This is a genomic window from Streptomyces sp. NBC_00016 (assembly GCF_045040885.1).
Classification (GTDB): domain Bacteria; phylum Actinomycetota; class Actinomycetes; order Streptomycetales; family Streptomycetaceae; genus Streptomyces; species Streptomyces coriariae.
Map to the genome: position 1 here is coordinate 2865698 of NZ_CP108304.1, position 461373 is coordinate 3327070.

The following is a 461373-nucleotide window of genomic DNA, read 5'->3' on the forward strand; positions in this document are numbered from 1 at the left end:
GGCGCGATCACTCAGCGTCATGACGGATCACTCGAGACCCGGTCCCGCACCATGAGGGCGGCCCGCTTGGTGGGCAGGTCGACCTCTGCGAGGAACCGGAATCCCGCGCTCAGGAAGGTGGCGATGGACGGAATGTTGCGAAGGTCGGGTTCGGCGACGACGCGGGCGCAAGCGGGCCTCCTGTCGAGGATCAGGCCGGCCACGGCTTTGAGCAGACGGCTGCCAAGGCCTCGCCCGCGGTCGGCGCCGCCGCCGATGAGCAGGTGGACGCCGGTGTCGTGCGGTCGGGCCGGGTAGTGGCACGCCAGCGGGTCGAGGTCCGCCCGGTAGATCTCCCAGTAGCTCATGGGCCGGCCCTCCAGCACCCCGAGGCAGGGGATGCTGCGCCCGTCGTCGTCGAGTTGACGGCGCAGGTGTCGCGCCGTCCTCGATTCGGGTCCCGCCAGTTCCCAGAACGCCGCGACGACGGGGTCGTTCATCCACCGGCAGACGAGCGGGAGATCCCTCTCGACCTGTACGGGGACCAGGTGGAACGCACCCGCCGGGGTGGCGGCGGGCCCCCAGAGGCCGACGCTGTCGAGCAGGTCGGAGGCAGCGGGAAGGGTACGGCGGCTGTCGGAGGCTGTCTCGACGGGAGCCACGGCAGCTCCTCTCGGCAGGTCGGGCGGGACGTGTTCCTCGGAGATGGGCAGGGGGCGGGGTGGCCGGTGAAGCGACGGCTCAGGAGCACAGGGGGTTGGCGATGGTGACGTAGACGGACTGGGTGTCCACGGGACCGACGAGTTCGTCGAGGCCGTGCAATCGGGTCAACAGATTGGCCTTGCAGCGCAGGCGGGGCGAGTCGAGCAGTCGGGCGGGCAGCGAGCCGGGCAGCCGGCGAGGGCCGGAGGCGGCGTCGGCGAGAAAGCGCCGGAAGGCGGCGAGCAGCAGTCGCTCGTCGGCGAGCCGCTGGGAACCGAACGCGCCGATGAGTCCGAGCACGTTGTTGATGCCCAGGTAGTAGGCGAAGCGCTCGTCGGTGACGTCGTCGGACACGAAGGTGTCGCTGTGTTCGCCGATGCCGGGCAGCCGGGCCTCGAGTTCCGCGCGGCTGGACTCGCGGAAGTAGTAGCCCTGGTTGTCGCGGTAGCGGCCGCCGGCGGGCCAGCCGTCGGGGTCCAGGAGGAGGAGCGTGTTCTGCTGATGCGCCTCCAGGGCGATCCCTGCCTCACCGTCGAGCCACAGGACGGGGCGGACGACCTGCTCCAGGTAGCGCAGGAACCACTCGGCGGCGACAGCCGACAGCGGCCGGCCCGTGCGTGCGGCGAGCTGCCCGACGATCACGGTCAGCCGGGAGCGGCGGGCGCAAGCCGTGTCCGGCCGGGGTGCGACGAGACCGGCGATGCAGGAGACGTCGTCCTCCGGGGCGAACGGGTTGTGGCGGATCATCACGTCGAGACCGGTCAGCGGGAGGCCGTCGGCACCGTCGACCGCGAGCCAGGCCGGATCTCGGACGATGTCGAAGTCCGGGTGGGCAGCCTGCCACTGCTGGGCCAGGCCCGCGCGCAGAAGCCGGTGCACCTCGACACCACGGTGGAGTTCTTTGCGGAGGTTCTCACGACGGGAGTTGGTGATACGCAGACCGACCGACAGTTTGAGCATCGCGGGGGCTCCGGGCCGATACACGGTGCGTACGGAGGAGGTCGGATGCCACGAAGGGCCATGGGCGCCCAGGTCCTGGAGGAGTCCGGCGTCGAACAGGGCCTCGACCTCGGGGCGGTGCCGGGTCTCGCGCAGTTGCCAGGGGTGCACCGGCAGGGCGGCGAACCCGGTCGGCAACGGCAGCCCGGCGCCGCCGAGTCGGGCCGTCAACCGGGCGGCGGGGACGGGACGGCCGCCTTCGGTCCAGGCGGAGTCGGTGGCGAGCACGGAAGGAGCGACAGCGAGCCAGCGAAGAGGGAAGGAGCCACACGACTCCGGTGAGTAGAGACGCGCTTCGCCCTCCGAGAGGCCTTCCCGGCTCTTCGGCGTCGGGTGCAGCGGATGCCCGAGCAGCAGTGCCTGTTCGGCGGTCAGGAACAGGTCGGGTCGGTCGTCGGGGCGTTTCCGGCGTTCGGCGATGAACACCGCGGTGCGACGGACGGAGTCGGCGACGCGGGCGACGAGGTCGATGCCTTCGCCGCTGCTCCTGTTCGTGTGCGCGGGACAGGGCGTCGGCTCGGCAGCGGTGGCGCGCTCCACCGGGAGGGCGCCCGCGTGGGCCGCTGCCACGGCTTCGGCGGTTTCGTCGGACGGGCCGCGCTCCCGGAGCGTCTCGCGGACCAGCAGGGCCGCGACCGTGACGGCGTCCGCGGGCGGGGAGTGCTCGGGTGCGTCGGCCAGGCGCGGGAGGCCGAAGCGGTGCCAGCCGGTCGGCGACCAGTAGTGGACGGGGGCGAGCAAGGTGATGCCACTGGCGGGCAGCGGCACGCGCAGGACGCCGTCATGGGGTGCGGGCAAGTCCGTCTCGCGCACCCAGCAGCGCAGCAGGTTCTCCACGGCAGCCGCGTCGGCCGCGGTGTGCGGATCGGGGTGGTCCAGGAGATCGGCGGCGCGGCTCGGCGCTGCCACGTGGACGGCGTCGCCCTGCTGGTGGGGGACGGGGGACGTACGGGAGGTGGACTGGCGGGAGGAGGTGGTCAAGGTCGTTCCTCGTGAAGTGGTGGAGTCGGCCGGCAGCAGGCGGTGGTGCGGAGCCCGCGCGCCCGCGGGTCGCGTGGGCGACGCACACCGATGGAGGGGTCGGCACCGATGCCCCAGGCGTCCGCGGGCCCGGGGGTGTGCCGACGGTCGCCCGGGGCTACCCCGGCCACCCGGCATGACCGTCCTGGCGCCGGTCCGGCCCCGGCGGCCGGCCCGGCCGGTTCAGTGGCTGGGGCCGATGCTGCGGTCGGTGCTCCGGCCGGTGTGGGCGCTCGGGCTGATGGTTCGGCTGATCGGGCACCCTCGGGCCCGCACCGCGGAGGTGACTGCGGGACACCGCCGCCATCGCGTCCGACAGCCGGTCGAGCACCGCGGCGGCCTGCTCGTCGGTGATCGTCAAGGGCGGAAGCAGCCGTACGACGCTGGCGTGACGCCCGCCGAGTTCGACGATCAGGCCCCGGCGCAGGCACTCCCGTCGGACGGCGGCGGCCAGTGCGGGGGCAGCGGGGTAGGGGGCGCGCCCGGGAGCCGAAGGCGGCGTCCGGCGGGGCGTGGCGTCATGGGCCCGGACACCGTCGGCCGGCGCGCCGGGCTCGTCACCGGTCCGCGCGACGGCCTGCGGTGCGCCGATCGCGCCGGATCCGCTTCCGCCCTCGGGGTCCACCATCTCGACCCCGATCATCAGCCCGCGCCCCCGCACCTCCCCCATGCACGGGAACTCCTGCGCGAGGAGGCGGAGTTGGCCCAGCATGCGGCCGCCCAGGGTGGCCGCGTGTTCGGCGAGACGGTTCTCGCGGACGTAGGCGAGGGTGGCCGTACCGGCGGCCATGGCGAGTTGGTTGCCGCGGAACGTGCCCGCGTGGGCTCCGGGTTGCCAGACGTCGAGGGCGTCACGGTAGACGACGACGGCGAGCGGCAGGCTGCCTCCGATGGCCTTGGACAGGACCATCACGTCGGGGACGACCCCGCTGTGCTCCACCGCCCAGAAGGCGCCGGTCCGGCCCACGCCCGTCTGGACCTCGTCGGCGATCAGCGGGATCGACCGCTCGGCCGTGATCTGCCGCATACGCCGCATCCACCCGTCCGGCGCGGGAATCACACCGCCCTCGCCCTGGACCGGTTCGAGGATCATCCCGGCGGGCTGCCGCACCCCCGACTTGGGATCGTCGAGGACGGACTCGGTCCAGCGGGCGGCGAGTTCGGCGCCGTGCTCGCCGCCGATACCGAAGGGACAGCGGTAGTCCTGCGGATAGGGCAGCCGCGCCACCCGCACGTCGAAGGCGCCCCCGGAGGCTTCGAGGGATCCTGCGGTCATCCCGTGGTACGCCCCGGTGAAGGCCAGGACACCGGAGCGGCCGGTGGCGGCCCGGACCAGCTTGAGTGCGGCCTCCACGGCGTCCGTACCGGCCGGTCCGCAGAACTGCACACGCGCGTGGTCGGCGAGACCGGGCGGCAGTGTCCGGAACAGTTCGGTGACGAAGGCGTCCTTGACCGGGGTGGCGAGATCGAGGACGTGCAGGGGTGCCCCCGAGTCGAGGACCTTGCGGATGGCCTCCAGCACGACGGGATGGTTGTGGCCGAGCGCGAGGGTTCCGGCGCCCGAGAGACAGTCGAGGTATCGGCGGCCGTCCGCGCCCTCGATGGTCAGCCCGCGCGCCCGGACCGGCACGATCGGCAGGGCACGCGCATAGGTGCGCGCCGCGGACTCGCGAGCCGACTGACGCCGCAGGATCCCCTCGTGCGCGGGCCGGCCGTCCGTCCGGCTCCCCGCGGCGGCCGTTCCGGCGACGAGGGCTCCCGCGGTGGAAGGTGCGGCGACGGGCGATCCGGCGTCCGTGGCTCCGTCGGGGCGAGTTCCGGTGGCACGCCCCGAGGGGGCCTCCTCGGGTACTGGCTCGGTCACGGCCACGCGTCCCCCTGTCCTCCCGCCCGTCGAAGGGCGAGCACACACAACAGCCCTCATCGCTACCAACACCGGACGGCCGTGCCGGTTACGGGTCGTTACGAGAATGACCGGGCCCACGTCGGCGCCGGCGCGGCCCCGCATCCTCCACCGCGGCCCCGCATCGCCCACCGCAGGCCCCTTCCTGGCCGGTTCCGTCTGCGGTCTGTGGCGGAACAGTTGCCATTCGGTCGGGAGTCCCCCGCGGCGACCGCATATCGTGTGGTGGCATCACACATGGCCGTGAGACCCGCCTGAACTCGGTGTGAGATCACCATGAGTTCCACTCGGCGGGGCGGCCGGTACCTCAAGTTCGTTGACAGCAGGGGGAGTCAGATCATGCGATCCATACGGCCGTCGTTCACCGCTCGGCGGGGGAGGAACGCGCGCCGCAGAACCTCCCCCGTACTGGGCGCCGTGGCCCTCGCCTCGGTGCTCGCGCTCACCGCGACCGCCTGTGATTCGGGCGACACCAACGCGGACAACCAGGCCGGCGCGACGGCGTCGACCGGCAGCGACGGCAAGATCACGATCCCGGACGACATCAAGGACAGGCTCAAAGAGCACGGGATCGACCTCGACAAGTGGAAGAACGGCGCCTGGAAGAATTGGGACAAGGACGACTGGCTGCGTGAGGCGCAGGACTACGTCAACCCGATCATCGAGGGGCTGTGGGACCCGGACCGGATGCGGGAGGCCGAGGACCCGGACCGGAGTGTCGACGAGAACGACCTCTCCGGCGACCAGGGCGTGACCGATCCGACGCCGCAGGAGGTGGACGCGAAGGCCGTCTCGCCCTCGTACCACGAGAACGCCGCCGAGGCGGGCAAGGTGCTCTTCGACTCCCCGGAGGGCACGATGGTCTGCTCGGCGACGGTCGTGAAGGACCCCGCTCACCCCGGAAAGTCCAACCTGGTGTGGACGGCCGGCCACTGTGTGCACGCCGGCAAGGGCGGCGGCTGGTACCGCAACATCGCGTTCGTGCCGTCGTACAACGATTCGGGCATGTCGGCCGAGCAGTTGGAGACGGCCACCAAGGAGCAGGTGGCTCCCTACGGGGTCTGGTGGGGCGACTGGACGAAGACGTCCGACCAGTGGATCGCGCAGGGCGGGCAGACCGGCGGTGACGGTGCCTCGTACGACTACGCCGTCATCCATGTGACGCCGGAGGAGGGCGGTACGGGCAAGTCCCTGGAGGAGACGGTCGGTTCGGCGCTCCCGGTGAACTTCAACGCCCCGGCGGTGCCGAAGGTGAGCAGCATCACCGCGACCGGCTACCCGGCGGCGGCACCGTACGACGGGCAGAAGCTCTACCAGTGCCAGGACAAGCCGGGACGGTTCTCGCTGAGTTCCTCGGACCCGACGATGTACCGCATCGGCTGCACGATGACCGGCGGTTCGTCGGGCGGCGGCTGGGTCGCGGCGGGCTCGGACGGGAAGCCCGCGCTGGTGTCCAACACCTCGATCGGCCCGGTGAACGCGGGGTGGCTCGCGGGGCCGCGGCTGGGTGATGTGGCCAAGGGCGTGTACGACTCGGTGAGCGACAAGTTCGCCGGTCAGTAGCTTGATCGGCGGTGGGACGCCTGACGGGAACCTTCACCGTCCCACCGCCGTTCGTCCCGAATTCCCCGGGCATGATGGGGTGTTGCCTGTGAGTGAGCGCGGCGTCGACCCGACACTGCGCCTGTCAGGCTCATGACACTCCAGGTCGGCTCCGACGTTCAACGATCAACACGCTTCACCTTCACACGCTTCAACGGGGGACATCGCACCATGCGTTTCACACGTACGCCCGTCGCGCGCCCACACGGCCGACGGCGCACCCTGCTCGCGGCCGGGCTCGTCACCGCCCTGGCTCTGACGGCGACCGCGTGCAGCAGCTCCGACGACACCAAGGCCGACGCCACCGCCTCCGGGACGGCCGCCGGCTCCGGCGACGGCAAGGTTAAGGTCCCGGCCGACATCGCCGACAAGCTCGAGAAGCACGGCGTCGACGTCGACAAGTGGGCCGACGGCGGCTGGCAGGACTGGGACAAGGACAAGTGGCTCAGCGCGGCCAAGGACTTCGTCAATCCGGTGATCGAGGGGTTGTGGAAGCCCGAGCGGATGCAGTCCGCGAAGGAGGCGAACAAGACCGTCACCACCAAGGACGCCGCCGCCGACCAGGGAGTCAGCGACCCTGATCCGACGGCCGTGAAGGCGGAGGCCGAGAAGACTCCGTACCACGAGAACGCGGCACCGGTCGGCAAGGTCTTCTTCGACTCGCCCGAGGGCACGATGGTCTGCTCCGGCACGGTCGTCAAGGACGTGAACCACCCGGGCAGGTCCAACCTCGTGTGGACGGCCGGGCACTGTGTGCACGCTGGGGGCGACGGCGGCTGGTACCGCAACCTCGTCTTCGTCCCGGCCTACAACGACCTCGGCAAGACGCAGGCCCGGCTCGGCGACGCCACGGCTTCGGAGATCGCCCCCTACGGCAACTGGTGGGCCGACTGGGCGTCGACGTCGAACGAGTGGATCGCCGGCGGCTCGGACACCGGCGGCGCGGGAGCCGCGTACGACTACGCCGTGCTGCACGTGACCCCGGAGCAGGGCTCCAAGTCGCTGGAGGAGACGGTCGGCGCGGCGCTGGACGTGGACTTCTCCGCGCCGTCCGCGACCGAGGTCGCCTCGATGGGCGCCTGGGGCTACCCGGCGGCACCGCCCTACAACGGGCTGAAGATGTTCAAGTGCCTCGACCGGCCGGGGCGGTTCTCACTCGACCCGTCGCTGCCGACGATGTACCGCATCGGCTGCACGATGACCGGCGGTTCGTCCGGCGGCGGCTGGTTCCGGGTGGTGGACGGTACGACCGAGCTGGTCTCCAACACCTCGATCGGCCCGGCCGACAACAGCTGGCTGGCGGGACCCCAGCTCGGCCGGGAGGCCGAGGCGCTCTACCAGAACATGAGCAAGACGTACGGCGGTCGGTGAGCCGAACACGCCGAAGGCCCGCCCCCTGCTCGACGCAGGGGGCGGGCCTTCGGGCGTGACGCGGGCCGCGACGGCTCAGCCGAGCGGAGCCGGTACGTACGGCGCGAGGTCCGCCGCCAGCTCCTCGTGCACCCGCACCTTCAGCAGGGTGCCCTCCGCCGTGTGCTCCGCGGAGATCACCTCGCCCTCGGTGTGGGCGCGGGCGACCAGGCCACCGTGGGTGTACGGCACGAGCGCCTCCACCTCGACCGACGGCCGCGGCAGCTCGTTGTCGATCAGCGCGAGCAGCTCGTCGATGCCCTGGCCGGTACGGGCCGAGACCGCGATGGAGCGCTTCTCGATCCGCATGAGCCGCTGGAGCGTCAGCGGGTCGGCCGCGTCCGCCTTGTTGATCACGACGATCTCGGGCACGCCGGTGGCGCCGACGTCCCGGACCACCTCGCGTACGGCGGCCAGTTGCTCCTCCGGGTTCGGGTGCGAGCCGTCCACCACGTGCAGGATCAGGTCGGACTCGCCGACCTCCTCCATAGTGGAGCGGAACGCCTCGACCAGGTGGTGCGGCAGGTGCCGGACGAAGCCGACCGTGTCCGCCAGCGTGTACAGGCGGCCGCTCGGCGTCTCCGCCCGGCGCACGGTCGGGTCCAGGGTCGCGAACAGGGCGTTCTCGACCAGGACGCCCGCGCCCGTGAGGCGGTTGAGCAGCGACGACTTGCCGGCGTTGGTGTAGCCCGCGATGGCGACGGACGGCACCTTGTGGCGCTTGCGCTCCTGGCGCTTGATCTCGCGGCCGGTCTTCATCTCCGCGATCTCACGGCGCATCTTCGCCATCTTCTCGCGGATCCGGCGCCGGTCCGTCTCGATCTTGGTCTCACCGGGGCCACGGGTGGCGAGGCCGCCGCCCTTGCCGCCGCCCATCTGCCGGGACAGCGACTGACCCCAGCCGCGCAGCCTCGGCAGCATGTACTGCATCTGCGCGAGCGCGACCTGCGCCTTGCCCTCTCGGGACTTGGCGTGCTGGGCGAAGATGTCCAGGATCAGGGCCGTGCGGTCGATCACCTTGACCTTGACGACGTCCTCGAGGTGGATCAGCTGGCCCGGGCTGAGCTCACCGTCGCAGATGACGGTGTCCGCGCCCGTCTCGAGCACGATGTCGCGCAGCTCCTGGGCCTTGCCGGAGCCGATGTAGGTGGCCGCGTCGGGCTTGTCACGGCGCTGGATGACGCCGTCGAGCACCAGCGCGCCCGCCGTCTCCGCGAGGGCGGCCAGCTCCGCGAGGGAGTTGTCGGCGTCCTGTGCGGTTCCCGTGGTCCACACACCGACGAGCACGACCCGCTCCAGGCGGAGCTGGCGGTACTCGACCTCGGTGACGTCCTCGAGTTCGGTGGAGAGGCCCGCGACGCGGCGCAGGGCCGCGCGCTCGGAGCGGTCGAACTGGTCGCCGTCCCGGTCTCCGTCGATCTCGTGGCTCCAGGCGACGTCCTCTTCCATCAGGGCATCGGCCCGGAGACCTTCGGGGTAGGCGTTCGTGACGCGCTGGGTGTCCTGGGAAGGGGAAGAAGAGGAGGTCATTGGGTCCTTACGTCGTTGGATGCCGGTACGGCTGCCTTCATGGTGGTCAACGCGCGAGGGCACCGGGAGATTCCCGTGTCCCGCGCTGCACCGACCTCACGATGGTCGCACGGTACGGCCCGTCTCGTCACGGCCTTATTTCGCGGCCCGCGCTGCCGGTGGGGCGACCTTCGGTACGGCCTTCGGCTCGCCCTTGGCGAGCGGCAGCGCCGGTTTCCAGTCCGGGTGGCCGGGCATCGGCGGGGTCTTCTCGCCGTACAGCCAGTCCTTGAAGAACCGGGCCAGATCGCGTCCGGAGATCTCCTGGGCGAGGCGCTCGAAGTCGGCCGTGGTCGCCGTGGAGTCCCGGTGGTTGTGGACCCACGCCCGCTCCAGGTGCTCGAACGCGGTGCGGCCGATCTCCTGGCGCAGGGCGTAGAGGACGAGGGCCGCGCCGTCGTAGACGTTGGGCCGGAAGATGCTGATCTTCTGGCCGGGGTTGGGGGCCTTGGGCTGCGCCGGCGGGCCGCCCGTGGTGCGCCAGCGGTCGGAGGCGCCGTACGCCGCCTTCATCCGCGCCTCCAGGGTGCGTCCCGCCTTCTCCTCGGCGTACAGCGCCTCGTACCAGGTGGCGTGTCCCTCGTTCAGCCACAGGTCGGACCAGGTGCGCGGGCTGACGCTGTCACCGAACCACTGGTGGGACAGCTCGTGCACCATGATCGACTCGACGTACCACTTGGGGTAGCCGGGCTCCGTGAAGAGGTCTCGCTCGAAGAGGGACAGGGTCTGTGTCTCGAGTTCGAACCCGGTGGAGGCCTCCGCCATGAGCAGGCCGTAGGTCTCGAAGGGGTAGGGGCCGACCTTGCGCTCCATCCAGGCGATCTGGTCGGGGGTCTTCTTCAGCCACGGTTCGAGGAGTTCGCGGTCCTTCGTGGGCACGACGTCCCGTACGGGCAGTGCGTGCGGCCCCTCGCGGTGCACGACCGTGGAGCGGCCGATGGACACCTGGGCGAGCTCGGTGGCCATGGGGTGCTGGGTGCGATAGGTCCAGGTGGTGGTCTCGCCGGCCCGCTCGACCCCGGTCGGCAGCCCGCCCGCGACGGCCGTGTAGCCGTTGGGAGCGGTGATCCGGACGGTGAACATCGCCTTGTCGGAGGGGTGGTCGTTGCACGGGAAGACCAGGTGCGCGGCGTCCGCCTGGTTGGCCATGGCGAGGCCGTCCGCGGTCCGTACCCAGCCGCCGTCCCGGCCGCCGGTGCTCACGGGATCGCTGGTGTGCCGCACGGTGATCCGCGTCCAGCTGCCGGCCGGCAGCGAGTCCTCCGGGGTGACCACCAGATCGTCGCCGGCGCTGCTGAACGTGGCGGGTGCGCCGTCGACCTCGACCGATTCGACCTTGCCCTGGGCGAAGTCGAGGTTGATCCGGTCCAGGGCGGTGGTGGTCCACGCGTCGATGGTGGTGACCGCCTGGAGGGGCTTGGTGTTGGTTCCGGGATAGGTGAAGGCAAGGTCGTACGAGGCGACGTCGTACCCGGGGTTGCCCAGGTAAGGGAAGAGGCGGTCGCCGACGCCGAGCGGGACCTCCGGGGCGCTCGCGGCGACGAGGCAGACGGATACGGCCGAGGCGAGGAGCGCGGATTTCAGCCGGGCGCGAGGGGTGAGCAGCATGCACCACCGCTACCAGCGCACACGTCCGTGACGTCGGCGACGCGCGCCCGGCCCACTCGAACGGGTTGCGCACGCGCACGTGCTTGACGCTCGGGAGGACGACCGCGCGCCGCGCGCTCGCTCCACGCGCGCGTGGACACCGGCGTAGGCCGTCCATGTCACGCGCGCGTGGGCAGGGCCTACGCCGGTTCCGGGGAGGCGGGAGCGTGATGCTGCGCGCGGCCCACGTCGTAGACGCCGGGCACGTTCCGCATGGCGCGCAGGAGGGTGGGCAGGTGGCCGGCGTCCGGGAGTTGCACGGTGTACGTGTGGCGCACCCGCTGCTGGCTCGGGGGCTCGACGGTCGCGGAGACGATCTCGGCGCCCTCCAGTGCCATGGCCTCGGTGAGGTCGGCGAGCAGATGGGGGCGGCCGAACGATTCGGCGACCAGGGTCACCCGGCAGCCGCTGGTGTCGCCCCAGCGCACGTCGACCTCTTCGCGCCCTGCGTTGGCCATGCGCGCCACGGCGGAACACTCGGCGCGGTGCACGGTCACCACTCCCCCGCGTACCGCGAAGCCGGTGACCTCGTCGAAGGGCACGGGCGTGCAGCACCCGGCGAGCCGGACGCTCGCGTCGGGCCGGTCGACGACGGTGATCGCGGCGCCGGGCCGCGAGACGGGGGCGTCCGGCGTGGCCGTGTCGGCCGCGGGCCGGGCGGTCGCCTCGGCGGCCTTGGTGGCCTTGGTGGCCCCGGAGTTCTCCGCCGGCTCCGCGCCCTCGTGCTCGGCCGGGGCGGGGTGCGTCGCCAGCCACCGTTGGATGGCGATGCGGGCGGCGGGGGTGTGGGCGTGCTCCAGCCACTCCCTGGAGGGTTCCGAGGCGGGGTCCTGGCCCATGAGCAGCTGGACGGTGTCGCCGTCCCGCAGAACGGTGCTGAGGGTCGCCAGACGGCCGTTCACCCGGGCGCCGATGCAGGCGTGGGCGTCCTCGCCGTACTGCGCGTACGCGGCGTCGACGCAGGTGGCGCCGTCGGGCAGGCCGAGCGTGCCGCCGTCGGGGCGGAAGACGGTGATCTCGCGGTCCTGGGCGAGGTCCTCGCGCAGGGTGGACCAGAAGGTGTCGGGATCGGGCGCGGCCTCCTGCCAGTCCAGGAGGCGGGAGAGCCAGCCGGGCCGGGTCGGGTCGACGCGTTCCTCGTCGGCCGGGACCCGCCCCCGGGCCTGCTCCTCCGCGGGAGCCGTGTAGGGATTGCCGAGGGCGATGACGCCGGCCTCGGCGACCTTGTGCATCTGGTGGGTGCGGATGAGGACTTCGGCGACCTGGCCGTCCTCGCGGGCGACGGCGGTGTGCAGCGACTGGTACAGGTTGAACTTGGGAACCGCGATGAAGTCCTTGAACTCCGAGACGACCGGCGTCATACAGGTGTGCAGTTCGCCCAGGACGGCGTAACAGTCGGCGTCCTCGTTCACCAGCACCAGCAGCCGGCCGAAGTCGGCGCCCCGCATCCGGCCGCGCTTGCGGGACGCGCGGTGCACGGAGACGAAGTGCCGTGGCCGGATGAGGACTTCGGCCTGGATGTCGGCGTCGCGCAGGACCGTGCGCATCGCCTCGGCGAACTCCGCGAGGGGGTCGTCCGCGCGGGAGGCGTTGTCGACGATCAGTTCGCGGGTGTGCTGGTACTCCTCGGGATGGAGGATCGCGAAGACGAGGTCTTCCAGCTCGGTCTTGAGGGCCTGGACACCGAGGCGTTCGGCGAGCGGGATGAGGACGTCGCGGGTGACCTTGGCGATGCGTTCCTGTTTCTCGGGCCGCATCACGCCCAGGGTGCGCATGTTGTGCAGCCGGTCGGCGAGTTTGATCGACATCACTCGGACGTCGTTGCCGGTGGCGACGAGCATCTTGCGGAAGGTCTCGGGCTCGGCGGCCGCGCCGTAGTCGACCTTCTCCAACTTCGTGACGCCGTCGACGAGATAACGCACCTCGGCGCCGAACTCCTCGCCGACCTGATCGAGCGTCACATCGGTGTCCTCGACGGTGTCGTGGAGCAGCGAGGCCGTCAGGGCCGTGGTCTCCGCGCCGAGTTCGGCGAGGATCAGGGTCACGGCGAGCGGGTGGGTGATGTAGGGCTCGCCGCTCTTGCGCATCTGGCCGCGGTGCGAGGACTCGGCGAGCACATAGGCGCGGTGCAGCGGTTCGAGGTCGGCGTCGGGGTGGTGGGCGCGATGCGCCTCGACCACGTGACCGATCGCGTCGGGCAGCCGGCCGCGGGAGGCCGGGCCGAGCAGCGCCGCCCGGCCGAGGCGACGCAGGTCGATCCGGGGGCGACTGCGCCTGCGGGGCGCTGAAGGCACTACCGGGCCTGGGGTCGCGGGATTCGTGGCCTCCGCACTCATGGGCACCTCCGGCTGCGTGGACCGGCGGACGGGGTGTCCCAGGGCGGACACGGCTCAGGGGACTGGCGAACGGTCCCCCGTCCGGGCCGGTGCTTGATGCTACCGAGCCCACCACCCGCGACTGACCGCCTCTCGCCGAGCGTGAAACGGATCACCCATTCGAGCGACGGATCGGGGGTTTACGGTTTTGAGCCACCCGGCCTGATCTCGATCGTGAATTCGATCCCACGGCCGGACTCCCGGGGGCGGCCCTTCGGGTCGACAGGCCGCTCCCGCCTCCGATGCCAAGCCTCCGTGGACTCAGCGGGCGACCGTTTCCAGCCACTCCGGATCGATCTCGCCTGTGGCCACGATCACTGCGGGCCCGGTCATCTCGATCTCGCCGTCGGGCCGCTCGGTGATCACCAGGCGTCCGCCGGGGACATCCACGACGTACGTCGCCGGCACACCGGTGGCCACCGGGTCGGCGCCGTCCCGGCGCGCGGCCGCCACGGCGACGGCGCACGCGCCCGTGCCGCACGAGCGGGTCTCGCCGGCCCCGCGCTCGTGCACGCGCAGGGCGACATGCTGCGGACCGCGGTCCACGACGAACTCGACGTTGACCCCGTCCGGGTACGCCGAGGCGGGGCTGAACGGCGGCGGGGCCGACAGGTCGCCCGCGTGCGCGAGGTCCGCCACGAAGGCGACGGCGTGCGGGTTGCCCATGTTCACGTTCCGCGCGGGCCAGCTGCGCTCGCCGACGCTCACCGTGACGTCCCCTTCGGGGAGGCGGGCCCTGCCCATGCCGACGGTGACGTCACCCTCCTTGTCGAGGTGCGCGCGCTTCACGCCCCCGCGCGTGGCGACCGCGATGTCGCCCTCGGTGACGAGCCCGGCGTACTGGAGGTAGCGCGCGAACACCCGGACGCCGTTGCCGCACATCTCCGCGACGGAGCCGTCGCCGTTGCGGTAGTCCATGAACCACTCCGCCTCGGCCGCCATGTCCTTCGCCTCCGGGTGCGCGACGGACCGTACGACGTGCAGCAGCCCGTCACCGCCGATGCCCGCGCGGCGGTCGCACAGGGCGGCGACGACGGCCGGGGGGAGGTCGATGGCGTTCTCGGGGTCCGGGACGATCACGAAGTCGTTCTCGGTGCCGTGACCCTTGAGGAAGGCGATCCGCGTGCTCATTCCTCGATCGTACGGGGTGGCCAGGACACCCCGACCCGGGGCGGCAGCGCCGGTGAGCACGCGCGCGTGGAGCTCAGCGCAGCCGGGCGACCCGCCCGACGGCCAGGGCCACCACCGCGGCGACCATCACGACGTACGCGAGGACCACCCGCCAGTCGGGACGGCGCCCGGAGCCGCGCTGGGGCAGACCGGGCCACGTGTAACCCACGCGGCGCGCGGCCATCATGCCCCAGCCGGCCGCGCAGGAGCAGATCAGCAGCCCGAGCATGGCGATCATGGCGCCGCTGTCACCGAAGTCGAAGGCCAGCGGGAAGGCGAACATCAGGGAACCGCCGGCGGCCAGCGCCACGATGGGCGCGAGCTGCCAGATCCGGAGCCGGCGCTGCGGGCGCAGCTCGACCTCGACCTCGGGTCCGCCCGCGAACATCTCCTCGGGCTCGGGACCGTCGTCGCTCACGCCGTCCCGGGTGTCGTCCTCGTCCGGCCCGTCGGGGCTCAGACTGCCTTCCTCGGGCTCCGGTTCACCACGCTCGGTGGTGAGGTGCTCGGTGCCTTTTGCGGTGTCGCGAGGGCCGGCCTCCATCGCCACGCGCCCTCCCAACTCGGACTCCACTTGGTCGATCGAAGCTCGATGATGGCACGGCGTTGGATGCCCGGATGACGGCCTGGGCGTCCCGATGCCATGACGTGATCAGGCTGTGACCGGTCGTTCCACCAACGCCAGCGCGAGCTCCGGAAGTTCTGTGAGGTCAGCCGCGGCCCCACTCAACCAGTGCACCCGCGGATCGCGCCTGAACCACGAATCCTGACGGCGCGCGAAGCGCTTGGTGGCACGGACCGTCTCGGCGCGCGCCGCGTCCTGTGTGCACTCGCCGGTCAGGGCGGTGAGGACCTGCTGGTAGCCGAGCGCTCGCGAGGCGGTGCGCCCCTCACGCAGGCCCTGCGCCTCCAGCGCGCGGACCTCCTCCACCAGCCCCGCGTCCCACATCCGGTCGACGCGGCGGGCGATGCGCTCGTCGAGTTCGGGGCGCGCCACGTCGACCCCGATCTGGACGGTGTCGTAGACCGAGTCGTGACCGGGCAGGTTGGCCGTGAAGGGCTTGCCGGTGATCTCGATCACCTCGAGGGCCCGCACGATACGGCGGCCGTTGCCGGGCAGGATGGCGTGCGCGGCCTCGGGGTCGGCGGCGGCCAGCCGGGCGTGCAGCGCACCTGAACCGCGCAGCGTGAGCTCCTCCTCCAGCCGGGCCCGGACCTCGGGGTCGGTGCCGGGAAACTCCAGGTTGTCGACGGCGCCACGGACGTACAGCCCGGAGCCGCCGACGAGGATCGGCCAGCGGCCCTCGGCGAGCAGGGCGTCGATCCTTTCCCGGGCCAGCCGCTGGTATTCGGCGACGGAGGCGGTCTCCGTCACGTCCCAGACGTCCAGGAGGTGGTGCGGGACACCGCCGCGCTCCTCGGGCGTCAGCTTGGCGGTACCGATGTCCATCCCTCGGTAGAGCTGCATGGAGTCGGCGTTGACGACCTCGCCGCCGAGCCGTTGGGCCAGGAAAACGCCCAGATCGGACTTTCCGGCCGCGGTCGGTCCGACGACGGCGATGACGTGGGGGGCGGGGGGTGCGCTGCTCACGGCACCAGTCTCGCAAACCCCGACCACCGCCCTCGAACGAGTTACGTGACGACGTCGCTCGGAGGTCGTTGCCCGTTGCGAGATTCCCGTCGCCCTTCGCGGAGGCGGTGACCCCGGTGACGCAAACGGACGCACCGGCCAACGCGGGATTTCGCCCGCACGAGTACCGTATGGAGTGGATATGGGCGTATTGGCGCGAATTTTCCGGAGGTCGAAGGCGACGGAGGAGGCGACGGCGGAGACGGCGAGCGCCGCCGACGCATCGACCGGGACTCCGGCGGACGGCGTCGGGGCGGAGCGGACGGGCGAGCCGACGCAGGAGTCGGCCGAGGCCGGGCCCGGGGCCGAGAAGGCCGGGAACGCGGCCGAGCCGGAGACGGAAAAGACGACGGAACCGGTTGCCGTGGCCGGCACCGACGGGGTCGAGATTCCCCGGCAGCAGTCCGCCGAAGAGGCGGCCGACAGCGAAGCGGGCGAAGGCGCCCGCACGTAGCGGAACCCGCGAGGAAGGTGCTCCATGGGTCTTTTGGACAATTTGAAGGCCAGACTCTCCCCGGCCAAGGGCAAGGTCTCGGGCCTCGCCCAACAGCACGGGGACAAGGTCCAGCACGGTCTCGACAAGGCCGCGAAGGTCGTCGACGAGAAGACCAAGGGCAAGTACAGCGACCGGATCCAGTCGGGCACCGGCAAGGCCAAGGGCGCCATGGACCGGCTCGCGCACAAGGACGGACCCGCCGGAGGCGGCGACACCTTCACCCCGCCGAGCACTCCCCCGCCGGCCTCCTGAGCAGCACCTCACGCCGGCCCATCGATCGGCGGACGGCCGCGCGGCGGAAACGCCCGCGGCCGTCCGCCGTTCCACCGGTCGGCGCTCGGCCGGTAGCCGTACGACGCCGCTCGGCCGGTAGCCGTACGACGCCGCCGTCCGACCGCCTACGACCAGGTCGCGACCACGTATCCCACCCCGTAGGGGGCGTCCTCGTAGAGCAGCGCGCCCGCCAGTCCGGCGTCCTCGGCCGCGCCCGCCAGCACCTGCCAGGGCGCCCGGCCCGAGGCCTTGAGCTCGTACGCCAGCTCGGCGTCCAGCGCCTTGAGGGCCGCGAGGTCCGCCGTGCCGAGCGCCCGTGCGACCTCGGCGTCGAACGGTGCCGCACGCTCGTCGAGGTAGCCCGGCGCCTTCAGCGTCCGGCACGCGCTGGCGTCGCCCATGACCAGCAGCGCGACCCGGTCCGCCGCCGCGCCGATGCCCCGGCCGACTTCGACGCACCGGTCGGCCGCGAGCGGTTCCCCGACGCCGAGTCCCTCGACGGGGGCGGCCGACCACTCCGTCCGGTCGAGCAGCCAGGCGGCGACGGCGAGGGACGGCGGCAGTTCGCGTGCGGACGGCGGGTCCCCGCCGCCCCGGCCCAGCCGTACGGCGAGATCCACCCCGAAGCCGGCGAACGAACCCCGGCTGCCCTCCGGGTGCGGGCCACGCCCGGACTGCTCGGCCGGCCCGACGACCACGAGCCGGTCCGGCCGGGCGGCGGCCAGCACGGCCAGCGCGTCCGAGCAAGCGGCTCGCGCGGTGTCCAGCTCGGCAGCGGCGCCCGCGGCGACCTCGGTTACCAGCAGGGGCGGACAGGGACAGACTGCGGCGGCGACAAGCATGATCGGCAGGGTAACCCCGTACCGGACCCACGGGGCCACCGACCGGGCGTGGCGTCGACTGTCAGTCGCAGCCGCAGCCGCTGCCCGTGGCCACCGGCAGCGGCGCGGGCACGCCGATCTTGGGCAGGCCGAGCAGGACACCGGCCGGCTTCGCCGCCTTCTCGGCGGTGCGCTTCTCCCAGGCGTCCCCCGCGCGCGTGCGGCGCACCTCCAGGACGGGGCCCTCGGCCAGGAGGTGATGCGGGGCGGCGTACGTCACCTCGACGGTCACGACATCGCCGGGGCGCACCTCCTGCTCCGGCTTGGTGAAGTGGACCAGGCGGTTGTCGGCGGCGCGGCCGGACAGGCGGTGGGTGGCGCCGTCCTTGCGGCCCTCGCCCTCGGCCACCATCAGCTCCAGGGTGCGGCCGACCTGCTTCTTGTTCTCCTCCCAGGAGATCTCCTCCTGAAGGGCGACAAGACGCTCGTAGCGCGCCTGCACGACCTCCTTGGGGATCTGGTTCTCCATGGTCGCGGCCGGGGTGCCGGGGCGCTTGGAGTACTGGAAGGTGAACGCCTGCGCGAAACGGGCCTCGCGGACCGCGTGCAGGGTCTGCTCGAAGTCCTCCTCGGTCTCGCCGGGGAAGCCCACGATGATGTCGGTGGTGATCGCCGCGTGCGGGATGGCGGCGCGCACCTTCTCGATGATCCCCAGGTAGCGCTCCTGCCGGTACGACCGGCGCATCGCCTTCAGGACCGTGTCAGAGCCGGACTGGAGGGGCATGTGCAGCTGAGGCATCACGTTGGGCGTCTCGGCCATGGCCGCGATGACGTCCTCGGTGAAGTCGCGCGGGTGCGGGGAGGTGAAGCGGACGCGCTCCAGGCCCTCGATCGCGCCGCACGCGCGGAGCAGCTTGCTGAAGGCCTCGCGGTCGCCGATGTCGGAGCCGTAGGCGTTGACGTTCTGACCGAGCAGGGTGATCTCGGAGACGCCCTCGCCGACCAGCGCCTCGATCTCGGCGAGGATGTCGCCGGTGCGGCGGTCCTTCTCCTTGCCCCGCAGGGCCGGGACGATGCAGAAGGTGCAGGTGTTGTTGCAGCCGACGGAGATCGACACCCACGCCGCGTAGGCGCTCTCGCGCCGCGTCGGCAGGGTGGAGGGGAAGGCCTCGAGCGACTCGGCGATCTCGACCTGGGCCTCTTCCTGCACGCGCGCGCGTTCCAGCAGGACCGGGAGCTTGCCGATGTTGTGCGTGCCGAAGACGACGTCCACCCAGGGCGCCTTCTTCACGATGGTGTCGCGGTCCTTCTGGGCGAGACAGCCGCCGACCGCGATCTGCATCCCGGGACGGCTCGCCTTCCTCGGCGCGAGCCGGCCGAGGTTGCCGTAGAGGCGGTTGTCGGCGTTCTCGCGCACCGCGCAGGTGTTGAAGACGACGACGTCCGCGTCACCGTCGGACCCCTCGGGGGCGCGCACATACCCGGCTTCTTCGAGCAGCCCGGACAATCGCTCGGAGTCATGGACGTTCATCTGGCACCCATAGGTGCGGATCTCATAGCTCTTGGGTGTGTGAACGTCCACTGCGAGGCTCCGGTCGCTGCTGCTGGTCATGGCTCAAGGGTAGGCGCTCCCCGAAGAACGCCCGCCCGTCCGGCTTCCTCCGCGCCCTCCGCCGCCAGGCTCTCAGGGCGTCAGGGCGTCAGGGGTCGATCAGGCCCGCGCGGATCGCGTAGCGGGTGAGCTCCAGGCGGTCGCGCATGCCGAGTTTGTGCAGGAGGTTGGCGCGGTGCCGTTCCACCGTCTTGGCGCTGATGAACAGCAGCGCGCCGATCTCCCTGGAGGTGTGCCCCTCCGCGACGAGCTTGAGGATCTCCTCCTCGCGCTCGGTGATGGGCCGCTCGGGCAGCCCGTCGACACCGTCGCCGCGGTGCAGCCGGTCCAGGTACGAGCGGACCAGGGCCCGCTCCGCGCCCGGATAGATGAACGGCTCGTCCCGCACCACCGCCCGGCACGCCTCGACCAGGTCCCGGTCGGCGACCGACTTCAGGACGTACCCGCCGGCTCCGGCCTTGAGCGCCTCGAAGAAGTACTGCTCGTTGTCGTACATCGTCAGGATGAGGATGCGCAGGGCCGGGAGGCGGCGGGAGAGTTCCCGGGCCGCCTGAAGACCGGTCATCCGGGGCATGGCCACGTCGAGGACGGCCAAGTCGATGTCCCCGGCCCGGGCGCGCTCGACCGCCTCGGCGCCGTCCCCGGCCTCGGCGACCACCGTCAGATCGGGCTCGCCGTCCAGGATGAGCCGCACCCCCCGGCGTACCAGGGTGTGGTCGTCGGCGAGCAGGACGCGGGTCGCAGAGGGCGCCGACCCGGGTGCGGCCGGTGCTGTGCCGTCCGCCATCAGCGGCCTCCCGCAGGGGCCGCCGCGTCCGCCCGGCCGGCCCTCGCGGCCGCCCGCAGCCGTATGTCCGTCCCGCCCGTCCCGCCGTCGTCGGCCCTCGACGACACCGTGAGGGTCGCGCCGATCAACAGGGCCCGCTCCCGCATCCCCCGGATCCCGGCGCCCTCCCCGGCCGCCGCGCCCAGACCCCGCCCGTTGTCCTGTACGAGGAGCTCGACGCCGTCGGTGACCGGGCGCAGGCGCAGCTCGGCGCGGTCGGCGCCGGAGTGCCGGGCGGTGTTGGTGAGGGCCTCCTGGGCCACGCGGTAGAGCACGAGTTCCGTCTCCTCGGTCAGCGGGGGCAGGCCGGTGCGAAGGTCGTGGCGCACCGTCAGTCCATGGGTGGTGAACTCGCCCGCGAGCGAGCGCAGGGCGCTGAGCAGTCCGAGTTCGTCGAGGACGCCCGGGCGCAGCCGACGGGCGATACGGCGGATCTCGTCGAGGCCGGCCCGGGTGGCCTCCTGTGCCTGGCCCAGCTCCTCGCGCAGGTCCCGCGGGGCCCGGTCGGCGACGCGCTTGAGCTGGAGCAACACGGCGGTGAGGGTCTGGCCGACCTCGTCGTGGAGTTCACGGGCGATCCGGTGGCGCTCGCGTTCCTGGGCGGACAGCGCCCCGGCCGCGCTGGCGGCGCGCTCGGCCTCCAGCCGGTCCAGCATGGCGTTGTACGTCGTGATCAGCTCGGCCGTCTCGACCGGTCCCGAGACCACGGCACGGGCCCCGGGGTGCAGCAGGTCGGCGTCGGCCATGGCCCGTCCCAGCCGCCCCAGCGGGGCCAGCCCTACGCGCAGCACGACCGCGTTGACGGTCAGCAGCGCGGCCAGACCCGCGACCACGACGAGCACCTCGCCCGGCAGTATGGGCGTGGAGACGGTGACCGGGCCCAGCAGCAGCGCGGCCGCGACGATCAGGCCGACGGCGTCGAGCACGAAGATCCGCCAGAACAGTGACATGTGCGCGGCTCCTCCTTGCCCTACTCGACCTACTCGACCGACTCGCTTGTCGCGTCCGTCGCGTCCGTCGCGTCCGTCTCGCGCGGCTCGCGCCGCTCCTCTGCTTCTCCAGGGCACTGCCGTGACCAGCCTCTCCGCCCACCGCCGGCCCTGTCCATCCGTCACGACACCCATGTCGTCACCGTACGGGGGGATGGCAGCATGGCGGTTTTGGGCACACGTCCCAGACGTCACAGGAAACGACCAGCTACGACCAGCAAGGGGAAGAAACGTGTCTGCTCCACGCCTCCGGACGACACCGCTGCCAGGCATCGGAGTCCAGTACGACCTCGTGACGCGGGAGCAGCGCCACCTGTCCGTGGTGGCCCACCGCGACGGCACGCGGACGGTCGGTCTCTATCAGGCGGACGACCCCGACTCCTGCGCCCATTCCCTGCGGCTGACCGGTGCCGAGGCGGGCTCGCTGATCGACGCGCTGATGCCGTCCCACCACAGCGCGAGCCTGCTGTACACGACGGACCTGGGGCTGGTCGCCGAGCGCGTCGAGGTCGCGGCGACCTCGCGCTGGAACGGGCGCCTGCTGGGCGACACCCGGATGCGCACGGAGACCGGCACCTCCATCGTCGCGGTGCTGCGGCGGGCCGAGGCGATCCCGTCCCCGACACCGGACTTCCGTCTGGCGGGCGGCGACACCCTCATCGTCATCGGCACCCGCGAAGGTGTGGACGCGGCCGCGGCCATACTCGGTCGGGAGTGATCGAGTGCACTCCGCAGTCCTGCTGATCGAGTTCGGTTCCATCATCCTCGGCCTCGGCCTGCTCGGCCGGTTCGCCGCCCGTTTCCGGTTCTCGCCGATCCCGCTGTACCTGCTGTCCGGTCTGGCCTTCGGCGAGGGCGGGCTGCTCCCGCTCGGCGCGAGCGAGGAGTTCGTCGCCACCGGTGCCGAGATCGGCGTCATCCTGTTGCTGCTGATGCTCGGCCTGGAGTACACGGCCAGCGATCTGGTCTCCAACCTCAAGGCCCACTATCCGGCCGGTCTCGTCGACTGCGCCCTCAACGCCCTGCCGGGCGCGGCCGCCGCGCTGCTGCTGGGCTGGGGGCCGGTGGCGGCCGTGGTGCTGGCGGGCGTCACGTGGATCTCCTCGTCCGGGGTGATCGCCAAGGTGCTGGGCGACCTGGGCCGGGTCGGTAACCGGGAGACCCCGGTGATCCTCAGCGTGCTGGTCCTCGAGGACCTGGCCATGGCGGTCTACCTGCCCATCGTCACCGCCCTGGTGGCCGGGGTCGGGCTGGCGGCCGGCAGCGTCACCCTGGCGATCGCGCTGGGCGTCGCGGGGCTCGTGCTGTTCGCGGCGGTGCGCTACGGCCGGGTCATCTCCCGGTTCGTGTCGAGCGACGACCCGGAGAAGCTGCTGCTCGTCGTGCTCGGGCTCACCATCCTGGTCGCCGGTGTGGCGCAGCAACTCCAGGTGTCGGCTGCCGTGGGGGCGTTCCTGGTGGGCATCGCCCTGTCCGGAGAGGTCGCCGAGGGCGCGCACACGCTGCTGAGCCCGCTGCGCGACCTGTTCGCCGCCGTCTTCTTCGTCTTCTTCGGGCTGCACACCGACCCGGCGAGCATCCCTCCCGTCCTGCTGCCCGCCCTCGCGCTGGCCGTCGTCACCGCCACGACCAAGATCGCCACCGGCTACTGGGCGGCCCGGCGGTCCGGGATCTCGGTCAAGGGGCGCTGGCGTGCGGGCGGCGCGCTGGTCGCGCGCGGGGAGTTCTCGATCGTCATCGCGGGGCTGGCGGTGACCGCGGGGATCGAGCCTTCTCTCGGACCGCTGGCCACGGCGTACGTCCTGATCCTGGTCGTGCTGGGCCCGCTGACGGCCCGCTACACGGAGCCACTGGCGGCTTGGTGGGCGCGGCGCCGGACGCCTCCCGACCACGGCACCACCGAGCGACTTCCCGAGGCGAGGACGCAGACGGCGGTGCGCGACTGAGGTGAGCGACTGAACTGAGGTGAGCGACCGAGGTGAGCGACCGAGGTGAGCGACCGAGGTGAGTGACTGAGGTGCGCGACCGAGGTGCGCCACGGGGACGCGGTGTGCGCCCGGACCGCACTCCGGGCGCACACGACGCTCACGGCGCCCCGTGGCACACGTCACACCACAGCGTGTCCGGATCACGGAGTGGCCAGGAGACCGCCATGGCATGCTCATGGCTCGTTACCGGCCAGTAGGAAACAGTTGCCCGGCCGGTCCCCCTTTCCCTCACCCCCACCTCCAGGACCGACCTTGCGCAGACGCACGAGGCACTCCCGTGCCCTCATGCCCGCCTTAGCCGCATCCGCCCTCCTCCTCGCCGCGGGCTGCTCCTCCCCCTCCTCACAGGCAGGACCCTCCTCCTCGACGGCCGCCCGTCAGGCCGACGCCGAGACCGCCGCCTCCACCGCGGACCGCTCGCTGGCGGTGGCCGCCGCACCGACGGGCAGCACCGCGACCGCCACGGCCCGCCCCGGTGACTCCGACGGACGGGCCCACCGGACGAAGCTCAGCGTCAGCTCCTACGACAGCAGGACCCGACGGGCCGTCGTCTCCTCGGACGCCGCGTCCTCGCCCTCGGCCACGCCCTCTGCCACGAATTCCTCCTCGTCCTCGAGCCCCTCTTCCCCCTCGACCTCGCCGAGCGCGTCGGCGGCACCGCACCGCACCGCCGTCGGCGACGTCATCGCCAGCGCCCCGGCGCCGGGCGCGCCGAACGGGCTCCTCGCCGAGGTCACGAAGGTGATCGGCGAGACCGACGAGGGCACGGAGGTGCAGACCGCCCCGGCCCGGCTCAACGCGCTGCTCGGGGACGACACCGCCAAGGGCAGCGTGCCGGTCGACCCGGCCGCGTTCGACATCGACGAGCTGCTGCCCGACGTCGACGTCTCCTGGTCGAAGACGGCCGACGCGCACGTGGGCCCGGAGGGAGCGACGGTTCCGCTCGGCAGCCTGCGGCTCGACGTGCGGGCCGACCTTCCGACCGTCGGGAAGGCGTCCGCGTCGGCGGCCGCCTCCGTCTCCGGCTTCGTGCAGGTCGCCCCGCAGGTCGACTTCCGCTACGGCGGCGAGGGCGCCGACGCCGCGCCCGCCTCCGCGTACCTGGGGGTGTCCGGCGACTGGACCTCGGGCTGGTCACTCAAGGGCCGCGCGGGCGCCTCCGCCACGCCGGTGCGGATCCCCTTCGCCACCCTGCACGCGGATCCGGTCCTCCAGGTCGGCCCGGTGCCCGTCGTGGTCAACCTGGACCTGACCTGCTACATCCAGGTGAGCGGCGACGGCAGGATCACCGTCGACGTGGAGCAGAGCCTCCAGGGCGACTTCGAGGCGGGCGGCACCTTCGGCCTCGGCCGGGGCTGGACCCCCGTCAGCTCCTCGGACATGAAGAGCACGCCGGTGCACACCTCCGTCACCACCGCCGGCAGCGTGCGGGCGGCCCTCGGCGCCCAGGCCACGGTCGGCCTGTACGGCAGCGTCGGCGTCGTCGCCGATCTGGCGCCCTATGTCCGCGGCGAGGGCACCGGCACGGTCACCGGCACCGACTCGGTGTTCGACGCCGACGGTTCCTGGGCCGTGTACGGCGGTGTCGACCTGAGCGGCACCCTGCGGCTCCAGCTGACGATCTTCGGCACGCCGGTGTTCCAGCGGGACATCCCGCTGGGCGCGCTGCACCGGGAGTGGAAGCTGGCGGGCGGCGGGTCACCCTCCTGACCGGTCCACCGGCCTCAGGCCGCGCCGCCGGGGGTCCACCCCTGGCGGCGCAGCACCGCGGACACGTCCGGTATCTCGTAGTGCTCCCCCTTGAGGACCTTGCCGTCGGCACGACGGGCGACCTGGCCGTCGGGGCCCAGCTTGCTCATGTTGGACCGGTGGATCTCGGCGAGCACCGCGTCGAGATCGATCCCGTGCACCAGGGCCGTGCCGTAGGCGACGTAGACGACGTCGGCCAGCTCGTGCGCGAGCCGGTCCAGCGGGCCGCTCACCGACACCTCGGCGACCTCCGCCGCCTCCTCGGCGAGGAGCTCGCCACGGTGCGCGGCGAGGCGGGGCGACACCTCCGTCGGCGTGCTGCGGGCGTCGAGCCCGAAGGCGCGGTGGAACTCACGGACCAGTTCGGCGGGCGAGGAACTCATGCACCGACTGTAACGACGGCCACTGACACTCCGGTCCGGAACCGGCCCTGTGAGCCCCGCCCTGGTCAGCACCGCGTTCCGGCTGGCAGGATCGCGCCCATGTCCCCGTTGTTCTCCCGTATCGGCAGGCGCCGTGCCCTCCAGGGCACGGCAGCCGGTGTCGTCGTCCTCGGGCTGCTGCTGTGGTGGCTGCTGCCGCTGGGCGAGGACCCGCCGAGCGGGTCGATCACCTTCAGCACGGGCACGACGAGCGGCGTCTACTACGAGTACGGCAGCCGCCTGCGCGCGGAGCTCGCCCGTGACATGCCCGACCTGGACGTGAAGCTGTCGACCAGCAACGGATCGCAGGAGAACGTCGCGCGCGTGGCGACCGGCGAGGCCGACTTCACGATCGCCGCGGCCGACGCGGTGGAGACGTACGAACGGCAGCACCCCGGCTCGGCCGCCCGGCTGCGCGGGGTGGCCCGCCTGTACGACGACTACGTCCAGCTCGTGGTGCCGCGTGACTCCGACGTCCGGTCCGTCGCCGACCTGCGGGGCAGGACCGTGGCGACCGGGCTGCCCCGCTCGGGCGTGCGACTGATCGCCGAGCGGGTGCTCAAGGCGGCGGGCCTGGACCCGGCGAAGGACATCACGGCCGTGTCGCAGGGCATCGACACCGGCCCCGAGGAGCTGAAGAAGGGCAAGATCGACGCCTTCTTCTGGTCCGGCGGGGTGCCGACGGCCGGGCTGGAGAAGCTGGCCGACACCTTCACCTTCCGGTTCGTGCCGATCGGCCCCGACCTGGTCGCCAAGATGCACGACCAGGACGACTCCACCGGGTTCTACCGGGCCACGAACATGCCGGAGTCGGCGTACCCCACCATCCAGAACGGCTCGACCGTGGCGACGATCGCGGTGTCCAACCTGCTGATGACCCGGACGGACATGGCGCCCCGGCTCACCGAGTGGCTGACCCGGACCGTGATCAAGAGCCGGGACGGCATCGGTGCGCATGTGCACTCCGCGCAGCTGGTCGACCTGCGTACGGCCATCTACACCGACCCGCTCAAGCTGCACGAGGGCGCCCGGCGCTACTACCGCTCCGTCAAGCCTTGAGGACCCTGGCTACGACGCCGGCGCCCTCGGCACCGACACGGTCGCCGTCAGCCCACTGGGCTCGTGATGGCCGTACGAGAGGGAGCCGCCGCCCGCCGCGAGCAGGGCGCGGGAGATGGACAGGCCCAGACCCGAGCCCTTGATGTTCTGGTGGCGGCCGCTGCGCCAGAAACGGTCGCCCACGCGGGTGAGTTCCTCGTCGGTCAGCCCGGGCCCGTTGTCGGTGACGACGACGGTCGAGGTCTCGCCGTCGGCCGTGACCGTGACCGTGACGCTCTCTCCCTCCGGGGTGAACTTCACCGCGTTGTCGATCACGGCGTCCAGCGCGCTGGACAGCGTCACCGGGTCGGCCCATGCCGTGGTGGGCGGGCAGTCGCCGATCAGCCGGACACCCTTGGCCGCGGCGGTGGGGGCCCAGGCGGCCACGCGCTCGGTGGCCAGCGCGCCGATGTCGGTGACCCGCAGGTCGGCCTCCGCGTGCTCGGCCAGGGCCAGGTCGAGCAGGTCGTCCAGGACCTGGGCCAGGCGCTTGCCCTCGTTCTGGACGGAGGCGATCTCCTCGTTGCCCTCCGGGAGCTCGTACCCGAGCAGTTCGATGCGCAGCAGCAGTGCGGCGAGCGGGTTGCGCAGTTGGTGCGAGGCGTCGGCGACGAAGGCGCGCTGCTGCTCCAGCACGTCCTCGACGTTGTCCGCCATCTCGTTGAACGCCCCGGCCAGTCGCCGGAGTTCCGGGGGCCCGCCGGCCACCGCGACCCGGGACTTCAGGCGGCCGCTCGCGATCTCGTGGGTGGTGGCGTCCAGGACCCGCACCGGCCGCAGCACCCAGCCGGTCAGCCGCAGGGCGGCACCGATGGCCAGCAGCATCGCGGCGATCTCGCCCGCGCCGACCACCAGCCAGCCGTGCAGGATCCGCGACCGCATCGGCCCGGTGGGCGAGTCGGTGACGACGACGGCGACGACATCACCGTCCCGGATGACCGGCGAGGCCACGACGAGCCGGTTGCGCTGCCATGGCCACACCTGCCGGGGGTCGTGGCTGCGACGGCTGAGCAGCGCCTCCTCGAAGGCTTCCCGCACCTCCCCCGTTTCGGGGAGGTACCAGTCCCTCGGGGCATGAGCCATGGGGGTGTCGGTGCCGTAGAAGACACCGGCACGAATGCCGTAGACGTCGTAGTAGCTGTCGAGCTCCCGGCTGAGCGTCGCGCGTCGCTCGTTCGTGGCCGACGCGGAGTCGTTGACGCCCGACGAGGCGGTGACGAACTGGGCGAGCGCGGCGAACCGCGCGGTGTCGTCGATGCGGTCGACGACCACGTTCTGCTGTTGGGCGCCCGCCACGCTGACGGCCAGCGGCACCCCGAGGGCCAGCAGCACGGCCGCCATCAGCACGATGAGCAGCGGCAGGAGACGAGTACGCAACCGCGGTCCCCGCTACGCGCCCGGGGCGACGAGCCGGTAGCCGACGCCGCGCACGGTCTCGATCAGCGCGGGCATGCGCAGCTTGGCGCGCAGCGAGGCCACGTGCACCTCCAGGGTGCGCCCGGTCCCCTCCCAGCTGGTGCGCCACACCTCACTGATGATCTGTTCCCGGCGGAAGACCACACCGGGACGCTGGGCGAGCAGCGCCAGCAGGTCGAACTCCTTGCGGGTCAGCTGGACGACCGCACCGTCCACCGTGACGCGCCGGGTGGGCAGTTCGATGTGCACGGGGCCCAGGAGCAGCGCGTCCTCCCCGCCGGCCTCCGGGTCCTCGTGGACGGTACGGCGGCTGACGGCGTGGATACGGGCGAGCAGTTCCCCGGTGTCGTACGGCTTCACCACGTAGTCGTCGGCGCCCAGGTTGAGGCCGTGGATGCGCGAGCGCACGTCGGAGCGGGCGGTCACCATGATCACCGGCGTGGCGGTGCGCTTGCGGATCTTGCCGCAGACCTCGTACCCGTCCTGGTCGGGAAGGCCCAGGTCGAGCAGCACGACCCCGAAGCCGGGGCCCTCCGGGACGAGCGCCTGGAGGGCCTCCTCGCCACTGCGCGCGTGGGTGACGTCGAAACCGTGCCGCTTCAGGACCGCGGACAGCGCGGCGGCGACGTGGTTGTCGTCCTCGACGAGCAGCAGTCTCATGCCGGCCTCCTCCGGTTCATCGGGCATACGGTCTGACTCACTAAAACAGGCGTTCGGTTCTCCGGTCGGGAAAACGCGGGCACACGCGTGTGTGCATCATGGCAGTCACGCTGATGGACGAGGACGCCGTCAAGAGGGTTCCGGTTGCACCGGGCCACCGTTATCCGCCCGATACGCCCGCAGGTCACAAGTGCTACGACACGTGTCCGATTGCTATCGGATCGTGATGCTCAGATTCCCCTCAGATGTAATGACGCTGGTCGCGGCAGGTCACTACTGTCCTCCGAAACCGAGGAGGACGGAGCACCAGAGCGATGACCGAAGTATCGGTGACCAAGGAAGACGCGGTCGCGAGCGGTGAACTGGTCGTCCTGAGGAGCGTCAACAAGCACTTCGGCGCGTTGCACGTTCTCCAGGACATCGACCTCACGATCGACCGCGGCGAGGTCGTCGTGGTCATCGGACCCTCCGGGTCCGGCAAGTCGACCCTGTGCCGCACCATCAACCGCCTGGAGACGATCGACGAGGGCGCGATCACCATCGACGGGAAGCCGCTGCCCCAGGAGGGCAAGGCACTGGCCCGGTTGCGCGCCGACGTCGGCATGGTGTTCCAGTCGTTCAACCTGTTCGCGCACAAGACCGTGCTCGAGAACGTGATGCTCGGCCAGATCAAGGTCCGCAAGACCGACAAGAAGAAGGCCGAGGAGAAGGCGCGCGCCCTCCTCGACCGGGTCGGTGTGGCCACCCAGGCCGACAAGTACCCCGCGCAGCTCTCCGGCGGTCAGCAGCAGCGCGTCGCCATCGCGCGGGCGCTGGCGATGGACCCGAAGGTCATGCTCTTCGACGAGCCGACGTCGGCTCTGGACCCCGAGATGATCAACGAGGTCCTCGAAGTCATGCAGCAGCTGGCCCGGGACGGCATGACGATGATCGTCGTCACCCACGAGATGGGTTTCGCACGATCGGCTGCAAACCGCGTGGTGTTCATGGCGGACGGACGCATCGTCGAAGAGGCTGCGCCCGACCAGTTCTTCAGCAATCCGCGCAGCGACCGTGCCAAGGACTTCCTGTCGAAGATCCTGCACCACTGACCTGCATCTGACGGAACCCGCACCGCACGCAGTACTTCACCACTCTTCTAAGGAAGTTCCTCATGAAGCTTCGCAAGGTCACCGCCGCCTCCGCCGCAGCCCTCGTCCTCGCCCTGACCGCCACCGCCTGCGGCGGCGACGACAACAAGGACGACAGCGGCAGCAGCAGCTCCAGCGGCGGCAGCGGCAAGATCAAGGTCGGCATCAAGTACGACCAGCCCGGCCTCGGTCTGAAGAAGCCCGACGGGTCCTTCGCCGGCTTCGACGTGGACGTCGCGACCTACGTCGCCAAGCAGCTCGGCTACGAGCCGGACCAGATCGAGTTCGTCGAGACCAAGAGCGCCGACCGCGAGAACGCCCTCGCGCGCGGTGACGTGAAGTTCATCGCGGCCACCTACTCGATCAACGACGAGCGCAAGCAGAAGGTCGACTTCGCCGGTCCGTACCTGCTGGCCCACCAGGACCTGCTGGTCAAGTCGGACTCGAAGATCGCCAAGGGTGACGACCTCAACGGCAAGAACCTGTGTTCCGTGACCGGTTCGACCTCGGCGCAGAACGTGCAGAAGTCGATCGCGCCCAAGGCGAACCTCAAGGAGGTGAGCTCCTACTCGGAGTGCATCGCCGGTCTCCAGAACGGCTCCGTGGACGCGGTCACCACCGACGACTCGATCCTCGCCGGCTTCGCCTCGCAGGAGCAGTACAAGGGCAAGTTCAAGCTCGCGGGCCTGAAGCTCAGCAACGAGAACTACGGCGTCGGCGTCAAGAAGGGCGACTCCGCGACCGTGGACAAGATCAACAAGGCGCTGGAGCAGATGGTCAGCGACGGCGCCTGGCAGAAGGCCGTCGACGCCAACTTCGGCCCGGCCGGCTACAAGAACGAGCCTGCCCCGAAGATCGGCGTCATCGTCCCGAACGCCTCGTAACCACAGCTCAGCAAGCGGGGTATTCGCGGTGCGCCGCCGTCCGTCGCGATCACGGCGGCGGCGCGCCCCGCCCTCCACATAGGCCACCCACCCGGAAGCGCGGGAGATCGTGTTCGACTTTCTTGAAGGTTACGACGTCCTAGGGGCGTTCTGGATGACGGTGAAGCTCACCGCCCTCTCCGCCGTGGGCTCCCTGGTCTGGGGCACCCTGCTGGCCGGGATGCGGGTCAGCCCGGTCCCGCTGATGCGCGGGTTCGGCACCGCCTACGTCAACATCGTCCGGAACATCCCCCTGACGGTCATCATCCTCTTCAGCTCGCTCGGCCTGGCCGACGTCTTCGGAATGACCCTGGGCGCCCAGGACTTCAAGATCCAGGGCTTCCGGCTCGCCGTGCTCGGTCTGTCCGCCTACACCGCGGCCTTCGTGTGCGAGGCGATCCGCTCCGGCATCAACACGGTGCCCATGGGGCAGGCGGAGGCGGCCCGGGCCATCGGGCTGAGCTTCACCCAGACCCTGACGCTCATCGTGCTGCCGCAGGCGTTCCGCTCGGTCATCGGCCCGCTGGCCAACGTCCTGATCGCCCTGACCAAGAACACCACGGTGGCGGCCGCCATCGGCGTCGCCGAGGCCGCCTACCTGATGAAGACGATGATCGAGAACGAGGCGCAGACGCTGCTCATCGGCGCGGTCTTCGCTTTCGGCTTCGTGGTACTGACCCTGCCGACCGGCCTCATCCTCGGCTGGCTCAGCAAGCGACTGGCGGTGAAGCGATGAGCTCGGTCCTCTACGACACTCCCGGCCCCCGCGCCAAGCGGCGCAACGTCCTCTTCTCGGTGGTCTTCTTCGTCCTCCTCGCCCTGCTCCTGTGGTGGGTGTGGCAGAAGATGGACGAGAAGGACCAGCTCACCTCCGCGCTGTGGAAGCCGTTCACCGAGTCCGAGGCCTGGACGACGTACCTGCTGCCCGGCCTCGAGAACACGCTCAAAGCGGCCGCGCTCTCCATGGTGATCGCCCTTCCGCTCGGCGCGGTCTTCGGTATCGCCCGCATGTCCGACCACCGGTGGGTGCGGGCCGTGTCCGGCACGGTGGTCGAGTTCTTCCGGTCGATCCCGGTACTGCTGCTGATGCTGTTCGCCAACGAGTTCTACGCCCGCTCCACGGACGTCACCAGCGAGGACCGGCCCCTCTACGCCGTCGTCACCGGCCTGGTGCTCTACAACGCCTCGGTCCTCGCCGAGGTCGTCCGGGCCGGCATTCTCTCCCTGCCCAAGGGACAGACGGAGGCCGCGTACGCGATCGGCCTGCGCAAGGGCCAGACGATGACCAGCATCCTGCTTCCGCAGGCGGTCACCGCGATGCTCCCGGCGATCGTCAGCCAGCTGGTGGTCATCGTGAAGGACACCGCGCTCGGCGGTGTGATGCTCGGGTTCCCCGAGCTGCTCAACTCCCGCGGCACGCTGGCGGCCAACTACGCCAACGTGATCCCGAGCTTCATCGTCGTCGCGATCATGTTCATCGTGCTGAACTTCATCCTCACCAGCTTCGCGAGCTGGCTGGAGCGCTACCTGCGGCGCAGCAAGCGCAGCACGGGCGCGGTGCTCGGCGTCGACAAGGTGGACGACCTGAACGCGGCGGAGGTCGGCGGCGGCTTCGGAAGCGGCGCGTCCGCCTGACGCCCGCTCAAGTGGTGTGACCTGTACGGAGGCAGTGGCGTGCGCGCCGCTGCCTCCGTCACTTGACGCAAGCAGCGGCAATGGGTTGCATACGTTCTGTGATCGTGCACCCTGCTCCTACCTCTTGTTCCCTTACGTCCCTGAGGACACCGTCGTGGGCAGGGGGCGGCACGCCGTGGACCCGGTGATCATCGTCGGAGCGGGGCCGGTGGGGCTCACGCTCGCCCTGGCGCTGGCGCGCCAGCAGGTGCCGTCCGTGGTCCTCGACGAGGGCCCCGGCAAGGACGAACCACGGCTCGCGCGCACCGTCGTCCTGCGCGAGGACACCGCGGCCCTGATCGAGCGGCTCACCGGAACGTCCCTCGACGGGGCCGGGGTCCACTGGGCCGGATGGCGGTCGATGCGGCGCAAGCAGGTGACACGCGAGGTCAGGTTCGACGACGCAACGGATCCCGCTCCCCTGCACATCGCCCAGCATGTGCTGACGGGCGTCCTGCGCGCCGCCCTCGTGAGCCAGCGGCTGGTGAAGATCGCCGTGGACAGCCGCCTGGACGGCATCGAGCAGGAACCTTCCGGTGTCACGGCCCACACGCGCGGCCCTCAGGGCACCTGGTGGCGGGGCAGCCATCTGGTCGGCTGCGACGGCCCTCGCTCCACCGTCCGCAAACTCCTCGACATCCGCTTTCCCGGCCGTACCGCGGTGGAACGACACGCCGTAGCGGCGCTGCGCACGGAACTTCCGTGGCCCGACGAGGCGTTGCTCCATCGGACACCGCCGTGGCGGGTGTCCGGTCCCTCCGCCGGGGAAGTCACCGGACGCCCGCTGCCGGACGGCGTCTGGCGCCTGGACTGGCTGCTGCCGCCCGGCAAGGACCTCGTCACGCCCGAGCTGCTGGTGGCCCGCATCCGCGAGACGCTGGCGGGCTGGAGCGGCGGTTCCACACCCGCCTACGAGCTGCTCGACACCGGTGTCCACACCGTGCACCACCGACTGGCCCGCCGCTGGCGCGTGGGGCGGGTCTTCGTCGCCGGGGACGCCGCGCATCTGCTCGGCGCGTTCGGCACCCAGGGCCTCGACGAGGGCCTGCGGGACGCCGACAACCTGGCCTGGAAGCTGGCCCTGGCCTGGCATCACGGGTCGCACGAGGCGCTGCTCGACAGCTACCAGGCGGAGCGGCGCGCGGCCGTCGCCGCCCGGCTGCGCGCCGCCGACCAGGCACTGCCGGTGCTGCGCGGCGGCGCGGGGATAAGGGCGTACGTCCCCGGCACGGCCCGCGGTCACGACGTGCTGCTCACCGACGGTCACCTGGGCCGCGGTCCGCTGGGCGCGCCGGGCACCTACGACGGCTCGCCGCTCGCGCCCCGGCATCTGGAGGCGGAGGTGCCGGTGGACACGCCTCCCGGCGCACCGGTCGAGGACGTGCGCGTGACCGCGGAGGACGGCTCGTTCGTACGGCTGCGGGACCGGCTGGGGCGCGGCGCCCTGCTCGTCCTGCTGATCGCACCCGGCACCGGCGTGTGGGAGCGCAGGCACTGGGTGGGCGCCGGGATCATGCCCCGGCTCGCCGCCGCGGTGACGGCCCTGCCGAGCCCGGCCGAGCTGCTGGTGGCCGAGAGCTATCCGGGCGCTGCCGCGCACACCGTCCTGCTGATCCGGCCCGACGGCCATCTGGTCACCGCGCTCAACGGAGTACGCGCGGCCGACCTGTACGCGGCGGCGGAGGCGACGGTGGGCGGGCCCACGGGGGCACGGGAGACGTCCGACGCGGGGGCCACGGCGGGCTCCGCGGCCAAGTGACGGTACGGCCCCGGCCAAGGGACGGGACCCCACCCGGCGCCCGCCCGCACGAGAACCGTGGGACGACCGGCCGACGACCCGCCGAGAACCGGAGGACTACCGGAGGACGACCGGAGGGGGAGAACCCGATGGGACAGAAAGAGAGCCGTGCCGACAAACGTACGATCGCACCGGCTGTGACTGTGCGGTCCACATGGTGACAGTGAGTTGACCGGGGTGCACCGGCGTGGTGTACTCCGGATCGTGACCGACACCGATGTGCGCCTGTGGCGGAGGGTCCATATGGACCTCGTCCGCTATGCGGGCTGCGTGTGTCGCCCGTCCTGCTGAATTCGCATCCCTGTCCCACCGGCGCGTGCCGCCGATGCGCACCTCACCCCGTGCGCGGCCGCGCGCTCCCCGCGAACGTTCTCAGGACGGTCTCCATGTCTGTCTCTTCCCCCGTGCCCAGCACCGCCGTCGCCGCACCATCGCAGGCGGACCTCCTCGACTTCGTCCGGCGCACGGCAGCCGACGCCGAGCTGATCGCCTCGCTCCCGCTCGACCCGGAGGGCCGCACCTGGGTGCGCCTGGAGGGCCCCGGCGGCAGCGAGGCCTGGCTGATCGGCTGGCCGCCCGGCACCGGCACCGGCTGGCACGACCACGCCGACTCGGTCGGCGCCTTCCTGACCGCACAAGGTGAGCTGAAGGAGTACTCGCTCGCCGCGCGGCTGCCCACCGACGGCTGGAAGACCCTGGAGCTGACGGACGACGTGGACCGGGAGCGCACACTGCCGGCCGGCCGGGGCCGCTCCTTCGGACGACACCACGTCCACGAGGTCCTCAACCGGTCCACCGAGGAACACGCCGTCTCCGTCCACGCCTACTACCCCCCGCTGCCGCGCATCCGCCGCTACAGCCGTACGGGACACGTGCTGCGGCTGGAGCAGGTCGAGCGCCCGGAGGACTGGCAGTGAGCGGCCCGGTCATACCTCAGGAGCGGCGACCCGACGGCGAGCGGCCGACGGGCGTGGACGAGCTGCTCGAGCGGGTGCGTGCGGGGTACGCGCGCGTGGAGGCGCGAGAGGCGTACGAGGCCGCCCGCGCGGGTGAGGCACTGCTGATCGACATCCGGTACGCGGCCCTGCGCGAGCGGGACGGTCTGATCCCCGGTGCCCTGGTCGTCGAGCGCAACGAACTGGAGTGGCGCCTCGACCCCCAGGGCAGTCACCGCCTCCCCGAAGCCACGAGTCATGACGTACGGGCGGTCGTGATCTGCAACGAGGGCTACGCGTCGAGCCTGGCCGCCGCTTCCCTGCACCAACTGGGGCTGCACCGGGCCACCGACCTCGTCGGCGGTTTCCAGGCGTGGCGGGCGGCGGGGCTCCCCGTGACGTCGTAGCGGGGCTGCGGCGCGCCGGGCTCAGTCCCGCGGCGGGCAGTACAGCGGGGCCGTGTCCGCGTTGTCCCGGGTGACCAGGCGGACGGGCGTCTTGTCGATCCTGTCGGCCCTCTGGTCCTTGCGGAGCAGGGAGACGACGTTCTGCACCGCCAGTTCACCGGTGTCCGCGGCCGAGTTGGAGACCGTGGCGGCGAGGCTGCCGGCCTTGAGCGCGGCCAGTGCCTCGTCGGTGCCGTTCACCGTCACGATCCTGACATCCTCGGCCCCGGCCGCGTCGAAGGCCTTACGGGCGGCGAACGCCATCTCCTCATTGGCGACGAAGGCGTAGTCCAGGCCGGGATTGTCCTTGATCATGGCCGCGGCTACCGTCCGCGCCTTGACGGGGTCGTACATGCCGGGCCGGCTCGCGACCACCTCGGCATTGTCCGGCAGCTTCTGGGTGAAGGCCTCGGTGAGCAGGTCGGAGGCGGCACCGGGGGCTCCCGCGATCACCGCGACGCTCACCGCGCGGCCGGCGGCGTCCCGCTCGATCCACTCGGCGTCCAGCTCCCCCACCTCCTTCAGATCGACCACGACGGCCCCCAACAGGTCGGACGTGTCGTCGGGGGCGACCGAGGTGAGGAAGATCGGCACCCCGGCTGCCTTCGCCTCCGCGATGTCCCCCTTGAGGGCCTCGACGTCGACGGTCTGCACGATCAGCGCGTCCACCTTGCGGGCGATCATGGCCTCGATGTTGGAGACCTCCGTGTCGCCGTCCTGGCGCGAGTTGGCCGTGAAGAGATGGACGCCGTTGTTGCGGGCCGTCTTCTCGACGGACTCCTGAAGGCACGTATGGAACTCGGTGGTACCGCCGTTGACGAAGCCCAGCGTGATCCTCCCCTTGACCGCGTCCGCTGGTGCCGTGGCCTGCGAGGGCCACACTCCACAGCCGGTGAGCAGCAGACCGGCGCCGAGGACCGACACGACGAGCGGTCTTCGGGAGCGGGTGGGCACGGGCATGGCGGGGCCGCCTTTCAGGAGGTGCGGGAGACAACCCCCGCAAGTCAGAAGGGGGTTGGCGGCAGCAGACGGTACCGGCAGGCCGGGCGAGCTCACCCCTCCGGGAGCGCAAGGTAATCCTGCGCTCCCCGGGGGTCTCGGAGATCACGCCTCCCGGCAGAAGGACGGGGGATCGCTCACTCCTGCGCCGTCGCCACCGTCACCGCGCGCACCCGCAGCGCCACGCGTCCCGGCACAGCGGTGGCGACCAGCGCGAGCAGCCCGGCCCCGGCGACCACCGTGGCGTACACGAGCGGTACGACCGCCGGCGCAGCCCGCCCGGTCATGCCGATGCTGAACGCGGTCAGGACCGCCAAGGCGATGGCACTGCCGAGGGCGACGGCGAGGAGCAGGACCGCCAGGGCCTCGGTACGCAGCATGCGCAGCACCTGCCGACGGGTCGCACCCGCGAGGCGCAACAGCGCGAACTCCCGGACCCGCTCGGCGACCGACATGGCGAGCGTGTTGACCACGGCGATCGCCGTGAACGCCACCACGAGTCCCATGGCCAGGAAGTTGACCTCGGCGTTCGCCTGCTCCCGCTCGGCCCGCAGCGAGTCGGCCGCGGCCGGCGACATCACCCGGAGTCCCGGGAACTCACGCAGCGTGGTCGCGAGTTGTCTCTGTGTACGGGCCGTGCTGACGAGCAGGGAGGAGGCGAGCGGGTTGTCGACGTGGTGGGCGACCAGGTCGTGCGCGAAGGTGAGATCCCCGAAGCCGAGACCCCTGGCATAGACGGCGGCGACGGTGAGCGTGGCGGGCGTGCCGTCGCCGAGCGTGAGCTTCAGGGTGCTTCCCGGCGCCAGGTGGAGCTGGTCCGCGGCCAGTTCACTGACGGCGACGGTGTGCTCGGTGAGCCCGTCGAGGGAGCCGGCGGTGACATCGGGGTCCCAGGTGCGGCTGACGGCGGCCGAAGTGACGCCCTGGGCCGTGTACTTGTCGAGGCCGACCCGGACGGTCGTACGGACCACTTCGGTGACGACATCATGGTGCGTACGCAAGAGTCGAGCCGCTCCGCCGGGCACACCGGGCCCCTGGGCGGTGACGACCCAGTCGGCGCGTACACCCTCGCGGACCTGGGCGCGGGCCGCGTCGCCGAGGGTGGGCTGGACGAACAGCACCGTGCAGGTCATGCCGATGAGCAGGGTGAGCGGGGTGACGACGGAGGCCATGCGGACGGCGTTTCCGTGGAGGTTGGCGGTGGCGAGCCTGCCGCCGGGACCGGTCAGGCGCAGCGGACCGGCGAGGAGAAACGCGGCCGCCTTGACCAGGAGCGGCCCGAGCAGCGCGACGGAGGTGGACAGTACGACGACGGCGAGGAATGTCACGGGCGTCGAGGCGGGCTCGGTGCGCAGGAAGCCGAGCAGGGTGACGAGAGCCGCCCCGGCCGCGAGCAGCAGCAGGCCGGCGAGGAGGCGCCCCCAGCCGGGCCGGGTGCGCTCGGTCCGGGCCTCGGCCAGCGCCTCGGCCGGGCGGATCCGGGCCACTCGGCGGGAGGCGATCCGCGCGGAGGCCCAGGCGCCGAACAGGGTGGCGGCGACGGCGGCGAGCGGCGGGAGCGCGCTCACGGTGTGCTGAAGCGTGGCGGGTACCGCGCCCAGGGCGACGAACCTGCCGTGCAGCCAGGCCCCCAGGGGAAGCCCCAGGAGCGCGCCGGCCGTGCCCGCGGCGAGCGCGACGATCAGGGCCTCGCGCCCGAGGAGGCGGCGGATCTGCCCGGAGGTGGCGGCGATGGCCCGCAGCAGGGCGAGTTCACGGTGGCGCTGCTGGACGGAGAGCGTGAAGGTCCCGACGACGACCAGGACCGCCACGAGCAGCGAGGTGCCGCCCATCGCTCCGCCCATGCTGACCAGCTTGATGCGGGCCGCGGCGGCGTCCAGGAACTCGACGGGCCCTCGGTCGTCACCGGTGCCGACCTGAGCTCGGGTGCCGTGCAGCGCCGTGGCCACGGCCTCGCGGAGCCGGTCCGGGTCGGTGCCCGGACTCGGCAGCACGCCGAACGCGGTGACCTGCCCGGGGTGTGCGGCGAGACGGCGGGCCTCGCCGGTGGAGAAGAAGAGGGCGCTCTGGTGGCGTACGGCTGTGGCGGGGGCGGCGATGCCGCGGACGCGGTAGGTGCGGGGGGCCTGTGTCGACTGGACGGTGAGCCGGTCGCCGGGGGCGAGGCGGGCTCGTGCGGCGAGGTCACTGTCGACGACGACGTCGGTGGCGGTTGCTGGAGCGGCGCCTGCGGTGAGCCGGTAGGGCGTCAGCGCGGCGGAGTCCCAGGCGTGGCCGTAGGCGGGCCTGCCGTCGGCGCCCGATGCACCGGCGGGGATCAACGGTTCGGCGAGGAAGGTGAGTTCGGGGATCACGCGCGCGACACCGGGCGCGGTGGCGAGTCTGCTCTCGAGGTCGGCGGGGAGCCAGGCGCGTTCGGCGATGGGTTTGGCCTTGTGCTTGACCTTGGTCTTGCCCTTCTTGTGCGTGACGGTGGTCCGGTGGACGTTCTGGTCGGCAAAGACCACGACCGGCGCCGCGGCATACCGCTCGGTGCGGATGGTGCCCCGCAGCCCCGTCTCCAGGAGGGTGCCGCAGGCGCTGATCAGGGCGGCCGCGCACAGCAGGGCGAGGAAGGCGCCGAGGAAGCCCGCTTTGCGGGCACGGACGGTCTTCAGGGCATAGCGCAGCATCATGAGGGATCGGCCTCTCTTCCCTCACCGGCGGAGAGGGTCACGGAAGGGGTGGGACCGGGAGAGGAGGCGGGGCCGGCGGGGAAGGCGAGGAAGCGGGTGAGCAGGGTGCGCGCGCCGGGAGGTGTCGCCGATTCGGGTCGCTTGTAGCGGTTGAGGAGAGCGATGTACTCCTCGAAGAAGTCCCGGAGTTCGGGCAGTGTGAGCCGGATGGTGCCGCGCGAGCAGGGGAACGCGTCCGCCCACGGGTCGTCGTCCTCCGCGTCCCTCTGGAGCCGCTCGAAGAGGTCCAGATCGGCTGCGTAGGCATGGTGGTTCAGCTCGTCCATGACGAGCCGCATCTCGGGACTCTGACGGCTGCGCGGGGGGAATCGGCGGTCCCCGGGGACCGCCCGCCACCAGCGCTCCCGATGCGTGGACGGCTCCGCGCGCCTCGCTTCGGCCGGGTGCTCGCCCCGGTGCGCGGGCTTCTCTGCGTCGGTCTCCTCGACGAAGCCGTACCTGGCCAGCTCACGCAGGTGGTAGCTGGTGGATCCGGTGTTCAGACCGAGGGCGCGGGCGAGGGTCGCCGAGGTGGCCGGGCCGTGCAGGGTGAGGTGTTCGAGCATGCGCTGACGGCGTGGCTGGGCGAGCGCCCTGAGCGCGGCGAGGTCGCCGAGTTCTACGGGGGCCGCGGAGGTGTGTTCCGCTTCCGGGGGTTTGTCGGCACCGGGTTCCTGGGGCATGCGTACACACTCGTCTGTGCACAGATGCCTGTGCACTGCGGTGGTCCGGCGTCTTCAGCGGGGGGTTGTCCCCACCCCGCTACCGGAGATCCTGCGTTCAGAACCCCTCGTTCAGAACCCCTCGCCGTCCAGGAACTCCGTGTCCTGGCCCTCCTCCTCCAGCGCCTGCCGTACCACCCGCAGGGCCATGCCCTCGGGATAGCCCTTGCGCGCGAGCATGCCGGCGAGGCGGCGCAGCCTCTTGTCGCGGTCGAGGCCACGGGTCGAGCGCAGCTTGCGGGCGACGAGTTCGCGTGCGGTCTCCTCTTCCTGCTCGGAGTCGAGCCGACCGACGGCCTCCTCGATCAGCTCCGAGTCGACTCCCTTGGTCCGCAGCTCCCGGGCGAGCGCCCGCCGGGCCAGCCCCCGGCCGTGGTGCCGGGACTCCACCCAGGCGTCCGCGAAGGCGCCGTCGTTGATCAGCCCGACCTCCTCGAACCGCGAGAGCACCTCCTCCGCCACCTCGTCCGGGATCTCTCGTTTGCGCAGGGCGTCGGCGAGTTGTTTCCGGGTGCGCGGGGTCCCGGTGAGCAGGCGCAGGCAGATCGCCCGTGCCCGCTCAGCCGGGTCCCCTGAAGACGCCTCCTGCTCGGCCCTCGACGAGGAGGAGGTGCCTTCGTCCTCGGCGGACGGTTCTCCGAAGCCGCGTCGACGGCGCCCACCGCGTGGACCTCCGTCGCCGCCGCGCCGTGCCCGACCGCCACGGGGCCGGTCGTCGCCGTCCGTCCCCTCACCGCGGTGCGAGCCGCCCTCCGGCCGGTCGTCGCCGGCCTGGGCGGGGCCGTCGTCGGCCCCGCCCCCCGCCCCCCGGGGGGTGTCGGGGTGGACGTACTCGGCCCAGTCCGTTCGTCGCGTCACGGATCAGCTCTTGGCAGCCGCGGCCTTGGTCTTGGCCGTCTTGGCCGCGGCAGCCGGAACAGCCTTGGCTGCGTCGTCCGCGGGCGTGCCCGCGGTAGCCGCGGCGACCGCGGCCGGCTCTGCGGCGGGCTCCTCCGGACGCACGCCGACGCCCAGCTTCTCCTTGATCTTCCTCTCGATCTCGTTGGCGAGGTCGGGGTTGTCCTTCAGGAAGTTACGGGCGTTCTCCTTGCCCTGTCCCAGCTGGTCGCCCTCGTACGTGTACCAGGCGCCGGCCTTGCGAACGAAGCCGTTCTCCACGCCCATGTCGATCAGACCGCCCTCGCGGCTGATGCCCTGCCCGTAGAGGATGTCGAACTCGGCCTGCTTGAAGGGGGGCGCGACCTTGTTCTTGACGACCTTGACGCGGGTGCGGTTGCCGACCGCGTCCGTGCCGTCCTTCAGGGTCTCGATGCGTCGGATGTCGAGGCGCACCGAGGCGTAGAACTTCAGCGCCCGGCCACCGGTCGTGGTCTCCGGGGAGCCGAACATCACGCCGATCTTCTCGCGGAGCTGGTTGATGAAGATCGCGGTGGTCTTGGACTGGTTGAGCGCGCTGGTGATCTTCCGCAGTGCCTGGCTCATCAGACGGGCCTGGAGACCGACGTGACTGTCGCCCATCTCGCCCTCGATCTCGGCGCGCGGGACGAGCGCGGCGACGGAGTCGATGACGATGAGGTCGAGGGCGCCGGAACGGACCAGCATGTCCACGATCTCGAGGGCCTGCTCGCCGTTGTCCGGCTGCGAGAGGATCAGGTTGTCGATGTCGACGCCGAGCTTCTTCGCGTACTCGGGGTCGAGGGCGTGCTCCGCGTCCACGAAGGCGACCTGTCCGCCGGCCCTCTGCGCGTTCGCCACGGCGTGCAGCGTCAGCGTCGTCTTACCGGAGGACTCCGGGCCGTACACCTCCACCACGCGGCCTCGCGGCAGCCCGCCGACCCCGAGGGCGACGTCGAGTGCGGTCGACCCGGTGGGGATGACCTCGATGGGCTCGTTCGGTCGCTCGCCGAGACGCATCACGGCGCCCTTGCCGAACTGCCGTTCAATCTGTGCGAGTGCGGCATCCAGTGCCTTCTCGCGGTCGGTTCCTGCCATGGGTTCCACCCGGTTTGCTTGAGTCGATCGCTTCACGTCAAAGACGCTAACGCCTGCCACTGACAATGCGCCCCGACGCCGGTCCGGCCTGTGGATAACTCGGGTGCTTATCCGTCCAAACCTGGACGGAACACCCGACCAGAGTCTCACCGGAGCCTTAATAAGAATGGATGTTCGATTTTCGTGTCAAGCGCACCACGCGGCACTTCCGAGGCTACGTTCACACGCCGACACCACCCCCGATCCTTCTCAAGCGGGCCTCCGTCCCGCACGCTCCCGGCTACTTCCCCGGGCGTACGGCGGGTGTCTTCGGCAGGACGACGACGGCGTACGACATGACCGGGACGCTCGGTGCATGGACCAGCAGAAGACCGGGCACGCCCGCGGCGAAGCGGAAGCCGGGCACCCGATCCCGCACCCGCACCCCATGGACGACCAGGTCGACCAGGACGACCCGTACGTCCGGTACCCCCGACACCGCCGATACCACCTCTACGAGGCGACGGCGCTCCTGCTGATCCTCTCCGGGCTCGTCCACCTCGTGGTGTTCGCCGTCGACGGCGGCCCCTGGAACGGACCCGTCTCCTGGCGCAAGCCGGTGACCTTCGGGCTCTCCTTCGGGGTGACGCTCCTCGCGGTCGTCCGGGTCACTTCGTATGTGCGTGTCGGACCACGGCTGCGCGCCGCGCTGCTCGGGGTGTTCGCCGCCGACTGCGTCGTGGAGGTCGCGGGCATCACCCTCCAGGCGTGGCGCGCGGTGCCCTCGCACCTGGACATGGAGACGCCCTTCGACACGGCCGTGTCCATGGTGTTGGCGGTCGGCGGCGGGGTTCTCGTGGTGCTGCTCGCCGGGTTCGCCGTGGCGTCCTTCCGGCACCGGCCGACGGGCCCGGCAGGGATGGCCCTCGCGGTGCGCTCCGGTTTCGCGATCCTGCTCGTCGCGCTCGCCTCGGGGGCGGCGATGATCGCGCGCGGTGTCGTGCTCACCCGCACCGGACACCAGGAGGCGGCGTACGACTCGACGGCCTCGCTCAAGCCCCTGCACGGGGTGAGCCTGCACGCCGTCCTGGTGCTGCCCGCCCTGGCCTGGCTGGTGTCCCGCACGCCCTGGAGCGAGGCCGTACGCCGGCGGATCGTGGCCGCGGCGGTGGGTTGCTACGCGGCCGCGGTCGGCGCGGCCGGAGTGTGGGCGGTCCTCAAATACTGACCGCCGCTCCCCCTCAGCCGGACGCGTCCCGCGACCCGTCCTGCCGGTGCCGCACCCGCCCCCACAGCCGCCGCGCGCGCGTGAGCGGGCCAAGCCCGTCCCCGCGTCCCCGGTGTCCGTGGACGCGGGGGTCGTCCGTGACGTCGTAGCGCTTCACGTAGGCGCCCAGGAACGCCTGGAGCGTCGCGACCGCCGGGATGGCGATCAGCGCGCCGACGGCCCCGAGAAGGGCGGTGCCCGCGATGACGGAGCCGAAGGCGACGGCGGGGTGGATGTCGACGGTCTTCGAGGTCAGCTTGGGCTGAAGCATGTAGTTCTCGAACTGCTGATAGACCACGACGAAGATGAGCACCCACAGGGCGTACAGGGGCGAGACCGTGAAGGCGATCAGCATGGGCAGGGCCCCCGCCAGATAGGTGCCGATGGTGGGGAGGAACTGCGAGACCACGCCGACCCAGACGGCGAGCACGGGCGCGTACGGGATGCCGAGCGCCTCGAGCAGTACGTAGTGCGCGACGCCGGAGATCAACGCCATCAGTCCGCGCGAGTACAGATAGCCGCCGGTCTTGTCGACGGCGATCTCCCACGCCCGCAGCACCTCGGCCTGCCGGGCGGGCGGCAGGACGGAGCACAGCGCGCGACGCAGGCGCGGTCCGTCGGCGGCGAAGTAGAACGAGAACAGGGCGATGGTCAGCAGCCGGAAGAGACCGCCGAGGACCTGTGTGGAGACGTCGAGCACCCCGGCGGCGCTGTTCTGGGCGTACTTCCTCAGCCACTCGGAGTGGAGCAGGCCCTCCTGGATGTCCACACGCCTGAGGTCGGTGTGGAACGTGGTGTTGACCCAGTTGATCACCGAGTCGAGGTACTCCGGGAAGCCCTCGATCATCTTGATGATCTGACCCGCGAGCATCGAACCCAACAACGTGAAGAAGCCGGCGACCACGATCAGCAGGCCGAAGGAGACCAGGAAGGTGGCCAGCCCCCTGCGCATCCCGCGGGCCGCCATCCGGCTGACCGCCGGCTCGATGGCGAGGGCCAGGAAGAACGCGATCAGGATGTTGAGCAGCAGACCGATGAGCTGGTGGAAGGCCCACAGACCCAGTTGGAACACACCGATGAGAGCGAGCGCGAGCACCATGGCGCGCGGAAGCCAACGCGGCATGCGCGCTCCCTGCTCGGCGCCGCCGTCGGCCGGGGGCGGCCCGGTGGGCGGCTTCGCGCCGAGCGGGGATGTGTGCCGGGCGACCTGCCCGGTCTCGTCAGTGGGTGCCACGGACCAAGTCTCGCCTACGGCACCGACAATCGGAGAACCGCCTCCGATCTTCTTGTGGGATCAGCGCATCTCCTGTGGAACGTTCATCACCGTGCACACCACGCGCCACACGTCCTTGGCCTCCCAGCCGTGGGCCAGCGCCTCGTCCACCGTGCGTCCGCCGAGTTCCGCCATCACGTGATCGCGCGCGAACGTCTGCGCGTACCCCGTACCGAAGTGCTCGTCCATTCGCTGCCAGAAGACCGTCAACCGCATGACACCAGTATCCCGCGCGCGGGGGTGCCCCTCGCCGGGACCGCCTGCCGAGACCGCTTTCCACCCTACGGTCTGACGCATGGCCGAATCCGGAGCATCCCCACTCCCCCCGACGCCCTCGGCGCGCTCCCCGCTCTTCCGCGCCGAGCACTTCGTCTGGCTCACCGCGCGCGTGCTGGAGCAGCGCCTCTTCGCGCACGATTTCCTGCACGGCGCCGCCGACCCCGTCGAGACCGCCCTCGACGCCTACCGCAACGAGGACGGCGGATACGGCCACGCGCTGGAGCCCGATCTGCGCGGCCCCGTGAGCCAGCCCCTGCACACCGTGCGGGCACTGCGTGTCCTGGACTCCGTCGGGCGCCTCGGCGGCCGGCGCGTGGAGCGGGTGTGCCGCTATCTGACCTCGGTCTCCACCGGCGACGGCGCACTGCCGGCGATCCATCCCAGTCAGCGCGGGTACCCGGCGGCACCCTTCATTCCGATCGTGGACGACCCACCCAGCGAACTCCTGTCCACCGGACCGGTGGTGGGCCTGTTGCACCGCAACGACGTGTGGCACGCCTGGCTGTTCAGGGCCACGGACTTCTGCTGGCAGGCGATCGACTCCCTGGAGCGGTCCCATCCCTACGAGATCCAGGCCGCCGTGGCCTTCCTGGACTCCGCCACCGACCGCCCGCGCGCGGAGGCGGCCGCCGACCGGCTGGGCCGCCTGGTGCGCGCGCACCGGCTCGCCGCGCTGGACCCGGACCACCTGGACGCGTATCCGGTCGCACCCGGCTACGCCCCCGGGGAGCACCACTTCCCGTACGACTTCGCGCGGACACCGCACTCGCTAGCGCGGGCGTGGTTCACCGACGACGAGATCGCACGCTCCCTGGACCACCTCGCCGACGATCAGCAGCAGGACGGCGGCTGGCCCATCCGGTGGCGCCGCTGGGCACCCGGCACCGCCCTGGAGGCCCGCCCCATGGTGACGATCGAGGCCCTGCGCACCCTGAGGGCCTACGGCCGCGCCATCGGCTGACCCCGCCCGTCCCGGCGGCGCCCGCCCATCCCCCGGACCGGCCCTGCCCCTCGTCCTTCACCCGCCCAGGGCCCGCACCCCCGCCGTCACCACCACGGCGGCCGCGACGACCAGCAGGAAGGGAGCCCGCAGTATGAGGGCGACGACGGCCGCGGCGAGCCCCGCGGCCCTCGCGTCCAGCACGAGCGCGTGCCCGTCCGCGAAGGTCTGCTGGGCGGTGAGGGCGGCGAGCAGGGCGACGGGAAGCAGGGCGGCGAACCGCCTGACAAGAGGCCGTTCGAGAAGGCCCGCGGGGACGAGCAGTCCGGCGAGCTTGACGGCATAGCAGCCGAGAGCGGTCGCGCCGATCGCGATCCAGGTGTTCAACGCTCCTCCTCCCCCGTGTCGACCCGCCCGGCCGTCCGACCGGCCCGGCGCCTGCCCTCGAGGTACAGGACGACCGGCGCGGCGAGCGCGGCCATCAGCACGGGCACTCCGCCGGGCAGCACAGGCAGCAGGCCCAGCCCCAGGACCACCGCGAGCCCGGCGACGGCCCGCTCGGCGGTGGTCTTCAGCATGGGCGCGAGCAGCGCGAGGAAGACGGCAGGACCGGCCGCGTCGAGCCCCCACGCGTCCGTGTCCCCGATGGCCTCGGCGCCCAGGGCACCCAGCAGCGTGGTGAGGTTCCACAGCACGTACAGCGTCAGCCCGGTGACGCCGAAGCCGATCCGTGCGGCACGCCGCCCGGTCTGGGCGAGCGAGACCGCCGCCGTCTCGTCGATCACCCATTGGGCGGCGAACGGGCGCACCGCGCGCGGGAGCGCAAGCGACTGCGACAGACGCAGGCCGTAAAAGGCGTTGCGCACACCCAGGAAAAAGGCGCCCGCGGCCGCCGTCAGGGGATTGCCACCCGCTGCCAGCGCCCCGACGAGCGCGAACTGGGACGCCCCCGTGAAGACGAGGAGACTGAGCGCGCAGGTCTGCCACACCGAGAGTCCACTGCCCGCCGAGGTCACCCCGAAGGCGAACCCGGAGAGCCCTACGGCGACCCCGACCCCGAGGGCGTCCCGTACGACGGCGGCGTCCGGCCGTCCCCCGCTGTCGGCGCGTATGTCCGTGAGAGCTTTCTGTTCTGCCACGACCCCGACGGTAGGAGCAGCCCTCCGGGCGGGTCTTGTACGTTCTTGCGCTCACGCTGGTACGCCCCTGGAGGGACTCCGACGATCCGGGCGAAGTGGCGGTTGAGGTGCGGCTGATCGGTGAACCCCACCTCGACGGCCGCCTCCGCGGGGGCGGTCCCCGCGTCCAGCAGCCGCCGCGCCCGCCGCACGCGGGCGTCCGTCAGCCAGGCATGGGGCGGCAGCCCGTACGCGTCCCGGAAGGCCCGCAGCAGCGCGAACGAGCTGGTCCCCAGGTCCGCGGCGAGCTCCTCCAGCGTCGGCGGATCGGCCAGCCGCTCCTCCAGCACGCCACGCGCGCGTGCGGCGATCCGTGCCCCGGCCGACCTCACCTCCCGTTGCGGCAGCGGTCCGCCGTTGAGCCGCAGCAGCCGCGTCACAGCCACCCGCAGCAGCGTGTCGGCGGCCAGGGCGTTGCCCTCCTCGGCGGCTCGGAGCACCTGATGCACCAGCCCGACGGCGTACGCGTCGTCCAGCACGGGGCTGACGAATCCCGGGGTGCCACGAAGGGTCGTGGTCTCGGCCGCGATCTCGGCCACCACGTCGGGCGACGGATAGACGGCCCCGTACCGCCAGCCCTCCGGCACGCCGGCCCGCCCGGTGTGCGGCGTGTCCGGATTGACCAGTGCGAGCGCCCCCGCCCCCGCGTACTGATCGGCCCCACGGTGGTGAAAGACCTCCACGCCCTCGGCGATGGCGGCGATCACGAAGTGCTCGTGGGTGTGCCGCACGAAGGTCTTGCGGACATACCGGGCCCGCAGCAGATCGACACCGGGCAGTTCCGCATACCGCCAGTGCCGCGCCCGCTCGCCCGATCCAGAACCCGAATGCACCACCAACCCATTCTCCGCGACACGCCACCGGACCACCGCGCCACCGGTCCACGGCGCCCCGCCGCACGGCGAACGCCGACAGCCCCGGCGTGGAGGGCACCGACAGCCCCGGCACGGGGGGCACCGACAGCCTGGGCCCGGGGAACGCCGTATCTGCGCAGGTCAGAGCAATTGTCAGTGGCCGGGTGCAGGATGGACGCATGGTCAGCTCCGCACACCGAGCCCTCGACGGCTTCTCCCCCGCGACCCGCGGCTGGTTCACGGGGGCGTTCTCCGCGCCCACCGCGGCCCAGGCGGGCGCGTGGCAGGCCATCGGCGAGGGCGCGGACGTGCTGGTGGTGGCCCCGACCGGCTCCGGGAAAACCCTGGCCGCCTTCCTCGCCGCCCTGGACCAGCTCGCCTCGACACCCCCTCCCGCCGACCCGAAGAAGCGCTGCCGGGTCCTCTACGTCTCCCCCCTCAAGGCGCTCGCGGTCGACGTGGAGCGCAATCTGCGCAGCCCCCTGACCGGCATCCGTCAGGAATCCGTGCGTCTCGGCCTGCCCGAACCCGAAATCAAGGTCGGCATCCGCTCCGGCGACACCCCGCCCGCCGAGCGCCGCGCGCTGTCCACCCGCCCCCCGGACATCCTGATCACGACCCCCGAGTCGCTGTTCCTGATGCTCACGTCGGCCACGCGCGACGCGCTGACGGGCATCGAGACGGTGATCCTGGACGAGGTGCACGCGGTGGCGGGCACCAAGCGCGGCGCGCATCTGGCGCTCTCCCTGGAGCGGCTGGACGAACTGCTGCCGAAGCCGGCCCGCCGCATCGGCCTCTCGGCCACGGTCCGGCCGGTCGACGAGGTGGCGCGATACCTCTCCCCGCAGCGCAAGGTGGAGATCGTCCAGCCGAAATCCGGCAAGGAGTTCGACCTCTCGGTCGTCGTCCCGGTGGAGGATCTGGGCGAGCTGGGCGGCTCCCCGGTCGCCGAAGGCTCGGAAGGAGCGGAGCGCCCGTCGATCTGGCCGCATGTCGAGGAGCGGATCGCCGACCTCGTCCAGGCCCACCGCTCCACCATCGTGTTCGCCAATTCCCGCCGTCTCGCCGAACGCCTGTGCAACCGGCTCAACGAGATCGCCTACGAGCGGGCCACCGGCGAGCCGCTGGACGAGCACCACTCGCCCGCGGAGCTCATGGGTGGCTCGGGTGCGGCCCAGGGCGCCCCGCCCGTCATCGCGCGCGCCCACCACGGCTCGGTCTCGAAGGAGCAGCGCGCGCTCGTGGAGGAGGACCTCAAGGCGGGCCGGCTGCCCGCCGTCGTGGCGACCTCCAGCCTCGAGCTCGGCATCGACATGGGCGCGGTGGATCTCGTCGTCCAGGTCGAGTCCCCGCCGTCGGTGGCCTCGGGCCTGCAGCGCGTCGGCCGCGCGGGGCACCAGGTGGGCGCGGTGTCCACCGGTGTGGTCTTCCCGAAGTACCGCGGTGACCTCGTCCAGGCGGCGGTGGTCACCGAGCGGATGCGCACCGGCTCGATCGAGTCCCTGAAGGTCCCCGCCAACCCCTTGGACGTCCTGGCGCAGCAGCTCGTCGCCATGACCGCGCTCGACACCTGGCAGGTCGACGACCTGCTGACCACGGTCCGCCGTGCCGCCCCCTTCGCGTCACTCCCGGAGTCCGCGTTCACCGCGGTCCTGGACATGCTGGCCGGCCGCTACCCGTCCGACGCGTTCGCCGAGCTGCGCCCGCGCGTGGTGTGGGACCGCGTCGCCGGCACGATCACCGGCCGTCCCGGCGCCCAGCGTCTCGCCGTCACCTCCGGGGGCACGATCCCCGACCGCGGCCTGTTCGGCGTCTTCCTGGCGGGCGCCGACCCCAAGAAGGGCGGCGGCCGGGTCGGCGAGCTCGACGAGGAGATGGTGTACGAGTCGCGCGTGGGCGACGTCTTCACGCTCGGCACCAGCTCCTGGCGCATCGAGGACATCACCCGCGACCGCGTCCTGGTCTCCCCCGCCCCCGGCGTCCCTGGCCGCCTGCCGTTCTGGAAGGGCGACCAGCTGGGCCGTCCGCTGGAGCTCGGCCGCGCGGTGGGCGCGTTCCTGCGTGAGGTCGGCTCGCTGCCCAAGGAGGACGCCCGGCTCCGGTTGCTCACCGCGGGCCTGGACGCCTGGGCGGCCGACAACGTGATCTCCTACCTGGACGAGCAGCGTCAGGCCTGCGGACACGTCCCGGACGACCGCACGATCGTCGTGGAGCGCTTCCGGGACGAACTGGGTGACTGGCGGGTCGTCGTCCACTCCCCCTTCGGGGCCCAGGTCCACGCCCCCTGGGCCCTCGCGCTGGGTGCCAAACTCTCCGAGCGCTACGGCATGGACGCCCAGGTCATGCACGCCGACGACGGCATCGTCCTGCGGCTGCCGGACGCCGACCTGATGAGCCTGGACCTGCTCGACCGGGAGCCTTCCAAGGCGGGCACGGAATACGACGCCGAGCAGGCACCGGTCGGCGCGGCCGACGTCGTCTTCGACAAGGGCGAGGTCGATCAGATCGTCACCGATCAGGTTGGAGGCTCGGCCCTGTTCGCGGCCCGCTTCCGCGAGTGCGCCGCCCGCGCGCTGCTGTTGCCGCGCCGCAACCCCGGCAAGCGCACCCCGCTGTGGCAGCAGCGTCAGCGCGCCGCCCAGCTCCTCCAGGTGGCGAGCGAGTTCGGCTCGTTCCCGATCGTCCTGGAAGCGGTCCGCGAGTGCCTCCAGGACGTCTTCGACGTTCCCGGCCTCGTGGAGCTGATGGGTGACCTGGAGGCCCGCAAGGTGCGCCTGGTCGAGGTCACCACTGCGGAGCCGTCGCCCTTCGCCCGCTCCCTGCTCTTCGGTTACGTCGCCCAGTTCCTCTACGAGGGGGACTCCCCGCTCGCCGAGCGCCGTGCGGCCGCCCTCTCCCTGGACTCACGGCTGCTGGCCGAGCTGCTCGGCCAGGCCGAGCTGCGCGAGCTGCTCGACGCCGAGGTCCTCACCGAACTGGAGCGGGAACTCCAGTGGCTCACCGAGGACCGGCGGGTGAAGGACACCGAAGGCATCGCGGACCTCCTGCGCCTCCTCGGCCCGCTCACCGACGCCGAGCTGGCCGAGCGCGGCGCCGAACCGCACTGGGCGCAGGAGCTGGCCGCCGCCCGCCGTGCCATCCGGGTCCGTGTCGCGGGCGCCGACCACTGGGCCGCGATCGAGGACGCGGGGCGGCTTCGCGACGCGCTCGGCACGGCGCTCCCGGTAGGTGTACCGGAGGCCTTCACAGAGCCGGTCAAGGACCCGCTCGGCGACCTCCTCGCGCGGTACGCCCGCACCCACGGACCGTTCACCTCGGCAGACGCGGCCGCCCGCTTCGGCCTCGGCGTGGCGGTGACCGAGGGCGCCCTCCAGCGGCTCTCGGCCGGCGGGCGCGTCGTCCAGGGCGAGTTCCACCCGGCCGGCATCGGCCAGGAGTGGTGCGACGCGACGGTCCTGCGCAGGCTGCGCCGCCGCTCCCTGGCCGCCCTGCGGCACGAGCTGGAGCCGGTCCCGCCGCCCGCGCTCGCCCAGTTCCTGCCCCAGTGGCAGCACATCGGCAAGGGCCACGCCCTGCGCGGCACCGACGGACTGGTGCGCGCCGTCGAGCAGCTCCAGGGCGCTTCGGTGCCCGCCTCGGCCCTGGAGAGGCTCGTCCTGCCGTCCCGCGTGCGGGACTACACCCCCGCGATGCTCGACGAACTCACCGCGGCCGGAGAGGTGGTCTGGGCCGGAGCGGGCGCCCTCCCCGGCAAGGACGGCTGGCTCTCCCTGTACGTGGCGGACGCGGCGCCCCTGCTCCTGCCGCCGCCCCACCCGCTGGAGCTGACGGCACTGCACCAGTCGGTCCTGGACGCCCTCTCCGGGGGCTACGGCCTGTTCTTCCGCCAGATCGCCGACCGGGTCCGTGCCACCACACACCCCGAGGCCACCGACCCGCAGCTCGCCGAGACCGTCTGGGACCTGGCCTGGTCCGGTCGGCTCACCAACGACACGCTCACCCCGCTGCGCGCCCTGCTGGGCTCGGGGCGCACGGCCGGCTCCACGGCCCATCGTGCCAAACGCAGCGTCCCGCGCGGTCGCTACGGCTCGCTGACGGCCGCGGCGCGCCCCGCTTCCCGCGGCGGCCCTCCGACCGTCGGCGGTCGCTGGTCCCTCCTGCCGGCCCACGAGTCCGACCCCACGGTCCGCGCCCACGCCCTCGCCCGTACCCTCCTCGACCGACACGGCGTGGTGACGCGGGGCGCGGTCGCGGCCGAGGGCGTCGAAGGCGGCTTCTCGGCGACGTACCGCATCCTGTCCGTCTTCGAGGAGAGCGGTCAGGCCCGTCGCGGGTATGTGGTCGAAGGCCTCGGCGCGGCACAGTTCGCCATGGACGGCGCCGTGGACCGACTGCGCGCGGTGGCCAACGCCCGCGACCGCGGCGAGCCGCTGCCCGGCCCGAACCCGGCGACGAGCCCCTCGGACGACTTCGCCTTCCCCGACACCTTCCCGGCAGACGCCTGGGACGTCCCCGGCCTCGACGGCCGTCCGTCCTCCCCCTTCGACGCCCCGGCAGCCCCCGCTTCGCCGGACGAGTACATCTCCCCCCGCGACCTCGCCTCCCCGGGCGCCGGCGGCCCGCGCGGGGGCAGCGGCTTCCCGAACGGCTCAGGCGGTCCGAACGGCACAGGCGATCCTTACGGCTCAGGCGGTCCGTACGGCACAGACAGGCAGAACGGCTCGGACCACTCGACCGGCTCGCGCTTCCCCGACCACCGCGATCCCCGGCGCGCCCAGAACCGCAATCGCCACGGCACCGCATCCGGGGCCTCCCGCGCCGTCGTCCTCGCCGCCGCCGACCCTGCGAACGCGTACGGCGCCGCCCTGGGCTGGCCCGAGCCACCGAGCGGCGCCGGGCACAAGCCGGGCCGCAAGGCGGGCTCCCTGGTGGTGCTCGTGGACGGCGAACTGACGCTCTACATGGAGCGTGGCGGCAAGACCCTGCTGGCCTGGCCGTCCACTCCGGACGGCGAGAACACCCCCACCGACGACCCACGCCTGCACACCGCAGCGGAGGCCCTCGCGGAGGCCGCACGCGCGGGCTCCCTCGGCACGGTCACGGTGGAGCGCGTCAACGGCGCCTCGGCCCTCACCTCGCCCATCGGCAGCCTCCTGGAAGGAGCGGGCTTCATCGCGACCCCTCGCGGCCTGCGACTGCGCGCATGACCGCCACCCCCGCCCGGGGCGACTCGCATGTCACCCTTGACCCATGCCCGAAGGTGACACGGTCTGGCAGGCCGCGAGGCGCCTGCACGACGCCCTCGCGGGCAAGGTGCTGACCCGCTCGGATCTCCGGGTGCCCAAGTACGCCACCGCCGACCTCACCGGCCGCACCGTCCTGGACGTCACCCCGCGCGGAAAGCATCTCCTCACCCGCATCGAAGGCGACCTGACGCTCCACTCGCACCTGCGGATGGACGGCTCGTGGAAGGTGTTCACGAACGGCCAGCGCTGGACCGGCGGCCCGGCGCACCAGATCCGGGCGATCCTCGGCACCCACGACCGCACCGCCGTCGGATACCGCCTCCCCGTCCTCGACCTGTTGCGCACCGCCGACGAGCCACGAGCCGTCGGGCACCTCGGCCCCGACCTGCTGGGTCCCGACTGGAATCCCGAGCGCGCCCTCGCCAACCTCCTCACGGACCCCGCCCGCTCCCTCGGCGAGGCACTCCTCGACCAGCGCAACCTCGCCGGCATCGGCAACGTGTACAAGAGCGAGCTCTGCTTCCTCCTCGGCGTCACCCCCTGGCTCCCCGTCGGCGCGCTCCCCGCCGACCGCGCCGCCGTGCTGCCCGCCCTCGCGAAGAAGCTCCTGGAGGCCAACCGCGACCACCCGGTCCGCAACACGACGGGCCGCCGCGGCCAGAACCTGTTCGTCTACGGCCGCGCACCCCGCCCCTGTCTGCGCTGCGGAACACAGGTCCGGGTCGCCGACCAGGGCGACGGCTCCCGTGAGCGCCCGACCTACTGGTGCCCCGCCTGCCAGCCCGGCCCCGCCCCGGCACCGGGCTCCCCGCCGACGCGCCGCCTCCGCCCCCGCACCACCCGGTGACGACCCTCGATGACCGCTCCCCGGCTCCTCGTTGACGAGCTGTACGAGCCGGATGATCCGGACGAGCCGCCACCAAGCACCCGAGCGATCAAGCCCGCCACAATTGACGGACCGTCAGAAACCCTCGTACCGTCCCTTCATGGCCGTCAAGGCGTACGACCTCACCGGACGCACCGCATTCGTCACCGGCGCCGCGAGCGGAATCGGCCGCGCCTGCGCCGTACTCCTCGCCCAGGCGGGCGCCACCGTGCACGGCGCGGACCGCGACGAACAGGGCCTGCACGAAACGGCGACGCTGATCAAGGACCGGGGCGGCACGGCCCGCACCCACCCCCTCGACGTCACGGACCGCACCCAGGTCCGGCAGGCCGTCGAATCCTGCGAACGGCTGGACATCATGGCCGCCGTCGCCGGGATCATGCACAGCAGCCCGGTTCTGGACACCCGGGACGAGGACCTCGACCGGGTCCTGGCCGTCAACTTCAAGGGCGTGCTGTACGCCTGCCAGGAGGCGGCCCGCCTGATGCTGGCGCGCGACACCGGCGGCAGCATCGTCACCATGGCCTCGGGTGCGGTGGACACCGGCGGTCCCGGTCTGCTCTGTTACGGCGTCGCCAAGGCGGCCGTGGTCCAGTTGACGAAGACACTGGCGACGGAGGTCGGTCGGTACGGCATTCGCGTCAACGCCGTGGCCCCGGGCTGGATCCGCACGCCCATGACCAACCGCCACGACGCCGGCGCACAGGCGCACACCGAGGCGCTCATGGCCCGCATGTCGCCCCTGGGCCGGGTCGGCGAACCGGAGGACATCGCCCACGCCGTTCTCCACCTGGCGTCGGACGCGTCAGCATTCACCACGGGCCAGATCCTCCGCCCGAACGGCGGCGTAGCAATGCCCTGGTAACCACCGTCCCACCGCCCACCGCCCACCGCCCACTACCCCCTCGACGAACCACCCCGGCAGCCTCCGCTCCCCCCCTCCCGGTCCCCACCGTGCCCACGCCCCACTCCCCGCCCCGAACCCTGCCTCCCAGACCCACCACGCCCGCACTCCGCCCCGCCTCGCACCACCCCCGGCCTCCCAGCAGCATCCCGCCCAACCGCACCACAAGAACCCCACCCTGATCCGGATCGCCGCCCGCCCTCAGCCCTCACTCCCCGCCGTCGGCACCCCCCATCAGCCCGCCCGACCCCGCGGCCCCGTTCCAGCCGTAGGCCAAGAATCATCGGGCCAAGCACGGCCCCCAGCGCCACGCCAAGCGCACGAGGGCATCACAGCCCAAGCGGCCCAGCCACCCGCCCCCAGCCACCCGCCCGGAGACATCCCGCACCCAGCCGAGGCACCTCCGCAAAGGCACCTCCACACGCACCTACCCCCGCGCCTCCCCCTCCGCGCCACCCCCGCCCCCCGCGCCACCCCCGACTCTCCCGCCACCACCGACTCTCCCGCCACCACCGGCCCCACCACCGCCCGCGGCCCCCCGCCAAGCAGCCCTCCATCGCCCCTCCCCGACCGCCCCCACCGCACGCGCCTTGGCCACGCAGTGCACGGGCAGCAGGCTCAGCCCCCACCCTCCGGCGGCGACCGCCCCCTCCAGCACGCCGGCCTCCGGCGCCACGGCGAGTCTCAGCACGGCCCACCACCACACCGCGCCCAACCCCAGGCCGAGCCCCAGCACGGCCCCACGCTCCGCTATTCGCCCCACCACGGCCGTCACCTCCAGCCCGAGCCTCACCACGACACCCAGTAACCCCCGGTGCCTCCGCAGAGGCCGACGCTAGACGTGCGCCCCGAACCCGGGCAGGGCGCACGGGCGGCACATCGGCGCATCAGGCGAGCCGGGTCGCCGCCCGCGCCCCAGCCGCCTCACCCGCTCTCCGCCTGGAACATCCAGTGGTGCTTCTCGAGATCGGCGGTGATCCCGATGAAGATGTCCTGGCTCACCGGATCCGCGTCACCCGTGGCCGCCACCCGTTCCCGCATCCGGGTGATCACCGCGCCCAGAGCGGCGACGAGCGTGCCCACCGCGTCGGCGTCCTTGACCCAGCCGCCCGCCACCGCACTGATCCCGCTGCCGGCCGCCACCGTCGCCGCACGTCCGTCAGGTGAGACTCCCAGCGCCGAGGCACGCTCCGCCACGGTGTCGGAGTGGGTGCGGGCGACGTCCACGACCTCGTCGAGCTGAAGGTGGACGGACCGGAAACGGGGCCCGACGACGTTCCAGTGGACCTGCTTGGCGACGAGCGAAAGGTCGACCAGGTCGACGAGCGCGCCCTGCAACGCCTCCGAGACGGTCTTCAGATCGGCGTCGGACAGGGGACTCTTGACGACGTACATCGGTACCTCCGGTGGTTGGCCCCCGAGATGCCCCTCCACGATGACCTCGGCACCCCGCACCGGCAAACGGACGCCAGACGCGAAAAACCCCGACCGCACCTTCTCCGGGTCTCCCCGGAGAAGCCCCGGCCGGGGCCTCACACGTGCTTTCCTACGTGCCTGTGTCGCGTCACACGCCCACGCGTCACACGCCCGTGCGCGTGAATGTCACGCGGCGACCACGTCCACCGCCTCGGCGGGGGCCTTGATGGTCACCCGCTCCGGTGGCACACCGGTCACCGACACGGAACCCAGCATCGGACGAACCGACGCCGGTACAGGCTCGCGGGGGGTGGCGGCAGCAGACTGAGCCAGCTCGGCGAGAGCGAGTTCGTCGCTCACTTCCCGCATGAGCTCGGACATCCGTACGTCCAGCGCGTCGCAGATGGCGGAGAGCAGCTCGGAGGAAGCCTCCTTCTGCCCCCGCTCCACCTCGGAGAGATAGCCGAGTGAGACTCGGGCGGACGAGGAGACTTCGCGCAGAGTACGGCCCTGGCGCTGGCGCTGCCGACGCAGCACGTCACCCAGCAGGCGACGGAGCAGAATCATCGGTGGCTCCCTCCTCGGACCGCGTAGCCGCATCCTTCACGCCCCACCGTACCGCCTTGCGCTGCGGCCGTGCGGGGAGCGATGTCGTGTTCACTCAGGGCTGCAAACATCAAAACCCCCCGTTCTGTTCCGTATCCTGTGCCCGCTCATTCCCGGTGTGTTCGCCCGCAAGCTCTGTCAGGAGCAGTGCGAGTACGCTCCGTACACTCTCTCTACGAATTTCCGCCCGGTCGCCGTTCAACCGCAGGGCCTCCACTTTTCCGCCGCCGGCGGAACCGGAATCTGCCCGGAACGGGCCGTCCACCGCCACGAAAACCGTCCCCACCGGCTGTCCGTCCTGTGGGTCGGGGCCGGCGACGCCCGTGGTCGCGATGCCCCAGTCGGCTCCCAGCGCCTTCCGCACTCCGGCGGCCATCTGGGCCGCGACCTGCGCGTCCACGGCCCCGCGCGCGGCCAGCAGGTCCGCGTCGACCGCGAGCAGTTGGTGCTTGAGGTCGGTGGCGTAGGCGGTGACGGAACCGCGGAAGACCTTGGACGCGCCGGGGACCGAGGTGATCTCCGCCGCGACCAGGCCACCGGTCAGCGACTCGGCCACGGCGAGGGTCGATTCGTTCACCGTGAGTAGTCGCACCACGTCGGTGGCCGGGGAATTCACGCTTGCGTCTCCTCCAACGCGGCCTTGCGCTCGGCGATTCCCTGCCTGCGCAGCACAACGGCCTGCCGTACGTAGTCGAGCCCGGTCACCACGGTCAGGACGACCGCCGCGGCCATCACCCACCACCTCAGGGTGGCCAGCCAGCCCGTCAGCGCCAGGACGTACATCCCGACCGCCACGCCCTGTGTGAGCGTCTTCAGCTTGCCGCCCCGGCTCGCCGGGATGACGCCGTACCGGATGACCAGGAAACGCAGGAGCGTGATCCCGAGTTCCCGGCCGAGGATCACGATCGTCACCCACCACGGCAGGTCGCCGAGCGAGGAGAGGCAGATCAGCGCCGCTCCCATGATCGCCTTGTCGGCGATGGGGTCGGCGATCTTCCCGAAGTCGGTGACGAGGTTGTACGTCCGCGCGATGTGCCCGTCGAACAGGTCGGTGATCATGGCGATCGCGAAGGCCGCCCAGGCGAACGCACGCCATGCCGGGTCGTAGCCGCCGTCGGCCAGCATCAGCGCGACGAAGCCGGGCACCAGGATCAGCCGAAGCATCGTCAGCAGATTGGCGATGTTCCAGACGCTCGCCTGGTTGACGGCGGCGGCCGCCAGCTTGGCGCCCCTCGGCGGCCTGCCGGCATCCTCCGGGTCGGTGATCGCGGCCACATCGGCAGTCGCTTCGGAGGGAACGACCACAGCGCCCGCCGCCGGTGCGGCCTGCGAAGCCTGGGGACCCGGTGAGGTCTGCGAAGCCGGTGAAGCCTGCGAGGAGCCGCCCGCAGCCGATGCCGGAACACCCGTCATCTGCCCGCCTCCTCGCTACACCCGAACGAACCCGGCAGGGGCTCGGCCACCAGGTCGACACCTTCCGTACCGACCACCTTCGCCTCGACCATACGACCGACGCTCAGGTTTCCGCCCGATGTGAGCAGCACCTGTCCGTCCGTCTCCGGAGCCTGGTGCTCCCCGCGGCCGTACACGCCCTCCTCGTCCACCGACTCGACCAGCACGTGCACGGTCTCGCCGACCCGCTCCTCGGCCCGCTGCGAGACGAGCTCCTCTGCGAGCCGGGAGACCCGGGCGAGCCGCTCGGCCACGACGTCCACGTCGAGCTTGTCGTCGTACGTCGCGGCCTCGGTGCCGTCCTCGTCGGAGTAGCCGAAGACGCCGATCGCGTCGAGGCGGGCGCCGTTCAGGAAGCGCTCCAGCTCGGCCAGGTCTGCCTCGGACTCACCGGGGAAGCCCACGATGAAGTTGGAGCGCACACCCGCCTGGGGCGCCTTGCCCCGGATGGTGTCGAGCAGTTCCAGGAAGCGGTCGGTGTCGCCGAAGCGGCGCATCGCGCGCAGCACGCCGGGCGCCGAGTGCTGGAAGGACAGGTCGAAGTAGGGCGCGATCTTCGGCGTCGAGGTCAGCACGTCGATCAGGCCGGGCCGCATCTCGGCCGGCTGGAGGTAGCTGACCCGCACCCGCTCGAGGCCGTCGACCTCGGCCAGCTCGGGCAGCAGCGACTCCAGCAGCCGGATGTCGCCGAGGTCCTTGCCGTAGGAGGTGTTGTTCTCGGAGACCAGCATGATCTCCTTGACGCCCTGCTCGGCCAGCCACCGCGTCTCGTTCAGCACGTCGCTCGGCCGCCGCGAGATGAAGGAGCCGCGGAAGGACGGGATGGCGCAGAAGGTGCAGCGCCGGTCGCAGCCGGAGGCGAGCTTGACCGAGGCGACCGGGGCGCCGTCGAGCCGGCGGCGCAGGGGCGCGCGGGGGCCGGAGGCCGGGGCGACACCCTCGGGGAGGTCGTTGGGCCCGTGGCCGGGCAGGGCGACGGAGGCGGCCGACTCCTGCCGCTCCGCCGGGCTGATCGGCAGCAGCTTGCGCCGGTCGCGCGGGGTGTGGGAGGCGTGGATGCCGCCGTTCAGGATGGTCTGGAGGCGGTCGGAGATGTCGGAGTAGTCGTCGAAGCCGAGCACACCGTCGGCCTCGGGCAGGGCGTCGGCGAGTTCCTTGCCGTACCGCTCGGCCATGCAGCCCACCGCCACGACGGCCTGGGTTCTGCCATGCCCCTTGAGGTCATTGGCTTCCAGCAGGGCGTCGACGGAGTCCTTCTTGGCGGCGTCGACGAAGCCGCAGGTGTTGACGACGGCTACGTCCGCGTCCTCGGCGTCCTCCACGAGCTGCCAGCCGTCCGCCTCCAAACGGCCTGCGAGCTCCTCCGAGTCCACCTCGTTACGGGCGCAGCCAAGGGTGACGAGTGCGACGGTACGGCGTTCAGGCATGGGCTCAAGACTACTTTGTCGCACCGACACCGAACGTCGACGGGGTTGGCGATCTTCGCCAACCCCGTACACCCGAAGGCGCGCCTGGCCTATCCGACCTTGGGGTCGCCCTTCGTGTACGTCAGCCGCTCCACGGCGCCGGGCTGGAAGTCGTCGTCGAGCTTCTTGCCGTTGACGTAGAGATCGATCGCGCCGGCGTCACCGAGGACGAGGTTGATCTTCTCGCTGTCCTGGAAGGTCTTGGACTGGCCCTGCTTGAGCAGGCCGTCGAAGAGCAGCCGGCCGTTGTGGTCCTTGGCGGCGACCCAGCTGCGGCCGTCCGCGGCGCTGACCTGGACGGTCACCTTGTCCTGAGGGGCCGCGGCGATGGCGCTGTCGGAGGGTTCCGGCTTCTCGTCGACGGGCTTGTCGGTCTTCGTCGTGGGTGAGGCGGTCTTGCCGGTCGCGGGGGTGGCGCCCTCGGCGACCTGTTCCTTCGACCCGTCGTCGTCGCCCGTGAAGGCGGTGAAGCCGACGAAGCCGACCACGGCGACGATCGCGGCGACCATGGCCGCGGTCCAGTTCGGCCCGCGCCGCTCGGGGCGGATACGTTCCGCCTCGAAGAGAGGCGCGGCCGGGGTCGGTGCCGGACGGCCGCCGTGGGTGTCGTCGTACCGCTCGATCAGCGGGGCGGGGTCGAGCTGGACGGCCCTGGCCAGGGTCCGGATGTGCCCGCGGGCGTAGACGTCCCCGCCGCAGGCGGCGAAGTCGTCGGACTCGATGGCGTGGACGATGGCGATGCGGACCCGGGTGGCGGAACTGACGTCATCGACGGTCAGCCCGGCCGTGATGCGGGCCTGCTTCAGGGCGCGGCCGATGGAGAAGGGGGCTTCCTCGGACGGGTCTTCGAACGGACGCTCGTCTTCAGGGGAGTTGCCGATGGACACGGGGGCGCCTTTCGAGCGTGTAGCCACCTGTGCTGGAGGTTCAGTCTAGGGGGGGTGCCAAAGGGAGGGGCAACCGGGCGGTACGACTTTGTACGCCATCGGTATGGCCGGTCACACCGATGACGGGCCGGTTACGGCCCCGGCGGGGAGCCGCACCTGTCCTCTCGCTCAACTGGACGTATGCCAAAGGGAAACGGTTGCCCACTGCTCTCTAACGGGTGAGTCACGGCCGGCCGCCCCTTCCCTGACTGACGTCTACCCCCCAGAATCCCCCCGGATCACGGCGAGCACGCCGTCCAGCTCGTCCGGTTTCACGAGAACGTCACGCGCCTTGGAACCCTCGCTGGGCCCGACGATGTTCCGCGACTCCATGAGGTCCATCAGCCGGCCGGCCTTGGCGAAGCCGACGCGCAGCTTGCGCTGGAGCATGGACGTCGATCCGAACTGGGTGGAGACGACCAGCTCGGCCGCCTGGCACAGCAGGTCGAGGTCGTCGCCGATGTCCTCGTCGATCTCCTTCTTCTGCTTGGTGCCCACCGTGACGTCGTCCCGGAAGACCGGCGCCATCTGGTCCTTGCAGTGCTGTACGACGGCCGCGACCTCGGCCTCGGTCACGAAGGCGCCCTGCATGCGGGTCGGCTTGTTCGCGCCCATCGGCAGGAACAGTCCGTCACCCTTGCCGATCAGTTTCTCGGCGCCCGGCTGGTCGAGGATGACGCGCGAGTCGGCCAGCGAGGAGGTGGCGAAGGCGAGCCGCGAGGGCACGTTCGCCTTGATCAGGCCGGTGACGACGTCGACCGACGGGCGCTGGGTGGCGAGCACCAGGTGGATGCCGGCCGCGCGCGCGAGCTGCGTGATGCGCACGATCGAGTCCTCGACGTCACGCGGCGCGACCATCATCAGGTCGGCGAGCTCGTCGACGATCACCAGCAGGTAGGGGTACGGCTGAAGCTCGCGCTCACTGCCCTCGGGCGGCTTGACCTTGCCGTTCCTTATGGCCGCGTTGAAGTCGTCGATGTGCCGGAAGCCGTATGCCGCCAGATCGTCGTAGCGCAGATCCATCTCGCGTACGACCCACTGCAGCGCCTCGGCGGCCCGCTTCGGGTTGGTGATGATCGGCGTGATCAGGTGGGGGATGCCCTCGTAGGCGGTCAGTTCGACGCGCTTGGGGTCGATCAGGACCAGCCGCACGTCCTCGGGGGTCGCGCGGACCATGATCGACGTGATCAGGCAGTTGATGCAGGACGACTTGCCGGAACCGGTGGCTCCGGCCACCAGGACGTGCGGCATCTTCGCCATGTTGGCCATCACGTAGCCGCCCTCGACGTCCTTGCCGAGCGCCACCAGCATCGGGTGGTCGTCCTCGGCCGCGTCCGCGAGCCGCAGCACGTCGCCGAGGTTGACCATCTCCCGGTCGGTGTTGGGGATCTCGATGCCGACCGCGGACTTGCCGGGGATCGGGCTGATGATCCGCACGTCGGGGCTGGCGACGGCGTACGCGATGTTCTTCGCCAGCGCGGTGATCCGCTCGACCTTCACGGCCGGGCCGAGCTCGATCTCGTAGCGGGTGACCGTCGGCCCGCGCGTGAATCCCGTGACGGCCGCGTCGACCTTGAACTCGGTGAAGACGTTCGTCAGCGAGGCGACGACGGCGTCGTTGGCCGCGCTGCGCGCCTTGCCGGGCCCGCCGCGCTCCAGCAGGTCGAGCGAGGGCAGCGAGTAGGTGATGTCGCCGGACAGCTGGAGCTGCTCCGCGCGCGGCGGGAGCTCGCGCGCCTCCTGGGGGGCCGACTTCGTCAGGTCGGGGACCGCTCCCCCACCCGTCTTGAGCTTCTGCTGCTTGGGCCGGGAGGCCGGGGCCGGAACGGGCGTCGGCGTGGTCGGCTCCCCGTCGCCGACGCTCACCCCCTGGGTGAGGTCGGCGACGATCCGCGAGGGCGGCATGCCGTGCAGGACGGCGCCGTCGAGGTCGGCCGCGGCGGCCGCGGCGATGTCCACGGCGTCCAGCCGCCGGTCCATGGCCGGCTGCGGCACCGCGGAGCGCCTGGGGCGGCCGCGCCGCCGCGAGAGCGCCTCCTGCTCGGCGTCCTCCGGGTCGTACGCCTCGGCGGCGCCCGAGCGGCGGCGGGGGCGCCCGGGGAGCGCCTCGCGCCACTGCTCGTCGTAGCGCGCGTCGTCGTCGTGGTCGTCGTACTCGTCCGCCGCCGGGTCGTGCAGCACACCCAGCCGCACCCCGAGCTGCCGCAGCCGCTGCGGGATGGCGTTGACCGGGGTCGCCGTGACGACCAGCAGCCCGAAGACCGTGAGCAGCACGAGCAGCGGTACGGCGAGAACCTCGCCCATGGTGTACGTCAGCGGGGTCGCCGCGCCCCAGCCGATGAGTCCGCCCGCGTCCCTTATCGCCTGCATGCCGTGGCTGCGGGCGGGCGCGCCGCAGGCGATGTGGACCTGGCCGAGCACGCCGATGACGAGCGCGGACAGGCCGATCACGATACGGCCGTTGGCCTCGGGCTTCTCGGGGTGCCGGACGAACCGCACGGCGATGACCGCCAGCAGGATCGGCACCAGCAGGTCGAGCCGCCCGAAGGAGCCGGTCACCAGGATCTCGACGAGGTCGCCGACAGGGCCGCGCAGGTCGGCCCAGGTCCCCGCGGCGACGATCAGCGCGAGGCCGAACAGCAGCAGCGCGACGCCGTCCTTGCGGTGCGCCGGGTCGAGGTTCTTCGCGCCGTTCCCTATGCCGCGGAACACGGCGCCTACGGCGTGCGCCAGTCCGAGCCAGATGGCGCGCACCAGCCGGTAGACGCCCCCTGTGGGACTGGGCGCCGGCGCGGGCACGGGTTTCTTGGCCGCGGCTTTCCTGGCGGGCGCCTTCTTCGCCGGGGCCTTTTTGGCGGCGGCCCGCTTCGCCGGAGCCTTCGCGGGAGCAGCCGCCTTCTTGGCGGGCTGCTTCTTGGCTGCGGACGGACGTGAGGCCATGGGTGTGAGGTTACCGGTGGAGACCACAACGGACACGTGTGCCCACTGCTTCACCCGTTCGTGTCGCCCTCCCGAAGGCGCGGAACTGACACGTCCGCCTTCGGTGGAGGTGGAACTGACGCGCCCTCACGCACAACTCGATGCGTCGCACGCGTCAGTTCCGATCAGTTCGGTGACGGCAACGCGGCCGTGCCGCTGCCGGTGCCCGGCTCCAGGGCGTCCAGCGCCCGGCGCAGACCCGTGAGTTTGCGCTCCAGGTGCGCCGCCGTGGCCACCGCCGCCGCGTCCGCGGACTCGTCGTCCAACTGCTTGGACAGAGCCTCGGCCTGCTCCTCGACGGCCGCGAGCCGCGCGGAGAGCTCGGCGAGCAGCCCCGCGGACTCCTTGACGCCACCACCCGCTGTGGCCTTGCCGCCACCACCCTCCAACTGCAAGCGCAGCAGCGCCGCCTGCTCGCGCAGCTGGCAGTTCTTCATGTAGAGCTCGACGAACACCGAGACCTTCGCGCGCAGCACCCACGGGTCGAACGGCTTGGAGATGTAGTCCACCGCACCGGCCGCGTACCCGCGGAAGGTGTGGTGCGGCCCGTGGTTGATCGCGGTGAGGAAGATGATCGGGATGTCCCTGGTCCGCTCCCGCCGCTTGATGTGCGCGGCCGTCTCGAAGCCGTCCATTCCCGGCATCTGAACATCCAGCAGAATGACCGCGAAGTCGTCCGTCAGCAGTGCTTTCAGCGCCTCTTCCCCGGACGATGCCCGCACCAGCGTCTGATCGAGCGCAGAGAGGATCGCCTCCAGCGCCAGCAGATTCTCCGGCCGGTCATCGACCAGGAGGATCTTGGCCTTCTGCACCATGGCCCGCCCTCCTCGCCCCGGCAGTGCACCGGGCGCCGCCCCTGGGGACGACTCCCTTGCGCCGCCCTTCCTTGTGCCGGTCATGGTAGCCGCACCCCGACCGTCGCCACACCCTGTCACCGTGATGTCACTGTGCACGTAGCAGGAACGCAGCAGGAGACCAGAAGGTTCCCCGAATTCCGCCCCGCTACACGACAGCGGACACCCTGAGTCAGCAACTCCGGGCGCCTTGCGAAGGTTCCCGTCACGCCACAGGTCCCCTCACTCGTCCCGCATCCACTGCCGCATCACCGACAGCAGGTGATCGGGGTCGACCGGCTTCGTCACGTAGTCGGAGGCACCCGACTCGATCGCCTTCTCCCGGTCGCCCTTCATCGCCTTCGCCGTCAGCGCGATGATCGGCAGCCCCGAGAACTGCGGCATCCTGCGGATGGCCGTGGTCGTCGCGTAGCCGTCCATCTCGGGCATCATGATGTCCATCAGGACGACCGCCACGTCGTCGTGCTGCTCGAGGACCTCGATGCCCTCACGGCCGTTCTCCGCGTACAGCACCGACAGACCGTGCTGTTCCAGGACGCTGGTCAGCGCGAACACGTTGCGGATGTCGTCGTCGACGATCAGCACCTTCTCACCGCCGAACCGGATGCCCACGCGCGCGTGCGCCGCCGTCTCCTGCGCACGGGCCGGCCACTGTTCCGGCCGTCCCACCTGCTCGCCGCCGCTCACCAGGCGGCGCCGGCGCCGGAAGAGAGCCGCCGGCCCGTTCTGCGCGTCCTGGTACGACCGCACCTCGGCCGGCATCGCGATCTCCGCGTCGGACAGCTCCGACAGCTCGCGCGCCCCGTTCTCCGAGGCCACCAGGTCGCCGGCCTCCAGGGCGGGCACGACCTGCTGGTAGCCCTGCGGAGGCAGCTCGCTGGGGTGCAGCGGCAGGTAGAGCGTGAACGTCGAGCCACGGCCCGTCTCGCTCTGCGCGTGGATCTCACCGCCCAGCAACTGCGCGATCTCCCGCGAGATCGACAACCCGAGGCCGGTACCACCGTACTTACGGCTGGTCGTGCCGTCGGCCTGCTTGAACGCCTCGAAGATCACCCGCATCTTGCTCGCGGCGATCCCGATGCCGGTGTCGGTCACCGAGAACGCGATCAGCGGCGCGTCCGCGTCGGTCAGCGAACCGGCCTCCAGCAACTGCTCCCGGATCGCCACCGGCACCTCCGCCCCGGCCGGCCGGATGACCAGCTCGACCGACCCGGAGTCGGTGAACTTCACCGCGTTGGACAGCAGGTTGCGCAGCACCTGGAGCAGCCGCTGCTCGTCGGTGTGCAGCGTGGCCGGCAGCTCCGGCGACACCCGCACGGACAGGTCGAGGCCCTTCTCCGCGGTCAGCGGACGGAAGGTGGCCTCCACGTAGTCGACCAGCTGGACCAGCGCGATACGCGTCGGCGAGACGTCCATCTTGCCCGCCTCGACCTTCGACAGGTCGAGGATGTCGTTGATCAGCTGGAGCAGGTCGGACCCCGCGCCGTGGATCGTCTCGGCGAACTCGACCTGCTTCGGCGTCAGGTTGGTGTCCGCGTTGTCGGCGAGCAGCTTGGCCAGGATCAGCAGCGAGTTGAGCGGTGTGCGCAGCTCGTGCGACATGTTGGCGAGGAACTCGCTCTTGTACCGCATCGACACCGCGAGCTGCTCGGCACGCTCCTCCAGGACCTGCCGCGCCTCCTCGATCTCGGTGTTCTTCACCTCGATGTCGCGGTTCTGCTGGGCCAGCAGCTCGGCCTTCTCCTCCAGTTCGGCGTTGGACGCCTGAAGGGCCTTCTGCCGCTGCTCCAACTCGGCCGACCGCTCCCGCAGTTGCTCGGTCAGCTCCTGCGACTGCTTCAGCAACTGCTCCGTCTTGGTGTTGACGGAGATCGTGTTGACGCTGGTCGCGATCATCTCGGCCAGCTGGTTCAGGAAGTCCTTCTGGATCTGCGTGAACGGCGTGAACGACGCCAGCTCGATCACCCCGAGCACCTGGCCCTCGAACAGCACCGGCAACACGATCACCTGCGCGGGCGGCGCCTCGCCGAGCCCCGAGGAGATCTTCAGATAGCCGGTCGGGGCGTTCGCGACGAGAATCGTCCGCTTCTCCTCCGCCGCCGTCCCGACCAGCGCCTCACCGGGCCGGAAGGACGTCGGCATGGAGCCCATCGAGTAGCCGTACGAACCCAGCATCCGCAGCTCGTACAGGTCCGTGCCGCCTTCGGCCGGCGGCATCGCCAGGAAGAACGCGCCGTGCTGCGCTGCCACCAGGGGTGGCAGCTCGCTCATGATCAGCGAGGCCACGTCCTGGAGGTCGCGCCGGCCCTGCATCAGGGCGGACACGCGCGCGAGGTTGCCCTTGAGCCAGTCCTGCTCCTTGTTGGCGATCGTGGTGTCGCGCAGGTTGGCGATCATCTTGTTGATGTAGTCCTGGAGTTCCTGGATCTCGCCGGACGCGTCCACGTCGATCTTCAGGTTCAGGTCTCCGCGGGTCACCGCGGTCGCCACGCGCGCGATGGCACGCACCTGCCGGGTCAGGTTCCCGGCCATCTCGTTCACGGACTCGGTCAGATCGCGCCAGGTGCCGTCGACGTCACGCACGCGTGCCTGACCGCCCAGCTGCCCCTCGGTACCCACCTCACGGGCCACCCGGGTGACCTCCTCGGCGAACGACGACAGCTGGTCGACCATCGTGTTGATGGTCGTCTTCAGCTCGAGGATCTCCCCGCGCGCGTCGATGTCGATCTTCTTCGTCAGGTCACCCTTGGCGATGGCCGTCGTGACCATGGCGATGTTGCGCACCTGACCGGTCAGGTTGGACGCCATGCCGTTCACCGAATCGGTGAGGTCCTTCCACGTGCCCGCCACGCCCGGCACATGCGCCTGCCCGCCCAGGATGCCGTCCGTGCCCACCTCACGGGCCACCTTGGTGACCTGCTCGGCGAACGAACTCAGCGTCTTCACCATGGTGTTGAACGTGTCGGCGAGCTGCTGGACCTCACCGCGCGCCTCGATCGTCACCTGCCGCGTCAGGTCGCCGTTGGCGACGGCCGCCGCGACCTGGGAGATGTTGCGCACCTGCATGGTCAGGTTCTTGGCCATCAGGTTGACGTTGCCGCTGAGGTCCTTCCAGATGCCCGTGACGCCGGGCACGTGCGCCTGGCCGCCCAGGATGCCCTCGGTGCCCACCTCGCGGGCCACCCGGGTCACCTGCTCGGCGAACGACGACAGCTGGTCCACCATCGTGTTGACCGTGGTGACGAGCTCCAGGATCTCGCCCTTGGCGTCGACCGTGATCTTCTTCGACAGGTCGCCCTTGGCGACCGCGGTCGTGACCTCGGCGATCTGACGCACCTGGATCGTCAGGTTGTTCGCCATGAAGTTCACCGACTGGGTGAGGTCCTTCCAGGTGCCGGAGACACCCTGCACCTCGGCCTGTCCGCCGAGCTGCCCCTCCGTACCCACCTCACGGGCGACCCGCGTGACCTCCTGGGCGAACGACGACAGCTGGTCGACCATCGTGTTCAGCGTGTTCTTCAGCTCGAGGATCTCCCCGCGCGCGTCCACGGTGATCTTCTGCGAGAGGTCACCGCGGGCCACGGCGGTGGCGACCTGGGCGATGTTGCGCACCTGGGCGGTGAGGTTGCCGGCCATGCCGTTCACCGAGTCCGTCAGGTCCCGCCACACACCGGCCACGCCGGGCACCTGCGCCTGCCCGCCCAGCCGGCCCTCGGTACCCACGTCCCGCGCCACCCGGGTCACCTGGTCGGCGAAGGCCGAGAGCTGGTCGACCATCGTGTTGATGGTGTTCTTCAGCTCGAGGATCTCCCCGCGCGCGTCCACGTCGATCTTCTGCGACAGGTCACCACGGGCCACGGCCGTCGTCACCTGCGCGATGTTGCGCACCTGGGAGGTCAGGTTCCCGGCCATCGAGTTGACGGAGTCCGTCAACTCCTTCCAGGTGCCCGACACGCCGTCCACCCGGGCCTGCCCGCCCAGCCGGCCCTCGGTACCCACGTCCCGGGCCATCCGGGTCACCTGGTCGGCGAACGACGACAGCTGGTCCACCATCGTGTTCACGGTGTTCTTCAGCTGGGCCATCTCGCCGGAGACGTCCACCGTGACCTTCTGCGACAGGTCACCGTTGGCCACGGCCGTGGTGACCTGCGCGATGTTCCTCACCTGTCCGGTGAGATTCCTGAACGCCGTGTTGACGGAGTCCGTCAGGTCCTTCCACGTCCCGGCCGCGCCCGACACCTGCGCCTGACCGCCCAGCTCACCCTCGACCCCGATCTCCCGCGCCACGCGCGTCACCTCGGCGCCGAAGGCCGACAGCTGGTCGACCATCCCGTTGACGGTGTTCTTCAGCTCCAGCATCTCGCCGGCCACGTCCACCGTGACCTTCTGCGACAGATCTCCGCTGGCCACGGCCGTCGTCACGGCCGCGATGTCCCGCACCTGCGTGGTGAGGTTCCTGAAGACGGTGTTGACGGAGTCCGTCAGGTCCTTCCAGGTACCCGCCGCGCCCGGCACGTTCGCCTGGCCGCCCAGCTGCCCCGCGGCCCCCACCTCGTTGGCCACGCGCGTGACCTCGTCCGCGAAGGTCCGCAGCGTCTCGGTCATCTGGTTCATCGTGTCGGCCAGCTGCGCGACCTCGCCGCGCGCCGACACCGTCACCTTCTGCGACAGATCGCCGTTGGCGACCGCCGTGGTCACCTCCGCGATGCCGCGCACCTGGGCCGTCAGGTTCCCGGCCATGGTGTTCACCGAGTCGGTGAGCTCTTTCCACACCCCGTCCACACCGGACACCTGCGCCTGACCGCCCAGGATGCCCTCGGTGCCCACCTCACGGGCCACCCGCGTCACCTCGGACGAGAACGCGGAGAGCTGATCCACCATCGTGTTGACGGTGTTCTTCAGCTCGAGCATCTCGCCCTCGACGTGAACCGTCACCTTCCGGGACAGATCACCCTTGGCCACGGCCGTCGTCACCAGCGCGATGTCCCGCACCTGCGCCGTCAGCCGGTACGCCATCGTGTTGACGGACTCCGTCAGGTCCTTCCACGAACCGGACATACCGCGCACCTGGGCCTGACCGCCCAGCTTGCCCTCGGTCCCCACCTCACTGGCCACACGCGTGACCTCGTCGGTGAACGTGGAGAGCTGGTCCACGAGGTTGTTGACCGTCCGCCCCACCTTCAGGAACTCACCGCGCAGCGGATGCCCGGTCCCCTCCGGCGTGTGCGTCCTGAGCTCCATCCGCGGCGACAGATCACCCTCGGCGACCGCCGACAGCACCCGCCCGACCTCGGAAACAGGCCGTACGAGGTCGTCGACCAGCGCGTTCGAGTTGTCGACGGCCGTCGCCCAGGACCCCTCGCAGGCGCCCGTCTCCAGCCGCTCGGTGAGCTTTCCCTCACGTCCCACCATGCGCCGGACCCGCGACAGCTCACCCGTGAGATGCAGATTCCGGTCCGCGACCTCGTTGAACACGGCCGCGATCTCCGACATCACGCCGTCACCGGACACCGTGAGCCGCTTGCGGAAATTGCCGTCCCGCATGGAGCCGAGGGCTCCCAGCAGCCGGTGCAAGGCCGCCGTGTCCACGACGGTCGTCCCGCCGCGTGGTGTACGCGGCCTGCTCAGAGACTGTCCGCCTTTCGCGCGCGCCTTAGTGCCCCGCGTCGCTGCGCCAGACTCCACTTGTCCCTCCCACAGGGATCGACCGTTACCGCTGTGCCTGGGTGCTACTGCTCGCCATACCTGTTGCCACTCGGTATTCCGCCCGATGAAACCAGGCGGACCCGGGGGGCTGCTGCCCCCTGTACTCAGAAGACACCCAGTCTGCCCGGACCTTCACAAGAAGCTTGCCCAGTGTTTCACCCTTGCCGAACCAGGCCATAACAGTTCGGCAGCTTCGCACATCGTCCGCACACCCTCGGGCGGAAACACTGGCGACCGGCATCCGTAGGGGCCGGGAAGGTAAGTAACCTTGCATGCGGCTGTCCAGCCACGCCGGTCCGACCGGCCTGGGCGGTGGCACGAGCACGAGCGGGCATCGGAGGGGCGGCCGCACACATGACCACCGGACTGATCCCGGGGGGACAGACCCCGGACCCCCGGCCTTCCAGCACGCGCCCGCCCCACCAGCGAGGCGACCTGACCGGCCAGGGAGCCCTGCACGTCGACGACCGGCCGAGGAGTTCAGTGATCACCGCGCGCGCGGCTGCCAGCTTCGAGCCCGTCGGGAGATCCGTGGCGACCGCCCGCTCCTTCGTCCGCGACACCCTCCAGGGCTGGGGCTTCGCCGACATCATCGACGACGCCGTCGTCCTCACCAGCGAACTGGTGACCAACGCGGTCGTCCACGCGGGCACCCACGCCGACGTCCTGTGCCTGCGCAGCGCCGACGGCGTACGCATCGAGGTGTCCGACCGGTATCCCGAACGTGAGATTCCCCTCCAGGGCTCCCTCGCCACCATGGGCAGCCCGGACCGCGAAGGCGGCCGCGGCCTCCAGCTGTGCGCGGCCATCGCCGGCCGCTGGGGCGTCGAGTACACCCCGACCCACAAGCAGGTCTGGTTCCAGCTCGACCTCCCCGACCGCCCGGTCGGCACCCGCACGGCCGGCCCGTCCCTCCCGGCCGACCTCCTCCCGCTCGCCGACAGCCGGGTGCGCGTGGCGGTCGTCCAGATCGACCGCACGGGCGCCATCTCGGCCTGGAACGAAGACGCCGAGGAGCTCTTCGGCTACTCGGCCGACCAGGTCACCGGCAAACCCCTCACCGACCTCGCCGCCTGGCCGCACACGCCCGGCACCAGCACCGGCATCGTCGAGGCCCTCCAGCTCTCCCGCTGGGAGGGCAGCTACGGCATCCGCGGCGCCAACGGCCGCGTCACGCCCGTGTACGCCTCCCACCTCCGCGTCCGCGACACCGACGGCGAGCCCTCCACGGTCTGCCTGCTCGTCCGCGACCACGAGCGCGCGGTCCTCCAGACCCCGTCACGCGGCCCGGCCTCCGACCCGGCCACCACCTCGGACGGCCAGAACGCCGACCCCTTCGAGGTGTTCATCGGCTCCCCGGCCCCGGACGACCTCGACGGCCTCCTCCAGCGCACGGTGGAGCGCGCCCGCGACATGCTCGACGGCGACTCGGCCTTCCTCCTGCTGGCGACCGACGACGAGACGGAGCTGGAGGTCCGCGCCTCCACGGGCCTGCCCTCCGCCCGCCAGCGCTTCGCGCGCGTGCCCGTCGAGGCGGGCCCCGGCCGCTACGGCTCGGCCCGCATGCCGGCCGTCCACGAGGATCTCCTGGCCGTCCCCGGCGCCGTACCCCTGCTGAACGGCACGGGCATGCGCTCGGTCGTCACGGTCCCGCTGAAGGTCGAGGGCCGGCTCACGGGCTCCCTCGGCGTCGCGGCAGAGGCTTCCGGCCGCTACTCCAACGAGGAGGCGCTGCGCCTGCAGTTCGCGGCCGACCGCATCGCCCTGGCCGTGGAGTCGGCCCGCCTCGGCGAGCTGGAACGCCTGCGCCGAGGCTCCCTCAGCTTCCTCGTCGAGGCCTCCGACCTCCTCGCGGGCACCCTGGACCGCGACCAGACCCTCGCCCTGATGGCCCAGATGACGGTTCCGACCCTGGCCACCTGGTGCGCGGTCTACACGATCGCCGACCAGGCCTCCGATCCCTACCTGTCGTACGTCCTGCACGAGGACGAGGAATTCATCGACGGCATCAAGTCGTTGCTCTCGAAGATCGCACCGCCCGACCCGGTCCCCACCCCCGGCGCCCGGGTCTGGGCAGCCCCCGCCGCCGCTGCGCACGACGCGGCCCTGCGCAGCTCCATGCGCAGCCTGGGCCTGACCGGCGGCCCGACCCACCAGGTGGCGTCCGGCATCGGCCCCACGCTCGCCACCGCCTCGGCAGTGGGCGGCGAGACGGTCGTCCTCCCCCTGGTCGCCCGCAACCGCGTCATCGGCATGCTGACCCTCGGCAAGCCCACCGACGAACACTTCCGCCAGGAAATCCTGGAGCTGGCCGAGGACTTGAGCCGCCGGGCGGCCCTCGCCCTCGACAACGCCCGCCTCTACTCCGAGCGCACGGCCATCAGCCAGGCCCTCCAGCGCAGCCTGCTGCCGCCGGAGCTCCCCGAGATCGACGGCGTCGAGGTCGAGGTCATCTACCGCGCGGCCGGCGAGGGCAACGAGGTCGGCGGTGACTTCTACGACGTCTTCCCCATCAGCGACGGCGCGTACGGCTTCGCCATCGGCGACGTCTGCGGCACGGGCCCGAACGCGGCGGCCGTGACCGGCCTGGCCCGCCACGCCCTGCGCCTCCTCGCACGCGAGGGGCTCAGCGGCCCGGCCGTCTTGGAGCGCCTCAACTCGGCCATCCTCGACGAGGGCGCCCGCAGCCGCTTCCTGACCCTCCTCTACGGCGAGATGCGTCCGCAGGAGGACGGCAGCGCCGAGCTGAAGGTGGTCTGCGCCGGCCACCCGCTCCCCCTGCGCCTGCGCCAGGACGGCACCGTCGAGGCGGCCGCCGAACCGCAGCCGCTGCTGGGCGTCATGGAGGACCTGGAACTCTACGAGCAGACGGTCACCCTCGACCCGGGCGACGTCCTCCTCTGCGTCACGGACGGCGTCACCGAGCGCCGTGAGGGCACCCGCATGCTGGGCGACGACGGCCTCGCCGACGTCCTCACCACCTGCACCGGTCTCACCGCCGGCGCGGTCGCGGCCCGCATCATGCGCGCGGTGGAACGCTTCGCGTCCGACGCCCCTTCCGACGACATGGCGATCCTGGCGATGCGAGTGGCGTGAGGAAAAGGCAGGACAGGACATGAAGAAAGCCCCCGCCCGAAAGGGCGGGGGCTTCTTCGTGGAGCCCTCTAACGGAATCGAACCGTTGACCTTCTCCTTACCATGGAGACGCTCTACCGACTGAGCTAAGAGGGCCGGTCGCTTTTCGAGGTTTCCCTCGCGGCGACAGAACAGATCGTACCCCGAACTGGCCGGTGTTCCCAAACTCGTTCAGAAGGCGGGTTGAAGCAGTCCGCCGAGTGCGTTGCAGGCGGACACGATCCGCTGCATGTCCCGCTTCGTCAACGAGGCATCCACCGGCAGCGCGAGGGTCTCGTCCGCCGCGAGCTCGGTCTCCGGCAGCGACACACACCGCCGGAACTCGGGCAGCCGGTGCAACGGAGTCTTCACCGGCACCCGGCACTCGACTCCCTTTCCCCGCAGAGCCCGCGCGAAGGCATCCCTGTCGGGCCGGCCGTTCCCCGGCACGCGCACGACGTACTGCTGATACGTGTGTCCGTCCCCGCCGTCCGGCATCCGCACCCCACGCAACCGTCCGTCCAGGTAGGCCGCCCGCTCCCGACGCTGCGCGATCTCGTCGTACGGCGCCTCGGACTCCCCCTGTTCCAACACCAGCAGCCCGTGCCGCTGCCCCACCCCGTGCAACCGCCCGACATCCGCCGGCCGGCCGAAGCGGTGCACGACAACGACCGCCGCGGTGCGCGGAGTTACGACCGCTTCGACGGCGGCCGGGTCCAGGCAGTACGTCACCGGATCGACATCGGCGAACACCGGAAGCGCACCCGCCAGGGCGACTGCTCCGGCGACCTCCACATTCCCGAAGGCCGGCACGATGACCTCGTCACCGACTCCGACGCCTGCGGCCCTGAGCATTGCAGCAGTACCCATGCCGTGGATGCTGAAGGCGGAACATGAACTTCAAGTGGCCGAAAACAAAAAAGGGTTGGTCCCTGAACCGAAGTTCAGAGACCAACCCTTTGAATGATTGTTCGGCGGTGTCCTACTCTCCCACAGGGTCCCCCCTGCAGTACCATCGGCGCTGTAAGGCTTAGCTTCCGGGTTCGGAATGTAACCGGGCGTTTCCCTCACGCTATGACCACCGAAACACTATGAAACTGTCCAGCCGCACCATGCCGTGACCATGGCATGGGGCCGTTCGTGGTTTCAGAACCAACACAGTGGACGCGAGCAACTGAGGACAAGCCCTCGGCCTATTAGTACCAGTCAGCTTCACCCATTACTGGGCTTCCACATCCGGCCTATCAACCCAGTCGTCTACTGGGAGCCTTAACCCCTCAAGGGGGTGGGAATACTCATCTCGAAGCAGGCTTCCCGCTTAGATGCTTTCAGCGGTTATCCCTCCCGAACGTAGCCAACCAGCCATGCCCTTGGCAGAACAACTGGCACACCAGAGGTTCGTCCGTCCCGGTCCTCTCGTACTAGGGACAGCCCTTCTCAATATTCCTGCGCGCGCAGCGGATAGGGACCGAACTGTCTCACGACGTTCTAAACCCAGCTCGCGTACCGCTTTAATGGGCGAACAGCCCAACCCTTGGGACCGACTCCAGCCCCAGGATGCGACGAGCCGACATCGAGGTGCCAAACCATCCCGTCGATATGGACTCTTGGGGAAGATCAGCCTGTTATCCCCGGGGTACCTTTTATCCGTTGAGCGACGGCGCTTCCACAAGCCACCGCCGGATCACTAGTCCCGACTTTCGTCCCTGCTCGACCCGTCGGTCTCACAGTCAAGCTCCCTTGTGCACTTACACTCAACACCTGATTGCCAACCAGGCTGAGGGAACCTTTGGGCGCCTCCGTTACTCTTTAGGAGGCAACCGCCCCAGTTAAACTACCCATCAGACACTGTCCCTGATCCGGATCACGGACCCAGGTTAGACATCCAGCACGACCAGAGTGGTATTTCAACGGCGACTCACCGTGAACTGGCGTCCACGTTTCAAAGTCTCCCACCTATCCTACACAAGCCGAACCGAACACCAATATCAAACTGTAGTAAAGGTCCCGGGGTCTTTCCGTCCTGCTGCGCGAAACGAGCATCTTTACTCGTAGTGCAATTTCACCGGGCCTATGGTTGAGACAGTCGAGAAGTCGTTACGCCATTCGTGCAGGTCGGAACTTACCCGACAAGGAATTTCGCTACCTTAGGATGGTTATAGTTACCACCGCCGTTTACTGGCGCTTAAGTTCTCAGCTTCGCCACCCCGAAGAGTGACTAACCGGTCCCCTTAACGTTCCAGCACCGGGCAGGCGTCAGTCCGTATACATCGCCTTACGGCTTCGCACGGACCTGTGTTTTTAGTAAACAGTCGCTTCTCGCTGGTCTCTGCGGCCACCCCCAGCTCGAGCAGCAAGTGCTCTCACCAGACGTGGCCCCCCTTCTCCCGAAGTTACGGGGGCATTTTGCCGAGTTCCTTAACCATAGTTCACCCGAACGCCTCGGTATTCTCTACCTGACCACCTGAGTCGGTTTAGGGTACGGGCCGCCATGAAACTCGCTAGAGGCTTTTCTCGACAGCATAGGATCATCCACTTCGCCACAATCGGCTCGGCATCAGGTCTCAGACTATGTGAACGGCGGATTTGCCTACCGTTCGTCCTACACCCTTACCCCGGGACAACCACCGCCCGGGATGGACTACCTTCCTGCGTCACCCCATCACTCACCTACTGCAAGTCTGGTTCGTCGGCTCCACCACTTTCCTTTCCCCGAAGGGTCCGGAACGGCTTCACGGACTTAGCATCGCCTGGTTCGATGTTTGACGCTTCACAGCGGGTACCGGAATATCAACCGGTTATCCATCGACTACGCCTGTCGGCCTCGCCTTAGGTCCCGACTTACCCTGGGCAGATCAGCTTGACCCAGGAACCCTTAGTCAATCGGCGCACACGTTTCTCACGTGTGTATCGCTACTCATGCCTGCATTCTCACTCGTGAACCGTCCACAACTCGCTTCCGCGGCTGCTTCACCCGGCACACGACGCTCCCCTACCCATCCATACAGGCGTTGGCCCTATTGTATGAATGACACGACTTCGGCGGTACGCTTGAGCCCCGCTACATTGTCGGCGCGGAATCACTAGACCAGTGAGCTATTACGCACTCTTTCAAGGGTGGCTGCTTCTAAGCCAACCTCCTGGTTGTCTGTGCGACTCCACATCCTTTCCCACTTAGCGTACGCTTAGGGGCCTTAGTCGATGCTCTGGGCTGTTTCCCTCTCGACCATGGAGCTTATCCCCCACAGTCTCACTGCCGCGCTCTCACTTACCGGCATTCGGAGTTTGGCTAAGGTCAGTAACCCGGTAGGGCCCATCGCCTATCCAGTGCTCTACCTCCGGCAAGAAACACACGACGCTGCACCTAAATGCATTTCGGGGAGAACCAGCTATCACGGAGTTTGATTGGCCTTTCACCCCTAACCACAGGTCATCCCCCAGGTTTTCAACCCTGGTGGGTTCGGTCCTCCACGAAGTCTTACCTCCGCTTCAACCTGCCCATGGCTAGATCACTCCGCTTCGGGTCTTGAGCGTGCTACTGAAACGCCCTATTCGGACTCGCTTTCGCTACGGCTTCCCCACTCGGGTTAACCTCGCAACACACCGCAAACTCGCAGGCTCATTCTTCAAAAGGCACGCAGTCACGACGCATCGAGTAAACTCAATGCGCGACGCTCCCACGGCTTGTAGGCACACGGTTTCAGGTACTATTTCACTCCGCTCCCGCGGTACTTTTCACCATTCCCTCACGGTACTATCCGCTATCGGTCACCAGGGAATATTTAGGCTTAGCGGGTGGTCCCGCCAGATTCACACGGGATTTCTCGGGCCCCGTGCTACTTGGGTGTCTCTCAAACGAGCCGTTGACGTTTCGACTACGGGGGTCTTACCCTCTACGCCGGACCTTTCGCATGTCCTTCGCCTACATCAACGGTTTCTGACTCGTCTCACAGCCGGCAGACTGTGAAAGAGAGATCCCACAACCCCGTACACGCAACCCCTGCCGGGTCTCACACGTATACGGTTTGGCCTCATCCGGTTTCGCTCGCCACTACTCCCGGAATCACGGTTGTTTTCTCTTCCTGCGGGTACTGAGATGTTTCACTTCCCCGCGTTCCCTCCACACTGCCTATGTGTTCAGCAGCGGGTGACAGCCCATGACGACTGCCGGGTTTCCCCATTCGGAAACCCCGGATCAAAGCCTGGTTGACGACTCCCCGGGGACTATCGTGGCCTCCCACGTCCTTCATCGGTTCCTGGTGCCAAGGCATCCACCGTGCGCCCTTAAAAACTTGGCCACAGATGCTCGCGTCCACTGTGCAGTTCTCAAACAACGACCAGCCACCCATCACCCCGAACCCTTAACGGTTTCGAGTGCACTGGGGCCGGCATCAGAAGGACGAGCAAACGCTCGCACCCTCAGATACCCAACAGCGTGCCCGACCCGGTCGCGTCCGGAGATGATGCTTTCCACGCCCTTACGGACAGTACTTGCAGCCTCCGACCCGTGAACCGGACCGAATAATCAACGTTCCACCCATGAGCAACCAGCATCGGACGTACGCCGATGTACTGGCCTCTGACCTCACCCCGAAGGGATCGGTAAGAAGTGCTCCTTAGAAAGGAGGTGATCCAGCCGCACCTTCCGGTACGGCTACCTTGTTACGACTTCGTCCCAATCGCCAGTCCCACCTTCGACAGCTCCCTCCCACAAGGGGTTGGGCCACCGGCTTCGGGTGTTACCGACTTTCGTGACGTGACGGGCGGTGTGTACAAGGCCCGGGAACGTATTCACCGCAGCAATGCTGATCTGCGATTACTAGCAACTCCGACTTCATGGGGTCGAGTTGCAGACCCCAATCCGAACTGAGACCGGCTTTTTGAGATTCGCTCCACCTCACGGTTTCGCAGCTCTTTGTACCGGCCATTGTAGCACGTGTGCAGCCCAAGACATAAGGGGCATGATGACTTGACGTCGTCCCCACCTTCCTCCGAGTTGACCCCGGCAGTCTCCTGTGAGTCCCCATCACCCCGAAGGGCATGCTGGCAACACAGAACAAGGGTTGCGCTCGTTGCGGGACTTAACCCAACATCTCACGACACGAGCTGACGACAGCCATGCACCACCTGTACACCGACCACAAGGGGGCGCCTGTCTCCAGACGTTTCCGGTGTATGTCAAGCCTTGGTAAGGTTCTTCGCGTTGCGTCGAATTAAGCCACATGCTCCGCTGCTTGTGCGGGCCCCCGTCAATTCCTTTGAGTTTTAGCCTTGCGGCCGTACTCCCCAGGCGGGGAACTTAATGCGTTAGCTGCGGCACCGACGACGTGGAATGTCGCCAACACCTAGTTCCCACCGTTTACGGCGTGGACTACCAGGGTATCTAATCCTGTTCGCTCCCCACGCTTTCGCTCCTCAGCGTCAGTAATGGCCCAGAGATCCGCCTTCGCCACCGGTGTTCCTCCTGATATCTGCGCATTTCACCGCTACACCAGGAATTCCGATCTCCCCTACCACACTCTAGTCTGCCCGTATCGAATGCAGACCCGGGGTTAAGCCCCGGGCTTTCACATCCGACGTGACAGACCGCCTACGAGCTCTTTACGCCCAATAATTCCGGACAACGCTTGCGCCCTACGTATTACCGCGGCTGCTGGCACGTAGTTAGCCGGCGCTTCTTCTGCAGGTACCGTCACTTTCGCTTCTTCCCTGCTGAAAGAGGTTTACAACCCGAAGGCCGTCATCCCTCACGCGGCGTCGCTGCATCAGGCTTTCGCCCATTGTGCAATATTCCCCACTGCTGCCTCCCGTAGGAGTCTGGGCCGTGTCTCAGTCCCAGTGTGGCCGGTCGCCCTCTCAGGCCGGCTACCCGTCGTCGCCTTGGTGAGCCATTACCTCACCAACAAGCTGATAGGCCGCGGGCTCATCCTTCACCGCCGGAGCTTTTAACCCCCACCCATGCGAGTGGAAGTATTATCCGGTATTAGACCCCGTTTCCAGGGCTTGTCCCAGAGTGAAGGGCAGATTGCCCACGTGTTACTCACCCGTTCGCCACTAATCCCCACCGAAGTGGTTCATCGTTCGACTTGCATGTGTTAAGCACGCCGCCAGCGTTCGTCCTGAGCCAGGATCAAACTCTCCGTGAATGTTTACCGGTTATCCGGTCGACACCACGAGAGCGGAACAGCCAGGCGGAATAAGCCCGGCCGTTCACAGCGTCCTCGCTGTGTTTTGTTTCAAAGGAACCTCATCCTCGGCTATCACTGCCGGGGACGGGGTATCAACATATCTGGCGTTGATTTTTGGCACGCTGTTGAGTTCTCAAGGAACGGACGCTTCCTTTGTACTCACCCGAGAGACTCTCTCAGGCTTTCCTCCGGGCGCTTCCCTTCGGTCTTGCGTTTCCGACTCTATCAGATCTTTTCTCGACCCGATTTCCTCGGTGCTTTCCAGGTTCCCGCTTTTGTTTCGCGGTTTCCTTTCCGGCGGTTCCGACTTTATCAGAAGTTCTGAGTCGGTTTTCCCGGCCCCTCCCGGGAGTGGATCCGGGGCACGAGGTGTACCGGGTTCCCGTTCAGGCGGAGCCGTAAACGTACTGGAGCGGGGCTCCTCGATGCAAATCGAGGAGCCCCGCTCCGGGTTCACGCGTACGGGGAGCCGTACGTCGCTCAGACCTCGACCACGACCGGGAGGATCATCGGCCTGCGGCGATAGGTGTCGGAGACCCACTTGCCCAGCGTGCGGCGGATGAGCTGCTGGAGCTGGTGGGGCTCGACCACACCGTCCTGGGCGGAGCGTTCCAGGACCTCGGCGATCTTCGGGGTGACGGCCGAGAAGGCCGAGTCGTCGATACCCGAACCGCGGGCCTGGATGTGCGGGCCGCCGGTGATCTTGCCGGTGGAGGAGTCCACGACGACGAACACCGAGATGATGCCCTCGTCGCCCAGGATCTTCCGGTCCTTGAGGGCCGGCTCGCCCACGTCGCCGACCGAGAGGCCGTCGACATAGACGTAACCCGCCTGGACCTTGCCGGAGATCTTCGCCTTGCCCTCGACGAGGTCGACGACCACGCCGTCCTCGGCGATCACGATGCGGTCGTGCGGGACGCCTGTCTTGGCGCCCAGCTCGGCGTTGGCGCGCAGATGGCGCCATTCGCCGTGGACCGGCATCAGGTTCTTCGGGCGGCAGATGTTGTAGAAGTACAGGAGCTCGCCCGCGGACGCGTGGCCCGAGACGTGCACCTTGGCGTTGCCCTTGTGGACGACGTGCGCGCCCCAGCGGGTCAGGCCGTTGATCACGCGGTAGACCGCGTTCTCGTTGCCGGGGATGAGCGAGGACGCCAGGATCACCGTGTCGCCGGGGACGATGCGGATCTGGTGGTCGCGGTTGGCCATGCGGGACAGGGCCGCCATCGGCTCGCCCTGGGAGCCCGTGCAGACCAGGACCACCTCGTGGTCGGGCAGGTCGTCGAGCGTCTTGACGTCCACCACGAGGCCCGGTGGGACCTTCAGGTAACCCAGGTCGCGGGCGATACCCATGTTGCGGACCATCGAGCGGCCCACGAAGGCGACCCTGCGACCGTACTCGTGCGCCGTGTCCAGGATCTGCTGGATGCGGTGGATGTGGCTGGCGAAGCTGGCCACGATGATCCGCTTGCGGGCGTTCGCGAAGACCGTGCGCAGGACGTTGGAGATGTCCCGCTCGGGTGCCACGAAACCGGGGACCTCGGCGTTCGTGGAGTCGGAGAGAAGGAGGTCGATGCCTTCCTCGCTCAGACGTGCGAACGCGTGCAGATCCGTGAGACGGCCGTCCAGCGGGAGCTGGTCCATCTTGAAGTCGCCCGTGTGGACCACCATGCCCGCCGGCGTGCGGATGGCGACGGCGAGGGCGTCCGGGATCGAGTGGTTGACGGCGATGAACTCGCAGTCGAAGGGGCCGATGCGCTCACGGTGTCCCTCCGCCACCTCGAGGGTGTACGGGCGGATCCGGTGCTCCTGGAGCTTGGCCTCGATGAAGGCGAGGGTCAGCTTGGAGCCGATCAGCGGGATGTCCGGCTTCTCCCGGAGGAGGTAGGGGACGGCACCGATGTGGTCCTCGTGACCATGGGTGAGGACGATGCCCTCGATGTCGTCGAGGCGGTCCCGGATGGACGTGAAGTCCGGCAGGATCAGGTCGATGCCGGGCTGCTCCTCCTCGGGGAAGAGCACGCCGCAGTCGACGATCAGCAGACGGCCGCCGAATTCGAAGACCGTCATGTTCCGGCCGATTTCGCCGAGGCCGCCGAGCGGGGTGACCCTGAGGCCGCCCGCCGGGAGCGGCGGGGGCGGGGCAAGTTCGGGATGCGGATGACTCAAAAGACTCTCCTCAACCACACACGCCACGTACCGGTGGGCACGTGGCGCGCATGACGTTCGTGCAATAGCAGTTGTCGTTGTGGATTGCAGGCACCGGTGGCCTGCTATTCAGTTGTGAAGTCCGTTGTCAGAGCTGTACCCCGCCCGCCGCAAGATCGATCTTGAGCTGTTCGATCTCTTCGGGCGAGCACTCGACCATGGGTGAGCGCAGCGGGCCGGCGGGCAGGCCCAGCAGGGTGAGGGCCGCCTTGGTGGTCATCACGCCCTGGGTACGGAACATGCCCGTGTAGACCGGGAGCAGCTTCTGGTGGATCTCGGTCGCCTTCTGGACGTCCCCGGCGGTGAACGCCTCGACGAGGGCGCGCAGGTCCGGGGTGACCACGTGGCCGACGACGGAGACGAAGCCGACCGCGCCCACGGAGAGCAGCGGCAGGTTCAGCATGTCGTCACCGGAGTACCAGGCCAGCCCGGAGCGCGCGATGGCCCAGCTCGCGCGGCCCAGGTCGCCCTTGGCGTCCTTGTTGGCGACGATCCGGGGGTGCGCGGCGAGGCGGACCAGCGTCTCGGTGCTGATCGGGACACCGCTGCGGCCGGGGATGTCGTAGAGCATGACCGGCAGCTCGGCGGCGTCGGCGACGGCCGTGAAGTGCCGGTACAGGCCCTCCTGAGGGGGCTTGTTGTAGTACGGGGTGACGACCAGGAGGCCGTGTGCGCCGGCCGTCTCGGCCGCGCGGGCGAGTTCGACACTGTGGTGGGTGTCGTTGGTGCCGACGCCGGCGACGACGTGGGCACGGTCTCCGACGGCCTCCAGGACGGCTCGTACCAGGTCCGATTTCTCCGCGTCACTGGTGGTGGGGGACTCGCCGGTGGTGCCGTTGACGATCAGGCCGTCGTTGCCTGCGTCCACCAGGTGGGTGGCGAGCCGCTGTGCGCCGTCGAGGTCGAGTGCGCCGTCCGCCGTGAAGGGCGTGACCATGGCGGTGAGGACCCGCCCGAAGGGGGTCTGCGGAGTGGAGGTCGGAGCCATGGGTGACACGCTACTCGTTGCTCACCGTGGGGTCTGCCCGCGGGGGGTGCGGAAAGTCATGACAAAGATGGAACCCGGCACTGCCTGCTCGGGGGTTCAAGCAGTGCCGGGTCCGTTTGATCAGGCTAGATGAACTTCTCTAAATGCCGCAATACGGACACTTCGCACGGATGATCCGTACATACGTCTCCGTCGGCTCGTCTCCGGCGCTCGCCTTCGCCGCGTCCGTCAGGGCGCCACTCGGCCGTTGGCGTTGAAGGCCGCGTACGTGAGGGGCATGAGCCCGGCCCACTCGGCCTCCATCTTCTCGCCCACCATCTCGATCTCCCGCTGCGGGAAGGACGGGACCTTAGCCAGCTCGTGCTGGGTGCGCAGGCCGAGGAAGTGCATCAGCGAGCGGGCGTTGCAGGTGGCGTACATCGAGGAGAACAGGCCGACCGGCAGGACCGCACGGGCGACCTCACGGGCGACGCCCGCGGCGAGCATCTCCTGGTAGGCCTCGTAGGACCGGAGGTAGGAGTCCTCCATGGTGCGGCCGACGAGCTCCTGCTGGGCCTGCGTGCCCTCGGCGAAGACGTACTTGCCGGGACGGCCCTGCTGAACGAGTTTGCGGGACTCGCCGGGGACGTAGAAGACGGGCTGGAGCTCCCGGTAGCGGCCGGACTCCTCGTTGTACGACCAGCCCACTCGGTGGCGCATGAACTCGCGGAAGACGAAGATCGGGGCACTGATGAAGAACGTCATCGAGTTGTGCTCGAAGGGGCTGCCGTGCCGGTCCCGCATCAGGTAGTTGATCAGGCCCTTGGAGCGCTCCGGGTCCTTGCCCAGCTCGTCCAGGGACTGCTCGCCGGCGGTCGAGACGCGGGCGGCGAAGAGCACGTCGGCGTCGGACGCGGTGTGCTTGACCAGCTCGACGGTGACGTCGCTGCGGAAGCCGGGTTTGAGGTCGTCGGCGGGGCTGTCGGTCACTGTGCGGGGGTCCTTCCATCGCGTCTTCGGAGCGGCGCCAACTCTACGGGGGCCGCCGAGCCGGTCGGCCACGGGCGTGCCGTCGGATTCGTGCGGGACGTCTGCTGATATGGGGCACGTTTTCGGGCACCCGCTCGTCTGTATCAGTGAAGTGCCCGATCGAAAGCCCCAGGAGGAAGTACCCATCATGTTCCGCCGGCGCGAGCCCGTACCCTTCGCCTTCCTCGCCGAGGCCGACCGGTTCCGTAGCAATGTCGCTCCCCCGCCCTCCGAGCGGTCCTCCGCCGGTCAGATAGCCGGCCGGTGGCTGTTGGGAGTCACCATCGTGGCCGCGCTGGTGGGCTCCCTGGTCATCGGGATGCCGGCGCTGAGCCTGGACCACTCGGCGCAGTCACAGCAGTCGCAGGCGTCCCAGGGACGCTGACGCCATCCGGCCCCCCGATGGTGGTGAGCCGGGACACAGACGGATAACCTCACCGGGCACAGCCCACGCATGGACGAGTGAGGACCAGCCGTGCCCCTGCCCTTCCTGACGGCCGACCGCGCATTCGAGGCGGCGGACGACGTCGCGCTGCCCTTCGAGGACCGTGAGCGCTGGCGGCGCCCCTACCGGCCCGGACCCTGGCGGGTCGGGGTGGCCGCGTTGGCGCTGCTGCTCGCCTCGTACGTGCTGTTCGCGGCCGTCATCATCGCGTTGACCGGGTCGATGTCCGAGGCCGGCGCGGTCTTCGGCTTTTCCCTGCTCGTGATCGCCGCTGCCCTGCGGTTGCTGCGTATGGGGGTGTGGGTCAGCGACCGCGGGCTGCGGCACGTGCGTTTCCTCCTCACCCGCACGCTGCCCTGGGAGCGGGTCGTGGCGGTGCGGACCGTGCAGCAGCCGGTGCGCTGGCTGGGGCTGCCGCGGACCGTCCAGGGGCAGGCCCTGACCGTCGGACGGCGGGACCGCCCCGAGGAGGCCACACAGCTGCTGACCACGCACGGCGCGGACTTCCTGGCGCGTGCCGAGGCGTTCGACCGGGCGGCGGACGCGATCGAGGCGTGGGCCGCGGAGAACCGGCGCGGCTGATCCCCCGGACACCGATCCGACATCCGGCCGTACGTCGAAGGGGCCGGTCCGCCACAGGTGCGGGCCGGCCCCTTCGTCGTACGGCTCAGACGGTCTGCACCGGCTTGCCGTCGTGCAGGCTGATCGCGCGTTGCATCGCCTTGCGGGCCCGCGGGGTGTCCCGGGCGTCGTGGTAGGCGACGGCGAGGCGGAACCAGGTGCGCCAGTCGTCGGGGGCCGCCTCGGTCTCGGCCTTGCGCCGGTCGAACACCTCGTCGGCGGAGTCGCGGTCGACGCGGCCGCTCGCGGTGCGCTTCAGTTCGTCGACGGGCAGTCCGCCCTCGGCGTCGAGTTCGGCGGCGAGGGCGTTGGCCCGGCGGACGAACTGGGTGTTCTTCCACAGGAACCAGACGCCGATGACCGGCAGGATCAGCACCGCCACCCCGAAGGTGACGGTCAGGAGTGTGCCGGCCTGGATGAGCATGACGCCGCGGCTGCCGACCAGGGCGAAGTAGAAGACCAGGACGGCGGCCGTGACGGCGTAGGAGAGCTTGGCGCGCATGTCAGCCTCAGCCGAGATCGAGGAAGTTTTCCAGGCCGAAGGTGAGGCCCGGAGTCGACACCACCCGGCGGGCGCCCAGCAGGATGCCCGGCATGAAGCTGCTGTGGTGCAGCGAGTCGTGGCGGACCGTGAGGGTCTCGCCCTCGCCGCCCAGCAGCACCTCCTGGTGGGCCAGCAGCCCGCGCAGCCGGACGGCGTGCACCGGGATGCCGTCGACGCTCGCGCCGCGCGCCCCGTCCAGGCCCGTCTCCGTGGCGTCCGGCGCCGGGGCCGTGCCCGCCTCGCGACGAGCCTCGGCGATGAGCTGGGCGGTGCGCGTGGCGGTGCCGGAGGGCGCGTCCACCTTGTTGGGGTGGTGCAGTTCGACGACCTCGACGGACTCGAAGTACGGCGCGGCGATCTGCGCGAACTTCATGGTCAGGACGGCTCCGATGGAGAAGTTGGGCGCGATGAGCACGCCCGTCCCCGGAGACTCGGCCAGCCGGCCCGTCAGGTGCGCGAGGCGCTCCTCGGTCCAGCCGGTCGTGCCGACCACGGCGTGGATGCCGTGCCCTACGCAGTAGTCGAGGTTGTCCATGACCGAGGCGGGCGTGGTCAGTTCGACCACGACCTGGGCGCCGTTCTCGGCCAGCGCCTCGAGCTTGTCGCCGCGGCCGAGGGCGGCCACCAGCTCCATGTCCTCGGCGGCCTCGACCGCCCGTACCGCCTCGGAACCGATCCGGCCCTTGGCGCCGAGGACCGCCACGCGCAGCTTGCTCATCTGTTGTGCTTCCTTACCGAAGTTGCCGAAGGCCTGTCGAAGAGGGTCAGGCGACCGCGTCGTGCAGCCGGGCGGCCTGTTTGTCCTTGAGCGGGCCGATGACCGACAGCGACGGGCGCCGTCCCAGGATGTCGCGGGCCACGGAGCGGACCTCGTCCGGGGTCACGGCCGCTATCCGGCTCAGCATGTCGTCGACCGACATCTGCTCGCCCCAGCACAGCTCGCTCTTGCCGATGCGGTTCATGAGCGCGCCGGTGTCCTCCAGGCCGAGGACCGTGGAGCCCCTCAGCTGGCCGATGGCGCGGACGATCTCCTCGTCGGACAGGCCGTGCTCGGCGACCTGGTCGAGTTCGTCCCGGCAGATCTTCAGCACGTCGTGCACCTGGCTCGGGCGGCAGCCCGCGTACACGCCGAAGAGGCCGCAGTCGGCGAAGCCGGAGGTGTACGAGTACACGCTGTAGGCCAGGCCGCGCTTCTCGCGGACCTCCTGGAAGAGGCGGGAGGACATGCCGCCGCCGAGGGCCGTGTTCAGCACGCCGAGCGCCCAGCGCCGGTCGTCCGTGCGGGCCAGACCCGGCATGCCGAGGACGACATGCGCCTGTTCCGTCTTGCGGCCGATCAGCTCGACGCGGCCGGCCGAGCGGATCGCGCGCAGGCCGTCGCGCGGGGCGATGGGCGTGGCGTCCGGGTTCTTGAAGGCGCCCGCCTTCTCGAAGGCCGCGCGGACCTGGCGTACGACCTTGTTGTGGTCGATGTTGCCGGCGGCCGCGACCACGAGGTGGGTCGGGTCGTAGTGCTTCTTGTAGAAGCGGCGGATGCGGTCGGCGGTGAGGGCGTTGACCGTGTCGACGGTGCCGAGGACCGGGCGGCCGAGGGCGTTGTCGCCGAACATCGTGTGCGCGAACAGGTCGTGCACACAGTCGCCGGGATCGTCCTCGGTCATCGCGATCTCCTCAAGGATCGCGCCGCGCTCGACGTTGACGTCCTCCTCGCGGATGAGGGAGCCCGTGAGCATGTCGCAGACGACGTCGATGGCGAGCGGCAGGTCGGCGTCGAGCACGCGCGCGTAGTAGCACGTGTACTCCTTCGCCGTGAACGCGTTCATCTCGCCGCCGACGGCGTCTATCGCGGAGGAGATGTCCAGCGCGGACCTGCGGTTCGTCCCCTTGAAGAGGAGGTGCTCCAGGTAGTGCGTGGCGCCGTTCAGGGACGGCGTCTCGTCGCGGGAGCCGACGTGCGCCCAGATGCCGAAGGTGGCGGAGCGGACCGAGGGGAGGGTCTCGGTGACGATGCGCAGGCCGCCCGGGAGGGTGGTCTTACGGACGACACCGATGCCGGCCGTGCCCTTGATCAGGGTTTGGGTACGGGCGACGGCCCGCGCCTCCGAAGAGGTGCGGGCCGTCGCCTGCGAGTTACTCGACGTCACTTGTCGGTGTCGTCCTTCGTGTCCTCATCAGCTTCCTCGCCCTCGATCACGGGGATCAGGGAGAGCTTGCCGCGGGAGTCGATCTCGGCGATCTCGACCTGGACCTTGGAGCCCACACCGAGCACGTCCTCGACGTTCTCCACGCGCTTGCCGCCGGCGAGCTTGCGGATCTGCGAGATGTGCAGCAGACCGTCCTTGCCCGGGAGCAGCGACACGAACGCACCGAAGGTGGTGGTCTTGACGACCGTACCCAGGTAGCGCTCGCCGACCTCCGGCATGGTCGGGTTGGCGATGCCGTTGATCGTGGCGCGGGCGGCCTCGGCCTGCGAGCCGACCTGGGCACCGATGTAGATGGTGCCGTCGTCCTCGATCGTGATCTCGGCGCCGGTGTCCTCCTGGATCTGGTTGATCATCTTGCCCTTCGGGCCGATGACCTCACCGATCTTGTCCACGGGGATCTTGACGGTGATGATCCGCGGGGCGTTCGGGGACATCTCGTCCGGCGTGTCGATCGCTTCCATCATCACGTCGAGGATGTGGAGGCGGGCGTCGCGGGCCTGCTTGAGGGCCGCGGCCAGGACGGAGGCCGGGATGCCGTCCAGCTTGGTGTCGAGCTGGAGGGCGGTGACGAACTCCTTGGTGCCGGCGACCTTGAAGTCCATGTCGCCGAAGGCGTCCTCCGCACCGAGGATGTCGGTGAGGGCGACGTAGTGCGTCTCGCCGTTGATCTCCTGGGAGATCAGGCCCATGGCGATACCGGCGACGGGGGCCTTCAGGGGCACACCGGCGTTCAGCAGCGACATGGTGGAGGCGCAGACCGAGCCCATGGACGTCGAGCCGTTGGAGCCGAGGGCCTCGGACACCTGACGGATCGCGTAGGGGAACTCCTCGCGCGTCGGCAGGACCGGCACGATGGCGCGCTCGGCGAGGGCGCCGTGGCCGATCTCGCGGCGCTTCGGGGAGCCGACGCGGCCGGTCTCGCCGACGGAGTACGGCGGGAAGTTGTAGTTGTGCATGTAGCGCTTGCGGGTCACCGGGGAGAGGGTGTCCAGCTGCTGCTCCATCCGGAGCATGTTCAAGGTGGTGACGCCCAGGATCTGGGTCTCGCCACGCTCGAACAGCGCCGAACCGTGCACGCGCGGGATGGCCTCGACCTCGGCGGCGAGCGTACGGATGTCCGTGACGCCGCGGCCGTCGATGCGCTTCTTCTCCTTGATCACGCGCTCGCGGACCAGCTGCTTGGTGAGCGAGCGGTACGCGGCGGAGATCTCCTTCTCGCGACCCTCGAACTCCGGCAGGAGCTTCTCGGCGGCCAGACCCTTGACGCGGTCCAGCTCGGCCTCGCGGTCCTGCTTGCCGGCGATGGTGAGCGCCTGGCTCAGCTCGGGGCGGACCGCGGAGGACAGCGCCTCGAAGATGTCGTCCTGGTAGTCCAGGAAGACCGGGAACTCACCGGTCGGCTTGGCGGCCTTCGCGGCGAGGTCGGCCTGGGCCTTGCAGAGCACCTTGATGAAGGGCTTCGCGGCGTCCAGACCGGCGGCGACGACCTCCTCGGTCGGCGCCTCGGCGCCGCCCGCGACGAGCTGGATGGTCTTCTCGGTGGCCTCGGCCTCGACCATCATGATCGCGACGTCGCCGTCCTCCAGGACGCGACCGGCGACGACCATGTCGAAGACGGCGTCCTCGAGCTCGGTGTGCGTCGGGAACGCGACCCACTGGCCGTTGATCAGCGCGACGCGGACGCCGCCGATCGGGCCGGAGAAGGGCAGGCCGGCCAGTTGCGTGGACGCGGAGGCGGCGTTGATCGCCACGACGTCGTACAGGTGGTCGGGGTTGAGCGCCATGATCGTGGCGACGACCTGGATCTCGTTGCGCAGGCCCTTCTTGAAGGACGGGCGCAGCGGGCGGTCGATCAGCCGGCAGGTGAGGATGGCGTCCTCGGAGGGGCGGCCCTCGCGGCGGAAGAAGCTGCCGGGGATCTTGCCGGCGGCGTACATCCGCTCCTCGACGTCCACCGTGAGGGGGAAGAAGTCGAGCTGGTCCTTGGGGTTCTTGGAGGCGGTGGTGGCCGACAGCACCATGGTGTCGTCGTCCAGGTACGCCACGGCGGAGCCGGCGGCCTGCTTGGCCAGGCGGCCCGTCTCGAAGCGGATGGTGCGGGTGCCGAAGGTGCCGTTGTCAATGACGGCCTCGGCGTAGTGGGTCTCGTTCTCCACTAGCATTTTCTCCGTTACTTGTCGTCTTTCGTCCCTCGCTGCCCGTGTGGCAGGGGGACGGCTGCGGAGAAACGCTCGGTGCGGGCCGGTCTTCGATCGAAGCACCCGGGGTTCTCTTTCCCGGGGGCCACTACCGAGGACCGGCGGCGGCTAGGCGCGCTTCTCCTCGTTCGGTGGGCGTGGTGACGTTCACCCGCAGCGAGTGCACGTCATCACGCTGTGTCGTACGTATGGCGTTGTGCTACCACACTACAAAGCGTTGGTGACACTCCGCACGTTCCGCACGGCGACAGGGCGTACGACGGCCCCGTCGTCGGCGTGTGTCCGTATGCACCGGTGCATACCACTGTGTGCCGGTACGTACGGCAAAGGGGAGCGGTCCCGATGGTCCGGGAACCGCTCCCCCTCACGGCGTGCTACTTGGCGCCCGCCGCACCGCGGCGGATGCCGAGGCGGTCGACCAGGGCACGGAAGCGCTGGATGTCCTTCTTGGCCAGGTACTGGAGAAGGCGGCGACGCTGACCGACCAGGATCAGCAGACCACGACGGGAGTGGTGGTCGTGCTTGTGCGTCTTGAGGTGCTCGGTCAGGTCCGAGATCCGGCGGGACAGCATGGCGACCTGGACCTCGGGGGAGCCGGTGTCGCCCTCCTTCTGGCCGAACTCCGTGATGAGCTGCTTCTTCGTAGCGGCATCGAGCGGCACGCGTACTCCTCGTAGTCTTTGAGTGGCCACCGAGTGCCCCCGGTCTTGGTCTCGGGGGAGCTTCCGTTACTCGGGTGGCGGGGATCCGCTGGGCGCGGCCTCCAGAACCTTCAGGGACTCCCTGAGGGTGTTTCCGGGGGTGCGTACACAAACGGCCGAAAGCCAGGGTAGCAGGCCGGGGCAGCGGGCCCGCCCGGGATATCGCGGCGGGCGCTCGGCCCGTACCGCGCCGTGCGGGGGCAGTGTACGGGCGACGACGCCGGGCCGGAACGTAAAAGAAGAACCTCTGAGCTGGGGGAACGCCGGCAAGTAGGCTGGCGCCACAGCTCGTTGGAACAGCGGGAACTCAGGGGAAAGGGTCGGAGCCGACATGGCCGATGCCGAGGACAAAGACGTCAAAGCGCGCAAGGAGCGGGAGCGGGACGAGCTGTACGCGCTCGACATCTCCGGCGTCGAGTGGCAGTGCGCCCCGGGCACGGAGGAGCACGAGGAGCGCGTAGAGATCGCCTACCTGCCCGCGGGGGCCGTGGCGATGCGGTCGTCGCTCGACCCGGAGACGGTGCTGCGCTACACGGAGGCGGAGTGGCGGGCCTTCGTGCTGGGTGCCCGGGACGGCGAGTTCGACCTGGAGCCGGCGCCGCACAACGGGGGATCTGCCGCGCGGTAGCCGGTACGGCGGCCGGTACGGCTCCTGTCGGCCGACTCCTACGGGGCCGGCGGCCGGCAGGTGTCGGCCGCCGCTCGTCCGCACCGTGCGCGGCGCTGAGCCCGGACGTCCGCACCGCGTACGGCGCTGAGCCCGAATGTCCGCACCGCGTACGGCGCTGAGCCCGGATGTCCGCACCGCGTACGACGCTGAGGCCGGGCCGGAGTCGGCGACGGTGTGGCCGGGCGGGGTGCGCCGCGGCTCGCGCCCGCCGTTCCTGCTCGGCTGCCCGCGGGTCAGCCCGTCATCGACCGGGCCGCCGCGTACACGTCGAAGACGGCCAGTGCCAACGGGACGAGCGTCAGCAGGACGAAGCCCTCGGCGAGCTCCATGAAGCGGCCCCAGAACGGCGTGAGGCCGCCCCGCGAGCCGATCAGGCCGATCGCGGTGACGATCGCGGACGCCGCCGCGATCGCCGCGACGAGCCAGACGGTACGGATGTCCAGGTCGGTGCGGTCGCCCGTCAGCGCGTCACGGATCACCGAGTGCGGCGGGTTCAGCGCCAGACCGAGCCCGAGCAGGACGAGGGAACCGAGGCCCGCGGCCAGTACGGGGGCGACCTGGGCGGTGTAGCGGAACAGGTGGGCGCGCATCAGCAGAGCGATGCCCGCGGCCAGGGCGAGGAGCCGGGCCCAGACGTCGTCGGAGAACCCCAGGACCGCGCAGGCGCCGACCGTGATCACCGCGCAGCCGCCCACCAGGCCGACCAGGAGTTCGTGTCCGCGGCGGGCCTGGGCGGCGATCCGCTCGGCGTCGACCGGCTCCCTCGGGGTGGGATCGGCGCCGTACGCGCTGCGCGGAGCGGTGGCCGGGGCGTCGAAACCGATCGGCAGCCGGGCGAAGCGCATGGACAGGCCGGGCAGGAAGGCCAGCGCGCCCACACCGACGGGGGCGCACAGGGCGGCGGTCTCGGCCGGGGTCCAGTGCGCCAGGGTCGCCGCGAACACCGCCGCCAGGCCGACGCCGGAGGCGACCACGAAGGCGACGAACGGGCCGTCCCCACGAGGGGAGCACAAGGTGAGCAGCACCGCGGCGAGCAGCACCGCGGCGCAGGACAGCAGGAACGCCAGCCTGCCGATGCCCTGGCCGTCGGCGAGCGGGAGGAGCCCGGAACCCGCCACCCCCACGTTGGGCAGCGCGCCGAGCCCGAGGGCGACGGCGGAGCCCCGGTCGTCGTAGACGCGGGCCCGGACACAGGCGAGGGCGACCAGCAGGACACCGACGACCGCGGCGAGGACGCCGGGCAGGCTGTGCATGTCGTGACGCGGGTCGCCGCTCCAGGCGACGAAGGCGAGCAGGGCCGGCAGGACCCCTCCGCCGACGAGGCCCGCGGCGCGGGTCAGCTCACCGCTCCACAGGGTGTGCTCGCGCGTCACGGCCGAGGCGACCGCCTCCGACACGTCGTCGAAGACGGCGGGCGGCAGCGACTCGGAGAAGGGGCGCAGCGTGAGGAGCTCGCCGTCGAGGATGTGCTGGGCGGCGAACGAACGGGAACTGTCGAGGACGGTGCCGTCCCGGCGGACGAGGTGGTAGCCGACCGGAGCGCCCTCGGCGGGGCTCTGCCGGGAGAGCCTGAGGATCTCCGGGTGGATGTCGGCGACGGGGACGTCGTCGGGCAGTGCCACGTCGATCCGGCTGTCGGGGGCGACGATGGTGACCCGGCAGAAGCCGAGCCCCGTCCCGGCCGCGGGAGCGGCTCCGGGGCCGCGCCCTTCTCCGGTGGCTGCCGCGGAGGCCGCGATACTCACCTGCTGCTCCCCCTCAGTGATGGTTCCGCGTCGGCGTGTGCGTTGTCGCGTGTTCGGTGGCGCGTGTGCGGTGTCGCGTGTTCGGTGGCGCGTGTGCGGTGCCGGTGGGCGGTGTGAAGGTTCCGCGCCGGCTGCTGCGCGGCACGGCCCGCGGCTGTGCTCACGCGAACATCCGGCACCCTACCGCCCCTTGGTCGGACAGGCAGTCAGTAGGATCACGCGGCGGCCCGCGTCCGTCCGGCACGGGGCGGCGGACGAAGTCCTCCGGGGTCGCGCAAGGGGATTCGGGGCCTCGCAAGGGGATTGGTGAGCAGTGAGCCACATCGTCGTGAAGCGCCAGCCACGGGTGCTGCCGTCCGAGGTGCCCACCGGTGAGGTCGTTGTGCAGCCTCCGCCGGAGCTGCCGCGGGGCCATCAGGAGAGCGTGCTGATGCAACTGCTGCCGACGCTCGGTATGGGCGGCTCGGTGGTCTTCTTCTTCACGAGCGGGCAGCCGTTCATGCGCATCATGGGCATGGTCATGATCGCCTCGACCGTGGCCATGTCGATCGCGATGGTGGTGCGCTTCCGGCGCGGCTCGCACGGGCAGTTGGCGGATCTGCGCCGCGACTACCTGAGCTACCTGGCGCAGACCCGGCGTACCGCGCTCGACACCGCGCGGGCGCAGCGGGACGCGCAGTACTACCTGCACCCCTCCCCCGAGCATCTGTGGGCGCTGGTCGCCGAGGGCAGCCGGGTGTGGGAACGGCGGCCCGGGGACGAGGACTTCGCCCAGGTGCGCGTCGGCCTCGGTGCCCAGGCCCTCGCCACTCCGCTGATCGCTCCCGAGACCGGCCCGGTGGAGCAGCTGGAGCCGCTGACCGCTGGCGCGCTCCAGCGCTTCCTCGCCGTCCACGACAGCCTCGACGACCTGCCGATGGCCGTCTCGCTGCGCGCCTTCTACCACGTCACGGTCAGCGGTGAGCCGCGGTCGGTGCGCTCCTGCGTCCGTGCCCTGGCCGGTTCACTGGCCGCGCTGCACTCGTCCGAGGACCTGGTTCTCGTCGTCGCGGCGGGCCGGGAGGAGCTGCCGCACTGGGAGTGGGCGAAGTGGCTGCCGCACGTCCAGGCGTCGGGGGCCGTGGACGGCGCGGGCAGCCGCAGGCTGATCGGCGCCGACACCCGCGAACTGGAGAACCTGCTCGGGACTCGGCTGACGGGCCGCCCGCGGTTCCATCCGCACGCGACGCCGCTGCCCGACGAGCCGCACATCGTCGTCGTCCTCGACGGCGTCTCCCTGCCCCCGGACTCGGTTCTGGCCAATCCCGAGGGGCTCCAGGGCGTGACGGTCCTCGAGATCGTCCCCGGTGAGCCGGCGGGGGCCGGCGGCGAGCTCGACATCGTCGTACAGCCCGGCGTGCTGCGGCTGGAGTCGGGGCACGGCGCCGTCTACGAGGGGACGCCCGACGCGCTCTCCCCCGAGTCCGCCGAGGCGCTCGCCCGGCAGCTCGCCCCGCTGCGGATGGCTTCCGGCGGGGACGACGACGAGCCGCTGCTGGCCAACCTGGAGTTCACCGACCTGCTGAGCCTAGGGGACGCCGCGTCCGTGGACACCCGGCGCACCTGGCGGCCGCGTTCGCTGGCGGAGCGGCTGCGGGTGCCGATCGGGGTGGGCGAGGACGGCCGTCCGGTGATGCTGGACCTCAAGGAGGCGGCGCAGGAGGGCATGGGCCCGCACGGTCTGTGCGTGGGCGCGACGGGTTCCGGCAAGTCCGAGCTGCTGCGCACGCTGGTGCTGGGCCTGGCGGTCACCCACTCCTCCGAGACGCTGAACTTCGTGCTCGCCGACTTCAAGGGCGGCGCGACCTTCGCCGGCATGGCGCAGATGCCGCACGTGGCGGCCGTGATCACCAACCTGGCGGACGACCTGACGCTGGTGGACCGGATGGGCGACTCCATCCGGGGTGAGCTCAACCGCCGCCAGGAGCTGCTGCGGGACGCGGGCAACTACGCCAACATCCACGACTACGAGAAGGCGCGGGCCGCGGGAGCCGCCCTTCAGCCGATCCCCTCCCTGGTCCTGGTGATCGACGAGTTCAGCGAGCTGCTGACGGCGAAGCCGGACTTCATCGAGATGTTCGTGCAGATCGGCCGGATCGGCCGCTCGCTCGGCGTGCACCTGCTGCTGGCCTCGCAGCGCCTGGAGGAGGGCCGGCTGCGCGGCCTGGAGACCTATCTGTCGTACCGCGTCGGTCTGCGCACCTTCTCGGCGGCGGAGTCGCGGGCGGCGCTCGGTGTGCCCGACGCCTACTCGCTGCCGAACGTGCCGGGTTCCGGCTTCCTGAAGTTCGGCACCGACGAGATGGTGCGGTTCAAGGCGGCGTACGTGTCCGGGGTCTACCGCTCGGGCGCTCAGCGGACGGCGCCGGGGGGCGGCCCGCTGCCGGTGGACCGGCGGCCGGTGCTGTTCACGTCGGCGGAGGTGCCGGTGCGGTACGCGCAGGTGCCGCAGGCCCGCCCGTCCGGCGATGCGGAGGTCGACGACGCGCTGGCGGACACCGTGCTCGACGTGATCGTGCGCCGGCTGGAGGCGCAGGGCCCGGCGGCGCACCAGGTGTGGCTGCCGCCGCTGGACAGCCCGCCGTCGCTGGACGCGCTGCTGCCGGGGCTGACGGCGGTGCCGGGGCGCGGCCTCACCCAGCCGGGGTACGAGGGCGCGGGCCGGCTGGTCGTGCCGGTGGGCCTGGTGGACAAGCCGTTCGAGCAGCGCCGTGACTCCCTCTGGGTGGACTTCTCCGGCGCCGCGGGCCACATGCAGATCGTCGGCGGCCCGCAGTCCGGCAAGTCGACCCTGCTGCGCTCGCTGATCTGCGCCTTCGCCCTCACGCACACGCCGCACGAGGTCCAGTTCTACGGCCTCGACTTCGGCGGCGGCGCGATGGCGTCGGTGGCCGGCCTGCCGCACGTGGGCGGGGTCGCCTCCCGGCTCGACCCGGAGCGGGTACGGCGCACGGTGGCCGAGGTGTACGGCGTGCTGACCCGTCGTGAGGAGTACTTCCGCTCGGCCGGCATCCCGTCGATCGCGGAGTTCCGGGCCAGGCGGGCGCGCGGGGACATCTCGGTCGCGGACCAGCCCTGGGGGGATGTGTTCCTGATCGTCGACGGGTGGGGCAACTTCCGGTCCGAGTACGAGGCGATGGACCAGGTGATCCTCGACATCGCGGCGCGCGGCCTCGGCTACGGCGTCCACCTGGTGCTGACGGCCTCGCGCTCGATGGAGGTCAGGGCGGCTCTCAAGGACCAGCTGATGAACCGGCTGGAGCTGCGGCTCGGCGACACGATGGACTCCGAGATCGACCGCAAGGTCGCCGCGAACGTCCCGGCGGGCGTGCCGGGCCGCGGCCAGTCGCCGCAGAAGCTGCACTTCATGGGGGCGGTGCCGCGCATCGACGGCCTCGCCTCCGACACGGACCTCGCCGACGCCACGCAGGCGCTGACCGCGGAGGTCTCCCGGCAGTGGCAGGCGGCGCCCGCGCCGGAAGTCCGGCTGCTGCCACGGGAGTTCCCGGCCGACTCGCTGCCGCCGGGCGGCAGCTTCCCGCGCCGCGGGGTCGCCTTCGCCCTCGACGAGGACCGGCTCGAGCCGGTCTACGTCGACTTCGAGCAGGATCCGTTCCTCCTCGTCTTCGGCGAGAGCGAGTCCGGCAAGTCGAACCTGCTGCGGCTGCTGATCAGGCAACTGACCCAGCGCTACTCGGGCGACGAGTGCAAGTTGTTCGTGGTCGACAACCGGCGGTCCCTGCTGGACGTGACGCCGGAGTCCCACCTGGCCGAGTACATCCCGATGTCCAACGCCATGGACCACCACATGGCCGCGCTGGCCGACCTGATGAAGCGCCGGGCGCCGACGGCCGAGGTGACGGCACGGCAGCTCCGGGACCGCAGTTGGTGGCGTGGACCGACGGTGTTCGTCGTCATCGACGACTACGACCTCGTGGCGACGTCGAGCGGCAATCCGCTGGCCGGACTGACGGAACTTCTGCCGTTCGCCCGGGACGTCGGGGTGCGGTTCATCATCGCGCGGTCGACGGCGGGCGCGGGGCGGGCGTCGTACGAGGCGTTCATGCAGCGGATCAAGGAGCTGGGCGCCCAGGGGGTCGTGCTGGCGGGCGATCCCGGAGAAGGGGACCTCCTCGGCGGGGTACGGCCGCGGCCGATGCCCGCGGGGCGGGGGATCTTCGTCTCACGGCGACGGGGGAAGCCGTTGGTGCAGGTGGGGTTGGCGCCGGAGGGGGTGTGACGGGCGGACGCACTCGCCGTCCGTGCGACAACCCTCCGAGGGATCGTCCGAGGAACCGTCCGAGGGACTTGACGGGCGCTGGATTCGGCGGGCTCCGCTTCGCCACCGTCGAGCCGTACGGCGGTGAATTGGGGTGCGGAGCGCGGATTCAAGGACTCGGGACGAACGTCACTGCCATGGCGCCCGCTCTCAAGACGGACGTCTGATGCGGCACCCCGGCCGCACCTGTCGCACGCCTGCACAAGGATCCACCCATCCAGAGAGGTCCCTGACCTTGAAGTACGCACCGCTCCCGCACTCCACAACGCTTCGACGCCTTGCAATCCTGACGGCATCGCTCGCTGTCGGAACCGCCTTGTCCGGATGCTCGAGCGGCGAGGAACGGGAGTATTCCCTCCCGCAGTCCCTTTGCGGCGTGTCCGTGGACCCCGACCTTCTGGCACCGTTCCTGCCACCTGGAGAAAAGGTCACCGCCCGGCAGACCACACCCAACGGTGGAACCCAGCGCTGCAACGTGAGCGTCGACGGTGAACTCGCCCTTGTGACAGGCCGATTGTGGTGGGAGAAGACAGGAAGCCTGGTCGACGTCGCCGCCGTGCACGCTCAGGTCAACAAGGGAGACGTGATCACCGGCGACGAGTTTCTCTATTCGGGGACCGGCGCGGTCGGGAAGGTCGAAGGATGCACGGACTCGGCTCACCCGGACCAGGCTCTCTTCACCGTTCTTCAGGTCTTCGCCTCCGGTCGGGAGAGCTCGCCCACGATGAAGCGCCTTGTCACCGAATACACCGGGCAAGTGCAGAAGGGGAGCGACTGTACCTGATCTCGATCTCGGCCCAACTCGATCCTGAGGAGGCGCCGCCGCCCCCGCCCGCCCTCACCCGCTGCCGCGCCGCTGCCCACGCCGGGCTATAGGTACATGAGGGCCGCCTCCGCCGCCACCCGTCACGGAGCCCGGGAAGCCATCGGGTCCGTGGCCTCGGGCAAGGACTAGGACAGGGGCAAGGCGTACGAACACTCGGTGGCACAGCACAGGAATGGGATTTCCGGTCCGGTCGGCACCGCTGTCGGGGTGGGAACCTCCGAATGCGCAAGCCATCGTCAACGGAGCAGCTTCCGGCAGCCATACGGCCTCCTGAGTCCGCATACCCCGCAGAAAGACATCGATGAAATCTCACCGACCGACGGCGAGGAAGTCCAGCACGGTTTCCATCGCCGCGCTCACGATCCTGGTCTTTCTCCTGGCGGGATGCGGCGAGGAGGAGCAGAAACGCGAGTACGCGGTTCCCGGAACCCTGTGCGGAACGACTGTCGACAGGGATGATCTCGCTCCCTTCCTTCCGGCCGGAAGGAAGATCACCGTCAAGGAGAGGTCCTACTCCGGAAGCAAGGGCTGCCAGGTCATCGTCGACGACAAGCTCATAATGACCACAACTCAGATGTGGATGGAAGAGGGCACGACGACAGCCCTCTTTGCAGCCCGACAGTCCTTTGACACCCCTGATAAATCGACGGAGAACGGGCGGTTCGTCTACTCGGGGTTCGAGGCGTTCGGCAAGACTCGCGGCTGCGTCGACACCAGGTACAAGCAGGAGCTGTACACCGTGGTTCAAGCGGAGGGCTCAAGACACCGCGATGCCGAAGCCATGAAGCACCTCATCCTCGCCTTCACCGGGGAGATCGAGAAATCGGCGGAGTGCACGGCGGGGGCCGAGTCCTAGTGCCGCCGGCCCACTCGGCGCCGCATGCCTGCGCAGGGACTTTCCCGGGCCGCCCTCACGGCAGCGAGAGGTTCGCGGCGGATCGGGAAGCAAGGTACACAGGGGTGGGCCGGCGCCCCTGAGGGGAGCGGCTTCGGCGGATGTCGGCGGCGGCGGGGTTTCTCATCTCGCGACGGCGGGGAAAGCCCTCGTTCAGGGCGGACCGGCGCCGCATAGCCGTAGCGGCTGGGCGCACTCGGCGTCCGGAGGGAAGTGCTTGACGTGCGGCCAGAAGGCCCCGCTCCTCCCCTCCCCTCCCTTCCCCTCCCCCCTCAGGCCGTACAGCGGTCATTCGTGGAAAGTATGGTGAGATCCGTGAACTCACTTGAACTGAGCTCACGGATAAGGGCTGTTGACAGCTTGGCGTAACTGTCCCGTCCGGTGGACGGGCTCCACGGGGGAGGGCTCGCGCATGGCGTGGGATGAGTGGGAGCAGCTCAAGAGTGCGGCGGCGGGACAGCATTCCACACGGATGCAGCTCAACCAGTACCCCGCCGATCAGGGCGGGAACGGCACGCAGGGAGATCTGGTGGCCGGCCACCAGGACCTCGAGGCCGTCGGCAAGGCGGCTCACGACCTGTTCGAGGACTTCACAACCTACAGCGGGCACGCGCGCGTGGCCTCCGCGGCGGCGGCGGGCGGACTCAAGGGTGAGGGATTCGCACTGGGCGCCGCGCTGGACCATGTGACCGAGCGCTGGAGCGAGCAGACGAAGACCTTGCTGGACGCCTGCGCCCACATCTCCAACCACCTGCGCTTCACCAAGAACCAGCACACCGCCGACGACTCCTACATCGCCGGAACGGTCAGCGGCATCGCCCTCCTGGACGAGGGCTTCGACGACCGGAAGGGCCACTGACACCGATGGACCTCGACGCCCTGCGGCACGGGGATTTCTCCAAGCTCGGTGAAGCGGTCACCGACTGGGAGCAGATGACGAAGAAGCTCGCGGACCTGCAGAAGGACGCGGAGAGCAACCTGAAGGCCAAGGCGGACACCGCCAGGTGGGCCGGGGTCAACGCCACCGTCAGCCGCGAGTTCATCGCCAAGACCGCCGCCGAGTTCGCCGACGCGCACACCCAGGCCGACTCCATCACCAAGATCCTCAGCGACACTCGCGGTGAACTCATCAGCTACCGAACGCAGTTGAACGCCGCCATCACGCGTGGCGCGCAACAGAACCTGACGGTGGTCGACACCGGCGAGGGCACGTTCACGGTCACCGGCAACACCCGACCGGACTGGGCGTCCGATCCCAGCGGGAAGACCGGCGTGACCGACCAGAAGGCGGTGGACGACCTCCGCGATGAGATCCAGGGCATCCTCACCCGGGCGACGCAGAGCGACAACAGCGCCGCGAAAGTTCTGCGGCTCCTCGTCGACCAGGCCAAGTACGGCTTCGCCGACGCCTCCTACGCGAACCGGGACGAGGCGGCCAAGGCCGTCGCGGCGGCGGAGAAGCTGGCGAAGATGGCCAAGAACCCGGCCGACATGAGCCTCGATGACATCAAGGACTTCAACCGCACGATGGAGACGTACAGCGGCGACTCCCTCTTCGCGGAACAGTTCGCCACGCGCCTCGGGGCCAAGGGGACGCTCCAGTTCTGGACCGAGATGACCTCGGCGCACGCCGGAGCCAGGGGTTCGGAGCTCGAAACGATGAAGAGCCTCCAGAACAACCTGAGCCTCACCCTGGCCACGGCGTCCTTCTCGGACTCGGAGGCCATGCAGGACTGGAAGAAGAACCTCATCGCCGAACGGAACACCAACTTCCGCGCCACCGACTCGTTCAGCCCGATCGGGGCGCTGGGCTCCCAGGTCATCAGCAGTCTCATGCGGGAGGGGCAGTACGACACCGAGTTCCTGGACGACTACAGAAAGACGCTCTTCAAGGCGGACAAGGCAGGGGGCGAGAACAACACCGACGCCGTATGGGTGAAGGGCTACGACGCACTCGACCTCGTCTTCGGCGACGGCAACGGCCGAGACCCGCTGGAAGGGCTGTTCGAGGGCCTGTCGCACAACCCAGAGGCTGCGGTGCATGCCTTCGATTCCAAGCCCGACCTCGATCGTCTGTTGGCAACCACTGCGTACACAGACCGGGGCCCCTCACTCGGGCACGCGCTGGAAGCCGCAGTGACCGGGGTCGGGTTGGGAGACTCGATGGCAGCGGCTCCGCCCCACAGCGAGACACAGGTCCAGATCATGGCGAACATCATGGAGGCCGTGGCGCAGCCCGATGGAGGCGCAGACCTCGTAGGAAGAGGAATGGGCGAGAGTTTTGGGCACATGGCGGCTTCCTACATGCCGGAAATCAGTAGAGCGTTCGGAGGGCCGAACTCCGAGGCGATTTTCCTGTCGCCCAGCGACGCCCCTGCGGGACTTCAGCGGACGGATGTGGCGCGATTCCTGTCAGCAGTCTCGTTGGACCCGTCAGGAAGGGCGGGAATCATCTACGGAGAGAGCATCTACACCGGCAGCCTCCTTGATGCGCATCTGTCAGACCCATCTCTGTTCGACGGAAGTCGTGACGACGTCCTCAAGGGCATCGGAAGAAATGCGGGCATCATCGAAGGAATTACTGCTCGTTCTGTCGCCGATGCAGATATCGAAAAGTCCGTCGAGGCGGAAACTGCATACAATGACAGCCTGGAGGACCAGGGAAACTTCTTCAATACCGTGCTGTCAGCCGGTATCGGGTACGGCACTGCCGTACTAACACCCTCCGGACCGGCAGGGGCTGTGTACGCCGGTGGCGGAGGTTTCCTCACCGGTGTCGCCGGCATGGCTGTAGGTCGGCTGCTCGAGGGCCGAGAACTGGACGGAGCTCTGGATGAGGCCGTATATCGCAACGGGCAAGACCTCAGCGGGACCCAGGATTCGGTCAACCAGCAAACGCAGTGGTCGGTACAGGACGCACTGAAGCAACACCACGTGAACGTCCCGGCAGACGGAACCAACATCCTCATCGGAAACGCCGTAAATGAGGGCTGGGAATCAAGCGAAACCATTTTGCGAGACAGCAAGAAGCGCCCGAACTAATGAAGAGACGAGCGAGTTTCCTCATGCGTAAGAACATAAGAATGCTGGCTCTCGGCGCGGCCGTCCTGGGTTTGGCAGCTGGAAGCTGGATCTCTTATCATCAATTCTTCACCAATGGACTCGATCAGCTTCCTGCCAAAGTATGCGACGGAAGCGTCCAGCGGGATACAGTAATCCGCGTACTTCCGGATACACGCTCGGCAGAAGAAGGGGCAGAGAACCACGGTACAGGCGACGGCTTCATGTTCAGTTGCCATGTCTACGCCGGCGATGATTCCATCTTGTCGGGCGAGGTGAAGGTCCAGGACTCATCCCGGAATTCTTGGGAGAAATACTACAAGTCCTACGGTGGAAAATCAGAGGGGCCAGCAGAACAGACTTCCGCGAGTGGAATCTACGCCCTTTCCAGGGGAGATTTTGCCAGCATCTACGTCCCATGCATTCCCAGCGGAAGCAATTCGGATGACGCCTCGCAGGCCTACGCTCTTATATCCGAGGTGCGAGTGATTGGAGAGAGTCGAGCGTCAGGGCTTGAATTGCATCAAGCACTCACTGACTTCGCCTATGAACTTACACGACGCGCTTACGAGTTGGGCAAATGTAAAAATGTTCAAAGTTTCCCGGACGGACTCCCTCGATTGGAAGAGAACTGACATCGGACCCGGAATTTCCCTACAGAAGGAAGACTGTTCACCCACCGGCGAGTGACCCAGTGCGTGAACTGGTTTGTACGCCCACGCACTGAATGCCGGGGACCGCACCACTGATGCGATCCGCAACGCTGTCGTAGAAGGTGGAGCCGGAAAGTTTCGCCGCGTGGGAGAGCGGGACGGGCCTCGCGCTCTGCCTCGTGGTCCTGGGCTCAGAGTGCATTCCGGCGACAACTGCTCCCATCTCTACCGCCGTTCTGGTGTCAGCAGAGCCTGTACGCGCGGCTGCGGGGCTGCCGCCTTCGCTACCCCTTGGGCATCAGCTGAGCGCGAACATCTCACACATCACGGCACAGCACAGGGTGGGCACCTCCCGTGCGTGCCCACCCCGGTGTTGTGACGTACGTGCTGCTACAAGAAGTAGCTGGCGCCCTTCAGGTCGCCGCCGCGGTAGTCACCGCCGGCGCCGTGGACCTGGTGCGAGATCTGGAGCAGCGCCGCGTGGATGCCACGCGCGTGCTTGTTCCACTCCTCGCTCTTGCTCTGGAACTGCTGGAACGCCTCGCCGCCCCAGCCCGAGGACACGTTGAGCACGGCCTGCCTCAGCGCTTCGAGGTCCTCCTCGAGCTTCCTGGCCTGGTCGCCGAGCTCGGTGGCCAGCGCGTCCATGGTGCCGTAGGTGACGGCGAGTTCCTCGTAATGGGCTCCGGACATGGTTCCCCTCGTTTCTGTGAAGACTTCAGCCGGACTTCGCCGGATCAGTCAGTCAGTAGCTGTTGAGCGCCGAAGTCTTTCCGCCCAGATCCTCGACCGAGATCTTGTTCATGTCGGCGGTGATCTGGTCTTCGAGGTTCTGCTTGTCGGTCTTCGTCATGTGGATGCCGTCGAGGAAGTCGTCGAGCATCTTGCCGATCGCGACCATATGGCCGTTGATCTCCGTCTGCTTGATGTTGAAGGCGTTGGCACCCTGGCCCGTCCACGCCCTCTCGATCATGTCGATCGTGCCTTGCAGTTTCGCGAGGGAGCCCCGGATGTTGTCGTAGCGATCGATGACTTCCTTCTGGAGCTTCTGTACATCGCCGTCGTTTAGCTTGCGGTCGACCATTTCGGCACTCCCTTTCGTGAGCTGTGGTTCGTCATGTGTGGGTCATGTGGCTCGCCGAGAGCGGATCACCGCAAAGGCTCCGCCCCCGATCACCAGGACGGCCGCCGCCGCTCCGAGCGCAATCCACATCGTGGTGTTGTCGGAGGTGTCCGAGGTTGATGCTGCCGCCGAGGTCCGGCCGCCTGACGTGGCCTTCGAGGGCGGGGAGGAGCTTGGCGCGGATGCGGAGGGTGAGTTGCCCGCCTCGTCCGTGACGCCCGTCGCGTTCTCCCTGGCGAGCGGGTCTGTGTTGGCCGCGCCGGGGTTGAAGTTGCTTTGCTCCAGCACCATGCGGGGGCGGATCAGTCCGTAACCGAGGTACGTGCTCGGGTCGTCCTTCGCCCAGTCGCGTCCGGCGGTGTCGATCAGGCTGGCGAGGACCTGGTTGGCGGTCCAGTTGGGGTGGGCGGACCAGACGAGGGCGGCGGAGGCGGAGGCGATGGCGGTGGCAATACTCGTTCCCTCACCGTCGCAGTACGAGCGAAATGTCTCGTCACACCAGGTGGGTACGTCGAGCCCTGGGGCAGCCAGGTCCACGTAGTTGCCGTGTTCCGAGAACTTCGCGACCTTTCCGGACTCATCCGAAGCGGCAACGCCGACTACATAGGGGTATGCAGCGGGGTATCCAATGAAGTTCTTCTCTTCTGCACCGTTACCCGTACCTGCAATCAATAGCTTCCCTTTGGACTGGGCGTACTTGACCGCCGCTTCCACCTCAGGATATGCCACGTCGATAGTGAAGGACATACTGATGATCTTGACGTCACTGTCGGCGACAGCCTTGATCACCGCCGCCTCATCCGGCGCCTTCTCCTTATCGGTCTTGTTCGTCAGGCCTTTGAGTGCGATCCGATATGGAACGACCTTCGCACCTGGGGCAATGCCTTTCAGTCCACCTCCTGCACCAGTGCCGACGATGAGTTCCGCCATGCTCGTCCCGTGGCCCAAGTAGTCGTCAGTCGCTTTGTAAGCAAGAGCTTTCGGTACTTCGCCAGCGAGCACCTGCCCTTTGAGTGACGGCGTGTTGGGGTTGACTCCCGAATCGACCACGGCAACCTTGACGCCCTTGCCGGTGCTCACTTTCCACATCTCATCGGCTTTCATCGCCGACAGGTACCACTGCTGAGACTGAACGTCGGCGGCTGCCGCATTGGGAGCCAGACCAGCCGACAGCACGGCCAGAGCGCCGAGCGCTGAGCAGACGGCAGAAACCCGTCTCCCGTTCCGTCCCGCGAAAGGCGCGCTCCACCCGCCGCGTCGGCTGATTCCTGCCACCATGCCTCTGTCTGTCCTCGCTCTTGTCCGGTCAGTCGGTTGACGACGCCTCGTCGCGCCGCTCGTCACGGCGTGAACGCGTCTTGCCAGAACCCTGGTTACCTGTCTGGCCACGCACACTGCCGGTACCGCCGGGCGAATGTCCGCTGTTCCTGCTGCCTTTGCCGGAGCGGCGCGACGCCTGGCCCGCACCTGCCGCCGAACCGGGGGCCCCGATCACTCCACGCTGGCCGGGCTTCTCCGCCATGGCGCGTGAGGCAGGTGTGCCTTCGCCGCCGATGACCGTGCCGCGCGGCAGCCTGGGGCCGTTGGTGCCAGGGGCGGCCCCGGTGACGGGCTTACCGCCGACAACGCCATTGGCACGCCCGGCGCCTGTACGCGCAGTGTTCGCGGCGCCCGTGCCGGAGACCGGACCCCGGGGGACACCACCGGCCTGCTTGGCTGCTGTTCCTCCGGCTTTCGCTGTCCCACCGACGACGCCGCGCCCCAGAGGGCCGACCGCACGGCTTCCTGCCTGGCCCGGTCCGGCGGTACGTCCCATCGAGCCCATGGGGCCCGTCCCCGTACGCCCCGTGGGGGTGCGGCCCGTCACGCCGCCGACTCGCCCCTGGGCCGAGTTCGGCGTCTTGGCTCCAGGCATGCCTCCGAACCCGGACGTGCGCCCGGCCGGCCCCCTCAAGGCAGGGGGCACCCCGACGGTAGGGAAGGAAGGAGCCGTACTCACCGGGTTGGCGTTGGGGCCTGTCGCCGAAGGCGATGTGACGGTCTGCGGCGTCACGGTTTGCTGCGGCGGCAGCGTGCCGACGCTGTCGATCTCCGTGCCGACGTGTTGTTCCGGCAACATGACCGAGTCGACCACAGTTTGGTGGGACGACTGTTGGTCTGAACGCGCCCGAACCACTTCCGTCTCGGCCGAGCTTCGGTGCGTGCCCACAGAACCTTGCTGGGCTGAGAGCGAACCCTGGTCGTCTCTCGGCTCGATGGGGTCACGAAGCGATGGATCCGGCTCCGGCACCCCCACCGCAGGCATCTGAGGAAAAACCGGCTCCTCTGCCAGTTCCATCATCCCGCTCGACACCGTGTAGAACGACGCCAGCCGGTACATCTGGTTGATGGCTTCCTGGCGGTCCTTCTCGGCCTTGACCGCTGCCGTGTACTCCTCGTTGCCTTCGACCCGTTGGGGTGTCGGGATGTCGTCGACCTTCTTGGGGTCGATGCGGCTGTCACGCGGCGGCATCGACTTGCGAACGGAGGCGAGGCCGGAGCTTGCTGCCAGGACCTGGGTGCCGACCTCGTCGGTGTAGGTGGCGAGCGCGAGGGCGGTGGTGGTGAGGTTCATGCCCCAGGTGTAGAAGGCGGTGTGGGCCTCGCCCTCCCAGTCGACGTTGCCCAGGTTGCGGCTGAGTTCGTTGGCGGCGTCGTTGATGGCGTCCCGGGCGTCGACGAGGGCCGTGGCGGCGCTCTCAAGGGTCTCAGGGTTCGCCGACTCGACGATGTCGATCATGGCGTTGAGGTCGTAGCCCTCGAAGCTGGTCCTGCCGAAGCCGCCAGGGCTGCTGAGGGACCCGGGGCTGATGACCACGGCTTTGTTCACCGCGTCGTCCACGCCGCTGTTCTGCTGAACGGCTTCCTGGCGTTCCGACTGGTAGTGGTCCGACTTCTTCTTGTGGTCGGCCATCAGTACCCCGCGTCGGTGTGGTCGGCGTCGTTGGTCCGCTCGGTCTGCTTGTTGAGCGTCTCTTCCCGGTCGCGGTTGACCTCGGTCCGGATCTCGTGGAACCGGTACCGAAGGTCCTCTTCGAGGTTGTCGAAGGTGACGTCCACGCCGTGCACGGCGATCTGCATGGCCTCCAACTGGAGCCCGAGGGACTTGGAGAGGGTCGTGATGCGTTCATGGACGCGCTCGTACTGGAGGTGGAGATCCTTTGCCTCCGGGAACTGCCCCGCTCCGAACGTGGCCTCCGACAGGCTGTGCCCGCCGACCTTCGCCGAGCCGCCGGCCGACTTCTCGAAGGCCGTGAGCAGGTCGTCCACCCGCTTTTTGAACGTCGAGAGCGCCATATATCCGCGCCGTACGTCGGTGGGGCCCCCGCCCATGTCCGCAGGAATCACGCCAACCACTCTCCCCGTTTCCCGCCGCCCGTCCCGGACGGAACCGCCCACGCCTTTCAAGTGTTCATGACCGCAACGCAACCACTGTAATGACTCCCTCTGACAGCCCCAACTGCCTTATGCAACAACCCTGCCACCGCTGGAGCACAAGCAGCCCATTCCTCACGTTCGGGCCGTTTTCTCCTGCATCCAGCGTCGCGCGCCGACTTCGCTCGGGTACTCGCGAACCGTGAGCCAGGCGGTCAGCCAGCCGACGAGGTACGCCGCGAAGGCCGGCAGGACGGGGGCCGCGAGGAGGGCCAGACCGCGGCCTGCGGCGGCCCGGCCCGGAGCGCGGCTGTTGTGGTCGCGTTTGGCCTGGCGGGTCTGCTCGGGAGTGGGCGGGTTCAGCAGGCCTTCGTGATGGCCCCGGCGTTGCCTGACCCAGCCCAGGACGAGGGCCGCGCAGGACACGGCGACCTGGACGCCGTCGCAGATCGTGCGCACGGTGGGGGGCATCTCGCTGCGGAACCCCTCGTAGAGGCTGACGGCCATGAAGCTGACCGCGGCCATCACGAGGATCAGGAAGACGGTCGTGCGGGCGCGGCACAGCCAGTAGAGCGGGCCGCGCCGGTACCAGGTTCTGCCCAGCTTGGGCAGCGCGGGGATCTGGACGGTCATCGCCTCGGCGGGCTCAGAAGATGCTGGTGACGCCATGCCAGATGTCCTTCGCCATGCGTACGCCGTCGTCCTTGGTCTCCGTCAGGACGTGGCCCGTGCCGGTGAGTACTCCGCCGACCACCCCGTGGTCGTGGATGTCCTCGCTCCAGTGCTCGTGGAAGGAGTGGTCGAGGAGGCTGGTCGCGCCCACCGCGGCCACGACCCCCACGCCGGCCAACGCGGCCGCGCCCTCCACGGGCAGGGCCGCCACCACCCCCGCGCCGACGGCCACGCCGCCGAGCGCGGCACCGCCGTCGACGACCACCGAGTGCTGCCAGGACCAGCCCTTGTCGTGGTCGTCCTTCGCCTCCACCAGCCCGCAGGCCGCGGCCGCCGCGACGTCCAGCACCGGGATCTCCCTGAGGAACTCCGGGAGCCTGCCCACGCCTTCGCCCAGGCGCAGTGCGTCCGCCGCGTCGGCCAGTTTGACGTTGAGGACCCGGTCGTAGGGCAGGGCGGTACTGCCGTGGTCGGCTCGGGCGATGGCGTCCTCGAGGGAGTCCACCTGCACCGCCGCGTCGCGATAGGCGCCCTTGGCGGGGAGGTCGTCGGGCAGTGCGCGGCCCGCCTTCTGGAACGCCTTGCGCTCGGCGCGCAGTTCCTTCTTGGCGGCGCGCTCCTCGGCCTTCGCGCCGTCGATCAGCGTGCGGGCCTCCTTGCCGCCGGCCCGGGCGTCCTCGGCGTCGTAGGCGTACAGGCCTCGCAGGGCGTCGGCGAGGGTGATCTTGTCGCCGGTCGAGACCGGTGCCGTCACCTGCGCGTACAAGCCCCGCAGTCCGTCAGCGGCGACCAGCCGGGCGTGCTGGGCGGTGTGCAGGATCTCGTCGCGCACCGTGCCGTACTCGCCGAGCGCGGCGATCGTCTTCCGGTCGTCGGCGCTGGGCGGGTCGGCGGTGAGGATGTCCAGCGGGACGCCCTTGTCCCCCATCGGCACGCCTTTGCCCGCGGCGACGTGCTCGGCGTTCTGGAGCGCCGTCTCGCAGGCGGAGAGCGCGCCGACGAGCGTGTCGAGGATGTCGCCCGCGCTGTGCACGAGGCTCGCGAAGGCGCCTGCGGCGAGCGCGTCCTCGCTCCAGGTGGCGCGGAAGGTCTCGGCCGCCTCGCCCTTCCAGCTCGTGTCGCCGACCAGCCGTTCGACGGCCCGGCCGAGCGGGTGGACGACGTCCTCCAGCTTGCGCTTGGCGTTCTTGTACGTGTCGGCCATCGTGCGCAGTCCGCCGATGTCGCCGCCGACCCAGCTGTCGGCCATCAGCCGTCACCCGCCATCAGGTCCTCGAACAGTCCGTGTACGTCAATGTCGTGCCGTCGGAAGGAGTCGCGGGCGTACGTCACCTTGTCGCCGTGGTCGTCGAGCCGGTCGGCGAAGCCGATGTGCAGGGCGACGATGAGGTCGGCGACCTCCTTGACGGCGTGGTCGAGCCCCGCGTCACCGCCCTCGACGACGGGCGGGGCCACGTCTGCGTGCAGCTTGCGGTAGTTGACGGCCTCGTCGTGGAAGGTCCTGGACATGGAGGTGAGGTCGCTCAGCACCGCTTTGAAGTCCACCGTCATCGGCGCGCCTCCCGCGCGAAGGCGGCCAGGTCGGCCGGCTGCCAGTTGTGCCGCCCGGGCGCGATCCACGGGTCGACGTGGACCGTGACGCCCAGCTCCCCCACGCCCTCGGCCAGCGGCCCGAGCGAGGTCGCGACCCATGGCTGCGCCTCACCCAGGGCGGCCACGAGTCCGTCCAGGGTGGTGAAGGCGAGGGCCACGGTTCCGTCGGTGGGGTGCTCGAAGAGTTCGTAGGTGATGAAGGGGATCAGGGCGGGTGCGCCGGTCGGGTCCGTGGTCGGCGTGTGGCGGGGGTGGGCCGGGACGAACACCGTTGCGTGGTACGCGGGTACGCCGGGTCTGGGGCCGGACGGCGCGGGCGGCGCGGAGGGCGCGGACGACTCCACCTCGACGGCCGTGTCGGCTTCGACGTACTCCAGGATGCGTGACCTGCGGGGCTCCTGTGCCGACGGAGGCGCCGGAGCCGAGGCGGCGCCTACGGGCGGTTCCGTCTCGCCACAGTCGACACAGTCGACGCAATCGGCATGGTCGGCATAGTCGAGAAGGCGCGAACGGTTCGGTATGCCCACCGCCGTCTCCTGTTCCCCGTGGACCCGCGGATGATGTGGCGGCACCACCGTAGCCAGCGAACTTTCGGGCAAGTCCGGCTATTTCAGGTGGACGGGGCAGCGGTATGCGGAACCCATACGGGTGTTTGGCCGGGGTACGGTCAGCGCTTGACCGGCGGATGACCAGGCGGTGGCGTTCCGGGCCCTGGTTCGCGGTGCGGGGAGGTGAGCCGCTCGGCGGCCACCGCAAGCCAGCCACTGGGTGCGTACGGCGCCGGCGGGTCGACCTCCATACCCAACTCGGCGACGGCCACGGCGTAGTCGGACTCGTCCAGGGAGAGTGCGAGCAGCTCGCGCAGCTCGCCGACCAGGCGGGCCACGAGGTGCCGGTCGGTCGTGGTGCGGTAGTCGTCGACGGCCGCGTCGTGGTCGTCGAACTCGTCCGGCATGTCCTGGGAGAACCAGCCGCCGAGGAACTGACCCAGTTCGGGGAAGCGGGCGTGCCACTCCCAGTGAGTGGCCGGAACGGCCAGGGGCGGGACCTCGCCCTGCTCGATGCTGTGCTTGATGTGATCGGCCAAGCGGTACAGCCACTGCTGGATCTCACCCTCGGGAAGACCGACGTCCGGGATGGCGTAGAACTCGCCCAGGCGGAGCCGGAGTCGGCCGGGCGGGCTGTCGGCGTACTCCCGCAGCTGCCGCTCGGCGACGGCGAGCGCCCAGGGGCGGGTGTGCCAGGTCTGCCGCAGGTAGGCGGTCAGGGCTCGGCTCGGCTTGTCGGGGGTGTCATCCGCCGGCTGGCCTGCGTGGGCGCGGATCACCTGGTCCAGCTCGCCGTAGCGGCGGTCGTGTTCGAGGGGGGTCAAGGACACGGTGGGCAGCCTCTGGGTTCTCTACAGATAGACCGGGAAGGTGGCGTGCACGGCGAACCCGTGCGCGGCGGACGGCTCGCGGCGCAGGACGACCCGAGCGGCCCGTACATCGACGGCGTCGCGCCCCGCCAGCATCATCGCCTGCAGCAGGACCCGCCCGACGGGCTCCTCACGGGACGGCCACGGCGCCTCGATCACCAGCCGCTGCCGGGTGGACTGTGCCAGCCAGCGGTGGACGACCTGTTCGTTGCGGGTGACCACGTGCTGGGTCGCCCACTGGGCGGTGTCACGGTCGGGGTAGGCGGCAGTGCGGGTGCGCAACGGACTCCTTGTGGGGCGATGGGGCGGCGAGCTGCGGCCAAGTCGCTTCGGGTCGAAAGATTCGACCATACCGACCTCCGTTCTGGAGGCGAGACACCTGCCCGGATACCAGTCGCGCGGGCTTGGACTGAGGACCAACGGCCGATCCAGGCTCCGTTCGTAGGCTCACCACGCGTGGAAGGACCAGACCATCCCGACCTCCGAGTCGGAGACGAGGAACAGGCCCAGGTCCCAGACGTGTTGGGAAATGGTGTTGCAGCCGGAAATTCGCTTGTAATAGTCCTGGTTTTCACTGTCACGGCCTGTGTTGGCAAAGAATAGGGAACCTTTCGGGAAACGTGACAGGATGACCTCTGCCTTCGCCTCCAGCCCGACCCTGCGTCCCTCGAAGTCCTGCTCCTTCTCGATATTGAGCCAGGACGTGGAAAGAGTTACGAGGAACTTTTTGGCCGAGGCGCGCGGAATCTCATGCAAACGGTCACTGAGAGCATCCGCTTTCACGGGCTCAGTCGGCAGTTCGACGAAGGGGTAGTACGGGTCATCGACCCTTTCGAGCTCGCCCGCGAGGGGGTCGTTCACACGCCAACCGCGGGCGTCCGGCGTGTCACCGCGCATCAGGGCGCTCACGTCGAACACCCAGTCCTCATGCTCCCTGCGCGTCACCTTGGCGATCGTGTACCGACGCGCGTACATATCGATCGCCTCGGCCCAGGCCCGCTCATCGGGTTCTACCATTCTCGTCACCTCAATCGTCATTATTCAGGCATCGACGTCAGGACGACGAACGGCGGGTCCAAGCTCGGGTCATATTTGAGAATCGTGAGGACACCGTGTGCGTCTTTCGGCGATGTCGGGTTGCCGCCCACCACTGGTGCCGTACGCCCCGTCACCACCGGAGTGACCGTACCTCCCTCAGTGACCGAGGGAACTGTGAAATCCTTCTTGAGAGGATTCGGCGGCGGATTCTCCAGCCACTTGTCGATGTTCGCCGAATTGCTCCGGATGTTGTACTGAGTGTATTCCTGAGCAGAGTCCAGGTCGGTGAAGGTCGACGCCGCCGGGAGCTGCTGCACTCCCCCTCCCGTCGCCTCGTCCCGCAACCGCTGCGTCAGCTGGGCATCTGTCAGGCCGACGTGCTTGTCGATGCTGTGCCCACCGCTCAGCTCCTCCTCCGTGGCCAGGTCGATGGAGTACTTGTAGGGAATCTGGCTCTCCGTGCGCTGCCAGCTGTGTTCCTTCTTGAAGTCGTTCAGGGTGCGCGCGCCGTACGCCTCGGCGCGCGCCGCCTCCGCACGGAACGTCGGCACGCTGAGCAGCGCCTCGTTCAGTTCGGGCTCCAAGGCCTTCAGCTTGGTCGCGGCGTCGCTGAAGGCCTGGTGATACTCCTCGACCGCCCTGTCGGCCGCCCCCTTGTCCATGTGCGAGCGGAACGTCAGCACGATCTCGCCGAACGCCATGGTCGCCGCGAGCCGGGTCAGCTCGAACAGGTCGAGGCCGGTGGTCAGGTCCTTGACCGTCGCCTTCGCGGCCTCCTTGCCGAGCCGGGTGGTCGTCTCCGCGGTCTTGAGACGGACGGCGGCCAGATGGTCGAGGGTCTCCTGCACGGTGGTCGCGGTCTGGCGAAGAATCTCGATGACGGGTCGCTGTTTCGCCGGCACCACGTTGCGGTTGGTCTTCCAACTGCGGCCCATGGAGACCCTGTTCATCTGGGCGTCGTAGGTCCTGCCCCACTCGGTGGTGCCCCAGATGGTCTGGCAGAACGCCTTCATCGCGCCCTGCCACTCGTCGTTGCCCTTGTTGTTGGTGATGAACTTGATGGCGCCGTTGAAGTTGTCCGACGCCGCCTTCGCGTCCTTCTCGACCGCGCGCCAGGCCGTGGCCATGCCCTTGAGCTCCTCGTCCCTGGCTCCCGGGGTGATCTCGTGCATCTTGCCGAGGTTGAGGCCGTGCTCGATCGCGGGCCGGATGACGTCGGCGAGGAAGTCGGGGACCTCGCCCAGGATGCCGGAGATATCCCAGGAGTCCGCGTCCTCACCGGTGCCGGACCACTTGATGTCGTTGACCGGGCCGTATCCCGGCTCCTTCTCGATGACGACGGGCGGCGGTTTCTCGACGGGCGGCGGACCGTACATCCTGCGGGCGTACCAGTCGGCCTGGGTGTACTTGTTGGCCGTGTCCGTCAGGCCGACGGCCACACCGCCCACGCCGACCACGCTCTTCGCCCAGACCTCCAGGAACTTCTCGTTCACCGACCTGTACGCCGCCGCGAAGGAGTCCGCGCCCCAGCCGGTTCCGGCCGACTGGCTGTACTGGTTCAGCACATCGACGAGGGCCCTGGCGCCCTTGTCGTAGTCGAACTGCCCGTCACGCACCACCAGCGCGGTGTAGTGCACGTGCTGCGGTTGTACGTCGAATCCGCCGCCGCTCGTCCTGGGCGAACGGGTACGGGCGTCCGACCGCTCCTGTGCACGCTCCTCGTCCGTGGGCCGCCCATCGGCCATCAGGCACCGCCCCAGCCTCGCAGCACCGCGAGGTGCGCGGCCGCATAGTTGGTGTGGCCGGTGGTCACGTACTCGTGCAACCACTTCTGGGCCGCTTGCAGATCCTGGGCGGAGCGGTCCCACTCGTCGAGTTTGTCGACGAAGACCTCACGGGTCTCGCCCCGCCAGGACAGCACGACGGGCACGACCCGGTCATAGAGGTCGTCCAGTTTGCCGTTGAGCTTCTTGAGGATGTCCTCCAGGTCGGCGGCCAACGCCTCGAGCGTGGCGAAGGAAACGGATATGGGCTCGTCGTCAGGTGCGGTGCCGGTCGACATGATTCCCCCGTGTTCGTCTCGGCGACTGCGGTTCGGAAAAGGGCTACAGGTCGTCGAGGCTGCTGCGCGGCACCGGCGCGGTCACGTCGGTGTTCGGCGTCGACAGTCTCGCCACCTCGCTCCCGACGTCGACCTGGATCCGCCGCATCCGGGCGAGCACCTCGAGGTCGTCCTGGGAGAAGCCGTCACGGCTCAGCCTCACCGCCTCCTCCAGCAGCTTCATCACTTCACGGATGCGTACGGCGTCCTCGGCGGCAGCCCGGTGGAAGTCGCGGTACGCCGACGCCGCCGGGCCACGCCAGCCCGCCTCGATGCTGTCGACGACCGAGTCCATGCGCTGTACCTGCTTGTCCAGGTGGTCCTGCATGTCATCGAGGTCGTCGGCGAGTTTGGTGAGGTCCTGCGCGGACACCTTCAGCTCAGGGCCGCTTCCCTGCCCCGAGCCTGCTCCGGGCACGCCCATGCCGCATCCCTCCCCCGTCGCGTCGGCATCACAAGTCCCTTGCGATTGCGATGATCCTACAAATCGTTGGCCACTGCACGCCCCAACTCGCCGCGAAGCGCAGCGAGATGGCCGCTGCCCTCTAGCGCGCCCCCGCGACCCTCCGCGCCCGTCTCCGAGCGTCGCGGATCGCCACCGCTGTGCCGCCGAGGCCCGCTGCCAGGACCGCCGCCGCGACGACGACGTAGGTGGCGAGGCGGGTGTTGCGCTCGTCGGGGGTCTCGCCCGTGTGGAACTTCGCGGGGCTCGGGGCCTCGGCGGCGCCCAGGCCGTTGCGGGGGGTCGGGGACTCGATGGGGCGGTCGTCCTCCGTCAGGGCGCGTACCGGGTCGACGACACCCCAGCCGACGAGTCGGTCGTGGCCCGCGATGGTGCGTTCCGCGGTCTGCTCGATCTGGGCGACGATCTCGCGTGCCGTCCAGTCCGGGTGCCTCGCCTTGAGCAGCGCCGCCACGCCCGCCACGTACGGCGCCGAGAAGCTCGTACCGTTGTCGGAGCAGTGACCGCCCTGGGGGACCGTGGAGACGATGTCGACGCCGGGGGCGGCCACGCCCACGAAGTCGCCGGACTGGGAGAAGGAGGCGCGTTCGTTGTTGCGGTCCGAGGCGGCGACCGCGAGGACGCCCTCGTAGGACGCCGGGTAGGTCTCCTTGACGTTGCCGCCCAGGCCGTCGTTGCCCGCCGACGCCACGACCACGACGTTCCGGTCCAGGGCCTCGTCGACGGCCAGCTCCAGGTCGGAGGTCGGCCGGACCGCGTTGGACGTGTCCTGGGAGATGTTGATGACCCCGGCCCCCGCCTGCACGGCGTAGCGGATCGCCGCTGCCAGGGACTCGGTGTCGCCGTGGCCCTCGGCGTCGTTCTGCTGGATCGGGATGACGGTCGCCTCGGGGGCCAGCCCCACGAAGCCGGTGCCGTCGAGGGGGCGGGCCGCGATGATGCCGGCGATCTTGGTGCCGTGGCCGACGGTGTCCGTGGTGCCGTTCTCGGCGCCCCGCTCGATCGGGTCGCCGTCGTCGTCCTTGAGGTTCTTCGGGAGGAGGTTGCGGCCGGCCTTCGTGTCCACCGCCTCGGTGAGCTGCGGGTTCTTCACGTCCACGCCCGTGTCGATGACGGCGACGCGGACCCCCTTGCCCTTGGAGCGGCTCCACAGTTCGTCCAGGAGGACCCGCTGGAGGGCCCAGGGGCGGCCCGGGTACTCGCCGTTGGGGAACGTGCACTGGTCCGAGTAGGGCAGCTTGTCCGCCGCCGACGCGGGGGGCGCGAGGACCGTGGCCGTGGCCGCGGTGAGGAGGGTCGCGGTCAGTACCAGAGCGGTGCGCAGGAACGGAGCCGTGCGCGGCACCGGGGCCGTCCGCCGTACCAGGGCCGGCCGCGGCGCTGTCGCCGGCCGAGGTGTCGTCGCCGTCCGCTGCACCGTCGTCCTCCTCCTCACGAGCCCTGCGGCTGGCGGGCCGCCGCCGTCGACAGGCGGGGGCCGGTGGGCAGGAACTCCGACCAGGCGGCCGGGATCGGCGCCGGGTCGACGTCCTTGTAGCCCAGCAGGGTCTGGGCCTGCTGCGCCTCCTGTTGCTGCTGTGCGCGCTGCTCGGCGGTGGTGCCGATGCCCGCGTCGTCCGTCGCGCTGTCGCCGTTGGACTGGAGGACGTAGCGCAGGCCCGTGTCGGTGACGAGGAAGACCGGGCCGTCCTTGGTCGCCTCACCCTGGAACTGGCGGTAGAGCTGGCCGGAGCCCGGCGTCACGTAGGCGCTGGAGGAGCCGGTGGGCAGCTTGGCCGGGAAGTCCGTGCCGGCCCAGGTGCTGAGGGTCGTGGCGCCCGAGCCGGAGTTGACGCCGCGCAGGACGTTGCAGATCGTGCTGCGGCTCCCGGCGGCCCCCGACGCCTCGTTGACCGGCTCCGGGTCACCGCTGGGCCAGCGGTGCTCGGTGCCGAACGCCTCGCCCGGCACGATCGCGCCGGGGCTCAGCTCGCGGGCGTGCCCGGCCTGACCGAGGGGCGCCAGCTCCTTGCTGAACAGCAGCAGTTGGGCGACGAAGGCGGACACGGGAGCGACGCGGCCGCTCAACACCACGTAGTACTGCTCGGTGTTGTTGTCGAACGCCTTGAGCACCATGCCGACCCGGTCCGCCGACGTGTCGAGCTGGCCCGGTGCGCCGGCCGCCTCGCCCGGCTGTCCGGGGACGCCGGGGAAGGCGATCGGATCGCCCTGGTGCAGGGTCGCCAGCCACTCCGCCGACACCCGCTGGGGCTCCCGGCCGGAACCGACCACCGCCCGCAGCAGCAACTCGTCGCCCTTGCCCACCGGGTACGCCGTGCCGCCGCCGTCGACGACGTAGCGCCTGCCGTCCGGGTCCGCCACATAGAGCAGTTGGCCGTCGTGCAGACGCCCCGCGCCCTCGGTCGCGTCCTTCTCGCGGGCGGCGAGGACCAGCGCCGCCTTCTGGACGGAGTCCCCGCCCCCCGCGCTCGGCCGCTCGCAGACCACCCACCGCTTCGCCTTGCCCGCCTCGGACGCCGAGGGCAACCGGTCGGGGGCGTACGGGATGCCGACGGTGACGCCGTGCGGGATCCTGCCGCTGTCGAGGACGGACTCCGAGACGGTCACCACCTGGCCCTGCCCCTCGTCGAGGAGCAGCTTCGCGGAGGCCATGTTGAGGACCGGGTGCAGCTGGACCTCGTCGCCGGTCCGCAGCACCACGTAGCGGGTGGTCGACTTGCTCGCGACGATCACCTTGGCGTTGGGCGTGTCCCAGCCCTTCGGCGCGGTCGGCCTGAACATGCCCCACGCCCCGAAGACGGCCATGACGAGCACCCCGACGACGATTCCGGGCAGGATCGAGCGCAACGGCCGCGGTGCCCCCTCCTCCGAGCCGTCGGGCGACGACTGGAGGAAGGCCGCGAGCATGCGGCGCTTCGCGAAGGTGTAGGCGTTGAGCTGGTCCCGCCGAGATGCCATCTGTGCCCGTCTCTCCCCGATTTCCGGCCGATCCGCGTGGTCCGCAGCGCGGTTGACCGGCTCCCCGTCTCCGATGTCAGAGCGGCCACCTACTATGCCCGGTAACCATGGGGACTTGAGGAGCGGGTAGGGTTCCCGGGCCGTCGAGTGCCCTGTGCGGTGCTGGAACACGGGCGGTTCGTGGAGCGGAACGGGGGGACGGAGTGAGGGTTTCGGGAACGGGCGAGCGCTCCGTCGGCCGGTCGCGGACGCGGGGTTCCGCGTCGACCGGTCCGCGCCCGCCCGAGCGGCCCGACGGGTCGTCGGCACCGGGCACACCGCACCTCAGGACGCGCGCGGGGCAGGGCGGGGCATTCCGCCTGCAACGCCTCGTCCTGCTGGAGATCGCGGCCGCCGTGCTGCTCATCGGCTGGGTGAGCGGTCCCGTGGTGCTGGTGGCCGCGGTGGTCGTCGCCGCCCTCCTGGTGACCCTCGCCTTCGTTCGCCGTCGCGGCCGCTCGCTTCCGCAGTGGCTGGCCACGGCACGGGAGCTGAAGTCCCGTCGCCGGCTGGCGGCGAGGCTGGAGATACCGCCCGGGACGGAACCGGGGTTCGGGCCCGCCGTGGAATGCGATCCCGGGCTGCGGACGTACGCGTACGGCGGCCGTGACCGGCGGCCCGTGGGGATCGTCGGGGACGGCACGTTCGTCACCGCCGTTCTTCAGGTGGAGGCGGACACGACCGCGCTGCGGGCCGAGCGCGGCCGGCAGCCACTGCCGCTCGCCCTGGTACGGGACGCCCTCGAAGTGGACGGGATCCGGCTGGAGTCCGCGCAGATCGTGCTGCACACCCAGCCCGCGCCCGCTCTGCACCTGCCCCCGCAGTCCGTGGCCGTGGCCAACTACGCGCCCCTGCAGGAGCAGACCGGGGCACCGGCGGTACGCATCACCTGGATCGCCCTGAAGCTGGATCCGGAGCTGTGTCCGGAGGCCGTGGCGGTCCGCGGCGGCGGTGCGCTCGGGGCGCAGAAATGCGTCGTACGGGCGGTGGACCACCTCGCGAGCCGGCTGACCGGCGCCGGATTCCGGGCGACCGTCCTCGACGAGGAGGAGCTGACGTCCGCCTTCGCCACGTCGGCCTGCGCCAACCCGCTGGTCACGGCGGAGGCCGGGCGGACCGGGACGCTGGAGCGGCGGACCGAGGAGACCGGCCGGAGCTGGCGCTGCGACAACCGCCGTCACACCACGTACTGGTTGCGCCGGTGGCCCGCGCTGGGCGGCGACGGCCCGTCGCTCCCGCAGTTCGTCGCCCTGGTCACGGCCGTTCCCGCGCTCGCCACCACGTTCAGCGTCACCCTCGCGCGCGGTGACCGGCAGGAGGTGTCCCTGTCCGGGCACATCCGGGTGACGGGGCGCAGCGACGACGAACTCGTGGCGGCCCGGCGGGCGGTGCAGGGCGCGGCCCGGCACACCGGCGCCGGACTCGCCCGTCTCGACCGGGAGCAGGTGCCCGGCATGCTCGCGACGCTGCCGCTCGGAGGTGCTCGATGACGGCGACGACGACACGCGGAGCCTCCGCTTCCGGCGAACCGGAGCCGTCCGCCGGCCGGTCCGGACGCCGCTCGCCGCGCAGCGGCTTCGGCCTGAGAGGGCCGCGGCACGGACGGCACTCGGTGTCCGCGGACCAACTGGCCGCGCTCGCGCTGCCCATCGGGGACGACGGTGTCGTCATCGGCGTCGGCGCCGAGGGGCGGCCGGCCGTGCTGGGGATCAACCGGCCCACGCCGTACGACGTCGTCCTGATCGGCGGGCTGTGGACCGCGCAGGTCCTCGCCCTGAGGACGGCCGCAACCGGGGCCCGGGTGGCCGTGGAGACAGGGCGGCCGCAGGCCTGGGTGCAGATGGTGCACGCGATGGGCGGCGGGCAGAACGGACTTGCCGTGTACGAGGTCGGCCGGGTGCCTCCGCAGGGCGCTTCGGCGGGCACGCCGGTGCTGGTGGTGCGGGACTGCGGGATGCGCCCGCCGCGCGGCCGGGTCACCTCCGGGCCCTGGCAGTCCGTGCTGACGCTGCTGCCGTATCTCAGTCCGGTCGCCCCGCGGCTGGTCCGGCAGGCCCGGCTCGTCGGTGTACAGCGGATCTCGCCGGACGAGGCCGCGGAACTGGGCCGCGCGTTGTCGCTGCCCCGCGGGGACGTGGAGGCACTGCCCACGCTCGCCGACGGGTTCACCCTGTGGTGCGCCGACCGCGACCGGCAGTACGTGATGACGCAACCCACGGATGCGGAGATCGGGCTGCTGGGCACACCGAGACGGATGGACTGACACGGCGGCTCCTCCCCCCATCTCCTTTCACCTCATCTCCTTTCACCTCACCTCCTTTCGTCTCACCTCACCTCATCCCCTTTCACCTCCCTTCACCTGTGCGGCACTTCAGCTGCTATGACCGTTTTGCCGAGTGGCCTTAAGTGCGTTTGCGGCCTCTTCGGGAGGTGCGTGACGTGGTGGACTGGTGCTGAGGGGTGGGCGGGCCTGCCGAGGTGGGCCGTCTGATGATTAGGCTGGTACGGGGCGCGATGCCGGAAACCATGGGGTGGACGTCGGCGTCTCCCGGGGGAAAGCCGCATCGGACGACGTCAGACGGCCTCGAACCACTCAAGGACGACAGAAGCGAACGGTCGCCCCGGCACGGCATGAGGGTGCTCGACCAACCAGGAGGAATTGTGAGCAGCGATCGGGACGGGATCCGCGGGGGCTGGGCCACACCCGGCGATGACCAGCCCGACGCGGAGTCCGCCGTCGAGGCGACGGGCGAGTTCACCATCGACTACGCGCCGCCGGCTTGGTACACGCAGAACACGGGCGGCGGTCCGGCTCCGGCACCCGGCGCGGGACCCGGGGTGGCACCCGGCGCGCCCACCGGGCCGGGAGCGGGCGCGGAAGCCGGCGCGGGGGCGACGGGTACGCCCGCAGCGCCGTTCACTCCGCCTGCGCCGGACGCTCCGTTCACGCCACCTTCGCCCCCGGCGGCGCCCACGCCGGAAACCCCGTTCACCCCGGCTGCACCCGCGCCGGAGGCCCCGTTCATCCCGGCTGCGCCGCCGGCGGCGTCCACGCCTGAAGCTCCGTTCGCTCCGGCTGCGCCGCCCGTGCCGGACGGGGGCTTCCCCCTGGCCGCACCGGGAGCGCCGGTCACTCCGGTGGCTCCTCCGGCGCCGCCCGCTCCGCCCGTCCCGCCCGTTCCGGCGGCTCCCGCCGTGCCTCCCGGCGCGGGGCCGGTCGCCGTGCCGGGCCTTCCGGCGGGCAGCGGATTCGAGCCACAACCGCAGCCTCACCAGCAGCAGGCCGAGGCCCAGTGGGGAGCCACGGGAGCTTCGGCGGGTGACGAGGAGGGCGGTTCCGGAAACGGGGACCTGGAGAGCGGTGCGACCATGCGCTTCTCCGCTGCCGCCCTCAAGCGGGAGATCGCTGAGCACGCCGCTGCCGTACAGCCCGAGCCCGGGACGCCCGCAGAGCCGGAGGCCGAGGCCGCCGAATCCCCCTCGCCCGGCTCTGTGCCGCCCGAGGCCGCGGATCCGGCGGACGCATCCGCCGACGCGGGCGTATCGGACGGCAACGAGGCTACGGCCGCTGCCGCCGAGGCCGGCGCCGACGCCGACGCCAAGGCAGAGCTCCCGACCGACCGGACGGCCGACGAAAGCGGCACCGCACCGGACGGTGAAGGTGCCCCCGAGGCTCCCGCGAGCGGCGATGCGGCGATCCAGGACGCCGAGGACGTGACGGGCCCCGCACCCGAGGGCGCCGCCGTCGCCGAGAACGCGGCCCCGCAGAACGACTCCGTCGTCGGGGAGCCCTCGGACGCCGTCCCCGCCGTCCCCGCCGTCCCCGCCGAGCCCGCCGAGCCCGCCGAGCCCGCCGAGCCCGCCGAGCCGCAGGGCAGCGTGCCCCAGGACGCCGTTCCCCCGGCTCCCCCGGCGCAGCCCGCCTGGACTCCTCCGCCGGCCCCGCAGGGCGAGCTGCCTCCGCTGCCGCCGTCGTACCAGCCAGCGGCACCCGCACCGGCGGCCCAGTGGCCGGTCCAGCCGCAGCCCGCCGATGCCGCGGCGCACGCTCCCGCGCCCACGGCGCCCGTCCAACAGCCGCCCGTTCACCCACCCGTCCAGCCGCAGGCAGCTCCGCCCGCGCCGGTCGGCTGGAACCCGCCGGCCCCGGAGCCGACCCCGGCCGCACCCCAGCCGGGCTACGGCTTCCCGCAGCCCCCCGCTCCCGCTGCCGCGGCCCAGCAGCCTCCCGCCCCGCAGCCTGGCTACGGCTTCCCGCACCCCGGTGGCGCTCCGGCCTCCTCTGCACCGGAACCGGCCCCTGCGGCACCCCAACCGCCCGCCGACGCCCACGCACCCGCCGGCTACGGCTTCCCCCACCAGAACACCGGACCCGCAGCACCCACCCCCGCACCGCAACCCGCCCCTGCGGCACCCCAACCGCCCGCCGACGCCCACGCACCCGCCGGCTACGGCTTCCCCCACCAGAACACCGGACCCGCAGCACCCACCCCCGCACCGCAACCCGCCCCTGCGGCACCCCAACCGCCCGCCGGCTACGGCTTCCCTCAGCCGGCCGACGCATCAGCCGCCCCCGGTGGCTACGGCTTCCCTCAGCCCCCGGCACCGCAGCCGCAGCAGCCGCAGGCGCAGGCGCACCCCGGCTTCCCGCAGCAGGCGGACGGGCAGCCCCCGGCGGCCGCCTCCCAGGGATTCCCGCAGGGAGCCCCACAAGGCGCGCCTCAGGGCTTCCCCGGGCAGCCTCCCCAGCCTCAGCCGCTCCAGCCCCAGCCACCGCATGCCGCGCAGGCACCGCATGCCCCGCACGCGCCCGCTCCCGACGCCTCGCAGGGTCCGCAGCCGCCCCAGCAGCATCAGCCGCCCGTCGACCCCCGGGCCGGGGCCGCCTGGCCTCAGCCGATCCAGCACGACCAGCGGCAGCCGGTCAACCCCGGTGCGGCGCCGCTGGGTTACACGGCCGCCGTAGAGCTGTCCTCCGACCGGCTGCTCAACAACAAGAGGCAGAAGGCGAAGAGCGGGCGGCCCGCCGCCGCTCCTTCCCGCTTCAAGCTCGGTGGCAAGAAGGAGGAGGCCGAGCGGCAGCGCAAGCTGGAGCTGATCCGCACGCCGGTGCTGTCCTGCTACCGGATCGCCGTCATCAGCCTCAAGGGCGGCGTGGGCAAGACCACGACCACCACCGCGCTCGGCTCCACCCTCGCCACCGAACGCCAGGACAAGATCCTCGCGATCGACGCCAACCCGGACGCCGGCACGCTCGGCCGCCGGGTGCGGCGCGAGACCGGGGCGACGATCCGTGACCTCGTCCAGGCGATCCCGTACCTCAACTCGTACATGGACATCCGGCGGTTCACCTCCCAGGCGCCGTCCGGCCTGGAGATCATCGCCAACGACGTCGACCCGGCCGTGTCCACGACCTTCAACGACGAGGACTACCGGCGCGCGATCGACGTTCTCGGCAACCAGTACCCGATCATCCTCACCGACTCCGGTACCGGTCTGCTCTACAGCGCCATGCGCGGGGTCCTCGACCTCGCCGACCAGCTCATCATCATCTCCACACCGTCCGTGGACGGTGCGAGCAGCGCCAGCACGACGCTGGACTGGCTGTCCGCGCACGGATACGCCGAGCTCGTCTCGCGTTCCATCACCGTCATCTCCGGGGTGCGCGAGACCGGCAAGATGATCAAGGTCGACGACATCGTGTCGCACTTCGAGACCCGCTGCCGCGGTGTCGTCGTCGTGCCGTTCGACGAGCACCTGGCCGCGGGCGCCGAGGTCGACCTGGACATGATGCGGCCGAAGGTCCGGGAGGCGTACTTCAACCTCACGGCGATGGTCGCGGAGGACTTCATCCGCCACCAGCAGCGCCAGGGCCTGTGGACCAGCGACGGCAACCCGCCGCCGGTGGCCGCCCCGCCGATGCCGGGCCAGCAGACGCCGGGCCAGCCGGTGCCCGGGCAGCCGTATCCGCAGCAGCAGCCGGGACAGCCGTACCCGCAGGCGCCCCAACCCGGTCCCGGGCAGCCGTATCCCCCGCAGCAGGGTCAGCCCCAGGGCCAGCCGTATCCGCAGCCGCAACCCCAGCCGGGGCAGGATCCGTACGCCCAGCCGCAGCCGCCGCAGCAGCAGAACCCGGGGTATCCCCCGGCCGGCTACGGCTACCCGCAACACCCGCAGGCTCCCCAGGCCCCCCAGGCCCCTCAGCCCGGGCAGCCTCCGCAGCAGTGAGACAGTGAGAACGCCGAAGGGCGGCCGGTGTCCTGCGACACCGGCCGCCCTTCGGCGTTCGTCGGTCCTACCGGGGCGGGGCGGAGCGGCTAGCGCGCCGCCACCAGCTCCTTGCAGCGCTTCACGTCCTCGGCCATCTGCTCCAACAGCCCGTCCAGCGACTCGAACTTCGCCTGGCCGCGCACGAAGGCGAGGAAGTCGACGGCGACGTGCAGGCCGTAGAGGTCGAGGCCGACGCGGTCGATGGCGTACGCCTCGACCGTGCGCTCGGTGCCGTCGAACTGCGGGTTGGTGCCGACGGAGATCGCGGCCGGCATCGCCTCGCCGTTCGCGTGCAGCCAGCCCGCGTAGACGCCGTCCGCCGGGATCGCGGTGTGCGGCAGGGTCTCGACGTTGGCGGTCGGGAAGCCGAGTTCCCGTCCCCGCTGCGCCCCGCGCACCACGATCCCCTCCACCCGGTGCGGGCGGCCGAGGATCTCCCCGGCACCCGCGACATCGCCCTCGGCGACCAGCCGCCGGGTCAGCGTCGAGGAGAACGGCTGCCCGCCGCCCGCCTCACCGCACAGCACCAGGTCGACGACCTCGACGTCGAAGTCGTAGACCTTGCCCTGCTCGGTGAGGAACTCGACGTTGCCCGCCGCCTTGTGGCCGAAGCGGAAGTTGGGGCCCTCGACGACCGCCTTGGCGTGCAGCTTGTCGACCAGGACCTTGACCACGAAGTCCGCCGGGGACAGCTTCGAGAACTCCGTGGTGAAGGGGAGGATCAGCAACGCGTCCACACCCAGTTCGGCCATCAGCTCGGCGCGACGGTGGTGCGGGGCGAGCAGCGGCGGGTGGCTGCCGGGCCGGACGACCTCGCTGGGGTGCGGGTCGAAGGTGACGACGACGGCGGGAACGCCCAGTTCACGGGCCCGGTCCACGGCGTGCCGGATGATCAGCTGGTGTCCGCGGTGCACCCCGTCGTAGGACCCGATGGTGACGACGCTGCGTCCCCAGTCCTCGGGGATGTCCTCCAAGCCACGCCAGCGCTGCACTGTGACCGCTCCTCGAACCCGTGTCCGTATCTACCATTGCCTCTTACGCAGGACTAAGGGTGCCATGCCGGGTGCTCCCGGCCCGCATCGGCATGGAGGCTGTGACTCGACCCACGTGAGTCGGACCACAGGAGTCGGGACGGAAGTCGGGCCGCGGAAGCCGGGGCACAGAGGTCGGGCCCCCGGGCGGCGCGTCACGCGGGCACCCGGGCCCCCGCGAGGTTCTCGATCGTCCTGCGGGCGCTGGGTCCGACCACCACGGCCCACTCCCCCGGCGCGTCCGTGAGCCAGTCCACCACCCGCGCGGCGAAGCCCGGGACATGCCGGGCCAGCTCGACCAGACCGCGGTCGAAGCGGGTCGCGCCGTCGGGGGTGCGGACCAGGAGCAGGCCGGTGCGGTGGACGAGAGCCCGCAGGTCCTCGCCGTCGCGCCCGGCGGCCCCGTGCAGTACGGCGTCCAGGACCTCCGGGGAGCGTTCGTGGACGAGGAGGTGCTCCAGCAGTTCGTCACGCAGGGGGCGGGACTCCGGGACGCCCGGGGCGGCCAGTACTCCGGCCAGCGCGGCCCGCACCTGTTCGGGCCCGCCGCCGTCCAGCAGTCCCGTGACCAGCGGCAGGAGGACGGCCCGGGCGGCGGGGCCGTGGTCGAGGCGCCGGTCGACGTACGCGGCCACCTGCCCGGCGGCCTCCGGTCGGCGCTCCACCGCCTCCCGGACGAGGGCGGCGACCCGCCGGGCCAGGGCGGGCGTGGTGACGTCGGCGAGGGCGCGCAGGACGCCGCGGGTGTCCGCGCGGTCGGGCCCGCGCAGGCGGGACCGGAAGGCGTCCAGGACCGGCTCGGGGTGGGTGCCCAGGGCGGCGAGGAGCGCGCTCGGCGGCAGCTGCGGGTCCCCCGCCGTGAACCGCTCCAGCGCCTGCGGCAGGTAACGGGAGCGGGTCTCGGGGTCCCGGACGAGGAGCGCGAGCGCGCCACCGTGCAGGGCGTGGTCGGCGGGGCGCGCCAGCAGGACGAGGGCCGCGTAGCGCAGCAGCCGGTGGTCGGCCTCCGTCCGGATGTGCGGGGCGACGCGCAGTCCGTACGTCATCGCCGCGACCCGCCGGGGCGGCCGCTCGTCGTGCGACCAGCGGTCGACGGCCCGGCACAGCGCGGACGGCTCCTCCTCCGCCAGTACGGCGAGCAGCTCGTCGGCACGGGGGTGCGCGCAGTCGACGAGGGCCTCTGTGAGGTCGTCCAGCGCCCGGTGCCGGTGGGTGTGCAGCAGCGCCTGCGCCGCCGTCGCCACGGTGGCGTGCGGGGTCGCGGGCAGCGGCCGCTCGTCGTCGAACCAGTGGGTGAGGCACGGCTGTACGGCGGTGGGGTCGGCGGCGAGGAGCCGGGCGACGGCGTCGAGGTAGCGGGGCGCGTCCGCGTCGTGCGGGGCGCTGTCGGCGAGGACCAGACGGCGCAGCAGGTCGAGCCGGGCGTCGGCGGGGAGGGCGAGCCCGGTCCAGAACGCGGGGCCGAAGTCCACCAACCGGCCGTGCGTCTGGGCCCCCGCGCCGATCAGGTCCGCCAGCAGACGCAGGACGCCCGTGTACGGCGTCGCGTCCGGGACGCCCAGCAGGGTCTCGGTGAGCAGCCGGGCGGCCCACCACGACTCCGGATCGGCGTCCAGGGCGTGGACCAACTCCCGCAGCCGAAGCGCGAGTCGGTGCGGTCCCTGCTGGCGGGCGAGGAGCAGCAGGGCCTGGACGACGGGACCGACCCGGTGGTGCGGGACGGGCAGCGGATGCCCTCCGTCGGGCGCGCGCCGGCGGTGCACCAGGGCGCGCAGTGCCTCGTCCAGGTCGAGGTGGATGCCCTGGATCCAGTCGGCGAGTTCCTCGTGGGCGAAGCGGTACCCGCGGCCCGCGGGCACGAGGAGGCCCTCGGTGAGCACGGCGGACGCCCAGCCGGCACCGCCACCGAGGCGGGCCGGCGCCTGGCCCCAGGGGAACACCGCCTCGAACGACGCCCGGTCCAGTTCGCCCTGGCCGGGCCCGAGGCTGCGGCGGGCGGCCTCGTGCACCTGGCCGGAGACCTTCGCCGCGAGACGGCGTACGGCGGTGCCGCGCAGCCCGTTCTCGGCGGCGAGGCGCACCGCCACCCGCAGGCACATCAGGTCCAGGTACGCGGACAGGACGTCGTCGCGGTCGACGGGCGCCGGGGCCTGCGGACCGGGGAGCGCGGCACAGACCTCGGAGAGGAGGCGGAGGGTGAGGGGGTGCCGGTCGTCGGGGGCGGCGAGCGCTCCCTCGGGCAGGGCGTGGCGGACGCGGGCCTCGCGCGCCTCGTCGGCGGTGAGATCACCGAGGCGGACGCACGGCGGGAGCGGGTCCCCGGCCACCGTGGCCCCGTACAGCAGCTCCGGCGGGAACTCCGCGCCGGCCCGTTCCCAGTACTCCCCCCGGCACGCCACCACCAGCCGCGTGCCCGTCTCCCGCAACCATTCGGCCGTGCCCTCGGTCCACTCGGCGAGCCGGTGCGCGAGGACCGGGGGCATCTCCTCGGGTCCGTCGAGAAGCAGCAGCAGGGGGCGTCCGACGGCCCGGGCGAGGCCGGCGAGGCGCTCGGGCGTCACATCACCGGGGCCGCGGGGGCCGGCCGCCCCGGACAGCCCGGATGCCCCGGACACCCCGGCCGGAACGGCCCCCGGCCCCCGTCCCGGAACCTCTGCCGGGCCCGAGGACGAACCCGAACCCGAGCCCGAGGCCGCCACGATGCGTGCCGCGCGGTTCAGTGCGCGGCGGGCCGCGTCGGCGAGGGAGTCGTCCCCGGCCCGCAGGTCGGCGCCGCGCAGCCACAGGGTGGGGGCCGGCCGCGCACCCCGGTCGCGGCGCGCGGCGAGGGCGGCGAGTTCCGTCGTACGGCCGCTGCCCGGTGCGCCGACGAGGCCGAGGACGGCTGCCGGGCTCATTGCGAAGGCGGCGAACTCCCTTGCCGGGAAGGCGCGTTCGATCGGTTCCGCGGCGGCTGCGAGGGAGCCGGTCGCGGTGTGGCCGAAGTGGCCGGACAGCGCTCCGGGCGGGCCGTCCGAGCCGACCGACGTGGCGGTGAGTTCGAGGAGACCGGCCAGGTTGAGGTCGGCGCCGTAGGCGGGCACGGTGGCCGCGTTACGCGCGAGCAGCTCGGCCAGCGGACCGCCGGCCGCGATCCCCGCCCCGCCCCCGGCCGCCCACGCCCCTGCACCTGCACCCGTCCCCGCAGCACCGCCACCTCCACCGCGACCGCCACCACCGCGAGTGACACCCGCACCAGCACCCGCACCCGCACCCGCACCCGTGAACGTCACGTGGTCGCTCGGCGGCAGCCCGGCGGAGTTGTCGCCGGCCGGCGGGAGGTCGTCGATCGTCGGAATGGCGTCGGCCGTGGGCACCCGGGGTCGCAGCGGCACCGCGAAGCCGACATCGCGGTGGCCGGACTGGAGCGCGGTGCCGAGGACGGCGACGACCGCGCCGGTCTCCGCGTCGAGGACCGGTCCCCCGGCCGCGCCACCGCCGAGCCGCAGCGCGTCCCGGCCCGCCGTGCCGATCGCCAGCTCCAGAGCGTCGTCGAGGAGATGGAAGCGGTCCGTCGCCGTGTACGTCGCGGACGTCTCGGCCAGCACCCGCGCCTCGCGCCAGCAGCCGGCGGCCAGCCGGACGTACCGGCCGGTCTCGACGCCGTCCCGCACGGTCACCGGCAGCGGCACCCCGCCGAGGCCCTCGGTGCGGACGAGGGCCAGGTCGAGTTCCGGCAGCGGGGTGACCGCGTCGTCGGTCACGACGCAGCTGCGGTCGCCGGCGGCGTACAGGACGAGCCGGGACAGGCCGTCGACGGCCTCGTGACTGGTGACGACCGTGCCGTGGTGGTCGGCGACGAACCCGGTGCCGCGCGGCCGGCCGGCGAGGTCACGGATCCGGACGAGCGAGCCGTCGGCGCCGACGCCGGTGGCGAGGTCCGGGGTGACGTCCGCGCCCCGGGGATCCGGGGCGTCCGGAACGGCCATGGGATCCGGGGGGCCCGGGGGATCCGCCGGGCGGTTCCGGGTCGCGCCCCGCAGGGAGTCGTGCCGCGGTGTCCGCGGGCCTCGTCCCGCCATCGTCGTACCTCCCGCCGCGCCCGCGTGCCCTGGGTCCGACGGTAGGGGCGGGATGATCGGCGGGACAGATCACGGAGCGAACGCGCCCCCCTGCACTCCCCGGGTTCACTCCGAGCGCCTGCCCGGACGGGTGAATGAACGGGGGCCGCTGGATACACCCTAGGGGTGGGGGAACCGAGGGGGGACCGTGGAGCGGCGGCGCAGCACAACCCCGTGTTCGCCGCTCCACGGGCACCGGACGAGGCGCCTGAAGCCGCTCAGCCGAACACGGCCAGGCTCTTCGCCTTGCCCTTCTGCTCCTCGACCAGGGCCAGGAACCGGCCCTCGGGATCGAAGACGGCCACGGCGCCCGCGCCGACGTACGCGTCGGGCATCTCCAGGCGTACGCCGTTGGTGAGCAGCTGGGCCCGCTTGGCGTCCACGTTCCAGCGGGGGAACGCGGCGGTGGCCGCCTCGGCGATCGGCATCACGCCCAGCTCCTGCTGGAGCTGGTCGAGCGTCTTCGCCGAGTCCAGCTTGTAGGGGCCGACGCGGGTGCGGCGCAGGGCGGTGAGATGGCCGCCGACGCCGAGGTCGGCGCCCAGGTCGCGGGCGAGGGCCCGGATGTAGGTGCCGGAGGAGCAGACGACGGACACGACCAGGTCCAGGACCGGGGTGCCGTCCTCGGCGACCGCGTCACGGACGTCGTACACGGAGAAGGAGGAGACGGTGACCGGGCGGGCCGGGATCTCGAAGTCCTCGCCGTCGCGGGCCCGCTTGTAGGAGCGGACGCCGTTGATCTTGATGGCGCTGACCTTGGACGGCACCTGCATGATGTCGCCGCTCAGCTTGGCGACGCCCGCGTCGATCGCGTCCCGGGTGACCTTCGAGGCGTCCGTGGACCCCGTGATCTCGCCCTCCGCGTCGTCGGTCAGGGTCGTCTGGCCCAGCCGGACCGTGCCCAGGTACTCCTTCTCGGTGAGCGCCAGGTGCCCGAGGAGTTTCGTCGCCCTCTCGATGCCGAGGACGAGGACGCCCGTCGCCATCGGGTCGAGCGTGCCGGCGTGGCCCACGCGGCGGGTCTTGGCGATCCCGCGCATCTTGGCCACGACGTCGTGCGAAGTGAAGCCCGACGGCTTGTCGACGATGACAAGGCCGTCGGGCGGGGTCTGCTTGCCGTTCATCAGGCGGAGTCGTCCGTCTCGTCCTCGTCACCGGGCTTCTTGTACGGGTCGGCATCGCCAGCGTACCCGGCACCCGCGGACACCTCGCGGACCTTCTCGTCGGCGGCACGCGCCTTGTCGAGGAGGTCGTCGATGGTGCGGGCGTTGTCCGGCAGGGCGTCGGCGACGAAGGCCAGCGTCGGCGTGAACTTCACGCCCGCCGCACGGCCCACCTCGGAGCGCAGGACGCCCTTGGCGCTCTCCAGCCCGGCGGCCGCGGCCGCCCGCTCCTCGTCGTCCCCGTACACCGTGTAGAAGACCGTCGCCTCCCTGAGGTCACCCGTGACCCGGGTGTCCGTGATGGTGACGTGGGAGCCGAGCCGCGGGTCCTTGATCCCGCGCTGCAGCTTCTGGGCCACCACCTGCTGGATGAGGTCCGCCAGCCTCTTGGCACGCGCGTTGTCGGCCACTGGTCCGTCTCCCGTTCTTTCTGCTTCGCTTGCGTTCTGTGGTCGGTCAGTCGTCTTCGCCGTGGAAGCGGCGTCTGACCGACAGCAGCTCCACTTCCGGGCGGGCGGCGACCAGCCGTTCGCACCGGTCCAGTACATCGGTCAGATGCTCCGCGTCACCGGAGACCACGGCGAGACCGATCCTGGTCCTGCGGTGGAGGTCCTGGTCGTCCACCTCGGCCGCGCTCACCGCGTACTTGCGCTGGAGCTCGGCGACGATCGGACGGACGACGGAGCGCTTCTCCTTCAGCGACCGTACGTCGCCGAGGAGGAGGTCGAAGGACAGAGTCCCCACGTACATGTGTGTAACCGGTTCACCCGCCGGTACGGGATCGATGGCCCTGCCGTCCATGGGACAGGGACATCACGAACGGTACAACGATCCGGGCGGTGGCTCGACGGGGTTTTGCCTCGCTCATGCGTCCGCCGGACGCCGTACCGGCCGGCGGGGAACGATCCCCCGCCGGCCGGTACGGACCTTGGGCGCTTACGCCCTCGGCTTCTCCCGCATCTCGTACGTCGCGATGACGTCGTCGATCTTGATGTCGTTGAAGTTTCCGAGGTTGATACCGCCCTCGAAGCCTTCGCGGATCTCGGTGACGTCGTCCTTGAAGCGACGCAGCCCGGAGATGGTGAGGCTCTCCGCGATGACCTTGCCGTCGCGGATGAGGCGCGCCTTGGTGTTGCGCTTGACCTCGCCCGAGCGGACCAGGACACCGGCGATGTTGCCCAGCTTGGACGACTTGAAGACCTCGCGGATCTCCGCCGTGCCGAGCTCGACCTCCTCGTACTCCGGCTTCAGCATGCCCTTCAGGGCCGCCTCGATCTCCTCGATGGCTTGGTAGATCACCGAGTAGTACCGGACGTCGACGCCCTCGCGCTCCGCCATCTGCGCGGCACGACCGGCCGCACGGACGTTGAAGCCGATGACGATGGCGTCGGAGCCGGTCGCCAGGTCGATGTCCGACTCGGTGACCGCACCCACACCGCGGTGCAGGACGCGGATGTCGACCTCTTCGCCGACGTCGAGCTGGAGCAGCGAGGACTCGAGAGCCTCCACCGAACCGGACGCGTCGCCCTTGATGATGAGGTTGAGTTCCTGCACCAGACCGGCCTTGAGCGCCTCGTCCAGGTTCTCCAGGGAGAACCGGACTCCACGCCGGGCGAAGTTGGCGTTGCGCTCACGCGCCGCGCGCTTCTCGGCGATCTGACGGGCCGTGCGGTCCTCGTCGACGACGAGGAAGTTGTCGCCGGCGCCCGGGACGTTGGTGAGACCGAGGACGAGGACCGGAGTCGAGGGACCCGCCTCTTCCACGTTCTCGCCCTTGTCGTCGAGCATCGCGCGGACACGGCCGTACGCGTCGCCGACCACCATGGTGTCGCCGACCCGCAGGGTGCCTCGCTGGACAAGGACGGTCGCGACGGCGCCGCGGCCACGGTCGAGGTGGGACTCGATCGCGATGCCCTGCGCGTCCTGCTCCGGGTTGGCCCGCAGGTCGAGCGAGGCGTCCGCGGTCAGGACCACGGCCTCCAGCAGGCTCTCGATGTTGAGGCCCTGCTTGGCGGAGATGTCGACGAACATCGTGTCGCCGCCGTACTCCTCGGCCACCAGACCGAACTCGGTGAGCTGACCGCGCACCTTGGTCGGGTCCGCGCCCTCGACGTCGATCTTGTTGACCGCGACCACGATCGGCACGTCGGCCGCCTTGGCGTGGTTCAGCGCCTCGATCGTCTGGGGCATCACACCGTCGTTGGCCGCCACCACGAGGATCGCGATGTCGGTCGACTTGGCACCACGGGCACGCATGGCGGTGAACGCCTCGTGACCCGGGGTGTCGATGAAGGTGATCCTGCGCTCTTCACCGTTGACCTCGGTGGCGACCTGGTACGCACCGATGTGCTGCGTGATGCCGCCGGCCTCGCCCGCGATGACGTTCGTCTTGCGGATGGTGTCGAGCAGTCGGGTCTTACCGTGGTCGACGTGACCCATGACGGTCACGACCGGCGGACGCGCGACGAGGAACTCCTCGCCACCCTCGTCCTCGCCGAACTCGATGTCGAAGGACTCGAGCAGCTCGCGGTCCTCCTCCTCGGGGCTGACGATCTCGAGGACGAAGTTCATCTCGTCCGCGAGGAGCTTCAGCGTCTCGTCGGAGACGGACTGCGTGGCAGTGACCATCTCGCCGAGGTTCATCATCACGCCGACGAGCGACGCCGGGTTGGCGCCGATCTTCTCCGCGAAGTCGGTGAGCGACGCACCGCGCGACAGGCGGACGGACTGTCCGTTGCCGCGAGGCAGCATCACGCCGCCGACCGACGGGGCCTGCATGGCCTCGTACTCCTGGCGCCTCTGACGCTTCGACTTGCGACCACGACGCGCGGGACCGCCGGGACGGCCGAAGGCGCCCTGCGTGCCACCACGGCCACCGGGACCGCCGGGACGACCGCCGAATCCGGGACGGCCACCGCCGCCACCGAAGCCGCCGCCACCGCCGGGGCCACCGCCACCGGGACGACCGGCGAAACCGCCGCCGCCACCGGGACGGGCGCCGCCACCGGGACCGGCCGGACGACCTGCGAAGCCGCCGCCACCGGGACGACCGCCGCCGCCGGGACGACCCGCACCGCCGCCGCCACCCGGACCGCGGCCACCGGGGCCACCGCCGGGACGCGGGCCGGCAGCGGGACGCTGCGGCATCATGCCGGGGTTGGGACGGGGACCGCCGCCGGGACGCGTACCGCCGGGGCCTGCGCCCTGCGGGCGGGGCATGCCGCCCGGAGACGGACGGGAGCCGCCCGGAGACTGCGGACGAGGACCGCCGCCCTGGCCACCGGGGCCCTGCGGACGGGGACCGGCGCCGGGAGCGCCACCGGGGCCGCCGGGACGCGGGGCGCCCTGCGGACGGGGCGCCTGCGGACGCGCCATACCGGCGTTGCCGCCGGAGGTGAAGGGGTTGTTGCCCGGACGCGGACCCGAGGGACGGGCACCGCCCGGACGCGGGGCACCGGCGCCACCGGGGCGCGGCCCCTGAGCGGCGGCGGGACGCTGGCCGCGGTCACCACGATCGCCGCGGTCGCCACGGTCACCGCGGTCGCCACGGTCCTGACCGGGCGCGGGACGGCCGGCGGGGCGCGGCGCGCCGGGGCGCGGGCCCTGCGAGGCCGGCCGCGGGCCGGACGACTGGGCCGGAGCGGCGGGGGCGGCCGGAGCAGCCGGCGGAGCGGTGAACTCCGGGGCGGCCGGGGCCGGACGCGGCGCGGGCTTGGGGCCCGGACGCGGACCGGAGGCCGCCGGCGCGGGAGCCGACGAGGCGGCCGGGGCGGCGGGAGCCGCCGGAGCCGCGGGCGTCTGCGCCGCGGGAGGCTTGGGGGCGGCCGGCCGAGGTGCGGCCGGGCCCGGACGGGCCGCCTGCGCCGGGGAGGGCGCGCCGGGCCTGGGGGCCGCCTTGCGCGGGGCGGGCTTGCCGCCGCCCTGGAAGGCATCTGTCAACTTGCGGACAACGGGCGCTTCGATGGTCGAAGACGCCGAACGGACGAATTCACCGAGTTCCTGGAGCTTGGCCATGACGGCCTTGCTCTCAACCCCGAACTCCTTGGCGAGTTCGTATACCCGGACCTTAGCCACTTCGCTCCTTTTAGGTCCGGGTGTGTCCGGACCGTCGCTACTTCATGGGCGTACTCATCGCGTGCTCATCGAGTGCTCATCGCAATCTCGACCTACTTCCAACTCGCGGGGTACCAGAGCCGCACGGAGGTTCCGTGCGACGCCTTCTTACGGTGTTGCCTGTTCGGCAACGGTCGTCTGCTCGACGTACTGGCGCAACGCCTTTGTGTCGAGCGCTCCCGGGGCTCGCAACGCCCTCGTGAACGCCCGGCGGCGTACCGCCTGGTCGAGACAGACCGGGGCGGGATGCAGATACGCACCCCGGCCGGGCAGCGTACCGCGTGGATCGGGGACGCATGCGTCCTTGATCGCCACGATGCGCAGCAGCTCCGTCTTGGCCGCCCGCTCCCGGCACCCCACACAGGTGCGTTCAGGGCATGCTCCGGTGTGCGTCCGGCCAGACACTCTTAAGTCTACCTCCCCGCGGCGACCTCACCCCTTTGGGTCAGGATTCGAACAGTTGCCGCGTTACATCTGTCGTGATCTGAACCCCGGCAGGCCGAGATCGATTCCCCCGCCGCTCGGCGCTGCCGGGTGACCTGGCAGGTGGCGTACCCGCCGGGCTACTCGGTGGGCTGTTCGACGTCCGGACGGATGTCGATGCGCCAGCCGGTCAGCCGGGCGGCGAGCCGGGCGTTCTGCCCTTCCTTGCCGATCGCCAGCGACAGCTGGTAGTCCGGCACCGTCACCCGCGCGGAGCGGGCCGCGAGGTCGACGACCTCGACCTTGGAGACCCGGGCCGGGGACAGCGCGTTCGCCACCATCTCGGCCGGGTCGTCCGACCAGTCGACGATGTCGATCTTCTCGCCGTTCAGCTCGCCCATCACGTTGCGCACCCGGCCGCCCATGGGGCCGATGCAGGCGCCCTTGGCGTTCAGACCCGAACGGGTGGACCTGACGGCGATCTTCGTGCGGTGACCGGCCTCACGTGCGATGGCGGCGATCTCGACCGAACCGTCGGCGATCTCCGGCACCTCCAGGGCGAAGAGCTTCTTCACCAGATTGGGGTGGGTGCGGGAGAGCGTCACGGACGGGCCGCGCATGCCCTTCGCCACCCGGACGACGTACGACCGCAGGCGCATGCCGTGCGGATACGTCTCGCCGGGGACCTGCTCCTGCACCGGCAGGATGGCCTCCAGCTTGCCGATGTCCACGAGCACGTTCTTCGGGTCGCGGCCCTGCTGGACCACACCGGTGACGATGTCGCCCTCACGGCCGGCGTACTCGCCGAGCGTCGCGTCGTCCTCGGCGTCGCGCAGACGCTGGAGGATCACCTGCTTGGCCGTCGTGGCGGCGATCCGGCCGAAGTCGGACGGGGTGTCGTCGAACGGGCGGGGCTCCTGCCCCTCCTCGAGGTCCTCGGGGTCCTCCTTCGCCCACACGGTCACATGTCCGGTCTCCCGGTTGAGCTCCACGCGCGCGTGACGGCGGCTTCCCTCGGTGCGGTGGTAGGCGATGAGGAGGGCCGACTCGATCGCCTCGACCAGCAGGTCGAAGGAGATCTCCTTCTCCCGCACCAAGCCCCGCAGGGCACTCATGTCGATGTCCACGGCTACGCCTCCTCTTCCATCTCGTTCTCGTCGTTCTCGTCGTTCTCGTTCTTGGCGTGCTGGTCGCTCTTGTCCTTGCGGTTGAACTCGACCTGCACGCGGGCCTTGTCGATGTCACCGAAGGGGAGTCTGCGGGTGGTGGCCTTGCGGCCCTTCACGCCGGGGACCTCGAGATCGAGTCCCTCGTCGTCGACCGTCAGGATCCGGGCGACCAGCTCGCCGCCCTCGGTCAGCTGGAACCGCACCAGCCGGTCGACGGCACGTACGTAGTGGCGGTGCTCGGTGAGCGCGCGCTCCGCGCCCGGGGTGCCGACCTCGAGGGTGTACTCGCCCTCGCCCATCGCGTCCGTCTCGTCGAGCTTCGCCGAGAGCGCGCGGCTCACATCGGCGATCTGGTCCAGGTCCGCTCCGGAGTCGGAGTCGACGACGACGCTCAGCACCCGCTTGCGTCCGACGGAGTCCACGGCGATCTCTTCGAGGTCCAGTCCCTGGGAGGCGACGAGCGGTTCCAGGAGCTCTCGCAGCCTCTCGCTCTGGGTGGTGCTCATCCGGGTGACTCCTCGGCCGCGTGTGCTGTTGTGGGATGGGGCTCGTGTCTGGTCAAAGGGTATCCGGTCGCAAGGTGTGTTGCCGTCCACCTGTGCACGGAGGGTGGCGGACCCTCGTGGGCCGGTGCCGCTGAGTGGTACGGGGCGGCCGCGCGGGTACGGTGATCACGGGCCCGCCGCCCACCAGGACGCCAGTTCCGTACGAGTTCCCCGAGGACGCCTGCCGTGCCGTTGCCCCTCCCCTCGCGAACCCCCTCGGGGCCGCGCAGAAGATCCCTGCTCGCGTCGGCCGCGGGAGCGGTGCTGCTCGTGGGCTGCTCGTCCGGTACGGAGGAGTCCGAGGAGAGCGCGAGCGACAGCCCGTCGGTCGCCGAGGCCGCACGCGCGCGTGCGGCCCGGGAGAGCGGCGAGCTGGCGGCACGGTACGACGCCGTGCTCGCCGTCCATCCGGCGCTGGCGGGGCGGCTGGGGCCGCTGCGGGCGGAGGTCGTACGGCACGTGGAGGCGTTCGGAGGCGCCACAAAGGCGTCCCCCACCGCCACCGGTTCCGCCACCGGCTCCCCCACCGCCACCTCCCCCACGGCTTCCTCGACGAGCTCCGCCTCGATTCCGCCGGCCGATCCCTCGGCCGTGCCGTCCGCCGTGCCGATCACCGACACGGACGCGCTCGCCGGGCTGGCCGCGGCGGAGCGGGCGCTCGCCGACCGCAGGGCGACGGAGCTGCCGGACCTGCCGGGCGAACTGGCCCGGTTGCTGGCCTCGGTGGCGGCGGCCGGCGCGGCCCACGCCTATCTGCTGACGGAGGGGACGCGATGAGTGAGGCCACGGACGTGGAGCTGACGGCACTCCAGGCGGCGCTGGCCGCCGAACACGCCGCCGTGTACGGGTACGGGGTCGTCGGCGGGCGGATCGGCGAGGTACGGAGCACCGAGGCACGGGCGGCCTACGACGCGCACCGGGCGCGCCGGGACGCGCTGGTGCGCGAGGTGCGCGACCTGGGGGCCGAGCCGGTCGCCGCGAGCGCCGGATACGCACTGCCGTTCCAGGTGCCGGACTCCGCGGCGGCGGTCCGGCTCGCGACCGAGCTGGAGGAGCGCGTGGCCGGGGTGTACTCCGACCTGGTGCGGGCAGCCGGGGACGCACGGCGCCGGGAGGCCGCGGGCGCGCTGCGGGACGCGGCGGTCCGTGCGGTGCGCTGGCGCGGCGGGAGCGTAGCCTTCCCTGGTCTCGCCGAGCGGACCGGTACCGATCCGGCCACGGGCTCGGCGTCCGTACCGGCAGCGGCCACGCCTCCGGCGGCGGCAGCGCCCTCGGGCACACCGGCGGCTTGACCGAAGCAGGAAGGGAACGACTCGCGCATGGCTTTCGAACCGCCGCAGCGTCTGGTCAGGGCGCTCGGTGAGACGGCACCGGACGGTGACGGCTGGTTGGAGAAGCTGCCGGAGGCGGCCCGACAGGCCGTCGCCCTGCGCGAGTTGACGGTCGATCGGGTGCAGGTGCCGGGCGGCCGGACCAGCATGGTCGTGCTCGTACGGCGCGCGGACGGGACACCCGCCGTGCTGAAGCTGGCCCCACCCCGGTTCCGGCCGCAGGCGGAGCGGGCCGCGCTGACGCACTGGGACGGACTGGGCGCCGTCCAACTGCTGGAAGAGCCGCAGACGGCGGGAGCACTGCTGCTCGAGCGGCTGCATCCCGATGTGTCGGTGCGGTCGCTGGCGGAGGCGAAGGCCCTGCTGGAGGCGGCGGGGACGTTGCGGCGGCTGTGGGTGGAACCACCGGCCGGCCACTCCTTCGAGTCCGTGGCCGACCGGACGGGGCGGCAGGCGCAGGCGATGCGGGCGAGCGCCGAGGCGGAGCCCGAGGTGGCGCCCCTGGTGGACGCGGCGCTCGCCGCCCGTGCGGAGCTGCTGGCGGGACCGCCCGAGCACCGGCTGCTGCACGGCACGTTCCGGCAGAGCAAGGTGCTGGCGGGTGAGCGGATGCCGTGGCTGGCGGTGGGGCCGGATCCGGTGGTCGGCGAGTGCGCCTTCGACCTGGCCCGGCTGGTCCGCGACCGGGTGGAGGACCTGATCGCCTCGCCGTCCGGGGCGCCGACGACCCGGCGCCGGGTGAAGCGGCTCGCGGAGTCGCTGGAGCTGGACCAGGAACGGCTGCGCGGCTGGACGCTGTTCCGGGCCGTGGAGTCGGGCGTCCGGGCCCGTCGGGTCGGGCGGACGCGGGACGCCGAGCTGCTGCTCGAGTTCGCGAGCTGGCTGTAGCGAGGCGGAACCGCGGCGGACCGCACGGCCTGCGGCCCAGCGGTTGCCGGGCCGCGGGCCGTGCAGGGTTGTGGAGTCGTGGGCGGGCAGCGCTCCCCTGCTGGAGGTCCCCCCGCAGGGGAGCGCTGTGGGTCCGGCCGACGTGCCTCCCGAGCCTGCCGACCGGAGTCTCGTGGGTGGGCCACGAGGCCCGTCCCGTGCGGCGTCAGCGCTCGGTCGATCGCGCCTGCGGGCGCCTGGCGGGGGTGACGAACAGCGTCCCCTCGAGCGCCAGCAGGCGGGTGTGACTGCGGATGTGGGCGGCCTGCTCCACCGCGGTGGGACCGTCCCGCTGCCCGTGGCCCGTGGCGTGCTCCGTGTAGGGGACATGCGCGAACAGCGGGATGTCCCTGGGGGGAAGAGGCCAGGACAACTGCCGTCCGCCGGCCACGAGTCGCAGCAGGTGCGTGCCGTCCGGTCCGGCGCCGGCGGCCGGCGTGACGACCGCGCTCGACGGGTGCAGCGCGGCCAGCCAGGCGAGGAGGTGCGCGCGTTCGAAGGAGACGCGGGTCAGCTCCCGCTCGAAGGAGTCGGCATGACGCTGCCAGCGGGCCAGTTCCCGGCGGCAGTCGTACAGGTCCGAGGAGGGGCTGTGCCGTGCCGCGGTCTCCGGCCTGGCAGCGCGGCCTCGCGGCCTGAAGAAGCGGCGCAGGGCGGCCGTGCGGCCGACGGGACGAACGGCTCGGGAACCGCGGTTCCGGGAGCCGTCGGACAGGGGCTCCTCGGGCGGACGGCCCGTCGACGGTGAGGGTACGGACATGAAGTACTCCGGTGACGGTGAACGAGGGGTCACTTCCGGGGCGGGCGGGGTGGCCCGGCCGAGCCCCACAGGCGGTCGCGGCTCAGGGCGGCTTCGTTCCGCCCACGGGTGGAGCCGGTACGGCGGTAGCGGCCGGCGCTGCGCGCGTTGGCCAGACGGCACGCCTCGTCGACGGGCTCCCGCAGACGCAGATGACGTTGGTACGCCGCCCGCGTCCCGCACGGGGCGGGCTGTCCTCGGGGCACACCGCCCGGCGCGCGGGGCGCCCTGAGATCGGCGGGCGGCTCCGGCCGCGGCCGGTCCGCCTGACGCTCCAGGGCATGGCGCTGAGGGCCGGTCAGGCCGGCGATGACACCTTCGCGACGACACTTGGGCAGTCCCTTCTCACGCAGGAGCACGGCGGCCCGGCAAGGGGCCAGTACCGGACAGGCCGCGCAGATGGCCACGGCACGGGACGAGGACCGGCGGGAGAACCACAGCTCCGCGTCCTGGTACCGGCAGGCGGCACGCGACTCCCATGCGCGGGTCCCCCCGTCCGTCGTTCCCCGGGCGCCGGTCGGCCCCCTCGACCGACCGGCGCTCATCGGACGGACCCTGCCGGACCGGTCGCCGGCACGGCCGGTACGAGCGGCCCGAACGGTTCCGCCCAGGCCGCCCGCGCAGGCCGGTCCGGCGGCCCCGTCGGCTCCTGCGCCCGCACCGATTCCCGTTCCTGTTCCTGTTCCCGTTTCTGTTCCTGTTCCTGTTCCCGGTCCGGCGTCACCCGTGGTCGTGGCACGTCCGACCGCACTCCGGCCTCCGACACGTCCACCGTCGCCCACGGCCCCGGAGCGCTCGGGAGCACGTGCGGTACGGCCGTGTTCGGGAGCGTGCGCGATACCGGAGGGTCCAGCCGTACGGGCGCCGCCTGCGGATCCGTCAGGTCCGGCAGAGCCGGCGAGCTCTCCGTGGGGCCGGGGACGGCGCCGTCCCCGTCGGGCCGCACCGGTGACAACGGCCCCAGGTACGCGACCACGTTGGCGAGGGAGCACCGCTCGGGCCGGCCGTCGAGGGCCACCAGGGGCATGCCGTCGCTGCTGCGGCGGCCCTCGAAGTACCAGACACCCCCGTACCCGTCCCGCATCGGTAAGGCCAGGTCGTACAGGGTCTCGCCGATCCGGAACCGACGCTGCTCCTCGCCCTGCGCCGACTCCGGCGGTGCCGACTCCGGCGGTGCCGTGGAGGCGCTGAGGGCCACCACCGTCACCCGCACGCCGTCGCGTTCCCCCTCACCCGTCAGCGTGTGGGGCTCGGTCCGCTCACCGACGATCGCGATGCCGAAGTACGAGCGCCAGCGCGCCCATTGGGCAGGGCCGTCGACGCGCAGCCTGACCCGTACCCGGTCGCCGTCGACGCGGACGGTGTGCGGACCGGGGTGCGTGTCCAGGTGTCGTTCGACGGCGCGCGCGACGTCACGCGCCCGTGCGCAGGAGGTGTCCCAGGTCAGGGCCTGCCGCTCCAGTTCGGTGACCGGTCGCGCGGTGCGGGACCAGCCGCCGTCCGGTGTGCGGTACAGCACCACGCCGAAGGAACGCTCGGGGTCGACGAGGAGCCGGGCCGAGTCCAGCGCGTGCGCCACGGCCGCCGCCTGTTCGGTCCGGACGGTCGCCAGCACCGTGCGGATCACGCGCGCGGCGTGGAGGACGTTCCCGTTCACACCGCCACCGCCCCGGCCGTCCAGCGCAGCTTCTGGAGCGCCCTGTGGGTGAGCGCCTTGACGGCGCCGACGCTGCGGCCCATCGCCAGGGCCGTCTCCTGCGCCGTCAGTTCGTCGAGGAAGCGCAGTTGTACGCAGTGGCGCTGCTGGTCGTTGAGCGTGTGCAGGGCCGTAAGGACCGTTTCGTGCGCCTCGACGGCCTCGAGTTCGCGCAGGGCGAGCGACTCCGGGCCACGGCCGGGCACCTGTGGGTCCAGGAACTCGGCGACCGGGGTCTCCAGCCGGGTGCGGCCGCGGCCGAGTTCGTCGAGATAGAGGTTCTTGGCGATGGTGACCAGCCAGGCGGCGAACGCCGTGCCCTGCCAGACATACCCGTCGATACGTCGCAGCGCGCGGGTGAACACCTCTTGGGTCAGGTCCTCGGCAAGGTGTCTGTTGCGGGTGCGGGCGAGCAGGAAGCTGTACACGAGGCGGTAGTGGTCGTAGTAGAGGGTGGCGAACGCCTCCCGGTCGCCCGCGCGGGCCCGGGCGATCAGATCGGGTTCCGGATCGTCCGGAGCGGACGTGGCGTTGTTCGGTGCGGACACAGCAGGTACTCCCGTCGACGTCGTGCGGGGTGCGGGGTGCGGGGCGAAGATCAGACCCCCCTCGCATCTGCGATATACATGTAGATGTAGATATCTTCGGCGAACGTCCGGCCGCCCCGCTCCAGTCCAGGTCCAGGACGGAGCAGGGGCGACCGATGCCGGAGATGCGGGTGACACGACTCCGCCGCGCGAGGCGCTGCAGCGCGGAGCCGTACGACTCCGACCGGACGGAGCGCCTGCCGCCCCGCTCCCCCGCGAGCCGTGCGGCCCGCCGCCGGGCCTATCTACAGTCTTCACGTAGATGCATACAGTGTCAAGTTGTGCACGGAGCGCAAGATGCGGGTGGGGTTTCGCGAGAGGGAGCACGGGGGCGCAGATTCGAGCCACTGCTTCGACAACGCTCCGGCGTGCACCAAGAGCCCTGGCCGCCAGTCTGCGATCTACTTGCGCTTGTAGATATCGATGACCGATCCTCTGAGGCGTGACGAACCAGCAGAGCCGCCCAGGAGACCCGACGCCCGGCAACGATCCACCACGCCAGGACGCGGACCTCGCGATTCTGCTCGAACGCCTGCTGGCGCAGGCTCCCGGGAAGACCCAGAAGGACCTGGCCTCGGCGGCCGGCATCTCGTATCCGACGCTGAACGCCTGGATGAACCGGACACGCGGCACCTCACGCATCGACCCGGAGCGATTGCGGGCCATGGTCGACGTGTTCCGGCGCTGGGGAGTGGCGACGACACCGAGGGAGTTCTTCGAGGCGGTCGGCCGTCCCGCGCCCGGACCCAGCGGGGACGAACGGGAGGCACGGCTCCTCAAGCTGTACCGGCAATTGCCGGAAGCACGTCAACGCGCCCTGCTGAAGGACGCCGAGGCCATGTTGCAGGTCAGCCGCATCACCTGAGATCAGCGGGCTTCACCCCGACCGACGGGCCGCGGTACCCACTCCCGGCGGATCCGCAAACAGACGCATCCCCTACGGATGAATATGACCGAAACACCCCCTAGTCACGAGAGTCACGGCTACCATCAGTCAGCCGCTGACCTCCCGGAGCGGGGCACTCGTGTCGTTGTGCATCCCTGGGGAGACAGTTGTGTGCATCCACATTTCATTGGCAGACAATTTGCCCAAAATTGCGGTCTGGGACCCGGATGAGGTCAGTATCCGCGTGGCCAGAGGCTTCCAACTGAGTGACGTGCTCCGGGAAGTTCGCGACATTCTGATGGTCGACCTCGGCGCCCCTGCCTCCCGGGGCGGCCTCCTGTGGTGCTTCTGCGGTATGCGGGTGGAGCTCCCGCGGGAACTCACGCCCTACGGCGTCCTCGCGGCCGAGGTCTGCTGACCTCCCCGCCGTCTCCTCGGCCCGCCCGCCCCGGAATCAACGCCAGGGCCAGCACCGGGCAGTCGGCCGCTGCCCGGCGGGCCCGTCGCACGGTGCCGGCCGGGACCGGGGCGCCGTCGACCAGGGGATAGCCCCATTCGTCGAGGACGATGTGTTCGGGGAGGAAGTCCGCGCAGAGGCCATGGCCCTGGCAGGCGGTCCAGTCGATGTCGATGTGCTGGGCCGTGCTCATGGGTCAGCCCTCCTCGGGGACGGGCAGCAGGGGCGTGTGGTCGGTCGCGGTGCAGTGGCCCCGGGCGTGCGCGTCGACCTCGGCGGCGAAGGTGGTCAGGGCGCTGCGGACCAGGCGAACGGTGCCGTCGGGGTGGTGGCAGGCGCCCCGGCCCTCGACCAGGCCCGACCAGCGGGCCAGATCGGCGCGGACGGTGCCCTGGGGGCCGGGTGCGGCGAGGGTACGGAAAGCGCCGGCGATGCGGGGCAGGCCGTTGAGGCAGGGGCCGCACTGGCCGGCCGACTGGAGGGCGAGATAGCGCAGAACGCGCGCGGTCTCGGCGAGACCGCAGCGGTCGACGGGCAGCGCGGCCAGCACGCCCGCGCCCAAGTAGCTTGCGTCCAGGGCCAGTTCAGTCGCCTCCGGGGCCGGAATCCAGGTGCCGTGGTAGCCGCCGACCAGCACCGCCCGGGCGCCTTCCAACGGCAGCAGCCGGCCCAGGGGCAGGCCGTAGGGCGCCTCCACCACCCGGGGTTCGCGGCCCGGCACATGGACCGTGCACAGCGCGCTGCCGGGCTGGGCCGGGGTACCGGCCGTGCGGTACCAGTCGGCGCCGTAGCGGGCGACCAGCGCGAGGTGGGCCAGGGTCTCGACGTTCTGTACGAGGGTCGGGGCCCGGTGCACTCCGCGCTCACGGACCGGCGGGCGCTGGTGGGTGGGCAGGGCCGCGCCACCGGAGACGTACCGGGCGAGAGCGGCGGCCTGCCCGGAGAGGAACGACTTGGGCAGGCGGACGACCTTCACCGGCAGCGGGTCCTCGGTGCGCTGGGCGAGGGCGGATTCCAGCCAGGTCGCGCCGTCTTCGACGGCGAGGTACGCCTCCCCCGCGCCGACCGTGCGGGCCGCCAGCTGGAGCCCGTCCAGGACGAGATGGGGCGACAGGCGCAGCAGTGTCTTGTCCTTGCGGCTGGCCGGTTCGCCCTCGGCGCCGTTGGCCACCACGACGGGAGCGCGGCCGGTACGCCGGCCGGCCTCCGCGACGGAGACGAGCTTGCGGTACGTGGGGAAGCCGGCTCCGCCGCGCCCGGTGATGCCGGACTCGGCGACCGTGCGGAGCAGGATCTCGGGGTCGCCGTGCGCCGGCGGGCCGTAGCGCTGGTGGTGGGTCGCCAGGTCGGCCGGGGTGGCGCCGGGGGCGAGGAGACGTGGCGGCATGTGGAGGTCCGGGAAGGTGGCGGTCACGGTCGGGCTCCTTCGGCGGTGCGCAGGAGGGCGGCGGGGGTGCGGCGGCCGGCGCGGGCGGCGTGGGCGAGGCGGGCGGCGAAGGCGGCGACCGCCGCGGCCACGCAGGCGACGGTCAGCCAGGTCATCCAGTCGGCGCCGGTGTCCGTGCCGATGCCGATGCCGTGGACGAGCGCGACCGGCCAGGAGGCGTAGGCCAGCCAGTGGACGGTTCGCCAGGTGCGGTGGCCGAGGCGTTCCCGCAGCAGGCTGGTGACCAGGACCGCGAGCATCAGGTCCAGGGCGACCGTGCCCAGGCCGAGCCAGAGGGGCTGGTAGTCGCCGACGAAGGGGACGAGGACGTCCACGACGGTGATGTCGACATAGCCGTCCACGACCGCGGTGGTGATGTGCAGGGCCAGGAACGCGGTCGCGGAGAGGGAGAGCGTGCGGTGCAGGTTCATCGTGCCGAAACGCGGGAGCCCAGGGAGCCGGGTTCTCGACCGGACCGCGATTCCCAGCAGGACGACGACCGTGAAGAGGACGAGGCAGACGGCGCCGGTGGCACGGTTGGCGTACCAGAGGGTCTCGGAGGTCACGCCGCCGCCTCCTGTGACAGAGCGGCCGACGTGGGCCAGCCGGGCGTGGTGACGACGGTGCCGTTCTGGGCCACCAGACGCGCCGGCAGGCCCCGCCGTCGCAGCCACCGCTCCGCACCCGCGCCCTTCACCAGGGCCGCGGTGCTCGCCGCGTTGGCGTCGGCGCAGGTCGCGGCGGCGACGGAGACCGTGCGCCACGGGGAACGGACCGGCAGGCCGGTACGCGGGTCGACGATGTGGTGCAGGTCGTGGCCGCCGCGCCGCCAGCGCCGGGCGGTCGTGCCCGAGGTGGCCAGGCCGCCACCGCGCAGGCCCACCGCGTCGTGGGGGCCCTGGGCGGGGATCTCGTCGACGGATCCCGTGATGTCCTGGACGCGGATCTGCCAGCCGTCCGCCGGGGACTCCCCCGCGACGGCCGTGTCGCCGCCCAGACTCACCAGGACTCCGCAGCCGGCCGCCGCGGCCAGCGTCCCCGCGGCCCGGTCGGCGGCCCACGCCTTGGCGGTGGCACCCAGGTCGAGGCGGATGCCCTCGGGGACGGTCACCGTGCCGGTCGCCCGGTCCAGGCGCACGGCGCGCCACCCCGGGGCGCGCCGGACCGTGAGCCGGACCGGGCGGTCGTCCTCGCGGACGAGGGTGAAGTCGCGGTCGTAGCCGAGGGCGTCCATCGCGGAGCCGACGGTGGGGTCGACCGTCCCGTCGGTGGCCTCGGCCGCGCGCAGGGCCACGTCGAGGGCCCCGGCGAGCAGCGGGCTGACCCGGACCGGTCGGCCGGCGGTGCCGTCGAGGGCGGCCAGTTCGGAGTCGGGGCGGAAGCGGCTGCACGCCGCGTCGACCTCGGCGAGGTGCCGGGCGAGGAGCAGGTTGCACGACTCCAGCAGGGCCGGGTCGGTGACGACCAGGCGGACCGTGGTGCCGAGGGCCCGCCACTCCGCGGCGGCCGTGGTGCGGGACTCGGGGGAGGCGCTCATCACGACGCTCCCGAGGTGGAGTCGGCGGAGCCGCCGGAGGAGGAGGTGAGACCGCTGTCCGAGGAGGAGCTGCCGCTGTCGGAGGACGACGAGCTGCTCGACGAACTGCTCGACGAGGAGTCCGTACCACTGTCGGTACTGCTGCTGTCGGTGCTGCTGCCGTCGGTCGTACCGGTGTCCGTGGACCCGGTGTCCGTGGACCCGGTGTCCGTGGACCCGGTGTCCGTGGACCCGGTGTCCGTGGACCCGGTGTCCGTGGACCCGGTGTCCGAGCTGGAGCTGGAGTTGCTGCTCGTGCCGCTCGCCGTCGTCTCGGCGTCGGCCTGCATGGTGCCGACCAGGGCGAACACCCCGGCCGCCGCCGCGAGCGTGACCGCCGCGGCCAGGGCGGCCGTACGCCGCGCACCTCTGCGGACCGCTGCCGCGGCCCCCCGTTCCTCTTCCCTGGTCGCCATGACCGTTCCCCTCCGCAGTGACGTTCTGTCACGCCCTACGGTCGGGGAACGGTCTGAGAGAAGTCTGTGAGGCAGCCATACGCCTCGGCAGAACTCCCTGAGACGTTGCTTTAAATCAGGCAGTCAGCCGGGCGATCGCCTCGTCGACCGTCAGCTCCTCGCGCTCGCCGGTCCTGCGGTCCTTCAGCTCCAGCACGCCCTCGGCCGAGCGGCGGCCCGCCACCAGGATCTTCGGCACGCCCATCAGCTCGGAGTCGGTGAACTTCACACCCGGGGAGACACCGGCCCGGTCGTCGACCAGGACGCGCAGCCCGGCCGCGCGCAGCTTCTCGGAGACGTCGAGCGCCAGCTCGGTCTGAAGGGCCTTGCCCGCCGCGACGACGTGCACATCGGCCGGGGCGACCTCGGCGGGCCAGCACAGGCCCTTCTCGTCGGCGCTCTGCTCGGCGAGGGCGGCCACCGCGCGGGAGACGCCGATGCCGTACGAGCCCATGGTCACGCGGACCGGCTTGCCGTTCTGGCCGAGCACGTCGAGCTTGAGGGCGTCGGCGTACTTGCGGCCCAGCTGGAAGATGTGGCCGATCTCGATGGCGCGGTCCAGCTTGAGGCCGGTGCCGCACTTCGGGCAGGGGTCGCCCTCCTGGACGACCACGACGTCGACGTAACTGCCGACCTCGAAGTCCCGGCCCGCGACGACGTTCTTCGCGTGCAGGCCCTCCTTGTTGGCGCCGGTGATCCAGGCGGTGCCCGGGGCCACGCGCGGGTCGGCGATGTACTTCACCTTGTCCAGACCCTGCGGGCCGACGTAACCGCGGACCAGGTCCGGGCGGCCCACGAAGTCCTCGGCGGTGACCAGTTCGACGGCGGCCGGGGCGAAGTGCGCCTCGACCTTGCCCAGGTCGACCTCGCGGTCACCGGGGACGCCCACGGCGACGATCTCGCCGTCGACCTTCACCAGAAGGTTCTTCAGGGTGGCCGAGGCCGGGACGCCGAGGTGGGCGGCGAGGGTCTCGATGGTGGGGGTGTCCGGGGTGGGGATCTCCTCGAGAGCGGCCACGCCGTCGGCGTCCACCGGCTTCAACTCGTACGTGATCGCCTCGGTGTTGGCCGCGAAGTCGCAGTTCGGGCAGTCGGCGAAGGTGTCCTCGCCGGCGCCGGCCGGGGCGAGGAACTCCTCCGACTTGGAGCCGCCCATCGCGCCCGCGGTCGCCGCGCAGATGCGGTAGTCCAGGCCGAGGCGCTCGAACACCTTCTGGTACGCCTGGCGGTGCAGGGCGTAGGACTGGGCGAGACCCTCGTCCTCGGTGTCGAAGGAGTAGGAGTCCTTCATGAGGAACTCACGGCCGCGCAGGATGCCGGCCCGGGGGCGGGCCTCGTCACGGAACTTCGTCTGGATCTGGTAGAGGATGACCGGCAGGTCCTTGTACGAAGACGCCTGGTCCTTCACGATCAGCGTGAAGATCTCCTCGTGGGTGGGGCCGAGGAGGTAGTCGCCGCCCTTGCGGTCCTGGAGGCGGAACAGCTCCGGGCCGTACTCGTCCCAGCGGCCGGTCGCCTCGTAGGGCTCTCGCGGCAGCAGGGCGGGGAGGCTGACCTCCTGGGCGCCGATCGCGTCCATCTCCTCGCGGACGATGCGCTCCACGTTGGCGAGGACCTTCTTGCCGAGCGGCAGCCAGGACCAGATGCCGGCGGCGGTACGGCGGACGTAGCCGGCGCGGACGAGGAGCTTGTGGCTCAGGACCTCGGCGTCCGCAGGGTCGTCGCGCAGCGTCTTCGCCATCAACTGGGACATGCGCTGGACCGGTGCGTTCGCCATGGTTCTCGTACTCCTGCCGAAGGGGGTCCCCCGCTCGAGCGCCGCCGAGAGCGGGGGAGGGTGTTGGCTAGGAGGTTAGCCGGGGAGCGTGGCGGGCCGGAAATCCGTTATCCGCGCAGGAGGGGAAGCGGGGCGCCCATCACCGCGTACGGACGGGGAGCGCTGGGGAACAGGACGCGGCGGGCCAGGTCCTGGTAGCCCAGGGAGTGGTAGAGCGCTCGGGCGGGGCTTTCGGTGTCGATCGCGGAGAGGATCGAGCGGGGCTGGCTCGCGGTGTCGGTGATCGTGGTGATCAGGGCCCGGCCCGCGCCGCGGTTCTGGTGGGCGGGGTGGACGTGCAGTTCCGTGATCACGAAGGAGTCGTCCAGCCACTGCTCGTTGCCCTGGGCCCGGAGGTAGGGCTGCACGACCGTCGACCACCAGTGGGCCCGGTCGTTGGGCATGCCGTAGACGAAGCCGACGAGCCGCTCTCCGACGGTCGCGCCGAAGGCTCTCGCGCCCGGGTGCGCCATGTGGCGCAGGACGATCTGCCGGCGGACGGCCACCTCGTCGGGGCCCAGTCCGAAGGCGATCGCCTGTACGGCCAGGGCCTCGTCCACATGGGCGGGGAGGTCCAAGGGGCCGATCACGAGGTCCATGGCGGGGAGCCTACAGGGGCCTCAAAAGAGGACGCTCATGAAGGCACCGACCTCTTGGAAGCCCACCCTCCTGTACGTGCGCCTCGCCGTGGTGTTGAAGTCGTTCACGTAGAGACTGACCACCGGGGCCACGTCGGCCAGGGCGTAGCGCAGGACCGCCGCCATGCCGGGGGCGGCCAGGCCCTGGCCCCGGTACTCCGGGGCCACCCACACGCCCTGGATCTGGCAGGCGTGGGAGGTCGCCGCGCCGATCTCCGCCTTGAAGACGACCCTGCCCCGGTCGTCGAGGCGGGCGAACGAGCGGCCGGAGCCTACGAGTTCGGCCACCCGGGCCTGGTAGAGCAGGCCTCCGTCGCCGGCCATCGGGGAGACGCCGACCTCCTCGGTGAACATCGCCACGCACGCCGGCATGATCGTGTCCATCTCGTCCTTGCGGATGCGGCGGACGTAGGGATCCGGGGCGGTGTCGGCGGGCATGCGGTCGGTGACCATGAGGGGCTGCCGGGTGCGGACCTCGCGGGCCGGGCCCCAGTGGGGTTCGAGGAGGCGCCACAGCTGGGTCGTCGGCTCGGCGGGGCCGACGATCGAGGAGCAGCGGCGGCCCGCCCGGCGGGCGCGGTCGGCGAAGGCGCGCACCGCTCTCGGTGTCGCGCAGATCGGGACGAGGTTGGCGCCCGCGTAGCACAGGGACGTCAGCATGCCGTCCTCGTACCAGCCCCACATCTCGCCGCCGAGGCGCCACGGGTCGAGGCCCGCGACCTGTACCCGTGACGTGACGAAGGCGTTGGCGACCGGCTCGCGGTCGAGGACGGCGAGCGCGGCGTCCAGGTCGCTCGGTTCGAGGACCCGGGAGGTGGTCTGGGTCAACACGCGCGGGGCCTCACACTCAGGTCTGCTGGTCCCCGCACTGTACCTGCGGAAGCTGGGCGGTGCCGACCTGTGTTCAGCTGGCGTTCGTCTGCCGTGACCGTCGGGTGTCGTGCGGTCCCCTGGGGGCTGCCGCCCCCAGCCCCCCGCCGTCGGCCTGAACGGCCTCGTCCTCAATCGCCGGACGGGCTGGATACACCTGCCCGGCCCAGAAGCTCGGGACGGCCTCGCCCCCGACCACCGCACAAGCGAGATGCACCCGGCCCTGCACAGAAGCCCGAGACGGCAGAACCTCGCCCCCACCACGAGACAGGCGGGATGCACCCGGCCCTGCACAGAAACCGGAGACGGCAGAACCTCGCCCCCACCACGAGACAGGCGGGATGCACCCGGCCCTGCGCAGAAGTTCAGGACAGCCGGCCGTCGTCCTCGAACGCCGGACGGGCTGGATACACCTGCCCGGCCCGGAAGCTCGGGACGGCCTCGTCCTCGGATATCCGACCGGGGGCGATGGTTGTCGTCAGCCCGCGACCGATACCGACGGCTCGCCGGACGTGATGCCGTCCGCCTCCATCTGTTCGGCCAGCTTCATGGCCTCCTCGATGAGGGTCTCCACGATCTTCGACTCGGGGACGGTCTTGATGACCTCGCCCTTCACGAAGATCTGGCCCTTGCCGTTGCCGGAGGCGACACCGAGGTCGGCCTCGCGGGCCTCGCCGGGGCCGTTGACGACGCAGCCCATGACGGCGACGCGGAGGGGGACCTCCATGCCCGTGAGACCCGCGGTGACCTCTTCGGCCAGCTTGTACACGTCGACCTGGGCGCGGCCGCAGGACGGGCAGGAGACGATCTCCAGGCCGCGCTGCTTGAGGTTCAGGGACTCCAGGATCTGGTTGCCGACCTTGACCTCCTCGACCGGCGGGGCCGACAGGGAGACGCGGATCGTGTCGCCGATGCCCTGGGAGAGCAGCGCGCCGAAGGCGACCGCCGACTTGATCGTGCCCTGGAAGGCGGGGCCGGCCTCGGTGACGCCGAGGTGGAGCGGGTAGTCGCTCTGGGCGGCGAGCTGGCGGTACGCCTCGATCATCACGACCGGGTCGTTGTGCTTGACCGAGATCTTGATGTCGCGGAAGTCGTGCTCCTCGAAGAGGGAGGCTTCCCAGAGGGCGGACTCGACGAGGGCCTCGGGGGTCGCCTTGCCGTACTTCTGGAGCAGGCGGCGGTCCAGCGAACCGGCGTTGACGCCGATGCGGATCGGGGTGCCGTGCTCCTTCGCCGCCTTGGCGATCTCCTTGACCTTGTCGTCGAACTGCTTGATGTTGCCGGGGTTCACCCGGACCGCGGCGCAGCCCGCCTCGATCGCGGCGAAGACGTACTTCGGCTGGAAGTGGATGTCCGCGATCACCGGGATCTGCGACTTGCGGGCGATGGTCGCGAGGGCGTCCGCGTCGTCCTGCGTGGGGCAGGCCACGCGGACGATCTGGCAGCCGGACGCGGTGAGCTCGGCGATCTGCTGGAGGGTGGCGCCGATGTCGGAGGTACGGGTCGTGGTCATCGACTGCACGGACACCGGGGCGTCTCCGCCGACCGCCACGGATCCGACCTGGATCTGCCGGCTCTTCCGGCGCTCGGCAACCCTGGTCGGAACGGACGGCATGCCGAGAGAAATCGCAGTCATCTGCTGTGCAACCCCAAGTCGTGGATCAAGGCCCAGGTCCCGTCTTCAGGCGGGTTCCCGGCTTCGAGATTACGGCACCGGCCCGGGGGCGAGCACTCCCCCACCTCCAAACCACCCGGCGGTGGGACCCTTGCCGGCCGTCGAACGCACCCGATGGAAGGCGGCCCGGAACATATCGTCCCGGGCCGCCGCGAACCGTGTGTGACGAGAGGATGGCTAGGAGATGCGCACCGGGTTCACCACGTCCGCGATGAGGACCAGCACGGTGAAGCAGATGAAGATGCCCGCCACCACGTACGCCACCGGCATCAGCTTCGCCACGTCGAACGGACCCGGGTCCGGCCTGCGCAGGACCTTGGCCAGGTTGCGGCGCAGGGACTCCCACAGGGCGCCCGCGATGTGCCCGCCGTCCAGCGGCAGCAGCGGGAGCATGTTGAAGAGGAACAGGGAGAGGTTGAAGCCCGCGACCAGCATCACGGCCATGGCCAGCTGCTGCGAGGCCGGGATGTCCAGGGTGAAGATCTCACCGCCGACGCGGGCCGCGCCGACCACGCCCATGGGTGAGTCGGGCTCGCGCGGAGCGCCGTCGAAGGCGGCGTTCCACAGGGCCGGGATCTTGCCGGGGAGGGCGGCGATGGAGTCGACGGCCTCCCCCACCCGGTCGGTCATCCAGGACGCGGAGTCACCGAAGTCCTGCTTGACGACGCCGGTGGCGGCGCTGAAGCCGAGGAAGCCGGCCTTGATGTACTCGCCCTGGACGTAGGTCCCGTCGGAGTCCTTCTTGGCGACCTGGTTGGTGGCGATCGTCGTGTGCAGGGTCAGTTCCTTGCCGTCCCGGTCGACGACGATGGCCACCTCCTTGCCGGCGCTGACCCGGATCAGGTCGGAGAGCGTGTTCCACTCGTCCGTCTTCTGGCCGGCGAAGGAGACGATCTTGTCGCCCGGCTTCATGCCGGCGGCCGCGGCCGGGGAGGCCGGGTCGGTCGACCTGCACTCGTCGCGGTTCTGGCTCTGCGAGATGACGCAGGGCGAGACCGAGGAGACGGTGGTGGTCTGCTGCTGGATGCCGAAGCCCATCAGGACGGTGAGGAACAGGCCCACCGCGAGCACCAGGTTCATGAACGGGCCCGCGAACATCACGATGACCCGTTTCCACGGCTTGCGCGTGTAGAACATGCGCGTCTCGTCGCCCGGCTGGAGCTCCTCGTACGCGGCCGAGCGGGCGTCCTCGATCATGCCGCGCCAGGGTGAGGTGGAGCGGGCCGTGATCCGGCCGTCGTCGCCCGGCGGGAACATGCCGATCATGCGGATGTAGCCGCCGAAGGGGATCGCCTTGACGCCGTACTCGGTCTCGCCCTTCTTCCGGGAGAAGATCGTCGGGCCGAAGCCGACCATGTACTGCGGAACCCGGATGCCGAAGAGCTTGGCCGTGGACAGGTGTCCCAGCTCGTGCCAGGCGATCGAGATCAGCAGGCCGACCGCGAAGACGACTATGCCGAGGATCATCATCAGGGCTGTCATGCACGCGCCTCCGCGGTAGCCGTCAGTTCCTGGGACCGGGCCCGTGCCCAGGTCTCCGCTTCGAGGACGTCCGACACGGTGAGTGAAGTTCCCGTCGCCGGCGTGCCGTGCTCCTGCACGACCCGGGTGACGGTCTCCATGATCCCGTTGAACGGGAGCGCGCCCTTGCGGAACGCCTCCACACACTCCTCGTTGGCGGCATTGAACACCGCCGGGGCCGTGCCCGCGAGCTCGCCCACGTGCCGGGCGAGGTTCACCGAGGGGAAGGCCTCGTTGTCGAGCGGGAAGAACTCCCACGTCGACGCCGTGCTCCAGTCGAAGGCGGGCGCCGCGTCGGGGACGCGCCGGGGCCAGCCCAGACCGACGGCGATCGGCCCTCCCATGTCGGGGGGCGTCGCCTGGGCCAGCGTCGATCCGTCCGTGAACTCCACCATCGAGTGGACATACGACTGAGGATGCACGACGACCTCAATGCGGTCGAAGGGAATGTCGTAGAGGAGGTGCGCCTCGATGACTTCCAGCCCCTTGTTGACCAGGGTCGCGGAGTTGATCGTGATCACCGGGCCCATGGACCAGGTGGGGTGGGCGAGGGCTTCCTCGACCGTCACGTTCGCCAGCTGCTCCTTGGTGCGGCCTCGGAAGGGGCCGCCGGAGGCGGTGACGACCAGCTTGCGCACATCCGCGCGGGTGCCGGCGGCGAGAGCCTGGAAGAGGGCCGCGTGCTCGGAGTCCACCGGGATGATCTGGCCGGGCTCGGCCAGCGCCTTGACCAGCGGGCCGCCGACGATGAGCGATTCCTTGTTGGCCAGCGCGAGGGTGCGGCCGGCCTCCAGGGCGGCGAGGGTGGGCGCGAGGCCGATGGAACCGGTGATGCCGTTGAGGACGGTGTGGCAGTCGGAGGCGGCGAGCAGGGTGGCGGCCTCCGGGCCGGCCAGGATCTCGGGGAGCGGCTCCCCCGTCCCGTACTCGGCGGCGAGGGCCTCGCGCAGGGCCGCCACGACGTCCTCGCGGGCGACCGCGACGGTCCGTACCCGCAGCCTGCGGGCCTGCTCGGCGAGGAGGGCGACCCGGCCGCCGTTGGCGGACAGGCCGGTCACCCGGAAGCGGTCCGGGTTGCGCAGCACGAGGTCGATGGCCTGGGTGCCGATCGAACCGGTGGAGCCGAGGATCACCACGTCCTTCGGGCCGTCGCCCGCGACCGGGTCGTAGACGAGGTGCGGGTCGGCGAGGGGGGCTGGACTGTCGCTCATCCCCCCATTGTTGCCGCAACGGGTGTGCGGCAGGACCGGGGTGTCCCCCCGGGAGGGTCCACCGGTCGCGTACACCCCACCCCACACGGCCGAAGGTGGTCGACAGTGTGCACTTCGTATCGTCCGCTGTACGGAGTTTTCCGCAGGGTTTCCCATATAGATCACTTGGTCTATTTCGTTGGCACTTCACCTATCCGTGCCGCTAGCTTTCGCGCAGGATCTGCGGATCGATCGGGGGGTTCTGATGACGAGCCGCGCAGAGGCGGAGCAACTGCTGTCATCGCTGGGTGACAACGACCTCGTGGAGGTCGGTGAGGACGGCAACATCTATGCCGCCGGAAAGTCACCCGCCGGATTCATCAACAAGCCGATCGTCGGCATCGCCGACCAGAAGGGGGAGTACTCCCGGACGGGCCGGTCCTGAGGTGCCGGGCGAGGCGAGGGACATCAAGGTCACCCGCAGCCTGGTCATCGGCGCCGATCCGGTGGGCGGCCGGCTGGCCGAGGAGAGACGCATCCTCGCGCTGCACTTCCCCAGGTTCGTCCTGGACTCCACGACACCGCGCGCGGGTACGTGGGCGGTCGCCCGGGGCCCGCTGCGGACGTTCGCCGGCACCCAGTACGGCATCTGGATCGATCTGCCCGACGGCTATCCGCACAGCCTTCCGCAGGTCTGGCCGCACGGCTGGACGCCGGTGAAGAACCCGCACATGTACGCGGACGGCACGATCTGTGTGATGCGTCGCAGGCAGTGGTCCTCCTTCTTCTCGGCGGCCGCGGTGGTCGCGAAGGCGGCGATCTGGCTCAACAAGTACGAGATCTGGGTCGAGCGGCAGGTATGGCCGGGCCCGCAGCAGCCCCACTGACCGGGGCCACCGGGCATCTGAGGAGGTCCTGGTATGACCGCTGACGCGGTGCTCGACACATCCCGCATCGACTATCTCCTCGACACCTCCGAACTGGGCCGGGCCAGGATCGTCCTGGTCGGCCTGGGGAGCGGAGGGACCGTGGTCATGGAGCGCCTGGCCATGTGCGGCATCCGCGACTGGGCGCTGTTCGACCCCGATGTGCTCCAGCCGGAGAACCTGGTCAAGCATCCGGCGCGGCGCAGCGACCTCGGGCGGCTCAAGACCGACATCGCCACCGAATGGCTCGTGGACCGCAATCCGGCGAGCCGGGTCGACTCCTTCGCGCACGACGTGACCAGGTCCCCCGAGATCGAGCGGGCGATCGCCGGGGCGACCCTGGTGGTGTGCGCGGTCGACGACGCCGTGGCCCGCAACTACGTCAACGAGCTGTGTGTGCGCAGCCGCGTCCCGTGTGTCTTCGGCATGGTGTTCCGCACCGGGCTGGGCGGCGAGGTGTACGCCTATCTTCCGGGCGAGACCGGCTGCCACGACTGCAAGCTGAAGTTCTGCATGGACCGGGGCCTGGACCTCGACGACTGGCTGGAACTCACCGACGAGGAACAGCAGCGGATCTACGGTCTGGGCGAGACCGACTTCGCGGCTTCCGGGCTGGCCGCCGACATCTCCATCGTGGCCTCGTACCACGCCCACTACGTGCTCTCGCTGCTGGGCGGCCGCCGTTCGCGGTATCTGCTCCAGCCGAGTTTCAACTGGCTGACCGTCGGCATCCGCCGGGCCGAAGGGCTCTTCGGCAATTCGTACGACAACACGCGCATCCTGCTCCGGCCGCTCACCGGGTGCCATCTCGCCTGTGGGCCGGCCACCGAGCCCGACACGGGCAGCGAGTGAGGACGGTGGAGATGTTCGGAACAGCCCGGAAGAAATGCCCAGCCACGCTGCGGGTCTTCGTACGGCCCCGGGTGACGCATCGCTTCACGCAGGAGATCCTCGGCCATCCGAAGGTGGAGGTGGGCGGCAAGTACGTCGGGTTCATCCGGGGCACGAAGCGGTCCGAGCGCCTGGACGAGCGCCATGAGGCGATGGAGCGGCTGGAACTGCACGTCGTGGACTACATCGACGACGGGCCGCGGGCGGACCGCACCCCCACGTTCCACCGCGGCGACACCGAGTTCCAGATCCAGGAGTTCCGGCGGCTGGAGAAGCGGTACCCCGAGATCGAGCATCTGGGCAGCTGGCACAGCCACCATCCCAACCAGCTGCGCAATCTCAGTTCCGGGGACATCGAGGGATACCGGGACACGGTGAACGCCCAGGGACACAACCACGACTTCTTCTTCGCCAGCCTGGGCACGGACAGCCGCGGATTCGCGTCGGCCCGGCATTTTCTCTTCGTCCGGGGCGACCGGCACTACTACGAGCTGACGGGAGAGAACCTGATCGTGACCGAGGGGCCGTCCGACCCCACGGGCTCGGCGGGCTCGGCGGGCGGGATCGTCGCGGTGGCCGACCCGGCGGCGCAGGGGCCCGTGCCGCTGTCGGTGCCGGGCTGGACCGACTCGCCCCAGGGCCAGGAACGGCTGGCCCGTGACCGGGACCTGATAGCGAAGTACAGCGGGCTGCGCCATGTCGTCCGCTCGGACAGGATCGCGGTGACCGGCCAGGTGGTCTGGGCCGGCCGGGTCCCGGTGACCCTGCATGTGCTGTACCCGTCCTCGGCGCACACCACCGACGGGCTGCTGAAGGTGACCGTCGCGGGGACCCAGACCCTCGAGGTCAGCCTGACCGGCGACCGGTCCGGCGATCTCGCCTTCGCGCTCAAGGCGGTGGAATCCATCGCCCAGTGCGCGGCCGACATCCATCACCGGGCCCTGCACCGGCCGGCCGGGCCGCCCGCCCGGGGCGGACAGAGCGGACCCCGGCCATGAGCACGACCACGAACCGGCGCACCATCGCCCTGACCCATCGTGAACCGCCCGCCTTCCTGGGCGAGTCGGTGGGCTCGTCGCTCGGTGAGCTCCAGCACCGCCAGTCCGCCTGGCTGGTCTCGCGCAGCATCTCCGCGCCGGCGTTCACCCGCCGGCTGCTCGCGCGCGAGCCGGGCTTCGGCACGCTGGCGTCGTCGCAGCTGGGCGCGGCCTCCGAGGTACTGACGTTCCGGCTCGGCCATGTGCAGCGCTGGCGGCTGCTGTGGGTGGTGTCCACCGACGGGCCCAGCCAGTTCACCGACGAGCGGACGGTCCGTGTGGGCGTCAGCGAGGAGACCACCCGGGAGCTGGCGACCACCATCGGCCTGGAGGCGAAGTTGGACATCTCCTTCCTCGCCGCGCAGGCCAGCGCGCAGTGGTCCCGGCTCACCCGGTCGACCATCTCGGTGAACACGGAGTCCGAGTTCACGCGGACGCTGTCGTACGACGTCCCCGAGGGCGGCCTGGACATCGCGCTGTGGCAGCTGGAGTCGCAGCTCGTCAGGCGTCTCGAACTGCGGGCCGGTGCCGCCCTGCCGCCGGATCCGATGCCGCGCTGGGTAGAGCTGGCGGTGACCGCCCGGGCCAGGAGCCGGGTGATCACCGTTCCGACGAACGTGGTCCGGGTGCTCACCAGGAGGGCACCGGGCGCCGGGGGCGGCGCCGCCGGGACGTGAGTCCGCGCGCGGTGGCGGAGACACGTCCCGGCGCCCGCTCAGCGGATGGGACGGTGGACGTTCGTCCGCTCGCTGGGTCCCGGTGTGGTGTCGGCGATCCAGGGACCGTCCCCGGACGGGTCGATGATGCCGTGCTCCAGCCACTCGTAGGTGCCGGCCATGACGCCCTTGACGACCTTGCCGTCCACGTCGTCGGTGTTGCTCCACAGCCGGCCGAAGAGCTCGTCGACGCGGATCCGGGACTGGCGGCAGAAGGCGTCGGCGAGCTGGTAGGCCTCCCGGCCGTTCTCGCCGCGCGAGCGCAGCAGTTCGGCGCGCACGCAGGCCGCGCTCATCGCGAACAGCTCCGCGCCGATGTCGACGATCCGGCCGAGGAAGGCCTGCTTGGTCTCCATCCGGCCCTGCCACCGGGACATGGCGTAGAAGGTGGAGCGGGCGAGCTTGCGGGAGTGCCGCTCGACGTGCCGCAGATGCGGGGAGAGGTCGATGCCGTGCTTGAACTCCGCGTAGGAGGACGGCAGTTGTCCCGGTCCCGCCACCAGTTTCGGCAGCCACTTGGCGTAGAAGACACCCGCGTTCGCACCCGCCCTCGCCTTGTCCTGAAGGGACTTGTCGGGGTCGATCAGGTCACCGGCGACCGAGAGGTGGGCGTCGACGGCCTCCCGGGCGATGAGGAGGTGCATGATCTCCGTCGAGCCCTCGAAGATGCGGTTGATCCGCAGGTCGCGCAGGACCTGCTCGGCGGGGACGGCCTTCTCGCCGCGGGCGGCCAGCGAGGCCGCCGTCTCGAAGCCGCGGCCGCCGCGGATCTGGACCAGCTCGTCGGCCATGCGCCAGCCCAGCTCGGAGGCGATGAGCTTGGCCAGCGCGCCCTCGATCCGGATGTCGTTGCGGTCCTCGTCCGCCATCTGGGAGGACAGGTCGAGCACCGCCTCCAGGGCGAAGGTGGTCGCCGCGATGAAGCTGATCTTCGCGCCGACGGCCTCGTGGTGGGCGATCGGCCTGCCCCACTGCTCACGGGCCGCGGACCACTCGCGGGCGATCTTCAGCGACCACTTGCCCGCCGCCACGCAGGACGCGGGCAGCGAGAGCCGTCCCGTGTTGAGCGTGGTCAGGGCGATCTTCAGGCCCACGCCCTCGGGGCCGATGCGGTTCGCGGCCGGGACCCGGACCTGATGGAAGCGGGTCACGCCGTTCTCGATGCCGCGCAGGCCCATGAAGGCGTTGCGGTTCTCGACGGTGATGCCGGGCGAGTCCGCCTCCACGACGAAGGCGGTGATGCCGCCCCGGTGGCCCTCGCTCTTCGGCACCCGGGCCATCACGACCAGCAGGTCGGCGACCACGCCGTTGGTGGTCCACAGCTTCACCCCGTCGAGGACGTAGTCGTCCCCGTCCGGCACCGCGCTCGTCGCGAGCCGCGCCGGGTCGGAGCCGACGTCCGGCTCGGTGAGGAGGAAGGCGCTGATGTCGGTGCGGGCGCAGCGCGGCAGGAACCGCTGCTTCTGTTCCGGGGTGCCGAACAGCTTCAGCGGCTGCGGTACGCCGATCGACTGGTGCGCCGAGAGCAGCACGCCGACCGCGGGGCTGACCGAGCCGACCAGGGCCAGCGCCTTGTTGTAGTAGACCTGGGTGAGGCCGAGGCCGCCGTACTTGGGGTCGATCTTCATGCCGAGGGCGCCGAGCTCCTTGAGCCCGTTGATCACCTCGTCGGGGATGCGGGCCTCACGCTCGATGAGGGCCGAGTCCACCTTCGTCTCGCAGAAGGCGCGGAGCTTCGTCAGGAACTGCTCACCGCGCCGGACGGCCTCGTCGGTGGGCAGCGGATGGGGATGGATGAGGTCCAGCCGGAAGCGGCCGAGGAACAGTTCCTTGCCGAAGCTGGGCTTGCGCCAGTCCTGCTCCCGCGCTGCCTCGGCGACCTGGCGTGCCTCGCGCTCGGTGACAGTGGGTTTCTTGAGGGGTGGTGCGGACATGAGGCTCACCTCGCCGCGAATCGGGATCTCGGGCCACATTGGTTACCGATGGGTGCTACCCGATCGTTGGTACCCGATCCGGGGCGAGGTGGCCACCCCACGCGCGTGCGTCCGGCCCGCGCCGGAGGCGTACGGCCGCGGTCCGGGTGGCCTGTTCCCTTCGAGGCTCGGCATCCGCTCCGCCGCCGGGGACGCACCCGCCGCCGGTGCGGAGCTTGCGCCGAACGAGTGGCGGCCGCGGGGGGCGGAAAAGCTTGCCGTACCCTTCTCCACCAATCCCCCACAACTCGCTGTCGAAGCGCTTCGACAACCTATGGACACCCACCCCCGCTAGAGCTACTGTCGAACCACCCTCACCCGCCCCTGTTCGCCCTGCGCACTGTCGAAGCGCTTCACAAAACTTGGAGAGCTGGATGGTCACCCTCGCCGAGGTCGCCCAGCACGCCGGAGTCTCGGCGAGCACGGTGAGCTATGTCCTCAGTGGCAAGCGGTCCATCTCCACGAACACCCGGCAGCGGGTCGAACAGAGCATCCGGGAACTCGGCTACCACCCGAACGCGGGCGCCCGCGCCCTGGCCAGCAGCAGGTCCAACATCATCGCGCTGATGATCCCGCTGCGCACCGACATCTATGTGCCGGTGATGATGGAGATCGCCATCGCGGTGGCCACCACCGCGCGCACCCACGGGTACGACGTCCTGCTGCTCACCGGCGAGGAGGGTCCCGACGCCGTCCGCCGCGTCACCGGCAGCGGGCTCGCCGACGCGATGATCCTGATGGACGTCGAACTCGACGACGAGCGGCTGCCGCTGCTGCGCTCCACCGACCAGCCGTCCGTACTGATCGGACTGCCCGCCGACACCTCCGGTCTGACCTGCGTCGATCTGGACTTCGCGGCGACCGGCGCGCTGTGCGTGGAGCACCTGGCGATGCTGGGGCACCGTGACATCGCTGTCATCGGCGAGGCGCCGGCCGTCTACGAACGGCACACCGGCTTCGCCGAGCGCACCCTCGACGGACTCCGGTACCGGGCGAAGGAGTTGGGCCTGCGGCTGCTGCACCGCCCGTGCGAGGGCGGGTACGACGCGATGGCCGTGACCCTGGCCCGGGTCCTCGACGAGCGTCCGGGCACCACCGGGTTCGTCGTCCAGAACGAGTCGGCGGTCGAGCCGCTGCTCGCGCTGCTGCGCCAGCAGGGCCGGGCCGTCCCGGAGGACGTGTCGGTGGTGGCCATCTGCCCCGACCAGGTCGCCGTCCAGGCCTCGGTGCGGCTGACGTCGGTCGCCATCCCCGCGCAGGAGATGGGCCGGCACGCCGTGGAACGCCTCGTCGCCAAGCTGGAGGGACACGGCAGCGACGAAGTCGTGCTGATCGCGCCCGAGCTGACGGTCCGGGCGAGCACGGGACCGGCGCCCGCCGCCTCCTGACCCACCCCGCTCTTCCGTCGTCGCGCCCTTGCCAGGGCACCGCCATGTCTGCACTCCTTCAAGGAGCACCTCACATGAACCAGCCTGCCGAGAACCAGCCTCAGGTCAGCCTCGCGCAGTCGTCGCCCACGGTCGGCACCTTCCGTGAGCACGGCGGCGCCCTGGAGTGGAGCGGCCGCCAGGAGACCCTGCGGGTCGAGCCGTGGGGTCCGGACGCCGTCCGGGTGCGCGCCCGGCTCGGCGGGCCGATCCTCGAAGGGCTGCCGGGCGCGCTCCTCGACGAGCCGCCGGCCACCGAGAGCACCGTCAAGATCACTGATGCCGAGGGCCGGTTGACCGTCGGCACCCTCACCGTCGAGGTGAGCGCCGAGGGGGTGATCCGGTTCCTGCGGACGGACGACCGCACGGAGATCCTGGCCGAGGAGCGCGCCCACTTCTGGTGGCCGGGCACCCGCCTCTACACGGCCGTCGGCAACGGCCACCACCGCCTGGAGCAGCGCTTCGCCGCCTACGACGACGAGAAGCTGTACGGCCTCGGCCAGCACCAGCACGGCCGTCTGGACCAGAAGGGCCTGGTCCTGGACCTGGTCCAGCGCAACGCCGAGGTGGGCATCCCGGTGCTCACCTCCAGCCGCGGCTACACCCTGCTGTGGAACAACCCGGCGATCGGCCGGGTGGAACTGGCCGGCAACGGCACCCGCTGGGTCGCGGACTCGGCCCGGCAGATCGACTACTGGATCACCGCCGGGGCCCCCGCCGACGCCCAGCGCCGCTACAGCGCGGCCACCGGCCGCACCCCCATGCTGCCGGAGTGGGCGGCGGGCTTCTGGCAGTGCAAGCTGCGCTACCGCACCCAGGACGAACTGCTCGGCGTGGCACGGGAGTACAAGCGCCGGGGCCTGCCGCTCGACGTCATCGTCTGCGACTTCTTCCACTGGACCCACCTGGGCGAGTGGAAGTTCGACCTGGCCGAGTGGCCCGACCCGGCGGCGATGGTGCGCGAACTGGACGAGCTGGGCGTGAAGTTGGTGGTGAGCGTCTGGCCGTCCGTGTCGCCGCTGAGCGAGAACCATCCGGTGATGGAGCAGCGCGGCTATTTCATCGGCACCCAGTACGGGCCGATGGCCCACGCCGACTGGCCGGACAAGGGCGTCGCGTCGACGGTCCAGGTGGCGTTCTACGACGCGACGAACCCCGACGCCCGGGAGTTCGTGTGGTCGAAGATCCGCGACAACTACCTGGCCCCGTACGGCATCACGGCCTTCTGGCTGGACGCCTGCGAACCGGAGCTGAAGCCCGGCTTCCAGGAGAACCTGCGCTACTGGGCGGGTCCGGGCCTGGAGGTCGGCAACATGTACCCGGCCGAGAACGCCCGCACCTTCTACGAGGGTCTGCGCGCCTGCGGTGAGGACGAGGTCATCAGCCTCAACCGCTCGGCGTGGGCGGGCAGCCAGCGCTACGGCGCCGCCCTGTGGTCCGGTGACATCGGGACCGACTTCGCGACCCTGCGCCGGCAGATCGCGGCCGGCCTGAACACCGCACTGTCGGGCATCCCGTGGTGGAACACCGACATCGGCGGTTTCCACGGCGGCGACCCGAGCGACCCGGCGTACCAGGAGGTGATGGTCCGCTGGTTCCAGTTCGGCGCGCTGTCCCCGCTGATGCGGCTGCACGGCTTCCGCGACCCGGGCATGCCGCTGGGCCCGGACATGACCGGCGGCCCGAACGAGGTGTGGTCGTACGGCGAGGCGGCCGGCGCGGTGCTGGAGAAGTACCTGCGGCTGCGCGAGCGGCTCAAGCCGTACATCCTGCGGGTGATGCGGGAGGCCCACGAGGAGGGGCTGCCGCCGATGCGGCCGCTGTTCCTGGAGTTCCCGGACGACCAGGCGACCTGGTCGGTGGACGACTCCTACCTCTTCGGCCGGGACCTGCTCGTCGCCCCGGTGCTGACCGCGGGCGCCACGGCCCGCACGGCCTACCTCCCGGCCGGCGCGACCTGGACGGACGCGTGGACGGGCGAGACGTACGAGGGCGGCGCGGCCGTGACCGTCGACGCCCCGCTGGAGCGCCTCCCGCTGTTCCTGCGGGACGGGGCGCGGCTGCCGGTGACGGAGTAGCCGCACGGGAGCGGAACCCGGGCGGCCGGTCCCGGATCAGGGGAGGGACCGGCCGCCCGTAAAACCTGAGTCATGGGTGAACTCCCTTGGAGAAAAGGCGAGTTGACTGGGTAGGGGACCACCCGTCCACTGCCCGTCCCGCTTCGAAGGGTGTCCCGCCCATGTCCTCACCCCCGCTCGCCCTCACCCTGGCCAATCTGCTGCTCCGGCCGGGCCACGGCTCCCGGCGCACCCCCGACCGCGTCTTCGGCCGTCTCCTCGCCGGGGCCGGACAGGCCGACGGCGATCAGCGGTTCGTCGACGACCTCCGGCTGCTGCTGCGCCACTGGTCCCGGGACGAGAACCTCACGCCGGTCGGCTGGTGGTCCGCGCAGGGCCATGTCCGCAGGCATCTCGCCAACCGCGCCCGGGTCCGGCGGCTCGTCGCCGAGCACCCCGGGATCGCCCGGGAGCCCATCGAGAGGCCGGTGTTCGTGGTGGGTCTGCCACGCACCGCCACCACCCTGACGCACGGCGTGCTGTCCCTCTCGGAGCAGCACCGATGTCCCCTGTTGTGGGAGTTACTGACACCGGACCTGGAGGGACCGGCCGAGCGGCGCGGGAAGGCGGTCACCGCCGCGCGTCTGATGGTCGGCGGCATCGACCTGTTCGCCCCGCGCTACCGTGACATCCACCCGCTGGTCGCCGAGGGCCCCGAGGAGTGCACGTTCGCCCTCCCGCACACCGTCATGCCGCTGTCCCAGGCCCGCATCCCGGCCTACCGGGCCGCGCTCGACGAGCGGGACTACGTCCCCGACTACGCGTACCTCAAGCAGATCTACCAGGTGCTCCAGTACGGCCGGCCCCGCCGCCGCTGGGTGCTGAAGTCGCCCCTGCACACCGGGAACCTCGACGCGCTGCTCACGGTCTTCCCGGACGCCACCCTGGTGTGGACCCACCGCGACCCGGCCGCCGTCGTGGCGTCCTTCTGCAGCCTGATCGAGCACGGGATGGCCATCACCGCGCGCCCCGTCGACCTGCACACCCTCGGGGCCACCTGGCTGGAACTGCTGAGCCGCTCGGTGCGGCGCGGCCTCGCGGCCCGGTCCGCCGTCGCCCGCGAGGCGCTCGTGGACGTCCCGTACTCCTGGCTGGGCTCCGATCCGGCCGCCGGCGCGCCGAAGCTCTACGCGGCCGTCGGCGCCCGCTGGACCGACGCCGACGCGGCCCGGCTCCCGGCGATCGCCTCCCGGCCCAGGGGTGCCCGGCCGCACAGCTACGACCTGTCCCGGTACGGCCTGACCCGCGCCGACGTCGACTCGGCCTTCGCCGGCTACAACGCGCTGCGGGCCGAGGTCGACCGGGCGTAGGAACGCCGGCCGGCCCCGGCCCCGACGTCAGCTGCTGCTGACGGTGAGGTTGTTGGTCACGAAGTCCAGCCCGCCCGAGGACGAGGTGATCTCGTATCCGAACTGCACGTCACCGATGGTCTCGTTGCCGAACCAGCCCTTCGTGTCCTTGATCCACTTCAGGATCGGCAGGATGCTGACGGTGCCGGACGAGGAGTCGGACGTGCGCAGGAACGAGAACACCTCGTTCGCGCCGTTGCTGCCCTTGTAGACGGTCCAGGTGTGGCCGCCGAGGGTGACGTTGCCCTGCGAGGTGCCGAGCGGGCCGACGGCGCCGTTGTAGTTCACCCAGAGCATGATCTCGTAGTCGTAGTCCGTGTCCCAGATGTCGTACGACGTGTTGTAGGCGCCGGACGACGGGACCGTGACGTTGTAGCTGCTGGACAGCGAACCGAGCGAGGTGATCGTCTTGTTGATCACCTTCTTGGAGTTGGGGTACGACTTGATGCCGCCGGTGTTGGGGTGGTTGGCCCAGACGCCCCAGTTGGTACCGGAGTTGGCCCAGACGCACTGGCTGCCGGCGCCGGAGCCCCAGATGTTGTTGTAGAGCGTGTAGCCGTTCAGGCTGGTGTTGCCCCACTGGTCGCAGGAGTTCCAGACGGCGGCCTGGGCGGGGGCGGCGGCGAGTCCGACGGTCGCGCCGAGGGCGAGCGCCGGGGCCAGCAGGGCCTTGCCTACCCTGCTCGACGTACGTGTTGCCATGGTGTCCCTTCCATGGGTGGGGGGAGTCACCACGTCCCCGAGGTGAGGACGTGGTCTTCTCCGGCGACCAGGTCGAGCGGCGATGCGCCGCCGGAGGAAGTCCGGACTTCGATGCGGTGACCGCGCCGCGGCCGCAGGACGGCCCGACTGCCGTCGGGACCCCAGGAGAGGTCGAGTTCGGCGCCGAACCGGGTGCGCACGCCCCGCAGTTCACCCGACGGGAGCGCCGGGGGCAGCGCCGGCAGCAGGACCAGCCGGTCGGGGGTCGACTGGACGAGCATCTCGATCAGCACGGCGGGGAGGGTGTGCGCGGCGTCGGCGTTGTACACGTCGCGGCGGGGGTAGTGGGCGCTCATCAGGGAGGCGTGGAAGAAGTCGCCGTCCAGGACCTCGCCGACGGCGTGGGCGACCCGCCGTCCGTCCCGGAGACGGGCCGCGATCAGCGCGTGGTGCAGGTGGCCGTGCGCGGAGTCGTTCTCGGCGCCGCGCAGTTCGAGGGCGCGACGGGCGGCGGCGGCCGGCTCCGGGGTGTCGTAGGGGTTGATCTCGTCGAGGGGCCAGACGCCGTAGAGGTGGCTCAGGTGGCGGTGGTCGTAGGTGTCGTCGAGTCCGGGCCTGGCCCATTCGGCGAGGGCGCCGTCGGCGTTGATCCGGTGCGGCGGGAGGCGGTCGGCGAGGGCCCTCCAGCGGCCGGCCCGCTCGGGGACGTCCGGGTGGTACGCGGCGGCGGTGAGCAGTGCGTGCCGGGCCGCCGAGAGGTCCATGGCCGCGTTCACCGCGCCCCAGCTGCCGCCCGTGGGCCGGTTCTCCGGCGAGTAGGAGGGGACGACGACGAGCGGCCCCTCGGGGTCGTCGGGATCGGTACGGGTGAGGAAGTCCTCGTAGAACCGGGCGACTTCGGCGAGGGCGGCGGCGGTGCGCGGGTCGCGTCCGCCGCGGGTCTCGTCGTGGTCGACGAGGGGTTTGAGCAGCCAGTCGGCGCCTGCCGTCCACAGGTGGAGCGGGTATTCGCGGCTGAAGTGGTACGTCAGCCCGGACTCGCCGTCGGAGTGCGCGGGCGCGACCGCGCCCCGGGCGCCGAAGACCGCGCGGGCGTTCTCCCGCCAGTCGTCGAGCTGCCGGTGGACGAGGGAGGCCAGCGCGTCGGTGACTTCGGGGAGCGCGGCGGCCGCGGCGGAGGCCGTCTGGAGGTTGACGTTGGCGTCGTTGGTGAACGCCCCGGCCCAGGCGGTGTCCCAGTCGCCGGTCCACAGTCCCGGCAGGCGGGGCGGGTTGAGGCCGGAGGAGGAGAGGAGGTGGTAGCGCCCCGCCGCGAAGAGCCGCTCGAGCAGCGCCCTGCTGCGGGGGCGTTCCAGCAGCCCGGAGCCGGGGAGCCCGCGCTCCTCCGGCTCGGCGTGGAGGTCGAGGGTGACGCGCTCGTAGGCGGTGCGGTGCAGGGGGAGGTGACGGGCGAGCAGGTCGTCGTAGAGCTGCGGCAGCTCACCCAGGGCGCGCTGTTCCCCGGTGACGTCCAGTTCGCCGGTGTGTCTGCGGACGCGGGTGAGCAGCAGCACGGACTCCGCGTCGGTGACCCGCACGCCGGGGTGGGCGAGCAGGGTGCGGCCGCCGGTGACGACGACGAGGGTCACGCCCGTGTAGGCCCGGTCGCTGTCGGGATAGCGGGCGCGCAGGGTGAGCAGGGCGCCCTCCGGGGTGAGGACGGACCCCTGGCCGACGGCGAGGCCGGCGGGTGCGCCCGGCAGCCGGTGGTCCAGCCAGATGTCCAGGTCGAGACCGGTGACCCGCTGGACGATCACGTCGTCGGCGCGGGAGACGAAGACCCGGCTGGTGCCTCCCGCGCAGGTGGCGGTGGCCTCGCCGGTGGTGAAGTCGACGGTCCGCAGGTGGTGGTGGCGCGGCTCGTCCGAGGTGGCTCTCAGCCGTATCTGGAAGGCCGGGTGGAAGGGCTGGACCCATTGCAGGGGCCGGTGGTCGGTGAAGCTCTCGGCGGCCTCCCACTCTCCGGCCAGCAACTTGTCCTGCAGGGCCGGGAGTTCGGCGGCGAGTTCGGGCGGACGGGCATGTTCGGCGCCGTTGGGGCGGACCAGGGTGTGGTGGGTGACGACGACCCGGTCGTCGTACGGATCGCCGAACGTGAGGGTGCCGTGCCGGCCGTTGCCGCTGAGGAAGGCGTCCTCCCAGCGGTCGGCGGGCCGGTACTCGTGGGTCGCGTGCACGGGACGGTCGGTGCCCGGGAGGCCGGGGTGCGCACGCGAAGAGGCGTCGGTCATGAGCGCAACACCACCACGCCGTAGCGGCCCAGCGTGATCTCGTCCGTGCGGGAGGTCCCGGTCAGCAGGTCGTGGTGGGTGCCCGGGAGCCGGACGGTCACCGGCTCCCGGCCGTGGTGGAGAAGGAACAGCAGCTCACCCCGGCGTACGGCCTCGACTTCCGGCGGGAGACCTTCGAGGACGGGCCGGGCGCCCGCGTCGGCGGCGATGCCGGCGAGCAGCGCGCGCAAGGCCGCGGGCTCGGGGAGGGTGGAGACGTACCAGGCGCGGTCGCGGCGCAGGACGGCGGGCAGGCCGTCGAGTTCGCCGCCCTTGTAGCGGGTTTCCACCGCGTCCGGTTCGGCTTCCAGCTCCTCCGACCACAGGGTCCCGCGGAAGCCGTCGGTCTCGACGTGCTCCCCCGCCTCCAGGGGCCACCACTCGTGCAGGGTGCGGATGCCGAACAGCTCGCGCAGGCGGGGGTCCATCCCGCCGGGGCGGACCCGGTCGTCCTCGTCGGCCACGCCGGTCAGGAAGCCGGCCACGAGGGTGCCGCCGCCACGGACGTAGGCCAGCAGGTTGTCGATCGCCGCGTCCGTCAGTGCGTACAGCTGGGGGACGACGACCAGCCGATAGCCGCCGAGGTCGTGCCCGGGGTGGGCGAAGTCGGTGGTGAGCCGGCTCTCCCACAGGGCGCGGTGCCAGGCGTGCAGGACGGCCGGGTGGTCGACGTGGGTGGAGGGGCGGCCGTCCTGGGCGCCGGCCCACCAGGCGTGCCAGTCGTGCAGGATCGCGACGTCCGCGGTGATGCGACTGCCCGTCACCTCACCGCCGATCCGGGCGAGTTCGGCGCCCAGCTGCTTGACCTCCTGGAAGGTACGGCCCCGCTCCCCCGCGTGGCTGACCATCCCGGAGTGGAACTTCTCGGCGCCCTGGCGGGACTGGCGCCACTGGAAGTAGCAGACGGCGTCCGCGCCGCGGGCCACGGCCTGCAGGGACCAGAGGCGGTTGAGACCGCGCGGCTTGGGGTGGTTCACCCCGCGCCAGTTGACCGGTCCTGCCGCCTGTTCCATCAGCATCCAGGGGCCGCGCGCCTGGGAACGGGTCAGGTCCTGCACGAGTGCCCCGTGCTGGGCGCCCAGCGGGTCGCGCGGATCGGGGTAGAGGTCGACGGAGACGACGTCCTCCTCCTCGGCCCAGCGCCAGGCGTCCTGGCCGAAGAAGAGCGGCATGAAGTTGGTGGTGACCGGGATGTGCGGGGTGTGCCGGGCGACGATGTCACGCTCGGCGAGGTAGCACTCCAGAAGCATGTCGGAGGTGAAGCGCCTGAAGTCCAGCACCTGAGTGGGGTTCTTCAGGTAGTGGGCACGGCGAGCCGGTAGAACCGTCTCCCAGCTGTCGTAGCCCTGGCTCCAGAAGTCCGTGCCCCAGGCGGTGTTGAGGGCGTCCAGGGTGCCGTACTTCTCGCGCAGCCAGCGGCGGAAGGCGACGGCCGCCTCGTCGCCGTGATCGGCCGTGCAGTACTCGTTGTTGATGTGCCACATCGTGAGGGCGGGGTGGCCGCCGTAGCGGGCGGCCAGGTCCTCGGTGATGGCGGCGGCGTGCCGGCGGTAGGTGGCGCTGGAGTGCGAGAAGTGCTGCCGTCCGCCCCACCACTCGACGTCGCCGTTCTCGTCGCGGGGCAGGGTGTCCGGGTACAGCCGGCCCAGCCACGGGGGCGGGGCGGAGGTGGGGGTGGCGAGGACGACGCCGATGCCGTTCGCGTGCATCAGGTCCATCAGCGTGTCGAGCCAGCCGAACTCCCGTGCGCCCGGCTCGGGTTCGAGCCTGGACCAGGAGAAGACACCGAGGGTGACCGAGTTGACGCCGGCGTCCCGCATGAGCCGGACGTCCTCGTGCCAGGTCTCCTCGGGCCACTGCTCGGGGTTGTAGTCGCCGCCGAAGAGGATGCGGCCGCGGGTGGCGTCGGCGAGAGAGGGCCGGTCGAGGGCGGTCATCGGGCGGGCTCCCCGTACTGGATGCCCCGGCCGTTGGTGGCGATGTACACCCGGCCGTGGATCCGCGGGTCGGCGGCGATGGTCGCGCCGATCCAGCCCCACTGGTGCCGGTCGTCGTTGATCCGCACCCAGCTCCGCGCGCCGTCGTCGGAGCGGTACACGGCGGTGATCGCCTCCGTGGAGCCGACCTGGTAGACCGCCGGGTACGCGGCGCCGTCGGCGGCCTTGCCGAACGCGACGGTGTACGAGGCCCAGCAGCTGGTCAGCCCGGCGAAGCTCGCACCGCCGTCGGTGGATCGGTACAGGCCGTTCCACTTGGTGCTCAGCCACAGGTCGCCGGAGCGCCCCGGGGCCGCTGCCAGCTGGAACTGACTGTCGCCGGAGGGCAGTCCGCCCGCCCGCGCGGTGAAGGTCAGGCCGGCGTCGGTACTGGCGAACAGGGTTCCCGTGTCGGTGTCGTACGCGTAGAAGCGTGCCGGGTCGGCCGGGTCGGCGAGCGGGGTGGCGCCCTTGGGGAAGGTGGAGACCTCGGACCAGGTCGCCCCGTTGTCCGCGGAGCGCTGGGCGGGGTACTTGGTGCCGTCCCAGTGCACGAAGGTCCACAGCAGGACGCTGCCGTCGGTGTTCGTGGCGATGGGCCCCGGTGCGTCCTTGGCGAGGGCGGGCTGGGCCGCGAAGGGCGCCCAGGATCTGCCGCCGTCGGCCGACCACGCGCCGTTGCCGTGGTCGCCCCAGCCAGTGCGGACGACGTACGACGGCCGGTCCGCGGCCTGCGCGAGTCCCGTGACCGTCCCGAACACGGGGTTCGTCGCCATTCCCCGGGACGGCGAGGCGGTGAGCCGCTCGTGGTACATCACCCCGACGTCCCCGAGGCCGCTGATCAGGTGCGCCTGTCCGGTCGGGGGCGAGATCAGCTGCCGTACGGAGGTCTCCTCCAGGCCGCGGATCTGCGGGGCCCAGTGCTTCAGGTCCCGGGTGCCGTAGAGCGTGGCGCCGGTGCCGAAGACGACGTGCTTCGAGTCGTACGGGTCGACGGCGACGGCCTGGATCCACCAGCCGAACTTGGGCGCGTCGGTGCCGAAGGTGAGGAAGGGGGTCTCGGACACGTCGAGGACCGCCGTGTCCTTGAGCGACGTCCAGGTGCGGCCGCCGTCCGTGGTCCGGTACAGGGTGTCCACCGCCGACCAGCGGTTGTTGGTGGAGACGACGACGGTGCCGGGGCGCCGGGCGTCCACGGCGACGCCGCCGTAGCCGAAGGTGTCACCGGCCGCGGGCCGGGCCGGGGTGACGTCGGTCCACCTGCCGGTCGCGGTCGCCAGCTTGTGCACGCTGCCGTCCGCCTGGCCGTTGGGGCCGGGTGCGTCGGCGTACGTCACGTACAGCTCGCGGGTGTGGCGGTCGTGGGCGGCGCGGACGGGCACCTTGGCGGAGCTGCCGGTGGGCCGGCCGGGGACGGCCTCCCAGGTGGTGCCGTCGGCGGTCCGGTACAGGTTGGCGCTCGTCCCGTCGGAGTCGCCCCAGCCGGCGTAGAGGGTGCGGCCGGCGGCGACGAGAAGGGTGACGCCCTGGCCGCTCGCGCTCGGGGTACCCGGGAAGCCGGTGGCGGCCGCCCAGGTGGCGCCCCGGTCGGTGGACCTGAGGAGCCCGTCGTGCCGGGTCCCCAGCCACAGGATGTCGCTGTCCCGCGGATCGACCAGCAGCCGCTCCCCCGCGCCCCGGCCGTCCTCGTTGCCGCCGAGCTTCACGGTGAGGTCGCTGCGGGTCCAGGTGGCGCCGCGGTCCTCGGAGCGCAGGACGGCTCCGTTGCCGGCCCAGGACTGGGCGTAGGTGCCGAGGGCGAGGTAGACGCGGTCCGGGTGCGCGGGGTCGACGGCGAGGGCCTCCACGCCGAGCAGGTTCCAGTCGTCCCACCCGAGGTGGTCGGTGAGCGGGGTCCAGCGGGCGGCGCGGTCGTCCCAGCGGTAGGCGCCGCCGATGTCGGTACGGGCGTAGGCGAGCCCTCGGACGGCCGGATGGAACAGCACACCGGTGACGAATCCGGTGCCCCCGATCACGGCGTTGCGCCAGCGGTAGGCGGGGGTGCTGTCGCCGGTGGCCGCGGTTGCCTGCCCGGCGGGGAGGGCGGTGAGCGCGGCGGCGGCCGCCGTTCCGGCGAGGAGCGCGCGGCGGCTTGGGGAGGGCATGTGCATGAGGTACCTCGCAGGGGGGTCGTGGGCCTGGGGTTCGTTCGGTGCCGTGTGCTGGTGCCGGCCGGGGTGGGGCCACTCGCCCCGCGCCGCCCCACCGGCACGACTGCCTGCGGCTGAGGGGGAGGAGGGGCGCCGGGTGACTGCGACCCCCTGGGGGCGCGGGGAACCGCGCGATCAGCCCCCACCCGCCCGCGGCCGAAGGACGACGGTCCGGCGCTCCTCGCCCCGGAAGGGGACTTCAGCCCTTGACCGCCCCCGTGAGCATCCCCTTCTTGAAGTGCTTCTGGACGAACGGCGACAACACCGCCACCGGCAGCAGGGCCATCACCATGACCGCCATCTGCACGGCCAGCCCCGACAGCTGCCCCGTCTTGATCGCCTGCCCCAGCCCGACCGGTGCCTCCTGCTTCTGCACCAGCTGGATCATGACGTTCTGCAGCGGCATCATGTCCTGGTCGTTGAGGTACAGCGACGCGTTGAACCAGGCGCTCCAGTACCCGACGGCGTAGAACAGCGTGATGACGGCCAGCACCGCCCTCGACAGCGGCATGACGATCTGCCAGAGGATGCGGAAGTCCCCCGCGCCGTCGATCCGCGCGCTGTCGATGAGTTCCTGCGAGATCCCCATGAAGAAGCCGCGCAGGACCAGGATGTTGAACACGCTGATCGCGCTCGGGAGGATCAGCGCGAGGTAGGTGTCCATCAGGCCCAGGGACTGCACCAGCAGGTAGGTGGGGATCAGGCCCGCGCTGAAGAACATCGTCGCCAGCAGGATCATCAGGATCCAGCGGTGCCCGAACGAGCCCGAGCGGGAGAGGCCGTAGGCGCACAGGACGGAGACGCCCATCGAGAAGAGCGTGCCGACGAGGGTGATCAGGACGCTGATGACCGCGGCGCGGGTGACCTGTCCGCCGCTGAGCAGTTCCCGGTAGGCGATGAAGGTGATCCCCTTGGGCACCATCACCAGCCCGCCGGCCTCGTCGATGGTCTTCCGTGAGGAGAGGCTGGTGACGAGGACGATCCACAGCGGGAAGAGGATCGCCAGGCAGGCGAAGGCCAGGGCGATGCCCTTGCCCGCGAGGCCGGCCCTGCTGGGCTCCTCCTCCCACACGGGCCGCGGCGGCGCCGCCCAGCGGCCGGGTGTGCGCACGGTTTTGTCGATCACGGCGGTCACTTCTGGTACACCCCCTGCTCGCCCATCAGATGGGCCACCTTGTTCGCGACGAGCACCAGGCCGAGGCTGATGACGCCCTTGATCAGACCGGCGGCGGCCGCGTAGCCGAAGTCCTGGTTGCGGACGCCGTTCCACCACACGAAGGTGTCGAGGACCTCCGACGCCCCTGGTCCGACCGCGTCGCGCTGGAGCAGGATCTGTTCGAAGCCGACGGTCAGCGCGTCGCCCACCCGCAGCACCAGCAGCAGCGCGATCACCGGGCGCAGGGCCGGCAGCGTCACGTGCCACATCCGGCGCCAGCGGTTCGCGCCGTCCATCGCGGCCGCCTCGTACAGGTCGGGGTTGACCGAGGCCAGCGCGGCGAGGAAGACGATGATGCCCCAGCCGGCGTCCTTCCAGACGCTCTGCGCGGTGATCAGGAACTTGAAGGTCTCCGGGTCGGTCATGATGTCGATGCCGTCGTACCCGTGCTGCCGCAGCAGCTGGGAGAGGATCCCCGCGCCGCCGAACAGCTGTTGGAACACGGCGATGACCAGCACCCAGGAGAAGAAGTGCGGCAGGTAGAGGATCGCCTGCGACACCGCCCGGATCCGGGGCCTGACCACGCTGTTGATGAGCAGCGCGAGCATGATCGGGATCGGGAAGTACAGCACCAGCTGGAGGAAGAACAGCACCAGGGTGTTCCGGACGGCCTCCCAGAAGGCCGAGTCCTCGAAGAGCCGCTGGAAGTTCTCCAGGCCCACCCAGGGGCTGTGGAAGATGGCGACGATCCCGTTGTCGCTGATGTAGGGGTCGTAGTCCTGGAAGGCGACCACGTTGCCGAGGATCGGCACGTAGTTGAAGAGCAGGATGAGGACGACCGCCGGGAGCGTCATCAGCAGCAGGACGCGGTCCCGTCTGAGCCTGACCCACAGACCCAGCTTCCCGGAGGACCGTTTCCCCTGGGGGCCGGTGGCGCCGCCGGGCGCCACCGGGGTCTTTCCCGACTCGTCGGCCTCGGCCCTGCTCCGAGGCACCGTGCTGTGCGACACGGCCGTTCTCCTTGCCTCGCTGCCGTCAGCTCGTCGCCGTGCCGTTGTCGTCGAGCAGCTTCTGGTACCAGGCGCGCAGCTCGTCGCCGCCCTTCTTCTTCCAGTCGGAGACGGCCGCCTGCATGTCGCTGATCTTCTTGCGGCCGCGGACGATGTCGTCCTCCAGCTGCTCGAAGTTGTTGGAGAGGTTGGTCCAGCGGCTGGGCTCGGTGATCTGCATGCCGTAGAAGGCCGACTTCTTGGTGAAGGCGCCCATCCGCTGCTGCCACTCGACCTGGCCCTTGGCGATGTCCGGGAAGTCGGGGTGGGCGATGGTCGACGCCGGGCTCGCGACCATCACGAAGGCGTTGAGGACCTCCTGGTTGCCCTTGTCGTTCTTGACGGGCACCCCGTCCTTGACGCTGTAGTGCGTGCCCTCCACCCCGTAGTTGGTGAGCATGTACTCCTTGGTGCCGTACGGGGCGGCGGTGACATTGGCGACGGCCAGCACATCGCGGATGACGGCCTCGGAGGCCTTCTTGTTGACGAAGGCGAAGATGTTGGCCGGCTGGGTGGCGTAGATGACCGGGTCGGCGCCGCCGTGGCCGAAGATGTCCATGCCCCAGATCCGGAAGTCCGGGTTCTGCGCGGCCTGCGAGGCCTGCTGCCCGTACCAGCTGGAGATGTCGTTGTTGTAGATGAGGAACTCACCGGCGGCGAACTTGGTGCTCGGGTCGACGGCCTGGCTCTTGCCCAGCTTGAAGTCCGGGTGCACGTAGCCGGCGGCGAACAGCTTGCGCGTCCACTCCAGCGCCTCGAGGTAGGAATCCAGCTCGACGCGGTTGACGAGCTTGCCGCCCTCGAGGATCCAGCCGAGCGGCTTCTCCCCGCCGGACGGGACCCCGAAGCTGTTGAACGCGGTCCACTTCATGTCGCCGCAGGCCCACACCTTGGCCTTGGCGTTGGTGATCTCCTTGGCCAGGGCGGTGAACTCGTCCGTCGTCGTCGGGACCTCGTAGCCGTTCTTGTCGAAGAGGTCCTTGCGGTAGAAGGGCACGATGTTGGTGACGTAGGACGACGGCATCGGCAGACCGCGCAGCTTGCCGCCGAAGAGGGAGCGCTGCCAGGCGTCGGTCGGGATCGCCGCGAGGTTCGGGTACTCCTTGACCTTGTCGCCGGACAGGTACGGGCCCAGGTCGGCGAACTTGCCGAGGATGGCGCTGGGTATCTTGCCGCCCATGTTCCAGCCGGGGACGACCACCACGTCCGGCACGTCGCTGGAGGCGAGCACGGCGCCGAGCTTCTGGTCGTAGGTGTTGCCGTCCTGGTTCTGCCAGACGACGTCGACGCCGATGAGGGCGTTCATCGCCGTGTAGTAGGCGTTGTCGCCCTTCGGCGGGGAGCCCCAGAACGGCGACATCACGGTCACCTTGCCGCCCTTGCCGAGCTTCTTCGGCACCGAGGTCTTCAGGGTGGCGAGGTCGAGCTTGCTGCTGAAGCCGACCGAGGACCCGTTCTTGGACGGGATGTCGGGCGTCACCACGTTGCTGGCCACGTAGGCGGGCAGGATCTTCTTCGCGTCCTTGCCCGACGTGGTGCCGTCGCGCGAGCCGCTGTCCGTACCGCCGCAGGCGGCAAGCAACGGCATCCCTCCGGCCACCGCGGCGGTGGCGACCGCCGTCGAGGCGAGGAAGCTTCTCCGGCTCGGGCCGGAGGAGGCGGAAGCGGCGTTCGGCGTCATTGCGTCAACCCTTCATGGCGCACCAGGACACCCGGCGGTGGCCGTCGGCTGCGGTGTCTCGAGTGGAACTGGCTGAGCTGAAGCAGTCCTCCGACGATGTTTCGATATTTCTCAGTCGAAGCGCTTCGATGTTGCTGCGAGGTTAAGTGAACACCCTGGGGTGCACAAGGGTCGCTCCCAACATTCCTCCGAGGTATCAGGGGTGACCTCTCCGTATGTGCTGCTTGAAATAGCGGTGAAGTCCCCTTGACACCCGACCCACCGTCGAATGAGCATCGAAGCGCTTCGAAAGAGCCTCCCCGCTCCACCGCAAAGGGATCCCCACGTGACCGCACACACGCCGCCCACGCCGCCTTTCCGCGATCCGCAGCTGCCGTTCGCGAAGCGCATCGACGATCTGCTGTCCCGGCTGACCCCCGAGGAGAAGGTCTCCTTCCTGCACCAGTTCGCACCCGCCGTAGAGCGGCTCGGCATCGCCGCCTTCCGCACCGGCCAGGAGGCGCTGCACGGCGTCGCCTGGATGGGCCCGGCGACGGTGTTCCCGCAGGCCGTGGGACTGGGCGCGACCTGGAACACCGACCTGGTGCGCCGGGTCGGCGAGGCGGTGTCCAAGGAGGTCCGGGCGATGCGCGCCCGCGACGAGCGGGTGGGCCTGAACGTCTGGTCCCCCACCGTCAACCTGCTGCGCCACCCCCTGTGGGGCCGCAACGAGGAGGGCTACTCCGAGGACCCCCGGCTGACCTCCGCCATCGCCACCGCCTACACGCACGGTCTGCGCGGTGATCATCCGACGTACTGGCGCACGGCCCCGGTCCTCAAGCACTGGCTGGCCCACAACAACGAGACCGGCCGGGACGTCACCTCGTCCTCGGTCCGCCCGCGCGTGCTGCACGAGTACGATCTGCGCGCCTTCCGCGGATGCGTCGAGGCGGGCGCGGTGGCCGGGGTGATGCCGGCGTACAACCTGGTCAACGGCCGCCCCAACCATGTCTCGCCGTATCTGCGCGAGCATCTGCGCGCCTGGACCGACGAGGAGCTGCTGGTCTGCTCGGACGCGGGCGCGCCCTCCAACCTGGTGGACTCCGAGCACTACTTCGACACCCACGAGGAGGCGACGGCGGCCGCGCTCGTGGCCGGCGTGGACAGCTTCACCGACCACGGCACCGACAGCTCGAAGATCGTCGCGCGGGTCGAGGGGGCTCTGGAGCAGGGCCTGCTGACCCCGGCCGACGTCGACGCGGCGGTCCGCCGCCAGCTCTCGGTCCGCTTCCGGCTGGGCGAGTTCGACCCGCACTACGACCCGCACGCCGGCACCGGCGAGTTCGACTCCCCGGCCCATCGCACGCTCGCCGGGGAGGCCGCCGAGCAGGCGATCGTCCTGCTGCGCAACGACGGTGTGCTGCCCCTGGCCGCCGACACCCGGATCGCGGTGGTCGGCCTGCTCGCCGACGAGTGCAAGCTCGACTGGTACAGCGGCACGCTGCTGCACCGCTCCACCCCGCTGGAGGGCCTGTACGAGCGGTTCGGTGCCGAGCGCGTGGAGTTCGCGGAGGGCGTGGACCGGGTCCTGCTCAAGACCTCCGCGGGCACGTTCCTGAAGGTCCCCACCGCCCCCGAGGCCACCGACGAGGTGCGCGGCGCCGAGGGCGCCCTCGACCCGGCGCTGCTCGCGGGCCGCACCGATCTCCCGCCGCTGACCACGGACCCGACCGGTACGGAACTCGCGCTCGTCGACTGGGGCGAGGGCGTGCTGACCCTGCGCGCGCCCGACGGGCGCTACCTCTCCGTCGCCGAGGACGGCTACCTGCGCGCCTCCGCCGACCAGCCCGGCGGCTGGGTCGTCCAGGAGACGTTCCGCCTGGAACCGCGTGCGGACGCCGACGGGAACCCAGCCGGGAACACCCAAGGGAACGGTCACCTCCTGCTGCATCTGGGTACGGGTCGCCATGTCTGTGTCGCCGCCGACGGCGTCCGGGTTGCCGGGCCGGACGAGGAGAATCCCGAGGTCGTCGAGGTCATCGTCGTCGAATCCGGCGAGGACGCAGTGACCCGCGTCACTGCCGGGGCCGACGTGGTGGTGGTCGTGGCGGGCAACGACCCGCACATCAACGGCCGGGAGACCGAGGACCGCACCACGCTGCGGCTGCCGGCCCACCAGGAGCGGCTGCTGGCGGCCGCCCGGGCGGCGAACGCGCGCACGGTGCTGGCCCTGGTGTCGGCGTATCCGTACGCGATCGAGCCGGGCCCGCTGTCCGCGGTGCTGTGGACGGCGCACGGCGGCCAGGCCGCGGGCACCGCTCTCGCGCGGGTGCTGGCCGGTGACGTCTCCCCGGCCGGACGCCTCCCGCAGACCTGGTACGCAGGCGACGCCGATCTGCCCGACCTCCTCGACTACGACGTGATCGGCGCCCGTCAGACGTACCTCTACTTCGAGGGCACCCCGCTGTTCCCGTTCGGGCACGGCCTGTCGTACGCCTCGTTCTCCTACGCGGACCTGGCGGTGCGGATCGAGGAGGGCACGGCGCACGTCTCCTGCACGGTCACCAACACCGGGGATCTGACGGCCGACGAGGTCGCCCAGCTCTACACCCGTGCCGTGGACCCCTCGGTCACCCGGCCGCGCCGCGAGCTGCTGGACCACCGCCGTGTCACGCTCGCCCCGGGCGCGAGCGCGGAGCTCTCCTTCGACGTGCCGCTGTCCGCCTTCGCCTTCTGGGACGTGGCGCAGGGCCGGTGGCGTCTGGAGTCCGGCCCGTACGACCTGCTGGTCGGCGCGTCCAGCGCGGACGTCCGGCTGCGGACGACCGTCACGCTGGAGGGCGAACCGTCCGCCCCGCGCCCGGTCCGCCGACGCGGTCTGGAGGCCGCCGACTTCGACGAGCAGAGCGGCGTCGAGATCGTCGACCGGACGAAGGTGTCGGGCGACGCGGTGACGCCGGTGGCGGGCGGGACGGGCGAACTGATCTACCGGGCCTGCGACTTCGGCACCGGCACGACGGGCGTGACGGTGACGGCGGCCGGCTCGGGCACCGTGGAACTGTCGCTCGACGGCGGGCCGGTCCTGGCCACGCTGACGCTCGCCCCGCCCACGCCGGGACCGTACGACCACCTCACCGTCGACGCGGCCCTCACCGCCGGGGGCGTCCACGATCTGCGCATCGGACTGCGCGGCCCACTGCGGCTGGCGCATGTCGGCTTCTCCGGTTGAGGGTCCGGAGGAAGCCGGTACGAAGAAGGGGTCCGGCACCGGAAGGCATCGGTGCCGGACCCCTTCGGGGAGCCTATATGAAAATGGTTCCCATGAGCTAGAGGGCGAGTCCGGTGAGGACCAGCACCCGCTCGTACGTGTAGTCGTCCATCGCGAACCGCACGCCCTCGCGCCCCACGCCGGACTGCTTGGCACCGCCGTACGGCATCTGGTCGGCGCGGTAGGACGGCACGTCGCCGACGATGACACCGCCGACCTCCAGCGCGCGGTGGGCGCGGAAGGCGACCTGGACGTCGTGCGTGAACACGCCCGCCTGGAGGCCGTACTTGGAGGAGTTGACGGCGGCGAAGGCCTCGGCCTCGCCGTCCACCTTCGTCACGGTGAGGACCGGTCCGAAGACCTCCTCGCAGGCGAGGGTGGTGTCCGCCGGTACGTCGGTGAGGACGGTCGGCGCGTAGGAGGCGCCGTCGCGCTTGCCGCCCGCGAGGAGCGAGGCGCCCGCCGCGACGGCCTCGTCCACCCAGGTCTCGACGCGCTTGGCCGCGTCCTCGCTGACCAGCGGGCCCACGTCCGTCCTGTCGTCGGAGGGGTCGCCGGTGACCTGCGCCTCGACGGCGGCGACGATGCGCGGCAGCAGCCGGTCGTACACGGAGGCGTCCGCGATGACCCGCTGCACGGAGATGCAGGACTGGCCGCCCTGGTAGTTGGAGAAGGTCGCGATGCGGCCGGCGGCCCAGTCGAGGTCGGCGTCGCTCGCGAAGTCGCCGAGGACGACGGCCGCGCCGTTGCCGCCCAGCTCCAGGGTGCAGTGCTTGCGCGGCACCGAGTCCATGATCGCGTAGCCGACCTTCTCGGAGCCGGTGAAGGAGATGACCGGCAGCCGCTCGTCCTGGACGAGGGCGGGCATGCGGTCGTTGGAGACCGGCAGGATGCTCCAGGAGCCGGCCGGCAGCTCGGTCTCGGCGAGCAGGTCACCGATGATCAGGCCGGACAGCGGGGTTGCCGGGGCCGGCTTGAGGATGATCGGCGCGCCGGCCGCGATGGCCGGGGCGATCTTGTGGGCGCACAGGTTCAGCGGGAAGTTGAACGGCGCGATGCCGAGCACGACCCCCTTCGGGAAGCGCCGGGTGAGGGCGAGCCGCCCCTGGCCGCCGGCGTCGGTGTCGAGGCGCTGGGCCTCGCCGCCGTTGAACCGCCGGGCCTCCTCGGCGGCGAAGCGGAACACGGAGACGGCTCGGCCGACCTCGCCGCGCGCCCACTTGATCGGCTTGCCGTTCTCGGCAGAGATCAGCCGGGCGATCTCCTCGGTGCGCTCGACGAGCCGCTTGCTGACGTGGTCGAGGGCGGCGGCGCGCACATGGGCCGGGGTGGCGGCGAACTCGTCCCGCACGGCGTACGCGGCGGCCACGGCCTCCTCGACCTGCGCGTCCGTGGGCACGCTGACCTTGCCGACGAGACGGCCGTCCCACGGCGAGGTGACGTCGAAGCTGTCCTCGCCGGTGACCTGGCGGCCGGCCAGCCAGAAGGCGTGGGTGGCCCCCACATTCTTTTCCTGGGGCATTGCGAGTCCCGGCCCTTCCGCTTAGGGGGTGTCCTGTGGCTTTCGTGCTCCACGGTAGGGGCGGGAGGCCGAAGGGTCGCTTGTCCGAGTCGTACGGGTGGACGGCCGGGGTGCGCCGGTTTGGCACGGTCGCCCCGCTGCCGTCCGCAGCCGCTCCCGCGCCCGCCGCTCGCGTTCCAGGAGGAGCCACAGCGCACCGAGCAGCACCGCGCACAGACACCAGCTCGCCACGACGTCCAGCGGCCAGTGGTAGCCGCGCCTGACCAGCCCGAACGACACGGCCAGGACGAGCAGGGCGCTCGTCGCGAGGGTCAGCCGGCGGGCGGACGCGGTGCGCAGCCACGGCAGCAGGACCAGCGCCGCCGCACCGTAGGCGACGGCCGCCGTCGCCGTGTGCCCGGAGGGGTAGTAGCCGGTGGCCGGGGGCACGGCGGGCGTACCCGGGCGGTCGGTCCATATCTTCAGCGGGACGACGATCAGCGGCACCAGCACCATCACGGCGAGCGCGGCGAGGGACGGCACCCACCACCGCGCCCCGCCCGCCGCTCTCCCCCGCCACGCCGCATACCCGGCGACCAGCACCAGGACAGGCACCGCGACCTGTATCCCGCCCAGGTCGGCCAGCAGCTCGGAGGCCCGGTCGGGATGGACGAGGGCGCGGCTGAGGCGCTCGTCCGGGCGCAGCAGCGGGCCGTCGGCGGCGACCTGCCAGGTGATCAGCGCGAAGAGCAGGGCGGGCGGCAGGAGGCCGAGAACGGCGCGGGTGGGGCGGGACGGGCGGGACGGCATGGGCCCCAGCTTGTCAGGGGTGGCCGGACGGCGGAAAAGGAACCCGGATCGAAAGCCCGGATCGAAAAAAGACCCCGGATCGGATCCGGGGTCTGCTTTTCCGTGGTCTGCACCAGAGAAGGAGGTCGGCCACCCCGGAACAGGGGGGGGTGGTTCCGGGGTGGCCGTCCGGACCGGAGTGCCGGCCGCCCCGGGGGGTTTGGGGCGGGCGGCCGTCCGATCGGTGTGGAGATCCGAAGCCGGAAGCTCCGGTTGTGTGCGCGAGGGCACGACCAGGTCGAAGCTGGGGAGGCCCCGGCCTGGATCCGTCCACAGTCCCCTGTGGACGGGGTGTATCTCTCATCTGGTGAGAACCTACGGCAGAGGCAGGCGGTACGACAGGCCGAATCCCGTCCCGCCATCCTCCTCGCACACCTTCTTCACACGCTCTGCGGCCGATGGGAATCAGCTGTGCGGTGCCTGGGCTCAGATGCGCGCGAAAGCCTGCTCGATGATGTCGAGGCCCTCGTTGAGCAGGTCCTCGCCGATGACCAGCGGCGGCAGGAAGCGCAGCACGTTGCCGTAGGTGCCACAGGTCAGGACCAGCAGGCCCTCCTGGTGGCAGGCCTTGGCCAGCGCGCCGGTCGCCTCGGGGTTCGGCTCCTTCGTCGTCCGGTCCTTGACCAGCTCGATCGCGATCATCGCGCCACGTCCGCGGATGTCGCCGATGATCTCGAACTTCTCCGCCATGGCGGCGAGGCGGCCCTTCATGACGGCCTCGATGTGCTTCGCCCGGGCGTTGAGGTCGAGCTCCTTCATCGTCTCGATGGCACCGAGCGCGCCCGCGCAGGCGACCGGGTTGCCGCCGTAGGTGCCGCCCAGGCCGCCCGCGTGCGCGGCGTCCATGATCTCGGCGCGGCCGGTCACCGCGGCGAGCGGCAGACCGCCCGCGATGCCCTTCGCCGTCGTGATCAGGTCCGGGACGATGCCCTCGTCCTCGCAGGCGAACCACTGGCCGGTGCGGCAGAAGCCGGACTGGATCTCGTCGGCCACGAAGACGATGCCGTTGTCGGACGCGAACTTGCTGATGGCCGGAAGGAAGCCCTTGGCGGGCTCGATGAAGCCGCCCTCGCCGAGCACCGGCTCGATGATGATCGCGGCCACGTTGTCCGCGCCGACCTGCTTGGTGATCTCGTCGATCGCCTGCGCGGCGGCCTCGGAGCCGGCGTTCTCGGCGCCGGTGGGCCAGCGGTAGCCGTAGGCGACCGGGACGCGGTAGACCTCGGGCGCGAACGGGCCGAAGCCGTGCTTGTACGGCATGTTCTTCGCCGTCAGCGCCATGGTGAGGTTGGTGCGGCCGTGGTAGCCGTGGTCGAAGACGACGACCGCCTGCCGCTTGGTGTACGAACGCGCGATCTTGACGGCGTTCTCGACGGCCTCGGCACCGCTGTTGAACAGCGCGGACTTCTTGGCGTGGTCACCCGGGGTGAGCTCGGCGAGGGCCTCGGCCACCGCCACGTAGCCCTCGTAGGGGGTGACCATGAAACAGGTGTGGGTGAAGTCGGCGAGCTGGGCGGTGGCCCGGCGCACCACGGCCTCGGCCGAGGCGCCGACGGACGTCACGGCGATGCCGGAGCCGAAGTCGATCAGGCGGTTGCCGTCGACGTCCTCGATGATGCCGCCGCCCGCGCGCGTGGTGAAGACGGGGAGCACCGAACCGACACCGGCCGCGACCGCGGCGGTACGGCGGGCCTGGAGTTCCTGCGACTTCGGGCCGGGGATGGCGGTGACGACGCGGCGCTCCTGCGGAAGGGCGGTCATGAGGGGCTCCTGGGGTTTTGCGGACACTTTCGTTCTTTTCTCGCAGGCTAGGACGGGGAGTGGAGGGTGGGCATGCTCCATGTGGGCGGTGTCGGCGGGGCGGCTTGTCCGTCATGGACAGTGCCGCCGGACGGTGATCGTCACAGGCCCGGCCGCGTAAGCGGTGAACTCCCCTTGCGGGCGCGTTAGATTGACTCGCTGATGGTGGACGGAACGGCTGGTCAGGGGGCAGGGGCGATGGACAGCGACGGGACGCAGGACGCGCGGGGTACGCAGGCGAATCCCGTGCCGCGCCCGGCGGGGCCGGCGCGGCCGCCGTCGACGCCACCGCGGCCGGACCGGGCGCCGGGCGTACCGCCTGCCCCCGGGCACTCCCCGCGGGCCGCGTCCGCCGTCGCCGACTGGCTCGACGAGGCGCGCCCCACGGCCGGGACGGGGATCTGGCGCTTCGGGTACCGGCCGCCGAAAGCGGCCCGGGCGACGGAGCGGCTCGCGCCGGTGACGGTGGTCGGCATGCTGGTCCCGCTGGTGGTCGCGCTGGTCCTGTGGTCGCTGTGGCGCCGGGGCGGCCTGCCGTACCAGTTCACCCTGCTGCGGCTGTTCACCCCGGACGACTGGTGGTGGGGCGGCACGATCGCGTCCCCGAAGTCCATGGAGGGCGCCGAGGCGCGGGTGGTCTACGACGGCCTGTTCTTCGCCGTCCTCGTCTGCGCGATGGGCCGGCTGGGCAGCTGGGCGCACGCCGTGCGGCACTTCGTGGGCCGCCGTCCGCAGCCCGCGCGGGCTCTCGTCGCCCTGCTGGGCGCGCTCGCCACCCTCAGCTTCGTCTTCCCCGGCGCCTTCGGGGTCGGCTGGGACTCCCTGCCCGTCATCGACCCGCTGTTCTCACTGATCGTCCTGATCTCCGGCAGCTACGAGCTGTTCGCCTCCCCCCTGTTCACGAACGCGCTGTACACGGTCATCACGCTGCTGGTGGTGTGGCCGTTCGCGAAGGTCGGCGGCTGGTGGCCGTACGTGCAGGAACGACTCGCCGCCCGGCGGGCCGAGCCCGGCCGGGCCGTGCCCGCGGCCGAGCTGCCGCGCGCCCAGTGGCCCGAGCTGCGGGACGCGGGGCAGTACGAGGCGGCCGAGCTGCTGACCGCCGAGGTCGCCGCCGGCCGGATGAACGACGTGGACTGCGCACGCGTGCGACGGGCCTGGACGGCGGGGATCGCGGACTTCCGGGACACCGTGCTGCGCCATGGCGGGGCGGCCTGGACCCACCCCTCCGGCGCCCGCGACCTGCCCCGGCGCACCGCGCGCCACGATCTGCTCACCGGGCAGGTGCGGGTCGGCCGCTGGGTCGCCGCCGAACGCACCCCGGTCAGCTATCACGACGCGGGCGCCGCGCTCGGCCCGGACGTGCTGGGCACCTCGCTGCTCGCGGTCGGGCCGTCCGGATCGGGCAAGACCCGGACTTTGGTCGAGCCGCTGACCGAGGCGCTGGCCCTTCAGGCGCTCACCGGGGCGTGCGCCGTCGTCGCGGTGTCGTCGCCCGGGGGCGGCCCGCTCGGCTCCGACTCCGCGTTCGACGTGATCGTCGGGATCGGAGACCCCTCCTCCGTGCACGACCTGGACCCGTACGCGGAGTCCGAGGACCCGGACGAGGCGGCCTCGATCCTCGCCGAGGCGCTGGTCGGCGACCTCGACACGGTGAGCGGCCAGAGCGCGACCACGGCGCTCGCCCAGGTGCTGGGCCCCTACCGGAGCGCGCACGGGTGCTTCCCCACGCTGCCCGAGCTGCGCGAGCTCCTGGAGGGCGAACCGGCCGCGCTGTCCGCGCTGCGGGAGGCCGTGGCCGGCGACGAGGTGATGCGCCGTGAGCTGGAGGCGCGGGTCCGGCAGACGGGGGCCCCGGGCGACGCGGGCCGGGCCCTCGCCGACCGGCTGGCGCTGCTCGACCGTCCGGTGTTCGCGGAGTTCTTCGGCGGCGGCAGCAACGCACACCGGGCGTTCTCGCTGCGCGCCGTCGCCCACCACCCGCTGCGGGTCCGCGTCGACCTGCCCGAGCGCGGTCACGAGGAGGCCTCCCGGCTGATCACCCGGCTGGTCCTCGCCCAGTTCCACACCGTCGTACGGGAGCGGCGCGACCACTTCGCCTGTCTTGTCCTGGACGACGCGACGGGAACGGTCACCGAGGGGTCGGTGCGCCGGCTCCAGCGGCTGCGCTCGCAGAACGCGGGCGTGGTGCTCGCCCTGCGCTCCGTCGGCGACGTCCCGGAGGCGCTGCACGGTCCGCTGTACGGGGCCGTCGGCTGCCGGATGGCGTTCTCCGGCATCACCACCTGGGACGGCAGCCGGTTCGCGCAGACCTGGGGCACCGAGTGGGTGGAGACCACCGAGGTCGCCCAGCACACCGTCTTCGCCGACCAGCCGATGACCCGCGCCATCCACGCCCTGCGCAAGCTCGTCACCGGCAAGGCGGTGACCACGGACGCGGTGACCGTGCGCCAGGTGGAGCGGGAGCGGTGGTCGGCGTCCCGGCTGGCGCACGAGGTGCCGCCCGGCCACGCGGTGCTGTCCCTGTCCGATGTGCGGGGCGAGCACGCGCCACCGCTGCTGGTGGACCTGCGGGGCTGAAGACGCGTCCACGGTCCGTACAGTGAGGCAGAATCGGGAGAGACCGTTCATACGCGGCGGCCAAAAGATCACGCCGCCGATGACTCCCCCGACCTGAAGGCCCCATGCCCCCCACGCTCGCCTCGCTCGTCCACCACTCGGCGCTGAAACTGACCGTGCGGGCCGGCGAGGACCGTCTGGACGTGCCGGTGCGCTGGGCGCACGTCAGCGAGCTCGCGGACCCCGTGCCGTACATGGAGGGCGGGGAGCTGCTGCTGATCACCGCGCTCAAGCTGGACGCCGAGGACCCGGAGGCCATGCGGCGCTATGTGCGGCGGCTGGCCAAGGCCGGGGTGGTCGGGCTCGGCTTCGCCGTCGGCGTCAACTACGAGGACATCCCGAAGGCCCTCGTGGACGCGGCCGAGGAGGAGGGCCTGCCCCTGCTGGAGGTGCCGCGCCGCACGCCCTTCCTCGCCATCAGCAAGGCGGTGTCGGCGGCGATCGCGGCCGACCAGTACCGGGCGGTCACGGCAGGGTTCGCGGCCCAGCGCGAGCTGACGAAGCAGGCGCTGACGGACGGCCCGCAGGGGCTGCTCCGCGCGCTCGCCGCGCAGGTCGACGGGTGGGCGGCCCTGTACGACGCCTCGGGTGCCGTCGTGGGAGCCGCGCCGGAGTGGGCGGGCCGGCGGGCGGGGCGGCTCACGGCGGAGGTGGAGCGGCTGCGGGAGCGGCCGGCCCCGGCCTCCGCGGTGGTGGGCGGCGGCGGGGGTCCGGAGCGCTCCGGACCCGACGACCGGCACGACGACCGGGTCGAGCTGCACTCGCTGGGCACCGGCCGGCGCCCGCGCGCCGCGCTCGCGGTCGGCACCGCCTCCGCTCTCGGCACCGCCGAGCGGTACGCCGTCCACTCGGCCATCGCGCTGCTCACCCTGACCACCGAACGCTCGCGCTCGCTGCACGCGGCGCAGCAGCGGATCGGCGCGGCGGTGCTGGGCATGCTGCTGGCGGGCGAACCGGACCACGCGCGGGCCGTCGCCGGGGACCTGTACGGCGGGCTGCTCGACGCCCCGTTCCGGGTGATCGTCGCCGACGCGACGCCGGCGCCGGCCGCGGCCGACGGGGGCGGCGACCCCTTCGACGGGCTCACCGAGGTCGTCGAGTCGGCGGCCGCCCGGGCCGGGGAGGCCGTGCTGGTGGTGCCCGAGGGCGACCGGCTGGTGGCCCTGGTCGCGGACGGGGGCGCGGCCGCGGAGGCGTGCGCGCGGTACACGGCCTCGCTGGAGAATGCGCGGGCGGCCGGGGGCGCCGGACCCGAGTCCGGCGACGAGGACGGACTCGTCGTGGGCCTGTCCGCGCCGGCCGGGCCGATCGCGGCGGCGGCGGCGTACAAGCAGGCCGAGCAGGCGCTGTCCGTCGCGCGGCGCCGGGGCCGGGTCTTCGTGGAGCACGAGCAGCTCGCGGCGGGTTCCGTGCTGCCCCTTCTCGCGGACGACGCGGTGAAGGCGTTCGCGGACGGCCTGCTGCGCGCCCTGCACGAACACGACGCGACCGGCCGCGGCGACCTCGTGGCCTCCCTGCGGGCCTGGCTCTCCCGCCACGGCCAGTGGGACGCGGCGGCGGCCGACCTGGGCGTCCACCGGCACACCCTGCGCTACCGGATGCGGCGGGTGGAGGAGATCCTCGGACGTTCCCTGGACGACCCGGATGTCCGGATGGAGCTGTGGCTGGCGCTGAAGACGACGTCGACGGACTAGGCAAGCGGCGCGGCGCCGAGCAGCCGGTCCCGCGCCGGAGGCGGAGGCGGAGGCGGAGGCGTCCGCGTCGGCCGCACGGGCCATCGGCCGCACGGGCGGCCGACGTGAAAAGGGGTCTGCCGTGCCTCCCGGCCCGGGGGAGGTGGAGGCGCGCCGGCCCCGACCCGGTCGGTGGCCGGGTACCGCGGCGGAGGTGTCCGGTCGGTCAGCCGCTCTCTCCGCCGGCCAGGCCCGCCGCCGCCTCGTGCATCGCCAGTTCGAGCAGGGCCGGATCGGTCAGGGTGCCGGAGCCGTCCGGCGGGACCAGCCAGCGGACACCCCGGGTCGAGCGGCCCGGATAGGGCACGACGATCCAGGTGCCGGCCCCCGCCGTACGGATACCGGTGCCGAGCCAGCGGGCGGCCGTGCCGGGCGCCACGAAGAAGCCCATGCGGTTGTCTCCGAAGTCGACCAGCACGGGGCCCGGCCGATGCAGGATCCGGGTGAGCACGTCGAGGGTGGGATAGCCGAGCTCGCCCGGCAGGATGAGTACGTCCCAGGCCTTGCCCGCGGGCAGCAGCGCCACCCCCAGGGGGTTGCGCTCCCACTCCCAGCGGCATGCCTCGGGATCCGGTGCGACGGATGCCAGCCATTCGACAGCCGTCTTCGCCCCAGCCATGAGAAGACCTCCCTTTCCCTCGTGGACGCGGTCGCGTCACGAGGGAGAGGGAGGTCCCCGGCGGGCATTACGCGGGTCGGGGCCACCCGTTGGGGTGAACCGGGTCACACCTCACCGGCATCGGCCGGCCGTCAGCCGTCAGCTCTCAGCCGTCAGCTGTCGAAGCCCAGCCCCAGCCGGTCCATCGTCTTCAGCCACAGGTTGCGCCGCCCGCCGTGCGCGTCGGCGCGGGCCAGCGACCATTTGGTGAGGGCGATGCCGGTCCAGGCGAAGGGCTCGGGCGGGAAGGGCAGCGGCTTCTTGCGGACCATCTCCAGCGACGTCCGCTCGGTGCTCTCCCCGGCCAGCAGGTCCAGCATCACCTCGGCCCCGAAGCGGGTGGCCCCGACACCCAGGCCGGTGTACCCGGCCGCGTACGCCACCTTCCCCTGGTGCGCGGTGCCGAAGAACGCCGAGAAGCGCGAGCACGTGTCGATCGCCCCGCCCCAGGCGTGGGTGAAGCGCACCCCCTCCAGCTGCGGGAAGCAGCCGAAGAAGTGCCCGGCGAGCTTGGCGTACGTCTCCGGCCGGTCGTCGTACTCGGCGCGCACCCGGCCCCCGTAGGGGTAGACCGCGTCGTACCCGCCCCACAGGATCCGGTTGTCGGCCGACAGCCGGAAGTAGTGGAACTGGTTGGCCGAGTCCCCGAGCCCCTGCCGGTTCTTCCACCCGATCGAGTCGAGCTGCTCGGCGCTCAGCGGTTCGGTCATCAGCGCGTAGTCGTAGACCGGGACGGTGTACGCCCGCACCCGCCGGACCAGGTTGGGGAAGATGTTGGTGCCGAGCGCGACCTGCCGGGCCCGCACCTGCCCGTAGGGGGTGCCCACGGCCATTCCGGCGCCGTAGGGCTTCAGCGACAGGGCGGGGGTGTGCTCGTAGACGCGGACGCCCAGCCGCATGCACGCCTGCTTCAGACCCCAGACGAGCTTGGCGGGATGGAGCATGGCGACGCCCCGGCGGTCGTACAGACCCGCCTGGAAGGTGGGCGAGGCGACCTGCTCGCGCACCGCGTCCGCGTCCAGGAACTCGAGCCCGTCGGCGAGACCCTTGCCTTCGAGCTCCTCGTACCAGTCGCGCAGTTCCCACGCCTGGTACGTCTCGGTGGCGACGTCGATCTCGCCGGTGCGCTCGAAGTCGCAGTCGATGCCGTGCCGGGCGATCGCCGCCTCGATCTCGTCGAGGTTGCGCATCCCCAGCTCCTCGAGCCGGTGGATGTCGTCCGGCCAGCGGGTGAGCCCGTTGGGCAGCCCGTGGGTGAGGGAGGCCGCGCAGAAGCCCCCGTTGCGGCCCGAGGCGGCCCAGCCCACCTCACGGCCCTCCAGCAGCACCACGTCCCGCTGCGGCTCGCGCTCCTTGGCGACGAGCGCGGTCCACAGTCCGCTGTAGCCGCCGCCGACGACCAGCAGGTCGCAGGTCTCGGGGCCGGTGAGCGCGGGTTCGGGGTGCGGCTTGCCGGGATCTTCCAGCCAGTACGGCACCGGCTGTGCGTCGGAAAGAGAAGTGATCCACCGGTTCATGGCGCTTGGGGCCATGATTTCAACTCCCTACAGGGCTTTTACGATGACGCCTTTTGCTTGTTGCGGCGATTTCCGATGACCATCGAGGTCAGTACGAACAGTACGGCGATGAGGAACATGGCCGTACCGATGACATTGATCTGAACGGGCGTTCCGCGCTGCGCCGAACCCCAGACGAACATGGGGAAGGTGACGGTGGAGCCCGCGTTGAAATTGGTGATGATGAAATCGTCGAAGGAGAGCGCGAAGGCGAGCAGCGCGCCCGCGGCGATTCCGGGGGCGGCGATGGGCAGTGTGACGCGCAGGAACGTCTGCGCCGGCCCGGCGTAGAGGTCCTGGGCGGCCTGCTCCAGGCGCGGGTCCATCGACATGACGCGTGCCTTCACCGCCGTCACGACGAAGCTGAGACAGAACATGATGTGCGCGATGAGGATCGTCCAGAACCCCAGCTGAGCACCCAGGTTGAGGAACAGGGTGAGCAGCGAGGCGGCCATCACGACCTCGGGCATCGCCATCGGCAGGAAGATCAGCGAGTTGACGGCGCCGCGCGCGCGGAAGCGGTAGCGGACGAGCGCGAAGGCGATCATCGTGCCGAGGGCGGTCGCGCCGATGGTCGCCCAGACGGCGATCTGGAGGCTGAGCGACAGCGACCCGCAGAGCCCGGCGACCCCGCACGGGTCCTTCCAGGCATCGGTGGAGAACTGCTGCCATTGGTAGTTGAAGCGCCCCTTCGGTTTATTGAAGGAGAACACCGTGACGACGACGTTGGGCAGCAGGAGATAAGCGAGCGTGAGAAGTCCCGCGATGACCACGAAATGGCGCTTGAGCCAGTTGACGAAGGGCATTTAGACCAGATCCTCCGTCCCGGACCTGCGGATGTAGAGAGTGACCATGAGCAGAATCGCGGCCATCAGGATGAAGGAGAGGGCCGCCGCCGTCGGATAGTCCAGGACCCGCAGGAACTGCGTCTGGATCACGTTTCCGATCATGCGGGTGTCCGTCGAGCCGAGGAGTTCCGCGTTGACGTAGTCGCCGGCCGCCGGGATGAAGGTCAGCAGCGTCCCGGAGACCACGCCCGGCATCGAGAGCGGGAAGGTGACCTTGCGGAAGGTGGTGACCGGCCTGGCGTACAGGTCCCCGGCCGCCTCGTGCAGCCGCCCGTCGATGCGCTCGAGCGAGGTGTAGAGCGGCAGGATCATGAAGGGCAGGAAGTTGTACGTCAGACCGCAGACCACCGCGAGCGGGGTGGCCAGCACCCGGTCGCCCGCGGTCCAGCCGAGCCAGCTGGTGACGTCGAGGACGTGCAGGGTGTTGAGGGCGCCGACGACCGGGCCGCCGTCCGCGAGGATCGTCTTCCAGGCGAGGGTGCGGATCAGGAAGCTGGTGAAGAAGGGCGCGATCACCAGGATCATGATCAGGTTCCGCCAGCGGCCGGCCCGGAAGGCGATCAGATAGGCCAGCGGGTAGCCGAGCACCAGGCACAGGATCGTCGCGGCGGCCGCGTAGAGGACCGAGCGCAGGAACTGCGGCCAGTACTCGCTCAGCGCGTCCCAGTAGGTCGCGAGGTGCCAGGTGACCTTGTAGCCCTCCTCCAGGGAGCCCGTCTGCACGGACGTGGAGGCCTGGTAGATCATCGGCAGCGCGAAGAACACGAACAGCCAGAGCAGACCGGGCAGCAGCAGCCAGTACGGCGTCCAGCGCCCGCGCTTGCGGGGCGGCTTCGCCGTCGGCGCCGTCGGGGACAGAGGCGGGGGCGCCTCGGTGAGCGTCGCCATCAGACCGCCGCCTCTTCCTGGATGCCGGCGTCGATGTCCTGGGCGGCGTCGAGGCCGAACGTGTGGGCGGGGCTCCAGTGCAGGACGACCTCGGCGCCGGGGGCGAGCCGGGCGTCCCGGTCGATGTTCTGGGCGTAGACCTCGAACTCGGGGCAGACCGAGCTGTCGATGACGTACTGGGTGGAGACGCCGATGAACGACGAGTTGGCGATGCGCCCGGTGATGCGGTTGCGGCCCTCGGGAATCTCACCGGCGTCGTCGGCGTGGGTGAGGGATATCTTCTCCGGGCGGATGCCGACCAGCACCTTGCCGCCGGTCGTCGTGGGCGCGGAGCAGCGCGACTCGGGCAGCACGAGTTTGCCGCCGCCCGCCTTCAGCACGATGTCGTCGCCGCTCTTGGTGTCGACCTCGGCCTCGATGAGGTTCGACGTGCCGAGGAAGTTGGCGACGAAGGTGGTGTTCGGGTTCTCGTAGAGGTCGGTCGGCGAGCCGAGCTGCTCGACCCGGCCCGCGTTCATCACGGCGACCGTGTCGGCCATGGTCATGGCCTCCTCCTGGTCGTGCGTGACGTGCACGAAGGTGATGCCGACCTCGGTCTGGATGCGCTTGAGCTCCAGCTGCATCTGACGGCGCAGCTTGAGGTCGAGGGCGCCGAGGGGCTCGTCGAGCAGCAGCACCTTGGGGGTGTTGATCAGCGCGCGGGCCACGGCGACGCGCTGCTGCTGGCCGCCGGAGAGCTGGTGCGGCTTCTTACGGGCCTGCTCGCCGAGTTGTACGAGCTCCAGCATGTCCTCGACCTGCTTCTTCACGCTCTTGATGCCGCGCCGGCGCAGACCGAAGGCGACGTTCTCGAAGATGTCGAGGTGCGGGAAGAGGGCGTAGGACTGGAAGACCGTGTTCACCGGGCGCTTGTACGGCGGGAGGGCCGTCACGTCCTGGTCGCCGAGGTGGACGGTCCCGGAGGAAGGTTCCTCCAGACCGGCGATCATGCGCAGGGTGGTGGTCTTGCCGCAGCCGGAGGCGCCGAGCAGGGCGAAGAAGGAGCCCTGCGGGACGGTCAGGTCGAGCGGGTGGACGGCGGCGAAGGAGCCGTAGGTCTTGCTGATGCCGGTCAGGCGGACGTCGCCGCTGCCGCTGTTGGTCGTCTTCATCGTCGTCACGCCCCAGTGAGCTTCGCGAACTTCGCCTCGTAGGCGGTCTCTTCCTTCGAGCTCAGCGAGCGGAAGGAGTGCGACTTCGCCTGCATGGCCTTGTCAGGGATGATCAGCGGGTTGTTCGCCGCATCCTCGTCGATCTTCGCCAGCGCGTCCTTCACGCCGTCCACCGGACAGACGTAGTTGATGTACGCGGCGAGTTCGGCGGCCGGCTCCGGCTCGTAGTAGTAGTCCATGAGCCGTTCGGCGTTCGTCTTGTGACGTGCCTTGTTGGGGATCAGCATGTTGTCGCTGGACGTCAGGTAGCCGCTGTCCGGGATGACGAAGTCGACGTCGGGACTGTCCGCCTTCAGCTGCACGACGTCACCGGCCCAGGCGATGCAGGCCGCGAAGTCGCCGCTGGTGATGTCGGAGGTGTAGTCGTTGCCGGTGAAGCGGCGGATCTGGCCGCTGTCGACGCCCTTCTGCAGACGGGCGATGGCGGCGTCGTAGTCGTCGTCGGTGAACTTCTCCGGGTCCTTGCCCATGTCCAGCAGCGTCATGCCCATGCTGTCGCGCATCTCGGTGAGGAAGCCGACGCGGCCCTTGAGCTTGGGGTTGTCGAGCAGGTCGGAGACCGACTTCACCTCGACGCCGTCGAGCGCCTTCTTGTTGTAGGCGATCACCGTGGAGATGCCCTGCCAGGGATACGAGTACGCCCGGCCCGGGTCCCAGTCGGGGCTGCGGAACTGGGCCGACAGGTTGGCGTAGGCGTGCGGCAGGTTGGACGGGTCCAGTTTCTGGACCCACCCGAGGCGGATGAGACGGGCGGCCAGCCAGTCGGTGAGGACGATGATGTCGCGGCCGGTGTCCTGGCCCGCGGCGAGCTGCGGCTTGATCTTGCCGAAGAACTCGTTGTTGTCGTTGATGTCCTCGGTGTACTTGACCTTGATGCCGGTGCGTTTCGTGAAGGCGTCGAGCGTCGGGTGGTGCTTGCCGCTGTCGTCGACGTCCATGTACTCGGTCCAGTTGGAGAAGCTGACGGTCTTCTCCTTGGCCGAGTGGTCGTCGGCGGCCGTGCCGCCCTCGGTCTTGCCGGCCGCGGGGATCCCGCAGGCGCTGAGCGCGCCGAGGCCGCCCAGCGCCAGGGCGCCTCCGGTGGAGGCGCGCAGCAGCGACCGGCGGGTCATGGCCGCCCTGCCGTTGCGGAGGCTGCGCCGCATGGCGGCCACTTGGGCCGGGCTGAGGCGGTCGGGCTCGTACTGCTCCATGCGCGTGGTGCCCTTTCGGGAGGGTCGGCCGTGGTCGGCGGCCGGTCGTAGTCGCTCTAACAGTCCCCGAAGATGGTGCGGTGCCAGGGCTTGCGGGCCACCGCCGTGTTATCGAACATAACGTGCTTTACCTGCGTGTACTCCTCGAACGAATACACCGACATGTCCTTGCCGAAGCCGGAGGACTTGTAGCCGCCGTGGGGCATCTCGCTGATGATCGGGATGTGGTCGTTGACCCACACACACCCGGCCTTGATCTCGCGCGTCGCCCGGTTCGCCCGGAAGACGTCCCGGCTCCACGCGGAGGCGGCCAGCCCGTACGGGGTGTCGTTGGCGAGCGCGATGCCCTCGTCGTCGCTGTCGAAGGGCAGCACCACCAGGACCGGGCCGAAGATCTCGGACTGCACGACCTCGCTGTCCTGCGCGGCGTCCGCGATCAGGGTGGGGCGATAGTACGCGCCGTCCTTGAGATCCCCCTGTGGAACCTCACCGCCGGTCACCACGCGCGCGTAGCCACGCGCCCGGTCGACGAAGGCGGCGACCCGGTCGCGCTGGACGTGCGAGACCAGCGGGCCGAGGTCGGTGCCAGGAGCGAAGGGATCACCGAGCCGGACGGTCTCCATCAGGGCGGCCGTCCGCTCGACGAACGCCTCGTAGAGGGGCCGCTGCACGTACGCGCGCGTGGCGGCCGTGCAGTCCTGCCCGGTGTTGATGAGCGACCCCGCGACCGCGCCGTTGGCCGCGGCCTCCAGGTCGGCGTCGTCGAAGACGACGAAGGGCGCCTTGCCGCCCAGCTCCAGGTGGAGCCGCTTGACGGTCGCGGTGGCGACCTCGGCCACGCGCTTGCCGACGGCCGTGGAGCCGGTGAAGGAGGTCATGGCGACGTCGGGATGCCCGACGAGACGCTCACCGGCCTCCTGTCCGGTCCCGGTGACGATGTTGACGACGCCGTCGGGGATGCCCGCCTGCGTCGCCGCCTGGGCGAAGAGCAGCGAGGTGAGCGGGGTCAGCTCGGCGGGCTTGAGCACGATGGTGTTGCCCGCCGCGATCGCCGGGAGGATCTTCCAGGCGGCCATCTGGAGGGGGTAGTTCCAGGGCGCGATGGAGCCTACGACGCCGATGGGTTCACGGCGGACGTAGGAGGTGTGGTCGCCTGAGTACTCACCGGCGGACTGGCCCGCGAGATGGCGGGCCGCGCCGGCGAAGAACGCGGTGTTGTCGATGGTGCCCGGCACGTCGAACTCGCGGGTCAGCTTCAGCGGCTTGCCGCACTGGAGGGACTCGGCGCGGGCGAACTCCTCGGCGCGGTCGGCGAGGACGGCGGCGAACCGGTGCAGCGCGTCGGAGCGCTCGCCCGGCGTGGTGCCGGCCCAGCCCGGGAAGGCGGCGCGGGCGGCGGCGACCGCCGCGTCGACGTCGTCGGCGCCGGCCAGCTCGTAGGTGAAGACCTCCTCGCCGGTGGCGGGGTCGATCACGGCGTGGGTCCGGCCGGATGTGCCGTGCCTGAGACGGCCCCCGATGTACTGAGCGCCGTCCGCGAATCGTTCCTGTGCGGGGAACCGGTCCTGCATGTCGCTCTCCTCCGCCTTCGCCCCGCTGTGCGCGGCGGCGGCTGGCGTAGCTCCAGCTTGATTTGATTGCCGATCCTGACAGAGCAAGGGCACTCCAACAAGTGATTCCGTTGTTGCCTTTTGGTTACGCGACGGAATCTGTCGACGGCGGGTCGACCAGGTGTCGAGTCGGGGCGGAAAAGGCGGGACGCACTGTCAGTGGCGCGTGCCAGACTCGCGTGCATGGAGAAGATCGACTGCCAGGAGGCCCTGGTCAGGCAGGTCCGGGCCGGGGCGAGGATCAAGTATCTGCATTTCTGGGGGCACCGGCCGCGGCCCGACGGCCGGCTGGGGTCGAGCTGCCTGAGCCAGTGGTGGCCGTCACCCTTCGTGGTCGACGGGGTCACCTACGCGACGGCCGAGCACTGGATGATGGCCGGCAAGGCCCGCCTCTTCGAGGACGCGGAAGCGGAGCGGCGGGCGCTGGCCGCGACCTCCCCCGCCCAGGCGAAGAAGGAGGGGCGGCTGGTGCGCGGCTTCGACGAGACGACCTGGCAGCGGGAGCGGTTCCGGATCGTGGTCGAGGGCAGCGTCCACAAGTTCGCCTCGCAGCCCGGACTGCGGGCGTTCCTGCTGAGCACGGGCGAGCGGGTGCTGGTGGAGGCGAGCCCCGTGGACCGCGTGTGGGGCATCGGCCTGGCGGCGGACGACGAGGCGGCGATGGATCCCCAGCGCTGGCGGGGGCCGAACCTGCTGGGCTTCGCGCTGATGGAGGCCCGGGAGAGAGTGCGGGCAGCGGCCTGAGGCACGGCTCCCGCCCGAGGCACCCCTGCTGCCTGCGGCGCGGGCGCTGCCTGGGCCGTAGCCACCTTGGGCGTCGCCGCTCAGCCCGAGGCGCCGCTGCTGCCTGAGCGTCACTGCCCGGCCTTGGCCTCCAGGCGGGCGCCCGCACCGCACGCACAGGACAGCGGCCTGGAAGCGGTGGCGTACGCGTACGCGGAGCTGCTCGGCCCGTTCGCCTCAGCTACCTGAGGCGCGGCCGCCCTGCGCGTCGCCGCTCAGCCCTGGTCGCCGCTGCGCCTACGCGTCTTTGCTGCCTGAGGCGCGGCTGCCTTGGCCGTCGCTGCTCGGCCTGAATCGCTGCTGCCTGAGGCGCGGCTGCCCGCCGCGCCCGCGGCTGCCTGGGCCTCAGGGCTGCACGATCAGCAGTACGCCCAGTCCGATCGCGAGCAGGATGCCCACGCTTCCGCAGATGATCCCGGCCAGCGCCTGACCGGGGTTCGAGGCCTCGCCCCGCCTGGCCTTCCCGCGCCCGACCGCGCCGAAGGTGATCCCGAGGATGCCGAGCACGACGGCCAGCGGCCACATGCAGAAGCCGACGGCCGAGACGATCCCGAGGACCATCCCGGCGATGCCCATGCCGTTGCTGTCCCCCGCCCCGCCGGGCCAGCCGTAGGGGCCCGGAGCGCCACCCCCGTAGGGGGGCCGGCCCGGGTAGCCGTAGCCGCCCGGATATCCGTACGGGACCTGTCCTGGCCCGTAGGGCGCGAGGGGCGGCGGCGGGACCGCCCCGCCCGCGCCGGGGGGAGCGAAGGGGTTGACGGGGTGGAACGGCGGGCCGCCGGCCGCCGCCGTGCCGGGGTGGGGCGGCGGGAAGGCGCCGAACGGGCCGTTCACGGGCGGGTTCCCGAAGGGGGTGGCCCAGGGCTGCGGGGTGACGTCCGCGGGCGGCGGGGGCACGCTGGGCAGCGCGGTGACCGTCCGCTGGTCGTGAACGGCCGGCGGCACCTGGTCCGAGGGGACGGAGGGAGAGCCGGAGGCGGGGGTCAGCGGTTCGTTCGCGGCGACGGTGTAACCGGCCCCGCTCTGCGCGCTGTCGCCGGGGGCGGCCCAGGGGTTCGACGCGGCCGGGGACCCGACGGAGCCGGCACCGTTTCCCGTCGTACCCGTGACGCCCGTCGCGCCCGTGACGCCCGTCGCGCCCGTGACGCCCGTCGTGCCGGTGATGCCTGCCGTGCCGGTGTCCGTGCTGCCCTTGTCCAACGGCACCTTGGGAGCCGCGTCCTGCGGACCGTCCGCCTCGTCGGAAGCGGGCGCGGGCCACGGGTCGTGGGCGGCGTCACCGGCCGGAGTCGGCGCGTCGTCGGACATGCGTGGATCCCCTCTGTCGCCCTCTGCCCCGCGTTCCGCCAGGCGTTCGGTCCCGCGCGTACCGTCACGCGCGTTCCCGCTTGCGTTCCGTAGTCCGTACACCGTTCCGCCCTGCGTACGTTCCGTCATGCTACGGCCCGCGGCCGGTGCGGTGGGCGGCGGTTCATGCCGCGAGCGAGGCCGACGGTCGTCTCCCGCCCACTCCGCCTACGATGATCCCGACTCATCGATCAGCCGATCACCCGCGTCCCGTCCGGCCCGCTCGGCCCGGGGCGCCGTCCCGGGGAGGACCCCATGACCGACCGCTTCGACGCATCCGCCGCCGCCCCCGGCTCCCCCGGCCCAGGCTCCCCCGTCTCCGGCGCACCCGCCGGTCCCACCGCTGCCGCCGCGGCCGGCGCCCGTGACGTGCACGCCTTCATCGCCGGGCTGCCCAAGGCCGAACTGCACGTCCATCACGTCGGCTCCGCCTCCCCCCGCATCGTCGCCGAGCTGGCCGCCCGGCACCCCGACTCCAAGGTGCCGACCGACCCCGAGGCCCTGGTCGACTACTTCACGTTCACCGACTTCGCCCACTTCATCGACGTGTACCTGTCCGTCGTGGACCTCATCCGCACCCCGGAGGACGTCCGGCTGCTGACGTACGAGGTCGCCCGGGACCTGGCCCGCCAGCAGGTGCGCTACGCCGAGCTGACCATCACCCCGTTCTCCTCGACCAGGCGCGGCATCGACGAACTCGCCTTCATGGACGCCATCGAGGACGCCCGCAAGGCGGCGGAGGCGGAGTTCGGGACCGTGCTGCGCTGGTGCTTCGACATCCCCGGTGAGGCCGGTCTCGAGGCCGCCGAGGAGACGACGCGACTCGCCACCGACGACCGGATCCGCCCCGAGGGGCTGGTCTCCTTCGGGCTGGGTGGGCCCGAGATCGGCGTACCGCGCCCGCAGTTCAAGCCCTACTTCGACCGGGCGATCGCCGCCGGGCTGCGATCGGTGCCGCACGCCGGCGAGACCACGGGACCGCAGACGGTGTGGGACGCGCTGACGCACCTGCGCGCCGAGCGCATCGGTCACGGCACCAGCTCCGCGCAGGACGAGAAGCTGCTCGCGCACCTCGCCGAGCACCGCATCGCCCTGGAGGTGTGCCCGACCTCGAACATCGCCACGCGCGCGGTCCGCACCCTCGACGAGCACCCGATCAAGGAGTTCGTGCGGGCCGGTGTACTGGTCACGATCAACTCCGACGACCCGCCCATGTTCGGCACCGACCTCGACAACGAGTACGCGGTCGCCGCCCGCCTCCTCGACCTCGACGAGCGGGGCCTCGCCGCCCTCGCCGTCAACGCGGTCGACGCGTCCTTCCTGGACGAGGCCGGCAAGGCACGCATCAGGGCCGAGATCGAGACCTACACGACGGGCCGGCTCGCCCCCTGAGGACCGTCGGCCGCCACAATGGGCCCATGCACAACGTGACTGCCGTGGCCCATCGTGGCGACCCCTATCGCTTCCGTGAGAACACCGTCGACTCGCTGCGTTCCGCGCTCGACCGGGGCGCGGACGCCGTCGAGTTCGACGTACGGCTCACCCGGGACGGCGTACCCGTCCTGCTGCACGACGAGACGTTGAAGCGGCTGTGGCAGCAGGACCGGCCGCTGCTGTCGCTGTCCGCCGCCGAGGTGCGCGGGCTGACGGCCGGCGGGGTGCCGACCCTCGCGGAGGCGCTCGCGGCGACCGAGGGCAGCAGGCTGATGCTCGACCTGCCGGGAACGCGGGACGTGCGCACGGCACGGCGGATCGTGGACGCCGTCCGCGAGGCCGGGGCGGCGGACCGGGCCTACTACTGCGCCGACGCCGGCGCGATGCTCGCCGTGCGCGCCGCCGATCCGTCCGCCGAGATCGCCCTGACCTGCACCAGCCTGGCGCCCCCGCGGCCCGCGCTGCTCGACGCGGTGAAGCCGCGCTGGCTCAACTACCGCTTCTCCCTGGTGGACCGGGAGCTGGCCGCCCGCGTGCACCACGACGGTTTTCTGCTCTCCGTCTGGACGCCCGACACCCGCCGTTCCATGCGCCGGCTCATCGACCTGGGCGTCGACTCCATCACCACCAACCGGATCGAGGTGCTGACGGCTCTGCGCAAGCAGGGCTGACCGCCCGGATCGTCGGCATCCTGCGGCCGCTCCGAGCGGCAGGCCCTAACCCGCCGCGTACGCCAACGGCGGTGAGATCGCCTGGGCGTCCGCACCCTCCCCCAGCCACAGCCGGATCAGCAGCGCCGCCGTCGCCTCCAGCAGACCGGCCCGGTCGAGTCCCCCCGCGTTCAGCGGCTCGCAGCCGAGGTCGCGGACGAGCCGGCGTACGACGGACAGGGCGGCTTCGTCGTCCCCGCACAGCGGGACCGCCAGGGGGCGGCCGTCGAAGACGGGCGGGTCGAGGCGCCAGACGTCGACGTGGCACAGGTTGAAGGCCTTCACCACGTGCGCGGTGGGCGCGGCGGCGGCGATCCGTTCGGCCGCCGCCGGGCCGCCCGCCGTGAGCAGGCCGAAATCCGGGCCCACCGGATTGGTGCAGTCGATCAGCACCCGCCCGCGCAGGGCTTCCTCCAGCCCGCCCACCACCTCGACGACGGCCTCGTACGGCACCGCGAGCAGCACCGCGTCCGTCCCCGCCTCCGCCGCCTCACGCAGCCCTCCCGAGCGGCCGCCGGCGACCACCTCGTGTCCGGCCCGCCGCCACCGGGTGCCCAGCGCATCCGCCATCGCGCCCGTACCGAGAATTCCCACGCGCATGGTTCCTCCTCCTGTTCCGCGGATCACCGTTCCGTGGATCGCCGTTCGACGGATCTCCGCCCCATGGATCTCCCACGACAGTAGGAAGCCGTTCAGGCACCATTCGGTACGTGAACCCCGACCTCGCGTTCCTCGCCGACTGCCGGACCCGGCTCGCCTTCGACCTCGTCTCCCACACCTGGAACCCGGTGGTGGTCTGGGCCCTCAAGGACGGCCCCGGACGCCCCGGTGAGCTGCGGACACGCATCGGCGGAATCAGCCAGAAGGTGCTGACGCAGACGCTGCGCAGACTGGAGTCGAACGGGCTCGTCACGCGGCAGGCGTACGGCGGGTCGCCACCGCGGGTGGAGTACGAACTCACCGACCTGGGACGGTCGTTGCTCCCGCCGATCCAGGCCTTCGGCATCTGGGCCCATGACCACGGGGACGAGGTGACCCGGGCCCAGGACCGCTACACGCGCGAGGCCTGAGCGACCGTCGCCGGGTCGACCGGCGTCTCACGGGTGACGTACTGCGGGACCGGTGTGTCGTCCTCGCCGGTGTCACGGACCAGGCCGTAGCGCCCCGCGCCCTGGCCGGGGCCGCTCGTGACGTCCTTCTCCACGGCGTCCCAGGTCGTCGGGAAGACGTTGAGGCCGTAGTCGGCACCCCGCTCGTTCACGGTGAGGGTGACGCTGCCGGCGAGGTAGAAGTACTCGTTCTGCCACATCTGCTGGGTGCCGGACGGCAGGACGACGTAGCCGGTGGCCTTGCCGCCCATGCCGGTGGCGGTGGTGTCCGTGGCGCTGACGGGGTCGTCCATACGACGGCCGCCGCCGGAGGCCACGTGGAAGAGCTTGCCCTTCAGCCCCGTCCAGCTCGGCATGACCAGGGCGCCGGACCGGTACTGCGGCGATATCTGCCAGCGCACGAGGACATAGCCCTGTCCGCTGAGCGTCACGCCGTCCCCGCGGTGGTTCATGGTGGCGTGCGCGCCGCCGCTGCTGGTGACACCGGACGCGGGCCGCTCCGGCAGGGCGGCGGGCGGGGTGTCCGGGTCGGGCACGCTGTCGACGGCGTCGACGACACTCCCGTACCGGACCGTCCTCCGCTCGCTCGCCGACGCCGAGGGGGATGCCGACGGCGAGGCCGAGCCGGAAGGGGCCGGGCCGGGCGCGGACGGTCGGGTCGCGGGTGTGCTCGCCGCCGTGGGGACCACGGCCGCGCGTGCGGGCGGGTCGTCGGGGGTCTGTACGGCGACGTAGGCGCCGCCCGCGGCGAGTGTCGCGCCGGCCGTGACCGCGACGGCCGGCTTGGTGAGCGCGGTCAGCACCTTCGCGGACCAGCCGACGGAGGCCGTGCCGGTGGCCGCGGCGGCCGTCTTGCCGCCGAGCGCGAGGGAGATCGTGAAGCCGGCCGGCACCGGGACCAGCGCGATCCCGACGAGCAGCCGTTCCGCCGGCACGACGGACTCTCGGGTGTCGCCGCAGTAGCCGCAGCCGCGGATGTGCCGGGCCAGCCGCTTGCGCCACACGGAGTCCGGCCGGCCGTTCCAGCGGGCGGTCAGGTCGCGCAGGTCGGGGCAGGCCCCGTCGAGGGCGCGGACGATGCCCCGGGAGACCTCCAGGCGCTCCTTCACCCGCTGGACGCGCACGGCGGCGTGCTGCCTGCTGATGCCGACGGCCGCGGCCAGCTCGCGGCGGGTGAGCTCGCCCGCGACCTCCAGCCACCACAGGGACAGCAGTTGCCGGTCCTCGTCGTCGAGCCAGCGCGCCGCCTCCGCGACCTCGCGCCGCTGCCCCTCCAACTGGAGCCGGAGCACGGTGAGTTCGGCGAAGTCGGCGGCCTCGCCGGCCGGCACGCTCTCGTCGAGGCGCTGTGGTGTCCTGCGGCGCGCGCGGTCGCGGATCTGCCGCATGGCGATCGCGACCAGCCAGGAGCGGAAGCTGTCGGGGTCGCGCAGCGAGCCGAGGTTGTCGACGGCGCGCAGCATGGTCTCCTGCACGACGTCGTCGACGTCGGCGTGGCCGTTCAGGGCGCGGCCGACGATGTTGTAGACCAGCGGCAGCCAGCCCGCCACCAACTCGTCCAGCGCCTGCCGGTCGCCGGCCTGCGCGTCGGCGATGGTGGCCCGCCAGTGCCGGCCGGCCTCGGCGTACGTCCTCATGCCCGCACCCTCTCAGCCGGGACCCCACTGTCGGCAAGGTCGGAGATCACATCCAGGGAGACGGCCCCGGCGGCCCCCGGATAACACTTTTCCGGCCCCCGTAGGGGACACCCCCCGCAACTCCCCTATCTTGTACGGCAGTTGCTCAGGGTCCCACCAGGGGTGGCCCCCTCCTCGGCGACGATACCCAGCGGGCGCCCACCACCGGAGGATCGGCACCAGTCCCTTCCGCCCCTCCGACGCCCTGCCCCTGGAGTCCGTATGCGCGCCCGCCGCCGCAGCACCGTCCTCGCCGCCTCGCTCGTCCTCGCCCTCACCGCGGCCGGACCGCTGGCCGCCCCCGCCTTCGCCGAGCCCGCCGTCACCCAGCACGCGAACAGCCTCGACACCCAGGCCCTCGTCGCCGCGCTCACCGGGCTCCCGGACCAGGACGCGACCGCCGCCCTCGTCCGGGTCGGCGGCACCGACGGCACCTGGCGGGGCAGCGCGGGCGTGCACGACCTGCCGAGCGCGGCACCGGCCGACCCCGACGCCCGGTTCCGGGCAGGTTCGACGACCAAGGTGGTGACGGCGGCGGCCGTCCTGCGCCTGGCGGCCGAGCGGAGGATCGACCTGAACACGCCGGTCCAGCACTACCTGCCCGGACTTCTCGGCGGGCAGTACCGGCCGATCACCGTACGGCAGCTGCTCAACCACACCAGCGGCATCCCGGCGGGCGACGGCCTGGGCGAGACCTTCGCGGAGGTGTACGCGCACCGCTTCGACACACTGACCCCGCAGCAGGTCGTGGCCTCGACGGCGGCGAAGCAGCCGGAGTTCCGCCCGGGGAAGGAGCAGCACTACCTGAACATCAACTACACGATCCTGGGCCTGCTGATCGAGAAGGTGACCGGCCGGTCGTACGCGTCCGAGGCCAGCCGCCTGGTCCTGGCGCCCGCAGGCATGAAGGACACGTACTTCCCCGGCACCGACCCGCGCATCGCCGGCCCGCACAACCGCGGCTACCAGGCGGTGAAGAAGGCGGACGGGACGACGGAGCTGGTGGACGTCACCGAGTGGAACCAGGCGGACCGGTTCGCGGCCGGCGACATGATCTCCACGACCGCGGACCTGGAACGCCTCCTCACCTCGCTCTTCCGGGGGCGTATCGTCCCCGGGCCCCAGCTGCGGGAGATGTTCACGGTCCCCGCGCACATCGACGGCGCCACCTACAGCGCGGGCCTCCAGCGCTTCGAGTACGAGGGGAAGGTCTACTGGCTCAAGTCGGGCGGCCGCTACGGCTACAACGCGCTGATCGCCGGCACCCGGAACCTCGGGCGCACCCTCGTCTACTCGGTCAACTCCACCGACGCGAAGGGCGAGGGCATGAACCCGGTGGCCCAGCGCATCGCCATGGCCGCACTCAAGTGACGGCGCGGCGGCCTCACTCCGACGAGCCCTGCGACGGCTCGACGGACGGGGTGGGCCGCGCCGCCGGGGACGTGCCCGGTTCGCTCGCCGTGGTCGGTTCCGGCGACTCGCTACGGTCGTAGCTGCCGATGGTCGGGACAGCGGTGCCGGCGGGCGCAGTCGACGTCCGCGGATCCGGGGCCGGGGTCGGGGCCCCCTCGGTAGGGCGCTCGGTGTCCGGTACGGGCGAGGGCGGGAGCGAGGACGGGGGCACGCTGGGCGAACCGCTCACCGACGGCGGGGCCAGCGGGACCGTCGGGCGCGTGGGTGCGTCGGACGCCGTCAGGTGCAACGGCAGCAGGACGGCGAGCGCGGCGATCCCGCAGGTCGCGCCGACCCCGGCCGCGGTACGCAGCAGCCGGCGGCGGACCGCGCCGCGGCGGATCTCCTCGTAGCGGCCCGGCGGCGGGCCGAGGTGGCCGGGGACGGGCCCCAGGATGACGGTGAGGGGGTCGTCGGGGTCGAGGTCCGGGCCGTCGTCGAAGTCGTCAGTGGGTGTGATCAAGGCTTCTCCTCAGGTGGGCGCGGAGCAGTTCGCGGGCCGCGTGCAGGTCGGCCTTGACGGTTCCTTCCTTGCGCCCGGTCAGCACGGCCACCTCCCGGATCGGCATGTCAGCGTAGTAGTGCAGCAGGATCGGGACGCGCAGCCGGTCGGGCAGGGACTGCACGAGCAGCCGCACCGAGGGGTCGGCCGGCTCGGCGGGCGGGGCGACGGCGGCCTCGACGGTGGCCCGGCGCAGGGCCCGGCGTTCGCGTTCGAGCTTGCGCCAGTGGTCGCGGACCAGGTTGGCGGCGGTGACGAAGAGAAAGCCCTGGGGCTCCGCGACGGCCGTCCAGCGGGCCCAGAGCCGGGTGAACGCCTCCGAGGCGATCTCGTGCGCCGTCTCGTCGTCGTCGACGAGACGGCGGCACCAGCCGGCGAGGCGCGGGTAGAGGGCGGCGAACAACTCGGACGCCGCCCTCTCACGGGACCGAGAGGGCCGTTTCAACGTTCTCCCGCGGGAGTCAGGGCGGCGAAGACGATCACGTTGTCGCGGTATCCGTCGCCGGCACGCGGGCCGCCGCAGGTGATGAGACGCAGTTCGGGGCGGTCCACGTTCCCGTAGACCTTCTCGGTCGGGAACTCCGCCTTGTCGACGGTCGTCACCTCGGTGACGACGAACTCGGCCGTCGTGCCGTTCTCCAGACGCGCCCGGATCCGGTCGCCCCGGCGCAGCCGGTCGAGGTGCCGGAAGACTCCGTCCCCGTAGGTGCCGACCGTGACATGGGCGAGGATCACCGACGGGCCGGTCTGTCCGGGCGTCGGCGAGTTCTCGTACCATCCCGCCCGGTCGTGCTCCTCGACCGGAGGCACCCCCACGGTGCCGTCGGCGGCCAGCCCCAGCCGCATGACCGGGGTGTCGACCCCGATCGCCGGAATCCGCAGCCCGACCGGCACCGAGCGCGCGAGGGGACGCGCCGCCCGGACGGAGGGGGCCGCGGAGGTGTCCGGCGTACGTGCGGCGTCGCCCGGGGCAGCCGGGTCGGCCGGGTCGCCGGCACAGCCCGCGACCAGCGGCGCCGCCAGGGCCGAGAGGATCAGGGCGCGCCTGGAGAGCGGGCTCATGCGCCGGTCGCCCTCCGGCGCCGTACGACGTAGAAGCCCGTGCCGGCCGCCGCGAACACCGCGGCCGCGCTGCCGCCGATGAGCCCGCCGCGGCCCTCGGACGGCTCCTCGACCCCGGTGTCGGCACCGCCCCGCGGCACCACACCGACCTGGCTCGGAACGGCGGACGGAGCGGTACCGGCCTCGGTCGGCGCCGGGGCCGGGGTGGCGTCGGTGCCGTCCTCGGCGGGGGCCGGTGTCGCGCTCCGGTCCGCGGTGGTGGGGCCGGGCGTGGGCGTTCCGCTGTCGGCCAGCGCGGGCGCCGCGCCCGCCAGCAGGGCGGTGCCCGCAACTACCAGGGCGGCAAGGCCCGTTCGCGGCTTGAGTCGCATGAATCGCTCTCTTTCCTCGGTCCGTTGACGGATCGAGCGAAGAGACGAGACAGCCGGCCAGCGGGTTGTAAAGAACTGGCAAAGTCCCGATCGGGGACCCACGGCCGGTGTGACCAGGATCGATAGTTGGCACCAGGCAACGTTCGTGACCTGCGCTGATGCCAGCTAGGTTCACTGTCCTGAGGTGCGGCATCAGAGAGATAGTTGGCACTTTGGTACAACGCAGGTCACGGGCGTTTCACCGGGGCACAGGGCCATGTGCCCCGGGCAGAGGGCTCCCTCCGGTGCGACCGACAGACTTCAGGTCCCGATGCAGCTTCTCTGTTGATGATCCGTACGGTGATGCATCCAGTGCCGTCACCCACCCGATTCCGGGCTGGTCGCAGAGAACGCGCCAGGCAGTGTGAGCCGGCGACGCTTCGGCCAAGTCGGCAGCCTCGGCCTCAACCATGTCGATGTCGAAGCGAACGCTGCTCAGCAGCTCGGACAGCCGGACTCCAAGGTGGCCTTCAAGGAGTTCGACGGCGACCTTCGCGGGAATCCTGACCGACAGGGTCTGCACAGCAATCAGGTCGTCGGCGGTCACTACGTTCGCGACCGCCTGACGGTCCCCTCCGCCGGCCAGATGCTCGAAACGACTACCCGTGAACGGCACTGCTTCATCGAGCAGGCCGGTGCCGAAGTAGCATCGGAGATCGGATACGGCCTGATCAGAGGTGATGAGGCTGTTCAGCCGGTGAGCGAGCGGCGGTTGACTCAATGCCGCAACCAGGTGGCGAAGGCGTCGACAAGGCCGGCGTAGAACCGCTCGTCGGGCACCGATCCCGGGTTCTTGCTCGCGTCGTAGAAGGCGACGTTGGTGAAGGTGGCTGAGGCGGAGGCGTTGAGGTTCTTGTAGAACGTGAGCTTGCCACGACCGAATCCGACGAAAAGCCAGAAGACACCAAGTGATGCGGTGTTCTGCAGCAAGGAGCGGACCTCGGCCTTGTCCCATGGTTCGTCACCGACCTGGGTCACGATGAAAGCGGGATCGGCAGCACCGGACTCCTGGTAGTGCCCCACTGCACGACGCATGGCGTCGGCGACATTCCCCCCCACCCCCAGTCGACCTGGGTATGCAACTGCCCGATACGGCCGCGGTAGTTGTCCAGCCGGATCTCCTCCAGGAAGGGTTCCCGTCCGCTGGAGAAGACCACGGGCACAGTGCCGTCGTCATCGAGGGTGGCCGACAGGGCCAAGACGCGCTCGGCGAAGGCTTGCACAGCGAACGACTCATACAGCTCTTCCATGTGCCAGTCGTGATCCAGGATCAGGTACACCGCCGCCCGCCGGTTCGCGATGTCCCGGTCCACAAGGGCCTTGCTGGCATGGCGTGCCGGAGCCAGCAGTCCGGGGGCCATCCGTTCGACCTTCGACAGGTCCACCGCAGGCCCCGCAGAACCCGAATTCCGCCGTCCTTGGGCGGGGAGTGGCGCAGGGGGTGCGGCAGGCTCGGATTCCACATCGACGCCATAGTCGGTCGCGAGACCAGCCAGACACCCGGCAGCACCAGCGGGCCGTGCAGTTGAGGCGCGGCAGCGCTCAGTGGGTTGTCCGACCCGCCCTGGCCACGGAAAATCTCGCTCTGCGAGCTGCCCCCGCCCGGGGGACGCAGCGCGGTGACCATGTCGCGGTCTCCCACCACATACAGCGCAGGACCGGCGATCCCGAGACCCCGGAAGGGTGTGAGCAGTTCGTTGTTGCGTTCGATGTTCCGGCACCAGTCGAAGGCACCGGTGAACGCCCGCTCGCCGTGCAGGACGAAGTCCTGCACGTACGCCGGAATGTCGTCCTCCGTCGACCATGCCGGGAGAGCGGGTGACTCCCGGCGTAGCCGCGCTGGTCGGGGGCGGCGACCCGGTACCCGGCCGCCGCCGGCGCCCCGAACTGGTGACGCCAGGAGTACCGGCTCTCCGGCCAGCCGTGCAGGAGCAGGACCAGCGGCCCTGCCCCTCTTCGGCGATGTGCAGGCGGATCCCGTTCACATCGACGAAGCGGTGGGTGGACGAGCTGTCCACACGGGGCTCCCTGGAAAACGCGGGTGGTGTCACTTCTTCAGCTGGGCGTACATGGCTTCCAGGTCGGAGGACAGCTGCGACTTGACCCAGCGGGTGGTGTCGTCGGCCAGCACCTCGTGTGCTCCCGCCTCGATGCCATCGAGTGCGTCCACGGCGATGTCGCGGGGGTCGGCCTTGGGTGCGTCGAGACCCGAGGTCATTTCAGTGTCCACGTAGGCCATGTGGAGCCCGGTCACCGCGATGCCGCGCGGCTGCAGCTCCAGGCGCAGGGAGTTGGTCTGCGACCACAGGGCGGCCTTGGAGGCGCCGTAGGGCGTGCCGTCGGCCAGCCAGGACAGGGCGGAGTGGGCGTTGAGGATGTGGCCCCCGCCGTTGCGCTCGATGATCGGCACGAAGGCCCGGGTGACCAGCAGCGGCCCGTAGAAATTGGTCTCCAGATCCCGGCGCACGTCCTCCATCGGGGAGTTGAGGTACGAGGCGCGTACGGAGGCGCCGGCGTTGTTGATCAGGATGGTGACGTCCTGGGCCTGCTCGGCTGCGGCTGCCACAGATGCCGGGTCGGTGGCCTCGAGCGCCAGCGGAACGGCATCGGGGTGAGTCACCGTGCGCGGGTCACGGGCCGTGGCGTAGACCTTGCCGGCCCCACGCGCATAGAGCTCCTCGACCAGCATCTTGCCGATGCCACGGCTGCCTCCGGTGACGAAGACGCTGGCGCCCTTGATTGCTGTCATGACTACCTCCACGAAGATGAAAACCGATCGGTTTCACCACCGTAAACCGATCGGTTTCGTGATGCAAGTCGGGTTGAACGCGGATGCCCACGGCACGCGGGGTCGAGGTGGAGCCGGGCGGAGCTCAGGCTTCAGGGGCTGGCTGGCCTCGTGTCCATCGGCGAAGTCCGTACTCGCCAGGCGCAGGCCGGTGAAACCCGCGAGTCCGCCGACAGTGATTGACGTGGCCTGGCTGGACTTCAGGCGGAGTTCAGCAGAGTGATGTGAGGAGTGGTGTGCCGTACGGCTCGGTGTCGCCGACGTGCTCGGCCGCGCGCCCTTGCGAGCCTGGCCTGGGGTCGGCGACCAAGGGCAGCCGACTGTTGGCGGCGCAAGGACAGCTCAAGTACGGGGGCGGGTCGGCGAGGCGCGCGACGACAGGGAAGACGGGCCCGACGGCCCCGACGACGTTTGTGGCGACGCGACCTCGCGACGAGAGGCCCAGTCCGCGGGGGCCGACGCGGCCCCGTACAGACGGGTCACGCACCCTTCGTGAGCTGGAGCCCACGTACCAGAGTCGCGGGATGATCCGGCCCCCGATCCGGCCCTCCTTGTGTCGCCTGTCGCCGCAGCGGCACCGCGCCGGTCGCCGAGTGCCTCGACGCCGCATGCAAAGGCGCCCCGGTCACTGGTGCGTTGGGACGGAAACGAACGAGACCGGTGGGTGACGATCAATCCCACGACTGTGGCGGCTCGACAGGCGTAGTGCTGAGGATCACCCTGTGCGAGATGGAGTCGCCCATGTCCACCGTGTGGATCTCCGGTGCTTCTTACGGGACCGGAACCACCGGCAGGACGATGCGGGAGGGGCGGGCGGGGTCGTGGAGCACGCGCTGGCGGGCCACTCGGGCCGTGGTCGCGCTCTCCTCGGGCTCGCCCGTGTTGAGGTTGCGGTCCCAGCGGGGGAAGTTGCTGGAGGTGACCTGGACCCGTATCCGGTGACCCGCGCGGAAGACGATGCTGGTCGACCACAGGTCCACGACGTGCTCGGCCGCCTCCCCCGGCGTCGCCGCACGCACCCGCACGATGCCGTCGGCCACATTGCGGGAGACACCGCTCTCATCGACGTCGCACAGGCGTGCCACCCAGTCGGTCGAGGGTCCGTCCGTGGCCGCGAAGAGGACCGCATGGACCCGACCGGTCACCTCGACGTCTTCGGTGAGCGGTTCGGTGGTGAAGACCAGGACGTCCTCGCGCGCCTCGACGGCCGTCTGGTCGAGCGGCCCGGGACGGAACTCGTCGGTGTTCAGGAGCCCGCCGCCCATGAGGAGCGCGCCGCCGATGGTCGGCACCGGGTCCATGGGGTTGTAGGTGAACTCCTCGGCCTGCTCGGCGGTGGACGGCGGCTCCTGCGTCAGGCGTCCGTCCGCGCGCAGGTGGAAGTCTGTGTCCACGGCCCGCGACAGGGGCCATTCCGTCTCCTCGCGCCACTGGTTGATGCCCATGACGAACAGCAGCACCGTGCCCGTGTCCGGCCCCACAGCTCCACCTTCGCCGCCTTCGCCGAGGGTGCGATGGAACCAGTCGAACTGCATGTCGTGCAGGCGTCCGCGCATGCCCATGTAGTCGGAGTGCGCACCGAACCCGAAGTTGACGTCCCCGACCACGTGCCGCCAGTTGGTGTGGGTCCACGGGCCCATGACCAGCGTGGCGAACCGGCCGGCGCGGCGCATGGCGGTGAAGTTGTCGAGAGTGCCCTGGCCGAAGATGTCGAACCAGCCGCCGACCTGGAAGGTGGGCAGATCGACCTCGCCGTGCCGGCCCGCGACCCGGCAGGACGCCGCCCACTCGGGCTCGCGCCGGGAACGCTCGTAGCCCAGCTCGGGCAGGTCGTGCCGGGCGAACGCGGGAAACCGCCCGGTGGGCAGCTCCCCGTAACCTCCGCTCGCCAGGCCGTCGAAGTCCTGCACGAGCCCGGTGACGCCGTTCACGAGCCCGTCGAGGTCGGTGGAGTAACGGCGCATCAGGGTGTCCGCGCCCTGCAGGAGCGACCAGGGCACGGTGAGGCCGAGTTCGATCGCGCCGCCACGTGTCCACAGTCCGTCGTTGGGGTCGGACCAGGTGATCATCGGCGCGATGGCCTTCAGCTCCGGCGGCTTGGACAGCGCCGCCATCCACTGGGTGTTGCCGAAGTAGCTGCCGCCGATCATGCCGACGGAGCCGTTCGAGCCGGGGAGGGCGGCGGCCCAGCGTACGGTGTCGTAACCGTCGCTCTCCTCGTGCGTGAACGGCTCCCACTCGCCCTCCGAGGCGAACCGGCCACGGGTGTCCTGGAGGACCACCATGAAACCGTGCCTGGCCGCCGCCAGAGGATCTAGTACGACGCCCATCGTCGGGGTCTGCTTGCCGTACGGCAGCCGGGCCAGCAGCACCGGCCACGGCCCCGTACCGCCAGGCCGGTAGACATCCGCGCGCAGCACCGTGCCGTCACGCATCTCCGCCGGAACGTCGAACTCGATCTCCGCCATGTGCCGCTCCATACGTATTACGTCTGAACGTCTTTTGCTTGCGGGGTGCTTGAGCGCGGGCAGGCGTCAGCCGGCCAGCTTGTTCATCTTGCGGATCTGCTTGTCGAAGACCTGGGCGGGAGCGACGCGGCGCAGTATGCGCGCGCGTCCGGCCAGGGGGCCGGCGGTGTAGCGCAGCTTCGGTTTGGCGTCGGTCGCCGCCGCGACGATCGCCTTGGCGACGATGGCGGGGGCGTCGCCGTCCCTGATCGCCTCCGCCATCACGCGGTCGACGGTGAGCCGCTGCTTCGCGTAGGCGTGCAGGGGGGTGTCGGGCTTGGCGCTGTTGGCCTCGAATCCCGTCCTGGTGTAGGCGGGTTCGACGATGAGTGCCCGGATGCCGTGGTCGCGGACCTCGTGGTCGAGGGACTCGGTGTAGCCCTCGATCGCGTGCTTGGAGGCGGCGTAGGCGGCCATGTAGGGCTGGGGCAGGAACCCGAGTACGGACGAGATGTTGATGATGCGCCCGCGTAGCTGAGCGCGCATGTGCGGCAGGACCTCGTTCACCATGCGCATGACCCCGAAGACGTTGATGTCGAAGACGGCCTGGGCTTGCTCGACGGAGGTTTCCTCGGCCGCACCCGTCGAGCCGACACCGGCGTTGTTGACCAGGACGTCGATCCGCCCGAACAGTTCGCTCACCTCCTGGACCACTGTGGCAACCGAGGCGTCACTGGCGACGTCGAGCCCGAGGAACGTCACGCCGTCGAGCGGGGTGATGCGTGAGGTGTCACGGCTTGTGCCGACCACGTTGAATCCGGCTGCGACCAGGGCGAGCGCGGTTTCCTTCCCGATGCCGGATGACGCACCCGTCACGAGTGCCACCGGCCGGTTCGTCGTCATCATGGATGCCCTATTCGTCAGAAACCGATCAGTTTCTGTTCACAGTAAACCGATCGGTTTCCATGTGCAAGCTCAAGCGCCGACCCAATCCGGGCCGCACCACCGTCTGCACGCCGAGGCGGATCGGGCTGCGGGGCGGCTGCGGCGTCTCGCCCAAGGTGGGGCGGAGCGCTGTTGGTGACGCGCGGCAGACAGGAGCCCGGCTCATGGCGGTCGGCCGCGACAAGGGCCCTGCGGACCGGAGCCCGGTCAGGCGCCTGGCCGGCAGACGCAAACCGACCGGCGCCTGCCACAATGACGGCATGGCCAGGATCAGTGCGCAGGAGAGACGCGAAAGCGTCGTCCGCGCAGCGATCGCCGAGTTCGCACTCAAGGGCTACTACGGCACCTCCACCGAGGCGATCGCCAAACGCGTCGGTGTCACGCAGCCGTACCTCTTCCGGCTCTTCCCGGGCAAAAAGGCGATCTTCGTCGCCGCCTTGGTACGGAGCATGGAAGACACCCGCCTGGCTTTCGAGCGGGCAACCGAGGGGATGGCGGGCAGCGAGCAGGCTCTGGGCGCCTTGGCGGGCGCGTACGCGCGGCTGATCTCGGCGCGCCCCGAAACGCTTCTGATGCAGATGCAGGGATACGCCGTCGTCGAGGCCGCCGAGGCAGAGGGCGATGAGCAGACGGGCGAGCTCGTCCGGGCCGGCTGGATGAGACTGTGGGACACCGTGCACCTGTCGCTTGGGGCCGACGTCCGCGAGACCACAAGCTTCTTCGCCTGTGGCATGCTCGGCAACACTCTTACGGCCATCGGGCTTCCCTCCGATTGCAGGGAAGCCGGGGCTTGAGGCCACGGGCGCTGCTCCGACTGCCGGAATCGGGCATCAACCCGAAAGAGCGCTACGGTCGCCGATCCCGCTCGGAGACGGGGCGGCTCAGTGCATGTCTGCCGCATCGAGCAGGGTGACCACAGTGGGCGCGATGAGCCCGGTCAGATTGTCGGCGCCGATCCCCGCGCGGGCGCTGGCGCCGTCGAAGACCAGGATGAGCTGCCGGGCCAGCAGATCAGGATTGCTCGCGCTACCCTGTTCGGCCTCGGAACGGAAAAAGGCCGTCAGGTCCGCTTTGATCTGGTGGGCCACCCGGCTCGCGGGGTGGGTCTGATCCTTGAGCTCGATCTGCACAGCCAGGTAGCGGCAGCCTCGGAACTCGGCCGCACCCGCCTGTGACTCCACCCGCTCGAAGACGTACAGGATCCGCTCACGGGGGGAACGGCCATCGTCCGCCGGGGGCAGGGCCCTCGCCACGAAGGCAGCGGAACGCTCCTTCAGGCTCGCCGCCAGCAGTTCATCCTTACTCTCGAACAGCTGGTACATGGAGCGCTTCGACACCCCCGCCGCCTTGCACAGCGCCTCGACGCCGATGCCGACGCCGTCGCGGTAGGTGAGCGTGGCCGCGGCCTCCAGCAGCCGCTCCCGGGGACTTTGCTTCACTTCGGTAGTCATACCGCGAGGTTAACTCGAATCGGACGAAATAGAAACCGATCGGTTTCCATAGGGTGTCGGGGAGACGCCTGCCGCCGTGCGGACGCCTTAAGCCCGGTCAGAGGCTCGGCGACGGTCTTGGGAGAGAGACCGTCGCCGAGCCCTGATGGTGCGCGCGCCTCTCGTCCCCACGAGGGCGCCGCACACCGGGGCCACTCCGAGTAATGGCCCCGTCTTTTGGGTGAGCCGCCTTCCGCTACGCCGGGGCAGCGGTCTTCGCGGGCTCCGTCTCGGCGGGAATGCGGTGCAACCCCTTGCGGTCGTACCAGCCCGTCACGCCGAAGCCGAAGAGGGCGGCTGCCGCGAGGCCGACGGCCATCATGACCCAGCCCCGGGTCAGGCCGGCGTCGGCCTGAGCGTCGTAGTAGAGGATCGAGCGGATGCCGCCGGTGATCTGCCGCAGCGGCTCGAACTCCGCCAGGAAGCGGTAGAAGCCGGGCAGCGCCTGAAGCGGCGTGGTGGCGTTGGCCGTCGGCACCGCCATCCCGATGAAGACCAGAGTGACCACCAGCATGCCGGGCGTACCGAACACTGCGAGCAGGGTGAGCGCGCCGATCCCGGAAACCGCGATGGCGCACACCGAGTACAGCCACAGCAGTGGCAGATGGGCGGCGTGCATCCCCATGAGGCCGACCGCGCCCACCATGACCAGGCTCCCCATCAGCAGCGACAGCCCGGCCATGAGAGTGCTGCTGATGGCGAGGGTCTGCACCCGGGTCGCCCGGATCAGCGGGCGGTGCAGGCGCAGCGGGCCCATGTCGTTGTGGGTGTAGCCGAGGGCGTGGTCCACCTGACCACTGATGACGTTGGCGGAGAGCATCCCGCACACCACCAGGACCAGCGCGTAGTAGAACGCCGTCAGGCCCAGACCGCTGTGCGAGTCGAGGGGATGGCCGTCCTCGACGGTGACGGCGGCCGGGTCGGCCAGGAGGACGCGTGCCGCGGCGGGCAGCTTCGCCTGCCCGGTCCCGCCCTGGGCCGTGAGCTCCTTGCCCACCTGCAGCGAGGCACTTTCGGCCGCCTTCGTCGTCACAGTCCGGGCCAGACTGGAGCCCACACTGCCGGCGGATTGGTTGGTCAGCACCGTCAGTGTCGGCCGGGTCGGGGTCCCGGTGGTCGCGGCGCCGGTGAGTGCGGTGGTTTCCGAGGTGAAGTCGGCGGGGACGACGAGCGCGCCGTACAGCTTGCCCTTGCCGAGCTCCTCCTTCATCCCCTTCTCGTCCATCACCTTCCAGTCGATCTTGCCCCCGCTCGCGGTGGACTTCTTGATCGACTCGGTGATCCGAGCCCCCAGATTGACCTGTTTGCCGCCGACGGCGGCCCCCTTGTCGGCGTTGACCAGTCCGACGGGCAGATTCTTCATGTGGTCGACGGGATCGATGTTGGCGCCGACGTAGAACACGGTGAACAGCAGCGCGAGGACGCCCGTGATGACGCCGTTGGCGATCCACAGGGGTTTGGCCCGCAGGACGCGGAACGGGTGAATCCCACTCATGACTTACTCCGGTCTCGGACAACACACTCATAGACGGAGAAGGGCGGACAGCTTCATTGCGGCCCGGCGACCCTCGGAACGTTCGATCTCGGAACACGCTGCCGTCGACGCGCAACCGGGTATGCAGGTCTCCCGCCGGACTCCGACAGGATGAAACCGGTCGGTTTCGGACCCATCGTAAACCGATCAGTTTACAAATTCCAAGTCGAGGCGCTGGCCCGCGGTACCGAGGCGGGAAATGCCGGGCCGCTTCGGCCCGTGGCCGACGGTCTACGGGAGGCCGGGACTGGAAACTGGGCGGCGGCCCCCGCGCAAGCGCCTGCCCTGGCTCAGGAGGGCGTGCGCGTCGGCGCCAGCTCGGCTGTTACGGCGTCGGCCACAGCGTCCCTCACCTGCGCCTCCGTGGGCGTGGGCCGGCCGAGTTCGGCAGCGAGTTGGGCCAACGAGGTCATCCGGACACCGGGCAGGGCGCAGGCCGTGAACGTGGTGTAGACGTCGAGGTCCGGGTCGACGTTGAGCGCGAATCCGTGGCTGGTGACGCCGCCGCTGATGCGCATGCCGATGGAGGCGATTTTGCGGTGGCTGGGGGTCCACACGCCGACCAGGCTCTCGGCGCCTCGGGGTGTGTCCCGGCGGATCGCCTCGAATCCGAGTGATCCCAGCGCACGGATCAGGGCGTGTTCGATCCGTCGTATCAAGCCGCGCGGTCCCAGCTCGCGTACGTTCAGCACGAGATACCCGATCAGCTGCCCTGGCCCGTGATAGGTGGCGTGACCTCCCCGGTCGACTTCGACCAGGCTGATCGGTGAAGCCGGTTCTGGCAGTTGGTCGGCCGGTGTCCGCGCCGTGCAGGTGATCACGGGAGGGTGGGTGAGCAGAAACAGCCGATCCCCGGTACGCCCCTGCTTCCGCTCGGCCACCCAACCGGCCATGTCGGCCTGCGCCACCTCATAAGGCACCTCACCTAGATCGACCCGCTCCATCTCCCCTACCTGCATTACCTCTCCTGTGCCCTTTGAGGCGACGACGCCTCGCGCCGCGCCTGCGAAAACCGGCCCTCGACGCACAGACCACGGCCGCTTGAGGCTGGCTTCAGCGTGGCGTTCCGTAGCCGTGGATCCCCGGGATGGCGAGCTTTCCGCCTGTCTGACCGGCCTGGTCGATGTCGGCGTCGTCCAGGCCGAGTTGGAGCTTGACATCGAGCTTCCCGACCGTGTCGTAGAGCCACTCCGGAATGGTGTCCGGGGTGAGGTGCAGGCGGAGGACGGGTGGTGCGGGAAGGTTTTCGATGCTGGAGAGGGTGCCAGTCAGGCTTTCGACGTACATGGTGATGTCGTCGCCCCGGAGCGTGGAGGTGGAACCGGGCGCTCCGTCGATGTGCTGGATCTGTGGGCCGACGGGCACCGCCATCTTCAAATCGCGGATCGTGACCGCCGCCGCGGTGAACTTGAGCACCCGCTTGGGCCCGGCGGCTGTCTCCACGGTCACCACGCCACCGAAGGCGAGGTCGTGCAGTTCGAGGCGGCTCCCCTTCATGTTCCATGCCTCGGCAGAGAATCGGCCCGCCTCATGTTCCTCTGGGGCCTTGAGGTCGCTGATGTCGCAGGTGCGGGGCATTCCTTGGGACGACTTCGGTCGGGGCGACGGCTCGACGGCCCGGTGACTGGGAGCGGGTGATACAGGCGTCGTGGACAGCCGGGGCTCGGGCAGCGCTCCGGACTCTGGCCTCGAAGTGGCCGAGCTTGGTGAAGGGCTCGCGTGGAGTGAGGGGCTCGCGTCGGGTGACGGGCTTTGCTGCTCGGCGTCGTCGCGGAAGAGGGGGCCGAGGATGTCCGCAAGGCTCGTTGTCGCGGAGGTTGCGCTGGGTGAGGGGGTGGGAGTGGCGGTCGGTGCCGGGATCGGGCCCGCTCCCTCGTCGTCCGCGTCCGACGGCGGCTTGACGGGTTGCCCACTCGGGTGAGCGCCGGCCGTGCGGGGATCAGCGGACGGGGTGGGGTTTGCGGGAGCGTTCGTCGCAGAGGTTGAGGTGTCGTCGGAACGGGCGCAGTCGACGCCGATGGTTCCAGGCGCGCCTGCCCCCTCTTCGGAAACGGAGAGCGCCGCGGTGGCGCTCGTGTCCGCGGACTCGGGCAGGCGTTGACTTCCCAGGATGAGGGCGGTCGGCAGCACGGTCAGCGCGAGAGCCCTTCCGACCGGCAGACGCAGACGCGTCAGCGCGGACGTACGAGGGATGGCGTGCCGGCCCCTCGGTGGTCGAGCGAAGCGGGGGGCTGCGGCCTCGTTGCGGGTGTCGGGCGACTGGTCACTCACTTCCCCTGTCCTCCCGCCCGGCCGACGGCGGCTGACTGCCCCTCTGCGCCGTCGGGTATGTCCTCCGGGTGCCCGTCCACCGGGCCCCACGCCAGAGCCAGGAGTCCGCCCGACGCCGCGAGCAGTGTGCCGACGAAGAATCCGCCGAAGTTGGAGATGGGAAGCGACAGCACGCCGAGGAACACCGCGACGCAGCCGGCGAAGAACCTGATGATCGGCTGGAACCAGAGGAGGCCGCCGAGGACGATCAGCGTCAGGCCGATGACCAGGGATCCGGCCCCCGCGGTGGTGGACATCGCCACGGACAGGGCGCCCAGGGAAAGGTTGAAGTACGGGAAGTAGATGATGGGCGCAGCGGCAAGGAGCACCAGCAGACCCGCCCAGAAGGGGCGGGTACGCCGCCAGTCCCGGAAGTCCCGGCGAGCGCGGATGAAGCCGCTGTCACTGTGGGGGTGCGCGGGTGCTCCTGCACTCGTCATGTGGCAGCTCCCAAGTCGTGAGTGGGTGAGGGTGTCCGCGAGGACGGTGGAGCACTGCCGCCCCCTGGGCAGTCGCCGGCCGCTTGCGCGCACGGGAGACGAGGGGGCGGGAGCGAGGTCAGAAGCAGTCGTGCCGGCCGGCCGCGATGTTCATGTGCAGGCCCGCCAGTTCGAACGTTCCCGCAGTCGTGGCCCAGACCTTCTGGTGGGCATCGATGATCTCGACCGCGTCCGCCTGCTGGGCGTAGCCGTTGGGATCGACATGGTCCTTCGGGTTGACCTGGCCCTTGGTCATGGAACCGGTGGCGATGCCGATGTCGACGTTGGTGAAGGTGCCCTTCTTCGCCTGGAGGTCGGTCATGTCGATGTACAGGTCCTTGGCCTTGGCCGGCGTACCATCCCCGCCGGCCTTGAGCGTCATGGTGTAGGTCCCGAGGACGGGTATGTCCACCGGGACGGACTGGCACATGTCCGTGATCGTCGCGTTCTTGATGGACGAGACGGAGACGGGCACGTGCTTGCCGTTCTTGGCAACGTCGACCGTGGCGTAGTTGCCGAATCCGGTGCCGCTCAACTTGCCGGCCGAGACCTGGAAGTCGGAACCGGAGATGCTGAACGAAGCGGCCAGTGCGCCCTGGGCCATGGACACGGCGACCGCCGCGGTGGCGGCCACCGTCGGGACCGCACCGATGGCGAAGCGCTTCCAGTGGGTCTTGCCGATTCGCTGGGACATGGTGGGGTTCTCCGTTGTCTAGGCGTACGAGACGACCGGACCCAGAACTGACTGGCCCGGGGCGGGGGAAGAACTGCGGCTGGGTGTGGCCGTGACGGTGCAGGCGGCTTCCGCGGGCGCATGTCGTCCACGCGCACGGAGAAGTGGGCACACCGAAGAAGCGCTCGATAGTGTTACTACCGAGTACTCGATAGTGGCACTATCGATCCCGTCGGGGCAACCCCCGGTAACGCGATACTGGTGGGACAGTTGAGCGTGAGGGAGCGCATGAGGATTTCAGAGCTCAGTCGCCGGTCCGGGGTACCGGCGGCGACCATCAAGTACTACCGACGGGAAGGGCTGCTGCCCGAGGGCCGCGCGCTGAACCCGACCACGGTCGAGTACGGCGAGGAGCACATCCAGCGGCTCCGTCTGATCCGTTCCCTCATCCAGCTCGGTGGGCTCTCCGTCGCCCGCACCCGGGAAGTACTCGAAGCCGTCGACCGTCCACTGGATGCGTTCGAGACCCTGGGCGTCGTCCACCACGCACTGCCCGTGCCCTCCGCGGAGACGAACGGGAAGAACAGCGCGGACAACGAGGACGGTCCCGGAGCGGAGAGCGCCGACGAGGCGGCACCGGGCGGAACCGCCGCGAGGGTCGACGCTCTCATCGAGAACATGGGCTGGCGGATCTCCGACGCGTCACCCCACCGCCCGGCACTCGCCGAAAGTCTCGCCGCGCTGAGCCGCCTCGGCACCGACTACACGGCCGACGACCTCATCCCCTACGCACGGCTCGCCACCTCCGCCGCCGATTTGGACTTCGCGCAGTTCGAGGGGATCGAGGACCGCATCGCCCTTGCCGAGCGGGCGGTGGTCCTCACCGTGCTGTTCGAGCCGGTCGTCCGGCTGCTACGGCGCCTGGCCCAGGAGGACGCGAACCACCGTCGCCATGATCGCCGTGCGTGCGGGCGGGGTGAGCATCCGGAGGAGTGAGTCCCCAGCAGTGCACCGCCGACACCCGCCCCGCTCGCGACGACAGCGAGGGCCGAAGCGCCCCAGGTGAAGGCGCTTCGGCCTCTCGGGAGGGTTCAGCCCGTGGCGACGGGGACCCGCTCGTCCGTGTCCTCCGGCATGTCGGTCTCCTTGATGCCGAACCGGTCGTAGAAGCGGGCGAGTGGGCCCGGAGCCCACCAGGCCGCCCTGCCCAGCAGTCTCATGACGGCCGTTCCCAGCAGGATGCGCACCACCAGCACGTCCACCAGGACCGCGAACACCATGCCGACGCCGAAGAGCTTGATGGTCAGCACATCGCTCATCCCGATCGCCGCGAGCGGCACGCACATCAGCAGCGCCGCGCTCACGACCAGGCGGCCGATGGACTGCAGCCCGGTCGCCACGGCTTCCGTGCTGTCGCCCTGCTTGTCGTACTGCTCCCGCATCCGGGACACCAGGAACACCTCGTAGTCCATGGAGAGCCCGAAGATCAGCGCGAACAGCATGATCGGCATGTTGGGCTCGATGTTGCCCGTCGGATCGAAGCCGAGCAGGTTGTGCAGATGGCCGTCCTGGAAGATCCAGACCAGGACGCCGAAGGTCGCGGTCAGCGACAGCATGTTCATCGCGATGGCCTTCAGCGGCAGCAGCACCGAGCCGAATGCGAGGAACAACAGGATGTACGTCATCACCGCGATGTAGAGCAGCATCCACGGCAGGGTCTCGCCCAGTGCGTCCAGGGTGTCGTCGTAGACCGCCGACTCGCCGCCGAAGTACGCCCGGGCGCCCGGCGGTTCGGGGACGTCCTTGAGCCGGTTCACCAGGTCGCGCGCGTGGGTCGAGATGGGATTGCCGTCGTAGGTGACCGACACCCGGGCCGTGGTGCCCTCGACTCCGGTGATCCGGGCACTCGTGGCGCCCTCGGTGGCGCCGAGCCGCTCGGCGTACGCCTTCAGCGCCGCGCCCTGCTCCTTCGGGGTCCCGTCGGACTTCAGGACGAGCAGCGAGTCGATGGACTTCACCGCGTCGCCGTCGAAGTCGTGCTCCATGGCGTTGAAGACCTGGCGGCCCTCGGAAGTGCTCGGCAGCTGCTGCGCATTGATGGAACCGAACTCGATCTTCGAGAACGGCAGGGCGAGCGTCAGCAGCAGGCCCACCGCGCCCACCACCACGACCCACCGCCGCCGCATCAGGCCGTGCCCGAACCGGTACCAGGCACCCTCCCCCGCCGCAGTCGGCCGCCCTGCCCTCTTGCGGCGCAGCGGGAAGGCGTTGACCTTCGGTCCCATGACGGCGAGCAGGGCGGGCAGCGCGACCAGTGAGAAGAGCACCGCCAGCACAACCGCGGCCACACCGCCGTACGACATCGACTTCAGGAACGTCGACGGGAAGAGGGTCAGGCCGGCCAGCGCCGCCGCGACCGTGGTGCCGGAGACCATCACGGTGCGCCCGGCCGTGGCGAGGGTGCGCCCGATCGCCGCTTCGCCGGTGTAGCCGGCCGCCAGTTCCTCGCGGTAGCGGCTGACGATCAGCAGGCCGTAGTCGATGGCGACCGCGAGACCCAGGATCGTGACCAGGCTCATGGAGAACACGGACACGTCGGTGATGTTCGCGATGGTCCGCAGGACGGCCATCGAACCGAGGATGGAGAGCACCCCGACGAGCAGCGGGAGGAAGGCGGCGGTCAGGCCGCCGAACACGACCAGCAGAAGCAGGAAGAGCACGGGGGCCGAGATGATTTCCGCGGTTCTCAGGTCGTGTTCGATCTTCTCACTCGCCTGGTGGCCGGTGGGCACCGTTCCGCCTTGCAGAGTCTGAAGGCCGGGTGCCGGAATCTTGTCCTTGACCGCCTCGTACGCGTCCTCCTTGGCCTTCTCGCTGCTGCCGTGGAGGTTCAGGGCGACGTAGGTGGCGTGCCGGTCGTGGCTGACCTGCGCCGGCATCTTGGTCGTCCAGAAGTCCAGGTAGCCGGTCACCTCCGACTTCGGCAGGGACTCCAACTGCCTGACGACCGCCTGCTGGAAGGACGGGTCGTCGACGGTGCGGTCCTTGTCGCGGTAGACGATCACCGCGTCGGGTGTCCGCTGCGGGAACGCCTTCTCGGCGATGTGGGCCGCGCGCACGCTGTCCGAGCCGGGGTCCTGGAAGCCGAGCGGTGTCAGGGAGCCGAAGACTCCGGCACCGTAGGCACCGGACAGGACGGCGAACAGCATGGTCAGTATCAGCACCGGCTTTCGCCTGCGGTGCAGCAGACGCCCAAACCCCTCGAACATGACTTCTCCTAGATCGTTAGCCGGCGCCGGACAGGACCGTCCAAGGGTCGGCGCCGAATGAACCGTAACAGCGTTTTTATTGCTCGATGCAACGCGGTTGCACACCTCTCATCCGGAGAGGGGTCGAGCTCCCCTGCCCTGACCTGCTGATATGCAAGAGGATCTCGTTCGGAAGTGGCGGGTCCTGACGCGGGGCGCAGCGGACGACGACGAGCCAAGGCGATACCGAGAAGCATTCGTAACGGCGTTGCAATACGATGGCGCCATGGCCAGGCTCAAGACACATGACGAAGCACTCCGGCTCCGGCTCCTGCACCGCGCGGCCGCCACGGTCTTCGACCGCGGCACTGCCGCGCTGAGCCTGCGACAGCTCGCTGCGGACGTGAAGACCTCGACCACGGCGGTCTACTCGCTGTTCGGCAACAAGGCGGGTCTGCTCAGGAGCCTGTATGAGGAGGCCGCGCGGCTCTTCGTCGCACGCCTGGCAGCCATCCGTCCCACGGACGACCCGGCCGGCGACGTGATCCGACTTGGGCTCGTCTATCGCGAATACGCCATCGCCAACCCGCATCTCTACGCGATCCTCTTCTCCGACCGCAGCGTCCAGTGCCCGTCCGAGTCGGAGTCGGAGTCGGAGTCGGAGAGGCCGCGTGAGGCCATCGAGACCTACCGGCCCCTCGTCGACGCCGTGCGGCGCGGACAGCAGGCAGGGCAGTTCGGTCCGGAGTCCGACCCGGAGGTCATCGCGCTGTCGGTCTGGGGAACGGCCCATGGCCTGGTGTCCCTGGTGCTGTCAGGGAACGAGCCGCCCGGGCTCGCGGTCGCCGACTGCTATGAGCGAGCCCTGGGGGTATTGGTAGCGGGGTGGCGAGTGAGCGAGGGGGAGGCTCAGGGGTTCGCGGAGGTGCCGTGAGTCCGGATCCGGGACCGCTTCGGGCCTGAACGTACGGTTCAGTGGGACTCTTTCGGGTCGCGTCCCGCGAGGTGGGACCTACGACGAGAACGGCTTCTACGGCCACCCCGATCACATCCAGGCGAACCGGATCACGATGGCAGCGCCGTCGCTGACCGGGATGACGTCGAAGGTGTACTGGACGACGGCGCCGCGCTCGATGATGAAGAAGTTCGGGTAGATCATGCGCGATTTCGGCGCGGACTGGGAGGAGCCGGGTCCGTCCGAGGCCGGAGAGGGGCCCGAAACCGGCGTGCCCGACGAGGAAATCACCACGTGGGTGGACACCACTGAGTTCGGCATTCAGAAGTTCGACGCGCTGGCCGCGCATGCCAGTCAGGGTGAGAACATCTTCTTCCTGCGGAGGGGCAAGGAGAGGTTCATTCAGCTCATGGGCGTGGAGACGTTCGTCCGGGTCCACGACACCACCGGCGCGCCCCCGCCCGAGAACGACCTCTTCGCCGGCCTGCGCTGAGCTCCAGTCGGCGGCCGTCCCCCGGCCACACGGAGAACCGCGCCTGCACACGCCGCACCCCGAGCGACGTTGTCGGAGCCTTCTTCAAGGCGAAAGACGCGTGTGCTGTCCTCGTTGAAGGCCAGGCCCCTCGGCGCCAGCCACACCACGAGCTGCTGGATCGTCGGCTTAACGGATCACCACCGGGTGCCCGGCTCCAACCTACCGGCCTGCCTCATCTCATCAGGGAGGCACCGGCCTCCGGCGGCTTCATCCAGCCCATGCGGGGCAACACTCAACAGCATCGGGCTGATAACCCCGCCTTGTGGAACCCTCTCCTCCGACCAGGCGACTGCCTGACGCGGGCCGGAGAGGTCACACGAGCCTGACCGGCCCGGCGTCGATCGGCAGGCGGACCAGGAGATAGGGCTTGCGGCGCAGGTCCTTGCCCTCGTGGAAGGGCGACAGCCGGTTGAGCTGGTTGGCGATGGCGTACAGGTGCCGGTCCGAGGCGACGGACAGGGTGTCGACCCAGAGCAGATCGCGTCCCTGGGCGAGGGTCCGGTAGGTGCCGTTCGGGCTCCTGCGCCAGATCGCGTTGTGTTCGAGGTCGCCGCCGTAGAGCCGCCCCTTGTCGTCGCTCTCCAGGCCGTCGGCCATCGGCTTGAACCCCAGGTCCTCGACCGTCGCCGCCACCTCGGCGTCCGTGGCGTCCGGATCGGCGAGGGCGTCGGTGGACACGCTGTGCAGCCGACGGCTGGACAGCGGGCAGTAGTAGAGGCGCGTGCCGTCGGCGCTGAGAGCGATGCCGTCGGAGCCGGTCTCGTAGTGCGTGGGCTCGCCGCCCGCGGGGCGGACCATGAAGGGCTCGCCCTCGATGACCGGAAGGAACCGCGCGTCCGGGAGTGCCGAGGGATGCCCGGCCAGTCGCCTCCAGGAGCGGCCCGTGGCGAGATCGACCACGATCACCCCGTTGGAGCCGCCCGAGTCGGTGATGAAGGCCATGCCTTCGGCGCCGCGCCGCAGGTCGAAGCGCACGTCGTTGGGGTAGCTGTTCGCCGGCACCACCTCGGGCGGGAAGAGGATCTTCCGTACGATCCGGTCCGTGCGCAGGTCGACCGCCACGAGCTTGGGACCGCCGTAGGAGGACCCGGCGAACCCCGGGCTTCCGGTGTCGAGGATCCACAGCCGGTCGGCCGGGTCGACGACGACGCTCTGCACCGACTGGAAGTGCCCGGCCAGGTCGGAGGCGTCCTGACGGTTCACCTCGGCGTCGGGGTAGGCCACCGGCTTCCCGCCGCGCAGTTCGGCGACGGTGAACGGGACGTCGTCACCCCAGCGGGGAAAGTTGACGAAGACCCGGCCGCGGCGCGAGACGGTGACACCCGTCGGCATCGCGCCCCAGAAGCGGGCAACGACCTCGTAGTGACCGGCTGTTGAACCGGAGGCGTAGGCGGGTCCGGCAAGTTGGGCGGCGGCCAGCGACGCGGTGGTCGCCGCAAGAAACGTACGTCGGTTCATGGAAGCGTCTCCTGTTAGGCCAAGTTGCTGGAGGGCGCGGCGAGTTGCCGCATCACCTCGGCGCGTGGGGGGCATTGGCCGGACGGTGCCGTGGCCGGTGGAGGACGGTGCCTCCAGCAGCCGCTCCCGGGGAGTCGGCTTCGCCCGTGTGGTCAGGGCGAGCCGGAGCCCACCTGGACGGCAGGTACCTCGTGCGTTCCTGCGACCTGAAGCTGCCCGCCGGGAACATCGCCTGCGGCTGCCACCAACTCCCGGAAGGGGAACGGGGCCAAACGGCCAGTGGACCGGGTGCTGTCAGGTCTACCGGGCTGCCGGCCTGGTCTTCGCGACCATGCCGCGGTCCCCGAAGGTGACCATCGCGTGGATGGGTATGGTGCTGGCGCGCATGAGCGCCGCGAGGCCCCGGCGGCCCTGTTGGCGGGCGAGCTCCGGCCCCAGGGTGGTCATCAGGGCGGTGAGGGCCGGCATCGGACGCCCGAAGAGCGTGATCTCCTTGATCCTTGCCTCGTCGTCGAGCCGCAGCAACTGCACCTCCTCGAACGACTGGGCCGCCACCCGCGCCCGGTAGACCAGCGCGTATGTGTCGCCCTCGCCGGTCTGGGTGTGGTAGCGGACGTCCTTGACCGCCGCGAACGCCGAGGTCAGGAAGTCACGCAGCTGATCGGATCCCTCGAAGCGGAACTGCTCGGTGAGCGGCGAGCTGAGCACGACGTCCGGGCTCAGACACGCGACCGCGGCGTCGACGTCACCGCGTTCCTCGGCGGAGCGCCAGCTCGCGACGGTAGCGGCGGCGGAGGGCAGGGTCTCGGACATGGGTCTCTCCCGGCATCAACGGCGCGAACGGGTTTGTGGGTGGCGGGGTTTGCGGGTGGTGGGTGTCAGCCGGCCAGCTTGTTCATCGTGCGGATCTGCTTGTCCAGGACCCAGGCGGGAACGAAGCGGAGCATGCGTGCGCGTCCGGCCATGGGGCCAGCGGCGTAGCGCAGTTTCGGCTTCGCGTCGGTGGCAGCCGTGACGATCGCCTTGGCGACCACAGCGGGGTCGTCACCGCTCTTGATCGCCTCCGTCATCAGGCTGTCGAAGACGTGCCGCTGGTCGGCGTAGGTCTGCAGGGGGGTGTCGGGCTTGGCACTGTTGGCCTCGAATCCGGTGTTGGTGTAGGCGGGTTCGACGAGGAGCGAGCGGACGCCGTACTGGCGGACCTCGTGGTCCAGGGACTGGGAGTAGCCCTCGATCGCGTGCTTGGACGCGCCGTAGACGGCCATGTAGGGAGCGGGGATGAAGCCCTGCACTGACGAGAGGTTGATGATGCGCCCGCGCCCTTGGGAACGCATGTGCGGCAGGACCTCCCTCACCATGCGCATTACCCCGAAGACGTTGATGTCGAAGACACCCTGGGCCTGCGCGAGTGAGGTTTCCTCGGCCGCGCCGATCGAGCCGATGCCGGCGTTGTTGACCAGGACGTCGATCCGCCCGAACCGGTCGATCACCTGCTGGACCACGGCGGTGACCGACTTGTCACTGACCACGTCGAGGTCGAAGAGCGTCACACCCCGCAGCGGGGTGACGCGTGAGGTGTCGCGGCCCGTGCCGGCCACCTCGAAACCCGCCGCGACCAGCGCGAGCGCGGTCTGCTTGCCGATGCCGGAGGACGCACCCGTCACGAGGGCCACCGGCCGATTTGTCGTCATCATGCACTCCCGAAATCACCTTGGAAACCGATCGGTTTCCCCTTGCTCTCACTGTAAACCGGTCGGTTTCCAATGCGCAAGCTCAAGCACGGAACTGATCCCGGGCCGCGTCACCGGCCGGCTTCAGGTTGAGCTGACCGGCGCCCGCCGACATGGCGGCACGCGCCGGATGAGCAGGCAGGGAGACGCGACAGCGCCATCCGCGCGCCGCGATCGCGAGTTCGCGCTCAACTGCTACGGCACCCCTGCCGAGGCGACCGCCAAGCGCGCCGGTGTCACGCGGCCGTACCTCTTCAGACTCCTCCCGGGCGAGAAGGCGATCGCCGCCGCCTTGACGCGGGGCACGGAAGCACGCCCGCCTGGTTCGAGAGCGTGGCCAAGGATGAGCAGCACGAGCGGGCCTCCCGTGCCATGAGCAGCTCAATGGCGATCGGTTACACGCGGCCGATCTCGGCGCACCCCGAAACGCTCCAGATGCAGATGCAGGGAAATGCCGTAGCGGCAGCCAGCAGGCCGTAGAAGCCCTCGGCGGCGTCCGGGTGAGACGGGCACGAGCCCGATGTCGCCGACGATGATCACTGACGGGGAGCAGTACTCGATTCTGGCGATGGCGTCCACCGCGCGAATACGGACAGTGACTGCGGTCGAGAGACGCAGGCACTTAGCGGGCCTGGGCATGTGCGGGCGCCCAGCAATAGCGGCAGGGTCGGTCCGGCGCGGGCTGGCCCCCGGGACAGGCGCGCCAGCCGGCACACAGGCGGCGGGTGATCCCCCGCCGTTCAGCAGCTCCCCCGACGCGACGGGACCGTCATGGTTCACGGCCGCTCAACCCGATCACATTGCGTCGCTTCCGGATGGATGCTCGATATGGAACCCGTCCGAGAGTCGATAGTCAGCAGGTGCGCCGCACTTGCGTTCATCGCGCGATCGTTCTCGCCGCCCTCGCTGATCAAAACAGGGCTGCCGAGTGCGCAGGGCCGGAGCAAGGGCGTGGGCTGCCATCCGGTGCAGAAGCTCCCGTGAAGAAATCCGGGCCCGCGTGATCAGGGCTGATCGCTGATGGCTCGGTAGGCCGCGATGAACAGGGTGTGGCACAGGTCGATCAGTTCTTCGACGGTGGCGTTCTGGTGGCCGAGGGTCCAGTCCACGAGGAGTTCGTTGACTCCGCCGACCAGACTCATCGCGGTCATGGTGAGCCGGCTGGAGGAGGCTTCCGGGCCAGGGAGCGGTCCGACGACGGCGGCGACCATTGCGGCGAATTCGTGCAGGACCTCGCGGCGCCGTACTTCGAGGCGGGGGCTGGCGCCCACGACCTCGATGAGCACCAGGCGGGCCATACGGGCGTCGCCGGCCAGTGTGCGGATGAACACCTCGAGGCCGGCGCGCAGCTGGGCGTCGACATCGGGTGCGGCAGCGGCTGCGGCCTGCGCGGTTTCGGCTTGGATCGCGGTGATCAGCTCGTTGTAGACCCCGGCGAGAAGGTCTTCACGGTCACGGAACGACTCGTAGAAGTAGCGCTCGGTCAGTCCGGCATGGGAGCACACCTGCTTGACGGAGGCTGAGGCGTATCCGACCGTGCCGAACATGTCGAGGCCCGCCTGGATGAGGCGGGTGCGGCGCTCCTGCTGTCGTTGCGCCGCATCGCGTCCGCCGTAGCGCCGTCCGGCGGTCTGTGTGCCGGTCATTTTTCCCCTTCGCAGAGGTGTTGACACCGGTGTGCTCCGAACTGACACTCTAGCTTGTCAGATCATCTGACATGGCATCGTGTCAGACGCGCGTGGGGGCCGCTTGCCGCTCGGCGTTCCGCTCATGCTCAGGGCAAGAAAGGGGCTCGACCGTGGCAGCACCGCCCAAATCCCCGCACACGTCCAACCGAAGAGACCGCGACAGGCTCCCCCGCACACAACCGCTGACCGGCCGAGTGATCGCGGTCACCGGGGCGGGCCGCGGAATCGGGCGGGCCGTCGCGGCCCGGCTCGCCGCCGCCGGAGCGGCCGTGGCGATCGGCGATCTCGACGCGGAGCTTGCCGTGGAGGCGGCTGGTGCCATCGGCGCGCATCCCGGTGGCCGGCTGCTCGGGCTGTCTCTCGACGTCACCGACACACCTTCCTTCGAAGACTTCCTGCGCACCGTCGAGACCCGGCTGGGGCCGATCGACGTACTGGTCAACAACGCCGGAATCATGTGGGTGGGCCCCTTCGAGGAGGAACCGGAGGAAGCCGCCCTGCGCCAGTTCGACGTCAACGTCCACGGCGTACTGCGCGGGATGAAACTCGTGATCCCGGGAATGCGGAAACGCGGTCGCGGCCACTTGGTGAACATGGCCTCCGCCGCCAGCAAGGTCGCCCCGGCCGGCGAGGCGACCTACGCGGCGACGAAGCACGCCGTCCACGGCTACAGCACAGCCGTCCGCGCCGAACTGCGCGGCACCGGCGTGCATGTGTCCTTGGTGATGCCCGGCGTCGTGGACACCGAGCTGGCCGTGGGCACCGCGACCGGACCCACCCGGCGCCTGACGACGGATCAGGTGGCCGACGCGGTGCTCGACGTCGTGCTGCGCCCGCGGTTCGAGGTCTTCGTTCCACGCCAGGTGGCCGCCCTGACCAGGTTGGCCGCAGTGCTGCCGGGCCGTGCCCGCGACGCCCTGCATCACCTCCTTGTCCCCGATCAGCTCGCCGCCCTGTCCGACCGGGCGGTCCGCGCGGCCTACGAGCAGCGCACCCGGACCGCCCGCCATCCCGAAAGTTGAGCCCGTGACCACCACGCCCAAGCCGGCGCCCAGCGCGGAGAAGGCGCAGGACGCCGCCGCTCCGCGGCCCATCCCCGAATTCGAAGGTGTCCACGACGTGTGGCCCCGCGGTGACCGGCTGCGCGCCGTGCGCAGCGCCGCGGCCACCTACCGTGAGCGGTTCGTCCAGCAGGGCCGCATCCACGCCGTCCGCAGTTTCGACATCGCCGCCGCCCCGTACCCGACCCGGTTCGGCTTCCACGGCGCCGCGCTCGCCGTCAACCCGTTCGTGAGCATCGTCAACCGCATGCTCGTCGTGCAGTTCGACGGCTTCGACGGTGAGCCGAAAACACTGGTGTGGGAGCCGACCGTCGCCGCCGGAACGGCTCAAGCACCGTTCTACGCCCAGCTCAAACGTCTGGCGGGGGACTTTCTCACCGAGCACGTCTTCGCCCGCTTCTACCAGGACCCGAACACCGTCCTGCCCTCCTGCGGTCTGCGACCCGAGGACGTGGACTTCGTCAGCTTCGACCACCTGCACGTCCAGGACGTGCGCATGATCATGGGAAGTACCAGCACCATTCCCGGCGAACGGGCGCCGCGCGAAGCGCTGTTCCCGCGCGCCCGGCTGTTGGTGCACCGCAGGGAGCTGGGCACCTTCGAATCGACGCATCCGATGCAGTGGGCCTGGTACGTCGACGGAGGCATGGACGGGGTACCGCCCGAGCGCGTCACCGCCTTCGACGGAGATGTCGAACTCGGCGTCGGCGTCAGTTTGCTGTGGACCCCCGGCCACACGGACGGCAACCACTCCCTGGTGCTGAACACCCCCGACGGGGTGTGGGTCTCCTCCGAGAACGGCATCTCGGCCGACAACTGGCAGCCCGAGCTCTCCCGCATCCCCGGGGTGCGCCGCCACGCCGCGTTCTACGGCCATGAGGTGGTGCCCAACGCCAACACCCTGGAGGACTCTCTCGACCAGTACGACTCCATGGTCAAGGAGAAGACCCTCGCCAGCCCCAGCCGACGCGATCCGCGCTGGCTGCAGATCCTGCCCTCCTCGGAGCTGGCCCCCTTCAAGCGGCACTGGCCGGTGCTGCCCAGCTTCGTCCACGGCGGTCTGAACTACGGCGAACTGGCCCCTGCCAGCGGTGGCCGGTGACCGGCCCGGCCGCCCTCCGGATCGCTGCGGACGGCGTGGAGTTGGCCGCCCACCAGTGGGGAGTGTCCACGGCTCCTCCGGTGGTGCTGGTCCACGGCTATCCGGACACCAGCGCCGTGTGGCGCCCCGTCGCCGAGCGCCTGGCCGACCGCTTCCACGTCACCGCCTTCGACGTGCGGGGAGCCGGTGCCTCCCACCGGCCCAGGGGGCTGCGCGCCTACCGGATGTCCCGACTGGAAGCCGACCTGGAGGCGGTCCTCGACGCCGTGAGCCCCGACCGCCCGGTGCACCTGGTCGGACACGACTGGGGATCGATCCACTCCTGGGAGTCGGTCACCGGCACCCGCCTGGCCGGGCGGATCGCCTCGTTCACCTCCATCTCCGGACCCTGCCTGGACCATGTCGGCCACCTGATCCGGGCCCGCCTCCGGCCGCGGCATCCGGATCTGCCGAAGATGCTGAGGCAGGCCGCACGGTCCTGGTACATCGCCTACTTCCATCTTCCGCTCGTGCCCGCCCTGACCTGGAGAGCACTGGGACACCGCTGGCGCGCCTTCCTCACCGGCTCCCAAGGTGTACCCGGGCGCACCCCCTACCCCGCGCCGACGCTGACCCGCGACGCCGTGGTCGGCGCCGCGCTGTACCGCGCCAACATGCTGCCCCGCCTGCTGCGTCCCCGAGACCGGCCGACCACCGTCCCGGTCCAACTCATCATCCCCACGCGCGACTTCTGCGTCACCCCGGTGCTCTCGTACGGAGTGGAGCACTGGACGCGCCGGATACAACGGCGCCCGATCGACGCCGGGCACTGGGTACAGCTCAGCCACCCCGAGGAGGTCGCGTCCCGGATCGCGGAATTCGCGTACCGCATCGAAGACGGCTCCTGCCGCACTCCGGACCACACCGCGCACCCGATCTGACAGCCCAACAGGCCGGCAGTACTGGACGACTGCCTGACCGCCCTTCCGCACACACCGATCGCCGACGGAGGAGGAACCTGTCATGTTCCGAGCCGCACATGCCCACCCGGAGCGCCCGTCAGAGCCCATCGACCACCACGACCTGGTGCTGCAACCCCGGGACGTCACCTTCGACTGGGGCGCCACCCCGCTGCACTGGCTGCCGGGTGAGCCCTTCGCGACCCACACTTTCGATGTGCTCCACCTCATGCTCCCCGAGCTCGAACGCTGGTTCGTGCGCACCTTCGAGCAGGCACTGCCACTGATCACCGATGACCGGCTGCGCGAGGACGTACGCGGCTTCATCGGCCAGGAGGCGATGCACGCCGAGGCGCACCAGGGGGTCCTGGAGCACCTGCTCGCCAAGGGGCTGGACCCGGGTCCGTACACCCTGCAGTCCGAATGGATCTTCCGAAGGGTGCTCGGAGACCGGCCGGAGCTGACGCCGGCCGCCACCCACGCGCACCTCCTCCAGCGGCTCGCCCTCATAGCGGCCTTCGAGCACTTCACCGCGTACATGGGTCACTGGATTCTCAGCAACGGGCACTTGGACCAGGCCGGCGCGGACCCCGCGATGCTGGATCTGTTCCGCTGGCACGGCGCGGAGGAGGTCGAACACCGTTCGGTGGCGTTCGACCTGCTGGTGCACCTCGATCCCCGCTACCGGCGCCGAGTGGCCGGCATGCTCGTCACCGCTCCGGTGCTGACCCGGCTGTGGATCCGCGGAGTCCGCTTCCTGATGAGCGCCGACCCCGAACTCGACGAACGGGTCAAGGTCCGCTTCCGCGACTACCTGGCCGCCGCCCGCAAGGACCTGTTGCCGCCACCGGGCGCGTTCACTCGCTCGGTACTGCGCTACTTCCGCCCCGGCTACCACCCGACCCAGGAGGGCTCGACCCAGCAGGCGGTCGCCTACCTGGCGGCGTCCCCCGCTGCCCGAGCGGCTGCCCAATGACCCGGCAACCAGCAAGGCCTCCCATGGACATCAGCACAGCCCTCACCCGGCCACCGGACCTGTACGGCCGACCGCGCAGCGACTCCTTCATGCAGAAGCTGGCGGCTTTCAGCGACATCGCGGTCACGCGCCTCGCGCGGCGCGGCACTCCTCCCAGGCGCCCGCCGACCACCGAGATACCCGCGATCCGGGAACTGGTGGTCGCCGCCAGGCACCAGGAGGCCGAGGATGTCGTCTCCCTGCGGCTGGCAGCACCCGACGGGGGAACGCTCCCGCCCTGGCAGCCCGGCGCCCACATCGAACTGCACCTGCCCTCCGGCCGCAAACGGCAGTACTCCCTGTGCGGCGACCCCGCCGACCGGTACCGGTACCGCATCGCGGTGCGCCGCATCGCCGACGGCGGAGGCGGTTCGGCCGAGGTGCACGACACCCTGGGAGACGGTGTGCGGGTCGCCGTCACCGCGCCCCGGAACGCGTTCCCCTTCGCCGCCGAAGCATCCGTCCTGCTCATCGCGGGCGGCATCGGAATCACCCCGATCCTGCCGATGGCCCGGGAAGCCGCCCGACGCGGGCTGGACTGGAGGCTCGTGCACACCGGCCGCAGCCGCGGCTCGATGCCCTTCGCGGCAGAGCTGGCCGAACTCGCGGCCGCAGCCCCCGGCCGGGTCTCCATCCGTCCTGACGACGAGTCCGGCGTGCCCGAAGCGGCCGAGCTGTTGAGCTCGATCCCGGCGGCGGGTGCGGTGTACTGCTGCGGGCCCGCGCCCATGATCGACGGCGTTCGGCGTGCGTTCGGTGACAGCCGCGCGTCAGCCCTGCACTTCGAGCGTTTCGCCCCGCCCCCGATCACGGACGGCCGCCCCTTCGAACTCCAACTTGGCGACACCGGACGGGTTCTGCCAGTGCCGCACAACCGCTCCGCCCTGGATGTTCTCCACGAGGCCCTGCCGGACCTGCCGTTCTCCTGCCGCCAGGGGTTCTGCGGCACCTGCCGGGTAAGGGTGGCCCATGGCCACGTCGATCACCGCGACCGTCGGCTCACGGCCACCGAACGTGCGGAGGGCGCCATGCTGCCCTGCGTCTCGCGTGCACCGGAAGGAGAGCGGTTGGTGCTGGAAGTGTGAGCGGTGGCCGAACGCCCGTAGAGCGTGGCCGTCACCGCGAGGAACGTCAGCGGCAGGGTTGATACCCCACCCATGGCGCGACTCACTGCCTGGACGATAGGACGGTCGGGGACACCAGCCAAATCCAACGGCAAGTCGAGCCATCAGGCCGACCACACCGTTCTGCGCGGACACGGACTGCCCGCGGGACAGGCCGTGTTCGCGAGATGACTGCATACCTGGAGGCCGCCGACGACCTGCTCAGTGACGACGGCGAGGCCTACAAGCAGGCCATCATCGAGCGCTACCCCGCCTACGCGGCTCTCTTCGTGGTCGACATTGGCAACTTCTACCTGTTCGACACCCGCCCCCGCCTGATCAGCACCGTTGAAACGATCACCCAGGTTCCAATCAGGGCCGCCCCACGCGAACTGCCTGACGGAGCTACGCGCTGACGGTCGTGGAGCGGAGGTCCTTGCGGAGGATCTTGCCCGATGCGGACTTGGGGATGGCGTCGATGAACTCGACCCGCCGGACCTTCTTGTACGGGGCGACCTGGCGTGCGACGAACTCGATGACCTCGTCCGCGGTGAGGTCGGTGCCGGACCGACGCACGACGAAGGCCTTGGGGATTTCCTCACCGTCGTCGTCGGTGACCCCGATGACCGCGGTGTCGGTGATCGCCGGGTGGGTCAGCAGCAGGGCCTCGAGTTCGGCGGGCGGGACCTGGTAGCCCTTGTACTTGATCAGTTCCTTGAGCCGGTCGACGATGAACACCCGGCCGGCGTGGTCGACCCGGGCGAGGTCCCCGGTGTGCAGGAACCCGTCGGAGTCGATCGTGGCGGTGGTCGCTTCCTGGTTACCGAGGTAGCAGGTCATCACGTTCGGTCCCTTGACCCACAACTCGCCCGGCTCGCTCAGCCCCTGTGCGGGGTAGGCGACCTCCTTGCCGGTGGCGGGATCGACGATCTTGTTGACGGTGTTGGCGACGGGCCAGCCGCAGGAGCTGAGCGGCGCGGCCTCCCCGAAGTGTTCCTGACCGCCGTCCGCGGGCATGCAGTGGCTGACCGAGCTCAGTTCACTCATGCCGTAGCCCTGCAGCACTGTACGGTCAGCCGCTTGGCCACGGCAGTTCCGAGCTCGGCGTCCAACGGCGCGGCGCCGGACAGGATGACACGCAGCGATGACATGTCGAACTGGTCGACCACGGGATGCTTGGCCAGCGCCACCGCGACCGGAGGCGCGATGAAGCCGCAGGTGATCCGGTGGTTCTGGACGGTGCTCAGGAAGTCGGCCAGATCGAAGCGGGGCATGACGACCAGAGTCGCCCGCGCCTGCAACGCGGCGTTGAGCAGCATGGTCATGCCGTAGATGTGGAAGAAGGGCAGTACCGCGAGGATCTTGTCGTCGGATCTCATCGCGAGCAGCGGCCGGATCTGCGCCATGTTGGCCACCAGGTTGCGATGGGTGAGCATGACGCCCTTGGGGTTGCCGGTGGTTCCGGAGCTGTAGGGCAACGCTGCCAGGTGGGTGGCGGGATCGAAGTCGACCTGGGGTGCCGGAGCGCCCGGGCCGAGCAGGTCGTCGACGTTCGGGTGTTCGGTGGCGGCAGCGCAGTCACCGTCGAGGACGATCAGGTTCTCTGGCGTGATCCCGACCGTCCACGCCGCCTCCTGCGCCTGCGGCAGCAACGCACTGACGGTGATCAGCATCGTCGCGTTCGCGTCGGTGAGCTGCTTGGCGATGTCATGGGCGGTGAACAAGGCGTTGTGGCACCGGACCGCAGAATGCCGTCTGGTCCTGTCCTACGTGCCTGATGGCGCCTCCCTCAAGAGAACGAGCCCACGGGCGAACCGAAGGAATGACACGGTGGAGCTCGAGCTGCGGATCAACGGATCCGCCCAACGGCTGGACGTCTCGCCACAGGTGAGCCTGTTCGACGCGCTGCGACGGGTAGACAAGCACGCGGAAGCTCCTGGTCGACAGGCGATCCTGGTCGTGAACCCATCTACCAGGAGCTTCCGTACGTCCGGCCGCCGCCCCCGCCGCAACTCCCCACCCCGCCAACCAGGCTGGCAAACGCTCACTGTCCCTGCGACCGCTGTGTACGCGGGCGCAGGGGGCGGCTGCCGCAGCACTCATTGACGTGGTGACGGCTCGGTCCGTGCGGGTGCGGTCCGCCGAGTGTGGTGGTGCAGAAGCGCTTCAGATCATGGAAACGGGTGCCATCAGAAAGACAGGCCAAGACCACGACTTGTTGCCACTTCCCGCCCCGTGCCGTGCGCGAAACGACGCGGATGACACGGGCACCGCGGCCGACGACCGCGGGTTCGGCGCTGCCGACGGGCACATGTTCGCCGACGGAGCGTCAGGTCTTCTGCGCTGTGGCGTGCTGCTGAGAAGCGGCAGGATGGGCAAGCGGGATCCTCTGCGCGAGTTTGTCGCCTTCGACGTCCAGGTCGGGCAGGAGACGGTCCAGCCACACGGGAATCCACCAGGCCTTCTCCCGCGCGAGTGCCATGGTGGCCGGGATGAACGTCATGCGGATGACGAACGCGTCGATGAGGATGCCCACCGCCAGCGCGAATCCCGCCTGTTTGATCATGGGCTGGGCGTTGAAGATGAATCCGGCGAAGACCGAGACCATGATCGTGGCCGCGGCGACCACGACGGCGCTCGCCCGGGCGAAGCCGGAGACGGTCGCGTCGAGCGGGTCGGCACCGTGCATGCGGGCCTCACGCATCGAGGTGACCAGGAACACCTGGTAGTCCATGGCCAGTCCATAGAGCACGCCGGTGACGATGATGGGCAGCAGGCTCACCACAGGTGCGCTCGCGTCGAGTCCGAACAGCGCCTGCAGCCAGCCCCATTGGAAGACGGCCGTGGTGACGCCGAAGGTGGCGGCGATGCTGAGCAGGAAGCCGAGCGTGGCCATCACCGGGACGACGACCGAGCGGAAGACCAGGAGAAGGACGATCAGTGAGAGCCCGAGAACGGTGGCCACGTAGAGGGGCAGGACGTCCCCGAGGCGGTCGGAGACGTCGATCGCGAGGGCGGTGAAGCCGGTGATGCCGATGGTGACGTCATGGGTTTCGCGGATCTCCCGGCCCTTGTCCCGCACGGAGGTGACGAGGTCCTTGGTGCCGTCGTCGTTCGGTCCGTCGCCGGGAACGAGGCTGAGGACGGCCACGGTGCCGGCGGTGTTCATACCTGCCAGAGAGATCGAAGTGACGCCCTCGGTGTCCTTCAGTTCGGAGACGACCGCGGCGAGGGCCGTGGGGGTGAGCGGCCGCCCGCTGTCGGAGGAGCGGGCGACGAGCATGAGCGGGCCGTTGTAGCCGGGGCCGAAGGTGTCGCTGACCTCCTCGTAGCTCTGGCGCTGTGCGGTGTCGGGGTTGTAGCTGGCGCCGGACGGCAGGCCCATCCTCATGTCGAGGGCGGGCAGCGCCAGAACCAGGGGAATCAGGAACGCCGCCGCGAGAGCGGGGTACTTGTGGCGGACCAGGTGTGATCCCCAGCGGGTGGCCCGTGTCCTTGCGGTGGCGGAGGCCCGCTGCTGCGCCGTGCGTCGGGTTCCGGCCGAGCAGATGCGCTCCTTGACCAGGCCCAGGAGCGCCGGCAGCAGGGTCAGGGCGAGCAGGACGGTGATGGCGATCGTGGCCGCGGCGGCGAGGGCCATGGTGCTGAGCAGCGTGATACCGACCACCAGCAGTCCTGCCAGGGCGATGATGACGGTGCTGCCGGCGAAGAAGACCGCGCTGCCGGCGGTGCCGATGGCGCGGCCGGTCGCCTCGTGCGCGTCCAGGCCGGTGTCCAGGATGAGCCGCCGTTGCCGGTTGACGATGAACAGGGCGTAGTCGATGCCGACGGCGAGCCCCAGCATCAGGGCCAGTACGGCGGTGAGCGAGTGGATCTCGAAGACGGTGGAGAGAGTGAAGGCGCCGCCGACGCCCACCGTGACACCGATCAACGCGATGACCAGGGGCAGGCCCGCAGCCACGACCGATCCCAGGGTGACCAGCAGGACGATGGCCGCCACCACGACGCCGACGATCTCACCGACGCCCACGATCTCGGGTATCTCCAGCATGGCCGCCGACGGCAGGACGTCGAGGTGGGCTCGTTCGGCCTGCTGCTCTGCGGCCTCGACGGTGCTGTCGATCGTGCCGGAGGGCAGCTCATAGGTCTGCTCGTCGAACTGGAACTGCATCAGGGCGGTGGAGCCGTCGGCCGAGACGATGACCCCGGGCACCGGTCGGCCGTCCTGCAGCAGCGGGATCGGCGCCTTGCCTCCCGTCGGCTGCCCGGCGGCTTCGGCCACCGCCGCCTGGGTCCGCAGCAGCGGACTCTTCTGCCCCTTGGACAGCTCGTCGGCGAGGACCTTGCGGGCGTCGATGACGTGGTCGTGCCGGTAGACCGCGTCCACCGCGGCGATGAGGGCGGCGCGGCTGTCCTCGCCGTCGACCCGCGTCCCGTTCTGCGCGCGGAACACCAGCATGCCCTGCCCGCCGGACGCCTCGGGAAGGGACTTCGCCAGATCGTCGATGACCTCCTGGGCGGAGGTGCCGTCGATGCGTACCTCATTGCTCAGCTTGACGGGGTTGACCACGAGCAGCGCCACCACGGCGGCCACCACCGCCAGCCAGCCGGCGATCACATACCAGGGCCTGGCGTAGGCGAAATGTCCCAGCCGGTACAGCAGCACAGACACACTCTTCTCCCTTCTCCGGCGCACCCTGCTGGGCACGCGCATCCGAACGAGGTGAGAGGGTACTACCAAAGCGATAGTGGACTATCAAAACGGTAGGGTGCTATCGTCGCGCAGGCGATTGAGTAGTCTGCGGTGCAGAACGGGAGGGTCAGAGATGCCGAACGCCGCACCACGCACACGCCGGCTCCGCAGGGTTGACGCCCGCTCCAGCGTGGAGCGCATCATCGCGGCCGGACGCAATGTCCTCGGCGCGGGCGAGGGCTCTTTGGAGCAGATCGCCGTCGAGGCGGGCGTGGGCATCGCCACGCTCTACCGGCACTTCCCCAACCGGGAGGCCATCGTCCGGGCCGTCCTCGACGACATCCTCGAGACCGACCTCCTCCCACTGATCAACGACGCCACGGCCTCCCGTCACCCGCGCCAGGCCCTCCTGGACATCGCCACCCGGCTGCTCGACCTGATCACCGAGGAGCGGGGACTGGTCACCTTCGCCGCCAACTTCGCCGACGTCGCCGTGGACGCCCTCCAGCGGTTCAGCGAGTCCCTCCGGCCCCTCCTTGAGCACGCACAGGAGCAGGGCGAGATCCGTACCGACCTAAGTGCGGACGACATTCCGCACTTCCTCGTCATGGGTATCGCAGGCCTCGCACTCCCCGGTACCACACCGTCCATGCGCGCACGCTTCATGGCCCTGCTCTTCGACTCGCTCAACCCCGCCGGCGCGTCCCCTCTCCCACCGGCACGCGCGGAAACGGAAGAAGACGACCTCCGCGCCGCGATCAGCGGCGTCGTCCGGGACTGACTCCCGGAGGCCGCGACTGACCCCAGTAGCGCCTGATTCGGTGGTGCTGTCGGCGAGTAGATGCCTGGGCGGCTTGGCACCCTGAACCAAACTCTGGTCACCACTGCACGTACCCCGTTGCGCACGGGCCAGGTGTCCGGAGCGGGTCTTCTCAGCCCGCTCGCGGGAAGAGCTGCTCGACTGCGGTGACCACGGCGGCGCGACGGGGCGTGTCGCTGTCCACGGGTCCGACGCCCACCTCATGACCACGACCGAGCCGCTCTGGGGGCCTGCCGCGCTGCAGGCAGGCCTCGAGGCCGTCGGCTACGCACCTCACCAACGGACCGGCTTCATCGTCTTCGACTACACGGTCGAGGTCGGCCCGTACGCCGGACAGATCGTCAAGATCGGACTGCCGACAGCCGCAGACTTCCCCACCACCCCACCCAGCGGCCCGCACGTGAGCCCCCGCCTTGGACACCCCCATGGGGCCGTCCATCCCTCCGGGCTGGGAACGGAGTGGGAGTACTGGAGCCGTCCGGCCGCCAACTGGGCCGCCGACCGCAGTGTCCAGGGCTACCTACGACACCTGCGCACTCTGTTCGCACAGCTCGACGAGCGAGCAGCGGCATGATCACCCGGTTCAGCGCGGCCGTACCCTCGCCACTCGCCCGACGACTCGGCAAGCACCTCCTGCGCACCGATGGGCAGGAGGACTGCTGTTTCGTCCTGTGGCGTCCGGCCACCGGTGCCCGCCGTACCACCGCAGTGCTGGTGGATGTCGTGCTGCCCCTGGAAGGCGAGCGCATCGTGCACGGCACCGTCGATTTGACCAGCGCCTACTTCCTGCGTTCCGCAATCCTGGCCGCGGAACGCGGCTGCGGTGTAGGACTGATCCACTCCCATCCCCAGGGGCACGGCTGGCAGCGTCTGAACCAGGTCGACCACGACGCCGAAACCTCCTTCGCGGCACAGGCCTTCGCAATCACCGACCGCCCCCTGCTCGGGATGACCTTCGCAGAGGGCGACGGCGGGCACAGCGCGCGGAGCTACCGGCCGCTTCACGCGGAGAGCGTTCGCGTCGTCGGCGAAGAGTTCACCGTCACCTTCAACAGCCTTCTGCTCCCCACTCCGACTGTCACGAGCGCACAGCAACGCAGTCTCTCCGCGTGGGGTCAACAGACCCAGGACACCCTGGCCCGTCTCCATGTCGGTGTGGTCGGAACCGGCTCGGTCGGCATGCTGGTCGTCGAGGCGCTCGCGCGCACCGGCATAGGCCGCCTTACTCTCTTCGACTTCGACACCGTGGAGACCGTCAACCTCGACCGCCTCCTGCACGCCACTTCGCGGGACGCCCGTGCGAAGCGGCCCAAGGTCCACCTCGCCGCCCGCGAGGCGCGTCGCGCCGCCACCGCACCGGCCTTCCAGGTCACCGCGCTGGAGGCGAGCATCACCGAACCGGACGGCTTCGCGGTGGCCGCCGACTGCGACGTTCTCTTCTCCTGCGTCGACCGCCCTTGGCCCCGCCACGTCCTCAACCAGCTGGCGTACGCGCACCTCATCCCCGTCGTCGACGGCGGAGTCAGCGTCAATGCCCGCAGTGGCAGTCTCCAAGGTGCCGAATGGCGCGCCCACATCGCCGCCCCCGGCCGAGCCTGCCTCGAATGTCTCGGCCAGTACGACTCCGCGTACGTCCCTATGGAGCGCGACGGCTTGCTGGAGGACCCCTCCTACATCACGGGCCTGCCCCCCAGCCATCCAATGCGCCGCAAGGAGAACGTCTTCGTCTTCTCCACTGCGGCGGCGGCCGCCGAACTGACCCAGTTCATCACCATGGTGGCTGCGCCTGGCGGTGTCAGCGACAACGGGGCCCACCTGTACCACCTCGCCACCGGCACCCTCGATCGCCGTACCGAAGGGTGCGAACCCGGATGCCCGTACAACACCACCCTGCTTGCCCTGGGGGATGCCGCACCCGCCGTCACCGGACGACACCTCGCGGCGGAGCGCGCCCGCAACACCTTTCGCTCCCACTTCACCAGGCTCGCGCATCGATGGCGCGAGCCCAGGTCGTGACACCTGCGCTCGGCAAGCCAACACATGTGCAGGGTCTACCGATTGCCTCACGGCAGATGGAGAAGTACCGATGGTTCGAAAAGAATCCCTTGCGCAGCTCCTCGACGAAGGACGCCGCAAGATCCAGGTGACCGACGAGGAACTCGACGAGGCCAAGCGCCGCCGCCGACTCCTGGCCGCGTCCGCACGCCGGGCTTTCCCCGGATCAACCACCTACTTCAACGGCAGCGTCGCGCACGGCGACGCCAACACGCCCCTGACCGACGTCGACCTCGGCGTCGTCCTCACCAAGAAGGACGCCGAGCCGTACGGTCCGGGCAAGAAGAGCGCCCTGCCGCTCATGGAGATCGTCCGTGACGCGATCCATGAGGACCTTGACGCGGAGTTCCCAAAGCTGACCATTGAGGTCGTCGGCCGCCGCCGCGCCGTCCTCGTACGCTTCGGCGACCCGGTAACCCCAGGGCAGTCCGACTTCACGGCAGACGTCATGACCGCGCTCCCGCACCCCTCGGGCCGCGGGCTGTACATCCCGAACACGAAGATCGCGGACCAGTGGGACCGCGCCGACCCGATCACGCACACCCAGATGGTGCTCCAGGCCATCACGGAGACGAAGGTCGTGTTCGCCCGCACGGTCCGGCTGCTGAAGCACTGGAACTGCACGCACAGCAAGCCCATGTGCTCCTGGAACTTCAAGGCCCTCTGCCTCGGGTGCCTCGACGATCCCATGTCTCTGACTCAACGCGCTCCAAGTCTTCTTCACGTACGCGGCGGACGAGATCGACAAGGGTCCGACACCGGACCCGGCCGACGTGGCCGGCCCCATCCCCTGAACATGACGCGCCGCGAGGTCCACGAACGGTTGTGCACCGCGCGTGACTACGTCGACCTCGCGATCGAGCACGAGGCAGCCGGACTCCCGCTCAGCGCCCAGCACGCCCTCCACCAGGTCCTCCCCGAACTCATCCCGGACGCGGACGCCACGCAGGAGGAATCCGCCCGACTCGTGTCGACCGTCCGCTCGGGCGGCACGGCCGCCACCGGCCTCGGACTCGCCGTCGGACTCGTCACGCCCACCCGGGCCTGGGGAATCTGAGCCATGCCGACCTGGTACGGGGCCCAGCCCGTCTGGTGGGCCCCGCTTGAACGCGACGCCCGGCGGCGCTTCGGCTCCGCCCTCCGGCACACCTACCGCCGCGGCTCACTGACGTACGAACTCACGGGACTCGACGTCATTGGCGAGCCCAACCCGATCGACGTCGGCATCAGCTTCTACGAGAACCCGCTCTACGCGACGTACGGCCAGAAGCCCCAAGACTTCCCGCGCGTCCATGCGAAGCCGGGGGTTTCCTCGAAGCATCGCTACACGGACGACGACGCCCTCTGTCTCTGGCACCCGCTCGATCCGGAAGAACGAAGGTGGACGAGTTCGAAGGGACTCCTGGACCTCGTCGAGATAGTCCGCACACACTTGTTCCTCGAACACTACTGGCGGCTCACCGGCGGTGAGCACGGCGGCCAGTGGCTGATTGAGGACGCCCCGCACGGCATGCCGGGGAGTGGTGCATGGAGGTCATCGCGGCGACAGCGGCGACGAGCAGCGGGTGGACCTGGTCCCAGACCACCGCGCTGATCGTCCCCTTCGTCGCCGTGTTCGGCGCCTTCCTCACGTACGCCCTCAACCAGCGGGCAGTGAGACGGGAGCACCGGGCGAAGACCTTCGCCGAAGCCCTGACCGCGGTCGAGGAGTACCTGGAGATGCCGTATCGCATACGACGTCGTCCGGAGTCCTCGGCCTCCATGCGGCAGCAGCTCACGGACGAGGTGAGCAGTCTGCTGGCGCGCATGGCGTTCCACCAGGCATGGCTCCAGATCGAAGCGTCGTCCGTCGCAGGGCCGTACGCGATCCTCGTCGCCACGGCCCGTGCGGAAGCCGGCGCACAGATGAGTCTCGCCTGGCAGCAGCCGCCCATCAGGACCGACGAGGGGATGAACCTCGGCTCTGCCTACCCCCGCGACCGATCAACCGTCGCCCGAGCTGCATGCATCGAAGTGATGCGCCGTCACCTCTGAGAAGCGACGGCGATCTTGATGCCAACTATCCCTCTTTTGTGCCAACTAGAAATCCTCGTCACAACGGCCGGGAAAAGCCGCCGTCAGAGCCCCGCGATCGCGTTCCACCGCTTGGCGAACTCCAGGCGCTCCGTGGAGGTGATGTCCCGTGCGATCGCGAGGTGTTTCCGCATGTCGGCGTCGGGGAAGATCAGCGGGTTCTCCGCGAGGGCCGCCGTCTCCTCGTCGTCCGAGTCGGCGAGGACGGCCTGGGCGGCGGGGACCGGGCAGACGTAGTTCACCCAGGCGGCGAGCTCGGCGGCGACCTCGGGTCGGTAGTAGTAGTCGATCAGCTTCTCGGCGTTCGCCTTGTGCCGGGCGAGGTTGGGAATCATCAGGGACTCCGCCCACAGCTCGGCGCCCTCCTCGGGTACGACGAAGCGGATGTCGGGGTTGTCGGCCTGGAGCTGGATGACATCGCCCGAGTACGCCTGACAGGCCAGGACATCGCCGCTGACCAGGTCCTTGGTGTAGTCGTTGCCGGTGAAACGGCGTATCTGGCCGCGGCCGACCTGCTTCTCCACCTCGTCGCAGACCTGGTGGAAGTCGTCGGCCGTCCACTTCGTGACGTCCACGCCGTTGCCCTGCATCAGCAGCGCGAACGCCTCGTCCAGGCCGGACAGCAGCGTCACCCGCCCCTTGAGGTCGTCGGCCCACAGCTCCGAGACGCTGCGTATCTCCCGGCCCAGTTTCCGCCGGTCGTAGGCGATTCCCGTGATGCCGGACTGCCACGGCACGGTGCACGCGCGTCCGGGGTCGAAGGCGGGCGAACGCAGCAGCGGGTCGAGGTACTCGGTGACGTGGGGCTGCGCGGCCCGGTCCATCTCCTGCACCCAGCCGAGCCGTACGAACCGGGCGCACATCCAGTCGCTGATGACGATCAGGTCGCGGCCGGTCTGCTGATGGTTCATCAGCGCGGGGCTGACCTTGCCGAAGAACTCGTCGTTGTCGTTGATCTCCTCGACGTAGTCGACGGCGATGCCCGTGCTCTTGCGGAACGCGTCGAGCGTCGGCCGCCGGTCGGGGTCCTCGTCGTCGGTGTCGATGTAGAGCGGCCAGTTCGCCCAGGTCAGCCGCTTGTCGTCGGCGGAGAGGTCGGCCCCGGCGCGGTCACCCGGCCGTACGTAGGCGGCGGGCACCCCGCAGCCGGCGAGCCCGCCGAGCGCGGCGGTCCCCCCGAGCGCGCGCAGCAGGGAACGGCGGGACACGGCGCGGGAGCGCGAGGGAGTCTGGGGCACGCCGTCAGCATGCCGTGGGGCCGACCCCCGGACAATCGACGCTGCGTCGAGCACACCGCGCACGAACCGACACCTTGTCGATCACCGACCCGGCCAACAGCAAACCGAACGGCCCCCGACCAGAACCGGGGGCCGAACCGACCAAGGGGCGCGGGAAACCACCCGCCCAGCCACCCCACTCAGGGGCGCGGGGGAACCACCCGCCCAGCCACCCCACTCAGGGGCGCGGGGAACTGCGCGACCAGCCACAGCGCACCCGCACCCGCACACCACCAGCCGCGGCCGCAGCCATGCCATAGCCATAGCCATCGCCGCAGCCGCAGCCGCAGCCGCAGCCGCAGCCGCACGACACCAACCACCGCCCAGCGGAGCGCTACGCGTCGAGGGACGTCATGACGTGCTTGATGCGGGTGTAGTCGTCGAAGCCGTAGCCCGACAGGTCCTTGCCGTAGCCGGACTTCTTGAAGCCGCCGTGGGGCATCTCGGCGACCAGCGGGATGTGGGTGTTGATCCACACGCAGCCGAAGTCGAGCTTCTTGGACATCCGCATCGCACGGCCGTGGTCCTTGGTCCACACCGAGGAGGCGAGGGCGTACTCGACGCCGTTGGCCCACTCGACCGCCTGGTCCTCGTCCGTGAAGGACTGGACGGTGATGACCGGTCCGAAGACCTCGTTCTGGATGATCTCGTCGTCCTGCTTCAGCCCGGAGACGACGGTCGCGGCGTAGAAGTAGCCCTTGTCGCCGACCCGCTGACCGCCCGCCTCGACCTTGGCGTGGGCGGGCAGCCGCTCGATGAAGCCGGTGACCTGCTGCAGCTGGTTGGGGTTGTTCAGCGGGCCGAAGAGCACGTCCTCGTCGTCCGGCTGCCCCGTCTTCGCCTCCGCGGCGGCCTTCGCGAGCGCGGCCACGAACTCGTCGTGGATGCCCTCCTGGACGAGGACGCGGGTGGCCGCCGTACAGTCCTGGCCGGCGTTGAAGAAGCCCGCCACGGAGATGCCCTCTACGGCCTTGGCGACGTCGGTGTCCTCGAAGACCACGACCGGCGCCTTGCCGCCCAGCTCCAGGTGGACGCGCTTGAGGTCCTTCGACGCCGACTCGGCGACCGACATGCCCGCGCGCACCGAACCGGTGATGGAGGCCATCGCCGGGGTCGGGTGCTCGACCATCAGCCGGCCGGTGTCACGGTCGCCGGTGACGACGTTGAAGACGCCCTTGGGCAGGATCGAACCGATGATCTCGGCGATCAGGACGGTGGAGGCCGGCGTGGTGTCGGACGGCTTGAGCACCACCGTGTTGCCGGCCGCGATCGCCGGGGCGAACTTCCACACGGCCATCATCATCGGGTAGTTCCACGGCGCGACCTGCGCGCAGACGCCGACCGGCTCGCGGCGGACGATGGAGGTGAGCCCCTCCATGTACTCACCGGCGCTGCGCCCCTCCAGCATCCGGGCCGCGCCCGCGAAGAAGCGGATCTGGTCGACCATGGGAGGGATCTCCTCGGAGCGGGTCAGCCCGATCGGCTTGCCCGTGTTCTCCACCTCGGCCGCGATGAGTTCCTCGGCCCGCTCCTCGAACGCGTCCGCGATCTTCAGCAGGGCCTTCTGACGCTCGGCGGGCGTCGTGTCGCGCCAGCCCGGGAACGCCTCGGCGGCGGCGGCCATCGCGGCGTCGACGTCCGCGGGACCGGACAGCGGCGCGGTCGCGTACGCCTCGCCGGTCGCGGGGTTGACCACTTCGGTGGTCCGTCCGTCGGCGGCGTCCCGGAACTCGCCGGCGATGTAGTTGCGTAGCTTGCGCAGCCGTCCCAGCTCGGTGCTCACTGCCGGCCCTCCAGGTTCGGTGTCCATTGACTGAGACACCCACACTAATCCTTGCCCCGACGTTTTCAACACCCCTGATCCCGTCGCGGCTGCGGAATCCGCAGATCTCCGTTACGTAAACAACGAATTTCATCGCCTCGGCCTTGCGGAACGGTCGAGACGTCGTGCACAGTGAGGCCGTGGCCAGTCGAAGCGCAGAGCACAGGGACTCCCGCGAGTCCAGGAACGGCAGCACCCCTCACCTGGATGCCGTCAGCCTCGCCATCATCCAGCAGCTCCAGGAGGACGGCCGTCGGCCGTACGCCGCGATCGGCAAGGCCGTCGGCCTCTCCGAGGCGGCCGTGCGCCAGCGCGTCCAGAAGCTGCTCGACCAGGGCGTGATGCAGATCGTCGCCGTCACGGACCCGCTCACCGTGGGCTTCCGTCGGCAGGCGATGGTCGGGATCAACGTCGAGGGCGATGTCGAGTCCATAGCGGAAGCGCTGACCGACATGGCGGAAGTCGAGTACGTGGTGATGACCGCCGGCTCGTACGACATCCTCGCCGAGATCGTCTGCGAGGACGACGACCACCTGCTGGACGTCATCAACAAACGCATCCGTGCCCTGCCGGGCGTGCGCTCGACCGAGAGCTTCGTCTACCTGAAGCTGAAGAAGCAGACCTACATGTGGGGAACCCGATAATCGTGAGGACCCGATAACCGTGAGCACCAAGGACCTCAGCCGCACCGCGTACGACCACCTGTGGATGCACTTCACCCGCATGTCCTCGTACGAGAACTCCCCCGTCCCGACCATCGTCCGGGGCGAGGGCACCTACATCTACGACGACAAGGGCAAGCGCTACCTCGACGGTCTCGCGGGCCTGTTCGTGGTCCAGGCCGGCCACGGCCGGGTGGAGCTCGCCGAGGCGGCGTTCAAGCAGGCGCAGGAGCTGGCGTTCTTCCCGGTGTGGTCCTACGCCCACCCGAAGGCCGTGGAGCTCGCCGAGCGTCTCGCGGACCACGCGCCCGGCGACCTGAACAAGGTCTTCTTCACCACCGGCGGCGGCGAAGCCGTCGAGACCGCCTGGAAGCTCGCCAAGCAGTACTTCAAGCTCACCGGCAAGCCGACCAAGTACAAGGTCATCTCCCGCGCCGTCGCCTACCACGGCACCCCGCAGGGCGCCCTGTCCATCACCGGTCTGCCGGCCCTGAAGGCCCCCTTCGAGCCGCTCGTCCCGGGCGCGCACAAGGTCCCGAACACCAACATCTACCGCGCCCCGCTGTTCGGCGACGACCCCGAGGCCTTCGGCCGCTGGGCCGCCGACCAGATCGAGCAGCAGATCCTCTTCGAGGGCCCGGACACGGTCGCCGCCGTCTTCCTGGAGCCGGTGCAGAACGCCGGTGGCTGCTTCCCGCCGCCGCCCGGCTACTTCCGGCGCGTGCGCGAGATCTGCGACCAGTACGACGTCCTGCTGGTCTCCGACGAGGTCATCTGTGCCTTCGGCCGTCTCGGCACGATGTTCGCCTGCGACAAGTTCGACTACGTCCCGGACATGATCACCTGTGCCAAGGGCATGACCTCGGGCTACTCCCCGATCGGCGCCTGCATCATCAGCGACAGGCTGGCCGAGCCGTTCTACAAGGGCGACAACACCTTCCTGCACGGCTACACCTTCGGCGGCCACCCGGTCTCCGCGGCGGTCGGCCTCGCCAACCTCGACCTGTTCGAGCGCGAGGGCCTCAACCAGCACGTGCTCGACAACGAGGGCGCGTTCCGCTCGACGCTGGAGAAGCTGCACGACCTGCCGATCGTCGGCGACGTCCGCGGCAACGGCTTCTTCTACGGCATCGAGCTGGTGAAGGACAAGCACACCAAGGAGTCCTTCAACGACGAGGAGACCGAGCGCGTCCTGTACGGCTTCCTCTCCAAGGCGCTGTACGACAACGGCCTGTACTGCCGTGCCGACGACCGCGGCGACCCGGTCGTCCAGCTCGCCCCGCCGCTGATCTCCAACCAGGAGACCTTCGACGAGATCGAGCAGATCCTGCGCGCGACGCTGACGGAGGCGTGGACGAAGCTGTGATCGTCAGCCTGATCAGCTGATCAACACCGGCCCCGGTGTCGACCGTTCGAGTGAGAAACGGCGACCCGGGGCCGTGTGCTGTCCGGCCTTCCCCTCCTGGCTGCCTAGCGTGCGAGTGACCGATCGGCCCTGTCTTCGTTCCCCCGCACGGGGGATTGGCACGGGAACCACAGATCTGAACCGAGGTGTACGCCCATGGAGGCCCCGCCGGACAACGACGTGCTGTGGGCACGCTCCCTGTACTTCACGCACCGCGACGGCTCACCGGCGCTCGGCGGTGTCTCGCTGGGCGTGCGGGAGGGCGAGATCCTCGCCGTCAGCGGACCGCGCGGCAGCGGCAAGACGACCCTGCTGCACTGTCTGTCCGGCCTGGTGCCCGCCCAGCGCGGCGAGGTCTGGTTCAACAGCGTCCCCGTCCACACGATGGGCCCGATGGCCCGTGAACGGCTGCGTCGCAACCGCTTCGGCTGGATCGACCCGGCACCGGTCCTCGTCCCCGAACTCAACGTCTGGGAGAACGCGGCCCTCCCCCTGATGCTGCGCGGCACCAGCCGCCGCCGGGCCAAGGCCGCCGCGCTGGAGTGGCTGGAGCGCCTGGACATCGGCGACAGGGCCCGGAGCCGCCCGCACGAGCTCACCCAGGCCGAGCGCCAGCGGGTCTGCATCACGCGCGCCCTGGCCCCGGCCCCCTCGGTCCTCTTCGCGGACGAGCCGACGGCACCCCTGCACCGCGCGGACCGGGCCCACGTCCTGCGCACCCTGACGACGGCGGCCCGCTCCCACGGCATCACCGTGGTGCTGGCCACCCACGACCCGGAGACCGCCGCCCTCGCCGACCGCACGGTGCCGCTGATGGACGGGCGCCGGGTGAAGACGGTCCATCTGCCGCCGGTCACGGAGCCGGAAGGCCGGGGGGCCGCGTGCTCGCTCTCCGTCTGACGCGCAGCGCCCACCCCGCCGTCCAGCTCCGCCGCCTCCTGGTGGCGACGGCCTCGGCGGGCACCGGCTTCCTGCTCCTGTGCACCCTCGGCCGCGCTCTCACCCACCCCGAGGCCCCGGCCGCGTCCGTGCTCCGCCTCGCCTGGTGCGCGGTCCCGCTGGCCGCGACGGTCTACTTCGCCCTGGCGGTGGCCCGCACCGACCCCGGCACCCGCCCGCGCCCCGGCCTGGCGGCGATCGGCCTGGGCCCGGCCCGCCTGATGGCCGTCTCGGCGATGACGACGGCCCTGTCGACGCTGCTCGGCTCCATGCTGGCCCTCCTCCTCTTCCTGCACCTGCGCGGCGACCTCACGGGCATGCCGTTCGACGGAGCGGCAGACGACTTCCTGGCCGCGAACCAGCCCCTCCCGTTGCCGGCGTCCCTGACCCTGCTGGCACTGGTCCCGGTGACCTCGTCCCTCGCGGTGGCCCTGATGCTCCGCCCGAGGGACGCACACGTGGCGGCCCAGGCCGCCCCGGGGATGTCCGGCCGGTTCGGCGCCTTCGGCAGGACGGGCCCGGGTGCCAGGTTCGGCGAGTACGGCCGTTTCGGGGCGCGGACGAGGAGCGGCCCGCCGACGCACCCGGCCGCGGACACCGTCCCCGCCGAGGCGGCTCCCGACCCGGCGACGAACGGCCGGCCCTTCCACCCGGCCGCGGACGGCGGCCCCGCCGCGACGGCCGACCAGGCGGCGGACGGCATCCCGGGGGCACCGGGCACCGTGACCCTGTCCTCGGCGCCGACCCTGGTCAACGGCACAGCGGAGGCTTCCGCCGACGGCACCCCCGAGGCACGGGCAGCGACACAGACACCGCCCCGGACGCAGACGCGCCCGCCCCACCCCACCGCCCTCCCCTGGGGCATGGCCCTCCTCGCCGCCGGCCTGGCCGTGGAGGCGTACGCGAACCGCACCGCGAACCCCAGCACCCTCCCGCTCCCCGGCGGCCTGCCCACCGGCCCCGCCGCGGTCCTCGTCGGCTGGACCCTGACCGCCGTGGGTCTCGCCCTCGCCGGCCCCGGCCTCACCCACCTGTGCGGCCGGCTGCTGCAGTCGGCCCGCCCCGGCGCCCTCCGCCTCCTCGCGGGCCGCGGCCTGATGCAGGAGGCGGCCCGTATCGGACGGCCGCTCGGCGTGGTCTGCGCGGTGGCGTCCGGCGCGTACACGATGGCCGCGCTGTACGACCCGGCCGATCCCGCCTTCGGCCCGCTCACCACCCTCGGCGCCCTGGTCGTGGCGGGCTGCGCGGTCGCCACGCTCCTGACCGCGGCCGTGGAGGCGCGGCAGGTCCGCGCCGACACCACCGCCGCCCTGCTCCGCCTCGGCGCCCCGGCCAAGACGCTGCGCAGCGCCGCCGCCCTGCGCACCGGTGCCCTGCTCGCGCTGTTCGTCCCGCTCACCCTGATCGTGGCCGAACTGGCGGCCCTCCCACTGACCCGCTGAGACCGCGCCCAAAAAAGATCCCCGCCCCGCGATGAGTTCCGCGGGGCCCCTCGGTCTACCCCACCGAACGTCACACACCAGCAACGCGAATCCCCTGGGAGAGACCCGATGACCACCCCGGCCTACCAGCAGATGATCTTCGTGAACCTGCCCGTGAACGACCTCGGCGCCTCGAAGAAGTTCTTCACGGAGCTCGGCTACACGATCAACCCGCAGTTCAGCGACGACAACGCGGCCTCCGTGGTGATCAGCGACACGATCGTCGCGATGCTGCTCACCAAGCCGTTCTACTCGACCTTCACCAAGAAGGAGATCGCGGACGCCTCGAAGACCAGCGAGGTTCTCATCGCCCTCAGCGCCCAGAGCCGCGAGAAGGTCGACGAGCTCGTCGACAGGGCGCTCGCGCTGGGCGGTTCGCCGAGCGGCGAGACGCAGGACATGGGCTTCATGTACGGCCGTTCGTTCGACGACCTCGACGGCCACACCTGGGAGGTCGTGTGGATGGACCCGTCGGCCATCGGGAGCTGACCCACCGCTCGTCCGGCGCTGCCTAGCATGGGCGGGTGCATCCGACGACACCCGCCCAGCCGTTCGACGGCTCCCACGACCGTGAGATCGAGTCCCTCGCCGAGTTCGACGAGGTGGTCGCCACCCACGGCACGCTCTCCCACTTCCGCGTCCAGTCCGTCGACCTGACGGCCCGTACGGACGCTCTCCTCGCCCTGGACACCTCGGGCGCCGTCTTCCTCGGCTGCCCGATGGAGCCGGCGGCGGCCACGAAGTCCCGCGCCTCCGGCGCCCTGGTCTTCCCGCCCGTACCGGGTCTGTCGTTCGACCCGTACCGCGGATTCGTCTACTCCCCCGACGAGTTGTTCGCGTCCCTGGACGAGGGCTACGAGGCGACCCCGGACGCCCTCACGTACGCGTGGTTCCAGCGCACGAAGGCGGACGGCGACATATTCGGCTCGATGCTCCGCTCGATCCACGACGACGCCGTCTCCGACGCGCTCGACGAACTCCTCGTCGGGGAGCGCGTGGTGGGTGTCATGGGCGGCCACGCCATGGCACGCGGTTCGGAGGCCTACGCCGGTGCGGCCCGGCTCGGCCGTGAACTCGCCCGCGCCGGGCTCATGGTGGCGACCGGTGGCGGACCCGGCGCGATGGAGGCGGCGAACCTCGGCGCGTACGCGGCGCCCTTCGACGGCGCGATGCTCACGGACGCGCTCCGACTCCTCGCCAAGGCACCGAAGTTCACGCCCTCGATCACCGACTGGGCGACGGCGGCCTTCGAGGTGCGGGCCACATGGCCCGGCGGCGGCCCCTCGGTGGGCATCCCCACCTGGTTCTACGGCCATGAGCCGCCGAACCCGTTCGCCGCGCACCTCGCCAAGTACTTCTCCAACGCCACCCGCGAGGAAGGCCTGTTGGCCCGCTGCACCGCGGGAGTGGTGTTCCTGCCGGGCGCCGCCGGGACCGTACAGGAGATCTTCGACAACGCGACGCCCAACTACTACGGGTCGCGGGGCGAGCCGACGCCGATGGTGCTCGTGGACCGGGAGCACTGGACGCAGCGGCTGCCCGCCTGGCCGCTCTTGCGGTCACTCGCCCGGGAGCGGTCGATGGAGTCCCGTATCGCCCTCGTTGACCGGATCGAGGAGGCTCCGGAGGCGTTGAAACGTCTCGGTGGTTAATAAGCGGGCAAAGCCAGCCGCTCGGAGGGGTCCCCGCATTGACACTTCTTATGGAACGCTTATAGACCTGTGAGTCTGCTGGGGATGGTGACGCACTCGGCTCACCGGGGACGCCATCTTCCCCTCCACCCCCCGCAGTTGCGCTTCCCGTAAAGGACAAACGTGTCCCTTTCCCGCCGTACCGCCGCCCGTTCGGTGCGCATGCTCGGTGTCACCGCCGCCTCCGCCGCCCTGGCGCTCAGCGCCGCCGGCACCGCGCTGGCCTGCGACATCAGCGAGTTCTCCGCCACTGCCGCCTGTGACGGCGCCAAGGGTTCCATCACCGTCACCGACAAGGACCCCACGGGTGTCCCGGCCGAGATCACCGTCTTCCTCGAGAACAACGGCGGCGACCTGAGGCAGGTCGGCACGGCCCAGACCGTCAAGGGTTCGGCCGCCGGCGTGACCATCTCCTTCGCCGAGGCCTGGGAGCCGAACGCCGAGTACCGGATCCACGTCAAGGCCGTCAAGGGCAAGAAGATCCTGGTCGACAAGGACATTCCCGGCAACCTGACCACCCCGTCCAAGGCCTGCGAGGCCGAGGACACGTCCACCCCGTCCACCACCCCCTCCACCACCCCGTCCTCGACGCCGTCGGACAGCACGACCACTGCGCCGCCGGCCGGGACGACCACCCCGTCCCCGTCCGCCTCGGCGAGCGACAGCGCCGCGCCCGCGCCCTCCGCGAGCAACGCCCCGTCGGCCGCGGCCCAGGAGTCCAACCTGGCCGAGACCGGCGCCGGCTCCAACACCGGCCTGATCGTCGGCATCGCGGCGGTCCTGGTCGCCGTCGGCGGTGGCGCGGTGTTCTTCGGTATGCGGCGCCGCGGTTCCAGCAACCGCTGACCCGCCCGTCCGGCCGGTCCGCCGGACGCACCTGTGTGGCCCGCCCCTGTCTCCGGGGGCGGGCCATCCGCATGTCACGCTCCCGCGGGGTGGGCCGGTCAGTCCAGTACGACGGTCTCGGTCGCGTCGAAGGACACTCCCACCACGCCCCCGACCTCCGGCGCGTCCCGCAGCGTGCACGCCGCCTCCAGCCTCGGTGCGCCCTCCGGCTGGAGGTGCACGGCGACATGGGTGCCGCGGAAGGTGCGGGCGGTGACCGTGCAGCGCAGTCCCTCGTCCGCGCCCACCAGGCGCACACCGGCGGGCCGGACGAGCAGCGTGCGCGCCCCCTGCGCCGACCCGGGAGGCACCGGCACCTTGCCCCACGGAGTGACCGCGGCCTCCTCCGTGACGGTCGCCTCCACCACGTTGTCGAAGCCGAGGAAACGCGCCACGAACGCGTCCGCCGGCCGCTGCCACACCTCGAGAGGCGTACCGGACTGGGCGATCCGCCCGTCCCGCATCACCACGACCCGGTCGGCGAGCGCGAACGCCTCGCCCTGGTCGTGGGTGACCGCCAGCACGGTCGTCCCCAACCGGCCGAACAGCTCCCGGAGTTCGACGACCAGGCGCTCCCGCAGCGACCGGTCGAGCTGGCCGAGCGGCTCGTCGAGCATCAGCAGCCGGGGGCGCGGCGCCAGGGCCCGGGCCAGTGCCACCCGCTGCTGTTCCCCACCGGAGAGCGCGGCCACCGCACGGCCCGCCGCGCCCGGAAGCCCCACCAGTTCGAGCAGTTCCGCCACCCGCTCGCCCTGCCGGATCCTGGGCATGCCGTGCATCCGCAGCCCGAAGGCGACGTTGCCGCCCACGTCCCGCTGCGGGAACAGCTGATGGTCCTGGAACATCAGGCCGAGCTCCCGCTTGTGCGCGGGCACCCCCGCCTGGTCGCGTCCGTCGAGCAGCACCCGCCCGGCGTCCAGCGGCTGGAGCCCGGCCACCGCCCGCAGCAACGTCGACTTGCCGCTGCCGCTCGGCCCCAGCACACACACCACCTCGTGCTCGGCCACCGAGAGATCGACGGCGTCGAGCACGGGCCGCCCCCCGAACCGCACGGTGGCGCGCTCCAGTTCCAGCAGCATCTACAACTCCCCCGTCCGGTCGGTCCGCAGTCGCTCCAGCACCAGCAGCGCCACCACGCACACCACCATCAGAATCGTCGAAAGGGCCATCGCCTGGCCGTAGTTCAGCTCGCCGGCCCGCCCGAGCAACCGCGCCACGGCGACCGGCAGCGTCGGGTTGTCGGGCCGCGCGATGAACACCGTCGCCCCGAACTCCCCCAGCGACACCGCGAAGGCGAACCCGGCCGCGACGAGCAGCGCCCGCCACACCAGCGGCAGGTCGACCTCCCGCCACACGCGCCAGGGCGACGCCCCGAGCACGGCCGCCGCCTCACGCAACCGCTGGTCCACCGCCCGCAGCACCGGCAGCATGGTCCGTACGACGAACGGGATGCCGACCAGCGCCTGCGCGAGCGGCACCAGGATCCACGTACCGCGCAGGTCCAGCGGAGGCTCGTCGAGCGCGATCAGGAACCCGAAGCCGACGGTCACCGCGGAGACGCCCAGCGGCAGCATCAGCAACGCGTCGAAGCCGCGGACCAGCCGGCCGGCGTCCCGTCGGGTGAGCGCGGCCGCGGCGAGCCCGCCGACGGCCACGGCGATCGCGGTCGCGGTGACGGCGTACTGCAGCGAGTTGCCGATCGCGTCGATCGGCGGGACCAGGAAGACATTCCCGTCGTCGCTGGTCAACGCCCGGTAGTAGGCGAAGCCGGGCGCGTCGAGCGAGCGCTGCGCCAGCACCGCCAGCGGCAGCACCAGCAGCACGGCGATCGTGCCGAGCACTGCGGCGAGCAGCGCCCACTGCCCGGCGCCGCGCGGCCGCCGCGCCGTCACCGACGCGTCCACCAGCCGCAGCGCGGTCTCGCGCCTGCGTACGGTCCGGGCGTGCACCGCGAGGATCGCGCCGACGGCCAGGAACTGGACGATCGTGAGGACGGCGGCCGTGGACAGGTCGAAGATCTCGGAGGTCTGCCGGTAGATCTCCACCTCGAGGGTGGAGAAGGTGGGGCCGCCGAGGATCTGCACCACGCCGAAGGAGGTGAAGGTGAAGAGGAAGACCATCAGCGCGGCGGCCGCGACCGCGGGCCCCAGGGCGGGCAGGGTGACCGTGCGCCACGCCGTCAGGCGGGACGCACCGAGCATCCGCGCCGCCTCCTCCTGCCGCGGGTCGAGCTGCGACCACAATCCCCCCACCGTCCGTACGACGACCGCGTAGTTGAAGAAGACGTGCGCCAGCAGGATCGCCCACACCGTGGTGTCCAGCCGTACGCCCCACAGGTCGTCGAGCAGTCCACCGCGCCCGACGAGCGCCAGGAACGCCGTGCCGACGACGACCGTCGGCAGCACGAACGGGACGGTGACGACGGCGCGCAGCACCTGCTTGCCCGGGAACTCCAGGCGGGCGAAGACATACGCGGCGGGCAGCGCGACCAGGAGCGTCAGCGCGGTGGAGGCCAGCGCCTGCCAGGTGGTGAACCACAGGACGTGCCGGATGTCGGCCTGCGCGAGCACGTCCCACAGCCGCCCGAAGCGCCAGCCCCCGTCGGAGCCGAGCCCCCGGGCGACGATCGCGGCGACCGGGTAGGCGAAGAAGACCGCGAAGAACGCGACGGGCACGGCCATGAGTCCGAGCCGCGCCGCGTTCCCCGCGCGGGCCGCGCGCCCGGTCACTTCAGTACGAGCGAGGTCCATGACTTGACCCAGTCGTCACGGTTGTCGGCGATCTTCGCCGGGTCCAGCGTCTCGGGGTCCTTGGCCTGCGGGCCGTACTTCGTGAACTCCGCCGGCACCGCGGCCCCCTCCCGCACCGGGTAGACGAACATGTTGAGCGGCATGTCCTGCTGGAACTCCTTGGTGAGCAGGAAGTCGAGGAGCGCCTTGCCGCCCTCGGGGTTGGCTGCGTTGCTCAGCAGACCCGCGTACTCGACCTGGCGGAAGCAGGTGCCGGTGGAGACACCGGTCGGGGCGGTGGTCGGCTTGGGGTCGCCGTAGATCACCTCGGCGGGCGGCGAGGAGGCGTACGAGACGACGAGCGGCCGGTCGGCCCCCGCCTTCTTTCCGCCCGCGGAGCCGGAGAACTCCTCGTTGTAGGCCTGCTCCCAGCCGTCGACCACCTTCACGCCGTTGGCCTTCAGCTTCTTCCAGTAGTCCGCCCAGCCGTCGTCGCCGTACTCGGCCGCCGTGCCCAGCAGGAAGCCGAGGCCGGGCGAGGAGGTGGCGGCGTTCTCGGTGACCAGCAGGTTCTTGTACGCGGGCTTCAGGAGGTCGTCGAAGGAGGCGGGCGGGGTCAGCTTGTGCGCGCTGAAGTACGCCTTGTCGTAGTTGACGCAGATGTCACCGGTGTCGACGGGCGTGACCCGGTGCTTCTTCTGGTCGGCCCGGTACGCGGGCAGGACCTGGTCCGCGCCCTTCGCCTCGTACGACTGGAACAGCCCGTTGTCGAGGGCGCGCGACAGGAGCGTGTTGTCGACGCCGAAGAAGACGTCGCCCTGCGGGTTGTCCTTGGTGAGGATGGCCTTGTTGACGGCCTGACCGGCGTCGCCGTCCTTGAGGACCTTCACCTGGTAGCCGGAACTCTTCTCGAAGTCCGCGAGCACGTTCTTGGAGACGGCCCACGAGTCGTGGCTGACGAGGGTGACGGTCCTGGACTCCGCCGCCGAACCGTCGTCGTCCGACGATCCGCAGGCGGACAGCGTGACGAGGCCGAGGCCGACGGCCGCGGCCACGAACGTCCTGGTGTGCACTGGATTTCCTCCTGGGGTTGACCAGGAAGAGACGCGGCCCTGCCCGGGCACCCGCGGAAGGTTCCGCCGGTGCCCGGGCAGGGCGCAACAGCTTGAGTGATGACCGAACTTCCTACCCAGAATGACCTGGGCAAGGTTCAGAGGGTCTGCGGACTCTCCCGCACTCTCAGCGCTGTGGCGCTCCCCTGTCGGAATATGAAGATGTACTGATACGGACGTACTGATACCCGATACGTCGTACCTGATACCGGGGTCAGACTACCGCTCGGTGGCCGCGAGCTGACCGCACGCCCCGTCGATCTCCTGGCCACGGGTGTCCCGCACCGTGACCGGCACCCCGTGCGCGGCGATCGCCTCGACGAACGCCTTCTCGTCCTCGGGCCGGGATGCCGTCCACTTCGAGCCCGGGGTCGGGTTGAGCGGGATGAGGTTGACGTGCACGGGCTTGCCGCGCAGCAGCCTCCCCAGCCGGTCACCACGCCAGGCCTGGTCGTTGATGTCGCGGATCAGCGCGTACTCGATGGACAGCCGGCGCCCGGACCGCTCGGTGTACTCGAACCCGGCGTCCAGCACCTCGCGCACCTTCCACCGTGTGTTCACGGGGACGAGGGTGTCGCGCAGCTCGTCGTCCGGCGCGTGCAGGGAGATCGCGAGCCGGCACTTGAAGCCCTCGTCGGAGAACCGGTGGATGGCCGGCACCAGCCCGACCGTCGACACGGTGATGCCCCGCTGCGAGATCCCGAGCCCGTCCGGAGCCGGGTCGGTGAGCGCGCGGATGGCGCCGACGACCCGCTTGTAGTTGGCGAGAGGCTCGCCCATCCCCATGAAGACGATGTTGGACAGCCGCGCGGGACCGCCCGGGACATCCCCGTCCCGCAGCGCCCGCATCCCGTCGACGATCTGGTGCACGATCTCGGCGGTGGACAGGTTGCGGTCGAGGCCCGCCTGTCCGGTCGCGCAGAACGGGCAGTTCATCCCGCACCCGGCCTGCGAGCTGATGCACATCGTCACCCGGTCCGGGTAGCGCATCAGCACCGACTCCACGAGCGTGCCGTCGAACAGCCGCCACAGGGTCTTACGGGTGGTCCCCTGGTCCGTCGACAGATGCCGCACGACCGACATCAGGTCCGGCAGCAGCGCCTCACGCAGCTTCTCGCGAGCACCGGCGGGGATGTCGGTCCACTCCGCCGGGTCGTGCGCGTAACGCGCGAAGTAGTGCTGCGACAACTGCTTGGCACGGAACGGCTTCTCCCCGATCTCCGCCACGACCTCCTTCCGCTCGGCGGGCGAGAGGTCGGCGAGATGCCGCGGCGGCTTCTTGGCTCCGCGGGGGGCGACGAAAGTGAGTTCTCCGGGTGCAGGCATAACCCCTCCAGTGTCTCAGATCGAATGCGTGGCCCCGGCTGCGAGCCGTGCGGCGTGGTCGTCGGCGGCCGGGCGCGGAGAACTGCCAGGTCATACGGCGACGGGCCCCCTCCCCGAAGCACAGGGAGAGGGCCCGTACGAGCCGGTCGCGCGGTGCGGGTCAGCCGGAACCCACGAACAGGACGAGCATCAGCCACACCACGGGAGCCGTGGGCAGCAGCGAGTCCAGGCGGTCCATGATGCCCCCGTGGCCCGGGAGCAGCGTGCCCATGTCCTTGATGCCCAGGTCCCGCTTGATCATCGACTCGCCGAGGTCGCCGAGCGTGGCGCTGGCCGCGACGGCGAGGCCGAGCAGCAGACCCTGCCACCAGGTGCCGTCGTCGATCACGAACTGCATCAGCAGCGCGCCGGCGACCATCGCGAACGACACCGCGCCGAGCAGGCCCTCGCGGGTCTTGCCCGGGCTGATGCGCGGAGCGAGCTTGGTCTTGCCGAAGCGCCAGCCGACGGCGTACGCGCCCGTGTCGCTGACGACCGTCAGGACCAGGAACATCATGACGCGGAACGCTCCGTCGTCGGCGGTGAGCATCAGGGCGACGAACGTGGCCAGGAACGGGACGTAGAAGGCCGCGAAGACGCCGGCGGTGACGTCCTTCAGGTAGCCCTCGGGCGGTTCCGTCATCCGCCAGACCAGCACCGCGAGCGCGGTGAGGGCCATGGCGACCCAGGCACCCTCGGGACCCCGGACGTATCCGGCGACGACCATCGCCGCACCGCCGACCGCGAGCGGCACGAGCGGCGCCTTGATGCCCTTGCGCTCCTGCAGCCTGCTGGTCAGCTCCCACAGGCCGACGACGACGGCGACCGCTATCACGCCGATGAACACGGCCTTGACGACGAACAGCGACGCGATGATCACCACACCGAGCCCGACCCCGACCCCTATGGCCGCGCCCAGGTCTCGGCCCGCACTCTTCTTCTGGGGTGCGGGCGCCGGGTGAGAGGCGTCGGGCATGGGCTCCGGATTCTGCGGCACCGCCGCGTGGGGCTGTGCCGACGGTGTGTCGTGGCCGTGGGCGGCGTCGCCGTACGGCTGGTTGCCGTAGGGCCGGTCCGGGAACAAGGGGCCGCCCGGCCGAGCGGCCCCCCGGTCGTCATCCTGGTTTCCGCCGCGCGCGGGTACGTCGGGGACGATGGGCATGGGGCGAGTCTGCTGCGCCTCAGGCGCATCGTACGCGGGACCCGCCGGGGCGGCCCCCTGGACAGGCCCCTGGTCGACGGGCCCCCAGTACCCGGCCCGCGACCCGGCGTGTGGCGGTGAGCCCCAGGAAGAGTCGTTCATCAGACCTCGAGCAGCTCCGCTTCCTTGTGCTTCAGGAGCTCGTCCACCTGGGCGACGTACTTCGCGGTGGTGTCGTCGAGCTCCTTCTCCGCACGGCGGCCCTCGTCCTCGCCGACCTCTCCGTCCTTGATCAGCTTGTCGATCGCGTCCTTGGCCTTGCGGCGGACCGCGCGGATGGACACCTTGGCGTCCTCACCCTTGCCCTTGGCGACCTTGATGTAGTCGCGGCGGCGCTCCTCGGTCAGCTCGGGGAACACCACTCGGATGATGTTGCCGTCGTTGCTCGGGTTGACGCCCAGGTCGGAGTCGCGGATCGCCTGCTCGATGTTGCGCAGCGCGGTCTTGTCGAACGGGGTCACGACCGCCATGCGCGGCTCCGGCACGGAGAACGAAGCCAGCTGGTTGATCGGCGTCGGTGCGCCGTAGTAGTCGGCAACGATCTTGTTGAACATCGCCGGGTGCGCACGGCCGGTGCGGATCGCGGCGAAGTCCTCCTTGGCGACCACGACGGCCTTCTCCATCTTCTCCTCGGCCTCGAGGAGGGTCTCTTCGATCACCACTTGCTCCTGCGTGTCTTGAGTAGGCCCGGCTGCGGTTCCTTGCGGAGGCGGCGGCCGGCTGCGTCGCGTCTTCTTCCTGCACGGTTCCCGACCGGCAGGACATTGTCCATCCCCCGGCCAGGGTCCGTCCCCCGGTCAGGTGTTGTCGTACGGAACCGGGGTTCTACGGGGTTCTACCGGTCAGGACCGGCTGCCTTGCTCACCCACAAGCGTGCCGATCTTCTCACCCTTGACGGCGCGAGCGATATTGCCCTCGGTCAGAAGCTCGAAGACGAGGATCGGGAGCTTGTTGTCGCGGCACAGCGTGATCGCGGTCATGTCGGCGACCTTCAGGTCGCGGGTGATGACCTCGCCGTAGCCGAGGGCGTCGAACTTGACGGCCGCCGGGTTGGTCTTCGGGTCGGAGTCGTAGACGCCGTCCACGCCGTTCTTGCCCATCAGCAGCGCCTCGGCGTCGATCTCCAGGGCGCGCTGGGCGGCGGTGGTGTCGGTGGAGAAGTACGGCATGCCCATACCGGCACCGAAGATGACCACGCGGCCCTTCTCCAGGTGCCGCACGGCGCGCAGCGGGATGTACGGCTCGGCGACCTGGCCCATGGTGATGGCGGTCTGGACGCGGCTGTCGATGCCCTCCTTCTCCAGGAAGTCCTGGAGGGCGAGGCAGTTCATGACCGTGCCGAGCATGCCCATGTAGTCCGAGCGGGCACGGTCCATGCCGCGCTGCTGGAGTTCCGCGCCGCGGAAGAAGTTGCCGCCGCCGATCACGACCGCGATCTCGGCACCGTCACGGACGACGGCGGCGATCTCACGGGCGATCTTGTGCACCACGTCGGGGTCCACGCCCAGGCCCCCGCCACCGGAGAATGCCTCCCCGGACAGCTTCAGCATGAACCGGCCGCGTAGTTTGCCGTCGTCGCTCTTCTGGGCCTTGGTGGTCATGGGAGATCCCGCCTCTTTCACGTGGTGCACATGCGAAGAAGGCCATTGCCGGTGGGGTGTTCCAACCCGTGCGCGGCAATGGCCTCCTCGTCAGATCTGCTGTCGTCCGTCACGCACACGCGTGACGGCGTACCGGACGACTGCGTCCGACCCTATCGGGCCGGAGCGTCGATCGCGGCACGGACTCAGATGCCGACCTTGATGCGCGTGAAGCGCTTCAGGGTGACACCGGCCTCGTCCAGGACCTTCTGGACGGACTTCTTGTTGTCCAGCGCGTACGGCTGGCCGAGCAGCGTGGCGTCCTTGAAGAAGCCGTTGACGCGACCCTCGACGATCTTCGGCAGGGCGGCCTCGGGCTTGCCCTCGGCGCGGGTGGTCTCCTCGGCGACGCGACGCTCGGACTCGACGACCTCGGCCGGCACGTCCTCCTTGGAGAGGTACTTCGGCGCGAAGGCGGCGATGTGCTGGGCGATGCCCTTCGCAACGTCGGCGTTCGGCTTGTCCAGCTCGACGAGAACACCGATCTGCGGGGGCAGGTCGGGCATCGTGCGGTGCATGTACGCGGTCACGAAGCCGTCGGTGAACTGCGCGAAGCGGTCCAGCACGATCTTCTCGCCGAGGTTGGCGTTGGCCTCGTCCACGAACGCCTGGACGGTCTTGCCGGCCTCGATCTCGGACGCGAGCAGCGTCTCGAGGTCGGCCGGGGAGGTCTTGGCGACGTGCTCGGCGATCGCGTTGGCGACGGCCTGGAACTTGTCACCCTTGGCGACGAAGTCCGTCTCGCACTTCAGCTCGACGAGGACGCCGGAGGAGTTGTCGTCGGCGATGATCGAGACCACGGCGCCGTTCTCGGCGGAGCGGCCCTCACGCTTGGCGACGCCCTTCTGGCCCTTGATCCGGAGCGCCTCGACGGCCTTGTCGACGCTGCCCTCGGCCTCGTCCAGCGCCTTCTTGCAGTCCATCATGCCGGCGCCGGTGAGCTCACGGAGCTTCTTGACGTCAGCGGCGGTGTAGTTCGCCATGATCTGTGAATCTCTCTCGGAGTTCGAAGTCTCGAAGATCTGGGGGCTGTGGGTGAACGGCGGGCGGTGCGCTCGGCACCCCCCGCCGTCACTTCGTCCCTAGGGCCGTACGGACGACCTGGCGCCCGTACGGCCTACGGCCTGACTCAGGCCTGCTCGCCCTCGGCGGCCGGAGCGGCCTCGGCGGCGGGAGCCTCGGCAGCGGGGGCCTCGGCGGCGGGGGCCTCGGCCTCAGCGGCGGGAGCCTCGGCGGCCGGAGCCTCAGCCTCAGCCTCGGCAGCGGCCTCGGCCGGCTTCTCGGCAGCAGCCTCGTCCGTGGTCTCGGCGTCGGCCTTCTTCTCGCCCTCGAGCAGGTCGCGCTCCCACGCGGCCAGCGGCTCGCCGGCGGCCTTGTCGCCCTTGTCGCCGGTGGCGACGCCGGAACGGGAGATGAGGCCCTCGGCGACGGCGTCGGCGATCACGCGGGTGAGCAGGGTGACGGAGCGGATCGCGTCGTCGTTGCCCGGGATCTTGTAGTCGACCTCGTCGGGGTCACAGTTGGTGTCGAGGATGGCGACGACCGGGATGTTGAGCTTCCGGGCCTCGCCGACCGCGATGTGCTCCTTCTTGGTGTCCACGATCCAGACGGCGCTGGGCACCTTGGACATCTCGCGGATACCACCGAGGGTCTTCTCGAGCTTGGCCTTCTCACGCGAGAGGACCAGGAGCTCCTTCTTCGTCAGACCCGAGGCGGCGACGTCCTCGAAGTCGATGAGCTCGAGCTCCTTGAGGCGCTGAAGGCGCTTGTAGACGGTCGAGAAGTTGGTGAGCATGCCGCCCAGCCAGCGCTGGTTGACGTAAGGCATGCCGACGCGGGTGGCCTGCTCCGCGATGGCCTCCTGCGCCTGCTTCTTCGTACCGACGAACATGACCGTGCCGCCGTGGGCGACGGTCTCCTTGACGAACTCGTAGGCGCGGTCGATGTACGACAGCGACTGGAGCAGGTCGATGATGTAGATGCCGTTGCGCTCGGTGAAGATGAAGCGCTTCATCTTCGGGTTCCAGCGACGGGTCTGGTGACCGAAGTGGACGCCGCTTTCCAGCAGCTCCCGCATCGTGACGACGGCCATGGCCGTTCTCCTTGGGTTTCTCGGTTGTACCGCGGGGACCGGACGGCTCCCGCGCCTGACGCCCGCGATGCGCCGAGCCACGAAGGACCGAGGGGCGCAGATACCGGAGAACCGACCGTGGCCGGCCCCCGATACCGGGGCGTGCGAAGTCGACCCGGTGACCCGGATCGCCAGAAGAAGTGTACGGGACCGGCGGGGCACCGGGTGACGCCGCTGTCCACAACCGGCGGGTGGTCCACAGGTCCCGGCAGCGGTCACGGGAACACGCGACGGTGGCGTCATGCACGCACAGCGATTCACGGCCCTGCTGCCGGTCCTGTCGATGATGACGCTGGCCACGGTGGCGTGGGCGGACCCGCGGGTCGCACCGGGAGCCCGGGCGCTCCCCGCGCCGCCCGTCCCGGCGATCGCCCGGGTCTGGCCGGTGGGCACCCGTCCGGCGGTGCTGCGGGGATGGGAGCCACCGGCCGGCCCGTACGCCCGCGGCCACCGAGGCGTCGACCTCGCGGCCCCGCCGGACGCCCCGGTGAGGGCGGTGGCTGCCGGCCGCGTGTCGTTCGCGGGGCGGGTGGCGGGCCGGGGCGTCGTCTCGGTGGAACTGTCGGCGACGGGCCGGCCGCCCCTGCGGACCACCTACGAGCCGGTGCGGGCCTCCGTGCACAAGGGGGACGAGGTGGCCCCGGGCCAGGTCGTCGGCACGGTGGAGCCGACGGGCTCGCACTGCGTACGAACGTGTGTGCACTGGGGGCTGCTGAGCGGCAGGACGTATCTGGACCCGCTGTCGCTGCTGCCGCCCTGGCTGCGGCGGAGCGGCCCGTCACGGCTGCTGCCGGTGCTCGGCGTCCCCCTGCCGTGACTCAGCCCCGGACGCCCCGCAGCACCATGCCCACCGCGGCGTCGGTGATCGCCGAGGGGTCCTCCGCGGCCCCGAGCTCGATCCGCCGCACGGCCGCGTCCACCACACCCTGCAACAGCATCGCCGCCAGCCGGGGCTCCGCGTGCCCCAGTTCCGCCAGCGCCGCCCCGATCATCGCCACGAGCCCGCCGTGCGCCGCCCGGATCTTCTCCCGGGCCCCCGCGTCCAGCTCGCTCGCCGAGATCGCCACGACGGCCCGGTGCCGCCGGTCACCCACCAGGGCGAGCTGCCGGCGCACATACGCCTCGACCTTGGCCTCGGCCCCGTCGGCCGCGGCCATCGCCGCCTCGACCTCCGCCGCCCACACGGGGAAGTCGACCTCGCACAGTTCCTCGACCACGGCGGCCCGCGACCGGAAGTACTCGTACACGGAGGAGCGCGCGAGTCCCGTGCGCTCGGCGAGGGCCGGGAAGGTCAGCGCCTCCGTCCCGCCCTCGGACAACAGTGAGCGTGCCGCGTCCAGCAGGGCGGCACGCTGCATCGACCGGTGCTCGGCCACGGAGGCCGCTCGAATCCTTGGCACGTCGACCACTCTACGGACGCTCCACCCCCGACGGGAGTGACTGCGCCCGCACTTCCGTCGTCCGGCCGGGCCGGACCCGCCGGTTCAGCGGCCGAAGCTCGCCAGTTTCGCGCGCAACTGCAGGACCGACTTGGTGTGGATCTGGCTGACCCTGCTCTCGGTCACACCCAGCACGTTCCCGATCTCGGCGAGCGTCAGGCCCTCGTAGTAGTAGAGCGTGACGACCGTCTTCTCCCGGTCGGGCAGCGTGTTGATCGCCCGCGCGAGGAACCGCCTGAGCTCCCGGTCCTCGGCCACCTCCACGGGGTTGTCCGCGGCGGTGTCCTCCAGCGTGTCCATGAAGCTGAGGCCGTCCCCGTCCTCACCCCCGACGTGCAGCAGCTCCTCCAGCGCCACCACGTTGGCGAGCGACAACTGACTGAACACCGCGTGCAGTTCGTCCACCGCGATGCCCAGCTCGGCGGCCACCTCGCACTCCGAGGGAGTCCGCCGCAGCCGGGCCTCCAGCGTCGCGTAGGCCCGCTCGACGTTGCGCGCCTTCTGCCGCACCGACCGCGGGATCCAGTCCAGCGCCCGGAGCTCGTCGATCATCGCGCCCCGGATCCGGGTGATCGCGTAGGTCTCGAACTTGATCTCCCGTTCGATGTCGAACTTCTCGATCGCGTCGATCAGTCCGAAGACCCCGGAGGAGACGAAGTCGGCCTGCTCCACATTGGGCGGCAGGCCGACGCTCACCCGGCCCGCCACGTACTTCACCAGCGGTGAGTAGTGCAGGATCAGCTGCTCCCGCAGCCGTTCGTCCCCCGTCGCCTTGTACGACCGCCACAGCTCGTCGAGCGTCGAGGGAGCGGGCGGCCGCACGCTGCCACCGTCACGGGCGGCTGGGGTGATCGCCGCCCGGTCGGACCCGGAGGTGTGCTGGGGCATTCGTCGCCTTGTGCCGTTCTGCCGTGAAGTGCGTGAGGTGGGTACCGCGTGGTGCAGAGGTGCCGGTCTGTGCCGGAATCCTCGTGAGCGTAGCGTGACTGAAGTGTCGCGGTGCGCGAAGAGAGCGCCCCGACCGGTACGCAGATACGTTCCGCTGGACGCACTCCAGGGTCACGGCAGTCACGGCGGCCGACCCCGGCGGTGGGTCAACTGCCGGAATCCCCAAGGCTTTCGGCATTCCCCCGGACGGCCGAACAGCCCGGGTCAACACGGACGCCGACCCCCTCGAACGGAGACCACCGCCTGGCGTGTCAACTTCCAGCCGTCGCCGTGTCGTTCGACGTAGCCGAGTGCTCTGAGTTCGTACAGTCTCGCGATCGCGTCGTCCGGTGTGGTCCGGGCCTCGCGGGCGACCTCGTCGACCGCCGCGGGTCTGCGGGCGGGCAGTGCCGCCAGGACCCGCCGGGCAGCCGGCTCCAGCAGATCGCGCGGCAGCGCGGGGCCACGCCGGTCGGGAGCCAGCTCGCCCATGTCACCGACCAGTTCGACGACCTCCGCGGCATCGGTGACCAGTACGGCCTCTCCCCGCAGCAGCTCGTGCACACCGGCGGAGAGTCCACTCGTGGCCGGCCCCGGTACCCCTATCGTGTGCCGGCCCAGCCGCTGGGCCGCCCGAGCGGTGACCAGCGAGCCGCTGCGGTAGGCGGCCTCGACGACGACCGTGCCCCGGGTGAGCGCGGCGATCACCCGGTTGCGCAGGATGAACCTGCTCGGGGTCGGATGGTCGCCGGGCGGCAACTCACCGATCACCAAGCCCTGTTCGGCGATCCTGTTGATCAACGCCGTGTGACCGCGCGGGTAGGGCCGGTCGACCCCGCAGGCGAGGACGGCGACGGTGGCGCCGCCCGCTCCGAGGGCGCCCCGGTGGGCGGCACCGTCCACCCCGTACGCGCCCCCCGACACCACCACCCAGCCCTGTTCGGCGAGGCCGGCGGAGAGGGTGGCCGCCATGTGGGCGCCGTACTCGGTGCACGCGCGGGCACCGACGACGGCGACCGAGCGCAGCGCCCACATCCGCAGACTGGGCCGCCCCCGCACCCAGAGCCCCAGCGGCCGGGCGTCCCCGAGCTCGTCCAGCGTCCCCGGCCACTCGGCGTCTCCCGGGCACACGAACCGCACTCCGGCCTCCCGCGCGAGGGCCAGATCCCGCTCCGGCTCTGCCTGCCCGGCCCGCGCCCGCAGGCCGGCCCAGCGCCGCGCGGTCACCCCGGGCAACGGCTCCCCGTCGTCCCGCAGCCGACGCACCACCTCCGGCACGCCCCGCTCCCGCACCCACTGGCCGCCCACCTCGTCGCCGGGCTCGAGGACCCGGCCGAGGAAGATCCGGGCGAGCCGGTCGCCCGCCGGTTCGCCGCCGCCGTTCACGTCAGGGCCCCGAGGGCCATCGGCACACCGCGCGGCACCCCCGTGCGCAGCTGGAGGGCCAGGTTCACGTCCATCGTGCCGGGCCGGTCGTGTCCGACCAGGTCGGCGACGGTCCAGGCGACGCGCAGGACCCGGTCGAGCCCCCGGGCGGTCAGCACCCCTCGCTCCAGGCTGCGCTCCGCCTCGTCCATGGCACCGATCGCGGCATGCCAGCGGTTGCGCAGCTCCCGCCCCGGCACCTCGCTGTTGGTCCGCCACGGAGTGCCCGCCAGCCGGGCCGCCGCACGCTCCCTGGCGGCCCTGACCCGGTCGGCGACGATCGCCGTGGACTCGCCTCCGGGACCACGGTGCGCGAGCTCTGCCCGGCTGACCGGGTCGACCTCGACCCGCAGGTCCACCCGGTCGAGCAGCGGGCCGGAGAGCCGTGCCTGGTAACGGCGGATCGCGGAGGGCGGGCACTCGCACAGGGTGTCCCGCTGCGAGAACCGGCCGCACGGGCAGGGGTTCGCCGCGAGCACCATCAGGAACCGTGCCGGGAACCGCACCACTCCCGCGCTGCGCGCGATCACCACGTGCCCGGCCTCCAGGGGCTGCCGCAGGGCGTCGAGGGCGTGACTGCCGAACTCGGGGGTCTCGTCGAGAAAGAGCACCCCCCGATGGGCCAGCGAGACGGCGCCGGGTCGGGCGAACCCGGCCCCGCCCCCGACCAGCGACTGCATCGTGGCCGAGTGGTGCGGGGCGCAGTACGGGGCCACGTCGATGAGGGGCTTGCCCGGCGGCAGCAGCCCGGCCACCGAGTGGACCGCGGTGACCTCCAGCGACTCCTGCCGGCTCAGCCGGGGCAGTACGGCCGGCAGGCGCTCCGCGAGCATGGTCTTGCCGGTCCCGGGCGGTCCTTCCAGGAAGAGGTGGTGTCCACCGGCCGCCGCCACCTCCACCGCGGTCCGCGCCGAGCTCTGTCCGACCACGTCCGCGAGGTCGTGCTCCTGGTCCAGGTGGACGGCGCCCATGCTGTGCATCCCGGTGGCCGCTCCCGTGCCGGGCATCCGCAGGCCGGCCAGGAGCGGATCCGGGCGGCCCGCCTCGTCCGGTTCCTCGTCGGGGACCGGCTCGTCGGCGAGGATCGCGATCAGCTGCCGCAGGCTGCGCACCCCGAGCACGGACACACCGGGGACCAGTGCCGCCTCGGCGGCGGCGCACTCCGGCACGACCACCTGTTCGTATCCGGCGTCGGCCGCGGCCAGCACGGCGGGCAGGATGCCCCGGACCGGGCGCACCCGTCCGTCCAGGCCGAGCTCTCCGATCATGACGATGTCGGCGAGCACCCGCGGGTCGATCCGTTCGGCGGCGCCGAGCACGGCGCTGGCGATGGCCAGATCGAAGCCGCTGCCGCCCTTGGGCACCGATGCCGGGCTGAGTCCGACGGTGAGCTTCTTCTGCGGCCACTCGCCGCCCGAGTTCACCACCGCCGCGCGTACCCGGTCCCGGCTCTCCGTCAGGCTCTTGTCCGGCAGCCCCACCAGCGTGAACGCCGCCACTCCCGGTTCGAGGTCGGCCTGTACCTCGACGACGACCCCTTCGACGCCCACCAGCGCCACCGAGCACGTGCGCGCGAAGCCCATCTCAGGCCACCCCCCGCGCGTGCTCGACGACGGCCGCTCCGCGGCGGGGCAGGACGACGCCGACCAGATCGATGCGGACGCCGCCCGGCGGGGCTCCCCCGTGCGCCTGGATCCATCGCTCGGCCAGGCCGCGCAGGCGCTCGGCCTTCTCCGGTGTCACCGACGCCATCGGGTGCTGGAACCCGCCGCCGCTGCGGGTCTTCACCTCGCAGACGACCAGGACGTCACCGTCCCTCGCGACGATGTCGATCTCACCGGTCCTGCCGCAGCGCCAGTTGCGCTCCAGGACCGTCATCCCGGCCTCGACCAGCCGTCGTGCGGCCAGTTCCTCGCCGTACCTGCCGAGCGCGCCTCGGGCCAGATCCGTGTGCGTGTTCATGTGGGCACCACCTCCGGCACCCACGTTCACGCATCCGCCGCCACGAAAAAGATCTTGGTGGACAACTCGGGGGCTGTGGAAAACCCCGTCACCCGCACGAGCGCTCCGGCACGGGACTCAGCTCCCGGGAAGCTCCAGATCGCTCTTGTTGAGCTCCTCGATGTTCACGTCCTTGAACGTGAGCACCCGCACCTGCTTCACGAACCGGGCCGGGCGGTACATGTCCCACACCCAGGCGTCCGCCATCGACACCTCGAAGAACACCTCGCCCTGAACCGAGTGCACCTGCATCTCGTAGTCGTTCGTGAGGTAGAACCGCCGCTCGGTCTCGATCACGTATTTGAACAGACCGACGACATCGCGGTACTCCCGGTAGAGCTTCAGCTCCATCTCGGTCTCGTACTTCTCGAGGTCCTCGGCGCTCATGGCATGTTCCCCTTCAGCCGTGCGATCTCCTCATTGTGCGCCAGTCCCGTGCGCCTCTAGACGATTTCCGTGTCCAGGGTTACGGGTCCGGCCGGAGGACCTTCGTCGAGCAGCCTGCGCAGCAGCTCGGCGAGTCTGGTCGGATACACCGTCTCATGTGTCCGCGTCAGTTCCTCACAGGTCCACCAACGCGCTCCGGCGACGCTGCGCCGCTCCAGCTCGGTCAGGGCCGTGGCACGGGTCGCCGTCACCGTCGTACGGGCCAGGTAGTACCACTCGTCCTGGTCCCAGCGGCGGCCCGCGAACGGGAAGGAACACAGCCGCCGCCACAGCACCGGGCCGAGTTCGACCTCGGTGATGCCGGTCTCCTCGACGAGTTCCCGCAGAGCCGCCTCCTCGCGGGTCTCGTCGCCCTCCACACCGCCGCCCGGGGTGAACCACCAGTTGTCGGCCGGGTCGTCGGGTTCATGGCCGTGCAGCAGCAGGATGCGGTCCCGCGGGTCGAGGAGGACGACCCGGGCCACCTTGCGCAGCCCGCCCTCGTACGAGTCGACGCCCGCGTCCGTCGGCTCGTCCGTGGTCTCAGCGGGCACCGGCCGCCTCCGGCCGGGCACGGCGGCCGGACGTCCGCTTGGCGATCGGACCGTACGCCGCCCCACCGAGGACCAGCACACCACCGGCGACGATCAGCCAGCCGATCGTGCCCAGCGGGCCCGGCTGGGAGAGGGCGCCGAGCGTCTTGAACCCCGTGGGGCGCTCCAGCATGCCGTTCATGGGCCAGACCACGGCGTCGACCCGGGCCGCGACGGCGCTGCGCGCGACCGTGCCCTGCGCCGCGTCCGTGAGGTGGGCGGTGGAGTCCAGGGAACCCTCGCGCTCGTCGCCGAGCAGGAAGAGCCGGCCCTCGGGGACCTTCACGGTCGGGATGTTCTTGTTCTCGGCGAGGCTGCCGGCGGGCAGATACGGTTCCTCGATCTGCTTGCCGTTGACGGTCAGCTTGCCTTCGGTGCAGCAGGAGACCGTGTCGCCGCCGACCGCGACGACCCGCTTGACCACGGGCGCGTTGCTCGCCCAGGTCTTGTCGGTGAAGACGACGACGTCCCCGCGGCGCACCTCGTCGCCGTCGACGCGCTCGGCCAGCACCCGGTCGCCGGCCGCGATCGTCGGGCTCATGGAGCTGGTAGGCACGGTGTACGGCCGGTAGAGCAGGGCTCCCCACCCGAAGCCGCCGAGGAACAGCACGAGGCCCAGTGCGACGGCCAGTCCGGACAGACGCTGTCCGGTCCGGCTGCCCACCGGGCCACTGTTGGTGCCTCCGCCACTGTGCGGGGCCGTACGCGTAGTGCTCTCGCCACCCATGGATCCGCACCCTACCCGGCGGTACCGAACCGGGTCAGCCCTTCTTCCCCGGACTTCCCGAGCCTTGGTCACAAGCTTGGGAAAGGGTTTGCCGAGTGGCGGCGGCGCGAAAGCGGGAAGGTCAGCGGACCGCCGAGTCCTCCGTGCGCCGCCGGCGCCACAGGACGACGGGGACGACGCCGACGAGGGCGAGGCCCTGCGGGGCGACCGTCAGGGCAGCGGATCCGGCGGACTGGGTGTTCAGGCCGTCCTGGTCGAAGGTGTCCGGCACCGGCAGCGTGCCCCAGCGGGTGAGCGGCCAGGCCTTGACGACGGCACGGCCGACGACCTGGTCGACGGGCACCATGCCGTGGTTCTTGTCCGACTGGTTGTAGCGCGAGTCGCGCGAGTTCTGACGGTGGTCGCCCATGACCCAGATGAAGCCCTTGGGGACCTTCACGGTGAACTGGCCGCCCTGGTCGTCCTGGCTGCACGGGGTGTTGCCGGGGTACACGTACGACGCTTCGTTCAGCGCCTTGCCGTTGACCGTGAGCGGGCCGGTGCCCTTGCACGAAATGGTGTCGCCGCCGACCCCGATGACCCGCTTGATCAGGTCCTTCTCCTCGGCGGACGGCATCAGGCCGATCCAGCTGAGGACGGTCTGGAAGGCGTTCGGATCGACGGTGGCCTCGCCCGCCAGCCAGTTGTCGGGGTCGTGGAAGACGACGACCTCGCCGCGCTCCGGCTCGGAACCGAACCACGGGGTCAGCTTGTCGACGAGGACCCGGTCACCCTCCTTGAGGGTGTTCTCCATCGAGGCGGACGGGATGGAGAACGCCTGCACGAGGAACGTCTTGATCAGCAGCGCGAGGACGAGCGCGATGCCGATCAGGATCGGCAGCTCCTTCCAGAAGGAGCGGGGCTTCTTCGGCTTCGGGGCCGGGCCGCCGGACCCTTCGCCACCGGTCCGGGGCGGCTCGTCCGCCGGCGGGCCGTCGCCACCCGCCGCCGGGTCACTCCCGGAGGTAACGGCGCTGTCGGAAGCCGGGTCGGCGGCTTCCACCGGATGACCGCGGTGCTCCTCGCCGTCGTGCCCGGACCGTGCGCCAACCGCCACATCCCCCACGCCAACTCCTCACTCTGTGCCGCTGCCTGCCCCACGTACGACGCAGGCCCACCACTCCCATAACGAGCGGGAGTTCCGCAGGGCTCGGGAGTTGTCGAATCGATCCGTTCGGATCGCCGGGGGCAACCCTATGCGACAGCTGGGCGGACGCGGTCGCCGTGGCGGCCGAGCCGGTGACGGATGCGAAAGTTTGCGGTTCCTTGAGACGGACCCAGTGGCCCAACGGCCAGGCGATGACCATGGCCCGCCCCACCACCTCGTCCTCCGAGACGGTGCCGCCGTAGTCGGTGTTCTGGTGGGCCCGGGAGTCGGCGGAGTTGGCCCGGTGGTCGCCCATCACCCACAGCCGCCCCTGGGGGACGGTGATGTCGAACGACGTGCTGGAGGGGTCGTTGCCGGGATACAGATACGCCCCCTCCTCCAGAGGCACGCCGTTGACGGTGACCCGCCCCTGCGTGTCACAGCACACGACGCGGTCGCCGCCCACCCCGACGACCCGCTTGATGAGGTCCTTCTCGTTGTCGGACGGCAGCAGACCGATGAAGGTGAGCCCTTCCTTGATCTGCTTGACGACGACCGGGTCCTCCTTCTTGGTGGTGGTCTGCTCGTCGTTGAGCCAGCCGCCGGGGTCCTTGAAGACGACGACGTCCCCGCGCTCGGGCTTGGAGCCGAACCACGGGGTGAACTTGTCGACCAGGACACGGTCGCCGATCCGGATCGTCTGCTCCATGGAGCCGGACGGGATCACGAAGGCCTGCACCAGGAAGGTCTTCAGGACCAGGGCTATCAGGACGGCCACACCGACCAGCAGCGGTATCTCCCGGACGGCCGAGCGCCTGCGCTTGCGCTTGACCTTGCGCTGGAGCTTGCGCCGTTCCGCGCGCGTGCGACCGCTGCCGGAGCTGGAGGTGCGCCGGGCGCCGGTGGGCAGCAGGTTGTCCGCGGCGCTGGTCGGGATGCCGCGCGGCCTTCCACGGTTACCCATGGGCACCCTCCGCGCCGGGCACGCGCGCGTAGGCGCTCGGGCGGGGCAGGCGGGTGAGGTGCGCGTAGGGCCAGAGGATCCAGTCGGCGCGGCCGATCACACGGCCGACGGGGATCATGCCGCCGCCCGGTGAACCGAGGTGGTCCCGGGAGTCGCTGGAGTGGCTGCGGTGGTCACCGAGGACGAACAGGGTGCCCTCGGGCACGACCACGTCGAAGTCCACCGTGGACGCGTCGTCGCCGGGATACAGGAACGTCGACTCGTCGACCGACCGGCCGTTCACCTTGATCCTCCCCTCCTTGTCGCAGCAGACCACGTGATCTCCCCCTACACCCACGACGCGCTTGATGTAGTCGAAGTTCCCGAAGTACCCGGTGCCGTCGAACACGACGACATCGCCGCGCCGCGGCTCGGCACCGAAACGGTACGCCAACTTATTTACGAGAACGCGGTCGCCGATCCTCAATCCGTTTTCCATGGATCCGCTGGGAATCTGGAATGGTTGTGCCACGAAAGCGTTGAGGACCAGCAAAAACAGCAGGCAGATCAGCAGGGTGAGACTGATCCGGCCGCCCGGGAGCCACTCCGTGATCCGCCCCGCCAACGCGAAACGCGACCGTCCCTCCGGTCCTTCCGCCTCCGGGGTCTCCTGGGAGACGTCCGCGGGAACGGAAGGGTGGGAGGAGCGGTCGCGCTCCGTCGTCGGCTGAGCTTCGGTGTCCATCGGGGCCAGATGCTATCCGGCCGCTCTATGAACCCCTGAAGGCACTCAGTTGTCGCGCTTCTCCTTGATCTTCGCGGCCTTGCCGCGCAGCTCGCGCAGGTAGTAGAGCTTGGCGCGACGCACGTCACCGCGGGTGACGAGCTCGATCTTCTCGACGATCGGGGTGTGCACCGGGAAGGTGCGCTCGACGCCGACGGAGAAGGAGACCTTGCGGACCGTGAAGGTCTCGCGGACACCGGCGCCCTGGCGGCGGATGACTACGCCCTTGAACTGCTGCACACGGGAGCGGTTGCCCTCGATGACGCGGACGTGGACGTTGACGGTGTCACCCGGGCGGAAGGCCGGGACGTCGCTGCGCAGCGACGCGGCGTCGACAGAGTCGAGCAGGTGAGACATTTCGTCTGCTTTCTTCGCTGATGCCACAGGTCATCAACGGAACTAGATGTTCGAAGATTGAGTGCCGTGTGCCCGTCGAGGCGGGCGTCGTGTCCCCCTGCGGCAGGGGCGCACACCGGACGGCGCACAACAGCGACCTATTGTTCCACGCCGTCGGTCCTGCGCCAAAATCGACCGTACGGCGCACCCTCCGGGTCGGGCGTCCAGCCCAGGATGGAGAGCATCTCGCGGTCCTTCTTGTCGAAGGTCTTCGGCTCGCAGCGCTCGATCAGGTCGGGCCGGTTGGCCGTCGTGCGCCGCAGGGCCTCGTCCCGGCGCCAGCGGGCGATTTTGCCGTGGTGGCCGCTGAGCAGCACCTCGGGGATCTCCCTGCCGCGCCAGGCGGGCGGCTTGGTGTAGACGGGGCCCTCCAGCAGGTTGGCCATGGCCCCGGGGGCGAAGGAGTCGTCGCGGTGGGACTCGGCGTTGCCGAGCACGCCGGGCAGGAGGCGTGCCACGGCCTCGGTGACGACCAGGACGGCGGCCTCCCCGCCGGCCAGGACGTAGTCGCCGATGGAGACCTCGTAGACGGGGATCCGGGTGGCGTACTCGTCGATGACCCGCCGGTCGATGCCCTCGTAGCGGGCCGGGGTGAAGATCAGCCAGGGGCGCTCGGAGAGCTCCACCGCGAGTTCCTGGGTGAAGGGCCGGCCGCTGGGGGTCGGGACGACGATCGCGGGCGCGTGCGAGCCCCGCTCGTAGCCGTCGGCCAGGACGGTGTCGAGGGCGTCGCCCCAGGGGTCGGTCTTCATGACCATGCCGGGTCCGCCGCCGTAGGGGGTGTCGTCGACCGTGTTGTGCCGGTCGTACGTCCACTCCCGCAGGTCGTGCACCTGAACGTCCAGCCGGCCACGCGCGCGTGCCTTGCCGACCAGGGAGACGTTCAGCGGGTCGAGGTACTCGGGGAAGATCGTGAGAACGTCGAGGCGCATTACGGCCGGTCCCCGTCCGTGTCGGCGTCCCCGTCCGTGTCCCCGTCCGTGCCCTCGTCGTCGGCCTCGGCGGCGTCCCGCGCGGACGCGATCTCGGCCTGGTCGTCGATCAGACCGGGCGGCGGGTCGATGACGGCCCGCTGCTCCTCGAGGTCGATCTCGGTGACGATCGCCTCGACGAAGGGGATCATCACCTCGCTGCCGTCGGGCCGCTCGACGATGAAGAGGTCCTGGGAGGGCAGATGCGAGATCTCGGTGATCCGGCCGACCTCGAGGCCGTCCTTGGTGACCACGTCCAGGTCCATCAGCTGGTGGTCGTAGTACTCGTCCTCCTCCTCGGGCAGCTCCGCGGGATCGATCTCGGCGATCAGGAGGGTGTTGCGCAGGGCTTCGGCGGCGGTGCGGTCCCGCACCCCCTCGAAGCGCAGGAGGAGACGACCGCTGTGGACGCGGCCGGTCTCGATGGTCAGCGGGCCGGTCGAGGCCGGGTCCGTGGCCAGGACGGCGCCGGGCGCGAGCCGCTGCTCCGGCTCGTCGGTGCGTACCTCGACGGTGACCTCGCCCTTGATGCCGTGGGCGCGGCCGATCCGCGCGACTACGAGCTGCACTTCTGAAGATCTCCTGTCGTACCTGTCGTACCTGTCGTCACGACTGCCGTAACGACTACGGGCCGGGGACGGCCAGTGGCCCTCCCCGGCCCGAGCCGGTGCTGCGAAACGCGTCAGCGGACGTGATCCACGTCGACGAGGTCGACGCGGACGCCACGGCCGCCGATGGCGCCCACGACGGTGCGCAGAGCGCGTGCGGTGCGGCCGTTGCGGCCGATCACCTTGCCGAGGTCGTCGGGGTGGACCCGGACCTCGAGCACCCGCCCGCGGCGCAGGTTGCGCGAGGCGACCTGCACATCGTCGGGGTTGTCGACGATGCCCTTCACGAGGTGCTCAAGCGCCTCTTCGAGCATGCTGCTCAGGCCTCGGTCGACTCGGACTCGGCGGCAGCCTCGTCCTTCTTCTCAGCCTTCTTCTTCTGGGTGATGGCCTCACCCTTGCCCGAGTCGTCGCCACCGAGGGCCTCGAACACGGGGCGAGCCTTCTTCGGCTCGGCGACGAGCAGCGGCGCCGGGGCGGGCTCGCCCTTGAACTTCTGCCAGTCGCCGGTCTTCTTCAGAATGGCGAGCACCGGCTCGGTCGGCTGCGCGCCGACACCCAGCCAGTACGCCACGCGGTCGGCGTCGACCTCGATGATCGACGGGTGGTACGTCGGCTGGTACTTGCCGATCTCCTCGATCGCACGACCGTCACGACGGGTGCGGGAGTCGGCGACGACGATGCGGTAGTGAGGCGCGCGGATCTTGCCCAGACGCTTCAGCTTGATCTTGACTGCCACGGAAGTGGTGTCTCCTGGTCTTGACGTGGTTGGGCACGGCGAGATGGCCGCGTGGGGTTGCGGTACCCGAGTGCCCGATGGACGCGTCAGCCGGAGGAGAGAGGGGTCCTGTGCGGCTGTCGAGTACAGCTAGCCATTGTGCCACACCGCGAGGGTCCCTTCCGGCCGCGGGTGGTTTCCGGGCATGCGGGAGGAACGCCCGGCGCTTGCGGGGCGCCGCCTTCGACGGCCCCCCGCATCACGCTGAACCGGCAGCCACGAGATGCCGGTGCATGACGGCAGGCGCCTAGGCCGCGCCGGCGATCTCCGGGATCCGGAACGGCTTGCCGCAGCCCCCGCACACGATCGGCGCCTGGGCCAGGACCGACGGTACGACCCGCACGTTGCGGCCGCAGTCGCACACGGCCTTGACCCGGACGCCGCCGCCGGAGGAGCCGTGCCGGGCCGCCGGACCGCGGAAGCTGCGGGTGGTGTCGGAGGAGGTGGCCGCCAGATGGGCCTTGAGGGCCCGCTGGAGGCGCTCGATCGTCGGGCGGTAGCGCCGCTTGGCCTCGGGGTTGAGCGTGACCAGGGAGAAGCCGCTGCTGGGGTGGGGCTCCTCGGGGTGGTCCAGCCCCAGTTCCTCGGCGATCGCGAGGAATCTGCGGTTGTGGTAGCGGCCGGCGCGGGAGGTGTCGCGCACGCCGCGGGCGGCGGCGATGCCATGGACTGCCTCGTGAAGCAGTCGCTCGAAGGAGAGCTCGTGACCGCAGGCGGACGACGACTCCCCGATCAGGGACTCTGGCGCGGCAAGATCCGGCAGTTCGGGGTGGTACCGCTGAATGTCGGCCCACGCCTCTGCCAGCTCTGCGGCGAGAACAGGTGGTGTCTGTGTCGTGCTCACGTAATGACAACGAGCGGGGGTGCCCCTGTGTTCCTATTCCGGGCCATCCCAAATAATTTGCACGTACCCGTCAGTTGCCGCTGATGCGTCCTGACGAGGGCGGGTGCGCTGATCTGCGGAGAAGCCTCACAGCTCCTACCAAGGTGGTGCGTAGGCCCACGTACGACCCGGCGCGTAGACGATGTCCGCACGCCGGGGTAGGGATGTTCCGCAGGGGCGCAAGAGACGTTTCGGTCGCTCTCGCGGGCGGAGGGCGCCGTCTCAGTAAGCGCGCGCGACGACGGCGACGTTACCGGGGGCGTCCCCGTCGTCCGGCACCGACCCGTCCTCCGCGATCAGACAGCGTACGGTCAGCGACTGCTCGGCCAGCCTGGCCTCGCCTTCTTCGCCGAGCGTCGCCCACGGGATGCGCGCCCAGCCGCCGGCGACGGCCGCCTCGGCCGCCTCCTCGATCGTCGAGACGTCCGTCGTGCGGGATTCGCGGCGCTCACGGGACTGCTTCAGCAGCAGCGCCTGGTCCTCTTCGAGGACGGCGGGCAGCAGCGCCTCGATCGCGTCGATCGCCACCGGCTCCTTGCCTCCCGGGATGCGCCGGGCCAGCATCGCGGTGCCGTTCTCCAGGTCACGGGGCCCGATCTCGACGCGGACGGGCACGCCCTTGAGCTCCCAGTCGACCGCGCGCCGCCCGAAGGGGACGTCGGTACGGTCGTCCACCCGGACGCGGAGCCCCGCCGCCTTCAGCCGGTCGCCCAGCTCGCGGACCTTGGCCAGAACCGCCTCGTCGCCCTTGATCGCGAGGACGACGACCTGGACCTGGGCCAGCCGCGGCGGCACCCGCAGCCCGTCGTCGTCGCCGTGGGTCATCACCAGGGCGCCGATCATGCGGGTCGTCGAACCCCAGGAGGTCTGCCAGACCAGTTCCTGGGCGCCCTCCTTCGTCAGGTACCGGGTGTTGAAGGCCTTGGCGAAGTTCTGGCCCAGCTCATGGCTGGTGACCATCTGGAGGGCCTTGCCGTCGCCCATCATGCTCTCGAGGGTGAGGGTGTTGACGGCGCCCGCGAAGCGCTCCTTGACCGTCTTGCGGCCGGAGACGAAGTCGATCGCGAGGACGTTCTCCAGGAAGTCGCCGTAGACCTCGCGCTGGATGCGCGCGGCGAAGTCGCGGGCCTCCTCGTACGTGGCGTGCGCGGTGTGCCCCTCCTGCCAGAGGAACTCGGAGGTCCGCAGGAAGAGGCGGGGCCGCAGCTCCCAACGGACCACGTTGGCCCACTGGTTGATCAGCAGGGGCAGGTCGCGGTAGCTCTGCACCCACTTGGAGAAGTACTCGTTGACGATGGTCTCGGAGGTGGGCCGGACGACCGCCGGCTCCTCCAGCTCCTTGCCGCCCCCGTGCGTCACGACGGCCAACTCGGGCGCGAATCCCTCGACATGGTCCGCCTCGCGCGTGAGGTAGGACTGCGGGATCAGCAGCGGGAAGTACGCGTTCTCGGTGCCCGTCTCCTTGATGCGGGCGTCCATCTCCGCCTGCATCCGCTCCCACAGTCCGTAACCGTACGGTCGGATCACCATGGTGCCGCGCACTGGTCCGTTGTCGGCCAGTTCCGCCTTGTTGATCAGATCCTGGTACCAGCGGGGGAAGTCGTCCGCCCGCGGGGTGAGAACGGGAGCCTTTGCCATGGCGCGATGGTACGGCCCCAAGTTGCCGGAATGTGAATTCTCGCCACAGGCACAGCCGGCGCACAAGCGGGGGCCCGAGACCCCTGGACGCCGTCGCGTACGGGGAGTTACCTGGCATACGGGGGGAAGTGCGAGCGCACTGCACCCTGCACGGGGGCCACCTGATCGGTTTCTGCGGCAACTCTCGGCGGATTGGGGCGCTTATCCATGACACCTACGCTCGTGCGGCAGCACCTGCCACTCGCGGGGCCGACGCCCCGCGCGGACCCGGGTGCACGCGCGCGTGACTGGTCGGAGATCCAGGAGCGGATGCTGGTCCCGCTCTACGACGCCGTCTACGAGCGACTGGACGTGGGGCCCGGCACCAGGCTCCTCGCCCTCGGCTGCGGCTCGGGGCTCGCCCTGCTGATGGCGGCCTCCAGGGGCGCGGCGGCCCTCACCGGTGTCGAACCCTCCTCACCCGAACGACTGGCCCTCGCGCGCGAGCGCCTGCTGCCGAAGGAGTCCGGGGAGCGGGCCACGGGCGGGCGCGGGGACGGTGACGGCATCCGCCTCACGGACCGGTTACCGAAGGACACGGCCGGCCCGGGCACGCGCGCGTACGACCTGGTGACCGCGTTCGAGCCGATCGGGTGTCGCGCGGGCGACGCGGACGGGCTCGGCGGTCTGCTCGCGGCCACGACACCGCTCGCCGCGCGCGGGGCGCCGGTGGTGCTCGTCGGCTGGGGTCCGCCGGAACGCTGTGCCACGTCCGCGGTGTTGCGGATCGCGACCAAGCTGGCCGAGCCGCTGCGCGGCGGCCCGGTCCGGCTGCGCCCGGCGCTGCGCGACGACCTGGAGGAGGTCGCCGGGCGGGCCGGTCTGAGGCCGGACGGATCGGGGCGGGTGGCCTGCCCCTTCGGGTACGCCGACGTGGAGAGCGCCCTCAAGGGCCTGCTGTCCACCGGGCTGTTCGACGCGGCGGTCGCGGCGACGGACCAGGCGCAGGTCGACAAGGAACTGACCGAGGCGCTGCACCCCTACCGGCGCCCGGACGGGACGGTGTGGATGCCGAACGTGTTCCGGTACCTGATCGCGCGGACTCCCTGAAGCTCCCGCGTCTCCCGCGTCTCCTGCGTCTCCCGAGGAGCACGCCTCCCCGTGGGCCTTCGTCGGCCGCGTGACGCCCGTGCGCCGGTGCGCGTCCGCCTGCTCGCGCGCGGCCGCTTCCCGTCCGTACGCCGTGTGGGGCGCCCCTCCGCGAACGGAAGAGCGCCCCACACGGCGTACGGACGGGCTCGGCTCGGCGCCGAGCCACCCGCGGCGGGCCGTCAGCCCATGAACTTCTTGAACTCGTCCGGCAGCTCGAAGTCCTGGGCGCCCTGCTGCGGCAGCCCGAGCGCGTTGCCGCCCTGGGCCTCGCGGCGCTGGGCCTCCTCCAGCTCCTGCTGCTTGCGCTTCATCGGGTTGCCGGAGCGCTGCTTGCCCTTGGCCTGCTTCGGCTGCTTCTTCTGCCGGCCGGCGCCGCCACCCATGCCCGGCACCCCCGGCATCCCGGGCATGCCCCCGCCCTGGGCCATCCGGGACATCATCTTGCGGGCCTCGAAGAACCGCTCGACCAGGCCCTTCACCGCGCTGACCTCGACGCCGGAACCCTTGGCGATACGGGCGCGGCGCGAGCCGTTGATGATCGTCGGCTCGTGGCGCTCGGCCGGGGTCATCGACTTGATGATCGCGGCCGTGCGGTCGACGTCACGCTCGTCGAGGTTGGCGATCTGGTCCTTGATCTGGCCCATGCCGGGCAGCATGCCGAGCAGCTTGCTGATGCTGCCCATCTTCCTGACCTGCTCCATCTGGGCCAGGAAGTCGTCCAGGGTGAAGTCCTGGCCCTTCTTGGACGCCAGCTTGGAGGCCATTTTCTCGGCCTCTTCCTGACTGAACGTCTTCTCCGCCTGCTCGATCAGGGTGAGCAGGTCACCCATGTCGAGGATGCGGGAGGCCATCCGGTCAGGGTGGAAGGCGTCGAACTCGTCGAGCTTCTCGCCGTTCGACGCGAACATGATCGGCTTGCCGGTCACCGAGGCGATCGACAGGGCCGCGCCACCGCGGGCGTCGCCGTCGAGCTTCGAGAGCACGACACCGTCGAAGCCGACGCCGTCACGGAAGGACTCGGCCGTGTTGACGGCGTCCTGACCGATCATCGCGTCGACGACGAAGAGGATCTCGTCGGGCGAGACGGCGTCGCGGATGTCCGCGGCCTGCCGCATCAGCTCGGCGTCGATGCCGAGCCGTCCCGCGGTGTCCACGATCACGATGTCGTGGACCTTGACCTTGGCGAACTCGATCGAGTCCTTGGCGACCTGGACCGGGTCGCCCACCCCGTTACCGGGCTGCGGGGCGTACACGGCCACACCGGCGCGCTCGGCGACGACGCTGAGCTGGTTGACGGCGTTGGGGCGCTGGAGGTCACAGGCGACGAGCAGCGGCGAGTGGCCCTGCTCCTTCAGCCAGCGGCCGAGCTTGCCGGCGAGGGTGGTCTTACCGGCACCCTGGAGGCCGGCGAGCATGATCACGGTCGGCGGCTGCTTGGCGAACCGCAGCCGCCGGGTCTCGCCACCGAGGATCGTGACGAGTTCCTCGTTGACGATCTTCAGGACCTGCTGGGCGGGGTTCAGCGCCTTGGAGACATCGGCGCCGAGAGCGCGTTCCTTGACGTTCTTGATGAACGTGCGGACGACCGGCAGGGCCACGTCCGCTTCGAGGAGTGCGATGCGGATCTCGCGCGCCGTGGCGTCGATGTCCGCTTCGCTCAAGCGCCCCTTGCCGCGCAAGTTCTTGAAGGTCGCTGAAAGGCGATCGGAAAGAGTATCGAACACGGCGGCGTCGGTCCTCGGAGTCGGGGGCAGTCTGAGCGTCTTCCAGGGTATCCGGCCGCGCAAGACATTCGTCCCCGCCTGCTGCAATCAGCGGGCGGGGACGCGTGCCACGCGGCACACGGTCACGCCCGCAGTGTCTCCTCCAGCTTGCGGGTCACCGAGGCGGCCTCGTCGCCGGGCAGCGGCGCACCCTCGGCCCCGGTGACGTAGAAGGCGTCCACGGCGTTCGCTCCGAGGGTCGAGACGTGCATGCTGCGGACCCGCAGTCCCTCGTCCTCCAGGGCCCGGCCGATCCGGAACAGCAGCCCCGGCGCGTCCTGCGCGCGTACCTCGATGACCGTCGCGTGCCGGGAGGCCGCCGGGGCCACCGTCACCCGCGGCGGAGGGGCGACCACGCCCCGCCGACGGGGATAGGCGGCGTCCCGTTCCGCGAGCCGTCCGGCGATGTCCAGCGAGCCGTCCAGGGCGCGTACGAGGTCGGCGCGCAGCCGGGCCGCCTGGGGCAGGGAGCCGTACTCGGCGGCGACCCGCCAGTTCAGCAGCAGGACGGAGCCCTCGACCCCGCTCGGCAGGTCCAGGGCGCGCAGCTCTGCGGTGCGGACGGTCAGCCGGTGCATGGCGAGGACGCCGGCCACCGCGGGCAGCACGCCCGCCTGGTCGGGGACGGCGATGAGCAGTTCCACACCGAGCGGCTCGGGGTCGTCCGCCGGCCGGTCCTCCGCCGGGGGCTCGGTCTGGGCGCGCAGGGCCAGCACCGGGCTGCTGGTGGCGACCGCCTCGATGGCGAGCCGTTCCTGCTCGGCGGTGGGCGCGGCGGCGTCGGGCTCGTCCGGCTCGTCCCCGGCGAGTACCGCCGCCACCCGCTTGACCAGGTCCGCCACGAGCGAACCTCGCCAGGACGACCAGGCGGCGGGGCCGGTGGCCAGCGCGTCCGCCTCGGTGAGCGCGTGCAGCAGCTCCAGGGTGCTCTGCGAGCCGACCGCCTCGGCGACCGAGCGGACCGTGGCCGGGTCCTCCAGGTCGCGCCGGGTGGCCGTCTCGATCAGCAGCAGGTGATGCCGTACGAGCGTGGAGAGGACGGCGACCTCGGCGCGGTCGAAGCCGATCCGGGCGGCGACGTCCTTGGCGATGATCTCGCCCGCGACCGAGTGGTCGCCGGGCCAGCCCTTGCCGATGTCGTGCAGCAGCGCGGAGACCAGCAGAAGGTCGGGGCGGCTGACCCGGCGGGTGAACTCGGAGGCACGGACGGCGGTCTCGATGAGGTGCCGGTCGACGGTCCAGATGTGCACGGCGTTGCGCTGCGGGCGGCAGCGCACCCGCTCCCAGTCGGGCAGCAGCCGCGTGATCAGGCCCTCGGCCTCCAGTGCCTCCCAGACCTCGATGGTGGGCTGGCCCGAGCCGAGCAGGGTCACGAGCTGCTCACGGGCCTCGGCGGGCCAGGGCGTGGGCAGCGGGCGCACGGTGGCGGCGAGGCGTCGTACGGCGTGCAGGGAGAGCGGGAGACCGGCCTGCGCGGCGGCGGCCGCGGCGCGCAGCGGGAGCACGGGGTCGCGTTCGGGGCGTGCGGCACGGGCGAGCACCACCTCGCCGTCCTGCTCCACCACTCCTTCGGCCAGCGGGGACCGTTCGGTGGCGGGCTTGGCACCGCCGCCCAGCATGGCGCGCAGCCGCGGCCGCACGGCGCGTGAGCGCAGCACGCGCCCCACTTCGCGCCAGGTGACATCACTCGCATACGAAATGACGCGGGCCGCCTCGTACACCTGCCGCAGCAGCGTGTCGGCGTCCAGCAGGCCCAGTTCGGCGGCCACCTGGTCCTGTTCCTGGAGGGCCAGGCGGTCGGTGGCGCGGCCGGTGGCCAGGTGCAGGGCGTCCCGCACGTCGAGGAGCCGGCGCCGGGCGTCGTCGAGGCCCTCGCGGGGCGCGTCGGCCAGCCAGGAGGCTGCGACGGCCCGCAGCGCGGTGGCGTCCCTCAGCCCGCCCCGCGCCTCCTTCAGGTCCGGCTCCAGCAGGTACTGGAGCTCGCCCTGGCGTTCGGCGCGCTCGACGCAGAGTTCCTGGAGCTCGGGAAGGCGCTTGGGCGCCTGGTTGCGCCAGTCGGCGAGGACGGCCGTACGCAGTCCCGCCGTGAGACCGGGGTCCCCGACGAGGTGGCGGGCGTCGAGGAGGCCGAGCTGGACCTTGAGGTCCTCCGCGGCCGTCTTGCGGGCCTCGGCCGGGGTGCGGACGGAGTGGTCCAGTGCGAGGCCCAGGTCCCACACGGGGTACCAGAGCCGGTCGGCGAGGGCGGCGACCGCCTTGGGGTCGGCGCCGTCGTGCAGCAGGAGGAGGTCCAGGTCGCTGCGCGGGGACAGCTCGCCCCGGCCGTAGCCGCCGACGGCGACCAGGGACACGCCCTTCAGGTCCTCGGTACCGGCCGTGAAGAGCCCCGACAGCCAGTCGTCGGTCAGTTCGGCGAGGGCGGAACGGCGCGGCGGCCCGGACCGCGCCCCCTCGGTGAGGAGGCGCAGCCGGGCCGCCGCGTAGCCGCTGGGTCCCGAGTCCTCTGCATCCTTGCGCACGTCCGTACTCGTCACCCAGCGACTCCTGTTCTGTTCTGCCGTCAGAGCGCGTCCGGGCCGCGCTCGCCGGTGCGGACCCGTACGGCCGTCTCGACCGGGAGGGACCAGACCTTGCCGTCACCGATCTTGCCGGTACGAGCCGCCTTGACGATGACGTCGATCAGCTGCTCGGCGTCGTCGTCCTCGGCCAGCACCTCGATGCGGATCTTGGGAACGAGGTCGACCGTGTACTCGGCGCCGCGGTAGACCTCGGTGTGTCCCCGCTGACGACCGTAACCGCTGGCCTCGGTGACCGTCAGACCGTGGACGCCGAAGGCCTGAAGGGCTTCCTTGATCTCGTCGAGCCGGTGGGGCTTCACGACGGCGGTGATGAGCTTCATGCGTCCACCTTCTTGCTCGCGTCGGTGACCGCGGTCGGGAGGGCGGTCGTGCGGGCGGCGCCGCCGCCGGCCCCGCTGAAGTCGTATGCGGTCTCGGCGTGCTCGGCCTGGTCGATGCCGGCCACCTCGTCGTCCTCGGACACCCGCATGCCGATGGTCTTGTCGAGGAGGAAGGCGAGGATCGCGGAGACCACCAGCGAGTAGGCGAGGACCGCGAAGACACCGGCGCACTGCTTCCACAGCTGGTCGAAGGAGTGGTTGCCGTAGAAGACACCGGTCGCCGTGGACTGGCCCTTGCCGCTGGCGAAGAAGCCGATCAGCAGGGAGCCGACGACACCGCCGACCAGGTGGACGCCGACGACGTCGAGCGAGTCGTCGTAGCCGAACTTGTACTTCAGGCCGACGGCCATGGCGCACAGCAGACCGGCGATGGCACCGACGGCGATCGCGCCGAGCGGGGTGACCGCACCACCCGAGGGGGTGATGGCGACCAGACCGGCGACCGCACCGGAGGCGGCGCCCAGCGTGGTGAACGCGCCGTGCCGGATCTTCTCGTAGACGAGCCAGGCCAGCATGGCGGCGGCGGTGGCGACCTGCGTGTTGACGAACATCAGCGCGCCGACGCCGTCGTCGTTGCCGAGCCACGAGCCGGCGTTGAAGCCGAACCAGCCGAACCACAGCAGACCGGCGCCGAGCATGACCAGCGGCAGGCTGTGCGGGCGCATCGGGTCCTTCTTGAACCCGACGCGCTTGCCGATGACGAGGATCACGCCGAGGGCCGCGGCACCGGCGTTGATGTGCACCGCCGTACCACCGGCGAAGTCGATGACACCCAGCTCGAAGGCCCAGCCGCCGGCGCCCCAGACCCAGTGCGCGACCGGGAAGTAGACGACCGTGGCCCACAGGGCGACGAACAGCGCCCACGCGGAGAACTTGACGCGGTCGGCCAGCGCACCGCTTATCAGGGCGGGCGTGATGATCGCGAACATCATCTGGAAGACCATGAACACGAAGATCGGGATGGTGTAGCCGTCCCACAGCTCCGTCAGGCCGATGTTGCTGAGACCGACCCAGTCGGAATTCCAGCCGATGAGGCTGCCGGAATCGGTACCGAAAGCGAGGGAGAAGCCGTACAACACCCACAGGATGGTGACGATCCCGATGCTGATGAAACTCATCATCAGCATGTTGAGCGTGCTCTTGACGCGGACCATGCCTCCGTAGAAGAAGGCGAGGCCCGGGGTCATGATCAGTACCAGGGCGGAACAGATGAGCATGAAGCCTGTGTTCGCGGACGACAGCGTGGGTGCGTCCGCCGCAAGCGTGATGGCGGCCTGTGCCATCGGCGTCTCCTCGTCGTAGGTACGGCCCCGTGCGGGCGAAGCCAGAGCGGGTCGTGAGGGGTGGGCCGGTTATGCGCCATGAGATTCGCGCAGCGCGGTTTCGGTGGACGCCCCTCGTTGTTTCGCCGCTGTGACGAAGGCGCCTCGTGCGTTACGCCTCGATGAACTGGCTGATGTTCGTCGAATGGATCGTTATCGTGGCGCAACCTTCGGAGAACGCAATAAACCGGCCGCGGGCGGCCTTCCGAATGACCTGGCATGGGGGAGCCGAGTCGGGCAGTTCGGGAGGGCCGGCCGCGGCCGGAGTCCAGGGTTGTGCTCTGTGGATCAGCCGGATCAGACCGCTTCGGCCGTCTCGGGCAGCTCGATGGTGAGGCGCTCGGTCAGGTCCACGACCTCGGAGAGATCCCCGAAATCGCGTACGGCGCTGTCGACGGTCTTTCGGATACGAGTGTTGACGCGCTCGGAGCGCACCTTCTTGGCCTCCTTCATGGCCTGGGTGGCGAGGGTGGCGCTCTCCTCGGGCTCGCGCTGGAGGAGGTGCACCGTGGCCATGCCGATCAGGTTCAGCACATACGACCGCTGGTGGTCGTGGTCGCCCGCGAACAGCTGCACGGCCTTGCTCATCAGGGGCTCGGCCAGCGAGGCGTAGGTGGGGCTGCGGCCGGCGACATAGGCGAGGTCGCGGAACGAGTGACTGTTCTCGCCGTAGAGCTCGGCCTCGGAGAAGAAGCGGATCCAGTCGGGGTCCGGCTCGTCCCACTCGTCCGATTCGGCGAAGGTGTCCTCGGCCATCCGCACCGCCCGCTTGCACCGGCCGGGCTGCCCCATGTTGGCGTAGGCGCGGGCCTCCATCGCATACAGCATCGACTGGGTGCGCGGGCTCGCGCAGTCCCGGCTGCCGTACTGCGCGAGGTGGATCAGTTCCAGGGCGTCCTCGGGCCGGCCCAGGTGGATCATCTGGCGGCTCATGCTGGACAGCACGTAACTGCCGAGCGGCCGGTCGCCGGCCTCCTTCGCCGCGTGCAGGGCGAGCACGAAGTACTTCTGCGCGGTGGGCTGGAGCCCCACGTCGTAGCTCATCCAGCCCGCCAGCTCCGCCAGTTCGGCGGCGACCTTGAAGAGCCTCCTCGCGGTGGACTCGGGCTGCGGCTCCTGGAGGAGGTCCGTCACCTCGTGCAGCTGCCCGACGACCGCCTTGCGGCGCAGCCCGCCGCCGCACTGGGCGTCCCACTGCCGGAACATCACGGTGGTGGACTCCAGCAGGTCCAGCTCGGGCCGGGAGAGCCGGCCGCGGGCCCGGCTGGTCGGGACCGAGTCCGGATCCTCGAGCGGGGCCGGCGGCGAGGGGACGAGCCAGCGCTGCATGGGCTCGATGAGGGACGGGCCCGCGCACAGCGCGAGCGAGGTCCCGAGGAAGCCGCGCCGCGCCAGCATCAGGTCGCTGCGGGAGAACTCGCTGAGCTGGGCCACCGTCTGCGGGGCCGTCCACGGCAGGTCGACGCCGGTCACGGAGGGCGCCTGGCGCGCGGCGCGCAGCCCGAGGTCCTCGACGGAGACGACACAGCCGAACCGCTCGGAGAACAGCTCGGACAGGATCCTCGGGATGGGCTCGCGGGGGTTCTCGCCGTCCAGCCAGCGACGCACGCGCGAGGTGTCCGTGGAGATGTGGTTGGCGCCCAACTGGCGTGCGCGGCGGTTGACTTGACGGGCGAGTTCACCCTTCGACCAGCCGCTGCGCACGAACCACGAAGAGAGCAGCTCGTTCGGGCGCTTGTCCCCACCCGCAGCGTTGTTTCCGCTTCCGCCGTTGCCGCTCACTGGAACGCCCCCATCCCTGAGACCACTTGTCACTGAGTGCGCCAAGCCTTATCAGAATGCCGGTAAATACGGCCTGCCGTACGGTACTTGTCACCCTTCGAACGGAAAGACGACTTGCCTCCGGCATACCCACAAGCGCATGTGCCTCCAGGACCCGCACACTCAAAGTAATCCTACGATCACGGCTCCGGCCACGAGGATCCCGGAAACGCCACCATTCGCCACCCCTTCGAATGAACTCCCGGTGGCTCGTACGCGATTCACTTGACATAGGACAGCCGGGAGTGGGCGGAGCGAAGCACCCAGGGGCGCGCGCCGCCCGACACACCACCCGGAGCGCTTCCAGGCGCTGCCTGGATCGAGCGGTCGACGGGAAGCGGAAGCACACAGAGTCACGACGATCGATCGCTGCGTAACCATCGGTGCGTCGAACCCGTTGGAGGGGGCATGGGCTTCACGATCGGCGGCATTCGCGAGATCCGCTCCGGCGCGCGCAGGCGCGGTCGCTCGTCCGAGTGCACCACCGTCGCCGAGTTCACGGGACTGTGGGGCTGGGACGCGGTGCCCGGCGCGCGGGCCGCGGCGGGCGCCTGCTCGTGCGGGCGCTCCGACTGTCGCGAACCGGGCGCGCATCCCCTGGCGTTCGCCCCCCGGGTCCCCGCCGGGGCCACGCTCGACGACGTGAGCAGGACCTGGTCGGAGTTCCCGGGCGCCGCGGTCATGCTGCCCGTCGGGCGCGCGTTCGACGTGATCGACGTCGCCGAGCCCGCCGGCCGTCGCGCCCTGGTCCGGCTGGAGCGCATGGGTCTCCCCCTCGGCCCGGTCACCGCCACCCCCGAGGGCCGCACCCAGTTCTTCGTCGCGCCCGGCGCCGCCGCCGAACTGGCCGGGCTGCTCTACCGCATGGGCTGGGACGACCCGACCGCCCTGGACCTGCGCGGCCTGGGCCCCGGCACCTGCATCACGGCTCCGCCCTCCGACCGCGGCGGGCTCGGCCCGGTGCGCTGGCTGCGCCCACCCGCACTGGACTCGGCCACCCGCCCGCCTCAGGCCCGCCTGCTGCTGGGCACCCTGGCCTATCTGGCCCACCGGTCGCGCGCCTGAGCCGTACCGTACGGCGCGCACACAGCCGAGCGCCCGCTCCCACTGCACCTGGGGGCGGGCGCTTCTCACTTCTTCACACCTGGACCGGCGCCGCTCATCTCGCGGATCCGGCTGATCGCCGTCGTGGGACCTCGACGGATGGTCGCGGTCCACGCGCGGTGGCCGACGGCCCTCAGTCGCCGATAAGGGCATCCACGAAGGCCTCCGGCTCGAAGGGCGCCAGGTCGTCCGCGCCCTCGCCGAGTCCGATCAGCTTGACCGGGACGCCCAGCTCGCGCTGGACCGCGATCACGATGCCGCCCTTCGCCGTGCCGTCCAGCTTGGTCAGGACGATGCCGGTGATGTTCACGACCTCGGCGAAGACACGGGCCTGGACGAGCCCGTTCTGCCCGGTGGTGGCGTCGAGGACGAGCAGCACCTCGTCGAGCGGCGCGTGCTTCTCGACGACCCGCTTGACCTTGCCGAGCTCGTCCATGAGCCCGGTCTTGGTGTGCAGCCGCCCCGCGGTGTCGATGAGGACGACGTCCACCCCCATCTCCTTGCCCTCCTTCACCGCGTCGAACGCGACGGAGGCGGGGTCGCCCGCCTCGGGGCCCCGCACCGTGTGCGCGCCGACGCGCTCGCCCCAGGTCTGGAGCTGGTCGGCGGCGGCGGCGCGGAAGGTGTCGGCGGCGCCGAGGACGACGGTCCGTCCGTCGGCGACGAGCACCCGCGCGAGCTTGCCGGTGGTGGTGGTCTTGCCGGTGCCGTTGACCCCGACGACCATCACGATGCCCGGCTTGCGCTCCTCGGGCTCGGTCTTCACGGTGCGGTCGACCTCGGTGCCGACCAGCGTGAGCAGCTCCTCGCGCAGCAGGCTGCGCAACTCCTCGGGGGTGCGGGTGCCGAGCACCCTGACGCGCTCGCGCAGCCGCTCGACCAGCTCCTGGGTGGGCTGCACGCCGACGTCGGCGGTGAGCAGCGTGTCCTCGATCTCCTCCCAGGTGTCCTCGTCGAGGTGCTCGCGGGAGAGCAGCGTGAGCAGGCCCTTGCCGAGGGCGTTCTGCGAGCGGGACAGACGGGCGCGGAGGCGGACCAGCCGCCCCTCGGTGGGTTCCGGGATCTCGAGCTCGGGAACCTCGAGAGGGGGGCCGACGGGCGGTTCCTCGACGGCGGTGCCGGTCGAGCCGCCGTCGGGAAGATCCACCTCCTCTATCGTGCGGCGCGGTTCGTCGCGCGGCGTCTCGGCCTCGTCGCCGACATGCGGTTCGGCCGGAGGGGCGGTGATGTCGGGCGCGGTGGGGGGCGGCGGGGGCAGCGACTTCTTCCGTCGGCTGCCGACCACGAGCCCGCCGAGCACACCGAGCACGACCACGGCGATGACTACAGCAAGGATGACGGTTTCCATAACCCGTCCAGTATGCGTGACCCCTCCCCGCCGGTGCGGGTGGCGACCCGGCCGCGCGTCAGTCCGTCGGCCCGCTCTTGTGCAGCGCGGCCCTCGCCCGGAAGCGCAGGCGCAGACAGCGGTCCTCGACCTCCGCGGGCGCGTCCGCGGGACAGCAGCAGTGCTCGGCGAGCCATCGCAGATCGTCGGGGTCGAGCCAGAGGGCGACGCGCCCCCGCTCGGCCTCGCCCCGGGGATCGGTCGGCACGACGGCTCGGGTCATGGCCGGAGCGTACCGCCGGCGCGTACCGACCCATGGCCATCTGACACATCGTCAGCTACGGTCCCCCACATCCGCCGAAGGGGGGCCTCCCATGCCCGTCACCGTCGTCCGTTTCAACCTCGTCGCTCCCGGCGCGACCCCGGCCGAGCTCGGTGTGCGCTACCGGGCCGCTCTGGAGATGGCCGCGTACGCCGACGAGTGCGGGGTCACGACCGTACAGACCGAGGAGCATCACGGGGCCGAGAACAACTGGCTGCCGTCGCCGTTCGCCTTCGCGGGCGCCGTGCTCGGCGCGACCCGGCGGCTCGCGGTCACCGTCTCGGCGGTGATCGGCCCGCTGCACGACCCGCTGCGGCTGGCCGAGGACATCGCGGTGCTCGACCTGCTGAGCGGCGGCCGGCTGGTCACGGTCGCCGGAATCGGGTACCGGCCCGAGGAGTACGACCGGGCGGGGGTGGACTGGAAGCGGCGCGGGCGGCTCCAGGACGAGCTTCTCGACACCCTGCTCAAGGCCTGGACCGGCGAGGAGTTCGAGTACCGGGGCCGTACCGTACGGGTCACCCCGCGTCCGTCCTCCGCACCGCACCCCCTGCTGCTGGTCGGCGGCTCCTCGAAGGCGGCCGCCCGCCGGGCCGCCCGGCTCGGCCTGCCCTTCTTCCCCAGCGCGCACCTTCCGGAGCTGGAGGCGTACTACAAGGAGCGGCTCGTGGAGTACGGGACGGAGGGCTGGACGATGATGCCGGCCGCCGAGACCCCGCTGCTGCACATCGCCGAGGATCCGGACCGGGCGTGGGCCGAGTACGGCGAACACTTCCTGCACGAGGCACGGACGTACGCCTCCTGGCAGTCCGGCGAGATCCGCTCGGCGGTGCGGTCGGCGGCGGGCAGCGTCCAGGAACTCCGGGACGAGGGGGTCTACCGGATCCTCACACCGGACGAGTGTGTGGCGCAGGGGCTCGACAACCTCGTCCTGCATCCGCTGGCCGGCGGGATGCCGACGGCGGAGGGGTGGCGCGGACTGCGGCTGTTCTGCGAGAACGTGCTGCCCCGGCTCGACGGGTGAGCCGGGGCAGCACGTCCTACGGGTATCGAGGAGCGGGCAGCGGGGATGTGGCCCGGCTCCTCGAGTTCGGGGGCCTCTTCGGGAGGCTCAGCCCATCTCCTCCAGCGACTTGCCCTTCGTCTCCTTGACGTACTTCAGGACGAACGGGATGGAGAGCGCGGCGAAGGCCGTGTAGATCACGTAGGTCGCGGAGAGGTTCCAGTCGGCCAGCGACGGGAAGCTCGCGGTGATGGCCCAGTTGGCGATCCACTGCGCGGAGGCGGCCACGCCGAGGGCGGCGGCACGGATCCGGTTGGGGAACATCTCGCCGAGGAAGACCCAGACGACCACACCCCAGGACAGGGCGAAGAAGAGGACGAACACGTGGGCGGCGATCAGGGCGATCCAGCCCTGGGTGGCCGGCAGCTTGCCGTCGACCAGGTCGAAGGAGAACGCCCAGGCCTCCAGCCCGAGGCCGACGACCATGCCGACGGAGCCGATGAGGGCCAGCGGCTTGCGGCCGACGCGGTCCACGAAGATCATCGCGATCACGGTGCCGACGATGTTGATGATCGACGTGGTGAAGGAGTAGAAGAACGAGTCCGTCGGGTCGACGCCGACCGACTGCCACAGCGTCGAGGAGTAGTAGAACGCGACGTTGATGCCGACGAACTGCTGGAAGACCGACAGGCCGATACCGACCCAGACGATCGGCCTGAAGAAGAAGGAGCCGCCGAGCAGGTCCTTGAAGGTGGACTTGTGCTCGCTCTTCATCGCGTGCTCGATCTCGGCGACGCGGGCGTCCAGGTCGATCTTGTCGCCCTCGACCTCTTCCAGGATGTCGCGGGCCCGCTCGCGCTTGCCGACGGAGATCAGGAAGCGCGGGGACTCGGGGATGGCGAAGGAGAGCAGACCGTAGAGGACGGCCGGGACCACCATGACGCCCAGCATGACCTGCCAGGCCTCCAGGCCCATGAGCTCGCCGCGCTGGTCGCCGCCGGCGGCGTTCAGCAGACCCCAGTTGACCAGCTGCGAGATCGCGATGCCGATGACGATCGCGGCCTGCTGGAAGGAACCGAGGCGGCCGCGGTAGGCGGGCGGGGCGACCTCCGCGATGTAGGCGGGGCCGATGACGGAGGCCATGCCGATGGCGAAGCCGCCGACGACCCGCCACGCGGCGAAGTCCCACAGCGCGAAGGGCAGCGCCGAGCCGACGGCGCTGACGGTGAACAGCACGGCGGCGATCTGCATGACCCGGATGCGGCCGATGCGGTCGGCGATGCGGCCGGCGGTCGCGGCGCCGATGGCGCAGCCGATCAGGGCGATGGCGATGACCTGCGCCAGGGCCGCGGAGCCGACGTCGTAGCGGTCCCGGATGGCCTCGACCGCGCCGTTGATGACGGAGCTGTCGTAGCCGAAGAGGAAGCCGCCCATCGCGGCCGCCGCCGCGATGAAGATGACGTGCCCGAGATGATCGGGGTGAGCCGTCCCGGCTCCTGACTTTTGTGCCTGCTCTGTGCTGGTCACGTTCAACTCCTCGGGCCGTCGGCAACGCCGCCGACGGGATCAACACCTCCAGATAGGTGGTACCTGAAGGTAAAAGCAACGGTGCCGAGACTATGCCTTCAAGTGTCGAAGTCAAGAGGGGGTGACTGTGACTTTTCAGCGCACACGTGTGGAGCATGTGTTCAACTCTTGAAGAACCGCTCGGGGCTTGCTTTCGGATACCCCGCTCCGGGCCGCTCAGCGCAGACGCTGGCTGATGACCTTCGACACACCGTCGCCCTGCATGGACACGCCGTACAGCGCGTCGGCGACCTCCATCGTGCGCTTCTGGTGCGTGATCACGATCAGCTGCGAGGACTCCTGGAGCTCCTGCATGATCCGGATCAGCCGCTGCAGGTTGGTGTCGTCGAGGGCGGCCTCGACCTCGTCCATGACATAGAACGGGCTGGGCCGGGCCTTGAAGATCGACACCAGCATGGCGACGGCGGTCAGCGACCGCTCGCCACCGGAGAGCAGGCTGAGCCGCTTGACCTTCTTGCCGGGCGGCCGGGCCTCGACGTCGACGCCCGTGGTGAGCATGTTGTCGGGGTCGGTCAGGATCAGCCGCCCCTCGCCGCCCGGGAAGAGCCGGCTGAACACACCCTCGAACTGCCGGGCGGTGTCCCGGAACGCCTCGGTGAAGACCTGCTCGACCCGCTCGTCGACCTCCTTCACGACCTGAAGGAGGTCGGCACGGGTCTTCTTGAGGTCCTCCAGCTGTTCGCTGAGGAACTTGTGCCGCTCCTCCAGCGCGGAGAACTCCTCCAGGGCAAGCGGGTTCACCTTGCCCAGCTGCTGATAGGCGCGTTCGGCCGCCCGCAGTCGCTTCTCCTGCTCGGCCCGCAGGAAACGCCTCGGCTGGTTGCGCGGGTCCTCGGGGTCCTCCGGCAGCACCTCGCCCTCGGCGGGCGGCGAGGGCGGCACCGGCTGGTGGGGTCCGTACTCGGAGACGAGCCCCGCGGGCTCCACCCCCAGCTCCTCCAGCGCCTTGGTCTCCAGCTGCTCGATCCGCATCCGCTTCTCGGCGCCGAGCACCTCGCCCCGGTGGACCGAGTCCGTCAGCTTGTCCAGCTCGGCCTTGAGGTCGCGCCCGGCGGTGCGGGCGGCGGCCAGTTCCTGCTCGCGCCGCGCCTTGGCGGCATCGGCGGCGACCCGCTCCGCCTCGGCCCGTCCGAGCGACACCTCGACATGGGTGAGCAGTTGGCGCGCACCGGAGGCGACGGCCTCCGCGACGGCGGCCTCGTGCCGCAGCCGAGCCCGCCGCTGCTCGGCACGCGCGCGTGCCTCGCGTTCCGCCCGCGCGGCCCGGTCCAGCGAGTCGGCCCGCCCCGCCAGCCCCTTCACCCGCTCCTCGTGCGTACGGACCTGGAGCCGCGCCTCCATCTCGGTCTGCCGGGCGTTGGCCCCGTCCGCGGCGAGCCGGTCGCGTGCGGAGGTGTCGGGCTCCTCCTCGACCGGCATCTCCTCGGCGACGGCCAGCCGTTCGGCCAGCTCCTCGGCCTCTTCCACGGCCCGGTCCAGCGCCTCCTGCGCCCGCGCCGCGGCCGCCGTGGACCGCTCGGCCTCACCGGCGGCGCCCCGCGCCTGTCCCGCGAGCCGCCCGAGCTGCTGGGCCACGGCCGACTTCTCCCGGTCGGCGGCCCGCCGCCGCTCCCCCGACTCCTCGACGAGCGCGGCACACTCCTTGCGCCGCTCCCCCGCCGCGAGCTGCGCACCGGTCAACTCCTCGCACCGCACGGCCAGCTCCTCGAGCTCGGCCGCGGCCTCGTCGACGGACGCCTGCACCTCCAGCAGACTGGGCGCGCCGGCGGACCCGCCGTGCGCGAAGTGCGCCCCCAGCAGGTCGCCCTCGGCGGTGACGGCGGTCAGATCGGGCCTGGCGTAGACGACCTCCTCGGCGTCCTCCAGCGTGCCGACGACGACGATCCCCCGCAGGAGACGCCGTACGGCGGGCAGGAGATCGGCGGGGCCTCGGACGAGATCGGCGGCGTACCGCGGCCCTTCGGTCCCCCGCGGCTCCTGGGGTACGTCGTCCGGAGCGCCGCTCAGCAACAGCGCGGCCCGGCCCCCGTCCTGCTTGCGCAGCAGGCGGATCGCCTCGGCGGCCGCGGACGGACCGGTCACGGCGAGGGCGTCCGCCGCCGCCCCGAAGGCCGCCGCGAGGGGGACCTCGTACCCCTGCGTCACCGTCAGCAGTTCGGCCGCCGGACCCAGCAGTCCGCTCAGCCGGTCCCGTGCGCCGAGCAGCGCGCCCGTGCCGTCCTTGCGGCGCAGGCCCATCGCGAGGGTCTCGTGGCGGGCCTGGGTCGCGGCGCGGCTGCGTTCGGCCCCCGTGAGCGCCTCGCGGGCGGCGGTGAGAGCGGCCTCCGCCTCGACGAGCCGCTGTTTGGCCGCCTCGTGCTGTTCCCCGAGCTCCTGGTCACCCGCGTCGAGGCCGTCGACCTCCGCCTTGAGCTCCTCGTACTCCTCCTGCGCGGTGACGGCCCGCTCCTGGGCCTCGTCGCGGGCGGCGGCGAGCCGGTCGATCTCGGCCTGGGCGGAGGCGGCACGCGAACGGGCCGCGTTGACCTGGCCGTTCAGCCGGGCCAGGCCCTCACGACGGTCGGCGATGGCCCGGGCGACGTCCTTCAGCCGCCGTTCCTCGACGGCGAGCTCGCGCTCCAGGTCGGCGCGGTGGGAGACGGTGTCGTCGAGCGCGTGCTGGGCCGCTTCGAGGGCGGCCTCCAGCTCGGCCTCCTGCTCGCGGACCCGGGCGGCCTCGCCCTCCATGTCCTCGGGATCGCGGCCGCGGCGTTCCTCGGGCGGCGCGGAGTTGGCGCTCTTCACGCGTGCGTCGGCGAGCGAGATCGTGCCGCGGACGCGCTCGGCGAGCTGGGACAGCTCGTACCAGGTCTGCTGGGCGCGCTGGAGGCGCGGTGCGAGCCGGCGGACCTCGTCCTCCAGCAGGGACTCCCGCTGGAGGGCCTTGCGCAGTTCCTGCTCGGCGGCCTCCTTGCGCTCCTTGAGGGCGGCCTCGTCGGCGACCTCGGTCCGCAGGGCCTCGCGCAGCCGTACGAGATCGTCGGCGAGGAGGCGCAGGCGGGCGTCGCGCAGGTCGGCCTGGATGACGGCGGCGCGGCGGGCGACGGCGGCCTGACGGCCGAGGGGCTTGAGCTGGCGCCGTAGTTCGTCGGTCAGGTCCTGCACGCGCGCGAGGTTGGCCTGCATCGCGTCCAGTTTCCTGAGCGCCTTCTCCTTGCGCTTGCGGTGCTTGAGGACGCCCGCGGCCTCCTCGATGAAGGCGCGGCGGCCCATCGGATCGGCGTGCAGGACGGAGTCGAGCTGGCCCTGGCCGACGATGACGTGCATCTCGCGGCCGATGCCGGAGTCGGACAGCAGGTCCTGGATGTCGAGGAGCCGGCAGGTGTCACCGTTGATCTGGTACTCGCTGCCGCCGTTGCGGAACATGATCCGCGTGATGGTGACCTCGGCGTACTCGATGGGCAGCGCCCCGTCGGAGTTGTCGATGGTCAGGGACACCTCGGCGCGGCCCAGCGGGGGGCGGCCGGTGGTGCCGGCGAAGATGACGTCCTCCATCTTGCCGCCGCGCAGCGACTTCGCGCCCTGTTCGCCCATGACCCAGCTGAGCGCGTCGACGACGTTGGACTTGCCCGAGCCGTTCGGTCCGACGACGCACGTGATCCCCGGTTCGAACCTGAGCGTGGTCGCCGAAGCGAACGACTTGAACCCCCGGAGGGTCAGGGCCTTGAGGTGCACGGCGCTGGACTCTACCTTCCGGGGGTGTCTCACTCCATGAACCCGCGGTTTCACCCATGAACGCGCAGGGCACACCAAACGTTAAGAGACTGAAAGGGTGCGCGGGGGAAGTAAAAGAGCGAGCAGGACGACGGCGGGAAAGACGAGGCGGGGGAAAGAAAGAAGGGACGCCGAAGCGTCCCTTGCAAACTCTGACAACTTAGCGGTCCGACGCGGTGAGATGAGCCGCCCGACCACTGCGTGTGCCGTTGTGCAGCGGTGCAGCGATCAGGTGAGCGCAGGCTCCGCCTGGCGTGCGTCGATGCTCTCCAGAAGCGATTCGTGAGAAGCGGCAGCCGTCAGCGCGTCGTTCTCGGCCTGGATCCGTCCGAGCTCGGATTCCAGGTCCTGTACACGCTGCTGGAGCCGTCGCATCTCGGCGAGGAGTCGCGGGTCGGAGCCGCCGACGTAACCGAGAAGCGCCTTTGCCATGATGGATGGTCCTCCACAATGAGTGACCGACCGAAGCGGTGTGGGTCGTGAGGGATTCGCACCCGCGGTGCTTGCCAGGATCTTGGTTGTGCTGCCGTTCATCCATGCCAAACAGCTGAGGTGCGCGGGGTGCTTTCAGCGTCTCACCAAAAAGTTTGACGGTCAACACGATCACGCCCCGTATTGGCGGGCATCCCGGTGGCGCGCGGCCTGAACGGCGGCGCTGCGACTCCTGCGGGGCCCTCGGGGCGTGGCGATCATCCTGACGTGCGGAGCCCTCCACCGCAAGCAATTCTTGGCAACCACCTGCCCCTTTTCGCTGGGGCAGGTGCCATTGGCATGTACCGGCGTCCGTTCCGGGTCGCTCCGCGTGAATTCCTCAGCGGATCGCGAAGCCGTCGTAGCCGCCGCGCGGTGTGTCCCATATCTCGGTGACGCCGTCCACCCGCCCGGGCGTGTCGTCACCCAGGAGCCACCCGAGCAGTCCCTCGCAGCCCTCCCGGGCCCCTTCCGCTACGACCTGAACCCGTCCGTCGGCCAGATTGAGAGCAAAACCACTCAGTCCGCCGATCTCCAGCGCCTTGGCCCGGGTGAACCAGCGGAAACCCACACCCTGGACATCTCCGCGCACCCAGGCGACCAGCCGTACATCCTCGCTCATGGGTGCAACCTAACCGGGCAAAGTCGCTCGGGGCACTTCCTCCCCCAGGGCCATGCGGTACCGTCCCCACCCAATGATTCTCATATGAAACTCACTCGATCGGGTGAGTCAGGTTGACCAGAGGGCGCAGGAGGCGCGCGTCGCCCCAGCACTTCGGCCGACCGCTGGGAACACCGCTTGGACGAGGAAGGCAAGGACATGGGACGCCACCGACGCTCCGCCGCCGGCCGCGCCGCCACGGGCCGCGCCACGGGGGTCACACAGACGCACGGCTCGCACGCGGACAGTCACACCCCGCAGGACCCGTACGCCGACGAGCGCCCCACGATGGGCATCGCGCCGTATCTGAACCCGGAGGCGTACGCCGACTCCGTCGCCAGAAGCCGGGAGTACCTGTACGCCACCGGCGACGAGTACGCCCACGACGACACCGCGGTCTTCTCGGTGGACGGCTTCCGGCCCGACGACGGTGACCTGCGGCCGGGCTCGAACCGGGCCGCGGCCGGCCGCCGCCGCAAGCGCAAGGTCGCCACACCGGTCAAGACGGGCCTGCTGGGTGTCTCCGCGGCCGTCGCCATCGGCACCGTCGCGGTGGCCACGGGCGTGGTGCCCGGTCTCGACAACTACCAGCTCGGCGGCGGCAGCGGCTCGGGCGACAAGGTGCAGGCCGCCGACTCCCCGACCAACTCGGCCTCCGAGCAGGGCGGCACGTCCGGCTCCGCCGCCGACACCGAACGCGGTGGTACGTCTACCAGCCGCGACTCCGGCCGGTCCACCTCGCCCTCGGTCTCGCCGACGCCTTCCCCCTCCACCTCCACCGCGTCGGCGTCGCCGACCGAGACGGCCACGGAGAAGCCGCAGGCCACGCCCTCGAAGAAGCCGAAGACCACTCCGTCCAAGTCGAAGACGGCCACCGAGGCACCGGAGAAGCCCGAGTCCCCGGTGACGGTCTCGGCCGAGGCGCAGGCCGCGGCCGAGGTGCTGGCGCTGGTCAACGAGGAGCGGGCCAAGGTCGGGTGCAGCGCCGTTTCCGCCAACAGCGCGCTGTCGAAGCTCGCCGAGAAGTTCAGCGACGACATGGCCGCGCGCGGCTTCTTCGACCACACCGATCCGGACGGGGCGACCCCGTGGGACCGGGCCGCGAAGGCCGGGATATCCGACCTCGGCGGCGAGAACATAGCCCGTGGCCAGGCCGACGCGGCCGCGGTCATGGAGGCCTGGATGAACAGCCCCGGCCACAAGGCCAACATCCTGAACTGCGACTTCAAGACGCTGGGCGTCGGTGTCCACCTGGGCTCCGGCGGCCCCTGGTGGACGCAGGACTTCGGCTACTAGGACCGAAGAGGGATCGAGCGGCGGGCACCGGACCCGCAGAAACGATCAAGCAGCCTGGGCGCGGCCGGCCAGGAAGACCTTCGCGGTCTCGGCGACGCGCCGCCCCAGGTGTTCCGCCGTCGCCACGTCGGCCTTGTGGACGGCGTCCGGGCCCTCGTCGACGTTGGTCTGCGCGGCCGCGCCCAGGAAGACGCCCAGGCGGTTGAGGTCGTGCTCGGACGCCGTGCTGCTGTTCCAGCCGGGCAGCAGGCCGAGGTTGACCCAGTGCATGCCGAGCTGCGCGGCGAGGATCTGGAAGAACTGCAGCGTGTGCAGCTTGTCGCCGCTCTTGGAGCCGGAGTTGGTGAACCCGGCGGCGAGCTTGTCCTTCCACGCCTGGGTGGCCCAGCGCGCGGAGGTCGCCTCGGCGAAGGCGTGGAAGGCACCGGACGCGGTCCCCATGTAGGTCGGCGAGCCGAAGACGATCGCGTCGGAGCCGTCCAGCAGGGTCCACTGCTCCTCGGTGATCTCGTCGACCTTGATCAGACGCACCTGTGCCCCGGCGTCGGCGGCCCCGGCACGGACGGCCTCCGCGAGCACGGCGGTGTGGCCGTAGCCGGAGTGGTAGGCGACAGCGATAACGGGCGTGGACATGCGGCACTCCTCGAACAGGGCAGGTCGAATGCGGTGACCACAGGAAAGCACTAACTTTTGGTTAGTGCAACCTGCCAGATAGCGCTGCCTTCGAGTATGCTTGGGCCATGGACGTCACCCAGGAGCGCGCGGAGGACCAGGACCTCCCGTTCAACGTGTTCGCCAAGGCCTGCCCCTCGCGCGGCACGCTGGAGCACGTCACGGGCCGCTGGGGCGGACTCACGCTCGGGGCGCTGTACGAGGGTTCGCTGCGCTTCAACGAGTTGCGCCGCCGGGTGGACGGCGTGAGCGAGAAGATGCTGTCCCAGACGCTGCACGCGCTGGAGCGCGACGGCCTGGTGCACCGCGAGGCCCAGCCGACCAACCCGCCCCGCGTGGACTACGAACTGACACCGCTGGGACGCGAGGTTGCCGAGCGGCTGCTGTCCCTCATCCACTGCGTGGAGGGGCGCATGGGTGACGTACTGGCCGCCCGCGAGCGCTACGACGGGACGCGCGGCACCTTCTGACACTTCGGGCAGAAGTAGCTGGACCGGTTCATCCACGGGCGCCGGACCATCGGCGTGGCACACCGCCTGCAGGGCAGTCCCTCACGGCCGTACGCGTCCAGCGAGCGGTCGAAGTAGCCCGACTCGCCGTTGACGTTGACGTACAGGCTGTCGAAACTGGTGCCGCCCACGGCGAGGGCCGCGTTCATCACGTCCCGGACATGGCCGAGGAGTTCGAGCGTGCGGGGACGGGTGAAGTTCGCGGTCGGACGGTCGTAGTGCAGACGGGCACGCCACAGCGCCTCGTCCGCGTAGATGTTGCCGACCCCGCTGATCAGCGACTGGTCGAGCAGGGCGCGCTTGATGGTGGTGCGCTTGCGCCGCAGCGCCTGGTGGAACGCCTCGTCGTCGAACAGCGGGTCGAGGGGGTCACGGGCGATGTGCGCGATGACGTCCGGCAGGCCGTCGGGGGTGGTGTCGTGCAGCGACAGCCCGCCGAAGGTGCGCTGGTCGACGAAGCGCAGCTCGGTGTTCACCGTGTCCGCGAAGCGCACCCGGACGCGCAGATGCTTCTCGTCGGGGGCCTCGTGCGGCTGGACCAGTAGCTGCCCGCTCATACCCAGGTGGGCGAGGACCGCCTGGTGCGTGTCCGTCAGCGGCAGCCACAGATACTTCCCCCGGCGGCTGGGGGTGCCGATGCGGTGACCCTTGAGCCGGTGCGCGAAGTCGTCGGAGCCGGCGACATGACGGCGTACGGCACGCGGGTGCAGCACCTCGGCGTCGGCGACCGTGCGATGGGCGACCCACCGCTCCAGACCGCGCCGGACGACCTCGACCTCGGGCAACTCGGGCATGGGATCCCCCGTACGGAGCGCCCGCCTCCCAGCGGGGGGCGGGCGCTCGTCTCGTACTGCTGTTCTACTTTTCTGCTGTGCCGCTGTTCGTCAGGCGGAGGCGGACTCCGGGTCCGGGCTGCCGTCGGCGGCCGGGACGGCCTCGACGGCCTTCGCCGCCTCGGCACGCTCGTCCGCCGCGGCCCGGATGGACCGCCATGCGGACTCGGCGGCCTGCTGCTCCGCCTCCTTCTTGCTGCGGCCGGTGCCGGTGCCGTACGAGACGCCTCCGACGCGGGCAGCAGCAGTGAAGGTCTTCTCGTGGTCGGGGCCGGTCTCCGTGACCAGGTACTCGGGGACGCCGAGACCTTCGGTCGCGGTGAGCTCCTGGAGACTGGTCTTCCAGTCCAGGCCGGCACCGAGGTTCGAGGACTTCTCGATCAGCGGGTCGAACAGGCGGTGCACCAGTTCGGAGGCCGCGTCGAGGCCCTGATCGAGATAGACCGCGCCGATCACCGCTTCGAGGGTGTCGGCGAGGATGGATGCCTTGTCCCGGCCGCCCGTGCCCTCTTCACCCCGGCCGAGCCGGATGAAGGAGCCCAGGTCGAGGCCACGGCCGACCTCCGCCAGCGCACGCGAGTTGACCACCGCGGCCCGCAACTTGGCCAGCTGGCCTTCGGGCAGGTCGGGGTGGGTGCGATACAGCGTGTCCGTGACGACGAGGCCGAGCACGGAGTCCCCGAGGAACTCCAGCCGCTCGTTCGTCGGCAGACCGCCGTTCTCGTATGCGAAGGAACGGTGGGTCAGCGCACGCACCAGAAGGGCGGACTCGAGCTGATAGCCGAGCCGCCCTTCCAGAAGCGTGTGGGACGAGGCCGTGTTCTCCGCCTTTTTCTTGGCGGTCGTGTCCGCCTTGGCGTCAGACATGGAGCCTCTCACCAGCCGCTCAGACCTCGAGAACCTGGCGCTTGTTGTAGGTGCCGCAAGACGGGCACGCAATGTGCTGCAGCTTGGGCTCGTGGCAGCGCTCGCACGCAACCAGGGTGGGGACCGCAGCCTTCCACTGCGACCGGCGGTGGCGCGTGTTGCTGCGCGACATCTTCCGCTTCGGAACAGCCACGGCTACTTCTCCTGCTTCTCGTTGGCGCGCGCCGATCGAGGCGCTTCGCCACTCATCTCGTCCTTCTCGCCGTCTTCGAGTGAACCGGCGAGTCCCTGCAATGCCGCCCAACGGATGTCGGTGGCGTCGTGGTGGTGGTCCGGGTCGTCCGTGAGCCGCGCTCCGCACTCGGAGCACAGGCCCAGACAGTCGTCCTGGCACACCGGCTGCAGCGGCAGTGCGAGCACCACCGCATCACGCAGCACGGGTTCGAGGTCGAACAAGCCGTCCTCGATGAAGAGCCTGTCCTCGTCTTCCTCGGCGTCGTCGACCGGCTCCGCTTTGGGGCGGCCCCGGTCGTCGGCGTCAGGGTACGAGAACATCTCCTGGAAGTCCGCTTCGAGCTCCAGCTCCAGCGGCTCCAGACACCTTACGCACTCCCCCTCGGCCTGCGCACGGGCGGTGCCTGTGACGAGCACACCTTCCATGACCGACTCGAGTCGGAGGTCGAGCTCCACCGGGGCGCCTTCCGGCACTCCGATCACTCCCTGGATCCCGAGATCCCGGGGAGCGTCGAACTCGCGGGTCAGGCGCTGTAGCGCACCAGGACGCCGCCCCAGCTCGTGCGTGTCGAACACGAGAGGCTTGCGGTGGTCGAGGCGGGCGTTCAGGGCCATTCCTGCTTTCGATCTTCTGAGCTCGGGGGACGCTGCCCTACTACGGTGCTGCGGGCAGCTGTGATCGCGGACGTACACGCGACCGAAGAGCCAGGATACTGGAGCATTCGCCCACAGCCCAATCCGGGGCCTTTCCCCGGGCTGCCCCGGTGCTACAGGCCGCGTTCCTGCTCGTAGGCGCGCAGCTGCTCGGCACTGATCATGCCGGTGTCGAAGAGGCTGGTCTCGTCGAGGGCGTATCCCTGCTGGACCTGCTGCTGGGGCTGCTGCACGGCCTGGTTCGGGTCGTAGGGGGCCTGCTGGGTGTCGTAGCCCTGGTACGCGTACGGGTCGGCCTGCTGCTGGTAGCCGTAGGCGTCCTGCTGGCCGTAGCCCTGCTGCTGTTGCTGCTGATAGCCGCCGTAGGGGTCCGTCTGCTGCTGGTAGCCGTAGGCCGGCTGCGGTTCCGGCTGCTCGTACGGCTGCTGGACGGGCTGCGCCGCCGCGGCGTCCTGCTCCGCGAGGGCGGTCAGGTCGGCGAGGTAGTCGGCGTCGGAGGAGTGCTGGAACATCGTGGCGTCGTCGGCGAGGGCGCCGAGGTCGTCCGTGGCGATACGGCCGTGCAGCTTCTGACGGCCGCGGCCGACGGCGTCCAGGGTCTTGGCGAGGACCGCCTCGAAGGCGCCGAGTTTGGTGTCGACGTAGGCGTCGGCGTCGCGGCGCAGGGTCTCGGGGTCGTGGCTGCGCTCGGGGGCGTCCTCGTCCTCGTAGCCGTGCTCGTCGGTGCCGGGTCCGGTGCCGAGGAGCTTCTCGCGGCCGCGGCCGACGGAGCCGAGCGTCTTGGTGAGGACGACCTCGAAGTTCGCGAGCTTGGAGTCGACGTAGTCGTCGGCCTCGGCGCGGACCTCCTCGGCCTCCTTGCGGGCCTCGGCGAGGATGCGGTCCGCCTCGGACTGGGAACGACGGGCGATCTCGGTGTCGGAGATCAGGGAGCCGCGTTCGGCGTGCGCGGTGGAGATGATCCGCTCGGCCTCCTGGCGGGCCTGCTCGACCATCTGCTCACGGCCGCCGATCAACTCCTCGGCCTGGGCGAGGGAGTCGGGAAGGGCCGCGCGCACCTCTTCCAGCAGGGCGAGCAGGTCCGCGCGGTTGACCACGCACGAGGCCGACATCGGCATCGACCGGGCACTGGAGACCGCCGTGACGATCTCGTCGAGCTTCTTCTGCACGTCCACCGGTTGCTCGCCACTCTCTGCGCTGTGTTGGAGACGGACGGGACGACTGTACGGCCATGAGGTGTCCGCCGGACACCGGGTGACGAGCCGTCAGCGAACCGGTCCCGGAGTCAGTCCTTCCTGAGCCGTTCGCCCAGTGCTTCGAGGACCAGCGGCGGCACCAGGTGGGAGACGTCGCCGCCCCAGGTGGCGACCTCCTTGACCAGGGAGGAGGAGAGGAAGCTGTACGTGGGGTTGGTCGGCACGAACAGCGTCTCGACGCCCGACAGGCCGTTGTTCATCTGGGCCATCTGCAGCTCGTAGTCGAAGTCGCTGACCGCCCGCAGGCCCTTGACGATGGCCGGAATCTCGCGCTGCTTGCAGAAGTCGACGAGGAGGCCGTGGAAGGCCTCGACCCGGACGTTGCCGTACTCGGCGGTGACCTGGCGGATCAGGTCGATCCGCTCGTCGATCTCGAACAGGCCCTTCTTGGCCTTGTTGATCATCACCGCGACATAGACCTCGTCGTACAGACGAGAGGCGCGGGAAATGATGTCGAGGTGTCCGTTGGTGATCGGGTCGAACGACCCGGGACAGACGGCACGGCGCACTTGTGGTCCCTCGCTCTCCAGTCCGGTCATCGTGCGTCTTCGCACGTAGAGGCGGCGCGACCGTACCAAAACGTTCCCTCGCCGTAGCGACGGGCCCGAAGTGCCTCGAAGCCGTCCGGCCAGGGGAACTCCCCGCCTCTGGTGCTGCGCTCCACGGTGACGAGGGCATCGGCCGCGAGCCAGCCCCCCGAGCGGAGTGTGAGCAGAATCTCCCGAAGATCGTCGTTCGAGACGGCGTACGGGGGATCGAGAAAGACGAGGTCGTACGGGTCCGTCGGCGGTGTCTGGATGATCTGCTGGGCCTTGCCGGCCCTGACCTCCGCGCCGGGCAGGCCGAGGGCCTTCACGTTCTCCCGGACCGTGCGCGCCGCCCGCGCGTCGGCCTCGACGAGGAGGGTGTGGCCCGCGCCCCGGGAGAGGGCCTCCAGGCCCACGGCGCCGGAGCCCGCGTACAGGTCGAGGACGCGTTCGCCGCCGAGGGGGCCGCCCAGCAGGGACTGCCAGGTGGAGAAGAGACCCTCGCGTGCGCGGTCGGAGGTGGGGCGGGTGCCGGTGCCCGGCGGAACCGCCAGGCGACGTCCACCGGCTGCGCCGGCGATCACGCGGGTCATCTCGGGGTCCTTGTTCGGGGGCGGGTACCCGTCCAGTCTGGCAGGCGCAGGTGTGCGGGTGCGCTCCGGCGGGAGCGGCCGCGGGCCGTGGACCGTCACGCACCGGCGGCGCAGCCGCGCACCGGGACCGCCCCGCGTCTTCGGCGGCCGGCCTCAGCCCTTGTCCAGGTACTGCTCCCGTTCTTCGTCCAGCAGGGCGTCCAGGGCCGTGCGCAGGCCGGGCAGGGTCTCCAGCTCCGGGTCCGCGGCGACCAGGCGGGCCGCCTCCTCGCGCGCCTCCGCGATCACCTCCTCGTCCTCGATGACCGCGAGGACGCGCAGGCTGGAGCGGGCGCCGGACTGGGCCTGGCCCAGGACGTCGCCCTCGCGCCGCTGTTCGAGGTCGATCCGGGAGAGCTCGAAGCCGTCGAGGGTGGCGGCGACGGCGTTGAGGCGCTGGCGGGCCGCGCTCGCCTCCGGCATCTCGGAGACCAGGAGGCACAGCCCGGGCGCCGCGCCCCGGCCGACGCGACCGCGCAGCTGGTGCAGCTGGGAGACGCCGAAGCGGTCGGCGTCCATGATCACCATCGCGGTGGCGTTCGGGACGTTGACGCCGACCTCGATGACGGTCGTGGCGACGAGGACGTCGGTGTCGCCCGCGGCGAAACGGCGCATGACGGCGTCCTTGTCGTCGGGGGGCATGCGGCCGTGCAGGACCTCGACCCCGAGGCCGTGCAGGGGCCCCTTGGCGAGCTGGTCGGCGATGTCCAGGACGGCGAGCGGCGGCCGCTTCTCGGCCTCGTCCTCGGGGGACTTCTTCCTGGCGCCGGCCTTCTTCGGGCTCCCCGGCTCGTCGACGTCGTCGCCGATGCGCGGGCAGACCACGTACGCCTGATGGCCGTTGCCGACCTCCTCGCGGACCCGCTCCCAGGCGCGGGCCAGGAAGTGCGGCTTGTCGGCGGCCGGGACGACATGGCTGGCGATGGGCGAGCGGCCGGCCGGGAGCTGGTCGAGGACGGACGTCTCCAGGTCGCCGAAGACGGTCATGGCGACGGTGCGCGGGATGGGCGTGGCCGTCATGACGAGCAGGTGCGGGGGCTGCTTGCCCTTGCCGCGCAGCGCGTCGCGTTGCTCGACGCCGAAGCGGTGCTGTTCGTCGACGACGACCAGTCCGAGGTCGTGGAAGCGGACCTTGTCCTCGATCAGCGCGTGCGTGCCGATCACGATGCCGGCCTCTCCGGTGACGAGGTCGAGCAGCGCCTGCCTGCGGGCGGCCGTGCCCATGGACCCGGTCAGTACCACGACCTTGGTGGCCCGCTCGGACCCGCCCAGCATGCCGCCCTCGGCCAGCTCGCCCATCATCTCGACGACGGAGCGGTGGTGCTGCTGGGCGAGGACCTCGGTGGGGGCGAGCATGGCGGCCTGCCCGCCGGCGTCGACCACGGCGAGCATGGCGCGCAGGGCGACCAGGGTCTTGCCCGAACCGACCTCGCCCTGCAGCAGCCGGTGCATCGGATGGTCCGTCGCCAGGTCGTCGAAGATCTCCTTCGAGACCTTCTGCTGGCCTTCGGTGAGGGTGAAGGGGAGACGAACGTCGAAGGAGGTCAGCAGGCCGTCGGCGGCGGGCACGCGGGGGACGGCCGGGAGTTGGGCGTCGGCGTGGCGGCGGCGGGCGAGCGCGACCTGGAGGACGAACGCCTCGTCCCACTTCAGCCGGGCGCGGGCGTCGGCGATGTCCGCCTTGGTGTGGGGGCGGTGGATCTTCAGCAGGGCCTCGGGGAGGGAGACCAGGCCGCGGCCGTCGCGCAGCGAGTCCGGCAGGGGGTCGAGCACCACCTGCGCGCTGGGCAGGACGGTCTGGATCGCCTTGCCGATCTTCCAGGACTCCAGTTTCGCGGTGGCGGGGTAGAGCGGGATGAGGGCGCCCGCCCAGGTCTCCACCGATTCGTCGGTGTCGGCCCGCAGCAGTTCGTAGGCCGGATGGGCCAGCTGGAGGCGGCGGTTGAAGACCGAGACCTTGCCCGAGAACATCGCGCGCGTGCCCGGCAGGAGATCCTTGTGGGGTTTGTGGACGCCGCTGCCGAAGAAGACCAGCTGGAGCCGGCCGCTGCCGTCGGTGATGGTCACCTCCAGGCGCTGGCCCTTGCCCCGGGGGGCCTTCGCCGAGGCGAAGCTGTGCAGCCGGGCGTCGGCGACCTGGGCGACCACGGTGACGTGCTCGTCCATGGGGAGGTCGGCGAGGTGGGTGAGCTGGCCGCGCTCCTCGTATCTGCGGGGGTAGTGGTGCAGGAGGTCGCCGACGGTATGCAGGCCGAGGTGCTCGGCCATCACCTTCGCGGTGGCGGGGCCGAGCACTGACTTCAGTGGTTGTTGCAGTGGTTCTTTCAGCGCGGGCACGAGATCCATTGCACACCACGCCACTGACATTGCCGTATACGTATCCCGAAACCCCTGGTCAGACGGCTCGTTCGGGCTCTAGGATGGCGCGCTCCGGCCATCATCCGCGGTCACCGCCCCACCGGGACCGCCCGACCCCGCGCCGTGCTCCTCCCCCAGCCCGCGGCGCTGCAGCGATGGACTCCCAGACCTCACAGTCATCCCAGGCATCCCAGCCGCCTCACACGTTCCAGGTCGACCTGCGTGGTCTGGTGGACCTGCTGTCCCATCACCTCTACTCCAGCCCCAAGGTCTACCTGCGGGAACTGCTCCAGAACGCCGTGGACGCGATCACCGCGCGGCGGGCCGAGGAGCCCGACGCCCCGGCGCGGGTGCGGCTGTTCGCGGCCGAGGGCCGGCTGCGGGTGGAGGACTCCGGCGTCGGACTCACCGAGGCCGACGTGCACAGCCTGCTGGCGACGATCGGGCGCAGCTCCAAGCGCGCCGAGGGGCTCCAGGACGTCCGTTCGGACTTCCTCGGGCAGTTCGGCATCGGGCTGCTGGCCTGTTTCGTGGTGGCCGAACGGATCCGCGTGGTCAGCCGCAGCGCCCGCACGCCGGACGCGCCGCCGGTGGAGTGGACGGCGCGCGACGACGGCTCCTACACCGTGCGGACGCTGCCCCACGAGGAGCGCCCCGAGCCGGGCACCACCGTGCATCTGGTGGCGCGGGCCGGTGCCGGCGAGTGGCTCACGGAGCCGCGGGTGCTGGCGCTGGCCCGGGACTTCGGATCGCTGCTGCCCTACGACGTCCGGGTCGGCGACGAGGCGGTCACCGATCTGCCGGCGCCCTGGAACCGGTCCTACCCCTCCCCCGCCAACCGGCGGGTGGCCCTGGCCCGGCACTGTCACGAGCTGTTCGGGTTCACGCCGTTGGACTCGGTGGAGCTCGACCTGCCGGTGGCGGGGGTCCGGGGGGTGGCTTACGTGCTGCCGTCGGCGGTCAGCCCTGCGCAGCGTGCGGGTCACCGGGTGCACCTCAAGGGGATGCTGCTGACCGAGCGGGGCGAACAGCTGCTGCCCGACTGGGCGTTCTTCGTGCGCTGTGTCCTGGACACCGACAGTCTGCGGCCGACGGCCTCGCGCGAGTCGCTGTACGAGGACGAGACGCTGGCGGCGGTCCGGGAGGCGCTGGGGGAAAGGATCCGGTCGTGGCTGACGGGTCTGGCCGCCGGTGATCCGCAACGACTGGCGGCCTTCCTGGAGGTGCACCACCTGGGCGTGAAGTCCCTGGCGCGGCACGACCAGGACATGCTGCGCACGATGCTGCCGTGGCTCCCCTTCGAGACGACCGACGGGCGGCTGTCGCTGGAGGAGTTCGCGCAGCGGCATCCGGTGGTGCACTTCACGCGGACCGTGGAGGAGTACCGGCAGGTCGCGCCGATCGCGTCCGCGCAGGGCGTCGGGGTGGTCAACGGCGGTTACACGTACGACAGCGAGCTGGTCGAGGCGCTGCCGTCGGTGCGGCCGGGGACGGTGGTCGCCGAGCTGGACGCGGACACCGTGACCGCCCACCTGGACACCGTCGCCGCGGCCGACGAGCTGGCGCTGGCGGGCTTCCTGGCGGCCGCGCGGGCGAAGCTCGACCCGCTGGGCTGCGATGTCGTCCTGCGGGCCTTCCTCCCGTTGTCGGTGCCCGCGCTGCATCTCGACGACCGGGGGGCCCGGCACGAGCAGGCACGCGCGCAGGCCGAGGCGCAGGCCGACGACCTGTGGGCGGGCATTCTGGGCTCGCTGCGCGGGAGCGCGCCGCGCGCGCGTCTGGTGCTCAACCATCTCAACCCGCTGATACGGCGGATCAGTTCGTTGAACGATCCCGAGCTGGTCGGCACCGCCACGGAGTCGCTGTACGGGCAGGCGCTGCTGATGGCGCAGCGCCCCCTGCGGCCCGCGGACTCGGCGCTGCTGAACCGGGCGTTCATAGGCCTCCTGGAATGGGCCACGCACGGGGAGTCGGCACCCGGGGAGCCGACAGAGGAACAGGGCGGTCACTGATGAGCGAGATCACGGACTTCGACTCCCTCCGCCGGGCGATGGCGGAGAACGGCGAGCAGCCGGAGGGCCCGGCCCGCAACGCGCGCGCGGAGCAGCTGCTGGTGGAGGCCGAGAGGCTCGACATCCCGCTCGCCGTGATCGAGGCGCTCGGGCACCAGCTGAAGGTCTACAACTACAGCTCCGAGAAGGCGAAGATGTTCGTCCCGTTCGCGCGGCTGCTGCGCATGTGGGACGAGCGGCCCGAGGACTTCGACGAGTACGAGACGCACTCGCTGCACTGGGTCTTCAAGTGGATGTCGGCCGGCATGCTCGACCAGCCGCACGTGCCGCTGGCGTCGGTCGAGAAGTGGCTCGGCGAGATGGAGCACCGCTACCGGCTCGCCGGGCACTCCACGCGGGCGGTGCGCAGCGCCGAGTTCAGCGTGGCCGCGCACGTGGGCGACGTGGAGCGGGCGGAGCGGGCGTTCTCCGCGTGGCTGGCCGCGGACCGGGACACCATGGCCGACTGTCACGCGTGCGAGCTGCACGGACAGGGCTGGTGGCAGGCCGAGCGGGGTCGCGACGCGGAGGCCCTCGCGCTGTGGGCGCCGGTCCTGGAGGGCGAGTACACCTGCGCGCACGAGCCGCACACGGTGCTCGCCTCGTCCCTGGTGCCGCTGCTGCGCCTCGGTCGCCCGGAGGAGGCCCGCGCGCACCATCTGCGGGGCTTCCGGCTGGTGCGGTCCATGGAGAGCATGCGGGGCGCCTACGCCGACCACGTCGAGTTCTGCGCGCTGACCGGCAACGAGGCGCGGGGCCTGGAGCTGCTCGCGGAGCGGCCGGCGTACTTCACGGACGAGGGACATCCGCACAGCAAGCTGGAGTTCCTGAGCGTGGTGGTGCTGCTCATGGAGCGTCTGTCCGAGCTGGGTCTCGCCGGTCAGCGGGTGCCCGGGCCGGCCGGGCGGGAGTGGACGGCGCTGGAACTCGCGGAGCACGCGCGCGTGGAGGCCCTGGCGCTGGCCGCGCGCTTCGACGAGCGCAACGGCACGTCGTACGTCAGCGAACGGGCACGCGCGCGTATGGCCCAGCAGCCGCTGGTGGAGCGACTGCCGCTGGGTGTACGGGCGGCTCGTCCCGCCTCCGCCGTGGCCGCGGCGGCGACCGGGGCGGCCGCTCCGGCTCCGGTTCAGGAGGCCGTCGAACCGGACCTGGCGGTCCTGCTCGCCGAGGCCCAGCGGCTGTCCGACACGCTCCAGCCGCATGCCGTCGAGGCGTGGGCGCGGGTGGCCCGGCTGGCCGAGGAGGTGGACGGCGTCGAGTTGGAGGCGCGTGACCGCGCGGAGATCGCCGACCACGAGGCGATAGGTCTCGGTCCGGACGGCGCCGAGGCGTTCGAGCACGCCGCCGAGCTGTACGCGCGGGCGGGCGACCCCGGCGAGGCCCTGGCGGCACGCTCGCGTGCGGCGTACGTCCGTGCGCTGACCGGCGAGATCGACGAGGCGCTGGCGGCGGTCGCCGAGCCGTACGACCGGGTGCTCGCGCTGTACGCCGAGGGTGACACGGAGGTGCCGCAGGCGGCGGGTGTGCTGATGGGCCGGGCGCGGATCCTGATGCGGCGCGTCCACGAGGCCGAGGGGGAAGTCGTCGACGAGGCGGTTCTCGCGGAGGCGGAGGCGGCGGTGCGCGAGCTTCTGGCGCTCGTCGAGGGGCGCGCGGGGACCGACGTACGGCTCGCCGCGCGGGTCGCCGAGGGGCACGCGATGCTGGCGGAGCTGGCGACGCACTCCGGGAACCCGCAGGCGGGCGCGGAGCTGTTCGCGCGGGCCGCGGCGGAGTTCATCGCGACGGGTCTGCCGTGGTTCGCCGTGGAGTACGAGGCCCGACTGGCCGGTCTCGCCCATCAGCTGGGTGACATGAGGGAAGCGGAGCGGGCCCTGCGGGCGGCCCTGGAGCACGGCGGACCGTACCTGGAGGCGGTCGGGCGGGCCCAGCTGCACCTCCAGCTCGCCGAGGTCGTCGGGGGCCGGGGGGAGGCCGAAGAGGCCGCGGAAAACGCCCTGGAGGCGGCGCACTGGGCGGACGAGGCGGGCGCGGGCCCCACGCTCGGCGCGTGGGCGCGGCACCAGCTCGGCGGGTTCCTGGTGCGGCAGGGCCGCTGGGCCGAGGCCGCGGAGGTGCTGGAGTCCGCGCTGGCTGAGCTGACCGCCGAGACGCACGGCGACGGCGCGGTCGTCCAGACGCAGTGGTGGCTGGGTGACTGTCTGAGCGAGCTGGGGGAACACCGGGACGCCGCCGAACGCCGGCTCCAGGCCGCCGAGATCGCCCGGCACTGGCCCGAGCAGCACGACCACGCGACCCTCGCCCACCTGGCCGCCGAGTCGCTCGGCCAGGCCGGTCTGCCCACCGAGGCGGACCAGGCCTACGCCCGCGCGGGCGAGCTGTGGCGCGGACTCGGCAACGTCCACGGGCTCGTCCGTTCGCTGCGCGCCCGCGCGTGGCTGGCCCTGCGCACCGAGGACGGGACGGACGCGGCGCGCGACCTGATGACGAGTGCCGTGGAGGAGTGCGCGGACGCGTTCGACGCGGCGGACGACGACGAGGCGCGGCTGCGGCTCGTCTCCGAACTCGGCCACACCCACCGCCAGTTCGGCGACCTGCTCGCCCGTTCCGCCGCCGAGGACGCCGACGACGACTCGATCCGGGCGACCCTGGAGGAGGCGCTCTCCCAGATGGCCGAGGCCGTCGCGGTGTTCGTCGCCCTGGGCGAGGGCACTGTGCACGCCCGGACCGGCGCGGAGCTGGCCGCGGGCTGGCTGGAGACCGACCTGGGACGCCCCGCGGCGGCGGCGGTACGCGCGCGTGCGGTGCTGCGGGCTTACGCCGAGGCCGATGCCGACCCGGACGCCTACGGCGGCAGCGACGAGGACGGGGAGCACGGGACGGTGCGGGCGCGGCGGGCCGAGGCGGAGCAGTTGTTGCAGGCGGCGGAGGAACAGAAGGATCGTTGAACGATCCGGGCGCGACGGTCGTCGGGACCGCTCGTGACGCGGCCGTCCGCCCGCCTCACCCCCTGCTGCACCCCTGCCTCACGCCCGTACGGCGCCCCTGCTGCACCCCCTGCGTCGCCTCTACTCCACCCCGATCAACACCAACGCACCCTGCCGTCCTCCCCGGTACACCACCGTGTCCACGGCGAGGTAGGCCTCCCGCACCCGTGCCTCCAGGCGCTCGGCGACACCTTCGGGCGCCTCGTCGCCGAGCACGAGGGTGACGAGTTCGCCGCCCGCCGCCAGCATGCGGTTCAGGACGGTCTCGGCGGCGGCGGTGACATCGGAGCCGATGACGGCCACGTCGCCGTCGATCAGCCCGAGGACGTCACCGGCCTGGCAGATGCCGGCCATGGTCCACGACTGGCGCTCGGCGACGGTGACCTCGGCGTAGCGGGTGGCGCCCGCCGCCGAGGTCATGGAGACCACGTCCTCGTCGAAGCGGCGGTCCGGCTCGTGCACGGCCAGCGCGGCGATCCCCTGGACCGCGGACCGGGTGGGGATCAGCGCCACCCGGATGCCCTCCGTGCGGGCCTGTTCGGCGGCCGCGGCGGCGGTGTGCCGCAGATCGGCGTCGTTGGGCAGCAGCACGACCTCACGCGCGTGTGCCCGTCGTACGGCCTCGACGAGCTCTCCGCTGGCGGGCGGCTCCCCGGGGCGCGCGAGCACGGTGGTCGCGCCCGCCTCGGTGTACAGCCCGGCCAGGCCCTCGCCCGGCACCACGGCGACGACCGCCCGCTGGACGCGCTCGCGCGGCGGACGCTCACCCCCGCGCGTGTGCGCGTCGTCGGCGCCGAAGTGGGTGATGCGGATCCGGTACGGCCGGCCCGCCTCGACGCCCGCCTCCACGGCGGCGCCCGCGTCGTCCACGTGCACGTGCACGTTCCACAGGCCGTCGCCGCCGACCACGACCAGCGAGTCGCCCAGGGCGTCCAGCCGCTGCCGCAGCCGCGCCACGGCCCTGTCCTCGGCCTCCAGCAGATAGATCACCTCGAAGGCGGGACCGCCTTCACCGTCCCCGCGGCCTTCACCGTCCTGGCGGCCTTCACCGTCCGGCCCGTCGTCGGCGCGGTCCGCCGCCCGTGCGGCTTCCACGCGCCCGTGGGCCGCGGCCGCGGCGGCGGCTGCCGACACGGCGGCCGAGAGCTCCGGCACCTCCCCGGTGAACGTCTCCACCAACGCCGCGAGGACCGCGACCAGCCCCCGGCCGCCCGCGTCCACCACTCCGGCGCGCTCCAGGACGGCCAGCTGGCCCGGGGTGGCGGCGAGCGCCACGCACGCCCCCCGGTAGGCCGCCCTGGCGACCGTCCCGCAGTCCCCCTCGGCTCCCTCCGCCGCGTCGGCGGCGGCCGAGGCGACCGACAGCACGGTGCCCTCGACGGGGTGGGCGACGGCCTGGCGGGCGGAGTCGGCCGCGTGCCGAAGAGCCAGGCCCAGCCCGTTCCCGTCGGTGTGCGGGGTCTCACCCTCGGCGGTGAGCACCTGGGCCATACCGCGCAGCAGCTGCGCGAGGATCGTCCCCGAGTTCCCGCGCGCCCCGATGAGCGCGCCGTGCGCCATCGCGCGCGCTGCGTCGGCGAGAGAGGGCTTCCCGGCAGGCACGGAGCCGGCGCCGGAACCGGCCTCGTAGCCGGCGAACACCGCCTCGACGGCCGTCGCCGCGGACTCGACGGTCAGGTACAGGTTGGTGCCGGTGTCCCCGTCCGCGACCGGATAGACGTTGATCGCGTCGATCTCCTCGCGCGCCCGGCCCAGCGCCGTGAGCGCCAGGCCGCACCAGGTGCGCACCGCGAGAGCATCGAAGAATGTCTGCGGCACCTGCGCCACCTGCGCCTCCTCGGGCTGCTGGACTGGACGCAGCGTAGACCCCGGGCCGGTGTCCGCCGGAAAGCGGGCCGGGCAGGAGCGGGCGGGGGCCGACCGGGGCGGGGGGCAGGGCCCTGAGCAGCCATGGTAGTTTCGTTGCACTGGCGCAGTCGTTGTATGCTGCTCCGGTTGCCCGATCCGCATCGGGCCATCCCCCTGGCAGCGCCACTCAGATCCTAGATCCTGATCCCGGCATGCCGGGATCATCCGTAAGTGCATCTGAAGTCTTTGGAGTGACCCGTGGCTGCCAACTGCGACGTCTGTGGCAAGGGGCCGAGCTTCGGCAACAACATCTCGCACTCGCACCGCCGTACGTCCCGTCGCTGGAACCCCAACATCCAGCGCGTCCGTACCGTGGTGGGCGGGACGCCGAAGCGCGTGAACGCTTGCACCTCGTGCATCAAGGCCGGCAAGGTCTCGCGCTGACGCATATCCCCCCACTCTCGACTCCGCTCGAGCCGGGGGGAACCCCAACGCGCGCGGCCACTGCTGGTTCGCTGCATAGAGCCGGTCCACCCAGGTGGGCCGGCTTTCTGCTGCGCCCAGGATCCCGGTGCCCCGGATCCCGGTGCCCCGGATCGCACCGCCTCTGATCGCGACGGCTCTGATCGCACCGCCTCTGATCGCGGTGCCCGTGATCCCGGTGCCCCCAGATCGCGATGTCCCGGCGCCCGCCGCCTGCCAGACTCCGGGGAATGCGCTTCGGCATCCTGGGCACCCTCGACCTCCGCACCGGCGACGGCACACCCGTCGACCCCGGCGGTCCCCGTCCCCGCGCCCTGCTCAGCCTCCTGCTGCTCGAGGCCGGCCGCGGCGTCTCCGTGGAGCGCCTGACCGACGGTCTGTACGGCGCCGAGCCGCCCTCGGGAGCCGGCAACGCGCTCCAGTCCCAGATCTCCCGGCTGCGCCGCCGCCTGGCCCCGCACGCGGAGATCGAGGCCACACCCGCCGGCTACCGGATGGCGGTCCCGCCCGACGCCGTCGACCTCCACCGCTTCGAGCGGCTGACCGGCCGGGGGCGGGCCGCTCTCGCCGCCGGGGACCCTGCCGGGGCGGCCACCCTGCTGCGCGAGGCCCTCGCCCTCTGGCGCGGACCGGCCCTGCCCGACCTCCCCGACGCGCACGCCGAGCGGCTCCGGCTCGACGAACTGCGGCTGAGCGCCGTACAGGACCGGGTCGAGGCGGATCTCCTGCTCGGCACCGGGCCCGACCCGGTGCCCGAGCTGCGGGGCCTGCTGACCGCGCACCCGCTGAGCGAGCGGCTGTACGGACTGCTGATGAGGGCCCTGCACGCGGGCGGGCGGCCCGCCGAGGCGCTCACGGTGTTCGAGGAGGCCCGCAGGGTCCTCGCCGAGGAGTTGGGCGCCGACCCGTCGCCCGAGCTGGCCGCGCTCCACCTGGAGCTCCTCCGGGGCGGCGGATCCGGGCGGCCCTCCCTGCCCGTGCAGCTCACCCGCTTCGTCGGCCGCGAGAGCGAACTGGCCCGGATCGCCGAGGCGCTGTCCGGGGCGCGGCTCGTCACCCTCACCGGACCGGGCGGCGCCGGAAAGACGCGGCTGGCGATCGAGGCGGCACGCGCGCGTGGCGAGGCGCCGCTCCTCCCCTCCCCCTCGGCGACTCGCGAGGACGTGTGTTTCGTCGAGTTGGCGCCGCTCTCCGACGGAGCGCGGATCCCGTACGCCGTGCTCGCGGCGCTCGGGGTGCGTGAGGGGTTCCGTACACCCGCCGGGGACGGCGCGGGCCGGCTGTCGGCGGTGCTGGAGGACCGCGAGCTGCTGCTGGTGCTCGACAACTGCGAGCACCTGGTCGAGGACGCGGCCCGGCTGACGGCCCTGCTGCTCGCGTCCTGCCCCGGGGTGCGGGTGCTGGCGACGAGCCGGGAGTCGCTCGGGATCACCGGCGAGGTGCTCGTCCCGGTGCCGCCGCTGCCGCCGGACCCCGCGGTGCGGCTGTTCCTGGACCGCGCGCGTGCCGTGCGGCCCGGTTTCGACGGCCACGCGCGCGTGGCCGGCATCTGCGCGGCCCTCGACGGGCTGCCGCTGGCGATCGAGCTGGCGGCGGCCCGGCTGCGCACCCTGACCCCGGACGAGCTGGCCGACCGGCTCGACGACCGGTTCCGGCTGCTGTCCCGCGGCGACCGTTCCAAGGCGCCCCGGCACCGCACGCTGCGCGCCGTCGTGGAGTGGAGCTGGGACCTGCTGGACGAGGAGGAGCGGGAGCTGGCCCGCCGGTTCACGGTGTTCTCCGGGGGTGCCACGCTGGACGCGGTGGAGACGGTGTGCGGGCTGCCGTACCCGGAGGACCTGCTGGCCTCGCTGGTGGAGAAGTCCTTCCTGGAGGTGACCGAGAGCCCGGCGGCGGCCGAGGGCCGGTACCGCATGCTGGAGACGATCCGGGTGTTCGCCGCGGAGAAATGCGCCGGTGAACCGGCCCTGCGGGACGCGCACGCCCGGTACTTCCTGCGGCTGGCCGAGCGGGCGGAACCGTATCTGCGCGGCCGGGACCAGCTCCCCTGGCTGGCCCGGCTGGACGCCGAGCACGACAACCTGGACGCGGCCATGGGCCTGCTGACCGCCACCGATCCCGCCGCCGCCCTGCGGCTCATGGCGACGCTCACCTGGTTCCGGCGGCTGCGCGGGCTGCACGGCGAGCAGCTGCCGCAGGCCCGCGCGCTGCTGGCGGCCGTGGGGGACGAGCCGCCCGGCGAGCCGACCGAGGAGTACGCGCTCTGTCTGATGAACACCGTCGCCGGGCGGGGCGACGACCCCGGCGAGGCGGCGCGTGTCGCGCGCGCGGTGGCCGTGATGCGGTCCCTGAACCGGCCGCTGCGGCTGCCGTTCACCGTGATCGTGTGGTCGCTCACCGGCGGCCCCCTGCTCGCCGCGGACGAGCAGGTCCGCGTCCAGGTCGGTGACGAGCCGTGGGGTCACGCACTGCTCGACCTCGGCCTGGCCTACCAGGAGGTCTACGCCGGCCGCGCGCCCGTCGCGGAGGCCTCCTTCGCCCGTTCCCTGGAGGGCTTCCGGGCCACCGGCGACCGCTGGGGCATGGCGAACTGCCTCGATCCGCTGGCCCTGTTCGCCGACGGCCGCGGCGACCACGCGCGCGCACTGGAGCTGCTCGACGAGGGGCTGGCGTACGTGCGGGAACTGGAGGCCCCGGAGGAGATCGCGGACCTGCTGCGCTCGCGCGCGACCGTGCTGCTGCACCGGGGCGACACCGAGGAGGCGGCCGCGCACTTCACCCGCTCCGCGGCCCTGGCCCGCACGGCGGGTGTGCCCGACAAGGTGGCCGGCGCCCGGCGGGGCCTCGGTGACGTGGCCCGGCTGTCCGGCAACACCGCCCACGCGCGCGTGCACTACGAGAGCGGTCTGGAGCTGTGCACCGCCACCTGGTTCAGCACGAGCGAGACGGTACGGCTCCTCGTCGGGCTGGGGCGCACTGCCGCCGCGGAGGGACAGGACGAAACGGCCCGCGAGTGGTTCGAGCAGGCCCGTGCGCCGGCCCTGGAGTCGTTCGACGTCCTGGCGCTGGCCGATCTGGCCGACGCCCTGGCCTCCATCGCCCCGCGGCCCGAGCGCGCGGCCGAGCTCCTGGGCGCCGCCGCGGGCCTGCGGGGCACGGTCCTCCTGGGCGACCCCGATGTCGTCCGCACGGTGGACGACGTCCGCGCAAGGCTGTCCCCGCAGGCGTACGACACGGCCTTCGTGCTGGGCCGCAGCCGACGGTCGGCGGCTGTCGGCGGTCGGCAGGGTCGGCAGGGGGCGGCGGACCGCAGAGGGACGCCAAGAGGACGGTAGCCGGGCGGTAGGCGGGCGGTAAGGGGACGGTCAGCGGTCGCCGCGAGGCTTCTGCGCATGACGAAGACCCACAGCAGCCTCAGTCACCTGTCCGTCCTGATCTCCGGGGCGAGCGTCGCCGGTCCGGCGCTCGCGCTCCACCTCGTCCGGTACGGCGCCCGCGTCACCGTCGTCGAGCGGTCCACGGACCTGCGCGCGGGCGGCTTCGCCGTCGACTTCCGGGGGCACGTCCACCGCGAGATCCTCACCTCCATGGGCATCTGGGACGAGATCCACGCCCGTCAGACCCGCATGGGCCGCCAGATCGTCGTCGCCGAGGACGGTTCGCCGCGCGTGGACCTGCCGGCCGAGATGATGAGCGGTGACGTCGAGATCCTCCGCGGCGACCTCGCGCAGATCATGTACGAACGCACCTGTGACCACGTCGAGTACGTCTTCGGCGACTCGATCGCCACGCTCGCAGACACCGCCGCGGGTGTCGACGTGACCTTCGAGGAGAACGCCCCGCGCCGCTTCGACCTCGTGATCGGCGCCGACGGCCTGCACTCGAACACCCGCCGGCTGGTCTTCGGTGACGAGTCCCGCTACCTGCGCTTCTTCGATCACTACGTGGCCGCCTTCGAGGTCCCCAACGACCTGGGCCTGGACCGTACCGGGCGGCTGTACAGCGAGCCGGGCCGCGCGATCGCCCTGGGCAACTACGACGGCGACCCCGCCCGCGCCGGCGCGCTGCTGGTCTTCCGTTCGCAGCAACTCGCCTACGACCGCAGGGACATCGCCACGCAGAAGCGGATCCTCGCCGAGCGGTTCGCGGGGATGGGCTGGGAGGCGCCGAAGGTGCTCGAGGCGCTCGCGGACGCCGACCGGCTGTACTTCGACGCGATCGCGCAGATCCACGTCGACCGGCTCGCCGAGGGCCGGGTGGCCCTGCTGGGGGACGCCGGGTACGGCGCGACCATGGGCGGCATGGGGACGGGCGCGGCCATCGTCGGCGCCCACGTCCTGGCCGGTGAGCTGGCCCTCGCGGGCGGCGACCACCGGACCGCGTTCGCCGAGTACGAGAACAGGATCCGGTCCTTCGCCAAGGGCTGCCAGAAGATCTCCGGCAACGCGGGCCCCTTCTTCGCCCCGCCGACCGAGCGGCGCATCCGCAACCGGGACCGGATGTACCGGCTGCTCGGCTCGCCGCTGCTGGCCGGTGTCTTCAAGCGGCTCACCGAGAAGGCGGCGACCGACATCAGGCTCCGGCCGTACCCCGGGTGAGATCCCAGCCGTGGTCCACGGGGCCGATGCCGGAGCCGAGTGCGAATCCGGCGGCGATCGCCCCGGTGACGTAACGCTTGGCCGCCGCCACCGCCTGCGGTACGGAGCTCCCCTTCGCCAGGTGTGCCGCGATCGCGGACGCGAGGGTGCAGCCCGTGCCGTGCGTGTGCCGGTTGTCGTACCTCGGCGCCCGCAGCCAGTGCTCCTCGTGCCCGTCCGTCAACAGGTCGACGGCGGCACCGGGGAGATGGCCGCCCTTGATGAGCGCCCAGCGCGGCCCGTACGCCAGCACGGCGGCCGCCGCGTCCCGCAGCTGCTCCTCCGACTCGACCCGCACGCCCGTCAGTTGGGCCACCTCGTCGAGGTTCGGGGTGGCGACGGTGGCGACCGGCAGCAGCTTCGTCCGTACGGAGTCCAGCGCGGAGGCGGCCAGCAGCGGGTCCCCGTGCTTGGAGACCCCGACCGGGTCGACGACGACGGGAGCACCGGTGCCCGCGAGCAACTCGGCCACCGTCTGGACGAGTTCGGCGGAGGCGAGCATGCCCGTCTTCACCGCCTGGACACCGATGTCGTCGACGACGCTGCGGTACTGGGCGCGGACCGCCTCCACCGGCAGCTCCCAAGCCCCCTGCACGCCTTGGGAGTTCTGCGCGGTGACCGCCGTGATCACGCTCATGCCGTGCACGCCGAGCGCGAGCATCGTCTTCAGGTCGGCCTGGATCCCGGCCCCGCCGCCGGAGTCGGAGCCGGCGACGGTCAGCACCCGGGGCGGGGTCCCGAGCGCGCTCACGGCTCCATGTCCCCGTCCCCGAAGTGGTCCCAGCCGCCCTTGCTGGTCCAGGGCGCCCCGTCGACCGTCACCTGGGGCAGGGCGGACGGGTTGAGGACCTCGCCGATCACCTTCCAGCGGGCGGGCAGCTTCACGTCCGGCGGGAAGGTCGCCACGATCGCGTGGTCCTCTCCCCCGGTCAGCACCCACTGGATCGGGTCGACGCCGACGGCCTGCCCGATGTCGTTCATCTGGGTGGGGATGTCTATGGCGCCGGAGCGGATGTCGATCCGGACCTTGCTGGCCTCGGCGATGTGCCCGAGGTCGGCGATGAGCCCGTCGCTGACGTCGCACATCGCCGTCGCGCCGAGCGAGGCCGCGGCCGGACCCGCGTGGTAGGGCGGCTCGGGACGCCGGTGGGCCTCGACGAAGGCGCGGGGCGAGCGGAAGCCGCGGGAGAGGACCGCGTACCCGGCGGCGGACCAGCCCAGCCAGCCGGTCACCGCGACGAGGTCGCCGGGCTGGGCGCCGCCCCGGGTGACCGGCTCCTGGTTGCGCAGGTCGCCGAGCGCGGTGATCGACACCATGATCGTGTCGCCCCGTACGACGTCGCCGCCGACCACCGAGGCACCGGCGACCTGGCACTCGTCGCGCAGGCCGTCCATCATCTCGGACGGCCAGGTGACCGGCAGTTCGGCGGGCACGACGAGGCCGAGCAGGAGGGCCGTCGGCACCGCGCCCATGGCGGCGATGTCGGCGAGGTTCTGCGCGGCGGCCTTACGGCCCACGTCGTAGGCCGTGGACCAGTCGCGGCGGAAGTGCCGGCCCTCCAGCAGGATGTCGGTGCTGGCCACGACCCGGCGGTCGGGCGCGGCGACCACTGCGGCGTCGTCGCCGGGGCCGACCCGTACCGCGGGGGTGGTGGTGAGACGGGAGGTGAGCTCCCTGATGAGCCCGAACTCCCCGAGCTCACCAACAGTGCCCTTCATTGCCCTTTCGCCCCTTCTGTACCTGTCCGTGCCCGGTCGCGCGTAACCAGTGTCCTCGATACGGTCGAGTCAGCCGTCAACTTCTGTCGTGCCTGCACCCCGGCGCGCGAGCCGTGGTTCGCGCAGGTCTCCCCGCGGCGAGCGGCGACGCGATACCGTGGCGTTCCTTTTCCCCACATGATCCTCGTGGCCGCCCTGGAGGTTCCGTGGTACAGGCGTACATCCTGATCCAGACCGAGGTCGGCAAAGCGTCGACCGTCGCCGAGGAGATCGGCAAAATCCCTGGCGTCGTCCAGGCCGAGGACGTGACGGGACCTTATGACGTGATCGTGCGGGCCCAGGCCGACACAGTGGACGACCTCGGCCGCATGGTGGTCGCCAAGGTCCAACAGGTGGACGGGATCACCCGTACCCTGACCTGCCCGGTCGTGCATCTGTAGCCCCCGTCTAACCTTGGCCGGTGAACCTTTTCCGGCACCGGCACCGGCACCGCACTGTCCTCGGGCTGCCCGCTCTCGTCCTGCTGTTCGCGACCGCGGGCTGCTCCTCAGCAGACGACAGCGCGTCGACGGTGGTTCCCAGCCCCGGAGCGAACGCGACGAAGCTGTGCCGGAACCTGGACAAGGTACTGCCGTCGAAGGTGGACGGTGAGAGCCGCCACGATCCCGAGCCCGCCTCCGCGCTGACCGCGGGCTGGGGAGGCCCGGCGATCATACTGCGCTGCGGTGTCACGCGGCCGCCGAAGATGATCGACCCGAAGGTCGCCGACGGCACCGACCCGGACGCGGTGGCCGGCGGGGTGAACGGCGTCGACTGGCTGATGGAGAAGCGGGACGGCGGGGGCAGCCGCTTCACCACGGCCAATCGGGGCGCGTATGTCGAGGTGACGGTGCCCGAGAGCGCGGACAGCTCCGGGGCTCTGGTCGATCTGGCTCCGGCCATCAAGAAGGCGATCCCCGTGGGGATCGCCGACTAGATCATCCGACCGGTCCGGACCAGGATCGGTCCGGGACCGGACCCGGATCGGTCAGACGTGGATCAACGCAGGCCCGTCGACCTGCGCAGGGCCGCCTGCACCAGGCGGTCCACCAACTCCGGGTAGCCGATGCCGGTCGCCTGCCACATCTGCGGGTACATCGAGATCGGGGTGAAGCCGGGCATCGTGTTGATCTCGTTGATGACGAACTCGCCCTCGTCCGTGAGGAAGAAGTCCGCCCGGACCAGGCCCTCGCAGGACGCCGCCTCGAAGGCCTCCACCGCCAGCTCGCGGACCTGCGCCGTCTCCTCGTCCGTCAGCGGCGCCGGGACGATCCCCGGGGTCGAGTCGATGTACTTGGCGTCGAAGTCGTAGTACGCGTGCGCGTCCGGCGGCGGGATCTCGGCCGGGACGGAGGCGCGGGGGCCGTCCTCGAACTCCAGGACACCGCACTCGATCTCGCGGCCCCGCAGCGCCGCCTCGACCAGGATCTTCGGGTCGTGGCGCTGGGCCTCGGCGATCGCCTCGTCGAGCCCGGACAGGTCGTCGACCTTGGTGATGCCGATGGACGAGCCCGCGCGCGCGGGCTTCACGAAGAGCGGCCAGCCGTGCTCGCCGGCGAAGTCGACGATCTTCTTGCGGGCGGCCGACTCGTCCCGGGCCCACTCGCGCGGCCGGATCACCACGTACGGGCCGACCTTGAGCCCGAAGGAGGTGAACACCCGCTTCATGTACTCCTTGTCCTGGCCGACGGCCGAGGCGAGCACACCCGCACCCACGTACGGGACGCCGGAGAGCTCCAGCAGACCCTGAAGGGTGCCGTCCTCGCCGTACGGGCCGTGCAGGACCGGGAAGACGACGTCGACCTCGCCGAGGGCCTTCGGCACCGATCCCGGCTCGTAGTAGACGACTTCGCGGCTGGCGGGGTCGACGGGGAGCACCACGCCGCCGTCCCGCGACTCGGCGAGTTCGTCCACGTCGGGCGTACGGCGGTCGGTGATCGCCATGCGCTCGGGTGCGTCGGCGGTGAGGTACCAGCGGCCCTCGCGCGTGATGCCGATCGGCAGGACCTCGTACTTGGTCCGGTCGATGGCTTTGAGGACCGCGCCGGCCGTGACCACGGAGATCCCGTGCTCGGAGCTGCGACCGCCGAAGACAACGGCCACCCGCGGCTTGCGGACGGGCTGCTGAGGGCTCTGGGGGAGGTTCTCGGTGCTCATATCGGCTTGAGAGTACCCGGTGGTAGGGCCGGGAGTCAGCGTCCGCCCACCGGGTTCGCTCAGCGTCGCTCGGGCTTCGCGCTGCGCGACATCAGCTCCTTGAGGGCGACCACCGGAGGCTTGCCCTCGTGGACGATGCCGACGACCGTCTCGGTGATGGGCATGTCGACGCCGTGCCGGCGCGCCAGATCCAGCACCGACTCACAGGACTTGACGCCCTCGGCGGTCTGCCGGGTGACCGCGATGGTCTCCTGGAGGGTCATGCCCTTGCCGAGGTTGGTGCCGAAGGTGTGGTTGCGGGAGAGCGGCGAGGAGCAGGTCGCCACCAGGTCGCCGAGCCCGGCGAGTCCGGCGAAGGTCAGCGGGTCCGCGCCCATCGCCAGGCCCAGCCGGGTGGTCTCGGCGAGGCCGCGCGTGATCAGCGAGCCCTTGGCGTTGTCGCCGAGGCCCATGCCGTCCGCGATGCCGACCGCGAGGCCGATCACGTTCTTGACCGCGCCGCCCAGCTCGCAGCCCACCACGTCGGTGTTGGTGTAGGGGCGGAAGTACGGCGTGTGGGAGGCGGCCTGGAGTTTCTGGGCGACGGCCTCGTCGGTACAGGCGACCACGGCCGCGGCGGGCATCCGGGAGGCGATCTCCCGCGCGAGGTTCGGCCCGGTGACGACGGCGATCCGGCCCGGGCCCACCTTGGCAACGTCGTCGATGACCTCGCTCATCCGCATGGTCGTACCGAGCTCGACGCCCTTCATCAGTGACACCAGGACGGTGTTCGGGGCGAGCAGCGGCGTCCAGTCGGCGAGGTTGGCGCGCAGGGTCTGCGAGGGGACCGCGAGGACGGTGAAGTCGGCGTCCCGGGCGGCCTCGGCCGCGTCGGCGGTGGCGCGCAGACTGCGCGGGAGTTCGACGCCGGGGAGGTAGTCGGGGTTGGTGTGCGTGGAGTTGACCGCGTCGACGAGCTCGGGGCGGCGTGCCCACAGCGTCACCTCGCAGCCCGCGTCGGCGAGGACCGTACCGAAGGCGGTCCCCCATGATCCGGTACCGAAGACGGCCGCCTTCACGGACTTGCTCACTTGCTGTTCTCCCCCTCGTGACTGGTCTGCGCCTGAGTGGTCTTCGCGTGACCGCTCTGCGCGTGGTTGGTCTGCGCGTGTCCGGACACCGCGCCCTCGATCTCCGCGGCGATATCGGCACCGGACTCCGCACCGGATACCGCCCCGGACTCCGCCCGGGTGCGGCGGCGCTGCTCGATCCGCTCGCGGCGCGGGTCGTAGGGCGTCTCGGGCGCCTTCTCGCCGCGGATCTCCTCCAGCTGGACGGTGACGGCCGCCATGATGACCTCCGTCGCCTCCTTGAGGAGTTCCGGGGTCATCTCGTGGCCGTAGAACCGCGTGAGGTCCACGGGCGGGCCGGCCAGCACGTGGTGGGTCTTGCGCGGAAGGAGGTTGGGCTTCCTGGCGTACGGCGGCAGCAGTTCGTTGGCGCCCCACTGGGCAACGGGGATCACCGGGCACTTGGTCTGGAGGGCGACGCGCGCGGCACCGGTCTTGGCGGTCATGGGCCAGCCGTCGGGGTCGCGGGTCAGGGTGCCCTCGGGGTAGAACGCGACGCACTCGCCGCGCTCCACGGCGTCGATCGCGGCCCGGAAGGCGCTCAGCGCGTCCGTGCTCTCGCGGTAGACGGGGATCTGCCCGGTGCCGCGCATCGCGGCACCGACGAATCCCTCCTTGAAAAGACCGCTCTTCGCCAGGAATCGCGGCACGCGTCCGCTGTTGTACTGGAAGTGCGCGTAGGCGAAGGGATCGACATGCGAATTGTGGTTCACCGCGGTGATAAAGCCGCCGTCGGCCGGAATATGCTCCATTCCGCGCCAGTCCCGCTTGATCAGAACCACCAGCCAGGGTTTGCAGAGGACCGCAGCGAAGCGGTACCAGAAGCCGATTCTGCGGCGGGGCACGCGGACACCTTCCTCTAGGACTTCCCATGGCCTGCTCCGGGGCCTGGGGGCCGCACAAGTGTCGCCCCGGGCCGCCGGTCTGTCGAGAACACGGTACGCCCGCGCGTCCGGCCGGCGGATGGGCCGGGTGACAATGGCCGCGACACGAGAGGGACGGTACGCCGGTGCAGTGGACCTTGGTCATACCCCTGAAGCCCTTGGCGCTGGCCAAGAGCAGGCTCGCGGACACCGCCACCGACGGGCTTCGCCCGGGCCTCGCCCTCGCCTTCGCCGAGGACACCGTGGCGGCCGCACTGGCCTCACCTGCGGTGCGGGATGTGGCAGTAGTCACGGACGACGCCCTGGCCGGGCGGGTCCTGGCGGCCCTGGGCGCCCGGATCGTGGCCGACGAGCCGCGCGGGGGCCTCAACGCCGCCCTGACCCACGGGGCCGCCGCCGTACGCGCCTTCCGTCCCGATTCCCCGCTGGCGGCCCTCAACGCCGATCTGCCGGCCCTGCGCCCGTCGGAATTGGCCCGGGTGCTGGAGGCGGCCGGGGAATTCCCCCGCTCTTTTCTCCCGGATGCGGCCGGGATCGGCACCACGCTTCTCGCCGTCGCCGCCGGCCGTGAATTGCTTCCCGCATTCGGCACGGATTCCCGGGCCCGGCACCGCTCCTCCGGGGCCGCGGAACTCCGCCCGGAGGGGGTGGATTCCGTTCGCCAGGACGTGGACACCGGCGAGGATCTGCGCGCGGCGCTGTCCCTGGGGGTGGGTCCCCGGACGGCCGCAGCGGCGGCGCATCTGCTGATTCCGGGGCAGTAGGCTGCCGCCATGCAGGCGACCGCATACACGTACGACCCCGACACCCGCAGCGGACAGGTGCTGCTGGACGACGGCACACCGGTGCCCTTCGACGCCCCGGCGTTCGACGCGGGCGGGCTGCGGCTGCTGCGGCCCGGGCAGCGGGTGCGGATCGAGGTGGAGGGGGCGAAGGACAGCCCCCGGATCACCCTGGTGACGCTCCAGACGTTCTGACGTTCTGACGTTCTGACGTTCTGACGGCCTCGTGCTCTTGGCCGAGGGCCCTCCGGGCGCCCGCCCGACACGCCGCGGGCCGGACTTCCGAGAGGGAGTCCGGCCCGGCGCGTGAGTGCCCCTGCTGTCCTACGCCTTGCGGGCGGTGGTCTTCTTGGCGGTGGTCTTGCGCGCGGTCGACTTCTTGGCGGGGGCCTTGGTCGTCGCCGTCGCCTTCTTCGCGGCCGGGGCCTTCTTGGCCGTCGTCTTCTTGGCGGTGGCGGACTTCGCGGTGGTGGTCTTCTTCGCGGCCGCGGTCGTCTTCTTGGTGGTGGCCTTCTTCGCCGTGGTCTTCTTGGCGGTGGCCGTGGTCTTCTTCGCGGCTGCCGTCGTCTTCTTCGCAGCGGCCGTGGTCTTCTTCGCGGCGGCCGACGCCCTCTTCGCCGGGGCGGCCTTCTTCGCGGCGGCCTTCTTGACCGTGGCGGAAGCGCCGCCGGTCAGGCTGCCCTTGGGGGCCTTCTTCACGGCGACCTCGCCACCGCGCGGGAGCTTCTTGGAGCCGCTCACCAGGTCCTTGAAGCCCTGTCCTGCGCGGAAGCGCGGCACGGACGTCTTCTTGACCCGAACCCGCTCGCCCGTCTGGGGGTTGCGAGCGTAGCGGGCCGGCCGGTCGACCTTCTCGAACGAACCGAAGCCGGTGACCGAGACCCGGTCCCCCGCGACCGTCGCGCGGACGATGGCGTCCAGGACCGCGTCGACCGCCTCGGCGGCCTGCTGGCGGCCGCCCACCTTGTCGGCAATCGCTTCTACGAGCTGCGCCTTGTTCACGTCTTCCCCTTCGGAGACATTAGCCGGAACGAAACTGTTCAAGCTTTTTCGCACGTTAGGCAGATATATACCGCAAATCAAACACGAAACGGGCTAATCACCCTTGTGCCGCAACGAAATCGGCTGCTCCGGAGACGATCAACGCTCCCCTTCGGGCATTCGCCCCTCGTCGAGGTCCGCCATGAACCGCTCCAGACGCCTTGTCGCATCGGCGAGATCGTGCTTGGCCGCGGCCGTAATGACCAGCAGCTTCCGGGTCAGCGCCATCCGTACGCCCTCCGGGACTTGCAGTGCACGCACTCTTGTGTGCGCTTCCTTGAGCTGGTTCGCGACCGCCGTATAGAGCTCGAGTTGGCCGTCGTGTTCCATGCACAGATTGTGCCATCTGGGGCGAGTTGTCGCCCGCCCAGGGGGCAACTGCCGCCTCAAACGGCCGCCCCGGCACTTCCGGCGGTCGCTTCCACACAAGGCGCGTACCCCGGCAACAACCCCTCTAACGTGGGAAGTTGGGAGGCAGGGCGAAGATTCACGGGGCCGAACGGGTGCAGACACAGCCGTACCCCCGATCGGTCCGATCGGGGGTACGGCGGGGGTGTCGCGGTGGCCGAAACTCGACCTGCTCAGGGCCTGCTCGGGCCCCGGGGTCAGAGCTGGAGCGTCCTCGGCTTGTACGTCGGGCGCTTGGCCTCGTAGGCGGCGATGTCGCCCTCGTTCTGGAGGGTGATGGAGATGTCGTCCAGCCCGTTCAGCAGCCGCCAGCGGGAGTTCTCGTCCAGCTCGAAGGAGGCGGTGATGCCCTCGGCCCGCACCTCACGCGCCTCGAGGTCGACCGTGATCTCGGCCTGCGGGTCCTGCTCGGTGAGCTCCCACAGCGCGTCCACGATCTTCTGCTCGATCACCACCGTGAGCAGGCCGTTCTTCAGCGAGTTGCCCCGGAAGATGTCGGCGAAGCGGGACGAGATGACGGTCTTGAAGCCGTAGTTCTGGAGTGCCCAGACGGCGTGCTCACGGGAGGAACCGGTGCCGAAGTCGGGGCCGGCGACCAGCACGCTCGCGCCCTGCCGCTCGGGGCGGTTGAGGATGAAGGTCTCGTCCTTGCGCCAGGCCTCGAACAGCCCGTCCTCGAACCCGTCCCGCGTGACCTTCTTGAGCCAGTGAGCAGGGATGATCTGGTCGGTGTCGACGTTGGAGCGACGCAGCGGGACGGCCCGGCCGGTGTGCGAGATGAATGCTTCCATGACTGATCAGACTCCAGCGGGCGTACGGGTCTCGGCGTCGGACAGGTCGGCCGGGGAGGCCAGGTGGCCCAGGACGGCCGTAGCGGCCGCGACCTGCGGCGACACCAGGTGCGTGCGACCGCCCTTGCCCTGCCGGCCCTCGAAGTTGCGGTTGGAGGTGGACGCCGAGCGCTCACCCGGGGCCAGCTGGTCGGGGTTCATGCCGAGGCACATCGAGCAGCCCGCGTGCCGCCATTCGGCGCCGGCGTCCTTGAAGACGACGTCCAGGCCCTCGGAGACGGCCTGGAGACCGACCCGCACCGAACCGGGGACGACCAGCATCCGTACGCCGTCGGCGACTTTGCGGCCCTCGACGATGGCGGCGGCGGCCCGCAGGTCCTCGATCCGACCGTTGGTGCACGAACCTACGAAGACGGTGTCCACGTTGATGGAGCGCAGCGGCTGCCCGGCCTCCAACCCCATGTATTCCAGGGCCTTTTCGGCGGCGAGGCGCTCCGAAGCGTCTTCGTACGAAGCCGGGTCGGGGACGGACGCCGAAAGCGGCGCGCCCTGACCGGGGTTGGTGCCCCAGGTGACGAACGGCGACAGCGCGGCACCGTCGATGACGACCTCGGCGTCGAACTCGGCGTCCGCGTCCGTCTTCAGCGTCTTCCAGTACTCGACCGCCGCGTCCCAGTCCGCGCCCTCGGGGGCGTGGTCGCGGCCCTGGATGTACGCGAAGGTGGTCTCGTCGGGGGCGATCATGCCCGCGCGGGCGCCGGCCTCGATCGACATGTTGCAGATGGTCATCCGGGCCTCCATCGAGAGCTTCTCGATGGCGGAACCCCGGTACTCCAGGATGTAGCCCTGGCCGCCGCCGGTACCGATCTTGGCGATGATCGCCAGGATCAGGTCCTTGGCGGTCACGCCGTCGGCCAGCTCGCCCTCGACCGTGATCGCCATGGTCTTGGGGCGGGCCAGCGGCAGCGTCTGGGTGGCCAGCACGTGCTCGACCTGCGAGGTGCCGATGCCGAACGCCAGCGCGCCGAACGCGCCGTGCGTGGAGGTGTGCGAGTCGCCGCAGACGACGGTGGTGCCGGGCTGGGTCAGACCCAGCTGCGGGCCGACGACGTGCACGACGCCCTGCTCGACGTCTCCGAGCGGATGCAGCCGCACACCGAAGTCGGCGCAGTTCTTGCGCAGCGTCTCCAGCTGGGCGCGCGAGACCGGGTCGGCGATCGGCTTGTCGATGTCGAGGGTCGGGGTGTTGTGGTCCTCGGTCGCGATGGTGAGGTCGAGACGGCGCACCGGGCGGCCGTTCTGCCGCAGCCCGTCGAAGGCCTGCGGGCTGGTCACCTCGTGCAGGAGATGAAGATCGATGAAGAGGAGGTCGGGCTCGCCCTCGGCGCGCCGGACGACGTGGTCGTCCCAGACCTTCTCCGCGAGTGTCCTACCCATCGCTTTCCCTCCGGCCGGCAATGACGCACCGGCCCAACTAGAGATCTTGTGGAGGCGACGCCCGTTGCCCCTGTTCCCGGGCACCCGCCGCCAGGCCCGTTGGTCCGCGGGCCACCATGCGTCCAAGGGTTGCGCGTCTCACGGAAAAATGAACTTGCGTTTCACAGAGTGAGACGGGAGTATCGTTGCATGGACAACAGTAGCGGCGTCGGCGTTCTGGACAAGGCAGCCCTTGTCCTGAGCGCCCTGGAGTCCGGTCCGGCCACCCTCGCAGGCTTGGTCGCTGCCACCGGACTCGCACGACCCACGGCTCACCGGCTTGCCGTGGCTTTGGAACACCACCGTATGGTGGCGCGCGACATGCAGGGCCGTTTCATCCTCGGCCCCCGCCTGGCCGAGCTGGCCGCGGCCGCCGGCGAGGACCGCCTCCTCGCCACCGCCGGCCCGGTGCTGACGCATCTGCGTGACATCACGGGCGAGAGCGCACAGCTCTACCGCCGCCAAGGGGACATGCGCATCTGCGTGGCCGCGGCGGAGCGCCTGTCCGGCCTTCGGGACACGGTCCCGGTCGGTTCCACGCTGACGATGAAGGCCGGTTCCTCGGCCCAGATCCTGATGGCCTGGGAGGAACCCGAGCGTCTGCACCGCGGCCTCCAGGGCGCCCGCTTCACGGCGACGGCCCTGTCGGGCGTACGGCGCCGCGGCTGGGCCCAGTCCATCGGTGAGCGCGAGCCGGGCGTCGCGTCCGTGTCGGCTCCCGTCCGCGGCCCCTCCAACCGCGTGGTGGCCGCCGTCTCCGTCTCCGGCCCCATCGAGCGCCTGACCCGCCACCCCGGCCGTATGCACGCCCAGGCGGTCATCGACGCGGCCGGCCGCCTCTCGGAGGCCCTGCGCCGCACCGGCTGACGCCGTACGGGAAAGGGCGGCCTCAACGCCGCGGCAGCCCTTTCCCGTACGGCAGGATCACCCAGCAGGAGCCCTTACGGCGCGGACCGGTACGAGAAGCGGTCCTTCGCGTACCGCCCCCGCTCCTCCAGCGGAACCTGCCCATGCGCCGCCGCGAGGCCGAACGCCGGCATGTCCCCGTAGATCGCCTCGTACGACCCCTCCGGCACGACGTACGTCTCGTGCCAGATCCCCACATGCCCGCGCACCTTCCCGCCCCGTTCGATGCGGTTGATCTTCGCCCAGGCCTCGTGGTGGAACGCGTCGGGCGCGGTCGCGTAGGCGTACAGCTTCTCCTTGGACTCCCAGTACTGGACGACGTAGTACGTCCGCGGCGAGGCCGTCAGGAGCACCCGGGAGAGCAGACCGCGGCCCGGATCCTTCTTCAGCTCCGCCAGCATGCGGAACATCGCCAGCATGACCGGCACCCACTGGTGCACGGCCCAGAAGTGGTTGACGCGCATTCCGATCAGCAGGACGACCACGTCTCCCCGGGCGTCCGCGGTGGTACGGCTGGCTGTGAAGGACATGCTTGGATAGTGCCGCTAACCAACGAAGGGCACAAGGCATGCGGCTGGCCGAACTGAGCGAACGCAGCGGTGTGTCCACCGCGACGATCAAGTACTACCTGCGCGAGGGGCTCGTGCCGCCCGGCCGCCAGGTGAACGCCACGACCGCCGAGTACGACGACGAGCATCTGCGCCGGCTGCGTCTGGTGCGGGCGATGATCCAGGTGGGCGGGCTGCCGGTGGCCACGGTCCGCGACGTGCTCGGCCATGTCGACGACGAGTCCCTGGGCCGCACGATCCGGCTCGGCGCGGCCCTGTGGGCGCTGCCGCAGGTGGCCGAGCCGGACGCGGAGGACGAGTACGTGCGCGCCGCCCACCTGGAGGCGGACGAACTGCTGGGCACCCTGGGCTGGTCGAACGCCCGGCAGCTGACGACCATCTCCCCCGCCTACCGCTCGCTGGTGGTGGCGGTGGCCGCACTGCGCCGGCTCGGCTACGACTGGAACGCCGAACTTCTCGTGTCCTACGCCCGGTTGATGCACCGGGCGGCCGTGCTCGACCTGGACTTCGTGGAGACCCGGGAGTCGGAGCCGGAGCGGATCGAGGCGGCGGTGCTGGGCGCGATCCTCGTCGAGCCGATGATGCAGGCGCTGCACCGGCTGGCGCAGGAGGAGGAGTCGGCGCGGCGGTACGGCTTCGCATGAGACCGAACACACGGAAAGAGTCCGGACACGCGGAAAGAGTCCGGATACGCGGAAAGCCCCTCGCCGAAGCGAGGGGCTTTCCGATCGCGTACCCCCGACCGGATTCGAACCGGCGCTACCGCCTTGAGAGGGCGGCGTGCTAGGCCGCTACACAACGGGGGCCTAAATCATGCGTTTCCGCAGATCAGAGCTGGTCTACCAGGACTCGAACCTAGAATGACGGTACCAGAAACCGTAGTGTTGCCAATTACACCATAGACCAAGGTGATTCAATGAAAATCGTACCCCCGACCGGATTCGAACCGGCGCTACCGCCTTGAGAGGGCGGCGTGCTAGGCCGCTACACAACGGGGGCCCTAGCGATCCTGCATCGAGGTGAGAGGGAGCTACCCGAGCTCTCCTCGCGGGAAGGATCTGTACCCCCGACCGGATTCGAACCGGCGCTACTGCCTTGAGAGGGCAGCGTGCTAGGCCGCTACACAACGGGGGCTTCGTGGAGTAGATCTCCACAGGCGCAGATAAGCTCTGCGAGCTGGCCTACCTGGACTCGAACCAAGACTAACTGAACCAGAATCAGTCGTGCTGCCAATTACACCATAGGCCACTGGAACGCAAGCCCCACAGGGGTTCTTGTTCTAGCGTTGCTCCTCCGGTTCCGGCCTTTCGGCCCGCTCCCCGGCGGCGCAGGAAGAACATTACCTGAAGGTGGACCGGGCTCCAAAACGGGTATCGGGGCCGAGGATCGCGGGCAGTTCGGCGAGCGAGACGATCCGGTGGCGTCCGGAGGGGAGCTCGACGGTGGCCGCGCCGTAGCGGTCGATCCACACGGAGAGCAGCCCGGCGTCGGCGGCGCCCCGGCCGTCGATCTCCGGATGGTCACCGACGTAGGCCACCTGGTGCGGGGCCAGCGACAGGGCCTCGCAGGCCGCGAGGAAGGCGCCGGCCTCCGGCTTGGAGACGCCGAGTTCCGCCGCGCACAGGATGACCTCGAAACGGTCGTGGACGCCGAGGGTGCGCAGCTTGTGGTCCTGGACGTGGATGCTGGAGTTGGAGAGCACGGCGTGGCGATGGCTGGCGGCGAGGTCGTCGAGCACGGGCAGGACGTCCGGGAAGAGCGACCAGGCCGCCTCGTAGTGCGCGTGGTACCGCAGGAGCCAGTCGTCGGCCTCCGCGTCGGCCATCTCGCGGCCCAGGAACGCCCGTACCCGGTCCCGGCGCTGGTCCTCGAAGGTGATCCCGCCCGCCGAGAAGCGGGCCCAGTGCTCTTCGGTGACCTCCCGCCACCGCGCGAGCCCCGCCTCCGCGGTACCGAACCGGTCGAGCAGCCCCTCGGCGGTCAGATAGGACCGCATGCCCTCGCGGTCGGCGGTCGTGTAGTCGAACAGGGTGTCGTCCACGTCCCAGACCACGGCGAGGATGCTCATGATCCAACGGTAACGCGGCGGCGGCCGCCCTGTCCGGGGGATGCCGAAGGGGCGGCACCCGGTCGCCGGGTGCCGCCCCTCGGGCGCGCCGCTATGCGGCGAGCTTCGCCAGGGCCGCGTCGACGCGGGCCAGCGTCTTCTCCTTGCCCAGGATCTCCAGGGACTCGAAGAGCGGCAGGCCGACCGTGCGGCCGGTGACGGCGACGCGGACCGGTGCCTGGGCCTTGCCGAGCTTGAGGCCGTGCGCCTCACCGGCGGCCAGGACGGCCTCCTTCAGGGACTCGGACGAGGTCCAGTCGGCGGCCGCCAGCTTCTCGCGGGCCGTCGTGAGCAGCGCGTCGCTGCCCTCCTTCATCGCCTTCGTCCAACTGGCCTCGTCGAAGACCGGCTCGGGGAGGAAGAGGAAGTCGACGTTGTCGGTGATCTCCGACAGCACCTTCAGACGGGTCTGGGCGTGCGGTGCGATCGCCTCCCACCGGGCCTCGTCGAAGTCCTGCGGGGACCAGGGGGCGTAGGGGGCCTTCAGCCAGGGCGCGCAGCGCTCCGTGAAGTCCTTCACGTCCAGCAGGCGGATGTGGTCGGCGTTGATCGCCTCGCACTTCTTCAGGTCGAAGCGCGCCGGGTTGGGGTTGACGTCCGCGATCTCGAAGGCCGCGGTCATCTCGTCCATCGTGAAGATGTCCTGGTCGGCCGAGAGCGACCAGCCGAGCAGCGAGAGGTAGTTGAGCAGGCCCTCGGGGAGGAAGCCGCGCTCGCGGTAGAGGTTGAGCGAGGACTCCGGGTCCCGCTTCGACAGCTTCTTGTTGCCCTCGCCCATCACGTACGGCAGGTGACCGAAGTGCGGGGTCCCCTGGGCGATGCCCAGTTCGGTCAGCGCCTTGTAGAGGGCGATCTGGCGGGGGGTGGAGGAGAGCAGGTCCTCGCCCCGCAGGACGTGCGTGATCTCCATCAGCGCGTCATCCACCGGGTTGACCAGCGTGTACAGCGGGGCGCCGTTCGCACGGACGATGCCGAAGTCGGGCACGTTCTCCGGGGTGAACGTCAGCTCGCCGCGGACCAGGTCCGTGAAGGTGATCGTCTCGTCGGGCATGCGGAAGCGGACGATCGGGGTGCGGCCCTGGGCCTTGTACTCCGCCACCTGCGCCTCGGTGAGGTCGCGGCAGTGGCCGTCGTAGCCGGAGGGCCTGCCTGCGGCGCGGGCGGCGTCGCGGCGGGTGTCCAGCTCCTCCTGGGAGCAGTAGCAGTGATAGGCGTGGCCGGCGTCGAGGAGCTTGCGGGCGACGTCGGCGTAGAGGTCCATCCGCTGCGACTGGCGGTACGGCGCGTGCGGGCCGCCGACCTCGGGGCCCTCGTCCCAGTCGAAGCCCAGCCAGCGCAGCGAGTCCAGGAGCTGGTTGTAGGACTCCTCGGAGTCACGGGCCGCGTCGGTGTCCTCGATGCGGAAGACCAGCGTGCCCTGGTGGTGCTTGGCGAACGCCCAGTTGAACAGGGCGGTGCGGACCAGGCCCACGTGGGGGTTACCGGTGGGCGAGGGACAGAAACGGACGCGTACGGGGGAACCGGATGCGCTAGCCACGCTTGACAACCTTGTTGGTGAGAGTGCCGATGCCTTCGATGGTGACGGCGACCTCGTCGCCGACGACCAGGGGGCCTACCCCTGCCGGGGTGCCCGTGAGGATCACGTCGCCGGGGAGCAGCGTCATGGCCTCGGTGATGTTGACGATCAGATCCTCGATCGAGTGGATCATCTCGCTGGTGCGGCCGAGCTGCCGCTGCTGCCCGTTGACCGTCAGCTGGACGGTGAGGTCGCCCGCGGTCTCGAGGTCCAGGCCGGTCTCCACCCAGGGGCCCAGCGGGCACGAGGTGTCGAAGCCCTTGGCCCGGGCCCACTGCTTCTCGCGCTTCTGGACGTCGCGGGCGGTGACGTCGTTCGCGCAGGTGTAGCCGAAGATCACGTCCTTGACGCGCTCCCGGGGGACCTCGCGGCAGAGCCGGCCGATGACCACGGCGAGCTCGGCCTCGTGATGGACCTCCTCGGAGAAGGCCGGGTACTGGATGGCGTCGCCGGGACCGATCACCGAGGTGGACGGCTTGAAGAAGGCGAACGGGGCGTCCGGCACCTCGTTGCCCAGCTCGCGCGCGTGCTCGGCGTAGTTGCGGCCGAAGGCCACGACCTTGTTGGGCAGGACGGGCGGGAGCAGCCGGACCTTGCTCAGCGGCACCTTGGTGCCGGAGAGCTCGAAGTCCGTGAACGGGATGCCCTTGATGATGTCGAGGACGAGCTCGTCCGGCTTGTCGCCCTCGACCGCGCCGAAGGCGACGTTCCCGTCGATGGAGAACCTGGCGATGCGCACGGGTTGGTTGGCCCCTTGACTGAGCTGGCTGGAGTGTGACGCCCCAGGCTAACGCGGAAGGGCGCCCCCGGCCGGGGACGCCCTTGACATCCGTGGGTGGCCGCCTTGAGCATTCGGCGGCCGGTGCCCGTATCTCCGCGTGAAGATCTACTCAGCGACGGAGGCCGCCACCGGCACCTCCATGAGGATGGTGCGCTTGGGGTTCGCAGTCTGGGCGGGAAGTTCGACGGAGTGCTCCTGCTGCTCGGGGAGCTGGAGTGCGTCGGCGTCCGTGAGGTGCGCCAGGGTCGTACGCCGGGGGTTGGCGATCTTGTGGAACATCGTCGTCGTCTTCACTGTTGTACGTGACCCTGTCGTGTCCGGGCGTCCGGGAAGCCCTCAAGGGCCTCCGCACAGACGCGGTTTGTCGGATGTGCCATCCCTGTAAAGCGTCAGGCTAAACACGCGATTCCCGGTGAAGACGTGAAGGTCGCATGATCAGCGTGTGAGTTTGCTCACGAATCAAGGGGCAAAGCGGTCATTTCCGACCAGCCGGTGACCGGCATCAAACGGACATTAGTCACCTGAAGCGCTCATTCCGCTCCTGATCATGGCGACTGGGACACCCCCCGGCCGCCACCCCTTCCCACCCTTATGTCCGCCTTACGTGGGATCATTTTCTACATCCCGTAACTTGACCCTCACGTCGTGTCACGGATGTCACAGCCTGGCCAACGGGCCTTGTTGGAGATCCTGCACTGTGCTGGAATTCCTCGGACCGCCGCGGGATCGAGCCGGCGCACAGAGGGCGCCCAGCGCGCCCGGTGGCGGCGAGGACAGGGGGAGCCAGCGCCGGTACTCACGACCAATTGGCGGGCGTATTCAGGACGCCCGCCAACACGCCGACACCGTCCTTCCGTTCGCGCGGAGGGGCGCCTGGTCCAGAGGTTGCGACGCTAGTGCAGGGACGTTTCAAGAGGGATGGCAGCGCTTCGGCCGAGCCGGAGCCGCACGGCGGGACTGGCCCGATGGCAGTCGGCTCCTCGCCCCAGCACGCCCAGAACCAGGGCCCCAATCCGTCCGGCGACGGCGGTGACCGCTCCGGACGACCCGGTGCGTCCGCGTCGGCGACTACTCCTCCCCCGGCTCCGACGAAGCCGCCGACCGGCCCCAGCGGCCCCGGCCCGCGGGTGGCGCTGCGCAACTGGCGCATCTCCACGCGTCTGGTGGCGCTGCTGACCCTGCCCGTGGTCGCGGCCACCTCGCTGGGCGCGCTGCGCATCAACCAGTCGATGGACGACATCCAGCAGCTCGACAACATGAAGCTGCTGACGGACATGACCAAGCAGGCCACCGACCTGGCCGACGCGCTCCAGGACGAGCGCGACCGCTCGGCCGGCCCGCTGGCGCACAACGGCAAGGCGACCGACCCCGGTATCAAGGGCCTGCGCGAGAAGACGGACCGCGCGCTGAGCGCCTTCCAGGACTCGTCGGAGGAGATCGACGGCGCCACCGCCGACGGCAACCTCCAGGGCGTCCGGGACAGCCTCGTCGGTCTGCTGAGCGACCTGGGCAACCTCGCCAAGGTCCGTTCGACGGCCTACGCGGAGAAGGACAACTCCACCCAGACGGTGGAGGCCTACCACCGCCTCATCACCAGCCTGCTCGACCTGTCCCAGGACATGGCGCAGGCCACGAGCAACCCGGAGATGATCCAGCGCACGCGTGCGCTGGCCGCCTTCTCCTCCGCCAAGGAGTACGCCTCCGTCCAGCGCGCCGTGCTCGCGGCGGCGCTGCCGGTGGGCAACACCGTCTACGGCGACCTCTCCGAGAACGACCGGCAGTACGCCGAGGCCGGACTCGAGAACCAGGACTCCGAACTCTCGAGTTTCCGCAGCATCTACGGCGACAGCGGCGCCGAGGAGCTGCTGAAGCCGATCGAGCAGGGCAACCCGGTCATCGAGGACGCCGACACCTACGCCACCCGGGCGCTCAGCTCCTCCAGCGGCCTGGAGTCGCTGGACAAGCAGTCGTACCAGGACTGGCTCGACGCCAGCTCCACCAAGATCAAGCAGATGAACAACATCGAGCTCACGCTGCTCGAGAACATGGAGCAGAAGGCGCGTGAGCTGCGCGCCGAGTCGGAGCGCGAAGCGATCATCTCCGGTGCGCTGATCCTGCTCGTGCTCGGTGTCTCGCTGGTCGGCGCGTTCGTCGTCGCCCGGTCCATGATCCGTTCGCTGCGCCGCCTCCAGGAGACCGCCACCAAGGTCGCCCAGGACCGGCTGCCCGAGCTGGTCAAGCAGCTGTCCGAGTCCGACCCGCAGGACGTCGACACGTCCGTGGAGTCGGTCGGTGTGCACTCCCGGGACGAGATCGGCCAGGTGGCCGCGGCCTTCGACGACGTGCACCGCGAGGCGGTCCGCCTCGCCGCCGAGCAGGCTCTGCTGCGGGGCAACGTCAACGCGATGTTCACCAACCTCTCGCGCCGCTCCCAGGGCCTCATCCAGCGTCAGCTCTCGCTCATCTCCGAACTGGAGTCCCGCGAGGCCGACCCGGACCAGCTGTCCTCGCTCTTCAAGCTCGACCACCTCGCGACCCGCATGCGCCGTAACGGTGAGAACCTCCTCGTCCTCGCGGGTGAGGAGCCCGGCCGTCGCTGGACCCGTCCGGTCCCGCTGGTCGACGTGCTCCGCGCCGCCGCCTCCGAGGTGGAGCAGTACGAGCGCATCGAACTGGCCTCCGTGCCGACCACCGAAGTGGCCGGCCGGGTCGTCAACGACCTCGTGCACCTCCTCGCCGAGCTGCTCGAGAACGCCACCTCGTTCTCCTCCCCGCAGACCAAGGTCAAGGTCACCGGTCACGCGCTGCCCGACGGCCGCGTCCTGATCGAGATCCACGACACCGGTATCGGTCTCTCCCCCGAGGACCTCGCCGCGATCAACGAGCGGCTCGCCTCGCCGCCCACCGTGGACGTGTCGGTCTCCCGACGCATGGGTCTGTTCGTGGTCGGTCGGCTGTCCCAGCGGCACGGCATCCGCATCCAGCTGCGTCCCTCCGACTCCGGTGGCACGACCGCGCTGGTCATGCTGCCCGTGGACGTCGCCCAGGGCGGCAAGAAGCCTCAGCCCAAGCCCGGCCAGGGCAGCGTCGCGGGTGGTCCCGCCGCCGCGCAGGCCGCCGCGGGCGTCGCCGCCGCGCGTCGCCAGAACGGCTCGCAGAACGGTTCGCAGGGTGGTGCCCTCGGCTCCGGTCCCGGCACCGGCGGCCGACTCGCCCCCGGTCAGGGTCCCCGGGCCGCGCTGCCCGGCCGTGACGGCGGTGGCCGCCCCGGTGGTCAGCCGCCGCGCGGACCGCAGCAGCCGCCGGCCTCCCCCCAGCAGGGCCGACCGGCTCCGGCCGGTGCGGGTTCCGGCTTCGGCGGTCAGGCTCCGGGCGCGTCGCAGGGTCTCCAGGCGGCCGGTACGGCCTCCCAGGGTGTGGACATGTTCGGCGGACGCCCGACCCAGCAGCGGGGCAACAAGGCCGATCAGGGTGGCCGCGGCCGTCAGCCGCAACTGCCGCCGCGCGGTGGTCCGCGCGCCGAGCTGCCGGGCGGCAACCCGCAGCCGCGGGTGACCAGCTGGGGCGACGAGAACGCCCAGCCGCCGGTCCCCCGCAGCCCGCTGGACGCCCCGCGCGGTCACGAGGAGCCGGACGTCGCCCAGACGTCGCGCATGCCGCGCATCGACGACCGCCAGGGTCCCGGCGCCACCGCCGAGATACCGGCGATCCCGCGCACCGACGACCGCCAGAGCCCGGCGGGCCCCGCCGACTTCGGCCGGCCCGTCGCGAACGGTCTCCACAGCACCGGCCAGTTCCCGGCCGTGGGCAACCCCCAGACGGCTCCGGGCGGACGGCAGGACACCAGCCAGTTCCAGCGTCCGGGCACCAACGGCCGGCCGGACCCGGCGCAGTTCCAGCGCCCCGGTACCAGCGGCCAGCAGGACGAGAACGGCTTCACCCGGTCCGACGTCTTCGGCGCCCCGGGCGGCCAGAACGGCTCTGCGGCTCCGAACCAGTTCGCTCCGCAGGCGTACGACAACGGCTCCGCAAGCCAGTTCGCCGCACCCGGTTACGACGGCTCCTCGACCGGTCAGCACTCGCTGCCCGGCCGCCAGGACCCCTCGTCCACCGGCCAGTTCGCCGCTCCGCAGTCCGGCGGCTACGGCACCCCGGCGCAGCCGTCGGGCCCGCAGCGTCCCGTCGGGCGTCCGGAGCCGGAGGCACTGCCGCCGGCCTCGGGTCCCGGTGACGGGCGCACCCCGCTCTACGACACGCTGGAGACCAACTGGTTCCACGGTCAGCAGGCGGGCGGTGCGGCCCAGGCTCCGCAGCAACAGCAGCAACAGCAGCACCAGGAGCCGCAGGCTCCGGCTGCACCCCAGCGTCCCGCCGCCGCCAATGCCTCCTGGCGCACCTCGCCGAACGACGAACTCGTCCGGCAGGCCGAGCGGGTCAGGCAACCGGCCGCGGGCGGCGTCACCACGTCCGGCCTGCCGCGCCGGGTGCCCAGGGCGAACCTCGTCCCGGGCACGGCTCAGCAGCAACAGCACCAACCCGGTCCGCAGGTCTCGCGTGCGCCTGACGACGTACGCGGACGGCTGACCAATCTCCGTCGGGGCATCGCGCAGGGTCGTCAGGCCGGCAACGGTCAGACCGGCAGTTTCCCGAGCCCCACTCACCAGCAGGAGCGTTAGTTGAGTCAGATGAGCCAGGCGGCACAGAACCTGAACTGGTTGATCACCAACTTCGTGGACAACACCCCTGGGGTGTCCCACACCGTTGTCGTGTCCGCCGACGGGCTCCTGCTCGCGATGTCCGAGGGCTTCCCGCGTGACAGGGCCGACCAGTTGGCGGCCGTCGCGTCGGGGCTGACCTCGCTGACGGCCGGCGCTTCCCGGATCTTCGAAGGCGGCAGCGTCGCGCAGACCGTCGTCGAGATGGAACGAGGGTTCCTCTTCCTCATGTCCGTCTCGGACGGCTCGTCGCTCGCCGTTCTCGCGCACCCCGAGTGCGACATCGGCCTCGTCGGCTACGAGATGACGCTCCTTGTCGACCGCGCGGGCGCGGTCCTCACGCCCGACCTGCGCGCCGAACTCCAGGGCAGTCTGCTCCACTGACCCGCCCCAGCACTACCCACCTCACGAAATCACCGTCCGGCCGACACAATCCCCCCACCGGCCTCGACGGACGGCACGACTGACCGCGAATGCTGTCCCGCCCGGAGGATCCATGACCCCGCCCACCGCCCATCATGATCCGTACGCGGAGCCGTACGGGGATGAGGGCGACCAGCCGCTGGTGCGTCCGTACGCGATGACCGGCGGTCGGACGCGGCCGCGCTATCAGCTCGCCATCGAGGCGCTGATCAGCACCACGGCCGACCCGGCAGCGCTCATGGGGCTGCTCCCGGAGCACCAGCGCATCTGCCATCTGTGCCGCGAGGTGAAGTCGGTCGCGGAGGTCTCGGCTCTCCTGGCCATGCCGCTCGGGGTGGCGCGGATCCTGGTCGCGGACCTCGCCGAAGCCGGACTGGTGGCCATCCACCAGCCGGGCGGCGACGAGAACAACGGCGGCGCTCCGGACGTGACGCTGCTCGAAAGGGTGCTCAGTGGACTTCGCAAGCTCTGACGGGGGGCGGGCCACCACCTCCGCGAAGATCGTGGTGGCGGGAGGCTTCGGCGTGGGCAAGACCACGTTCGTGGGCGCCGTCTCCGAGATCAACCCGCTGCGCACGGAGGCCGTCATGACGTCCGCGAGCGCGGGCATCGACGACCTGACCCACACCGGGGACAAGACCACCACCACGGTGGCCATGGACTTCGGCCGTATCACGCTCGACCAGGACCTGATCCTGTACCTGTTCGGTACGCCGGGCCAGGACCGGTTCTGGTTCATGTGGGACGACCTGGTGCGCGGCGCGATCGGCGCGATCGTGCTCGTGGACACCCGCCGTCTCGCCGACTGCTTCCCCGCGGTCGACTACTTCGAGAACAGCGGCCTGCCGTTCGTCGTCGCCCTCAACGGCTTCGACGGCTCGCAGCCCTACCAGCCCGAAGAGGTGCGCGAGGCGCTCCAGATCGGACCGGACACCCCGATCATCACGACGGACGCCCGGCACCGCTCGGATGCCAAGAGCGCGCTGATCACGCTGGTCGAGCACGCGCTCATGGCGCGACTGCGGTAATTTTCAAGCACCCGGCGCCGTACGGCGGTTGTCGTAGACGCTCTGGAGCCGACTGTGGCCTTTGACACGGTCGGCTCCGGTGTTCATAACGTTTCGGCAGTGGAATCCACAGGTACCGACACGCGTCGCGGTCGCTTGGTCTCGCTGCGCGCACGAAAGCCCCGCCTTTTGGCGGGGCTCGTTCTGTTTGACCGTTTTATCTGGGGCTTACATCACATCGAACCAGCGCTTTCCCATGTTTGGAAGAGCGCTGGTCGTCGTGCTGGAATGCCTGAACTGCCCAATAGTCAATGACGTACTGATGGTCGATGGCTGACCGGGCTCTGAGACACTGCGGCACGACGAAGGTGCCGACCGCCGAGAGGTTGTTGGTCGAGTGAGGCGAAGCAAGCAAAGTCCCGAGCCGGCGGCCCGGGGCAACTTCACCCCGCCGCCGCGCGGAGCGGCGCCCGCCCCTGTGCCCGGTTCGGAGCCGGCGTCCGCCCCCGCGAAGAGCGGCGGTCGCCTCTCCCCGCGGAACTGGCGGGTGCCCACCCGGCTGAACGCGATCCTGCTCATACCCGTGGTGGTCGGCCTGGTCATGGGCGGCTTCCAGGTGAAGAACTCGATCGACACCTGGCAGGAGGCCCGCGACGCCGAGAAGACGGCGAAGATCGTGGCCGCCGCCGGCGAGTACGCCGAGGCCCTGCTGAACGAGCGGGACATCAGCGCCCAGCCGCTGCTCCAGTCCAAGAAGGACGACTCCAAGGTCAAGGCGGCCCGCGCCACCACCGATGCGAAGGCCACCGCCTTCCACGACGAGGTCGCCGGGATGCCGGACAAGGAAGGCCTCAAGCGCCGCCTGAAGCTGGTGGAGGAGGCCGAGCCGACTCTGACGAAGATTCGCGCCGCCGCCTACACCAAGGCCCTGGACCCGGTGAAGACCGAAGAGGGCTACGTCGCGGTCGAGCACCTGCTGATGGAGTTCTCCAACGAGCTCGGCCTCGGCACCGGCAACATCACCGCCTACGGCCGTACCGTCTACGCGGTCGCCCTGGCCAAGGGCGCCGAGTCCCTCCAGCGCGCGATCGGCATGCACCTGCTGGTCCGGCCCAGCCCCGACGAGACGGTCTTCCGGCAGCAGCTCACCGCCTTCACCTCGTACGCCTACCTCGAGGGCATCGCCCAGCAGGAGTACGTCTCCGGTGGCACCACCGAGGACGCCGCGCGGCTCACCGAGGTCATGAAGGAGAAGACCGAGGAGGGCGCGCAGCAGGCCGCCGACGCGAAGGCCAAGGCCGAGGCCGCGGGCGAGGAGTTCACCGCTCCGCCGACCATGGACAAGATGATCCAGGCGATCGCCAGCGGGCAGTCTCCGTCGAAGCTCGCCGAGCAGGGCGTCACCGCCCAGGCCTGGATGACGGCCGCGACGCTGAAGTTCGAGGGCTACAGCCAGGTCGAGAGCGAACTCATCGACCGCGCGGTCACCGACGCCGGTGAGATCGCCTCCGACGCGCAGCGCGACGCCATCATCAACGGCGCCATCGTCATCATCGCCCTGCTCGCCGCGTTCATCGTCGCCAGTCTCATGGCCCGCCAGATGAGCCAGGCCATGCGCCAGCTGCGCAACGCCGCCTTCGGCATCGCCGAGCAGCGGCTGCCGATGCTGGTCGACCAGCTCTCGCGCACCGACCCGGGCCGGGTGGACACCCGTGTCCAGCCGATCCCCATCAACACCAGGGACGAGATCGGCGAGGTCGCCCGCGCCTTCGACCAGGTCCACCGCGAGGCCGTCCGACTGGCCGCCGAGCAGGCTCTGCTCCGGGGCAACATCAACGCGATCTTCACCAACCTCTCGCGCCGCAACCAGTCCCTGATCGAGGGCCAGCTGACCCTGATCACCGACCTGGAGAACAACGAGGCCGACCCGGACCAGCTGGAGAACCTCTTCCGCCTGGACCACCTCGCCACCCGTATGCGCCGCAACGGCGAGAACCTCCTGGTCCTCGCCGGCGAGGAGCCCGGCCGCCGCTGGGACCAGCCGGTCCCGCTGGTCGACGTGCTGCGCGCCGCCTCCTCCGAGGTGGAGCAGTACGAGCGCATCGAGCTGTCCGGCGTACCCGAGGCCGAGATCCACGGCCGTGCCGTGACCGACCTCGTGCACCTGCTCGCCGAGCTTCTGGAGAACGCGACCACGTTCTCCTCCCCGCAGACCAAGGTGCGCGTCACGGCCACCCGTCTTCCCGACGGCCGGGTCATGATCGAGATCCACGACAAGGGCATCGGCCTCACCGCCGAGGACTTCGCGGACATCAACCACAAGCTGGCCAACCCGCCGACGGTGGACGCCGCGATCTCGCAGCGCATGGGCCTGTTCGTGGTCGGCCGACTGTCCGACCGGCACGGTATCCGCGTCCAGCTGCGCCCCTCGGGCGAGCAGGCCGGCACCACCTCGCTGGTCATGCTGCCGGACGCCATCACCCACGGTGGCGGTGGCGAGCAGCAGCCTCGCGACGAGTTCACCGTCTCGCAGATCATCCCGGAGCAGAACTACGGCGGTGGCGGCGAGGACTTCAACAACGGTCTGCCGATGCGCACGGCCGCGGAGCTCGGCTTCGACGACAGCCAGTACGAGGTTCCCGACGACATCCGCGACCTGGACCCGGTGGGCCGCTCGCTGATGCGCGAGGAGCGCCGTGCGGCCCTGGATGCCCAGCCGGGTCAGCCGGGTCAGCCGGGCCAGCCGACCGGGCAGCAGCAGTCGGCCGACGGCTTCGCCGCGCCCCGTCAGCAGCAGTCGTACGACGCCGGGCAGAACGGCTACGACCCGGCCCAGCAGGGTGCAGGGGCCGGCTACGACAACGGTGCGACCGGGTACGCCGAGCAGCCGGCGGCGTTCGACCAGCAGACGTCGTACGAGGAGCAGCAGCGCCCGGCGTACGACGACCAGTACTTCGCGCCGAACGGTGGCATGCCGCAGGGCGAGTCGTTCTCCGGCAACGGCGGCCTTCCGCAGAACGGTCTTCCGCAGGGCGACGGCTTCGCGTCGAACGGCGGCTACCCGGACCCCGCGTATGCGGAGCCCGGCCGGGAGGAGCGTCCGGCGGCCCCGGCCGCCGCGTCCGAGGGCTTCCAGCCGTACCAGGAGCAGCAGTCCTACCAGGACGACTGGCCCCAGCAGAACGGCCACACGAACGGTTACCAGAACGGCTACCAGGACCAGTACGCTCCGGAACCGGAATCCACGCAGGCCGCAGACGCGGGTGAGCAGAACCGCGTAGGCTTCGACCGTCCGGGACCGTCCTCCTCCGCCTCCCACGCGCTGACCGACGCCGGTCTCCCCCGCCGCGGCTCCGCCGCAAGCGGTGCGAACGGCGCCCGGCCCGCGAAGCAGGAGCCGGCGGCCTCCCCCGCGGAGAGCAACGGCGGCGGCGACTCCTGGCGCTCGGCCAACGACGAGCGCTGGCAGCAGGCCTCCGCTCTGAAGAAGCCCAAGGCGGGTGGGGTCACCTCCTCCGGCCTGCCGCGGCGGGTGCCCAAGGCCAATCTGATCGAGGGCGCCGCCGAGACCACCCCCCAGGGAGGCCCTCAGGTCTCCCGCGCCCCGGAGGACGTCCGTGGCAGGTTGAGCAACCTGCGTCGGGGCGTCCAGCGCGGACGCAGCGCAGGCAGCAGTGAAACGAACGGCCAGGGCCTCGGTCCTGACAGCACCTACAACCAGGAGCGTTAGTGTGAGCCCGATGAGCCAGGCGGCACAGAACCTGAACTGGGTGATCACCAACTTCGTGGACAACACCCCGGGGGTGTCCCACACCGTGGTGGTCTCCGCCGACGGACTCCTTCTGGCGATGTCCGAAGGCTTCCCCCGCGACCGGGCCGACCAGCTCGCAGCCGTCGCCTCCGGTCTGACGTCCCTGACGGCAGGCGCCTCCCGGATCTTCGAGGGAGGCAGCGTGAACCAGACGGTTGTGGAGATGGAGCGGGGATTCCTCTTCCTCATGTCCATTTCCGACGGTTCCTCGCTCGCTGTTCTTGCCCATCCCGAGGCGGACATCGGCCTCATTGGGTACGAGATGGCCCTTCTGGTGGACCGAGCGGGTTCGGTCCTGACCCCTGACCTTCGTGCGGAGCTCCAAGGGAGCCTTCTCAACTAACAAACGAACGGTGCGTTTTGGCGTCCCGAGGCCGTAGGGTTTCGGGACGCGGCTTCCACGTGATGGGTGCCAGGCACATCGGAGGAGGAGAGAGAGTGGCAACACCCCCAGGCGGATCGAATTCGGGCAACTGGTCGTACGGCCCTGCCCAGGGCCAGGGCGACGGTTCCCAGAACCCGAACCGTTACAACTTCCCCTCCGCGCCCAGCCAGCAGCGGCCGTACACGCCCCAGGGTCCGCAGGGTCCCGGGCCGTCACCGTACGACCAGCCGTCGGCCCCGCGCATCCAGCCCGTACAGCCGCACCGCCGCACCCCGGAGCCGGCGCCCGCAGGGGCGTCGAACAACCCGCTGGTGCGTCCGTACGCCATGACCGGTGGCCGGACCCGCCCGCGTTACCAGCTCGCCATCGAGGCGCTGGTGCACACCACTGCGCAGCCGCACCAGATGCAGGGCCAACTGCCCGAGCATCAGCGGATCTGCAACCTCTGCCGAGAGATCAAGTCGGTCGCCGAGATCTCGGCACTGCTGACCATCCCTCTCGGCGTGGCCAGGATCCTCGTCGCCGACTTGGCGGAGGCGGGACTGGTCGCCATCCATCAGCCCGGCGGCGACGAGAGCGCCGGCGGCCAGCCAGACGTGACACTGCTCGAAAGGGTGCTCAGTGGACTTCGCAAGCTCTAGCGGGGGTCCGTCCCGCTCCACCACTTCCGCGAAGATCGTGGTGGCGGGCGGCTTCGGCGTGGGCAAGACCACGTTCGTCGGGGCTGTCTCGGAGATCAACCCGCTGCGCACCGAGGCCGTCATGACGTCCGCGTCGGCGGGGATCGACGACCTGACCCACACCGGGGACAAGACCACCACCACGGTGGCCATGGACTTCGGCCGTATCACCCTGGACCAGGACCTGATCCTGTACCTGTTCGGTACGCCGGGCCAGGACCGGTTCTGGTTCATGTGGGACGACCTGGTGCGCGGCGCGATCGGCGCGATCGTGCTCGTGGACACCCGCCGTCTCGCCGACTGCTTCCCCGCGGTCGACTACTTCGAGAACAGCGGCCTGCCCTTCGTCGTCGCCCTCAACGGCTTCGACGGCTCGCAGCCCTACCAGCCGGACGAGGTCCGCGAGGCCCTGCAGATCGGTCCCGACACCCCGATCATCACGACCGACGCCCGCCACCGCGCGGACGCCAAGTCGGCGCTGATCACGCTCGTGGAGCACGCGTTGATGGCCCGCCTGCGGTAGGCCGACGGAGTGACAGGTGGGCGGCCCCTCCCGGCTCGGGAGGGGCCGCCCACCTGTTTGCGCCGCGACGGCGGGACTCGAGACGACGGGACGCGCGACGTCGTTCACCGGCGGTGCCGGGCCGGCCGAGTCCGCGCCACAGGCACGAAGAACGTACGAAGAACGAAGAAGGGGCCCCTCTCGGCGAGAGGGGCCCCTTCTTCGTACGGTGAAGCGGCTGGAGCGGCGCGGCGCCTAGTGCCAGCTGTGCGGGGCGCGGAAGCCGCCCTCGCGCTCCAGGCGGCGCCAGCCGGCCTTGGGGCGGCCTCGGTGGGTCTCGGTGGGGGACGACTGGGCGGCCGCGCGAGCCAGGAGGATCGCCGTGATGGCGGCGACTTCCTCGGGCTCGGCGTGGCCCTTCTCGACGCGGATGTCGGGAGCGTTCATGGGTGCAAGTCTCCGTGGATGAGGTTTCCGCAGGGGATCCAGTGGGTTACCCGTGGGATCTGCCGGGTTACTGCGGGGGGTTGCCGTGCTTGCGCGAGGGCAGGTCCGCATGCTTCGACTGGAGCATGGCCAGCGACCTGATGAGGACCTCACGGGTCTCGGCGGGGTCGATGACGTCGTCGACCAGTCCGCGTTCCGCCGCGTAGTACGGGTGCATCAGCTCGGACTTGTACTCCTTGACCATGCGGGCCCGCATGGCCTCGGGGTCCTCGGCCTCGGCGATCTGACGCCGGAAGATGACGTTGGCGGCACCTTCGGCGCCCATCACGGCGATCTCGTTCGTCGGCCAGGCGAAGGTGAGGTCGGCGCCGATGGACTGGCTGTCCATGACGATGTAGGCACCTCCGTAGGCCTTGCGCAGGATCAGGGAGATCCGCGGCACGGTCGCGTTGCAGTAGGCGTAGAGCAGCTTCGCTCCGTGCCGGATGATTCCGCCGTGCTCCTGGTCGACGCCCGGGAGGAATCCAGGGACGTCCAGGAAGGTGACGATCGGGATATTGAAAGCGTCACACATCTGGACAAAGCGCGCAGCTTTTTCCGACGCCTCGATGTCCAGGACACCGGCGAGGGCCTGCGGCTGGTTGGCCACGATGCCGACGACCTGGCCGTCGAGCCGGGCCAGCGCGCAGATGATGTTGCGGGCCCAGCGCTCGTGGATCTCCACGTACTCGCCGTCGTCGACGATCTCCTCGATGACCTTGGTCATGTCGTACGGACGGTTGCCGTCCGCCGGGACCAGGTCGAGCAGGACGTCGCCGCGGCGGTCGGCCGGGTCGGCGGACTCGGTGCGCGGGGGGTTCTCGCGGTTGTTCTGCGGGAGCAGCGAGAGGAGGTAGCGGACCTCCGCGATGCAGGTCTCCTCGTCGTCGTACGCGAAGTGACAGACGCCGGAGGTCTCGGCGTGCACGTCGGCGCCGCCGAGGCCGTTCTGGGTGATCTCCTCGCCGGTGACGGCCTTGACCACGTCCGGACCGGTGATGAACATCTGCGAGGTCTCGCGGACCATGAAGACGAAGTCGGTCAGGGCGGGGCTGTAGGCCGCGCCGCCCGCGCAGGGGCCCAGCATGACCGAGATCTGCGGGATCACCCCGCTCGCCCTGGTGTTGCGCTGGAAGATGCCGCCGTAACCGGCGAGCGCGGAGACGCCCTCCTGGATACGGGCGCCGGCGCCGTCGTTGAGCGAGACCAGCGGGGCACCCGCCGCGATGGCCATGTCCATGATCTTGTGGATCTTCGTGGCGTGGGCCTCGCCCAGCGCGCCGCCGAAGATACGGAAGTCATGGGCGTAGACGAAGACCGTACGGCCCTCCACCGTGCCCCAGCCGGTGATCACACCGTCGGTGAACGGCTTCTTGGCCTCGAGGCCGAATCCGGTCGCCCGGTGCCTGCGCAGCTGCTCGACCTCCTGGAAGGACCCCGGGTCGAGGAGCAGCTCGATCCGCTCCCGGGCGGTCAGCTTGCCCTTGGCGTGCTGCGCCTGGGTCGCCTTCTCGCTCGGGCCGGCCAGCGCCTGGGCACGGATCTCGTGCAGCTCGGCCACGCGGCCGCGCGCATCCGTGGGTTCCGAAGGCTCTGCGATCGGCTCGCCCGTCGTCTCTTCCAAAACGGTCATGTAGTGACCTTACGAAGCCCACCAAGGAAAGAGGGACGTCGACTCCGTACAGTCTCCGGAGCGTTTTCCTGGTAGCCCTGAACAGAACCGGGCGGGCATGCAGCCGTTCCGACTGCTCAGAGGGGCTGGGGCTTGTAGGGGTCACACAAACCCCGGGGCTGAGACCCGCCTCACATTCCGGGCGCGCACATGCCCTCGCCGGAGTGAAACGGAGCGTCCGGACGGCGGCTCACGGCAACCGGACCCCGGCAGACCCTACTGGGCCGAAGATGTTGAACATTGAACGGAATAGGTCTACGGTCGTCCCTGTTGACCTCGTTGAAGATTAAACATACTCGATCTTCCCGTCCCCAAGGAGCACGTCATGGGTATCTTCGGCCGCAAGAACACCGACGAGACCGTCACCGCCGTCGCCGACGCCACGGTGAGCCCCGAGCTCGCCGCCCTGACCGGCGACTACTCGATCGACCCCGCCCACTCCACGCTCGGCTTCGTCGCTCGCCACGCGATGGTCACGAACGTCAAGGGCAAGTTCAACGACTTCACCGGCTCGCTGCACCTGGACGGCACCGACCCGTCGAAGTCCAGCGCCACCATCGACGTCACGATGGACAGCATCGACACCGGGTCGGCCGACCGCGACGGCCACCTGAAGACCGCCGACTTCTTCAAGACCGACGAGTTCCCGACGATGACCTTCCGCGCCACCTCGGCGGAGGCGCTGGGCGGCGACGACTACCGGATCACCGGTGACCTGACCATCCTCGGCGTCACCAAGCCGCTCAGCATCGACCTGGAGTTCAACGGCGCCGCCAAGGACCCGTTCGGCAACGAGCGCGTCGGCTTCGAGGGCAAGGCCGAGATCCTTCGCTCGGCGTGGGGCCTGACCTGGAACGCGGCGCTGGAGACGGGCGGCGTTCTGGTCTCGGACAAGATCAAGCTGAACTTCGACATCTCGGCGATCAAGAACGCGTAAGCGCTCGGCTGAATACGGTGGAAAACGGCGAATAGGGGTCGGAAGCGAAGAGCTCCCGGCCCCTTTCCCCGTTCCGTGTCACAGTCGCGAGGCATGAGCACCAGGACCGGACCCCAGCACTACCCCGGCGCGAACCGCGACCACTGGTACCAGGACGACTTCGGCGGTGACCGCATGGAGGTCAACGTCGTCGTCCTGCACACCACCGAAGGGCGTTCACTGCCCGACTACCAGGGCGGCTCCGCCGCGCCCAACCTGACGGCCGTGCCGGACTTCGCCGCCAGGAAGCTGAAGTGGTACCAGCACTTCGAGATCGACGTCTCCTCGCGCGCCCTGGTCAACAAGCGCGGCGGCGTCGAGACGAACACCCTGAACGTCTGCCAGGCGGAACTCGTCGGCACCTGCGACCCCGACCTGCACACCAAGTGGAAGGCCCGCGGCCAGGCCCACGTCTACTGGCCGAAGGCACCGGAGTGGGCGTTGCGCGCCGTCGCCGAGTACCTGGCCTGGATGCACATCCACCACCATGTCCCCCTGCGCGGGCCGGCGCTCTGGCCCGCATACCCGAAGTCCGCCGGGAACGGGGGCGGTCAGCGGATGAGCGGGGAGCGGTGGAACGCGTTCAAGGGGGTGTGCGGGCACATGCACGTGCCGGAGAACGCGCACGGGGATCCGGGGGCGCTCGACTTCGGGGCGCTGCTCGACTTCGCCAGGGCGGCGGTCCAGGACTGAGACCGGCCGGGACGTACTGGCGGCCGGCTGCGCCCCGGCGAGCGCGGCCGCCAGCCGGACGGGCGGAGCCGCCGGAGGGGTGAGGCTGCCGCCGGAGGGGTGAGGCTGCCGGTGGCGGGGTGAGGCTGCCGCCGGAGGGTGAGGCTGCCGGTGGGCGGATGTGGCTGAATCAGCCCCCTTGTGTGAGGGGTTGCGGGGTTCCCATAATCCAGCAACAGATTTGACCTGACCATGCCAGCGCATGGACGTTTCTTTGCGGTGCACGGCTTCGCGGTGCGCAGTTTGCGTTGACATGCTCTCGTCAAAGCCAACCCCCCCCCCACGGAAGGCAGCACCTTGATGAAGCTCCTCACAGCGCTCAAGAGATTCGCAGCCGTCGGCGCGGCAGCCCTCGCGATCGCCAGCCTTCAGCCCCTCTCGTCCGCACAGGCCGCCCCCGCCCCCGTCGTCGGCGGAACCCGTGCCGCGCAGGGCGAGTTCCCGTTCATGGTGCGGCTCTCCATGGGCTGCGGCGGGGCGCTCTACACCCAGCAGATCGTGCTCACCGCCGCGCACTGCGTCAGCGGGACCGGCGCCAACACCAGCATCACCGCCACCGCCGGCGTCGTGGACCTCCAGTCCACCACCGGCCGGGTCCAGGTGAAGTCGACCTACGTGTACCGGGCCCCCGGCTACAACGGCAACGGCAAGGACTGGGCGCTCATCAAGCTCGCCTCGCCCATCACCACCCAGTCCACCCTGAAGATCGCCACCACCACGCAGTACAACACCGGCACCTTCACCATCGCCGGCTGGGGCTCGGCCTCCGAGGGCGGCGCCCAGCAGCGCTACCTGCTCAAGGCCACCGTGCCGTTCGTGAGTGACGCGACCTGTCGCGCGTACAGCGGCTACAGCGGTCTCGTCGCCAGTGACGAGATCTGCGCCGGATACGCGGCCGGCGGCACCGACACCTGCCAGGGCGACTCGGGCGGCCCGATGTTCCGCCGGGACGCCAACAACGCCTGGATCCAGGTCGGCATCGTGAGCTGGGGCATCGGCTGCGCCCGGGCCAACGCCCCCGGTGTCTACTCCGAGGTCTCCACCTTCGCCTCGGCCATCGCCTCGGCGGCGGCCTCGCTCTGACGCACACCCCCCGTCGCACGACCACGGGCCCGGCACCGCTGCGTGCCGGGCCCGTGCCTGGCACGTTCTCGCGACCGCGCCGGGAGACCTGGGCCAGGTCGGCGCCGCGCCGACCGCCTTCCGGCGGGCCGTCGCCCTGCTCGTCGAGGTGGACGACTGGTACCGCGTCGCGGAGACACACCTGAACGTCGCCACGCTGGTGGCCGCCGTCGGGCGGGACGGCGACGCCGCGGCCGCGTGAACGGCTGTCGCCGACGCCTACGACCGCGCGGGCGCACCGGACGCCGCCGCCGACTGCCGCAGCAGGGCAGCCGACAGGACCGGTCGGCAGACCGGTCGGCACGACGACTCGCGCCGCTGAACCGGCCGCGCCGGAGCGGGCTTCAGAACCCGCCGCCGAAGTCGCCCCCGCCGCCTCCGCCGAAGTCCCCTCCCCCGCCGCCACCGAAGCCGCCGAAGTCGCCGGGGTCGAAGTCGGCGCCGGAGACGTCGCCTCCGTCGTAACCTCCGCCGAAGTCGCCGTAGCCGCTGCCGTAGTCGGAGGCGTAGGACGGGGCGGCCATGATGCCGCCGAGCATCGTGCCGACGAGGAGGCCGGGCAGGATGCCGCCGCCGAAGTAGCCGCCTGCCCAGGGGCCGTAGGCGGGGCCCGCCTCCCAGTACGGGCGGCGGCCGTAGTCGCTGTCGACCTCGCGGATCACCGGGTCGCGGCCGTCGGCCAGGCGGGTCGCGTCCGCGGCGCAGACCGGGACCTCGCGGGTGGCCCCGCCGGGCGGCGTCCAGGTGGCGTCGGCGACCGAGGGGCCGTGGCGGGGGTCGAAGAAGCACGGCGGCCGGCGTTCGGGCAGCGGCTGTCCGGCACGGCGGGCGGCCAGTTGCGCGAGGGAGAAGCGGCCGTCCTCCAGCGCCTGGGTGACGGGGCGGACGTCCTCGGGTCTGGTCGCCGCCGCCATGAACGACTTCGCCTGCTCATAGGCGTCCAGGGCGCGTTCGTAGTAGGCGCGCATGGGGTCGTCGGCACCCGGCTCCGAGGGGCTGAAGTCCAGCCGGTCGAGTTCCTCGCCGAAGGCCGTGATGTCCTCGTCCACGACGACCCGCAGCCGGTCGAGGGCGGCCCGCTGGTCCGCCGCGTGCCGTCGGCGGTTGCGCCGCACGAGGGTGTAGGCGCCCGCCCCGCCCGCGACCAGCACCACGCCCGCCGTGATCAGCGCGGTGGAGGAGATCCCGTCACCGCCGCCCGAGGAGCTCCAGCTCTCGGGTGCCGAGCCGCCCATGTTCGTCAGGGCACGGTCGGTGAAGTCGGTCAGCTGGGTCTTGGCGTCGTCCTCGCCCTGGACACTGGCCACCAGGTTGCGGACGGCCGTGCGGGACAGCACCGAGGAGTCGGCGCGGGCGTCGAAGCGGTCACCGAGCCGGATCGCGTACAGGCCGGTCACGCCGGTGGCGGTGCGCAGGTCCGTGAAGAGGTCCGCCGTGGGGTAGCCGGCGGGCAGGACGGCGATGAACAGGGGTTTGTCGGCGCGCTCGATCTGCTGCTGGAGGGCGTGCGCCTCCGCCTGGGACAGCTGGGCGCTCGCCGCCGGATCGACATAGAGCGGGCCCTCGCGCAGGGACGCGGCGATCACCGAGACGCTCGTGGCCGCACCGGCGCGCGGAGCGCCCGCCGTCAGGACCGCCAGAGCGGTCAGGACGGCGAGCGCCAGTGCGATCAGCGATCCGGCAACGCTTCGGGTCGATAGAGCGACCTTCATACTTCGAAGCTACCCGAAAGCCAACGAAAGCGGTCCTTTCGGGCGGCCCGGAACGCGGTGGCTAGGCCGCGGCCCGGTACGCCGCCGTCAGCTGCTCCACCGCCTTTGCGTACCGGCCGGTCAGCAGCAGGTGGTCCGCGTCGGCGAAGGGCTTCGCGACCGCCGCCGTCACGGCCTGGCCCACCTTGCGCTGGACGATGAGCCGGGCCTGCTCGACCAGCGCCCGTCCCACCTCGTCGGCGCCGGCCCGCTCGGCCACCGCGGCCGCGGCCCCCAGCCCCTTCAGGGTCGTCACGCCGCCCTCCGGTACCCGGCTCAGGGTCGTCAGACCCCAGCCGTAGGGGAACTGCGGGTCGTACGCCGCGTCGCCGACGTTGATCGGCAGCTGGGCCTGGGTCTTCGGCCAGGTCACCGGAAGCTGTCCGGTGAAGGGCCGCCTGCCGTACAGGACGTCGGCCACGCCGTCGCCCTCGGTGCCCGGCAGCCAGGAGGCGACCAGCGCGTCGATGTCGCCGAGCCGGTCGCCGATCAGCTGGGGCCGCCCGGACACGATCAGCACCGCGCACCTCATCGCGGCGCACACCTTGTCCACGGCCGCCCGGTCGGCGGCCGTCAGCTCCAGGTCGTTGCCGTTGCCGACGTCGCCCACGCCCTCGGCGTACGGGGTCTCGCCGACGACCACGACACCGACGTCGTACCCGTCCGTCGACGCCGAGGCGTCCTGGGAGTAGGTGACGTCGCCGCCGGCCTTCCGCATCCCGTCCAGGATCGTCGTGCCCTGCGTGATGTCTCCGGAGGCGCCCTGCCAGGTGATGGTCCAGCCGCCGGTCTGGTTGCCGATGTCGTCGGCGTTGGAGCCGGCGACGTACACCTTCTGGTTCTTCTTCAGCGGCAGGACCCCACCGGAGTTCTTCAGCAGCACCTGCGACTCGGCGGCCGCCTGGCGGGCGACGGCCCGGTGCCCAGCGGAGCCGATGGCGGACGCGCCGTCGGTGTCGGCGTACGGCTTCTCGAAGAGGCCCAGCCTGAACTTCTGCGTGAGGATGCGCGACACGGCGTCGTCGATCCGCCGCTCGCCGACCCGGCCGGCCTCCACCTCGTCGAGCAGCGTGGCGTGGAAGTCCTTGTACGCGTACGGGACCATGATCATGTCGAGGCCCGCGTTGACCGACGTACGGACGTCGGAGGCGTAGTCGCCGGGGAGTTGGTCGATGGCCGCCCAGTCGCTGATGACGAACCCGTCGAAGCCCATACGGTCCTTCAGCACACCGTTCAGCAGGTCGGCGCGGGCGTGCATCTTCACCGGCCCCTGGCCGTCGCCCGCGATGTCGAGCGAGGAGTAGGACGGCATGACGGTGCCGACCCCGCGGTCGACGGCCGTCCGGAAGGGCGCCAGGTGCACGGCCTCCAGTTCCTGCCGGGTGACCTCGGTGATGCCCTGGTCGACGGTGTACGTGCCGGTCGTGGACGAGCCGTACGCGGTGCCGCCGTCCCCGACGAAGTGCTTGGCGGTGGCGAGGACCTTGTCGTCGTCCTTCAGATCCGCGCCGCTCGCCCGGCCCTGGAGCCCCTGGATCACCGTCTCCATGGCCTGGACCAGCGCCGGGTCCTCGCCGTACGCCTCGTAGGAGCGGCCCCAGCGTTCGTCACGGGTGACGCACAGGCAGGGGGCGAAGTCCCAGGGGATCCCGGTGGCCCGGACCTCGGCGGCGGTCACCGCGCCGGTCCGCTCGGCGAGTCCGGGGTCCCTGGTCGCCCCGATGCCGATGTTGTGCGGCATGACGGTCGCGCCGACCAGGTTGTTGTGGCCGTGCACCGCGTCGACGCCGTAGATCAGCGGGATCTGGTAGCGGGTGGCCTGCGCCCGGAGCTGGAAGGCGTCGATCATCTTCGCCCACGCCTCGGGGGTGTTGGGCGTCGGGGTCGAGCCGCCGCCGGAGAGCAGCGAGCCGAGGTCGTACGCGGCGATGTCACCGGGAGCGGTGATCGCGCCGCGCTCCGCCTGGGTCATCTGGCCGGCCTTCTCCGCGAGGCTCATCCGCGACAGGAGATCGGCGACCCGCTTCTTCACCGGCAACTTGGCGTTCAGATACGGCAGTCCGTGCGCGTCGACCACGATCTGCGGGTTCTCGGAAGGCGGTTTGGCACCGGTGACGGTCAGCCGGAGCGGGACGGTCTCGGCGGACTCGGCCTTCTTGTCCTCGATCGTGCGGACGGCGACCGTGCGGGTGGTGCCGGAGGGGGTGCCCGCCGGGAAGGTGACGGTGCCGGTGACCGGGGTGTAGTCCTTGCCGGGCTCGGCGGTGCCGGTCGCGGCGGTCTCGTAGGCGACGGTGACGGGGTCGTCGAGGGGAGCGGCGCCGGTGGTGGCGACGGTGACCTCGACGGCGGCCGCTCGGCCCTCCTGGACCGGGTACACAGCCGCGTCGGTGGTGACGGCGGCGCGCAACGACTGGTCCGCCCGGCCGTACAGCTCCACGCCGTCCATGGCGAAGTCGCCCTTGACGCCGACGGGGAGGGTGAGGGCGTATCCCCAGGTCTCGGTGAGGCCGAGGACCTGGTCGATGCCGCCGACGGGCTGGTAGTCCGTGCGATAGGTGAAGTCGGTGAAGGGGATCTCGACCTGTTTCCAGCCGGTCCAGTCGTCGGTGAAGGAGGTCGTCCAGAGCTCGGACGCCTCTCCGTTCGCCCCGCCGTCCTTGATCTCGAAGGCGATCTTCTTGCCGTTGCCCCGGCCCTCCCACCAGAACCGGATGCCCCGGTGGGCGGACCAGTCGTGGGCGGGCTCGGCGAAGGCGAAGTCGTGGGTGAAGCCGCCGTAGCCGCTGATGTCGTAGCTGCCGGTGAGGACCTTGTCGCCCTCGGGGGCGTCCGCACGGGCCGTCAGCCCGAGGGCGGGCGGGTCGTCGGTGTCGCCGCCCCAGGTGAAGAGGCCCTCGGCGGGCGGGCTCGCGAAGGGGATCTCACCCTCGAAGCGGTCGACCGGGACGGGTGCGGGGTCGGGGTCGTCGGCGCCGGACGCGCCGGCGGCGGTGGTCATCGGGAGCAGTGCGGCCAGCAGGGTGGCGGAGGCGAGCAGGGCGGTTCTTCGCATGCAACGTCCCTCTACTCTCGTGGTCCACTCATGACTTAGATCACGCCGTGAGTTAACTGGTGGGCCGTTGCGCCGTCAAGACTTCACACCGGAACTGGTACGGCCGCAACACCCGTCCGGATCAGGGACGTTGTTCGTTCGACAGATGAACGCGCAACCCCTTGACGCGACCTGAAAGCCGTCATTTACTCACGCCTCGCACGCCCCCATCCCCCACCTTCGAAAGGGCGGCGCTCCATGAGGAGATCCACTCGCGTCCTCCGGCTGCTCCTCGCCGGTCTGCTCACCTCCGCCGGGATCACCGCGGCGGTCGCGCCCGCGCACGCGGCAGGCGAGCAGGTCACGGCCTGGCTCACCACCACGGACGACGCCGGCGGGCGGCACGTGGTCCGCGGTCTGCAGGCCCAGCCCGCCTTCGCCTTCCAGGCGGGCAGCGGCGGCAGCGGCGAGAACATCACCGTCGACGAGAACACCGGGTACCAGACCTTCACCGGCGGCGGCGCGTCCTTCACGGACACCGCGGCCTGGCTGCTGAACGGCAGCGGGGCGCTGTCCGCGGCGACCCGGGAGGCGACCCTGCGCAAGCTGTTCTCGCCGACCGAGGGCATCGGGCTGTCGTTCCTGCGCAATCCGATGGGCGGCTCGGACCTCGCCCGCTTCGGCTACACCTACGACGACGTCCCGGCCGGCCAGACGGACGCCGATCTGTCGGAGTTCTCGATCGCACACGACCTGGCGGACGTGGTGCCGCTGACCCGGCGGGCCCGGGAGCTGAACCCGGCGCTGACGGTGATGGCGTCGCCGTGGACGGCGCCCGCCTGGATGAAGGACAGCGGACAGCTCAACGGCGGCTGGCTGAAGGCGGAGAACTACGGGGCGTACGCGTCGTACTTCGTGAAGTACCTCCAGGCGTACCGGGACCAGGGCATACCGGTGGCGTACGTGACGGCGCAGAACGAGCCGACGTGCTGCTCCGGCTACCCGTCGATGAGCTGGAACGCCTCGGGACTGGCCTACTTCACGAAGAGCGAGCTGCTGCCGAAGCTGGCTGCGGCGGGGCTGTCGACCAAGGTGCTGGCGCACGACTGGAACTGGGACACCTACGACGCGTACGCGGCGCAGACGGTGGACGACGCGGCGGTCCGCTCGCACCCGAACTTCGGCGGGATCGCCTGGCACGGCTACGGCGGGGACGTGGCGAAGCAGACGTCGGTGCACAACCAGTACCCGCAGCTGGACGCCTTCGGCACCGAGCACTCCGGCGGGACGTGGATCGCCGACCAGCAGCGCGAGGACATGCTCGACATCGTGAACTACACCCGCAACTGGGCGAAGTCGGTGACGAAGTGGTCGCTGGCCGTGGACCAGAACCGGGGACCGCACAACGGCGGCTGCGGGACGTGCGACGGACTGGTCACCGTGCACAACGGGGACGGGGCGAGCGGGACCGTCGACTACACGGTCGAGTACTACACGATGGGGCACCTGACGAAGTTCGTCCGGCCGGGCGCGCAGCGGATCGCGTCGACGGCGTCGTCGTCCGTACCGAACGTGGCATGGCGCAACCCCGACGGCTCCAAGGCGCTGATCGCCTTCAACGACGCCTCGACCGCGAAGACGGTGACGATCAACTGGGGCGCGCAGCACGCGACGTACTCGCTGCCGGGCAACACCTCGGCGACCTTCACCTGGTCGGGGACGCAGTCGGGTGACGCGAGCCGGTCGGGGTCCTTCGCCGGGCTCGCGGGCAAGTGCCTGGACGTGGCGGGTGGCGCGACGGCGAACGGCACGGCCGTGCAGCTCTACGACTGCAACGGGTCGGCCGCCCAGCGCTGGACCGTCCAGCCGGACGGCTCGCTCCAGGCACTCGGCAAGTGCCTAGACGTCGTCGGGGGTTCGACGGCCGACGGCGCGAAGGCACAGCTGTACGACTGCAACGGAACCGGCGCGCAGCGGTGGTCGTACAACGCCACCACCGGCGATGTCGTGAACACGGCGGCGAACAAGTGCCTCGACGTCACGGACAACTCGTCGGCGAACGGGGCACGGGGCCAGCTCTGGTCCTGCACGGGGGCGGCCAACCAGAAGTGGCAACTGCGGTAGGACCGGGGGCCGCCGGTGAGCGGTGCGGGGGCGGGGGCGGGGGCGGGGGCGGCGAGGTTCCGCCGCCCTCCCGGCCCGGCCGCCCGGGAACCCGGCCGGGGCCGGGCCTCGGCGAGTCCGTGGGCTCGCCGAGGACTCCTGCTCGGCGGTGCCTACTCGGCGGGCTCCACCTTGGCCCGCAGCAGGCCGTAGGTGTAGGCGTCCTCCAGGGCCTGCCAGGAGGCGGCGATCACGTTCTCCGCGACACCCACCGTGGACCACTCGCCCGTGCCGTCCGTCGTGGAGATCAGGACGCGGGTGGTGGACTGGGTGCCGTGGACGCCCTCCAGGATGCGGACCTTGTAGTCGACCAGGTCGAGCTTGGCCAGCTGGGGGTAGATCTTCTCCAGCGCCACGCGCAGGGAGCGGTCCAGGGCGTTGACCGGGCCGTTGCCCTCGGCCGTCGCGACGATGCGCTCGCCCTTGGCCCACAGCTTGACCGTGGCCTCGTTGGCGTGGGTGCCGTCGGGGCGGTCCTCGACGATGGCCCGCCAGGACTCGACCTCGAAGTACTTCAGCGGCCGGCCCTCGACCTCGGCTCGCAGGAGCAGCTCGAAGGAGGCGTCCGCCGCCTCGTAGGTGTAGCCCTTGAGCTCGCGTTCCTTGACCCGCTCCACGACCCGGCCGACCAGTTCGCGGTCGCCGCCCAGGTCGACACCGAGCTCCTTGCCCTTGAGCTCGACCGATGCCCGTCCGGCCATGTCCGACACCAGCATCCGCATGGTGTTGCCGACCTGCTCGGGGTCGATGTGCTGGTAGAGGTCCGGGTCGACCTTGATCGCCGAGGCGTGCAGACCGGCCTTGTGGGCGAAGGCCGAGACTCCCACGTACGGCTGGTGCGTGGACGGCGTCAGGTTGACGACCTCGGCGATCGCGTGCGAGATGCGGGTCATCTCGCGCAGTTTGCCCTCGGGCAGCACCTTCTTGCCGTACTTCAGCTCCAGGGCCGCGACCACCGGGAACAGGTTCGCGTTGCCGACCCGCTCGCCGTAGCCGTTCGCGGTGCACTGGACGTGCGTCGCGCCCGCGTCCACCGCGGCCAGGGTGTTCGCCACCGCGCAGCCGGTGTCGTCCTGGGTGTGGATGCCGAGCCGGGCACCGGTGTCGGCGAGGACCGTGGAGACGACCGCCTGGATCTGCGCCGGGAGCATGCCGCCGTTGGTGTCGCAGAGGATGACCACGTCCGCGCCGGCCTCGGCGGCGGCCCGGACGACCGCCTTCGCGTACTCCGGGTTGGCGCGGTAGCCGTCGAAGAAGTGCTCGCAGTCGACGAAGACCCGACGGCCCTGCTCCTTCAGGAACGACACCGTGTCGCTCACCATCGCCAGGTTCTCGTCCAGCGTCGTGCGCAGAGCCAGCTCGACGTGTCGGTCGTGGGACTTGGCGACCAGCGTGATCACCCCGGCGCCCGACTCCAGCAGCGCCCTGACCTGCGGGTCCTCGGCGGCCTTCGCGCCCGCCCGGCGGGTGGCGCCGAAGGCGACCAGCTGGGCGTGCTTGAAGTCGATCTCCTCTTGGGCGCGGGCGAAGAACTCGGTGTCCCGCGGGTTGGCGCCCGGCCAGCCGCCCTCGATGAAGCCCACGCCGAAGTCGTCCAGGTGCCGGGCGATGGCCAGCTTGTCGGCGACGGTGAGGTTGATGCCCTCACGCTGCGCGCCGTCGCGCAGGGTGGTGTCGAAGACGTGGAACGAGTCGTCGAGTTCGCTGGTTGCGGTCATGGTCTGAAGGCTCCTGTGTTGGATCTCGGTCGTTACCGGAATGACCGGCTCCACCATCCCCCCATGCTCCCTCGCGCTCTCGCTCCCGGCTGTGGGTGGGCCAGAAAAGCGAAAAACCCCTCGCGGGTGCGAGAGGTCTGCGCGCGGGTCGAGGACGACGATGGCCGCTCGTACCTGGTCGTACGGAGCGGTCACTGCGGACCGGCGCGCCTGCTGCCAATAATCGTGGCGAACGAGAGCACGGCGGCAGTCTGGCACAGTCCGTCCGTTTGCTCACCGGGTGTCTCAGGATGCGAGCAGCGCGTTCTCATACATCGGCGAGCAGGCTCTCGGCCAGGAACTCGCGGACGTGCCCGAGGACCTGTTCCCGGCCCGTGCCCCGCAGTCCGATGGCGACATGGATGGAGAAGCCGTCGAGGAGGGCGCGCAGCCGGGCCGCGAACCGGTCGGGGTCCACGCGCCGGAACTCGCCCCGCGACACCCCTTCCGCCAGCAGGGCGACCAGGTCGCGGTGCCAGGCGCCCTCGATGGCCGCCTGGCGGTCCCGGGCGTCCGCGTCGACGGCGGCGTTCTGCGAGCGGTTCCAGACCTCCAGCCAGAGCGTCCAGTGCGGGTCGCGGTGGCCGTCGGGGACGTACAGGTCGACATAGGCGTCGAGGCGCTCGCGGGCGGGGGCGGCGCGGGCCAGCAGCCGGGCGCGCTCTGCGCCGAGCCGGCCCTCGCTCCACTCCAGGGTGCGCAGCAGGAGTTCGTCCTTGGAGTGGAAGTAGTAGAGGAGATGGCCGCTGCTCATGCCGACCTCGCGGCCGAGCCCCGCCATGGTGAGCGTCTCCAGACCGCGCGCGGCGATCATCTCCATGGCGGCGGCCAGGACGTCCTCGCGGGGCGGCGCGTTCCTGCGTGCCCGTGCCGCTCCGGCCATTCCCGGCTCCCCTTCGTCTCGTCCCCGGATCTCAGACCCTCGGCTGCTGCTGGGTGATGCAGTGGATGCCACCGCCGCCGGAGAAGATCGTACGGGCGTCCACCAGGGTGACCGTGCGCTCCGGGAACAGGCGGCGGAAGACGCCCGCCGCGAGTTCGTCGCGCGGGTCGTCGAAGCCGCAGAGCACGACGCCGCCGTTGCAGAGGTAGTGGTTGATGTACGAGTAGTCGGCCCAGTGGCCGTCGGCCTCCAGGGCGGTCGGGGCGGCGACCTCGACGACCTCCAGACGGCGGCCCCGCGCGTCGGTCTGTGCCTTCAGCAGCCCGACGACCTCCTTCGTCACCTCGTGGTCGGGGTGGGCCGGGTCGGGCTGGTGGTGGGCGACGACGACTCCCGGGCGGGCGAAGGCGGCGACGATGTCGACGTGGCCGAGGGTGCCGAAGCCGTGGGGAGGGTAGTCGCCGGTGAGTCCGCGGGGCAGCCAGATCGCCTTGCGGGTGCCGAGCATGGCGTGGATCTCCGCCTCGACCTCGTCCCGCGTCCACCCCGGATTGCGCTCCGGGCCGAGCTGGACCGTCTCCGTCAGCAGGACCGTGCCCTCGCCGTCCACATGGATCGCGCCGCCCTCGTTGACCAGCTTCGAGGCGTACGTCCGTGCCCCCGCGAGGTCCGAGACATACGCGGCAATCTTCGCGTCGTGCTCCCAGCGGGCCCAGCCCTGGTCGCCCCAGCCGTTGAACGTCCAGTCGACGGCGGCGAGCCGCCCGTCCGCGCCGGTCAGGAAGGTGGGGCCGATGTCGCGCATCCAGGCGTCGTCGAGCTCGCGCTCGACCGTGTCGACGCCCGGTCCGAGGAGAGCGCGGGCGTGCGCCGACTGTCCGGGGCCGCACACCACGGTCACCGGCTCGAAGCGGTGGACCGCGCGGGCGACCGAGGCCCAGGCGGCCCGGGACGCGGCCAGGTCGTCGGGGTCGTCGAAGGTGGGGTTGGGGCCCGGCCACGCCATCCAGGTGCGCTCGTGCGGGGCCCACTCGGGGGGCATGCGGAAGCCGTCGGCGGCAGCAGACATCAGCGGTCCTCAGAGGAAGTACAGGCGGTTGAGGGAGACGGACTCGGCCGGCTCGGAGCGCAGCGGCTCGCCGTCGAGGGTGACCAGGCCGGTGCGCTGGTCGACGTCGACCGCTCCGGTACGCGAGTTGCGGAGCAGGTCGGCGGGGCCGATGCCGCGGGTGCCGCGGACGGCGACCCTGCGGCGGCGGGTCGGCATCGAGTCGCCGCCCCGGTCGAGGGCGGCCCGGGCGACGAAGGCGACCGAGATGTCGGCGGGCGTGGCCCCGTACGCCCCGAACTGCGGTCCGAGGACCAGGGGTTCGCAGGTGTCGGTGGCCGCGTTCGGGTCGCCGACCACGCCGTACGCCGGGAAGCCCGACTTGAGCACGAGCTGCGGCTTGGCGCCGAAGTACTCGGGGCGCCACAGCACGATGTCGGCGAGCTTGCCGACCTCGATCGAGCCGACCTCGTGCGCGAGGCCGTGGGCGATGGCCGGGTTGACGGTCAGCTTGGCGATGTAGCGCAGGACGCGCTCGTTGTCGTGGTCGCCGTCCGGGGCGCCGAACTCGGCCTTCATCTTCCCGGCCATGGCGAACGTACGGCGGACCGTCTCGCCCGCCCGGCCCATGCCCTGGGCGTCGGACGAGGTGATGCCGATCGCGCCCAGGTCGTGCAGGACATCCTCGGCGCCCATGGTGCCGGCCCGGATCCGGTCGCGGGCCATGGCGGCGTCGCCGGGCAGGTCGGTCTTCAGGTCGTGGACGGAGACGATCATGCCGTAGTGCTCGGCGACGGCGTCCCGGCCGAAGGGGAGGGTGGGGTTGGTGGAGGAGCCGATGACGTTCGCGACGCCCGCCATCTTCAGCACGTTCGGGACGTGCCCGCCGCCGCAGCCCTCGATGTGGAAGGCGTGGATGGTCCGGCCCTCCAGCACCCTCAGGGTGTCCTCGACCGACAGGCATTCGTTCAACCCGTCGCTGTGCAGGGCGACCTGTACGTCGTGTTCCTCGGCGACCCGCAACGCCGTGTCCAGCGCCCGGGTGTGGGCGCCCATGTCCTCGTGCACCTTGAAGCCCGAGGCGCCGCCCTCGGCGAGGGCCTCCACCAGGGGCGCGGCGGACGACGACGAACCCCGGCCGAGGAAGCCGATGTTGACCGGCCAGGCGTCGAACGCGTTGAACGCGTGCCGCAGCGCCCAGGGCGAGTTGACGCCGACGCCCCACACGGGCCCGAACTCCTGCCCGATGACCGTGGTCACCCCCGAGGCCAGCGAGGCCTCCATGATCCGCGGCGACAGCAGATGGACGTGGGTGTCGACGGCGCCCGCGGTGGCGATCAGCCCCTCGCCGGACACGATGGACGTGCCCGTGCCGACGACGACGTCGACCCCGTCGAGGGTGTCGGGGTTCCCGGCCCGCCCGATCGCGTGGATCCGGCCCTCCCGGATACCGATCGACACCTTCCGGATCCCCTGCACGGCGTCGATCACGACGACGTTGCTGATCACGACGTCACAGGTGTCGCGGACGGCGGCGGCCTTGAGGTGCAGCCCGTCCCGGGCGGTCTTGCCGAAGCCGGCCAGGAACTCGTCGCCGTGCCGCTGGGCGTCGGACTCGACGCGGATGACCAGCCCCGAGTCGCCGAGACGGACGCGGTCGCCGGCCCGGGGGCCGTGGGTGGCGGCGTACTCGTACGGGTTCATCGGGCCCCTCCCGCGGTCGCTCCCAGATATCCGCACGCGGCGGCCCGGCGCAGGGCCTCGTCCTTCGCCCCCGGCGCGTCGAGCGCCCCGTCGACCAGGCCGGCGAAGCCGATCGCGACCCGGTCGCCGCCGATCGGTACGAGCCCGACCTCGCTGCTCTCCCCCGGCCCGAAGCGCACGGAGGACCCGGCGGGGACGGCGAGCCGCATGCCGTAGGCCTTCTCCCGGGCGAAGTCGAGCCGCGGGTTGGCCTCGAAGAAGTGGAAGTGGGAGGTGACGGAGACGGGCACGGTCGCCGTGTTCGTGACCGCCAGCCGTACGGCCGCCTCGGGCTCGGCGTGCTCGGGCCCCGGCAGCAGGGCCCCCGGCGCCCGGTCCCCGAGCGTGCCCCCGGCGATCGGATCGCCGACGACCGCGAGCCGCGAGCCGTCGTCGAACACGGCCTCGACATGCACCTCGGTGACGACGTCCGCGACGCCCGGCAGCACGTCGTCCGGGCCGAGGACCGACCGGGCGCGTTCGATCGCCTCGGCGAGCCGGGCGCCGTCACGGGCGGCCTCGCACACCGTGTCCGCGATGAGCGCGGTCGCCTCGGGGACGTTCAGCCTGAGCCCGCGGGCCCTTCTCGCCCGGGCCAGCTCCGCCGCGCCGAAGAGCAGAAGGCGGTCCCGCTCGGTGGGGGTGAGTCGCACGTTGCTCTCCCTTTCTTTGAGCAGCACTCTAAACCTTCTGCTCGATGATCAGAAGGCATGGCCAGTAACTTTTGAGTGCTGCTCAAAGATGGGCGGACCCCGAGAACGCCGCAGGGCCACCCCTGACGGAGTGGCCCTGACGGGGTGGCCCAGACGGAGTGGCCCAGACGGAGTGGCCCTGCGGAAAAGGGGCGGCTAGCCCAGCTCGTGCATCCAGCCGTGCTTGTCCTCGGCCGTGCCGCGCTGGATGTCCAGCAGGGCCTGGCGGAGCCTGAGGGTGACCTCGCCGGGCTCGCCGCCCGACTGCTGCCACTCGCCGGCGGTGCGCTTGACCGTGCCGACCGGGGTGATCACGGCGGCGGTGCCGCAGGCGAAGACCTCCTTGAGGGCGCCGCTCTCGGAGTCGCGCTGCCACTGCTCGACCGAGACCCGGCCCTCCTCGGCCTCGTAGCCGAGGTCGCGGGCGACGGTGAGGAGGCTGTCACGGGTGACACCCTCCAGGATGGAGCCCGTGAGCGACGGCGTGATGATCTTGTCGCCGTACACGAAGTACAGGTTCATGCCGCCGAGCTCCTCGACCCACTTGCGCTCGACCGCGTCGAGGTAGCAGACCTGGGCGCAGCCCTGGGCGGCCGCTTCGGCCTGGGCGAGCAGGGACGCGGCGTAGTTGCCGCCCGTCTTGGCGTCGCCCATGCCACCGGGGACGGCACGCACGTGCTCCTCGGAGACCCAGATGGAGACGGGCTTGACGCCGCCCGGGAAGTAGGCGCCGGCCGGTGAGGCGATGACCAGGAACAGGTACTCGTTGGCCGGCTTCACACCCAGGCCGACCTCGGTCGCGATCATGAAGGGCCGCAGGTAGAGGGACTCCTCACCGCCGTGCGCGGGCACCCAGTCCTTGTCATGGCCGACGAGCGCGTCGCACGCCTCGATGAACGTCTCCACCGGCAGCTCGGGCATGGCCAGGCGGCGGGCCGAGCGCTGGAAGCGCTTGGCGTTCTGGTCCGGGCGGAAGGTGGCGACCGACCCGTCGGGGCGGCGGTACGCCTTCAGGCCCTCGAAGATCTCCTGCGCGTAGTGCAGGACGTTGGTGGCCGGGTCGAGGGGGATCGGCGCGTACGGAACGAGCTGACCGTCGTGCCAGCCGCGGCCCTCGGTCCACTTGATCGTCACCATGTGGTCGGTGAAGTGGCGGCCGAACCCGGGGTTCGCCAGGATCGCCTGCCGCTCGGCGGCGGAGGTGGGACTGGCGGAGGGCTTGAGCTCGATCGTGGGCGTCGTCATGAGTAGCTGTCCTTCGCTTCCTGGCGAGCGTCTGGGCCACCCCGCGTCTTTCGGCCGGGGGTCCGGGGGTTGTCCCCCGGAAGATGCAGCACCGGTTGTAGTGACGGGGCCGCGCTCACGCCCGTACGGCCAGTGGCCGGTGCTGGGACGTCCGAGCATTCCCTCATACCGCGGCTCCACGTTCGATTATCGCAAGCGGCGGACGAGGGCCAAAACGGCGTGAATGAGACCCAGGGTTGATGGTGGCACCCGGCGGGGGACATGCGGAAGCCGCCGGGTGCGGATGCGACCCGGCGGCTTCGAGAGGTTTCGCGCAGCGCGGGGTCAGCCGGCTACTCGTACGGCGAGCGCGTCACCGATCTCGGAGGTGCTGCGCGCGGGCAGCGAGCCGCGCTCCTCCAGGTCGACGGAGACGGCCTCCTCGATGCGGACCGCCTCGGCTTCGTAGCCGAGGTGGCGCAGCAGCAGGGCGACGGACAGGACCGTGGCGGTGGGGTCGGCCTTGCCCTGGCCGGCGATGTCCGGGGCCGAGCCGTGCACCGGCTCGAACATGGACGGGAACTCGCCGGACGGGTTGATGTTCCCGCTCGCGGCGACGCCGATACCGCCGGAGACGGCCGCGGCGAGGTCGGTGATGATGTCGCCGAAGAGGTTGTCGGTGACGATGACGTCGAAGCGCGCGGGGTCCGTGACGAGGTAGATCGTCGCGGCGTCCACGTGGATGTAGTCCGTGGTGACGTCGGGGAACTCCTCGGCCACCTGGTTGAAGACGTTCGTCCAGAGGTGACCGGCGAAGGCCAGCACGTTGTTCTTGTGGACCAGCGTGAGCTTCTTGCGGGGGCGGGCCTGGGCACGGGCGAAGGCGTCCCGGACCACGCGCTCGACACCGAAGGCCGTGTTCACGGAGACCTCGGTGGCGACCTCGTGCGGGGTGCCCTTGCGGATCGTGCCGCCGTTGCCGGTGTACGGACCCTCGGTGCCCTCGCGGACCACGATGAAGTCGATCTCGGGCTGGCCGGCCAGCGGGGTGGCGACACCCGGGAGGAGCTTCGACGGACGCAGGTTGACGTGGTGGTCGAAGAGGAAGCGCAGCTTGAGCAGGAAACCCCGCTCCAGGACGCCGGAGGGGACGCTCGGGTCGCCGATCGCGCCGAGCAGGATGGCGTCGTGCCGCTTGAGCGCCTCGGCGTCCGCGTCGGTGAGGGTCTCACCGGTGGCGTGGTAGCGCCGGGCGCCGAAGTCGTACTCCTCGGTCTCCAGCTTCACATCCTGCGGGAGGACGGCGGAGAGGACCTTGAGACCTTCGGCCACGACCTCCTGGCCGATGCCGTCACCGGGAATCACTGCGAGATTGAGGCTGCGAGACATACGGGAACCGTACTCCTCGTCCCAGGGGATGACATGGACCGTCCGCCATACGGACAGAGGAGTCGCGGCGCGCACCGGGCGGCGCGGACCTGCGGTGTCGTGCGGGGTCGAGGTGCGACGCGGGTCCCGAAGTCCCGTTCGGGGCCCGCGTCGCACCCCGTGCGGGTGCGGCTCCCGGGCTGCGGGGCGGCTCGGCTCAGTGGCCGGTCTCGCCGCCGTTGTCACGACGGTCGAGGGCACGCTGGAGCGCCGCGGCGGCGTTCTTCCGGTCGGACTCGTTCGTACGGGAGATGTGGCGGACTCGGCGGCGGACGGTCGTCTCGGCCATGAGAAATCGACTCCTTCGAATTCCAGGGAGTGCGGAAGGGGGTTTCGAGACGCCGGATGGGGCGGGGAGCGGGCCGCAGGGGTTGCCTGCGCGGGGCCCGGCTCACGACCGCCATTCGCTTGGTCGAGCGAGACGTTCGGCTCCTACAAAGCTAAGGGAGGAGCACGCGCCTGTCTCTACAATTACTCGGACTTCCTACTATCTGAGACGGCCCCCCGGGTCACCCCATGCCGACCTGCGGTTTCGCGGACGACCTCAGCTCCCGGACGAGCGCCCGGACGGCCGCGGTCGCGGCCAGCTCCGGGGTCGTGACATAGCCGACCTGACGGGTGGGCCGCTCGGGGCCGAGGTCGGTGACCTCCGTCCCGAAGGGCGTCCGGGTGAGGGAGAGCGCGGGCATGATCGCCATCCCCAGACCGCTGCTCACCATCGACAGCACCGCCCCGTCGTCCTCGGCGCGGACGGTCGCCGCGGGGATCCAGTCCTGCGCGGCCCACCACGCGCGCGTGTAGGACGAGCAGTTCTCCGTCCAGTCGACGAGCGGGAGGGAGCGCGGGTCGGCGTGACCCGCCGGGTGCACCAGCGCGTACGGCTCCTCCAGCAGCACGTCCCCCACCAGCTCCGGCGGGATCGGCGCGCTGGTGCCGAAGGTGGCGATCCCGAGGTCGGCCCGCCCCTCGGCCACCGCGCCGGCCGTCCCCGGACCCACTTCCCGTACGACGGTCACGCTCGCCTCGATCCCCGGATGCCGCGCGGCCAGCCGCTCCAGGACGGACGGCAGCAGATACAGGGCCGCGCTGCGGAAGGCCGCGATGCGCAACGGCCCTTCGACCCGGCCCGGTCCGGCACCCGCCGCCCCGACCCCCCGCGTCTCGGCCACCAGGGTCTGGAGCATCCGCAGCACGCGTCGGGCGTGGGCGACCGCGCGGGCGCCGGCCGGGGTGGTCCGGGCGCCGAACCGGCCACGCTCGAACAGGACGACCCCCACCTTGCCCTCGATCCCGCGCACCGCGTGCGAGACGGCCGACTGGGTGGTCCCGAGCCGGGCGGCGGCGGCCGAGAAGCCCCCCTCGTCCGCGACGGCCACCAGAGTCCGCAACTCCTGCGGCGCGAGATCGACTGCGCTCACGCGAGGCTCCCACCTGCTGCCATGAGGGCGACTCATGGGTCGCCCCGTTCCATGAACGCAACCCTCTGCCCGCCGCCCGCATTCCTGCCTACGGTCCCCTCCCATGACCAGCACCGCGCTCACCGTGCAGCAGACCGCCCGTCCGACCGGCTTCCCCACCCCCGGCCACTTCCGCTTCGCCGAGTCCCCGGTCCCGGAACCGGCCCCGGGGACGGCCCTGGTGGAGAACCTCTACTGGTCGGTCGACCCCTACCACCGCGAAATGATGGACGACGACTTCGAGTTGAACGCCCCGCTGGAGGGACGCGCGCTCGGCCGGATCGTCGCCACCCGCGATCCGGCGGCCCTCCCCGAGGGGGAGATCGTCTTCCACCGCCAGGGCTGGCGCACCCACGCGGTGGTCCGCCCGGAGGAGGTCAGACGGCTCCCCCGGTACGAAGGGGTGCCGCTCTCGGCGTACTTGAGCCTCCTCGGCGGCACGGGCCTGACGGCCTACGTCGGCCTCACCCGCATCGCCCGGCTGCGTGAGGGCGAGGACCTGTTCGTCTCCGCGGCGGCGGGCGGGGTCGGCACGGCCACGGGACGCTTCGCGCGGCTGCTCGGGGCGGGCCGGCTGATCGGCAGCGCGGGCTCGGCGGAGAAGGTGCGGTACCTGACCCGGCAGGTCGGCTACGACGCGGCCTTCGACTACCACGACGGCCCGGTCGCCGACCTGCTGGCGAAGGCCGCCCCCACCGGCGTCGACGTCTTCGTCGACAACGTGGGCGGCGAACATCTCGGGGCGGCGATCGGCGCGCTGCGGGAGCGGGGGCGGGTGGTGCGCGTCGGCACGGTCGGGCAGTACAACACGCCCGACGCGCCGCCGGTGGTGTTCGACCACGCCGGCATGGTGGAGAAGAGCCTGCGCATGGAGGGCTTCCTGGTGCGCGATCACCCGCACGTCCAGGAGGAGTTGTACGAGTTCGCCGTACCGCATCTGCTGAGCGGGGCACTGGCGCTGGACGAGACGGTGGTGGACGGGTTCGAGCGGATCGTGGACGCGTTCCTGCTGATGCTGCGCGGCGGGAACACGGGGAAGATCCTGGTGCGCCGACAGCCTAACCTCTAAAAGACTCTTGACCGGTTAGGCGATCGCGTGGTGCACTCGTGGCATGACCCTCCACGCCGACCGCCAGGTCCGTCACCGCACCACCACCGTCCGCGGCCACGAGGTGTACTACCGGGAGGCGGGCCCGGCCGACGCACCGGTCCTGCTGCTCCTGCACGGCTTCCCGAGCAGCTCCCACATGTTCCGCGACCTGATCCCGCTGCTCGCCGACAGTCATCGCGTCATCGCCCCCGACCACCTGGGCTTCGGCCGGTCGGCGGCGCCCGCCGACTTCCGGTACACCTTCGACGAACTGGCCGCCGTCACCGGCGAGTTCACCGAGCAGCTGGGCCTGAAGGAGTTCGCGCTCTACATCCAGGACTACGGCTCCCCCATCGGCCTGCGCCTCGCCCTCGCCCACCCCGAGCGGGTGACCGCGATCATCACGCAGAACGGCAACGCCTACGAGGAGGGGCTCGGGGCTCAGGCCTGGGCGCCGGTGCTGGCGCTGATCGCGGAGCGGACCCCGAAGACCGAGGCGCCGGTGCGCGAGATCAGCAGCCCGGACGGGATCAGGTGGCAGTACCTGCACGGGGTTCCGCCGGAGCAGCAGGAGCTCGTGAGCCCCGACGCCTACGAGCACGACGCGGCCCTCATGGCCCGGCCCGGCCAGCCCGAGATCCAGCTCGACCTGATCTCCGACTACGGCTCCAACTTCGCGCTCTACCCGGCCTTCCAGGAGTACTTCCGCACCAGCCAGGTCCCGCTGCTGGCGGTCTGGGGCGCCGGCGACGAGATCTTCGTCCCGGCCGGCGCGCTCGCGTTCCGCCGCGACCTGCCCCGGGCGGAGGTGCACCTGCTGCCCACCGGGCACTTCGCCCTGGAGACACACGCGGGCCAGATCGCGGCGTTGATCGGCGACTTCCTCGGCCGCGCCGTCACCCGCTGACGCACCCGCCGTCGGAGAACGGGAAGGGGCCGGGCAGTAGCCCGGCCCCTTCCTCCGTCATGCCGTGCCGCTGTACGACGACGCGTCAGCCCATGTGCGGGTACGGGTAGTCGGTCGGCGCGACCAGCGTCTCCTTGATGGCACGGGTCAGGGTCCAGCGCATCAGGTTCTGCGGCGCGCCGGCCTTGTCGTTGGTGCCGGAGGCGCGGCCGCCGCCGAAGGGCTGCTGACCGACGACGGCGCCGGTCGACTTGTCGTTGATGTAGAAGTTGCCGGCCGCGTAGCGCAGCTTCTCCATCGTGTACGCGGCGGCCGCGCGGTCGCCGGAGATGACCGAGCCCGTCAGCGCGTAGTCCGACACCGACTCCATCTGGGTCAGCATCTCGTCGTACGCCTCGGCCGAGCTGTCGTCGTACACGTGCACGGCGAGGAAGGGGCCGAAGTACTCGGTCGTGAAGACCTCGTTCTCCGGGTCGGTGCACTCGACGACGGTCGGGCGGACGAAGTAGCCGACCGAGTCGTCGTAGGAGCCGCCCGCGACGATCGTGCAGGCCGGGTCCGCCTTCGCGCGGTCGATCGCCGCCTTGTTCTTGGCGAAGGACCGCTCGTCGATGACGGCGCCGATGAAGTTCGAGAGGTCGGTGACGTCACCCATCGTGAGGTAGTCGACCTCGGCCGCGAACTCCTCCTTGAAGCCGGAGTTCCAGATCGACGCCGGGATGTAGGCCCGGGAGGTCGCGCTGCACTTCTGGCCCTGGTACTCGAAGGCGCCACGGGTGAGCGCCGTCTTCAGCACCGCGCGGTCCGCGCTCGGGTGGGCGACGACGAAGTCCTTGCCGCCGGTCTCACCGACCAGACGCGGGTAGGAGCGGTACTTCTCGATGTTGGCGCCGACCGTCTTCCACAGGTACTGGAAGGTCTTGGTCGAGCCGGTGAAGTGGATGCCGGCGAGGTCGCGGTGGTTCAGGGCCACCTCGGAGACCTCGATCCCGTCGCCGGTGACCAGGTTGATGACGCCCTTGGGCAGCCCGGCCTCCTCCAGCAGCTGCATCAGCAGGACGGCGGCGTGGGTCTGCGTCGGCGACGGCTTCCACACGACCACGTTGCCCATCAGCGCGGGCGCGGTCGGCAGGTTGCCCGCGATGGCGGTGAAGTTGAACGGCGTGATCGCGTAGACGAAGCCCTCGAGCGGGCGGTGGTCGAGGCGGTTCCAGACGCCCGGGGAGTTCGCCGGGGGCTGCTCGGCCAGGATCTGGCGGGCGTAGGCCACGTTGAAGCGCCAGAAGTCGACCAGCTCACAGGGACAGTCGATCTCCGCCTGCTGGGCGGTCTTCGACTGGCCGAGCATGGTGGAGGCGGCGAGCGTCTCGCGCCAGGGACCGGCGAGCAGCTCGGCGGCGCGCAGGATGATCGCGGCGCGGTCGTCGAAGGACATCGCACGCCAGGCGGGCGCGGCGGCGAGCGCCGCGTCGACGGCGTCCTGGGCGTCCTGCCGCGTGGCGTTGGCGTAGGTGCCGAGGCGGGCCTTGTGGTTGTGCGGCTGCACGACGTCGAAGCGCTCGCCGCCGCCCATCCGCTGCTCGCCGCCGATGGTGCAGGGCAGGTCGATCGGGTTGTCGGCCAGTTCCTTGAGCTTGGCCTCCAGCCGGGTGCGCTCCGGCGAGCCGGGGGCGTAGCCGTGCACCGGCTCGTTGACGGGGGTGGGGACCTGGGTTACCGCGTCCATGTCTTCCGTTACTCCTTCTGAGCGGGTGTTTCGAGCGGGGGGTGCGGGCTCAGCCCTTGCTGATCATCGAACGGACATCAACGGACGAAGAACCGCAGGTCGGCCGGCTTCTCCGCGAGCCGGCGCATGCTGCGCCTTCCCGGGGGGACGACCCCCGGACCCCGGCAGAAAAGCGGCGCCGACATCGTGTCTCAGCCCCGGGTGAGCATGCTGCGGGCGAAGAAACGCAGGTTGGCCGGCTTCTCCGCGAGCCGGCGCATGAAGTAGCCGTACCAGTCGGTGCCGTAGGCGGTGTAGACACGCATGCGGTGCCCCTCGGCCGCCAGCCGCAGGTGCTCGTCACCGCGGATGCCGTACAGCATCTGGAACTCGTACTCGTCCAGCTTGCGCCCGGCCTTGCGGGCGAGCTCCTGCGCGATGGAGATGAGGCGCGGGTCGTGGGACCCGATCATGGGGTACCCCTCGCCCTCCATCAGCGTGCGCAGGATCCGGACGTACGCCTTGTCGATCTCGTGCTTCTGCTGGTGGGCGACCTCGGCGGGCTCCTTGTACGCGCCCTTCACGAGCCGTACCCGGCTGCCGCTCGCCGCAAGACGGCGGGCGTCGGCCTCGGTGCGGAAGAGGTAGGCCTGGATGACACAGCCGGTCTGCGGGAAGTCCTTCCGCAGCTCCTCGTGGATGGCGAACATCGAGTCGAGGGTGGTGTGGTCCTCGGCGTCGAGGGTGACGGTGGTGCCGATGGCCGCGGCGGCCTCGACGACCGGCCGCACGTTGCCGAGGGCCAGCTCGTGGCCTCCCTCCAGCGCCTGGCCGAACATCGACAGCTTGACGGACATCTCGACCCGCTCGCCGAGCTCCAGCTCCGCGAGCCGGTCGATCAGCGCCAGGTAGGCGTCCCGGGCGGCGGCGGCCTGCTCGGGCGTGGTGATGTCCTCGCCCACGACGTCCATCGTCAGCTCCAGCCCCCCGGCGGTGAGCTCCTCGACGATCGGGACGATGTCGTCGACCGTCTCACCGGGGATGAAGCGGTCCACGACCTGCTTCGTCACCGGGGCCGCCGAGATCAGGCGTCGCATCCGGTCGCTGCGCGAAGCGGCGAGAATCACGGGACCCAGCACGGGGCACCTCCACATACCAACCCATACGAGGCCGTTGCCCGACGATCGGGGAACGGCACGGAGAACCACCGTGAAACCTAAGGATCCCTCCGATCGTGGGCCATCGACAGCTGTCACGCATCCCTGCCGCGGATCTCAGACAGATGTATGAAGAGGTGCGGAAATGCGGGAGAATGCCTGAGTGACAGCCGATGCTCCATCCTTCAATCACGCGGGTGACTACCAGGAGCTGGTCGACGAGATCTCCGAGCTGCTCGGCGCTCCCGCGACCCTGGAGAACCGGGATTTCGAGCTGATCGCCTTCGGCGCCTACGACAGCGAGGGCGAGCTCGACGCGTCGGCGCTGGATCCGGTGCGCACCCGCTCGATCCTGACCCGGCGCTCCACGGCGGCCGTCCGCACCTGGTTCGAGGGCTTCGGCATCACCCGCGCGACCGGCCCGGTCCGGATCCCGCCGACCCCGGAGGCCGGGGTGTACCGGGGGCGCGTCTGCCTCCCCGTACGGCACCGGGGGGTCGTCCTCGGCTATGTCTGGCTGCTCGACGACGACCCCGGGCCCTCGGACGCCCAGCTGGCGGCCGCGATGGGGGTGACCGGCCGGATCGGCGCCCTGCTCGCCGACGAGGCCCAGCACGGCGCGGACCTCACCCGCGAGCTGCGGGCGGTACTCACCGCGCAGCCCGACTGGCAGCGGGACATGGCGGTGGCGGAGCTGCGCACCGCGCTCGGCGCCCGCGCGGACGGCCCGCACACGGTGGTGTGCGTGACGCCCTGGCCGTCCGCCGACCCGGACGACGCGCCCTCGCTGCGTACGCTGCCGGGGGCGACGGCGCTGTGCACCGTGCCGTGGGGCACCGCGTCCCAGTCCCTGGCGCTACTGGTCCGCCTGCGCTCGACGGACACCCTCACCCCGGCGACGACGGCGGCGGCCCGGCTGCTGGAGCGGGCGGGAGAGTCCGCCGCGGGAGTGGCCGCCGGGCGGGCCGGCCTCGCGGAACTCGGCGCCGCCTGGCAGGAGGCGTCGGCGTCGGCGCGGGCGGCGCTCGCGGAGCCCGGCCTCGGCCCGGTCGCCCGGTGGGCGTCCATCGGCCCCTACCGCCTGCTGACCGCCCTGCCCCGGGAGAGCGCCCAGGACCCCGCCGTACGGACCCTGTTGGCCCCCGCCCACCGCGAACTCGCCCGCACGGCCGAGGTGTACCTCGACTGCGCGGGCCAAGCGGGCCGCACGGCAGCCGAGTTGGGCATCCACCGGCAGACTCTCTACTACCGGCTGTCCCGGGTGGAACAGCTGACCGGCCTGGATCTGGACGACGGCGAGGACCGGCTGCTCCTGCACATGACGCTCAAGGCGGCCCGGCTGCCCTGAGCCGGCGCTCCGGGCCCGCCCGGACGACCCGCCCGGATCAGGCCTCAGCGGCGCCCGCGATCACCCGGCGCAGCCCCTCGGTGAGCTGTGCCGCATCGGTCGCCGAGTCCGGGTCGAAGAGCCACTGGACCATGAGCCCGTTGAGGAGCGTCTGGTAGAAGCGGCCCTCCGTGTCGACGGTCTCCTTGTCGAGCTCGTCCTCCGGGACGCCGTTGAACATGGGCACGATCCCCGACCGGCCCTGCTCCTGCGCCTCGGCCAGCAGCTTGCGCACCTCGGGGAGCCGGTCGCCCTGGACGATGAGCTCGAAGCTCAGCAGCCAGACGGCCCGCGTCCGCGGCACCGACCCGATGATGCTCGCCCACACCTCCTGGAAGCGCTCCAGCGACCCGGCGGCCGCCGTCATCTCGCCCCCCGCCCCCCACCCGGGGTCGAACTCGTCGCCGGCGCCCTCGATCAACGAGACGTACGCCCGCACCAGCAGCGCGTCCTTCGACCCGTAGTGGTAGCCGATGGACGCCAGGTTGGTCCCCGACTCCTTGACGATGTCCCGCGCGGTCGTACGCAGGAACCCCTTCTCCAGCAGGCAGCGCTTGGCGCCCTCGAGCAGATCCTCACGGTGTCCCATGCCCGCCACCCTACCCCCGATCCATACAGCCGTCCTAGACGCATGACTTATACAAGCGTTCTAGACACGCGTTTAAGACGCTCGTACAGTCACCGTCATGACCAACCCGACGAACTCGACCGACGCGACCGACGCGACCGACTCGACCGACGCGACGAACACGGTGAGCACCGCCGCATCTCCCGCATCTCCCGCAGGCCGCGCCGACCGCGCCGGCCGCCGTGAATGGACCGCGCTGGGCGTGCTGATGCTTCCGCTCCTGCTGGTCTCCATGGACGTCTCCGTCCTCTACTTCGCCATCCCGGCGATCAGCGCGGACCTGGGGCCGACCGGCACCCAGCAGCTGTGGATCTTCGACATCTACGCCTTCGTGCTGGCGGGCCTGCTGATGACGATGGGCTCGCTCGGCGACCGCATCGGCCACCGCAGGCTGCTGATGATCGGCGCCGCCGCCTTCGGCGCCGCCTCACTGACCGCCGCGTACGCGAACAGCGCCGAGACCCTGATCGCGGCCCGCGCGGTCCTCGGCATCGGCGGCGCGACCCTGATGCCCGCGACGATGGCCCTGATCCGCACGATGTTCACCGACCCGGGCCAGCGCGCGAAGGCCATCGGCATGTGGTCCGCGGTGATGACGGGCGGCATCGCGCTCGGCTCGGTGATGAGCGGCCTGCTGGTGCAGTACTTCTGGTGGGGCTCGGTCTTCCTGGTCAACCTGCCCGCGATGGTCCTGCTGCTCGTCCTCGGCCCGGCCCTGCTGCCGGAGTCCCGCGACCCCGCCCCCGGCCGCTTCGACTGGCCGAGCGTCCCGCTGTCGATGGCCGCCGTCCTGCCCGTGATCTACGGCCTGAAGGAGATCCCCTCCGAGGGCTGGCACGCGCAGTACGTCGTCTCGGTCACCGTCGGTCTGCTCTTCGCGGTCCTCTTCGTCCACCGCCAGCGCACCACGGCCGCACCGATGATCTCCCCGGCCCTGTTCCGCGGCCGCGGTTTCGCCCCGGCCCTCGCCCTCAATCTGGTCTCCGCCTTCGGCATGCTGGGCTCGGCGTTCTTCACCACCCAGTACCTCCAGTCGGTCCTCGGCAGGAGCGCGCTGGAAGCGGCCCTGTGGGCGCTGCTCCCCTCGGTGCCGATCGGCCTGGCGGCCCCGGTCGCGACCTCCCTGGTCCAAAAGGGCGTCGACCGCGCCTACGTGGTGACGGCCGGCTTCGCGATCGGCGCGAGCGGCTACGCGCTGCTGGCCCTCGCCGGTACGGACTCGATGTGGCTCGTGCTGACCGCCTGCGCGGTCCTGGCCTGCGGGATCGTCATGGTCCTGTCCCAGATGACGGACCTGGCGCTGGGCGCGGCCCCGGTCGAACGGGCGGGCTCCGCGGCCGCCCTGCTGGAGACCGGCACCGAGTTCGGCGGCGCCCTCGGCATGGCCGTCCTAGGCTCCATCGGCACGGCGATCTACCGCCACGACATCCCGGCCACGGCCCCGGCCGAGGCCCGCGAGACCCTCGGCGGCGCCCTGGCGGTGGCGGGCCGTCTCCCGGGGCGCACGGGAGACGCCCTGACGACGACGGCACGCGAGGCGTTCACCAGTGGCATGCACGGCGCGGCGATCGCCGGGGCGGTACTCCTCGCCGGAGCGGCGGCAGCGGCTTCGGTCACGCTGCGGCGGATCCGGGTCGACGACACGAAGTGACACCAGCAAAAGGAGCCGGGCGGACTGGATCACTCCAGCCCGCCCGGCTCCTGCTTTCGAGCAACGCTCAGCTTCGAGCCACGCCCGGTAGATCCAGCCCGTCCGGCGTTTGAGGACGAGGCCCCTTCAGGGCCGAAGCGGGGGCCTGGGGGCGGCAGCCCCCAGTACGTGCGGCAACCTCAGACGAGGTTCACCGCACGAGCGGACGTCGCGCCGATCTCCTCGGCGACCTCCGCCAGCACCCCGGCGGGCACCGCGTCGTCGACGGTCAGAACGGCCAGCGCCTCGCCACCGACCGCCGCGCGGGCGACCTGCATGCCGGCGATGTTGATGCCCGCCTCGCCGAAGACCCGGCCCACGGTGCCGACGACACCCGGACGGTCCTCGTACTTGAGGACGACCATGTGATCGGCGAGCGCGAGGTCGACGTCGTACTCGCCGACCGCGACGATCTTCTGGAGGTGCTTCGGACCGGCCAGCGTGCCGGAGACCGACACCTCCTCGCCGTCCGAGAGCGTGCCGCGCACCGTGACGACGTTGCGGTGGTCGGCCGACTCGGAGCTGGTGGTCAGCCGCACCTCGACGCCGCGCTCCTGCGCGAACAGCGGGGCGTTGACGTACGAGACGGTCTCGTCGACGACGTCCTCGAAGACACCCTTGAGAGCCGACAGCTCCAGCACCTTCACGTCGTGCTGGGTGATCTCGCCGTACACCTCGACGTCGAGGCGGACCGCGACCTCACCCGCGAGCGCGGTGAAGATGCGGCCGAGGCGCTCGGCGAGGGGCAGACCGGGCTTGACGTCCTCGGCGATGACACCGCCCTGGACGTTCACCGCGTCCGGCACCAGCTCGCCCGCGAGGGCGAGGCGCACCGAACGCGCGACCGCGATACCGGCCTTCTCCTGGGCCTCGTCGGTCGAGGCGCCGAGGTGCGGGGTGGCCACGACCTGGTCGAACTCGAAGAGCGGGGAGTCCGTGCAGGGCTCCTTCGCGTACACGTCGAGGCCGGCGCCGGCGACGCGGCCCTCCTTCAGCGCCGAGTACAGCGCCTCCTCGTCGACGATCCCGCCGCGCGCGGCATTGACGATGCGCACGCTCGGCTTGACCTTGCGCAGCGCCTCGTCGCCGATCAGACCGACCGTCTCGGGGGTCTTGGGCAGGTGGACGGTGATGAAGTCGGCGACCTCGAGCAGCTCGTCCAGCGAAAGGACCTTCACGCCCATCTGCGCGGCGCGGGCGGGCTGGATGTAGGGGTCGTACGCGACGACCTTCATGCCGAAGCCGGACATGCGCTGCGCGACGAGCGCACCGATACGGCCGAGGCCGACGACGCCGAGGGTCTTCTCGGCCAGCTCGACGCCCGTGTACTTGCTGCGCTTCCACTCGCCGTTCTTCAGCGCGGCGTTGGCCTGCGGAATGTGGCGGGCGGTGGCGAGCAGCAGACCGCAGGCCAGTTCGGCGGCGGTCACGATGTTGGAGGTGGGGGCGTTGACGACCATCACGCCGGCCTTGGTGGCGGACGGAACGTCGACATTGTCCAGGCCGACGCCGGCTCGTGCGACGACCTTCAGTTTCTTCGCGGCGGCGATCGCCTCGGCGTCCACCTTGGTGGCCGAGCGGATCAGGATCGCGTCGACATCGGCGATGGCCGGGAGCAGTTCGGCTCGGTCCGCTCCGTTGGCGTGCCGGATCTCGAAGTCCGGGCCGAGCGCGTCCACGGTCGCGGGCGACAGCTCTTCAGCGATGAGTACGACAGGTTTCGAGCTCACGTGAGTCCTCACAAGTCCAAAGCGTGCGGACGGCCGTCCCGACGGCCGCAGGCGGAGGAGGGGCTAGCCGCGTGGAAGACGCACGACGCTGTGGGCCTGACGCGTATTAGTCCAGCAGTGTAGTGCTGCCACGGAGGTCGCCTCACGCCTCCGCGGAAGGATCACCCGTCCGTGGTGGACGGGATGGACAACGGGGCCGGAGCGATCTGCTCCGGCCCCCCGTCCCGAGGCCTTACGCCTCTTCGTTCACCCAGCTCATCAGCTTGCGCAGCTGCTTGCCGGTGGTCTCCAGCAGGTGCTCGGAGTCCGCGTCCTTGTACTCGTTGTACTTCTTCAGACCGCCGTGGTACTCGTCCATCCAGTTCTGGGCGAAGGTGCCGTCCTGGATCTCGGCGAGGACCTGCTTCATCTCGGCCTTGGTGGCGTCGGTGATGATCCGCGGGCCGGTGATGTAGTCGCCCCACTCGGCGGTCTCGGAGACGCTCCAGCGCATCTTCTCCAGGCCGCCCTCGTACATGAGGTCCACGATCAGCTTCAGCTCGTGCAGGCACTCGAAGTAGGCGATCTCCGGCTGGTAGCCGGCCTCGACCAGGGTCTCGAAGCCCGCCTTGACCAGTGCGGAGGTGCCACCGCAGAGGACGGCCTGCTCACCGAACAGGTCGGTCTCGGTCTCCTCGGTGAAGGTCGTCTTGATGACGCCGGCGCGGGTGCCGCCGATGCCCTTGGCGTACGACAGGGCCAGCGCGAAGGCGTTGCCGGTCGCGTCCTGCTCGACGGCGGCGATCGCGGGGACGCCGCGGCCCTCCTCGTACTGGCGGCGCACCAGGTGACCCGGGCCCTTCGGGGCGACCAGGGCGACGTCGACGCCGGCCGGGGCCTTGATGAAGCCGAAGCGCACGTTGAAGCCGTGGGCGAAGAACAGCGCGTCGCCGTCCTTCAGGTTCGGGGCGATGGACTCCTCGTAGACCTGGGCCTGGATCGGGTCCGGGATGAGGATCATGATGACGTCGGCCTCGGCGGCGGCCTCGGCGGGGGTCACCACGCGCAGGCCCTGCTCCTCGGCCTTGGCCTTGGACTTGGAGCCCTCGTGCAGACCGACCCGGACGTCGACACCGGAGTCACGGAGCGACAGGGCGTGGGCGTGGCCCTGGCTGCCGTATCCGATGACCGCGACCTTGCGGCCCTGGATGATGGACAGGTCGGCGTCGGCGTCGTAGAACAGCTCGGCCACTTTGGGTTCTCTCCTTGAGTGCAGGTGTTGCGTCCCACCGTATGACGGCGAGCGGAAGGGAAGTTTCGGGGTCTCGGTATACGGGCGGTCGGTGATCACCGACCGCCCGGATCCGTTCGTACGAAGACCGGTTACGTACTTACGCCGACCGGTCGAGAGCGCGCAGCGACCGGTCCGTGATCGAACGGGCGCCGCGGCCGATGGCGATCGTGCCCGACTGGACCAGCTCCTTGATGCCGTACGGTTCCAGCATCTTGAGCATGGCGGACAGCTTGTCGTTGCTGCCGGTGGCCTCGATGGTCACGGCCTCCGGGGAGACGTCGACGGTCTTGGCGCGGAACAGCTGGACGATCTCGACGATCTGCGAGCGCGTCTCGTTGTCGGCGCGCACCTTCACCAGAACGAGTTCGCGGTGAACCGCCTGTGCCGGCTCCAGCTCGACGATCTTCAGCACCTCGACGAGCTTGTTGAGCTGCTTGGTGACCTGCTCCAGCGGCAGGGCGTCGACGCTCACCACGATCGTGATCCGGGAGATGTCGGCGTGCTCGGTGACGCCGACGGCGAGCGAGTCGATGTTGAAGCCCCGACGGGAGAACAGGGCGGCGATCCGGGCCAGGATGCCCGGCTTGTTCTCCACCAGGACGGAGAGCGTGTGCTTGGACATGTCTTCTTACGTCTCTCTCGCTCAGTCGTCTTCGTTGTCGCCGAAGTCGGGGCGGACGTCCCGGGCGGCCAGGATCTCGTCGTTGGAGGTGCCGGCGGCGACCATCGGCCACACCATCGCGTCCTCGTGGACGATGAAGTCGACGACGACCGGGCGGTCGTTGATGGAGTTGGCTTCCTCGATGACCTTGTCGAGGTCGTCGGGGGACTCGCAGCGGATCGCGTAGCAGCCCATGGCCTCCGACAGCTTCACGAAGTCGGGGACGCGGGTACCGCGGGCGTCCGGGTTGACGTCGTTCGGGCCGGAGTGCAGCACGGTGTTGGAGTAGCGCTGGTTGTAGAACAGCGTCTGCCACTGGCGGACCATGCCGAGGGCGCCGTTGTTGATGATGGCGACCTTGATCGGGATGTTGTTCAGGGCGCAGGTGGTGAGTTCCTGATTGGTCATCTGGAAGCATCCGTCGCCGTCGATGGCCCAGACGGTCCGCGCGGGCGCGCCGGCCTTGGCGCCCATCGCGGCCGGGACGGCGTAGCCCATGGTGCCCGCGCCGCCCGAGTTCAGCCAGGTGGCGGGCTTGTCGTACTGGATGAAGTGGGCGGCCCACATCTGGTGCTGGCCGACGCCCGCGGTGAAGATCGTGCCCTCCGGGGCGAGCTGCCCGACGCGCTCGATGACCTGCTGCGGGGAGAGCGAGCCGTCGGCGGGCTGGTCGTAGCCCAGCGGATAGGTCTCGCGCCAGCGGTCGAGGTCCTTCCACCAGGCGGTGTAGTCGCCGGACTGGCCCTCGCTGTGCTCCTTCTGCACCGCCTGGATCAGGTCGGCGATGACCTCGCGGGCGTCCCCCACGATCGGCACGTCGGCGGCGCGGTTCTTGCCGATCTCGGCCGGGTCGATGTCCGCGTGGACGATCTTGGCGTGCGGCGCGAAGCTGTCGAGCTTGCCGGTGACCCGGTCGTCGAAGCGGGCGCCGAGGGCGACGATCAGGTCGGCCTTCTGCAGACCGGTGACGGCGGCCACCGAGCCGTGCATGCCCGGCATGCCCAGGTGCTGCGGGTGACTGTCGGGGAAGGCGCCCAGTGCCATCAGCGTGGTGGTGACGGGCGCGCCGGTCAGCTCGGCCAGGACCTTCAGCTCGGCGGTGGCGCCGGCCTTGAGGACACCGCCGCCGACGTACAGGATCGGCCGCTTGGCGGCGGTGATCAGCTTGGCGGCCTCGCGGATCTGCTTGGCGTGCGGCTTGGTCACCGGGCGGTAGCCGGGCAGGTCCATGACCGGCGGCCAGGAGAACGTCGTCCTCGCCTGGAGGATGTCCTTGGGGATGTCGACCAGGACCGGGCCGGGGCGGCCGGTGGAGGCGATGTGGAAGGCCTGCGCGATCACCCGGGGGATGTCCTCGGCCTTGGTGACCAGGAAGCTGTGCTTGGTGATCGGCATGGTGATGCCGACGATGTCCGCCTCCTGGAAGGCGTCCGTGCCGATCGCCTTCGACGCCACCTGGCCGGTGATCGCCACGAGCGGCACCGAGTCCATGTGGGCGTCGGCGATCGGGGTCACCAGGTTGGTGGCGCCCGGCCCCGAGGTGGCCATGCAGACGCCGACCCGGCCGGTGGCCTGCGCGTATCCGGTGGCTGCGTGACCCGCGCCCTGCTCGTGCCGGACCAGGACGTGGCGGACCCTCGTCGAGTCCATCATCGGGTCGTAGGCGGGCAGGATCGTGCCGCCGGGAATGCCGAATACCGTCTCGGCGCCGACCTCCTCGAGAGAACGGATGAGGGACTGCGCACCCGTCACGTGCTCGACGGTCGCGGAGTGCTGTCCTCCGGATCGGGGCCGCGGCTGCGGATGGGCCCCGGTGGCCTGCTCGGTCATCGGCATTCTCTTCTCGATGCTGAGGGTTTTACTGAGGGTCTTGCTCAGGGTCTTTCAGAGCTGCGGCACGCGGGCCGCGGCGGGTTTTGTGCAACAAAAAACCCCTCGTGCCAAAAGGCAAGCGAGGGGAGCGCGCCGGGTGTGGGTCGCTGGGAGTTCCGGGTCCGTCCGGAGCGTCACCAACTTCAGCCGACGCGCTTTCCAAGTACGAGAATTCGGGTGCGCATGGCATTGACCCTCCCCCCGGCGCGCATCGACTGTCAAGTGGGTGGGACGGGAGTCTCATTATGTGAGCGAAGGGCACTTCCGCTCCCCAGGACGGCCGTGACACCGCCGGCGACACCACCGGCGTGGACACCACTGGTGTACACCCCCGAGCCGCCGCCCGCGAACGCGGGCTCGGCCGGCCCGTGCGGCACCGGATAGCGGCCGGTCGCGAGGGCCCGGCGCAGCCGGTACTCGTCGAGCGGCCCGGAGAACGCCATCCCCTGGCCGTGCGTACAGCCCATCGCGCGCAGGGCGACCACCTGCTCGGGCAGATCCACGCCCTCGGCGACGGACTGGAGCCCGAGGTCGGCGGCGATCCGCAGCAGCCCACCGGTGATCTTGTGCAGCCGCGCGGACTCGACGACCCCCTCGACCAGCGAGCGGTCCAGCCTGAGCACGTCGACGGGGAGTCTCCGCAGCGCCGTGAGCGCCGCGTAGCCGCTGCCGAAGCCGTCGAGGGCGATCCGCACCCCGAGGCGCCGCAGCGCCCCCAGGCGGCGCTCCAGCTCGTCCAGCGGCACCCTCGGGTCGGTGTCGGACAGCTCCACCACCAGGGACCCCGACGGCAGCCCGTGCCGGGTCAGCAGCGCCTCCACGGAGCCCAGCGGCATCGACCGGTCCAGCAGCCGCCGGGCGCCCACCCGTACGACCACCGGCAGGGTGAGCCCGCTCGCGGCCCGGTCGGCGGCCTGCTCGACGGCCTCCTCCAGCACCCAGCGCCCCAGCTCGGCCGTCTTGTCGCTGTCCTCCGCGACCCGCAGGAACTCGGCGGGCGTGAAGAGCACCCCTTGCGAGGAACGCCAGCGGGCCTGTGCGGCGACCGACGAGATCCGGCCGTCCTCCAGGCGCACCACGGGCTGGTGCAGCAGCGCGAACTCGCCGTCGTGCAGCGCGGCACGCAGCCGCGTGGCCAGCTCCGCCTTGCGTACGACGTCCTGCTGCATCTGCGGCTTGTACAGCTCGACCCGGCCCTTGCCGCCCGCCTTGGCGCGGTACATGGCGAGGTCGGCGTTGCGCAGCAGCTCACCGGCGCCCAGACCGGCCTCGGCGAAGGCGACGCCGATGGAGGCGGCGACGCGGACCTCGTTGCCGTCGATGAGGTACGGCTGCGACAGCGTGAGCCTGAGGCGGTCGGCGAGTTCCACTATGTGGCGTTCCCGGGCGGCGCGGTCGCGGGTGCCGTCGCCGACGATCAGGGCCGCGAACTCGTCGCCGCCCAGTCGGGAGGCGGTGTCTCCCTTGCGGACCGCGTCCTGGAGCCTGCGGGCGGCCTGGACCAGCAGTTCGTCACCGGCCGCGTGGCCGATCGTGTCGTTGACGGCCTTGAAACCGTCGAGGTCGATGAAGAGGACCGCCGTGTTGCGCAGGGCGGGGCCCCGGTCGGAACTGCGGCGGCCGGACAGGGCCTGCTGGACGCGCCGGGTGAACAGGGCGCGGTTGGGCAGGTCGGTGAGCGGGTCGTGTTCGGCGTTGTGCTGGAGCTGCGCCTGGAGCCGCACCCGCTCCGTCACGTCCCGGCTGTTGAAGATCAGGCCACCGTGATGGCGGTTGACGGTCGACTCGACATTCAGCCAGCCTCCCCCACTCTCGGCTTCGCTCGAGCGGGAGGTACCCCCATCGCCGGAGCGGAAGCGGCACTCGATGCGTGTGGTGGGTTCCTCCTGGGGGCTGGCGGCGAGGAAGCGGCGCACCTCGTGCACCACGCAGCCCAGGTCCTCGGGGTGGATGAGGTCGGCCAGTTCGGAACCCACCAGGTCCTCGGCCGGCCGGCCGTAGACCCCGGCGGCCGCCGGGGAGACGTAGCGCAGGACGCCGCTGGGCGCGGCGATCATGATGACGTCGCTGGAGCCCTGCACCAGGGAGCGGAAGTGGTTCTCCTTCTGCGCCAGTTCCTGGGTGAGGGTGATGTTGTCGAGCAGCATGATCCCCTGGCGCACCACGAGGGCGAGCACGACCGTGCCGCCGGTCAGCAGCACCACGCGGTCGACGCTGCGGCCGTTGAGGACGTTGTAGAGGATGCCCAGGGTGCAGACTGCGGCGGCGAGATAGGGCGTGAGGGCGGCCAGGGAGCCCGTGATGGGCCGGGTGACCGGAAACCGGCTGTGATCACCTCCCTGGGGAGGCGCCTGCGTGGCTGTCTGGGCGGATGTCTGCGCGGACGCGGCGGCCGCCGTGCGCGACGGCCCCTGGGGGCGGCGCGCGGTGGGGCGCGGACCGGGTACGTGTTCGTGCACCACACGCGTGTGCCCCTCATCCGCGGCCGACCGTTGCTGGCGGGAGGCGGCCCAGGGCGCGTACGCCAGGAGCAGCGAGCCCGCGAACCAGCCCGCGTCGAGGAGCTGGCCCGAGCGGTAGTTGTTGTGCAGCAGCGGCGAGGTGAACAGGGCGTCGCACATGACGGTCAGCGCGAGCGCGCCGACGGCCGTGTTGACCGCCGTGCGGTTCACCGCCGTGCGCCGGAAGTGCAGCACCAGCACCATGCTCACCAGGGCGATGTCGAGCAGCGGGTACGCGAGCGACAGCGCGGCGTGCGCCACGCTCGGTCCGTCGAACTTCGCCGCCTGGGCGAGCGCGAGGCTCCAGGAGAGGGTGAGCAGCGAGCCGGCGATCAGCCAGGCGTCCAGGGCCAGGCAGACCCAGCCCGCCTTCGTCATGGGCCGGGCGGCGAGCACGAGCAGCCCCACGATGGCGGGGGGCGCGAAGCACAGGAAGAACAGGTCGGCGAAGCTGGGGCTGGGCACGGGCCGCCCCAGGACCACCTCGTACCAGCCCCAGACCAGGTTGCCGAGGGCGGCCATCGCCGAGGAGATCGAGAACAGCAGCCAGGCGGGTCGAAAACGGACGCGGCGGCTGCGCGCGTAGAGGAAGCAGGAGACGGCGGCGGTGCCCGCCGCCGCGGACAGCCCGAAGTCGCCCATGATCAGTGCGAGTCGGTCGGAGCCCCAGCCGAGTGCGGAACCGACGGCGTATCCCGCGCACAGGAGAGCGAGCAGCATTTGGTGGACCAGCTTGGTCCCGGAGCCGCCGGTGGACGGCAAGGCGATACGCGGTGTCCTCGTCGAGGACTGCGTCCGCAGCGCTGCGTCGAGGACGGGCGTGGAGGTCGGCGGCGGACTCACCGGGTCCTCCCGGTCCGCGTCACTCCCGGATCCCTCGGGTCCCGGACCGCCGGTGGCACGTGCTTCCCGTGGCCGCCGCACCGGTGGCGGTGATGGCAGGGGTGAGTGCCGTGACCGTGTCGGCGCGTGGTGGAGCGCCAGGGTCGCCGCCGGCGGTTCCGCCGCGTCGGATCGTTCGTCCATAGGCCGTGCATCGCCCGTCGCCCCCCTCGCAAGTCTGAAATGTCCATCCCTGACGCCGAACGTGCGCGGCGTAGCCCCTGTCGGGACGATACACCAGACTCGTCACTCAGGGACATAGTTCCTCTACGCTGCGTGACGATCATCGGCATATGCGCCCGGAAGAGGTACGGACCGCGTCCGGAGGACTGCGGAGGGTACCGACGCCGGACTACAGGAGCGCCCCGGCCGTCACGATCCGTTCGCCGTGCCCGTAGTGAGGATCACGTTGCGCAGTGGCTCCCGGTTCACGAAGCGGCCCAACTGGTCCACCAGCAGGCGCACGGCGCGGGGCAGGAAGGCGGAGGTGGGCCCGCCGACGTGCGGGCTGACGAGGACGCCCGGCGCGCTCCACAACGGGTGACCCGGGGGCAGGGGCTCGGGGTCGGTGACGTCCAGCGCCGCGGTGAGGCGCCCGCTCTCCACCTCGGTGAGCAGGGCCTTGGTGTCGACGACCCCGCCGCGGGCCACGTTCACGAGCAGCGCGCCGTCCTTCATCCGGGCCAGGAACTCGGCGTCGACCAGGCCGAGGGTGCTGTCGTTCAGGGGCGTGCACAGGATGACGACGTCCGCTTCGGGGAGCAGGGCGGGAAGTTCGGCGATCGGATGCACGGGGCCGCGCGCCGTCGTGCGCCAGGAGCGCGCGACGCGCGCCACCCGCGCCACCTCGAAGGGCGCGAGCCGGTCCTCGATGGCGGAGCCGATGGAGCCGTACCCGACGATGAGCACGTTCTTGTCGGCGAGCGCGGGCCGGAACCCGCTGAGCCACTCCCCCCGGTCCTGGGCCCGGACGAAGTCGGGGATGCCGCGCAGCGACGCGAGAACCAGGGTGAGCGTGAGCTCGGCCGTGCTCGCCTCGTGCACCCCCCGCGCGTTGCACAGCCGCACGCCGGGAGGCAGCGACGCGAGGGCCGGCACCACGTGGTCGATGCCGGCGGACAGGGTCTGGACGACCTCCAGTGAGGTCATCTCGGGCAGCGGCCGCTGCCCGAGACCGGCGGGCTTCATGTAGGGGACGACATAGAAGACGCAGTCGGCCGGGTCCGCCGGAAAGTCCTCCTCACCGTTCCAGAAGCGGTAGTTCGGCCCCTCCGGGAGGCCCTCGATCTCTTCCGGGGGGATGGGAAGCCAGACGTCAGCGCTCATGGTCAGGAGGCTATGTCAGGTACGCGCGCGTGCAGAGGTTAGGTTGGGGGCTCGGGAGAGGGAGGGTCACGGGCAGGTGGAGCGCAGGACGATCGGCGCGGGGGCGCTCGAGGTGGGTGCCGTCGGTCTCGGGTGCATGCCGATGAGCTGGGCGTACAGCGGGTCGCGGCAGCGGGGCGACGAGTCGCTCCGGGCGGTGCACCGGGCACTGGACGCGGGTTCGTCCCTGCTGGACACCGCCGACATGTACGGCCCGTTCACCAACGAGCTGCTGGTGGGGCGGGCGTTGAAGGAGCGGCGCGAGGACGCGTTCGTGTCGACGAAGGTAGGTCTGCTCGTCGGCGAGCAGCACATCGTGGCCAACGGCCGGCCGGGGTATGTGAAGCGGGCCTGCGACGCCTCGCTCCGGCGCCTCCAGACGGACGTCATCGACCTGTACCAACTGCACCGGGCCGATCCCGAGGTCCCGGTCGAGGAGACCTGGGGCGCGATGGCCGAGCTCGTCCGGGCGGGCAAGGTGCGGGCCCTGGGGCTGTGCGCGGTGGGTGCCCGAGGTGGTCGCCGCTCCGGTGGACTGTACGACGGAACGATTCGCCAGTTGCGGCGCGTCCAGCAGGTCTTCCCGGTGAGCGCCGTGGAGGCGGAGCTGTCGGTGTGGTCGCCCGAGGCGCTGGACACGCTGCTGCCCTGGTGCGAGGCGCGGGGCGTGGGCTTCCTGGCGGCGATGCCGCTCGGCAACGGCTTCCTCACCGGCACGCTCACTCCCGGCCAGGGCTTCGAACCGGACGACATGCGCGCCCGCCACCCCCGGTTCACCGCCGAGATGATGGCCGCGAACCAGCCGATCGTCGTCGGTCTGCGCCGGGTCGCCGCACGGCACGGCGAGGCCGTGACGGCCGCGCAGGTGGCGCTGGCCTGGGTGCTGGCACAGGGCCGGCACGTGATCACGGTCCCGGGCGCCAAGCGGGAACGCTGGGTGACGGAGAACGCGGCGGCGGCCGCCCTGCGTCTGACGCCGCAGGATCTGACGGAGGTGGCGGAGCTGCCCGGGGCACAGGGATCGTGGGAGTAGTCCCGCTTTCGGGTCGCGATGGCCCGGATCGGGAACCCGTGAGGCGTGAACGGCGTAGGACAGGTGAAGCCCCCCGCAGGATCCGCCGTGTCGAAGGGACCATGATCGTGCAACGTCGAGCTGTTTCAGCCGTGTTGGCCGCGAGTGCTCTGCTGGTGACGGGCGGCTGCTCCTCCGATGCCGGGGGGTCCTCGGGCGCCTCGGCCAGTGCGGCCCCGAGCAGTACGGCGGCACAGGTCTCCCCGTCCGCCGAGGAGACCCCGCCCGCGAAGGGCACGGTCACGGTGGTGCGCACGGTCGCGGAGGGCCTGAACACGCCCTGGGGCCTCGCGCCCCTCCCCGAGGGCGGCCTCCTGGTCGCCTCCCGCGACGAGGGCACGATCACCCGGGTGGACGCGGAGACGGGCAAGAAGACCGAGCTGGGCGAGGTGCCGGGGGTCTCGGCGGCCGGCGAGGGCGGCCTGCTGGGTCTCGCCCTCTCCCCCGACTACGCCTCGGACCACATGGTCTACGCCTACTTCACCTCGGCCTCGGACAACCGCGTCGTCCGGATGATCTACGACCCCGCGCGGCCCGCCGGCGACCAGCTGGGGGCGCCCGACACGGTCTTCAAGGGCATACCCAAGGGCATGATCCACAACGGTGGCCGGATCGCCTTCGGTCCCGACCGGCTGCTCTACGTCGGCACCGGCGAGAGCGGCGACCGGGGCCTGGCCCAGGACAAGAAGTCCCTGGGTGGCAAGATCCTCCGGCTGACCCCGGAGGGCGAACCGGCCGCCGGCAACCCGTTCCCGGACTCCGCGGTGTACTCGTACGGACACCGCAATGTGCAGGGGCTCGCCTGGGATTCCAAGCAGCGCCTGTTCGCCGCGGAGTTCGGCCAGGACACCTGGGACGAGCTGAACGCGATCGTGCCGGGCGCCGACTACGGCTGGCCGACGGCCGAGGGCAGGTCCGAGGACACGAGGTTCCGGAGCCCGACAGCCCAGTGGCACACCGCCGATGCCTCGCCCAGCGGTATCGCCTACGCCGAGGGCTCGATCTGGATGGCGGGGCTGAGGGGGCAGCGCCTGTGGCGCGTCCCGCTGAAGGGCACGGCGGCCTCGGCGGACCCGCAGGCCTTCCTCGAGGGCGACTACGGCCGGCTGCGCACGGTGGTCTCCGCGGGCGGCGACAAGCTGTGGGTCACGACCAGCAACACGGACGGCCGGGGCGACCCGAAGTCGGGGGACGACCGGATCCTGGAACTGAAGGTGAGCTGAACGGCCTCACCCGGCTGAACGGCCTCACCCGGCTGAACGGCTCACTCGGCTGAACGGCCTCACCCGGCTGAGCGCCGTCACCCGTCCTCCGCCGCCGGCTCGGAGGGCCGCACCACGACCTTTCCGGACGCCAGGTCTATCGGCCCGTGCCCGGGATCGGCGTCGCCGACGTCCTCCCGGGTCAGTTCCAACCGGTTCTGCTCGTCCCGGGTGTGCTTGCGGCCCGGCGCGAAGAGGTCCTCGAATGCGTTGAACATCGTTCTCCCATGCCGGGCCGGATCACGGTCGGTGGCCTGTGCGGCTCCTCCGGGGTGGCCTGCCCCATTATCGCGCGATCAGCCGTTCTTCGGCCCCCGGCGGGAACAGCCCCAGCCGGTGGGCCACCGCCGCCGCCTCACCGCGGCCCGAGACGTCGAGCTTGGACAGGATGTTCGAGACATGGACGCTCGCCGTCTTCGGGGAGATGAAGAGCACCTCGGCGATCTGGCGGTTGGTGCGGCCGGCCGAGACCAGACGCAGCACGTCACGCTCCCGGCTGGTCAGGCCCAGCGTCGCCAGCGGGTCGGTCGGACCGGCCGGGGTGTCCGGCGGGCCCGCGGCGGGGGTCAGGGACAGGCGGGCGCGCCGGCCGAGCAGGGTGACGGCGTCGGTGAGGGGACGGGCGCCGAGGTGGGCGGCGACCGCATGGACGAGACGCAGCAGCTCGGCGGCCCGGTCGCGTTCGTCGTCGCCGCCGACGGAGAGAAGGGCCTCGGCCAGGCGGTGCCGGGTGCGGGCGAGGTCGTAGGGCCGTTCCAGGCACTCGAAGGCGGCGACCACCTCGGCCCAGTCCTCCGGGTCGGTCCGGCCCTCGGCGCGCAGGAGCTCCGCGCGGACCCAGCGTTCGTGGGCCTGCCAGACGGGGGCGACGGTGGCGAGTCGCCGGGCGGTTGCCCGGATCCGGTCGAGGAGGCCGGCGCGGCCCGCGTCGGCGGCGGGGGTCGTGCGGGCGTCGCCCTCGGCGGAGGCCGCGGCGAGCAGCAGGGGCCAGGCGTAGCGCTGGGTGCCGGGCCGGAAGTCCTGGTCGAGCGCGCCCGCGAAGTGGATGCGGGCGTCCAGCGGACGGCCCTGGGCCGCGGCGAGTCCGACGGCGAGGCGGGTCAGGGGCAGGTGGTTCTGCGGGGCGTGTTCGTGGGAGCCGAAAAAGCCCTGTGCCGCCACCAGTTGACGGTCGGCCTCGGCGAGGTCGCCGCGGGCGAGGGCGAGTTCGGCGACGAGGGTGGCGTGGAAGCCGCGGACCGCCACGCCCTGGCCCACCCTTCCGGCGGCGGCGCAGGCCCGGTCGGCATCGTCCCAGCGGCCCAGGGAGAGAAGGGACTCGGCGAGGTTGCCCCACACCCACGCCTCGGAGTCGGGCGGTCCGTGCCGCTTGGCGAAGGCGAGGCCCTCCTCCAGGATCGGCACGGCCTCCCGCGAGCGGCCGATCCCCTCCAGCTCGGAGGGGAGGTTGACGTACGCGTTCAGCGCGACGGAGGGAGTGTCCTCGACCAGGGCCTGTTCCCTGACCTCGTGCAGCTCAGCGAGGCCGGCCTCGATGTGGCCGGCGTCGACCATGAGGACGCCGAGGACCTGACGGGCGTCGAGCTCGATCTCGCGGGCACCGACCAGGCGGGCGTACTCCACGGCCCGCTCGGCGGCTCCATAGGCCTCGGGTCCCGGGACGTGCACCAAGGACCAGCAGGCGATGTGGGTGAGCAGTTCGGCGTGCACCTCGTTGGGCGGCAGACCACGCAACAGGGCCTCGGCCCTGGCCAGTTCCTCGCGGCCGCCGCCGCGGCCCAGGGAGTGCGTCAGTCGGGAGCGCTGCACCCAGAACCATGCGGAGCGCAGGGGATCGTCCTCGTCCTCCAGCAGGCGCAGCGCCCGCTTGGTGATCTTCAGGGCGCGTTCGCGTTCCCCGCAGTAGCGGCCGGCGACGGCGGCCTCGGCCATCAGGTCGAGGTAGCGCAGCGGTGTGGTGGCCGGATCGCAGCCGCAGGGGGGATAGGCCTCCGTGTGGTCGACGGGGCGCAGGGCGGCCCGGATGTCCTCGGGGACCGTCTCCCACAGTTCCATCGCCCGTTCCAGAAGCCGCAGTTGCTCGCTGTAGGCACGTCGGCAGCGGGCCTCGACGGAGGCGTCCAGGACGGCGGGGAGCGCCTTCGCCGGGTCGTGGGCGTGGTACCAGTAGCTGGCCAGTCGCATGACCCGTTCGTCGGCGGGGACCAGGGTCGGATCGGCCTGGAGGGCCTCGGCGTAGCGGCGGTTGAGGCGGGCGCGTTCGCCGGGGAGCAGATCGTCGCTCACGGCCTCGCGGACCAGGGAGTGGCGGAACCGGTAGCCGTCCCCGTCGGGGGTGGTGAGCAGGATGTTGGCTCCGACGGCGGAGCGCAGTGCCTCGATGAGGTCGTCCTCGGCGAGCCGGGCGACGGCGTCGAGCAGCCGGTACTCGACGGTGGAGCCGCCCTCGGCGATGATCCGGGCGACTTTCTGGGCGCTCTCGGGCAGCGCCTCGACGCGGACGAGCAGCAGGTCGCGCAGGGTGTCGGTGAGGCCGGTGCAGCAGCCTTCGTGTGCCGCCACGGCGAGTTCCTCGACGAAGAAGGCGTTGCCGTCGGAGCGTTCGAAGATGTCGTCGACCTGGGCGGAGTCGGGTTCGGCGGCGAGGATGCCGGCGACCTGACGGCAGACCTCGTCCCGGGTGAAGCGGGCGAGTTCGAGGCGCTGGACGGTGCGCAGCCGGTCGAGTTCGGCGAGCAGGGGGCGCAGTGGGTGGCGGCGGTGGATGTCGTCGGCGCGGTAGGTGGCGAGGACGACGAGGCGGCCGGTGCGCAGGGTGCGCAGCAGATAGGACAGCAGGTGGCGGGTGGAGGCGTCGGCCCAGTGCAGGTCCTCCAGGGCGACCACGACCGTGCGCTCGGCGGCGACGTGTTCCAGGAGGCGGGCGGTGAGTTCGAAGAGGCGGGCCATGCCCTCCTCGTCGTGGCGTCGTCCGGGGGCCGTCTCCCGCAGTTCGGGCAGCAGCCGGGCGAGTTCCTCCTCCTGGCCGGCCGCGGCGGCGGCCAGTTCGTCCGGCAGGGCCCGGCGCAGGGCGCGCAGTGCGGTGGAGAACGGGGCGAACGGCAGTCCGTCGGCGCCGATCTCGACACAGCCGCCGAGCGCGACGACGGCGCCCCCGCGGTGGGCGGCCGCGGCGAACTCCTCGACGAGTCTGGTCTTGCCGACCCCGGCCTCACCCCCGATGAGCAGCGCCTGCGGCTCTCCCGCGGCGGCGCGGGAGAGCGCGTCGTTCAGGGTGTGCAACTCGTCGGCTCGACCGACGAAGACAGGGCTGACGGACCGGGTCTCCACGGAGGCGAGCATCGCACGCGGGTGGGAGGCCGGCCCAGCGGATATCGCCGGGGCTCCGGCGGGAGGGCGGCCGACCCCCGTGCGGCCGCCCTCCCCCGCCCCCGCGTTCACGCCGGCCGGGCGAACCGGAGCCGATCGAGGAGATGGGTATGCGACTCGCTCCCGGCGCCGCCCTCCGCCCGCTCGGCGGCACGCTCGGCGGCCTCGCGGCGGGCGGCGCGACGACCGCGGACCACCGAGCGGGCCAGTCGCTCGTGCTCGGCCAGGCGGCGCAGTTCGGCGGAACGGGCCTGCTGAAGTTCGTACTCGTACATGGTGTGTCCCCTGAGAGGTCGGTTGTTCCGGCTTCGCTTGTTGCGATGCCTCAACCTTCGTCTCCCAGGGGGGTCCGCCACATCGGGAGAGTTCCGCATCTTCGGCGGCGGACGGCGCCTTAGACGCGACTGAGGGGCCTTAGGACGTCCGTGAGTGGCTCACGGTCGTCTAAGACCCCTCGTGAACTGCGGGTACTCAGCTCGCGGACGGCAGTCCGAGCAGGGCGTCGGTGTACTTGAGCACGGCCAGCAGCAGGCCGATGACGCCGAGCGCGACGCCGGCCCAGGAGACGGACTTGATCCAGGGGGCCTGCGGCCGGCCGGGAGCGCCGAAGGCAGGCCGGGCCAGGACGACCACACCGATGATCAGCGCGGTCAGCGCGAAGAAGCCGGCCCACAGCGCGGTGGTCTGCCAGGCGTCGCCGTAGACCTCCTTGATCTGGGTGGCCACACTGGCGCTCGACGAGGTCTGGAGCTGGCCGACCAGCGTCTCGCGGGCGGCGGCGACGGTGCCGATCCAGCCGCCGGTGAGCGACACGAGGCCGAGCGCGGCGGAGACCACGGCGCCGGCGCCCTGGCCGACGCCGGTGGAACCCGCCGCCCTGTCGGCGTCCTCCTCGGCGAGGGCCTCGTCACCGTCCTCGGTGTCGTCGGCGGTGGCGTCCTCGACGGCCTCCGCCTCGGTCGCTTCGTCCGGCGCCTCGGTCTTCGTGACGTCCACCTTCTCCTCGTCGCGCTTCGCCTCGGTGCCGGATTCCGTGCCGGCCTCGTCCACAGTCTTCGTTCCCATACCTCGCACCGTACGGACGCTCTCTGAGAGGTCCCTTAATGATCGTTGTGAGCGCCGCGCGCGCGTGCGTCGCGCCACTCCTGGGCGAGCACGGACCACACTTCGAGGTCGTGCCGCACCCCACGATAGGGGTACGACTGCCGGCGGACGCCGTCGCGGGTCATTCCCAGCCGCCGGGCCACGTCCAGGCTGGGGGTGTTGCCCGCGGAGGCGATCCATTCGACCCGCTGGATCCCCCGCTGCTCCACCGCGAAGTCGATCAGCACCCGCATGGCCCGGGTGACCAGACCACGCCCGGTACCGGCGGGTTCCAGCCAGCAGCCGACCTCGCAGTTCGCGTCCTCGGCGTCGAAGTTCAGGAAGAGCACACCGCCCACGAGCGTGCCGTCCAGCCACAGGCCGTGCAGCGAGCCGGTGTCCGCGGCGCGCATGTCGGCGTACCTCTGGAGCGCCTCCCGCGCGGTGGCCACGTCGGTGGCCTTCGAGCCGAACGGGACGTACTGGTTGATGAACTCCCTGCCGCGCTCCAGATGCGCCAGGAACTCCTCCGCGTGCCAGGGCTCCAGCGGGCGCAGCTCGGCCCCGTCGTCACCCAGCGATATCGCGTACATCCGGCCGCCGCTCCTTCTCCAGTGCCTGAACCACCTCGGTGAGCCTCTCATGGGCGGCGCGGCATTCGGGCGGCTCGATGCTGATCCGCGGCAGGTGCCGGTCGAGCCGGCGGGGCAGCCACCAGTTGGCGCTGCCCAGCAGGTGCATGAGGGCGGGCACCAGCAGCGTCCGCAGGACGAAGGCGTCCAGGGCGACGGCGGCGGCGAGGGCGATGCCGAACATGGCGATCACCCGGTCGCCGCTGAGCACGAAGGCGAGGAAGACCGAGATCATGATGACCGCGGCGGAGTTGATCACCCGGCTGGTCTCGGCGAGGCCGACCCGGACGGCGCGCCGGTTGTCGCCGGTCTCCAGCCATTCCTCGTACATCCGGCTGACCAGGAAGACCTGGTAGTCCATGGAGAGACCGAACAGCACCGACACCATGATCACCGGAAGGAAGGGCTCGATGGGCCCCGCGCGGCCGAGCCCCAGCACATCGCTGCCCCAGCCCCACTGGAACACGGCCACGACGATCCCGAAGGCGGCGGCGACGGCGGCCACGTTCATCACGGCGGCCTTGAGCGGTATCCCGACGGACCGGAACGCGAGCAGGAGCAGCAGACAGCCCAGGCCGATGACGACGCCGACGAACAGCGGGAGCTTGCCGACGATGACGTCCGCGAAGTCGTCGTAGCCGGCCGTCACCCCGCCGACGTGCACGTCGAGGGAGGTGCCGGCCTCGGCGCGGGGCAGCACCTCGGTGCGCAGCCGGTCGACGAGATCGCTGGTGCGCCGCGACTGCGGGGCGGAATCGGGGACGACGGTGAGGTACGCGGCGCGGCCGCCGGAGCCGAAGGTCACCGGTGTCACCGAGGCCACGCCCTCGGTGGTGCGCAGGACGGTGTCGAGGTTGTCGAGGGCGAGCCGGTCCTCGGCGCCCTCGACGCGGGTCACCAGGGTCAGGGGGCCGTTGACACCGGCGCCGAAACCCTCGGCGAGGAGGTCGTAGGCCTGCCGGGTGGTGGCCGATTCGGGGGCGTTGCCCTGGTCGGAGGTGCCCAGGCGGAGGGAGAAGGCGGGCACGGCGAGGACGGCGATGACGACGAGGGCGAACGCGCCGAGCAGCTTGGGCCGGCGCTCCACGAACGCCGACCAGCGGGCGGCGAGCCCGGTCGGCAGCTCCGGCTGGGGTCCGTGTTCGGCGAGCCGACGGCGTTCGCGGCGGCTGAGGGCGCGCATGCCGATGAAGGACAGCAGGGCGGGCAGCAGCGTCACGGAGGCGGCGACCGTCAGGGCCACGGTCAGGGAGGCGGCGATCGCCACCCCGTCGAGGAAGCTCAGCCGCAGGATCAGCATGCCGAGCAGGGCTATGCACACCGTGGCGCCCGCGAAGACGACCGCGCGTCCGGTGGTGGCGACGGCGCTCGCGGCGGCCTCGGGGACCGTGAGCCCCCGCTTCAGTCCGCGCCGGTGCCTGGTCACGATGAACAGCGCGTAGTCGATGCCGACGCCCAGCCCGACGAGCAGGCCCAGCATGGGTGCGAAGTCGGCGACGGTCATGGCGTGTCCGAGCAGCACGATGCCCGCGTACGCGGTGCCCACGCCGACCAGGGCGGTGGCGATGGGCAGGGCGGAGGCGGCGAGCGAACCGAAGGCGAGGAACAGCACGACCGCGGCGACGACCACGCCGACGACCTCGGCGAGATGCCCGCCGGAGGACTCGGTGAGGCCGATCGCGGAGCCGCCCAGCTCGACCTGGAGGCCGTCGTTCTCGGCGGCTTCGGCGGCGTCGACGACGGCCCGTGCCTCGGCCTCGTCGATGTCCTCGGCGCGGTCCTCGAAGGTGACGGTGGCGTACGCCGTGTGCCCGTCCGCGCTGATCCGCGCCCGGCCCTGGTCGTCGTAGGGACCGACGACGGAGGCCACGCCGGGCAGGCCGGCGATCTTCTCCAGCGCGCGGTTCATGCTCTGTTCGACGTCGGCGGCGCGGACGGAGCCCGAGGCGGTGTGCCAGACGACGGTGTCGCTGTCGCCGCCGAGGTCCGGGAAGCCCTCCGTCAGCAGCCGGGCGGCGCGGTCGGACTCGGTGCCGGGGACCTCGTAGTCGTTGGAGTACGCGGAGCCGACGGCGAGCGCGGCGGTCGCGGTGCCGCCGAGAGCCAGGAGCCAGATCAGCACCGCCATGAGGCGGTTGCGAACACACCAGCGTGCGAGGGCTGCCACTTGACGTGCTCCCGGAGGGTGAATTGTGGATCTTTGACCGGGAACAGTCGCGCCTGAACTGAACAGCCCGCAAAGAACGTATGAGCGATGCGGGGCCACTCTTACAGGCGAATGTGATCGTTTGCCGTGTTCGTGGGGCTTTTCACAGGAGTGGGAGGCAGATCACAGGACAATAACGGCCGCTGTGTCAGGCCTCGTCGGGCCCGTGCCAGTACGGCACGTGTCAGTACGGCCCGTGTCAGTACGGCACGTGTCAGTACGGCACGTGTCAGTACGGCACGTGTCAGTCGGCCTGGTCGCCGATCGCCATCACCATCACCCCGGCGATCAGCAGCCACAACGCGCGCCGGGTACGGCCGCGGGAGCCCAGGAGGGCGGCGAGGGCACAGACGGCGGCGCCGAGGGCGTAGGCCGCCGGGACGAAGGCGGGGGCGGAGCCGGTGAGGCGCAGGAGGGACGCGGCGAGTCCGGCGAGGGTGAGCAGCGCTCCGGTACCGATCGCGGTCCAGCGGGCCCGCCGGGCGTCCTCGGTGCCGTGTTCCTCGTCCGTGTCGTCGTCCACGTCGTCGCCGGTGTCGTCCGGTTCGGCCGTGTCCGCGGCTTCGGTCGTTCCGGTCGTCTCGGCCTGCGGGCCGCCGTGTATGTCGTCCTGCGTGTCGGAGTCGGTTCGTGCCCTCATGGCGGGCGAGCGTAGCGCGTCGAGCTGAGAAGGGAGACGCCCGGGGGAAATGCGCCGGTGCGGCGCACTCCCCCCGGGCGCGAGGAGAACGGCGGGCTCAGCCCTCGCTGACGCCCAGCTTCTCCAGGATCAGCTCCTTGACGCGGGCCGCGTCGGCCTGCCCGCGGGTGGCCTTCATCACCGCGCCGACCAGGGCGCCGGCCGCGGCCACCTTGCCGCCGCGGATCTTGTCGGCGATGCCCGGGTTGCCGGCGATGGCCTCCTCGACGGCGGTGGTGAGCGCGCCCTCGTCGGAGACGACCTTCAGACCACGCTTGTCGACGACCTCGTCCGGGGTGCCCTCGCCCGCGAGGATGCCCTCGATGACCTGGCGAGCCAGCTTGTCGTTCAGATCGCCCTTGCTCACCAGCTCGGTGACCCGGGCGACCTGCTCCGGCGTGATCGCCAGCTCGTCGAGCGAGACGCCCGACTCGTTGGCGCTGCGCGCCAGTTCGCCCATCCACCACTTGCGGGCGGAGGCGGCGTCCGCGCCGGCGTCGATCGTGGCGACGATCGGGTCCAGCGCGCCGGCGTTCAGGATCGACTGCATGTCGAAGGCCGAGATGCCCCACTCCGCCACGAGGCGGTTGCGGCGGGCCAGCGGCAGCTCCGGCAGACCGGCCCGGATCTCCTCGACCCACTCACGCGAGGGGGCCATCGGCACGAGGTCGGGCTCGGGGAAGTACCGGTAGTCCTCGGCCTCTTCCTTCACTCGGCCCGAGGTCGTGGACCCGGTGTCCTCGTGGAAGTGGCGGGTCTCCTGGATGATCGTGCCGCCGGAGTTCAGCACCGCGGCGTGGCGCTGGATCTCGAAGCGGGCGGCACGCTCCACGGAGCGCAGCGAGTTGACGTTCTTGGTCTCGCTCCGCGTGCCGAACTTCTCCCGGCCGTGCGGGCGCAGCGACAGGTTCACGTCGCAGCGCATCTGCCCCTGCTCCATGCGGGCTTCCGAGACGCCGAGCGCCTTGATGAGCTCGCGCAGCTCGGCGACGTACGCCTTGGCGACCTCGGGAGCGCGCTCGCCCGCTCCCTCGATCGGCTTGGTGACGATCTCGATGAGCGGGATGCCGGCGCGGTTGTAGTCCAGCAGGGAGTGGGACGCGCCGTGGATACGGCCGGTGGCGCCGCCGACGTGCAGCGACTTGCCGGTGTCCTCTTCCATGTGGGCGCGCTCGATCTGCACCCGGAAGGTCTCGCCGTCCTCCAGCTGTACGTCGAGGTAGCCGTCGAAGGCGATCGGCTCGTCGTACTGGGAGGTCTGGAAGTTCTTCGGCATGTCCGGATAGAAGTAGTTCTTCCGGGCGAAGCGGCACCACTCGGCGATCTCGCAGTTCAGCGCGAGACCGATCTTGATCGCCGACTCGATGCCGATCGCGTTGACGACCGGAAGCGCGCCGGGCATGCCGAGGCAGGTGGGGCACGTCTGCGAGTTGGGCTCGGCGCCCAGCTCGGTCGAGCACCCGCAGAACATCTTCGTCTTGGTGCCGAGTTCGACATGGACCTCGAGGCCCATGACGGGGTCGTACGACGCCAGCGCGTCCTCGTACGACACCAGGTCGGTCGTGGTGGTCACGGTGAAACTTCCCTCTCAGCCCAGCAGGACGTCGTCGTCGCCCAGCCGCTTCAGCTCGCGGTAGAGGATGGCGAGGCCGGTGACGATGGCGACGGCGGACACGGTGGCGTCGATCAGGACCAGGGTGTCCTTCTCGGCGCGGGCCTTCTTCAGCCGCTTGGCGACGCCGAACGCGCCGAACGCGGTCCCGGCGATGGACAGGTACGTACCGGACTTGGACTTCTTGAAGCCCTTGGCCTTGTTCAGTGCGCTCACAGCGACGGAGCCTCCTCGAGAAGCGGGTGACCCCACCTTTCCACGAAGGCGGCCTCGACGGCGGCGCCGACCTTGTACAGCCGGTCGTCCTTCAGCGCCGGGGCGATGATCTGGAGACCGACCGGGAGGTTGTCCTCCGGGGCGAGACCGCAGGGCAGCGACATGGCCGCGTTGCCCGCGAGGTTGGTCGGGATGGTGCACAGGTCGGCCAGGTACATCGCCATCGGGTCGTCGGCGCGCTCGCCGATCGCGAAGGCGGTGGTCGGCGTCGTGGGCGACACGATCACGTCGACCTGCTCGAAGGCCTTCTCGAAGTCCCGCGTGATGAGCGTGCGGACCTTCTGCGCCGAGCCGTAGTACGCGTCGTAGTAGCCCGAGCTCAGGGCGTACGTGCCGAGCATGATGCGGCGCTTGACCTCGGGGCCGAAGCCCGCCTCACGGGTGAGGGAGGTGACCTCCTCCGCCGAGTGGCTGCCGTCGTCGCCGGTCCGCCGGCCGTAGCGCAGGCCGTCGAAGCGGGCGAGGTTGGAAGAGCACTCGGACGGCGCGATCAGGTAGTACGCCGACAGGGCGAGGTCGAAGGACGGGCAGTCCAGCTCGACGATCTCGGCGCCCAGCTCCTTCAGCAGCGCGACGGACTCGTCGAACCGCTGGATGACGCCGGCCTGGTAGCCCTCGCCGCGGAACTGCTTCACGACACCGACGCGCATGCCGTCGACGCTGCCGTTGCGGGCGGCCTCGACGACCGGCGGGACGGGCGCGTCGATGGACGTGGAGTCCAGCGGGTCGTGCCCGGCGATGACCTCGTGCAGCAGCGCCGCGTCCAGGACCGTACGGGCGCAGGGGCCGCCCTGGTCGAGGGAGGACGAGAAGGCGACCATGCCGTACCGCGAGACCGCGCCGTACGTCGGCTTCACGCCGACCGTGCCGGTGACGGAGGCCGGCTGGCGGATGGAGCCGCCGGTGTCGGTGCCGATGGCCAGGGGTGCCTGGAAGGAGGCGAGCGCGGCGGAGGAACCGCCACCGGAGCCGCCGGGGATCTTGGTGAGGTCCCAGGGGTTGCCGGTCGGCCCGTAGGCGCTGTTCTCGGTGCTCGACCCCATGGCGAACTCGTCCATGTTGGTCTTGCCGAGGATGACGACGTCGGCGGCCTTCAGCCGCTTGGTGAGCGTCGCGTCGTACGGCGGGATCCAGCCTTCGAGGATCTTCGAACCGACGGTCGTCGGGATGCCCTCGGTGGTGAAGATGTCCTTGAGCGCGAGCGGGACGCCGGCCAGCGGGCCGAGCTTCTCGCCCCGCTCCCGCTTCTCGTCGACGGCGCGGGCCTGGGCCAGCGCGCCCGCACGGTCGACGTGCAGGAAGGCGTGGACCTTCTCGTCGACGGCCTCGATGCGCGCCAGGTGCGCCTCGGTGACCTGGACGGCCGTGAGCTCGCCGGAGGCGATCTTCGCGGCGGTCTCGGCGGCCGTGAGCTTGATGATGTTGACGTTGTCCGTCATGGCGGTTAGTCCTCCCCCAGGATCTGCGGCACCTTGAAACGCTGCTGCTCCTGGGCCGGGGCGCCGGAGAGCGCCTGCTCGGGGGTGAGCGACGGACGGACCTCGTCCGCCCGCATGACGTTCGTCAGCGGGAGCGGGTGCGAGGTCGGCGGTACGTCTTGGTCGGCGACCTCGCTGACGCGGGCGACCGCGCCGATGATGTCGTCCAGCTGTCCCGCGAAGTGATCGAGCTCTTCGGGCTTCAGCTCCAGACGCGCCAGCCGGGCGAGGTGGGCGACCTCCTCGCGCGTGATGCCAGGCATGCAGCGTTCCTCTGGGGTGGAGTGAGTGAGTGTGTGGTTTGGCCCAATCCTAGGGTGCGGGGCGGCATACCCGTGAAACGGTTCGGCTCGCCTCCCGGCCGACGCGCGGGCGGAGGGGCCGGCTACTCGTCGGACGCGGCTGCCGGGAGGGCCGCCGCGGGGCGCTGCCAGCCGCGTGAGCCGCGGGCCCGCAGCCAGGCCGTCGTCTCCTCCGGGGGCATCGCCGCGGCCACCAGCCAGCCCTGGACGGCGTCGCAGCCCAGGTCACGCAGGCGCTCCCAGGTCTCGTCGTCCTCGACGCCCTCGGCCACCACCAGCAGCCCCAGCGAATGGGCGAGATCGACCGTGCAGCGCACGATCTCGGCGTCCTCGGTGTCGATGGCCAGCCGGGCCACGAAGGAGCGGTCGATCTTCAGCTCGCTCACGGGGAGCCGGCGCAGGTGCACCAGGGAGGAGTAGCCCGTTCCGAAGTCGTCCAGCGACATCTTCACGCCGTGCCCGGTCAGCGCGTTGAGCGTGTCGGCGGCGCGCTGCGGGTCCTCCAGCAGGACGTGCTCGGTTATCTCCAGTTGGAGCGCTCCCGCGGGCACTCCGTGCCGGGCCAGCCGGGCCGCGACGGAGCCGGCGAAGCCCGGGGTGTGCACGTCGCGGGGGGAGACGTTGACCGCGACCGGCACGTACAGCCCCTGGGCCCGCCACCGCGCGACCTGGCCGAGCGCCGTCTCCAGCACGTACTCCGTCAGATGGGGCATCAGCCCGGACGACTCGGCGATCGCTATGAACTCGTCCGGCGGTACCTTCCCGCGCTCCGGGTGCACCCAGCGGACCAGCGCCTCCAGCCCCGCCACCTGTCCGTCGAAGCGGACCTTCGGCTGGTAGTGCAGCTCGACCTCGTGCGCGTCGAGCGCCCGCCGCAGGTCGCCCAGCAGTCCGAGCCGGTCGGGAGTGTTGGAGTCGCGCTTGGACTCGTACACCTCGACGCCCGTACGGTCCCGCTTGGCCTGGTACATCGCCACGTCGGCCCGGCGCAGCATGCCCTCCGCGTCGAGGGCGTGGTCGGGGAAGACGGCGACGCCGGCGCTGGCCTCCAGGACGAGGGTGAGGCCGTCGAGGTCGAGCGGCGAGCCGAGATCGGAGACCAGCCCGCGGGCGATCCGTGACGCCGAGGTCGTCGAGTCGGCGACGGGCAGTAAGACGGCGAACTCGTCCCCGCCGAGCCGCGCGACCTCCGCCCCGCGGGGCAGGGCGAGCTTCAGCCGCTCGGCTATCTGGAGCAGCAGCCGGTCACCGGCGAGATGACCGAGGGTGTCGTTGACCGAGCGGAAGCGGTCGAGGTCGATCAGCATCAGGGCGGCGCGGGCGCCGATGCGCTCCGCGTCGTCCAGGGCGGTCCAGATGCGCTCCAGCAGCCACTGGCGGTTGGGCAGCCCGGTCAGCGGGTCGCGCAGCTGTTCCTCGGCGCGGGCGCGGGCTATCCACAGGGTGGAGTCGAGGGCGATGAGCGGGATGGCGAACAGCGGCAGCAGGATCGGCTTGGCCACGGCCACCACGCAGATCAGGGGCGCGATGCCCAGCAGGGCGACGGCGACCAGGCCCTGCCTGACCAGGGCCGTGCGGGCGACGGTGGGCAGTCCGCCGGAGCGCGGGGCGTGCAGGTACCAGAGGAGAACACGGGTGACCGCGAGATAGGCGACGGCCACCAGGACCACCTGGGGGCCGGTGTAGACCGTCCAGCTGTCGGGGGTCCAGGGCCGCTCCACGGACGGTATCGGTCCGCAGGCGGCCAGCAGCAGCGCGCCCGCGCCGATGCCGAGGATGTCCACCGCGCCGTGCAGGATGCCCTGCCGCCAGCGGTGGCGCCGGGCTATGCCGACCAGGACGACGACGGTGAGGCTGACCAGTCCGGCCGCCACCCAGCCGTACAGCAGCAGGACGGCGAGGGTGAGCGCGGCGCCGGAGCCGGTGCCGCCCCACCAGCGGGCGCGGCCGAGCAGGACCAGATGGCCGACGATGACGCCGGCCAGCACGGCCAGGGCCCAGCCGGCCGTGCCGGACGGGAACAGCGCGTGGTGGCCGGTGAAGGCGCGGTAGAAGCCGGCGCCGAGGGCGAAGGCGGCGGCGGAGACGACCGAGGCGGGCAGCGCGGGCCAGGACAGGTGCCGGTCGGCCTCGGTGTCGGGCATCCCGGGATGCGGGGCGGAGGTGACGCGGAGGTCCGGACCGGAATGCGGCGTCGCGTACGGCGCGGTGTGCGGCACATAGGCCTCCACGCCCGGAGGCCGCTCGGAGCGCGCCGTCCGCCAGCTCCCCCACCAGACGCCGGCGACCCGGCGTCGGCGCAGCCGTTCGTCCGGGGCGGCGCTCTCGGTCGGTTCCATTCCCGTCCCTCTCACAGCCGGCGGTGCCCACGCCACGCGGCCCGTTGCCCGACAACCCCGGGCGGCGCCGCGTTGGAGAACCCTTCCCCCTGCTCACCAGGAGCACGGAGGTGCCCCGACCGCAGCTGGGCACGGCAGGCGCACGTCTCAACAGTAGGCCGCAGAAGGCTTCCACGGGCAGCGGTCGTCGACGGTTGCCCGAATGCGCCCCGGCCACCCGTATGCATCTGGTATGCGCCGATCGGGTGACCTTCAACCGCCACTCGTCGCTACTCCTCGGTCGGAAGGGCCACTTCGGCCGCCGCCTCGGGCCCCTGTTCCAGCAGGACGGTGAAGCCGTCCTCGTTCAGAACCGGCACCTTCAGCTGCATCGCCTTGTCGTACTTCGATCCCGGATTGTCACCCACAACGACGAAAGATGTCTTCTTCGAAACCGAACCGGTCACCTTCGCCCCTTGGTTCTGCAGGGCGTCCTTGGCGCCGTCCCGGGTGAAGTGCTCGAGGGTGCCGGTGACGACGACCGTCAGCCCTTCGAGGGGACGCGGTCCTTCGTCCTCCCCGGAGCCCTCCTCCTCCATGCGGACGCCGGCGGCCCGCCACTTGCGCAGGATCTCCTGGTGCCACTCCTCGGCGAACCACTCCTTGAGCGAGGCCGCGATGATGGCGCCCACCCCGTCGGTGGCCGCCAGCTCCTCCTCCGAGGCCTGCTCGATCCGCTCGATCGAGCGGAACTCGCGGGCCAGCGCCTCGGCCGCGACCGGTCCGACGTGCCGGATCGACAGGCCGGTGAGGATGCGCGCCAGCGGGCGTTCCTTGGCGGCCGCGATGGTCTCCAGCATGGCGAGCGCGTTCTTCTTCGGCTCGCCCTGCTGGTTGGCGAAGACCGTGGCGATCTTCTCCTCGCCCGTCTTCGGGTCCCGCTTGGGCAGGCCGCTGTCCTGGTCGAGGACGTACGCCTTGATGGGCAGCAGCCGGTCGATGGTGAGGTCGAAGAGGTCGCCCTCGTCCCGCAGCGGCGGATCGGCCGGCTCCAGCGGATGGGTGAGGGCGGCCGCGGCGACGTAACCGAAGTGGTCGATGTCCAACGCCCTGCGGCCGGCCAGGTAGAACACCCGCTCGCGCAACTGGGCAGGACAGGTGCGGGCGTTGGGGCACCGCAGGTCGATGTCGCCCTCCTTCATCGGCCGCAGCGCCGCCCCGCACTCCGGGCACTCGGACGGCATCACGAACTCGCGCTCGCTGCCGTCGCGCAGGTCGGCGACCGGACCGAGGATCTCCGGGATCACGTCACCGGCCTTGCGCAGCACCACGGTGTCGCCGATCAGGACGCCCTTGGCCTTGACGACCTCCTGGTTGTGCAGGGTGGCGAACTCGACCTCCGAGCCCGCCACCGTGACCGGCTCGACCTGGGCGTACGGCGTCACGCGGCCGGTACGGCCGACACCCACGCGGATGTTGACGAGCTTGGTGTTGACCTCTTCCGGCGCGTACTTGTACGCGATCGCCCACCGGGGGGCACGGGCCGTGGAACCGAGCCGCCCCTGCAGTCGGATCTCGTCGAGCTTGACGACCACGCCGTCGATCTCGTGCTCCACCGAGTGCCGGTTCTCGCCGTAGTACGCGATGAACGCCCGTACGCCGTCGAGGTCGCCGACCACCTTGTTGTGCGGGGAGGTGGGCAGACCCCAGGTCTTGAGGAGGTCATAGGCCTCGGAGAGGCGGGTCAGGCCCTCGTAGCCCTCCAGGGCGCCGATGCCGTGCACGACCATGTGCAGCGGACGCGAGGCGGTGACACGCGGGTCCTTCTGGCGCAGTGAACCGGCGGCCGCGTTGCGCGGGTTGGCGAAGGGCTTGTCGCCCGCCTCGACCAGACGGGCGTTCAGCTCCTCGAACTTCTCCATCGGGAAGTAGACCTCGCCCCGGATCTCCACCAGGGACGGCACCCCGTCACCGGTGAGGCGGTCGGGGATCTCCGCGATGGTGCGCACGTTGGGCGTGATGTCCTCGCCCGTGCGGCCGTCGCCCCGGGTCGCCGCGCGCGTGAGACGGCCGTTCTCGTAGGTGAGGTTGACGGCGAGGCCGTCGACCTTGAGCTCGCACAGGAAGTGGTACGCGGAGCTGCCTACGTCCTTGTGGACGCGCTCGGCCCACGCGGCGAGCTCCAGGTCGTCGAAGGCGTTGTCGAGCGAGAGCATCCGCTCGCGGTGCTGGACGGCCGTGAACTCCGTCGCGTACGCGCCGGCGACCTTCTGGGTCGGCGAGTCGGGCGTCCGCAGCTCGGTGTACTCCTGCTCCAGTTCCTCCAGGGCGCGCAGGAGCCGGTCGAACTCCGCGTCGCTGATGACGGGAGCGTCCTTCACGTAGTACCGGAAGCGGTGCTCCTCGATCTGCTCAGCCAGCTGCGCGTGCTTCTCCCGTGCCTCGCTGGGCACCGTCGTCTCCGCTTGCCTGTCGCCGGCCACCGTGTCGTCCTCCCGTTACTCTGGGTTGTCCGCGAGGGATCTCGCCGCCCGGACACAGTGCGCGAGGGCCTCACGCGCGTACGCGGGGGAAGCTCCCGCGAGGCCGCACGACGGCGTGAGCGTGACCGCCTCGGTGAGCAGCCCCGGTCGCAGCCCCAGCCTGCGCCACAGCGTCCTGACACCCATGACGCTACCGGCAGGGTCCGACAATGGGGCGTCCACGCCCGGCACGACACCGGCGAACAGCCGGGTACCCGCTTCGACCGCCTCGCCGATCGCGTCGTCGTCACGCTCGGTGAGCAGCGAGAAGTCGAAGGAGACCGCCGCCGCGCCGGCCCGGCGCAGCAGGGCGAACGGGACGTCCGGGGCGCAGGAGTGGACCACGACGGGGCCGTCGCCGTGCACCCCGACGACCTCGCGGAGGGTGGCCTCCACGACCTGCCGGTCGACGGCGCGGTGGGTGTGGTAGCCGCTGGCCGTCTTCACCTGGCCGCGCAGGACGGCGGTCAGGGAGGGTTCGTCGAGCTGGAGCACGATCCGCGCGCCGGGCAGACGGCGGCGCACCTCGTCGAGGTGCAGGCGCAGCCCCTCGGCGAGGGAGCCGGCGAGATCGCGGCGGGCACCGTGGTCGGAGAGCACCGACTGGCCGTTCTTCAGCTCCAGCGCGGCGGCGAGGGTCCAGGGTCCGACGGCCTGCACCTTCACCTGGCCCTCGTAGCCCTGGGTGAACTCCTCCAGCGCGTCGAGGTCCTCCCCCAGCCAGGACCGGGCCCGCTTGGTGTCCCGGCCCGGCCGGTCGCCGATCCGCCAGCCGCTGGGCTCCACGCGCGCGAACAGCTCGATGAGCATCCCCGCGGTGCGGCCGATCATGTCGGCGCCCGGGCCGCGGGCCGGCAGCTCGGCGAGAAACGGGAAGTCCTCGAAGGACCCGGTGGAGGCCCTGGCCGCCTCGCGGGCGTCACCGCCGGGCAGGGAGCCGACACCGGTGGCGGGGCCGAAACTGAAGTGTGCGTTCACGGGGTGAAGCCTACGTACGCGCGGGGGCGCGTCTCGCCCCCGCGGGCGGTCTCACCGTCCCGGACGCACCGTCAGGTCGTTGACCTCCGCGTCCCGGGGCAGGTCGATCGCCATCAGGATCGTCGTCGCGACCGACTCGGGATCGATCCACTCCCCCGGGTCGTACTCCTTGCCCTCCTGCTGGTGGACCTTGGCCTGCATGGGGCTGGCGGTGCGGCCGGGGTAGACCGAGGTGACGCGGACGCCGTTGCCGTGCTCCTCGGCGCGCAGGGCGTCCGCCAGTGCCTTCAGGCCGTGCTTGGAGGCGGCGTACGCGGACCAGTCGGCGCTCGCCCGCAGACCCGCCCCGGAGTTCACGAAGACCACGTGCCCCCGGGCGGCCCGGAGTTGGGGCAGGAAGTGCCGCGTCAGCTCGGCCGGGGCGATCAGGTTGACGTCGAGCTGGTGGCGCCAGGACTTCGGGGTCAGCTCGCCGACCGGACCCAGGTCCACCACGCCGGCGATGTGCAGGAGGGAGTCCACCCGGTCGGGCAGCGTCTGGTGGGAGAAGGCCCAGCTCAGCTTGGCGGGCTCGGCCAGGTCGCCGACCAGGGTCCGGGCCCCGGGAAACTCCGCCGCCAGTTCCTTCGCGCGGCCCGCGTCGCGCGCGTGCAGCACGAGTTCGTCCCCGCGCGCGTGCAGACGGCGGGCGACGGCCGCGCCGATGCCGGAACCGGCTCCGGTGATCACATGAGTAGCCATGCCCGCCATGCTCGCATCACCGAGGAGTCACGCGATGCCCTGGCTCTCTTCGAGGTAGGCCAGCGCCCCGACCGGCTCCTCCGCGAAGAACACCAGGTCGGTGAGGGGGCGGGGCAGGAACCCCTCGTCCTCCATGCGCCGGAACTGCTCCTTGAGGCCGTCGTAGAAGCCCGCCGTGTTGAGCAGCACCACCGGCTTGTCGGTGTGCCCGTGCTTCTTCAGTTCGAGGATCTCGGTCGCCTCGTCCAGCGTGCCGGTCCCGCCGACCATGATCACGACGGCCTCGGACTTCTCCAGGAGGAGCCGCTTGCGCTCGGCGAGGTCCCGCGCGACGACCATCTCGTCGGCCCCGGCCCGCGCCTTGGCCGCGAGGAAGCCCACCGAGACCCCGCACAGCCGGCCGCCCGCCTCCTGCACACCGTCCGCGACCACCTTCATCAGGCCGGTGTCGGAGCCGCCCCACACGAGGGTGTGGCCGCCCTTGCCGAGGAGTTCGGCGAACTCGCGCGCGGGGCGGGTGTAGCGGTCGTCGAGGTCGGCGGCGGAGAGGAAGACGCAGATACGCATGCGACCACCGTACGCGGGAAGAACCGGCGGCCCGCGGGCGCTGTTCGGGCATGACCCGAGGACACACGATCACCATCGAGCGGGACGACCGGCACATCAGGGTCGTCCACGGGGGCCACGTGCTGGCCGAGACCGACCGGGCGCTCGCCCTGCGCGAGACCGGCTGTCCGGTGCGGTACTACATCCCCGCCGAGGACGTACGGCTCGACCTGCTGACCCCCTCCGACACCCACACGTACTGCCCCTTCAAGGGGACGGCCTCCTACTGGTCGCTGCCGGACGCGGCGGACCTCGTCTGGGGCTATCCCGATCCCAAGCCCGACGTCGCCGAGATCAGGAACCACCTGTGCTTCTACGAAGTGGAGGTCTCGGAGGCGGAAGTGCCGCAAGCGGAGGTGTCGTAGGCCGATGACCGCCGTGCCGTGCGGCAGTCTGCATGGGCATGGACAAGAAGACCATTTCGCGCGACGGCACCGAACTCGCGTACACACGCGCCGGCGAGGGGCCCGCGGTCATCCTGGTGAGCGGGGCGATGTCCACGGGCGGCACCATGGCGCCCCTGGCCGGCCTGCTCGCGGACCGCTGCACTGTCCTCCGGTACGACCGCCGGGGCCGTGGCGAGAGCGGCGACACGGCACCGTACGCGGTGGAACGCGAGGTCGAGGACCTGGCGGCCCTCATCGACGCGGCGGGCGGCGAGGCGGCGCTCTACGGCATCTCCTCGGGCGGCGCGCTGGTACTGGAGGCGGCGGCCGCCGGACTGCCGGTGCGGCGAGTGGCCGTGTACGAGACGCCGTACGCCCTGGACGAGGAGGGCGCGCAGGGACGCGCCGCCTACACGGCAAACCTCACCGAGGCACTCGCGCAGGGGCGGCGCGGCGACGCGGTCGAGCTGTTCCTGCGGCTGACGGGGCTGGCCGAGGAGATGATCCAGGGCGCCCGCCGGTCGCCGATGTGGGAGGGGATGGAAGCCATCGCGCCGACCCTCGCCTACGACGACGCCGTCATGGGCGGCGGCACGCCGCCCCGGGAGCGGCTGGCCTCGATCGCGATCCCGGTGCTCGCCGCCGCGGGCGGCGCCAGTCCGCCGTGGCTGCGCGAGGCGACGCGTGCCGTCGCGGACGCGGTCGCGGACGGCACTTACCGCGTGCTCGAGGGCCAGACCCACATGGTGGACCCGGCCGTCCTCGCGCCGGTGCTGGCGGAGTTCCTCGGATCGCGCGACTGACGGTCAGGACACCCCGGCCGTCGCCCGCACGGTGGACGCGATCGTCGCCGAGCCCACCACGCGTGTGTCGTCGTACAGCACGATCGCCTGGCCGGGGGCCACGCCCCGGACGGGCTCCGTGAAGGTGACCTCGAGGGAGCCGTCGACGAGTTCGGCCCGCACCTCGGTCTCGCCGCCGTGGGCGCGCAGCTGGGCGGTGTAGGTGCCGGGGCCGGTCGGGGCGGCGCCGCACCAGCGAGGCCTGATCGCGGTCAGGGCGGCGACGTCCAGGGAGGCGGCCGGGCCGACCGTCACCGTGTTGTTCACCGGGGAGATGTCGAGGACGTAGCGCGGCTTGCCGTCGGCGGCCGGGGTGCCGATGCGCAGGCCCTTGCGCTGGCCGATGGTGAAGCCGTACGCGCCCTCGTGAGTGCCGACCTTGGCGCCGGACTCGTCGACGATGTCTCCCTCGGCCCTGCCCAGCCGGTTCGCGAGGAAGCCCTGGGTGTCGCCGTCGGCGATGAAGCAGATGTCGTGGGAGTCGGGCTTCTTGGCGACCGCCAGGCCCCGGCGCTCGGCCTCCGCGCGGATCTCGTCCTTCGTGGTCACCGTGTCGCCGAGGGGGAAGAGCGCGTGGGCGAGCTGCCGGTCGTCGAGGACGCCGAGGACGTAGGACTGGTCCTTGGCCATGTCGGAGGCGCGGTGCAGCTCGCGCGTGCCGTCCTCGTTGACGAGGACCTTCGCGTAGTGGCCGGTGCACACCGCGTCGAAGCCCAGCGCCAGCGCCTTGTCCAGCAGCGCGGCGAACTTGATCTTCTCGTTGCAGCGCAGACACGGGTTGGGCGTGCGGCCGGCCTCGTACTCGGCGACGAAGTCGTCGACGACGTCCTCACGGAAGCGGTCCGCGAGGTCCCAGACGTAGAACGGGATGCCGATGACGTCGGCCGCGCGGCGGGCGTCGCGGGAGTCCTCGATGGTGCAACAGCCTCGCGCGCCCGTGCGGAACGACTGCGGGTTCGCGGAGAGCGCGAGGTGGACGCCGGTCACGTCGTGGCCGGCTTCGGCCGCGCGGGCGGCGGCGACGGCGGAGTCGACCCCGCCGGACATGGCGGCGAGTACGCGAAGGGGGCGGGAGCGCTGCGAGGTCTCAGTCATAACCCTTCCAGGGTACGGGTCCCCGGGAACCGGAGCCCGCGAGTATCCGTTGACGATCACAAGGGGCGAAGAAGGGCACGGACATGGGGGACGGGAAGAGCGACTCCGACCGGCGGATCGGGCGGCGCGCCCTGCTGATCGGCGGGGCGGCGGCCGCCGTCGGCACGGGCGTGCTGGCGCGTGACGAACTGGCGCGGCTGTACTGGCGGCTGCCGGGCGTGCGCAGGCAGCGGGTGGAAGGCGCCGTGGACTTCCGGGGCGCCCGGTGGGTGGCGGCGTCGGAGGCGAACTTCCGCTGGGCGGACCGGCCGGACGACTACGGGATCGACATGGTCGTCATCCATGTCACGCAGGGCGATCTCGACAGCGCGGTGAAGGCGTTCGAGGACCCGGGGCACAAGGCGGCCGCTCACTACATCGTCGGCAAGGACGGCCACGTCACGCAGATGATCCGGGAGCTGGACGTGGCGTACCACGCGGGCAACCGCGCGTACAACGAGCGCAGTGTCGGCATCGAGCACGAGGGCTTCGTGGACCGGCCGAAGGACTTCACGGACGCGATGTACGCCGCCTCCGCCCGGCTGACCGCCGCGATCTGCCGGCGGTACGACATAGCCGTCGACCGCGAGCACATCATCGGGCACGTGGAGGTGCCGGGCACGGATCACACCGACCCGGGCGAGCACTGGGACTGGGACCGGTACCTGCGGCTCGTGCGGGAGGCGCAGGCCACGGCCACCTGAGCGCAGGCAATGTGATGCAGGTCACATGTGCTCAAAATCGTGAACAGTTGATGAGAGCCGGCCGCCCGATGTGTCCCGCACCACGAACATGACCTGCGTTCCACCAACTTGGCTTTTCTTCAAGGGAGTTGGTGCGCACGGCGGCCGCACAGCCTCCTCGGCTCACTCCTATGTTCGACCCAGTCTTCACATAGGCCTTAGCCCAAAGCTCCACGGCCATGACCCACACCACAGATCCCGCCTCCGGCGCGGGACGGCAGAGCAAGGGCGCCCACGCGCGAAGCGACCGGGGTGCCAAGGACGAGCGCCACGCGAAGAGCGGCGAGACCAAGGGCGGGCACGGCAAGGGCCTGCACCGGCGCAAGTTCCTGAGCGGCATGGCAGGGGCGGCCGGACTGGCCGCCGTCGGGACCGCCGGGGTCACCTTCTCCCTGCTGACCGGCGGCAACAGCAACAAGGCGTCCGCCGCCGACGCCACCGGCACCCTCACCGTCCCCGACCTGCTGGAGGCCACCACCACCGACGGCGCCACCACCTACACCCTGACCGCGAAGACCGGCACCGGCGAGGTGCTCAGCGGCGTGACCAGCACCACGGCCGGCTACAACGGTGCGTATCTCGGCCCCACCATGAAGTGGACCAAGGGCGACACGGTCCTGATGAACTTCACCAACACCCTGGGTGCGGACACCTCGGTCCACTTCCACGGCGCCCACATCCCGCCCAAGATGGACGGCGGCCCGCAGAACGCCTTCGCGGACGGCGTGACCTGGTCGCCCACCTTCGAGGTCCTCGACGAGGCCAAGACCCTCTGGTACCACCCGCACGCCCTGGGCACCACGGCCGAGCAGGTCGTCCACGGCCTGGCCGGGATGATCATCGTGGAGGACGACTCGGACGTCTCGGCCGCGCTGCCGAGCGAGTACGGCGTCGACGACATCCCGCTCATCCTGCAGTGTCTGGCGGTCGACGCCGCCGGCGACATCAAGTACGAGGCCACCGGCTACCGCAGCTCCGGTGTCGTCTTCCCGGTGCTGGTCAACGGCACCAACGTGGACTCGACGACCCTCGGCTTCACCGCCACCAAGAAGCGCACCCGCTTCCGGGTCCTGAACGCCTCACCCGCCGACATCATGACCGTACAGCGCGGCGACGGCGGGACGCTCACCCAGATCGCCACCGACCAGGGCTATCTCACCGAGCCCACCGAGGTCACCACGATCCGGCTGGTGGCCGGCGCCCGCGCCGAGTTCGTCCTCGACCTCGAGGACGCGGTCACGCTCCAGGCCGTCGTCACCACCGGCTGGATCCGCGGCGGCAGCGGCACGTACGACTTCCTGACCGTGACCCCGGACGCCACCGACACCCCGGCCGCCCTGCCGAGCACGCTCAACACCATCACCCGGTACGACACGAGCGACTTCACCGCGCGGACGATCACCCTCGGCCAGGGCACCGGCGGGACCATGTCGATCAACGGTTCGGTGGGCACCACCATGGCCGGCATGGCGATGATCAGCACCACGCTGGACGCCGAGGAGGTCTGGACGATCACGAACAGCACGCAGCTCGAGCACTCGTTCCATCTGCATGACGTGCCCTACCAGGTGATCGAGATCAACGGCGAGGCGCCGACCGGCGTCGACCTCGGCTGGTTCGACACGTTCGAGGTGGTCGGCGGCGGCTCCATCAAGATCGCGATGAAGTTCACCGACTTCACCGACGACACGTACATGTACATGCTCCATTGCCATCTTCTCCAGCACGAGGACGAGGGCATGATGGCGGCCCTCATGGTCACGGACGGCTGACCCCGCCCCAGCGGGCCGGTCACACCCCGGGCCAGTCACTCCAGCCTCCCGAGCAGGCTGCCGCCGGCAGTGGAAGTGCCGGCGGCAGCCCCCGGCCCGGCGCACCCGGGCCAGGTCCATGGTGGTGGCGGTAGCTGGCAGGCACCTTTGAACATGAGGTGACCTTCTGTCGACAGGGCTGGGCGGGAACCTGCATCGGAAGGTAGACCGTCAGCCGCCAACTGTCGACACCTACCTGTCATACTGACAGGCAACCCCTATATTCGAGCAAAGTGTCGACACCAGGCGGTTCGCTCCCGTCACCGCAGCCGCCGTCGGAGCCGCCGTCGGAGCCGCAGCCACCGCCGCACGTCACCGCACCCGCAGACCGTCGGCGCTACGTCAGTCCGGCGGCGCGCGCCCGTTCCACCGCCGGGCCGATGGCCTTGGCGACCGCCTCGACGTCGGCCTCGGTGGAGGTGTGGCCGAGGGAGAAGCGCAGGGTGCCGCGGGCCAGGTCCGGGTCGGTGCCGGTGGCGAGCAGGACATGACTGGGCTGGGCGACGCCGGCGGTGCAGGCGGAGCCGGTGGAGCACTCGATGCCCTGGGCGTCGAGCAGCAGCAACAGGGAGTCGCCCTCACAGCCCGGGAAGGTGAAGTGGGCGTTGGCCGGGAGCCGGTCCACCGGGTCCCCGCCGAGGATCGCGTCCGGGACGGCCGTACGGACCGCGTCGATCAGCGCGTCGCGCAGGGCGCCGATCTCGCGGGCGAACCACTCGCGCCGCTCGGCGGCGAGGCGCCCGGCCACCGCGAAGGAGGCGATGGCGGGGACGTCGAGGGTGCCGGAGCGGACATGGCGCTCCTGGCCGCCGCCGTGCAGCACGGGTACGGGGGTGTACTCGCGGCCGAGGAGCAGGGCACCGATGCCGTACGGGCCGCCGATCTTGTGGCCGGAGACCGTCATCGCGGCGAGGCCGGAGGCGCTGAAGTCGACGGGGACCTGACCGAAGGCCTGCACCGCGTCGGCGTGCAGCGGGACGTCGAACTCGGCTGCCACGTCGGCGAGTTCGCGGACCGGCAGGATCGTGCCGATCTCGTTGTTCGCCCACATGACGGTGGCCAGGGCCACGTCGTGGGGGTCGCGGGCGATGGCTTCGCGCAGCGCCTCGGGGTGGACCCGCCCGTAGGAGTCGACCGGCAGGTACTCGACCGTGGCGCCCTCGTGCTCGCCGAGCCAGTGCACGGCGTCGAGGACCGCGTGGTGTTCGACCGGGCTGGCCAGGACCCGGGTGCGGGCCGGGTCCGTGTCGCGGCGGGACCAGTACAGGCCCTTGACCGCGAGGTTGTCGGCCTCGGTGCCGCCGGAGGTGAGGACGACCTCGCTGGGACGGGCGCCGAGCGCGTCAGCGAGGGTCTCCCGGGCTTCCTCGACCGTACGGCGGGCCTGCCGGCCGGCCGCGTGGAGGGAGGAGGCGTTGCCGGTGACGCCCAGGTGCGCGGTGAGTGCCTCGACCGCCTCGGGGAGCATCGGCGTGGTCGCGGCGTGGTCGAGGTATGCCATGGTGGGCCCGATTCTACGGGGGCCGGGTGGCACGCCTCGCTGCCAGGTGAGCCCTCGCGGTCAGAAGCTCCAGGAAACCGTCGAGTCGGCCTGCATGAACGCCACCAGGACCAGAAGGTCGGCGACGCCCAGACCCAGTCCGAGGAAGGCGCGCCCGCGGCGGGCCGTACCGCGCCAGAGGGCGACCGACGCCAGGACGATGGCGATCGGGCCGAGGAAGACGTTGAGGACGAGCAGGCCGAGGAGACCGAGGACGAAGGACGCGACGGCCATTCCGTCGGTGTCCCGGATGCCGGTGCGGCGGGTGGCCGGTGCGGTGAGGTGCATGGCTGGTCAGCTCCTGTGGAGGAAAGTGCGACGGGTCAGTGGGTCGAGGTGTGCCGACGGCGGCCGTGGCGCTCGCGGAGCGCGAAGACACCGAGCCAGGCGGCGATCACGGCGGCGGCGACGAGGGTGAAGGCGAACGGCGCGTGGGCCACGGTGCCCATGACGACGCCGAACAGCAGCAGGGCCGCAACGAGGAACAGCATGGGATCGGATCCCCCTCCGTAAAGTTTGGGTGAACAGTTGTGGTTACACTTGTTCACTGACTCTTGAGTCTAGCGTGTACCCCGGCTTTCCAATTCCAGAGAACAGTTGTTAACTGGATGACATGAGTCACACCCTCGGCATCCGGCAGGCCCAGAAGCAGAAGACCCGGCAGGCGCTCATGGACGCGGCGTTGGTGCTGCTGGAGGAGCAGAGCCTGAGCAGCCTGGGGCTGCGCGAGGTCACCCGTGCCGTCGGAGTCGCCCCGACCGCCTTCTACCGCCACTTCCGCTCCACCGCGGATCTGGGCGTGGCCCTGGTCGAGGAGGCGCTCGGCAGCCTCCACCCGATGATCCGCACCACCGTGACCGCGGACGGCACAAGCGAGGAACGCATCACGCGCGCTGTCGAGTTGATCGCCGGTCATGTGACCGCGTACCCCGCACCCGTCCGTTTCATCGCCCGTGAGCGACATGGCGGGGTGCAGCCGGTGCGGGAGGCGATCCGGGACCAACTGGCCCGGTTCGCCGAGGAGGTGAAGACCGAACTGGCCAAGGACGCCGAGGCCGAGGGCTGGAGCGACGACGACCTGCTGATGCTCTCGCACCTCTACGTCGACCAGATGCTCGTCACGGCCTCGCTGTTCCTGGAGGCGCTGGAGTCCTCGCCGGAGGAGCGGGAGCGGGTCGGTCTGCTCGCCGCCCGCCAGATGCGGCTCATCAGCATCGGCCGCCGGCACTGGCTGGACTGACAGCCCCGCGACGCACCCGTACGCCACAGGGGCGGCGCACCCGTTGCCGGGTGCGCCGCCCCTGTGGGTGAACCGCCGTCAGCCCTGCTGCTGGGCCTGCTGCCCCTGCTGCCCCTGACCGCCGCCCGGACCGCCGCAGCCACCGCCCTGGCCGCCGCCGGGACCGCCCTGACCGCCACCGCCGGGACCGCCGCTCGGCATGCCCGACGGAGCACCCGACGGAACACCGGTCGGGGTGCCGGTCGGGGTGCCCGTCGGCTGCCCCGAGGCGGCACCGGTCGGCGCACCCGACGGGGCCCCGGAGGGGGCGCCGCTCGGCATGCCCGACGGATTGCCGGACGGCGGCGAGCAGGACTGCTGGGCGGACGTCCCACTGCTCGAGGAGGAGTCGCCCGAGCCGCAGGCCACCAGGGCGAGGGGCGAAAGTGCCAGCAGCGCCACCGCGGGGACGAGACGGACGGGCATCAGCGCACGCTTCATGAGAAACAGCTCCGGAGATGATGAGGAGAACCTGAGACCGGAACTCAACCAACGGCGCTTAGGCCTTCCTTGGGGCCCCTCTGTCCCCCGGCTGTCAATCAGGTAAAGCGCTTCTCAAGGAACCTTGCTGACCTGGGAGTTCACCCAGGTGGACCGGTCGGTGCGCTGGTACAGCTCCGTGACAGAAGCCCCCGCGCACCGGGGCTCAGCCGAGCCTGACCCGGGCCAACTGCCGTGACTGTGCGACCAGTCGGTCCGCGCTGTCCCAGACCTCGGCGTCCTCCTCCAGGAAGCCGCCCGCGAGATTGCGGGTGGTGATGGAGACGCGCAGCGGGCCCGGAGCCGGACGGCAGCGGACGTGGACCGTCAGCTCGACCGTGGGGACCCAGCCGCGCAGGCCGATCTCGAAGGCGGTGGGCGGCAGGGCGTCCACCGCGAGGAGGAGGGAGAGCGGGTCGGGGTCGCGGCCGTCCTTCAGGCCGAACCAGGCCCGCATCTCGCCCTTCCCGGAGGGCTGTCCGAGCGCCCAGCCGAGGGTCGACGGGTCGAGCTTGAGCATCAGACGGTCGGCGATCGCGGAGCTGCCGTCGACGGGCGCCGGTCCGTCCTCGGGGCCGAAGCACTGGTCCATCGGCGGGATCGCGGGCGGCTTCGCCGTCGTACGGACGTCGTCCGGCAGGGTGTCGAGGTCGCCGTAGGAGGCGAGGACCCGGATCCGCTCGACCTCGGCGCCGTTCTCGTCGTACTGGAAGAGCGAGGCCTGGCCGGTGGAGAGGGTGCGGCCGGTGCGCACGACGTCCGTGCGGACGACCGCGGGGCCGGGCTGGGACGCCGTGAGGTAGTGCGCCGAGATCGTGAACGGGTCACGGTGCGGCAGGGCGTCCGCGAGCGCGCGGCCGAGGACGGCGAGAAGGTAGCCGCCGTTGACGGCGCTGATGATCGTCCAGCCGGCCGAGAGGTCGATGTCATAGACGCCGGGCGCACGTCGGGTGAGCGCGGTGTCGCGGTCGAACTCGAACTCACCGTCTCCGGTCGGGGCCGTGACGAGGGCGATGGAGGCCGGATCGGCCGCCGCGGTAGCTGCTTCTGGCATGCCTGAACCGTACAACAGCTCATTACTAAGCGGTAGCTTTGGCTGCTACGGCCGTGCGGCGACCGTGCTACGGCCGGATGAACAGATCGAGCCCGTTCATGACCGCTTCGGGCCTCACCGGTGACCGGTTCGAGTGAGCAGTCGGCAATTTCTTGGTAAGTGTCCGAACTCGTCCGTAACCTCGACGCCCGGATTCCCCTCTGCAAGGACATGAGCCTCACCGGGACTCCGTTCCTCTACACCCTGATCGCGCTGTCCGTGGTCGCCGTCGCGCTGCCGCTGCTGATGTGGTCGCGGCTGCGCGGGCCGCGGGTCCTGCGCGCCGCGGCCCGGATGGTGATGCTGCTGTTCGCCCAGGGCACGGCCGTGGCCCTGGTCTTCGTCCTGGTCAACAACGCCAACGGCCTGTACGACACCTGGGACGACCTGCTGGGCACCGGCACCCATGTGCAGCAGGCCGCCGACCTGGGCGCCGACGGCACCGGCGGAATCGCGCTGGACCGGCTGCCCAAGGTCCGGCAGACGTTCACCCAGGCCGAGGGGCCGGGCATGCACGCGGCGGGCGGGGTACGCGTCACCCAGCTCGAGGGCCGGGTCTCCGGCGTCAACGCCGAGGTCTACGTCTGGCTGCCCCCGCAGTACGACGAGCCCGCCTACGCGCACCGCTCCTTCCCCGTGGTGGAACTGCTCCCGGGCTACCCGGGCTCCGCGAAGTCCTGGTACGGGACGCTGCACGTGCACGAGCAGCTGGCACCGCTGATGCGCGCGGGCAAGGTCGCCCCGTTCATCCTGGTCGCGCCGCGCACCACACTGCTGCCGGGTGTGGACACCGGCTGCGCCAACGTGGCGGGCACCGTCAACGCCGACAGCTGGCTCAGCATCGACGTACCGAAGATGGTCAGGGACAACTTCCGGGCCCAGCCCGCGCCCAAGGGCTGGGCGGTCGCCGGGTACTCCGCCGGGGGCCACTGCGCGGCCAAGCTCGCCGTCGCCCACCCGGACCGCTACCGGGCGGCCGTGAGCCTGTCCGGGTACAGCGACCCGATCGTCGAGCCCCACTCCCTCGCCGCGCAGAGCCCCGCCCTGCGCCGGGCCAACAACCCCTACCTGCTGCTGCGCGGGGCCACCGTGCCGCCGCCCGTGGCCCTCTACCTCTCCGGCCAGCCGAAGGACGGCTACGAGGCGGCCCTGGCCCTGCGGCAGGAGGCGAAGGCGCCGACGGCCGTGCATGTCGTCTACATCCCGAGCGACGCGGGCGGCCACACCATGGCGCTGTGGCGGCCGCAGGTCGTGCCGGCGTTCCGCTGGCTGACCATGCAGCTGGACCAGCGCCCGGTGACCCCCGACGGGAAGGGGAAGGCGAAGGCGACTACTCCTCGCGCACCGTCGAGCGCCGATTCCAAGCACGCGGCGCTCGCCAGTGGAACCGCATCGCGAGCAGCCGCAGCACGAAGGCCGTGACCGCGGCCAGGCCGCTGGCCAGCGGGGTGAGCACGTCGTAGTGGATGCAGAGCACCACCATGGTGGCGCCGACCAGCGCCGGGACCGCGTAGAGGTCGCGGTCCCAGCGCAGCAGTGAGGGCACCTCGTTGGCCAGCACATCGCGCAGCACACCGCCGCCGACGGCGGTGGCGAGGCCCAGTGCCACCGACGCGGTGAGGTTGAGTCCGTAGTCGTACGCTTTCGTCGTCCCCGTCACGCAGAACAGGCCGAGGCCGGCCGCGTCGAAGACGTTGACGCCCGTCTGGATGCGTTCCACCTGCGGATGCAGGAAGACGACCAGGAGGGCGGCGAGCAGCGGGGTGAGGAAGTACCCCAGGTCGGTGAAGGCGGCCGGCGGCACGGCCCCGATGACCAGGTCCCGGAAGACTCCGCCGCCCAGCGCGGTGACCTCGGCGAGCATGGCGATGCCGAACACGTCGAAGTTCTTGCGGACGGCCAGCAGCGCGCCCGAGATGGCGAAGACGAAGATGCCGATCAGGTCGAGCGTGTGCTGGACGGAGGGGCTGAAAATTTGATGGAGCACCCCTATATTCTCACCCAGCACAAAGCCCCCGCCTTACATTGCAAGGCGGGGGCTCGGTGTTACTTACTTCTCTTTGGCCGGAGCGTCGTCACCGGAAGCCTCCGGGGCGGCCTCGTCGGCCGTCTCGGCCTCCCCGGTGGCCTCGGCGGCCTCGGTCGGCTCGGCGGCCTCGGTCGGCTCGGCGGTCACGACGGGCTCGGCGGTCACGGCAGCTTCCGCCGCCACTTCCGCCGCCACCGCGGCCGACGTCTCCGCCGACTCCGCGAGCACCTCGTCGGCCACCAGCTCCGCCGCCTCCTTCGCGACGGTCAGCAGGACCGTGTCCTGCGGGGCCTGGTCCTCGAAGTTCTCCGGGTGGTGGCAGGCGACCTGCTGGCCGGGCCGCAGCTCGACGAGGACCGGCTCGGTGGTCTTGCAGACCTGGGTCGCCTTCCAGCACCGGGTGTGGAAGCGGCAGCCGCTGGGCGGCGAGATCGGCGAGGGCACGTCACCCTTGAGCAGGATCCGCTCGCTCTTGGCGTGCTTGCGCCGCGGGTCCGGGATCGGCACCGCCGACATCAGCGCCTTGGTGTACGGGTGCATCGGCGACTTGTAGAGCAGGTCGCGGTCGGCCAGCTCCACGATCTTGCCGAGGTACATCACCGCGATGCGGTCCGAGACGTGCCGGACGACCGAGAGGTCGTGCGCGATGATCACGTAGGTGAGGCCGAGCTCCTGCTGGAGGTCGTCCAGCAGGTTGACGACCTGCGCCTGGATCGACACGTCGAGCGCCGAGACCGGCTCGTCCGCCACGACCAGCTTCGGGTTCAGCGCGAGCGCGCGGGCGATGCCGATGCGCTGACGCTGACCGCCGGAGAACTCGTGCGGGTAGCGGTTGTAGTGCTCGGGGTTGAGACCCACGACCGACAGCAGCCGCTGGACTTCCTTCTTGATGCCGCCCTCGGGCTCGACGCCCTGGAGCTTGAAGGGAGCGCCGACGATCGTGCCGATGGTGTGGCGCGGGTTCAGCGACGAGTACGGGTCCTGGAAGATCATCTGCACATCGCGGCGCAGCGGACGCATGCCGCCCACGCCGAGGTGCGTGATGTCCTTGCCCTGGAACTCGACCTTGCCCGCGGTCGGTTCGAGCAGCCGGGTGATCAGCCGGCCCATCGTGGACTTGCCACAGCCGGACTCGCCCACGACACCGAGCGTCTCACCGGAGCGGACCTCGAAGTCGATGCCGTCGACCGCGTGCACCGCCCCGACCTGCCGCTGGAGCAGGCCCTTCTTGATCGGGAAGTGCTTCTGGAGGCCGGTCACCTTCAGCAGGACCTCGCCCGGGGCGGGGTCCTTGGTGAGGGTCGCGCCCTGCGTCGGGCCCTCGGCCTGCGCGGGGATCTTCACCGCTTTCTCGTCGTCACTCACAGCTTCGGCGCAATCTCTTCGGTCCAGATACGCTCCCGCTGCTCCGTGCCCAGGTGGCAGGCGGCCCAGTGCCGGCTGCCGACCTCGGCCAGCTCGGGCCGGACGGTGCGGGTGACGTTGTCCTTCGGGAGGTCCGCGTACGGGCAGCGCGGGTTGAAGGCGCAGCCGGACGGGATGTTGATCAGCGAGGGCGGGGAGCCCTTGACCGGGATCAGGCGCTCCTGCTGCTCACGGTCCAGCCGCGGCATCGAGCCGAGCAGACCCCAGGTGTAGGGGTGCCGGGGCTCGTAGAACACCTTGTCGGCCGGGCCCCGCTCGACGCAGCGGCCGCCGTACATCACCAGGATGTCGTCGGCGAGTTCGGCGACGACGCCCAGGTCGTGGGTGATCACGATGACCGCCGAGCCGAACTCCTTCTGGAGGTCACGGATGAGGTCGAGGATCTGCGCCTGGACGGTCACGTCCAGGGCGGTCGTCGGCTCGTCCGCGATCAGCAGCTCGGGGTTGTTGACCAGCGACATCGCGATCATCGCGCGCTGACGCATACCGCCGGAGAACTCGTGCGGGTAGCTGTCGACGCGCTTGTCCGGCTGCGGGATGCCGACCCGGTCGAGCATCTCGACCGCGCGGCGCTTGGCGGTCTTCTTGGGGACGTCGTGGTGGATCCGGTACGCCTCCACGATCTGCTGACCGATCGTGTAGTACGGGTGCAGCGCCGACAGCGGATCCTGGAAGATCATCGCCATCTCACGGCCGCGCAGCTTGCGCACGTGGTCCGGGTCGGCGGACAGCAGCTCGGTGCCGTCCAGCCAGATCTCACCGGAGATCTGGGCCTTGCGCTTGCCGTACTGGCCGGCGGTGTGCAGACCCATGATGCCGAGCGAGGTCACCGACTTGCCGGAACCGGACTCGCCCACGATGCCGAGGGTCTTGCCCTTCTCCAGCTGGAAGCTGAGCCCGTCGACGGACTTGACCAGGCCGTCGTCGGTCGGGAAGTGCACCTTGAGGTCGCGCACTTCGAGGAAGGCGGTCGGCGCGGGCGAGGCGGGGGTGGGCTCGCCCACGGCCGCTCCGCTCTTGCTGAGTTCGGTCATGAGAGCCTCACTCGGGGGTCGATCACGGCGTACAGGATGTCCACCACGAGGTTGGCGACGAGCACCGCCAGAGAAGTGATCAGGGTGACGCCCAGGATGATGGGCAGGTCCTGGTTCTTGATGGCGTTGAGCACCGCCTGGCCGAGGCCGGGCAGGTTGAACGCCGTCTCGGTCAGGATCGCACCGCCGATGAGGGCGCCGAGGTCCATGCCGAGCATCGTCAGCAGCGGAGTCATCGTGGAGCGCATGGCGTGCTTGCCGATGACGGTGTGTTCCTTGAGGCCCTTGGCGCGGGCGGTGCGGATGTAGTCCTCGCCCAGGATCTCCAGCATGGTGGCCCGGGTGATGCGGGCGTACATGGCCGCGTACAGGAACGCGAGAGTGACCCACGGCAGGATCATGCCGCCGAACCAGCCGCTGAAACTGTCCTCCAGGGGTACGAACTGCCCGTCGAACAGGTCGAATCCGTACACGAAGATCGACAGGGCGACCATGCCGGTGAAGTAGATCGGGAGGGAGACACCCGAGAGCGCGATCACCATCGCGCCGCGGTCCCACAGGCTGCCCCGCTTGAGCGCGGAGAGCACACCCGCCGAGACACCGAAGATGAGCCACAGCACGGCGGCACCGAGCGCGAGCGCCAGGGTCACCGGGAAGCGGTCGGTCAGCACCGGCCAGACGGACTGCTCACTGCGGAAGGAGTAGCCGAAGCACGGAGCGGCGCAGTGGATGGAATCGCCACCGCCCGTGTAGGTCCGGCCGGCGAAGATGCCCTTGAAGAACTCCCAGACCTGGGCGTAGATCGGGTCGCCCAGGCCCAGCTTCTCGCGCACACCCTCGACGGCGGCAGGGTCGGCCTGCTTGCCCACGAAGCTCAAGGCGATGTCTACGCCAGCCCACTTGGGGATGAGGAAGAAGATGCCGAAGACCACCATGACGATGACCACGAGCATCACTGCGGCGGCGAACAGCCGCCTGATGAGGTAAGCGAGCACAGCTCTCGGCCCGCCGCGGACCGCGGGCCACCGGAGATCGTCCGGTGGCCCGCGATCACGCCGCGCCGGCCTTCACCTGCCTTTCGTGCCGTTCGGCGGGTGTGCCGGGACTACTTCTTCGGGTTCTTCAGGCCGAGGTTGACGAAGTCGTACTGACCGCTGTAACCGTCGGTGGTGTAGACGTTCGCCAGGTTGTCCGAGCGCCAGTTGAGGAACCGCTCGAAGACGAAGGGCAGGTAGTACGCGCCCTCCATCACCTTGTGGTTGATCTCCGTGGCGATCTTGGTCTTGCCGGCGTCGTCCAGCGTGGTGACGTACGACGAGAACAGACCGTCGATCGTCTTGTCGTTGATGAGCGCGTAGTTGTTGTTACCGCTCTCGGAGATGTACTTGCTGTTCCACAGCGGCAGACCGAAGCCCTGGACGGACGGGAAGTCCGGACCCCAGCCCATGATGATGATGCCGTAGCCCTTCTTCTTCACGTTCGAGGGGCTACCGATGATGCCGGCGGTCTGCGAGCCGTCGTACTGGTCGATCTCGGCGGTGATGCCGATCTTCTTCAGCGACGCCTGGAGGGACTGGGCGGTGGCCACCTCGACCGGCTTGTTGTTACGCACCGCGATGGTGGTCTTGAAGCCGTTCGGCTGACCGCAGGCCTTCAGGGCCTCCTTGGCCTTGGCCTCGTTGCCGCTCTTGTTGGCACCGGAGATCTCGTACGGGTCGTACTTCTGGCCCTCGGCACCCGGGACGGACGGCGGCAGCATGTTGGTGCCGATGTCACCACCGGCGACCGGACCGCCGCGGGCGGTCTGGAGCGACACGTGGTCGGCGCCGAGGATGACGGCCTTGCGGCACTCGATGTTGTTGAACGGCGCGACGCTCTGCGGGAAGACCGCGTAGCGGACGTAACCGGTGACCGGGTTGTCCAGGTTGCCCTTGTGCTCCTTCAGGGCGGTGGTGCGGCCCTGCGGCGACATGCCGGTCTGGTTCAGGTCGAGGTCCAGGTCACCGCTGATCAGACGCTGGTCGAGCTGGTTGGCGTCCGAGAAGAACTGGATGGTGATCTGGTCCGGGTAGGCCTTGCGGATCGGGTCCGAGGCCTGCTTCCAGGAGGTGTTGCGGACCAGCTTGAGGTCCTTGCCCGGGCTGTAGGACGCGAACTTGTACGGGCCCGAGGAGAACGGCTTCAGGCCGTACTTGGACTTGGTGTCCATGTCCTGGCGGACCGGCGAGGCCGAGACCAGGGCCAGCATCTCCTCGAAGTCCGAGTTGGCCTGCGGGAGGTGGAAGACGATGGTCTTGTCGTCGGGCGTGTCGATCGCCTTCAGACCCAGCTTGTCCGCGGACGTGTCCTTGTACGGGCCCTTGTACTCGCCCTTGGGGTCCAGCACGTCCTTCAGGTACGTCGGACCGCCGGACAGCACGTCCTGCGCCCACACGCGCTCGATGCCGTACTTCACGTCCTTGGACGTGATCGCCTTGCCGTCCTCCCACGTGATGCCGTCACGCAGGGTGTACGTGTAGGTCTTGCCGTCGTCCGTGACCTTCGCGGTCTCGGTGGCGAGGTCCGGAGTGACCTCGGCGCCCGCAGCGCCCGGCTCGGCCTTGTTGGTGACGAGCTGACGGCTGTAGTAGCGCGCGAAGTTCCACATCATGCCGTAGTAGCCACGCGTGGTGTCCCACGAGTCGGCATCCTGCGCGGCACCGAACTTCAGCGTGCCGCCCTTCTTGGCGGCGGAGGCCTGGGCGACCTTGTTGTTCGCGGCGTCGAAGCCGGCGGCACCGGAGCTCGAGCCCTTGTCGCCGTCGTCTCCACCGCCGCCGCACGCCGCCGTGGTCAGCAGCGCGGCGACCGCGGCAGCAGCGGCAAATGCCTGCTTCCGCCGCCCTGAGGTGCGTTGGGTAGTCACGATCTCGGATCCTCCGGATAGATGAGAGATACCCCGTGTGAAGACCACGGGACGGTTGGGGCGCCGTGTTTCGGCGGTTCTGCGGCTCGCTGTTCTCGCTGATCCCCGACGGGGCGGATCAGCGCGAGGCCTTCGGGTCCAGCGCGTCCCGGACGCCGTCACCGAAGAGGTTGAAGGCCAGCACGGTGATGAAGATCGCCACACCCGGGACCACCATGTACATGGGGTCGGACTCGTAGTAGTCGATCGCGCTCGAGAGCATCTGCCCCCACGAGGCGGTGGGCGGCTTGACACCGACGCCCAGGAAGCTGAGCGCCGCCTCGGTGAGGATGTTGGTGGGGATCATCATCGTCGTGTACACGACGATCGGGGCGACCAGGTTGGGCAGCAGTTCCTTGAACAGGATGTACAGCCGCCCCGCGCCCAGCGATCGGGCGGCCTCGACGTACTCGCGCTCACGCAGCGAGAGCGTCTGGCCGCGCACCACGCGTCCGATGTAGGGCCAGCCGAAGAAGCCGATGACCAGGATCATCACGAAGACACGCACGCTCGAACCGGAGAGGCCGAGCAGGTCGTTCGGCATGACGGAGACCAGCGCGATGATGAAGAGCAGCTGCGGGAAGGCGAGCAGACCGTCCATCACCCGGCTGATGAGGGAGTCGACCCAGCCGCCGAAGAAGCCGGCGAGGATGCCCAGCACCGTTCCGAGGATCACCGCGACCACGGCCGACAGGAAGCCGACCAGCAGCGAGATCCGGGCGCCGTAGAGGATGCGGGCGAAGATGTCGCGGCCGTTGACCGGCTCGACACCGAGCAGGTGGTCGCCGCTGACGCCGCCCAGGGAGCCCGTGGGCGTGCCGAAGAGCGGGTCGATGAGGTTCTCGTGGTACTCGTTCGGGTCCTGCCCGAGCAGCCCGGTGATGACCGGCGCGAGGAGCGCGACCACGACCAGGACGAGCACGACGACGCCGCCCGTGAGGGCGAGCTTGTCCCGCTTGAGGCGCTCCCAGGCGATCCGGCCCAGGGAACGGCCCTGAACGGCCTTGGCGCCGCTGGAGGCGACCGACGCTTCCTCGGCCGCGCTCGGGGCCGCTTCCGCGGTCGGCTCGTGCAATGGTGCCGTCATCTGGCAGGGACCCCTCTCAACCGGCGGTAGCCGGCCCGCACTTGCCGCTGTAGCGGCGTGATCAGTCCGTAATACGCAGGGGATAAGTCCCCTGGAGCGGGAGTCTTCAACGCTTTGGCGATCTGTTGCCAGACTTGGCAGTGAATGGATGCGTAAACGTGATCCGGGTAGTGGGGTTCCGTTATCCGGACGGCGGGTAACGCCCCCCGGACAGTGGCTTATTGGGGCAGAACGGTGGAAAAACGGACCAATCGCCTTCATCTACGCGCGAAGAAGTCCGGTCTCCACTTTATGGCGAACTCGTGCCGGGGGTCAGTAACGTCCGGTGGGCGGATAGCCGTAGCCGCCGGCGGGAGCCTGGGCCGGGGCGGGTGCGTGCGCCTCACGGTCGTAGAAGGGCCGGGCGGTGGCACGCATCCACATCACGACGGGGTCGTACTCGTCCGTCATGGCGACCGTCGACACCGGCAGCCCGTCCGGCACGGCTCCGATGGACTGCTGCATCATCGCCCGTACGGCGTCCACGGCCGGCGGGGAGGAGTCGTACACGTCGAGCCCGATGGCCAGATAGGGCGCACCGAGCGCCGGCTGCACCCAGGCGCGGCGCAACGCGCGGACCGCCGGGGTACGGTGGGCGTTCTGCGCGAGCAGGGCGTAGAACTGCGGGATCTCGATGCCCGGTTCGGACAGCCGCAGCGGCCCGGCCGGCTGGCGCTCCAGGCCGGTGGCGATCCGGCGCAGATCCAGCCACGGGATGCCGACCCCGCCGCCGGGGGCGTGCGGGTTCAGCCAGAGGCCGTAGTGGTCGGGGTAGAGGGTGCGGGCCACGTCCAGCCCGTCGACCACCTCGTACGACCTGTTCCAGCCACTCGCGCTGAGCTCCTGTGCGGAGGTGACGCAGGGGGCGTAGCCGTGTCCTTCGACCTCCATGTTTCCGTACTGGGCGTCCGGGGAGCCGGCCTGGCCGTGCCACAGCAGCATCCAGACCTGGCCGGAGGAGGGGGTCGCGAGCGCGCGCAGGAGCGCCTCGTAGGCGTCGTAGCGCCCGGGCGTGACCTGGCGCAGCATGTGCTCGACCGAGCCGGTCGCGGCAGTGCCAGCGCTCACTTTTTATCGCCCCTTCGAGAAGTTGCCCCGCGTCGGAGTCCAGCTTAGGCGCTCCGCCGGTCCGGCCGTTGAGGGCTCGAGGCCCGCTGTGATCTTCGGGCTGCGGATCGTGTGCGGCCGGGCGCGCCCGGCGGCGGAGCCGCCTACGGACACGGCCCCGCGCCCTTCGGGTGGCTTCACCGGTCCCTCGTGTAGAAGGGGCGGACGCGGGCCCTCAGCCAGTCGCCCACCGGGTCCTGTGCGACGTCCAGGAGGACCAGGTTGACCGGCCACGGGGCCGCGGTCCTGCCCAGAGCCCTGCCCAGAGCCTCCAGCGGCAGTGCCCTCAGGTCGCCTTCCGACTGGGAGAGTTCCACGCCCACGAACATCACCGGGTCCGCCGTCTCGATGGCGGCCAGGCAGCGGCGGGCCGTGCGGACCACGCCCGTGGCCTCGAACTCGGCCGAGGCCGCGGCCAGGAAGTCGATCGGGTCGTCCTGCCAGTCGGGCTCGTAGAGGCGGACCCGGCCGCCGGCCGCGGTGCCGTCCAGCGGGGTGCGGCCCGCCCGGCAGAGCTCGGCCACGGCGGGCGGGGGCAGCGGGACACCGACCACGCCGTCCGGGTTCACCAGGATGCCCACCTGCGGGGGCAGCCCCCGGGCGAACTCCACCGCCGGCGCGATCGTGAACGACATATGCGATCCGACGACCTGCCGGAACTGCTCCTCGGAGCTGAAGACCGGCACGTACACCTGGCCCTCGATCTCCATCGTGGGCAGGTCGAGGGGGCCGCTGTGCGGGCCGCCGCCGCCGGGCAGCGGCACCCAGACGAAGCTGCGTCCGAGCACCTCGACGATCCGGCCGCCGGCTCCCGGCACGCCGAGGGAGACGGAGAGCACCTCCTCCAGCTCGTTGCCGGGCCATCCGCCGTGCGGATGGGGGTGTGCCTGCGCCGGAAAGTCCGCGGAGAAGTCCGTCGGAAAGTTCGCCGGGGGGAAATCCATCTGCCTACCGCCTGCTGAGAACCGCTCACTTCGCTGTGGCTGAAAGGCTAGCGGGTACCGGGGGCCGCACCCGAGCCCTCAGCCCGTGAATCCGATGCGGCGCAGCGTGTCGGCCGCCGCGCGGTCGAGCAGCACCGCCGAGCCGCAGCCCTGGGGCAGCCGCCCCTTCTCCACCGAGCGCGCCAGCCGGGCGGCGGCGTGGCGGTGGCGCAGGAACGCGTACCGGGAGACGCCCCGGCCGCGCTCGCGCTGCCCCTCCAGAGCCGTGTCCGCGCCGACGTCCAGCAGCAGCAGGTGGAGGGTGCCGCCGCGGCGGCGGGCCTCGCGGGCCAGCCAGTCACGGACCCAGGCCTGGGTGCCGCAGTCGTGCACGACGACGCCCTCGCCGCTGCGCAGCGCCCGGCGCAGCCCTGCGTAGTGGGCGAGCCGGACGAGGGGGCGGTAGAGGCCGTAGGGCAGGAAGCGGGGGGCGCGGGCGTCCCAGCGGTCCCGGGTGTCCTGGGAGTCGACGCGGATGCCCTGCACGGTCCGCCGCATGAGGGTGGACTTGCCGCTGCCGGGCAGACCCGTGACCACGACCAGGTCACGGGGACCGAAGAGCAGGCCGTGCGGGCTGCGGCCGGCCCGTTCGCGCAGGTCACGGACGACGGGCGCCGACTGCGGGCCGCACGCCTCCCGGGCCGGGGCGACGGGCTGCGCGGGCAGCGCGATCCCCGAGCCGGTCGCGAATGCCGTGGACCTCGCCCTGGTCGTCCTGTTCACCGTGATCGTCCTCCCCTGGGGTCAGATGGTGTCCTCATCCCCACCGAGCGTAAAGAGAAGGTAATGCGCCACGCCCGGCGATTTCGTGCGCGTACCGACACAAGCCGGTTACAGATGCGGCCTGCCGTGATCGGGGCGAGCCGTGCAATGATGGCCGCGCCAACTGCATACCGGCCGTTTGAATCCGCGCGGGAGAGTCCTCAGCAGCAGCTTCGCTGGGGCGCCGAAGGAGCAAGTCCCTCCCTTGAATCTCTCAGGCCCCGTTACCGCGCGGGCGAGGCACATCTGAAAAGCGGGCCGCTGTCTCCAGTGGCTCCACCCAAGGTGCAAGTCATGACCGATCCCGTGCGGGGCGTCATGGCGAACCTCTCAGGTTCCGATGACAGATGGGGAGGAACGACCTCGCCGTGCCGTCATGCCTTGGGAGACGAACGCCCGATGAGCAGTACCGACCCCGCATCCGCCCAGACCGCCGAACAGCGCCACACCGCCCTCGACGCGGTGCATCGCGCGCTCGGCGCGACGATGACCGACTTCGCCGGCTGGGACATGCCCCTGCGCTACGGCTCCGAGCGCGACGAGCACCACGCCGTCCGCACCAGGGCCGGGCTCTTCGACCTGTCGCACATGGGTGAGATCACCGTCACCGGCCCGCAGGCCGCCGCCCTTCTCGACTTCGCCCTGGTGGGCAACATCGGGGCGGTCAGGAACGGCCGCGCCCGCTACACGATGATCTGCCGGCCGGACGGCGGCATCCTGGACGACCTGATCGTCTACCGGCTGGCCGACACCGAGTTCATGGTGGTGGCCAACGCCTCCAACGCGCAGGTCGTGCTGGACGCGCTGACCGAGCGCGCCGAGGGCTTCGACGCGGAGGTCCGCGACGATCGCGACGCCTACGCGCTGATCGCCGTGCAGGGCCCCGAGTCCCCCGGCATCCTCGCCGCCGTCACCGACGCCGACCTGGACGGCCTGAAGTACTACGCCGGTCTGCCCGGAACCGTCGCCGGCGTCCCCGCCCTGATCGCACGCACCGGCTACACCGGCGAGGACGGCTTCGAACTGTTCGTCCGGCCGGATGACGCCGTGGAGCTGTGGCAGGCGCTGACCAAGGCCGGCGAGGGCGTCGGACTGGTGCCCTGCGGTCTGTCCTGCCGGGACACGCTGCGCCTGGAGGCGGGCATGCCGCTGTACGGGCACGAGCTGAGCACCTCCCTCACCCCGTTCGACGCGGGGCTCGGCCGGGTGGTGAAGTTCGACAAGGACGGCGACTTCGTCGGGCGTACGGCCCTGGAGGCGGCCGCCGAGCGCGCCGCCTCGCAGCCCCCGCGCGTCCTCGTCGGCCTGGTCGCCGAGGGCCGTAGGGTCCCGCGCGCCGGGTTCGCCGTCGTCGCCGGCGGCGAGGTGATCGGCGAGGTCACGTCCGGCGCCCCCTCCCCCACCCTCGGCAAGCCGCTCGCGATGGCGTACGTCGACGCCGCGCACGCGGCGCCGGGGACCACGGGCGTCGGCGTGGACATCCGAGGCAGCCACGAGCCGTACGAGGTCGTGGCGCTGCCGTTCTACAAGCGCCAGAAGTAGACACTGGGCGCGTTGACGCCCGCCCGTACGTGACCCCGCGCACATTTCCGCTGCTCACGTGCGTTTCCAGCACTCCCCCATTCACCAGCACCCTCCCGCGTACAGGAGAATTCAAGCCATGAGCAACCCCCAGCAGCTGCGCTACAGCAAGGAGCACGAGTGGCTGTCGGTCGCCGAGGACGGCGTCTCGACGGTCGGCATCACGGAGCACGCGGCCAACGCGCTCGGCGACGTGGTCTTCGTACAGCTCCCGGAGGTCGGTGACACGGTGACCGCGGGCGAGACCTGCGGCGAGCTGGAGTCGACCAAGTCGGTCAGCGAGCTGTACGCGCCGGTCTCCGGTGAGATCGTCGAGGTCAACCAGGACGTCGTCGACGACCCGGCGCTGGTGAACTCCGCCCCCTTCGAGGGCGGATGGCTGTTCAAGGTACGCACGGCGGGCGAGCAGGACGACCTGCTCTCCGCCGACGAATACACCGCCTTCACCGCCGGCTGAGGAGTCGTAGACGCATGTCCGTCCTGAACACGCCCCTGCACGAGCTCGACCCGGAGATCGCCGCCGCGGTCGACGCCGAGCTGAACCGCCAGCAGTCCACGCTCGAGATGATCGCCTCGGAGAACTTCGCTCCGCTCGCGGTGATGGAGGCGCAGGGCTCGGTCCTGACCAACAAGTACGCCGAGGGCTACCCGGGCCGCCGCTACTACGGCGGCTGCGAGCACGTCGACGTGGCCGAGCAGATCGCGATCGACCGGATCAAGGAGCTGTTCGGCGCCGAGTACGCCAACGTCCAGCCCCACTCGGGCGCCTCCGCCAACCAGGCCGCCCTGTTCGCGATGGCCCAGCCCGGCGACACGATCCTCGGCCTGGACCTGGCGCACGGCGGTCACCTGACCCACGGCATGCGGCTGAACTTCTCCGGCAAGCAGTTCGACGTGGTCGCCTACCACGTCGACGACGCCGGCCTGGTCGACATGGCCGAGGTCGAGCGGCTCGCCAAGGAGCACCGCCCGAAGGTGATCATCGCGGGCTGGTCGGCGTACCCGCGGCAGCTGGACTTCGCGGAGTTCCGCCGGATCGCGGACGAGGTCGAGGCCTTCCTGTGGGTCGACATGGCGCACTTCGCGGGTCTGGTCGCGGCCGGTCTCCACCCGAACCCGGTGGAGTACGCCGACGTCGTCACGTCCACCACCCACAAGACGCTGGGCGGCCCCCGCGGCGGCATCATCCTCGCGAAGAAGGAGTTCGCGAAGAAGCTGAACTCGTCCGTCTTCCCGGGCTTCCAGGGCGGTCCCCTGGAGCACGTGATCGCGGCCAAGGCGGTCTCCTTCAAGGTCGCGGCGAGCGAGGACTTCAAGGAGCGTCAGGCCCGCACGGTCGAGGGCGCGAAGATCCTCGCCGAGCGCCTGACCGCGCCGGACGCCCGCGCGGCCGGCGTGAACGTCCTGTCCGGCGGCACCGACGTGCACCTGATCCTGGTCGACCTGCGCGAGTCCGAGCTGGACGGTCAGCAGGCCGAGGACCGGCTCCACGAGGTCGGCATCACGGTCAACCGCAACGCGGTCCCGAACGACCCGCGCCCCCCGATGGTCACCTCCGGACTGCGGATCGGCACGCCCGCCCTCGCGACCCGCGGCTTCACCGCCGAGGACTTCGCCGAGGTCGCGGACGTGATCGCCGAGACGCTGAAGGCGCCGTCCCCCTTCGCGGCGGCCGAAGCGGCGGCGCTCAAGGCCCGGGTCACGGCCCTCGCCGACAAGCACCCGCTGTATCCCGGTCTGAGCAAGTAGTTCCTTTTCCCGGGTGCCGCGCACACTGAGAGGTGTGGGCGGCACCCCGCACCACCCTGCATTGAGGAGTTCCCCCGTGGCCATCTCGGTCTTCGACCTGTTCTCGATCGGCATCGGCCCGTCCAGCTCCCACACGGTCGGCCCGATGCGCGCGGCCCGCATGTTCGCCCGGCGGCTGCGGGGCGAGGGCCTACTGGATTCCGTCGCGTCGGTGCGCTGCGAGCTGTACGGCTCGCTCGGTGCGACCGGCCACGGCCACGGCACGCCGAAGGCGGTGCTGCTCGGCCTGGAGGGCTCCTCGCCGCGCACGGTGGACGTGGAGGGCGCGGACGACCGGGTGGAGCAGATCAGGGGTTCCGGCCGGCTGCGGCTGCTGGGCTCGCACGAGATCCCGTTCTCCTTCGACGAGGACCTGGTCCTGCACCGCCGCAAGGCCCTCCCGTACCACGCCAACGGCATGACGATATGGGCCCACGACGCCCAGGGCGCCGAGCTGCTGGCGAAGACGTACTACTCGGTCGGCGGCGGCTTCGTCGTGGACGAGGACGCGGTCGGCGCGGACCGCATCAAGCTCGACGACACGGTCCTGAAGTACCCCTTCCGCACGGGCGACGAGCTGCTGCGGCTGGCGAAGGAGACCGGCCTGTCGATCTCCTCGCTGATGCTGGAGAACGAGCGCGCCTGGCGCACCGAGGACGAGATCCGGGACGGGCTGCTGGAGATCTGGCGGGTGATGCAGGCCTGCGTGTCCCGGGGCATGTCCCGCGAGGGCATCCTGCCGGGCGGCTTGCGGGTCCGCCGTCGGGCTGCCATGACGGCGCGTCAACTGCGGGCGGAGGGCGACCCGTTGGCGCTCTCCATGGAGTGGATCACGCTGTACGCGATGGCGGTGAACGAGGAGAACGCGGCCGGCGGCAGGGTGGTGACGGCCCCCACCAACGGCGCGGCCGGCATCATCCCGGCGGTCCTGCACTACTACGTGAACTTCGTGCCGGGCGCCGATGAGGACGGGGTGGTCCGCTTCCTGCTCGCGGCCGGCGCGATCGGCATGCTCTTCAAGGAGAACGCCTCCATCTCCGGCGCCGAGGTCGGCTGCCAGGGCGAGGTCGGCTCGGCCTGCTCGATGGCGGCGGGCGCGCTGGCCGAGGTCCTCGGCGGCTCCCCCGAGCAGGTCGAGAACGCGGCCGAGATCGGCATGGAACACAACCTCGGCCTGACCTGCGACCCCGTGGGCGGCCTGGTCCAGATCCCGTGCATCGAGCGCAACGGCATGGCCTCGGTGAAGGCGGTCACCGCGGCCAGGATGGCGATGCGCGGCGACGGTTCGCACAAGGTGTCCCTGGACAAGGTCATCAAGACGATGAAGGAAACGGGCGCGGACATGAGCGTCAAGTACAAGGAGACGGCCCGGGGTGGGCTGGCGGTGAACATCATCGAGTGCTAGGGAAGCAGGCCCTCCCTGATCACGAGGTGGAACATCCCCGGGACCAGCTGGACGCAGGGGCCTGCCATGAAGTGGTACGCGTTCACGGCGGTGACGATCCGGCCGTCCCGGACGCGAGCTGCGGCTGCCATGGCGTGGCCGTAGAGCCCGCCCTTGCTCAGGCCCAAGGCGGCGAACAGGTGTCTCGGCGATCTTCTTGACTCCGGCAATCCTCGCCACCGGCTTGCCCTGCGCGGACAAGAGCACCGTCCGGGCCCGCCGCCAGGTCACCACTCACCCGGCGCCTCTGCGGACGATCCGCGACAGGCGCTGTCGCCCGTCGTCATCGATCTCGCGGACGCGTACCCGTTCTGCCACCCGAGCCTGACGACAGCGCGCCGCCCGCGCGGCGCCGGGAGCCCCCGCGTTCCGAGAGTGGCGCCGAATCGAGGGACCACGCCGCCCGATGGGCGGGGCTTTACGACCGATCCGGTGAAATGCAGCGACATGCCGCAAGATCAGCACTCTCCGTGTCTACATAAGCACTATCAGTGACATCATCGGCCGATCTGACTGTCTTGCAGCGGATTGGCACCCGGAGGCTGAAGTGGGAACGCTGAACAAGCTGGAACAGCGCTTCGAGGCTCTAGTCAACGACACCTTCGCCAAGATCTTCAGATCCGCTGTGCAACCCCTGGAGTTCGCCGGCGCACTCCGGCGCGAGTGCGACGTCAACGCCAGGATCTGGATCCAGGGCTGCACCATCGCACCCAACGGTTTCGTCGTCGAACTCAGTCCGGGCGACCACGAGGCCTACGGCGCATGCCTGGTCATGCTCGGCGAAGAGCTGGTCGAGAAGGTGCGCGCGCATGCCGAGGAACAGGAGTACTCGTTCGTAGGTCCGTTGAAGGTTCAGCTACAGCGGACGGAGAACTTGAAGGTCGGGCAGTATCGCGTGCGCAGCCGCCTCGAGGTGCCGCCCGAGGTCCAGCACGCCCTGGAAGTCGACCAGTGGTACCGCGCCACGCACGCGACGGCGGTCGGGCTGGGCGGCGGCGGCGCCCGGACCTGGCAACCGCCGACACCTGTCCTGCGAGGCGACAAGCGGGCACTGACCCCTGATCAGCTCATATCGATGGGGCTTTCATTCAGCGAAAACGGCAGCTTGGTCCGCGCCGCCCAGCCGAGCGCTCTCGCCGCGCCACCGCGGCCGCTCCGCCCTGTGAAACCCGTGGCGGACCGCCCGGGCGTCGTCGTCCTGTCTCGGTCCGGTCACGCGGTACGTGCCGCCGCTGCCGGGCAGGGCGGGCGTCCGGCGCTCGAGCCCGCGGGCGTGGTACCGGGCGTGAAGCCTGCCCGCCGCCACGCCGTCGACTCCGTGCCCGAGGGGCCCACCATCTCGTCGAAAGGACACAACATGACCAACGATCGCGACATGTACGCCGCCGATCCTGCACCCGGCAGGGGCAGGGAGCTCTCCGACGGGCTCGTTCCCACGCCTCCGGACCCGCACGTCGCCGACGGGCTCCAGGCCTCCGTGCCGACGGAGCCGTTGACCAGCCCGCGGGCGGCCCACGAGACCGTGACGCAGGGCGGGCCGGCGGAGAATCACTCCCCGGCGCCTGCGGGGAACCGCTTCGGCGCAGTACCCCTTGCGGCTCCCTATGACAGGGGCGCGCCGCCGACCCGGGTCGCCGGCGGGACCGCGCCCTACGCTCGCCCGCCGGCGCACCACGCTCCGGCCCAATGGCTGGAGCCGGACTGGAACGGCCGCGGGGCACTGGGGCACAGTGCGACCGTCGAGCTGTCCCCCGACCGCCTGCTGCGCGGCCAGCCCAACGGCCGAAAGATCCTCAGCCGGTTGCGCATCGGCGGCAGGACCGCCGAACGAGAGCGCCAGCAGAAGTTGGCCATCCTCCGCACGCCGGTGATGCAGTGCCATAAGATCGCCGTCATCAGCCTCAAGGGCGGAGTCGGCAAGACGACCACCACGACCGCCCTGGGCGCGACTCTCGCCACCGAGCGGCAGGACCGGGTCGTCGCGATCGACGCCAATCCGGACGCAGGCACCCTCATCCGCCGTGTCCGTCGCGAAACCGGCGCGACCATCCGCGACCTCGTAGCCGAAATCCCGAACCTCACCAACTACATGTCCGTACGGCGCTTCACCTCCCAGTCCCCGAGCGGCCTCGAGGTCCTGGCCAATGAGGTGGATCCCGCTCTCTCGACGGCGTTCAACGACGAGGACTACCGACAGGTCGTCAGCTGCCTCGGACAGCACTACCCGATCATCCTCACCGACTCCGGCACCGGCTTGCTGCACAGCGCGATGCGGGGCATCCTGGATTTCGCCGATCAACTGATCGTGGTCGCCACGCCCAGCGTGGACGGCGCGACCAGCGCCAGTACCACCCTGGACTGGCTCATTGCGCACCAGTACGAGGACCTCGTCAGCCGGAGTATCACCGTGGTGTCCGAGGCGCGCCGCAAGAGCAAGGTGGTGAAGGTGAACGAGGTCGTGGACCATTTCCGTGCCCGTTGCCGGGGTGTGGTGATGATCCCGTTCGACGAGCACCTCGCGACGGGCTCGGAGGTCGATCTGGAGCAGATGAAGGCACGGACCCGCGAGGCCTACTTCGACCTGGCGACGCTGGTGGCCGCGGACTTCCCTCGCACCCAGCCCGAGGCCGTGAGCTGGGCGGCCGCCTACCCTCACTCGGGATACAACGCGCCCAGCTATTTCGCCGCTCCCGCACGGGCGTGATCTGTGACCGGAGTCGATCTGCCGGCTGATTTCGAGGCGTCGGGCCTGGAGGACCCCGCATCCGGGACGTAGGGCGCTGGTTCGTCAGAATGCAGCCATGCGCGCAGGCAGCGTCCGGCCCTCGACGGTCGGTGCAGTCCCCGAGGTGACTCGAGGCTAGCCCGCCCGTGCCGAATCCACAGGTCGCACATCGAGTGCCGAGGGAGCTTCCCCGATATGAGCAGGTCCGTCGTCAGCGCTGTCAGCAGCAGCGGCACGTACTCCTTCACCAAGCCGAACCGGGAGAGCGTGACGCTGGTCGCCGGGCTGGGGGTGGCGGGGGACGTGCATGCCGGAGCCACGGTGAAGCACCGGTTCCGGATGGAGAAGGATCCCTCGCAGCCGAATCTGCGGCAGGTGCACCTCATACACGAGGAGCTGTTCGAGGAGGTGCGTACGGCCGGGTTCGAGGTGGCCCCCGGACAGCTCGGGGAGAACGTGACCACGCGCGGCATCGACCTGCTCGAGCTGCCCACCGGGACGCGGCTGCGGCTCGGCGGACAGGCCGTGGTCGAGGTGACCGGGCTGCGGAATCCCTGCAAGCAGATCGACGGCTTCCGAAAGGGCCTGATGAAGCAGGTCGTCGGGCGTGGCCCGGAAGGCCGGCCGGCCTTCCGGGCCGGGATCATGGGTGTGGTGCTCAGCGGGGGTGAGGTGCGGCCCGGGGACTCGATCACGGTCGAGCTGCCGGACGGGCCGCACCACCCCCTGCGGATCGTCTAGGGCCCCTTCTCGCGCGCCCGGCGGGAAGGGTCGGACGCGCCCTAGCCGCGGAAGGCCGCCGGGCGTTCCGGGCTCGCCTCGGCCAGGGCCTCGGCGACCGCCTCGGCGCCGGCCCGCAGCCCGTAGACGGGGGTGTCGGGCTGCTGGCGCCAGGAGTCGTCGATGCCGCCCGCGTCGACGGTGTCGAAGCCGAGCTCGTCGATCAGGGCGCGGACCTTCGCCTTCGCCGCCTCGTCGTCGCCGGCCACCGGGAGCGCCATGCGGTCGGGGTCGCCCGCGGCGAGCGGGCGCTCCAGGATGTCCTGGGCGTAGGTGCCGTTGAAGGCCTTGATCACGGGGTGACCGATGTGGCGTTCGGTCCAGCGGCTCTCGGTGAGGCCCTCGTCCTCGATCTCCGCGATCCGGCCGTCGCGCTGCTGCGGGTAGTAGTTGTTGGTGTCGATGACGGCCACGCCGTCGGCCGCGCCGTCCAGGATGCCGGACGGCAGGCTCGGGATCGCCTTGAGCGGAATCGTGACCACCACGACCTCGGCTCCGCGTGCCGCCTCCTCGACGGTGACGGGGGTCGCTCCCGTCTCCTCGGCGAGGTCCTTGAGCGTCTGCGGGCCGCGGGAGTTCGCGACGGAGACGTCGTGGCCGAGCGCACCGAGGCGCCGGGTGAGGTTGCCGCCGATGTTGCCCGCGCCGATGATGCCGATCTTCATGAGAGGCCTTGCCTTCCGGGACCGAGACGATTCGGATTCGATGCACATGCATGCACCTGATGGGGCCAACCCCGGCCGGCGGCGGGCTATTCCGGCTCCGCGACGATCCCTTCGAGATTCTCCGCGGCCCGGCACCGGCCGTCGAACGGATCCTCCAGTTCCGCCGTGAGGACGACCGCCGCGGTTTCCGGGTCCCCGTCCGCGACGGCGCGGACCAGCGCCTCGTGGGCCTCGTCGGCGGTGTTGGGCTCCTGGACGCGCAGTCCGGTCAGGGCCAGGAGGTCGACCAGGCCCTTGCGCAGGACCGGGACGAACTCCGTGAAGAGGCAGGTGAGCACGGGGTGGTGCGCGGCGGCGACCACGGCCGCGTGAAAGGCGATGCCGGCGTCGACGAAGGCCTCGTCGTCCCCTGCCGACGCGGCCCCGCGTCCCGCGAGCGCCTCCCGCGTCGCGGTGACGTCCGCGGGGGTGCGGCGACGCGCGGCGAGCCGGGCCGCGTGGACCTCGACCGCCATCCGGACCTCGTACACGTCCGTCACCGCGGCCCGGCGCAGCCGGGTGGGCCAGTCCTCGGCCGGCTCGGTCGCCACGACGAAGACGCCGGCGCCCTGCCGGGGCCGGACGAGGCCCGCACCGGCCGGCGCGCGCAGCGCCTCACGGACGGTGGAGCGGCCGACGCCGAGCTCCTTCGCGAGCGTGGTCTCGCATGTCACGCCGGTCGTGTTCACCCCGGCCCGCCCGGAGCCGATCGACCGGACCTTCGAGGCGATCGAGGGACTGCCGAGGGCCGTCGTCCACCTGTACGTCGCGACCTCCCCGGTATGGCGGGAGGTGGTACCGGGCCGGGACCGGGGCGAGGTGTGGCGGACGGTACGGGAGGCGGCCGAGCACATGGCGCGCCGGGCAGGCGACGCACACGGCATCCGCTGGGCCCCGCCGCGTACGTCCTCACCGGCGACCGGGTCGGCAAGTGCTTCGACCTGCCGCTGGCGCTGGAACGGCACGGCGGCCGGTGGAGCGTGCGCAGCGAGCGCCGGTCATGAGGAGGGGGCGCCCCGCATCGCGAGGCGCCCCCTTTCCGCTCGTCTCACTTGTTCAGGTGCGCCCAGAACTCGTCGAACGAGAGGAGCTTGTCACCGTCGAGGTCGCGGCTCTTGATGATGACCTCGGCGACCGACTCGGTGACGTTCCAGTCACCCCCCTGGGCCAGGGCGGTCTTGAACTCGGCCGCGGTGATGAAGCCGTCACCGTCCGTGTCGATCCGCTGGAACTCCTTGCGCGCTTCTTCGATGTCGGCCACCGATCCGCCCCTCTTCGTCATGCCTTGCGGTCATACTCGCTGTTCTACTGACGCAGGTCAGGTTAACGGCCCTGGTGAGCGCGGAGTGCGGCGACCACCCAGGAGAACTCCTCGTCGTACGAGGGCTGGCTTCCGACGCCGTTCACGATCGCCGACAAGTGGCGGTACCGGGCGACCCGTACGTTCGAGGCGGCGGTCAGCCGGTCCAGGACGGCGGCCCGGTCGGCGTCGCCCAGCAGGTCCCGCAGGAGCTCCTCGGCCGCCGGGTCGCCGGGGGCGACGCCCTGCCGCAGCGCCTCGCCGCCGAGGTGCACGAGACGGCTCATGAACCACAGGGACGTGCCCGCCGGGACGTCCGGCCCGCGGTCCGCCGCGTTGAACTCGACCATCGTCCGCATCAGCACCCGGAACTCCGGGTCCTGGATCAGCTCGGCCAGCTCCACCCAGGCGTCCACCTGCTCGGGAGCGGGATCGTCCGGCAGGTCCGCCGCGGCGAACCGCAGCCGGGTGCGGATGTCGGGGTCGGCGGTGTCGAGGCCGTCGAAGATCTCCGCCGTGAAGTCGTCGAGAAGCCGTTTGCGTTCGGCCGCCGACAGCCGGGCCAGTCTGTTCATCAGGGTCATCTCCTCCGCGGTCGAGCCGCGTCGCGCCACGGACGACAGCACGGCCCGGGTCACCTTCAGCGATCCGATCTGCGCGTCCAGCGCCGTCACGTGCGCCGCCGCGACCTCCGCGACCGTCCGCTCCCCGGCCAGCACCCGGCGCACATCGGCCAGACCGAGGCCCAGCTCGCGCAGGGTGCGGATCAGTTCGAGACGGGCGGCGGACTCGGCGTCGTAGAGGCGGTAGCCGCCGGCCGAACGGGTCACCGGGGTCAGGACGCCCTCGTCGGACCAGTAGCGGATGGTGCGCACGGTCAGTCCGGTGGAGCGGGCCAGCTCTCCGATGGTGAAAAGTCCGGTGCCGTCGTCGATCATGTGTGTGAGTGTGGGCCTTCCAGTGGGTGGAGACTCAAGGCGCGCGAAGGGAACCGGTGCGGTGGGGAACCTGCGGGACATTCTCGACGCGGCCGCGCGCGGTGTCTTCCCTCCCCCCGACGGCCGCACGACCGTCCTGTCCCAGCCCTCCCCGCGCGACGCGGGCGTCCTCTCCTTCACCGCGCACTCGGTGGTCTTCGTCGACGAGGACCCCGCGTGGGTGTACGCCACACTCGCCGCCGCCGACTGCGACGCCCTCGCCGCGTCGATGAGCCCCCGGTTCCTGACGGCCCTGCTGGACCGCACGGGCCGGGTCGCGGAGACGGTCGACGCGCTGGTGGTCGGCTCCCCGCTGCCGGGCCCGCCGCCTCTCGCGCTGACGGAGATCGAGGACCCGGACCATCCCCGGGTGGTCAGCTCGCGCAGGCGGCGCGACGAGGTGCGGGTGTGGGCCGCGGAGGGCGGCGTGGTCGTCCTCGGGCGCGGGGTCGCGGGCCGGCTGGAGGTGGCCGTGGAGGTCGAGGAGGGCGTACGGCACCGGGGGCTGGGCCGGGCCCTGGTGGGCGCCGCGCGGCACCTGGGCGGGGGCGAGCCGGTGTGGGCGCAGATCTCGCCGGGGAACGCCCGCAGCACACGGGCGTTCCAGGCGGCGGGCTATCTGCCGGTCGGGGCGGAGGCGCTGCTCACCGTCCGGCGGGACCCGGGCGTCGGGGCGGTCAGTGCCACGGTACGTAGTTCAGGTTGCTCACACAGCCGCTGAGCACCTCGGTCTTCGTGGCCTTGTCGACGGGACACGCGCCGAGGACGTACTGCCGTGCGATGCCGCCGGGGAAGGCCACCTCGACCTGGTCGGCGTACTTGTGGGTGTCGCCGATGGTGCGGTTGACGTCGATGCCGCCCGGGGCGTCGATGTAGTAGTTGTAGTTCGACTTCCAGCGCTTGTAGAGGTCGTGGTCGTAGGTCGTGGAGACGTACGGGGAGGGCTGGTTCTGCAGGACGTACTTCTCGATGTCGTACTGGCCGTCGACGACGTCCTTGGGGTAGAAGCCCTCGTCGAAGATGACCTCGGGCGCGCGGTTGTCGCTGCGCCACAGCGTGCCGCAGGCCTTGCGCCAGACCGGTGCCGGAGCGATGCGCGGGACGTCCACCTGCCGGTCGGCGGCGGCCTTGACGGGGTCGTCGAACTGGGGACAGGCGGGTGCGGCGGCCTTCGTCCTCGCCTTCGCGGGAGCCTCGGCCGGTGCGGCGGCGGGCACGGCCGCCGTGGTCGCGAGGACGGCACCCAGGGAGAGGACGGCGGCGGCGACCCGCCGCCGGACGCGATTGATGATCATGCGCAGCACGATGTCGGTTCCCCGACGGCGAGCCGTGGATCGTCACCCGATCGGCGGCGTGTCCCCGACCGGGGTTGCCCTGCGGGAACGGTCAGAGGCGCCCTAGCGGAAGATGCCGGTGTGGCCGAGCGAGTAGCGGCCCGGCTGCGGGTAGACGGCCAGACCGTGCGGACCCCTGCCGACCTTGATCCGGGCGAGCTGCTCTCCGGTGCCGGTGTCGATGGCGTACACCTCGGAGTTGTACCGCCCGGACAGCCACAGCACCTTGCCGTCCGCCGAGACGCCACCCATGTCGGGGCTGCCGCCGTGCGGGAGGCGCCACTTCTTGGTGAGCGCGTTCTCGTGGAAGTCGAAGACGGAGACGGTGCCCTCGCCGCGGTTGGAGACGTACATCTCGCGGGAGTCGCGGCCGATGTACAGCCCGTGGCAGCCCTTGCCGGTGTGCAGGAACTCCGGCTTGCCGAAGGTGTCGCCGTCGACGATCCACATCCCGTCGGCCATCATGTCCGCGATGTAGAACCGCTTCCCGTCGGGCGAGACCTTCACGTCCTGCGGCATGGCGCCCTTGTAGGGCAGTCTCTGCTGTCCGACGACCTTCATCTTCTCGGTGTCGACCTTCAGCAGTTCGCCGCTGAACTCGCAGGACACGATGAAGTACCTCCCGTCGAGGGAGAAGTCGGCATGGTTGACGCCGTAGCAGGTGACCGGTTCCGTCTTGATCCGCTTCATGGTGTGCGGGTCGCGGAAGACGAGTTCACGGTCGAGCGAGGCCATGACGACGGCGTACTTGCCGTTGGGCGTGAAGTAGAGGTTGTACGGGTCGTGCACCTCGACCGACTTGCCCGCCTTGCCGGTCTTCGGGTCGATGGGGGTGAGGGTGTGCCCCCGGTTGTTGTTGACCCACAGCGTCTTCATGTCCCAGGAGGGGACGACGTGCTGCGGCTGCCGCCCCACCCTGAGGGTCTCGATCACCTCGTACGTCTTCGGGTCGATGACGGAGACGGTGTCGGACTCGGTGTTGGGGACGTAGACCCGGGACGGGAAGTCCTTGACCACCGGGGAGAGCTTGCCGGGGCGGTCGGCGGCGTAGACGTCCTTCGGGTCGAGCACCGGCGGCATGCCGGGCAGGCCTTCGACGACGGGCCCGCGGGCCTTCTTCGCCGGTGCGGGAGCGGCCGCCTTGCTGGCGCCGCTCCCTCCTTCCCTGGCCGCCCCGCCCCCGCCGTCGGTGCCGCAGGCGGCGAGGACGGTGAGCGCGGCGCCGGCGAGCAGGGCGCTTTTCACGAGGTTGCGGTGCATCAGCCGATCAGCTCCGTGGTGGTGACCGCGCGCAGTCCGCGGCGGTCGAGTTCGTCGAGTACGGCGGGGAGCGCGGCGACCGTGTCCGCGTACCCGAAGTGCAGGCTCACGACGGACCCGTCCCGGATCCCGCCGAGGATGTTGCGGGCGACGGCGGCGGCACCGGGCGAGGTGAAGTCGAGGGAGTCGACGTCGTAGGAGAGGACGTGCGGGTAGCCGGCGCGGCGGGCCAGCGCCGCCACGAGCGGGGAGGCGCGGGTGGCGCGGGAGGGCCGGAACCAGGTGCCGATGGACCCGGTGAGCCTGCGCAGCCGCTCGGCGCATCCGGTGATCTCGGCCGCCGCCTCGGCCTCCGGCATGGCGTTGATGTCCAGATGGCGCTGGGTGTGGTTGCCGAGGTCGTGGCCGCCGTCGAGGATCCGGCGGGCGAGGTCGGGGTGTGCGTCGAGCCAGGACCCGACGGCCAGCACGGTGACCCGCGCGCCGTGCCGCTCGGCCTCCCCGAGCAGGGCCCGGGCGACGGAGGGCTCCCCCTGACCGTGGAAGGTGAGAGCTACCCGGGACCGACCGCTCGGACCGTGACTGATCTGAGCGGGCTGCCGGGGAAAGGCACGCGGCGCGGGGGCGGCGAGCGGACGGGCGGGGGCCTTGGGCACGCGGGTGGGGGACGCGGGGCCCGGGGAGGCGGAGGCGGGGGCATGCGGGGCGACGGCGCCGGAAGGGGACGTGAAGGGCGAGCACGCGGCCGCGAACGCACCCCCGGCGACGAGCCCGGCGCCCGCCCGCAGCACGGAACGACGGTCGGATGTGGTCACCCGCACCATTTAAGGGCGGATATGGGGCAATTTCGGCCATTGACGCAACCCGGCTCGCCGACCGCACTCAGCCCGTCCGGCGTTCGAGGACGAGGCCCGTTCAGGGCCGAAGCCGGGGCCGGGGCGGCAGCCCCCGGGGGACGGCACCGAGACGCACCCGCACACACCCGGCCGACCGCCGGAGGCACCCGCACACGCCCGGCCGGCCGCCGGAGACATCAGCGGTCGGCGACCCGCATCTCGAACCACGTCGTCTTGCCCCGGGGCAGCAGATCCACGCCCCAGCGGTCGGAGAGTTTGTCGACGAGGAACAGCCCCCGCCCGCTGACGTCCAGTTCCTGGACCGGCATCAGACAGGGCAGCCCCCGGGAGGGATCGCGGACCTCGACCCGGATCCAGCCGCGTCGGCGCCGCATCCGGAGGCCGAAGACCCGGGCACCGGTGTGCCGTACGGCGTTGCCGACGAGTTCGGAGACGAGGAGGACCGCGTCCTCGGTCATCTTGGGGGTCAGTCCCCACTGGCGCAGGACGACGACCTGGGCCAGCCGGCGGGCCGTGGCGGCGGACTCGGGACGGGACGGCAGCGGAACCTCGCCGTCCGTCGGGTTGCCGAACAACTCCAGCGCCTTCAACGCCCGTTCGTCCTCGACCGCGGGCGACCAGCGCGCCGCGGTCGCACGGCTCGGTCCCCGCGGCTGTTCGATGCCCTCCAGCCCCGCCATGCCCCCATCATGGCCGCCCGGAGCCCCCTCCGGGGCCGTTCCGCCGGAATACGCACCCCGGAATAGACTGTTCCGGATGGATTGATCGGCATATGCCGGGGGCAGTTCAAAGCCTGACAAACCGGGACTGACCTGCGGCGACAACCCGTCGAGAGCCGCTCGGCGGGACCACTCGACAAGGCAGGCTTAAGGTCGCCTTAAGGTTCCCATAAACCGCCCCATCGAGGGACCCGGATGAGACGCCCCGTCAATTGCAAGTGATTCCGGGGAGTTTGAAGGAGACCTCCCTCACAGGAACTTGGCCTTGCCCGGGCCTTCCTCGACGAAGCTGCGCATGCCGATCTCGCGGTCGGGGGTCGCGAACAGACCCGCGAACCAGTTCCGTTCGACCGCCAGACCCGTCTCGATGTCGGTCTCCAGACCGGTGTCGATCGACTCCTTCGCGGCCCGCAGCGCGATCGCCGGACCCTGCGCCAGCTTCGCGGCCCAGCGGTGCGCCTCCGTGTACACGTCGGCGGCCGGGACGACCCGGTCCACCAGGCCCAGGGTCAGCGCCTCGTCGGCCTTCACCATCCGGCCCGTGAAGATCAGGTCCTTCGCCTTGGAGGGGCCGACCAGCCGGGAGAGGCGCTGGGTGCCGCCGGCGCCGGGGATCAGCCCGAGCAGGATCTCCGGCTGGCCCAGCTTGGCGTTGTCCCCGGCGATCCTGAAGTCCGCGCACAGCGCGAGCTCGCAGCCGCCGCCCAGCGCGTAGCCGGTCACCGCCGCGACGACCGGCTTGGGGATGCGGGCCACCGCCGTGAAGGAGTCCTGGAGGGCGCGGGCGCGCAGGACCATCGCGGTGTGGTCCATCTCCTGCATCTCCTTGATGTCCGCGCCCGCCGCGAACACCTTCTCGCCGCCGTACACGACGACCGCGCGTACGTCGTCACGACGGGTCGCCTCCTCGGCGAGCTCCTTGAGCCGGTCCTGGGTGGCCACGTCCAGCGCGTTCATGGGCGGACGGTCGAGACGCAGCGTGCCGACGCCGTCGGCGACTTCGAGATTCACGGTCATGGCAGCAGGTTAACGGGGACTAACGGCGAGCGGTCCGGTGCGGTCGGTCACATCGGGCCGGGGGTCTGGGGGTTGCCCCCCAGGCAGGCACAGCACGGGGACCAACGGCGAGCGGTCCGGTGCGGTCGGTCACATCGGGGGGAGGGGACGACGAAGGGCCCGGTGCCGTGGGTCGCGGCGCCGGGCCCTTCCTGGAGTCATCGAGCGGGTGCTACTTCGTCCACTCCGCCCACGGGATGTTCCAGCCGTTGAGGCCGTTGGCCGGGTTGACCGTCGGGTCGGTGGAGTTCTTCACGACCACCACGTCGCCGACCATCGAGTGGTTGAAGAACCACGCGGCCGGCACGCCGCTGTCGTAGCCGCCGCGCACGTCCCGCAGGCCGATGCAGCCGTGGCTGGCGTTGTAGTTGCCGAAGGCGTCGCCGCCCCAGTAGTTGCCGTGCACGAAGGTGCCGGAGTCGGTCAGGCGGATGGCGTGCGGGACGTCCTTGATGTCGTACTCGCCGTCGTAGCCGACCGTGTCGCCGTTCATGCGGGTCACGGTGAACTTCTCACTCATGACCATCTGGCCGTTCCAGGTGGCGTAGCCGGACTTGCCGGTGGTGACCGGAATGGTCTTGACGACCTTGCCCTCCTGCGTGACCTTCATCGTGTGCTTCTTGGCGTCCACGACGGACACCTGGTCACGGCCGATGGTGAAGGAGACCGTCTTGGCCTGCTTGCCGTAGACGCCCTTGCGGCCCTCGACGCCGTCGAGGTTCAGCTTCACCGTGACCTTGGTGCCGGCCTTCCAGTACTTCTCGGGACGGAAGTCGAGACGGTCGTTGCCGAACCAGTGGCCCTGGACGTCGACGGCCGGCACGGTCGTGATGGAGATGGCCTTCTCCACGTCGTCCGGGTGGGTGATGCCCCGGGTGAAGCGCACCGAGAACGGCATGCCGACACCGACCGTGGAACCGTCCTCGGGCGTGAAGTTGCCGGTGAAGGTGTTCTGCGGGCTCAGCGTGGTGAAGGACGAGTCCTCGGCGGCCGTACGGCCCTCGGAGTCCTTCGCGACCGCGTGCACCTGGTACTTGGTGGCCCCCGCGAGGTGCGTGGCAGGCGTCCAGCCGACGCCGTCCGCGGAGATCGCGCCGGCGACCGCCGTCCCCTTGTCGTCCTTGACGACGACCTCGGTCAGTTTGCCCTTGGCGGCCGTCACCTTCAGGGCGCCGCTGGTGTCGACGTCCTTGGCACCGGTCTTCGGGGCGATGGTCACGACCGCCTCGGACTGCTTGCTCTCGGCGGTGGCGGATGCGCCCTTGCCTTCGGAGCCCGCGTCCTTCGCGGACCCGGAGTCCGAGTCCCCGCCCCCGCCGCAGGCCGTGACGGCCAGCAGCAGCCCGCCGACGATCAGCGCCAACCGCTTGTCGCGGCCGCGCGAGCGCCCCCCAACCGACGCCCCCGATATCGGTCGCACGTTCAAAGTCGTTCTCCCCACTCCCCCGGGCCCTCCCCGGGCCCGCACCGCGACGCGTCCCCCGCGTTCGCCGCATATTAACCACAAGGTCAACGGCCTGGACGGGCCAAGATTGTCACCGTTCAGTCCCAACTAGGACCGTGCGAACGCGGGGAAGGTTGCATCGGAGGGCGAGGTCATTTCAGGACGCCGCCGGCGATCCACTCCTTCCAGGTCATGTTCCAGCCGCCGAGCCCGTTGTCCGGGGCGACCTGCTTGTCCTTGCTGTGCACGACCTCGATGACGTCACCGACGAGCGAGCGGTCGAAGAACCAGCCCGCGGGCGTGTCCGACGCGCCGCCCTTGACGTCCCTGAGACCCACGCAGCCATGGCTCACGTTGACCCGGCCGAAGACGTCCTCCGCCCAGTAGTTGCCGTGCAGGAAGGTGCCGGAGCTGGTCAGCCGCATGGCGTGCGGCACGTCCGGAATGTCGTACTCGCCCTTGCCGTTCGCCTTCTTGAAGCCGACCGTGGCGCCGTTCATCCGGGTCAGCTCCAGCATCTCGGTCACCACCATCTTCCCGTTGTAGGTGGTGTTCTTCGGCGCCCCGGCCGTGATCGGCACGGTGGCCAGCAGTTCGTCGTCGCGCCGCACCTGCATGGTGTGCTTCGCCGCGTCCACCAGGGACACCTGGCTGCGGCCGACGGTGAAGGAGAACGACTTGTCCTGGAGCCCGTAGACACCGGGCGCCCCCTCGACGTCCCGCAGCCCGAGCGTGACGGTGACCCGGGTACCGGGCTCCCAGTACTCCTCGGGCCGGAAGTCGAGCCGGGTGTCCCCGAACCAGTGCGGCCGGATGTCCACCGCGGGTTCGGCCGTGACCCGGACGGCGCGCTGGACCGCGGCCCGGTTGTCGATCTCCCGGTTGAACTCCAGCGAGACGATCATCCCGGTGCCCACGGTGGAGCGGTTCTCCGGGGTGACGTAGCCGATGAAGCGCTCTTCGGGGACGTAGGTGGTGAAAGTGGTGTGCCGGGCCGAGCGGTTCCCGTCGCCGTCCAGGGCGACGGCGTCGACGGTGTAGCGGGCGGCGAGCCCGAGCCGGTCGTCGTCCGGCCGCCAACTCGATCCGTCCGCGGTGATCCTGCCCGGGACCGGGGTCTCCTGGGCGTCCTGCGACCTGACGACCTTCACGGACTCCAGCCGCCCGCCCGGCACCCGCACCAACAGCCGCTCCTCGGGCCGTACCCCTTTCGTTCCGTCAGCCGGGGTGACGCGGATGACGTCCTCGGGGGCCGGGGGCTTGCCGAGCACCCGGTCGAGTCCGCTCCGGCTGTCCTCGCCGGTGCAACCGGCGGCCCCGGCAAGTAGTCCTGCCCATGTCAGTACGGCGGCCAGTGCGACCCCCGCGCGCCGTGCGCGCCCTTGTACGTGCCTCACATGGTGCCCAACGACCGGGCATGCTCCGGGGAAACGTGAGTGCGAGGGCCGCTCTGGGCAGAAATGGGGGGAGGACGACGCGACGGGGAGCCGCGGCCGGGACACCGCGCGCTCTTTTCCCACGTCGTTCCATGAGCCGCGGGAGGCTGAACGGTGTCCAGCGCAGCCGAGCAGGAGGCGGTGGCGGAACGCGCCACGCCGGACACCGTCATGAACGGTGCGTCGCGCAAGGTGCCGGGTCCACCCGTGTGGCCGGGCGCGTCCACACCCCTGGGCGCCCGGTTCCGGGTCGGCCCGGACGGGGTCGCGGGCACCAACTTCGCGCTGTGGGCGGGTGGGGCGGAGTCGGTCGAACTGTGCCTGTTCGACGAGGCCGGCCGGGAGACCCGTGCCCGCCTCACCGAGCTCACGCACGAGATCTGGCACGGCTTCGTGCCCGGGATCATGCCGGGCCAGCGCTACGGCTACCGGGTGCACGGCCGCTGGGACCCGTGGACCGGCGGCCGCTGGAACCCGGCGAAGCTGCTCCTGGACCCGTACGCCAGGGCGGTGGACGGCGAGTTCAGCCTGCCGCCGGAGGTCTACGGGCATGTCCGTGACTGGCCCCAGCAGCAGGTCGCCGACACCGTGCGCGACGAACGGGACTCGGCACCGCACGTCCCCAAGGGCGTCGTCGTGCACGATGACGACGACTGGGCCGACGACCGCCGGCCGAAGACGCCCTGGGCGGACTCGGTGATCTACGAGCTGCATGTGCGCGGCTTCACCCGGCTGCACCCGGGGATCCCGGAGGAACTGCGCGGCACCTACGCCGGTCTGGCGCACCCGGCGGCCGTGGAGCACCTGGTGAGGCTGGGCGTCACGGCGGTGGAGCTGCTGCCCGTCCACCAGTTCGCGCACGAGGACCATCTGCTGCGCAGGGGGCTGAAGAACTACTGGGGCTACAACTCCATCGGCTACTTCGCCCCGCACGCCGCGTACGCCTCCGCGGGGACGACGGGCGGGCAGGTCGGCGAGTTCAAGCGGATGGTGCGCGCCCTGCACGCGGCAGGCATCGAGGTGATCCTCGACGTCGTCTACAACCACACGGCGGAGGCCGGCGAGCTGGGGCCGACGCTGTCACTGAAGGGCATCGACAACCGGGGCTACTACCGGGTGCAGTCGGACGCGCGCAGGTACGCCGACTACACGGGCTGCGGGAACACCCTGCACGTGGTCCAGCCCCATGTGCTGAGGCTGATCACCGACTCGCTGCGCTACTGGGTGACGGAGATGGGCGTCGACGGCTTCCGTTTCGACCTGGCGGCGGCGCTGGCCCGCTCCATGCACGACGTCGACATGCTGTCCCCGTTCCTCGCGGTGATCGCGCAGGACCCGGTGCTGCGCCGGGTGAAGCTGATCGCCGAACCCTGGGACGTGGGCTCGGGCGGCTACCAGGTGGGCGCCTTCCCGCCCCTGTGGACGGAGTGGAACGACCGCTACCGCGACGCCGTACGGGACTTCTGGCGGCAGTCGCTGCCGGACGTGCGGGAGATGGGCTACCGGCTGTCGGGGTCGAGCGACCTGTATGCGTGGGGCGGACGCCGGCCCTACGCGTCGGTCAACTTCGTGACCGCGCACGACGGCTTCACCCTGCGCGACCTGGTGTCGTACGACCGCAAGCACAACGAGGCCAACGGCGAGGGCAACCGGGACGGTACGAACGACAACCGCTCCTGGAACGGCGGCACCGAGGGCGAGACGGCCGACGAAACGGTCCTGGCGCTGCGGCGGAGGCAGTTGCGGAACCTGCTGACGACGCTGCTGCTGTCGACGGGCGTGCCGATGCTGGTCGCGGGCGACGAACTGGGGCGCACCCAGCGGGGCAACAACAACGCCTACTGCCAGGACAACGAGATCAGCTGGGTGGACTGGGGGCTGCTCGAGGAGCCGGGATGGCGGGCCCTGTTCGACCTGACCGCCCGGCTGATCGCGCTGCGCCACCGGCACCCGGTGCTCCGCCGCCGCGCCTTCTTCTCCGGGCGGGCGCATTCGGCGGACGGACTGCGGGACCTCGCCTGGTTCACCGAGCGGGGCACGGAGATGACCGAAGGGGACTGGTACGCGCCCGCGGCAACCCTCGGGATGTACCTGTCCGGACGGGACATTCCCGGCCGGGACGAGCGGGGCGCGCCGATCACCGACGACAGCTTCCTCGCCGTCCTGCACGCCGGGGACCGGCCGGTGAGCTTCGTCCTGCCGGGGGCGCCGTGGGCGGAGCGGTACGAGGTGGTCGTCGACACGTCGAGCGAGGAGCAGGGGGAGGCGCCGGGCAGGAGGCACCGGGCGGGGATGCCGGTCACGGTGCCGGGGCGGACGGTGCTGCTGCTGCGGGTGGTGGGGTGGGACAACGTTTCAGGCCCATGAACTCCCCGGCGGATTCCTGGCCCCGAGGCCGGCCCGCTGATCACACTGAAGCCACGCTCCCCGACCGAACCCCGTGCCGCGTAGCGGCACAGCAACGGACGAGAAGGCCCGAATCCCCGGGCTGAGGCCCTGGGAGCAAGTCAATACACCGAGGTCCGACCGAGCGCTGCCCCGGAGGGGGCGGCCCCTGGGCGGCGCGGGGATCGGCCGGCTCGCCCGAACGGGCCTCAGCCGATCGGTTGACGTGCCGGGTACGACCCCTCGAACACGCAGGTCGTAGGACCAGCGGCCGAGTCCGGTCGGGCCAAAACTCGGTGGGCGATGTCAGTGCCGGTCCGTAGGCTCGCGGTGATGCCCAGGACACCTGCAACCGCTTCCCAGGACCGCTCCGCCGTACGCTCCCTGCTGCGTCTGTGGCCGTACGTCCGTCCCGTGCGGATACGGCTGTTCGCGGCCGCCTTCGTCGCCGTGCTCGCCTCCTGTACGGGGCTGGTCATCCCGCTCGTCCTGAAGTGGATGGTGGACGGCCCCGTGGCCGACCGGGACACCGCCGGGGTCTGGCTGGGCGCGCTCTGTCTGCTGCTGCTCGGGTTCGCGGAGGCGCTGCTGTTCGGGTTGCGGCGCTGGCTGGTGGCGCGTCCGCTGTCGCATGTCGAGGCGGAGATGCGGGCGGAGCTCTACGGGCGGCTCCAGCGGCTGCCGGTGGCGTTCCACGACCGGTGGCCCTCGGGGCAGTTGCTGTCCCGGGCGACCTCCGACCTGGGTCTGCTGCGCATGTTCCTCGCCTTCCCGCTGACGTTCCTGCTGGTCAACTCGGTGACGATCCTCTTCGGGGTGGTCATCATGCTGCTCCAGGACTGGACGCTCGGGCTGGTCATCCTCGGTCCGGCCGTCCCCGTCGTCGTGATGTGCGTGTACTTCGAGAGCCGGTACGCGGTCGTGGCGCGGCGCGCCCAGGACCAGGCCGGGGACCTGACGACGGTGGTCGAGGAGAGCGTCCTCGGGATCAGGATCATCAAGGGCTTCGGGCGGCACCGCAGCCAGGCGCGGGCCTTCCGGGAGCTGTCCTCGACGCTGCGCGGCACCGAGCTGCGCAAGGCACGGCTGCTGGCCACGATCTGGGCCGTCATCGTGACGCTCCCGGAGGTGGCGATCGGGGCGGCGCTGGTGCTCGGCACGGTGCAGGTGGCGGACGGCGAGCTGTCCGCGGGCACCCTGGTCGCCTTCCTGTCCACGGCGCTCGCGCTGCGCTGGCCGGTGGACTCGATCGGCTTCCTGCTGGCGATGAGCCAGGAGGCGGCGACGGCGACGGAGCGCTACTTCGAGGTGATGGACGAGGCGCCCGAGGAGCCCGAGGGCCGGGGCGGGCGGGCCGCCGCGGCGGACGGCGGTCTGCGGTTCGACGGTGTCACCTTCCGCTATCCCGACGCCTCCCCCGACTCCCCGCCCACCCTCGACGGCGTCGATCTGCACATCCGGCCCGGCGAGTCCATGGCGCTGGTCGGGGCGACCGGCAGCGGGAAGACCGCGCTCACGGCCCTGGTCCCCCGGCTGCACGAGGTGACCGCCGGCCGCATCACGCTCGACGGCGAGGACATCACCGCGATGTCCCGCGAGGAGCTGCGCTCGCGGGTCGCCGTCGCCTTCGAGGAGCCGACCCTGTTCTCCGCGAGCGTCGGGGAGAACGTCCTCATGGGAGCGGCGGACGGGGCGGGCGCCGTCGAGCTGGAGCGGGCACTCGGCGTGGCCCAGGCGGACTTCGCGCACGCGTTGCCGCAGGGCGTCGAGACGCAGGTCGGCGAGCAGGGGCTCAGTCTCTCCGGCGGGCAGCGGCAGCGCCTCGCGCTGGCCAGAGCCGTCGTCGGGCAGCCCCGGTTCCTCGTCCTGGACGACCCGCTGTCCGCGCTGGACGTGCACACCGAGGCGGCCGTGGAGGCGGCTCTGCGGCAGGTCCTCGCCGACACCACCGCGCTGATCGTGGCGCACCGCCCGTCCACCGTGCTCCTCGCCGACCGTGTCGCCCTGCTGTCCGACGGGCGCGTCACCGCCGTGGGCACCCATCACGAACTGCTGCGCAGCAACACCGAGTACGCCCACCTCATGTCCGGAGAGCCGTCCGGCACACCGTCCGGAACTCACTTCGGGGAACAGGAGGCCGACCGCCGATGACCGCCCCCACCACCACTTCCCCCGTCACCGACGACGACCCCGAAGTCCCCCGGCGGACCGCCGCCGACGACCCCTTCGACAAGGACGTCCTGCCCACCCCGCCCGGCGCCACGGGCGCGCTGCTGCGTTCCCTGCTCGCGCCCATGAGGGCACGGGTCGCCTTCACCTCGCTCCTGCTGCTGCTCCAGCAGGCGGCCGTGCAGGCCGGCCCGCTGCTGGTGGCGTACGCCATCGACCGCGCCGTACCGGCGTTCCGGGCCGACGACCACGGGCCGCTGATCGCGGTCGGGGTCGGCTATCTGCTGTGTGCGCTGGTCTCCGGCGGACTTCAGTACGCGTTCCTGATCGCTTCCGCCCGCGTCAACCAGGACGCGCTGCTCGATCTGCGCGGCCGGATCTTCCGGCACGCGCAGGCGCTGAGCCTCGACTTCCACGAGCGCTACACCTCGGGGCGGCTGATCTCCCGCTCCACCACGGACGTGGAGTCGCTGCGCGAACTGCTCAGCGAGGGCCTCCAGGAACTCGTGACGGTGATCCTTTCCTTCCTCTGCATCTCGGCCATGCTGCTCTGGCTGGACCTGGGCCTCGGGGCCGTCGCGGTGGCCTCCTTCGTGCCGCTGTACCTCCTCGTCAGGATCTACCAGCGGCGCGCCGGGCAGGTGTTCCGGGCCCGTTCCACCGCGATCGCGGCCGTGATCGTGAAGTTCGTCGAGACGATGAACGGCATCCGGCCGGTGCGCGCGTTCCGCCGCGAGCCCTTCAACGACGCCGACTTCCGTGTCCTGAACCAGCGGCACGAACGGATCAACGGCAACGCGCTCCTGGAGATGGCCCGGTACGTCACCGGATCGCGGCTGGTCGCCAACACGGCGGTCGCGCTGATCGTGCTGTGGGGCGCCACCCGGGTGACCGACGGCTCGCTGGAGCTGGGGGTGCTGGCGGCGGCCGTCCTGTATCTGCGGCGGCTGTACGACCCGATAGACCGGCTCGCCATGTTCCTCAACTCCTACCAGTCGGCGGCCGCCTCGCTGGAGAAGATCGCGGGGCTGCTCGCGCAGACGCCGTCCGTGCCCGAGCCGGCCATGCCGCGGGAACTCCCGCCGCTGGAGGGCGAACTGCCCGGCCGGGAGGTCGTCTTCGACGGGGTGTCCTTCGGCTATCGCACGGGTGGCGAGATCCTCCCCCGCTTCGATCTGACCCTGCCCGCCGGACAGACCGTCGCCGTGGTCGGCTCGACCGGAGCGGGCAAGTCCACGCTGGCCAAGCTGCTCGCCCGCTTCTACGACCCCTCCGCGGGGCGGGTGCTGCTGGACGGGGTCGACCTGCGCGAGCTGGCCGTGCCCGAACTGCGGCGCGGGGTGGTCATGGTGACGCAGGAGGCGTTCCTGTTCTCCGGCACGGTCGCCGAGAACATCGCCATCGGCCGGCCGGACGCGGGCCGGGAGGAGATCGAGCGGGCGGCGAAGGCGATCGGCGCGCACGAGTTCATCAGCGCCCTGCCCGACGGCTACGACACCGACGTCCGCAAGCGCGGTGGTCGCATCTCCGCCGGGCAGCGACAACTCGTCGCGTTCGCGCGGGCGTTGCTGGCCGACCCGGCGGTGCTGATCCTCGACGAGGCGACCAGCTCGCTCGACATCCCGGGCGAGCGGGCCGTGCAGGCGGCGATGGCGACGGTGCTGAAGGGCCGTACGGCGGTGGTGATCGCGCACCGGCTGTCGACCGTGGAGATCGCCGACCGGGTCCTGGTCATGGAGCACGGGCGGATCGTCGAGGACGGCAGCCCGGCCGCACTGATCGCGGGCACCGGCCGGTTCGCGGACCTGCACCGGGCCTGGCGGGACAGTCTGGTGTGAGCGTCCAGGGGGAACTACGGGGGCCGGAAGGACGAGTGGATGATCGACGCGTACGAGGATCCCGGCACGCCCGACAGCCGCGGCGGCTGGGCGTACCTGGCGTGGCTGGTGCGCTGCCAGCCGTGGCGGGCGCTGGCCGGGGCGGTGCTGGCCAGCGTCTGGATGGTGCTGATGGCGGTGGCGCCGTACCTGCTGTCGAAGGCGGTGGACGACGGTCTCGAGCCCGGTGACACGGCGGCGCTGGCCGGCTGGACGGCGGCCCTGTTCGCGGTGGGCGCGTTCAACGCCTGGGTGAGCATCATGCGGCACCGCACGATGACCCGGGTGCGCATGGACGGGTACTTCCGCACCACCAAGGTCGTCGTCGAGCACACGCTGCGGCTCGGCGCCGCGCTGCCGCGTCAGGTGGGGGCCGCGGAGGTCGTCACCATCGGGGTGAGCGACGTGCACACGATCGCGGGCGCGCTGACGGTGATCGGGCCGGGCGTCGGCTCGGTCGTCGTCTATGTCTTCGTCGCCGGGCTGCTGCTGTCGGTGTCGCCGCTGCTGGCGGCGGTGGTGCTGCTGGGGATGCCGGTGGTCGCGATGCTGGTCGGGCCGCTGATGTCGCGGTTGCAGGGCACGGAGACCGAGTACCGGGAGCGACAGGGAGTGCTCACCGCGCGGATCGGCGATCTCGCGGGCGGGCTGCGAGTGCTCAACGGGCTCGGTGGCAAGGAGCTGTTCGCGGCTTCCTTCGACCGCGACTCGCAGCGGCTGCGGGCGCAGGGCTACCGGGTCGGCGCGGTCACCAGCTGGATGCAGGCGCTCGGGGTGGGCCTGCCGACGCTGTTCCTCGCGGTGGTGACCTGGCTGGCGGCCCGGCTCGCCGCCCAGGGGGACATGACCGTCGGCGAGTTGGTGTCGGTGTACGGCTATGTCGCCGTCCTGATCGGCCCGGTGGCGTTCCTCGTCGACATGGGCTACCAGCTCAGCCGGGGCGTGGTGGCCGCCCGGCGCGTCGTACGGCTGCTGCGGCTGGAGCCGGCCCCCGACACCGACACCGACACCAGCACCGGCACCAGCACGGGCACCGGCACCAGCACGGGCACCGGCACCGGCACCGGTGTCGCCGACGCGCCCGTCGAGCCGTCGGTGCTGCACGACCCCGTATCGGGTGTGCGGGTGGCACCGGGCCGGCTGACCGCGCTGGTCGGCGCCCGGCACACGGAGGTGACCGCCGTCGTGGACCGGCTCGGCCGGTACGGCCCCACGGACGCCACCTGGGGCGGGGTACGGCTGGACGCCGTCCCGCTGGACCAGGTCAGGGACCGGATCCTGGTCGCCGACAACGAGGCCGACCTGTTCGCCGGGAGTCTGCGCGAGGTGGTGGGCGGACGGCGTGCGCCCTCCCCGGCGGACGTCGGACGGGCGGTGCGGGCGGCGGCCGCCGACGACATCGTGCAGGGCCTGCCGGAGGGACTCGAGTCACCCGTGACCGCGCAGGGCCGCAGTCTTTCCGGCGGCCAGCGGCAACGGGTCCGGCTGGTACGGGCGTTGCTCGCCGACCCCGGGACGCTGCTGGCCGTCGAGCCGACATCGGCGCTCGACGCGCACACGGAGGCGGCGGTCGCCCAGCGGCTGCGCGCGGCACGGACCGGCCGGACCACGGTGGTGACCACCACCTCCCCGCTGCTCCTCGCCCAGGCGGACACCGTCCACTACCTGGTCGACGGAAAGGTGACGGCGACCGGCCACCACCACGACCTGCTGGAACGGGAACCGGGATACCGGTCCCTGGTGGCACGAGACACGGACGACGCGGACGACGCGGACGACACGGACGACACCGACGACACCGACGGCCTCGGTCCGGACGCGGACTCGGACCCGGGTGACGATGCGGGTGGGGACAAGGCCACGGATTCGGACACGGACACGGACAGGAACACGGACACGGGAGCGGGTGCCGGTGCCGGTGCCGAGGAGGTCGTGCGGTGACCGTGGTCGACGAGGGCTCGGGCCGGTTGCCGGTCGCCGAGCCGGGTGACGTGCGGCGGGCGGCGGTCCGGCTGTTGCGGGCCGACCGGCGGGCCTTCGGAGCCGCTCTCGCCCTGAACGTGCTCGCCGCCGGGGCCGGCCTGGCCGGGCCGTGGCTGCTGGGGCGGATCATCGACGAGGTGCGGACCGGACACGGCACCGGGGCCGTGGACCGGCTCGCGGCGGCCATCCTGGTCTGCGCGCTGGCGCAGCTGCTGCTGGCCCGCTGGGCCCGGTACGCGGGCCACCGCTTCGGTGAGCGGATGCTGGCGCGGGTGCGGGAGGAGTTCGTCGGGCGGGCGCTCGCGCTGCCCGCGTCGGTCGTGGAGCGGGCCGGCACCGGCGATCTGACCACGCGCGGCACCGCCGACGTGGCGGCCGTGGGCACCACCCTGCGGGACGCCGGGCCCGAGCTGCTGGTCTGCACGGTCCAGGCGCTGTTCACGCTCGGCGCGGTGTTCGTGATCGACCCGCTCCTCGGGGCGATCGGAGTGCTGGGGCTGACCCCGATCTGGTTCGCGCTGCGCTGGTATCTGCGGCGGGCGCGCGCGGCCTACCTCGCCGAGGGCGCGGCCACCTCCGAGGTCGCCGAGATCGTCGCCGCCACCGCGTCCGGGGCGCGCACGGTCGAGGCGTTCCGGCTCCAGGAGCGGCGGACGGCGGCGAGCCGGGACGCGCTGGAGATCTCGCGCCGCACCCGCTTCCGTACGCTCCACCTGCGTTCGGTGTTCTTCCCGGTGATCGAGGTGTCGTACTCGCTGCCCGTGGCGGGCGTGCTGCTGCTGGGCGGCGCGCTGCACGCGCGGGGCGCGATGAGCCTGGGCGCGGTGGTGGCGGCCGCGCTGTATCTGCGGCAGTTCACCGAACCGCTCGACCAGATCCTGCTGCGTGTCGAGCAACTCCAGAGCAGTGGAGCCTCGTTCGCCCGGGTGGAGGGCCTGGCCGGGGCGCCGCGCGCCGAGCCGGACGGCGGGGCGCCCGCTCCGGCGGACGACCGGATCGACGTGACGGGCGTGCGGTACGCCTACGAGCGCGGCGGCGAGGTGCTGCGCGGGGTCGATCTGACGGTGCGGCCCGGTGAGCGGCTCGCGGTGGTCGGCCCGTCGGGTGCGGGCAAGACCACGCTGAGCAGGCTGCTCGCGGGCGTGGACGCGCCGAGCGCGGGCACGGTGACGGTGGGCGGGGTGCCGGTCGCGGAGCTGGCGCCCGAGACGCTGCGCCGGCAGGTCGTGCTGGTCACCCAGGAGCACCACGTCTTCCTCGGTACGGTCCGCGACAACCTCCTGATCGCCGAACCGGCGGCGAACGACGGGCAGTTGTGGGCGGCGCTGGCCGCGGTCGGGGCCGCCGACTGGGTCCGGGAGCTGCCCGGCGGCCTCGACGCCGTGCTCGGCGGGGGCGGTGTCCGTACGGACGGCTCGCAGGCCCAGCAACTCGCCCTGGCCCGGGTGGTGCTGGCCGATCCGCACACGTTGATCCTGGACGAGGCGACGGCGCTGCTGGATCCGGCGACCGCCCGGCACACCGAGCGGGCACTGGCCGCCGTGCTCCGGGGCCGGACCGTCATCGCCGTCGCCCACCGCCTGCACACCGCGCACGACGCGGACCGGGTCGCCGTGATGGAGGACGGCCGCCTCACCGAACTCGGCACGCACGAGGCGCTGGTGACGGCGGACGGGGCGTACGCGGCACTCTGGCGGACCTGGCACGGGGAGCGGACCGAACCCTGATCCGCCGTTCGCCCCGGCCGGGAAACGGGCAGGGTAGCCGTGCCGGCCCACCCGGCCGGACCACCGGCGAGGCTCGGGGCGCAGGACGGGAAGGCCGGCACGCGAACGGCACGGGAAGGGGAGGCACGGGGGCATGGAAGCGGTCATCGGCACCCATCTGGACCTGTGGCGCAACACCATGCGGGAGTACGCCGAGGAGTTCCTGGGCGCCGCGGACGCCACCGGCGACGGCGGAGTGACCATCGACTGCTCCCGGGACGCCCCCTTCCCGTTCACCGAGGAGAGCGTGCTGGGGTACGCGGAGCATCCGGGGACCCTGCCCGCGGGCCGCGCCTGCCTGAAGCTCGCCTGGCGGTGGCGGCACGAGCTGGGGCTCGCCTGACCCCGGTCCCTGCGGACCGCTCGACCTGACCTGTCGGCCAATCGACCGCATATCGAACATGAACTACCGGACAACGAACTGTTTCCGGCCAACTTCCTGACGCGCTCCTGACAGATAGCGCAATCCACTGCCACTCTTCCCACTGCTGGTTCACAGCAACCCCACAGCTAAGCCCGCTCCACGTTCCGCCTTTGTTCTGCGTACCGCCTTTGTCGTGCCCGCACGGCTCACCCGCCGTCGGGTCTCCCCTGGCCGCGTGACCCGTGGCCGCGCAGAAGGAGTCAGTGTTGAGCAGCAGTCCCTCTCGCAGACGCACCCCCCACAGCACCTCCCGTCGTGCCGCGGCCGTCGCCCTCGTCGGCGTCTCCGCGCTCATCGCCGCCGCCGTGCAGTCCGGCGCCGCGACCGCTGCCCCGGTGAAGGCACCGCAGGCGGCGAGTCAGGCCGACCCGGGCGCCGAGTCGGTACGCCTCACCCCCGCCCAGCGTGCCGCGCTGATACGCGACGCGGACTCCGGCAAGGCGGCCACCGCCAAGGAGTTGGGCCTCGGCGCCAAGGAGGCGCTCGTCGTCCGTGACGTCGTCAAGGACGCCGACGGCACCCTGCACACCCGCTACGAGCGCACCTACGGCGGTCTGCCGGTCCTCGGCGGCGACCTGGTCGTCGAGACCGCGAAGTCCGGTGCCACCGAGGGCGTCACCAAGGCCACCCGGACGGCCATCAAGGTCGCCTCGCTCTCGCCCGCCGTCAGCGCGGCCAAGGCGCAGAAGCAGGCGCTGAGCCTCGCCGCGGCCGCCGGCGCCGAGCAGGCGGACACCAACCGCGCCCCGCGCAAGGTGATCTGGGCGGCGAACGGCACCCCGGTCCTGGCGTACGAGACGGTCGTCGGCGGCCTCCAGGAGGACGGCACCCCGAACGAGCTGCACGTCATCACCGACGCCACCACCGGCGCGAAGCTCTACGAGTACCAGGGCATCGAGACCGGCACCGGCAACACGATGTACAGCGGCCAGGTGACCCTGGGCACCAC

The 461373-nt window shown here is 70.9% G+C and carries 389 protein-coding genes, 6 tRNA genes, 3 rRNA genes, 5 pseudogenes and 2 riboswitches (1 of these 405 running past the window's edge); of the genes and pseudogenes, 133 read left to right on the forward strand and 270 right to left on the reverse strand.

The window, feature by feature from the left end; genetic code table 11:
* Positions 1 to 17: 17 nt before the first annotated feature.
* From OG933_RS12525 to OG933_RS12535, 3 genes are all read right to left on the reverse strand, one after another.
* Entirely contained in the window at positions 18 to 692 is a 675-nt protein-coding gene (locus OG933_RS12525; protein ID WP_405633363.1) for a GNAT family N-acetyltransferase, read from the reverse strand.
* Between the two features lie 28 nt (positions 693 to 720).
* Positions 721 to 2661 carry an IucA/IucC family protein gene (locus OG933_RS12530; protein WP_405627098.1) on the reverse strand — a complete coding sequence of 647 codons (1941 nt, stop codon included), beginning with the start codon at positions 2659 to 2661 and terminating at the stop codon, positions 721 to 723.
* A gap of 157 nt (positions 2662 to 2818) precedes the next feature.
* Complete coding sequence (locus OG933_RS12535; protein WP_405627100.1) at positions 2819 to 4570, reverse strand: diaminobutyrate--2-oxoglutarate transaminase family protein; 1752 nt, start codon at positions 4568 to 4570, stop codon at positions 2819 to 2821.
* A gap of 372 nt (positions 4571 to 4942) precedes the next feature.
* Here OG933_RS12535 and OG933_RS12540 point away from each other — a divergent pair, with 372 nt between their 5' ends.
* Positions 4943 to 6166 carry a hypothetical protein gene (locus OG933_RS12540; RefSeq protein ID WP_362273521.1) on the forward strand — a complete coding sequence of 408 codons (1224 nt, stop codon included), beginning with the start codon at positions 4943 to 4945 and terminating at the stop codon, positions 6164 to 6166.
* Between the two features lie 210 nt (positions 6167 to 6376).
* Positions 6377 to 7576 (forward strand): hypothetical protein, encoded by a 1200-nt coding sequence (locus OG933_RS12545; protein WP_405627102.1) that lies wholly within the window; start codon positions 6377 to 6379, stop codon positions 7574 to 7576.
* A 75-nt stretch (positions 7577 to 7651) separates the two neighbouring features.
* On the opposite strand, the gene hflX is transcribed toward OG933_RS12545, so the two are convergent.
* The 6 genes from hflX to miaA form a co-directional block, all read right to left on the reverse strand.
* On the reverse strand, positions 7652 to 9145 hold the full coding sequence (gene hflX, locus OG933_RS12550; RefSeq protein ID WP_230194448.1) for a GTPase HflX: 1494 nt from the start codon (positions 9143 to 9145) through the stop codon (positions 7652 to 7654).
* 135 nt (positions 9146 to 9280) lie between these two features.
* Complete coding sequence (locus OG933_RS12555) at positions 9281 to 10792, reverse strand: M1 family metallopeptidase (protein ID WP_405627104.1); 1512 nt, start codon at positions 10790 to 10792, stop codon at positions 9281 to 9283.
* Positions 10793 to 10971: 179 nt separating this feature from the next.
* Positions 10972 to 13167, reverse strand: a complete 2196-nt coding sequence (locus OG933_RS12560; protein ID WP_405627105.1) for a RelA/SpoT family protein — start codon at positions 13165 to 13167, stop codon at positions 10972 to 10974.
* Between the two features lie 300 nt (positions 13168 to 13467).
* Complete coding sequence (gene dapF / locus OG933_RS12565) at positions 13468 to 14337, reverse strand: diaminopimelate epimerase (protein ID WP_405627106.1); 870 nt, start codon at positions 14335 to 14337, stop codon at positions 13468 to 13470.
* Positions 14338 to 14410: 73 nt separating this feature from the next.
* Positions 14411 to 14920 carry a hypothetical protein gene (locus tag OG933_RS12570; RefSeq protein ID WP_054243684.1) on the reverse strand — a complete coding sequence of 170 codons (510 nt, stop codon included), beginning with the start codon at positions 14918 to 14920 and terminating at the stop codon, positions 14411 to 14413.
* 108 nt (positions 14921 to 15028) lie between these two features.
* Positions 15029 to 15967 carry a tRNA (adenosine(37)-N6)-dimethylallyltransferase MiaA gene (miaA, locus tag OG933_RS12575; protein WP_362527833.1) on the reverse strand — a complete coding sequence of 313 codons (939 nt, stop codon included), beginning with the start codon at positions 15965 to 15967 and terminating at the stop codon, positions 15029 to 15031.
* A gap of 181 nt (positions 15968 to 16148) precedes the next feature.
* On the opposite strand from miaA, the gene OG933_RS12580 reads away from it, so the two are divergent.
* Together OG933_RS12580 and OG933_RS12585 are read left to right on the forward strand one after the other, a co-directional pair.
* Positions 16149 to 16460: a hypothetical protein gene (locus OG933_RS12580; protein WP_362527836.1), complete on the forward strand. Its 312-nt coding sequence runs from the start codon at positions 16149 to 16151 to the stop codon at positions 16458 to 16460.
* Between the two features lie 24 nt (positions 16461 to 16484).
* The gene (locus OG933_RS12585) at positions 16485 to 16754 is read left to right on the forward strand and encodes an antitoxin (RefSeq protein ID WP_028806026.1); all 270 of its coding nucleotides are present in this window, start codon (positions 16485 to 16487) and stop codon (positions 16752 to 16754) included.
* Between the two features lie 146 nt (positions 16755 to 16900).
* Here OG933_RS12585 and OG933_RS12590 read toward each other — a convergent pair whose 3' ends face one another.
* The 4 genes from OG933_RS12590 to OG933_RS12605 all read right to left on the reverse strand — a co-directional run bounded on the left by OG933_RS12590 (position 16901) and on the right by OG933_RS12605 (position 20984).
* Positions 16901 to 17617 (reverse strand): class III extradiol dioxygenase subunit B-like domain-containing protein, encoded by a 717-nt coding sequence (locus tag OG933_RS12590; protein ID WP_405627107.1) that lies wholly within the window; start codon positions 17615 to 17617, stop codon positions 16901 to 16903.
* 61 nt (positions 17618 to 17678) lie between these two features.
* Positions 17679 to 19208, reverse strand: coding sequence for a tRNA (N6-isopentenyl adenosine(37)-C2)-methylthiotransferase MiaB (gene miaB, locus OG933_RS12595; RefSeq protein WP_362527844.1), 1530 nt, complete (start codon positions 19206 to 19208; stop codon positions 17679 to 17681).
* A gap of 88 nt (positions 19209 to 19296) precedes the next feature.
* Entirely contained in the window at positions 19297 to 19995 is a 699-nt protein-coding gene (locus OG933_RS12600) for a response regulator (protein ID WP_405627108.1), read from the reverse strand.
* Positions 19995 to 20984 carry a sensor histidine kinase gene (locus OG933_RS12605; RefSeq protein ID WP_405627109.1) on the reverse strand — a complete coding sequence of 330 codons (990 nt, stop codon included), beginning with the start codon at positions 20982 to 20984 and terminating at the stop codon, positions 19995 to 19997. Before OG933_RS12605 ends, OG933_RS12600 begins: the two co-directional genes overlap by 1 nt.
* A gap of 271 nt (positions 20985 to 21255) precedes the next feature.
* Here OG933_RS12605 and OG933_RS12610 point away from each other — a divergent pair, with 271 nt between their 5' ends.
* The 3 genes from OG933_RS12610 to OG933_RS12620 all read left to right on the forward strand — a co-directional run bounded on the left by OG933_RS12610 (position 21256) and on the right by OG933_RS12620 (position 24721).
* Positions 21256 to 21741, forward strand: a complete 486-nt coding sequence (locus OG933_RS12610; RefSeq protein WP_057605650.1) for a cation:proton antiporter regulatory subunit — start codon at positions 21256 to 21258, stop codon at positions 21739 to 21741.
* A 4-nt stretch (positions 21742 to 21745) separates the two neighbouring features.
* A complete protein-coding gene (locus OG933_RS12615; protein ID WP_362527853.1) occupies positions 21746 to 22969 on the forward strand; it encodes a cation:proton antiporter in 1224 nt (407 codons plus the stop codon).
* A 327-nt stretch (positions 22970 to 23296) separates the two neighbouring features.
* Positions 23297 to 24721 (forward strand): hypothetical protein, encoded by a 1425-nt coding sequence (locus tag OG933_RS12620; protein WP_405627110.1) that lies wholly within the window; start codon positions 23297 to 23299, stop codon positions 24719 to 24721.
* Between the two features lie 14 nt (positions 24722 to 24735).
* Here the strand turns inward: OG933_RS12620 and OG933_RS12625 are convergent, their stop codons facing one another.
* The gene (locus OG933_RS12625) at positions 24736 to 25143 is read right to left on the reverse strand and encodes a MazG nucleotide pyrophosphohydrolase domain-containing protein (RefSeq protein WP_054243695.1); all 408 of its coding nucleotides are present in this window, start codon (positions 25141 to 25143) and stop codon (positions 24736 to 24738) included.
* 99 nt (positions 25144 to 25242) lie between these two features.
* Here OG933_RS12625 and OG933_RS12630 point away from each other — a divergent pair, with 99 nt between their 5' ends.
* Complete coding sequence (locus OG933_RS12630) at positions 25243 to 26241, forward strand: TAXI family TRAP transporter solute-binding subunit (RefSeq protein ID WP_362527859.1); 999 nt, start codon at positions 25243 to 25245, stop codon at positions 26239 to 26241.
* A gap of 9 nt (positions 26242 to 26250) precedes the next feature.
* On the opposite strand, the gene OG933_RS12635 is transcribed toward OG933_RS12630, so the two are convergent.
* Positions 26251 to 27657: an ATP-binding protein gene (locus OG933_RS12635; RefSeq protein WP_405627112.1), complete on the reverse strand. Its 1407-nt coding sequence runs from the start codon at positions 27655 to 27657 to the stop codon at positions 26251 to 26253.
* A gap of 12 nt (positions 27658 to 27669) precedes the next feature.
* Positions 27670 to 28356: a response regulator transcription factor gene (locus OG933_RS12640; protein ID WP_028806022.1), complete on the reverse strand. Its 687-nt coding sequence runs from the start codon at positions 28354 to 28356 to the stop codon at positions 27670 to 27672.
* Positions 28357 to 28670: 314 nt separating this feature from the next.
* On the opposite strand from OG933_RS12640, the gene OG933_RS12645 reads away from it, so the two are divergent.
* The 8 genes from OG933_RS12645 to OG933_RS12680 all read left to right on the forward strand — a co-directional run bounded on the left by OG933_RS12645 (position 28671) and on the right by OG933_RS12680 (position 35223).
* Entirely contained in the window at positions 28671 to 29447 is a 777-nt protein-coding gene (locus tag OG933_RS12645) for an amino acid ABC transporter ATP-binding protein (protein ID WP_054243698.1), read from the forward strand.
* 62 nt (positions 29448 to 29509) lie between these two features.
* The gene (locus OG933_RS12650; RefSeq protein WP_362527865.1) at positions 29510 to 30370 is read left to right on the forward strand and encodes a glutamate ABC transporter substrate-binding protein; all 861 of its coding nucleotides are present in this window, start codon (positions 29510 to 29512) and stop codon (positions 30368 to 30370) included.
* A gap of 109 nt (positions 30371 to 30479) precedes the next feature.
* On the forward strand, positions 30480 to 31145 hold the full coding sequence (locus tag OG933_RS12655) for an amino acid ABC transporter permease (RefSeq protein WP_362527867.1): 666 nt from the start codon (positions 30480 to 30482) through the stop codon (positions 31143 to 31145).
* Positions 31142 to 32044, forward strand: coding sequence for an amino acid ABC transporter permease (locus tag OG933_RS12660; RefSeq protein ID WP_362527869.1), 903 nt, complete (start codon positions 31142 to 31144; stop codon positions 32042 to 32044). Before OG933_RS12655 ends, OG933_RS12660 begins: the two co-directional genes overlap by 4 nt.
* A 175-nt stretch (positions 32045 to 32219) precedes the next feature.
* Positions 32220 to 33842: an FAD-dependent monooxygenase gene (locus OG933_RS12665; RefSeq protein WP_405633365.1), complete on the forward strand. Its 1623-nt coding sequence runs from the start codon at positions 32220 to 32222 to the stop codon at positions 33840 to 33842.
* A gap of 258 nt (positions 33843 to 34100) precedes the next feature.
* Positions 34101 to 34172 (forward strand): putative leader peptide, encoded by a 72-nt coding sequence (locus OG933_RS12670; RefSeq protein WP_309544753.1) that lies wholly within the window; start codon positions 34101 to 34103, stop codon positions 34170 to 34172.
* A gap of 95 nt (positions 34173 to 34267) precedes the next feature.
* A complete protein-coding gene (locus OG933_RS12675; protein ID WP_028806019.1) occupies positions 34268 to 34798 on the forward strand; it encodes a cysteine dioxygenase in 531 nt (176 codons plus the stop codon).
* Positions 34795 to 35223 carry a rhodanese-like domain-containing protein gene (locus tag OG933_RS12680; RefSeq protein WP_020125044.1) on the forward strand — a complete coding sequence of 143 codons (429 nt, stop codon included), beginning with the start codon at positions 34795 to 34797 and terminating at the stop codon, positions 35221 to 35223. Before OG933_RS12675 ends, OG933_RS12680 begins: the two co-directional genes overlap by 4 nt.
* A gap of 21 nt (positions 35224 to 35244) precedes the next feature.
* Here the strand turns inward: OG933_RS12680 and OG933_RS12685 are convergent, their stop codons facing one another.
* The 5 genes from OG933_RS12685 to recA form a co-directional block, all read right to left on the reverse strand.
* A complete protein-coding gene (locus OG933_RS12685) occupies positions 35245 to 36222 on the reverse strand; it encodes a sugar ABC transporter substrate-binding protein (RefSeq protein WP_362527875.1) in 978 nt (325 codons plus the stop codon).
* A 176-nt stretch (positions 36223 to 36398) separates the two neighbouring features.
* The gene (locus OG933_RS12690) at positions 36399 to 38936 is read right to left on the reverse strand and encodes an FtsX-like permease family protein (RefSeq protein WP_405627116.1); all 2538 of its coding nucleotides are present in this window, start codon (positions 38934 to 38936) and stop codon (positions 36399 to 36401) included.
* Positions 38933 to 39658 (reverse strand): helix-turn-helix domain-containing protein, encoded by a 726-nt coding sequence (locus tag OG933_RS12695; protein ID WP_362527880.1) that lies wholly within the window; start codon positions 39656 to 39658, stop codon positions 38933 to 38935. The genes OG933_RS12690 and OG933_RS12695 overlap by 4 nt, the downstream gene beginning before the upstream one ends.
* Before the next feature lie 111 nt (positions 39659 to 39769).
* Entirely contained in the window at positions 39770 to 40555 is a 786-nt protein-coding gene (gene recX / locus OG933_RS12700) for a recombination regulator RecX (RefSeq protein WP_405627117.1), read from the reverse strand.
* 3 nt (positions 40556 to 40558) lie between these two features.
* A complete protein-coding gene (gene recA, locus OG933_RS12705) occupies positions 40559 to 41689 on the reverse strand; it encodes a recombinase RecA (RefSeq protein WP_020125039.1) in 1131 nt (376 codons plus the stop codon).
* A 355-nt stretch (positions 41690 to 42044) separates the two neighbouring features.
* Between recA and OG933_RS12710 the strand changes: the two genes are divergently transcribed.
* The gene (locus OG933_RS12710) at positions 42045 to 42896 is read left to right on the forward strand and encodes a hypothetical protein (protein ID WP_405627119.1); all 852 of its coding nucleotides are present in this window, start codon (positions 42045 to 42047) and stop codon (positions 42894 to 42896) included.
* Between the two features lie 13 nt (positions 42897 to 42909).
* On the opposite strand, the gene OG933_RS12715 is transcribed toward OG933_RS12710, so the two are convergent.
* Together OG933_RS12715 and OG933_RS12720 are read right to left on the reverse strand one after the other, a co-directional pair.
* Complete coding sequence (locus OG933_RS12715; protein ID WP_405627120.1) at positions 42910 to 44169, reverse strand: AI-2E family transporter; 1260 nt, start codon at positions 44167 to 44169, stop codon at positions 42910 to 42912.
* A gap of 60 nt (positions 44170 to 44229) precedes the next feature.
* The gene (locus OG933_RS12720; protein ID WP_362527888.1) at positions 44230 to 44424 is read right to left on the reverse strand and encodes a DUF3046 domain-containing protein; all 195 of its coding nucleotides are present in this window, start codon (positions 44422 to 44424) and stop codon (positions 44230 to 44232) included.
* 79 nt (positions 44425 to 44503) lie between these two features.
* Here OG933_RS12720 and OG933_RS12725 point away from each other — a divergent pair, with 79 nt between their 5' ends.
* The gene (locus OG933_RS12725) at positions 44504 to 45448 is read left to right on the forward strand and encodes a hypothetical protein (protein ID WP_362527890.1); all 945 of its coding nucleotides are present in this window, start codon (positions 44504 to 44506) and stop codon (positions 45446 to 45448) included.
* A 57-nt stretch (positions 45449 to 45505) separates the two neighbouring features.
* Here the strand turns inward: OG933_RS12725 and OG933_RS12730 are convergent, their stop codons facing one another.
* Genes OG933_RS12730 through OG933_RS12740 form a run of 3 tightly spaced genes read right to left on the reverse strand, consistent with a single transcriptional unit; the run spans position 45506 to position 47441 of the window.
* Positions 45506 to 45814 (reverse strand): AzlD domain-containing protein, encoded by a 309-nt coding sequence (locus tag OG933_RS12730; protein ID WP_327185417.1) that lies wholly within the window; start codon positions 45812 to 45814, stop codon positions 45506 to 45508.
* Complete coding sequence (locus OG933_RS12735) at positions 45811 to 46566, reverse strand: AzlC family ABC transporter permease (protein WP_362527894.1); 756 nt, start codon at positions 46564 to 46566, stop codon at positions 45811 to 45813. Before OG933_RS12735 ends, OG933_RS12730 begins: the two co-directional genes overlap by 4 nt.
* Positions 46467 to 47441 (reverse strand): AraC family transcriptional regulator, encoded by a 975-nt coding sequence (locus OG933_RS12740; RefSeq protein ID WP_365118286.1) that lies wholly within the window; start codon positions 47439 to 47441, stop codon positions 46467 to 46469. Before OG933_RS12740 ends, OG933_RS12735 begins: the two co-directional genes overlap by 100 nt.
* 197 nt (positions 47442 to 47638) lie before the next feature.
* Between OG933_RS12740 and OG933_RS12745 the strand changes: the two genes are divergently transcribed.
* The 3 genes from OG933_RS12745 to OG933_RS12755 all read left to right on the forward strand — a co-directional run bounded on the left by OG933_RS12745 (position 47639) and on the right by OG933_RS12755 (position 54456).
* Positions 47639 to 52666 (forward strand): ATP-dependent helicase, encoded by a 5028-nt coding sequence (locus OG933_RS12745; protein WP_405627123.1) that lies wholly within the window; start codon positions 47639 to 47641, stop codon positions 52664 to 52666.
* Between the two features lie 43 nt (positions 52667 to 52709).
* Complete coding sequence (locus OG933_RS12750) at positions 52710 to 53552, forward strand: Fpg/Nei family DNA glycosylase (RefSeq protein ID WP_405627125.1); 843 nt, start codon at positions 52710 to 52712, stop codon at positions 53550 to 53552.
* 139 nt (positions 53553 to 53691) lie between these two features.
* Positions 53692 to 54456 carry an SDR family NAD(P)-dependent oxidoreductase gene (locus OG933_RS12755; protein WP_405627126.1) on the forward strand — a complete coding sequence of 255 codons (765 nt, stop codon included), beginning with the start codon at positions 53692 to 53694 and terminating at the stop codon, positions 54454 to 54456.
* Positions 54457 to 55419: 963 nt separating this feature from the next.
* Here OG933_RS12755 and OG933_RS12760 read toward each other — a convergent pair.
* From OG933_RS12760 to OG933_RS12800, 9 genes are all read right to left on the reverse strand, one after another.
* A complete protein-coding gene (locus OG933_RS12760; RefSeq protein WP_362527907.1) occupies positions 55420 to 55890 on the reverse strand; it encodes a DNA starvation/stationary phase protection protein in 471 nt (156 codons plus the stop codon).
* A 207-nt stretch (positions 55891 to 56097) separates the two neighbouring features.
* The gene (locus OG933_RS12765) at positions 56098 to 56478 is read right to left on the reverse strand and encodes a helix-turn-helix domain-containing protein (protein WP_020125026.1); all 381 of its coding nucleotides are present in this window, start codon (positions 56476 to 56478) and stop codon (positions 56098 to 56100) included.
* Positions 56479 to 56587: 109 nt separating this feature from the next.
* Positions 56588 to 57133, reverse strand: coding sequence for a CinA family protein (locus OG933_RS12770; RefSeq protein ID WP_362527909.1), 546 nt, complete (start codon positions 57131 to 57133; stop codon positions 56588 to 56590).
* Positions 57130 to 57930 (reverse strand): CDP-diacylglycerol--glycerol-3-phosphate 3-phosphatidyltransferase, encoded by an 801-nt coding sequence (gene pgsA / locus OG933_RS12775; RefSeq protein ID WP_405627129.1) that lies wholly within the window; start codon positions 57928 to 57930, stop codon positions 57130 to 57132. The genes OG933_RS12770 and pgsA overlap by 4 nt, the downstream gene beginning before the upstream one ends.
* Complete coding sequence (gene rimO, locus OG933_RS12780; protein ID WP_362527914.1) at positions 57927 to 59396, reverse strand: 30S ribosomal protein S12 methylthiotransferase RimO; 1470 nt, start codon at positions 59394 to 59396, stop codon at positions 57927 to 57929. The genes pgsA and rimO overlap by 4 nt, the downstream gene beginning before the upstream one ends.
* An 89-nt stretch (positions 59397 to 59485) precedes the next feature.
* Positions 59486 to 60322 carry a helix-turn-helix domain-containing protein gene (locus OG933_RS12785; protein WP_405627131.1) on the reverse strand — a complete coding sequence of 279 codons (837 nt, stop codon included), beginning with the start codon at positions 60320 to 60322 and terminating at the stop codon, positions 59486 to 59488.
* A gap of 255 nt (positions 60323 to 60577) precedes the next feature.
* Positions 60578 to 63301, reverse strand: a complete 2724-nt coding sequence (locus tag OG933_RS12790) for a DNA translocase FtsK (protein WP_405627133.1) — start codon at positions 63299 to 63301, stop codon at positions 60578 to 60580.
* Positions 63302 to 63465: 164 nt separating this feature from the next.
* Positions 63466 to 64155 carry a two-component system response regulator gene (locus tag OG933_RS12795; RefSeq protein WP_054243719.1) on the reverse strand — a complete coding sequence of 230 codons (690 nt, stop codon included), beginning with the start codon at positions 64153 to 64155 and terminating at the stop codon, positions 63466 to 63468.
* A 261-nt stretch (positions 64156 to 64416) separates the two neighbouring features.
* Entirely contained in the window at positions 64417 to 69879 is a 5463-nt protein-coding gene (locus OG933_RS12800; protein ID WP_362527922.1) for a HAMP domain-containing protein, read from the reverse strand.
* Positions 69880 to 70254: 375 nt separating this feature from the next.
* Between OG933_RS12800 and OG933_RS12805 the strand changes: the two genes are divergently transcribed.
* Positions 70255 to 72996 (forward strand): SpoIIE family protein phosphatase, encoded by a 2742-nt coding sequence (locus OG933_RS12805; protein ID WP_142266468.1) that lies wholly within the window; start codon positions 70255 to 70257, stop codon positions 72994 to 72996.
* A gap of 59 nt (positions 72997 to 73055) precedes the next feature.
* On the opposite strand, the gene OG933_RS12810 is transcribed toward OG933_RS12805, so the two are convergent.
* From OG933_RS12810 to thyX, 8 genes are all read right to left on the reverse strand, one after another.
* A tRNA-Thr gene (locus tag OG933_RS12810) sits at positions 73056 to 73131 on the reverse strand.
* A 75-nt stretch (positions 73132 to 73206) separates the two neighbouring features.
* Positions 73207 to 73869 (reverse strand): DegT/DnrJ/EryC1/StrS family aminotransferase, encoded by a 663-nt coding sequence (locus OG933_RS12815; RefSeq protein WP_362273610.1) that lies wholly within the window; start codon positions 73867 to 73869, stop codon positions 73207 to 73209.
* Positions 73870 to 73983: 114 nt separating this feature from the next.
* Positions 73984 to 74100, reverse strand: a 5S ribosomal RNA gene (gene rrf, locus OG933_RS12820).
* A gap of 90 nt (positions 74101 to 74190) precedes the next feature.
* Positions 74191 to 77312, reverse strand: a 23S ribosomal RNA gene (locus tag OG933_RS12825).
* 322 nt (positions 77313 to 77634) lie between these two features.
* Positions 77635 to 79160, reverse strand: a 16S ribosomal RNA gene (locus OG933_RS12830).
* The 16S, 23S and 5S rRNA genes sit together here, the layout of an rRNA operon.
* Before the next feature lie 522 nt (positions 79161 to 79682).
* Positions 79683 to 81368, reverse strand: a complete 1686-nt coding sequence (locus tag OG933_RS12835; RefSeq protein WP_362527415.1) for a ribonuclease J — start codon at positions 81366 to 81368, stop codon at positions 79683 to 79685.
* Positions 81369 to 81495: 127 nt separating this feature from the next.
* A complete protein-coding gene (gene dapA, locus OG933_RS12840) occupies positions 81496 to 82395 on the reverse strand; it encodes a 4-hydroxy-tetrahydrodipicolinate synthase (protein ID WP_020128567.1) in 900 nt (299 codons plus the stop codon).
* Positions 82396 to 82623: 228 nt separating this feature from the next.
* Positions 82624 to 83364 carry an FAD-dependent thymidylate synthase gene (gene thyX, locus OG933_RS12845; protein WP_362275273.1) on the reverse strand — a complete coding sequence of 247 codons (741 nt, stop codon included), beginning with the start codon at positions 83362 to 83364 and terminating at the stop codon, positions 82624 to 82626.
* A gap of 187 nt (positions 83365 to 83551) precedes the next feature.
* Between thyX and OG933_RS12850 the strand changes: the two genes are divergently transcribed.
* Both OG933_RS12850 and OG933_RS12855 read left to right on the forward strand, forming a co-directional pair.
* The gene (locus OG933_RS12850; RefSeq protein ID WP_362527418.1) at positions 83552 to 83788 is read left to right on the forward strand and encodes a hypothetical protein; all 237 of its coding nucleotides are present in this window, start codon (positions 83552 to 83554) and stop codon (positions 83786 to 83788) included.
* A 90-nt stretch (positions 83789 to 83878) separates the two neighbouring features.
* A complete protein-coding gene (locus tag OG933_RS12855) occupies positions 83879 to 84430 on the forward strand; it encodes a hypothetical protein (RefSeq protein ID WP_362527421.1) in 552 nt (183 codons plus the stop codon).
* A gap of 85 nt (positions 84431 to 84515) precedes the next feature.
* Here the strand turns inward: OG933_RS12855 and OG933_RS12860 are convergent, their stop codons facing one another.
* From OG933_RS12860 to rpsO, 5 genes are all read right to left on the reverse strand, one after another.
* Positions 84516 to 84971, reverse strand: a complete 456-nt coding sequence (locus OG933_RS12860) for a hypothetical protein (protein WP_020128571.1) — start codon at positions 84969 to 84971, stop codon at positions 84516 to 84518.
* A 7-nt stretch (positions 84972 to 84978) separates the two neighbouring features.
* On the reverse strand, positions 84979 to 85731 hold the full coding sequence (gene dapB, locus OG933_RS12865; RefSeq protein WP_362527424.1) for a 4-hydroxy-tetrahydrodipicolinate reductase: 753 nt from the start codon (positions 85729 to 85731) through the stop codon (positions 84979 to 84981).
* A gap of 46 nt (positions 85732 to 85777) precedes the next feature.
* Entirely contained in the window at positions 85778 to 87157 is a 1380-nt protein-coding gene (locus tag OG933_RS12870; RefSeq protein ID WP_020128573.1) for a pitrilysin family protein, read from the reverse strand.
* Positions 87154 to 89373, reverse strand: a complete 2220-nt coding sequence (locus tag OG933_RS12875) for a polyribonucleotide nucleotidyltransferase (protein WP_020128574.1) — start codon at positions 89371 to 89373, stop codon at positions 87154 to 87156. The genes OG933_RS12870 and OG933_RS12875 overlap by 4 nt, the downstream gene beginning before the upstream one ends.
* Positions 89374 to 89789: 416 nt before the next feature.
* The gene (rpsO, locus tag OG933_RS12880; protein ID WP_020128575.1) at positions 89790 to 90077 is read right to left on the reverse strand and encodes a 30S ribosomal protein S15; all 288 of its coding nucleotides are present in this window, start codon (positions 90075 to 90077) and stop codon (positions 89790 to 89792) included.
* A 370-nt stretch (positions 90078 to 90447) separates the two neighbouring features.
* Between rpsO and OG933_RS12885 the strand changes: the two genes are divergently transcribed.
* Positions 90448 to 90744, forward strand: coding sequence for a DUF397 domain-containing protein (locus tag OG933_RS12885; protein WP_020128576.1), 297 nt, complete (start codon positions 90448 to 90450; stop codon positions 90742 to 90744).
* Between the two features lie 275 nt (positions 90745 to 91019).
* Here OG933_RS12885 and eccD read toward each other — a convergent pair whose 3' ends face one another.
* Positions 91020 to 92531, reverse strand: coding sequence for a type VII secretion integral membrane protein EccD (eccD, locus tag OG933_RS12890; protein WP_405627137.1), 1512 nt, complete (start codon positions 92529 to 92531; stop codon positions 91020 to 91022).
* A 313-nt stretch (positions 92532 to 92844) separates the two neighbouring features.
* Between eccD and eccCa the strand changes: the two genes are divergently transcribed.
* From eccCa to OG933_RS12920, 6 genes are all read left to right on the forward strand, one after another.
* Positions 92845 to 96810 (forward strand): type VII secretion protein EccCa, encoded by a 3966-nt coding sequence (gene eccCa / locus OG933_RS12895; protein WP_405627139.1) that lies wholly within the window; start codon positions 92845 to 92847, stop codon positions 96808 to 96810.
* 415 nt (positions 96811 to 97225) lie between these two features.
* Complete coding sequence (locus tag OG933_RS12900) at positions 97226 to 97633, forward strand: hypothetical protein (protein WP_405627140.1); 408 nt, start codon at positions 97226 to 97228, stop codon at positions 97631 to 97633.
* Between the two features lie 343 nt (positions 97634 to 97976).
* Complete coding sequence (locus OG933_RS12905) at positions 97977 to 98531, forward strand: hypothetical protein (RefSeq protein ID WP_405627142.1); 555 nt, start codon at positions 97977 to 97979, stop codon at positions 98529 to 98531.
* A 451-nt stretch (positions 98532 to 98982) separates the two neighbouring features.
* Entirely contained in the window at positions 98983 to 99429 is a 447-nt protein-coding gene (locus tag OG933_RS12910; RefSeq protein WP_405627144.1) for a hypothetical protein, read from the forward strand.
* 5 nt (positions 99430 to 99434) lie between these two features.
* Positions 99435 to 101612 (forward strand): hypothetical protein, encoded by a 2178-nt coding sequence (locus OG933_RS12915; RefSeq protein WP_405627146.1) that lies wholly within the window; start codon positions 99435 to 99437, stop codon positions 101610 to 101612.
* A 23-nt stretch (positions 101613 to 101635) separates the two neighbouring features.
* Entirely contained in the window at positions 101636 to 102265 is a 630-nt protein-coding gene (locus tag OG933_RS12920) for a hypothetical protein (protein ID WP_405627147.1), read from the forward strand.
* Positions 102266 to 102673: 408 nt separating this feature from the next.
* On the opposite strand, the gene OG933_RS12925 is transcribed toward OG933_RS12920, so the two are convergent.
* The 17 genes from OG933_RS12925 to eccB form a co-directional block, all read right to left on the reverse strand.
* Positions 102674 to 102976 carry a WXG100 family type VII secretion target gene (locus OG933_RS12925; RefSeq protein ID WP_310436881.1) on the reverse strand — a complete coding sequence of 101 codons (303 nt, stop codon included), beginning with the start codon at positions 102974 to 102976 and terminating at the stop codon, positions 102674 to 102676.
* A gap of 52 nt (positions 102977 to 103028) precedes the next feature.
* The gene (locus OG933_RS12930; RefSeq protein ID WP_057601406.1) at positions 103029 to 103367 is read right to left on the reverse strand and encodes a WXG100 family type VII secretion target; all 339 of its coding nucleotides are present in this window, start codon (positions 103365 to 103367) and stop codon (positions 103029 to 103031) included.
* Positions 103368 to 103409: 42 nt separating this feature from the next.
* On the reverse strand, positions 103410 to 104684 hold the full coding sequence (locus OG933_RS12935; protein ID WP_405627150.1) for a S8 family serine peptidase: 1275 nt from the start codon (positions 104682 to 104684) through the stop codon (positions 103410 to 103412).
* A 28-nt stretch (positions 104685 to 104712) separates the two neighbouring features.
* Complete coding sequence (locus OG933_RS12940) at positions 104713 to 106359, reverse strand: hypothetical protein (protein WP_405627152.1); 1647 nt, start codon at positions 106357 to 106359, stop codon at positions 104713 to 104715.
* Entirely contained in the window at positions 106359 to 106742 is a 384-nt protein-coding gene (locus tag OG933_RS12945) for a hypothetical protein (RefSeq protein ID WP_405627154.1), read from the reverse strand. The genes OG933_RS12940 and OG933_RS12945 overlap by 1 nt, the downstream gene beginning before the upstream one ends.
* A 213-nt stretch (positions 106743 to 106955) precedes the next feature.
* Positions 106956 to 107489: a hypothetical protein gene (locus tag OG933_RS12950; protein ID WP_405627156.1), complete on the reverse strand. Its 534-nt coding sequence runs from the start codon at positions 107487 to 107489 to the stop codon at positions 106956 to 106958.
* Complete coding sequence (locus tag OG933_RS12955; RefSeq protein ID WP_405627158.1) at positions 107467 to 108741, reverse strand: WXG100 family type VII secretion target; 1275 nt, start codon at positions 108739 to 108741, stop codon at positions 107467 to 107469. Before OG933_RS12955 ends, OG933_RS12950 begins: the two co-directional genes overlap by 23 nt.
* Positions 108741 to 109043 carry a DUF6317 family protein gene (locus OG933_RS12960; protein ID WP_171399844.1) on the reverse strand — a complete coding sequence of 101 codons (303 nt, stop codon included), beginning with the start codon at positions 109041 to 109043 and terminating at the stop codon, positions 108741 to 108743. The genes OG933_RS12955 and OG933_RS12960 overlap by 1 nt, the downstream gene beginning before the upstream one ends.
* Positions 109040 to 109612, reverse strand: a complete 573-nt coding sequence (locus OG933_RS12965; protein WP_405627160.1) for an SAV_915 family protein — start codon at positions 109610 to 109612, stop codon at positions 109040 to 109042. Before OG933_RS12965 ends, OG933_RS12960 begins: the two co-directional genes overlap by 4 nt.
* A gap of 140 nt (positions 109613 to 109752) precedes the next feature.
* Positions 109753 to 110463, reverse strand: a complete 711-nt coding sequence (locus tag OG933_RS12970; RefSeq protein WP_405627162.1) for a contact-dependent growth inhibition system immunity protein — start codon at positions 110461 to 110463, stop codon at positions 109753 to 109755.
* Positions 110464 to 110484: 21 nt separating this feature from the next.
* Positions 110485 to 110784: an RNase A-like domain-containing protein gene (locus OG933_RS12975; RefSeq protein WP_405627164.1), complete on the reverse strand. Its 300-nt coding sequence runs from the start codon at positions 110782 to 110784 to the stop codon at positions 110485 to 110487.
* A gap of 165 nt (positions 110785 to 110949) precedes the next feature.
* Complete coding sequence (locus OG933_RS12980) at positions 110950 to 111540, reverse strand: hypothetical protein (protein WP_405627166.1); 591 nt, start codon at positions 111538 to 111540, stop codon at positions 110950 to 110952.
* Positions 111540 to 113285, reverse strand: coding sequence for an RNase A-like domain-containing protein (locus OG933_RS12985; RefSeq protein WP_405627168.1), 1746 nt, complete (start codon positions 113283 to 113285; stop codon positions 111540 to 111542). The genes OG933_RS12980 and OG933_RS12985 overlap by 1 nt, the downstream gene beginning before the upstream one ends.
* Positions 113285 to 113602, reverse strand: coding sequence for a WXG100 family type VII secretion target (locus tag OG933_RS12990; protein WP_405627170.1), 318 nt, complete (start codon positions 113600 to 113602; stop codon positions 113285 to 113287). The genes OG933_RS12985 and OG933_RS12990 overlap by 1 nt, the downstream gene beginning before the upstream one ends.
* A 43-nt stretch (positions 113603 to 113645) precedes the next feature.
* Positions 113646 to 114065 (reverse strand): WXG100 family type VII secretion target, encoded by a 420-nt coding sequence (locus OG933_RS12995; protein ID WP_362527479.1) that lies wholly within the window; start codon positions 114063 to 114065, stop codon positions 113646 to 113648.
* A gap of 121 nt (positions 114066 to 114186) precedes the next feature.
* Positions 114187 to 115449, reverse strand: coding sequence for a type VII secretion-associated serine protease mycosin (gene mycP, locus OG933_RS13000; protein ID WP_405627172.1), 1263 nt, complete (start codon positions 115447 to 115449; stop codon positions 114187 to 114189).
* Positions 115450 to 115535: 86 nt separating this feature from the next.
* The gene (gene eccB, locus OG933_RS13005; RefSeq protein WP_405627174.1) at positions 115536 to 117062 is read right to left on the reverse strand and encodes a type VII secretion protein EccB; all 1527 of its coding nucleotides are present in this window, start codon (positions 117060 to 117062) and stop codon (positions 115536 to 115538) included.
* A 203-nt stretch (positions 117063 to 117265) separates the two neighbouring features.
* On the opposite strand from eccB, the gene eccE reads away from it, so the two are divergent.
* The 4 genes and pseudogenes from eccE (at position 117266) to OG933_RS13025 (ending at position 123329) form a co-directional block, all read left to right on the forward strand.
* Complete coding sequence (gene eccE, locus OG933_RS13010; protein WP_405627176.1) at positions 117266 to 118591, forward strand: type VII secretion protein EccE; 1326 nt, start codon at positions 117266 to 117268, stop codon at positions 118589 to 118591.
* Positions 118588 to 119364 carry a hypothetical protein gene (locus OG933_RS13015; protein ID WP_362527488.1) on the forward strand — a complete coding sequence of 259 codons (777 nt, stop codon included), beginning with the start codon at positions 118588 to 118590 and terminating at the stop codon, positions 119362 to 119364. Before eccE ends, OG933_RS13015 begins: the two co-directional genes overlap by 4 nt.
* A gap of 368 nt (positions 119365 to 119732) precedes the next feature.
* Positions 119733 to 119891: pseudogene (locus tag OG933_RS13020) on the forward strand (SCO5717 family growth-regulating ATPase); the annotation flags it as partial.
* 579 nt (positions 119892 to 120470) lie between these two features.
* Positions 120471 to 123329, forward strand: coding sequence for a MinD/ParA family protein (locus OG933_RS13025; protein ID WP_405633367.1), 2859 nt, complete (start codon positions 120471 to 120473; stop codon positions 123327 to 123329).
* Positions 123330 to 123418: 89 nt separating this feature from the next.
* Here OG933_RS13025 and OG933_RS13030 read toward each other — a convergent pair whose 3' ends face one another.
* From OG933_RS13030 to rimP, 9 genes are all read right to left on the reverse strand, one after another.
* Positions 123419 to 124363 (reverse strand): bifunctional riboflavin kinase/FAD synthetase, encoded by a 945-nt coding sequence (locus OG933_RS13030; protein WP_054239650.1) that lies wholly within the window; start codon positions 124361 to 124363, stop codon positions 123419 to 123421.
* A gap of 194 nt (positions 124364 to 124557) precedes the next feature.
* Complete coding sequence (locus OG933_RS13035; protein WP_405627179.1) at positions 124558 to 128463, reverse strand: trypsin-like peptidase domain-containing protein; 3906 nt, start codon at positions 128461 to 128463, stop codon at positions 124558 to 124560.
* Positions 128464 to 128720: 257 nt separating this feature from the next.
* Positions 128721 to 129626, reverse strand: coding sequence for a tRNA pseudouridine(55) synthase TruB (gene truB, locus OG933_RS13040; RefSeq protein WP_020128604.1), 906 nt, complete (start codon positions 129624 to 129626; stop codon positions 128721 to 128723).
* On the reverse strand, positions 129626 to 130075 hold the full coding sequence (rbfA, locus tag OG933_RS13045; RefSeq protein ID WP_054239652.1) for a 30S ribosome-binding factor RbfA: 450 nt from the start codon (positions 130073 to 130075) through the stop codon (positions 129626 to 129628). The genes truB and rbfA overlap by 1 nt, the downstream gene beginning before the upstream one ends.
* A gap of 46 nt (positions 130076 to 130121) precedes the next feature.
* Positions 130122 to 130415: a DUF503 domain-containing protein gene (locus tag OG933_RS13050; protein WP_020128606.1), complete on the reverse strand. Its 294-nt coding sequence runs from the start codon at positions 130413 to 130415 to the stop codon at positions 130122 to 130124.
* A gap of 186 nt (positions 130416 to 130601) precedes the next feature.
* Positions 130602 to 133739, reverse strand: coding sequence for a translation initiation factor IF-2 (gene infB / locus OG933_RS13055; protein WP_405627182.1), 3138 nt, complete (start codon positions 133737 to 133739; stop codon positions 130602 to 130604).
* A 147-nt stretch (positions 133740 to 133886) separates the two neighbouring features.
* Complete coding sequence (locus OG933_RS13060) at positions 133887 to 134183, reverse strand: YlxR family protein (protein WP_078615640.1); 297 nt, start codon at positions 134181 to 134183, stop codon at positions 133887 to 133889.
* A 158-nt stretch (positions 134184 to 134341) separates the two neighbouring features.
* Positions 134342 to 135328, reverse strand: a complete 987-nt coding sequence (nusA, locus tag OG933_RS13065; RefSeq protein WP_020128608.1) for a transcription termination factor NusA — start codon at positions 135326 to 135328, stop codon at positions 134342 to 134344.
* Between the two features lie 2 nt (positions 135329 to 135330).
* On the reverse strand, positions 135331 to 135876 hold the full coding sequence (rimP, locus tag OG933_RS13070; protein WP_230194521.1) for a ribosome maturation factor RimP: 546 nt from the start codon (positions 135874 to 135876) through the stop codon (positions 135331 to 135333).
* 225 nt (positions 135877 to 136101) lie between these two features.
* On the opposite strand from rimP, the gene OG933_RS13075 reads away from it, so the two are divergent.
* The 3 genes from OG933_RS13075 to OG933_RS13085 are packed head-to-tail and all read left to right on the forward strand — an operon-like array spanning position 136102 to position 138134.
* Complete coding sequence (locus OG933_RS13075; protein WP_405627184.1) at positions 136102 to 136692, forward strand: hypothetical protein; 591 nt, start codon at positions 136102 to 136104, stop codon at positions 136690 to 136692.
* Positions 136689 to 137207 carry a ferritin-like domain-containing protein gene (locus OG933_RS13080; RefSeq protein ID WP_405627185.1) on the forward strand — a complete coding sequence of 173 codons (519 nt, stop codon included), beginning with the start codon at positions 136689 to 136691 and terminating at the stop codon, positions 137205 to 137207. Before OG933_RS13075 ends, OG933_RS13080 begins: the two co-directional genes overlap by 4 nt.
* Positions 137208 to 137234: 27 nt before the next feature.
* The gene (locus OG933_RS13085; protein WP_362527503.1) at positions 137235 to 138134 is read left to right on the forward strand and encodes an aminoglycoside phosphotransferase family protein; all 900 of its coding nucleotides are present in this window, start codon (positions 137235 to 137237) and stop codon (positions 138132 to 138134) included.
* A 205-nt stretch (positions 138135 to 138339) separates the two neighbouring features.
* On the opposite strand, the gene OG933_RS13090 is transcribed toward OG933_RS13085, so the two are convergent.
* From OG933_RS13090 to OG933_RS13105, 4 genes are read right to left on the reverse strand one after another with little or no spacing between them, the layout of a single operon-like run.
* Positions 138340 to 138933 carry a hypothetical protein gene (locus tag OG933_RS13090; protein ID WP_405627187.1) on the reverse strand — a complete coding sequence of 198 codons (594 nt, stop codon included), beginning with the start codon at positions 138931 to 138933 and terminating at the stop codon, positions 138340 to 138342.
* Between the two features lie 29 nt (positions 138934 to 138962).
* The gene (locus tag OG933_RS13095; protein ID WP_362527507.1) at positions 138963 to 139517 is read right to left on the reverse strand and encodes a WhiB family transcriptional regulator; all 555 of its coding nucleotides are present in this window, start codon (positions 139515 to 139517) and stop codon (positions 138963 to 138965) included.
* Positions 139514 to 140629 (reverse strand): BN159_2729 family protein, encoded by a 1116-nt coding sequence (locus OG933_RS13100; RefSeq protein WP_405627189.1) that lies wholly within the window; start codon positions 140627 to 140629, stop codon positions 139514 to 139516. Before OG933_RS13100 ends, OG933_RS13095 begins: the two co-directional genes overlap by 4 nt.
* Positions 140626 to 141216, reverse strand: a complete 591-nt coding sequence (locus tag OG933_RS13105) for a sigma-70 family RNA polymerase sigma factor (protein WP_362527512.1) — start codon at positions 141214 to 141216, stop codon at positions 140626 to 140628. Before OG933_RS13105 ends, OG933_RS13100 begins: the two co-directional genes overlap by 4 nt.
* 481 nt (positions 141217 to 141697) lie before the next feature.
* On the opposite strand from OG933_RS13105, the gene OG933_RS13110 reads away from it, so the two are divergent.
* The gene (locus OG933_RS13110) at positions 141698 to 142120 is read left to right on the forward strand and encodes a helix-turn-helix domain-containing protein (protein WP_362527515.1); all 423 of its coding nucleotides are present in this window, start codon (positions 141698 to 141700) and stop codon (positions 142118 to 142120) included.
* Positions 142121 to 142521: 401 nt separating this feature from the next.
* On the opposite strand, the gene OG933_RS13115 is transcribed toward OG933_RS13110, so the two are convergent.
* The 4 genes from OG933_RS13115 to OG933_RS13130 are packed head-to-tail and all read right to left on the reverse strand — an operon-like array spanning position 142522 to position 145561.
* Positions 142522 to 142791 (reverse strand): ferredoxin, encoded by a 270-nt coding sequence (locus OG933_RS13115; protein ID WP_405627190.1) that lies wholly within the window; start codon positions 142789 to 142791, stop codon positions 142522 to 142524.
* A 3-nt stretch (positions 142792 to 142794) separates the two neighbouring features.
* Complete coding sequence (locus tag OG933_RS13120) at positions 142795 to 144012, reverse strand: NADH-ubiquinone oxidoreductase-F iron-sulfur binding region domain-containing protein (RefSeq protein WP_405627192.1); 1218 nt, start codon at positions 144010 to 144012, stop codon at positions 142795 to 142797.
* On the reverse strand, positions 144009 to 144590 hold the full coding sequence (locus OG933_RS13125; protein ID WP_405627194.1) for a ferric reductase-like transmembrane domain-containing protein: 582 nt from the start codon (positions 144588 to 144590) through the stop codon (positions 144009 to 144011). Before OG933_RS13125 ends, OG933_RS13120 begins: the two co-directional genes overlap by 4 nt.
* Positions 144587 to 145561, reverse strand: a complete 975-nt coding sequence (locus tag OG933_RS13130; RefSeq protein ID WP_405627196.1) for an FAD:protein FMN transferase — start codon at positions 145559 to 145561, stop codon at positions 144587 to 144589. The genes OG933_RS13125 and OG933_RS13130 overlap by 4 nt, the downstream gene beginning before the upstream one ends.
* 45 nt (positions 145562 to 145606) lie before the next feature.
* Here OG933_RS13130 and OG933_RS13135 point away from each other — a divergent pair, with 45 nt between their 5' ends.
* Positions 145607 to 146086, forward strand: coding sequence for a hypothetical protein (locus OG933_RS13135; RefSeq protein WP_405627197.1), 480 nt, complete (start codon positions 145607 to 145609; stop codon positions 146084 to 146086).
* A 45-nt stretch (positions 146087 to 146131) separates the two neighbouring features.
* Here the strand turns inward: OG933_RS13135 and OG933_RS13140 are convergent, their stop codons facing one another.
* From OG933_RS13140 to dxr, 6 genes are all read right to left on the reverse strand, one after another.
* Positions 146132 to 147832: a proline--tRNA ligase gene (locus OG933_RS13140; protein WP_405627198.1), complete on the reverse strand. Its 1701-nt coding sequence runs from the start codon at positions 147830 to 147832 to the stop codon at positions 146132 to 146134.
* 107 nt (positions 147833 to 147939) lie between these two features.
* Entirely contained in the window at positions 147940 to 148470 is a 531-nt protein-coding gene (locus OG933_RS13145; RefSeq protein WP_054239666.1) for a GNAT family N-acetyltransferase, read from the reverse strand.
* A 21-nt stretch (positions 148471 to 148491) separates the two neighbouring features.
* Entirely contained in the window at positions 148492 to 149340 is an 849-nt protein-coding gene (locus tag OG933_RS13150; protein WP_020128626.1) for a GNAT family N-acetyltransferase, read from the reverse strand.
* A 517-nt stretch (positions 149341 to 149857) separates the two neighbouring features.
* A complete protein-coding gene (ispG, locus tag OG933_RS13155) occupies positions 149858 to 151015 on the reverse strand; it encodes a flavodoxin-dependent (E)-4-hydroxy-3-methylbut-2-enyl-diphosphate synthase (RefSeq protein ID WP_028806657.1) in 1158 nt (385 codons plus the stop codon).
* A gap of 216 nt (positions 151016 to 151231) precedes the next feature.
* On the reverse strand, positions 151232 to 152536 hold the full coding sequence (locus tag OG933_RS13160) for a site-2 protease family protein (protein WP_362527533.1): 1305 nt from the start codon (positions 152534 to 152536) through the stop codon (positions 151232 to 151234).
* The gene (dxr, locus tag OG933_RS13165; protein WP_405627200.1) at positions 152533 to 153786 is read right to left on the reverse strand and encodes a 1-deoxy-D-xylulose-5-phosphate reductoisomerase; all 1254 of its coding nucleotides are present in this window, start codon (positions 153784 to 153786) and stop codon (positions 152533 to 152535) included. Before dxr ends, OG933_RS13160 begins: the two co-directional genes overlap by 4 nt.
* Positions 153787 to 154030: 244 nt before the next feature.
* Here dxr and OG933_RS13170 point away from each other — a divergent pair, with 244 nt between their 5' ends.
* The 5 genes from OG933_RS13170 to OG933_RS13190 are packed head-to-tail and all read left to right on the forward strand — an operon-like array spanning position 154031 to position 157296.
* Positions 154031 to 154210 carry a hypothetical protein gene (locus tag OG933_RS13170; protein WP_020128630.1) on the forward strand — a complete coding sequence of 60 codons (180 nt, stop codon included), beginning with the start codon at positions 154031 to 154033 and terminating at the stop codon, positions 154208 to 154210.
* A gap of 1 nt (position 154211) precedes the next feature.
* Positions 154212 to 154652 carry a ubiquitin-conjugating enzyme E2 gene (locus tag OG933_RS13175; RefSeq protein ID WP_020128631.1) on the forward strand — a complete coding sequence of 147 codons (441 nt, stop codon included), beginning with the start codon at positions 154212 to 154214 and terminating at the stop codon, positions 154650 to 154652.
* Between the two features lie 33 nt (positions 154653 to 154685).
* The gene (locus OG933_RS13180; RefSeq protein WP_020128632.1) at positions 154686 to 155543 is read left to right on the forward strand and encodes a ThiF family adenylyltransferase; all 858 of its coding nucleotides are present in this window, start codon (positions 154686 to 154688) and stop codon (positions 155541 to 155543) included.
* An 11-nt stretch (positions 155544 to 155554) separates the two neighbouring features.
* Positions 155555 to 156580 (forward strand): hypothetical protein, encoded by a 1026-nt coding sequence (locus OG933_RS13185; protein ID WP_405627203.1) that lies wholly within the window; start codon positions 155555 to 155557, stop codon positions 156578 to 156580.
* Positions 156577 to 157296 (forward strand): hypothetical protein, encoded by a 720-nt coding sequence (locus OG933_RS13190; protein ID WP_362527540.1) that lies wholly within the window; start codon positions 156577 to 156579, stop codon positions 157294 to 157296. The genes OG933_RS13185 and OG933_RS13190 overlap by 4 nt, the downstream gene beginning before the upstream one ends.
* Positions 157297 to 157334: 38 nt before the next feature.
* Here the strand turns inward: OG933_RS13190 and OG933_RS13195 are convergent, their stop codons facing one another.
* Positions 157335 to 159269 (reverse strand): acyl-CoA dehydrogenase family protein, encoded by a 1935-nt coding sequence (locus OG933_RS13195; protein WP_362527542.1) that lies wholly within the window; start codon positions 159267 to 159269, stop codon positions 157335 to 157337.
* A 413-nt stretch (positions 159270 to 159682) separates the two neighbouring features.
* Between OG933_RS13195 and OG933_RS13200 the strand changes: the two genes are divergently transcribed.
* From OG933_RS13200 to OG933_RS13210, 3 genes are all read left to right on the forward strand, one after another.
* Positions 159683 to 160696, forward strand: a complete 1014-nt coding sequence (locus OG933_RS13200) for a LacI family DNA-binding transcriptional regulator (RefSeq protein ID WP_405627204.1) — start codon at positions 159683 to 159685, stop codon at positions 160694 to 160696.
* Positions 160697 to 160770: 74 nt separating this feature from the next.
* Entirely contained in the window at positions 160771 to 162813 is a 2043-nt protein-coding gene (locus OG933_RS13205; protein WP_362527545.1) for a glycoside hydrolase family 31 protein, read from the forward strand.
* Positions 162814 to 162974: 161 nt separating this feature from the next.
* Entirely contained in the window at positions 162975 to 164162 is a 1188-nt protein-coding gene (locus OG933_RS13210) for a sulfotransferase family protein (RefSeq protein ID WP_405627206.1), read from the forward strand.
* Between the two features lie 27 nt (positions 164163 to 164189).
* Here OG933_RS13210 and OG933_RS13215 read toward each other — a convergent pair whose 3' ends face one another.
* From OG933_RS13215 to OG933_RS13245, 7 genes are all read right to left on the reverse strand, one after another.
* Complete coding sequence (locus tag OG933_RS13215; protein WP_362527550.1) at positions 164190 to 164903, reverse strand: GH12 family glycosyl hydrolase domain-containing protein; 714 nt, start codon at positions 164901 to 164903, stop codon at positions 164190 to 164192.
* A gap of 26 nt (positions 164904 to 164929) precedes the next feature.
* The gene (locus tag OG933_RS13220; protein WP_405627209.1) at positions 164930 to 167173 is read right to left on the reverse strand and encodes a glycosyl hydrolase family 95 catalytic domain-containing protein; all 2244 of its coding nucleotides are present in this window, start codon (positions 167171 to 167173) and stop codon (positions 164930 to 164932) included.
* Positions 167170 to 169149 carry a beta-galactosidase gene (locus tag OG933_RS13225; protein ID WP_405627211.1) on the reverse strand — a complete coding sequence of 660 codons (1980 nt, stop codon included), beginning with the start codon at positions 169147 to 169149 and terminating at the stop codon, positions 167170 to 167172. The genes OG933_RS13220 and OG933_RS13225 overlap by 4 nt, the downstream gene beginning before the upstream one ends.
* Complete coding sequence (locus tag OG933_RS13230) at positions 169146 to 171338, reverse strand: WD40/YVTN/BNR-like repeat-containing protein (protein ID WP_405627213.1); 2193 nt, start codon at positions 171336 to 171338, stop codon at positions 169146 to 169148. The genes OG933_RS13225 and OG933_RS13230 overlap by 4 nt, the downstream gene beginning before the upstream one ends.
* A 238-nt stretch (positions 171339 to 171576) precedes the next feature.
* Positions 171577 to 172512 (reverse strand): carbohydrate ABC transporter permease, encoded by a 936-nt coding sequence (locus OG933_RS13235; protein ID WP_267018191.1) that lies wholly within the window; start codon positions 172510 to 172512, stop codon positions 171577 to 171579.
* Positions 172509 to 173543, reverse strand: coding sequence for an ABC transporter permease (locus OG933_RS13240; RefSeq protein WP_405627215.1), 1035 nt, complete (start codon positions 173541 to 173543; stop codon positions 172509 to 172511). Before OG933_RS13240 ends, OG933_RS13235 begins: the two co-directional genes overlap by 4 nt.
* A 25-nt stretch (positions 173544 to 173568) precedes the next feature.
* Complete coding sequence (locus tag OG933_RS13245) at positions 173569 to 175263, reverse strand: extracellular solute-binding protein (RefSeq protein ID WP_327185340.1); 1695 nt, start codon at positions 175261 to 175263, stop codon at positions 173569 to 173571.
* 325 nt (positions 175264 to 175588) lie between these two features.
* Between OG933_RS13245 and OG933_RS13250 the strand changes: the two genes are divergently transcribed.
* Complete coding sequence (locus OG933_RS13250) at positions 175589 to 178471, forward strand: glycoside hydrolase family 3 C-terminal domain-containing protein (protein WP_405627216.1); 2883 nt, start codon at positions 175589 to 175591, stop codon at positions 178469 to 178471.
* 97 nt (positions 178472 to 178568) lie between these two features.
* Here OG933_RS13250 and OG933_RS13255 read toward each other — a convergent pair whose 3' ends face one another.
* The 3 genes from OG933_RS13255 to gabT all read right to left on the reverse strand — a co-directional run bounded on the left by OG933_RS13255 (position 178569) and on the right by gabT (position 182621).
* Complete coding sequence (locus OG933_RS13255) at positions 178569 to 180014, reverse strand: aldehyde dehydrogenase family protein (RefSeq protein ID WP_327185338.1); 1446 nt, start codon at positions 180012 to 180014, stop codon at positions 178569 to 178571.
* A gap of 39 nt (positions 180015 to 180053) precedes the next feature.
* A complete protein-coding gene (locus OG933_RS13260; protein WP_405627218.1) occupies positions 180054 to 180821 on the reverse strand; it encodes a phosphatase PAP2 family protein in 768 nt (255 codons plus the stop codon).
* Between the two features lie 465 nt (positions 180822 to 181286).
* Positions 181287 to 182621, reverse strand: a complete 1335-nt coding sequence (gene gabT, locus OG933_RS13265) for a 4-aminobutyrate--2-oxoglutarate transaminase (protein ID WP_327185336.1) — start codon at positions 182619 to 182621, stop codon at positions 181287 to 181289.
* Positions 182622 to 182858: 237 nt separating this feature from the next.
* On the opposite strand from gabT, the gene OG933_RS13270 reads away from it, so the two are divergent.
* Together OG933_RS13270 and OG933_RS13275 are read left to right on the forward strand one after the other, a co-directional pair.
* Entirely contained in the window at positions 182859 to 185240 is a 2382-nt protein-coding gene (locus OG933_RS13270; RefSeq protein WP_405627219.1) for an ATP/GTP-binding protein, read from the forward strand.
* Between the two features lie 104 nt (positions 185241 to 185344).
* Positions 185345 to 186973, forward strand: a complete 1629-nt coding sequence (locus OG933_RS13275) for a PucR family transcriptional regulator (RefSeq protein ID WP_405627220.1) — start codon at positions 185345 to 185347, stop codon at positions 186971 to 186973.
* 205 nt (positions 186974 to 187178) lie between these two features.
* Here the strand turns inward: OG933_RS13275 and OG933_RS13280 are convergent, their stop codons facing one another.
* The 7 genes from OG933_RS13280 to OG933_RS13310 all read right to left on the reverse strand — a co-directional run bounded on the left by OG933_RS13280 (position 187179) and on the right by OG933_RS13310 (position 194937).
* Positions 187179 to 187631 carry a hypothetical protein gene (locus OG933_RS13280; protein ID WP_362527581.1) on the reverse strand — a complete coding sequence of 151 codons (453 nt, stop codon included), beginning with the start codon at positions 187629 to 187631 and terminating at the stop codon, positions 187179 to 187181.
* A gap of 152 nt (positions 187632 to 187783) precedes the next feature.
* On the reverse strand, positions 187784 to 189202 hold the full coding sequence (locus OG933_RS13285) for an NAD(P)/FAD-dependent oxidoreductase (RefSeq protein ID WP_405627222.1): 1419 nt from the start codon (positions 189200 to 189202) through the stop codon (positions 187784 to 187786).
* A gap of 23 nt (positions 189203 to 189225) precedes the next feature.
* A complete protein-coding gene (locus OG933_RS13290; RefSeq protein WP_054239690.1) occupies positions 189226 to 190032 on the reverse strand; it encodes an ABC transporter permease in 807 nt (268 codons plus the stop codon).
* Positions 190033 to 190962 (reverse strand): ABC transporter permease, encoded by a 930-nt coding sequence (locus tag OG933_RS13295; protein WP_020128655.1) that lies wholly within the window; start codon positions 190960 to 190962, stop codon positions 190033 to 190035. It lies immediately after the preceding gene.
* Positions 190962 to 192113: an ABC transporter ATP-binding protein gene (locus OG933_RS13300; RefSeq protein WP_405627225.1), complete on the reverse strand. Its 1152-nt coding sequence runs from the start codon at positions 192111 to 192113 to the stop codon at positions 190962 to 190964. The genes OG933_RS13295 and OG933_RS13300 overlap by 1 nt, the downstream gene beginning before the upstream one ends.
* A 5-nt stretch (positions 192114 to 192118) precedes the next feature.
* Positions 192119 to 193366, reverse strand: a complete 1248-nt coding sequence (locus OG933_RS13305) for a spermidine/putrescine ABC transporter substrate-binding protein (protein ID WP_267018200.1) — start codon at positions 193364 to 193366, stop codon at positions 192119 to 192121.
* A gap of 56 nt (positions 193367 to 193422) precedes the next feature.
* Positions 193423 to 194937: a gamma-aminobutyraldehyde dehydrogenase gene (locus OG933_RS13310; protein WP_405627227.1), complete on the reverse strand. Its 1515-nt coding sequence runs from the start codon at positions 194935 to 194937 to the stop codon at positions 193423 to 193425.
* A gap of 222 nt (positions 194938 to 195159) precedes the next feature.
* On the opposite strand from OG933_RS13310, the gene OG933_RS13315 reads away from it, so the two are divergent.
* A complete protein-coding gene (locus tag OG933_RS13315; protein WP_405627229.1) occupies positions 195160 to 195720 on the forward strand; it encodes an NADAR family protein in 561 nt (186 codons plus the stop codon).
* A gap of 384 nt (positions 195721 to 196104) precedes the next feature.
* Here OG933_RS13315 and OG933_RS13320 read toward each other — a convergent pair whose 3' ends face one another.
* A complete protein-coding gene (locus OG933_RS13320; protein ID WP_405627231.1) occupies positions 196105 to 197067 on the reverse strand; it encodes a DUF4190 domain-containing protein in 963 nt (320 codons plus the stop codon).
* A gap of 294 nt (positions 197068 to 197361) precedes the next feature.
* Here OG933_RS13320 and OG933_RS13325 point away from each other — a divergent pair, with 294 nt between their 5' ends.
* Together OG933_RS13325 and OG933_RS13330 are read left to right on the forward strand one after the other, a co-directional pair.
* On the forward strand, positions 197362 to 198498 hold the full coding sequence (locus OG933_RS13325; protein ID WP_020128661.1) for an adenosine deaminase: 1137 nt from the start codon (positions 197362 to 197364) through the stop codon (positions 198496 to 198498).
* A 26-nt stretch (positions 198499 to 198524) separates the two neighbouring features.
* A complete protein-coding gene (locus tag OG933_RS13330; protein WP_362527606.1) occupies positions 198525 to 199211 on the forward strand; it encodes a glycerophosphodiester phosphodiesterase in 687 nt (228 codons plus the stop codon).
* 45 nt (positions 199212 to 199256) lie between these two features.
* Here the strand turns inward: OG933_RS13330 and OG933_RS13335 are convergent, their stop codons facing one another.
* The gene (locus tag OG933_RS13335) at positions 199257 to 199850 is read right to left on the reverse strand and encodes an NADPH-dependent F420 reductase (protein WP_405627233.1); all 594 of its coding nucleotides are present in this window, start codon (positions 199848 to 199850) and stop codon (positions 199257 to 199259) included.
* Positions 199851 to 199960: 110 nt separating this feature from the next.
* Here OG933_RS13335 and OG933_RS13340 point away from each other — a divergent pair, with 110 nt between their 5' ends.
* Complete coding sequence (locus OG933_RS13340) at positions 199961 to 200320, forward strand: helix-turn-helix domain-containing protein (RefSeq protein WP_362527612.1); 360 nt, start codon at positions 199961 to 199963, stop codon at positions 200318 to 200320.
* Here the strand turns inward: OG933_RS13340 and OG933_RS13345 are convergent.
* The gene (locus tag OG933_RS13345; protein ID WP_405627236.1) at positions 200302 to 201996 is read right to left on the reverse strand and encodes an RNA polymerase sigma factor; all 1695 of its coding nucleotides are present in this window, start codon (positions 201994 to 201996) and stop codon (positions 200302 to 200304) included. The genes OG933_RS13340 and OG933_RS13345 overlap by 19 nt on opposite strands.
* Positions 201997 to 202257: 261 nt before the next feature.
* On the opposite strand from OG933_RS13345, the gene OG933_RS13350 reads away from it, so the two are divergent.
* The gene (locus OG933_RS13350) at positions 202258 to 203406 is read left to right on the forward strand and encodes a serine hydrolase domain-containing protein (protein ID WP_405627238.1); all 1149 of its coding nucleotides are present in this window, start codon (positions 202258 to 202260) and stop codon (positions 203404 to 203406) included.
* Between the two features lie 13 nt (positions 203407 to 203419).
* Here the strand turns inward: OG933_RS13350 and OG933_RS13355 are convergent, their stop codons facing one another.
* The 10 genes and pseudogenes from OG933_RS13355 to OG933_RS13400 all read right to left on the reverse strand — a co-directional run bounded on the left by OG933_RS13355 (position 203420) and on the right by OG933_RS13400 (position 211599).
* Entirely contained in the window at positions 203420 to 203950 is a 531-nt protein-coding gene (locus tag OG933_RS13355) for a hypothetical protein (RefSeq protein ID WP_405627239.1), read from the reverse strand.
* Positions 203934 to 204434: an RNA polymerase sigma factor gene (locus OG933_RS13360; RefSeq protein WP_054239701.1), complete on the reverse strand. Its 501-nt coding sequence runs from the start codon at positions 204432 to 204434 to the stop codon at positions 203934 to 203936. Before OG933_RS13360 ends, OG933_RS13355 begins: the two co-directional genes overlap by 17 nt.
* Positions 204431 to 205051, reverse strand: a complete 621-nt coding sequence (locus tag OG933_RS13365) for a class F sortase (protein WP_405627242.1) — start codon at positions 205049 to 205051, stop codon at positions 204431 to 204433. The genes OG933_RS13360 and OG933_RS13365 overlap by 4 nt, the downstream gene beginning before the upstream one ends.
* Positions 205048 to 205422 carry a sortase-dependent protein gene (locus OG933_RS13370; RefSeq protein WP_362527626.1) on the reverse strand — a complete coding sequence of 125 codons (375 nt, stop codon included), beginning with the start codon at positions 205420 to 205422 and terminating at the stop codon, positions 205048 to 205050. Before OG933_RS13370 ends, OG933_RS13365 begins: the two co-directional genes overlap by 4 nt.
* A 238-nt stretch (positions 205423 to 205660) precedes the next feature.
* The gene (locus OG933_RS13375; RefSeq protein ID WP_405627243.1) at positions 205661 to 206182 is read right to left on the reverse strand and encodes a DUF6308 family protein; all 522 of its coding nucleotides are present in this window, start codon (positions 206180 to 206182) and stop codon (positions 205661 to 205663) included.
* Positions 206179 to 206822 (reverse strand): annotated as a pseudogene (locus OG933_RS13380) (VWA domain-containing protein). The gene OG933_RS13375 and the pseudogene OG933_RS13380 overlap by 4 nt, the downstream one beginning before the upstream one ends.
* Positions 206823 to 207003: 181 nt before the next feature.
* A complete protein-coding gene (locus OG933_RS13385) occupies positions 207004 to 207402 on the reverse strand; it encodes an alpha/beta fold hydrolase (protein WP_405633370.1) in 399 nt (132 codons plus the stop codon).
* A gap of 106 nt (positions 207403 to 207508) precedes the next feature.
* Positions 207509 to 208210, reverse strand: coding sequence for an SDR family oxidoreductase (locus OG933_RS13390; RefSeq protein WP_405627245.1), 702 nt, complete (start codon positions 208208 to 208210; stop codon positions 207509 to 207511).
* 809 nt (positions 208211 to 209019) lie between these two features.
* On the reverse strand, positions 209020 to 210717 hold the full coding sequence (locus OG933_RS13395; protein ID WP_405627247.1) for a CocE/NonD family hydrolase: 1698 nt from the start codon (positions 210715 to 210717) through the stop codon (positions 209020 to 209022).
* A gap of 66 nt (positions 210718 to 210783) precedes the next feature.
* On the reverse strand, positions 210784 to 211599 hold the full coding sequence (locus OG933_RS13400; RefSeq protein ID WP_405633371.1) for an oxidoreductase: 816 nt from the start codon (positions 211597 to 211599) through the stop codon (positions 210784 to 210786).
* 302 nt (positions 211600 to 211901) lie between these two features.
* Between OG933_RS13400 and OG933_RS13405 the strand changes: the two genes are divergently transcribed.
* Positions 211902 to 212435, forward strand: a complete 534-nt coding sequence (locus tag OG933_RS13405) for a TetR/AcrR family transcriptional regulator (RefSeq protein ID WP_405633374.1) — start codon at positions 211902 to 211904, stop codon at positions 212433 to 212435.
* Between the two features lie 87 nt (positions 212436 to 212522).
* On the opposite strand, the gene OG933_RS13410 is transcribed toward OG933_RS13405, so the two are convergent.
* From OG933_RS13410 to OG933_RS13435, 6 genes are all read right to left on the reverse strand, one after another.
* The gene (locus OG933_RS13410) at positions 212523 to 213092 is read right to left on the reverse strand and encodes a TetR/AcrR family transcriptional regulator (RefSeq protein ID WP_405627249.1); all 570 of its coding nucleotides are present in this window, start codon (positions 213090 to 213092) and stop codon (positions 212523 to 212525) included.
* A gap of 235 nt (positions 213093 to 213327) precedes the next feature.
* Positions 213328 to 214626 (reverse strand): SNG1 family protein, encoded by a 1299-nt coding sequence (locus tag OG933_RS13415; protein WP_405627250.1) that lies wholly within the window; start codon positions 214624 to 214626, stop codon positions 213328 to 213330.
* A 329-nt stretch (positions 214627 to 214955) separates the two neighbouring features.
* Complete coding sequence (gene lipB, locus OG933_RS13420) at positions 214956 to 215609, reverse strand: lipoyl(octanoyl) transferase LipB (RefSeq protein ID WP_405627252.1); 654 nt, start codon at positions 215607 to 215609, stop codon at positions 214956 to 214958.
* 109 nt (positions 215610 to 215718) lie between these two features.
* A complete protein-coding gene (locus tag OG933_RS13425; protein WP_405627254.1) occupies positions 215719 to 216162 on the reverse strand; it encodes a hypothetical protein in 444 nt (147 codons plus the stop codon).
* A 770-nt stretch (positions 216163 to 216932) separates the two neighbouring features.
* Positions 216933 to 217415, reverse strand: a complete 483-nt coding sequence (locus OG933_RS13430; RefSeq protein ID WP_405627255.1) for a DUF6114 domain-containing protein — start codon at positions 217413 to 217415, stop codon at positions 216933 to 216935.
* 118 nt (positions 217416 to 217533) lie between these two features.
* Positions 217534 to 218148, reverse strand: coding sequence for a DUF6230 family protein (locus OG933_RS13435; RefSeq protein ID WP_385553202.1), 615 nt, complete (start codon positions 218146 to 218148; stop codon positions 217534 to 217536).
* Between the two features lie 267 nt (positions 218149 to 218415).
* Here OG933_RS13435 and OG933_RS13440 point away from each other — a divergent pair, with 267 nt between their 5' ends.
* The gene (locus OG933_RS13440) at positions 218416 to 219123 is read left to right on the forward strand and encodes a MerR family transcriptional regulator (protein ID WP_405627257.1); all 708 of its coding nucleotides are present in this window, start codon (positions 218416 to 218418) and stop codon (positions 219121 to 219123) included.
* A gap of 95 nt (positions 219124 to 219218) precedes the next feature.
* On the opposite strand, the gene OG933_RS13445 is transcribed toward OG933_RS13440, so the two are convergent.
* Positions 219219 to 221396 carry an MMPL family transporter gene (locus tag OG933_RS13445; protein WP_405627258.1) on the reverse strand — a complete coding sequence of 726 codons (2178 nt, stop codon included), beginning with the start codon at positions 221394 to 221396 and terminating at the stop codon, positions 219219 to 219221.
* Between the two features lie 265 nt (positions 221397 to 221661).
* Here OG933_RS13445 and OG933_RS13450 point away from each other — a divergent pair, with 265 nt between their 5' ends.
* Together OG933_RS13450 and OG933_RS13455 are read left to right on the forward strand one after the other, a co-directional pair.
* Complete coding sequence (locus tag OG933_RS13450; protein ID WP_405627259.1) at positions 221662 to 222309, forward strand: TetR/AcrR family transcriptional regulator; 648 nt, start codon at positions 221662 to 221664, stop codon at positions 222307 to 222309.
* Between the two features lie 76 nt (positions 222310 to 222385).
* Positions 222386 to 222823: pseudogene (locus tag OG933_RS13455) on the forward strand (GlcNAc-PI de-N-acetylase); the annotation flags it as partial.
* A 354-nt stretch (positions 222824 to 223177) separates the two neighbouring features.
* Here the strand turns inward: OG933_RS13455 and OG933_RS13460 are convergent.
* The 4 genes from OG933_RS13460 to OG933_RS13475 form a co-directional block, all read right to left on the reverse strand.
* A complete protein-coding gene (locus OG933_RS13460) occupies positions 223178 to 224323 on the reverse strand; it encodes an L-dopachrome tautomerase-related protein (RefSeq protein ID WP_405627260.1) in 1146 nt (381 codons plus the stop codon).
* A 300-nt stretch (positions 224324 to 224623) separates the two neighbouring features.
* Entirely contained in the window at positions 224624 to 225136 is a 513-nt protein-coding gene (locus OG933_RS13465; protein WP_405627261.1) for a nuclear transport factor 2 family protein, read from the reverse strand.
* Between the two features lie 65 nt (positions 225137 to 225201).
* Positions 225202 to 226014: an oxidoreductase gene (locus tag OG933_RS13470; protein WP_405633377.1), complete on the reverse strand. Its 813-nt coding sequence runs from the start codon at positions 226012 to 226014 to the stop codon at positions 225202 to 225204.
* Positions 226015 to 227057: 1043 nt separating this feature from the next.
* Positions 227058 to 227699 (reverse strand): TetR/AcrR family transcriptional regulator, encoded by a 642-nt coding sequence (locus OG933_RS13475; RefSeq protein WP_405627263.1) that lies wholly within the window; start codon positions 227697 to 227699, stop codon positions 227058 to 227060.
* Between the two features lie 152 nt (positions 227700 to 227851).
* Between OG933_RS13475 and OG933_RS13480 the strand changes: the two genes are divergently transcribed.
* From OG933_RS13480 to OG933_RS13505, 6 genes are all read left to right on the forward strand, one after another.
* The gene (locus OG933_RS13480) at positions 227852 to 228763 is read left to right on the forward strand and encodes an SDR family oxidoreductase (protein ID WP_405627265.1); all 912 of its coding nucleotides are present in this window, start codon (positions 227852 to 227854) and stop codon (positions 228761 to 228763) included.
* A gap of 4 nt (positions 228764 to 228767) precedes the next feature.
* On the forward strand, positions 228768 to 229904 hold the full coding sequence (locus OG933_RS13485; protein ID WP_405627267.1) for a hypothetical protein: 1137 nt from the start codon (positions 228768 to 228770) through the stop codon (positions 229902 to 229904).
* Positions 229901 to 230824, forward strand: a complete 924-nt coding sequence (locus OG933_RS13490) for an alpha/beta fold hydrolase (RefSeq protein ID WP_405627269.1) — start codon at positions 229901 to 229903, stop codon at positions 230822 to 230824. Before OG933_RS13485 ends, OG933_RS13490 begins: the two co-directional genes overlap by 4 nt.
* A gap of 82 nt (positions 230825 to 230906) precedes the next feature.
* On the forward strand, positions 230907 to 231818 hold the full coding sequence (locus OG933_RS13495) for a metal-dependent hydrolase (protein WP_405627271.1): 912 nt from the start codon (positions 230907 to 230909) through the stop codon (positions 231816 to 231818).
* Between the two features lie 23 nt (positions 231819 to 231841).
* Positions 231842 to 232942, forward strand: coding sequence for a PDR/VanB family oxidoreductase (locus OG933_RS13500; protein ID WP_405627272.1), 1101 nt, complete (start codon positions 231842 to 231844; stop codon positions 232940 to 232942).
* A 206-nt stretch (positions 232943 to 233148) separates the two neighbouring features.
* Entirely contained in the window at positions 233149 to 233376 is a 228-nt protein-coding gene (locus OG933_RS13505; protein WP_405627273.1) for a hypothetical protein, read from the forward strand.
* On the opposite strand, the gene OG933_RS13510 is transcribed toward OG933_RS13505, so the two are convergent.
* From OG933_RS13510 to OG933_RS13520, 3 genes are all read right to left on the reverse strand, one after another.
* Positions 233366 to 234007 carry an AMP-binding enzyme gene (locus tag OG933_RS13510; RefSeq protein WP_405627275.1) on the reverse strand — a complete coding sequence of 214 codons (642 nt, stop codon included), beginning with the start codon at positions 234005 to 234007 and terminating at the stop codon, positions 233366 to 233368. The two genes, OG933_RS13505 and OG933_RS13510, sit on opposite strands and share 11 nt — an antisense overlap.
* Entirely contained in the window at positions 234004 to 234684 is a 681-nt protein-coding gene (locus tag OG933_RS13515) for an AMP-binding protein (RefSeq protein ID WP_405627277.1), read from the reverse strand. The genes OG933_RS13510 and OG933_RS13515 overlap by 4 nt, the downstream gene beginning before the upstream one ends.
* A gap of 605 nt (positions 234685 to 235289) precedes the next feature.
* On the reverse strand, positions 235290 to 237632 hold the full coding sequence (locus OG933_RS13520; protein ID WP_405627279.1) for an MMPL family transporter: 2343 nt from the start codon (positions 237630 to 237632) through the stop codon (positions 235290 to 235292).
* Between the two features lie 154 nt (positions 237633 to 237786).
* Here OG933_RS13520 and OG933_RS13525 point away from each other — a divergent pair, with 154 nt between their 5' ends.
* The 5 genes from OG933_RS13525 (at position 237787) to OG933_RS13545 (ending at position 242562) form a co-directional block, all read left to right on the forward strand.
* Complete coding sequence (locus tag OG933_RS13525) at positions 237787 to 238434, forward strand: TetR/AcrR family transcriptional regulator (RefSeq protein ID WP_405627280.1); 648 nt, start codon at positions 237787 to 237789, stop codon at positions 238432 to 238434.
* Between the two features lie 241 nt (positions 238435 to 238675).
* Entirely contained in the window at positions 238676 to 239047 is a 372-nt protein-coding gene (locus OG933_RS13530; RefSeq protein ID WP_405627282.1) for a hypothetical protein, read from the forward strand.
* Entirely contained in the window at positions 239044 to 240489 is a 1446-nt protein-coding gene (locus OG933_RS13535; RefSeq protein ID WP_405627284.1) for a ThiF family adenylyltransferase, read from the forward strand. The genes OG933_RS13530 and OG933_RS13535 overlap by 4 nt, the downstream gene beginning before the upstream one ends.
* Before the next feature lie 70 nt (positions 240490 to 240559).
* Positions 240560 to 241585: a hypothetical protein gene (locus OG933_RS13540; protein ID WP_405627285.1), complete on the forward strand. Its 1026-nt coding sequence runs from the start codon at positions 240560 to 240562 to the stop codon at positions 241583 to 241585.
* Between the two features lie 470 nt (positions 241586 to 242055).
* Positions 242056 to 242562 carry a hypothetical protein gene (locus OG933_RS13545; protein ID WP_405627286.1) on the forward strand — a complete coding sequence of 169 codons (507 nt, stop codon included), beginning with the start codon at positions 242056 to 242058 and terminating at the stop codon, positions 242560 to 242562.
* 83 nt (positions 242563 to 242645) lie between these two features.
* On the opposite strand, the gene OG933_RS13550 is transcribed toward OG933_RS13545, so the two are convergent.
* Positions 242646 to 243839: a PotD/PotF family extracellular solute-binding protein gene (locus tag OG933_RS13550; protein WP_405627287.1), complete on the reverse strand. Its 1194-nt coding sequence runs from the start codon at positions 243837 to 243839 to the stop codon at positions 242646 to 242648.
* A 373-nt stretch (positions 243840 to 244212) separates the two neighbouring features.
* The gene (locus OG933_RS13555; protein WP_362527632.1) at positions 244213 to 245661 is read right to left on the reverse strand and encodes a gamma-aminobutyraldehyde dehydrogenase; all 1449 of its coding nucleotides are present in this window, start codon (positions 245659 to 245661) and stop codon (positions 244213 to 244215) included.
* 164 nt (positions 245662 to 245825) lie between these two features.
* On the opposite strand from OG933_RS13555, the gene OG933_RS13560 reads away from it, so the two are divergent.
* From OG933_RS13560 to OG933_RS13590, 7 genes are all read left to right on the forward strand, one after another.
* Positions 245826 to 246344 carry an Lrp/AsnC family transcriptional regulator gene (locus OG933_RS13560; protein WP_020128673.1) on the forward strand — a complete coding sequence of 173 codons (519 nt, stop codon included), beginning with the start codon at positions 245826 to 245828 and terminating at the stop codon, positions 246342 to 246344.
* Between the two features lie 19 nt (positions 246345 to 246363).
* A complete protein-coding gene (locus OG933_RS13565) occupies positions 246364 to 247728 on the forward strand; it encodes an aspartate aminotransferase family protein (RefSeq protein WP_020128674.1) in 1365 nt (454 codons plus the stop codon).
* Between the two features lie 195 nt (positions 247729 to 247923).
* The gene (locus OG933_RS13570) at positions 247924 to 248667 is read left to right on the forward strand and encodes an ABC transporter ATP-binding protein (protein ID WP_020128675.1); all 744 of its coding nucleotides are present in this window, start codon (positions 247924 to 247926) and stop codon (positions 248665 to 248667) included.
* Complete coding sequence (locus OG933_RS13575; protein WP_405627289.1) at positions 248649 to 250148, forward strand: hypothetical protein; 1500 nt, start codon at positions 248649 to 248651, stop codon at positions 250146 to 250148. Before OG933_RS13570 ends, OG933_RS13575 begins: the two co-directional genes overlap by 19 nt.
* 108 nt (positions 250149 to 250256) lie before the next feature.
* Positions 250257 to 250676 carry a VOC family protein gene (locus tag OG933_RS13580; RefSeq protein WP_054239708.1) on the forward strand — a complete coding sequence of 140 codons (420 nt, stop codon included), beginning with the start codon at positions 250257 to 250259 and terminating at the stop codon, positions 250674 to 250676.
* Positions 250677 to 250711: 35 nt separating this feature from the next.
* A complete protein-coding gene (locus OG933_RS13585) occupies positions 250712 to 251839 on the forward strand; it encodes an LOG family protein (protein WP_405627291.1) in 1128 nt (375 codons plus the stop codon).
* 162 nt (positions 251840 to 252001) lie between these two features.
* Positions 252002 to 252724, forward strand: a complete 723-nt coding sequence (locus tag OG933_RS13590) for an LAETG motif-containing sortase-dependent surface protein (RefSeq protein WP_362527643.1) — start codon at positions 252002 to 252004, stop codon at positions 252722 to 252724.
* Between the two features lie 98 nt (positions 252725 to 252822).
* On the opposite strand, the gene OG933_RS13595 is transcribed toward OG933_RS13590, so the two are convergent.
* The 9 genes from OG933_RS13595 to rpsB all read right to left on the reverse strand — a co-directional run bounded on the left by OG933_RS13595 (position 252823) and on the right by rpsB (position 262902).
* Positions 252823 to 253842 carry an ABC transporter ATP-binding protein gene (locus tag OG933_RS13595; RefSeq protein WP_405627293.1) on the reverse strand — a complete coding sequence of 340 codons (1020 nt, stop codon included), beginning with the start codon at positions 253840 to 253842 and terminating at the stop codon, positions 252823 to 252825.
* Positions 253843 to 255513, reverse strand: coding sequence for an ABC transporter permease (locus OG933_RS13600; protein ID WP_405627294.1), 1671 nt, complete (start codon positions 255511 to 255513; stop codon positions 253843 to 253845).
* A complete protein-coding gene (locus tag OG933_RS13605) occupies positions 255489 to 256565 on the reverse strand; it encodes a thiamine ABC transporter substrate-binding protein (protein ID WP_362527651.1) in 1077 nt (358 codons plus the stop codon). The genes OG933_RS13600 and OG933_RS13605 overlap by 25 nt, the downstream gene beginning before the upstream one ends.
* A 91-nt stretch (positions 256566 to 256656) precedes the next feature.
* A riboswitch (TPP riboswitch) is annotated at positions 256657 to 256762 on the reverse strand.
* 61 nt (positions 256763 to 256823) lie between these two features.
* The gene (gene rlmN / locus OG933_RS13610) at positions 256824 to 257930 is read right to left on the reverse strand and encodes a 23S rRNA (adenine(2503)-C(2))-methyltransferase RlmN (RefSeq protein WP_054239714.1); all 1107 of its coding nucleotides are present in this window, start codon (positions 257928 to 257930) and stop codon (positions 256824 to 256826) included.
* 160 nt (positions 257931 to 258090) lie between these two features.
* Positions 258091 to 259272 carry a phosphatidate cytidylyltransferase gene (locus tag OG933_RS13615; RefSeq protein ID WP_405627297.1) on the reverse strand — a complete coding sequence of 394 codons (1182 nt, stop codon included), beginning with the start codon at positions 259270 to 259272 and terminating at the stop codon, positions 258091 to 258093.
* A complete protein-coding gene (gene frr / locus OG933_RS13620) occupies positions 259272 to 259829 on the reverse strand; it encodes a ribosome recycling factor (protein ID WP_020128692.1) in 558 nt (185 codons plus the stop codon). Before frr ends, OG933_RS13615 begins: the two co-directional genes overlap by 1 nt.
* 183 nt (positions 259830 to 260012) lie before the next feature.
* Positions 260013 to 260771 (reverse strand): UMP kinase, encoded by a 759-nt coding sequence (gene pyrH, locus OG933_RS13625; RefSeq protein WP_054239716.1) that lies wholly within the window; start codon positions 260769 to 260771, stop codon positions 260013 to 260015.
* A 185-nt stretch (positions 260772 to 260956) separates the two neighbouring features.
* Positions 260957 to 261793, reverse strand: a complete 837-nt coding sequence (gene tsf, locus OG933_RS13630) for a translation elongation factor Ts (protein WP_362527655.1) — start codon at positions 261791 to 261793, stop codon at positions 260957 to 260959.
* A gap of 146 nt (positions 261794 to 261939) precedes the next feature.
* A complete protein-coding gene (gene rpsB, locus OG933_RS13635; protein ID WP_362527658.1) occupies positions 261940 to 262902 on the reverse strand; it encodes a 30S ribosomal protein S2 in 963 nt (320 codons plus the stop codon).
* A gap of 280 nt (positions 262903 to 263182) precedes the next feature.
* Between rpsB and OG933_RS13640 the strand changes: the two genes are divergently transcribed.
* On the forward strand, positions 263183 to 263758 hold the full coding sequence (locus OG933_RS13640; RefSeq protein WP_362527661.1) for a M23 family metallopeptidase: 576 nt from the start codon (positions 263183 to 263185) through the stop codon (positions 263756 to 263758).
* Between the two features lies 1 nt (position 263759).
* Here the strand turns inward: OG933_RS13640 and OG933_RS13645 are convergent, their stop codons facing one another.
* The 18 genes from OG933_RS13645 to proS form a co-directional block, all read right to left on the reverse strand.
* Entirely contained in the window at positions 263760 to 264317 is a 558-nt protein-coding gene (locus OG933_RS13645) for a TetR/AcrR family transcriptional regulator (protein ID WP_171402260.1), read from the reverse strand.
* A gap of 108 nt (positions 264318 to 264425) precedes the next feature.
* The gene (whiG, locus tag OG933_RS13650) at positions 264426 to 265268 is read right to left on the reverse strand and encodes an RNA polymerase sigma factor WhiG (RefSeq protein ID WP_054239720.1); all 843 of its coding nucleotides are present in this window, start codon (positions 265266 to 265268) and stop codon (positions 264426 to 264428) included.
* Positions 265269 to 265532: 264 nt separating this feature from the next.
* The gene (gene dprA / locus OG933_RS13655; protein ID WP_405627300.1) at positions 265533 to 266693 is read right to left on the reverse strand and encodes a DNA-processing protein DprA; all 1161 of its coding nucleotides are present in this window, start codon (positions 266691 to 266693) and stop codon (positions 265533 to 265535) included.
* On the reverse strand, positions 266690 to 268315 hold the full coding sequence (locus OG933_RS13660) for a YifB family Mg chelatase-like AAA ATPase (RefSeq protein WP_405627301.1): 1626 nt from the start codon (positions 268313 to 268315) through the stop codon (positions 266690 to 266692). Before OG933_RS13660 ends, dprA begins: the two co-directional genes overlap by 4 nt.
* 1 nt (position 268316) lies before the next feature.
* The gene (locus OG933_RS13665; RefSeq protein ID WP_020128701.1) at positions 268317 to 268694 is read right to left on the reverse strand and encodes a YraN family protein; all 378 of its coding nucleotides are present in this window, start codon (positions 268692 to 268694) and stop codon (positions 268317 to 268319) included.
* Between the two features lie 117 nt (positions 268695 to 268811).
* Positions 268812 to 269120 (reverse strand): DUF2469 domain-containing protein, encoded by a 309-nt coding sequence (locus OG933_RS13670; protein ID WP_005311352.1) that lies wholly within the window; start codon positions 269118 to 269120, stop codon positions 268812 to 268814.
* Between the two features lie 56 nt (positions 269121 to 269176).
* Positions 269177 to 269713, reverse strand: a complete 537-nt coding sequence (locus tag OG933_RS13675) for an NUDIX hydrolase (RefSeq protein ID WP_405627303.1) — start codon at positions 269711 to 269713, stop codon at positions 269177 to 269179.
* Positions 269703 to 270479: a signal peptidase I gene (gene lepB, locus OG933_RS13680; RefSeq protein ID WP_054239724.1), complete on the reverse strand. Its 777-nt coding sequence runs from the start codon at positions 270477 to 270479 to the stop codon at positions 269703 to 269705. The genes OG933_RS13675 and lepB (OG933_RS13680) overlap by 11 nt, the downstream gene beginning before the upstream one ends.
* A gap of 121 nt (positions 270480 to 270600) precedes the next feature.
* Complete coding sequence (lepB, locus tag OG933_RS13685; protein WP_362527672.1) at positions 270601 to 271584, reverse strand: signal peptidase I; 984 nt, start codon at positions 271582 to 271584, stop codon at positions 270601 to 270603.
* The gene (gene lepB / locus OG933_RS13690) at positions 271472 to 272569 is read right to left on the reverse strand and encodes a signal peptidase I (RefSeq protein WP_405627305.1); all 1098 of its coding nucleotides are present in this window, start codon (positions 272567 to 272569) and stop codon (positions 271472 to 271474) included. The genes lepB (OG933_RS13685) and lepB (OG933_RS13690) overlap by 113 nt, the downstream gene beginning before the upstream one ends.
* Positions 272562 to 273293: a signal peptidase I gene (gene lepB / locus OG933_RS13695; protein ID WP_362527678.1), complete on the reverse strand. Its 732-nt coding sequence runs from the start codon at positions 273291 to 273293 to the stop codon at positions 272562 to 272564. Before lepB (OG933_RS13695) ends, lepB (OG933_RS13690) begins: the two co-directional genes overlap by 8 nt.
* A 45-nt stretch (positions 273294 to 273338) precedes the next feature.
* Positions 273339 to 273689 (reverse strand): 50S ribosomal protein L19, encoded by a 351-nt coding sequence (gene rplS, locus OG933_RS13700; RefSeq protein WP_020128707.1) that lies wholly within the window; start codon positions 273687 to 273689, stop codon positions 273339 to 273341.
* Between the two features lie 137 nt (positions 273690 to 273826).
* Complete coding sequence (gene trmD, locus OG933_RS13705; protein WP_054239728.1) at positions 273827 to 274660, reverse strand: tRNA (guanosine(37)-N1)-methyltransferase TrmD; 834 nt, start codon at positions 274658 to 274660, stop codon at positions 273827 to 273829.
* Positions 274660 to 275268 carry a ribosome maturation factor RimM gene (rimM, locus tag OG933_RS13710; RefSeq protein WP_362527682.1) on the reverse strand — a complete coding sequence of 203 codons (609 nt, stop codon included), beginning with the start codon at positions 275266 to 275268 and terminating at the stop codon, positions 274660 to 274662. The genes trmD and rimM overlap by 1 nt, the downstream gene beginning before the upstream one ends.
* Positions 275269 to 275381: 113 nt before the next feature.
* Positions 275382 to 275621, reverse strand: coding sequence for an RNA-binding protein (locus OG933_RS13715; RefSeq protein WP_003973401.1), 240 nt, complete (start codon positions 275619 to 275621; stop codon positions 275382 to 275384).
* 5 nt (positions 275622 to 275626) lie between these two features.
* A complete protein-coding gene (gene rpsP / locus OG933_RS13720; RefSeq protein ID WP_054239730.1) occupies positions 275627 to 276046 on the reverse strand; it encodes a 30S ribosomal protein S16 in 420 nt (139 codons plus the stop codon).
* A 286-nt stretch (positions 276047 to 276332) separates the two neighbouring features.
* Positions 276333 to 276929 (reverse strand): hypothetical protein, encoded by a 597-nt coding sequence (locus tag OG933_RS13725; protein ID WP_028806665.1) that lies wholly within the window; start codon positions 276927 to 276929, stop codon positions 276333 to 276335.
* 261 nt (positions 276930 to 277190) lie between these two features.
* On the reverse strand, positions 277191 to 278606 hold the full coding sequence (proS, locus tag OG933_RS13730) for a proline--tRNA ligase (protein ID WP_362527685.1): 1416 nt from the start codon (positions 278604 to 278606) through the stop codon (positions 277191 to 277193).
* Between the two features lie 207 nt (positions 278607 to 278813).
* On the opposite strand from proS, the gene OG933_RS13735 reads away from it, so the two are divergent.
* On the forward strand, positions 278814 to 279695 hold the full coding sequence (locus OG933_RS13735; protein ID WP_405627306.1) for an SAM-dependent methyltransferase: 882 nt from the start codon (positions 278814 to 278816) through the stop codon (positions 279693 to 279695).
* 221 nt (positions 279696 to 279916) lie between these two features.
* Here OG933_RS13735 and ffh read toward each other — a convergent pair whose 3' ends face one another.
* The 5 genes from ffh to OG933_RS13760 form a co-directional block, all read right to left on the reverse strand.
* The gene (gene ffh, locus OG933_RS13740) at positions 279917 to 281461 is read right to left on the reverse strand and encodes a signal recognition particle protein (RefSeq protein WP_405627308.1); all 1545 of its coding nucleotides are present in this window, start codon (positions 281459 to 281461) and stop codon (positions 279917 to 279919) included.
* A gap of 122 nt (positions 281462 to 281583) precedes the next feature.
* Positions 281584 to 284034, reverse strand: coding sequence for a [protein-PII] uridylyltransferase (locus tag OG933_RS13745; RefSeq protein ID WP_362531489.1), 2451 nt, complete (start codon positions 284032 to 284034; stop codon positions 281584 to 281586).
* Between the two features lie 26 nt (positions 284035 to 284060).
* Complete coding sequence (locus OG933_RS13750; RefSeq protein WP_003997576.1) at positions 284061 to 284399, reverse strand: P-II family nitrogen regulator; 339 nt, start codon at positions 284397 to 284399, stop codon at positions 284061 to 284063.
* Positions 284396 to 285742 carry an ammonium transporter gene (locus OG933_RS13755; RefSeq protein ID WP_171399661.1) on the reverse strand — a complete coding sequence of 449 codons (1347 nt, stop codon included), beginning with the start codon at positions 285740 to 285742 and terminating at the stop codon, positions 284396 to 284398. Before OG933_RS13755 ends, OG933_RS13750 begins: the two co-directional genes overlap by 4 nt.
* Before the next feature lie 336 nt (positions 285743 to 286078).
* Positions 286079 to 287563 carry a hypothetical protein gene (locus tag OG933_RS13760; protein ID WP_405627309.1) on the reverse strand — a complete coding sequence of 495 codons (1485 nt, stop codon included), beginning with the start codon at positions 287561 to 287563 and terminating at the stop codon, positions 286079 to 286081.
* Between the two features lie 447 nt (positions 287564 to 288010).
* Here OG933_RS13760 and OG933_RS13765 point away from each other — a divergent pair, with 447 nt between their 5' ends.
* Positions 288011 to 288667 (forward strand): bifunctional DNA primase/polymerase, encoded by a 657-nt coding sequence (locus tag OG933_RS13765; protein ID WP_362531481.1) that lies wholly within the window; start codon positions 288011 to 288013, stop codon positions 288665 to 288667.
* A 172-nt stretch (positions 288668 to 288839) separates the two neighbouring features.
* Here the strand turns inward: OG933_RS13765 and ftsY are convergent, their stop codons facing one another.
* Together ftsY and OG933_RS13775 are read right to left on the reverse strand one after the other, a co-directional pair.
* Positions 288840 to 290054: a signal recognition particle-docking protein FtsY gene (gene ftsY / locus OG933_RS13770; protein WP_362531478.1), complete on the reverse strand. Its 1215-nt coding sequence runs from the start codon at positions 290052 to 290054 to the stop codon at positions 288840 to 288842.
* A gap of 58 nt (positions 290055 to 290112) precedes the next feature.
* Complete coding sequence (locus tag OG933_RS13775; RefSeq protein WP_362531475.1) at positions 290113 to 290316, reverse strand: hypothetical protein; 204 nt, start codon at positions 290314 to 290316, stop codon at positions 290113 to 290115.
* A gap of 91 nt (positions 290317 to 290407) precedes the next feature.
* Here OG933_RS13775 and OG933_RS13780 point away from each other — a divergent pair, with 91 nt between their 5' ends.
* Complete coding sequence (locus tag OG933_RS13780; protein ID WP_362531473.1) at positions 290408 to 291379, forward strand: LLM class flavin-dependent oxidoreductase; 972 nt, start codon at positions 290408 to 290410, stop codon at positions 291377 to 291379.
* Between the two features lie 87 nt (positions 291380 to 291466).
* Here OG933_RS13780 and OG933_RS13785 read toward each other — a convergent pair whose 3' ends face one another.
* The 4 genes from OG933_RS13785 to OG933_RS13800 all read right to left on the reverse strand — a co-directional run bounded on the left by OG933_RS13785 (position 291467) and on the right by OG933_RS13800 (position 297791).
* The gene (locus OG933_RS13785) at positions 291467 to 292885 is read right to left on the reverse strand and encodes a sugar porter family MFS transporter (protein WP_362531470.1); all 1419 of its coding nucleotides are present in this window, start codon (positions 292883 to 292885) and stop codon (positions 291467 to 291469) included.
* A 216-nt stretch (positions 292886 to 293101) separates the two neighbouring features.
* A complete protein-coding gene (smc, locus tag OG933_RS13790; protein ID WP_405627310.1) occupies positions 293102 to 296659 on the reverse strand; it encodes a chromosome segregation protein SMC in 3558 nt (1185 codons plus the stop codon).
* Positions 296660 to 296926: 267 nt separating this feature from the next.
* The gene (locus tag OG933_RS13795; protein ID WP_020128723.1) at positions 296927 to 297130 is read right to left on the reverse strand and encodes a hypothetical protein; all 204 of its coding nucleotides are present in this window, start codon (positions 297128 to 297130) and stop codon (positions 296927 to 296929) included.
* Between the two features lie 379 nt (positions 297131 to 297509).
* Complete coding sequence (locus tag OG933_RS13800; RefSeq protein WP_405627311.1) at positions 297510 to 297791, reverse strand: acylphosphatase; 282 nt, start codon at positions 297789 to 297791, stop codon at positions 297510 to 297512.
* A 198-nt stretch (positions 297792 to 297989) separates the two neighbouring features.
* Between OG933_RS13800 and OG933_RS13805 the strand changes: the two genes are divergently transcribed.
* On the forward strand, positions 297990 to 299126 hold the full coding sequence (locus tag OG933_RS13805; protein ID WP_405627313.1) for a CAP domain-containing protein: 1137 nt from the start codon (positions 297990 to 297992) through the stop codon (positions 299124 to 299126).
* Positions 299127 to 299171: 45 nt separating this feature from the next.
* On the opposite strand, the gene OG933_RS13810 is transcribed toward OG933_RS13805, so the two are convergent.
* Positions 299172 to 299759: a flavodoxin family protein gene (locus tag OG933_RS13810; RefSeq protein WP_362531456.1), complete on the reverse strand. Its 588-nt coding sequence runs from the start codon at positions 299757 to 299759 to the stop codon at positions 299172 to 299174.
* 107 nt (positions 299760 to 299866) lie between these two features.
* Between OG933_RS13810 and OG933_RS13815 the strand changes: the two genes are divergently transcribed.
* A complete protein-coding gene (locus OG933_RS13815) occupies positions 299867 to 300268 on the forward strand; it encodes a helix-turn-helix domain-containing protein (protein ID WP_362531453.1) in 402 nt (133 codons plus the stop codon).
* Here the strand turns inward: OG933_RS13815 and mutM are convergent.
* The 8 genes from mutM to recG form a co-directional block, all read right to left on the reverse strand.
* Positions 300241 to 301101 carry a bifunctional DNA-formamidopyrimidine glycosylase/DNA-(apurinic or apyrimidinic site) lyase gene (mutM, locus tag OG933_RS13820; protein WP_405627315.1) on the reverse strand — a complete coding sequence of 287 codons (861 nt, stop codon included), beginning with the start codon at positions 301099 to 301101 and terminating at the stop codon, positions 300241 to 300243. The genes OG933_RS13815 and mutM overlap by 28 nt on opposite strands.
* Positions 301102 to 301191: 90 nt before the next feature.
* Positions 301192 to 302007 (reverse strand): ribonuclease III, encoded by an 816-nt coding sequence (gene rnc, locus OG933_RS13825; RefSeq protein ID WP_054239747.1) that lies wholly within the window; start codon positions 302005 to 302007, stop codon positions 301192 to 301194.
* A gap of 19 nt (positions 302008 to 302026) precedes the next feature.
* Complete coding sequence (gene rpmF, locus OG933_RS13830; protein WP_007493396.1) at positions 302027 to 302200, reverse strand: 50S ribosomal protein L32; 174 nt, start codon at positions 302198 to 302200, stop codon at positions 302027 to 302029.
* 2 nt (positions 302201 to 302202) lie between these two features.
* Positions 302203 to 302856, reverse strand: coding sequence for a DUF177 domain-containing protein (locus OG933_RS13835; protein WP_020128730.1), 654 nt, complete (start codon positions 302854 to 302856; stop codon positions 302203 to 302205).
* 152 nt (positions 302857 to 303008) lie between these two features.
* On the reverse strand, positions 303009 to 304070 hold the full coding sequence (locus tag OG933_RS13840; protein ID WP_362531447.1) for an ATP synthase F0 subunit B: 1062 nt from the start codon (positions 304068 to 304070) through the stop codon (positions 303009 to 303011).
* Between the two features lie 110 nt (positions 304071 to 304180).
* Positions 304181 to 304660 carry a pantetheine-phosphate adenylyltransferase gene (gene coaD / locus OG933_RS13845; RefSeq protein ID WP_314219165.1) on the reverse strand — a complete coding sequence of 160 codons (480 nt, stop codon included), beginning with the start codon at positions 304658 to 304660 and terminating at the stop codon, positions 304181 to 304183.
* 26 nt (positions 304661 to 304686) lie between these two features.
* The gene (rsmD, locus tag OG933_RS13850) at positions 304687 to 305271 is read right to left on the reverse strand and encodes a 16S rRNA (guanine(966)-N(2))-methyltransferase RsmD (protein WP_054239751.1); all 585 of its coding nucleotides are present in this window, start codon (positions 305269 to 305271) and stop codon (positions 304687 to 304689) included.
* Between the two features lie 153 nt (positions 305272 to 305424).
* Positions 305425 to 307656 carry an ATP-dependent DNA helicase RecG gene (gene recG / locus OG933_RS13855; protein ID WP_405627317.1) on the reverse strand — a complete coding sequence of 744 codons (2232 nt, stop codon included), beginning with the start codon at positions 307654 to 307656 and terminating at the stop codon, positions 305425 to 305427.
* Between the two features lie 167 nt (positions 307657 to 307823).
* On the opposite strand from recG, the gene OG933_RS13860 reads away from it, so the two are divergent.
* A complete protein-coding gene (locus OG933_RS13860; protein ID WP_405627318.1) occupies positions 307824 to 309680 on the forward strand; it encodes an HSP90 family protein in 1857 nt (618 codons plus the stop codon).
* Positions 309680 to 312670: a tetratricopeptide repeat protein gene (locus OG933_RS13865; RefSeq protein WP_405627320.1), complete on the forward strand. Its 2991-nt coding sequence runs from the start codon at positions 309680 to 309682 to the stop codon at positions 312668 to 312670. The genes OG933_RS13860 and OG933_RS13865 overlap by 1 nt, the downstream gene beginning before the upstream one ends.
* A 120-nt stretch (positions 312671 to 312790) precedes the next feature.
* Here OG933_RS13865 and OG933_RS13870 read toward each other — a convergent pair whose 3' ends face one another.
* Positions 312791 to 314536: a DAK2 domain-containing protein gene (locus OG933_RS13870; RefSeq protein ID WP_405627321.1), complete on the reverse strand. Its 1746-nt coding sequence runs from the start codon at positions 314534 to 314536 to the stop codon at positions 312791 to 312793.
* A gap of 279 nt (positions 314537 to 314815) precedes the next feature.
* Here OG933_RS13870 and rpmB point away from each other — a divergent pair, with 279 nt between their 5' ends.
* From rpmB to OG933_RS13885, 3 genes are all read left to right on the forward strand, one after another.
* Complete coding sequence (gene rpmB / locus OG933_RS13875; protein ID WP_013000438.1) at positions 314816 to 315001, forward strand: 50S ribosomal protein L28; 186 nt, start codon at positions 314816 to 314818, stop codon at positions 314999 to 315001.
* Positions 315002 to 315270: 269 nt separating this feature from the next.
* Entirely contained in the window at positions 315271 to 318375 is a 3105-nt protein-coding gene (locus OG933_RS13880) for an ATP-binding protein (RefSeq protein WP_405627322.1), read from the forward strand.
* A gap of 57 nt (positions 318376 to 318432) precedes the next feature.
* A complete protein-coding gene (locus OG933_RS13885) occupies positions 318433 to 319638 on the forward strand; it encodes an FAD-dependent monooxygenase (protein WP_405627323.1) in 1206 nt (401 codons plus the stop codon).
* On the opposite strand, the gene thiD is transcribed toward OG933_RS13885, so the two are convergent.
* Both thiD and OG933_RS13895 read right to left on the reverse strand, forming a co-directional pair.
* On the reverse strand, positions 319613 to 320428 hold the full coding sequence (thiD, locus tag OG933_RS13890; protein WP_362531427.1) for a bifunctional hydroxymethylpyrimidine kinase/phosphomethylpyrimidine kinase: 816 nt from the start codon (positions 320426 to 320428) through the stop codon (positions 319613 to 319615). The two genes, OG933_RS13885 and thiD, sit on opposite strands and share 26 nt — an antisense overlap.
* Entirely contained in the window at positions 320425 to 321396 is a 972-nt protein-coding gene (locus tag OG933_RS13895) for a thiamine-phosphate kinase (protein ID WP_362531424.1), read from the reverse strand. The genes thiD and OG933_RS13895 overlap by 4 nt, the downstream gene beginning before the upstream one ends.
* A gap of 206 nt (positions 321397 to 321602) precedes the next feature.
* Between OG933_RS13895 and OG933_RS13900 the strand changes: the two genes are divergently transcribed.
* Together OG933_RS13900 and OG933_RS13905 are read left to right on the forward strand one after the other, a co-directional pair.
* On the forward strand, positions 321603 to 321836 hold the full coding sequence (locus OG933_RS13900; protein WP_020128743.1) for an Lrp/AsnC family transcriptional regulator: 234 nt from the start codon (positions 321603 to 321605) through the stop codon (positions 321834 to 321836).
* Between the two features lie 20 nt (positions 321837 to 321856).
* Positions 321857 to 322372 carry a DUF3515 domain-containing protein gene (locus OG933_RS13905; protein ID WP_405627326.1) on the forward strand — a complete coding sequence of 172 codons (516 nt, stop codon included), beginning with the start codon at positions 321857 to 321859 and terminating at the stop codon, positions 322370 to 322372.
* A gap of 62 nt (positions 322373 to 322434) precedes the next feature.
* Here OG933_RS13905 and OG933_RS13910 read toward each other — a convergent pair whose 3' ends face one another.
* From OG933_RS13910 to OG933_RS13920, 3 genes are read right to left on the reverse strand one after another with little or no spacing between them, the layout of a single operon-like run.
* Positions 322435 to 323592: a D-alanine--D-alanine ligase family protein gene (locus OG933_RS13910; RefSeq protein ID WP_362531419.1), complete on the reverse strand. Its 1158-nt coding sequence runs from the start codon at positions 323590 to 323592 to the stop codon at positions 322435 to 322437.
* Between the two features lie 59 nt (positions 323593 to 323651).
* On the reverse strand, positions 323652 to 324662 hold the full coding sequence (locus OG933_RS13915) for an NAD(P)H-dependent glycerol-3-phosphate dehydrogenase (protein WP_020128746.1): 1011 nt from the start codon (positions 324660 to 324662) through the stop codon (positions 323652 to 323654).
* Positions 324659 to 325546 (reverse strand): lysophospholipid acyltransferase family protein, encoded by an 888-nt coding sequence (locus tag OG933_RS13920; protein ID WP_362531416.1) that lies wholly within the window; start codon positions 325544 to 325546, stop codon positions 324659 to 324661. The genes OG933_RS13915 and OG933_RS13920 overlap by 4 nt, the downstream gene beginning before the upstream one ends.
* Before the next feature lie 164 nt (positions 325547 to 325710).
* Here OG933_RS13920 and cofC point away from each other — a divergent pair, with 164 nt between their 5' ends.
* Positions 325711 to 326349 carry a 2-phospho-L-lactate guanylyltransferase gene (gene cofC, locus OG933_RS13925; RefSeq protein ID WP_362531414.1) on the forward strand — a complete coding sequence of 213 codons (639 nt, stop codon included), beginning with the start codon at positions 325711 to 325713 and terminating at the stop codon, positions 326347 to 326349.
* 9 nt (positions 326350 to 326358) lie between these two features.
* The gene (locus tag OG933_RS13930) at positions 326359 to 326562 is read left to right on the forward strand and encodes a hypothetical protein (protein WP_020128749.1); all 204 of its coding nucleotides are present in this window, start codon (positions 326359 to 326361) and stop codon (positions 326560 to 326562) included.
* Between the two features lie 129 nt (positions 326563 to 326691).
* Here OG933_RS13930 and OG933_RS13935 read toward each other — a convergent pair whose 3' ends face one another.
* The 4 genes from OG933_RS13935 to leuC form a co-directional block, all read right to left on the reverse strand.
* A complete protein-coding gene (locus OG933_RS13935; RefSeq protein WP_362531411.1) occupies positions 326692 to 327369 on the reverse strand; it encodes an HU family DNA-binding protein in 678 nt (225 codons plus the stop codon).
* A 138-nt stretch (positions 327370 to 327507) separates the two neighbouring features.
* Positions 327508 to 327738: a hypothetical protein gene (locus OG933_RS13940; protein WP_028806672.1), complete on the reverse strand. Its 231-nt coding sequence runs from the start codon at positions 327736 to 327738 to the stop codon at positions 327508 to 327510.
* Positions 327739 to 328013: 275 nt separating this feature from the next.
* Positions 328014 to 328607, reverse strand: a complete 594-nt coding sequence (leuD, locus tag OG933_RS13945) for a 3-isopropylmalate dehydratase small subunit (protein WP_267018264.1) — start codon at positions 328605 to 328607, stop codon at positions 328014 to 328016.
* Between the two features lie 6 nt (positions 328608 to 328613).
* Positions 328614 to 330044, reverse strand: coding sequence for a 3-isopropylmalate dehydratase large subunit (gene leuC, locus OG933_RS13950; protein WP_020128753.1), 1431 nt, complete (start codon positions 330042 to 330044; stop codon positions 328614 to 328616).
* 189 nt (positions 330045 to 330233) lie between these two features.
* Here leuC and ndgR point away from each other — a divergent pair, with 189 nt between their 5' ends.
* Entirely contained in the window at positions 330234 to 330950 is a 717-nt protein-coding gene (gene ndgR, locus OG933_RS13955; protein WP_028806673.1) for an IclR family transcriptional regulator NdgR, read from the forward strand.
* 74 nt (positions 330951 to 331024) lie between these two features.
* Here the strand turns inward: ndgR and OG933_RS13960 are convergent, their stop codons facing one another.
* Complete coding sequence (locus OG933_RS13960) at positions 331025 to 331519, reverse strand: DUF4188 domain-containing protein (protein WP_362531406.1); 495 nt, start codon at positions 331517 to 331519, stop codon at positions 331025 to 331027.
* A gap of 38 nt (positions 331520 to 331557) precedes the next feature.
* Between OG933_RS13960 and OG933_RS13965 the strand changes: the two genes are divergently transcribed.
* Positions 331558 to 332202: a MerR family transcriptional regulator gene (locus tag OG933_RS13965; RefSeq protein WP_142266306.1), complete on the forward strand. Its 645-nt coding sequence runs from the start codon at positions 331558 to 331560 to the stop codon at positions 332200 to 332202.
* Between the two features lie 89 nt (positions 332203 to 332291).
* Here OG933_RS13965 and OG933_RS13970 read toward each other — a convergent pair.
* The 9 genes from OG933_RS13970 to OG933_RS14010 form a co-directional block, all read right to left on the reverse strand.
* A tRNA-Glu gene (locus OG933_RS13970) sits at positions 332292 to 332364 on the reverse strand.
* Positions 332365 to 332392: 28 nt separating this feature from the next.
* Positions 332393 to 332464: transfer RNA gene (locus OG933_RS13975), tRNA-Gln, on the reverse strand.
* 20 nt (positions 332465 to 332484) lie between these two features.
* A tRNA-Glu gene (locus OG933_RS13980) sits at positions 332485 to 332557 on the reverse strand.
* Between the two features lie 62 nt (positions 332558 to 332619).
* Positions 332620 to 332692 (reverse strand) — tRNA-Glu (locus OG933_RS13985).
* Positions 332693 to 332734: 42 nt separating this feature from the next.
* A tRNA-Gln gene (locus OG933_RS13990) sits at positions 332735 to 332806 on the reverse strand.
* A gap of 91 nt (positions 332807 to 332897) precedes the next feature.
* Positions 332898 to 333626 (reverse strand): HAD family hydrolase, encoded by a 729-nt coding sequence (locus OG933_RS13995; protein ID WP_142266305.1) that lies wholly within the window; start codon positions 333624 to 333626, stop codon positions 332898 to 332900.
* A gap of 91 nt (positions 333627 to 333717) precedes the next feature.
* Complete coding sequence (gene gltX / locus OG933_RS14000) at positions 333718 to 335202, reverse strand: glutamate--tRNA ligase (RefSeq protein ID WP_362531402.1); 1485 nt, start codon at positions 335200 to 335202, stop codon at positions 333718 to 333720.
* Entirely contained in the window at positions 335195 to 335980 is a 786-nt protein-coding gene (locus tag OG933_RS14005) for a fumarylacetoacetate hydrolase family protein (protein WP_020128759.1), read from the reverse strand. Before OG933_RS14005 ends, gltX begins: the two co-directional genes overlap by 8 nt.
* Before the next feature lie 147 nt (positions 335981 to 336127).
* Positions 336128 to 336316 carry a hypothetical protein gene (locus OG933_RS14010; protein WP_362531400.1) on the reverse strand — a complete coding sequence of 63 codons (189 nt, stop codon included), beginning with the start codon at positions 336314 to 336316 and terminating at the stop codon, positions 336128 to 336130.
* Positions 336317 to 336918: 602 nt separating this feature from the next.
* On the opposite strand from OG933_RS14010, the gene OG933_RS14015 reads away from it, so the two are divergent.
* The 8 genes from OG933_RS14015 (at position 336919) to OG933_RS14050 (ending at position 347566) form a co-directional block, all read left to right on the forward strand.
* Positions 336919 to 340698 (forward strand): nitrate- and nitrite sensing domain-containing protein, encoded by a 3780-nt coding sequence (locus OG933_RS14015; protein WP_405627329.1) that lies wholly within the window; start codon positions 336919 to 336921, stop codon positions 340696 to 340698.
* A 9-nt stretch (positions 340699 to 340707) separates the two neighbouring features.
* Positions 340708 to 341121: a roadblock/LC7 domain-containing protein gene (locus tag OG933_RS14020; protein ID WP_020128762.1), complete on the forward strand. Its 414-nt coding sequence runs from the start codon at positions 340708 to 340710 to the stop codon at positions 341119 to 341121.
* 112 nt (positions 341122 to 341233) lie between these two features.
* Positions 341234 to 341632: a DUF742 domain-containing protein gene (locus OG933_RS14025; RefSeq protein ID WP_009190816.1), complete on the forward strand. Its 399-nt coding sequence runs from the start codon at positions 341234 to 341236 to the stop codon at positions 341630 to 341632.
* Positions 341613 to 342188 (forward strand): ATP/GTP-binding protein, encoded by a 576-nt coding sequence (locus OG933_RS14030; protein WP_054239771.1) that lies wholly within the window; start codon positions 341613 to 341615, stop codon positions 342186 to 342188. Before OG933_RS14025 ends, OG933_RS14030 begins: the two co-directional genes overlap by 20 nt.
* Positions 342189 to 342564: 376 nt before the next feature.
* A complete protein-coding gene (locus OG933_RS14035) occupies positions 342565 to 345897 on the forward strand; it encodes a nitrate- and nitrite sensing domain-containing protein (RefSeq protein ID WP_405627330.1) in 3333 nt (1110 codons plus the stop codon).
* 10 nt (positions 345898 to 345907) lie between these two features.
* Positions 345908 to 346321 (forward strand): roadblock/LC7 domain-containing protein, encoded by a 414-nt coding sequence (locus OG933_RS14040; RefSeq protein WP_037737006.1) that lies wholly within the window; start codon positions 345908 to 345910, stop codon positions 346319 to 346321.
* 95 nt (positions 346322 to 346416) lie between these two features.
* The gene (locus tag OG933_RS14045) at positions 346417 to 347004 is read left to right on the forward strand and encodes a DUF742 domain-containing protein (RefSeq protein WP_028807404.1); all 588 of its coding nucleotides are present in this window, start codon (positions 346417 to 346419) and stop codon (positions 347002 to 347004) included.
* A complete protein-coding gene (locus tag OG933_RS14050; protein WP_054239772.1) occupies positions 346985 to 347566 on the forward strand; it encodes an ATP/GTP-binding protein in 582 nt (193 codons plus the stop codon). The genes OG933_RS14045 and OG933_RS14050 overlap by 20 nt, the downstream gene beginning before the upstream one ends.
* A 234-nt stretch (positions 347567 to 347800) precedes the next feature.
* Here the strand turns inward: OG933_RS14050 and OG933_RS14055 are convergent, their stop codons facing one another.
* The gene (locus tag OG933_RS14055) at positions 347801 to 347992 is read right to left on the reverse strand and encodes an acyl-CoA carboxylase subunit epsilon (protein ID WP_020131456.1); all 192 of its coding nucleotides are present in this window, start codon (positions 347990 to 347992) and stop codon (positions 347801 to 347803) included.
* Between the two features lie 67 nt (positions 347993 to 348059).
* Complete coding sequence (locus OG933_RS14060; protein ID WP_362531390.1) at positions 348060 to 349664, reverse strand: acyl-CoA carboxylase subunit beta; 1605 nt, start codon at positions 349662 to 349664, stop codon at positions 348060 to 348062.
* A gap of 364 nt (positions 349665 to 350028) precedes the next feature.
* Here OG933_RS14060 and OG933_RS14065 point away from each other — a divergent pair, with 364 nt between their 5' ends.
* From OG933_RS14065 to OG933_RS14075, 3 genes are all read left to right on the forward strand, one after another.
* Entirely contained in the window at positions 350029 to 350640 is a 612-nt protein-coding gene (locus tag OG933_RS14065) for a YceI family protein (RefSeq protein ID WP_142266301.1), read from the forward strand.
* 93 nt (positions 350641 to 350733) lie between these two features.
* Positions 350734 to 351372 (forward strand): hypothetical protein, encoded by a 639-nt coding sequence (locus tag OG933_RS14070; protein ID WP_362531387.1) that lies wholly within the window; start codon positions 350734 to 350736, stop codon positions 351370 to 351372.
* 336 nt (positions 351373 to 351708) lie between these two features.
* A complete protein-coding gene (locus OG933_RS14075; RefSeq protein ID WP_362531384.1) occupies positions 351709 to 352494 on the forward strand; it encodes a serine protease in 786 nt (261 codons plus the stop codon).
* Between the two features lie 383 nt (positions 352495 to 352877).
* Here the strand turns inward: OG933_RS14075 and OG933_RS14080 are convergent, their stop codons facing one another.
* Complete coding sequence (locus OG933_RS14080) at positions 352878 to 354245, reverse strand: hypothetical protein (protein ID WP_405627332.1); 1368 nt, start codon at positions 354243 to 354245, stop codon at positions 352878 to 352880.
* A gap of 61 nt (positions 354246 to 354306) precedes the next feature.
* A complete protein-coding gene (locus OG933_RS14085; RefSeq protein ID WP_405627333.1) occupies positions 354307 to 357339 on the reverse strand; it encodes a glycoside hydrolase family 3 protein in 3033 nt (1010 codons plus the stop codon).
* Between the two features lie 237 nt (positions 357340 to 357576).
* Between OG933_RS14085 and OG933_RS14090 the strand changes: the two genes are divergently transcribed.
* Positions 357577 to 359442, forward strand: a complete 1866-nt coding sequence (locus OG933_RS14090) for a ricin-type beta-trefoil lectin domain protein (protein ID WP_405627335.1) — start codon at positions 357577 to 357579, stop codon at positions 359440 to 359442.
* A gap of 152 nt (positions 359443 to 359594) precedes the next feature.
* Here OG933_RS14090 and cimA read toward each other — a convergent pair whose 3' ends face one another.
* The 9 genes from cimA to OG933_RS14135 form a co-directional block, all read right to left on the reverse strand.
* Complete coding sequence (cimA, locus tag OG933_RS14095) at positions 359595 to 361199, reverse strand: citramalate synthase (RefSeq protein ID WP_054239782.1); 1605 nt, start codon at positions 361197 to 361199, stop codon at positions 359595 to 359597.
* A gap of 307 nt (positions 361200 to 361506) precedes the next feature.
* Entirely contained in the window at positions 361507 to 362121 is a 615-nt protein-coding gene (locus OG933_RS14100; RefSeq protein WP_054239783.1) for a TetR/AcrR family transcriptional regulator, read from the reverse strand.
* A gap of 31 nt (positions 362122 to 362152) precedes the next feature.
* Positions 362153 to 363190 (reverse strand): agmatine/peptidylarginine deiminase, encoded by a 1038-nt coding sequence (locus OG933_RS14105; RefSeq protein ID WP_405627336.1) that lies wholly within the window; start codon positions 363188 to 363190, stop codon positions 362153 to 362155.
* Between the two features lie 9 nt (positions 363191 to 363199).
* Positions 363200 to 364873, reverse strand: a complete 1674-nt coding sequence (locus tag OG933_RS14110) for an urease subunit alpha (RefSeq protein ID WP_405627337.1) — start codon at positions 364871 to 364873, stop codon at positions 363200 to 363202.
* Positions 364870 to 365565: an urease subunit gamma gene (gene ureA / locus OG933_RS14115; protein ID WP_362531363.1), complete on the reverse strand. Its 696-nt coding sequence runs from the start codon at positions 365563 to 365565 to the stop codon at positions 364870 to 364872. The genes OG933_RS14110 and ureA overlap by 4 nt, the downstream gene beginning before the upstream one ends.
* Positions 365566 to 365760: 195 nt before the next feature.
* Positions 365761 to 366849, reverse strand: a complete 1089-nt coding sequence (locus OG933_RS14120) for a branched-chain amino acid aminotransferase (RefSeq protein ID WP_405627338.1) — start codon at positions 366847 to 366849, stop codon at positions 365761 to 365763.
* A 324-nt stretch (positions 366850 to 367173) separates the two neighbouring features.
* Positions 367174 to 368217, reverse strand: a complete 1044-nt coding sequence (locus tag OG933_RS14125; protein ID WP_362531357.1) for a 3-isopropylmalate dehydrogenase — start codon at positions 368215 to 368217, stop codon at positions 367174 to 367176.
* Between the two features lie 196 nt (positions 368218 to 368413).
* Entirely contained in the window at positions 368414 to 368545 is a 132-nt protein-coding gene (locus OG933_RS14130; RefSeq protein WP_362531355.1) for a hypothetical protein, read from the reverse strand.
* Positions 368546 to 368765: 220 nt separating this feature from the next.
* Positions 368766 to 369674: a LysR family transcriptional regulator gene (locus OG933_RS14135; protein ID WP_405627339.1), complete on the reverse strand. Its 909-nt coding sequence runs from the start codon at positions 369672 to 369674 to the stop codon at positions 368766 to 368768.
* A gap of 103 nt (positions 369675 to 369777) precedes the next feature.
* Here OG933_RS14135 and OG933_RS14140 point away from each other — a divergent pair, with 103 nt between their 5' ends.
* Complete coding sequence (locus OG933_RS14140; RefSeq protein ID WP_405627340.1) at positions 369778 to 370782, forward strand: NADP-dependent oxidoreductase; 1005 nt, start codon at positions 369778 to 369780, stop codon at positions 370780 to 370782.
* 43 nt (positions 370783 to 370825) lie between these two features.
* Positions 370826 to 371710 (forward strand): alpha/beta hydrolase, encoded by an 885-nt coding sequence (locus tag OG933_RS14145; protein WP_362531346.1) that lies wholly within the window; start codon positions 370826 to 370828, stop codon positions 371708 to 371710.
* A gap of 85 nt (positions 371711 to 371795) precedes the next feature.
* Here OG933_RS14145 and pruA read toward each other — a convergent pair whose 3' ends face one another.
* Positions 371796 to 373436, reverse strand: coding sequence for an L-glutamate gamma-semialdehyde dehydrogenase (gene pruA, locus OG933_RS14150; RefSeq protein WP_405627341.1), 1641 nt, complete (start codon positions 373434 to 373436; stop codon positions 371796 to 371798).
* 191 nt (positions 373437 to 373627) lie between these two features.
* Positions 373628 to 374554, reverse strand: a complete 927-nt coding sequence (locus OG933_RS14155; RefSeq protein ID WP_362531340.1) for a proline dehydrogenase family protein — start codon at positions 374552 to 374554, stop codon at positions 373628 to 373630.
* Positions 374555 to 374735: 181 nt separating this feature from the next.
* On the opposite strand from OG933_RS14155, the gene OG933_RS14160 reads away from it, so the two are divergent.
* Positions 374736 to 375920 carry a helix-turn-helix domain-containing protein gene (locus OG933_RS14160; protein ID WP_362531337.1) on the forward strand — a complete coding sequence of 395 codons (1185 nt, stop codon included), beginning with the start codon at positions 374736 to 374738 and terminating at the stop codon, positions 375918 to 375920.
* A gap of 37 nt (positions 375921 to 375957) precedes the next feature.
* Here the strand turns inward: OG933_RS14160 and OG933_RS14165 are convergent, their stop codons facing one another.
* Positions 375958 to 376548, reverse strand: coding sequence for a TetR/AcrR family transcriptional regulator (locus tag OG933_RS14165; RefSeq protein ID WP_362531335.1), 591 nt, complete (start codon positions 376546 to 376548; stop codon positions 375958 to 375960).
* A gap of 97 nt (positions 376549 to 376645) precedes the next feature.
* Between OG933_RS14165 and OG933_RS14170 the strand changes: the two genes are divergently transcribed.
* A complete protein-coding gene (locus OG933_RS14170; protein WP_405627343.1) occupies positions 376646 to 378238 on the forward strand; it encodes an MFS transporter in 1593 nt (530 codons plus the stop codon).
* Between the two features lie 179 nt (positions 378239 to 378417).
* Here OG933_RS14170 and serA read toward each other — a convergent pair whose 3' ends face one another.
* The 6 genes from serA to OG933_RS14200 all read right to left on the reverse strand — a co-directional run bounded on the left by serA (position 378418) and on the right by OG933_RS14200 (position 388522).
* The gene (gene serA / locus OG933_RS14175) at positions 378418 to 380007 is read right to left on the reverse strand and encodes a phosphoglycerate dehydrogenase (protein ID WP_020131431.1); all 1590 of its coding nucleotides are present in this window, start codon (positions 380005 to 380007) and stop codon (positions 378418 to 378420) included.
* A gap of 232 nt (positions 380008 to 380239) precedes the next feature.
* On the reverse strand, positions 380240 to 381238 hold the full coding sequence (gene ilvC, locus OG933_RS14180) for a ketol-acid reductoisomerase (protein WP_020131430.1): 999 nt from the start codon (positions 381236 to 381238) through the stop codon (positions 380240 to 380242).
* A gap of 139 nt (positions 381239 to 381377) precedes the next feature.
* Positions 381378 to 381902 carry an acetolactate synthase small subunit gene (gene ilvN / locus OG933_RS14185; protein WP_030793721.1) on the reverse strand — a complete coding sequence of 175 codons (525 nt, stop codon included), beginning with the start codon at positions 381900 to 381902 and terminating at the stop codon, positions 381378 to 381380.
* A gap of 21 nt (positions 381903 to 381923) precedes the next feature.
* On the reverse strand, positions 381924 to 383771 hold the full coding sequence (locus tag OG933_RS14190) for an acetolactate synthase large subunit (RefSeq protein ID WP_362531937.1): 1848 nt from the start codon (positions 383769 to 383771) through the stop codon (positions 381924 to 381926).
* A gap of 260 nt (positions 383772 to 384031) precedes the next feature.
* A complete protein-coding gene (locus OG933_RS14195; protein ID WP_405627346.1) occupies positions 384032 to 387157 on the reverse strand; it encodes a putative bifunctional diguanylate cyclase/phosphodiesterase in 3126 nt (1041 codons plus the stop codon).
* 411 nt (positions 387158 to 387568) lie between these two features.
* Positions 387569 to 388522: a 2-hydroxyacid dehydrogenase gene (locus OG933_RS14200; RefSeq protein WP_405627347.1), complete on the reverse strand. Its 954-nt coding sequence runs from the start codon at positions 388520 to 388522 to the stop codon at positions 387569 to 387571.
* A 76-nt stretch (positions 388523 to 388598) separates the two neighbouring features.
* Here OG933_RS14200 and OG933_RS14205 point away from each other — a divergent pair, with 76 nt between their 5' ends.
* Both OG933_RS14205 and OG933_RS14210 read left to right on the forward strand, forming a co-directional pair.
* Positions 388599 to 389594: an aldo/keto reductase gene (locus OG933_RS14205; protein ID WP_362531928.1), complete on the forward strand. Its 996-nt coding sequence runs from the start codon at positions 388599 to 388601 to the stop codon at positions 389592 to 389594.
* A gap of 101 nt (positions 389595 to 389695) precedes the next feature.
* Entirely contained in the window at positions 389696 to 390856 is a 1161-nt protein-coding gene (locus OG933_RS14210; protein ID WP_362531925.1) for a PQQ-dependent sugar dehydrogenase, read from the forward strand.
* 77 nt (positions 390857 to 390933) lie between these two features.
* On the opposite strand, the gene OG933_RS14215 is transcribed toward OG933_RS14210, so the two are convergent.
* The 17 genes from OG933_RS14215 to OG933_RS14295 form a co-directional block, all read right to left on the reverse strand.
* Complete coding sequence (locus tag OG933_RS14215) at positions 390934 to 391113, reverse strand: DUF6191 domain-containing protein (protein WP_057601577.1); 180 nt, start codon at positions 391111 to 391113, stop codon at positions 390934 to 390936.
* 67 nt (positions 391114 to 391180) lie between these two features.
* Positions 391181 to 394237: an AAA family ATPase gene (locus OG933_RS14220; protein ID WP_405627349.1), complete on the reverse strand. Its 3057-nt coding sequence runs from the start codon at positions 394235 to 394237 to the stop codon at positions 391181 to 391183.
* 95 nt (positions 394238 to 394332) lie between these two features.
* A complete protein-coding gene (locus OG933_RS14225; protein ID WP_362531919.1) occupies positions 394333 to 394539 on the reverse strand; it encodes a hypothetical protein in 207 nt (68 codons plus the stop codon).
* Between the two features lie 196 nt (positions 394540 to 394735).
* Positions 394736 to 395329, reverse strand: coding sequence for a hypothetical protein (locus OG933_RS14230; protein WP_362531916.1), 594 nt, complete (start codon positions 395327 to 395329; stop codon positions 394736 to 394738).
* A gap of 35 nt (positions 395330 to 395364) precedes the next feature.
* Entirely contained in the window at positions 395365 to 395940 is a 576-nt protein-coding gene (locus tag OG933_RS14235) for a GNAT family N-acetyltransferase (protein WP_230194578.1), read from the reverse strand.
* Complete coding sequence (locus OG933_RS14240; protein WP_362531912.1) at positions 395918 to 398146, reverse strand: MMPL family transporter; 2229 nt, start codon at positions 398144 to 398146, stop codon at positions 395918 to 395920. Before OG933_RS14240 ends, OG933_RS14235 begins: the two co-directional genes overlap by 23 nt.
* Before the next feature lie 101 nt (positions 398147 to 398247).
* The gene (locus OG933_RS14245; RefSeq protein WP_405627350.1) at positions 398248 to 398484 is read right to left on the reverse strand and encodes a pentapeptide repeat-containing protein; all 237 of its coding nucleotides are present in this window, start codon (positions 398482 to 398484) and stop codon (positions 398248 to 398250) included.
* Positions 398430 to 398825, reverse strand: a complete 396-nt coding sequence (locus tag OG933_RS14250) for a hypothetical protein (RefSeq protein ID WP_362531909.1) — start codon at positions 398823 to 398825, stop codon at positions 398430 to 398432. The genes OG933_RS14245 and OG933_RS14250 overlap by 55 nt, the downstream gene beginning before the upstream one ends.
* Positions 398826 to 398922: 97 nt before the next feature.
* Positions 398923 to 400437: an Asp-tRNA(Asn)/Glu-tRNA(Gln) amidotransferase subunit GatB gene (gene gatB, locus OG933_RS14255; RefSeq protein ID WP_405627351.1), complete on the reverse strand. Its 1515-nt coding sequence runs from the start codon at positions 400435 to 400437 to the stop codon at positions 398923 to 398925.
* A gap of 15 nt (positions 400438 to 400452) precedes the next feature.
* Entirely contained in the window at positions 400453 to 400692 is a 240-nt protein-coding gene (locus OG933_RS14260) for a hypothetical protein (RefSeq protein WP_020131415.1), read from the reverse strand.
* A complete protein-coding gene (gatA, locus tag OG933_RS14265; protein WP_054239810.1) occupies positions 400689 to 402191 on the reverse strand; it encodes an Asp-tRNA(Asn)/Glu-tRNA(Gln) amidotransferase subunit GatA in 1503 nt (500 codons plus the stop codon). The genes OG933_RS14260 and gatA overlap by 4 nt, the downstream gene beginning before the upstream one ends.
* A 5-nt stretch (positions 402192 to 402196) precedes the next feature.
* Positions 402197 to 402493, reverse strand: a complete 297-nt coding sequence (gene gatC, locus OG933_RS14270; RefSeq protein ID WP_018531282.1) for an Asp-tRNA(Asn)/Glu-tRNA(Gln) amidotransferase subunit GatC — start codon at positions 402491 to 402493, stop codon at positions 402197 to 402199.
* A gap of 122 nt (positions 402494 to 402615) precedes the next feature.
* The gene (locus OG933_RS14275) at positions 402616 to 404871 is read right to left on the reverse strand and encodes a bifunctional diguanylate cyclase/phosphodiesterase (protein ID WP_362531903.1); all 2256 of its coding nucleotides are present in this window, start codon (positions 404869 to 404871) and stop codon (positions 402616 to 402618) included.
* 269 nt (positions 404872 to 405140) lie between these two features.
* Entirely contained in the window at positions 405141 to 407333 is a 2193-nt protein-coding gene (gene ligA, locus OG933_RS14280; protein WP_362531900.1) for an NAD-dependent DNA ligase LigA, read from the reverse strand.
* A 15-nt stretch (positions 407334 to 407348) separates the two neighbouring features.
* Complete coding sequence (locus OG933_RS14285; protein ID WP_405627352.1) at positions 407349 to 408350, reverse strand: methionine synthase; 1002 nt, start codon at positions 408348 to 408350, stop codon at positions 407349 to 407351.
* 51 nt (positions 408351 to 408401) lie between these two features.
* Complete coding sequence (locus OG933_RS14290) at positions 408402 to 409100, reverse strand: SDR family oxidoreductase (RefSeq protein ID WP_362531895.1); 699 nt, start codon at positions 409098 to 409100, stop codon at positions 408402 to 408404.
* Positions 409101 to 409118: 18 nt separating this feature from the next.
* Positions 409119 to 409658, reverse strand: a complete 540-nt coding sequence (locus tag OG933_RS14295; RefSeq protein WP_362531892.1) for a TIGR00730 family Rossman fold protein — start codon at positions 409656 to 409658, stop codon at positions 409119 to 409121.
* 50 nt (positions 409659 to 409708) lie between these two features.
* Between OG933_RS14295 and OG933_RS14300 the strand changes: the two genes are divergently transcribed.
* Positions 409709 to 410062: a DUF427 domain-containing protein gene (locus OG933_RS14300; protein ID WP_362531889.1), complete on the forward strand. Its 354-nt coding sequence runs from the start codon at positions 409709 to 409711 to the stop codon at positions 410060 to 410062.
* A 38-nt stretch (positions 410063 to 410100) separates the two neighbouring features.
* Positions 410101 to 410886 carry an alpha/beta fold hydrolase gene (locus OG933_RS14305; RefSeq protein WP_405627353.1) on the forward strand — a complete coding sequence of 262 codons (786 nt, stop codon included), beginning with the start codon at positions 410101 to 410103 and terminating at the stop codon, positions 410884 to 410886.
* 3 nt (positions 410887 to 410889) lie between these two features.
* Here OG933_RS14305 and mnmA read toward each other — a convergent pair whose 3' ends face one another.
* On the reverse strand, positions 410890 to 412020 hold the full coding sequence (gene mnmA, locus OG933_RS14310; RefSeq protein ID WP_362531884.1) for a tRNA 2-thiouridine(34) synthase MnmA: 1131 nt from the start codon (positions 412018 to 412020) through the stop codon (positions 410890 to 410892).
* 83 nt (positions 412021 to 412103) lie between these two features.
* On the opposite strand from mnmA, the gene OG933_RS14315 reads away from it, so the two are divergent.
* Positions 412104 to 412763 (forward strand): N-acetylmuramoyl-L-alanine amidase, encoded by a 660-nt coding sequence (locus OG933_RS14315; RefSeq protein WP_362531880.1) that lies wholly within the window; start codon positions 412104 to 412106, stop codon positions 412761 to 412763.
* 218 nt (positions 412764 to 412981) lie between these two features.
* Positions 412982 to 414574, forward strand: coding sequence for a multicopper oxidase family protein (locus OG933_RS14320; protein WP_405627354.1), 1593 nt, complete (start codon positions 412982 to 412984; stop codon positions 414572 to 414574).
* 376 nt (positions 414575 to 414950) lie between these two features.
* On the opposite strand, the gene OG933_RS14325 is transcribed toward OG933_RS14320, so the two are convergent.
* Genes OG933_RS14325 through OG933_RS14335 form a run of 3 tightly spaced genes read right to left on the reverse strand, consistent with a single transcriptional unit; the run spans position 414951 to position 416644 of the window.
* Entirely contained in the window at positions 414951 to 416114 is a 1164-nt protein-coding gene (locus OG933_RS14325) for a cysteine desulfurase family protein (protein WP_405627355.1), read from the reverse strand.
* A gap of 60 nt (positions 416115 to 416174) precedes the next feature.
* Complete coding sequence (locus OG933_RS14330; protein ID WP_310434073.1) at positions 416175 to 416441, reverse strand: DUF4190 domain-containing protein; 267 nt, start codon at positions 416439 to 416441, stop codon at positions 416175 to 416177.
* A 35-nt stretch (positions 416442 to 416476) separates the two neighbouring features.
* Entirely contained in the window at positions 416477 to 416644 is a 168-nt protein-coding gene (locus OG933_RS14335; protein ID WP_199824938.1) for a hypothetical protein, read from the reverse strand.
* Positions 416645 to 416766: 122 nt separating this feature from the next.
* Here OG933_RS14335 and OG933_RS14340 point away from each other — a divergent pair, with 122 nt between their 5' ends.
* Positions 416767 to 417393, forward strand: a complete 627-nt coding sequence (locus tag OG933_RS14340; RefSeq protein ID WP_362531871.1) for a TetR family transcriptional regulator — start codon at positions 416767 to 416769, stop codon at positions 417391 to 417393.
* Between the two features lie 78 nt (positions 417394 to 417471).
* Here OG933_RS14340 and OG933_RS14345 read toward each other — a convergent pair whose 3' ends face one another.
* Positions 417472 to 417873: a hypothetical protein gene (locus tag OG933_RS14345; protein WP_405627356.1), complete on the reverse strand. Its 402-nt coding sequence runs from the start codon at positions 417871 to 417873 to the stop codon at positions 417472 to 417474.
* 205 nt (positions 417874 to 418078) lie between these two features.
* On the reverse strand, positions 418079 to 418966 hold the full coding sequence (locus tag OG933_RS14350) for a thioesterase family protein (protein ID WP_362531865.1): 888 nt from the start codon (positions 418964 to 418966) through the stop codon (positions 418079 to 418081).
* Positions 418967 to 419176: 210 nt separating this feature from the next.
* Between OG933_RS14350 and OG933_RS14355 the strand changes: the two genes are divergently transcribed.
* On the forward strand, positions 419177 to 420427 hold the full coding sequence (locus OG933_RS14355) for an alpha/beta hydrolase (protein ID WP_405633380.1): 1251 nt from the start codon (positions 419177 to 419179) through the stop codon (positions 420425 to 420427).
* On the opposite strand, the gene OG933_RS14360 is transcribed toward OG933_RS14355, so the two are convergent.
* The 9 genes from OG933_RS14360 to OG933_RS14400 all read right to left on the reverse strand — a co-directional run bounded on the left by OG933_RS14360 (position 420336) and on the right by OG933_RS14400 (position 430382).
* Complete coding sequence (locus tag OG933_RS14360; RefSeq protein WP_362273881.1) at positions 420336 to 420992, reverse strand: trimeric intracellular cation channel family protein; 657 nt, start codon at positions 420990 to 420992, stop codon at positions 420336 to 420338. The genes OG933_RS14355 and OG933_RS14360 overlap by 92 nt on opposite strands.
* Positions 420993 to 421055: 63 nt before the next feature.
* A complete protein-coding gene (locus OG933_RS14365; protein WP_405627357.1) occupies positions 421056 to 422399 on the reverse strand; it encodes an ABC transporter ATP-binding protein in 1344 nt (447 codons plus the stop codon).
* Positions 422396 to 423493 (reverse strand): ABC transporter ATP-binding protein, encoded by a 1098-nt coding sequence (locus OG933_RS14370; protein WP_362273886.1) that lies wholly within the window; start codon positions 423491 to 423493, stop codon positions 422396 to 422398. The genes OG933_RS14365 and OG933_RS14370 overlap by 4 nt, the downstream gene beginning before the upstream one ends.
* The gene (locus OG933_RS14375; protein ID WP_020131393.1) at positions 423490 to 424488 is read right to left on the reverse strand and encodes an ABC transporter permease; all 999 of its coding nucleotides are present in this window, start codon (positions 424486 to 424488) and stop codon (positions 423490 to 423492) included. The genes OG933_RS14370 and OG933_RS14375 overlap by 4 nt, the downstream gene beginning before the upstream one ends.
* Before the next feature lie 110 nt (positions 424489 to 424598).
* Complete coding sequence (locus OG933_RS14380) at positions 424599 to 426398, reverse strand: ABC transporter substrate-binding protein (RefSeq protein ID WP_362531859.1); 1800 nt, start codon at positions 426396 to 426398, stop codon at positions 424599 to 424601.
* 118 nt (positions 426399 to 426516) lie between these two features.
* Positions 426517 to 427524 carry an ABC transporter permease gene (locus OG933_RS14385; protein ID WP_028807105.1) on the reverse strand — a complete coding sequence of 336 codons (1008 nt, stop codon included), beginning with the start codon at positions 427522 to 427524 and terminating at the stop codon, positions 426517 to 426519.
* A gap of 312 nt (positions 427525 to 427836) precedes the next feature.
* Positions 427837 to 428592, reverse strand: coding sequence for an enhanced serine sensitivity protein SseB C-terminal domain-containing protein (locus OG933_RS14390; RefSeq protein ID WP_020131390.1), 756 nt, complete (start codon positions 428590 to 428592; stop codon positions 427837 to 427839).
* A gap of 215 nt (positions 428593 to 428807) precedes the next feature.
* Positions 428808 to 429614, reverse strand: coding sequence for an enhanced serine sensitivity protein SseB (locus OG933_RS14395; protein ID WP_362531856.1), 807 nt, complete (start codon positions 429612 to 429614; stop codon positions 428808 to 428810).
* A 78-nt stretch (positions 429615 to 429692) separates the two neighbouring features.
* Positions 429693 to 430382 (reverse strand): AAA family ATPase, encoded by a 690-nt coding sequence (locus OG933_RS14400; RefSeq protein WP_362273976.1) that lies wholly within the window; start codon positions 430380 to 430382, stop codon positions 429693 to 429695.
* A 173-nt stretch (positions 430383 to 430555) separates the two neighbouring features.
* A riboswitch (glycine riboswitch) is annotated at positions 430556 to 430655 on the forward strand.
* Positions 430656 to 430814: 159 nt separating this feature from the next.
* Here OG933_RS14400 and gcvT point away from each other — a divergent pair.
* The 4 genes from gcvT (at position 430815) to OG933_RS14420 (ending at position 435189) form a co-directional block, all read left to right on the forward strand.
* The gene (gene gcvT, locus OG933_RS14405) at positions 430815 to 431957 is read left to right on the forward strand and encodes a glycine cleavage system aminomethyltransferase GcvT (RefSeq protein WP_362531853.1); all 1143 of its coding nucleotides are present in this window, start codon (positions 430815 to 430817) and stop codon (positions 431955 to 431957) included.
* 118 nt (positions 431958 to 432075) lie between these two features.
* On the forward strand, positions 432076 to 432453 hold the full coding sequence (gene gcvH / locus OG933_RS14410; RefSeq protein WP_310434062.1) for a glycine cleavage system protein GcvH: 378 nt from the start codon (positions 432076 to 432078) through the stop codon (positions 432451 to 432453).
* Positions 432454 to 432467: 14 nt separating this feature from the next.
* Complete coding sequence (gene glyA, locus OG933_RS14415) at positions 432468 to 433745, forward strand: serine hydroxymethyltransferase (protein WP_362531849.1); 1278 nt, start codon at positions 432468 to 432470, stop codon at positions 433743 to 433745.
* Between the two features lie 76 nt (positions 433746 to 433821).
* On the forward strand, positions 433822 to 435189 hold the full coding sequence (locus OG933_RS14420) for an L-serine ammonia-lyase (protein WP_362531845.1): 1368 nt from the start codon (positions 433822 to 433824) through the stop codon (positions 435187 to 435189).
* Between the two features lie 41 nt (positions 435190 to 435230).
* On the opposite strand, the pseudogene OG933_RS14425 reads toward OG933_RS14420, so the two are convergent.
* Both OG933_RS14425 and OG933_RS14430 read right to left on the reverse strand, forming a co-directional pair.
* Positions 435231 to 435326 (reverse strand): annotated as a pseudogene (locus tag OG933_RS14425) (cytidine deaminase); the annotation flags it as partial.
* 60 nt (positions 435327 to 435386) lie between these two features.
* Positions 435387 to 435546, reverse strand: a pseudogene (locus OG933_RS14430) (IS630 family transposase); the annotation flags it as partial.
* A gap of 229 nt (positions 435547 to 435775) precedes the next feature.
* On the opposite strand from OG933_RS14430, the gene OG933_RS14435 reads away from it, so the two are divergent.
* Both OG933_RS14435 and OG933_RS14440 read left to right on the forward strand, forming a co-directional pair.
* Entirely contained in the window at positions 435776 to 437932 is a 2157-nt protein-coding gene (locus OG933_RS14435) for an FhaA domain-containing protein (protein WP_362531841.1), read from the forward strand.
* Positions 437933 to 438148: 216 nt separating this feature from the next.
* Positions 438149 to 438694: an MOSC domain-containing protein gene (locus OG933_RS14440; RefSeq protein ID WP_405627358.1), complete on the forward strand. Its 546-nt coding sequence runs from the start codon at positions 438149 to 438151 to the stop codon at positions 438692 to 438694.
* A gap of 41 nt (positions 438695 to 438735) precedes the next feature.
* Here OG933_RS14440 and OG933_RS14445 read toward each other — a convergent pair whose 3' ends face one another.
* The 4 genes from OG933_RS14445 to OG933_RS14460 all read right to left on the reverse strand — a co-directional run bounded on the left by OG933_RS14445 (position 438736) and on the right by OG933_RS14460 (position 441675).
* Positions 438736 to 439398, reverse strand: a complete 663-nt coding sequence (locus OG933_RS14445; protein WP_405627359.1) for an NADPH-dependent F420 reductase — start codon at positions 439396 to 439398, stop codon at positions 438736 to 438738.
* An 86-nt stretch (positions 439399 to 439484) separates the two neighbouring features.
* Positions 439485 to 440402, reverse strand: coding sequence for a FadR/GntR family transcriptional regulator (locus OG933_RS14450; protein ID WP_405627361.1), 918 nt, complete (start codon positions 440400 to 440402; stop codon positions 439485 to 439487).
* A gap of 83 nt (positions 440403 to 440485) precedes the next feature.
* Positions 440486 to 440698, reverse strand: a complete 213-nt coding sequence (locus tag OG933_RS14455) for an EF-hand domain-containing protein (protein ID WP_028807102.1) — start codon at positions 440696 to 440698, stop codon at positions 440486 to 440488.
* Positions 440699 to 440760: 62 nt separating this feature from the next.
* On the reverse strand, positions 440761 to 441675 hold the full coding sequence (locus OG933_RS14460; protein ID WP_405627363.1) for a MerR family transcriptional regulator: 915 nt from the start codon (positions 441673 to 441675) through the stop codon (positions 440761 to 440763).
* A gap of 61 nt (positions 441676 to 441736) precedes the next feature.
* Here OG933_RS14460 and OG933_RS14465 point away from each other — a divergent pair, with 61 nt between their 5' ends.
* Positions 441737 to 442435 (forward strand): GNAT family N-acetyltransferase, encoded by a 699-nt coding sequence (locus tag OG933_RS14465; RefSeq protein ID WP_405627364.1) that lies wholly within the window; start codon positions 441737 to 441739, stop codon positions 442433 to 442435.
* Here the strand turns inward: OG933_RS14465 and OG933_RS14470 are convergent.
* The 7 genes from OG933_RS14470 to OG933_RS14500 form a co-directional block, all read right to left on the reverse strand.
* Positions 442392 to 443009 (reverse strand): ADP-ribosyltransferase, encoded by a 618-nt coding sequence (locus OG933_RS14470; RefSeq protein WP_362531826.1) that lies wholly within the window; start codon positions 443007 to 443009, stop codon positions 442392 to 442394. The two genes, OG933_RS14465 and OG933_RS14470, sit on opposite strands and share 44 nt — an antisense overlap.
* 102 nt (positions 443010 to 443111) lie before the next feature.
* Entirely contained in the window at positions 443112 to 444308 is a 1197-nt protein-coding gene (locus tag OG933_RS14475; protein WP_405627365.1) for a YncE family protein, read from the reverse strand.
* Complete coding sequence (locus tag OG933_RS14480; protein WP_362531820.1) at positions 444308 to 445132, reverse strand: polysaccharide deacetylase family protein; 825 nt, start codon at positions 445130 to 445132, stop codon at positions 444308 to 444310. Before OG933_RS14480 ends, OG933_RS14475 begins: the two co-directional genes overlap by 1 nt.
* Positions 445133 to 445341: 209 nt before the next feature.
* Positions 445342 to 445845 carry an ATP-binding protein gene (locus OG933_RS14485; protein WP_054239841.1) on the reverse strand — a complete coding sequence of 168 codons (504 nt, stop codon included), beginning with the start codon at positions 445843 to 445845 and terminating at the stop codon, positions 445342 to 445344.
* A 288-nt stretch (positions 445846 to 446133) separates the two neighbouring features.
* On the reverse strand, positions 446134 to 446901 hold the full coding sequence (locus OG933_RS14490) for an enoyl-CoA hydratase/isomerase family protein (protein ID WP_020131373.1): 768 nt from the start codon (positions 446899 to 446901) through the stop codon (positions 446134 to 446136).
* 211 nt (positions 446902 to 447112) lie between these two features.
* Positions 447113 to 448366, reverse strand: a complete 1254-nt coding sequence (locus tag OG933_RS14495; protein WP_405627367.1) for an Ig-like domain-containing protein — start codon at positions 448364 to 448366, stop codon at positions 447113 to 447115.
* 170 nt (positions 448367 to 448536) lie between these two features.
* Entirely contained in the window at positions 448537 to 449781 is a 1245-nt protein-coding gene (locus OG933_RS14500; protein WP_362531816.1) for an Ig-like domain-containing protein, read from the reverse strand.
* Between the two features lie 153 nt (positions 449782 to 449934).
* Here OG933_RS14500 and glgX point away from each other — a divergent pair, with 153 nt between their 5' ends.
* From glgX to OG933_RS14535, 7 genes are all read left to right on the forward strand, one after another.
* The gene (glgX, locus tag OG933_RS14505; protein ID WP_405627368.1) at positions 449935 to 452187 is read left to right on the forward strand and encodes a glycogen debranching protein GlgX; all 2253 of its coding nucleotides are present in this window, start codon (positions 449935 to 449937) and stop codon (positions 452185 to 452187) included.
* Positions 452188 to 452538: 351 nt separating this feature from the next.
* Positions 452539 to 454356, forward strand: coding sequence for an ABC transporter ATP-binding protein (locus OG933_RS14510; RefSeq protein ID WP_362531809.1), 1818 nt, complete (start codon positions 452539 to 452541; stop codon positions 454354 to 454356).
* Positions 454353 to 456212, forward strand: a complete 1860-nt coding sequence (locus tag OG933_RS14515) for an ABC transporter ATP-binding protein (RefSeq protein WP_405627369.1) — start codon at positions 454353 to 454355, stop codon at positions 456210 to 456212. Before OG933_RS14510 ends, OG933_RS14515 begins: the two co-directional genes overlap by 4 nt.
* A gap of 39 nt (positions 456213 to 456251) precedes the next feature.
* On the forward strand, positions 456252 to 458192 hold the full coding sequence (locus tag OG933_RS14520) for an ABC transporter transmembrane domain-containing protein (protein WP_405627370.1): 1941 nt from the start codon (positions 456252 to 456254) through the stop codon (positions 458190 to 458192).
* Positions 458189 to 459961: an ABC transporter ATP-binding protein gene (locus OG933_RS14525; protein ID WP_405627372.1), complete on the forward strand. Its 1773-nt coding sequence runs from the start codon at positions 458189 to 458191 to the stop codon at positions 459959 to 459961. Before OG933_RS14520 ends, OG933_RS14525 begins: the two co-directional genes overlap by 4 nt.
* Positions 459962 to 460094: 133 nt before the next feature.
* On the forward strand, positions 460095 to 460343 hold the full coding sequence (locus OG933_RS14530) for a hypothetical protein (RefSeq protein ID WP_362531798.1): 249 nt from the start codon (positions 460095 to 460097) through the stop codon (positions 460341 to 460343).
* A gap of 284 nt (positions 460344 to 460627) precedes the next feature.
* Positions 460628 to 461373 carry the 5' portion of a M4 family metallopeptidase gene (locus OG933_RS14535; RefSeq protein WP_405627374.1) on the forward strand. Its footprint extends 1306 nt past the window's final position, so 746 of the gene's 2052 nt are visible here — the first part of the coding sequence; the start codon lies at positions 460628 to 460630; the stop codon falls past the right edge of the window.

Bases quoted from the DNA above. Each gene is read 5' to 3' on its own strand.
- OG933_RS12540 (WP_362273521.1), top strand. From the start codon at position 4,943: ATGCGATCCATACGGCCGTCGTTCACCGCTCGGCGGGGGAGGAACGCG.
- OG933_RS12545 (WP_405627102.1), top strand. From the start codon at position 6,377: ATGCGTTTCACACGTACGCCCGTCGCGCGCCCACACGGCCGACGGCGC.
- hflX (WP_230194448.1), bottom strand. From the start codon at position 9,145: ATGACCTCCTCTTCTTCCCCTTCCCAGGACACCCAGCGCGTCACGAAC.
- OG933_RS12555 (WP_405627104.1), bottom strand. From the start codon at position 10,792: ATGCTGCTCACCCCTCGCGCCCGGCTGAAATCCGCGCTCCTCGCCTCG.
- OG933_RS12560 (WP_405627105.1), bottom strand. From the start codon at position 13,167: ATGAGTGCGGAGGCCACGAATCCCGCGACCCCAGGCCCGGTAGTGCCT.
- dapF (WP_405627106.1), bottom strand. From the start codon at position 14,337: ATGAGCACGCGGATCGCCTTCCTCAAGGGTCACGGCACCGAGAACGAC.
- OG933_RS12570 (WP_054243684.1), bottom strand. From the start codon at position 14,920: ATGGAGGCCGGCCCTCGCGACACCGCAAAAGGCACCGAGCACCTCACC.
- OG933_RS12580 (WP_362527836.1), top strand. From the start codon at position 16,149: ATGGGCGTATTGGCGCGAATTTTCCGGAGGTCGAAGGCGACGGAGGAG.
- OG933_RS12585 (WP_028806026.1), top strand. From the start codon at position 16,485: ATGGGTCTTTTGGACAATTTGAAGGCCAGACTCTCCCCGGCCAAGGGC.
- OG933_RS12590 (WP_405627107.1), bottom strand. From the start codon at position 17,617: ATGCTTGTCGCCGCCGCAGTCTGTCCCTGTCCGCCCCTGCTGGTAACC.
- miaB (WP_362527844.1), bottom strand. From the start codon at position 19,208: ATGACCAGCAGCAGCGACCGGAGCCTCGCAGTGGACGTTCACACACCC.
- OG933_RS12600 (WP_405627108.1), bottom strand. From the start codon at position 19,995: ATGGCGGACGGCACAGCACCGGCCGCACCCGGGTCGGCGCCCTCTGCG.
- OG933_RS12605 (WP_405627109.1), bottom strand. From the start codon at position 20,984: ATGTCACTGTTCTGGCGGATCTTCGTGCTCGACGCCGTCGGCCTGATC.
- OG933_RS12620 (WP_405627110.1), top strand. From the start codon at position 23,297: ATGCCCGCCTTAGCCGCATCCGCCCTCCTCCTCGCCGCGGGCTGCTCC.
- OG933_RS12625 (WP_054243695.1), bottom strand. From the start codon at position 25,143: ATGAGTTCCTCGCCCGCCGAACTGGTCCGTGAGTTCCACCGCGCCTTC.
- OG933_RS12630 (WP_362527859.1), top strand. From the start codon at position 25,243: ATGTCCCCGTTGTTCTCCCGTATCGGCAGGCGCCGTGCCCTCCAGGGC.
- OG933_RS12640 (WP_028806022.1), bottom strand. From the start codon at position 28,356: ATGAGACTGCTGCTCGTCGAGGACGACAACCACGTCGCCGCCGCGCTG.
- OG933_RS12645 (WP_054243698.1), top strand. From the start codon at position 28,671: ATGACCGAAGTATCGGTGACCAAGGAAGACGCGGTCGCGAGCGGTGAA.
- OG933_RS12650 (WP_362527865.1), top strand. From the start codon at position 29,510: ATGAAGCTTCGCAAGGTCACCGCCGCCTCCGCCGCAGCCCTCGTCCTC.
- OG933_RS12660 (WP_362527869.1), top strand. From the start codon at position 31,142: ATGAGCTCGGTCCTCTACGACACTCCCGGCCCCCGCGCCAAGCGGCGC.
- OG933_RS12675 (WP_028806019.1), top strand. From the start codon at position 34,268: ATGTCTGTCTCTTCCCCCGTGCCCAGCACCGCCGTCGCCGCACCATCG.
- OG933_RS12685 (WP_362527875.1), bottom strand. From the start codon at position 36,222: ATGCCCGTGCCCACCCGCTCCCGAAGACCGCTCGTCGTGTCGGTCCTC.
- OG933_RS12690 (WP_405627116.1), bottom strand. From the start codon at position 38,936: ATGATGCTGCGCTATGCCCTGAAGACCGTCCGTGCCCGCAAAGCGGGC.
- OG933_RS12695 (WP_362527880.1), bottom strand. From the start codon at position 39,658: ATGCCCCAGGAACCCGGTGCCGACAAACCCCCGGAAGCGGAACACACC.
- recA (WP_020125039.1), bottom strand. From the start codon at position 41,689: ATGGCAGGAACCGACCGCGAGAAGGCACTGGATGCCGCACTCGCACAG.
- OG933_RS12710 (WP_405627119.1), top strand. From the start codon at position 42,045: ATGGACCAGCAGAAGACCGGGCACGCCCGCGGCGAAGCGGAAGCCGGG.
- OG933_RS12720 (WP_362527888.1), bottom strand. From the start codon at position 44,424: ATGCGGTTGACGGTCTTCTGGCAGCGAATGGACGAGCACTTCGGTACG.
- OG933_RS12725 (WP_362527890.1), top strand. From the start codon at position 44,504: ATGGCCGAATCCGGAGCATCCCCACTCCCCCCGACGCCCTCGGCGCGC.
- OG933_RS12745 (WP_405627123.1), top strand. From the start codon at position 47,639: ATGGTCAGCTCCGCACACCGAGCCCTCGACGGCTTCTCCCCCGCGACC.
- OG933_RS12750 (WP_405627125.1), top strand. From the start codon at position 52,710: ATGCCCGAAGGTGACACGGTCTGGCAGGCCGCGAGGCGCCTGCACGAC.
- OG933_RS12755 (WP_405627126.1), top strand. From the start codon at position 53,692: ATGGCCGTCAAGGCGTACGACCTCACCGGACGCACCGCATTCGTCACC.
- OG933_RS12760 (WP_362527907.1), bottom strand. From the start codon at position 55,890: ATGTACGTCGTCAAGAGTCCCCTGTCCGACGCCGATCTGAAGACCGTC.
- OG933_RS12765 (WP_020125026.1), bottom strand. From the start codon at position 56,478: ATGATTCTGCTCCGTCGCCTGCTGGGTGACGTGCTGCGTCGGCAGCGC.
- pgsA (WP_405627129.1), bottom strand. From the start codon at position 57,930: ATGACGGGTGTTCCGGCATCGGCTGCGGGCGGCTCCTCGCAGGCTTCA.
- rimO (WP_362527914.1), bottom strand. From the start codon at position 59,396: ATGCCTGAACGCCGTACCGTCGCACTCGTCACCCTTGGCTGCGCCCGT.
- OG933_RS12790 (WP_405627133.1), bottom strand. From the start codon at position 63,301: ATGGCCTCACGTCCGTCCGCAGCCAAGAAGCAGCCCGCCAAGAAGGCG.
- OG933_RS12795 (WP_054243719.1), bottom strand. From the start codon at position 64,155: ATGGTGCAGAAGGCCAAGATCCTCCTGGTCGATGACCGGCCGGAGAAT.
- OG933_RS12805 (WP_142266468.1), top strand. From the start codon at position 70,255: ATGACCACCGGACTGATCCCGGGGGGACAGACCCCGGACCCCCGGCCT.
- OG933_RS12815 (WP_362273610.1), bottom strand. From the start codon at position 73,869: ATGCTCAGGGCCGCAGGCGTCGGAGTCGGTGACGAGGTCATCGTGCCG.
- dapA (WP_020128567.1), bottom strand. From the start codon at position 82,395: ATGGCTCCGACCTCCACTCCGCAGACCCCCTTCGGGCGGGTCCTCACC.
- OG933_RS12850 (WP_362527418.1), top strand. From the start codon at position 83,552: ATGTTCCGCCGGCGCGAGCCCGTACCCTTCGCCTTCCTCGCCGAGGCC.
- OG933_RS12860 (WP_020128571.1), bottom strand. From the start codon at position 84,971: ATGCGCGCCAAGCTCTCCTACGCCGTCACGGCCGCCGTCCTGGTCTTC.
- dapB (WP_362527424.1), bottom strand. From the start codon at position 85,731: ATGAGCAAGCTGCGCGTGGCGGTCCTCGGCGCCAAGGGCCGGATCGGT.
- OG933_RS12885 (WP_020128576.1), top strand. From the start codon at position 90,448: ATGGCCGATGCCGAGGACAAAGACGTCAAAGCGCGCAAGGAGCGGGAG.
- OG933_RS12905 (WP_405627142.1), top strand. From the start codon at position 97,977: ATGAAATCTCACCGACCGACGGCGAGGAAGTCCAGCACGGTTTCCATC.
- OG933_RS12910 (WP_405627144.1), top strand. From the start codon at position 98,983: ATGGCGTGGGATGAGTGGGAGCAGCTCAAGAGTGCGGCGGCGGGACAG.
- OG933_RS12915 (WP_405627146.1), top strand. From the start codon at position 99,435: ATGGACCTCGACGCCCTGCGGCACGGGGATTTCTCCAAGCTCGGTGAA.
- OG933_RS12920 (WP_405627147.1), top strand. From the start codon at position 101,636: ATGCGTAAGAACATAAGAATGCTGGCTCTCGGCGCGGCCGTCCTGGGT.
- OG933_RS12925 (WP_310436881.1), bottom strand. From the start codon at position 102,976: ATGTCCGGAGCCCATTACGAGGAACTCGCCGTCACCTACGGCACCATG.
- OG933_RS12930 (WP_057601406.1), bottom strand. From the start codon at position 103,367: ATGGTCGACCGCAAGCTAAACGACGGCGATGTACAGAAGCTCCAGAAG.
- OG933_RS12935 (WP_405627150.1), bottom strand. From the start codon at position 104,684: ATGGTGGCAGGAATCAGCCGACGCGGCGGGTGGAGCGCGCCTTTCGCG.
- OG933_RS12940 (WP_405627152.1), bottom strand. From the start codon at position 106,359: ATGGCCGACCACAAGAAGAAGTCGGACCACTACCAGTCGGAACGCCAG.
- OG933_RS12945 (WP_405627154.1), bottom strand. From the start codon at position 106,742: ATGGCGCTCTCGACGTTCAAAAAGCGGGTGGACGACCTGCTCACGGCC.
- OG933_RS12950 (WP_405627156.1), bottom strand. From the start codon at position 107,489: ATGGCGTCACCAGCATCTTCTGAGCCCGCCGAGGCGATGACCGTCCAG.
- OG933_RS12955 (WP_405627158.1), bottom strand. From the start codon at position 108,741: ATGGCCGACAGCTGGGTCGGCGGCGACATCGGCGGACTGCGCACGATG.
- OG933_RS12960 (WP_171399844.1), bottom strand. From the start codon at position 109,043: ATGACGGTGGACTTCAAAGCGGTGCTGAGCGACCTCACCTCCATGTCC.
- OG933_RS12980 (WP_405627166.1), bottom strand. From the start codon at position 111,540: ATGACGATTGAGGTGACGAGAATGGTAGAACCCGATGAGCGGGCCTGG.
- OG933_RS12985 (WP_405627168.1), bottom strand. From the start codon at position 113,285: ATGGCCGATGGGCGGCCCACGGACGAGGAGCGTGCACAGGAGCGGTCG.
- OG933_RS12990 (WP_405627170.1), bottom strand. From the start codon at position 113,602: ATGTCGACCGGCACCGCACCTGACGACGAGCCCATATCCGTTTCCTTC.
- OG933_RS12995 (WP_362527479.1), bottom strand. From the start codon at position 114,065: ATGGGCGTGCCCGGAGCAGGCTCGGGGCAGGGAAGCGGCCCTGAGCTG.
- eccB (WP_405627174.1), bottom strand. From the start codon at position 117,062: ATGGCATCTCGGCGGGACCAGCTCAACGCCTACACCTTCGCGAAGCGC.
- OG933_RS13015 (WP_362527488.1), top strand. From the start codon at position 118,588: ATGACGGCGACGACGACACGCGGAGCCTCCGCTTCCGGCGAACCGGAG.
- OG933_RS13025 (WP_405633367.1), top strand. From the start codon at position 120,471: ATGCGCTTCTCCGCTGCCGCCCTCAAGCGGGAGATCGCTGAGCACGCC.
- OG933_RS13035 (WP_405627179.1), bottom strand. From the start codon at position 128,463: ATGGCGGGACGAGGCCCGCGGACACCGCGGCACGACTCCCTGCGGGGC.
- truB (WP_020128604.1), bottom strand. From the start codon at position 129,626: ATGAACGGCAAGCAGACCCCGCCCGACGGCCTTGTCATCGTCGACAAG.
- OG933_RS13050 (WP_020128606.1), bottom strand. From the start codon at position 130,415: ATGTACGTGGGGACTCTGTCCTTCGACCTCCTCCTCGGCGACGTACGG.
- rimP (WP_230194521.1), bottom strand. From the start codon at position 135,876: ATGAGCACCACCCAGAGCGAGAGGCTGCGAGAGCTCCTGGAACCGCTC.
- OG933_RS13080 (WP_405627185.1), top strand. From the start codon at position 136,689: ATGAGTGAGGCCACGGACGTGGAGCTGACGGCACTCCAGGCGGCGCTG.
- OG933_RS13085 (WP_362527503.1), top strand. From the start codon at position 137,235: ATGGCTTTCGAACCGCCGCAGCGTCTGGTCAGGGCGCTCGGTGAGACG.
- OG933_RS13090 (WP_405627187.1), bottom strand. From the start codon at position 138,933: ATGTCCGTACCCTCACCGTCGACGGGCCGTCCGCCCGAGGAGCCCCTG.
- OG933_RS13095 (WP_362527507.1), bottom strand. From the start codon at position 139,517: ATGAGCGCCGGTCGGTCGAGGGGGCCGACCGGCGCCCGGGGAACGACG.
- OG933_RS13115 (WP_405627190.1), bottom strand. From the start codon at position 142,791: ATGAGCACGGCCCAGCACATCGACATCGACTGGACCGCCTGCCAGGGC.
- OG933_RS13130 (WP_405627196.1), bottom strand. From the start codon at position 145,561: ATGAGCGCCTCCCCCGAGTCCCGCACCACGGCCGCCGCGGAGTGGCGG.
- OG933_RS13140 (WP_405627198.1), bottom strand. From the start codon at position 147,832: ATGGCGAACGCACCGGTCCAGCGCATGTCCCAGTTGATGGCGAAGACG.
- OG933_RS13145 (WP_054239666.1), bottom strand. From the start codon at position 148,470: ATGGACCTCGTGATCGGCCCCTTGGACCTCCCCGCCCATGTGGACGAG.
- ispG (WP_028806657.1), bottom strand. From the start codon at position 151,015: ATGACTGCGATTTCTCTCGGCATGCCGTCCGTTCCGACCAGGGTTGCC.
- OG933_RS13160 (WP_362527533.1), bottom strand. From the start codon at position 152,536: ATGACAGCCCTGATGATGATCCTCGGCATAGTCGTCTTCGCGGTCGGC.
- dxr (WP_405627200.1), bottom strand. From the start codon at position 153,786: ATGAGCGACAGTCCAGCCCCCCTCGCCGACCCGCACCTCGTCTACGAC.
- OG933_RS13170 (WP_020128630.1), top strand. From the start codon at position 154,031: ATGACGAGCCGCGCAGAGGCGGAGCAACTGCTGTCATCGCTGGGTGAC.
- OG933_RS13180 (WP_020128632.1), top strand. From the start codon at position 154,686: ATGACCGCTGACGCGGTGCTCGACACATCCCGCATCGACTATCTCCTC.
- OG933_RS13185 (WP_405627203.1), top strand. From the start codon at position 155,555: ATGTTCGGAACAGCCCGGAAGAAATGCCCAGCCACGCTGCGGGTCTTC.
- OG933_RS13190 (WP_362527540.1), top strand. From the start codon at position 156,577: ATGAGCACGACCACGAACCGGCGCACCATCGCCCTGACCCATCGTGAA.
- OG933_RS13195 (WP_362527542.1), bottom strand. From the start codon at position 159,269: ATGTCCGCACCACCCCTCAAGAAACCCACTGTCACCGAGCGCGAGGCA.
- OG933_RS13200 (WP_405627204.1), top strand. From the start codon at position 159,683: ATGGTCACCCTCGCCGAGGTCGCCCAGCACGCCGGAGTCTCGGCGAGC.
- OG933_RS13205 (WP_362527545.1), top strand. From the start codon at position 160,771: ATGAACCAGCCTGCCGAGAACCAGCCTCAGGTCAGCCTCGCGCAGTCG.
- OG933_RS13210 (WP_405627206.1), top strand. From the start codon at position 162,975: ATGTCCTCACCCCCGCTCGCCCTCACCCTGGCCAATCTGCTGCTCCGG.
- OG933_RS13215 (WP_362527550.1), bottom strand. From the start codon at position 164,903: ATGGCAACACGTACGTCGAGCAGGGTAGGCAAGGCCCTGCTGGCCCCG.
- OG933_RS13220 (WP_405627209.1), bottom strand. From the start codon at position 167,173: ATGACCGACGCCTCTTCGCGTGCGCACCCCGGCCTCCCGGGCACCGAC.
- OG933_RS13225 (WP_405627211.1), bottom strand. From the start codon at position 169,149: ATGACCGCCCTCGACCGGCCCTCTCTCGCCGACGCCACCCGCGGCCGC.
- OG933_RS13230 (WP_405627213.1), bottom strand. From the start codon at position 171,338: ATGCACATGCCCTCCCCAAGCCGCCGCGCGCTCCTCGCCGGAACGGCG.
- OG933_RS13245 (WP_327185340.1), bottom strand. From the start codon at position 175,263: ATGACGCCGAACGCCGCTTCCGCCTCCTCCGGCCCGAGCCGGAGAAGC.
- OG933_RS13260 (WP_405627218.1), bottom strand. From the start codon at position 180,821: ATGCCGTCCCGCCCGTCCCGCCCCACCCGCGCCGTTCTCGGCCTCCTG.
- gabT (WP_327185336.1), bottom strand. From the start codon at position 182,621: ATGACCGCCCTTCCGCAGGAGCGCCGCGTCGTCACCGCCATCCCCGGC.
- OG933_RS13270 (WP_405627219.1), top strand. From the start codon at position 182,859: ATGGACAGCGACGGGACGCAGGACGCGCGGGGTACGCAGGCGAATCCC.
- OG933_RS13275 (WP_405627220.1), top strand. From the start codon at position 185,345: ATGCCCCCCACGCTCGCCTCGCTCGTCCACCACTCGGCGCTGAAACTG.
- OG933_RS13280 (WP_362527581.1), bottom strand. From the start codon at position 187,631: ATGGCTGGGGCGAAGACGGCTGTCGAATGGCTGGCATCCGTCGCACCG.
- OG933_RS13285 (WP_405627222.1), bottom strand. From the start codon at position 189,202: ATGGCCCCAAGCGCCATGAACCGGTGGATCACTTCTCTTTCCGACGCA.
- OG933_RS13290 (WP_054239690.1), bottom strand. From the start codon at position 190,032: ATGCCCTTCGTCAACTGGCTCAAGCGCCATTTCGTGGTCATCGCGGGA.
- OG933_RS13295 (WP_020128655.1), bottom strand. From the start codon at position 190,962: ATGGCGACGCTCACCGAGGCGCCCCCGCCTCTGTCCCCGACGGCGCCG.
- OG933_RS13300 (WP_405627225.1), bottom strand. From the start codon at position 192,113: ATGAAGACGACCAACAGCGGCAGCGGCGACGTCCGCCTGACCGGCATC.
- OG933_RS13305 (WP_267018200.1), bottom strand. From the start codon at position 193,366: ATGGAGCAGTACGAGCCCGACCGCCTCAGCCCGGCCCAAGTGGCCGCC.
- OG933_RS13310 (WP_405627227.1), bottom strand. From the start codon at position 194,937: ATGCAGGACCGGTTCCCCGCACAGGAACGATTCGCGGACGGCGCTCAG.
- OG933_RS13315 (WP_405627229.1), top strand. From the start codon at position 195,160: ATGGAGAAGATCGACTGCCAGGAGGCCCTGGTCAGGCAGGTCCGGGCC.
- OG933_RS13320 (WP_405627231.1), bottom strand. From the start codon at position 197,067: ATGTCCGACGACGCGCCGACTCCGGCCGGTGACGCCGCCCACGACCCG.
- OG933_RS13325 (WP_020128661.1), top strand. From the start codon at position 197,362: ATGACCGACCGCTTCGACGCATCCGCCGCCGCCCCCGGCTCCCCCGGC.
- OG933_RS13330 (WP_362527606.1), top strand. From the start codon at position 198,525: ATGCACAACGTGACTGCCGTGGCCCATCGTGGCGACCCCTATCGCTTC.
- OG933_RS13335 (WP_405627233.1), bottom strand. From the start codon at position 199,850: ATGCGCGTGGGAATTCTCGGTACGGGCGCGATGGCGGATGCGCTGGGC.
- OG933_RS13345 (WP_405627236.1), bottom strand. From the start codon at position 201,996: ATGAGGACGTACGCCGAGGCCGGCCGGCACTGGCGGGCCACCATCGCC.
- OG933_RS13350 (WP_405627238.1), top strand. From the start codon at position 202,258: ATGCGCGCCCGCCGCCGCAGCACCGTCCTCGCCGCCTCGCTCGTCCTC.
- OG933_RS13365 (WP_405627242.1), bottom strand. From the start codon at position 205,051: ATGAGCCCGCTCTCCAGGCGCGCCCTGATCCTCTCGGCCCTGGCGGCG.
- OG933_RS13370 (WP_362527626.1), bottom strand. From the start codon at position 205,422: ATGCGACTCAAGCCGCGAACGGGCCTTGCCGCCCTGGTAGTTGCGGGC.
- OG933_RS13390 (WP_405627245.1), bottom strand. From the start codon at position 208,210: ATGACAGCAATCAAGGGCGCCAGCGTCTTCGTCACCGGAGGCAGCCGT.
- OG933_RS13395 (WP_405627247.1), bottom strand. From the start codon at position 210,717: ATGGCGGAGATCGAGTTCGACGTTCCGGCGGAGATGCGTGACGGCACG.
- OG933_RS13400 (WP_405633371.1), bottom strand. From the start codon at position 211,599: ATGACGACGAACCGGCCGGTGGCACTCGTGACGGGTGCGTCATCCGGC.
- OG933_RS13405 (WP_405633374.1), top strand. From the start codon at position 211,902: ATGGCCAGGATCAGTGCGCAGGAGAGACGCGAAAGCGTCGTCCGCGCA.
- OG933_RS13410 (WP_405627249.1), bottom strand. From the start codon at position 213,092: ATGACTACCGAAGTGAAGCAAAGTCCCCGGGAGCGGCTGCTGGAGGCC.
- OG933_RS13415 (WP_405627250.1), bottom strand. From the start codon at position 214,626: ATGAGTGGGATTCACCCGTTCCGCGTCCTGCGGGCCAAACCCCTGTGG.
- lipB (WP_405627252.1), bottom strand. From the start codon at position 215,609: ATGGAGCGGGTCGATCTAGGTGAGGTGCCTTATGAGGTGGCGCAGGCC.
- OG933_RS13425 (WP_405627254.1), bottom strand. From the start codon at position 216,162: ATGAAGGGGAGCCGCCTCGAACTGCACGACCTCGCCTTCGGTGGCGTG.
- OG933_RS13430 (WP_405627255.1), bottom strand. From the start codon at position 217,415: ATGACGAGTGCAGGAGCACCCGCGCACCCCCACAGTGACAGCGGCTTC.
- OG933_RS13435 (WP_385553202.1), bottom strand. From the start codon at position 218,148: ATGTCCCAGCGAATCGGCAAGACCCACTGGAAGCGCTTCGCCATCGGT.
- OG933_RS13440 (WP_405627257.1), top strand. From the start codon at position 218,416: ATGAGGATTTCAGAGCTCAGTCGCCGGTCCGGGGTACCGGCGGCGACC.
- OG933_RS13445 (WP_405627258.1), bottom strand. From the start codon at position 221,396: ATGTTCGAGGGGTTTGGGCGTCTGCTGCACCGCAGGCGAAAGCCGGTG.
- OG933_RS13450 (WP_405627259.1), top strand. From the start codon at position 221,662: ATGGCCAGGCTCAAGACACATGACGAAGCACTCCGGCTCCGGCTCCTG.
- OG933_RS13460 (WP_405627260.1), bottom strand. From the start codon at position 224,323: ATGAACCGACGTACGTTTCTTGCGGCGACCACCGCGTCGCTGGCCGCC.
- OG933_RS13465 (WP_405627261.1), bottom strand. From the start codon at position 225,136: ATGTCCGAGACCCTGCCCTCCGCCGCCGCTACCGTCGCGAGCTGGCGC.
- OG933_RS13470 (WP_405633377.1), bottom strand. From the start codon at position 226,014: ATGACGACAAATCGGCCGGTGGCCCTCGTGACGGGTGCGTCCTCCGGC.
- OG933_RS13475 (WP_405627263.1), bottom strand. From the start codon at position 227,699: ATGACCGGCACACAGACCGCCGGACGGCGCTACGGCGGACGCGATGCG.
- OG933_RS13495 (WP_405627271.1), top strand. From the start codon at position 230,907: ATGTTCCGAGCCGCACATGCCCACCCGGAGCGCCCGTCAGAGCCCATC.
- OG933_RS13500 (WP_405627272.1), top strand. From the start codon at position 231,842: ATGGACATCAGCACAGCCCTCACCCGGCCACCGGACCTGTACGGCCGA.
- OG933_RS13505 (WP_405627273.1), top strand. From the start codon at position 233,149: ATGACTGCATACCTGGAGGCCGCCGACGACCTGCTCAGTGACGACGGC.
- OG933_RS13510 (WP_405627275.1), bottom strand. From the start codon at position 234,007: ATGAGTGAACTGAGCTCGGTCAGCCACTGCATGCCCGCGGACGGCGGT.
- OG933_RS13525 (WP_405627280.1), top strand. From the start codon at position 237,787: ATGCCGAACGCCGCACCACGCACACGCCGGCTCCGCAGGGTTGACGCC.
- OG933_RS13530 (WP_405627282.1), top strand. From the start codon at position 238,676: ATGACCACGACCGAGCCGCTCTGGGGGCCTGCCGCGCTGCAGGCAGGC.
- OG933_RS13535 (WP_405627284.1), top strand. From the start codon at position 239,044: ATGATCACCCGGTTCAGCGCGGCCGTACCCTCGCCACTCGCCCGACGA.
- OG933_RS13540 (WP_405627285.1), top strand. From the start codon at position 240,560: ATGGTTCGAAAAGAATCCCTTGCGCAGCTCCTCGACGAAGGACGCCGC.
- OG933_RS13545 (WP_405627286.1), top strand. From the start codon at position 242,056: ATGGAGGTCATCGCGGCGACAGCGGCGACGAGCAGCGGGTGGACCTGG.
- OG933_RS13570 (WP_020128675.1), top strand. From the start codon at position 247,924: ATGGAGGCCCCGCCGGACAACGACGTGCTGTGGGCACGCTCCCTGTAC.
- OG933_RS13580 (WP_054239708.1), top strand. From the start codon at position 250,257: ATGACCACCCCGGCCTACCAGCAGATGATCTTCGTGAACCTGCCCGTG.
- OG933_RS13595 (WP_405627293.1), bottom strand. From the start codon at position 253,842: ATGCTGCTGGAACTGGAGCGCGCCACCGTGCGGTTCGGGGGGCGGCCC.
- OG933_RS13600 (WP_405627294.1), bottom strand. From the start codon at position 255,513: ATGGACCTCGCTCGTACTGAAGTGACCGGGCGCGCGGCCCGCGCGGGG.
- rlmN (WP_054239714.1), bottom strand. From the start codon at position 257,930: ATGCCTGCACCCGGAGAACTCACTTTCGTCGCCCCCCGCGGAGCCAAG.
- OG933_RS13615 (WP_405627297.1), bottom strand. From the start codon at position 259,272: ATGAACGACTCTTCCTGGGGCTCACCGCCACACGCCGGGTCGCGGGCC.
- pyrH (WP_054239716.1), bottom strand. From the start codon at position 260,771: ATGACCACCAAGGCCCAGAAGAGCGACGACGGCAAACTACGCGGCCGG.
- tsf (WP_362527655.1), bottom strand. From the start codon at position 261,793: ATGGCGAACTACACCGCCGCTGACGTCAAGAAGCTCCGTGAGCTCACC.
- rpsB (WP_362527658.1), bottom strand. From the start codon at position 262,902: ATGGCCGTCGTCACGATGCGGGAGCTGCTGGAAAGCGGCGTCCACTTC.
- OG933_RS13640 (WP_362527661.1), top strand. From the start codon at position 263,183: ATGCACGCACAGCGATTCACGGCCCTGCTGCCGGTCCTGTCGATGATG.
- whiG (WP_054239720.1), bottom strand. From the start codon at position 265,268: ATGCCCCAGCACACCTCCGGGTCCGACCGGGCGGCGATCACCCCAGCC.
- OG933_RS13660 (WP_405627301.1), bottom strand. From the start codon at position 268,315: ATGGGCTTCGCGCGCACGTGCTCGGTGGCGCTGGTGGGCGTCGAAGGG.
- OG933_RS13665 (WP_020128701.1), bottom strand. From the start codon at position 268,694: ATGAACACGCACACGGATCTGGCCCGAGGCGCGCTCGGCAGGTACGGC.
- OG933_RS13670 (WP_005311352.1), bottom strand. From the start codon at position 269,120: ATGAGCGCCGAGGACCTCGAGAAGTACGAGACCGAGATGGAGCTGAAG.
- lepB (WP_054239724.1), bottom strand. From the start codon at position 270,479: ATGGGTGGCGAGAGCACTACGCGTACGGCCCCGCACAGTGGCGGAGGC.
- lepB (WP_405627305.1), bottom strand. From the start codon at position 272,569: ATGGGTAACCGTGGAAGGCCGCGCGGCATCCCGACCAGCGCCGCGGAC.
- lepB (WP_362527678.1), bottom strand. From the start codon at position 273,293: ATGGACACCGAAGCTCAGCCGACGACGGAGCGCGACCGCTCCTCCCAC.
- rplS (WP_020128707.1), bottom strand. From the start codon at position 273,689: ATGTCTCACCTGCTCGACTCTGTCGACGCCGCGTCGCTGCGCAGCGAC.
- trmD (WP_054239728.1), bottom strand. From the start codon at position 274,660: ATGCGCCTCGACGTTCTCACGATCTTCCCCGAGTACCTCGACCCGCTG.
- OG933_RS13715 (WP_003973401.1), bottom strand. From the start codon at position 275,621: ATGCTCGAAGAGGCGCTTGAGCACCTCGTGAAGGGCATCGTCGACAAC.
- proS (WP_362527685.1), bottom strand. From the start codon at position 278,606: ATGGCAAAGGCTCCCGTTCTCACCCCGCGGGCGGACGACTTCCCCCGC.
- OG933_RS13735 (WP_405627306.1), top strand. From the start codon at position 278,814: ATGACACCTACGCTCGTGCGGCAGCACCTGCCACTCGCGGGGCCGACG.
- OG933_RS13750 (WP_003997576.1), bottom strand. From the start codon at position 284,399: ATGAAGCTCATCACCGCCGTCGTGAAGCCCCACCGGCTCGACGAGATC.
- OG933_RS13755 (WP_171399661.1), bottom strand. From the start codon at position 285,742: ATGGCACAGGCCGCCATCACGCTTGCGGCGGACGCACCCACGCTGTCG.
- OG933_RS13765 (WP_362531481.1), top strand. From the start codon at position 288,011: ATGGGCTTCACGATCGGCGGCATTCGCGAGATCCGCTCCGGCGCGCGC.
- ftsY (WP_362531478.1), bottom strand. From the start codon at position 290,054: ATGGAAACCGTCATCCTTGCTGTAGTCATCGCCGTGGTCGTGCTCGGT.
- OG933_RS13775 (WP_362531475.1), bottom strand. From the start codon at position 290,316: ATGACCCGAGCCGTCGTGCCGACCGATCCCCGGGGCGAGGCCGAGCGG.
- OG933_RS13780 (WP_362531473.1), top strand. From the start codon at position 290,408: ATGCCCGTCACCGTCGTCCGTTTCAACCTCGTCGCTCCCGGCGCGACC.
- OG933_RS13795 (WP_020128723.1), bottom strand. From the start codon at position 297,130: ATGGCAAAGGCGCTTCTCGGTTACGTCGGCGGCTCCGACCCGCGACTC.
- OG933_RS13800 (WP_405627311.1), bottom strand. From the start codon at position 297,791: ATGAGCGAGGATGTACGGCTGGTCGCCTGGGTGCGCGGAGATGTCCAG.
- OG933_RS13805 (WP_405627313.1), top strand. From the start codon at position 297,990: ATGGGACGCCACCGACGCTCCGCCGCCGGCCGCGCCGCCACGGGCCGC.
- OG933_RS13810 (WP_362531456.1), bottom strand. From the start codon at position 299,759: ATGTCCACGCCCGTTATCGCTGTCGCCTACCACTCCGGCTACGGCCAC.
- OG933_RS13815 (WP_362531453.1), top strand. From the start codon at position 299,867: ATGGACGTCACCCAGGAGCGCGCGGAGGACCAGGACCTCCCGTTCAAC.
- mutM (WP_405627315.1), bottom strand. From the start codon at position 301,101: ATGCCCGAGTTGCCCGAGGTCGAGGTCGTCCGGCGCGGTCTGGAGCGG.
- rnc (WP_054239747.1), bottom strand. From the start codon at position 302,007: ATGTCTGACGCCAAGGCGGACACGACCGCCAAGAAAAAGGCGGAGAAC.
- OG933_RS13835 (WP_020128730.1), bottom strand. From the start codon at position 302,856: ATGGCCCTGAACGCCCGCCTCGACCACCGCAAGCCTCTCGTGTTCGAC.
- rsmD (WP_054239751.1), bottom strand. From the start codon at position 305,271: ATGACCCGCGTGATCGCCGGCGCAGCCGGTGGACGTCGCCTGGCGGTT.
- recG (WP_405627317.1), bottom strand. From the start codon at position 307,656: ATGGATCTCGTGCCCGCGCTGAAAGAACCACTGCAACAACCACTGAAG.
- OG933_RS13860 (WP_405627318.1), top strand. From the start codon at position 307,824: ATGGACTCCCAGACCTCACAGTCATCCCAGGCATCCCAGCCGCCTCAC.
- OG933_RS13865 (WP_405627320.1), top strand. From the start codon at position 309,680: ATGAGCGAGATCACGGACTTCGACTCCCTCCGCCGGGCGATGGCGGAG.
- OG933_RS13880 (WP_405627322.1), top strand. From the start codon at position 315,271: ATGCGCTTCGGCATCCTGGGCACCCTCGACCTCCGCACCGGCGACGGC.
- OG933_RS13885 (WP_405627323.1), top strand. From the start codon at position 318,433: ATGACGAAGACCCACAGCAGCCTCAGTCACCTGTCCGTCCTGATCTCC.
- OG933_RS13895 (WP_362531424.1), bottom strand. From the start codon at position 321,396: ATGAAGGGCACTGTTGGTGAGCTCGGGGAGTTCGGGCTCATCAGGGAG.
- OG933_RS13910 (WP_362531419.1), bottom strand. From the start codon at position 323,592: ATGAGCACCGAGAACCTCCCCCAGAGCCCTCAGCAGCCCGTCCGCAAG.
- OG933_RS13930 (WP_020128749.1), top strand. From the start codon at position 326,359: ATGCAGGCGACCGCATACACGTACGACCCCGACACCCGCAGCGGACAG.
- OG933_RS13940 (WP_028806672.1), bottom strand. From the start codon at position 327,738: ATGGAACACGACGGCCAACTCGAGCTCTATACGGCGGTCGCGAACCAG.
- leuD (WP_267018264.1), bottom strand. From the start codon at position 328,607: ATGGAAGCATTCATCTCGCACACCGGCCGGGCCGTCCCGCTGCGTCGC.
- leuC (WP_020128753.1), bottom strand. From the start codon at position 330,044: ATGGGTAGGACACTCGCGGAGAAGGTCTGGGACGACCACGTCGTCCGG.
- ndgR (WP_028806673.1), top strand. From the start codon at position 330,234: ATGGACAACAGTAGCGGCGTCGGCGTTCTGGACAAGGCAGCCCTTGTC.
- OG933_RS13960 (WP_362531406.1), bottom strand. From the start codon at position 331,519: ATGTCCTTCACAGCCAGCCGTACCACCGCGGACGCCCGGGGAGACGTG.
- OG933_RS13965 (WP_142266306.1), top strand. From the start codon at position 331,558: ATGCGGCTGGCCGAACTGAGCGAACGCAGCGGTGTGTCCACCGCGACG.
- OG933_RS13995 (WP_142266305.1), bottom strand. From the start codon at position 333,626: ATGAGCATCCTCGCCGTGGTCTGGGACGTGGACGACACCCTGTTCGAC.
- OG933_RS14020 (WP_020128762.1), top strand. From the start codon at position 340,708: ATGAGCCAGGCGGCACAGAACCTGAACTGGTTGATCACCAACTTCGTG.
- OG933_RS14025 (WP_009190816.1), top strand. From the start codon at position 341,234: ATGACCCCGCCCACCGCCCATCATGATCCGTACGCGGAGCCGTACGGG.
- OG933_RS14040 (WP_037737006.1), top strand. From the start codon at position 345,908: ATGAGCCAGGCGGCACAGAACCTGAACTGGGTGATCACCAACTTCGTG.
- OG933_RS14055 (WP_020131456.1), bottom strand. From the start codon at position 347,992: ATGAACGCTCCCGACATCCGCGTCGAGAAGGGCCACGCCGAGCCCGAG.
- OG933_RS14060 (WP_362531390.1), bottom strand. From the start codon at position 349,664: ATGACCGTTTTGGAAGAGACGACGGGCGAGCCGATCGCAGAGCCTTCG.
- OG933_RS14065 (WP_142266301.1), top strand. From the start codon at position 350,029: ATGGGTATCTTCGGCCGCAAGAACACCGACGAGACCGTCACCGCCGTC.
- OG933_RS14070 (WP_362531387.1), top strand. From the start codon at position 350,734: ATGAGCACCAGGACCGGACCCCAGCACTACCCCGGCGCGAACCGCGAC.
- OG933_RS14080 (WP_405627332.1), bottom strand. From the start codon at position 354,245: ATGAAGGTCGCTCTATCGACCCGAAGCGTTGCCGGATCGCTGATCGCA.
- OG933_RS14085 (WP_405627333.1), bottom strand. From the start codon at position 357,339: ATGCGAAGAACCGCCCTGCTCGCCTCCGCCACCCTGCTGGCCGCACTG.
- OG933_RS14090 (WP_405627335.1), top strand. From the start codon at position 357,577: ATGAGGAGATCCACTCGCGTCCTCCGGCTGCTCCTCGCCGGTCTGCTC.
- cimA (WP_054239782.1), bottom strand. From the start codon at position 361,199: ATGACCGCAACCAGCGAACTCGACGACTCGTTCCACGTCTTCGACACC.
- OG933_RS14100 (WP_054239783.1), bottom strand. From the start codon at position 362,121: ATGGCCGGAGCGGCACGGGCACGCAGGAACGCGCCGCCCCGCGAGGAC.
- OG933_RS14105 (WP_405627336.1), bottom strand. From the start codon at position 363,190: ATGTCTGCTGCCGCCGACGGCTTCCGCATGCCCCCCGAGTGGGCCCCG.
- OG933_RS14110 (WP_405627337.1), bottom strand. From the start codon at position 364,873: ATGAACCCGTACGAGTACGCCGCCACCCACGGCCCCCGGGCCGGCGAC.
- OG933_RS14120 (WP_405627338.1), bottom strand. From the start codon at position 366,849: ATGACGACGCCCACGATCGAGCTCAAGCCCTCCGCCAGTCCCACCTCC.
- OG933_RS14125 (WP_362531357.1), bottom strand. From the start codon at position 368,217: ATGTCTCGCAGCCTCAATCTCGCAGTGATTCCCGGTGACGGCATCGGC.
- OG933_RS14130 (WP_362531355.1), bottom strand. From the start codon at position 368,545: ATGGCCGAGACGACCGTCCGCCGCCGAGTCCGCCACATCTCCCGTACG.
- OG933_RS14140 (WP_405627340.1), top strand. From the start codon at position 369,778: ATGACCAGCACCGCGCTCACCGTGCAGCAGACCGCCCGTCCGACCGGC.
- OG933_RS14145 (WP_362531346.1), top strand. From the start codon at position 370,826: ATGACCCTCCACGCCGACCGCCAGGTCCGTCACCGCACCACCACCGTC.
- pruA (WP_405627341.1), bottom strand. From the start codon at position 373,436: ATGGACGCGGTAACCCAGGTCCCCACCCCCGTCAACGAGCCGGTGCAC.
- OG933_RS14165 (WP_362531335.1), bottom strand. From the start codon at position 376,548: ATGGGACACCGTGAGGATCTGCTCGAGGGCGCCAAGCGCTGCCTGCTG.
- OG933_RS14170 (WP_405627343.1), top strand. From the start codon at position 376,646: ATGACCAACCCGACGAACTCGACCGACGCGACCGACGCGACCGACTCG.
- ilvN (WP_030793721.1), bottom strand. From the start codon at position 381,902: ATGTCCAAGCACACGCTCTCCGTCCTGGTGGAGAACAAGCCGGGCATC.
- OG933_RS14190 (WP_362531937.1), bottom strand. From the start codon at position 383,771: ATGACCGAGCAGGCCACCGGGGCCCATCCGCAGCCGCGGCCCCGATCC.
- OG933_RS14200 (WP_405627347.1), bottom strand. From the start codon at position 388,522: ATGAGCGCTGACGTCTGGCTTCCCATCCCCCCGGAAGAGATCGAGGGC.
- OG933_RS14210 (WP_362531925.1), top strand. From the start codon at position 389,696: ATGATCGTGCAACGTCGAGCTGTTTCAGCCGTGTTGGCCGCGAGTGCT.
- OG933_RS14215 (WP_057601577.1), bottom strand. From the start codon at position 391,113: ATGTTCAACGCATTCGAGGACCTCTTCGCGCCGGGCCGCAAGCACACC.
- OG933_RS14220 (WP_405627349.1), bottom strand. From the start codon at position 394,237: ATGCTCGCCTCCGTGGAGACCCGGTCCGTCAGCCCTGTCTTCGTCGGT.
- OG933_RS14225 (WP_362531919.1), bottom strand. From the start codon at position 394,539: ATGTACGAGTACGAACTTCAGCAGGCCCGTTCCGCCGAACTGCGCCGC.
- OG933_RS14230 (WP_362531916.1), bottom strand. From the start codon at position 395,329: ATGGGAACGAAGACTGTGGACGAGGCCGGCACGGAATCCGGCACCGAG.
- OG933_RS14235 (WP_230194578.1), bottom strand. From the start codon at position 395,940: ATGTACGCGATATCGCTGGGTGACGACGGGGCCGAGCTGCGCCCGCTG.
- OG933_RS14250 (WP_362531909.1), bottom strand. From the start codon at position 398,825: ATGAGGGCACGAACCGACTCCGACACGCAGGACGACATACACGGCGGC.
- gatA (WP_054239810.1), bottom strand. From the start codon at position 402,191: ATGACGGACAACGTCAACATCATCAAGCTCACGGCCGCCGAGACCGCC.
- gatC (WP_018531282.1), bottom strand. From the start codon at position 402,493: ATGCCTGGCATCACGCGCGAGGAGGTCGCCCACCTCGCCCGGCTGGCG.
- OG933_RS14275 (WP_362531903.1), bottom strand. From the start codon at position 404,871: ATGGAACCGACCGAGAGCGCCGCCCCGGACGAACGGCTGCGCCGACGC.
- OG933_RS14290 (WP_362531895.1), bottom strand. From the start codon at position 409,100: ATGGCGGGCATGGCTACTCATGTGATCACCGGAGCCGGTTCCGGCATC.
- OG933_RS14295 (WP_362531892.1), bottom strand. From the start codon at position 409,658: ATGCGTATCTGCGTCTTCCTCTCCGCCGCCGACCTCGACGACCGCTAC.
- OG933_RS14300 (WP_362531889.1), top strand. From the start codon at position 409,709: ATGACCCGAGGACACACGATCACCATCGAGCGGGACGACCGGCACATC.
- OG933_RS14305 (WP_405627353.1), top strand. From the start codon at position 410,101: ATGGACAAGAAGACCATTTCGCGCGACGGCACCGAACTCGCGTACACA.
- mnmA (WP_362531884.1), bottom strand. From the start codon at position 412,020: ATGACTGAGACCTCGCAGCGCTCCCGCCCCCTTCGCGTACTCGCCGCC.
- OG933_RS14315 (WP_362531880.1), top strand. From the start codon at position 412,104: ATGGGGGACGGGAAGAGCGACTCCGACCGGCGGATCGGGCGGCGCGCC.
- OG933_RS14320 (WP_405627354.1), top strand. From the start codon at position 412,982: ATGACCCACACCACAGATCCCGCCTCCGGCGCGGGACGGCAGAGCAAG.
- OG933_RS14325 (WP_405627355.1), bottom strand. From the start codon at position 416,114: ATGGCATACCTCGACCACGCCGCGACCACGCCGATGCTCCCCGAGGCG.
- OG933_RS14330 (WP_310434073.1), bottom strand. From the start codon at position 416,441: ATGCACCTCACCGCACCGGCCACCCGCCGCACCGGCATCCGGGACACC.
- OG933_RS14335 (WP_199824938.1), bottom strand. From the start codon at position 416,644: ATGCTGTTCCTCGTTGCGGCCCTGCTGCTGTTCGGCGTCGTCATGGGC.
- OG933_RS14340 (WP_362531871.1), top strand. From the start codon at position 416,767: ATGAGTCACACCCTCGGCATCCGGCAGGCCCAGAAGCAGAAGACCCGG.
- OG933_RS14345 (WP_405627356.1), bottom strand. From the start codon at position 417,873: ATGAAGCGTGCGCTGATGCCCGTCCGTCTCGTCCCCGCGGTGGCGCTG.
- OG933_RS14350 (WP_362531865.1), bottom strand. From the start codon at position 418,966: ATGCCAGAAGCAGCTACCGCGGCGGCCGATCCGGCCTCCATCGCCCTC.
- OG933_RS14355 (WP_405633380.1), top strand. From the start codon at position 419,177: ATGAGCCTCACCGGGACTCCGTTCCTCTACACCCTGATCGCGCTGTCC.
- OG933_RS14370 (WP_362273886.1), bottom strand. From the start codon at position 423,493: ATGACCGAACTCAGCAAGAGCGGAGCGGCCGTGGGCGAGCCCACCCCC.
- OG933_RS14385 (WP_028807105.1), bottom strand. From the start codon at position 427,524: ATGACGGCACCATTGCACGAGCCGACCGCGGAAGCGGCCCCGAGCGCG.
- OG933_RS14390 (WP_020131390.1), bottom strand. From the start codon at position 428,592: ATGCTGCGCCAGGTCACGCCCGGGCGCTACGACGCCTACGAGGCGCTC.
- OG933_RS14395 (WP_362531856.1), bottom strand. From the start codon at position 429,614: ATGGATTTCCCCCCGGCGAACTTTCCGACGGACTTCTCCGCGGACTTT.
- gcvT (WP_362531853.1), top strand. From the start codon at position 430,815: ATGAGCAGTACCGACCCCGCATCCGCCCAGACCGCCGAACAGCGCCAC.
- gcvH (WP_310434062.1), top strand. From the start codon at position 432,076: ATGAGCAACCCCCAGCAGCTGCGCTACAGCAAGGAGCACGAGTGGCTG.
- glyA (WP_362531849.1), top strand. From the start codon at position 432,468: ATGTCCGTCCTGAACACGCCCCTGCACGAGCTCGACCCGGAGATCGCC.
- OG933_RS14440 (WP_405627358.1), top strand. From the start codon at position 438,149: ATGAGCAGGTCCGTCGTCAGCGCTGTCAGCAGCAGCGGCACGTACTCC.
- OG933_RS14445 (WP_405627359.1), bottom strand. From the start codon at position 439,398: ATGAAGATCGGCATCATCGGCGCGGGCAACATCGGCGGCAACCTCACC.
- OG933_RS14460 (WP_405627363.1), bottom strand. From the start codon at position 441,675: ATGATCGACGACGGCACCGGACTTTTCACCATCGGAGAGCTGGCCCGC.
- OG933_RS14470 (WP_362531826.1), bottom strand. From the start codon at position 443,009: ATGATCATCAATCGCGTCCGGCGGCGGGTCGCCGCCGCCGTCCTCTCC.
- OG933_RS14475 (WP_405627365.1), bottom strand. From the start codon at position 444,308: ATGCACCGCAACCTCGTGAAAAGCGCCCTGCTCGCCGGCGCCGCGCTC.
- OG933_RS14480 (WP_362531820.1), bottom strand. From the start codon at position 445,132: ATGGTGCGGGTGACCACATCCGACCGTCGTTCCGTGCTGCGGGCGGGC.
- OG933_RS14485 (WP_054239841.1), bottom strand. From the start codon at position 445,845: ATGGCGGGGCTGGAGGGCATCGAACAGCCGCGGGGACCGAGCCGTGCG.
- OG933_RS14490 (WP_020131373.1), bottom strand. From the start codon at position 446,901: ATGACCGTGAATCTCGAAGTCGCCGACGGCGTCGGCACGCTGCGTCTC.
- OG933_RS14510 (WP_362531809.1), top strand. From the start codon at position 452,539: ATGCCCAGGACACCTGCAACCGCTTCCCAGGACCGCTCCGCCGTACGC.
- OG933_RS14515 (WP_405627369.1), top strand. From the start codon at position 454,353: ATGACCGCCCCCACCACCACTTCCCCCGTCACCGACGACGACCCCGAA.
- OG933_RS14520 (WP_405627370.1), top strand. From the start codon at position 456,252: ATGATCGACGCGTACGAGGATCCCGGCACGCCCGACAGCCGCGGCGGC.
- OG933_RS14530 (WP_362531798.1), top strand. From the start codon at position 460,095: ATGGAAGCGGTCATCGGCACCCATCTGGACCTGTGGCGCAACACCATG.